Raw genomic sequence first — 452,352 nt, forward strand, 5'->3', positions numbered from 1 at the left:
ATCACCCCATGACGCGCCTCGTAGGGCAGCTCGAGGTGCCAGGCCCGGCCGAACCGGGGCGTGAGCTGGATGGTGCCGCTGGACTCGAGCCAGCCCCGATGGACCTGGGTGCGCTCGACGGCGAAGTCTCCCCGGGCGGCGAGATCCTCGAGGGCCCGGGCCAGCTCACGCTCGAAGAGGACGCTGGCGATGTACTGGGCCACCGCCCAGAGCAGCGTCAGTCCCACCACCACCGGGACGATCAGTCGTTCCTTGCGCATCATGAAGGCCTTCCTTGTCCGCGCCGTGCCGCCGAGCCCCCGAGGCGCCAAGAGGACGCAGGGCCTCCTGGGGGTCAAATCAGTGGAGCCAGAACCACAGGTGCATGGTACTCCATGCATAGGCCGCGGCGAGGACATCGTCGATCATGATGCCGAAGCCGCCCGCCACCCGCCGATCCGCCCAGCGGATCGGCCAGGGCTTGAAGACGTCGAAGATACGGAAGACCACGAACCCCCACAGGGCGGCCTCCCAGGAGAAGGGCACGGCGGCCATGGTCAGCCAGTAGCCGACAAACTCGTCCCAGACGATGCCGGAGTGGTCGTGGACGCCCAGGTCGTGGGAGGTCTTGTCACAGAGCCATATGCCCCACAGGAAGGTCACCGCCACCAGCCCCAGGTACCAGCCCAGCGGCAGCTCGGACATCAGCCAGTAGAAGGGGATGGCGGCCAGGGTGCCGAAGGTGCCGGGGGCGAAGGGCACGGTACCGCTGCCCAGCCCGAAGGCCAGGAAGTGCACCGGGCGTCGCCAGACGCTCGCAGGGGCCTGATTCATGGGACTCCGCCTCCCTGGAAGTGCTGCCAACCGCGCTCGGCGCCGGCCGCCACCCCGCGCACGCCGGGGGCCTCGGCCACCCGGCCGACCTGGGTGAGCGGCAGGCCGAAAGCGGCCAGCCTCTCGCGGGCCTCGTCGAGACGCTCGGGCGGCAGGGCCACCAGCAGCTCGTAGTCGTCACCGCCGTGCAGCCCCGCCGCCAGGGCGCGCTCCTCTCCGAGCGCCGCCGTGAGCCCCTCCGCCAGGGGCAAGGCCTCGGGGACCAGCTCGGCCCCGACGCCAGAGCAATCGAGGATATGGCCGAGGTCGGCCAGCAGGCCATCGGAGATGTCGATAGCCGCGCTGGCCAGGCCACGCAGGGCCAGGCCCGCCTCGAGGCGCGGCAGCGGATGGAGGTAGCGTGTGAGCAGCGGATGGCCGGTATCCCTCTCGCCTTGCTGCCACAGGGCCAGTCCCCCGGCGCCGCCGCCGAGCGACCCGGTGACCGCCAGCAGGTCCCCCGGCCGTGCCCCGCTGCGGGTCAGCGCCTGCTCCGGGGGCACCTCCCCCATCACCGTCACGCCGATGGCCAGCTCGCCACGGGTGACGTCGCCGCCCACCAGGGCGGTGCCGGTGGCGTCGCAGAGCTCGTGGAAGCCGCGGGCGAACTCCCCCAGCCAGGGGCCGTCATCCGCCGCCGGCAGGGTCAGCGACATCAGGCACCAGCGGGCACGGGCGCCCATGGCGGCGAGGTCGCTCAGGCTGACCGCCAGCGCCCGGTGGCCGACCGCCACGGCCGGCGCCTCCTCGGGAAAGTGGGTCCCGGCCACCGAGGTGTCCACGCTGACCGCCAGCCGCTGCCCTGCCGTCGGGGCCAGCAGGGTGCAGTCGTCCCCCACGCCCAGGGTCACGCCGGCCTCCGCCCCGGGCGGGTCGGGCGTGAAGAAGCGGGTGATGAGTTCGAATTCGCTGTGCATCGGGGCAGGCCTTCAGCGGCGGCGAGCGGTGACCTCGGCGGAACGCAGTCGCCCGGCAAGCTTGTCGAGGATGCCGTTGACGTACTTGTGCCCGTCCGTGGCACCGAAGGACTTGGCGAGCTCCACCCCTTCGTTGATGACGGCACGGTACGGCACCTCCAGGCGCTTGGAGAGCTCGTAGGCCCCCAGGCGGAGGATCGCCAGCTCGATGGGATCGAGATCCTCCAGGCGGCGATCGAGCAGCGGCGCGATGGCGGCATCGAGGGCCTGGCGGTCGCGGGCCACGTTGTGCAGCAGCTCGTGGAAGAGCGCCAGGTCGGCGATCTCCATGACCTTGTGCCAGTTCTCGTGGTCCTCGAGGTCATCGTCGGCCACCTGGCTGCGGAACTCGGACTCCACGGCGGTGATCGACTTGCCGGTCATCTGCCACTGGTAGAGGCCCTGGACGGCCAGCTCGCGCGCCGCATGGCGCGACTGCTGGGCCTTCGAGGGCGCGCGCGGTCGCTCGGCGCTCATGCCTCACCCCCGTCGTCGGCATCGTCGCCGAAGCAGCGCAGCAGCGAGACCATCTCCATGGCCGCCATGGCCGCCTCGGCGCCCTTGTTGCCGGCCTTGGTGCCGGCGCGCTCGATGGCCTGCTCGATGGACTCGACGGTCAGCACGCCGTTGGCCACCGGGGTATCGAACTCGAGCTGCAGGTGGCCCATGGCCGTGTTGCAGCCGCCGGCCACGTACTCGAAGTGGGGGGTGCCGCCGCGGATGACCGCCCCCAGGGCGATGACCGCGTCGGGGCGCGCCACCTGGAGCACGCGCTTGATCGCCAGCGGCAGCTCCCAGGCGCCGGGCACGTGGACGATATCGATGCCCTGCGGGTCGACGCCGTGGCGCACCAGGCTGTCCACGGCGCCCTCCACCAGGCTGTCCACCACGTGATGGTTGAAACGGCCGACCACGATCACGTAGCGGCCATCGACGTCGACGAAGCTGCCTTCGACTTGGGAAATCGGTTGCATGGTTCTGTGTCCTGAAAGGTCCGGTGCTGAAGGGTCCGGAGGGCATGGCCGAGGCCATGCCGTCATGTGAAAGGCGGGCGCGGCGCTAGTCGCCGCGCTCCTCGACGGCCGCGGGCTCACCGGGCTCCAGTCTCTCCACCACCTCGAGGTCGAACCCGGAGAGGGCGGAGAACTTCCAGGGGGAGCTCAACAGCCGCATCCTGCCCACGCCCAGGTGGCGCAGGATCTGCGAGCCGGTGCCGATGGTCAGGTAGTTGCCGGCGCCGTCGGAGTCGCTGGTGCGCGGCGGGCGACGGCGCTCCAGGAAGACCTCGAGCAGGTCATGGAGGTCCTGGCGGGGACGGCCGTCGTCGAGCAGCACGAAGACCCCGTGCTCGGCGCGGGCCACCTCGGCCAGGGCCTGCTGGGCAGTCCAGCTCGGCCTGTCGCCCTTCTGCAAGGCGAGCAGGTCGCGCATCACGTTGGCCAGGTGCACGCGCACCGTGGTCAGGGCCGAGGGGTGCGGATGCCCCTTGACCAGCGCCAGGTGATGGGCGCCCTGGATGCTGTCGCGGAAGACGTGCAGGGTGAGCTCGCCGAAGGCGGTCTCGACCGGGGTCGACTCCACCGGCTGCACGGTCTGCTCGTTGTGGATCCGGTAGTGGATCAGGTCGGCGATGGTGCCCATCTTCAGCCCGTGCTCGACGGCGAAGCGCTCGAGCTCGGCTCGGCGGGCCATGCTGCCATCCTCGTTCATGACCTCGCAGATCACGCCGCTGGGGTCGAGGCCGGCCAGCGCCGAGAGGTCGCAGGCCGCCTCGGTGTGACCGGCGCGACGCAGCACGCCGCCGGGCTCGGCCATCAACGGGAAGATGTGGCCCGGCTGGACGATGTCTCCCGCCTTCGCGTCCCGGGCGACCGCCGCGCGCACGGTGCGCGCCCGGTCGGCGGCGGAGATGCCGGTGGTCACCCCCTCGGCGGCCTCGATGGACAGGGTGAACTTGGTCCCGAAGCCGGAGCCGTTGTCGCGCACCATCAGCGGCAGCTGGAGACGCTCGCAGCGCTCGCGGGTCATCGGCAGGCATATCAACCCCCTAGCGTGGCGCGCCATGAAGTTGATGTGCTCGGCCTCGACCTTCTCGGCGGCCATGATGATGTCGCCTTCGTTCTCGCGATCCTCGTCATCCATCAGGATCACCATCTTGCCCTGACGGATGTCCTCCACCAGTTCTTCGATGGGGGCCAGGCCCCCGGATGAGGAGTGCACCATGGAGTCTCCATTGATTCAGCGTGATGGCGGTCGGTATCCCGCGACGATCGGGTCGCCATACGGCGTCGCCACCTCGAAACCGCGTCAGGGTACCGTGGCGCGTCGGCGGGCGCCAGTGAAGAGCCATCGCGGCGCATCGGCGGGCGTCCGTAGAGAGCCACCGTGGCGCGTCATAGTGCGCCAATATAAATGCCCATCGGCGGGGGCCGGTTTATGTACTCGAGCTGATCAGGCCACAGGCCCCGGAGTGACAGGCCATCGAGGAGGTGCTGTAAACCCGTCCCTGGGCGCTACCGGCGCCTTGCAGCGCTCTCGCATCCTGCTCCGCTTGCAAGACCGGTGCTGGCCATCCCTGGCCAGCCCGTTCGGAGGAATCCTCCTCACCCATGGCGCAGGACCTCCTCTCAGGCCTGTCCCCGGTGCCACTCGTGAGAGGTTGGCGAACTCCGCCGGGGCCTGGCCGTGATTCGCCAGTCCTGGCCCACGGCCCGGATGTCGAGGATCTCCAGCCCCTTCTGCTGGGCCATCAGGGAGAGGCCCGGCAGCTCGAAGAGCGGACGCGCCTCGCCGCCGAGCAGGGTCGGCGCCACGAACAGCTGCATCTCGTCGATCAGGCCGGCCTCCAGCATGGCGCCAGCCAGGGTCGCCCCGGTCTCGAGCAGCACCTCGTTGGCCTGCTCCCGGGCAGCCAGGTGGCGCAGCAGGGCATCGAGGTCGACCCGGCCGTCGTCCCCTGCCGGCATCACCACCACCTCGGCCCCGGCCGCCTCGAGCCGCTCTCGCCGCTCGGTGCCGTGCTCGGCCAGGGTGGCCACCAGGGTGCGGCCGGGCTCGCGCAAGCAGGCCGCCGCCAGCGGCAGCCGCAGGCGCGAATCCACCACCACGCGCAGCGGCTGGCGGGCGGCGATCGCCTCGCCGTCGGGCAGCTCCAGCTGGTCGGGGCGCACGGTGAGCCGGGCATTGTCGAAAATGATCGACTCGACCCCGGTGACGATGGCGCTGGAGCGGGCTCGAAGGCGCTGGACCTCGCGCCTTGCACGGGGGCCGGTGATCCACTGGGACTCGCCGGAGCGCATGGCGGTGCGCCCGTCCAGGCTCATGGCCATCTTCAGGCGCACGAAGGGGCGGCCGTGGGACATGCGCATCACGAAGCCGGGGTTGAGCGCCAGGGCCTCGTCCTCCAGCAGGCCCTCCTCCACCTCGACGCCGGCCTCGCGCAGCAGCGCGAGGCCGCGGCCGGCCACCTGCGGGTTGGGATCCTGCATGGCCACCACGACTCGGGTCACGCCGGCCTCGACCAGCGCCAGGGCGCAGGGGCCGGTGCGGCCCTGGTGGGCACAGGGCTCGAGGGTCACGTAGGCGGTGGCGCCGCGGGCGGCCTGCCCCGCCGCGCGCAGCGCATGGACCTCGGCATGGGGCTCACCGGCCCGTTCGTGCCAGCCCTCGCCGACGACCCGCCCCGCCTTGACCAGCACGCAGCCCACGCGCGGGTTGGGGTCGGTGGTGTAGCGTCCGCGGCCCGCCAGCTTGAGGGCGCGCGCCATCCAGGGCTCGGGCAGGGTCGGGTCGGCCATCATTGCCCTCCGGGGGAATCGGGGGAAAAGCCGGGCTCCTGGGCCAGGCGGTCGATCTCGGCGCGGAACTCGTCGATGTCCTGGAAGCGGCGATAGACCGAGGCGAAGCGGATATAGGCCACCTGGTCGAGGCGCTTGAGCGCCTGCATCACCTCCTCGCCGATGTCCCGGGCATGGATCTCGCGCTCGCCCCGGGCGCGCAGGTGCTGGCGAATGCGCTCCACCGCCGCCTCGATCGACTCGGCGCTGACCGGACGCTTCTCCAGGGCGCGCAGCATGCCGGCGCGCAGCTTGCCCTCGTCGAAGACCTCACGGGTGCCGTCTGACTTGATCACCCGAGGCATCAACAGCTCGGCGGTCTCGTAGGTGGTGAAGCGCTCGCCGCAGGCCGCACACTGACGACGACGCCGGACCTGGTCGCCCTCGGCCACCAGGCGGGAATCGGTCACGCGCGTGTCGTTGGCGCCACAGAAGGGGCAATGCATAGGGGATGACCCGACGTCGATGAGAGGGTGTCGCCGCATTGTAACGGTTCCCGGCGGGAGCGCCCAGCGCGCCCGGGATGGCACGGCTCCTGCAAGACCATGACATCGCCAGGCCAACGGAGGCCACCATGTCCCAGAAGACACGCTCGCTCGCCCGCCCGCTGGACGAGGCCGGCTTCACGGCCCGCGCCCGCGACCATCTCGCCATGCTGTACGGACCCCGCCGGGATGAGGTGCTGCGCCGCCTGCTGACGCTGCTGTCGCACCACCGCGGTGCCCTGCCAGCCCGCGACGCGGACGAGGCCGCCCCATTATGGAGCGAGCGCGACCAGTGGCTGATCGGCTACGGCGACAGCCTGCTCGACGGGGACACCCCGCCCCTGGCGGTGCTGCAGGCCTTCCTTGAGGCCCGCCTGCCGGAGACCTTCAGCGGCGTCCACGTGCTGCCCTTCTTCCCCTGGAGCAGCGACGACGGCTTCTCGGTGATCCACTACCGGGAGGTCGACCCGGCCCTGGGCGACTGGTCCGATATCCGGCGCCTCGCCGAGAAGGGGGACCTGGTGGTGGACCTGGTGCTCAACCACGTCTCGCGGGAATCGCTGTGGTTCGTCGACTACCTGAGCGGCAGCCTCCCGGGGCGCGACTACTTCATCGAGATGGACCCGGACACCGACCTCTCCGCCGTCGTCCGGCCGCGCAGCAGCCCGCTGCTGGTGCCGGTCCCGACCCGTCGCGGCACCCGGCACCTCTGGGCGACCTTCTCCGAGGACCAGATCGACCTCAACTTCGCCAACCCCGATGTGCTGCTGGAGTTCATCGGCATCCTGCTCTTCTACCTGGAGCAGGGCGCGCGAGTCATCCGCCTGGACGCCATCGCCTTCCTGTGGAAGATACCGGGCACCCCCTGCATCCACCTGCCCGAGACCCATGAGGTGGTGCGACTGCTGCGCGCCGTGGTCGACCACATGGCGCCGGGCACGCTGCTGCTCACCGAGACCAACGTGCCCCACCGGGAGAACCTCAGCTACTTTGGCCTGGTACGGCTACCCAACGCCGACCTGGAGGGCCTGCCCAACGAGGACCGCGATCGATCATCGGGGGAGGACGACGAGGAGCCGGCAACGCCGGACGAGGCCCACCTGGTCTACCAGTTCCCACTGCCGCCCCTGCTGCTGCATACCCTGACCAGCGGCGAGGCCTCGACCCTGGCCGGCTGGCTCGAGAGCCTGCCCGACCTGCCCCCGGGCTGCAGCTACGTCAACTTCACCGCCAGCCATGACGGCATCGGGGTCCGACCGCTGGAGGGCTGGCTGCCGAGTCACGAGTTCGAGGCCCTGCTGGAACTGATGCATCGTTTCGGCGGCTTCGTCAGCATGCGCACCGACGGGCAGGGACGGGACATTCCCTACGAGATCAACATCACCTGGTTCGAGGCCATGAAGGGGACCCGCCGCGGGGCGGACCCCTGGCAGGTGGAGCGCTTCCTGTGCAGCCAGCACCTGATGCTGGCCCTGCAGGGCATTCCCGCCCTCTACCTCCATTCGCTGACCGCCACCCTCAACGACCTGGAAGGCGTCGAGCGCACTGGCCGCCTGCGCGCGATCAACCGGCATCGCTGGCACACCCCCTCACTCGAGGAGCTGCTGGACAGCCGCAACACTCCCACCCGGGAGGTGTTCCTGGCCCTGAGGCGTCGCCTGGCGGTGCGTCGCCGGGAACCCTGCTTCCACCCGGACGCAAGGCAGCGCGTGATCCCGACCCCGCCGGAGCTGCTGGTGCTGGAGCGCGGCCCCCTGGCCGACGGCCGTCGCCTGCTGGCGATCCACAATGTCACCGACCGGCGCCAGCCGCTGGCGCTCGACGCCCTGGACACGCCCGGCTGGCAAGACCTGCTGGAGGACGCGCCCTGGGCAAAGGAGGAGAGCCTGGCCCCCTACCGGAGCCTGTGGCTAGTGGCCCCGGGGTGATCCACGGGCGATGATCAGCGCGCGGCGATCAGTGGGCCGAGGGCGGGTCCCTCTCGTCGCTCCCCATCTCGTCGTGTCCCATCTCGTCGTCCCCCATGCCGCCCTGGTTCGACATCTGCATCGGCTGCACGCGACGCACCGGCGCCTCGAGGGTCAGGCGCTCGCCGTTGTCGAGGGTCAGGGTCAGCTCGACGTTCTCGCCCTCGGCCGGGGTCGCGGCCAGGTCGAACATCATCAGGTGCCAGCCGCCCGGCGCCAGGTGCACGGTCTCGCCGGCCGGGATCGGGATCTCGTCGACCCGGCGCATCTGCATCACGCCCTCCACCATCACGTGGTTGTGAAGCTCCAGGGTCCCGGCCAGCGGTGAGGCGCCCCCGACCAGCGCCAGGTCCGTCTCGCCCGGGTTGGTCAGCGACATGAAGGCGGCGGTGGTGGTCGAGCCCGGCGGCACGGCCCGCACCTGGGGATCGTCGACGGTGATCGACTGGGCCTCTGCGGCGGCGCTGAACAGCGAGAGGGAGAGCAGGGTCAGCGGGAGGGAGGCAAGGCGCATGGGGGTAGACTCCGGTATTCACGGTAAGGACTCGAGCCTATCCTGCCATGACGGCGACGGGCAGCGGGGTGCGACATCTCGCCTCGCCGCGCGACCCGGCGGCTAATCCACGGCTAATGCCGGCGTGGCAGGATGGGAACTCCGGGGCCCGGAACGAGTCTCCGCGTCACCCCCCGACACTTCCCCATGACAGGACACCGCGATGCGAACCCTCTTCCTCTCCGTGACGGCCGGCCTGGCCTCGCTGACGGCCGCCACGACGCTCTGGGCCGACACCTCCTGGCCGGCCCCGATCCAGGCGCTGGTGGATCAGGGCCTGGAGGTCCATGCCCGATTCGAGGCGCCGGGCGGCCTCGATGGCTTCGCCGCCAGCCACCGCGGCCGCGAGATGGCGGTGTATCTCACGCCGGACGGCGAGCACGCCGTGGTCGGCACCCTCATCGATGCCCAGGGCAACGACCTCTCCGCCGCCCCGCTGGACGAGCACGTGGGCAGCGTTCAGGAGGCTCAGGTGTGGCAGGCGCTCGAGCAGAGCCACTGGATCCGGGATGGCGACCCGGACGCCGAACGCATTCTCTACACCTTCACCGACCCCAACTGCCCCTACTGCGCGCGCTTCCACGAGCAGAGCCGCCCCTGGGTCGAGGCCGGCAGGGTCCAGCTGCGCCATGTCATGGTGGGCATCCTGCGCCAGGACAGCCCGGCCAAGGCGGCCGCCCTGCTCGGGGCCGACGACCCCGTCGCGGCGCTGCAGCGGCACCAGGACAGCGAGGATGGCATCGAGGCCTCGGCCCAACCGCGCGAGATCGAGGAGCAGGTCCGTGCCAACAACCAGCGCTTCGAGGGCCTGGGACTGATGGCCACCCCCACCACCTACTTCCGCCGCGACGATGGCCGCCTGGAGCAGGTCCAGGGCGCCCCGGACGAGGCGCGCCTCATCGAGATGATGGGCTCGCCGCGTCCCTGACGCGCCGCCCGAAAGCACGACGGGCCCCGCTGCGGATGGCAGCGGGGCCCGTGGCGAGGCATCAGGCGGGAACGTTCAGCCGTCCAGCGGCCGCGGGTTGTCGCCGAAATTGTCGTGATCGCCCAGGCGATGCCCGTCGATCTCGTCCCCGTAGAACCCCTGGTGGTTGTGGAAGGTCTCGTCGGTCGCGTCCAGGCTCTCCATGGTGCGACGACGCGGATCCTGGGGCCGGTCGTGGCTGTTGATGAACGCCGCCACGTCCCAGGCCTGCTGGTCGGAGAGCGAGTAGGGCTTGCCCAGGGGCATGTTGGCCTTGATGAAGTTGGCCGCCGTGTTCACCCGGTGCATCCCGGCTCCCCAGTTGTAGGCCCCGTCACCCCACAGTGGCGGGAAGACCTGGCGCTCGCCGACCTTCTGGCCCTGGCCCTGCTCGCCGTGGCAGACCGCACACTGGGCGGCATAGACCTCGGCGCCCCGGGCGCGATCGGCTCCCTGCTCGGTCGCCTCGAGCTTGGGATAGCCGCGGCCGGGCAGGGATTCATTGATCGGCGCCCCGGTCGACATCCAGTGCAGGTAGGTCTGCATGGCCACCAGCGGCTCGCTGCCGTACTCCGGCGGCTTGCCGTTCATGGAGTAGGTGAAACACCCCTGGATCCGCTCGGCCATGGTGTTCACCTTGTCGTTCTTGCCGCGATAGGCCGGATATACCCCGAAGGAGGCCCACATCGGCGCCGAGTTGGCCAGGCGACCGGCATCCAGGTGGCAGTTCGAGCAGTTCTGGTCGTTGAAGACGTACTCGCCGCGCAGCGCCTGGGTGTTGACGAAGAGGTCGCGGCCCTTGCGCACCATCTCCCCATACTGGTTGTCGGGCAGGTCGCGCTCGTGGGGCGGCTGGAAGGTGACCTTCCCCTCGGGGGCCTCGGGCAGCGGCAGCTGGTAGTCACGCTCGGTCGCGTTCTCCTGGGCGTGGGCCGCCAGGGAGAGGCCGAGGGCCGAGGCCAGGGTGCCGGCCATCAGCAGGTGGGATGTACGCAGGCTCATTGACCGTCCTCCTCTTGTGCACCGGCCTCTTGTTCGGCGATGCGCGCCGGCAGGGTGGCGTAGTAGTCGGCGATCATCGCGATCTGCGCCTCGTCCAGGCGCTTGGCGATGCCCGCCATCAGCTGGTTGGGGTCGTTGTGACGGGTGCCGTCGCGCCAGGCCTCGAGCTGGCTCACGATATAGCCCGGATGCTGGCCCGCCAGCGGCGGGAAGGTGGCGCCGACACCCTGGCCATTGGGACCATGGCACTGGCTGCAGGCCGGGACCATGGTGTCCTGGGCCCAGTCACCCCGTTCGGCGAGCCACTCGGCGGCGTCCTGGGGATCGGCCGCCCGGTAGGCGGTGGGCAGTGCCGGCCAGGATTCCATCTCGGCGTAGTAGACCGCCACGTCGGCGATCTGCTGGTCGTCGAGCATGTTGGCAAAGGGCATCATGGTGGCGCTCTCGCGGCGTCCCTCCTTGATGTCGTGGAGCTGCTTGGCGATGTACGCCGCCGGCAGCCCGGCCAGTCGCGGCCAGGACTGGCCGCCCGGGTTGTTCATGCCCATGCCGTCGGCCTGGTGGCAGGCCACGCAGGCGCCGGCGGCCTGCTGGCCGCGCTCGGCATCGCCCTCCAGGGCCTGGACCTGCCCCGCCGCCAGGCCCAGGCCCAGCAGCAGGCCGAGGCCACTCGCGATCCTCATGGTTGTCATCTCGGGTCACCCTCGTCGTTGTCATTGATCCCTTGCGGGTTTCCTTCCCGGACCGGTCGTGCCGGCCCCACTCTCGCTCGGCCTCAGGCCCTGCTTCAGCGGCAACGTCAGCCGAGCCTCGAGCCCGCCCCCCTCGGGGCGGGAGAATGCCAGTCGACCGCCGACGCGCTCGGCGATGGCGGCCACGATGGCGAGTCCCAGGCCGCTGCCCTGCCGGCGGCTGGCCCGCCAGAAGCGCCGGGGCAGCTGCTCGAGCTGGTCGTCATCGACCCCGGGACCATGGTCCCGGACGCGGTAGGTCAGCGCCTCCCCCGCCTCGTCCAGCCGACTCGACACCTCCACCGGGCCCTCCCCGGAGCCATGGTGCAGGGCGTTGTCGAGCAGGTTGCGCAGCGCGGTGATGGCCAGTTCCCGCGGCACCGCGAGGCGTGCCTCGGGCCAGGCGGGGGGCAGCGTGAAGCGCGCCCGATCGCTCGCCGAGGCGTCCCGCAGCGCTAGCTCGACCACGTCGTCGGCCCGGCTGGCCTCGCCCTCCTCGAAGTGAAGGCGCCCCTCCACCCGGGCCAGCATCAGCAGCTGGTCCAGGGTACGGGACAGGCGGGCCACACCCTCCTCGGCCTGCGCCAGGGCCTGGCGCGAGGCCTCGCCCTCGACCCGGCCGGCCACCTGCAGGTGGGTCTTGATGGCCGTAAGTGGCGTGCGCAGCTCATGGGCCGCATCGTTGGTGAAGTGCTGCTCCCTCACGATGGCCTGCTGGATACGCGCCAGCAGCTGGTTGAGCGTCTCCACCAGCGGCCGGATCTCGGACGGCACCCCATGGGTCACCACCGGCGCCAGGGCCTCCGGATCGCGGCGTGCCAGGGCCTCGCGCAGCCGATCGAGGGGCCGAAGCCCCCTCACCACCCCGGCCCACAGCGCCAGCAGGCTGCCCGCCAGCGCCACCACGAAGGGCACCACCGCCACCTCCAACACGTTGCGCATCAGCAGGTCGCGCTCGTCCATGCGATCGGCGGTGGTGATGGTCAGCCCGTCCCGCTCGTAGGTGAACACCCGCCAGGTCATGCCGCCCTCCTCACGGTAGGCATGGCCCGGCTCGCGGGCCTTCAGGATGCCGTCCATGTCGGTGTGGGTGCGCGCGATGATCTCGCCGCGCGGCGAATGCACCTGGCAGGCCAGCCCCTCGATGGGCGGGATCGAGAGGGCCCGATGGTCGGCCTGCTCCCACACGTCCACCGGGAGCTGGGCCATCAGCCCCGCCACCATGCGCGCCGACTGGGCGAGGCGCTGGTCGAGGGTCGTCTCCACCTGCTGATAGAGGTCGCGCATCAGCCAGGCGGCGGCCAGCCCCCAGAGCAGCATCAGGGTCACCCCCAGGGTCAGCACCAGCCGCGTGCGAAGGCTCATGCCCGGCCGCCCTCGCGGCGTGGCCTTCCCTCCACCGCCGAGGGCGGGCCGAGCCGGTAGCCCAGGCCGCGGACCGTCTCGATCACCCCGCTGCCGAGCTTGCGGCGCAGGTGATGGATGTGGACGTTGAGCGCATTGCTCTCCACCTCGTCGTTCATGCCGTAGAGGCTGTCCTTGAGCTGTTCGGCGCTGAGCACGCTACGCGGCGCCTGGAGGAAGGCCTCCAGCAGCACCAGCTCACGGCGCGACAGGCTCACGGGGCGCCCGGCCACCGCCACCTCCCGGGAGACCGGGTCGAGGCACAGCGGGCCGTGCTCGACCAGCGCCCGGCAACGCCCGGCGGCCCGTCGCAGCAGCGCCAGCAGGCGCGCCACCAGCTCGTCGAGGTCGAAGGGCTTGACCAGGTAGTCGTCGGCCCCGACATGCAGCCCCTCGATGCGGTCGCTCACCGCGTCCCGGGCGGTCAGCACCAGCACCGGAATGTCGATGTCGGCCCCGCGCCACTCCTCGAGCAGCGTCATGCCGTCGCCATCGGGCAAGCCCCGGTCGAGGATCACCACGTCGCTTGCGACCGTCCCCATGGCCGCACGCGCCTCGGCCAGGGAGCCCACTGTATCGACGACGAAGTCGTGGACGGCGAGCCCGGCCTGGATGCCCGACGCCACCAGGGCGTCATCCTCGATGAGCAGTACATGCATGGCAGGAATTCCTCACGGTCCGCCCCATCCTGGCACCGGGCCATTAAGCGGGCGTTAAGTCGCCCGGCGCGGGAGCGCCCGGCGGGCCGTCCATTGGTCGAAAACAGGCATCCCCCGCCGGGGCCCGGCGGGGGATGAAGCGGCAGGGCCGGTCAGCCCCGGGTCGGGATCGCCCGCGCCAGGAACCAGCCGATCACCATCGTCACCAGCATGGCGAGCAGCGGGCCGCTGAGCCCGCCGATGGAGGCGAAGGCAGGCCCCGGGCAGTAGCCCGAAAGCCCCCAGCCGATGCCGAACAGGGCGGCACCGCCGATCAGCCGGGCGTCCAGGTCGGTGCGCGTGGGCAGCTGGAAGTGTTCGCCGAACAGCGGGTTGGGACGGCGCAGCACCAGCCGGTAGCCGATGAAGTTGGTCACCACGGCGCCGCCGAGCACGAACATCAGGGTCGGGTCCCAGGCGCCCGCGAGGTCCAGGAAACCAATCACCCGGGCGGGGTCGGTCATGCCGGAGACGGCGAGGCCGAGGCCGAAGATCAGCCCGGCGACATAGCCCATCAGGGTCTTGACGCTCTCGGTCTTCATGCCCCACCTCCGATCACGTGACGGACCACGAAGACGGTGATGATGGCAGTGACCAGGAAGGTCACGGTGGCCACCAGGGAGCGCACCGAGAGCCGCGACAGGCCGCAGACGCCATGTCCGCTGGTGCAGCCGCTGCCAAGGCCAGTGCCGAGGCCCACCAGCAGGCCGGCCAGCAGCATCAGGGGCACGCCCCCGGCCGGCGCGCCGATCACCTCGCCCGGCGCGCCGGCCACGTTGCCGGCCCCGCCGCCGGCGAGCATCAGCACGATCGGGCCGCTGATCAGGCCGAGCAGGAAGGCCAGGCGCCAGGCGCTGTCCCCCGGGGGCCTCGCCGTGACCAGGGTCCCGATGATCCCGCTGATGCCGGCGATGCGACCAAGGGTCGCCATCAGCCAGGTGGCCGAGAGGCCGATCAGGATGCCCCCGATCAGCCCCTGCAGGCTAGTCATCCAATCCACGTGAGGTCTCCTTCAGAGTGCATGAGTGGCCGTTCACTTCTGCTCCTTGCAAGTGCTGATGCCCAGCAGGCGATAGGCGGGACAGGTGTTGAGCAGGCCGGTGGCCAGGGGCACCACCCCGATCCAGCCCCAGGCGCCGATCATCCCGGTGATGGCCATGCCGATCAGGATGGCGCCGATGACGATGCGAACGATCTTGTCGATACCGCCGACGTTCTTCTTCATGGTGAGACTCCTTGGTGTCGATCGGGACGCCGGCCCTCTGGCCGGGCATCCCCTGTCGGGTGGGCAGACCCCACCCGGTTACTTGTGGATGACGACGCCGCTCCCGCCACAGGCCGCCCCCGACGCCTCGGCCGGGACCTCGTCGTGCAACGCGCGCCAGGCGTCGTAGGTGCTCAGGAACACCCGGCCGGTCAGCTCCCGGCAGAACGCGGTATGCTCCAGGCGGTCCATCACCGGCCCCTTGACCTCGGCCAGGTGCAGGGCGACGGCGGAGTCCTTCAGCCGGGCGTTGATCGCCTCGAGGCTCTCCAGCGCGGAGGCATCGATGACGTTCACCGCCTGGCAGGCCAGCACGATATGGGCCAGGCCCGGCTGGCGAGCCGCCAGGGCCATGACGGTGTCCTCCAGGTAGCGAGCATTGGCGAAGTAGAGGCTCTCGTCGACCCGCAGGATGGCAATCCGCTCGTCGGTCTCGACCTCGTGGCGCCGCACGTTGCGGAAGTGCTCGCTCCCGGGGACCCGGCCCACCACGGCGCTGTGCGGCCGACTGGTGCGATAGAGGTGCAGCCCGAGGGAGAGCCCCACGCCGACCAGGATACCGCTCTCCACGCCATGGACCAGGGTCAGGACCAGCGTCGCCAGCATGGCCACGCCGTCGGCGCGGGAGTAGGACCAGGTGCGCCGGATGGCGGGCAGGTCGATCAGGGTGCCCACGGCGACGATGATCGTGGCGGCCAGCGTCGCCTTGGGCAGGAAGGCCAGGGGGGTGGTCAGGGCAAGCGTCGCCACGGCGATGCCCACGGCAGTGAAGGCGCCGGCGAGCGGCGTGGCGGCCCCGGCCTCGAAGTTGACCACCGACCGGGAGAAGCCGCCAGATACCGGCGAGCCGCCGCTCGTTCCGGCGCCGATGTTGGCCAGCCCCATGGCGATCAGTTCCTGGTTGGGATCGATCCGCTGGCGCCGCTTGGCGGCCAGGGTCTGGGCCACCGAGACCGACTCCACGAACCCCACCAGGCTGATCAGCACCGCGGCCGGCGCGAGGGTCGACCACAGCCCGGGGTCCAGGCTCGGCAGGGCCAGGCTCGGCAGGCCGCTGGGCACCTCGCCGACCAGGGCGACGCCCTGTGCGCCTAGCCCCAGCCCCCAGGCCAGCAGGGTGGTGACGATCACCGCCGACACCGGGGCGGCCTTGGCCGCCAGGTCCGCCGCGGTGCTCGACAGCCCCAGGCGGCCCAGCCAGCCCTTGAGCTTGCGCCGGCAGATCAGCAGGTACGCCCAGACGCCCAGGCCGATCGCCAGGGTGATGGCGTTGGTCTCTCCCAGCCCCGCGATCAGCGACGAGCCCATCTCCACCAGGTTGTGGCCGGACGCCTGCACCCCCAGCACGTGACGCAGCTGGCTGGCGGCGATCAGGATGCCCGAGGCGGTGACGAAGCCCGAGATCACCGGATGGCTCAGGAAGTTGGCGAGAAACCCCAGGCGCAGCAGGCCCATGGTGACCAGCACCAGGCCGGAGAGGGCGGCCAGCACCAGGGCCGCCCCGACGTACTCCGCGCTGCCGGGGGCGGCGATGCCCGACAGCGCCGAGGCGGTCATCAGAGAGGCCACCGCCACCGGCCCCACCGCCAGGGTGGCGCTGGTGCCGAAGACGGCATAGACCACCAGCGGCAGCATGCTGGCATAGAGGCCCACCTCAGGGGGCAGGCCGGCCAGCAGGGCGTAGGCCAGCGCCTGGGGCACCAGCATCAGGGTGACGATCACTGCCGCCAGCAGGTCGCGCGCCAGGACATCGCGGCGGTAGCCGTGCAGCCAGCCGATCAGGGGAATCCAGCGGGAAGGGATCATGGGCGTCTCGTCATCGGTGGTGAACCCGGCTCACTCGCGACGGGCGGGGCGAGCCAGCCATTCATGCCCCTTGAGCATGCCGTTCCAGTAGAGCCAGGGAAGCTGCTTGGCCTTGAGCCACCAGGCCCAGCGGGTCGCCTGGGTGCCCTCGTTGACCCAGCGCGGAAAGGTCGGCTGCAGGGCGCCGCCGTAGCCGAACTCGGCGAGCACGATGCGCCCCCGCTCCACGGTCAGCGGACAGGAGCCGTAGCCCAGATACGCGGCGCGCAGCGGGGCCTCGTCCAGGGAGGCCAGCAGGTTCTCGGCCACCACCGGCGCCTGCTTGCGCACCGCCGCCGCGGTCTTGGCATTGGACGTGCCGCTGGCGTCGCCCAGGCCGAACACCGCCGGGTAGCGGACGTGCTGCAGGGTCTCGGGGTCCAGGTCCAGCCAGCCGGTCTCGTTGGCCAGCCGCGACGTCGCGATGAAGGCCGGCGCCTTCTGCGGCGGCACCACGTGCAGCATGTCGAAGGGCCGCTCCTCCTCGCCCTCGCCGTCCTCGCCGCTCACCGCGAAACGCGCCGTGCGGGAGGGCCCGTCCACGGCCACCAGGCGATGACCGAAGGCCTTCTCGATGCCGTAGCTCTCGATGTAGCGCTCCAGGGCCGGCACATAGTCCGGCACCCCGAACAGCACCTGTCCGGCATTGCAGAAGCTCACCTCGATGTCGCCCAGGCGCCCCTGGCGACGCCAGTGGTCGCAGGACAGGTACATGGCCTTCTGCGGGGCCCCGGCACACTTGATCGGCATGGGCGGCTGGGTGAACAGCGCCCTGCCCTTCTCCAGCGACTGGACCAGCAACCAGGTGTAGGGGGCGAGGTCGAAGCGGTAGTTGGAGGTGACCCCATGGTGGCCCAGCGTCTGCTCCAGTCCCTCGATGGCGCCCCAGTCGATCACCAGCCCCGGCGCCACCACGAGCCGGGTGTAGCCGAGACGGCGGCCATCCCCCAGCATCACCTCGCCGGCCTCCGGGTCGACGCGATCGGCGTCGACCGCATACCAGCTGGCCTTGTCGGGAATGACATCGGCCATGGGACGTCGGGTGATGGCGGCCGAGAAGACACCCCCGCCGACCAGGGTCCAGCCGGGCTGGTAGCTGTGCATCTCGGCGGGCTCGACGATGGCGATGTCCAGATCGCCGCGGCGCTTCAGCAGGCTCGCCGTCACGGCGATGCCCGCCGCACCGCCGCCGATCACGACGACATCATGGTGGCGAGAGGCATTCTCGGGGGGCGTGGGGTGCATGGCATGGCTCCAGGGCGTGGTGATCGTTGTCGTGACGATCGCCCGTCAGGCCTTGAGCATCTCGCGGATCGGCTGGGGGTCATGGCCCGCGTCATGGGCGGCGGCCAGCAGCGCCGCAATGTTGCAGCCGGCCTCACGTGAGCGGGCCTGGGCCCAGAGATGCACGGCCCGCTTGCCGGTCCGGCAGAAGGCCAGGATGGGCGCGGGCATCTCCTCGAGGGCCTGGCCGAAGGCCTCGATGTCGGTCTCGGCGTAGTCGCCTGGGGTCACGGGGATGCTGCGCCACTCGAGGCCCAGCTCGGCGGCCCGGGCCCTCAGGGGGCGGTCGTCGGGATGGTCCTCGGCCTCGCCGGGACGGCGGTTGCAGATCACCGAGCGGAAACCGCGACGGGCGACCTCGTCGAGATCGGCGGGGGTCACGGCATCGGCGATGGCGAAGCCGGCTTCGAGTTCGTGGATCTGCATGGACACTCTCCTCAAAAGATCAGGCCTGGGATGATGGGAGATCAGAACTTGTTGATCGGCACCTTGAGATAGACCTGGCCGTTGTCCTCGGCCGGCGGCATGTGACCGGCGCGCATGTTGACCTGCACCGACGGCAGGATCAGGCGGGGCATGTCGAGGGTCGCGTCGCGCTCGGTGCGCATCTTGACGAACTCGTCCTCGCTGACCCCTTCGTGGACATGCACGTTGTGGGCGCGCTGCTCGGCCACGCTGGTCTCGTGCTGGTACTCCTCGCGCTCCGGCGCCTTGTAGTCATGACAAAGGAACAGCCGGGTCTCGACCGGCAGGGCCAGCACCTTCTGGATGGAACGGTAGAGGGTGCGCGCATCGCCGCCCGGGAAGTCGCAGCGGGCGGTGCCGTAGTCCGGCATGAAGAGGGTGTCGCCGACGAAGGCGGCATCGCCGATCACGTAGGTCAGGCAGGCCGGGGTATGGCCCGGCGTGTGCAACACCCGCCCTTCCAGGTGGCCGATGGTGAGGGTGTCGCCCTCCTCGAAGAGGCGGTCGAACTGGCTGCCGTCGCGGGCGAACTCGGTGCCGGCATTGAAGGCCTTGCCAAAGACGTCCTGCACCACGGTGATGTTGGCCCCGATGCCGGTCTTGCCGCCCAGCTTCTCGTGCAGGTAGGGCGCGGCGGAGAGGTGGTCGGCGTGGACATGGGTCTCGAGAATCCACTCGACCTCGAGCCCGTGCTCTCGCACGAAGGCGATGATTTCATCGGCGGAACGCACGTCGGTGCGACCGGCGGCGTAGTCGAAGTCGAGGACCGAATCGAGAATAGCGCAGGCCTTGCTGTCAGGGTCCTGCACCACATAGCTGAAGGTGTTGGTGGGCTCATCGAAGAAGTGGGTCACGATGGGACGGGGCAGGCTTGACTGGGGCATGGGAAGCAATCTCCATCGAATCTCGTTGACCGGGTGATGTCGCCAGCATATACGAAAGACAGTTATTAGATAATATCGTTTTGATATATCAGGTCCGGGGCAGATGCCGTTTCGTCGACATCGCCCCGTCGCGACGGGCCCGCCCCTGACGTCACTCCCAGGCGGCGCCTTCCAGGGCGTCCAGCGGAATCTTCAGGTAGCGCTTGCCGTTGGACTCGGGCTCCGGCAGGCGACCGCCCCGGGTATTCACTTGCAGGGCGTGCAGGATCAACTTGGGCATCGGCAGCTCGCTGTCGCGCTGGTCGCGCATGTTCACATAGTCGTCCTCGGTGACGCGGCCGGCGAGGTGCTTGTTGCTCTCGCGCTGCTCGCGCACCGTGCTCTCCCACTCCGGCTCACGGCCACCTGGCATGTAGTCGTGGCCGGTGAACAGGCGCGTCTCGTCGGGCAGGGCCAGGATCGCCTGGATGGAGCGCCACAGCTGATGGGCGTCGCCGCCGGGGAAGTCGGCCCGGGCGGTGCCGAAGTCCGGCTGGAAGAGGGTGTCGTGGACGAAGGCGGCATCACCGATCACATAGGTGATCGAGGCCAGGGTGTGGCCCGGCGAGAACATCACCCGCGCCTCGAGGTCCCCGATGCGGAAGGTGTCTCCCTCGGCGAACAGGCGGTCCCACTGGGAGCCGTCGGCCGGGAAGTCGGGCCAATGGTAGATCTCCTTCCAGAGCGCCTGTACCTCGACCACCTTCTCGCCGATGGCGGTGGGAGCGCCGGTCTTCTCCTTCAGGTACTGCGCCGCGGAGAAGTGATCGGCATGGGGGTGGGTGTCGAGGATCCACTGCACTTCGAACCCCTGCTCCTTCACGTAGGCGAGCACCTCGTCGGCATGCCGGGTGGTGGTGGCGCCGGACTTCTCGTCGAAGTCGTGGACCGGGTCGATGATGGCGCACTGTCGGGTCGACGGGTCGCTGACCACGTACTGCACGCTGAAGGTGCGCGGGTCGAAGAAGCCCGCGACCTCCGGCTGACCGGCGCCGGTGCTCGGGGAGAGGGCGAAGGTTTTCATGGGTCACCTCCGTTGGCGCCCGGGCTCGTTCGGACGCCCTTGAAGAATGTGGAATTACCTTATCATCTTTTGATCTATATGCCGATTGACCCCGTCCATCATGGCGATAGACGCAGGCAAGACAGGGGGAAGAGGCCTCAGCGGGGCGTCGCATGGCGCCCCGGAACCGACGGACAGCCCCACGCTGTCCTAGAGCTCGATAAGGTCGCCGTAGCCGGGAATCTCGGCCTCGATGTCGCTCTCCGCGAGGGCCGCCTGCAGCGCCTGCTGGGCACCGGGCTCGCCATGCACCAGGTAGAAGCGCGGTCGATCGCGAAAGGCGCCGGCCCAGCCCAGCAGCTGGGTCTGACCGGCATGGGCCGAGAAGCCGCCGATGGTATGGACCTTAGCCTTGACCGCCAGGTCGTGGCCCATCACGCGGATCCGGTCGGCGCCATCGACGATCTGGCGCCCCACCGTGCCCCCCGCCTGGAAGCCCACGATCACCAGCCGGGTGCTCGGTCTCTCGAGGTTGTAGCGGAAATGATGGAGGATACGACCGCCGTTGCACATGCCGGCGCCGGCGATGATGATCGCCCCGCCATGGATGCGGTTGATAGCCATCGACTCCTCCACCGTGCGGGTCATGCGCAGGATCGGCAGGTACTGGCTGGGATCACCGCTGGCGGCGACGTTGAGCACCTTGAGGTCGTCGGGATCCAGGGACTTGCGTGCCCGGTGGTAGAGCTCGGTGACCTTGATCGCCATGGGGCTGTCGAGGAACACCAGCTGCTGGCGAAGGCGCCCCTCGTGGTAGAGCACGCTGAGGTGGTAGAGGATCTCCTGGGTCCGCCCCACGGCGAAGGCGGGAATCAGCACGTTGCCGCCGTCGGCATGGGCCTCCTCCAGCACCTGGGCGAACTCCTCGAGGGTCTCGTCCAGGGGCCGGTGGTCGCGGTCGCCGTAGGTGCTCTCCATCAGCACGAGATCCGCATCGTAGAGCTTCTCGGGATCCCTCATCAGCACCGAGCTGGGGTTGCCGAGATCCCCCGAGAAGACCAGGCGCCGGGTCTGCCCCCCCGAGGGGATGGCCAGTTCGACGACGGCCGAGCCCAGGATATGGCCGGCATTGCGGAACACCAGGGTGGCACCGCCCGGCAGGTCGATCGGCTGGCCGTAGCCGTGGGGCTCACAGAGCGCCAGGGTGCGTTCCACGTCCGCAAGCTCGTAGAGCGGCTCGGCCAGCGGCTTGCCGTCACGCTTGCGCCACTTGTTCTCCCACTCGACATCCTTGGCCATGATGAAGGCGGCATCCTGCAGCATGATCTCCAGCAGGTCCCGGGTGCCACGGGTACAGTGGATCGGCCCGGCATACCCCTCGCGGACGAGCTTCGGCAGCAGCCCCGAATGATCCAGATGGCCGTGGGACAGCACCACCGCCTCGAGCTGTCCGGCCAGGCTCCCGAAGGCGCGGGCGTTGGCCTCGTCGGCGTCACTGCCGCCCTGGTGCAGGCCGCACTCCAGCAGCAGCTTGTGCGAATGACGCCCGCCGTCCACCTCGATGAGGTAGCGTGAGCCGGTGACTTCCTTGACCGCACCCTGGAAGGTCAGTGTAGACATGGTCTCGCTCCCCGTGGCTCGCCTGCCGGGGCCTGACCGTCGAATCAGGCACCCTGTCGACTCAGCATAACGGATACGAGATTCGGCGGGTTGCGCGAGGTCAACGGCAGGGACGATGCCGCCAGGGCGCCCGGAGCCCCGATCAGGCACCGCCGGAGCGGCTAGACCTCCCCGGCATTGTCGAGCTCCACCGCCTGGAACATGCGCTCCGGCAGGTCGGGGATGGCCGCCTTGACCCGGTTCCAGCTGGGGATGAAGGGTCGTTCGCCGGGGTTGTCCAGGAAGGCGCTGCCGGCCTCGAGCAGGTTGGCGGCAAAGAGCTCCACGGCCTGTTCCTCGCCGTGGCGATCCAGGCTCAGGCCGTTCATCACGGCATCGTGGTCATAGGCCTCGATCAGGTCCAGGGCCAGGCGGTAGTAGGTCGCCTTGATGGTCCTGAAGCCCTCGGCGCTGAAGGTCACGCCCTGGGTCGCCAGCTTGCGATAGAGCGACTTGGCGATATCGAGGCTCATGCGGTTGAGTCCGCCCGTGGCGTCGTCGGCGGACACCGGCTGGTGCTTGTGGTCATAGGCGTCGGCCAGGTCCACCTGGCAGAGGCGCTTGGTCGAGTAGTTGCGATGTACCTCCGAGAGTACCCCGATCTCCAGCCCCCAGTCGGCCGGGATGCGGATGCCGTCGAGCACCTCGGTGCGCATGGAGAACTCGCCGGAGAGCGCGTAGCGGAAACTATCCAGGTACTCGAGGTAGGGCAAGGGACCGTGAATCTTCTTGAGGGCCCGCAGCAGCGGGGTGACCATCAGCCGCGAGACCCGGCCGTTGAGCCGCCCCTCGGCGATGCGCGGGTAGTAGCCCTTGCAGAACTCGTAGTTGAACTGGGGATGGACCACGGGATAGAAGAGCCGCGCCAGTAGCCCCCGGTCGTAGGTGAGGATGTCGCAGTCGTGCAGGGCGACCACCCGGCTGCGCTGCGAGGCCTGCACATAGCCCCCGCAGTACCAGACGTTGCGGCCCTTGCCGGGCTGCTGGGGCGCCAGACCCTGCGCCTCCAGCTCGGCGTCCAGCGCGCGCAGCCGGGGACCGTCGTTCCAGAGGATGCGGTGGTGCTGGGGCAGCCGGGCGAAGAAGTCGCGGGCGCGCAGGAACTGCTCCCGGTCGGCGCGATCCAGGCCGATCACCACCTCCGCGAGGTAGGGCACCCGGGCGATCTCGTCGACGATGTGGGACAGCGCCGGCCCCTCCAGCTCGGAGAAGAGCGACGGCAGGATCAGGCTCATGGGGCGACGCGCGGAGAACGCGACCAGATCCTCCTCCAGGGCCTCCACCGGCCGGCGGGTCAGGTTGTGGAAGTCGGTGATGATGCCGTTCTGGTGGAAGTCGCTCATGCCGGCACCCTCCCCGTACGCTCACCGCGCACCGTCTCGGTCACGCCTGCGGCCGCCGACGTCAGTCGGCGGTGGGCTCGCCCCCACCAGTAGGCCACCCCCTCGGCCCAGCCGGCGGGCCCGGTGGCCACGCTGCAATAGAGTGATGGCTGGTCCGGCGACACCGACAGATCGTGGCAGCCGCGGATCACCACGGCCTGGTCGACCGCCTCGAGCATGGCGATGTCGTTGGGGCCGTCGCCCAGCGCCAGGGTCAGGGGCCGGCTGCCGCGCAGCGCCTCGAAGCGATCGATCAGCCAGGCGACGGCCCGGCCCTTGTGGCAGTCGCCGGTGACGTGCCAGAAGCGTCCGCCACGCACCAGGCGCAGGCCATCTCCCTCGAGGCCCTCCCGGAAGGCCGCGAGGCGCTCGTCCGCCTCCTCCCAGATCAGCGGCTCGCTGCCCTCGCGCAGCCGGGCCAGGCGTGCCTCCGGCTCGGCCAGCCCGGTGAAGTCGACCAGTTCCTCCAGGGACATCTCGCTCATGGTGGTGAAGCGTATCCCCAGCCGCTCTCGCCAGACCGAGAGTCGCTTGCGGATGAAGCCGATATCGACGCCCAGGGTGCGGATCGCCAGGCCGTCGGGGCCGGGCCCACGATCCAGCCGGGCATGGCACCAGGCGGGGGGCAGCCCGGCCAGGGCGCCGTTCTCGGCGATGAAGGGGGCGTCCTCGAGGCCGAGCTCGCGGCGCAGCGGCAGGATTTCGCTGCGGGTCTTGCTGGTCACCGGAATCACCGGCACGCCCTCGGCCTTCAGACGGTCGAGCCAAGGCCGGGCCGGCGACCAGTCGTAGCTGTGGTGGTCGAGCAGCGAGCCGTCCAGGTCGGTGAAGACCAGGCGCGGCCGCTGGGCGGGATCATAGGGCGAGGCTGAGTTCGAGGGCATGGCGTGTCCGGCTCCGGCGTGGTGGACTCGTCATGCCCCATGCAGGGGGCGTGCCAGAGGCCACCGAAAGCGCTCTGTACACAGGGGCATAGAGATCGCCCACCGCAGGCGGCAGGGCTGACGCACCAGAAGCGAACACGAAAACGCCCCACCATGGTGCGTCATGGAGAGCAGTACTCCTGCAGGACAAATTCCAGCGGATGGCATCTCACCATGATGAACCTGTGGACCTGAGATGAGTATATTCATGCCAACGTACGAGCTATCAGTTGGTGCCATATCTAACACTTCCGCAAGTATATATTCTGAAAAAGCCGTCATTTTTCATGACAAGAATCTCCGATCATTTACGGATAAAAACCACTCTAATGATGAGATCAATACCATTATAAAAATACACTTCGTAAAGGTTGGTTACATTTCTACCGTGCTATATTCTGTTCGAGTGGTGACCTTTTATTGGCAGCCATGTGGTGTGGCTGCATTTTAATTGCCTTCCTTCATGTCGCCTTCTACCAGTCAGTCCAATCGAAGGTTTTTACTGTCAAGAACAGCTATTCGCGAAGTGTATACCTAGCCCGCCGATTGACGTTGGTCGTGGATACAATGGGAGATGGAAAATGGCCACTCCAACTGCTAACGATGACTTATTCTACGAAGTCTTCGAAGACGAGATCCTTCGCGCCAATCCTCAGCTCGGCGTTCTGAACAATGATACCGATGCCGACGGAGATAAGCTGTCGGCAGTACTGCTCTCTGCTCCGCAAAACCCGCTTATCCACTTACGATCCAATGGCAGCTTCACTTACGACGCGAGTTATAGTGACCAACTGTGGATCGACACCGACGGCAGTGATCCGACACTGAGTCTAGAGGCAGACGGAGACGTCCAACTGGTGAACGGCTTCGACTCCCTCGCCGCTGGTGCCATCGTCTACGACGAATACACCTATGCTGCCGATGATGGCCAGAGTACTGATGATGCAACGGTGAGAGTGAAGATCATCGGTGTCAATGACGACCCGGTCGCCTACGACGATGCCGGTACGTTCCTGCATGGGGTCGACTCGACGATCTCGATCGATGTGCTGGACAACGATACCGACGTCGATATCTGGCCCGTGGCGGACGACCTCGAGATCATTGGCCTGACGGACCTGGTGGACACTACCGCCGGCACCCTCGACAGCGACACCACGGTCGACGATGGACTGACGATCACGACGCTGGAGGGTGGCACCGCCACCTTCAATACGGCCACCGGAGAGATCGAATACGTCGCCGCCCCTGGCTTCGTCGGCACCGACACCGTCCAGTACACGGTCAGCGACGGTAACGGAGGCACCGATACCAGCGTGATCCGGATCACCGTCGAGGCGACCAACCGCGCGCCGCTGGCCGGCGACGACAGCATCACCACGGCCCGGGACACCGCGGTGCAGATCGCCGTGCTCGCCAACGACAGCGACCCCGACGGCGATACGCTGACGCTGGGCAGCGTCACCCAGCCCGCCAACGGCAGCGTCACGGCCAATCCCGACGGCACGCTCACCTACACCCCGGCCGCGGGCTTCGTCGGCACCGACAGCTTTACCTACCGCGCCTCGGACAGTGCCCTGGAAAGCGACCCCGCCACGGTCACCGTCACCGTGGAGGCGGTCAACCAGGCGCCGCTCGCCGGCGACGACAGCATCACCACCGCCAAGGACACCGCGGTACAGATCGCCGTGCTCGCCAACGACAGCGACCCCGATGGCGATACGCTGACGCTGGGCAGCGTCACCCAGCCCGCCAACGGCAGCGTCACGGCCAATCCCGACGGCACGCTCACCTACACCCCGGCCGCGGGCTTCGTCGGCACCGACAGCTTTACCTACCGCGCCTCGGACAGTGCCCTGGAAAGCGACCCCGCCACGGTCACCGTCACCGTGGAGGCGGTCAACCAGGCGCCGCTCGCCGGCGACGACAGCATCACCACCGCCAAGGACACCGCGGTACAGATCGCCGTGCTGGCCAACGACAGCGACCCCGACGGCGATACGCTGACGCTGGGCAGCGTCACCCAGCCCGCCAACGGCAGCGTCACGGCCAATCCCGACGGCACGCTCACCTACACCCCGGCCGCGGGCTTCGTCGGCACCGACAGCTTCACCTACCGCGCCTCGGACAGTGCCCTGGAAAGCGACCCCGCCACGGTCACCGTCACCGTGGAGGCGGTCAACCAGGCGCCGCTCGCCGGCGACGACAGCATCACCACCGCCAAGGACACCGCGGTGCAGATCGCCGTGCTCGCCAACGACAGCGACCCCGACGGCGATACGCTGACGCTGGGCAGCGTCACCCAGCCCGCCAACGGCAGCGTCACGGCCAATCCCGACGGCACGCTCACCTACACCCCGGCCGCGGGCTTCGTCGGCACCGACAGCTTCACCTACCGCGCCTCGGACAGTGCCCTGGAAAGCGACCCCGCCACGGTCACCGTCACCGTGGAGGCGGTCAACCAGGCGCCGCTCGCCGGCGACGACAGCATCACCACCGCCAAGGACACCGCGGTACAGATCGCCGTGCTCGCCAACGACAGCGACCCCGACGGCGATACGCTGACGCTGGGCAGCGTCACCCAGCCCGCCAACGGCAGCGTCACGGCCAATCCCGACGGCACGCTCACCTACACCCCGGCCGCGGGCTTCGTCGGTACCGACAGCTTCACCTACCGCGCCTCGGACAGTGCCCTGGAAAGCGACCCCGCCACGGTCACCGTCACCGTGGAGGCGGTCAACCAGGCGCCGCTCGCCGGCGACGACAGCATCACCACCGCCAAGGACACCGCGGTGCAGATCGCCGTGCTCGCCAACGACAGCGACCCCGACGGCGATACGCTGACGCTGGGCAGCGTCACCCAGCCCGCCAACGGCAGCGTCACGGCCAATCCCGACGGCACGCTCACCTACAGCCCGGCCGCGGGCTTCGTCGGCACCGACAGCTTCACCTACCGCGCCTCGGACAGTGCCCTGGAAAGCGACCCCGCCACGGTCACCGTCACCGTGGAGGCGGTCAACCAGGCGCCGCTCGCCGGCGACGACAGCATCACCACCGCCAAGGACACCGCGGTACAGATCGCCGTGCTGGCCAACGACAGCGACCCCGACGGCGATACGCTGACGCTGGGCAGCGTCACCCAGCCCGCCAACGGCAGCGTCACGGCCAATCCCGACGGCACGCTCACCTACACCCCGGCCGCGGGCTTCGTCGGTACCGACAGCTTCACCTACCGCGCCTCGGACAGTGCCCTGGAAAGCGACCCCGCCACGGTCACCGTCACCGTGGAGGCGGTCAACCAGGCGCCGCTCGCCGGCGACGACAGCATCACCACCGCCAAGGACACCGCGGTGCAGATCGCCGTGCTCGCCAACGACAGCGACCCCGACGGCGATACGCTGACGCTGGGCAGCGTCACCCAGCCCGCCAACGGCAGCGTCACGGCCAATCCCGACGGCACGCTCACCTACACCCCGGCCGCGGGCTTCGTCGGCACCGACAGCTTCACCTACCGCGCCTCGGACAGTGCCCTGGAAAGCGACCCCGCCACGGTCACCGTCACCGTGGAGGCGGTCAACCAGGCGCCGCTCGCCGGCGACGACAGCATCACCACCGCCAAGGACACCGCGGTGCAGATCGCCGTGCTCGCCAACGACAGCGACCCCGACGGCGATACGCTGACGCTGGGCAGCGTCACCCAGCCCGCCAACGGCAGCGTCACGGCCAATCCCGACGGCACGCTCACCTACACCCCGGCCGCGGGCTTCGTCGGCACCGACAGCTTCACCTACCGCGCCTCGGACAGTGCCCTGGAAAGCGACCCCGCCACGGTCACCGTCACCGTGGAGGCGGTCAACCAGGCGCCGCTCGCCGGCGACGACAGCATCACCACCGCCAAGGACACCGCGGTGCAGATCGCCGTGCTCGCCAACGACAGCGACCCCGACGGCGATACGCTGACGCTGGGCAGCGTCACCCAGCCCGCCAACGGCAGCGTCACGGCCAATCCCGACGGCACGCTCACCTACACCCCGGCCGCGGGCTTCGTCGGTACCGACAGCTTCACCTACCGCGCCTCGGACAGTGCCCTGGAAAGCGACCCCGCCACGGTCACCGTCACCGTGGAGGCGGTCAACCAGGCGCCGCTCGCCGGCGACGACAGCATCACCACCGCCAAGGACACCGCGGTACAGATCGCCGTGCTGGCCAACGACAGCGACCCCGACGGCGATACGCTGACGCTGGGCAGCGTCACCCAGCCCGCCAACGGCAGCGTCACGGCCAATCCCGACGGCACGCTCACCTACACCCCGGCCGCGGGCTTCGTCGGTACCGACAGCTTCACCTACCGCGCCTCGGACAGTGCCCTTCAGAGTGACCCCGCCACGGTCACCGTCACCGTGGAGCCCCCCCCCAGGGTGACCGTGCAGTTCCAGCAGGGCCTCGACGGCTATGCAGGCGTGGCGGACACCTACCTGCGCGAGGTAGCGCCCTCGACCAGCCTGGCGAATGCCACGACGCTCAACGTCGACAGCAGCGACGGCGGTGGCCAGGTGCAGACGCTGCTGCGTTTCGACGCCCTCTTCGGCAGCGGGGCCGGGCAGATCCCGCTGGGCGCCACCATCCTCTCCGCAACGCTCGAGTTGGAGACCACCGGCAAGGGAGATGGAGCCAAGCTCCACCGCATGCTCCAGCCCTGGGAAGACGACGCCACCTGGAACGGCCTCGAGAACGGCATCCAGGCCGATGGCCTCGAGGCCATGACCCAGGCCGACCTCGACACGGGCTTCGTCGAGGTCGGCACGACGCGACTCGATGTCACAACTAGCCTGCAGGCCTGGGCCGACGGCGAGCTGAACCTCGGCTGGGCCTTCATGCCCACCGGCTCCAACGGGTGGGACTTCGATTCGGCGGAGGGCGCCACCCCGCCCAGGCTGATCGTCGAGTACAGCGTTCCGGAGGACGACCCGACCAATGGCGCGCCGCTCGCCAGTGACGACACCATCACGACCTCTCGGGACACCGCGGTGCAGATCGCCGTGCTGGCCAACGACAGCGATCCCGACGGCGATACGCTGAGCCTGGGCGCCCTGACCGCCCCCTCGAACGGCACCGTGACGGTCAACCCCGACGGCACGCTCGTCTACACCCCGGATGCCGGCTTCGTCGGCACCGACAGCTTCACCTACCGCGCCTCGGACGGTGAGCTGGACAGCGACCCCGCCACGGTCACCGTCACCGTCGAGCCTATCCCCAGCGTGACCGTGCAGTTCCAGCAGGGCCTCGACGGCTATGCGGGTGCGAGGGATACCTACCTGCGTGAGATAGCGCCCGGGACCAGTCTGGCGAATGCCACGACGCTCAACGTCGACAGCAGCGACGGCGGCGGCCGGGTGCAGACCGTGCTTCGCTTCAGTGACCTCTTCGGCAGCGGGGCCGGGCAGGTCCCGCTGGGCGCCACCATCCTCTCCGCCTCGCTCGAGGTGGAGACCACCAGCAAGGGAGACGGCGCCAGGCTCCACCGCATGCTCCAGCCCTGGAAGGACGATGCCACCTGGGACGACCTCGAGAACGGCATCCAGGCCGATGGCCTCGAGGCCCTGGCCGAGGCCGATCTCGACACCGGCTTCGTCGGCACCGGCACCACGCGCCTCGATGTCACGACGAGCCTGCAGGCCTGGGCCGACGGCGAGCTGAACCTCGGCTGGGCCTTTATGCCTACCGGCTCCGACGGGTGGGACTTCGACTCGGCGGAGGGCAGCACCCCGCCCCGGCTGATCGTCGAGTACAGCGTCCCGGACGCCGACCCGACCAATGGCGCACCACTCGCCAGCGACGACAGCACCACCATGCCGTGGTACAGGGCGGTGCAGATCGACGTGCTCGCCAACGACAGCGACCCCGATGGCAACCCGCTGTCGCTGGGCGCCCTCACCGCGCCCTCGAACGGCAGCGTGACGGTCAACCCCGACGGCACGCTCACCTACACCCCGGACGCAGGCTTCAGCGGCACCGACAGCTTCACCTACCGCGCCTCGGACGGACGCCTGCTGAGCCCCATCGCCACCGTGAGCATCACCGTCGAGGCAGCGGGCGAGCCGCCTGACACCTCCTTCATCGCCACGACATTCGACAGCACCGACGGGCGCAACTTCGCCCACACGAACGCGACCAAGAGCTTCTATCACGACGGCGAATGGTGGAGCGTACTTCCCGAACAGGCGGGCTGGCATGTCTACCGCTTCAGTGGAACACTGCCTGACCCCGGCACGCTGGGGGGATGGACCCTGGCCAGCCCCACGATGCTGGCCAGCGGCAGCCGCGCCGACATTGCCTGGCACGATGCCACCGACACGCTGTACGTGCTGAATTTCGGCCCCGATGAAGCGAGCCCTCGTCTGTTCCAGCTGGGATACGATCCGGTCACCGGCGAATTCGAGATCCAGGCCGACATCACGCTCGCCGGCGCGGACGGCAAGTTGACCGGCGCCGAGTGGCAACGCAACACGGAAATGTCACTGGGGGTCGACCAGCAGGGGAACCCCATCGTCTCCCTGATCGGCCCCTCGGCGGCGGGGGGAGAGAGTGGCCTGAAGCTCGCGTTTCCCACCTCCGGGGCCCTGGAGGCCTGGAGCACGGCCGTGGTCGACAGTGGCCCGACCACCGTCTCGGCCAGCAACGGCGACAACAAGGTTGATTTCGTGGCCTTCCAGCTCGGCGGCGTCGACCATGTCGGGTTCGTCTATGGCGACCAGAGCAGCGGCGTCTGGAAGTTCGCCTACCAGGCGACGCCTTCGACGCCCGAAAACTATGCAAGCGGCTGGGTGACCGAGGTCATCACCGATGCGGTCGGCCTGGACAATCACCTGGCGGCATTGTGGGATGGCGACGAGGTCATCATGACCATGAAGGACGACCAGGATGCCATCTGGGCGGTGAAGGGAGTTCCCGGCAACTGGGAGGCGCCCGTCCTGGTCCATGACGCCGCCTACGAGGCAAGCCGGCCGACCCTGGCGTTCGACGAGGATAATGATCAGATCTTCATCTTCTACCAGGAAAACGCCGTCTCTCCCTATGGCGACATCTACTTCAAGACGTCATCCACCGAGACACTGGTGTTTGACGCTAATGCCCCGGGAACCCGGTTTGTCGCGAGCGACAGCCCCGACGAGAACATGACGGACCCGCAGATGCCGACCCATTCCGTGGGCGAAGCGACGGGCGGTGAATTCTTCGTCTTCGCCAGGAATAATGAAGCGGACGAGATCTGGTACAACGATTTCTCACTTGCCGAGGATGTGCTTATCGCGTGAGTGCCGACACGGCGGCTCCAGCCGCCGGTCATGCTTCCCTGATGGCTCAGGTCGGCATGTCGAATCGGCACCAGAGTGCGCGCCCCGCACCCAGCTCAGCTGAGTGTGCGCCTGAGCCTGCACCGTCACCTATCGACACCTGCCTTGCCCTGTAGACAGCGGCCCACGAAACGGTGCGTCGGTAGGATGCTTCCCCGATGTCGAAGAATGGACATCCCCCGTACGGCTTACCATCCCACCGGCTTGCCCCGGCCCATGGGAGTTCCTTTGTTGGGTTCCCCCTGACCGGACACGTCGAGACATGCGGTTCCATCGCCCTGGGTGACGGCCCCCGCGACGCGCGTTCCACGGCCAACAAAAGGGGCCGGCCCGCGCAAGGCGGGTCGACCCGGCTATGGATGTCCATCAAGCGATCCAGTCTGGTCAATGAGACGGGCCCACCAAATGGCAGGCCCGCCTACTGGCTTAGAGCAAGTTCACGGTGAAGTCGTCCGTCGCGGTATCGTTGTCGCCGTCCTCGAGCGTGGCGGTGAAGTCCATCGCGAGAGGTTCCGGTTCGAACTCCGTCTCGACGTCGAAGGAGATGATCGGGATCTTCACGGTTCCAAGCCCCATGGTGAACTGGACCGCATCGATCTGGTTGACCTGGTTCTCACCGCTTTCAATGGTGAACGAGCTGCCGCCCTTTGCCTCCTTCGGCACCGACGTGTCGTTGTTGGCGTAATGGGTAAGGTCCAACTCCTCGACCAATATAGGCCCAGAGACGCTACCGTCTGCATAGTAGACGGTGTAGTAGAGGTCCTCCGTCGCCGTATCGTAGCCCTGCACCGTGCTCGAGATATAGACCGTCACGCTGTCGACGAGCGTCTCCGGGTTGACGACGAAGCTCTCGTCCCCCGAGGTGATCGTCGTGCCAGCGAACGCCCCGGTGCCGTCCCCCTCATCGGCGCCATCGAGGTTGTTGTTGTTGATGCCGATGCCTGCCGTCGACACGTTCATCTGCGTCCCCGGGTTGACCAGGTCGGGCAGCGGCAGCAACGCCTCGATCTCCTCCTCCGTCAGATCGAGCTCGCCGCGGACGACGAGGTCGAGGATGCTGTCGATGTCTACGGGCTCCGCCGGATCCGACCGGACCGCTGTCGGCACCGCGCCGAAGAACACGATGTCGTCATTGCCAGCATCGGTCGGCGGCTCGCCACCGAACAAGAGGGTCCTCACTTCATCCGGCCCACCGGCCTTCAGGGTGCCCTGCGAGGTATCGAAGGTCGAGGTCGAGGTAGGCAAATCGTCGATGACGATGCTGTAGGTATCGGCGACGGGATCGAAGGTGAGGCTGAAGTCGACCGTCTGCTCATTGATGACTCCGTCGTCCGTGAAGTCGCCCGTGACCGATCCCGCCCACGAGAGGTTGCCCGTCCTGGCGAACGTGCTGTTGGTGGTGGAGGTCGTTTGCGTCCCGTTGGCGTCGATCTCGAAGCTGTCGAACGTCACGTTCAGCGAGTCGAAGCCATCCGCCCCAGGCAGGTCGGACCACGTGCCATCTGCTCCCGCCTGGTAGGTCCCCGACGCGTCATTCACGGTCACCGCCGGCCCGTCATCGCCGAAGCGCACGTTGCCGCCGAGGTCGAGCGCCTCGGAGTTGACGCCGCTGGTGTCACCCTCGCTGTCGGTGGTCTCGGCCGAGGCCACCAGCTCGACCAGCCCGTTGGCCAGCTCCCGCACGTCAACGATATAGGCACCCTCGTACTCGTCGGTCGTGCCGTGGTCGATCACCGCGCTCTGGGTCTGCGTCAGCACGCCCGTCGTGGCGTTCAGCGCCAGGGTGAAGACCGTGAAGCCGTCACCTGCGCCCTCCGACGTATCCGTCGAGCCGGTCACCAGGGTGCCGTCATCGTTGATGTAGAGTCTGATCGGATCGCCGCCCGAGGTCAGGCCCGAGGGATCACCCTCCGCCACACCGGTCGCCAGTTGCAGCGCGTAGGAGACGACCGTCGAGTCGCCGCCGTCGGCGCCGAAGTCGTCCTGGATGCCGATCGTGAAGGCGGTGGAGAAGTCGACCACCGCGACCAGCGGCGTGCTCGTGCTGGTGTCGTCGCCGCTCTCGGTGCCGGTGAAGTTGCCGTCGGTCAGCCCACCGTCGAAGGTCAACCCGACCGGTTCGGCCCCGCTCAGGGCCACTGTCGGATCGGCCGGCCCGTCGTCGCCGAAGCGCACGTTGCCGCCGAGGTCGAGCGCCTCGGAGTTGACGCCGCTGGTGTCACCCTCGCTGTCGGTGGTCTCGGCCGAGGCCACCAGCTCGACCAGCCCGTTGGCCAGCTCCCGCACGTCAACGATATAGGCACCCTCGTACTCGTCGGTCGTGCCGTGGTCGATCACCGCGCTCTGGGTCTGCGTCAGCACGCCCGTCGTGGCGTTCAGCGCCAGGGTGAAGACCGTGAAGCCGTCACCTGCGCCCTCCGACGTATCCGTCGAGCCGGTCACCAGGGTGCCGTCATCGTTGATGTAGAGTCTGATCGGATCGCCGCCCGAGGTCAGGCCCGAGGGATCACCCTCCGCCACACCGGTCGCCAGTTGCAGCGCGTAGGAGACGACCGTCGAGTCGCCGCCGTCGGCGCCGAAGTCGTCCTGGATGCCGATCGTGAAGGCGGTGGAGAAGTCGACCACCGCGACCAGCGGCGTGCTCGTGCTGGTGTCGTCGCCGCTCTCGGTGCCGGTGAAGTTGCCGTCGGTCAGCCCGCCGTCGAAGGTCAACCCGACCGGTTCGGCCCCGCTCAGGGCCACTGTCGGATCGGCCGGCCCGTCGTCGCCGAAGCGCACGTTGCCGCCGAGGTCGAGCGCCTCGGAGTTGACGCCGCTGGTGTCACCCTCGCTGTCGGTGGTCTCGGCCGAGGCCACCAGCTCGACCAGCCCGTTGGCCAGCTCCCGCACGTCAACGATATAGGCACCCTCGTACTCGTCGGTCGTGCCGTGGTCGATCACCGCGCTCTGGGTCTGCGTCAGCACGCCCGTCGTGGCGTTCAGCGCCAGGGTGAAGACCGTGAAGCCGTCACCTGCGCCCTCCGACGTATCCGTCGAGCCGGTCACCAGGGTGCCGTCATCGTTGATGTAGAGTCTGATCGGATCGCCGCCCGAGGTCAGGCCCGAGGGATCACCCTCCGCCACACCGGTCGCCAGTTGCAGCGCGTAGGAGACGACCGTCGAGTCGCCGCCGTCGGCGCCGAAGTCGTCCTGGATGCCGATCGTGAAGGCGGTGGAGAAGTCGACCACCGCGACCAGCGGCGTGCTCGTGCTGGTGTCGTCGCCGCTCTCGGTGCCGGTGAAGTTGCCGTCGGTCAGCCCACCGTCGAAGGTCAACCCGACCGGTTCGGCCCCGCTCAGGGCCACTGTCGGATCGGCCGGCCCGTCGTCGCCGAAGCGCACGTTGCCGCCGAGGTCGAGCGCCTCGGAGTTGACGCCGCTGGTGTCACCCTCGCTGTCGGTGGTCTCGGCCGAGGCCACCAGCTCGACCAGCCCGTTGGCCAGCTCCCGCACGTCAACGATATAGGCACCCTCGTACTCGTCGGTCGTGCCGTGGTCGATCACCGCGCTCTGGGTCTGCGTCAGCACGCCCGTCGTGGCGTTCAGCGCCAGGGTGAAGACCGTGAAGCCGTCACCTGCGCCCTCCGACGTATCCGTCGAGCCGGTCACCAGGGTGCCGTCATCGTTGATGTAGAGTCTGATCGGATCGCCGCCCGAGGTCAGGCCCGAGGGATCACCCTCCGCCACACCGGTCGCCAGTTGCAGCGCGTAGGAGACGACCGTCGAGTCGCCGCCGTCGGCGCCGAAGTCGTCCTGGATGCCGATCGTGAAGGCGGTGGAGAAGTCGACCACCGCGACCAGCGGCGTGCTCGTGCTGGTGTCGTCGCCGCTCTCGGTGCCGGTGAAGTTGCCGTCGGTCAGCCCGCCGTCGAAGGTCAACCCGACCGGTTCGGCCCCGCTCAGGGCCACTGTCGGATCGGCCGGCCCGTCGTCGCCGAAGCGCACGTTGCCGCCGAGGTCGAGCGCCTCGGAGTTGACGCCGCTGGTGTCACCCTCGCTGTCGGTGGTCTCGGCCGAGGCCACCAGCTCGACCAGCCCGTTGGCCAGCTCCCGCACGTCAACGATATAGGCACCCTCGTACTCGTCGGTCGTGCCGTGGTCGATCACCGCGCTCTGGGTCTGCGTCAGCACGCCCGTCGTGGCGTTCAGCGCCAGGGTGAAGACCGTGAAGCCGTCACCTGCGCCCTCCGACGTATCCGTCGAGCCGGTCACCAGGGTGCCGTCATCGTTGATGTAGAGTCTGATCGGATCGCCGCCCGAGGTCAGGCCCGAGGGATCACCCTCCGCCACACCGGTCGCCAGTTGCAGCGCGTAGGAGACGACCGTCGAGTCGCCGCCGTCGGCGCCGAAGTCGTCCTGGATGCCGATCGTGAAGGCGGTGGAGAAGTCGACCACCGCGACCAGCGGCGTGCTCGTGCTGGTGTCGTCGCCGCTCTCGGTGCCGGTGAAGTTGCCGTCGGTCAGCCCACCGTCGAAGGTCAACCCGACCGGTTCGGCCCCGCTCAGGGCCACTGTCGGATCGGCCGGCCCGTCGTCGCCGAAGCGCACGTTGCCGCCGAGGTCGAGCGCCTCGGAGTTGACGCCGCTGGTGTCACCCTCGCTGTCGGTGGTCTCGGCCGAGGCCACCAGCTCGACCAGCCCGTTGGCCAGCTCCCGCACGTCAACGATATAGGCACCCTCGTACTCGTCGGTCGTGCCGTGGTCGATCACCGCGCTCTGGGTCTGCGTCAGCACGCCCGTCGTGGCGTTCAGCGCCAGGGTGAAGACCGTGAAGCCGTCACCTGCGCCCTCCGACGTATCCGTCGAGCCGGTCACCAGGGTGCCGTCATCGTTGATGTAGAGTCTGATCGGATCGCCGCCCGAGGTCAGGCCCGAGGGATCACCCTCCGCCACACCGGTCGCCAGTTGCAGCGCGTAGGAGACGACCGTCGAGTCGCCGCCGTCGGCGCCGAAGTCGTCCTGGATGCCGATCGTGAAGGCGGTGGAGAAGTCGACCACCGCGACCAGCGGCGTGCTCGTGCTGGTGTCGTCGCCGCTCTCGGTGCCGGTGAAGTTGCCGTCGGTCAGCCCGCCGTCGAAGGTCAACCCGACCGGTTCGGCCCCGCTCAGGGCCACTGTCGGATCGGCCGGCCCGTCGTCGCCGAAGCGCACGTTGCCGCCGAGGTCGAGCGCCTCGGAGTTGACGCCGCTGGTGTCACCCTCGCTGTCGGTGGTCTCGGCCGAGGCCACCAGCTCGACCAGCCCGTTGGCCAGCTCCCGCACGTCAACGATATAGGCACCCTCGTACTCGTCGGTCGTGCCGTGGTCGATCACCGCGCTCTGGGTCTGCGTCAGCACGCCCGTCGTGGCGTTCAGCGCCAGGGTGAAGACCGTGAAGCCGTCACCTGCGCCCTCCGACGTATCCGTCGAGCCGGTCACCAGGGTGCCGTCATCGTTGATGTAGAGTCTGATCGGATCGCCGCCCGAGGTCAGGCCCGAGGGATCACCCTCCGCCACACCGGTCGCCAGTTGCAGCGCGTAGGAGACGACCGTCGAGTCGCCGCCGTCGGCGCCGAAGTCGTCCTGAATGCCGATCGTGAAGGCGGTGGAGAAGTCGACCACCGCGACCAGCGGCGTGCTCGTGCTGGTGTCGTCGCCGCTCTCGGTGCCGGTGAAGTTGCCGTCGGTCAGCCCGCCGTCGAAGGTCAACCCGACCGGTTCGGCCCCGCTCAGGGCCACTGTCGGATCGGCCGGCCCGTCGTCGCCGAAGCGCACGTTGCCGCCGAGGTCGAGCGCCTCGGAGTTGACGCCGCTGGTGTCACCCTCGCTGTCGGTGGTCTCGGCCGAGGCCACCAGCTCGACCAGCCCGTTGGCCAGCTCCCGCACGTCAACGATATAGGCACCCTCGTACTCGTCGGTCGTGCCGTGGTCGATCACCGCGCTCTGGGTCTGCGTCAGCACGCCCGTCGTGGCGTTCAGCGCCAGGGTGAAGACCGTGAAGCCGTCACCTGCGCCCTCCGACGTATCCGTCGAGCCGGTCACCAGGGTGCCGTCATCGTTGATGTAGAGTCTGATCGGATCGCCGCCCGAGGTCAGGCCCGAGGGATCACCCTCCGCCACACCGGTCGCCAGTTGCAGCGCGTAGGAGACGACCGTCGAGTCGCCGCCGTCGGCGCCGAAGTCGTCCTGGATGCCGATCGTGAAGGCGGTGGAGAAGTCGACCACCGCGACCAGCGGCGTGCTCGTGCTGGTGTCGTCGCCGCTCTCGGTGCCGGTGAAGTTGCCGTCGGTCAGCCCGCCGTCGAAGGTCAACCCGACCGGTTCGGCCCCGCTCAGGGCCACTGTCGGATCGGCCGGCCCGTCGTCACCGAAGCGCACGTTGCCGCCGAGGTCGAGCGTGCTGCTAACCACGTTCGACACGTCGTGATCGCCATCGGTGGTCTCGGCCGAGGCCACCAGCTCGACCAGCCCGTTGGCCAGCGCCCGCTCGTCAACGATATAGGCACCCTCGTAGGTGTCGGTCGTGCCGTGGTCGATCACCGCGCTCTGGGTCTGCGTCAGCACGCCCGTCGTGGTGTCGAGCGCCAGGGTGAAGACGGTGTTGCCGGCCGCGACCGAGGCCTCGTCCCCGGCGGTAGAGCCGGTCACCAGGGTGCCGTCATCGTTGATGTAGAGTCTGATCGGATCGCCGTCCGAGGTCAGGCCCGACGCGGTACCCTCCGCCACCGCGAGCTGCAGCGCGTAGGAGACGACCGACTCTCCGGCACCGTCGGCCCCGAAGTCGTTGAGGTTGCCGATGGTGAAGGCGTCGGAGAAGTCGACCACCGCGATCGTCGGCGAGGCGTTGGTGTCGTCGGAGCTCTCCGCACCGGTGAAGTTGCCGTCCGGCTGAAGCCCGCCGTCGAAGGTCAGCCCGACCGGGTCGTCCCCGCTCAGGGCCACCGTCGGGTCGCCCGGCCCGTCATCGTAAAAGGAGATCTTCGACCCGATCTCGTCGGTATCCCCGGCGACTTCGGTCAAGGCGAATCCTCCCAGGTCGAAGCTCACGTTCGACCCCTTACCGCTCTCCGGCTGGGCATTCTCGATGAGGACTCGCTGGTGATCGGCCACCGTCGTATAGCCCACGACATCGCCGGCTTTCACACCGGAGACGATGACCCCGTCGCCATCTGTAGTGAAAGACACGGAAGTACCGTTGATCGTGACACCCGTAATTAGCACAGGCACGTCGTCGGCGTCCCCGAGACCGTCCAAGAAATTGACCCCTGTCTCGAGATCGGTCGTGTAGGCGGTGATCCGCATGCTGACCGTCGTGTTCCCGCCTGGATTGACCTGCGAGACCGTCACGGACGCCCCGCGGGCGTCTGTCAGTGCCAAGGGCGTGATGTTGGCCTCGACGTCCGCCTCGGTCTGACTGAGGTTCGGCACGATGTAGTCATCAGGGGTCGAGGATGTCGACCCGGACGCGAAGGTGAAGTAGAGGCCTTCACCCGCCTTGACCTGCTGACCGTTCGTGCCGAGGCTCGTGTCGGTGTTCCCGCTCGTGTTCACGGTGTCGCCGGAGGAGATGTTCTCCCCTTCCGACTGGTTGGCCGGATCGCGCCCGGTCACGATGATCGACTGATCCAGGTCGCCGAACCACATGAAGAGGTTGCTGCCCGGAGGCGCACCAGCGAAGCTGAATTCCTGCGACTCGAAGGCGGTCACGTAGACGAGATTCGCGAGGTCGTAGGACGCGTCGTGGTCGTTGCCGTCACCGTCGTTGAGTTGGTCCGCACCATCGTGCTCGATGGCGTCGTATTCCACGACCCAGATGCTGGATTCAAGCGGATCACCTGCCGGTTCCGTGAGATAGATCGCGAACACGATCTCATCGGTCATTTCGTCCCGACCCAGGACGATGTTGTCGTTATCCGTGTCGGTGTAGAGCAGGATATCGTTTCCCGTGGAGGTCCGGTCGAACCCGCTGTCCACGCCGTCCAATGGTTGCCCGTCGCTGCCGGTAAGAGCGACGTTGCCGAGGGTTCCCGTCGGCGAATACCGCACCGCGCTGCCGGAACTGACGGCGGCTTCGTCGGGACTCGCCGTAGCGCCGAGGGCGGCCAAGCGAGCTAAAAAGTCGGACGGAGGCGTAGTGGCGGTGTCGTCCTGCTGCAGGCCAGCGGTTTCATCGATTCCGACCCCGGGAACGAGAATTTGCACAAGTGACTCAGACATTGCCAGCTTCCTCCAAAGAGAAGACTGATGAAAACGATGTTGACTCGCCGTGACTCAGGCCCGCCTTGCGGGAGAGATTCGCGGGCTCAGCGAAGTCGAAAACGGGATCGGAACCGAACAGTGCCGCACTCTGCGCTGTCCTGTTCGCGGAGACAGCAATCTCATCGTCCTCTGGCAGGTCTCCCGCCGTTTCATCGACCGTGATCGGGTTCGTTACATCCAGGATGTCTTCATGTTGTTCTGCCATGACCCACCTCTGCTCGTTGCCTGATCCCTGGATGTGAATGCTCCCTGCGGGATTCGCCTGTTATCATTGATCTGACCCACTCCGAGGTCCGGCACCGTCGCGCGGGGGGGCATCCCCCCCTCGAGACAGTGCCTCATTCTTCCCTGATGGCCCTGGCCAGCATGTCGGTGATCGGCTTGGTGATGTAGCTGGCGAAGGTCCGTTCGCCGGTGCGGATCATCGCCTCGGCCGGCATCCCGGACAGCAGCTGCATCTGGTCGGTCATGTCCTGGCGTCCGTCGTCGGTAACCTCCAGCCGCACCCGGTAGAAACGCACGCCCGTGGCTTCGTCCACCTGACTGTCGGCGCTGACGAAGACCACCCGCGCCGCAATGACGTGGGTCGAGCGCCGGTTGAAGGCGGAGAAGCGGATCTCGGCGGGCTGACCGACATAGAGCTGGTTGACGTCACGGTCCGGCACCCTGGCCTCGACCAGGAAGCTGTCGTTGACCGGGACGATATCCAGCAGCGGATCGCCGGCGCGCACCACATCCCCCACCGAGTGCACCCGGCGTTCCACGACGATGCCCGCCACCGGCGCCGTGACCGTGGTGCGCCCCACCTGGTCCATGAGGTCGACGATCTGCTCCTCGGCCTCGGTGGCCCGGGTCTGGGCCTCGCGCAGCTGCTCGCCGATCTCGCCCTGATACTCCTGCACCGTGATCTCGTGCTGCACGCGGCTCTCGCTGATCCGGGACCCCAGCCGGGCGATCTCGGCGCGGTGGCTGGCGATCTCGCTGGAGAGCTCCAAGAGGTCGCGCTCCACCTCGCGCAGGCGCTGGTTGCCGACCATCCGCTTGCTGAACAACTTGCGCAGGTCGGCCACCTCGGTGCGCAGCGACGCGGCGTGCCGCTCCCCGATCTGGACCATCTCCTCGAGTCCCTCGACCTGGCGCTGCAACTGCACGGCCTGCTCGTCCAGCGCCTCCAGGGTGCCCCGCTGGGATTGCCGCCGCGCCATGAACAGCGCCTGCTGAACGGCAAGGACTTCCTGCACCCGCGGCAGGTCGCTATGGGTCAGCTCCTCGGAAAAGCGCAGTTCGTCATCGCCCCGCTGCTCGGCCAGCAGCCGCAGTGCGGTGGCTCGCCCGTCCAGGTACTGGGTACGCGCCATCTGGAGCCGTGTGCGCACCCGGGTGTCGTCTAGCACCACCAGCGGTTGTCCCGCCTCGACACGATCACCGTCGGCGACCAGTATCTGGCGAACGATCCCGCCCTCGAGGTGCTGCACCGAGCGTCGGAAGCTTTCCACGGTCACATGGCCGGGCGCCACCACGGCCACCGCCAGGTTGGCGGTGGCGGCCCAGCCACCGAAGCCGCCCAGAGCCAGCACCAACACCAGCATGCCGAAGCGCCGATAGGGTCGATGGTTGTCGGGCACCACGTGGTATTCCCCCTCCAGCACCGCGGGCTCGGGCGTCCGGGCACCCTCCTGGAGCGAGAGGGCCCGAGAGGTATCGTCACTGTTCGTCTGCTGCATCGCGCTGCCCTCCCGTCGCGCCGCTGCCCGTGCCGGGGTGTTGTCCCCCCGCCACCGCGACCATCCTGCCCCTGGCCGCCTGACCGGCGACCTTGCGAGGGGCCGACTGGCTGGCCAGGTGCGCCATCACCTCGTCACGAGGGCCGCTCATGTGGATCTGGCCGTCACGCATCAACAACAGGGTGTCCATGCCCTTCAACACGCTGACCCGGTGGCTGATGACGAACAGGGTCACGCCCTCGCGCTTGAGGGCCACCATGGCGGCGCGCAGGGCATGTTCGCCGCGATCGTCGAGGCTGGCATTGGGCTCGTCGAGAACCACCAGCACGGGATCGCCATAGAGCGCCCGGGCCAGGGCGATGCGCTGGCGCTGGCCGCCGGAGAGCCCGACGCCACCGGCCCCGATGGGCGTGTCATAGCCCCCCGGCATCGACAGCACCATCTCGTGAACGCCGGCCTTGCGCGCCGCCGCCACGACCTTGTCTGAGTCCACCTCGCCGAAGCGGGCGATGTTCTCGGCGATGGTGCCCTCGAAGAGCTCGATGTCCTGGGGCAGGTAGCCGATGAAGGGGCCAACCTCCTCGCGATTCCAGAGGTTGATATCGGCCCCGTCGAGGCGTGCGGTACCGGTCAGCGGCGGCCAGATGCCCAGCAGGACCCGGGCCAGGGTGGATTTCCCCGCGGCGCTGGGGCCGATGATGCCGACATGCTGGCCTGCCGGCACCGCCAGCTGGATGCCTCGCAGGGTCGGCACCTGCCCTCCGGGAGGGGCCGCGGACACGTCCTCGACGCGAACGTCTCCCTTCGGCGGCGGCAGGGACATGCCATTTTCCTCCGCGGGAATCTTCGTCAATAGCTCATCGAGTCGGCCATAGGCCCCGCGGGCGGATACGAAGCCCTTCCAGGTACCGATAAGGCGATCGATAGGGGCCAGCGCACGGCCCATGATGATGGCCCCGGCGATCAACATGCCCGGCGTCATCTCGGCGCGCAGCACCAGCCAGGCGCCCAGCCCCAGGATCAGTGACTGGGCCAGCAGGCGCAGCGTACGAGACACGCTACCCAGTGCCTCGCCACGATCGTTGGCCCGGGACTGCTCCGCCAGGAAGTGATGACGCCGACGCGACCAGCGCCCCATGATGCCCGGCAGCATGCCCATGGCATGCGACACCTCGGCGTTGCGCAGGTTGGACGTTGCCAGTTCGCGCGCCTTGATCTGTTCGCGCTGGGCTGAGGACAGCAGGGGCTTGGTGACCTTCTCGCCCACCAGCGCCAACGCCAACAGAACCAGGGCGGCGGTGGTGGCGAAGATCCCCAACCAGGGATGGAAGAGGAACAGCACCCCCAGGTAGACCGGCACCCAGGGGGCATCGAAGAAGGCCAGCAGACCGTTGCCGGCCAGGAACTGGCGCAGGGTGGAGAGATCATCGATCGGCTGGGACGATGGGGTCCCCTCGCTGAGCAGGCTGCGGCGGAACATCGACCGGAAGATGCGCTCATTGAGCAGCAGGTCGAGACGATTGCCGATGCGCACCAGTATCCGCGAGCGCACCAGTTCGAGCAGCCCCATGACGGTGAACAGGAAGACCACCACCAGGGTGAGCATCAGCAGCGTCTCGGAGCTCCGGGTCGAGAGCACCCGGTCGTAGACCTGCAGCATGTAGATGGCGGGCACCAACATCAGCAGGTTCACGAAGAGACTGAAGAACCCGACCGACGCGAAGGCGCCTCGACAGGTGCCCAGGGCGTGCTGCAAATCCGTGCTATCCCGCTTGCTGGCCATCGGCATCCATCCTTTAGAGCCCGTGGCTGGCATTACGAAGTGTTACAGGGCTCTGTGACTCAAGTTAGCAAGGGCCCATGGCACGGAACGCCTGAAAAAAGGCACAAAACAATCCGCTTCGCGACGTCATAAACGGCGCGTGGCGGTACTAGGAAACCGGGCGGGGCGATGACCAGAAAAGCAGTATGGGGCGGCTGACTCGCCGCCGATGGCGGCGGTGTCGGAACCCTCGGCCATGACGTCGAGGATGTCGCAGATCCAGCCGGCGAGCTCGGGTCACTCGATTTCGGCGAAGCCGCGCTCGTTGAACATGGGGACGTCGGGGTCAGCGGATCCACCTTCATGGGCATCGGTCCGGAGGGCCCTCGTTCGAGAGCCACAAAAAAGGGCCGGCCCGCGCAAGGCGGGTCGGCCCGGCTATGGATGGCTATGCAGTGATCAGTCCTTGACCAGGCTGATCAAGGCAAATCACACCAAACCATCGCCATCGCCGTCGATGAAGTAGGCAAAGGTGTCGGCTACCTCATCGAAGTCGCCGTCCGTCGCCTCGACGGTAACCGTTCCCTGGATGTCCGGGATATCGGCGAACGTGAAGGCATAGATCTCGGGCAGACGCCAGCCGTTGTCCAGCGGCTCGCCGCCGCCGGTGGGGGAATCCGTCACCTCGTGGATGAGGATGAGCTGGTCGAACTCGACACCCTCATCAAACACGACCTCCTGGAGAGCATTGCCCTTGGGAAGGAGAAAGGTCTCTTCAGAGTACCCTACTTGAGTCCCGCCATCGTAGGCCGCCATCTTGAGGGTGAGAAAACCACCAGGAGACCCCGTCCCCCCATCAACGATGAACCTGACGCCCGCCACATCCTCGTGGAAGTTCAGCGCCAGTCCCTCGCCGGGATCGAACTGCTGGTCCTTAAGCGCGGCCCCCTTGTTGCTGATGTTGATGTCGTCTGAGGCCGCCTCCGGATCGCCGACTTCCTTGTCGCCAGCCAGGTAGGTCCCCAGCAGGTCGGATGTATTCTGGCTAGTGAAGATGAACCCGTCCAGGGTCACGATCGGGGTGTCCGGGGCTTCCGGAAGGTTGATCTCCTCCACCGGGCCACCGGGCGTGGTCGTGTCCTCGATCAGCGCCTCCTCGATGATGGGGGCGTCGATGAGCACTTCCGCGGTATAGCCGCCCGGTGCCGACCCATCGAGGGTGACCCGGAAGAAGTCGCCGAAATCATCATCGCTCGCGCTCAGGGTCAGCGTCGAGCCATCGGGCGAGATGCTCCCGGAGATCGTGCCCATGACATCGTCGAGCAAGGGGCTGACGGTGAAGCCGGTGATCACGAAATCACCCTCCCCGTCGGCGCCATAGCTGAGGAACCCCGAGTCGCTGAAAAATCCCGCCGGCCCATCGACGAACGCCAGCACCGGGGTATCCAGGATCAGTGGATCGATCGCCGGCCCGTCATCGGTGAAGGAGAGGTTGGCCGAGATGTCGATGTAGTCCGTCGCGGTGTCGGCCGCGGTCTCGTCGTCGCTGATGGTGCCCACGAGCCGGATCGCGTCGGCCACGCCGAGCCCGGTGGTGTCGCCGCTGTAGGGCGATGCCGTGTCGATCGTGGCGTGCTGGACGGCGCGCAGCTGTTCCAGCGTCACGTCGCCGGTCGCCGCGTTCACCGAAACCGTGAAGACCAGGTCGTTCGTCCCCGTGGTGCGGCCCTCGATCACGCCGCTGCCGTTCAGGCTCACCGTCACCGCCTCGTTCGTGGCCGTGTCGACCAGCGTGGTCGCCGCGTTGACGCCCACCGCCAGGCTGTAGACGATGTCGTCACCATCGTTCTCGGTATCGGCCCCGGTCGAGGAGACGACCGAGAACAGGCTGCCCAGCCCTTCGGTGTCGGTATCCGTGCCGGTGCCGTCGCCTTCGTTGCCGCCGGCAAGATCACCGTCGTCGGTCTGCAGCACGCCGCCCTCGTTCGTCAGGGCGATGGTCGGCCCGTCGTCGGTGAACGAGAGGTTGCCGGAGATGTCGATGTAGTCCGACGCGGTGTCGGCCGTCGTCTCGTCATCGCTGATGGTGCCGACGAGCCGGATCGCGTCGGCCACGCCGAGCCCGGTGGTGTCACCGCTGTAGGGCGATACCGTGTCGGCGGTGGCGTGTTCGACGGCCCGCAGCTGGGTCAGCGTCACCGCGCCGGTCGCCGCATTGACCGACACCGTGAAGACCAGGTCGTTGGTCCCCGTGGTGCGGCCCTCGATCACGCCGCTGCCGTTCAGGCTCACCGTCACCGCCTCGTTCGTGGCCGTGTCGACCAGCGTGGTCGCCGCGTTGGCGCCCACCGCCAGGCTGTAGACGATGTCGTCACCATCGTTCTCGGTATCGGCCCCGGTCGAGGAGACGACCGAGAACAGGCTGCCCAGCCCTTCGGTGTCGGTATCCGTGCCGGTGCCGTCGCCTTCGTTGCCGCCCGCCAGATCACCGTCGTCGGTCTGCAGCACGCCGCCCTCGTTCGTCAGGGCGATGGTCGGCCCGTCGTCGGTGAACGAGAGGTTGCCGGAGATGTCGATGTAGTCCGACGCGGTGTCGGCCGTCGTCTCGTCATCGCTGATGGTGCCGACGAGCCGGATCGCGTCGGCCACGCCGAGCCCGGTGGTGTCACCGCTGTAGGGCGATACCGTGTCGGCGGTGGCGTGTTCGACGGCCCGCAGCTGGGTCAGCGTCACCGCGCCGGTCGCCGCGTTCACCGAAACCGTGAAGACCAGGTCGTTGGTCCCCGTGGTGCGGCCCTCGATCACGCCGCTGCCGTTCAGGCTCACCGTCACCGCCTCGTTCGTGGCCGTGTCGACCAGCGTGGTCGCCGCGTTGGCGCCCACCGCCAGGCTGTAGACGATGTCGTCACCATCGTTCTCGGTATCGGCCCCGGTCGAGGAGACGACCGAGAACAGGCTGCCCAGCCCTTCGGTGTCGGTATCCGTGCCGGTGCCGTCGCCTTCGTTGCCGCCGGCAAGATCACCGTCGTCGGTCTGCAGCACGCCGCCCTCGTTCGTCAGGGCGATGGTCGGCCCGTCGTCGGTGAACGAGAGGTTGCCGGAGATGTCGATGTAGTCCGACGCGGTGTCGGCCGTCGTCTCGTCATCGCTGATGGTGCCGACGAGCCGGATCGCGTCGGCCACGCCGAGCCCGGTGGTGTCACCGCTGTAGGGCGATACCGTGTCGGCGGTGGCGTGTTCGACGGCCCGCAGCTGGGTCAGCGTCACCGCGCCGGTCGCCGCGTTCACCGAAACCGTGAAGACCAGGTCGTTGGTCCCCGTGGTGCGGCCCTCGATCACGCCGCTGCCGTTCAGGCTCACCGTCACCGCCTCGTTCGTGGCCGTGTCGACCAGCGTGGTCGCCGCGTTGGCGCCCACCGCCAGGCTGTAGACGATGTCGTCACCATCGTTCTCGGTATCGGCCCCGGTCGAGGAGACGACCGAGAACAGGCTGCCCAGCCCTTCGGTGTCGGTATCCGTGCCGGTGCCGTCGCCTTCGTTGCCGCCCGCCAGATCACCGTCGTCGGTCTGCAGCACGCCGCCCTCGTTCGTCAGGGCGATGGTCGGCCCGTCGTCGGTGAACGAGAGGTTGCCGGAGATGTCGATGTAGTCCGACGCGGTGTCGGCCGTCGTCTCGTCATCGCTGATGGTGCCGACGAGCCGGATCGCGTCGGCCACGCCGAGCCCGGTGGTGTCACCGCTGTAGGGCGATACCGTGTCGGCGGTGGCGTGTTCGACGGCCCGCAGCTGGGTCAGCGTCACCGCGCCGGTCGCGGCATTGACCGACACCGTGAAGACCAGGTCGTTGGTCCCCGTGGTGCGGCCCTCGATCACGCCGCTGCCGTTCAGGCTCACCGTCACCGCCTCGTTCGTGGCCGTGTCGACCAGCGTGGTCGCCGCGTTGTTGCCCACCTCCAGGCTGTAGACGATGTCGTCCGTGGCGTTGGCGTCGTCGGCCCCGGTCGAGGAGGTCACCGAGAACAGGCTGCCCAGCCCTTTGGTGTCGGTGTCCGTACCGGTCCCGTCGCCTTCGTTGCCGCCCGCCAGGTCGCCGTCATCGGTCTGCAGAACGCCCACGCCGAGGGTCAGGTCGATGGCCGGGCCGTCATCGTAGAACACGAGGGTGATGGGATCCGCGTCGGTCTGGACATCGATGTCGGCGATGGAGTAATCGCCGATATTGAACCTGGCGTTGCCCGTCCCGCCGTTCTCCACAAGGACCCGGTTGTGGTCGCCGAGGGTAAAGAAGGTGATGGTGTCGCCGGTGTTGATGCCTTCGACCGTCGCTACGCCGTCCACAATCGAAAATGACCACGTGGACGAACCGCTATGGGACTCACCATTGACGAGAATATCGATGATGTCGACGGGATTGTCGTCGAGAATGCCCGGGATAAAGGCGGTGCCTTCCTCCTGTGTCGTACCACCTGAACCATCAGCGATAGTGCCATCTGCCGTGTACTGCGCGGTGAGAACAACCGTCGCGGTCGAACTGCCGGGCCCCACCTTGACGATGGTCAACGAGGCTTCCGTGGCCGTCTGCAGCGTGCCGAACTGGATGTTGTTCGGGTCGGCCGCCTCGGGACCGGTCAGGCCGGGGACCAGGTACTGCGGGTCCATGTCGTTCACATAGGTGATGGCAAGGCCTTCGCCGGCGTTGATGTTGTTGCTGTTGGCGGCCAGCGACGTGGGCTGGTTCTGGGCTTGGCTGCTGTTGACATCCTCGCCCACGGTACGGCCGGTCACCACGATCGCGACGCCCTCAGGGCCGGGCTGGCCGAACGCCATGAAAACGTTGTTCCCCGAGGGAGCCCCCGCGAAGTCGAACGAGACGCTCTGATCCACGGTGACATTGACGTAGAGGTTGGACAGCGTGAGCGTGTCGTCGGGGGTCGTATCGTCGAGATGCTCCTTCGGCAGGTAGTCCAGGAGATAGACGTCGGAAGATAGACCGTCCGGGTTCTCCACGATCACCGCGATAAAGGCGACGTTGCCCGACGTCGTCGTGCCGATGAGGATATTGTCATCGCTCGGGTCGGTGTTGAGCGTCACCGTTTCGTATAGCCCCGTATCGGGGTCGAGCGCCTTCAGCGGATTCCCATCGCCGTCGAGTGCCGTCAGGCCACTGACGGGGTCACCAGCCTCATTCTCTGCCCAGCCGAGGGTCGTGACCCCCTGCGGGGTGAGAATCATGTCCTCCTTGCAGGAGAGATTCGCGGGTACGCCGTAGTCGGTATCGAGATAGAGGGCGTAAACGGCGGGAATCGACACACCATCGCTGACCATGATCTCGTCTTTCGGCGCGCCCTGCACGTCCGGGGTTTCGTCGACCGAGATGGGATTTGTGACTACCACTGTTCCTTCTGACATGACACACCTCCGCTCGTTACCCGGTCCCTGGATGTAAATGCTCCCTGCGGAATTCGATTGGTGTTAATGATCTGACTTACTCACTGGTCCGGCACCTTCCCGAAGGCGGTCTTGCATTGTTCCCTGATGGCCCTGGCCAGCATGTCGGTGATCGGTTTGGTGGTGTAGATGGCGTGCACCTGCATCAGAAGGTTCACGAAAAGGCGAAAGAACCCCACCAGCGAGAAGGCGCCTTGACAGGTGCCCAAAGAGCGCTGCAGATCCGTGATATCGAGTTTGCTGGCCATCGGCATCCACCCTTTAGAGCCCTAGGCTTCGGTAGGTATCAATGACGAAGATTGAAAGGGCTCTACGAATCACACTAGCAGGGGGACTTGGCAAAAAGCGGCTGAAAAAAGGCACGAAAGAGTCCGCCCCTCTCCGTCAAACACGGCGCGGGGCGGACTCAGAAACAGCGTGGGGCTAGGCCCAGAAACTGCGTGGGGCTAGACTGGTAAACCGTGCAGGACGGGGCTGATAAATCGTGCGGAGCGGTGACTAGGAAAGCAGTGAGGGGCGCCTGACTCGGCGCCCCAGGGCTCAGCGATAGACGGGCAGGCGGGCGCAGACCGCCTCGACCTTGGCCTTCACCTCGGCCTCGATGGCGGCGGTGTCGTCACCGGCGGCCATGACGTCGAGGATGTCGCAGATCCAGCCGGCGAGCTCACGGCACTCGGTCTCGCCGAAGTCGCGGGTGGTCACCGCCGGGGTGCCGATGCGCAGGCCCGAGGTCACGAAGGGGCTCTGGGGATCGCCGGGCACGGCGTTCTTGTTGACGGTGATGTGGGCACGGCCCAGGGCGGCGTCCGCATCCTTGCCGGTCAGGCCCTGCTTGATCAGCGAGAGCAGGAAGAGGTGGTCCTCGGTGCCGCCGGAGACGATGTCGAAGCCGCGCTCGATGAACACGCCGGCCATGGCCTGGGCGTTCTTGACCACCTGCTGCTGGTAGGTCTTGAAGCCAGGCTCCATGGCCTCCTTGAAGCACACCGCCTTGGCGGCGATGACGTGCTCCAGCGGGCCGCCCTGGCCGCCCGGGAAGACCGCGGACTGCAGCTTCTTCTCGATGGCCTCATCGCCCTCGGCGGAGAGGATCAGGCCGCCGCGCGGACCGCGCAGGGTCTTGTGGGTGGTGGTGGTGACCACGTGGGCGTGGGGCAGCGGGGTCGGATAGACCCCGGCGGCCACCAGGCCGGCGATGTGGGCCATGTCGACCAGCAGGAAGGCGCCCACCTCGTCGGCGATCTCGCGGAACCGGGCCCAGTCGATGATCTGGGAGTAGGCGGAGAAGCCGGCGATGATCATCTTCGGCTGGTGCTCGCGGGCCAGGCGCGCCACCTCGTCGTAATCGATCAGGCCCTGCTCGTCGAGGCCGTACTGCACGGCATGGTAGTGCTTGCCGGAGAAGTTCGGCTTGGCGCCGTGGGTGAGGTGCCCGCCCGCGTCGAGGCTCATGCCCAGAATGGTATCGCCTGGCTTGACCAGGGCCTGGAAGACGGCGCCGTTGGCCTGGGAGCCGGAGTGCGGCTGGACGTTGGCGTAACTGGCGCCGAACAGCTCCTTGGCATAGTCGATGGCCAGCTGCTCGACGATGTCGACGTACTCGCAGCCACCATAGTAGCGCTTGCCGGGATAGCCTTCCGCATACTTGTTGGTCAGCTGGCTGCCCTGGGCCTCGAGCACCCGGGGGCTCGCGTAGTTCTCGGAGGCGATCAGCTCGATGTGCGCCTCCTGGCGTGCGACTTCCTTCTGCATCGCATCGAACAGGACGTCATCGAAACCGGCAATCTGCATGTCACGGCTGAACATCGGCGGGAAACCTCGCATCACGGGAGAATCTGGGGCCCACATGATACCCCACCCCCCGGCGGCTTTCACATGAAAGGCGATCATGGGCCACCGCCGTCTCGTTCACGTCGGGCAGGGGGCGGCTCAGCGGCTCTCCACGCGCATCTCGAGCCGTTCCGGCAGGGCGAGGGGATCGGCGGAGAGTGCCTCGAGCTCGCTGTCGGCGGGCAGGGTCAGGTGGATGGCGAGCTCGCTGGCCTCCCCCGCCATCATCGCCACCAGGCCGCTGAACAGCGCCTCGAACTCCGGGCCGAGCATCATGCCGAACCCCTGGGCCTGGGTGCGCGCCTGCTCCAGGAACACCGCCTCGCTGACGCCCTGGCTGGCCGCCATGATCGTCGGCAGGCGCCCGAAGAGCCCCAGGTCGGAGAGCGTCGCGTCGACCCGGCCGCCCAGCAGGGTCACCCCCTCCAGGCTGTCCATCCGCGCCAGGAAGACGGCCGGCTCCACGCCCTCGGGCAGGCGCACCGGCAGGTCGGCGTCCAGCGCCCAGCCGAAGGCCTCGTCGGCCGTGATGGTCAGCTCGCCCAGCAGGCGGCTGGCCGTCTCGCCCGACTCCCAGCGTCCGGTGGAGGCCGCATCGATCCGCAGCTGCCCGCTGCCGTCGGTCAGCACGTTGCTGGCCATGCGCAGCTGCGTGCGCTCCTCCTCCGGCGCCAGGGTGATCATCCTGGCGAGGTCGAGGTCCAGCGCCTCGAGCCGGAAGCCGCCCTCGCCGTCCGCCATGTCGCCATCGACCTCCAGGGACGACAGGGCCGCCACGAGCCGGTCGGACTCGATGTCCAGGTCGCGCACCTCGAGGCGGTCCAGTTCCCGCTCCTCTTCCGGGCCCTGGAGACCGCGCAGCCCCTCCACCCGCGCGAAGCCCACGGAGAAAGTGCCGCTGCCGAACTCGTCATCGCCCTCGGCCTCCCCCGCCAGACCGCTGAACTCCAGGCTCTCGATGGCGTCGCGACCGAGCCCCGTGGCCTGCAGGCGCTCGACGGCGATCCGCCCGCGGCCCTCGCCGCTCTCCTCCCCCGGCACCCGGCCGGCGAACTCGGCGGAAAGCGACTCCACGGCGAGCCCTCCGACCGTGAGACCCTCGGGCCAGGTCTCCTCGTGGAGCGGCAGGACCGCCCGGGAGGGCGCGTCGAGCAGCAGCGTCTCGGCGCTCAACCGCGACTGCTCGCGCCCGGGGGTCTCCAGGCGGATGCCCTCGATGCGCACCTCGTCGGGGCGGTCGTAGTCTCCGCTGACCTCGTAGCGATCGAGCCACAGCTGCTGGCCGTCGGGCCCGGCGAAATGCAGGTCGCGGGCGGTGACCCGGTCGCGGATCAGGGCCTCGGAGACCTCGCCGATCTCGAGCGTCCCCTCGTCGGCGAACAGGGCCCGCAGGTCGTCCTCCAGCCGCTCGGCCGGGCCGCGCTCGTCGGCTAGGGCCGGCAGGGAAAAGGAGAGCGTCAGGGCGGCCAGGACAACCGGCCAGGAGATCGGACGCATGGGGGCACCTCTCGTGTGGTCATGACGGGAACTGATCAGCAGTCTAGCGTGCCCGCGTCGCGGCGAGCCAGGCTCATGGCGGCGAGGCCAGCCGCAGCTCCAGCCGACGATTGACCTCCTCGAGGACGGCGAGGCGCGCCTGGCGCTTGTCGTCGCAGGCGATCAGCGCCCACTCCGCGCCCGGGGCCTGGGTGCGCGCGAACATCTCGTCGATGGCCGTCGCGTAGTCCCCCCAGCGCTCGCGGTTGCGCCAGTCCTCGTCGGTGAGCTTGTGGCGCTTGTGGGGCGTGGCGGCCCGGGCCTCGAAGCGGCGCAGCTGCTCCTCCTGGCTGATGGCCAGGAACAGCTTGCCGAGCACGGCACCGTGGGCCAGCAGCTGGCGCTCGAACTCGCGGATCTCCGCAAAGGCGCGCCGCCAGGCCGCCTCGGGGGCCAGCCCCTCGACCCGCTCCACCAGTACCCTGCCGTACCAGCTGCGGTCGAAGATGGCGATGCGCCCGTCGGCCGGCAGGCGACGCCAGAAGCGCCAGGCCCAGGGCAGCGCCAGCTCCTCGTCGCTGGGGGCGGCAATGCGGTGGACCCGATACTGGCGGGCATCCAGGGCCTCGGTGACGCGATGGATGCCGCCGCCCTTCCCCGCCGCGTCGAGTCCCTCGAAGGCCAGCACCACCGGGATGCGCCGGCGGGCCACCTCCCGGGCGTTGATGGCCAGCCGCCCCTGGGCATCGACGAGGCGTGCGGCATAGCTCGCCTTCTTCATCGGCGCCGGCACACGGGGATCGGCGTGGCGTATCGAGGGGGCCGCCAGGGCCTCGTCGGGCACCGCTTCGGGCATGGCGCGGGGCGGCGCCGGCGGCGCGACCAGGGTCTCGTGCAGCAGGGCTCCGACCCGCCGGAGCTGTGCCGGCCGGTCGCGGAAGTCGAGCCGACGCCAGGGCGCATGATCGGCCGCGGTGGCCTCGCGCATCTCGCTCCCCAGGGCGCCGATGGCGGCATGCTGCAGGTGTCGCTGCCAGTCGGTATCACTCAGCTGCCAGGCACGGACCGGGTCCTGCTGCAGCGCCTCCAGGTGGCGGCGCTGCTCGTGACGGCCGATATCCATCCACAGCTTGAGCAGGACCACGCCCTCGGCGGCCAGCTCGGCCTCGAAGGCGCGGATCTCCGCCAGCCTGTCCCGGAAGGCCCCCGGCGAGAGGCGTCGTTCGGCCCGGGCGAAGAGCGCATCGCCGTACCAGCCGTGGATGAAGATGCCGATGCGGCCGCGATCGGGAATGCGCCGCCAGAAGCGCCACCAGTAGGGTCGCTCGCGCTCCTCGCTGCTGGGCCCCAGGGCATGCACCTCGGTGTGGCGGTTCTCCAGCCAGTGGTTGAGCTCGTTGACCAGCCGTCCCTTGTGGGTGACGGCATGGCCGGTCAGCAGCACGATCACCGACCGCTCCCGGTGATTGACGAGGTCGAGCTGGACCTCCAGCAGGCGGGCACGCAGGGTCTCGGTCTTCATGACCCTGCCTCAGGCCTCGCCCAGCAGGCCCAGGCTCGCCGCCGGGGCCTGGCGGCGAAGGCCCCGGGAGAGCAGGTGCCCAATGACGCCGATCAGCAAGGCGCCGCCCAGCGGCAGGGCCAGCCACAGCCCCCAGTGGAAACGGGGCGCCAGGTCGAACCAGGCGAGGTAGATGCCCGCGGCGGCGAGTTCGGCGAGCAGCGCGCCCATCAGGCCGCTGGCCAGGCCGAGGATGGCGAACTCGGCGCCCTGAACCCGGGAGAGCAGGCGGTTGCCCGCGCCGAAGACGCGCAGCAGGCCGCTCTCGTGGGCCCTCACCGGGCGGCTGGCGGTCAGGGCGGCATAGAGCACGCTGATGCCGGCCAGCAGCACGAAGGCCAGCACGAGCTCCACCGCCCGCGTCACCTGGGCCAGGACGTCACGCACCTGGCCGAGGATGGCGTCGATGTTGAGCAGCGAGACGCCGGGGAAATCACGAACCAGCTGGCGCAGCGTGTCGTTCTCGGCGTCGTTCAGGTGGAAGGCGGTGATGTAGCTGTGGCCGAAACGCTCCAGCACGCCGGGCGGGAAGATGACGTAGAAATTGGGTCGGAAGCTGTCCCAGTCCAGGTTGCGCAGGCTGGTGAGTTCGCCGACGACCTCGGCGCTGCCGATGGTGAAGGTCAGGGTATCGCCGAGCTCCATGCCGAAGCGCTCGGCCAGGCCGTCCTCCATGGACATGGGCACCGGGGCCGGGCTCGCATCGGGCGCGGGCCGGGCATCGACGGCCGCCATCCAGTTCCCGGACTCGTCGCTGTGGAGAGCATCAGAGCCGAGCGCATCGAACCACTCCCCCGCCACCAGGCGGTTGCCCTCGGGCAGGCGCTCCTGCCAGGTGAGGTTGAGCTCCCGGCGCAGGGCGTTATCGCCCCGGGACTCCGGAGGCACCATCTCCCGCGGCGGCTCGCCGTTGAGGGCGGTGATCCGGCCGCGCACCATGGGATAGAGGGCGCTGCGGGCATCCGCGGCCCCTTCCAGCACCGCCGAGAAGGCGTCGCGCTCGCCGGGCTGGATATTGATGGCGAAGTAGTTGGGGGTGTCTTCGGGCAGTTGGTCCTGCCAGGTGGTGAGTAGGTCGCCGCGCACCAGGAAGATCATCGCCACGGCGAAGAAGGTCACCGAGAAGGCCAGCAGCTGGCCGAGGCTGGCCTGGCGCCGCCGGGCCAGCTGCTGACCGCCCAGGCGCAGCGCCTGGACCAGCCCGCCCTCCTGGCCGCCGCGCCGGGGCAGGCGCGAGGCGAGCCGGAACAGCAGCCCGAGCAGCAAGTTGCCGGCCCACCACAGCACCACCAGCATCGCCAGGCCGCCGACCAGAAGGCCGGCCGAGAGCAGCGGGTCGCCGGAGTAGAGCCACAGCAGGCCGCCGAAGACCAGCGCGGCCACGGCCACCACCAGCCAGGCCGAGGCCGGGAGGGGGTCGAGCTCGCGACGCAGAACCTTGAGGGCGCTGACCCGCTTCAGACGCAGCAGGGTCGGGCCGGCGAAGCCCACCAGCACCGCCAGGGCGGTGAGGATGCCCAGCCACAGCGGCAGCACCCCGGGCGGCGGCAGTTCCAGCGGCAGGAAGGTGGTCAGCAGGCCGAGCAGCGCCGCCTGACCGGCCAGCCCAAGCAGGGCGCCGACCATTGATGCCGCCAGCGCCAGCCACATCAGCTGCAGGGCGAAGAGCCGGGTGAGCTCGGCCTGGGTGGCGCCGAAGCAGCGCATCAGCGCGGCGGTATCCAGGTGCCGATCCACGTAGCGGCGGGTCGACATGGCCACCGCCACGCCGGCCAGCAACACGGCGGCGAGCCCGGCCAGGCTGAGGTACTTGTCGGCGCGTTCCAGGGCATTGCCCAGGCCCGGGCGGTCGCGTCGCACGTCGCGGACCTCTACCCCGTTGCGGCGCAGTCGCTCGAGCAATGGCTCGACGCTGGACACGGCCTCGGCGGGGCCCGCCGCGAGAATCTCGAACTCGACCCGGGAGCCGGGCTGCACCAGGTTGGTGGCCGGCAGGTCGTCGACATGCATCATCAGCCGCGGATTGAAGCTGCCGAAGCCCGCCGACTGATCCGCCTCGCGCTCGATCAGGCCGCCCACGGTGAGCTCGGCCTGGCCCACCCGGATCCGGTCGCCGATCTCGACCTCGACCAGCAGCGCCAGACGCGGCGCCAGCCAGGCCTCGCCGGGCGGCGGCCCGTGGTCGAGCAGCTCGACGCCGTCGCCTCGATCGACATGGTTGGCGCCGAAATGCGGATAGACCGCATCCACAACCTTGAGGCTGGCCACCTGGAAGGCGTCGCCGTGGCTGACCATGGAGACCATGTCGACCTGGTCGCTGAGCACCAGGCCGGCGTTCTCGAGGGTGTCGCGGACCTCCTCGTCGAAGGGCCGGCCCTGCTCGAGGACCAGGTCCCCGCCCAGCAATTGTCCGGCCTGGCGGGTCAGGCCCTTGTCCAGGCGATCGAGGAAGAAGCCGATCATGGTGGAAGCCGCCACGGCCAGGGCCAGGGCGATGAAGAGCGCGCGCACATCAGCGGCACGCAGGTCACGGATCAGGCCCCGGAGTGAGAACCGCAGCAGGCGTGTCAGCGTTCGCAGGGGGCCGGCATCGCTCATGCGCTCACCTCGTCCATGGCCATCTCGACCAGCCGGCCCTCCTCCAGCCGCAGGCAGCGGTCGCAGCGCCGCGCCAGTGCGTGGTCGTGGGTCACCAGCACCAGGGTGGTGCCCGCCTCCTGGTTGAGGTCGAAGAGCGCAGAGATGATGCGCTCCCCGGTGGCCGGATCCAGGTTGCCGGTGGGCTCGTCGGCAAACACCAGCTCGGCGCCGGTGACGAAGGCCCGAGCCAGGGCGACGCGCTGCTGCTCGCCGCCGGAGAGCTGCTTGGGCAGGTGGTCCAGGCGCTCGCCCAGGCCCACCCGGGTCAGCCAGTCGCGCGCCCGGGCCTCGGCATCGGTCTGCGGCGTGAGCTCCAGCGGCAGCAGCACGTTCTCCAGGGCGGTGAGCGTGGGCAGCAGCTGGAAGTTCTGGAACACGAACCCCACCCGGCCGGCGCGCAGTCGTGCCCGGCCATCCTCGTCGAGCTCGGCCAGCGGCTGGCCGAACAGTTCGAGGGTGCCGCCGCTGGGCGCGTCCAGCCCGGCCAGCAGGCCCAGCAGGGTCGACTTGCCCGCCCCGCTCTGCCCGAGGATCGCCACGCTCTCGCCGGGGAACACCGTGAGGCCAAGACCACTCAGAATGGTGAGTTCCCGTTCGCCGCTCCGGACCTGCTTTAGAAGATGGTCGGCGTGTAGAATCGGGGCGCTATCCGTTCGTGAGGAGATGGTCATGGCAAAGGGCTTCCCTGTTCCTGGAGTCGGAAGTAGTGGTGAGTCACGGCAACTGATGCGAGCCCTCGCGGCCTGTCGGCGGCGGGCAGCGGTCGCCGGCATGGCCCTGCTGCTGGCCCTGGTCGTGCCTCCCGCCCAGGCCGAGGAGCGCCCGTTGCTGCTGGTCATGGGCGACAGCCTGAGCGCCGCCTACGGCATCGAACGGCAGGAAGGCTGGGTCAGTCTGCTCGACGAGCGCCTGGACGGAAAGGCGAATGTCGTCAACGCCAGCATCAGCGGCGAGACCAGCAGTGGCGGGGCCAGCCGGCTTCCCGACCTTCTGGGACAGCACGAGCCCCACATCGTTCTGCTCGAACTGGGCGGCAACGACGGGCTGCGCGGCCTGCCGCCGCGCCAGTTCGAGGCCAACATGGCGGACATGATCGAGGCCAGCCAGGCGGCCGGTGCCGAGGTGCTGCTGCTGGGGATCGACATCCCGCCCAACTACGGCCAGGCCTATCGCGACGCCTTCACCGGGGTCTATGACCGCCTCGCCGAGGAGTTCGACGTTCCCCTGGTGCCCTTCCTGCTCGAGGGCATCGCCCTCGACGACAGCCTGATGCAGGACGACGGCATCCACCCCACCGCGGCCGCCCAGCCCCGCATCCTCGATACCGTCTGGCCGGAACTCGCGCCACTACTGGAGGAGAACGGCCTGACCCTGGCGGTTCATGACTGAGTCGCCGCCGCCGGGGCCTTCTGCCACTGCTGGAGCCCCAGGCCGCCCAGGATCAGCACCAGGCCGACCAGGGTGGAGGGCAGGATCGGCTCGCCGACGATGAAGAACAGCAGCAGCAGGGACACCGGCGGCGAGAGGAAGATCAGGTTCGAGACCTTGGCCGTGCGCGACACCTTGTGCACGGCCAGTTGCCAGAGCACGAAGGCGATGCCCATCTCGAAGAGCCCCACGTAGACCCCGGCGCCCAGCCCCGCCCAGCCGTGCCACTGCAGGCCGGGGCCGAGCAGCAACAGGACCGTCAGCACCGGCACCCCGACGCTGAAGTTCTGCCACTGGGCCACCAGCGGCGGGCGGTGGTCGCGGGCATTGAGCAGCCAGTAGAGCGCCCAGAGCAGCGTCGAGGCCAGTGCCAGGCCGACGCCCAGGGGATCGGCGAAGGCCACGTCGAACACCGCCCCGCGTGTGGCGATGACCCAGACGCCCGCGTAGGCGATCAGGCCGGCCATCACGTCGATGCGGGTGAGACGATGGCCGAGCAACGGCACGGCAAGGAAGGCCATCGCCAGCGCCCAGGTGTAGTTGAGCGCCATGGCCTCCTGTCCCGGCAGGCGGTCATAGGCCCCGAAGAGCACGAGGTAGTAGGCCACCGGGTTCATCAGCCCCGCCCAGGCCGCGGTGCGCCAGCCGCGCCTCAAGGCCTGGCCCAGCAGCCCCTGGCGCGCCACCAGCACGCCGATCAGCGCCCAGGAGACCAGCGAGGCGAGCCACATCAGTTCCAGCGGCGACATGTATCCAAGCGCCACCTTGAAGGCCGTGGCGACCGTCGACCAGAGCGCCACCGCGCCCAGGCCGAAGAGCATCGCCTGGCGGTCCTGGTGAGCAATCGCCTGGCTCATCGGTCGATATGCCCGAGGTCGCGTCCGGGGTCGAGACGGTCGCGGACCGCCTGCTTGAGCGCCTTGATGTCCGGGAAGCCCCCGTCGCGCTTGCGCTCCCAGAGGGAGGCCTCGTCCATGAGGATCTCGAAGTGGCCACCATGGGAGGGCGAAAGCTCCACGCCCGCGAGGTCCTCGCCGAAGGTGGAGAGCAGTTCCTGGGCGTACCAGGCACTGCGCAAGAGCCACTGGCACTGAGTACAGTAGTGGATTCTGATGCGTGACATGGGACCTCGAGTGTCGCGACAATGTTGGCCTCGATGATAACAGCCAGGGAGTGCCGATGGCCGCCCCCGAGATCAGCCAGACCCACCTCTATGAATGGCTCACCGGCGACGAGGACAGCCGGATGTGTCGGGATATCCCCGAGGCCGCCTGCCGGGAGCAGCCGCGCAACTTCTTCCTGCATCTCGCCGCCTCGCTGGGCAACAAGCTGGCCGACGAGCTCGCCAGCGCCCGCCTGGTGCTGCCCTGGCTGCTGGGGGTGATCGGCGCGCCGCTGTGGATGGTGGGCCTGCTGGTGCCGATCCGCGAGTCCGGCGCCCTGCTCCCCCAGCTGTTCGTGGCGGGCTTCGTGCGCCTCAGGCCCGAGCGCAAGTGGGCCTGGGTGCTCGGCGGTCTCCTGCAGGCCATCGCCGCGGGCCTGCTCGCGCTGCTGGCCCTGTTCGGCAGCGGGGGCATCGGGGGCGGGCTGGTGCTGGCGGTGCTGGTGGCCCTGTCGCTGGCCCGGGGCCTGTCGTCGATCGCCACCAAGGACGTGCTGGGCAAGACCATCGCCAAGCAGCGTCGCGGCACCCTGATGGGCTGGAGCGGCAGCGTGGCGGGCGGCGTCACCCTGGCCGCCGGCGGCGTGCTTATGCTGTTCGGCGACGGTCCCGGGGAGCTGGCGCTGGCCGTGCTGCTGGGCGTGGCCTCGCTGGGCTGGGCCGTCAATGCCCTCTGCGCGGCTCGCATCGAGGAGGTCCCCGGTGCCGTGGAGGGGGGCGAGAACGCCTGGGACAGCATCCGGCAGGGCCTGGGCCTGCTGCGGGACGACCGGAACTTCCTGCACTTCAACCTCGCGCGCGCCCTGCTGCTGGCCAGCGCCCTGGCGCTGCCCTACGTGGCCCTGCTGGGCCAGGAGCAGAGCGGCGCCGAACTCGGAGGCCTGGGGATCCTGATCGTCGTCTCGGGTGTGGCCGCCATGCTGGCGAGTCCGCTATGGGGTAAGCGTGCCGACGCCTCGAGCCGGCGCGTGATGCGCGACGGGGGGCTGGGCACCGCGGCCGGCTGCCTGCTCGGCGCGCTCTTCGCCTGGTGGCCGGCGGCCTGGAGCGAGACCATCTGGCCCTATGCGCTGGTCTATGCGGTCCTGGTGATCGTCCATGCCGGCGTCCGGCTGGGCCGCAAGACCTATGTCGTCGACATGGCAGGCGCCGACAACCGGGCGCTCTATGTGGCGCTCTCCAACACCCTCACCGGCGTGCTGATGCTGGCCGTGGGCGGGGTCGTCGGCCTGCTGGCGCAGTGGCTCGGCAGCGCCGGGCTGCTGGCGATCCTGGCCCTGATGGGCCTGGCCGCCGCCGCCAGCGCCCAGCGTCTGCCCGAGGTGGAATGAGCGTCCAGCGTCCAGGCGCGTTGAAATCCCGCCGCCGGCTGGCCATGATGTTGCTAATATCTCACCCCATGCCGCCAGGAAGCGCGGCATGGGCACCGCGACAGGAAGCCCCTGCATGAAACGATCCCCGCTGATCAGCCCGGAACTGCTGGAACGCATCGTCGATGCCTCGGAGGACGGCATCGTGGTCGCCGAGCAGGAGGGCGACGAGAACATCCTGATCTACGTCAACCAGGGCTTCGAGCGCCTCACCGGCTACAGTGCCGACGAGATCCTCTACCAGGATTGCCGCTTCCTGCAGAACGAGGACCGCGACCAGCCGGGACTCGACGCCATCCGCAAGGCCATCCAGGAGGGTCGCCCCTGCCGCGAGGTGCTGCGCAACTATCGCAAGGACGGCACCCTGTTCTACAACGAACTCTCCATCACGCCGGTGCACGACGAGGACGACAACCTCACCTACTACATCGGCGTGCAGAAGGACGTGACCGAACGCGTCGAGGCACAGATGGAACTCGAGCGGCTCAAGGCCGAGCAAGGCCTCTGACAAGCCCCCGCGCATGTTCGGGTGCGGCCTTTACCAGCCCCCGCGCATCTCCGGGCGCGGCCTCCAGCATCCCCCGCCCACGGCCGAGCGCGAGCGCGGCGACGAGGCGATGAAAAAATGTCCCCTCGGGGGGTTGCCCTCCTCCCGCCGTGAGGATATATAGCCACCAGGCAATGACCGTTGCCGCTGGCGCTTCAGGTTCCACCCACCGGGACGCGAAGCGATCGAATGATCCGCCGGAGACTTCGACCTTCGGCCCCGGGCCATGGGAGGACATCGCATGAGCCAAGAACCCCTTCTCGACACCCCCTTTGATGACGACCAGGACTACCTGGAGGCGGTCAACGACGACGAGGCTCGCTCGCGCCCCAGCAGTCGTGCCGATACCCTGCGGGCTCGCCGCCGCGTGGAGGCGCTGCTCGAGGAGCGCCGGCTGCGACGCGCCATCGAGGACGACTGGTCCCTCGGCGAGGCGTTCGAGGAAGAGGAAGAGTAACGAAAGGCTCCACCACCCGGGGACGCTGGCCTTTGCCGTCCCCGGGCTCTATCATCGTGGCCACTGAAACTCCCCAACAAAGTGGCTCTACATGGCGCAATACGTCTACACCATGAACCGGGTGGGCAAGGTCGTGCCCCCCAAGAAGCAGATCCTCAAGGACATCTCGCTGTCGTTCTTCCCGGGCGCCAAGATCGGCGTGCTGGGCCTCAACGGCGCCGGCAAGTCGACCCTGCTGCGCATCATGGCCGGCGTCGACACCGAGTTCGAGGGTGAGGCGCGCCCCATGCCGGGCATCAACGTCGGCTACCTGCCCCAGGAACCCCAGCTCGACGACGACAAGAACGTCCGCGAGACCGTGGAAGAGGCCCTGGGCGAGATCAAGGCCGCCCAGGAGCAGCTCGACGCCGTCTACGCCGCCTATGCCGAGCCGGACGCCGACTTCGACGCCCTGGCAGCCGAGCAGGCGCGCCTGGAGAACCTCATCGAGGCCTCCGACGCCCACAACCTGGACCGCAAGCTCGAGGTGGCGGCCGAGGCCCTTCGCCTGCCCGCCTGGGAGGCCCGCGTCGGCCATCTCTCCGGGGGCGAGCGCCGCCGCGTCGCGCTGTGCCGCCTGCTGCTCTCCAACCCGGACATGCTGCTGCTCGACGAGCCGACCAACCACCTGGACGCCGAGTCGGTGGCCTGGCTGGAGCGCTTCCTGCACGACTACAGCGGCACCGTGGTCGCCATCACCCACGACCGTTACTTCCTCGACAACGTGGCGGGCTGGATCCTCGAGCTCGACCGCGGCCAGGGCATCCCCTTCGAGGGCAACTACTCCGGCTGGCTGGAGGCCAAGGAAAAGCGCCTCGAGCAGGAAGCCAAGCAGGAGGCCTCCAAGAACAAGGCCATCAAGCAGGAGCTGGAGTGGGTGCGCAGCAATGCCAAGGGCCGCCAGGCCAAGAGCAAGGCGCGCCTCAACCGCTTCGAGGAGATGCAGTCGGGCGACTTCCAGAAGCGAAACGAGACCAACGAGATCTACATTCCGCCCGGCCCGCGCCTGGGCGACAAGGTTATCGAGTTCCACGACGTGGCCAAGGCCTTCGATGGCCAGCTGCTCTACGAGGACCTGTCGTTCAGCATTCCCAAGGGGGCGATCGTCGGTATCGTCGGCGGCAACGGCGCCGGCAAGTCGACCCTGTTCAAGCTGATCACCGGCAAGGAGCAGCCCGACGCCGGCGAGGTGGTGCTCGGCGATACCGTCGACATCGCCTACGTGGAGCAGCTGCGGGATGCCCTCGACAACAAGCAGACGGTGTGGGAGGCGGTCTCCGACGGCCAGGACATCCTCAACATCAACGGCTATGAGGTCTCCTCGCGGGCCTACGTGGGTCGCTTCAACTTCAAGGGCAACGACCAGCAGAAGCGCCTCTCGGAGCTCTCCGGCGGCGAGCGGGGTCGCCTGCAGCTGGCCCAGACCCTGAAGCAGGGCGCCAACGTGCTGCTGCTCGACGAGCCCTCCAACGATCTCGACATCGAGACCCTGCGCGCCCTGGAAGAGGCCCTGCTGGCCTTCCCCGGCTGCGCCATGGTGATCTCCCACGATCGCTGGTTCCTCGACCGCATCGCCACCCACATCCTCGCCTTCGAGGGCGAGTCCCACGTGGAGTTCTTCGAGGGCAACTACACCGAGTACGAGGCCGACCACAAGAAGCGCGTGGGCAACGACACGCCGCACCGCATGAAGTACAAGCGCATCGACGCCTGATCGAAACGCCGCACCCAGTTCACCGCCCCCTCGCCCACCGGCAGGGGGCGGTTTTCATTGGTCGCCTGGAAGGGGCACCCCGGGTTATTCGTCGTCGGCCAGGCCGCGACCGTGAACGTGACCCGCCTCAGTAGAGCTTCGGCTCTCCCCGGGGGCGGGTCTTGAAGCGCCGGTGGAGCCAGAGGTACTGCTCCGGATGGCGGCGGATCGCCGCCTCGATGACGGCGTTGATCCGGGCGGCATCGGCCACCTCGTCGTCGCTGGGGAAGTCCGCAAGCGCAGGCAGGTACTCCAGGGTATAGGTGCGATCGTCCGGGTTGCGGTGGAAGATCAGCGGCATCACCGGCGCCCCGGTCATGCGCGCGATCTTGGCGGTCAGCTTGATTGTGGCCGCCTCGATGCCGAAGAAGGGCGCGAAGACGCTGGCGTCGCGGCCGAAGTCCTGGTCCGGCGAGTACCAGACGTTGTGCCCCGCCTTGAGCCGGCGCACCACGCCGCGCAGGTCGCGGCGATCGATGGCCCGGCCGAAGATCCGGCTGCGGGCCCGGGTCATGAACCGTTCGAAGAGCGGGTTGTCATGGGGCCGATAGACCACGTCGGCGGGGAAGAACAGCGAATGCAGGGCGCCACCCAGGTCCAGGGTGGAGAAGTGGATGCCGATGATCAGCACGCCCTGCCCCCTTCCCTGGGCCCTGGCCATGTGCTCCTGCCCCCGGAAGGTCACCCGATGGCGCAGGTGCTCGGGGTCCCGGCACCAGCCGGTGGCCGTCTCGAGGATGCCGATGCCGTTGGCGATGAAGCTCTCCCGGACCAGGGCGGCCTGCCGGTCGGCATCGAGTTCGGGAAAGCACAGCCGGATGTTGGTCTCGGTGATGTGCCGGCGCGACTTGGCGAAACGCCAGGCGGCCAGGCCGATGGCCTTGCCCACCCACAGCTTGAGGCGCCAGGGCAACCAGGCGCCGAGGTGCATGGCACCGATGGCCAGCCAGGTCCCCCAGAAGCGGGGATGGGCGAAGCGGGTCGGGGAATCGTCCTTGGTCATGGGGCCCTCGCGGCGGGAGTCAGCCCCCATGGTACCGCCTGGGCACCCTGGGGAGCACCCCGGTGAGCAGGGTGTAGCTGATGGTGTCGCAATGGCGCGCCACCTCGTCCACCGACAGCACCTCGCCGTTCTCCGCCCGGCCCCAGAGGACCACCTCGCTGCCGATATCGGCCTCGGGAATATCGGTGAGGTCCACCGTCAGCATGTCCATGGAGACCTTGCCGGCAATTGCGGTGCGCTGCCCCGCCACCAGGGCCGGGGTGCCGTCGACCGCGTGGCGGTCGTAGCCGTCACCGTAGCCACAGGCCACCACGCCGATCCGCGAGGGGCGCGGCGCCCGCCAGCGTCCGCCGTATCCCACCGGCTCCCCCGCGGCGATCTCGCGCACGGCGATGATCGCGGAGCGCAGGGTCATCACCGGGGCCAGTCGGCGACTGGCCTCGTTGGAGGCTTCCAGCGGGTCGCTGCCATAGAGCATCACCCCGGGACGGTTCCAGGCGCCGTGGGAGGCGGGCCAGGCCAGGGTCGCGGGCGAGTTGGCCAGGCAGGTGGGGGCATCGAGCCGCCTTGCCAGGGCGTCGAGCAGCGTCATCTGGCACTGGAAGTAGTCGGGCGCCAGGGCATCGGCGGTGGCGAAGTGGCTCATCAGGTGCAGGTCGCAGGCGTGGTCCGGGGCCGCGACGAGCCGCTCCCAGACCCGTTCCACCTGCTCGGGGGGAAAGCCCAGGCGGTGCATCCCGGAATCCACCTTGACCCAGACCGGAATGGGCCGGGCGGGACGATAGGCGAGCAGCGCCTCCAGCTGCCACTCGCTGTGGACCGCCATCCAGAGGCCCAGCGCCTCGACCCGCTCGAGTTCGGCGGCCTCGAAGACCCCCTCCAGCAGGACGATGGGGGCCTTGATGCCCCCCTCGCGCAGCGTCTCGGCTTCCTCGAGGCAGGCCACGGCGAAGGCCGGCGCCAGGTCCTCGAGCGCCCGGGCACAGGCCAGGGCCCCATGGCCGTAGGCATCGGCCTTGATCACGGCCACGGAATGGCTGTGGGGCGCCTGGTCCCGGGCGATACGGTAGTTGTGACGAAGGGCATCGAGGTCGATGTCGGCAATCAGCGGCCGGGCCATGGTCGGTATCCTGTCGCGTCGCGGGAAAGCCATGATTATCCCCCAAAGAAAAGGGGATTTCATGGCAAGAGACGCTGCATGACATGCCACGCCTGGGGTTTTATTCTAATCAGAAACTGATGGACAGCTTTATCAACTGCCCGCTGCGAACCTCAGGGGATGATCCTGCCGGAGATGGCCTCCGGCAGGCGCTGTCACTCGAAGATGGCATCCAGGGAGAGGCCCTGCTTGTCGAGCATGCGGCGCAGCTTCTTGAGGGCTTCCACCTGGATCTGGCGGACCCGCTCGCGGGTCAGGCCGATCTCCTCGCCGACCTGCTCGAGGGTGGCGGCCTCGTGGCCTCGCAGGCCGAAGCGGCGCACCACCACCTCCATCTGCTTCTCGGTGAGCTCGGCCAGCCATTCGTCGACGTGCTGGCGGACGTCGCCATCCACCAGGGTCGACTCGGGGCCCTGGTCGTTGTCGTCGGCCAGGGTCTCGATCAGCGGCTTGTCGCTCTCGCTGCCCATCGGATAGTCGACAGAGGAGACCCGCTCGTTGAGGCCCATCATCTTCTTGACGACTTCCACCGGCTTGTCGAGGTGGTCGGCGATCTCCTCGGCCGTGGCCTCGTGATCCAGCTTCTGGGTCAGCTCGCGAGCCGCCCGCAGGTAGATGTTGAGTTCCTTGACCACATGGATCGGCAGCCGGATGGTGCGGGTCTGGTTCATCAGGGCCCGCTCGATGGTCTGGCGGATCCACCAGGTGGCGTAGGTCGAGAAGCGGAAGCCGCGTTCGGGGTCGAACTTCTCCACGGCGCGGATCAGGCCGAGGTTGCCCTCCTCGATGAGGTCGAGCAGGGTCAGGCCGCGGTTGAGGTAGCGACGGGCGATCTTCACCACCAGGCGAAGGTTGGATTCGATCATCCGCGAGCGGCCGAGGGGATCCCCCTTGCGGGCCAGGCGTCCGAAGAAGACCTCCTCCTCGGGCGTCAGCAGCGGCGAGAAGCCGATCTCGTTGAGGTAGATCTGCGTGGCATCGAGACTCTGGCGATGGTGGCGATCCTCGCGACTCAGCGCCTTCTCGAAGGCATCCTCGTCGTCGACCAGCGCCTCCTCGTCGTCGACTTCCTCCCGCTCCAGTGCATCTTCCGTTTCGACAGCGTCCTCGTCCGCCTCGTCGGCAGACGCCAGATTCACACCCTGAAGGTCCCGTTCAAGCATGCTCATCGATTACTACCCCATGGTTGCGTCCAGGCGTCGTGGCTCCACTTACGGACGATCGACGCACGAAATTATTATTGTGTGGTACCCCGGAGCGCCTGCATCGGGAGGCAACCGACCCGCGGGGGTCAGCGCGTCGGCAGGTACTCGAGGGGATCCTGAGGTTGGCCGTCCTTACGCACCTCGAAGTGCAGCCTGACATCCTCGGCATCGCTGTCACCCATGGTGGCGATGACCTCACCGGCCTCGACCACATCGTTCTCCTTCACGTTCAGGGTGTCGTTGTGGGCGTAGGCACTCAGGAACTGGTCATTGTGCTTCAGCAGGATCAGGTTGCCATAGCCCCTGACGCCGCTGCCCGCATAGACCACGATGCCTGGTCCGGCCGCCTTGACAGATTGCCCCTTTTGACCAGCGATATCAATGCCGGCAGTGATGCTGCCTCCCTTGCCAAAACGGCCGACCACTTCACCGGGCGCGGGCCACTGCCAGTCGACCTCCTCCACCGGCGTATAGCTACGCCCGGAGCGTTCCTCGGAGGCCGGCTCACCGGCGACCGAGGTCCCCGCATCGGCGGCCACCGCCGCCTCGCCGTCACGTTCGGGCGCTTCCTCGGCGACCTGCTCGGGGCGCTCCTGTGTCCCGGCGTCAGCGGTCTCCGCCTCCGGTGCAGCGGCGTCGGACTGCTCGGCCCGCGCCGCGCGCTCCCGACGTTCGGCCAGGTCGCGCTCGCTCAGGTTGCCGTCCGCCCCCGGGCTGTCGTAGCTGTAGACCGGGCCCGGTCCCTGGTCGGCGCCCGACACGGCATCGGCACTCTCCATGGCCGCCTGGCTGGGGCCCTGGGCCGCATCGCCCTGTGGCTGGCGTTCGGCCGCGAGGCGGCGATTGCGCTCGATGGCGCTCTCGTCCGGCAGCAGCCAGTCGAGGTCCCCGTCGCTCCCGGAGGCTTCACTGCCGAGGCCGGTGGCCACGACGCCGGCACCGCCGGTGGCGTCCTGTGCCTCGGCCTGCCCGGACGCCGTGTCACTGCTGCCCTCGCCGCCCAGCACCAGGCGCTGGCCAGGCTCGATGCGATAGGGCGGACCGATACGGTTGAGGCGAGCGAGATCGCGATAGTCCATGTCATGGCGCCAGGCGATACCGTAGAGCGTATCCCCCGCCTCGACGGTGTATTCCGCGGGCCTCGCGTCCGTCCGAGAGGCCGAAAGGTCGCGGACCTGGACCGTCCGGCTCTCGCCCTGTTGGGCGGCACAGCCGGCCAGCGCCAGCGCCAGCCCGGAAATCAGAAATACCTTATGCATCGGAGCCTTCCTCCTTGTCAGCACCTTGTGGGGGGCCGGATGCCGCCGCCCGGCGGTTCTCCGGCCGAGAGGCGTCGGGGCCTGCGGAGCGGTTGGCCCAGCTGATCAGCAGCACCAGGGCGGCGCCGGCCAGGATCAGGGCCGTCACCGCCAGCAGACGGGCGGGTTCACCGGTCAGCTCGGCGAAGCCGGTCGGGGTCAGGTAGCGGTAGTCGAGGGGAATCATCTGGCCCTCCGGCCCCAGCTGGTAGCGTACCAGCTCACGCCACGGCCAGAGTACCGGCAGCGAGCCGATGATGAAGCCGACCAGCAGCTGCAGGGTCGCGGTGTGATGATGACGCAGCAGCCAGGAGAGCAGCCGCGAGAAGCCGAACAGGCCGATCAGGCAGCCCACGCCGAACAGCGCGATCAACCCCAGGTCGAAGCCGCGGATGCCCTCCATCACCGTGCCGTAGAGCCCCATGGTCAGCAGCAGGAAGCTGCCAGACACGCCGGGCAGCAGCAGCGCGCTGATGGCGATGGCCCCGCCCACCACCAGCACCAGATCGGGGTTGCCGAGCTGGGTGACCAGCGGCATCAGCGACGGCAGGCCGTGGGCCAGCAGCAGGCCACCGGCCAGCGGCAGCAGGTGCCACCACTTCCAGTCGGCCGGATGACGACTGACCACCACGGCCGAGGCGGCCACCAGGCCGAAGAAGAAGCCGTTGAGCAGCTGGGGATAGTCCTCCATCAGCCAGACGACCAGGTGCGCCACGCTGAACAGGCTGAGGAAGATGCCGGTCAGCAACGGCAGCAGGAAGGTCAGGTTGAGGTGCACCGCCAACAGCGGCAGCCCGCCACGCCGCCAGGCCACGAAGGCGCTGGGCCCGAACTGCTTGATGCTGTGGATCAGCTCCTCGTAGATGCCGGTGACGAAGGCGATGGTGCCGCCGGACACGCCGGGCACCGCATCGGCAGCCCCCATGCCGGCGCCCCTGAGAAAGATACCGAGATGACGCTTCAACAGCCGACTCCTTTCAACGAATGACGCCTTCCAGCAGCGGCACGAAGCGCACCGCCTCGAGCCGCTCTGTCTCGAAACTGTCCTCGCGGCGACGCACGCGGGTCAGCCATTGCCGGCCATCCGGCTGGGCCAGCGGCGTGATCAACACGCCCTCATCGCCGAGCTGGGCGAGCAGCGGCGCGGGCAGCTCGCTGGCGCAGGCGGTCAGCAGGATGACGTCGAAGGGCGCCTCCTCTGGCCAGCCATGGCCCCCGTCAGCCAGGCGCAACCGGGTGTTGTGGACCTCGAGCAGGCGCAGCCGCTCGCCGGCACGCCGGTGCAGGGCATTGATCCGTTCCACCGACCAGAGTTCCTTCACCAGGCGCGACAGCACCAGGGTCTGGTAGCCGGAGCCGGTGCCGACCTCCAGCACCCGGGACGGGGCCTCCTGGATCACCAGCTCGGTCATCCGGGCCACCATCCAGGGCTGGGAGAGGGTCTGGCCATGGCCGATGGGCAGGGAGGTGTCCTCGTAGGCCCGGTGCGCCAGGGCCTCGTCGAGGAAGAGGTGGCGCGGCTCGCGGGCCATGACCTCCAGGACACGGCGATCGCGCACGCCATGGCGGGCCAGGCGGCCCACCATGCGGTCGCGGGTGCGCTGCGATGTCATGCCGACACCGCGCAGCAGATCAGGTGAGGGCATCCAGCCAGTCCTGCACGTCGTCGCGCGCCGCATGCCGGGTCAGGTCGGTCTGCAGCGGCGTGATGGAAACATAGCCCGCCTCGACGGCGGCGAAGTCGGTATCCGGGCCATCGTCGGCGTTCTCGCCCACGGCGGCGATCCAGTAGCGCTGACGGCCCCGCGGATCCTTCACCTCCAGGGGCCGGGCCGCGGGGCCACGGTAGCCCAGCCGCGTGACCCGGAAGCCGCGGATCTCCTCCCAGGGCAGGTCAGGCACGTTGACATTGAGCAGGCTGCGCGGGGGCAGCGAGAGCTGGTCGGCAGCGCCCACCAGGCTCGCCGCCACCCGCCCCGCCGTCTCGAAGTAGCGATTGCCGACCAGCGACATGGCGATGGCCGTCATGCCCAGGTTGCGCCCCTCCATGGCGGCCGCCACGGTGCCGGAGTAGAGCACGTCGTCCCCGAGGTTGCCGCCGTGGTTGATGCCGGAGATCACGAGATCGGGGCGCTCGTCCCAGACGCCGTTGACCCCGAGATAGACACAGTCCGCCGGGGTGCCATCGACGCTGTAGAAGCCGTTGTCGAGCGACGAGAGCGCCAGCGGCCGGCTCAGCGTCAGCGAGTTGCTCGCCCCGCTCTTGTCGCGGTCGGGCGCCACCACGCGCAGCTTCGCATGGGCCAGCAGGGCATCATGCAGGGCATGCAGCCCCGGGGCATGGACGCCATCGTCATTGGAAAGCAGCAATCGACGCATCAACGGCTCCTGTCGGAGGAAGGGGGCTCGAGGGTCGGGTGAGCGATCAGCTCACGCAGCACGGCCGTGGCGAAGGCGCCCCGGGGCAGGCTGAAGGATAGCCAGAGCTCATCGTCGCCGCGCGTCAGTGCCGGGTCGACGAGGCGCAGCCGCAGTGCCCGGCGAGCCAGGCGGACCCCGGCATGCTCGAGCCCGCCGCACAGGCCGGGGTAGCCCGCGGCCAGGGCCTCCTCCCGGGCTCGGGCCTCGCCGGCGGCACGGGAGGCGCCGACGCCCCACAGCACGCCGGCGGGATGCAGGTCGAGTTGTGCCGCCCTCTCGCGCAGCTCGGCGAGCTGCCCGGCATCGTCCGGCGCGACGCCGAACTGGCTGGCACTGCCGTCGAGCATCACCACCTCGCCGGGCAGGGGCGTCGCCCAGCTGCCGTCGCGGATGCGCTCGGCCAGCAGCTCGTTGAAGAGGAAGCTGCGGGCCGCCGACAGCAGCATGCCCTCGCGATCGTCCCGCTTGCGCCAGCCTCGCGCCAGCACGGCGCGGGCACGCTGCAGGTTGCGCCCCTGGGGGCCGAACCGCTGGGGGCCGAAATAGTTGGCGACCCCCTCTTGGCAGAGGCGCTGCCAGCGCGACTCGAGGTCGGCATCGGCCACCGCCGCCCCGGTGAGTCGCAGCTGGAAGCGGTTGGCGCGATGCACGCCACGCTTGAGCTTGCGGGGATGGCGAGCCTGATCGAGCACCCGGATACCGCGCTCGGCGAGCCGCTCGACCAGGCCCTCGGGGGCCTCGCGCCCCGGCAGCTGCACCGACAGCCACTGGCGCGTCACGGCCACGCGATCCTTCATCCCGGCAAAGCCGACCACCCGCGGCGAGACCTCGCACAGACGGGCCAGCTCCCGGGCCACCATGGCGGTGGTCAGGTCGCGCTTCTCGAGGAAGAGCCAGAGGTGCTCGCCCTCGCCCTCGGGGACGAAGTCGAGCACCTCCTCGACCCGGAAGTCCTCGGGGGCGGCACGGTAATCGCCGGCCGGCGGGGGGCCGAACGCCTCGTCCAGCACCCGCGGCCAGGCCGGCGGCCAGTCGATGGCATCCTCCAGTCGTGGCGACGAGGGCTCACTCACCGGGCTCCTCCCTCTCCGGCCGGATCAGCAGTGCCACCGCCTCGGCGGCGATGCCCTCGCCGCGACCGGTGAAGCCGAGTCGCTCGGTGGTGGTGGCCTTGACGTTGACCTCGGTGACCGCGACGCCGAGGTCCTCGGCGATGCGGGCCGCCATGGTGGAGACATGCGGCGCCATCCGGGGCGCCTGGGCGAGCACCGTGGCGTCCAGGTTACCGACCCGGTAGCCGGCCTTGCGGACCAGCCCCGTGACGTGACGCAGCAGGGCACGGCTGTCGGCCCCGGACCAGGCCGGGTCGGTATCGGGGAAGTGGCGACCGATGTCGCCGAGGGCACACGCCCCCAGCAGGGCGTCGCAGACCGCGTGCAGCAGCACGTCGCCGTCGGAGTGCGCCACGAAGCCGTGATCGAAGGGGATGGCGACGCCGCCGATCATCAGGTGATCGCCCTCGCCGAAGCGATGGACGTCGAAGCCATGGCCGATTCGCATCATGCGCGGTTCGCCCCGCACGGGGGCGCCTCGAAAGTCGACGAGGTGGCCTGGGCGGCCCGCTGCTGGGCTGACAGCACCAGCTCGGCCAGCGCCAGGTCCTCGGGATGGGTGATCTTGAGATTGTCGCGACGCCCGGCGACCAGCCGGGGCGCCAGCCCGACGGCCTCCACGGCCGAGGCCTCGTCCGTGACGGTGACGCCTCGCGCCAGCGCCTCGGCCAGGGCACGGCGCAGCAGGCCGAAACGGAAGCCCTGGGGCGTGAGGGCATGCCAGAGGCCCGCGCGGGACTCGGTCGCGCGCACCCGGCCGGCGCCATCGTCGCGCTTCATGGTATCGGCGACCGGCGCGGCCAGCAGGCCGCCCACGGCGTCATCGGCCAGGGCGGCCACCAGCCGCGTCAGGTCCTCGACGGTGACGCAGGGCCTTGCCACGTCGTGGACCAGCACCAGGTCGTCCTCCGCGGCCTCCGGGGCGATGGCCTCGAGGGCCCTGACCACCGAATCCACCCGCTCGGCCCCGCCCGGGGCCCGCCGCCAGTCGGCGAAGGGGACCCAGGTGGGGTTGAAGTGGGCATCGTCCGGGTCCAGGCAGAGGCAGAGGCGCGCCTCGGGGAGCGCCTCGTGCAGCCTGGCCAGGGTACGGGCCAGCACCGGGCGCCCGGCCAGCGACAGGTACTGCTTGGGACGGTCGGCACCCATGCGGCGCCCCTGTCCCGCCGCGGGCACGACGAGCCACAGCCGGGCGCTCACTGGCTCCCCTCCGCACCCGGGGCCGGCATGCCGACCAGCTCGGCGTTGACCTCGAGGCCGGTGGACTCCACCGCCACCCCGGGCACCCAGAAGAACTGCTCATCGGTGCGCACCATGCCGATATCGCTGCGCGCCCGCTCCTCGATGGCATCGAGGCCCGTCTTGAGGTCCACGACCTCGGCGGCCAGGCGGGCATTGCGATCGCGCAGCGGCTGGTTCTCGCCCTCCAGCACGGCCACGCGCTGACGCACCTCGGCGAGCTCGCGCAGGCCGCTCTCGCCGAGCCACAGACGGTACTGGAGCAGGGCGATGAGGAGGGTGAGCACGATGGCCAGCCACTTGAGCATGCAGGGAAATTCCGTCGCGAAGGAGTGTCGATGGCGGCATTATGCCATCTTGTGGCGCAGGGCGGCGAGATGCGGGGCACAAGCATGGCAGGGGCGGAAGATCAGGGTGTCCGCGGTCACGGCTACACTGCCGGGCCTCCCCTGTCCATGTGACAGGAAGAAACAAGCAAGCCACCGCCTCCGGTGGCTTGCTTGAACTCGGGATCATCGAGACCCGGATCGACTACATCTGGAAGGGCATGCGGAAGGTCAGGCTGATGTCGGAGGCATCGTCGGTCAGGCCCACGCCGAGGCTGGTGACGATGGAGGTGCTGTCGCTCAGGGCATAGGTCCCCCCGAGGTTGAGCACCCCGACACTGGCGTCGCTGCCGATGACCTTGTTGGTCACCCCGTCCTGGGTCGTCTCGGACTTCTGGATATACTCGTGGGAATAGGAGAGGGAGAGACTCAGGCTTTCTTTCAGAGCAAAGGCCGTCCCGAAGCCGGCACGAATGGTATCCCCCAGCTTCACATCTCCCGGCTGATTGCCCTCGGACGCGGAGATATCGTCAAAGCTCTCCTCGAAATTGTAGGTGTAGCCGAGGTTGGCAAAGACGATGGCGGGGTCCAGGGTCTTCAGCACCGACACTCCTGTGTTGACCCCCCAGACCCCGTTACCGGTTGGCAGCTCCGTGGGCACATTCAGGTTGGAGTTGGGGTCTTCACGCACATCAACCCCGTAAGGATCGGTGCCTGTAGGCGCCCGTACGCCAAGGTTCCAGACGAGATCGGGCCGGGATTGGGTTTCGGGCAGCAGACGATAGGACAATGACAGACTGATATCGCCTAGGTCTGCTTCATCCACCGAGGTCTCACTGTTCTTTTCGGTGGAAAAGTCGTCACCGATGGACTGGTAGGTACTGCTGCGGTAGACAAAGGGCAGATTCAGCCCGACTTCCAGCCGATTGGTCAGACCATAGCGGGTGCTGAGATCGAAGGTCGTGATATGACTCTCTACCGCATCGACATTGATCTCTCCCAGGAAGATGGCGTCGAGAGCGAGAAAGCCCCGGAGGGCCAGCTGGGAGCGATCCGAATAGGAGTAGTTGATGCCCGGCTCGATGGTCAGCCGATCCGAGAAGAGCGCATGCTCCTCGCGCAGGACGTTCTCGACGCTCTGGCTGGGCCTGGCCTCTCGCACCACCTCCCCGTCGTCAGGGCTCATCTGCGCCTGGGTCACCGTGGCGGCACCGGGTAACGCCGCCACGGTGACCAGCGACAGGACCGACACCTTGTTCCGCATGAATGATCTCGAGGTAACCACACATATCTCCTTGTGCTTGAGCAACCAACCTGTCGGTTACCCCTTAGAGCCCTAATTCACACACCACGGGCACGATGGCAACCGCCTTAGGACAGCTGAAGTCTAGACCATCAAAACGTTGACGCTGGACATCCTCAGCGCCTGAGCTGACGCGCCGACTCAACGGCACTGCGCACACCAGGCGCGCCGGCATTGGCACTGCGGCGATCCATGTAGAGTTGCAGCCGGGTCAGGTTGCGCACCTGCTGCAGGTCACTGGTCAGCTGGATCGACTGGCGAAGCCCGCGACTGGGCACGATGGCCTGGGTCACACGACCCATCCCGGGCACCTCGAGCGCGACTCCCATCCCCTCAGCGCCGTTATGGACGGTCATCCGCGTACCAGACGGCAGGCGACGCTCAAGAGCGTCACCGAGAGCCTGGGTGCGCCCCCCCCTTGCGTGTCGACGCATCCAGCACATCGATCTGCAGGTCGTTGGCCGCGGCGTTGAAGTCGCCCCCCGCCTGGATGGTCTGGACCACCCCTCGGGCGTTGCCGGTCCCGGCATCCCGAACGGTTGCCCCGTTGCCGCCGGGGCCGGTGGCGCCCTGCTCCTTCATCGAGACCATGGTGAGGCGTGGTTCGAAGGTCACCTTGGGGACCAGGCCGCGGAGATCGCCGAGCAGGTTGCCCTGCACCATGAGATGCTCGCCCTGGGACGTTCGCCACTCGCTGGTCATCTGCACGCCGAAGAACATCAGGCTACCCTTGTCGACGAAACGACCCCGCATCTGCCCTAGTTCCGCATCGCTCAACTGCCTGCCCGAGGCGAAATCGGTGAAGTCCGACACCGCGGCCACCGCCGGCGGCGCCGACAGGCCCACCGTGGAGATCGCCAACAGGGCGGTGATGCCGCCCCTCCTCACGCTCTGTTTCCAATCGTGCTTGAACATGTTCGTCACCCTCAGATCGACTGTGGTCTCATCCCCTGGTGTCAGAAGAGGTCCGCATGTCGAAAGCCGAAATCGAGCAGTTTCTGCCTGGGCACCGGAGCAAAGACATCCTGCATGCGGTGCGCCGTCAACGGCTGCCGGGGATCAAGCAGCGCGGTATTGCGATCGAACCCTTCACCCACGATGGCGAAGATGATGCTGTTCCATGAGGCCATGAACTCATCCCGCGTCATCACGCGGTTGCCCAGCGCTGGATCTCCCACGTAGACCCGATCCCCACTGGCCTTCTTCATGACCACGAAATGCTTGTATCCCTCGAGGTCCAGCAACACGATGACCGGGATCGAGACCTCCTCCAGGGTATCGGGTGCCACCTCGTAGCCCCGGCCACGGTAGCCGAGGGTTCCCACGTAGTTCTTCAGGTCCAGCAGCGAGAAGCCCCGCTCACGCACCACCTCGGGGTCCGAGACCTCCAGCATGCCGGCGAGCACGGCCTCCTCGGTGATCGAGGGCTGCCGATAGGCATACTTGAGGATGGTGGCCAGCGAGGCCGCCCCGCAGGAGAAATCCGTGTGCTGTTCAACCAGGTTCTCGAAGCGCCGCTCCCGGATGGACTGCACGTCCTTCTGGATCACGGTGCCGGACATGACGTTGCCCAGGCGCACACTGGCCGCCTGGGCTTCAAGAAAGGGAAGGGAAAGCCCCAGGACCAGTAATGGCATCCAACGCCGATAGCTCGGTTTCATGACTGACTCCTTGGCTCACCCTTTGTATGCATGCTTTGCTTCGTTCGAACACCCGGCCTGCCGAGGCAGGCCGGGAATTTCACTGGATGCGGCAGAGGCATCTCGGCAGGTCGAGATTACTACTCAGTGCCGCCACCACCGGTGCCTGCCCCCATGGACGACGAGGCAATGGCCATGGAGTTACGCTGCAGGTTGTTGGTACCGGCGGCCACGTTCACCCCGATGTTGCCGCTGGCACCGCGCAGGGCATTGCCGCCGAGAGACGCGTTGTTCTCATTGGCCACATAGACGGTATTGGTCGTGGTGACGGAACCGGACATGGTGCCCCCCATTCTCATCCTGCCAACTTCGCTGAATCCGAGGGTACCGCCCTCATCTCCTTCAAACCGTCCGTCATCGCCCGCGGTGCCTTGATCATCGAAGTCCGCATGGCCCCAATACTCCTTCCCTGAGCCAGAACCATGGTTGTTACCCTCTTGACCGCCAATCCAGATCTCGGGATAGACATCGTTGGTCTGATTCCATGTGCCATCGTAGGCACCACTTCCAGTACCTCGATATCCACCGCTCATCACACCGGAGACACTAACCCGGACCGTGTCGGTAAAGGTCTCGGTGTGACCCTGGTTGGTGGTGGTGTTGTTGTAGGCGGTCTGAACGCCACCGGCCGTGGCATCGGCGGACCCGCTATTGGTGTTGGCGGAAGCCGCCAGCGAGTTCTGCTGCGCATTGGCGACGCCTGCCGCGACGTTGAGACCGATATTGCCGGTAGCATTCTGGAGCGAGCTTCCGCCCACGCGCGCGTTATTGGGGCTGCCGGAGTTCTGGACCTCGTTCCAGGAGGACGACTGGGCCGAGAAGGCCGCCGCCTGACTGAACACCCGCGCCGCATCAGAGGCGGAGAGCGCGGCATCATTGGCCTGGCTATTGTTGTCGCCGGCCGCCACGTTGATGCCGATATTCCCAGAGGCGCCAGCCCCGACGCCTGCCCCCACGGTGGCATTGTTGTCGGAGACCTGATTGTCCACACTGTTGAAGTCATTCATCTGCTTGCTGTCGACCGTGGCACCGGAGTAGTGCCGCGCCGGATCCCTGGCATTCACTCTTACCCTGAAGGACTTGTCGGTATCGGAGGAGTGCATGAGATCGACAGCGATGTTGTTGGTGAAGTCCGAATTGATGGAGCTGTTGGTTTCGAACTCGTTGGGGTGGCCCTCAGCCAACGCATAGGGCGCGGCCATCAGCGCGGTAATTGCCAGTGCCAGCGGTGCTTTCTGGAAGGTTTTCATGGTATTTCTCCTGAATGAACCGAATCGTTCTGATTGCTGCATTGCTGTGTCGCTACTGCCCCAGCGCCATGTTCATGCGGAAGCTGTTGCGCGTAGCGTTCCCCGTGCCGGCTGACTGGTTGACCTGGATGACACCCCGGGCCCCCTCGAAGGTCGTCTTGTCGATCTCGACCTTTCGGGAGGATTGACCCGAGCCGTCACCGGTTCCACTCAGCCTCTGCTTGTCGGCCATCACCTGCTGCAACGTAGAGTCGCTGAGGTTGCTGGCCGATATGCCCAGAGCCACGCCGAAGTCGTTGCTCTGCACATTCCCCTCGCCCGCTGCCTGATTGATCGACAGCCAGCCATCGGCCTGTCGATAGGCGCGGTCCTGAATCTGGACACTGTCCTGCGTGTTGCCTCGTTGCTCCTCGATCCTCGACCGCTGCAGGAGGGTGTTGGTCGCATTGGCCACCTTGCCGATGGCAATGGCGCCGCCGTTGTTCTGCAGGTTGCCGTCGCCGGCCGCCATGTTGGTGGAGCTGACCCCGCTGACGCTGCTCAGGGCGCTGCCGTTCAGGACGGTGCTGTTGCGCATCCCCGGAAACTCCTGAGCCGCCGCGGTCAGCTGCAGGCCACCCGCCAGCAGGCAGGCCGTTGCCATGGCCACAATTCCCTTTCTTTGGCGGTGCAGGATTTCACCAACCGATCCGCCGCCGATGTTGTCCGTGTGATGCGTCGCCATGATCAATTCCGTCCTGTCAGTGGTGAGAGTGCCTTGCCGACGGTTCCCGAGAGACCGGAGGTGATCGAGCCGATGCTGCCTGTCGCCGAGCCCCCTCCGAGACTTGCCGGCGCCCGATGGCTACCGCCTGCGCTCGCGGTGGTGCCTCGGGAGAGCTGGCTGTCCGTTCCCAGCGCTCGATGCAGCGGCCCCATCGCGCCTCCGACGCTCCCCCGGATACCGGCCGCGCGCTCATCCGAGAGTGAGATGGCCTGGATGCCGGTCAGGCGCTGCTGCAGGGCCATGGCGTTGTCACGAGCATTGACCCTTGCCTCGATGGGGCCGTCGTGGCGATCACTTCTCCCGACAGGCACTGGTTCGACGCGGCGCAGCACGACGACGTCACCTGGACGCACACCGGGGTTCAGCCGATGGCTAGCCCCTGTATCCGCTGCACCGACACTGGCCGAGGAGCCGATCAGGAGGCTCGTCAAGAGCGTGAATCGAGCGAGCCTGGTGACCTGAAGTCGCTGAATCGTCATGGTTACTGCCCCCGCCCGGTTGTCACCGTGGTGCTCTGCTGATTGCCGAGCCCGGTGGAAATGGACCTGCCGGCCCCCTTGCCATCACTGCCGGTTCCCTGGCCGTGACGTTCATCCCAGAGGATGACGAAGTCTGCGCCACCCTCATCCAGCACCCGAGCATCGACGTAACGGCCGCGGATCGACGCGAGGGAGCTGTCATCCAGACGCTCGGCCAGATGCATGCCGGTGACGCCAAATATCCCTGCTGCTGACCCGGCGTCTTCCGTTGCGGTGGCGCTCGCCTGGGCGAACTGCGTGACTGCCAGGCCTGCTGCCAGCAGGCCCATCATCGCCAGCTGCTTCAGTGAAGCTTCGCCAGGGAGACGGTGACTGCCTGCACGACCCGTCGCAGCCCCGGCGTGGTGGCCTGCCTGATGGCGCGGTGCGATGGCGGTGGGTTGCATGGCGGCGTCTCCGTAACATCTCGTGACTCTTCGTTACTAAAACTAGAGCAATCGCCGTGCTAACTTTATAACTTATTGTTTTTATTGTATTTAGAATTTCGCCTCCGTAACTTACTGTTAACTTGGTGTAACAGGACGAGATGCAAGGTAGGCGATTGGTGATTGGGATCCCGGTAGATGCCAACGAATCAGTCGGTTAACCGCATGAGAGGTGAGTGTCACAGTGCTGAACCCTGTGGCGGCCTGTTCGCCGGGTGTCACAGAAAAATGCCTGCCTGGGAGCCAGGCAGGCATGATGAGAAAAGTGCAAAGGGAAGGAGACCAGAGAGTCTCGAGGAGAGAGGCAGTCTAGCGCTTCGCCGGGGCGCAGGCCCCAGGGCGGGTCAGGCCGTGCTTATCCATCAGCCGATAAATGGTGACACGAGACACCCCAAGCTCCTCGGCGGCGGGGAGCACCTTGTGCTTGTTGCGGCCCAGGGCGGCGACCAGCGCCTCACGCTCGGCCGTGTCCCTGGCCTGGTCGAGCGACATGCCATGACGCGCAATCTTCCGCCGTTCGATGCCGAGGTCCTCAGGCTGGATCAGGGGGTTCTCGCACATGACCATGGCACGGCGTATCCGGTTGATCAGTTCGCGAACGTTCCCCGGCCAGTGGTACTGGCGCATGACCAGCAGGGCCTCACGGGAGAAGCCTTTCAGGCGAGCCGATTTCTCGCCCGAGAAACGCTCGAAGAAGTAACGCGCCAGGATTTCGATGTCTTCCTGGTGCTCACGCAGGGGCGGCACCTTGATCTGTAACACATTCAAGCGGTGATAGAGGTCTTCCCGGAAGCGGCCCTCCTCGACGGCCCGCTCGAGATCGACATGCGTGGCCGCGATGATGCGCACGTCGACGGCGATATCCTCCAGGCCACCGACGCGCTGGATGCTGCGAGTCTCGAGAAAGCGCAGCAGGTTCACCTGCAGCTCGAGCGGCAGGTCACCGATCTCGTCGAGAAACAGCGTCCCGCCGTCGGTGGCCTCGATGCGTCCGATCTTGCGCTGGCCCGCTCCCGTGAAGGCGCCCTTCTCGTGGCCGAAGAGTTCTGACTGGATCAGATGGTCAGGCAGGGCACCACAGTTGATGGCATGACAGGCCGCCGAGGCCCTCGGCGAACGCTCATGGATGGCCTGGGCCGTCAGCTCCTTGCCGGTGCCCGACTCGCCACTGATGAACACTGGGGCGTCCACCGCGGCCACCTTGCGAATGGTCTGGAACAGCGTCCACATGGCCGGGGTCGTCCCCACCATCTCGTACTCCGCCGCGTCCGACGACATGGCGGCGGCACTGTGTCGACGCTCGACATCCTGACTCTGCAGGCCAGAAAGGAAGGCCGCATGCTTCATCAGGCACCCCAGGTCGGCGCTTGCCACGCCCGGCTCAACGACGCCATGACAGAGGGTCGCGACGAGCCTGCGGTTTTCGGCGTTGTCGATGGCAGAATCAGACGCGACCGCCAGCCACAGGCATTGGCTCCTGATCATCAGGGACTCCAGATGGCCCAGGTGCTTGCTGGACAAGCCCTCCAGCAGGACCACCCCGACCCCGCACCCGGTGCTGTCCAGCTCCCCACACTCCGAGAACGGAGGGGACAGCCGGTGCACCTCCCAACCAAGCGACCCCAGCAGCTCTTCCAGATGGCGTGCGCCCTTCGCCCCGACATCGACCAGCCAACAGCGCGCTTTACCTTCCATTGCATCTCACCCCACTCCTTGTCAGCAGTGAACTGCCCTGCCTGCCAAGCCCGTGGACGATTCAGCTTCCGTCCGTGTCAGCATCTCCCTGCGGCTGCCCTTGCCGGACAGCCGTGAATGCATGAGCATTCGCTTAACGCTAATGAAACATTCTGAAACCGATTGGTTACATTCAACGTTGAAGTATAGCAGACCCCGGTCACTCTCTCCTGTAGGGCAGCGCCGCCTCGGCCGCACGGCAGTAGGCCTCGACGTGGGTCGCCTCCTCGGCGCAGAAGCGCGCGACGGCATCGCGCAGCCGGGCGTCGGCGATGTGGTGCAGCGAGGTGAGCCGCTGCGGGGCGAAGCCCCGGGAGAGCTTGTGCTCGCCCTGGGTGCCCGGGTCGAAGCGGGTCAGCCCCCGCGCCAGGCAGTGCTCGATGCCCTGGTAGTAGCAGGCCTCGAAGTGCAGGCAGTCGGCGGTCACCTCGCTGCCCCAGTAGCGCCCGTAGAGGGTACGCGCGCCCTGCAGGCAGAGCGCGGCGGCCACCGGCCGGCCGTCGAGGCGTGCCTGGATCAGCAGCAGCGACTCGGGCAGGGTGCGGCGCAGGCGCTCGAAGAAGTCGAGGTCGAGGTAGCCATGACGGCCGCGCTCCAGGTAGGTGATCTCGTAGCAGCGGAAGAAGTGGGCCATGGCCGCCTCGTCGATGGCCTCCCCCTCCAGGCGGTGCAGGGTCAGCCCCTGGTCGGCCACCAGGCGCCGCTCGCGCCGGATAGCCTTGCGCCGCTTCGCGGTCAGGGCGGCGAGAAACCCCTCGAAGTCGCCATAGCCGCGATCGCGCCACTGGAACTGCACCCCGCGGCGCGCCAGCAGGGCCGGGCGGGCCTCGCGCCAGGCCGCCACCTCGTCCGCCCGGGCGAACAGCAGGTGCCAGCTCGACAGGTCGCGCTCCTCCCACGCGCTGGCCAGCAGGCGACGGGCGACCAGCGGATCGAGGTGCGGCGCCAGGGCCAGGCGCGGCCCCGGGGCGGGGGTAAAGGGAATCGCCGAGAGCCCCTTGGGATAATAGTCGCCACCGGCACGCTCCCAGGCGTCGGCCCAGCCCCAGTCGAAGACGTACTCCCCGTAGGAGTGGTGCTTGTGGTAGTGGGGCAGGATCCCGACCAGCGCCTCGCCCTCCCAGAGGGTCAGGTGGCGCGGCACCCAGCCGGTGGCGGGGCTCGCGGCCCCGCTGGCCTCCAGGGCATGCAGGAACTCGTGGCGCAGGAAGGGGTGGTCGTCGTCGACGAGGGCGTTCCATTGCGCCGCCGGCACCGCCTCGATGGCGGACACTTCACTCAGGACCAGTTCCGACATGGGGCCTCCCCGGGAAAGACGGGCCGGCGGCTGACAAGCCACCGGCATAGCGCATACATTGTGCGCAGACCCTTACCAGCGATTCCACCACCCACCCGGGAGACGCGCATGGCCGACGCCCGCAGCCTGCAGGCCCACCTGGATCACCAGCGCCACGCCTTCGCCGCCGAGCCCTACCCCTCGGCGGCGACCCGTCGTGATCGCCTCGACCGGCTGGCGACCATGACCCGCCAGCATCGAGACGAGATCGTCCAGGCGATCCGCCAGGATGCCGGCCATCGGGCCGAGGCGGAGACCCGCCTGGCAGAGATCGCCACCCTGCTCCAGGCCGTGCGCCATGCCCGCCGCCGCCTCAAGCGCTGGATGAAGCCCCGCCGAGCGGCCATGCCCTGGCGACTGGCCCCCGCCCGGGCACGCGTCCATCGCCAGCCGCTGGGCGTGGTGGGCATCATCGCACCGGCCAACTATCCTTGGCAGCTGGCCCTGATGCCGGCGGTGGACGCCCTGGCCGCCGGCAACCGGGTGATGATCAAGCCGAGCGAGCAGGCCCCCACCACCAGCGCCCTGTTGGCAGGACTGGTGGAACGCTACTTCGACCCCGCGGAACTCTGCGTGATCGAGGGCGACGCCGAGGTCGGCCGTACCTTCGCCGCCCTGCCCTTCGACCACCTGCTCTACACCGGGCCGGCGCGCCATGGCCGGACGGTGGCCACCGCCGCCGCCCAGCACCTGACCCCGATCACCCTGGGGCTGGGCGGCAAGACCCCGGCCATCGTCGCCGATGACGCCGACCTGGCCCATGCCGCCCGGCGCATCGCCTTCGGCAAGTGGTTCAATGCCGGCCAGACCTGCATCGCGCCGGACCACGTGTTGATCGATGCCGCCCGACTGCCCGACTTCGTCGAGGCCCTGCGCGAGGCGGTCGCGGCGTTCTATCCGAAGGGCACGGCCGGCGACGACTATTCGGCCGTGCCCGGCGAGGCCTCGCGCACCCGCCTCGAGGGCATGCTGGCACAGGCGCGTGACCACGGCTGCCGGGTGATCGAGCTCGGCGAGCGGGTGGAGTTCACCCACGGCGTGAAGCTGCCGCCGACCCTGGTGATCGATCCCACCCGGCGCCTTGCGATCATGCAGGAGGAGGTCTTCGGTCCCTGGCTGCCGGTCATCGGCATGCGCGACTTCGACGCCGCCCTGGAGCGGGTCACCGAGGGCCCGCGTCCGCTGGCGCTCTACGCCTTTACCGACGACCCGGCCCGTCGCCGACGCCTGGTGGAGCAGACACGCTCCGGCGGCATGGTCTTCAACGACACCCTCTGGCACAGCGCCGTGCCCGGCCTGCCCTTCGGCGGCGTGGGCGAGAGCGGCATGGGCAGCTACCACGGCGAGGCCGGCTTCCTGCGCTTCAGCCACCAGCGCAGCGTCTTCGTCCAGTCCCGGCGCAGCGCCGTCGGGCTGCTGAACCCGCCCTACCGGAAGTGGCTGCTCAAGCTGCTCGGACTTTAAGGTAATAAAACTACAAATCGAGTCGAAATACGGCTAGCATGGGCGGAATTCCGCAAACGATATTGGTAAACTTACCAAACTGAACAGAGCCGAGGTGCTTCATGGCCAGCACGACCCCCGCCCTCAACGACACCGTCGCCGACGTCACCCGCCGCATCCGCGAACGCTCCGCCGAGCGGCGCGCCCTATACGAGCGTCGCATGGCCGACCAGCACCGCCGTGGCGTGCATCGCGGCGAGCTCTCCTGCGGCAACCTGGCCCACGGCTTCGCGGCCTGTGGCGCGGCGGACAAGGACGCGCTGAAGCTGATGAACTCGGCCAACCTGGGGATCATCTCGGCCTACAACGACATGCTCTCGGCGCACCAGCCGCTGGAGACCTTCCCCGAGACCATCAAGGCCGCGGCGCGTGCCATGGGCTCCACCGCCCAGTTCGCCGGCGGCGTACCCGCCATGTGCGACGGCGTCACCCAGGGCCAGCCGGGCATGGAGCTGTCGCTGTTCTCCCGCGACGTGATCGCCATGGCCACCGCCGTGGGGCTCTCCCACAACATGTTCGACGGGGCCCTCTACCTCGGGGTCTGCGACAAGATCGTCCCGGGGCTGTTCATCGCCGCGGCCCGCTTCGGCCACCTGCCGGCCATGTTCGTGCCGGCGGGCCCCATGCCCAGCGGCCTGCCCAACAAGGAGAAGGCGCGCATTCGCCAGCTCTTCGCCGAGGGCAAGGCCAGCCGCGAGGACCTGCTGGAGGCCGAGTCCGCCTCCTACCACAGCCCCGGCACCTGCACCTTCTACGGCACCGCCAACTCCAACCAGCTGATGATGGAGATGATGGGCCTGCACCTGCCCGGTACCTCCTTCGTCAATCCCGGCACCGAGATGCGCGAGGCGCTGACCCGCTACGCCACCGAACAGGCGGTCCGCAACACCGAGCCCGGCGGCGAGTATCGCCCCTTCTACAAGCAGATCGACGAGCGCGCCATCGTCAACGCCATCGTCGGCCTGCTCGCCTCCGGCGGCTCCACCAACCACACCCTGCACCTGGTGGCCATGGCCGCCGCCGCCGGGCTGACCCTCACCTGGGACGACTTCACCGATCTCTCCGCGGTGACGCCGAGCCTGATGCAGGTCTATCCCAACGGCCAGGCCGACATCAACCATTTCCAAGCCGCCGGCGGCATGAGCCTGCTGTTCCGCGAGCTGCTCGGCGCCGGGCTGATCCACGGCGACATCCCCACGGTGTTCGGCACCGACCTGACCGAATACACCCGGGAGCCCTTCCTCGAGGACGGCACCCTGGTCTGGCGCGAGGGGCCGGAGAAGAGCCTCGACGATGACGTGCTGCGCCCGGTCGCCACGCCCTTCGCCCCCACCGGCGGCCTCACCGTGCTCGACGGCAACCTGGGCCGCGGGGTGATCAAGGTCTCGGCGGTCCGGTCCGAGCATCGCGTGGTCGAGGCGCCGGTCCAGATCTTCGAGGACCAGAACGATCTGAAGGCGGCCTTCGAGGCCGGCGACCTGGACCGCGACGTCATCGCCGTGGTGCGCTTCCAGGGCCCCAAGGCCAACGGCATGCCCGAGCTGCACAAGCTGACGCCCTACCTCGGTGTGCTGCAGGATCGGGGCTACAAGGTGGCGCTGGTCACCGACGGGCGCATGTCCGGGGCCTCCGGCAAGGTCCCGGCGGCCATCCACATGAGCCCCGAGGCCCTGGACGGCGGGCCCCTGGCGAAGCTCCATGATGGCGATATCGTGCGACTGGATGCCGACACCGGCAGCCTCGAGGTGAAGGTCGACGCCCACGAGTGGGCCGAGCGAGCGATGCGGGTCGGCGACCTGGACCACTACCACGTGGGCCTCGGCCGCGAGCTGTTCGGTGGCTTCCGCCACCTGGCCATGCGCGGCGAGGAGGGCGCCGGGGTCTTCGGCGGGTTCGAGGCCGACGACCTGGCGCGCCAGGAGGGCCAGATCCACGACGAGGACGCCTGAATGACTTGCCCTGCCTTGATGAGTGGACCCGGTCGAGAGCCGGGGCACCACACCCTGCTGGCGCAGCCGCTTGAAGAGGCGAACTCACCATGACCCGACCCGCGCTTATCGGCGATATCGGTGGTACCAACGCGCGCTTCGCGCTGGTGGCGCCGGACACCTTCACGCCTCATGACATCCAGAGCCTGCCCTGTGCGGACTATCCCGGCCTGGTGGAGGCGGCACGCGACTACCTGGCACGGGTCGGCCTGACCGGAGACGACGCCCCGCGGGAGGCCTGCCTGGCCTTCGCCTGCCCGATCCGCGGCGACCGGGTGACCATGACCAACAATCACTGGGCGTTCTCCCGCCAGGCGGTCCAGGACGCGCTGGGGCTCAGCCTCTTCAAGGCGATCAACGACTTCACCGCCCAGGCGCTGGGTGTCCCTCACGTGGCGACCGACGACCTGGTGGAGGTACAGCGCGGCGAGGCGATCCCCCATGCGGCCAGGCTGGTGATCGGTCCCGGCACCGGGCTCGGCGTGGCCGGGCTGTTCCCCGGCCGCCAGGCCTGGATCCCGCTGCCCACCGAGGGCGGCCACGTGACCTTCGCGCCCACCGACGAGCGCGAGCAGAACCTGCTGCGGCACTTCCGCAACCGCTACGGTCGCGTCTCGGTGGAGCGCATCCTGTGCGGCCAGGGCCTGCTCGACCTCTATCTGGCCCACTGCTCCCTCAAGGGCGCCCCGCCCCGGCTGGCGAGCCCGGCCGAGGTCACCGAGGCGGCCGCGGGCGGCGACCCGGTGGCCCGTGATACCCTGCTGCGGTTCCTGAAGATCCTCGGCGACGTCTGCGGCGATGCCGCCCTGACCATGGGGGCCCGCGGCGGCGTCGCCCTGTGCGGCGGCATCCTGCCCCGCCTGCTCCAGTGGCTTCCCGAGAGCCGCTTCCTCGAGGCCTTCACCGCCAAGGGGCGCATGGGCGCCTACACCGGGGCCATCCCGGTCCAGGTCGTCACCGCGCCCTGGACGGGCCTGCTGGGCGCCGCCGAGGCCCTGCACAATCCAGAGGTCGAATGACCACCGAGGAGATCGCATGATTCCCGAATCGCTCGCCGCGCTGGTCGAGGAGACCCGCGGTCAACGCCGCGTCCACTGGGCCGGCCGTGAGGTCTGGCTGGCCAACGAGGCCTGGGGGCAGCTCGCCGTGTCGCTGCAGGGCGCGCAAGTCCTTCACTATCAATCCGCGCCCGAGGCCGCGCGAGCCGCAGGCGCTCCGGCGCCGGCAGACAGTGCCGCCAAGGAGGCCCTGGTGCCTGGCGGCTGGCTGTGGGTCACTCCCACGCCCCAGGACCTGCCCGGCGCGATCCGCGGCGGCATCCCGCTCTGCTGGCCCTGGTTCGCCGACGAGAACACCGCCGACGAGTCGCCGGACCGCTCCGGGCCGATGCACGGCCCGGCGCGCAAGGCCGACTGGCGGCTGGATGCCGTGGACGAGCATGAGGAGGGGGTGGAGCTGCACCTCTCGCCCGAGGAGCGCCTGCACGGCCAGCTGATCCCCCGCGCGGTGATCCAGGCCAACGCCCGGCGCCTGCACGTGGAGCTGATCACCGAGCACGTCGGCGAGACGCCGGTGAAGATCACCGGGGCCCTGCACAGCTACCTGGCGGTCGACGATGCCTTCGCCTGCCGGGTGGAGGGCCTGGCCGGCGCCACCTACCTGGACAAGCTGGCCGACTTCGCCGAGCGCGACCAGCAGGGCGAGCTCGGCGTGCGCGGCCCGCTGGATCGCATCTACCGCAGCAATGCCGAGCTGCGCCTCGACGACGGCACCCGCCGGCTTCGCATCGCCCGCCAGGGCAGCGACTCGGCGGTGGTCTGGCATCCCGGCGACGCCCCGCCCGGCGACACCTCCGTGGAGGCCGCCCGACACTTCCTGTGCGTCGAGGCGGCCAATACCCGCCTCGACCCGGTCTGGCTGGTCCCCGGCGCCCAGCACCTGCTGGGCACCACCCTGAGCAGCGAGGACACGACACCATGACCCCCGTCATCACCTTCGGCGAGGCGCTCGTCGACCTGCTCTCCAGCCGTCTCGGCGAGCCCGCCGGCGGAACGGCGGATGCCCCGGAAGTCTTCACCCCCTATGCCGGTGGCGCCCCCGCCAACGTGGCCGTGGCCTGCGCCCGCCTGGGCGTGCCGAGCCGCTTCCTCGGCATGCTCGGCGAGGATCACTTCGGTGACTTCCTGGCCGCGGAGCTGGCCGCCCACGGCGTCGACACCTCCGGCGTGGTGCGCACCCGCGAGGCGCGCACGGCCCTGGCCTTCGTCTCCCGCGACGCCGACGGCGAGCGCACCTTCGACTTCTACCGCCCGCCGGCGGCCGACCTCCTCTATCGGCTGGAGCACCTGCCCGCCGGGGTCTTCGCCGACCCCGCCATCGTGCACTTCTGCAGCAACAGCCTGACGGAGCCCGAGATCGCCGAGACCACCCTGGCCATGGCCGAGATGGCGCGCCGCGCCGGCTGCCTGGTGAGCGTGGACGCCAACCTGCGCCATAACCTCTGGGCCGACGGCACGGCCGACATCAGCCTGGTCACCCGCCTGCTCGACGCCGCCGACCTGCTCAAGCTCTCGACGGACGAGCTCGACGACCTGCGCGCCGACCATCCCCGGGAGGGCTGGCTGGCCGAACGCCTCGCCGCCGGGGTAAAGGTCGCGGTGATCACCGACGGCCCGGGGCAGGTCTCCCTGCTGGGCATCGGCCGGGAGGAGCGGATCACGCCACCGGTCGTGCAGGCCGTGGACACCACGGCCGGCGGCGATGCCTTCATCGGCGGGCTGCTGGCCGAGATCGCCGAGCTCACCGCCGCGACGGGCGTCGATAGCGCCTGGCACCAGGACACGGCCTTCCTGCACCGGGCCGTGGAGACCGCCTGCCGTTGCGGCGCCCACGCCGTGACCCGCCCCGGGGCCTATGCCGCCCTGCCCGACCGCGAGGACCTGGCACGCCTGCGGCGCTGATCGCGGCCCGCTCGTCCCACTCTCCCCACCCCGGGCCGGCCCTGCCGGCCCGGGGTGTTTTCGATCTCACCAAACGCCACCCAAAAAAAACCCCGGCCAGGGGCCGGGGGAAAACGACAGCAATCGGCTGTCGAGAGAGCACAGGAACAACCGGGGTGGACAGGAAGGCCTCAGTGGTGGAAGCGCTCCGCCGCCTCGCGGGCCAGGGAGCGGATGGCATCCCAGTCCTCGGCGTCGACCAGCGACTTGGGGGTCAGCCAGGAACCGCCCACGCACATCACGTTCTTCAGCGCCAGGTAGTCCTCGGCGTTGTTGATGCCGATCCCGCCGGTGGGGCAGAAGCGTGCCTCGGGAATCGGGCCGGCGAAGGCCTTGAGCGCCTTGACCCCGCCGCTGGCCTCGGCCGGAAAGAACTTGAAGCGCCGGTAGCCGTACTGCCAGCCCACCATCAGCTCGGAGACGGTGGCGATGCCCGGCAGCATGGGCACGGGGCTGCCGACGCCGTAGCGATAGAGCGCCTCGGTGGTGCCGGGGGTGACCACGAAGTCGGCCCCGACCTGCTCGGCCTGGCGATACTGGGCCGGGGTCAGCACGGTCCCGACGCCGACGCTGGCCTGGGGCAGCGCCGCCTTGATGCGCTCGATGGCCTCCAGCGCGCAGTCGGTCCGCAGGGTGATCTCGAGCACCGAGAGGCCGCCTTCGACCAGAGCCCTGGCCAGGGGCACGGCATCCTCGATGCGCTGGATCGCCAGCACCGGGATCACCTCGGCCTTGAGGCAGATGCTGTCGAGCTCGGTGATGCGGGTGGACGGCAGCTGTTTGTCGATCGTCATGTGATAGCTCCAGAAAGTCGGGCGCGGGCTCAGGGGGCCCAGTAGATGGCTGCCGGGCAGGCCAGGAAGGCGCGGATAGGCAACTCTCGGACGTCATCGCCGGAGAGGGCCCGGGCCAGCACGTCGCGCTTGTCGCTGCCGGTGATGTGCAGGAAGTGGCGCCGGGCCCGATGCAGCCGCTCGGCACTCAGGGTGATGCGCGCCTGGGGCTGGCTCGGGGTGCGCACCGCCACCAGCGGCTCTTCCGTGGTCAGCGCCAGGGCGAGCTCCTGGCTGTCGGGGAACAGCGAGGCCGTATGGCCGTCGCCGCCCATGCCCAGCACCACGGCGCTGGCCGGCCAGGCCAGCCCCGCGAGGCGTGCCGCCACCTCCTCGACCCCCTGCTCGGGCGTCTCGGCGGCGCTGGTCAGGGGCACGAAGGTGGCCTCGGCGGCCGGCCCCTGCAGCAGGTGCTCGCGGACCAGGCGGGCATTGCTGTCGTCCGCGTCCTCGGTCACCCAGCGCTCGTCGGCCAGCGTCACCTCGATGCGCGCCCAGGGCAGGTCCATGGGGGCCAGGGCCTGGAAGAAGGGCACCGGGGTCGAGCCGCCGGACAGCACCAGCAGGGCGCGCTCGCGGGTTGCCAGGTCGGCCCTCAGGGCCTCGGCCACGGCCTCGGCCAGCTGGCGGGCGAGCTGTTCGCGGGGCGTCGGGGTCGTGTCGGTCATCTCAATGGTCCTCGTACCCGCTGCGGCCGTCCCGGGTGATCATGGCGGCCTCGAGAGAGTCGCCACCGGCCCCCGGGGCCAAGCGGTATTGCATATCAGTAGTCTTCATACCAGCTGCGACCGTCCTGGGTGATCATGGCGATGGAGGCGACCGGCCCCCAGGAGCCGGCGGGATAGCGCCGGGGCGGCTCGTCACGGTCCGCCCAGGCCTCCACCAGGCTGTCGCACCACTGCCAGGCATGCTCGACCTCGTCGCGGCGCACGAAGAGGTACTGCTGCCCCTTCATGACTTCCAGCAGCAGTCGCTCGTAGGCATCCGGAATCCGGGTCTTGGGAAAGGCGCTGCTGAAGTCCAGGTGCAGCGGGCCACGTCGCAGGCGCATGCCCTTGTCCAGGCCGCTGTCCTTGGTCAGGACCTCCAGGGCGATGCCCTCCTCCGGCTGCAGGCGGATCACCAGCTTGTTGGCGGCGAGCCCGCGCTGGTCGGGATCGAAGATGTAGTGGGGCTGCTGGCGGAAATGGATGATGATCTGAGAGAGCTTCTCCGGCATGCGCTTGCCGGTGCGCAGGTAGAAGGGCACCCCGGCCCAGCGCCAGTTGGCCACCCCGGTCTTCATGGCCACGAAGGTCTCGGTATGGCTGTCGGTGTTGGCCCCCTCCTCCTCGAGGTAGCCCGGCACGGCCTGGCCGTCGTTGGTGCCGGCCATGTACTGGCCGCGCACCACGTCACGCCCCAGCATGTCGTCGGTGAAGGGCTTGAGCGCCTTGAGCACCTTGACCTTCTCGTCGCGGATGGCATCGGCGTCCAGGTTGGCCGGCGGGTCCATGGCGATCAGGCAGACCAGCTGCAGCAGGTGGTTCTGCACCATGTCCCGCAGCTGGCCGGCCTCGTCGAAGTAGCCCCAGCGCCCCTCGATGCCCACCTTCTCGGCCACCGTGATCTCGACGTGGGAGATGTGGTTCTGGTTCCACTGGGTGCCGAACAGCGGGTTGGCGAAGCGCAGCGCGATCAGGTTCTGCACCGTCTCCTTGCCGAGATAATGATCGATGCGGTAGACCCGGGACTCGGGGAAGACCGCGCCGATGGCATCGTTGACCTCGGCGGAGGACTCGAGATCGAAGCCGATGGGCTTCTCGACCACCACGCGGCTCTGGTCATCGAGGCTGCCGCTGGCCTGAAGGTTGCGGCAGATGTCGCCATAGATCTTCGCCCCCACCGAGAGGTAGACGACCATGGGGCGGGCCAGGCCGTCCTGGCGCCACTCGCGGACGGCGGCGTAGCCCTCGGGCTCGAGGAAGTCGAGCTGCAGGAAGTCCAGGCGGGCGAGGAAGCGCTTCAGCACCTCCCGATCGAGCTCCGCGGCATTCACGTGGGTCTTGAGCGATGCCTCGACCCGGCCCCGGAAGCCCTCCCGGTCGAGCTCCTGGCGCGCCAGGCCCAGCATCCGGGTGCTGTCGTCCAGGAGCCCCTCGCGGTCGAGGTGATAGAGCGCCGGAAAGAGCTTGCGCTGGGCCAGGTCGCCGAGCGCACCGAACAGCGCCAGATCGATTGCGGTGCTGCCGGCATCGGTGGCCCGGGCCTCGCCGGGTCGCTTGCGTTGTGTCATGTCCGCCCCATCTGGTTAACTTACTCAAAAAATAGCGCATACAGGGCGATGCCTGCAATATATTTATGTAAGTTTACAACAATCTCGTGGCGCGACGAAGATGACTCCGCCCGCTCCCTTTGCGCTTCCCTCAGGATAGCCAGCATAATGTAGTTAAATCACCACATCACCCGTGTTCCATCCTGCGCCGCCGATGGCGCCCCGTCGTCACGGAGACTGCATTGCCCATGGTCAGACACGATCTGCTCGACCGCATCCGCCGGCAGCTCGACGAGCTCAACCGATCCGAACGCAAGGTGGCCGACGTCATCCTGGCCGATCCGACCTCGGCCACCAGCATGAGCATCGCCACCCTGGCCCAGCTCGCCTCTGTCAGCGAGCCCACGGTCAACCGCTTCTGCCGAAGCTTCGATGCCAAGGGCTACCCGGACTTCAAGATCAAGCTGGCCCAGAGCCTGGCCGGCGGCACGCCCTACGTCAGCCAGGCGGTGGAGCCGGACGACTCCGCGGCCGAGTACACCGGCAAGATCTTCGGCGCCACCATCGCCGCCCTGGACCAGGCCCGCCGCGAGGTCACCCCGGAACGCATCGAGCGCGTCGTCGACTACCTGACCCAGGCCAGGCAGCTGCACTTCTTCGGACTGGGCGCCTCGGGCGCCGTGGCCCAGGATGCCCAGCACAAGTTCTTCCGCTTCAACCTGCCGGTCACTGCCTACGTGGACGTGCTGATGCAGCGCATGGTGGCCGCCGCCTGCCACACCGGCGACGTGGTCGTGGTGCTGTCCTGGACCGGCCGCACCCGCGACCTGGTCGATATCGCCCGGCTGGCCCGAGAGAACGGCGCCGTGGTGCTCGGCATCACCGCCCCCGATTCGCCGCTGGCCGCCGAGTGCACCGAGACCCTGGAGGTCGCCACCCCCGAGGATACCGACTACTACATGCCCATGACCTCGCGCATGATCCAGCTGACGCTGATCGATGTCCTGGCCGCCGGCATGACCCTGCGGCGCGGCGAGGACTTCCTGCCCCACCTGAAGAAGATCAAGGACAGCCTGAAGGTGACCCGCTACCCCGCCGACGGACGCGACGACCAGGGTTGATCCTGCCGTGCACGACTTGCCAGGCCGCTGGCGAGACACAACAATGGCGGGCCATTGATCACTCCGGAGACCGATATGCGCTGGCTTGCCGCATCTGTCGTCGCCCTGTGCCTGTTCGCCCAGGGCGCCGCCGCCGACACCTTCCGCTTCACCGCCATCCCCGACGAGAACCAGTCGCGCCTGGTCGAACGCTTCTCGAAGGTGGCGGACTACCTGGAGGGGCGGCTCGGTGTCGAGGTGGAGTACGTGCCCGTGAAATCCTATGGGGCCTCGGTCACCGCCTTCCGCAATGACCAGGTCCAGCTGGCCTGGTTCGGCGGCCTCTCCGGGGTCCAGGCGCGTCGTCTGGTGCCGGGCTCCGAGGCCCTGGCCCAGGGCAGCGAGGACGCGGCGTTCAAGAGCTACTTCATCGCCCACCGCTCCACCGGCCTCGAGCGGGCCGATGCGTTGCCCGACGCCATCGAGGACATGAGCCTGACCTTCGGCTCACGCACCTCCACCTCCGGGCGCCTGATGCCCGAGCACTTCCTGCGCAAGCGCTTCGAGGAGGCCCCGGACGAGCTGTTCTCTCGGATCGGCTTCTCCGGTGACCACTCCCGCACCATCGCCCTGGTGGAGGCCGGCACCTGGGACCTGGGGGCGGTCAACTTCAGCGTCTGGGAGGCCGCGGTGGCGGACGGCCGCGTGGATACCGACAAGGTCGACGTGATCTGGGCCACACCGCCCTACCCGGACTATAACTGGACCGTGCGCGGTGACGTCGACGAGCGGTTCGGCGAGGGCTTCACCGAGAGACTGCGCGCGGCCCTGCTCGAGATGGACGACCCCGACCTGCTGGCAAGCTTCCCGCGGGAGGGCTTCATCCCCGCCGACAACGCCCTCTACACCCCCATCGAGAACGTCGCCGAAGCGCTCGGCCTGCTGCGCTGATGGGCGACTCCCGCCGCCCCCTGCTGTGCCTGGACGACGTTGACCTGGGACATGGCGACCGGGTGGTACTGCCGGGCCTGCGCCTCACGCTCCGGCAGGGCGAGCGCGTGGCCCTGCTCGGCCCCAGCGGAGCCGGAAAGTCGACCCTGCTGGGGGCCCTGCGGGGGCGACTCGGCGATACGGCCGCCTGGTGCCCCCAGCAGCATGGCCTGGTGCCTCAGCTGGCGGTCTATCACAACGTCTACATGGGACGCCTCGCCGAGCACTCGGCCCTGGCCAACCTGTGGAACCTGGTACGCCCGCTGGCCCGCCCCTGGCGACAGGTCGCCGAGCTCTGCGACGCCCTGGGCCTGGAGGGACTGATGCGCCGCCCGGTCGGCCAGCTCTCCGGCGGCCAGCGCCAGCGGGTGGCCATCGCCCGGGCGCTCTACCAGCAGCGCGCCCTGTTCCTCGGCGACGAACCCGTGGCCAGCGTTGACCCCCATCAGGCGCTGCGCCTGCTGGCCCTGATCGACGCACGCCACGCCACCTCGGTGATCGCCCTGCACCAGCGGGAACTGGCCCTTACCCACTTCGACCGGGTCTGGGGGCTGCGCGATGGGCGGCTGGTGATCGACGCCTCGGCGCGTGACCTCACCCTGGCGGACCTGGACGCCCTCTACCCGGATGCCGGCAACCCCGTCGCGTCGGCCTCGCCGGGGGACGAGGCAGGAGGCCGGCCTTGACGGCGGCAGGCCTGACACCCAGACCCGGCTGGCTGCGCGGGCAGAGCACGGGGCTGCGCCTGGCTCGCCACAGCCTGGCGCTGGTGGCACTGGCGATCGTGCTGGTGCCCTTCGCCGACCTGTCGGTGCTGACCCGCGATCCCTGGGGCGAGCTCGCGCGCATGGCCGGGGGACTGGCCTGGCCGGCCTGGGGGACGGTGGAGTCGCCCCTGGAGGCCATCGGGCTGACCGTGGCGGTGGCCCTCTGGGGGACGCTCGGCGGTATACTGCTGGGCTTTCCCCTGGCGCTGGTGTTTTCCCGGTCGCGGCTGGTGCGCGCCGGCTGCGCCTTCGTGCGGGCGATCCATGAGCTGTTCTGGGCCCTGCTCTTCCTGCAGGTGTTCGGCCTCTCGGCCGCCACGGCGCTGCTGGCCTTGGCCATTCCCTACGCCGGCATCTTCGCCAAGGTCTATGCCGAGATCCTCGAGCAGATCCCGGGGGCGCCGAGGGAGGCCCTGCCGCCCGGCATCGGCCGACTGTCGCGCTTCGTCTATACGGAGCTGCCGCTGGCCTGGACCCGGCTAGCGGCCTATACCCGCTACCGCTTCGAGTGCGCCCTGCGGGCCAGCGTGCTGCTGGGCTTCGTCGGCCTGCCGACCCTGGGCTTCCAGCTGGAGACCGCCTTCCGCGAGGGGCGCTACCACGAGGCCGGGGCGCTGCTGTGGCTCTTCTACCTGCTGATCGCGAGCCTGCCCTGGTGGGGACACCGGCGGCTGATCCCGCTGTTGGCGATCGGCGTCGGCTTCCTGCTGGGGCCCTGGCCGGAGGTCAACGGCGGCCTGCTGTGGCGCTTCGTCAGCCAGGACATCTGGCCGCCGGCGCTGCTGGAGGGCGACTGGCGGGGGCTCGCCGACTGGCTGGCGAGGATCCCCGACCTGGGGCCCGCCATCGGCAACACCCTGCTGCTCGGCCTGCTGGGCAGCGTGGGGTCGCTGCTGGTGGCCCTGGCGCTGTGGCCGCTCGCCTGTCGTCACTTCGGCCATCCCGCCACCCGGCTGGCCGGCCGGGGCCTGCTGCTCTTCCTGCGCTCGACGCCCGAGCTGATGCTGGCCTTTCTCTTCCTGCTGCTGCTGGGCCCGTCGCTGCTGCCCGCCTGGCTGGCGCTGTCGCTGCACAACGGCGCACTGATCGCCTTCCTGGTGGCGCGTCACGCCGATGCGGTCACCCCGGGCATGCCCGATGCCACGGGGGCCGGCCGCCTCGCCTACGAGCTGCTGCCCCGGATCTATCCGGGCATGCTGGCGCTGCTCTATTACCGCGCCGAGGTGATCCTGCGCGAGACGGCCATCCTGGGCATGCTGGGCGTGGCGACCCTGGGCTACTACATCGACGCGAACTTCCAGTACCTGCTGTTCGACGTCGCCTTCTTCCTGCTGCTGGTCACTGCGATGCTCAACATCGCCGTGGATGCCCTCTCCCGGAGGCTGCGCCCGCGCGAGGCCGCCGTCATCGACGACCCCTGCGAGCGCTAGGCGTCCCGGCCGGCGGGGAGAGTGACGCGCCCCGCCGGCCGGGACGCACCAGGGCATGTCAGTCGCCCGACACCAGCGCGGTAACGGTGATCTCCACCTTCAGCTCGTCGGCGGGCATGGGGGCACAGACGCAGGTACGGGCCGGCGCATGGCCGGTGGGCACCCAGTCATCCCAGACGGCATTCATGGCGGCGAAGTCATGACCGTCCTTGAGGTAGATGGTCGCCGAGAGCAGGTGCTCGCGGTCGGAGCCGATCTCGGCGAGCAGCGCATCGACCCGCTCCAGCATGCTCCGGGTCTGCTCGGTGATGTCGCCATGGCGGGCCTCGGGGCCGGCCACCTGGCCGCACAGCCAGGCCACGCCGTTGTGGATCACTGCACGACTCATGCGCGCCTTGGTGTCGTGTCGTTCGATGGTCATCGGGGTCTCTCCGTCGGTTCTCGTTATACCGGGTCACGCCGGGGTGGCATCACTCGGCACAGTCGATGCATTTCAGCACCAGGGGGTCCTGCTCCAGGCGCCGGGCGGCGATCCAGTCGCCACAGGCGATGCACTCGCCGTACTCGCCCCGGTCGATGCGCTCGAGGGCGCTGGTGATGCGTCGCAGCGCCAGCTGGCGCCGCTCCTCCTCGGCCTTGGCCATGGCCTGCCCCTGCAGGGCGTCCATGCGCGACAGGCGCCCCACCGAGGTCTGGTCCAGCATCACGGTGTCGCGGGCGTCGCGGCTGGCGTCGCTCTGCTCCAGCAGCTCGGCGCGCAGCGCGTGCAGGCGCCTCACCACGGACGCCATCTCCAGGTCGGGATGATTCATCGCCGCCTCCATTCCGGGGAACACGGGCCAGCTGCGCCACCCTCCACGTTCAGCTGATACCCTAGGACGCTTTCAGCCATGCGGCCTCAGGGGCACCATCTTGCCACTGCGGCCCTGTCGTCGCACTCACCTCTTGCCTGTCACGACACCCCGGAGGTCACCATGGGCTACCGCACGCTGCTGCGGGATCATCGCGGACTGCTGAGCATCGCCTTCCTGGCGATGTTCTCCTCGAGCCTGGGGCAGAGCTTCTTCATCGGCCTCTTCCAGGCGCCAATCTCCGACCGGCTCGGCCTCACCGCCGGCCAGTTCGGCACCGCCTATGCCACGGTGACCCTGCTGGCCGGCTTCGCGATGCTGCGTTTCGGCCCGGTCATCGACTGGGTGGCGCCACGGCGCTTCGCGCTGGTGGTGCTCGGCGTGCTGTTCGCCGGGGTGGCGCTGCTCACGCTCTCGCCCTGGTGGTTGACGGGGCTGCTGGGGCTAGGCCTGGTCCGCCTGTGCGGACAGGGCATGATGACCCACCTGGGCAACACCCTGGCCGGCCGCGAGTTCGTCAGCCTGCGTGGCCGCGCCCTGGGCCTCACGGGCCTGGGCATCATGCTGGGCGAGACGCTGCTGCCGCCGCTGATCGCGGCCCTGCTGGTCTGGCTGGGCTGGCAGCAGCTGTGGTGGCTGTTCGTGCTGGTGCTGGCCCTCCTCTGGGGGCCGCTGCTGCTGCGCGGCCCCTGGCCGAAGGCGCCGGGGAAGCGCCCCGACCGGGCCCAGGGCCGCGACGGGCCGCGCCCCTTCCGGGAGGCGCGCTTCTGGCAGCTGCTGCCGCTGCTGATGATCCTGCCGGTGACCATGACCGGGCTCTTCATCTATCAGGCACGCATGACCGAGGACCTGGGCAGCACGCTCACCGTCTATGCCCTGGCCCTGACCGGCATGGGGCTGGCCAAGCTGCCCGGGGCCCTGCTGGGCGGTCGCTGGGTCGACCGGCTGGGCCCGGTGCGCCTGGCCAGGCTCTACCTGCTGCCCTTCGCCCTGGCACTGGTCGTGGCCATCACCGTCGGCGGCCACGCCGGCGTCTGGGCGCTGATGGTCGGCGGCGGGCTCGCCATGGGAGCCCAGGAATCCATCGCCACCAGCCTGCTGGTGCGTCTGTGGGGCGCCGAGCACCTGGGCACGGTGCGCGCCACCCTGAGCGCCGCCATGGTCTTCTCCACCGGCATCGCTCCGGCCGTGCTGGGCCTGGCACTGGACCTGGGCGCCTCCTTTTCCCTGGTGCTGGTCGGCATGCTGGCCTTCCTGGTCACCGGCTGGACGCTGGCCCAGGGCGTGCTGGCGAGCCCCGAGGCCCGGGGGGCCTGACGCGACATCGCCGGCCCGAGGGCCGGCGATGGCAAGGAGGCGAGGCCGCGGCGGCGACTAGCGCAGCAGCAGCACCGGCAGGCTGGCGCGTCGCAGCATCGTCGTGGTGGTGCTGCCGACGAGCAGGTGGCGGACACGCGAGTGGCCGTAGGCCCCCATCACCAGCAGGTCGATGCCGTGCTCCTGCTGGTAGCTGCGCAGGGTCTCCTCGACCTCGCCGGCGCGGATCGCCCCCTCGGCCTCGTGCCCGGCCTCGCGCAGGGTCGACAGCGCCCAGTCCAGCTGGGAGCGGTTGTCCCCGGTCTCGGCACCGACGATGACCACATGGCAGGGGATGCCGCTGAACAGCGGGCTCTTCGCCAGGAGCTCGACCCCCTTGCGGGTGGTCTTGCTGCCATCGAAGGCGATCATCACCCGTTCCGGGCGCTTGAACGTCTCCGGCGCCATCAGGATCGGCCGGTGCAGGGTACGCACCACTCGCTCGAGGTTGGAACCAAGGTGGTCGCTCGCCTGGTGCGCCCCCTCGCCGCGCTTGCCGATCACCAGCAGGCGGATATCGTTCTCGAGTTCGGAGAGGGTCTCCACCAGGGTGCCGTTGCGCTGCCGGGTGGCGGGCTCCGCCACGCCGTCCTCGATGGCCCTGGCCTTGGCCGCCTTGAGCATCAGCCGGCCCTGCTCCTGGGCCACCTTGGCCCGCTGCTCGTCCAGGTGCGACAGCTCCTCGAGCAGGTGCTCCCGGGCGCCGAGCCCGATGTTGCCGGAGAGGTCGGGCTCCGCCGTCTGCGGGTGGTTATCCACCACGTGCAGGAAGGTCAGCGGCGCCGCGAGCGCCAGGCTGGCCCAGGCCGCGTAGTCGCATACCCCTTCGGAAAACTGCGAGCCGTCGATGGCGGCCATCACCTGTTCTGTCATCGTCTTGTCCTGAAACTGGCGTGTGTTGTCGTCGCTTCCCGTTCTACACCATCCGCCCGGCGGGTCAATGGCCGCCCATCAGCTTCTCGACGGCTGCCGGGTCGTCGTGCACCGCGTAGCGGTCGACGATGGTGGCGCTGGCCTCGTTGAGGCCGATCAGCTCGACCTCGGAGCCCTCGCGGCGGAACTTGATCACCACCCGGTCCAGGGTCTGGACGGCGGTGATGTCCCAGAAGTGGGCGCGGGACAGGTCGATGGTGACCTTCTCCACCGTCTCCTTGAAGTCGAAGGCATCGCCGAAGCGCTCGGAGGAGGCGAAGAACACCTGGCCGACCACCTTGTAGACCCGGTGGCCCTCGTCGGGCTGCTCGGCACCGACATAGAGGATGTTGCCCACCTTGTTGGCGAAGAAGAGGGCGGCCAGCAGCACGCCGACGAAGACGCCGATGGCGAGGTTGTGGGTCCCGACGGTGACCGCCACGGTGGACAGCATCACGATGTTGCTGCTCAGCGGGTGCTTCCTGAGATCGCGGATCGATTCCCAGCTGAAGGTGCCGATGGAGACCATGATCATCACCGCCACCAGGGCGGCCATGGGAATCTGCGACACCCAGTCGGACAGGAAGACCACCATCATCAGCAGCATCACGCCGGCGATCAGCGTGGAGAGGCGCCGGCGCCCCCCGGACTTGATGTTGATCACCGACTGGCCAATCATCGCGCAGCCCGCCATGCCACCGAGCAGTCCGGTGCCGAGGTTGGCCAGACCCTGGCCCTTGCACTCACGGTTCTTGTCACTGGGGGTATCGGTCAGGTCGTCGACGATGGTGGCGGTCATCATCGATTCCAGCAGACCCACCACGGTGAGCATCAGCGAGTAGGGCAGGATGATCATCAGGGTCTCGAGGTTGAGCGGCACCTCCGGCCACAGGAAGACCGGCAGGGTGTCGGGCAGCTCGCCCATGTCACCCACGCTCCTGATCTCCATGCCGGTGATCATGTAGACCACGGTCAGCACCAGGATGCAGACCAGCGGCGACGGCAGCAGCTTGCCCACCACCGGTACACGGGGGAAACCGTAGATGATCGCGAGTCCCGCGGCCGTCATGGCGTACACGTGCCAGGTCACGTCCGTCAGTTCGGGAAGCTGGGCCATGAAGATCAGGATCGCCAGGGCGTTGACGAAGCCAGTGACCACCGAGCGCGAGACGAAGCGCATCAGGTCGGCGAGGCGCAGGTAGCCGGCCAGTATCTGGAAGACCCCCGTCAGCAGGGTGGCGGCCAGCAGGTACTGGAGGCCATGCTCCTTGACCAGGGTGACCATCAGCAGCGCCATGGCGCCGGTCGCCGCCGAGATCATGCCCGACCGGCCGCCGGCGAAGGCGATGATCACCGCCATGGAGAAGGAGGCGTAGAGCCCGACCTTGGGATCGACGCCGGCGATGATGGAGAAGGCGATGGCCTCGGGGATCAGGGCCAGGGCCACGACGATACCCGCCAGGGTGTCGCCCTTGAGGTTGGAAAACCAACTCAGCTTCATTTTCTCGTACATGCTGCGGTCCAGTCAGGGGGAATGGGAGGGCCGTGAGGCATTCGGGTTGTCGGGTGAGCGAACCCTCCCCCGGCCGGTGCGGCCGCCGTGGGCGTCTCGAGGGAGAGGAGCCGTGTCGCGAGACCCGTGTGTCAGGAGCTCAATTGCAAGACCCAGTGCAAGACCCATGCCGCCAGAGGGGCGCACGGGAACACGCGGGGCATCGGCGTGGCGTCGAGCCATGCCCGACGCGATGAAGGGGGTATCGCCGACACGGCGAGGACACGGGGGGCGAGGCGCCAGGGCGGCGTGGCCGGCGCTGTCAACGCGATCTGCCGTTTCCCTTGCTCTGCATCAGCGGGGCATCACGCGACGAAAGTCTGATGCATGCACCCGACAAGAGCGCGCGAGTCTAGCAGAGATGAGGCGGGGGTGCATACGGGGCGGGGCGCGCCAATCGCCCCCGCGGCTCATCACGGGGGCGACCGTAGCGCCGAGCGGGGCTCAGGAGGCGTCGTCCGGCGTGGCACCGCCGGTGCGCGCCCTGGCGGCGGGCGAGGCCTTCATCTGCCGGAAGGCCTCCATGATGTCCATGGGCAGCGGCACCACGATGGTCGAGGCGTTCTTGTTGCTCATGTCACTCATGGTCTGCAGGTAGCGCAGCTGCAGCGCGGCGGAGTTCTCGGACATGACGTTGGCCGCCTCGACCAGCTTCTGTGAGGCCTGCAGCTCGCCCTCGGCGTGGATCACCTTGGCGCGACGCTCGCGCTCCGCCTCGGCCTGGCGGGCGATGGCGCGGATCATGCTCTCGTCGAGGTCGACGTGCTTGATCTCGACGTTGGCCACCTTGATGCCCCAGCCCTCGGCGGAGCTGTCGATGATCTCCTGGATGTCATCGTTGAGCTTGTCGCGCTCGGAGAGCATCTCGTCCAGGTCGTGCTTGCCGAGGACCGAGCGCAGGGTGGTCTGGGCCAGCTGGCTGGTGGCGTTGACGAAGTTCTCCACCTGGATGATCGCCTTCTCGGGGTCCACCACCCGGAAGTAGAGCACCGCATTGACCTTGACGGTGACGTTGTCCTGGGAGATGACGTCCTGCTCCGGGACGTCCATGGTGATCACCCGCAGGTCGACCACTTCCATCTTCTGGATGCCCGGAATGATGATGAGGAGCCCCGGCCCCTTCACCGCCTGGAAGCGGCCCAGGAAGAACACCACCCCCCGCTTGTATTCGGGCAGGATGCGGATCGAGGCCGCCAGCAGCAGGATCAGCAGGACGACCGGGACGAGATAGGAAAGCAGCATGATGGCGACTCCTCGGTTGGGCCGGGCGATGCGACTCATCGACCGCGCCGGACGTGATCAGGATGACGATGCCAGCGGCTCGACCTCCAGGGTCAGGCCATCGACCGCCGTCACGCGGACCGACTGGCCGCGCGTGAGCGGCTGAGTGCTCCGGGCATTCCAGCGCTCACCCATCAGGCGCACATGCCCGTGGCGGGTGAAGTCCTCGAGGACCAGCGCCTTGCTGCCGACGAGTTCCTCCTGGCCGGTCTGCGGCGTGCGACGCCGCAGACCGATGAAGCGCGTCATGACCCACAGCATCAGGCCCGCCGCGAGCAGCGCGATGCCGCCGATCATCGGCAGCGAGATGTTCAGGGTATCCGCATCCATCAGTATCACCGATCCGATCACGAAGGCGACGATGCCGCCTATCCCGAGAACGCCGAAACTGGGCATCAAGGCCTCGCCCACGATCAGCCCCAGCCCCACCAGGATCAGCGCCAATCCAGCATAGTTGACCGGCAGCACCTGGAAGGCGAACAGCGCCAGCAGCAGCGAGATGATGCCGATGGTGCCCGGCACCAGGCCGCCCGGGTTGGAGAGCTCGAAGATCAACCCGTAGAAGCCGATGATCATCAGGAAATAGGCGACGTTGGGGTTGGTGATCACGGCCAGCAGTTCGGTGCGCCAGTCCGGATCGAAGCGCTCGATGGCAAGACCGGCGGTGGCCAGGGTGCGCTCGCCGTCGTCCATCACCACGGTGCGCCCGTCGAGCTGCGCCAGCAGGTCCTCCAGGTCAGGGGACACCACCTCGATGACGTTCTGTTCCAGGGCCTCCCGGGCGGTGAGGTTGACCGCCTCGCGCACTGCCTGCTCGGCCCAGTCGGCGTTGCGACCGTGGCGCTCGGCCAGCGAGCGGATGTAGGCGACGGCATCCTCCAGCACCTTGCGCTCCATGGCCGTGTTGCCCCGACGCTTGGCCGGCTCGGGCGATGCTCTGCCTTCCTCCGCCACGGCCTGCGTCGCGCCACCCTCCGTGCCGCTCTCCGTCACACCACTCTCCGTCACACCACTCTCCTGCGCGCCACTCTCCTGCGCGCCACTCGACGCCTCGTTCGTCGCCGCGTCCGAGTCGCCGGCATCACCCGGCGCTTCAGGCTCACTGCCGATGCCGGGAAAGCCCCCTCCTCCGCCGAGCTGCACCGGAGTCGCCGAGCCGAGATGGGTGGCCGGCGCCATGGCGGCCACATGGCTGGCGTAGAGCAGGTAGGTGCCGGCGCTGGCGGCCCGGGCGCCCGCCGGCGAGACATAGATGGCGACCGGCACGCTGGAGGTGAGCATGGCGCGAATCATGGCGCGCATCGAGGCATCGAGTCCGCCCGGCGTGTCCATCTCCACCACCACCAGCTCGGCCTCGCGCTCCTCGGCCAGCTCCAGGCCACGCTGGAAGTAGTCGTCGATGGCCGGGCCGATGGCATCGTCGACCGTCATCACCAGGGCGACACGCTCTGCCTGCTGCGCCTGGACCTGCCAGGCCAGCAGGGCCCCCAGCGCCAGGCACAGCAGGCTCGCCAGCATCAGGATGCGCCCGGTCCTGCCCCTGCGATCTGGATTCGTCATCTGCCTCCCACCCTGGAACGCCTCTCCCTGAGAACCCCATCGGGTCACAGTGGTTCAGTCTTTGCCGATATCAGCGTAGGCAGTGGGCCCGGGGGCGGCAACAGCCCGCCCCGTCGGACACGGGCCCTAGGCGAGACGGATGCCAGGCTCAGAGGTCGTGGGGCTCGCCGGCGAAGCGCTTCTGCACCTCCACCACGTAGGCCGCCAGCGAGGTCAGCTCCTCGCTGCCCCACTCGAGCGGCTCGGCGGCCATCGGGGCGACCATGCAGACCTGCACCATCTCGTCGGCGTGAACCTCCGGCATGCCGAATCGGTTGGCTGCCATCGCCACCCGGTGGGGGAAGGGCTGCTGGAAGGTCGGATTGAAGGCCGTGTCCTGCCCCTCACCGCCGTGACAGCTCGCGCAAGCCAGGCCATTGCTGCTCAGGGAAGTGTCGTTGTAGAGCTCCTCGCCGCGGGCCAGCATCTGCGCGGGGTTGCCGCCGGTCTCGCGGTAGGCCGGCGAGTAGCCCTCGGGCCTTTCCACCGCGGCGCTGGCGCCACCCTCGGCTTCGGCTTCACCTTCTGCTTCTCCCTGGGCTTCAGCCTCTCCTTCAGCCTCTCCTTCAGCCTCTCCTTCAGCCTCTCCTTCAGCCTCTCCTTCAGCCTCTCCTTCAGCCTCTCCTTCAGCCTCTCCTTCAGCCTCGGCTTCACCCTGAGCTTCGGCTGCTCCCTCCGCCTGGGCTTCTCCCTCCATGTGGTGGCTGGCCAGCAGCAGGGCCGCCTCCGACGGCGAGGAGTAGGCCGCGACGGCCGCGTCATCGCCCGCCGAGGCGGGCAGGACGGCCCCGCCCGCCACCAGCGCGAGCAGCGGGGCCGTATAGGCCAGGTGTCGATTCAGGCGACCCAGCAGCCTGCGGCGTTGTTCGTCATGCTGTGACATGATCGTGTCCTCTGGTGGTGCTTGTCCGGGATAGGGCAATGACGCTGACGGCGCATCAGCGATACCCCTGTGTCGAACCACGCATCGAGGACTTACAGCCGAGGACAAAACCCCGCCTCCACGACCGGGTCCAGTAGCGTTCTCGCATGAGGCGGCGGCGATGTAAGGAACGTCCTCCTCGTGCGACCATCCATGACCGATCGTCCAGCCCTCAAGGAGCGTCATGCCGGATAACGCCTCCCGCCCAGGTTCGCCGCAGGCCCCCTCGGCCCTCTGCCGTTCCCTGGCCATGGCCCTCGCCCGCGCCGGGCATGACACGGGCATCGAGGCCATGCATCCGATGGCCGACACGGGCCTGGCCCATCACCATGTTTGGCTCGAGCGGGCACCGCTCGACTGGGTGGCGCGGCTGCCGAAGCAGAGCCAGATGCGACTCGACCCCACCGAGAACCTCGCCTATCAGGCGGCCTGCTTCTCCCGCGCCAGCCAGGGCGGCCATGCCCCCTCGCTGCACGGCCTGCTGCCGCCGAGCCCGGAGCTCCCGCGCGGCGGACTGCTGGTGAGCGCCATCCGCGGTCGCCCGGCGCGGCTGCCGGAGGACCTCCCCCGTATCGCCGAGGCACTGGCCGGCCTGCACATGCTGGACGTGCCGGACGCCGCGGAGCGCGCGCCGCTGCAGTCGCCCGCGGATCCCTGGACCGCGATGCTCGACGAGGTGGGGGAACAGGCTCGCTTCCTCGACCAGGCCGGACTGGAGGCCGATGCCCATCATCGGATCGAGGCCGAGCTGGCCGGCCTGCCGAGGCAGCTGCCCGCCGGGCCAGGTGCTGCGCCCCGACTGATCAGCTTCGATGCCCATCCCGGCAACTTCCTGGTCACCCAGGCCGGACGCGCGGTGCTGGTGGACCTGGAGAAGTGCCGCTACGGCCTGGTCGGCTTCGACCTGGCCCACGCCAGCCTCTATACCTCCACCACCTGGGACCTCCAGAGCCGCGCCGAGCTGACGCCCGCCGAGGTGGCCGCCTTCTACCGGCACTGGATCGACGCCACGGGCATCGCGGGGAGTGTCGAGACGCTCCTGGCGTGCCGAGACGCCATGTGGCTCTGGTCGCTGACCTGGTGCGCCAAGTGGCGGGCCAGCCATCGACGCGCGCGGGATGCCCGGGACCGCGGCGAGGACTGGTCCGCCGAGTTGAGCGACGATGCCCTGGTCGCGCATGTCCGCGACCGCGTCGACCACTATCTGTCGGTGGCCTCCATCGAGCATGTCCGCCACGAGCGCCGCGAGCTGGAACGCCTGCTCCGCGCTGACGCGTCCTTGCCCCCGGCTCGCCCTTGAGCACTCCCCCTCCCCACACGTCCATGAGGAATCCCGTGATGCACGCTTTCTCCGCCCGCCTCGCCGCCCTGCTGCCGGCCCTGCTGATGAGCACGGGCCTTGCGGCCGCCCCCGATCCGGCCGACTGGGACGCCGTGCTCGACGAGGCCCGAGGCCAGACGGTCTACTGGTATGCCTGGGCCGGCGATCAGCGCACCAACGACTACATCGACTGGGTGGCCGGGCGGGTCGACGAACGGTTCGACGTCACGCTCGAACACGTCAAGATCGGCAATACCGCCGAGGCGGTCTCCCGGGTGCTGGCGGAGAAGCAGGCCGGCAACGATGACGCCGGCAACGTCGACCTGATCTGGATCAACGGCGAGAACTTCGCCGCCATGAAGGAGAACGACCTGCTGTTCGGGCCCTTCGCCCATGCGCTGCCGAACTTCGCCCTGACCCGCCCCGAGCAAAACCCCGAGGTCGTCACCGACTTCACCCTGCCCACCGAGGGCTACGAGTCGCCCTGGGGCCGGGCGCAGATCACCTATTACTACGACAGCGACGCCTTCCGCGGGGACAGCGGGGAGGTCGAGACGCCGCCCCAGGACGTCGACGAACTGCTGGCCTGGGCCCGGGCGAACCCGGGCCGCTTCACCTACCCGCGGATTCCCGACTTCACCGGCAGCACCTTCCTCAAGCAGGCGTTGATCGAGCTGAGCGACCAAGGCGAGGCGCTCTACGCGCCGGTCGAGGAGAGCGACTTCGCCGCCGTCACCGCGCCGCTGTGGGACTACCTGGATGCCCTGCACCCCCACCTGTGGCGCAGTGGCCGCCAGTTTCCCGCCAGCGGGCCCGAGATGCGCAGCCTGATGGGCGACGGCGCGCTGTCGCTGGCCTTCACCTTCACGCCCTCGGAGCCGGCCGCGGCGGTGGCCGACTACGAGCTGCCGGAGAGCACGCGCAGCTACGTGCCGAAGAGCGGCACCCTGGGCAACGTGCACTTCGTGGCCATCCCCTTCAACTCGCCCCACCAGGCCGGCGCCATGGTGGTCTCCAACTTCCTGCTGTCGCCGGAGGCCCAGGCGACCAAGCAGGACCTCGACGTCTGGGGAGATCGCACCGTGCTCGACGTGGCCCGCCTGGAGGAAGCCGACCGGGCGCTGTTCACCCTGGAGACGAGCAACCCGGCGATGCTGCCGGCGGGCGCCCTTGAGCGGACGCTGCCCGAGCCGCACCCGAGCTGGATGACGGCCCTGCAGGACGCCTGGCAGGCCCGCTACATCGGCCAATGAGGACGACGGTCAGCGCCCCGGTCGCACACCAGGCGAGGCACACCCGATGATGCTGCGCCTGGCACCCGCGCTCATCGTCACCCTGCTGGTCGCGCCGATCCTGGCGGGCCTCGCCATGGCCCTGCTGCCGGCCTTCGGCTACCTGCCGGCGCTCGGCGGGGACGACATCTCCCTGGCGCCCTGGCGGGCACTGGCCGCCCAGCCGGGCATCGGGCGATCGGTCGCCATCAGCTTCGCCAGCGGACTCATCGCCACCGCCATCTCGCTGGCGGTGGTGCTGCTCTACCTGGCGGCCGCCACGGGCAGCCGGCTGGACCGCTGGATCCGGCGCCTGGTCTCGCCCCTGCTCTCCATTCCCCATGCCGCCGCGGCCTTCGGGCTGGCCTTCCTGATCGCCCCTTCCGGGCTGATCGCGCGGCTGGCGTCACCAACGCTGACGGGCTGGGAGCGCCCGCCGGACCTGCTGATCGTCCAGGACCCCTGGGGGCTGTCGCTGATCGCGGGGCTGGTGATCAAGGAGGTGCCCTTCCTGCTGTTGATGAGCCTGGCGGCGCTGCCCCAGCTCGACCCCGAGCGTCGCGTGGCCATGGCCCGTTCACTGGGCTATCGACCCGCCATCGCCTGGCTCAAGGTCGTGGCGCCGGCCCTCTACCCGCTGATCCGCCTGCCGGTGTTCGCGGTCATCGCCTACGCCTCGTCGGTGGTGGACGTGGCGATGATCCTGGGCCCCACCCTGCCGCCGACGCTGGCCGTGTCGATCCTCACCTGGTTCAGCGACCCCGACCTCGACCAGCGCTTCCTGGCCTCGGCCGGCGCGATCCTGCAACTCGGCGTCACCGCCGCGGCGCTGCTGGCCTGGTGGGGGCTGGAGCGGCTCGTGGCCAGGCTGATGAACGTCTGGATCGCCCGCGGCGGCCGCCGGCGGGGCGAGACCTGCCTGCACGTCGGCGGCAAGCTGTGGATCCTGCTCGCCACGGGGGTCGCCTTCGCCGGCATCGCCGGCCTGGCGATCTACTCGGTGGCCGGATTCTGGCGGTTTCCCGACGCCCTGCCCCGCAGCATGACGCTGGACCACTGGGCCCAGGCGCTGCCCTCCCTGGGCGGGCCTCTCGCCTCGACGGCCCTGATCGCGCTGGGCTCGACCCTGCTCGCCGGGGTGCTGGCCCTGGCGGCCCTGGAGAACGAGCAGCGCACCGGGCGAGCCGCCTCGAAGGCCCTCTGGCTGCTCTACCTCCCGCTGATCGTGCCCCAGATCGCCTTCCTGTTCGGCCTGGTGGTGGTGATGGAGCAGCTCGGCACCCGGCCGACCCACGGCCTGATCACCTTCGGTCACCTGCTGTTCGTGCTGCCCTATGTCTTCCTCTCGCTCTCGGAGGCCTACCGGCGCCTCGACCCGCGCTGGTCCCAGCTGGCCCTGACGCTCGGCGTCTCGCGCAATGCGGCCTTCTGGCGGGTCCGCCTGCCGATGCTGCTGGCCCCCCTGCTGACCGCCCTTGCCGTGGGGCTGGCGGTGAGCATCGGCCAGTATCTGCCCACCCAGCTGCTGGGCGCGGGACGGGTGACCACCGTCACCACCGAGGCGGTCTCGCTGGCCGCCGGCGGCAATCGGCGTGTGATCGGGGTCTGGGCGCTGGTCCAGGCCTGCCTGCCGCTGGTGGGCTTCGTGATCGCCATCGGCCTGCCGAGGTTGCTATGGTCGAACCGCCGCGGCATGCAGGGAGCCCCATGAATACCCCCCATCGACTCGACCTCGACGACGTCCGTATCCGCCTGGGCGGCCAGACACTGGTGGCGCTCGATGCCCGCATCGGGCCGGGCGAGGTGCTCACCGTCATGGGCCCGTCCGGCTCGGGCAAGTCGACCCTGCTGGCCTACCTGGCCGGCTTCCTGGCCCCCGAGTTCCAGGCTACCGGCCGCATCCTGCTGGACGGCCGCGACCTCGGCGACCTGCCGGCCGAACGCCGCGGCATCGGCCTGCTGTTCCAGGACCCGCTGCTCTTCCCCCACCTGTCGGTGGCCGGCAACCTGCGCTTCGGCATGCCCCGGGCCACCGCCGACAAGGCCGCCCGGGTCGAGCAGGCCCTGGCCCGCATCGGCCTCGCCGACTACGGCCACCGCGACCCGGCCACGCTGTCCGGGGGCCAGAAGGCCCGGGTGGCGCTGATGCGGCTGCTGCTGTCGGCCCCCTGCGCGGTGCTGCTGGACGAGCCCTTCTCGAAGCTCGACACCCACCTGCGCCAGGAGATGCGCCAGCTCGTGTTCGATCGCCTGCGCGAGGCCGGCCTGCCGAGCCTGCTGGTCACCCACGACCGCGAGGACGCCGCGGCGGCCGGTGGGCGGGTGATCGAGCTGTCGTCCTGAGCCATGGCGGACTCAGGCCGGCTCCTGCCACCTCAGGCCGTGAGGGTCGAAGCCTCCCACCAGGTGCGGCTTGACGACCTCGAACCAGGGCGAGAGATCGAAGTCCCGCGGGGTGAACAGCGTATGGTGGCGACGGCGGAACACCCGCGAACGCCCCGCCACGGGGATCGGCAGGATCGGGTAGCTTACCGACTGGAAGGCCTCGGCGATCAGGGTCGAGCAGATGGCCCGGGTGGGGTCCCCGCTGCCCAGCCCCAGCATGTGGCGTCGCCAGGGCATGGGGACGGGCGGCAGGGGGAGCAGGTAGCGAGCCAGGTCCAGGAGGTTGCGCAGGTCATAGCGGTGGCCCACCCGCCCGCAGGCAAAGGCGACCAGGCGGTCGATCTCGTCCGGGCCCAACCCCACCGGGCGGCAGATGCGCAGCGCATGGCCCTCGTAGGCCGCCAAGCCCACGATTCGCACCCCCTCCGACAGATCCGCCTCGACGAAGCCGCCATCCCCCACGTAGAGGGCGGCGTGGGACCAGGTCGACTGCGTGAGGTACTTGATCACCGTGCTGATCCGAGAGGAGCCTTCGACCAGCAGGACGTCACCGGGCTCGAGAAAGGCCTGGATATCCTCCTCGACCGGCTGCTGGGGACGGTACCAGGGCCTCGGGCAGGAGAGCCAGCCCCCGAGCCCGTGGCCGCATCGATCGAGCATGCTCGACATTCTACTCCTCCCGTCGCTCATGGCGTGGAGGCGGCCAGTCGCCTGGCCAGGGTAGCGAGACTCGCCAGCAACAGCAGCACCGCCAACGGCAGCAGCCAGGGGAGCAACGGGCTCAGTACGCCGGCCAGCGGCAGCCCCAGCCAGATCAGCACTATCGGCGCGCAACAGGCGCCGCCCGCCAGCAGGGCCGGCAGCGCGGCCAGCAGGGAGCCGCCGGGGGGGTGCCAGGCGCAGTGGATCGCCGCGCGACGCACCCGCCAGCCCAGCACTAGGTTGCCACCCAGCAGCAGGCCGATCCCCAGGCCCAGCAGGGTATTGAGCGGGCTGAAGGTCCAGACCCAGGGGCCGGCCTCGATCAGGCCCACCGGCTCGAAGTGGAAGGGGCCGCGTGCCTGCCAGACCCGATCCCAGGCGGGAAAGCGCGCGGCAAGCCCGCCGCCCCCACCGGGGCCGAGGTCGCCGATCATCCAAAGGTAGAGCGCGGCATAGGCGAGCCCACACCCCCCGACGAGCACCGCGTTCCGGGGGCGCCCGACCAGGGCATCGCGCAGGGCGGCGAGCGCGGTCATGGCACGTCCTCCGCCGCCCCGTAGAGCAGGGTATCGGGATAGAACGCCGCCCAGGCGAACCACATGGCCTCGAAGGCATGGATCGGACCGAGGGCCTCGGTGCCGCCGCCGCTGACGCCCGCCGGGCCGAAGGTCAGGTCATCGACGCGGATCTCGACCCGCCGGGGATTGTGAAAGACCCAACCGGTCGCCAGGTCGGCGTCGGAGATCACCGTATAGTGGCTGTCGCCGACGGCAAGCTCGATCACCGCCTCGCGGCGCAGCGCCTCGCGGGTCACGGCGGCCGCGCCCTGGATGGTGCGAAAGCCCAGCACGCTGGCCTTGGGCGGCAGGCGGCGGCTCTCGGTCATCACCGGAAAGAGCCGGGCGCTCTGCGGGCGATAGTAGCCGCGCAACGGGGCGTAGCTGCCGTAGGGGTCGTGTCGATAGTTGCGCACGTGGCCGGTCTCGCGGCTAAGCACCCGGGTGTCCGGATGACGCGTCTTCCAGGCGTCCCAGGTGGTCCAGACCAGGCGCAGCTCCTCGAGCCCTCGCCCCGCCAGCGGGCCGTCGATGGCCACGCCGAGCATCTGCGGCACCTCGCTGCCGGTGGTGCGGTCATACATGACCAGGTTGCTGTTGACCAGCCGGCCGGAGACGCCGAGTTCGGCGTCGCCGCGATGAAAGCCCAGGGCGCTGCCGGTCAGCGGGCAGTAGGTGATGCTGACGGGGCGGCCGTCCACGGTGTCGTTGACGATCTCGTGCCACACCAGGATACGCTGCGGATAGGCGCGGGCCTCGCCGCCCAGGTAGAGGCCGATAACGAGGTCGTCCGGCGCGAGCCGCGCCTCGGCCGCCGAGTGGAAGCGGGGCCGGTCGATGGAGGGGATGCCGTCCTTGCCGGGGCCGCCGGCGCGCACCGCCTCGCGGAACTCCTGCAGGGAGTACGCCAGGGGCACGCGGGGCGTTTCCTCGGTGGGCAGCGCCGCCAGTGCCGCCGTCGGTGACAGCAGCAGCCAGGCGACAAACACCAAGAGCGTGGGACAACGCCACCGGGACATGGATCACCTCCCTGTGCGGCGCAGACCGGCGCGCCGCGAGTGCCGGCGCCGCCCGGAGTGGGCGGGCTCATCCCTCTGTCGCCCGGTGCCGCACGACCTTACGTCGCGATAAGCGGTAAGCTGGTGGCGGCGATCGCGCCCGAGGACCATAAGGAGAGACAGCATGCCGGCGAGGCCGCGGCTCAGCATCATCGTTCCGAGCCTCGATGAGGCCGTCATCATCGAGACGCAGCTGACCCGCCTCGCCCCCCTGCGCGAGAGGGGCGTGGAGGTCCTGGTCGTGGACGGCGGCAGCCGCGACGATACGCCGAGCCGGGCCGCCGCACTGGCCACGCGGGTGATCGAGAGCGAGTCCGGCCGCGCCCGGCAGATGAATGCCGGGGCGCGCGAGGCCCGCGGCCGGCACCTGCTGTTCCTGCACGCCGACACCCGGCTCCCGCCGGGGGCCGAGAGTGCGATCGCCTCGGCGCTGTCGCGACGACACGTCTGGGGGCGCTTCGATGTCCGGCTGGCGGGGGATCATCCGCTGCTGGGCGTCATCGCCTTCGCCATGAACCGGCGATCCCGCCTGACGGGCATCGCCACCGGCGACCAGGGCCTGTTCATGACCCGCGAGGCCTTCGAGGCCGCGGGCGGCTTTCCCGACCAGCCGCTGATGGAGGACATCGAGATGTCGCGACGCCTGAAGCGGCTGTCGCCGCCGGCCTGCCTGGGAGAGAAGGTGACGACCTCGGGGCGGCGCTGGGAGCGCCAGGGCGCCTGGCGGACCATCCTGCTGATGTGGCGGCTGCGCTGGCGCTACTGGCGCGGCGCCTCCCCTGACGACCTGGCCCGGGACTACCACCATGTCCGCTGATCCTCGCGGCCGCTTTCCCCTGGCGATACTGGCCAAGGCGCCGATCCCCGGACGGGTGAAGACGCGGCTGATCCCGGCCCTGGGCGCCGAGGGGGCCTGCCGGCTCCACGAGCGACTGCTGCGCCATGCCCTGGACGTGGCCCTGGCGGCCACCGTGCCGGAGCGCATCACGCTGTGGACCGCCCTGGATCATGGCCACCCGCTCTTCCAGGCCCTGGCGGCCGAGCACGGGATCACCCTTCGCGCCCAGCCCGAGGGGGACCTGGGCGAGCGCATGCATCGCGCCCTGGCGGCCATGGAGGCACCGGGACTGCTGATTGGCAGCGACTGTCCGGCCCTCACCCCGACGCTGCTGACCCTATGCCGTGCGGCGCTGAACGACGCCGACGGCGTCTTCCTGCCGGTCGAGGATGGCGGCTATGCGCTGGTGGGGGTCCGGCGGTCCGATCGCCACCTCTTCACCGCCATCGACTGGGGCAAGAACCAGGTCATGGCGCAGACCCGCGAGCGTGCCGAGGCACTGGGCTGGCGGCTGGCCTGCCCCGCCCGCCTCTGGGACGTCGACCGGCCGGAGGACCTCGAGCGCCTGGCCCGGCACGGAGAGCCGTTCACGGGCATCACGCCCGACGATCGGGGATGACGACCCACGGGATCATCCCGCGCCATCTCGCCCGGAGGCGCGGGCAGCCATCGCCCCCACGGTCACGCGGCTCATCGGCCACGCTGGGGTCGAAACGCGCCTGGCCTCCCGTGATCCACGCCTCTTCTGTAAGGCCATCCTGGCCGCGACGACCCAGAGGGAGTTCCTCCCCTGCGGCTGAACGCAGCTGCTAGACTTTCCCGGCATCCGGGGACACCACCGCAAAGGGAGCAGGGGCGCATCGATGGAAGAAAAGGAAGCAAGATTACAGAGACTCACGGCCGTCAGGCCACGCCTGGTCTCGTTCGCCCTCATGCACCTGCGTGATCGAAGCCAGGCCGAGGATGCCGTTCAGGAGGCGATGATGTCCGCCATCGAGAAGAATGACAGTTTTGCGGGACGATCCGGCTACGAGACCTGGGTCTTCGGGATCCTCAAGTACAAGATACTCGATGCCATGCGCGCTCAGAAGCGTCAAGGACGCTGGCAGCCCCTGGAGGACGAGGGCGACGACGACGCCATCGACCGCCAGTTCCAGCAGAATGGCCGGTGGCGGGAAGATGCTCGCCCCTCCGGCTGGGGAGAGCCCGAGACGGCCTTCGAGAACGACCACTTCTGGCAGGTCTTCGATGCCTGCATGATCGCCCTGCCGGAGAATGCCGCCCGGGTGTTTTCCCTGCGCGAGCTGATGGGGCTTTCCACCGACGATATCTGCCGGGAGCTCGGCATCAAGGAGAACAACTGCTGGGTCATGCTGCACCGTGCCCGGCTCAAGCTCCGGGCCTGCATCGAGCAGGGCTGGCTCAAGGGGGAAACCTCATGATGATGTGCAGGGAGGCCACGCGCCTGATGTCGCTCAAGCAGGATCGTCCCCTCACCCTGCAGGAGAGGCTGTCGCTGCGGCTGCACCTCGTCATGTGCGGCCCGTGCCGGGAGTGTGACAGGCAGTTCACGCTGCTCCATGGCGTCGGGAGGCATTTCGGCCCGAAGCAGGAAGATGACGGGCCCTGAGGGCCCGCCGATGGGTCATGGTGTCGATCTCACTGGCCGGCGGCCGCGCTGGCCACGCCCTCCAGCACGCCGGCGACCTTGTCCAGGGGCAGTTCACAGCCCTCGAGGCCGTGGCGCTCGGCCAGGTAGTGAGGGTCGTTCCACTCCAGCCGGACCCCCTCGTCGGTCTCCCTCACCACCATCTTCTGCGGCAAATCCAGCGCCACGCTGCCCTGGCACTGCATCATCGGCGTCCCCACCTTGGGGTTGCCAAAGATGAAGGTCCGGGTCGCCGGCAGTGACAGTCCCGCCTTCTTCGCATTGTCGGCATGATCGACGACGTTCATCAGGGTCAGCCCCTTTTCCTCGATCGCCGCCCGCAGCCGCTCCTCGACGCTTCCGATATCGTCGCTCGACGCGAGATGCCGGATGCCGTGCGTTTCCGCCAGAACCACCAGCGGCATGGCCAGGAGCACCCCCATGGCCGTTCCCTTCATCGATGTCCACATGACGACGCTCTCCCCGTTCACTGCAGTCCCGCTCAGCGTGGCCAACGTCCGGCCCCATGGCAAGGCACCCGGGCCCGATGTCTCGGGCCCGGGTGCATTAGGCCGACGGTGCGCTAGTGCCACCAGGGCGCCTGGTCAGGCTCGCCCAGCAGGTAACGCGGGCTGTGGGCTCGCTGACGGGCCTGGCGATCCTGGTCGCCGTAGACCGTTTCCTGCGAGTGCATGCCGGCATCATTGCCCCGTTGATGCAGGCTCTGTCGCGTCCTGTCCTGATACTCGGAATCCATCGCCATCAGCGGTCCAGCGCTCAGCATCAGTGTCATCATTGCCAATGTAACAATGCGAATCTTCATGGGGTCACCTCGGGATTATCGGTTGATAAAGACCCGTCATCGGGTCTTGAACCTTGGTGTCGGGGCGACCATGATCCTTACGATGACATCGATCTTCGTGAGCCCCATCATGAGGGAAGTCCTCGTTGCCATCACGTCGCGCCATGGAGCATTCATGGACGATGATATCGAGACTCATGCGCCAGGAAGGCGCCTCCGATTCAGCGAAGCACGAGCAGCCCTTCCGCAGGGTGATCCCGTCTGGACACCGCGAAGAGCCCGCCTCCCGACCCATCGATGACTGGAGTGACCTTATGGCGACCCGTGCGCTGCTTCCTCCTTGCCTGCTGACGCTCGCCATCCTGGCGTCGGGGCCGGCCATCGCGGCAGATGACCTGCACTTCTCGCCGGAGGACATCCAGGCCTGGCCGACACGCAGCTTCGAGGGCGAGACCGAGTACCGGGTCGTCGAGAAGGAGGGCACCAGGGCGCTCCAGGCCCGCGCTCGCCGGCAGGCCTCGGCAAAATACCTGGAACGCGAGATCGACCTGCGCGAGACACCCTACCTGCAGTGGTGCTGGAAGGTGTCGGGGATTCATGAGGGACTCGATGAGACGCGCAAGTCGGGAGACGATTACCCGGCCAGGGTCTACGTGGCTCGCAAGACGGGCCTGCTGCCCTGGCAGGTGGAGTCGGTGAACTATGTCTGGGCCTCGAGTCAGCCTGCGGGCAGCGACTGGCCCAATGCCTTCACCTCGCGCGCCCAGCTGCTGGCCCTGGAGAGTGGCTCGCCGCGGGTCGGTGACTGGGTGGCGGAAGTGCGCGACGTCGGCGAGGACTACCTTCGGCTATTCGGCAGCCGCCCGGACACCATCGATGGCCTGGCCCTGATGAGCGATGGCGACAATGCCGGCGTGGACGCCACGGCCTGGTTCACGCATCTGGCCTTCTCCGCGACGCCTGCGCCTCCCTCCTGCCCCTGACGACCCGTCGGCTCCGACGCCTCCGGTCGCTAGGGCGATGCCCCGGCGGCGCGATCGGCAATGGCGGAAAAGCGCGCATCGAGCTCGTGGGCGATGCGGTCCAGCTCGGCGCCAGCGTCTTCCATGTAGGGGTCGAGCAGGTGGCTCGGCGTCTTCCAGGCCAGCGTGCCGGTGCCGTCGTCATTCTCGGTGACATAGAAGCGCATGGGGGCCTCGATCATCGCCGGAACGCTCAGCCGCAGGATGTTCACGGCATAGTCGTTGCGAAACACGCCCAGGACCCGGTTGCCGGGAATGGTGATCCCCCGACTGGCCGCGGCCTCGGTGGGGCCGACATCGGTGACCACGTACATCCCCTCGGCCTCGACCGCCGCTCGCAGGCCCTTCAGCAGTTCGGGGTAGGAGAGCGTGGTGGGCATCACACGCCACCCCTGCTCGGGCCATCGGCTCTCGGCCGTCGCCGTAACGGCGAGCGTCAGGGCCATCAGCCCAACCGCCAGCCAGGTGCGACTCATGAGGCCCGCCGCCGGACGCCGGGGCCGGGCTCGGCGTCCCGCTCCCAGTGGCGCAGTGTGGAGGGGTGAACCCCGAAGGATGGCGGCACGGCGATTCCGACCTGCTCGGCCAGCAGGGCGATGATCGCCATGTGATGAATGGTGTGGCTGGCCAGGAAGGCCAGTTCACGGGCCAGGCTGGACGGCAGGGAGAGGGTCGTCTCTTCCCGGGCAGCCTTCTGGACATAGGCCAGGGCCAGCCGATCCGGAGGCGCCTCGCCGGCCAGGGACGCGAGCCACGTCTCGAGGGCGGCCAGGCGTCGGCCGGCCTCGTGCGGCCTCTGCTCGAGGGAGGCATCACGGCGGCGACGCTCGTAGTCGAGGGTCTCCCCTCCCTCCTCGAGACCGATCACCAGGGCCTCGTAGTGATCGATGATGTGTCGGACATGCTTGCCGACGGTGTGGCGACCGTGCACGCCGAAGACCTGGCGATAGGCCGCGGGGGACAGGTCATCGACCAGGTCCCTCAGCTGGGCAAGCGCCAGCAGGTTCTCCTCGATGAGGCCGGGGGCGGTTCGCGGTGGCGGGGGTGCGGGGTATGGCATGGCGGCTATCCTGTGAGATCCGGTATCAAGGGCGTGGGGAAAAGCCGGGGCCGCCACGCGACGTGAACGGCCCGGCCTCTCGTGCGTCGCCTGGTGCGACTCAGCCCTCGGCTTCGGCTTCTGCTTCGGCCTCACCCTCGGCTTCCCCTTCCGCCTCGCCCTCGGCCTCATCTGTGGCCTCACCTTCGGCTTCGGCACCGCCCTCGGCATGCGCCTCGGCGAGCATCAGGGGGGCCTCCTGACCGCTGGTATAGCCGCTGGAGGCCCCCAGCCCGTCAGCGGGTTCGCTGGCCACAGCCTGGACGGCCGCACCGCTGGCCACCAGCAGCAGGGCCGGCGCCGTGTAGCCCAGCTGGCGGCCGAGCCGGCCCAGCAGGCTTCGACGTTTCTCGTCTTGCATTGTCATGATCATGACCTCCTCGGTTCTCTCTCGATACACGCTCTCGATAAACACACTCGATAAACACGCTCGAAACACATGAGCGACATGCCTGGCATGTCGTCATGCCGTGACGTCGGCCAGGGTGACCGACCTTCACATCGGCGATGCATCGGCATCGCCGTATGCTCTTGCCCCGTCATCCTGCTGCCATGGCGGAGCGGGGGACGCCGGGGTCAGACGCGACCCGCGTGGCCAGCCAGTCGGCCAGCAACGCGGAGGACAGCGCGTCCTCGCCTGTCCCGATGGCACCCAGGGCCAGGGTGGAGAGCCAGTCGCCAAGGACCGTCACGCTCCGGGCATCCAGCACCTGGCCATCGCTGGTCAGACAATTCGGCAGCAGGGCGCCCAGCGCCTCCAGCATGGAGACCGGGGCGAGGGCCTCGACGGCAGGCGCGTCGGCCGGCAACAGCAGGCCTCGCGGGGTCACCGAGGCGGGCAGCGCGTCCGGGGGGGCGCAGGCGAGATGGTTCAAGGGCACATCCAGGGGCTCGGCCCGGGTGGGGTCCGACAGGTCCAGGCGCAGGCCGCGGGTCAGCACGCCGCCCGAGGCCTCCGACAACCGCTTCAGCGGTAAGCGATTCGCCTCCTCGTCGGGCAGCAGGCAGAGCACCGCGGCGCCGTCCGGCATCACCAGCAGGGGGGCGTCGATCACCGCTTGGCCAGTGAGCGCTGCCTGACGCACCAGGTGGGTCGTCAGGGCCGGGCCCAGCGTCGCCAGGGTCAGTCGCGAAGCCAGCAGTCGGTCGTCGGTGGCCAGGGCATACCCCGCCGTCTCGCGCAGCACCCTGAGCGAGGGCAGCCGGCTCGCCCCCTCGTCGGCAAGGGATGACAGCCGATCTCCGAACCATGATGTCAACCGCGCCAGGGCGGGCCCATGCTCCACGTCCAGCGCCCAGTCGCGCCCCGCGAGACTCAGCGTCAGGGTGCGCCTGTCGGGCGCCACCGCGGTCGCCGCCTCGGGGTCCTCCGGCGCCAGGGTCGTCTCCTCGGCTCCGTTGCCCCGCTGACGGAGCAGGCCGGCACGGCACCACTCCTGCAGGGTGGTCCAGACGTCGTCCCGCAGCGTCGACCGGTCCGCCGGCGTCTCCGCCTCGGCCGTGGCGCGCGCCAGGGCCTCCACGATGGCCTCGGGCTCCAGTCCCTCGGTCGCCAGCAGCCAGATCAGGGCCGCCGTGTCGTTGGGCCGGTAGAGGCGACCGCCCCGGGTGTCGTAGAGGGCGAGATGTTCCTCGTCGACCACTTCCGCCACGTGGTGCCGCTGCAGCCGCGGCGGCGTCAGGGGGCCCCCCGCCAGCCCCTCGGCCAGTTGCAGGTCGGCACGGCTCGGCAGCGTGAAACAGGGCAGGTAGCGCTCGGGCTCGGCCGCCGGCAGCAGCCGCAGGAAGCCCCCGGCGCGCGCCTGCTCGGCCTCGGCCTCGGCGACCAGCCGTGCGGTGGCGTCTTGCGCCTGCCCGCCGTCGACGCTCCCGGGGCTAGCGTCGCCGTTGAGGTCGACCAGCGAGACCAGGTCCCGGACCAGCCCGCCCTTGACCGCCTCCTCGACGCGCCCGCCCGTCTCCGGGGCGGCGCAGATGCCGAGCGACGGGCTGAGGTTGCACTCCAGGATCCACGGCTTGAGGGTGTCGTCCACCAGGCAGTCGAGTCCCAGCAGCTCGTAACAGCCGCGCGGATCGGCGCCGATCTCGGCCGTACGGCGTCGCATGGCGTCCACGGCGGAGATCGCGGTCAGGGCCACCAGGTCCTCGATCCGGGCGAAGAGCGTCGCATCGTCATGGCCCTGGTCCCTGAGCCACCGGCGGTAGCGATCGAGGTCGATGAACTCCACCGGCACCTCGGCGCCGGTGTTCAGGGCGTTGATGTCCGGATTGGTCAGCTGGCTGTAGGGGTTGTCGGCATCGTCGGGATCCCAGGGCTCCGAGGCCAGCTTGGCGAACCCCTGGCGGTAGAGGTAGACCCGCAGCGGCTCCAGCGAGGCGATCAGCACGTAGAGGCGCAGCACGTACTTGTGCCCGCGGATGGTATGGGGGTTGGCCAGGTACTCCTGCACTAGCCAGTCCCGGGCGAGCGGCGCCTCGGCGACATCGGTGAGCACCCGCACGCCCTTGCCCTTGGAGGCATTGGTGGGCTTGAGGATCCAGCGCCGAGCGGGGTCGGCCAGGGCCGCCGCCTGAAGCGCGTGGTAGTCGTCCGGCATCACATAGGCGCGGGGAAAGAACGCCAGCCGCCGGATGAGCTCGTGGTCGACGCCGTGGCTCTCCCTGAGGCGCTCGCGCAGGGTGGCGAGGCTGTCATGGAGGCGGCTCTTGACGGTCAGCGCCGCATTGCCCGGGAAGTGGTTCATCCGGCGCGTCGGCGAGACCCGCCGGAACTGCGCGGCATCCGGCATGCCGGTGATCCAGCCGGCGTCCCAGTCGTGCTCGTCCCCGGCCTGCCAGCCCAGCGGCTCGAGGGCCTCGCGGAAGAACCGGTCCTGCTCGGCCGCCCGCTTGCCACCTAGCCAGAAGCGTCGTGTCGGCGAATGCTGATCCGTCATGCTCGGGGTCTCCTCTCCGGCCATCGCGATGGTCGTGTGGTCGATGATGCGCGCTGGTCACTCTGTCGCCGCGCCTGCACGGTCCTTACAGCGATAGCAAGCGGAACGCGTTCTGTCGCGCCTTGATTTATGGAACGATCGATACTAAATTACCCGCATGACACGAGGACGCCCCATCGCATTCAGCCCTGACGAGGCGGCCAACGCCGCCATGCGGGTCTTCTGGGCCCGAGGCTACGACAGCGCCTCGACCCGGGACCTGCTCGAGGCCATGGGCCTCTCGCGCAGCAGCCTCTACCAGGCCTTCGGCAACAAGGAGCAGCTGTTCCTGGAGGCCCTGCGGCGCTATCGCGAGTCCCTGGTCGGCCGGCTCGAGCGGCGGCTCGAGGCGGCGCCCTCGGCCATGGCGTTCCTGGAAGCCCTGTTTCGCGAGACGGCGGGCGAGGCCGGCAGCGATCGCGCCGCCCTGGGCTGCCTGATCTTCAACTCGGCCAGCGAGCTGGGCCAGCGCGGCGACCCGCCCTCACGGCAGGCCCGCGAGAGCATGGCCGCCATCACGGCGCTGCTCCACCAGGCCGTGGTGCGGGCCCAGGCGCAGGGCGACATCGCCCCGGAACGGGACGCCGAGGCCCTGGCCAGCTACCTGACGATGGGTATGGCCGGCCTCAGGACCCTGCTGAAGAGCGGGGCGGACATCGGTCAGGCCGGACAGGCGGCGGAGCTGCTGCTCGACGGCCTGCGACGCTGAACGTCCCCTTTCATTTGCCATTTATGGAACGATCAATCCATAAATGGCGCGACACGCCACACCCATGACGACGACGGAGGTACCCCCCATGTCAGCCGACTACCAGATGCAACTTCCTCCCCAGACCCTCGACAACGCCGACGCCAAGGCGAAGCCGCTGCTCGAGCAGGCCAACGACCAGTTGGGCTTCGTGCCCAACATGTACGCGGGCATGGCCAAGGCACCCGGCGTGCTGGACACCTACCTGCACGGCTACGCTCTCTTCCGCGAGGACTCCGGCTTCGCGCCGCCCGAGCAGGAGGTGGTTTTCCTGACCATCAGCCGGCTCAACGGCTGCGGCTATTGCATGTCCGCCCACAGCATGCTGGCCGACAAGATGTCCCAGGTCCCCGCCGAGGTGCTGGAGGCGATCCGCCACGACCAGCCGATTCCCGACGAGCGCCTCGCCGCACTGAGCCGGTTCACCCGGGTGATGTTCGAGACCCGGGGCATGCCCACCGAGGCCGACGTCAAGGCCTTCCTGGACGCGGGCTTCGAGGAGCAGCAGGTGCTGCAGATCGTGCTGGCCCTGGCCGTCAAGACGCTCTCCAACTACGCGAACCACGTCAACCATCCGGAGATCGACGAGGCCTTCGCCGGGTACGCCTGGAAGGGCTGACCCTTACCCGCCTCGAACCGCAGGACGCCCTGGCCGGGTCACCGGCCAGGGCGTCTTCACGTCGCTCCGTCGACGGGTCGGGGCGGTTGGCATGGGCTTGGCCCGGTCGCCGGGGCCTGCCGCTCAGTCCAGCGGCCCGGCCCCGCCGCTCAGCCCAGTCGCTCGGCCAGGGCGTCGAGGTCGGCCACGGTGATGTCCGGGTCGATCCCCCAGGGGTCGAAGGGCGCATCCGGGCTGCGCCGCACCCAGGCGGCATGCAGGCCGGCATGGCGGGCGCCGATCACGTCGAAGGCATTGCTGGAGATCAGCCAGGTGTCGCCGGGCTCGCTCTCGAGCCGGTGACGCAGGTGGGCATAGACCGCCGGGTCGGGCTTGAAGCGCTTGATCTCGTCGACGCTGACCACGTCGTCGAAGCGCTCGCGGATCCCGGCCTGGGTCAGCAGGCCCTCGACCGCCTCACGGCTGCCATTGGAGAAGGCCACGCAGGTCACGCCCGCCTCGGCGAGGCGGTCCAGAGCGGCCGAGGCCTCCGGGAAGGCCGGCAGCCGCGCATAGACGCCCATCAGGTGCTCCTTGTCGTTCTCCGTGAAGCGCGTCTGCAGGGCGCGGTCGGTGAACTCCAGCGCCTCGCGGGTGCAGCGGGAGAAGTCGACGTAGGCCCCCATGAGGCCGCGGCGGAAGCTGTATTCCAGCTGCTTGTCGCGCCAGCGGCGCGAGAATTCCGGGGCCAGGTCCGAGCGGTCCTGGGCGGAGAGACGCTGCTCGAGCTCGGCAACCACGCCGTGGGTGTCGATCAGGGTCCCGTAGACGTCGAAGGCGAGTATCGTGGCCATCCCCTTGCTCCTTCCATCGGTGAGAGTCACCAGCGTGCGCCAGGAGACCCGTCGCGACAAGTCCAGGCGGGATGACGGCTCAGCCGGCCGCGAGCCGTGACAGGGCGAAGCCGGCGATGGCCGTATCCTGCACGCCGGTGCCGGTGAGATCGCACACCGTGAGGGTATCGTCCGACAGGCGCAGGCGCTGGCCCTCAGCGATGACCCGGCCCAGCTCATGGACCTTGAAGGGCACCTCCCCGCCGCCGAACGCCTTGAGCTCGCCGTTGCCCTCGCTCTGTGCCCGGGTATCGCAGACGAAGGCGTCGGCGCGGGTCAGCACCGAGGCATCGAGCTCCCGCTTCTCCGGGCTGTCCGAGCCCATGGCGGTCACGTGCACGCCCGGGGGCAGGTCCCGGGCGTGCAGCAGCGGCGTGCGCGACGGCGTGGCGGTGACGATGATGTCCGCCCGGGCACAGGCGTCGCCCACCTCGGCATGGACGTTCACCGAAAGCCCCCTGCCGCGCATCCGCTCGGCATAGGCCTCGGCGCCCTCCGAGCGACGCGCCCAGACGTCCAGGGTGTCGATGTCACGCACCAGCCGTAGCGCCTCGACCTGGCGCTCGGCCTGTTCGCCTGCGCCCAGCACCGCCACCCGGTGGCTGCCCGGGCGAGACAGGTGCTTCGCCGCGATGGCCCCGGCCAGTGCCGTGCGCACCAGGGTGAGATAGCCCTCGTCGAAGAGCACCGCCTCGACGAGCCCGGTCCGGGCGGAGAACACCAGCATCAGGCCATTGAGGCTCGGCAGTCCCAGCCGGGGGTTGTCGAAGAAGCCGGGGCTGACCTTGATGGCGAAGCACTCGGCGCCCCGGATGTGGGCGGTCTTGACGTCCACCTCGCCGTTGGCCTCCTCGACGGCCATGGAGAGGATCGGCGGCTGCACCACCTCGCCGCGGCCCAGCGCCGCGAACCCCGCCTCCACGGCGGCCAGGGCCTCGTGGTCGATCCCGACGGCCCGCTCGATGGCCTCGCGATGGTAGAGCTGCATGGCGATCTCCGTGAAAGGGTTGAAGCGTCAGCGTCCCGCCAGGACCCGCGCCCGGTCAAGGATCTCGAGGGACACCGCATTGCCGGAGAGGATCAGGGCCACCTTGCGGCCCCGCACCGCCAGGCCATGCTCCTCGATGGCCGCCAGCCCCACCGCGGCGGCGCCCTCCACCAGCCGCTTCTCGTGCTCGAGGATGGCCACCATGGCCCGGGCGATGGCCCGCTCCGAGACCTGGACATGGTCGTCCATCACCTCGCGCACCAGGGCCAGGGTGCAGCGGTTGTCGCGCCCGATGCCGCCGCCCAGCGAATCCCCCAGGCTCTCGACCTCCTCGACGGCCACGGGATACCCCGCCTGGAGGCTTTCCCACATGGCCGCCCCCCGGGACAGGCTCACCCCGGTGACCCGGCACTCGGGCCGGATCGCCTTCACGGCCACGCCGATGCCGCCCAGCAGGCCGCCCCCGGAGAGGCCGACGATGACCCGGTCCAGGTCCGGGCAGTCTTCCATGAGCTCCAGGCCGATGGTGCCCTGCCCCGCAGCGACCAGCGGGTCGTCGAAGGGCGGGATCAGGGTCATGCCGCGTTCGCTCACCAGCCGCTCGACCTCCTCGAAGGCCTCGTCCTGACTGGCGCCGACGCGCCTCGCCTCGGCGCCCAGGGCCTCGATGGCGGCCACCTTGTCGGGCGGCACCAGCCGCGAGAGGCAGATCACCGCCGGCACCCCCTGCTGCGCCGCGGCATAGGCCACGGCGCGGCCATGGTTGCCGGTGGAGGCGGTCACCACCCCGGCCGCCAGGGCCTCGCTGCCGTGACGCTCGATCAAGGCGGCGATCATGTTGGTGGCGCCGCGCAGCTTGAAGGCGCCGGTGGGCTGGCAGGTCTCGAGCTTGAGCAGGATCTCGGCCTCGAAGCGTGCCGAGAGGGCCGCCGAACGCACGAGGGGCGTGCGCACCACCTGGCCGGCGATGCGCCGACGCGCCTGGTGGATCGCCTCCAGGGAGACACCGTGATGGGACATCGTCTCCTCCATGCCAACGGCGTCGCCGCGGGAAGGCCCGCGGCGACGCTCAGGGGTGATGGCCTCACGAATGAGGCCGGGATCTCGGCAGGCCGTCAGGCGACCGTGTCCGCCATCGCCTGGATGGCGCCCTCACGAACCAGCTCGTCCAGCACGGCATCCACGGCGCGGTGGGCCCGGGCGACGATCTCGTCGACCTCCTCGCGGGTGGTGGTCAGCGGCGGCGCGAAGCCCAGGATGTCGCCCTGGGGCATGGCGCGAGCGATGAGGTTCTCCTGCATCGCCGCGGCGGCGATGCGCGGGCCCACCTTGAGCGCCGGGTCGAAGGCCGCGCGGCGGCTCGGCTCGGCGGAGAACTCCAGCGCCGCCAGCATGCCCACGCCGCGCACGTTGCCGACGATGGGATGGTCACCGAAGGCGTCCTGCATCCGCTCCTGGAGGTAGGCGCCGGTCTCGGCGGCATTGCGGGTCAGCCCCTCGCGCTCGATGATCTCGAGGTTCGCCAGCCCCGCGGCGCAGCCCAGGGCGTGACCGGAGTAGGTCCAGCCGTGCCCGATCGGGCCGTACTCGCCGGTGCCCTGCTCCAGCACCTTCCAGACGCGGTCGCCGACGATCACGCCGGAGAGCGGCTGGTAGGCGCTGGTCAGGCCCTTGGCCACGGTGATCAGGTCGGGCTTGATGCCGTAGCGATGGCTGCCGAAGTCGGTGCCGATCCGTCCGAAGCCGCAGACGACCTCGTCGGCGATCAGCAGGACGTCGTACCTGGCCAGCACCGCCTGGATCTCGTCCCAGTAGCCTTCCGGCGGCGGCACGATGCCCCCGGTGCCGAGCACCGGCTCGCCGATGAAGGCGGCCACGGTGTCCGGCCCCTCGGCCAGGATCATCTCCTCGAGCTTGGTGGCGCAGTGCTTCGAGAACTCGCGCTCGGTCATGCCCTCCAGCTCCGCGGCCCGCTGGTAGTAGAACGGCGCCTCGGTGTGGCGGATGGTGTCGATGGGCAGGTCGAAGTGGTCGTGGAACGCCTTGAGGCCGGTCAGCGAGCCCGAGGCGATGCCGGACCCGTGGTAGCCGCGCATGCGCGAGATGACCTTCTTCTTCTGCGGCAGGCCGCGCACGTTGTTGTAGTAGCGCACGATCTTCAGCTGGGTCTCGTTGGCGTCAGAACCGGACATGCCATAGTAGACCTTGGACATGCCGGGGCCGGCGAGCTCGAGGATCTTCTCGGAGAGCGCGATCTGCGGCTCGTTGGAGTGCCCCACGTAGGTGTGGTAGTAGGAGAGCTCGAGGGCCTGGCGGTAGATGGCCTCGGCCACCTCGGTGCGGCCATAGCCGATGTTCACGCAGTACAGGCCGGCGAAGCCGTCGATGAACTCGCGACCGTCCTTGTCGACGATGTGGATGCCCTTGCCGCCCGAGATCACGCGACCCGGTGCGTCGCCATGGGCGAAGTCGCGCAGGTGGGTGGAGGCGTGGAAGGTCACCTTGCGATCGCGCTCGATCAGGTCCTGGTGCTGCTGGCTCATCTCGTTCTCTCTTCTCTCGTCAGGACTCCCCGCCGCGGCGGGGAGGAGGTTCATCGGTTCGCTGGCGGGTCGGCCGGAGCCGGGCGCGGGCGCGGCTAGCTGCCGGAGACGGAGCCCAGGGCGCCGAGGCAGTAGTACTTGGTCTCCAGGTACTCGTCGATGCCGGTCACGCCGCCCTCGCGGCCGAGGCCGGAGTGCTTGACGCCACCGAAGGGCACCGGGGGGCCGGTCATCTTCACCGAGTTCACCGACACCATGCCGAACTCCAGGGCGCGCAGGATCTTCCAGATGCGGCGGATGTCGTGAGTGTAGATGTAGGCAGCCAGCCCGTACTCGGTGTCGTTGGCCATCTCGATGACCTGGTCGTCGTCGGCATAGGCGGTGATCCCGGCCACCGGCGCGAAGCTCTCCTCGTGCCAGATCTTCATGTCGTGGGTCACCCCCGTGAGCAGCACCGGCATGAAGAAGTTCTCGCCCGGCGCCTGCGTCTGGTCGCCGGCCACCAGGGTCGCCCCCTTGGAGATGGCGTCGTCGACGATGGCCGCGGCCTTCTCCACCGCCTGGCGGTGGATCAGCGGACCGAGGTCGACCTCGTTCTCCAGGCCGTTGCCCACGGTCAGGGCCGCCATGCGCTCGGCGAAGTGCTCGACGAACTCGTCATGGATCGACTCGTGGACCAGGATGCGGTCCGCGGCCAGGCAGTCCTGTCCGGCGGTCTGGAACTTGGCCGCCACCGCGGCGAAGGCCGCCTCCCTGGGGTCCATGTCCGGCCCGACAATGAAGGGGGCGTTGCCGCCCAGTTCCAGCGAGACACGCTTCACGGTGTTGGCACACTGCTCCAGCAGCAGCCGGCCCACCCGGGTGGAGCCGGTGAAGGAGAGCGCCTTGACGCGATCCTCGGCACAGAGGATCCGCGATACCTCGGGCGGCTCGCCCAGCACCACGTTGAACACCCCGGCCGGGATGCCGGCACGCTCGGCCAGCTCCGCCAGCGCCAGCGCGGAGAACGGGGTCTCCCCGGCGGGCTTGACGATCACCGGGCAGCCGGCGGCCATGGCGGCGGCAGCCTTGCGGGTGATCATCGCCAGCGGGAAGTTCCAGGGCGTGATCAGGGCGGCGATCCCCACCGGCTCCTTGATGGTGCCCAGGGCCGCGTTGGGGATGTGGCTCGGGATGGTCTCGCCGAAGGTGCGCTTGCCCTCCTCGGCGAACCAGCGCACGAAGCTGGCCCCGTACTCCACCTCGCCCCGGGCGTCGGGCAGCGGCTTGCCCTGCTCCAGGGTCATGATGAGGGCGAGGTCCTCGCGGTTGGCCTGCAGCAGGTCATACCAGGCGAGCAGGCGCTCGCAGCGCTCGTCGGCCCGCAGGGCACGCCAGTGCACGAAGGCGGCCTCGGCGGCATCCACGGCCTCGGTGATCTGGTGGGGTTCCAGCCAGGGGATGTGGCCCAGCGTCTCTCCGGTGGCCGGGTCGAACACGGCCTCCTCGCGGCCGCCGTCGCCGTGGGTCCACTTGCCGTCCACGTAGGCATACTGACGGAACAGGCGCGGATCGCTGAGTTTGTTGGACAGAGTCATGCTGTACCTCCCCTGGCGCGCCGGCAGGCTCATGGCCGGCGTGGTAGAAACGGGCGAGCCGCCTGGTCGTGAAGCTCCAGGGCGGCTCGATGGGTACAGGATAAGGGGTATGGCGGGACGGGACTTTTCGTTAACCGCACCTCCCGACACAGGATTTTTTGTCCTGTGCCGGGAAGATGCGGTTTTTTCTGTGGGCCTCGGGGCTCATCCCAGCGGCGGGTTGCTGAGGGCCTCCTCGGTGAACACCAGCAGGCCGAGCTCGGGGCGGTAGCCGTGGATCTCGGTCACGTCCAGGGCCTGCAGGAAGTAGAGGATCTCCTCGCTGACCACCTGGCCTGGCACCAGCACCGGGAAGCCTGGCGGATAGGGGATCACGAAGCTCGCCGAGACCACGTCGCGACCGCTGCGCATCTGGGCCTGCAGCTCCCCGTTGTCGAAGCGCAGGTACTCGGTGTTCTCCTCGTCGTAGCTGAGGAAGTAGGCCCGGCGGATGTCCCCCTCCGGGGTGTTGCCATCGGGCGCGGGGCGGAAGGCGTCGTGGAAGCGGCTGAAGTCGGGCAGCGGCGGCAGTTCCTTGGTCAGCGAGTGGATGCGATTCTCGATGATCTTGCGCTCGGGGCGGCTGCTCTCCTCCCAGCGGTACTCGAACTCCTTGGCCAGCTTGATCAGCACGTCGAGCAGGTAGGCGATGGCGCCACGCGATGTACCGATGTTGGTCATGAACAGCACGGTATTGCGAGAGGTCTTGTTGATCTGGATACCGTACTTGTTCATCAGGTATTCGTTCTTGAAGGTATCCCCGTCGATGCCGGTCGCGCCGATGGCGATGGTGATGCGGCTGGGGTCGACGACGAACTCGTCGTTGGCCCAGGCCTCCTCCATCTTGTTCCAGCCCGTGACCGGGTCGTAGAAAGTCTCGACCCCCGACTCCCGGAACTCCAGCGGCACCATGTCCTGATTGACCAGCACCCGGAAGTACTTCTGCAGCAGCGGATGCGTATAGAGCTGCTCACGCAGCGTCAGCGCGGCCTCGACCTGGGCATGGACCAGCTCGAAGCCCTCCATCTCCGCCTGCATGCGCCCCACGTCCAGCGAGGCGATGATCTGGTAGTTCGGCGAGGTCGAGGTATGGGTCATGTAGGCCTCGTGGAACGGCGCCTCGACCTTCTGGCGATAGTCCTGGTCCCAGACATGGATCATCGAGCCCTGACGCAGCGAGGTCAGGGTCTTGTGGGTGGAGTGGGTGGCATAGGCACGGATGCGCACCGCGTCGGGGTCGGGCATCAGGCGCCGGTCGAGCCAGGTGGCATCGTCGTCGGGATCGAGCGTCTCGAACTCCGCCTTCCAGGCGTCGTACTCCTCGCGGTAGGCCGCACTGCGGTAGCGGTCCCGCAGGGTCCGGGCGGCATGCATGGCGGTCCGCGGCCGGTAGGTCGGGTTGAAGCCGGCGAAGGCGAACCAGGCCTCGTCCCACAGGAAGACCAGGTCGGGCTTGATCGCCAGGCACTCCTCCATCACCCGCCGCACGTTGTAGACCACGCCGTCGAAGGTGCAGTTGGTGAGCAGAAGCATCTTGACCTTGTGCAGCTGGCCGGAGCGCTTGTACTCGAGCAGCGTCTTCTTGATCTCCTTGAGCGGCACGGCGCCGTACATGGAGTAGTCGTCGAGCGGATAGGAGTCCAGGTAGCTGACATGGGCGCCGGCCAGCACCATGCCGTAGTGGTGCGACTTGTGGCAGTCGCGGTCGATCAGCACGATGTCGCGGGGCTTGACCAGAGCCTGCACCACGATCTTGTTGGCCGTGGAGGTGCCGTTGGTGACGAAGAAGCTCTGGCGCGCCCCGAAGGCCCGGGCGGCATACTCCTGGGCCTTCTTGATCGGCCCGTAGGGCTGCAGCAGGGAATCCAGCCCGCCGGAGGTGGCCGAGGTCTCGGCGAGGAAGATGTTGATGCCGTAGAAGTCGATCATCTGCCCGGCCCAGTGGGAGCGGGTGACCGACTTGCCCCGGGAGATGGGCATGGCATGGAAGACCCCGGTCGGCTTCTTGCTGTACTCGCGCAGGGCATCGAAGAAGGGCGTGCGATAGCGGTTGTCGATGGCCCGCAGGATGGTGTGGTGCTGCTCGATGTAGTCCGTCTCGCGGTAGAAGATGCGATTGAAATGACGGATGTCGCGACTGGCCGTGGCCTCCACGTCGCCGCTGGTGACCAGGAACTGGTCGATCTCGGGGCGCAGCTCGTGGATCATGGTGCTGAGCATGATGCTGCGTTCGGCCTCCGACTGGTTCTCCAGGGACTGTTCGGAGAGCCCCTCGAGGTAGCTGCGCAGGGCGCTGAGGTTGTACTTCGACTTGTAGGGGAACTCGTAGCGGATCAGGCAGGCCTGGATGTTGGGATTGACCAGCACTGCGATCAGCGCGTCCTCGAAGCTGCGCACCGTGACCACGTCATAGACGAAACGGTCCTCCGGGCGGCGCAGGTTATGGAAGGCCTCGCGGACCACCTCCTCCTCCGGCGCCGAGAGGGTGTCGACGATCAGCAGCTCGAAGTAGGGCTGGGCCGAACTGTTGGAGGTCGGATGGCCACGACGCAACTGGTTCAGCGCATCCAGGGTCTCCAGGTCCTCGGCGTCGGCATCGGTCTCGCTGAGGTCGACATGGCGACGCCGGTAGGACTCGCTGATCAGCGCCCGCACCAGGCGCTTGACCACCTTCTCCAGCAGCCCGTACTCCTCGCGGTTGAACAGCGTCCAGAGGTGCCGGAAGTCCTCCTTGGACGGGAAGGCATGGTAGTCCTCGATGATCTCGAGGCGGGTGAGCTTGACGTCGATGGCCTTGATCAGGTTCTTGGAGCGATTCGGGTCGTTCAGGCGGATCAGCTGACCCAGGTCGCGCTTGAGCGCGTTCCAGGTGTCGGCGCGCAGCTGGGAGATCTTGTGGTAGAAGCCCAGGGCGGTATAGGGCGTCTCGGATTGACTCGTCTCTGGCATGGCAACACCCATCCGTGTTCGTTGTTTTATGAAATGCTTCGGCCGACCCGGGATCAGCCGTGGTTCAGTCCGCGCACGCCGTAGCGGACGGTGATCCGTTCCTCGGGGAAATGGTCAAAGCTCAGGTCCAGGTTCAGGCCGGGCCAGTGAAACTGTGCGCGTCCCGAACAGGGACGATAGATGGCGGTATAGACGGTCCCCAGGCCCCGCCGGTAGTCATGGCGAAACAGGGGAGGTGACGAGAAGGCGGCGATCAGCCGCTCCTCGGTGGTATCCTCGTCGTCCACCAGGATCGACAGCTGGCGCTCGCGGATCAGCGTCTCCGAGGCCAGGGCATGGGCATACCACTCGATCTTCTTCTGGTGGTTGGTCGCCACCGGCACGCGCCGGATGCTGGCACGACGATCCGGAGCGATCATCGCCGTCACGTAGCGACCGGCGGAGTCGGCCACGGTGATGTTGTAGGCCATGTGGGTCGGGATCCGGGCCAGCACCTCCGAGGCCTCGGGCACGGTGTCGCAGAACTCCAGCAGGTAGCGCAGGATGATCGGCGCACCGAACCCCTGCCCCACCGCCTTGCGCCCGCCGAACGCCAGGGAGACGGCGAGCCCGCGATCGTTCATCCCGTCCAGCACGCCCCACAGGCAATCGGTCATGGCGATCACCCGCCGCTCGTTCCAGTGCGTGTAGAGGATGGTCCCCTCGCACAGCTCGGGCGGATAGTCGTAGTTGCGCGCCAGCATCGTGGACGAGGGACTCGCCAGCACCGCCTGGGAGCAGCCGGTGATATAGGGCGGTGGCTGGTAGAGGCTCAGGAAGCGCGCGGCCAGGTCGCTGCCGCCGGCCAGCTTGCACAGCGTCCGATAGGTATCGAGAAGCTCCGGCATGTGCTGGCGCAGGGCGTTGTAGCACGCGAGATACCCTGGCCTCTCCCGCTCCCCCTCGCTGAGGTACCACTGTTCGTAGGCCGGCCAGTGGTACTCGAACAGCGCCTGCCAACGGGGGCCTGCCGTTTCCTCGCGCACGGTCCGGAAATCAAGCATCTTGTCCATGTCGGCCGGAGGCACCTCCCGGGTCGAAGGGGAAAGGATCGCTGTGTTCACAGGATCTTGAAGTTTCCACCGCCGACGGCGTGGCTCACGGCCACCTCCTCCACCACCGGATCCTGAAGCGACTGGCCGGCGTACTGGGCGCGGATACCCTCGATCCACGCCTTGGCGCGCTCGTTGAGCTGGAAGTCGTCGTCCATCAGCCGTCCGCGGGTGATCAGGATGCCGAGATCGGCGCCCTCGTAGCGGAAGTCCCCGACCCCGCTGATGCGCAGGAAGAAGCCCTCGCTTTCATCCTCGGCGGCATGGGGGTGAGAGTCGTAGTGGTGATAGGCCAGGCTGCCGTCGGCCGCCATCTTCCAGACCCCGGTGCGCGGCGCCTGGGTCAGCAGGTCGACGCTCTCGTCGGTGTGCTTGATCACCAGCTGGCTCCAGCTGTCGACGCTCTCCGGATGCGCCCAGCGCTCGTTGATCTCGTTGATGTCGAGGTCGAAGTCGACATCGGAGAATTCCAGCAGGTGGAACAGGAACAGCGGGATGTCGGAGTGGGCGAAGGCCGCCACGTTGGTCAGGGAGCTGGCCCCGGTGACCCGCGGATTGAGCTCGCCGAGATAGACCTCGCCGTTGTCCATGTCGATCAGGAAGTCGAGCTCGAAGTAGCCGCGATAGCCCTCCTCGCGCAACGCCTCGCCGAACTGGAAGGTGTACTCGCGGGCCTTGTCGCGGACCGACTGGTCGAAGGCGCCGGCGAACATCTCGTTGCCGCACCAGCCGCCCTTGTAGGGGGTGAGCGTCTTGAAGCCGACCAGCTCGGTCATCAGCGGGCCGACCACGGTGCCGCAGCGGGTCGCACAGGCCTCGATGGCCGAGCCGCGGCAATTGATGCGCTTCATGATCTTGACCTCTGACTCGGCCTCGATCTCCTCGGCATGCTTGTAGTAGTCGTCTTCATTGGAGATGAAGAAGGTGGTGTGGCCGGAATCGCCGAAGGCGGTCTGGATGACCAGGTCATCACCCAGCTCCTTGCTCACCTCGCAGAGCTCCTGGTAGCTGCCCACCTTGGCCAGCACGTTCGGCACGCTGGGCACGCCGGCCTTGTTGCCGATGCGCACGGTCTCGATCTTGTTGTCCATGCGCGAACGCAGCTCGGCCGGCGGGAACGCCACCTTGAGGCCGAGCTGCTTGCAGACTTCCTCGGTGTGCTCGTCGAACATCAGGAAGGCGGCCGTGCCCGCGTTGTCGCCGTCGGCCCGTGACTGGATGAAGTCGATGACCTCCTTGTGCTCGAGGAGGTAGTTGTTGATGTCCTCGATGCTCTCGAAGTCGCGGGGGAACTTCTCCTTGGGCACGAAGACGTTGCGCTGCTGGTCATCGAAGCAGTTGATGTAGTTGATGTGACGGAAGTTACCCACCCAGTCGCCAATCCCCAACAGGTTGAAGTTGGTCGCCGAGATGAAATAGACCGGCTCCTTGTTGTTGAGGAAGTAGCGGCGTACATCGGCAATAGTTTTTATTTGGCTCATCGTGGTCGCTCCATCGGATACGGGAGAGGCGCCGGGCGCCGTCTGCGGGGAAGTGTCAGCAGGGGTGTGGCCGAGCAGGCGGCGCAGCAGTCGAGTCAGGTACTCCAGCATGAAGGCTCCTCTTCTCTTCGATGCGTCTCTTCAATGCGTCTCTTCGATGCGCCGCCCGCAGGCGAGGGATCAATAGTCCTCAACGTTGGCGCGAACGGGCTTGGCCAGCGGGCCCAGGGTGTCGAGGAAGGGGGTGGAGCCGGTCTCGCTCCGGTACAGCGAGAAATCCACCTTGCGGTCGCGGAAGCTCTTCAGCGGCTGGCCCAGGCCACGCAGCCCCGCCTCGCGTTCACGACGAACCCTCGTCATGTCGATCTCGATCGGCATGATCTCCTCGCCGATACCCGCCTGGTGAATGACGTCGCCAGAGGGCCCCACCACGATCGAGCGACCGTTGCCCAGGGCCCCGGCACCGTTGATGTCGAAGAAGTAGCACTGGTTGACCGCGGCATTGGTGCGCGCCATCGACAGCTCGATATCACGGTCGATGGTATCGGTCATGGTCGGGTGCAGGATCACCTCGGCGCCCATGGCGGCGAGGGTGCGGGTGGTCTCGGGGAACCACATGTCGTAGCAGATCGAGACCCCGAAGCGGCCGACATTGGGCACGTCGAAGACCACGAACTCGGTGCCGCTCTCGACCCCTATCTCGTAAGGGCGGAAGGGGAACAGCTTGCGGAAACGGTTGACCACCTGCCCGTGGGGGTTGATCACCGAGAGGGTGTTGTAGATGCCGTCCTCGGCCTGCTCGAACATCGAGCCGGGAATCAGCCAGATACGGTGCTGCTCGGCGATCTGGCAGAACAGCGCCTCGGCGTCGCAGGGCATCGGTCGGGCATTGTGCGTCGAGGCCCCCATGGGCATCAGCTCGCTGAACAGGACCATCTGCACCTGGGGAAAACGGCTCATCAGCACGTCGATCCGGTGGCGCATGGCCTCGGTGTTGTCACCGTGGTGGTGGGCGTGCATCTGCACCCCAGCAATCGTGAAATAGGACATTGGAATCTCTCTGCGTCAGGCGATCGTGAACACTTCCGGGGCGCTTTCAACCACGTGCCGGCACCAACGGTAGCATGCCGGCTGGATCGCCCGGCCGGGTGAGTTGGACCCACCCTCCTGTTAACAGCTTATGCCACACCGGGCGGGGGTACATCAACGCTGAAATTGCGGTCAGCCGGAAATGGGCTCAGGCAAGGTCGTCCGGGCAGAAACCCGGGGCGGGACGTTTCACCGTCTTGGTGACGATGTAGGTGAAGTAGCGCTCGATGCCGGCCTCGCCGGTCAGCCAGGCATCCATGAGCCGCTGGTAGGCATCGATGGAATCGGCCTCGAACTTGATCAGGTAGTCGACGCCACCGCCCACGGCCACACACTCGGTGACCTCGGGGGTTGCGTGGACCAGGGCCTCGAAGCGGGCGAAGCTCTCGGCATTGTGCGCCTTGAGCTCGATCTGCACCCATACCGGCGTGCGCTTGACGAGCACGTCGGCATTGATGCGCGCCGAATAGCCCTCGATGATGCCGGCCTTCTCGAGCCGGCGCACCCGTTCCCAGCAGGGGCTGACGGAGAGGTTGATCGCCTCGGCCAGCTTCGACTTGGTGATGCGTCCGTCCCGGGACAGGATCTCGAGGATCTTCAGATCGTAACGATCGAGCTTCATGCGTCTCTCAATATCCTGTTCAGCCGAGCGAGTCGACGACCTCGGCAATCACCGCAATGGTATCACCCATGTTGACCTGTGCCGGGAAACGCCGGGCGGCGAGGATGCCGCTGCGCTCGGCGCGGTACTCCACGGGCGGCGTGCCGCTGCGGGTCATGTCATAGACGCGGGCGATCACCTGCCCCTCCTGCACCGCATCGCCCAGCGCCAGGGTCAGCTCCAGCAGGCCGGAGTGCTCGCTCTGCACGTAGCAGCTGGCATCGGGCATGTCGAGGTAGACCTGGGGCTCGGCGGGCATCTCCACCTGCCCCTGGACCAGCCCGAACTGGATCAGGAAGTTGCGCACGCCCCGCTCGGTGATCGCCAGGCTCTCGGGGGTGGAGGTGCCGCCGCCGCCGAGCTCGGTGGCAACGAACACCTTGCCCTGGCTCTCCACCGCGGTGTCGAACAGCGCCGCCGCGTCGAGCTCGAACATCATCATGGCGTAGGGGGCACCGAAGGCCTTGGCCCCTTCCAGCGCCTGGCGCTGCTGGTCGGGATTGTCGAGCACGTGGGAGGCGCCGAACGGGATGATGTCCAGGGTGCGGCCGCCGGAGTGCAGGTCGAGGACCACGTCGCACATCGGCACCATCACCCGCGTGAAGTAGTCGGCGATCTTCTCGGTCACGGTGCCGTCCGGGTCACCGGGGAAGCTGCGGTTGAGGTTGCCGCCGTCCATCGGCGAGGTGCGCCTGCCGGCCATCGCCGCCGGCACGTTCATCATCGGCACGATGATCACCCGGCCACGCACGTCGCCCGCCTCGAGGGAGCTGGTCAGCTTCATCAGGGCGGTAATGCCCTCGTACTCGTCGCCATGGTTGCCGCCGGTCAGCAGCGCCGTGGGGCCATCGCCGTTCTTGACCACCGTGACCGGGATCATCACCGCCCCCCAGGCCGACTCGTCATTGGAGATGGGCAGCTTCAGGAAGCCGTGCTGCACGCCGTCGGCCTCGAAGTCGACGGTGGCGGAGATCGGGCTGGGTCGTTTGCTCATGGGGTTCTCCTTGTCTGGCGCGAGGGTCTCGCGCGACGGTCTCAGCGCACGAACAGCTGGCGGGGGAAGTCGGCCAGGGTCTCGCAGCCGGTCTCGGTGATCAGGATGCTCTCGGTGATCTCCAGGCCCCAGTCGTCCTCCCACAGGCCGGGCATGAAGTGGAAGGTCATGCCCGGCTGCAGGACGGTCAGGTCCGAGGGGCGCAGACTCATGGTGCGCTCGCCCCAGTCCGGGGGGTAGCTGATGCCGATGGGGTAACCGCAGCGGGCACCGCCGCGGTCGAAGCCGTACTTGTCCATGGCCGAGCCCAGCGCCATGGCGATGTCCGCGGTGCGATTGCCCGGCTTGGCCACCGCCAGGCCGTTCTCGATGCCCTCCAGCAGCGCCGATTCGGCACGCACGAACTCCTGCGGCGGCTTGCCGAGGAACACGGTCCGCGACATGGGAGCGTGGTAGCGCTTGAACACCCCGGCGATCTCGAAGAAGGTGCCCTCGCCCTCGCGAAACGGCGTATCGTCCCAGGTCAGGTGCGGGGCAGCGGCATCGGAGCCGGTAGGCAGCATGGGCACGATGGCGGGATAGTCGCCCCCATAGATCTTGCCCTGCTCGTCGCGCCAGCCCTCGATGCCGACCCGGTAGATCTCCGACACCAGCTTGCTCTTGGGCAGGCCCGGCTCGATCACCTCCAGGATCCGCGTGTGCATGCCCTCGACGATCTTCGCCGCCACCCGCATGTACTCGATCTCCTGGGGCGACTTGATCGCCCGGCACCAGTTGACCAGGGAGTTGGCATCCATGAAGCGCGCATGGGGCAGCTCGCGCAGCAGGCACTGGTAGGCCTTGGCCGAGAAGTAGTAGTTGTCCATTTCCATGCCCACCACGCCCTCGTGCCAGCCACGGTCGGGCAGGATGGTCTGGGCGAGATAGTCCATGGGATGCATGTCCGGATTCTGGACGTAGTAATCCGGGTAGTAGGTGATGTTGTCCGGGTCGATCCAGCAGGTGCGCAGCGCCCCGTTGGCGTCCATTCGCCGTCCGTACCACACCGGCTCCCCCTCCAGGCCGACCAGCACGCACTGGTGGACGTAGAAGGACCAGCCGTCATAGCCGGTCAACCAGGCCATGTTGGAGGGATCGCTGACGATCAGCACGTCGATGCCGCGGCTGGCCATCTCGGCGCGCACCTTCCACAGGCGGGTCGCATATTCTTCACGAGTGAAGGGCAGGGAAACCTGGATCATGAAGCCACTCGCCATCGCATCATCAACAAATCGGCCCTCTCTGCGTCGAGAAGGCCGGGCCGGGTGCCGCGTCGCCGCCGAAGCCGACCGGGTCGTGGGCCGGGGTCGTTCCGGGCAGTCGGTCGATTACCTTGGAGGCAGGTTACTGCCTACCCATGGTGGGCGGTCAAGCATTTCCTCGGGCCTGTCGCGCTTGTTCACGGCCGCCCCGACTCCCATGATGGGGGTCAGGCACAAGGCGGAGAAGACAGCATGAAGGTTCTGGTCCACACCGAGGATGCCGACCGCTGGCGGGAGGCCCTGGCGAGGCGCCTGCCCGAGGCCGAGGTCATCACGAGCGACGCGCCGGCCGAAGAGCGCCGCGAGGCGGACTACCTCGCCGTGTGGAAGCCCTCCGCGGCGCTGCTCGGCGAGCCCGAACGGCTCAAGGGCATCGTCAACCTCGGCGCCGGGGTCGACGCCCTGCTGGGCAACCCGGGACTGCCCGAGGGGGTGCCCATCGTCAAGCTGCGCGACGCGGGCATGGCCGACCTGATCGGTGACTATGTCCGCTACGGCATCCTGCACTTCCAGCGCGACTTCGATCGCTATCGTCGCCAGCAGCATCGCCGCGACTGGCGGGAACACGCGGTGGTCGACAAGGCCGACTGGCCGGTGGGCGTACTGGGCCTGGGCGCCATCGGCGCCAGGGTGGCGGCCATGGTGGCCGCCGACGGCTACCCGGTGCATGGCTGGAGCCGCTCGCCCAAGTCGCTGCCGGACATCACCTGCCATCACGGCGAGGAGGGGCTCGAGACGCTGCTCGCCCGGGTGAGGAGCCTGGTCCTGCTGCTGCCTGACACCCCCTCGACGCGCCACGTCATCGATGCCGCCGCCCTGGCGAGGCTTCCCGAGGGGGCCAGCCTGATCAACCCGGGCCGCGGCACCCTGATCGACGAGGCTGCGCTGCTCGAGGCGCTGGACCACGGCAGCGAACCGGACAGCGAGACGGAGGGCCGCCTGCGCGGCGCCATCCTGGACGCCTTCCCCGAGGAGCCGCTGCCGGAGCAGAGCCGGCTCTGGTCGCATCCGCGGGTTTGGGTCACTCCCCACATGGCGGGGCCCACCCCGCTGGGGACGGCGCTCGACCAGGTGGCCGAGGCGCTGCGGGCCTTCGAGGCGGGGGCGCCGATCGATACCGTCGACCCGGAGGCCGGTTACTGAGCGGGGCGCGCCCCGCGACCCCCACCGCGGCCACAACCGCCACACTGCCCTACCCTGAGAAGAGACACCCAACGACCTGCGGGAGGTGAGTGATGACCCTGGATGTGGAATATGGCCCCCATGACGCGCTGCTCGTCGTGGACATGCAGAACGACTTCTGCGAGGGCGGCGCCCTGGCGGTCAGGGGCGGCGCGGCCCTGGTGCCGGGCATCAATGCTGAGATCGAGGCGGCCCGGGCGGCCGGCGCCCTGGTGGTCGCCTCGCGGGACTGGCACCCCGTCGACCACGTGAGCTTCGCGCATCGCGGAGGCCCCTGGCCGGTACACTGCGTCCAGGACACCGAGGGGGCGGCCTTCCATCCCGACCTCGCGCTGCACGACGACACCCTGCGCGTCAGCAAGGCCACGGCCTTCGATGCCGACGCCTACTCCGCCTTCGAGGGCACGGGCCTGGCCGGCTACCTCAAGGAAAAGGGCATCGAGCGGGTGGTCGTCTGCGGCCTGGCGCTGGACGTCTGCGTGAAGGCCACGGCCCTGGAGGCCCGTCGGAGGGGCTTCGACGTGCTGCTGCTGGAGGCCCTCACCGCCCCGGTGGACCCCGACGCCGTGGATGACTGCCGCTGCGAGCTAACGGACGCCGGCGCCAAGGTCCGCCCATGACGTCGACGGCGCCGCTTCAGGTGGCGGAGGGTGAGCTCGCCCTGCTCACCGACCTCTACCAGCTGACCATGACCCAGGCCTACTGGAAGGAGGCCATGCACGAGCGGGCCACCTTCAGCCTCTTCTTCCGCCGGCTGCCACCGACGCGCCGCTTCATGCTGGCCTGCGGACAGCAGCACGCCGCCGCGCTGCTCAGCCGGCTGCGCTTCGGCGACGACGCCCTGGCGCGACTGTCGGGCACCGGGCTCTTCGACCCGGACTTTCTCGACTGGCTCAGCACATGGCGCTTCGAGGGGGACATCTGGACCCTGCCCGAGGGCACGCCGGTGTTCGCCAACGAGCCGCTGATGGAAGTGGAGGCACCCATCGCCCAGGCCCAGCTCCTCGAAAGCCTGATGATGAACCTGGTGCAGCTGGAGACGGTGCTGGCCTCCAAGGCGGTGCGCGTGGTGATGGCGGCGCGGGGCCGGCCGGTGGTGGACTTCGGCATGCGTCGCATGCACGGCGTCGACGCCGCGGTGCGCGGGGTCCGCGCCTACCGCACCGCGGGGCTTGCCGGCACCAGCAACGTGCTCGGCGGCCTGCGCCACGACCTGGCGCTCAACGGCACCATGGCCCACAGCTATATCCTCGCCCACGGCAACGAGCGGGAAGCCTTCCGCGCCTTCGCCCGCCACTATCCCGGCACCACCCTGCTGGTCGACACCCACGACACCCTGGAGGGGGTGCAGAAGGTGGTCGAGCTGATGCGCGAGGAGCCGGGACTCGGGGTGAAGGCCATCCGGCTGGACTCCGGCGACCTGGGGGAGCTGGCCAGGGGCTCGCGCCGGCTGCTCGACGATGCCGGCCACGAGGAGGTGAAGATCGTCGCCAGCAGCGGCCTCGACGAGATGCAGATCGACACCCTGCTCGAGGACGGGGCCCCCATCGACGCCTTCGGCGTGGGCACCCAGATGGGGGTGTCGGCGGACGCCCCGGTGATCGACCTCTCCTACAAGCTGGTGGAGTACGCGGGCGAACCTCGCGTCAAGCACTCCCCGGGCAAGATCAACCTGCCCTGTCGCAAGCAGCTCTATCGCCGCCAGGACGACCGGGGCCGCTACCTCGGCGACATCCTCGCCCTGCGCGACGAGCCCGTCGACGCCGGCGAACCGCTGCTGCGGCCTCTGGTGCAGGCCGGCCGGCTGGTGGAGGCCGAGATGGCCCTGGCCGACGACGCCCGGGAGCGGGTCGCGGACGCGCTGCCGCGTTTCCCCGAGGACGTCAGGCGCCTCGAGGCGGGCGAGAGCGACTACCCGGTCACGCTGAGCCCGGGCCTGGAGCGCCTCGCGTCACGCGCCTGAGCGACGACGCCCGCCATGGGGCGGCTTCCCATGGCAGGGACCGTGAGAGAGGGCACACCGCCTGGCGGTGTGCCCTCTCTCTTTTCCGGGCGAGCCGAAGGCCGCGCCGCTAGACCTTGTCCTGGGTGCGTGTCTCGAAGTCGCTGGCCGCGTGACGCTCGTGCAGCTGCTCCGAGGGGGCGCCCCAGGTGCGGTTGACCATGCGGCCCCGCTTGACCGCCGGGCGCTCGGCGACGGTCCGCGCCCAGCGCTGCAGGTGCGGGTACTCGTCGACGGACAGGAATTCTCCGGCGTCGTAGAGCAGTCCCTGGACCAGGACGCCATACCAGGGATAGATGGCGATGTCCGCGATGGTGTACTCGTCACCGGCGATGTACTCGCGCTCGGCCAGGGTGCGGTCCAGCAGGTCGAGCTGGCGCTTGGTCTCCATGGTGAAGCGGTTGATCGGGTATTCGAGCTTCTCCGGGGCGTAGGCGTAGAAGTGGCCGAAGCCGCCGCCGACGTAGGGCGCAGACCCCATCTGCCAGAACAACCAGTTCAGTGTCTCGGTGCGCGCGCCGGTCTCCTGCGGCAGGAAGGCCCCGAACTTCTCGGCCAGGTAGAGCAGGATCGAGCCGGACTCGAAGACCCGCTGCGGCGCGTCCCCGCCGTGATCCACCAGGGCTGGGATCTTGGAGTTGGGGTTGGCCTCTACGAAGCCGCTGGAGAACTGGTCCCCCTCGCCGATCCGGATCAGCCAGGCGTCGTATTCGGCGCCCTGGTGGCCCAGCGCCAGCAGCTCCTCCAGCAGGATGGCCACCTTGACCCCGTTGGGCGTGGCCAGCGAGTAGAGCTGCAGCGGGTGCTCGCCGATGGGCAGGCTCTGGTAGTGAGTGGCTCCGGCCACCGGGCGGTTGATGCTGGCGAACTTGCCGCCGCTCTCGCCTTCCCAGGTCCAGACCCGGGGAGGCTGGTACTGCGTCTTGTCCGTCATGATCGTTCCTCGCTGTCGTGTCGATGACATGGCCTGCCCCGGCGGCGACCCGCCGGGGACCGCCCGCTGTGCTCGGCGGACGAGGGGCTTACAGCGGCTGCTTGGTCGGCCGGATGATCAGCTCGTTGACGTCGACGTCCGCCGGCTGCTCGATGGCGTAGACGATCGCCCGGGCGATGGCATCGGCGTCGATGGCCATCTCGTAGAGCTCGTTCACGCCCTTGGCGGTCTCCTCGTCGCTGATGGTGGAGGTGAGCTCGGTCGCCACCGCCCCCGGCGAGATGTTGGTGGAGCGGATCTCCTCGCCGCCTTCCTGGCGAATACCCTCACTGAGCGCCTTGACCGCGTACTTGGTGGCGCAGTAGACGGCGGCGGAGGGGAATACCACATGGCCGGCCACGGAGGAGAGGTTGATGATATGGCCGGCATGCTGCTCGCGCATGGTCGGCAGCACCGCGGCGATGCCGTAGAGCACGCCCTTGATGTTGACGTCGACCATCTGCTCCCACTCGTCGACCTTGAGCTGGTCGAGCGGCGACAGCGGCATCAGACCGGCGTTGTTGATCAGCACGTCAATGCGGCCATAGGCCTCCTTGGCGGACTGCGCCAGGGCCTCGACCTGGTCGCGCTCGGTCACGTCGGTGACGTGGTAGATCGCCTCGCCGCCCTGCTCGACGATGGCGTCACGCAGGGCCTGCAGACGGTCCTCGCGGCGTGCGCCGAGCACCAGTTTCGCCCCGGCCTTCGCCAGGCGGTGGGCGGTGGCTTCGCCGAGGCCGCTGCTGGCCCCGGTAATGATCACGACCTTGCCGTTGATCTCGGACATGGAAACGTCTCCTGTAAGGGTAATCGTGGTGTTGGCCCCGACCGGTCCGGCCGGGGTCGTGGGAATGTCGGGCCGTCACATGAGGCTCGCGCCGCGCGTATAGACCAGTCTACTATGAACAGGGCGCACGAATCTGACGGGGAGGTAACGTGCGTCAGATCACCGCGGGAACCTCGCGAGACAGCACGTGGCGGAACAGGACCTGCTCGAAGGATTCCATCGGCACCAGCGACTTGGCCGTCTTGGCGCGCAGCATGGCGCCCTGCCAGCCAGCCAGGATAAAGCCGGCCAAGACCTCGACGTCGAGGTCTTCCGACACCTCGCCGGCGGCTATCGCCTCCTCGAGGCAGGCCACCAGATGACGCTCCCAGCGACGGAACACCTGGTCGAGGCGAGCGCGGAACACCTCGCTGCGCGACGACAGCTCCTGCCCCAGGTTACCGATCAGGCAGCCGCGGGCGTGGTCGCAGGAGAGCATGTCGGCCCTGCCCGCGTCGAAATAGCGCCGCAGACGGCCCAGCGGCGTCAGCTCCGGGTCCTGGAAGATGGCCGCCAGCCGGGCATCGTACTGCTCGGCGAAGGCATCAATCACGGCCAGGCCGAAAGCCTCCTTGCTCGAGAAGTAGTGATAGAAGGAGCCCTTGGGGACCCCTGCCCGGCTCAACACTGCGTTGATGCCGGTGGCGTTGAAGCCCTGCTCGGCAATCAGCTCGGCGCCGATCTGGATCAGCTTGTCACGGGTGGCTTGCGTCTTCATGCCGGACAGAATAGACCAGTCGTCTAGTGTCGTCAAACCGGGCCGCGGCTGATTCAGTCCAGGATATCGGCGAACTGCTTCAGCCAGGCCGGGGGCGCGGGCCAGGCGGGTGCCGACACCAGCTTGCCGCTGGTCACGGCCTGGTCGACCGGGATCTCGGCGAAGTCGCCGCCGGCCAGGCGCACCTCCGGGGCACAGGCGGGATAGGCCGAGACCCGGCGCCCCTCGAGGGAGACCGCCGCCGCCAGCAGCTGGGCGCCGTGGCAGATGGCGGCCACCGGCTTGTCATGATCGAAGAAGTGGCGGACCATTTCCAGCACACGTTCGTCGAGACGCAGGTACTCCGGGGCGCGGCCGCCGGGCACGACCAGGCCCTCGTAGTCGCCGGCATCCACCTAGGAGAAGGTGGCGTTCATCGTGAAGTCGTGTCCGGGCTTCTCGGAGTAGGTCTGGTCGCCCTCGAAGTCGTGGATGGCGGTGCGCACCTTGTCGCCCTCGCGCTTGTCGGGACAGACGGCATCGACCGCGTGCCCCATCGCCTGCAGGGCCTGGAAGGGCACCATGATCTCTTAGTCCTCGACATAGTCACCGGCAATCAGCAAGAGTCTGGCCATGGGAGTCTCCTCGTTGGGGCGGCGGCGACGGAAGCGCCACCCTGTCAGGGGAAGCCTAGCAGCCTCACCCCGCCGCGCCGAGGCACTGGACTTCGGCGGACTCCCGGGAACCCCAAGGCCCGCGAGGACTCTCAGCCCTGCCCGCTCGAAGGCCATGGAGCCCCGTCATGCCATCACTGCCGCGCCGTTGCACCGCCCTCCTGCTGCTGCCGCTTTTCCTGCTGCTGGCCGCCGGCAGCGCCCTCGCCATGGAGCCGCGCCCCTTCGACGCCCGCTACCGCCTGGAGGTCAAGGGCTGGCCGAATGCCACCATCGAGCACCGTCTCTCCCATGACGGCGCGGAGTGGCGAAGCGAGATGAGCGCAGACATCGCGGTGGCCCGGGGCAGCGAGCGCAGCCGCTTCCTCGCCGGCCCGGCCATCCGCTCGCTGCACTACGCCAGCGGCTACACCCTGATGGGGTTCGGCAAGGAGTACGAGCTCGATCGCGAGTCGCTGGACGGGCTGCCCGACCGCCAGGCCGCCCTGTTCGAGCTCTCCCGACGCGCCTCGGCGGCCGACTGCGCCGCTCCCTGCCGACTGCGCTACCTGGACCACCGGGGCCGCGAGAAGGAGGTCGAGTACCGGGTCCTCTCCCGCACCGACCTCTCGCTGCCAGCCGGGGAGTTCGAGGCGGTCCGGGTGGAGGTTACCGAGCCGGACGAGCCGGGTCGCCGGATGATCTTCAGCTTCCATCCCGAGCTGCCCGGCCTGCTGCTCGCCATGGAGTACCAGCGCGATGGCGAGCGCCGCAGCCGCCTGGCCCTGACCGAGCTCGCCCTGGGCCCGCGCTGAGCGCGCTTCCTACCCGAAGGGAATTTGACTAGAGTGGGCGGCTTTCGGTCGCCGCCGGCGGCCCCGACGGTAAGGGAAACGCGATGCTGAGCGGTCTGTTGATCGTCCTGTTGCCCCTGGTGCTGGGCTATCTGGTCCCGGTGCAGGATGCCCGGCTGATGGCCCTGGTCAACCGCGGCGTGAACGCCTCGATCTACGTGATCCTGCTGCTGATGGGCGTGAGCCTGGCCGGCCTCGACAACCTGGCCGGCCAGCTCTCGCGCCTGGGCGGCCAGGCCCTGCTGCTGTTCGCGGTGATCTCGGCCTGCAACCTGGTGGCGCTGGGGTGGCTCTCCCACCGGCTCGGCCTCACCGCCGGCACCTCGACGGTGGTGGCCGGGGCCCCCACCAGCAAGCTGGCCGCCATGGTCGGCTCGCTGTCACTGGTGGGCGTGGTCGTGGCCGGCGTGGTGATCGGCCTACTGCTGGAGTGGCTGGCCGGCAGCGGCCTGTTCGGCGCCGCCGAGGCTCTGGCGGAATGGGTGCTCTACGCCCTGCTGGGGCTGATCGGCTGCCAGCTGCGCAACTCCGGCATGCCGCTGCGCCAGATCGTGCTCAACCGCTTCGGCCTGGCCATCGCCCTGACCCTAGGCGGAAGCTCGCTGGTGGGCGGCCTGCTCTCGGCCCCGCTGCTGGACCTCACCTGGAACGAGGGGCTGGCCATGGCGGCCGGCTTCGGCTGGTACTCCCTCTCCGGCATCCTGATCGGCGACCAGCTCGGCCCGCTGCTGGGCGGGGTGGCCTTCTTCAACGACCTGGCCCGAGAGCTCCTCGCCTTCGTGCTGATCCCGCTGGTGATCCGTCGCCATGCCGCGCTGGCCATCGGCTACGGGGGCGCCACCTCCATGGACTTCACCCTGCCGGTGATCCAGCAGCACGGGGGGGTGGCCTGCGTGCCGGTAGCCGTGGTCTCGGGCTTCATCCTCTCGCTGCTGTCGCCCCCGTTGATCCTCTTCCTGCTCTCGCTGTGAGGCGCGCGCGGCCTTGCCGCCACCCTCGGAGTGCGCGAGGCTGGCGACAACCTGCACATTGCCTGCACAGAGCCTGACCGATGGCTGCACGCCGAGCGGCGACAATCGGCGATCGTCCCGCCGCCCCTCTACCCTGGAGCCTGCCCATGCGCGTGCCACGCCTCCCCCGCCTGGCCGTCTCGCGACTCGGCATCAAGCTGTTCGCGATCATCCTGGTGGTCAACGTGGCCATCTCCGGGCTGGTGTTCCTGGCGGTCTCACGCAGCCTCGACCAGGGCTTCATCGAGTACCTCGACCAGACCCAGACCCGCCGCGCCGAGACCCTGGCCGAGGGGCTCGCCGAGGAGTGGGCGGGCCGCGGCGACTGGCAGTGGCTGCGCCAGTCGCCGCGCGCCTGGCATCGCCTGGTGCGACGCCAGCTATGGCCCGGCGACACGCCGCCGCCGGAGGGCATCGAGCGGCGCCTCGGCAACCCCAGGGACTTCGTGCTGCATGACGCCGGCGGCCTGCCGGTGATCGGGCTGCCGCCGGACGGCGACCAGGAGGCGGCCGAGCTGCGCTGGCTGCCCATCGTGAGCGAAGGCGAGCAGGTCGGCATCCTCGGCTACCGTCCTCCCCAGCAGCTGATGGCGCGGATGGACCGCATCTTCCTCTCCCGCCAGCAGCGCAACCTGGGCATCATCGTGGCCGCGCTGGGGCTGGCCTCGCTGCTGCTGGCCGGCGGCCTCTCCTGGTGGCTGGGAAGGCGGACCCGCGGCATGGCCCAGGCCACCCGGCGTCTCACCGAGGGAGACTACAGCACCCGCCTGGCGGAGCACGGCCGGGACGAGCTCGCCAGCCTGGCCCATGACTTCAACGTGCTGGCCGCCACCCTGGAGGCCAGCCGCGAGGCGCGCAATCGCTGGGTGTCCGACATCGCCCACGAGCTGCGCACGCCGCTGGCGGTGCTGCGCGGGGAGATCGAGGCGATGCTGGACGGCATCCGCGCCCTCGACCGGGACAACCTGCATTCGCTGGCCCAGGAGGTCGGCCAGCTGGAACGCCTGGTAGCCGACCTGCGACTGCTCTCCCAGAGCGATGCCGGCGCCCTGGAGGTCCAGCTGGCCCCGCTGGACCTGGCCGAGAGCCTCGCCTCGCGACTCGACGAGGCCACCGGCTGGCTGGACGACAGCGGCATCCGCCTGGAGCGCGAGATCGACGGGCCGGCCTGGATCCGCGGCGACGCGCAGCGATTGCGCCAGCTGTGGAACAACCTGATCGACAACACCTGCGCCTATACCCAGCCTCCCGGGCGACTCCGCGTACGCCTGGCCTGCCATGACGACCGGGTGCAGGTGACCTGGGAGGACAGCGCTCCAGGCGTGCCCGACGCCGAGCTGCCGCGACTGACCGAGCGACTCTACCGGGTCGAAGGGTCCCGCAACCGCGCCAGTGGCGGCAGCGGCCTGGGGCTGTCCATCGCCACGGCCCTGGCCCGCGCCCACGGCGCCCGAATGGAGGCCTCGCCCTCCGCGCTCGGCGGGCTATGCTGGACCCTGACCTTCACCGCCATCCAGGATCACACGCTCACGGAGGACGCGACATGAGCCACCAGGACCTCGATCAGGCACAGGTCCTGATCGTCGAGGATGAACCCAAGATCGCCCGCCTGGTCGCCGACTACCTGCAGGGCAGCGGCTTCACCAGCCATCACCTGGCGCACGGCGATGCCGTGCTGCCCTGGCTCGAGGCCCGCTCCACGCGCCCCGAGCTGATCCTGCTCGACCTGATGCTCCCGGGCACCGACGGTCTGACGCTCTGCCGGGAGGTCCGCCAGCGCTGGCCGGGCATCGCCATCATCATGCTGACCGCCCGGGTCGAGGAGGTCGACCGCCTGCTCGGCCTGGAGCTCGGCGCCGACGACTACATCTGCAAGCCCTTCAGCCCGCGCGAGGTGGTGGCAAGGATCAAGGCCGTGCTGCGGCGCAGCCGGGCGGCCAGCGACCCCGCCACCGCCGGCGGCAGCGACCTGGTCCTCGACGAGGAGGGCTGGCGGGCCCTGGCCGATGGCCAGGACCTGGGGCTGACCGCGGTGGAGTTCCAGCTGCTCAAGGTGATGATGCATTCGCCGGGTCGCATCTTCACCCGCGAGCAGCTGATGGATCACATGTACCGCGACCACCGCATCGTCTCCGAGCGCACCGTGGACAGCCACGTCAAGAAGCTGCGCCGCAAGATTGCCGAGACCTGGCCGGAACGCGAGGTGATCCGCTCGGTCTACGGGGTAGGCTACAAGTATCAGCCGGAGGAGTGAGTCTCCGCGGATGCACGGCCTTTGCACCGTCGCTGAATGCCGCTTGCACCCCGAGCGACGAGACTGGCAACGTCCGCCCCGGCCCGCCTGGGTCCCCAAGGAGTCCTGCCATGAGACGCTCACTCACCCGCACCCTGCTCGCCCCTGCCCTGCTGGCCGTGGCCATCGCCCCTCTCGCGCTCTCGGCCAGCGCCTCGTCCGGTAACGACGGCCACCACTGCTGGCACGACGGACTCCGGCCTTGTCAGGAGCACCGACAGGCCCTCCTCGACCGGGCCAGCATCGACGACGAGACCCGCCAGGCACTGGAAGCGGCCCGCACCGAACATCGCGAGGCCGTCCGAGAACTGCGCGCGCAGCACCGCCAGCGCATGGACGAGATCCTCGGCGAGCAGCAGCGGGAGGCCCTGGACACCGCCCGTCGGGAGATGCGCGAGGAACGTCGCGCCGAGCGCCGCGAAGCCATGCAGCAGCGCATGAACGCCCTGGTCGATTCCTGGCAGCTCCCGGACGCCAAACGCGAGGCACTTCGCGAGGCGCGTGAGGCGATCTATGCCGACATGCAGGCCCTGCGCGAGGGCGACGTCGACTCCCGTGAGGCGCGCCGCGAGGCGATGCGCGAGCTGCGCGAGGAGCATCAGGCGACGCTCACCCGCCTGCTCAGCGACGAGCAGATCGCGGACATGCGCGCCCTCCTCTCCTCCCGAGATGGCCGGCACCATGGCAGCAAGGGGCATCGGCACAGCCACCGCGCCGACAGGGACGAGCGCTGCGCCGACTGATCACGCCGGCTCATCCCCACAACGGCGACGCCCATGGCGTCGCCGTTGTCGTTTCCGGCCGCCCTCGGGAGGGCCATGGCCCTCCCGCAGGCGCGGCATGGGACGGACGAGAAAAAGCCCGCGGCCATCACGGCCGCGGGCAAGGATCGGAACAGCAGACGAGGCAGGCCCGTCAGGCGCCGGGCCTGGCCATCAGAACCAGACTTCGGTCTGCACGCCGAAGGTCCACTGGCTGCCGGTGAAGTCCTCGCTGCCCAGTGAATCGTCGCCCGCGTAGGCGTTCAGCTCCTCGTCCCAGTCGCTCCAGGAGGCGAAGGCGCGGATCTCGGGCCGCTGCCAGAAACCGCCCACCTGGGGCTTGAAGGTCGGAGCGATAGTGAACTTGGTGTAGTCCCCCTCGACGGCGTTACGGCTGTTGTACCCCTGGGGGTCGAGGTCCATCCACTGGTAGCTGGCCTCGTACTGCATCTCGAAGTTCTGGGTCAGCTCGTTGGCCAGGCGCACGTTGAGGGTCACCCAGTCATACTGGTCACCGTCGACGTAGCGGTCCTCGCTGGTCTCGGCGAGGATCGCCGGGGCCACGCGCCAGCTGGGGGCCAGGTAGGTGGTGCCGTAGAGGGCCAGGCGAGTCGAGGTGGCGTCCTCGGTCAGCTTGCCGTCGGAGCCGAGGCCCTTGACCTCGGCGCCGAGGCCCTGGCCGTGCAGCACGGCGGCCTTGAAGCTGCCGTCGTTGATCCCGAAGAAGCTGTCGCCATGGTAGGCCACCATGGTGTGGACGCCCTTATCGGCGGCGGTCTCTCCGGGGGCGATGACGCGGTCGTCGTTGTCGGCGGCGGACATGCCGTTGAGCATCCACTGCCAGTTGCCGAAGTAGTTGTTGGAGGTGAGGATCAGGTTGTCGGTGCTGCCGGTATCGTCCGGCGTCTCGCGCGTCACGGGGAAGTCACTGAAGCTGCGGCCGTAGAGCGAGAGGTTGGACGTCCAGCTGTCGGCCAGTTGCATGTCGTAGATACCCGCGCCGGTACCGGACAGGAAGACGATGTCGCTGTCGAGCCAGTGGATATCGAAGTTGTCGCGATCGAAGCGCTTGCCGGCCCAGAGGGAGGCGTTCTCGAAGGCACCGGTGAAGCTCGGCAGGTCGCTGAACTCGGCATAGACCTGGCGAACGTTGAGGTTGGATTCGTCGGCGGTCCAGTCGTTGCTGGTGGTCACCCCGTCGGCGAACATGGTGGTGTAGCGCGCCTTGGCGCCGTTATCGAAGCGCATCTTGTAATTGAAGATCGCCTCGGCATAGGTGTCCGGCTCGTTGCCCAGGCGACCCACGGCCCCGCCCTGGGAGCCTGCCGGCGTCAGGTAGGGCCCCCCTTCGGCGCTCTTGCCGTCCTCGCCGAGCAGCAGGCCGGAGCGGGCATAGACGTTGAAGGAGAAGCCCTCCTCGCCGCTGGCCTGGCGCTCGACCCTGGCCAGGCGTTCCTCGACCTCCTCCTGCGAGAGACCCTCCTCGGCCTGCTGCTCGGCGAGTTCGGCGCGCTGTTCGGCCGCATCGGCGCGCTGCTCGGCGGCGGCAATGCGGGCTTCCAGCTCGGCCAGGCGTTGCTCGAGGTCACTGGACTGGGCGTTGGCGGTGCCGGCCAGGGTGAAGCCGGCGGCGGCGATGGCGATGGCGAGCGGCGTCTTGAGCTTGACAGCGTTCATGGTCGTCCTTTGTTGTTGTCGAGACAGGGGCATCACGACGGCAGGATGCCCGGGGTGCCGGAGACGGTCCGGCGCGAAGGTCCAACGCGAACTTAATCGTTAAAGAAGTCGATCACAAAAAGTTTTTGTAATATTACAACTTATGTCTAAGAGTCGGACGAGAAAAAACGAATAATTGCGTAATAAACCTACAAATCATCCTCGGTCCTGACATACCCTGCCTCGTTTGACCGCCCATGAGGACACGCGATGAGTCCCGACACGCCCCCGCTCATGCTGGGCATGATGCGCCTGCACGAGACACCCGACCTTCACGCTCCCGAGCGCCTGGCCGACTGGATCGAGGCTCGCCTTGATCAGGGACTCGACTGGTTCGACCACGCCGACATCTACGGTGGCCAGGGCGAGAACGAGCACCTTTTCGGCGAGGCGCTGCGCTGCCGCCCCGGCCTGGCCAGGCGGGTCCGGGTGATCACCAAGGCCGGCATCCGGATGGACCGGGGGGACACCAAGCACTACGACAGCTCGCCGGACTGGCTGGCCGGTGCCATCGACCGCGCCCTGTCGCGGCTGGGCGTCGAGCGTCTCGACGTCTTCCTGATCCACCGCCCCGACCCGCTGATGGAGGCCGATGCCACCGCCCGGGTGCTGGATGATGCCGTGCGCGACGGTAAGGTGGCGGCCCTGGGGGTCTCCAACTTCCTGCCCGACCAGTGGCGTCGCCTCCAGTCGGCGCTATCCCGGCCGCTGAGGCACCACCAGTTGCAACTCTCTCTGAACCATTCGAATCCGCTGTTCGATGGCCACTTCGATGCGCTGCGCCAGGACAGCCTAGCCCCCATGGCCTGGTCACCACTGGGGGGTGGCGAGCTGTTCGAGGGGCAGGCCGGCCGGGCCCTGGAGACCGTCGCCGCCCGCCATGGGGTCAGCCCGGCCGGGGTGGCCCTGTCCTGGCTGCGCCACCTGCCGGGCGCGCCGGTGCCGGTGATCGGCACCCTGAAGCCCGCCCGCATCCAGACCCTGAGGGACGAGGCCGGGCTGAACCTCTCCCGACGCGAGTGGTACGCGCTGCTGGAGGCCACCCGGGGCCATGAGGTGGCATGACGGCCCAAGCCTGCATCGCCGGGGCGTGACCGCCTGCGACCAACGTCTAGGTTGATGTCGGACGGGGGCGACGACTACCTTGGCGGCACGAACTTAATCGTTTAAGTCCAGGGGTCGAACGACTCTCCGGTGCCCTGGGTGCCGGCGGGACCGACCCTCGGTTCGTCCCATCGACAACAACAAGCGACGAGGAAGCCAGCATGCTCAAGAAGACCCTGATCTCGGCCATCGCCCTGGCCGGCGCTGCCGCCAGCGCCAGCCAGGCCCAGGCCGAGGAACTGACCATCTCCTGCGGCGCGGTGGGCGCCGAGCTCGCCCTGTGCGAGCAAGGCGTCGAGGCGTGGGAGGAGAAGACGGGCCACACCGTCAACATCGTCTCCACCCCCAACTCCTCAACCGAACGCCTCTCGCTCTACCAGCAGATCCTCTCCGCCCGGTCCAGCGACATCGACGTAATGCAGATCGACGTCGTGTGGCCGGGGCTGCTCGCCAACCACCTGCTCGACCTGAACGAGGCGCTGGGCAAGGACGCGGCGGGCGGCCACTTCGAGACCATCGTCGCCAACAACACCGTCGACGACCGCCTGGTGGCGATGCCCTGGTTCACCGATGCCGGCGTGCTCTACTACCGCAAGGACCTGCTCGAGGAGCACGGCGTCGAGGCCCCCGAGACCTGGGAGCAGATGACCAAGATCGCCACCGAGATCCAGGCCGCCGAGCGCGAGGCCGGCAACGACGGGATGTGGGGCTACGTCTTCCAGGGCCGCGCCTACGAGGGCCTGACCTGCAACGCCCTGGAGTGGATCGCCAGTTACGGCGGCGGCACCATCGTCGATGCCGACGGCGAGATCACCATCGACAACGCCAGGGCCGCCGAGGCGCTGGACCTGGCGGCGAGCTGGATCGGCAACATCACGCCGGAAGGCGCGCTCAACTACACCGAGGAGGAGGCCCGCGGGGTCTTCCAGTCCGGCAATGCGGTCTTCATGCGCAACTGGCCCTATGCCTGGTCGCTGGCCCAGAGCGAGGACAGCAAGGTGCGCGACAAGGTCGGCGTGGTCAAGCTGCCCCATGGGCCAGAGGGAGAGAGTGCCGCGACCCTCGGCGGCTGGAACCTGGCGGTCTCGAAGTACACCGAGTCCCCCGAGGTCGCGGCCGACCTGGTGGCCTTCCTGACCTCCGAGGCCGAGCAGAGGCGTCGCGCCATCGAGGGCGCCTACAACCCCACCCTGGCGGCCCTCTACGAGGATGAGCAGGTGCTCGAGGCCGTGCCCTTCTTCGGCACCCTCTACGACACCTTCACCAACGCCGTCGCCCGCCCCTCCGCCCCCACCGGCGACAACTACGGCCGCGTCAGCAACAGTTTCTTCAATGCCGCCCACAGCGTGCTGTCCGGCGACCAGACCGGCGCAGAGGCCGTGTCCCAGTTGGACAGCGAGCTGTCCCGCATCAAGCGTCGTCGCTGGTAACCGGAGGTCGTCATGTCCACTCCTGCAACCGAAAGCGCCCCCCTGCCGGGGCGCTCCAGCACGGCGGGCTATCGCGGCACCAAGGTCCGCCGCCAGCGGGTGCGCGCCGCCTGGCTGTTCCTGATCCCGATGCTGATCACCCTGGCGATGGTGGCCGGCTGGCCGCTGATGCGGACCTTCTTCCTCAGCTTCACCGACGCCTCGCTGTCGGATACCACCGGCGCCGCCTGGATCGGCATTGAGAACTACCTGGTCTTCGACGATGGCCACTGGTACGGCATCCTCACCGACCCGGTGTGGTGGCAGTCGGTGTGGAACACCCTGTTCTTCTCGGTGGTGTCGGTGTCGCTGGAGGTGGTGTTCGGCATCATCGTCGCCCTGCTGCTCAACGCCGAGTTCAGGGGGCGCATGCTGGTGCGTGCCGCGGTGCTGATTCCCTGGGCCATTCCCACCATCGTCTCGGCCAAGATGTGGGCCTGGATGCTCAATGACCAGTTCGGGATCATCAACCACCTGCTGATGACCCTGGGGCTGATCGATGCGCCCCTGGCCTGGACCGCCGACGCCTCGCTGTCGATGTGGGCGGTGATCATGGTCGACGTCTGGAAGACCATTCCCTTCGTCGCCCTGCTGGTACTGGCGGCCCTGCAGATGCTGCCCAAGGACTGCTTTGAAGCCGCCGAGGTCGATGGCATCCACCCGGTCAAGGTGTTCTTCCGCGTCACCCTGCCGCTGATTACCCCGGCCCTGCTGGTTGCCGTGATCTTCCGCCTGCTCGACGCCCTCCGCGTGTTCGACGTCATCTATGTGCTGACCTCGAACTCCACCAACACCATGACCATGTCGATCTACGCCCGCCAGCAGCTGGTCGAGTTCCAGGACGTGGGCTACGGCAGTGCCGCCTCGACCCTGCTGTTCCTGATCATCGCGCTGGTGACCATCCTCTATCTCTATCTGGGTCGCCGCCAGCTGGGAGTCGACGAATGAACCGATATCAGCAGATCAAGCTTGGCAAGCAGGTCGGCAAGTGGGCCCTGATCGCGGTGATCATGGTCTATGCCATCTTCCCCTTCTACTACGCCGTGATCACCTCCCTGAAGCCCTCGAGCGAGCTCTTCCAGGTCGACTACTGGCTCTCCTCTGTGGACTTCGGAAACTACGTGCAGATCTTCGCCCAGGACAGCTTCGTGCAGGCCATCGGCAACTCGATCCTGGTCGCCATCAGCGTGGTGTTCATCGCCCTGCTGCTGGGCGTGACCGCCTCCTATGCGCTGGGGCGGGTGCGCTTTCGCGGCCGTACCACGGTGATGCTGGTGGTGCTCGGCGTGTCGATGTTCCCGCAGGTCGCGGTGCTCTCGGGCCTGTTCGAGGTCATCCGCACCCTGAACCTCTACAACAGCCCGGGCGGGCTGATCCTGAGCTACACCATCTTCACCCTGCCCTTCACCGTCTGGGTGCTGACCACCTTCATGCGTCAGCTGCCGATGGAGCTCGAGGAAGCCGCCATCATGGACGGCGCCACCCCCTGGGTGACCCTCACCCGGGTGTTCCTGCCGCTGATGTGGCCGGCCATGGCGACCACCGGCCTGCTGGCCTTCATCGCCGCCTGGAACGAGTTCCTGTTCGCCCTGACCTTCACCCTCACCGACAGTCAGCGCACCGTGCCGGTGGCCATCGCGCTGATCTCCGGCGGCAGCCAGCACGAGCTGCCCTGGGGGCCGATCATGGCGGCCTCGGTCACGGTCACGGTGCCGCTGGTCATTCTGGTGATGATCTTCCAGCGCCGCATCGTCTCCGGCCTCACCGCCGGCGCGGTCAAGGGATAAGCCTCATGTCATCGATGGAAGCCAAGATGCAAGACAACACCTTCTGGTGGCGCGGCGGCGTCATCTACCAGATCTACCCGCGCAGCTTCATGGACAGCAACGGCGACGGCATCGGCGACCTGCCGGGCATCACCGAGAAGCTCGACTACGTGGCGAGCCTTCATGTCGACGGCATCTGGCTGTCGCCCTTCTTCACCTCGCCGATGCTCGACTTCGGCTACGACATCAGCGACTACCGCGACGTCGACCCGATGTTCGGCACCCTCGCGGACTTCAAGGCGCTGCTCGAACGCGCCCATGGGCTGGGCCTCAAGGTGATGATCGACCAGGTGATCAGCCACACCTCCGACCGGCACCCCTGGTTCCAGGAGAGCCGCCAGGACCGCACCAACGACAAGGCGGACTGGTTCGTGTGGGCGGACCCCAAGCCCGACGGCACGCCGCCCAACAACTGGCTGTCGATCTTCGGCGGCTCGGCCTGGACATTCGACTCCCGGCGCCGCCAGTACTACCTGCACAACTTCCTGGTCGAGCAACCGGACCTCAACTTCCACCATCCGGAGGTCAGAAAAGCCCAGCTGGACAACATGCGCTTCTGGCTCGAACTCGGCGTCGACGGCTTCCGTCTCGACACCGTCAACTTCTACTTCCACGACCCCGAGCTGCGCGACAACCCGCCGGTGCCCAAGGGCGAGGCCAAGACCCTGGGCGCCCCGGACACCAACCCCTACACCTGGCAGCGCCACGTGTATGACCTGAGTCGTCCGGAGAACCTGGAATTCCTCAAGGACCTTCGCGCCCTGATGGACGAGTTCCCCGGCACCACCACCGTGGGCGAGATCGGCGACGACAACCCGCTCGAGCGCATGGCCGAGTACACCGCCGACGGCGACAAGCTGCACATGGCCTATGGCTTCGACCTGCTGAACGCCCCGCGTTCGGCCGGCTACATCCGCGAGGTGATCGAGCGCTTCCAGCGCCTGGCCGGCGATGCCTGGCCCTGCTGGGCGCTCTCCAACCACGACGTGGTGCGCAGTGCCACCCGCTGGGGTGCCAACGAGGACCCGGTCGCCTATCCAAAGGTGGCGCTGGCGATGCTGTTCTCCCTGCGGGGCAGCGTCTGCCTCTACCAGGGCGAGGAGCTGGGCCTGCCCGAGGCCGAGGTGCCCTTCGAGCGCATCCAGGACCCCTACGGCAAGGTGCTGTGGCCGGAGTTCAAGGGCCGCGACGGCTGCCGCACCCCGATGCCCTGGCAAGACGCGCCCCAGGGCGGCTTCTCCCCCGTCGAGCCCTGGCTGCCGGTGGAATCCCGCCACCTGCCGCTCGCCGTGGAGCGCCAGCAGGACGACGCCGACTCGGTGCTCAACGCCACCCGTCGCCTGCTGGCCTTCCGCCGGGCCCACCCGGCGCTGGTCGACGGCGCGCTCTCGCTGGTCGACGTCGGCGAGGAGCTGCTCGGCTTCATCCGCGAGACGGACGAGGAGAGGCTGCTGTGCGTCTTCAACCTCGGCGGCGAGACCCGCAGCACGACGCTGCCCCGGCCCGGAATCCCGCTCCAGGGACACGGCTTCGCGGCGGCGCTCGACGGCGACACCCTGACGCTGCCGGCCTACCAGGCCGCCTATCTGCAGCTCGACCGATAACCCCCTACAAGAAAGCCGGCCCGAGAGGCCGGCGAGGAGTCGCAAGATGGCAAGCGTGACCCTGGAAAAGCTCAACAAGGTCTTCGGCCAGACCCACATCATCAAGGACGTTGACCTCAAGGTGGCCGATGGCGAATTCGTGGTCTTCGTCGGGCCCTCGGGCTGCGGCAAGTCCACCCTGCTGCGCCTGATCGCCGGGCTGGAGTCGATCAGCGACGGCGAACTCAGGATCGCCGAGGGCGTGGTCAACGACCTGCCGCCCCGCGAGCGCGGCGTGGGCATGGTGTTCCAGTCCTACGCCCTCTACCCGCACATGACGGTGTACGAGAACATGGCCTTCGGCCTCAAGCTGGCGAAGATGGCCAAGGAGACCGTGGAGGACCGGGTCATGGCCACCGCGCGTATCCTGCAGCTCGAGGAGCTGCTGCACCGCAAGCCCAAGGAACTCTCCGGCGGCCAGCGCCAGCGGGTGGCCATGGGCCGCGCCATGGCACGCGAGCCGCGCATCCTGCTGTTCGACGAGCCGCTCTCCAACCTGGATGCCTCGCTGCGCGTGCAGATGCGCAACGAGATCGCCCGCCTGCACCACCGCCTGGGCTCGACGATGATCTATGTCACCCACGACCAGGTCGAGGCCATGACGCTGGCCGACAAGATCGTGGTGCTGCGCGACGGTCGCATCGAGCAGGTCGGCAGCCCCCAGACCCTCTACCAGCAGCCGGCCACCCGATTCGTCGCCGGCTTCATCGGTTCGCCGACCATGAACTTCCTGCCGGCCGAGCTGGTGAACGGCGACCGGGAAGGCTGTACGGTCAGGGCGACGGGCCTCGGCGAGCTGGCCCTGCCCCAGGACGCCCGCAGCGAGACCCCCGGGGCCGACCTGACACTGGGCGTGCGGCCCGAGCACCTGCGCCTGGACGAGCCCCGGGGCGACAACCGTTTCGAGATCGTCAACGTCGAATATCTCGGCAACGAGGTCTATGTCTATCTCGAGCCCAGGGCCGGCGACACCCTGCTGATCCATCGCAGCGAGGCCCCCAGCCGCTGGGAGATCGGCCAGGACGTCGCCCTGGTGCCGGACCTCGAGCACGTGCACCTGTTCAACGCCCGGGACGAGGCCCTGTCGGTCGGCGCGACCCGCCAAGCCGCCTGACGGGCGTCGCCTCCTGTCGGGCGGCCCGCGGGTCGTCCGGCAGGGGCGATCCGGACGACCGGGCATCGACGCTGTCCCGTCGCGCGGTCAGTGGGTATCCTAGTCGCTGCACTGCCTAGCAAGGAAAGCTCTTGACTCCGCCACGTCGCATCACGCTCAAGGACCTGGCTCGCGAGCTCGGCGTCTCCACCGCCAGCGTCTCCAACGCCTTCAACCGGCCCGACCAGCTCTCGCCGAAGCTTCGCGAGCGCATCCTCAGCGAGGCGAGGCGACTCGGCTATTCGGGCCCCGATGCCATGGCCCGCAGCCTGCGCACCGGCCGCTCGCGGATCATCGCGGTGATCCTCGCCGAGAGCCTCACCTACAGCCTCAACGATGCCGTCTCCAGCGAGCTGCTCTCCGGCATCGCCGAGGTGCTCGACACCCGGGGCCATACGCTGCTTCTGCTCTCGGGTCGACAGAGCAGCGCCAGCGTGCCCGGCGCCTCGAGCATCGCCGACGGCTTCATCATCTATGGCCTGATGCCGAGCATCAGGCTGCTCTCCGACCTCCCCCCGAGCGCCCCGTGGTGGCCGTGGACTTCAGCCTCGAGGGCCATGCCAAGGTGCACGTCGACAACGAGCCGGCGAGCTTCGCCATCGCCCGCCATGCCCTCAAGACGCCGCCGCGACGCCCCGCGGTGATCAACCTGCGGCTGACCGAGCAGCCCTGCAACGGCCGCATCACGGACGACCAGCCGCTGCTCTCGGCCGACCGCACCATCACCCGCGCGAGACTCGCCGGCTTCCAGCGCGCCTTCGTAGAGGCCGGCATCGACCCGGACGAGGTGCCGATGTGGAACATCGAGGAAAACACCTTCGACGTCTGCACGCCGGTCATAGAGGAGATCCTCGACCTGCCGGACGACCAGCGCCCCGACCTGCTGCTGTGCATGTCCGATCGCATCGCCCTCACGGCGGTGACCCTGGCCGAGGAGCGCGGGTTGCGCATTCCCGAGGACCTACGCCTGACGGGCTTCGACGGCATCGCCGAGGGGCAGTATCGCGCGCCCCGCCTGACCACCGTCCGCCAGGACAGCACCGAGAAGGGGCGCATCGCCGCGCGCATGATCCTCGGCATGGAACCCGCCGAATCCCGGTTGATGACCACCGAGCTGCTGATCGGCGACAGCTGTCCCTGACGCCCGGCCGGGGGCATGGACCTTGCCGCCCTCCTCCAATCACGGCGCGCCCCATCCCGCGCCGCTATAGTGAAGGTCAGGACAGTGCCCGTGACAAGCGCCCTTCGGCGCCCGCACCGCGCACGAGGACCCTGCCATGGCCACGAACGTCGCGGTGATCCAGAAGCCTCCGGTCCTGCTGCAGCGTGACGCGACGCTGCAGCAGATGCTGGCCTCCATCGACGAGGCAGTCGGCGCCGGGGCGACCCTGCTGGTGTTTCCGGAGGCCCACCTCCCCGGCTATCCGACCTGGATCTGGCGACTCTCGCCGGGCGGCGACATGGCGCTCACCAGCGAGCTGCACGCCCGGCTGCGCGAGAATGCCGTCGATCTGGACGGTGACACCCTCCAGCCCCTGCAGGACGCAGCCGCGCGGCACGGGGTGACCCTGGTGACGGGCCTCACCGAGATCGACCGCCGCTACAGCGGCACCACCCTCTACAACAGCGTGGTGGTGATCGGCCCGGATGGCCGCCTGCTGAACCGCCACCGCAAGCTGATGCCGACGAATCCCGAGCGCATGGTCTGGGGCATGGGCGATGCCAGCGGGCTCAAGGTGGTCGAGACCCCCGCCGGGCGACTCGGCTGCCTGATCTGCTGGGAAAGCTACATGCCGCTGGCGCGCTATGCCCTCTATGCCCAGGACCTGGAGATCTTCATCAACCCGACCTGGGACTCGAGCGATGCCTGTCTCGCCAGCCTGCGCCACATCGCCCGGGAGGGGGGATGCTGGGTGATCGGCACGGCCACGGCCCTCCAGGGCAGCGACATTCCGGCGTCCTTCCCGGAGCGCGACCGGCTCTTCACTCCCGAGGAGTGGATCAACGTGGGCCATGCGGTGGTCATCGCGCCGTCGGGCGAGGTGGTGGCGGGCCCGCTGGACCGCGAGAAGGGCATCCTCTATGCCGAGATCAAGGTCGAGACCGCCCATCGGGCCCGCCGCTCGCTGGATGTCTGCGGCCACTATGCCCGGCCCGACCTCTTCTCGCTGACGGTGAACCGCTCGCCCCTGCCCCCCGTGGTGTTCTCGGACGACTGACGCCTCAATGGCGCCTCGGCGCTTCGGGAGACTGGAACGGCCGGATCAGCTCGACCCCGGCGCGGGGTGGCGGGTGAACAGCGCCACCTGGGTCGGCTGGCCGAGGTGGTCATCCATCTCGCCGATCCCCGAGAAGCGCACCCGGTAGCCGTTGCGCCGGCCGACCCCCTGCCCCCAGTCGCGGAAGCGCGCCCGGTCCCACTCGAACTTGTGGTCGGGATCCCGGAACTCGCCGCGCGCCAGGCCGTAGAGGGGGTTGTACTCGGCGTTGGGGGTGGTCATCACCAGCAGCTGCGGCCGCAGCCCGGCGAAGACCGCGCGTTCCACCCGGGAGAGCGCCTCGGGGGGCACATGCTCGATGGTCTCCACCATGGCCGCGGCATCGAAGCCCGCCAGCGCCGGGTGCGCATCGGCGTAGGAGCCACAGATCAGCTCGAGGCGCCCCGCCCGCGCGGCGGGCAGGTGCTCCAGTCTCAGCTTGGCCTGGGCGAGCAGCTCGCCGGAAAGCTCCAGGCCCACCACCCGTTCGAACTGCCCATCCCGCAGCAGGTACTGCAGCAGTCCCCCGGAGCCACAGCCGAGGTCGAGGACCCGCCGCGCCCCGCTGCGCCGGATCAGCGAGGCCGCACGCTGCAGTCGCGCCTGGTGGAGGTCGGGGGCTTCGAGGTCGGTCATCGACGAGGCATCTGCGCAGGGAGTGGGCGACCGATGATGACGCAAAGCGGACGGGGCTTGTAGCACCGACCAAAAAAAGGCGCGACTCGCGTCGCGCCCAACTTGCCTGCTCGGTGCTCGCCGAGGCGTCTTAGGGCCGGCTCGGTCATCACGAGCCGGTCGGAACAAGCCGGTCAGAAGAAGCCCAGCGGGTTGATGTCGTAGCTCACCAGCAGGTTCTTGGTCTGCTGGTAATGCTCAAGGGCCACCTTGTGGGTCTCGCGACCGACGCCGGACTTCTTGTAGCCGCCGAAGGCGGCATGGGCCGGGTACTGGTGGTAGCAGTTGGTCCAGACGCGCCCGGCCTGGATGCCGCGGCCCATGCGGAAGGCGACGTTCATGTCGCGGCTCCAGACGCCGGCGCCGAGGCCGAACTCGGTGTCATTGGCGATGGCCAGGGCCTCCTCCTCGTCCTTGAAGGTGGTCACCGCCACCACCGGACCGAAGATCTCCTCCTGGAAGACGCGCATGCTGTTGTTGCCCTTGAGCAGGGTCGGCTGGATGTAGAAGCCGTTGTTGATGGCCGGGTCCAGGGTCTCACGCTGGCCGCCGGTCAGGAACTCGGCGCCCTCCTCGCGGGCGATGTCCATGTAGGACATGATCTTGTCGAACTGCTCCTGGGAGGCCTGGGCCCCGACCTGGACGTCGGTATCCAGCGGGTTGCCGCGCTTGATCGACAGGGTGCGCTCCATGACCCGGGCCATGAAGTCCTCGTACATGCTCTCCTGGATCAGGGCGCGGGACGGGCAGGTGCACACCTCGCCCTGGTTGAAGAAGGCCAGCACCAGGCCTTCCACGGCCTTGTCGATGAAGGCCGGCTCGGCGTTCATGATGTCGGCGAAGTATATGTTCGGCGACTTGCCGCCCAGTTCCACGGTGGAGGGGATGATGTTGTCGGCGGCGCACTTGAGGATATGCGCGCCCACCGGGGTGGAGCCGGTGAAGGCGATCTTGGCGATGCGCTTGCTGGTGGCCAGCGCCTGGCCGGCCTCGGCGCCGTAGCCGTTGACGACGTTGAGCACGCCGGGCGGCAGCAGGTCCCCTACCAGCTCCATCAGCTTGAGGATGGAGGCCGGGGTCTGCTCGGCGGGCTTGAGCACGATGCAGTTGCCCGCCGCCAGCGCCGGCGCCAGCTTCCAGACGGCCATCAGCAGCGGGAAGTTCCAGGGGATGATCTGCCCCACCACCCCCAGCGGCTCGTGGAAGTGGTAGGCCACGGTGTTGGCGTCGATGTCCGCGGCGGTGCCTTCCTGGGCGCGGATGCAGCCGGCGAAGTAGCGGAAGTGGTCGATGGCCAGCGGCAGGTCGGCGTTCAGGGTCTCGCGCACCGCCTTGCCGTTGTCCCAGGTATCGGCCACGGCGAGCATCTCGAGGTTCTGCTCCATGCGGTCGGCGATCTTGAGCAGGAGGTTGGAGCGCTCTGCGGCGGAGGTCTTTCCCCAGGCCGGGGCCGCCTCATGGGCGGCGTCCAGGGCGAGGTCGATGTCCTCGGCGGTGGAGCGGGGGATCTCGCAGAACACCTCGCCGTTGACCGGGCTGACGTTGTCGAAGTACTGGCCCTTCACCGGGGGGACGAACTTGCCGCCGATGTAGTTGCCGTAGCGCGGCTCGAAGCTGACGACCGAACCGGCCTGTCCAGGGTTGGAATAGATCATGGCGTGACTCCTGAATGTTGTCGTTGTGGAGATGCACCCCCCAGTCTTGGTGAGTCAGGCCTTCTGCGACATACTCCGGTGGCAGGAGACGGCCTCCTCCTTCGGTAGGAGGCGAGACGATGCCAGGAGGAATGCCATGCACACCCTGATGGTCGCCGACGACCATCCGCTGTTCCGCGAGGCCATCGCGACGGTGATCGAGGCGGGCCTCCCCGACAGCCGCCTGCTGGAGGCGGAGAGCCTGGCCGAGGCCCTGGGCCACGCCGCGGACTGCGAGGCGCTCGACCTGGTGCTGCTCGACCTCGGCCTGCCCGATGCGAGCGGGCTGGAGGGACTCCGCGCCCTGCGCGAGGCCCATCCCGCCCTGCCGGTGGCGATACTCTCCGCGGACCAGGAGCGACGCACCATCCTCGAGGCCATCGACCTCGGCGCGGTGGGCTACATCCCCAAGTCGACGCCCCGCCGGGACCTGCTCACGGCGCTGGCCCGGCTTTTGGAGGGGCAGCTCTACCTGCCCCCGGACATCATGCGTCGTCCGCCGGCCCCGGCTCACCGGCCCCCCTCCGCCGACGAGGCCGACCGGGAGCGCCTGTCGGAGCTGACCGACAAGCAGCTCGAGGTACTGATCCGCCTGACCCGCGGCGCCTCCAACAAGGTGATCGCCCGGGAGCTCGGCATCGCCGAGACCACGGTGAAGACCCATGTCTCGGCAATCCTGCACAAGCTCGGCGTACCGGGACGCGTCCAGGCGATCCTCGCCGCCGGCGCGGTCGACCTCGATGCCCTGCTGGCCGACCGGCACGCCGCCTCACGCTGAGCCGCCCTCCTGCAGGGCGATGAGCTGCATGCGCAGCCGCAGCGGCTTGAGGGGCTTGAGCAGGCAGCCGTAGCCCTGCTGGCGTGTCAGGCTCTTGATCGCCGCATCGTGATTGGCGGTGATCACCACCACCGCCAGTCCGGGCTGGCGCTCGCGAAGCCGCGCCGCCACCGCCAGGCCGTCGGGGGCCTCGTCGCCCAGGTGGTAGTCGACCAGCAGCACATCCGCGGTCTCGCCGTCCGCCTCGGCTTCCAGGGCGCCCGGGGATGTCGCGGTCCGCACCCGGCAGCCCCACCCCGCGAGCAGCGCCGCCATGCCCTCGCAGATCCCGGGATCGTTGTCGACGACCCAGACCCGCATGCCCGCCAGGGCGTCTCCCTGCCAGGACGGCGCCGCGGCCGGGGAAGAGCGCGGCGACGCCGGAGGCCGACCGTAGGGCACCCGCACCGAGAAGAGCGAGCCGCGACCCGGCACGGAGGCCAGCCGCAGGGGATGCTCGAGCATGCCCGCGATGCGATCGACGATGGCCAGTCCCAGCCCCAGGCCGCGATCCTCGGCGTCGCGGCTGACGCCCAGGCGCTGGAACTCCTGGAAGATCGCCTCGCGCTGCGCCTCGGGAATGCCGGGCCCGCTGTCGCCCACCAGGATCTCGAGCCCGTCGGGGTGACGCCGGCAGCCCAGCAGGATGCTGCCACGCTCGGTGTAGCGGATGGCGTTGGTCAGGAAGTTGCGCACCACCCGGGCGAGCAGCGCCAGGTCCGAGGCGACCACCGCCCCACTTCTGACGTAGTGGAAGTCGAGCCCCCGCGCCGCGGCCATCTGGCGGTACTCCTCGGCCAGCACGTCGAGCAGCCGGGCGACGGGGAACGGGGCGATGTCCGGCGCCAGCACGCCGGCATCGAGCCGCGAGATGTCCACCAGGGTGCCGAGCAGCGCCTCCACGTCCTTGAGGGAACGCCCGACGTGGCCCACCAGCCGGCTCGAGGGCTCGGGAAGGTCGTGATCCTCCAGGGCGCTGGTGAAGAGTCGGGCGGCATTCAGCGGCTGCATCAGGTCGTGGCTCACCGCGGCCAGGAAGCGGGTCTTGGAGAGGTTGGCCGCCTCGGCCTCGGCCTTGGCGACATGCAGCTCGGCCAGGGTCTGCTGCAGGGTCTCGGTGCGCTCGCGCACCTGTTCGGCGAGCAGCACGGCATGCTCGAAGGCGGCATAGGGGGCCCCGCCCGCCACGCCCGCGGACTCCACCCGCTCCATCAGCGCCGTGGTGATCCGCCGCAGGCGAGCGTTCTCCTCCAGCAGCTCCCGCTCGCGGGCCGAGGCGTCCTCGGGGATCGCCCGAGACCGGGCGAGATCCAGCGGCGACCCCGGTGACGATCCGGTCGATGTGCGCGCCATGAGGCTGCTCCCAGGGGTTGACGCCGATCTCCCGCCGGCGGGCCGCCGCGGGAGGCGAACCGTCGACGGGGTGGCGCAGGCTCAGTACATGCGGTGGCGGAACAGCCAGCCGGCTAAGGCCAGCGTCGCCACGCCGATGACCGCCATGGGCCAGAACTGGTCGATCAGCAGGTGGAACGGCGTGCCCTCGAGAAAGACCCCCCGCAGCACCACCATAAAGTAGCGCATCGGATTGATCAGGGTAAGGTCCTGCACCAGCGGCGGCATGTTGGCGATCGGCGTGGCGAACCCCGACAGGATCACCGCCGGCACCAGGAACAGGAAGGACCCCAGCACGGCCTGCTGCAGCGTCGCCGACAGGGCCGAGATCATCAGCCCCACGCCGACCGCGGAGAGCAGGAACAGGCCGAGACCGACGTAGAGAGTGGCCAGGTGCCCCCTCAGCGGGATGTCGAACCCCCACACGGCCACGGCGATGATCGCCGTGGCCTCCAGCAGGCCGATGACAAGCCCCGGCATGGCCTTGCCGACCAGGATCTCCATGGGGTGCATCGGGGTGACCAGCAGCTGGTCGAAGGTGCCCTGCTCGCGCTCGCGGGCCACGGACATGGAGGTGACCACCATCACCACCACCAGCACCAGCAGCCCGACGATGCCCGGCACGATGAACCAGCGACTGACCAGGTTCGGGTTGAACCAGGCCCGGGTGACCAGGACCGACGGGGGCGTTGGTCCGCCGTGCGCCTCCAGCCAGTCCTCGCCGAACCCGCCGACGATGCTGCGCGCGTAGCCAAGCGCAATGGCGGCGGTGTTGGAGTTCCGTCCGTCGAGGATCAGCTGCACCCCGGCCCCGTCGGCCGAGCGCAGGTCATGGGAGAAGCGCGGCCCGATCGACAGCACCATCAGCGCCTCGCGGTCGTCGATCAGCCGGGCGATCTCCTCCTGGCGGTGGACCCGGGCGACCAGCTCGAAATGCTCGGAGCCGGTGAAGCGCGCCACCAGGGCCCGCGCCTCCGGACCGCCATCGCGGTCGTAGACCGCCATTGGCACGTGGTTGAGGTCGAAGGTGGCGGCGAAGCTGAACACGATCAGCTGGATGATCGGCGGTACGACGATCACCACGCGCGCCCGCGGGTCGTGCAGCAGGGCGAGGAATTCCTTGATCATCAGGGCATGGATGCGCTGCCACATGGGTCACTCCAGCCGCTTGTGCAGGCGTCGGCGGCTGACGCCGATGAAGAAGACCGCCATCGCTGCCAGCGCCAGGGCGTTGGGAAGGATGATCGACCAGACGTTGCCGGCGAGGAAGAGCGTGTGCAGCAGCACGACGAAATAGCGGGCGGCGATCACGTGGGTCAGCACCTGCAGCCAGCCGGGCATGCTGCCGATGTCGAAGATGAAACCTGAGAGGATGAAGGCCGGCAGGAAGGTGGTGATGATCGCGAGGATGCCGGCGACGAACTGGTTTCGCGCCACGATCGAGATCAGCAGGCCCATGCCCAGGGCCGCCAGCAGGAACAGCGCGGAGACGCCGACCAGGACCAGCAGGCTGCCGCGCAACGGCACCTCGAACAGGAATAGCGCCATGCCCACCGACAGCGCCATGCCGCCCATGCCGAGCACGAAGTAGGGAATCAGCTTGCCGAGCAGGATCTCGCGCAGGGTGATGGGGGTGACCATCAGCGCCTCCAGCGTGCCGCGCTCCCACTCCCGAGCCATCACCAGCGCGGTGAGCAGCGCCCCGATCAGGGTCATGATCACCGCGATCAGGCCGGGCACCAGGTAGTCGCGGCTGCGCAGCTCGGGGTTGAACCAGACGCGCCCCTCGAGCACCACCGGCACGGGCAGCGTCAGCCCGCGGTCCCGGGCCAGGCTGGCCTGCCACTCCTGCCAGGTGGCCGCGACGTAGCCCTGGATCAGCCGGGCGTGGTTGGCGTCCACGCCGTTGACGATCAGCTGGACCGGGGCCTGGGTGCCGTCGAGCAGCCGCGTGCCGAAATCCGCCTGCAGGTGAAGGATGGCGTCGACCTCCCCGGCGCGCAGCGCCGCCTCGGCCGAGGGCATGTCGGGCAGCACCACGGGGCTGAAGTAGGTGGAATGGCGGAAGGCCCCCACCAGGCTCTCGCACTGGGGGCAGGGAGCGTCGGCCACGAAGGCGACCGGCACGTGCTTCGCATCCAGGGAGACCCCATAGCCGAACAGCAGCAGCAGCACCACCGGCATCACGAAGGCGATGGCGATGCTCGAGGGGTCGCGCAGGATCTGCAGGAACTCCTTGCGCAGCAGGCCGCGCAGCCGCTGTGCGCTGCCACCGCGGGGGGCATCCTGTCGGGGCCGTGCCGGATCAGGTCGCATCGCGGGCGGTCCCCTCGGTCTGCTCGATCAGCGCCACGAAGGCGTCCTCCATGGACGGGTGGGGGCGATCCTCCCGGCGCGCGTCCCGCCGGATGGCCTGCGGCGAGCCCTCGGTGAGGATGCTGCCCCGCGACATGATCACCAGCCGGTCGCAATACTCGGCCTCGTCCATGAAATGCGTGGTGACCATGATGGTCACGCCAGCGTCGGCCAGCGCGCTGATGCGGTTCCAGAAGGCGCGTCGCTCCAGCGGGTCGACGCCGGAGGTAGGCTCGTCGAGAAACAGGATGTCCGGCTCGTGCATCAGGGCGCAGGCCATCGCCAGGCGCTGCTTGTAGCCCAGCGGCAGGTTGTCCGCCTCCTCGTCGGCAAGGGGGCCCAGGTCGAACTCGTCGACCGCCCAGTCCAGGCGCTCGCGCAGGCGGGCCCCGCGCAGGCCGTAGCTGCGGGCGAAGAAGCGCAGGTTCTGCTGCACGGTCAGCACGCCGTAGAGCGCAAAGGTCTGGGACATGTACCCGAGCCGGGCCCGGGCCCGTGCGGCGGCCTGGCGCAGGTTGACCCCGGCGACCGACAGCCGGCCCTCGCTGGCGGGCAGGAGCCCGCTGAGCATGCGAAAGGTGGTCGACTTGCCGGCGCCATTGGCCCCCAGTAGCCCGAAGATCTCGCCGCGGCGGACCGCAAAGGCGATACCCCGGACCGCCACGAAGTCGCCGAAGCGCCGGGTAAGGTCGCTGACCTCGATCATCGGGGTGTCGTCGCCGGGCGGAGACTGCCCGTTCCCATCGGACGCCGCCGGGCGGCAGGAACCGCCCGCGTGGGACGCCTCGGGCTTGCCCCTTCCCGATGCCCGCAGCCGGGCGACGAAGGCGTCCTCGAAGCGGTGGTCGACCGGCTGCCAGTCGACGGCCGGCAGAGTCGGCGGCTGCCCGGACGCCTCGAGGAGGGTCCGCACGCCGTCGCCGTCGATCACCGCATCGAGGACACCAGGCATGGCCGCGATGTCGACCTGCAGGTGACGCCGCAGGCGCTGCTGGCTCTGCGCGTACCAGACCCGTCCGCTCAGGTCGGCCCCGAAGCGCTCCGGCGCCTGCTGCCCGAGCACCCGGCCCTCATGCATCAGCACCACCTCGGCGCAGCGTTCGGCCTCGTCGAGGTAGGCCGTCGAGAGCAGCACGCTCATGCCCTCCTCCTCGACCAGCCGGTAGACGATGCGCCACAGCTCACGGCGCGAGATCGGGTCGACTCCGACGGTCGGCTCGTCAAGCAGCAGCAAGCGGGGCGGACGGACCAGGGTGCACGCCAGGCCGAGCTTCTGCTTCATGCCGCCGGAGAGGCGACCGGCGAGCCGCTCCGTGAAGGGCTCGAGACCGGTCATCGCGAGGAGCTCACGGTAGCGCCCCGGTCGTTCGGCGGCGGCGAGCCCCTGAAGGTCGGCGTACAGGTCGAGGTTCTCCTGCACGGAGAGGTCCTCGTAGAGGCCGAAGCGCTGGGGCATGTAGCCGATGCTGGCCTGCACACTGAGCGGGTCGGCCACGACGTCGATGTCGAGCACCGAGAGGCTGCCCCGGTCCGGCACCAGCAGGCCGGCGATCAGGCGCATCAGGGTGGTCTTGCCGGCACCGTCGGGGCCGATCAGGCCGGTGACCTGCCCCGTGCGGAGGCGAAATGCGGCGCCGTCGACGGCGCGGATCTCGCGGGGGCCGCTGCGGAAGGTCTTGCAGAGACCCTCGACGACCAGGGCGTCGCGCGCTGCGGAGGCACGCGACGCTGCGGGAGGTGGCGCGTCCCCGGCATGGCTCACGGGCACGGATCGGCGCCCTGGTCGACCGGCTCCGCCGCCAGCGGCACATGCACGGTCACCGGCATGCCGAGGCGCAGCCGGCCCTGCGGATTGCAGGCGTGGACGTGCACCTGGTAGACCAGTTCGGAGCGCACCCGCGTGGTCTCCACCGACTTCGGCGTGAATTCCGCCGTCGGGGAGATGTAGCCGATCCAGCCATCGACCGGCTGGTCGGGGAAGCTGTCGCTGACGATGGTGGCCGGCAGGCCGGGGCGGACGTGGCCGAGGTCCTGGCCGTCGACGTAGACCCGCGCCCAGATCGGTTCGACGGGCGCGAGGCTGAAGACCGGCTGGCCGGGCGACGCTATGTCGCCCGGCTCGAGGATGCGGTTGCGGACGATGCCGTCGGCGGGGGCCTCGAGTTCGGTATCGGCGACGGCGATCTCGGCCAGTTGCAGACGCGACTGGGCGGCGGCGACCCCGGCGCGCGCCTCGGCGATGTCCTCCTGGCGCGGCCCGGCGATGGCCAGCGCCAGGGCCTGCTGGTCGGCGTGCAGCCGCCCCAGGGCGGCGTCGCGGGTGGCCCGTGCCTGGTCGGCGCTCTGACGGGAGGCCATGTCCTGACGGGCCAGTCGCGCGGTGCGCTGATAGGTCAGGCGGGCGGCGGTGAGGTCGGCCTCGTCGGCCTCCACCACCGCGCGCAGGCGCTCGATCTCCTCGGGACGCGAGCCCGCGAGCAGCCGATCCAGCGCCGCCTGGCGGGCGTCGAGCTCGGCGCGGCCGGCGGCGAGGTTGGCCTGGAAGCGGCGGTCGTCCAGGGTGGCGAGCAGCTCGCCCTGCTCGACCCGGTCGCCGGCCTGCACCAGGATGCGCTCGATGCGCGCGCTCTGGTCGAAGGCGAGCTGGACCTGGCGCAGGTCGATGTTGCCGAAGAGGGTCAGTCGGTCGGATGGCGCCTGTTCGCGACTGGCCTGCCAGGCCACCGCCAGGCCGATGCCGACCACGAGGGCCAGTGCGGCCAGGATGAGAAGGCGCCGCTTGCCCGGCTTCGTCATGGATCAGGTCTCTCCTGCAATCCGTGCGGGGTGTCGAGGCCGGGGCATGGCGTCATCGGGCCGGGCCCACGGTCGGGCGAGAGCCGATGGCGACCCCGGTGAAGGTCTGGTTGATGTGCGTGCCATGATGCTGCTCCCCGTAGGTATTGAAACCGATCACCCGCGAGCGGGCCAGCAGGCGAGAGGCCGAGGGCACCTGTCCCAGCGTCTCCAGCTCCAGCCGACGCAGGAAGCAGTCACAGCCGATGATCAGGGCGGGCTCGCCGAGACGCTCGTTGAGCCCGGCGAGGACCGTCGCCAGGTCCTCCATCATGGGCGCCGGCTGCATGGCGGTCAGCACGATGCCGTTCTCCACCGCACAGTAGAAGCTCAGGCTGCCGTCGTCGTTGACGCGCTGGATGGACCGCACGAAGTGGGCCTCGCCCAGCCGTACCGCCAGTGGGTGACGGGCGAAGACCTCGGGGGCCAGGGCCTCCACCGGCAGGCCCACCAGCCGGGCATACTCCTCTGCCGCCGGCAGGGCGTTGAGCTCCAGGACCCGACGGCGCTCACGGTCGGCCCGGGTGACCACGAGCTTCTCGTCGCGCGGGCGCAGATGATGGGTGGTGAAGACCTCGAAGGGCAGCCGGGTATTGACCATGACCACCACCGCGGCCTGTCCATGGAAACGGCCTCCGGCATTCACGTGGGTATGGGCCAGGCGGTTGTCGTCGCCGGCGGAGCCTCCGAAGCTGGGGATGCGTCCCAGGGCGGCATCCAGGGTCGCCAGCACCTGTTCCTCGCAGCTCGACAGGCCATCGAGCAGGGTCAGGGCGAAGCTGTGCTCCCCGACCGGGGCCAGGGCCCGGTCGCGACAGTCGTCGAGCAGGCCGTCGACGATCCGCTGGGCGCGGATCAGGTCGAAGCCGCCCAGGTCCTCGACCAGGGCACAGGAGACGGCGAAGTGGCGCCGATCGAGGCCGATGGCGACGATGCAGCCTCGCCCGTAGCCCTCGGGGGTGATCTCGCCGGCGGTGGTGCAGCCCGCCACCGGGACGCCCTCGAAGGCCCCGTTCAGGGCATCGGAGAGCGCCGCCAGAGGATACTCGGCACTGCAGAAGAACAGCACGAAGCCGAGCTCGGGGTGGCAAAGGGCCTCGGCCAGCTCCCGGGCCGCGGCCGCGGGCTCGCGCTGACGGCTCACGGCCGTGCGCAGCGGCGCATCCGTGTCGGCCATGGCGTGAGCGGCGGGGGAGGAATCGAGCATGTCGGCCTACTGTCGCGTTTCCCGGGAGTGTATGCCCCGGGACGGTAGGCGACAACGCCGGCCCTGGCGCCGGGACAAACCTGACCGAAGGGCGGTCATGCTGACTGGTACTTTCTGCTGATCCGGGAACGAAATTGACCGGCATCAAAGGTGGCCATGAACTGATGCGGCTACCTTATTCAGACGGTGCCCGGAAGAGGCCCGGATGATAACCAAGGAGATGCCCATGCCTGCCTGCCTTCCCGGAGGGAATTCCCGCCCGGGCCCCGCGGATGAGCCGCTGTCTCTCGCCCATGACCACGAGTCTCGCGAGATGGAGCGCTACCGCGGCCTGGCCCTCAGCTTCCTTCCCACCCGCCCCCACGTCAGCCGCCTGATGGCCGCGCTCGGCATCGAGTGCGAGCAACGCCTCGGTGCCCTGGAGAGCCTCGCCGAGCAGCTTCAGCTGCGCCACTGCCTGCCGACCCTGTCCACACGGCGCCGCGCCCTCGCCGATGAGCGCCGCCTCCACCTGTTCATCACCGACGACGCCATGGCCTGCGAGACCCTGGGCTACGCCCTCGCCTTCGCCCAGCATTCGAGACAGTTCAGCGAGCTGATGGCCCGCTACTGCCACCTGCCGACCCTGGACGCCGTGCTGGCTCAGTTCGTGGCCAGCAAGCGCAACGAGTGCCGCCTCCTCGAGGAGATGCGGGACCGGACCTATCGGGCCGCGGCCCTGATCTGAGATCACGCCGGCTCACGCCGAATCGGACCCCCTGCTCGCCCGCCCCGAGGGGCCTCGCGCCCCTGGCGACCAGGTCTCCAGCGAGACCAGGCTATGAGCCAGGCAGCGATGCAGGGCCCCCAGGGTGACCGCGACCTCGTCCAGCCGGCCCTCGCGACCCAGCTGTTCCAGTCGGCTCGCGAGGGCCGCCACCTTCACCGCGCCGAGGCTCGAGGACTCCCCCTTTAGCCGATGGGCGAGATATTCGACCTGGTGCGCCAACCCATCGGCCACGGCCTGCTCGAGGCCCGCCAGGTGGTCCGCGGCCTGGCGACGATAGAGGATGATCAGGGCTGTCAGCCCCTGTTGGCCCAGGCTATCCCCCAGGGCCGACAGGGTCGTCGAATCGAGCGGCGGGTCGGCCTGGGGAGCGGATCCCGCGCGGCGCAGGTGTCGGCGCAACACCGCCACCAGGGCCTGCTGGAAGAGCGGCTTGGTCAGATAGCCGTTCATGCCGGCGGCGAGGCAGCGTGCCTGGTCCCCCCTCGCCCCCCCCGCGGTCATGGCCAGGACCGGTACCTCCGAGGCCCCGTCGCCGCGGGCGCGCAGCCGCCGGGTCGCCTCGAGACCGTCCATGCCGGGCAGCTGCACATCCATGAAGATCAAGTCGAAACGCTCCGCGGCCGTCAGACGGAGCGCCTCCTCAGCGGTCTCGGCGACGCTGACCCGGCAGCCGAGTCGCTCGAGCATGGCCCGGGCGACCTGCTGGTTGACCGCGTCGTCCTCGACCACCAGCAGCCGGGCATCGATCAGTTGCCCCTCGGGGAGCTGCCGCGTCTCGTTGCCCGCCTCCTCGACACAGGTCCCCGTCGCCAGCGACAGCACGAACCAGAACCGGCTGCCGATGCCCTCCTCGCTCTCGAGGTCGAGCCGTCCGCCCTGGGCCTCGATGAGCCGCTTGCTGATGGCTAGCCCCAGCCCGGTGCCACCGAAGCGTCGCGCCGTGGACGGGTCGCCCTGCTGGAAAGGCTCGAACAGCTGGGCCCGGCAATCGGGCGCGATGCCAATACCCGAGTCGATGACCTCGAACAGCACCTGCCCCTCGCCGTGGCGACGCACGCCCAGCCTGACCTCGCCCTGCTCGGTGAACTTGATGGCGTTGGAGAGCAGGTTGAGCAGCACCTGGCGCAGGCGGCCGGCATCCCCCCGCAGGCAGGCCGGCAGGCCCGGATCCAGTTCGCTCTCCAGGCGCAGCCCCCGGGCCTGGGCCCGGGGCACGAACAGCGAGACCGCGCCATCGACCAGCTCGGCCAGGTCGAAGGGGTGCTCCTCCAGCTCGAGGCGCTGCGCCTCGATCTTGGAGAGGTCAAGGATGTCATTGATCAGGTCCAGCAGCCGCCGTGCACTTTCATGGAGGGTATCGGCAAAGTGGCGCGCCCGGCTGGGCAGCGGCTGATCCTGCAGCAGGTCGCTCATGCCGATCACGCCGTTGAGCGGCGTGCGAATCTCGTGGCTGACGGTGGCCAGGAAGTCCGACTTGGCCCGGCTCGACGACTCGGCCCGCCGTGCGGTGACCTCCAGCTCCCGGCTCAGGGTTTCCAGTTCGCGCCGGGCGGCGGCGTTGTCGCGGGCCTCGCGGAACAGGAAGGCGACCACCAGCGACGCCGCCAGGCTCATGGAGAGGATCAACAGCAGCAGCACGCCATACAGGATCTGCAACTCTTCCCGTTCCTGGATGGTGACTTCCGCCAGGTGGCCATTGATAGCAACGAGCAGCCGCTCGGTCACGCCCCCCAGGAGCCCCAGCCGCGAGGCCAGCGCGGTCCTTGCCTCGTCATCGAGCCGCTGGAGCCCCTGGATCCGCTCGTCCAGGGCCTCGAGATGGAGATCGATCTGCGCCAGCAAGGGGTCGGCGAGGTCGATGTCCTCCAGCAGGCGGGTGATGTCGCCCTCCTGGAGCAGGTTCATCCGGCTGTAGAGGAGATCGAAGCGAACGCGCAGGGTCGACAGGGCCCCGTCGGGGAGGTCGGGACGACCCAGGAAGCTTCGCAGCTGCACGGTATCGCGATCGAGCTTGTAGGCATGCCAGGCGGCATCGCCGCCCACGCTCTCGGCCAGGCTGGCCTGGCGCCAGGCGACCAGGCCGACCACCACCAGCGCGGCAGCAAAGAACACCAGCGCGGCGATGGCGCCCAGCTTGAGACGCAGGGGATAGTGCAGCACGGCCGGCCTCCGCCTCAGGGCACGATGATCCGCTCGACGTGCCATACCGAGCGGAAGCGCACGACCTCGTTCAGCAGCTCGGGATGGGCGTCGAAGGGATAGAGTACGAACAGCGGGCCAAATTCGCGGATGCCCAGCGGCCTGCCATCGCGGGACATGGCGAGGATCACGTCGTGGCGATGGAAGTCGGCCACCGGCACCTCCGCCTCATAGTCGTTGAGGGCCCTGACGCGGACGCTTTGCCCGGCGGCACCGACAGTGGCGAGCAGGGCCCGCACCAGGGGGCCCTCGAAGCGTCCCTTACCGCGATGCCAGGGGGTATGGGTCTCGATGACCCTGGACGGCATGGCCTCGAGCATGGCGCGATCGAAGCGGGCCTCGTCCCCCACGTTGGCGTGGGCGATGTCCCCGCTGAGGGTCAGGATCACCCTCCCCGAGGGCTCCGGCAGCGTCGCGCCCTGGGCGGTGGGCAGCGACACCAGCAGCCACAGCAGCGGTGCAAGAAGTCGATGGGGCAAACCGGTCGGCATCGGCAGGGGTCCTGGGAACGGGAAAGCTGACCACAGACTACGCGACTCGTCGCCCGAGGTCAGGAGAGGGGCAGGCACAACGCACAGGGGGCGCCGAGCGCCCCCTGAGTAGCCGGTGCCGATCAAGGCATGGGATCAGCTCTTGAGTTCCTCCACCGGCTCGATGCGAACCAGATCCTCGTAGGCATGCCAGCTGGCATGGCCCAGCACCGGCAGGATCAGCGCCAGGCCGATGTAGAAGGTCATCACCCCGACCAGCACGGACCCGGTCAGGATGGCCGCCCACAGCAGCATCGGACGGAAGTTCTTGGCCACCGAGCGGATGCTCGCCTCGATGCCCTCCATGAAGGTGAGCTCCTGGTCCATCAGGGTGGGAATGGCCACCACGCTGATGGTGAAGGCCCCGAAGGCCAGGACGGCTCCGATCGCGGTCCCGACCAGCAGCATCGTGAGTCCGTCGCCGGTGGTCAGCAGCGTCGAGTAGAGGGTCTCGGGGCTGGGGGCCGCGAAGCCGAAGAACAGCGCAAACAGCAGCGTGGCAAGGCGTATCCAGGCGAGGAAGAAGATCATCATCATCACGCCCATCATCGCCAGCTGGCCCGCATGGCCCTTCCAGGCGCCGAAGGCGTCCCCCAGGTTGGGCGCGCGCCCGGCCTCGATCGCCTTGCTGATCCCGTAGGAGCCCACCGCCACCAGCGGGCCGAGGAACATGAACCCGGCAATCAGTGGCAACAGCCAGTGCCATAGCCCCAGCGTGAAGGCGCCGGCCGTGATGGCGATGCTCAGCCCCACCCAGAACATGCCATAGGCCAGGCTGACCGACGTGGCCTGGCGAAAATCCTCGAACCCTGCCGCCAGCCAGGCTCGCGGCTTGTCCATGCCCACTGGCCGGATAGTGATCCGGACATTGGGCGCAGCATTCTTGTCATGCTCTCGTGTTGCCGCATTCATGGTCACACCCCTGTTTGCCGCCTTTTGTGTCCCGGTTCTGCCGGGTCGGTTCAGGGTCGCATCCCGGCACATGGCCCGGATGCCCCCCTCATCTCTTAACTCCTGATTAATGTAGACGACGGCCACCGTTCCCGCAGGGGACGTTACCGGGCGGCACTCAACGCAGAGTGTCCTGACGGCAGGGGGTTCTGGCCCCGGAAGCCGACGCGATCGAAGAACCGCAACGTCGAGCGTCTTGCTCCGCCCAGAACCGCGAACGCCTCCCTTGAGGAGAGGCGTTCGCAGGGCTCTACAGTGGAGGGTGAAGCGCTCAGCGCACGATCATCACCGACATCTTCGAGTGATGAACGACGTGCTCGGCATTGGGCCCGAGCACGTAGTCGGCAAACTTGCGCTTGTTATGGGAGGCCATGACGATCAGGTCCACCTCCAGCTGCTTGGCCGCCTTGATGATCGCCTCCCACGGCGAGCCATCGACGATCACGCTCTGGACGGTGACGTCCTCCGGCACGTGCTCACGGATGAACTCGTGCTGGGCCTGGGAGACCGCCTCATGGGCCTTCTCGGCGAAGTCCTTGGGGAAGTAGGACCCCACCAGGGGCATGCGGTAGTCGGGCAGGACCGTCACCACATGCAGCGAGGCACCGAAGCTGTGACACAGTGCCAGCGCCGTGGGCAGGGCCTTCTCCCAGGATGCCTCCTCATTGAGGTCCACCGGCAACAGGATCTTGGTGTACATGGTTGTGCCTCCTTCAGGCTTGGGCCAGGGCGGCTTCACGATCGCGCCGCCGCCGTTGCAGCATCAGGATCAGGCCGAACACCAGGAAGGCGGGAATCCACATCCACTCCTTGGTCCAGCGATCCACCGGGGCCAGGACCTGGATGATCTCCTGGTCGAAGTCGAAGCCCATGTCGGCGGCCTGGCTGCCATAGGCCACCATGTCGACCACGGCCCTGCCATCTTGGACGAGCAGTTCCAGCCCGAGGTTCTCCAGGCGTTCCTGCCCGTCGGCCCCCTCCGGCACCGGCAGCGTCATGTAGGTGGTCATAGGGTCGCCGTAGGCGTCCAGGCCCGCGATCTGAAGCCGCAGGGTGGTCTCGTCGCTGACACTGCCCAGCGCCTCGACGAACTGCGCCGGCGGGATCTCGCGATAGGGATCGTGGATGATGTCCATCCAGAACCCGGGCCGGAACAGCGTGAAGGCCACGAGCAGCAGCAGGATCGACTCGTACCAGCGGCTGCGGGTCACCATGAAGCCCTGGGTCGCCGCCGCGAAGATCAGCATGGCCACCGTGGCCACCACGAAGATCAGGATGCCCTGCAACCAGGACACGTCGATCAGCAGCAGGTCGGTGTTGAAGATGAAGAGGAACGGCAGCGCCGCGGTCCGCAGGCTGTAGTAGAAGGCCTGGAAGCCGGTGCGCATGGGATCACCCCCCGAAACCGCCGCCGCGGCGAAGGAGGCCAGGCCCACCGGGGGGGTCACGTCGGCCATGATGCCGAAATAGAACACGAACAGGTGCACCGCGATCAGCGGGACCAGCAGGCCGTTCTGCTCGCCCAGCTGGACGATCACCGGGGCCAGCAGCGCCGAGACCACGATGTAGTTGGCCGTGGTGGGCAGGCCCATGCCGAGGATCAGGCTGAGCACCGCGGTGAGCAGCAGGATCAGCATGAGGTTGCCCATCGAGAGGACCTCGACCACGTCGGCCAGCACCAGGCCCACCCCGGTCTGCGAGACCGCGCCGACGATGATGCCGGCGGTGGCCGTGGCGATGCCGATGCCGATCATGTTACGCGCACCGGTCACCAGGCCGCTCCACAGGTCCAGCACCCCTTCCCGGAGATCCGCCGCCATGTCGCCACGGCCGCGGAAGATCGAGGTGATCGGACGCTGGGTCAGCATGATGAAGACCATCAGTACCGTCGCCCAGAAGGCCGACAGCCCGGGCGAGAGGCGCTCCACCATCAGGCACCAGATCAGCACCACGACCGGCAGGATGAACTGCAGGCCGACCATCACCGTCGGGCGCGTCTGCGGCAGGCTATAGACCGGCTCGTTGGGGTCGTCGAGCTCGAGTTCGGGATAGCCGGCGGCCACCTTCAGCAGGCCCACATAGACCGCCGCCAGCACCACGGCGACCAGCCAGGGGGTGGCATCGCCAAGCAACGGCTTGATCCACCCCAGTCCGTAATAGACCACCATGGCCGTGATCATCATCAGCAGCAGGCCGCCGAGGAAACCGATCACCTTGCGCACCAGGGGCTTGGGCGGATTGCTGCTTTCCAGCCCCTGCATGTTGGCCTTCAGGGCCTCGAGGTGGACGATGTAGATCAGGGCGATATAGGAGATCAGCGCCGGCAGGAAGGCGTGCTTGATGACATCCACGTAGGAGATGCCGACGTATTCGACCATCAGGAAGGCCGCGGCCCCCATCACCGGCGGCATGATCTGGCCATTGACCGAGGAGGCCACCTCAACGGCACCGGCCTTCTCGGCGGAGAAGCCGACGCGCTTCATCATCGGCACGGTAAAGGTGCCCGTGGTCACCACGTTGGCGATCGAGGAGCCCGAGATCAGACCGGTCATGCCGGACGCTACCACGGCGGCCTTGGCCGGCCCGCCCTTGTAGTGGCCCAGCAGGGAGAAGGCGACCTTGATGAAGTAGTTGCCCGCGCCCGCCTTGTCGAGCAGGGCACCGAACAGCACGAAGAGGAAGACGAAGCTGGTCGAGACCCCCAGCGCGATACCGAAGACGCCCTGGGTCGTCAGCCACTGGTGGTTGACCAGGCCATACAGGCTCACGCCGCCGTGGGCCAGGATGCCGGGCATCCAGGGGCCGGCCAGGCTGTAGAAGAGGAAGACGATGGCCACGATCATCAGCGGCGGCCCGAGGGCCCGCCGGGTGGCCTCGAGGAGCAGCACGATGCCTACCACCCCGATGATCACGTCCTGCAGGATGGGCGCGCCGGGGCGCTGGGCCAGCTGCTCATAGAACATGAACATGTAGGCGCCGCAGAAGGCCGCGGCCGCCGCCAGCACCCAGTCCTGGATGGGGATGCGGTCACGGGGGGAGCGCTTCAGCGCCGGATAGGCCATGTAAGCCAGGAAGAGCGCGAAGGCCAGGTGAATCGATCGGGCTTCGGTGGCATTGAAGACCCCGAAGCCCAGTATGAAGGGGATCGGAGAGGCGATCCACAGCTGGAAGAGGGACCACACCGCGGCGATGCTGACCAGCAGCTTGCCCGGCATCCCGGCCGGCTTGCGAGCCCCCGAGTCGGTGGAGGCGACCAGATCCTCCAGATCGACCTCGTCTCCGGGAGACCTCATCTTGTCCTCGGTCATAAGTGTGCCCTGTTCTCGTTTGTCGATTGACACGGGTGACCAGGCGTCAGAACCAGAGTGCGCGGCCCCTTCTCAGGATGACCGCGCACTCCACACCTGGATAAGGTGATCTCAGACTACGGAGATCACTCGATCCATCCCTGCTCGCGGTAGTAGCGTGCAGCACCCTCGTGCAGCGGTGCAGAGAGGCCGGAGCTGACCATTTCCTGCGGGTCGAGGTTCTCGAAGGCCGGGTGCAGGCGCTTGAAACGGTCGAAGTTGTCGAAGATCGCCTTGACGGTCTGGTAGACCACTTCGTCGTCGGTGCCGGTGTCGGTCACGAAGGTGGCCGCCACACCGAAGGTGGGTACGCCATCCGGGTTGCCCTTGTAGAGGCCGCCGGGGATGACCACCTTGGAGTAGTAGGGGTGCTCCGCGACGATCTCGTCGATGACCGGGCCCTCCAGCGGGACGAGTCTGGCGTCGACGGTGGTGGTGGCCTCCTGCAGGGAACCGTTGGGGTGACCGACCACATAGACCATGGCGTCGATGTTGTTGTCGGACAGGGCCGCGGCCTGCTCTGCGGCATCCAGCTGGGAGGCCAGGGAGAAGGTATCCATGGTCCAGCCCTTGGCCTCCATGACCACTTCCATGGTGTTGCGCTGGCCGGAGCCCGGGTTGCCGATGTTGACGCGCTTGCCTTCCAGGTCGTCGAGGCCGTTGATGCCGGCATCCGCGCGGGCCAGCATGGTAAGCGGCTCGCCGTGGACACGGAAGACGGCCCGCAGGTCCCCGTAGGCATCACCCTCGAAGTTGCCGGTACCGTTGTAGGCCTGGTACTGGACGTCGGACTGCACCACGCCCATGTCCAGCTCGCCGGACTTGATGCCGTTGATGTTGGCCACCGACCCGCCGGTGGACGGAGCGTTGCACTTGATGTTGGCGTCTTCCAGACGGTTCACCAGGCGGCAGACGGACTGGCCGACCACGTAGTAGACGCCGGTCTGGCCACCGGTACCGATGGTGATGTACTGCTCTTCCTGGGCCATGGCCGGCGATGCGAACATCGCTGCCCCCAGGAGGGCGCCAGAAAAGGCAGCGGCGGAGAAAGCATGGCGTTTCATGAATACACCTCTTGTGTTGTGCAAACAGATTCCAGAATGGCGGCCCTCATCCGGGGACGCCGACGGTGCTATGTCGCTCCCCCCTACTTTAGCGAAAAAAGCAGTCACTTGATGAGGCCTTTTTCGTTAAGGGAAGTCTAGACCCAGCTTACGGGTAACGAGCGTTAATTTTCAGCGGCACAGTCCACGCTCTGGCTACCGCGGGGGGAACGGCAGGCCCTGGATCGTCGCCAGTGCGTCTCTGCATAGGAGGCCACCGGCGCCGATGGCCGTGAAGGGCAAGGGACATCGAGGCGGCCAAGGGAATAGACTATGCAACAGCCTGCCTGCGTCGCGGGCGTCACTCAGGCCTCCGCGCATTGCCCCAGGAGACACCATGCAGATACTCGCCGGCCAGATCGACATTCCCGTCACCCGACGTCGCGATGACCAGCTCGCCCATCTGCGCCAGCTGGCAGCACGCATGCGGGCGGCCTGTGACGATGGCGTGCCCGACCTCATCGTGCTGCCGGAACTGGCCGCCCAGGAGTATGGCGACGAGGCCTTCGCCCACCTCGATGAGCTGGACGACGACCTCACCGGCCCGGTGTTCGAGACCTTCGCGGCGCTCGCCGGGGAGCTCGGCTGCCCCATCGCCTTCGGCATGGCCCGCCGCGCGGCCGGTCGCCGCCACATCAGCCAGGTCCTGGTCGGAGCCGACGGCCGCCTGGCCGGCGTCTACGACAAGCTCCACTGCGCCCAGTTCGGGGCCTCGGGCGAGGCCGCCCACTTCTCGCCCGGCGATCACCTGCTGGTCACCGAGATCGCCGGCTGGCGGGTCGGCGTGGTCATCTGCTACGACCTGCGCTTCCCTGAGCTGGCGCGGCGGCTCGCCGCCGAGGGGGCCGAGCTCATCCTCCATCCCGTTGCCTTCACCCGCGACTTCAGCTTCGCCAGCTGGCACGCCTTCGTCACCACCCGTGCCATGGAGAACCAGTGCTACTGGCTGAGCCTGAATCGCGCCGGCGCCGAGTGGGGCCATTCGCTGCTCTGCCCTCCCCTGATGGACGATGACCACCCTGCCCTGGCCTTCGGCAGCCGCGAGGAGTGGCAGTGGCTGACCCTGGACAAGGCGGCGCTGAGGGAAGCGCTCCACCGCCTGCCGCTGGAACGGGACCGTCGGGCCGACCTTGATGCCCTGCCGCTCTGGACGCCAGACTTGTCCTGATCAGGGTCAGGAGGAGAGACGCCATGATCGAGCGCATCGAATGCGTCCAGGGCGACATCGCCCGACAGTGCGATATCGACACCGTGGTCAATGCCGCCAATGCGCAGCTGCGCAGCGGCGGCGGCGTGGCGGGCGCCCTGCACCGGGCCGCCGGCCCGGGGCTCGCCGAGGAGTGTCGGCCGCTGGCGCCGATCCGGCCCGGCGAGGCGGTGATCACCGGGGCCCATGGGCTGCCCAACCGCCACGTGATCCACTGCCTGGGGCCGGTCTACGGTGTCGACGAGCCGGCCGACGAGCTGCTGGCGGCCTGCTACCGAAACGCCCTCGAGCTGGCCGAGCGCCACGGCATCCGCTCGATCGCCTTCCCGGCCCTCTCCGCCGGGGCCTTCGGCTATCCCCCGGCCGAGGCGGCCCGCATCGCGCTGTCGACGGTGGTGTCCACCCTGCCCCGCTGCCCCGGCATCGAGCGCGTGCGCTTCGTGCTCTTCGATGCCACCAGCCGGGACCTGCATCAGCGCACCCTGGCCACCCTGGAGAGCGGCACGGCGTCACAGAGGGAGTGAGTGCACCGACAGGCATGGCCGGTCGCGGGCAGCGGGAGAGCCGCCCGCGACGGCCTCAGACGTTGTAGCCCAGCACCCGGGGCAGCCACAGGGCGATCTCGGGGAAGAGCGCCACCAGCGCCAGGGCGACCGCCATGGCGACCACGAACAGCAGCGCCCAGCCCACGGTCTGTTCCAGGCGGATCTTCGCCACCTCGGTGGTCACCATCAGGTTCACCGCCACCGGCGGGGTGAACTGGCCGATGGCGATGTTCATGGCCAGCAGGATGCCGAACCACACCGGGTTCCAGCCGAAGTGCTGCATCACCGGGATCAGGATCGGCATCATGATCAGGTAGATCGAGATGGCATCCAGCACCATGCCGGCCAGCAGGACCGCCAGCATGATCAGGATCAACAGCAGCGTGCCGTTGTCGGTGAGTCCGACGATCCACTCCGCCAGGTGACGGAAGGTGCCCAGCATGGTCCCGGACCAGGCGAAGATGCCGGCCAGGGCGATGATCAGCATCACCACCCCGGAGATCACCGCCGCCTCGCCCAGCAGCTCCCAGAGATCCCGCCAGCGCATCTCCCGGGTCAGGAAGAGTCCCACTAGGGCCCCATAGGCCACCGCCACCACGGCCGCCTCGGTGGGCGTGAAGAGGCCGCTGCGCAGCCCCCCCAGGATCAGCACGGGGGCGAAGAGCGCCGGCAGCGCCTGCCGGAAGCTCTCGCCCACCCGGGGCCGCGCCGCGGCCTCCCCGCCTCCGACTCCGCCTTCCCAGCCGTGGCGGCGGGAGACCAGCACCGCCGGCCCGAGTAGCGCCAGCCCGGCCAGGATGCCGGGGAAGAGACCCGCCGCGAACAGGGCCCGCAGGTCCACCCCGGGCACCACGATGGAGTAGAGGATCAGTGCCACCGAGGGCGGGATCAGGATCGCCGTCGACGCCGAGGCGGCGATCAGGGTGGCCGAGAAGGGCTTGGGGTAGCCGGCCCTGGTCATGCTCGGCAGCATCACCATGGCCACCGCCGCGGCGTCGGCGGGGCCCGAGCCGCTCATGCCCCCCATGATCATGCAGACCAGCACCGCCACCACGGCCAGGCCGCCGTGACGCGGGCCGATCAGCGCCTGGGCGAAGCGTACCAGCCGCGCCGCCACCCCGGCCCGCTCGAAGATCAGGCCGGTGAGGATGAACAGCGGGATGGCGATCAGCGGGTACTTGGCGATGCCGTTGTAGGTATTGGTGCCCAGCGTCGCCAGCATGGAGGGCGAGAGGCCGGCCAGGATGCCAACGGCGCCCCCCAGGCCCAGCGCGAAGGCCACCGGGACCCCGCTGATCAAGAGGCCCACGAAGGCGAGCAGCATCCACAGATCAGGACTCATCCTCTAGCCCCCCGCGCAGGCGATCCAGGGTCTGCTGCACCTGGCGCAGCAACATCAGCCCCGAGAGCAGCGGCAGCCAGGCCAGGTACCACCATTGCGGCAGGCCGAGTCCCGGCGAGAGCGAGCCCCACTGGATCTCCTGCCAGGTCATCCTGGCGCCGTACCAGGTGATCAGCCCCAGCACGGCCAGTCCGCAGGCCCCCTGGAAGAGGATCAGGGCCCGGCGCGGCGCCCACGGCAGGGCCCGCTCCAGCATGGCGATGCGGATATGGCCATTGCGGCGCAGGGCCACCGAGGCGCCGCCGAAGGTCAGCACCACCAGCAGGAACACCGAGAACTCCTCGGTGAAGGCGAAGGAGCCGCCGGTGAGGTAGCGCACCACCACGTTGGCCAGGCTGATCAGGCTGATGATCAGGATCGCCAGGGTCGCCAGCAGGCGTTCGAGTCTTGCGTCGGGACGTTTCATGGGCGTCGGATGTCAGCGGAGTCGATACGAGATCGGCCCCGCCAGGGGCCGATGAGAAGGGCCGATGAGCGGGGCCGAAGGGACGGAGGACTAGGGGTCAGTCCGGCTGCATGTCGGTACGGGCGGCCTCGACGATCGCCTCGCCGATGCGCGGCACCCATTCGTCATGAACGCTCTCGGTGGCCTCGACGAAGGCCTGGTGCTGGGCCTCGTCGAGCTCGGTGACCGTGACGCCGCGTTCCTTGATCGCCGCCAGCCGCGCGGGCTCCTCCTCGCGGGTCATGGCGATCTCCCAGGCACCGGCCTCCTCGGCGGCTTCGCGCAGGAGGGTGCGCTCCTCTTCGGAGAGGGAATCCCAGACCTGCCGGTTCACCGCGAAGACCAGGGGGTCGTTCATGTAGTTCCAGAGGGTCAGGTGCTCCTGTCCCACCTGGTCGATCCGGGCCACGTCGAACACCGACAGCGGGTTCTCCTGGCCGTCCACCGCCCCGGTGGTCAGCGCCGGCTTGGCATCGGCCCAGCTCATCTGGGTAGGGTTGGCGCCCAGCGCCGTAAAGGTGTCCTGGAACAGCGGCGAGCCCACCACGCGGATCTTCAGGCCGTCGAGGTCGGCCGGCTCATCGATGGGACCCTGGGAGTTGGAGAGCTGGCGGAAGCCGTTCTCGCCCCAGGCCAGCGGCACCACGCCACGCGACTCGATGGCCTCGAAGACCATCTCGCCGGCCGACCCGCCGGTCACGGCGTCGATCGCGTCCACGTCGGGCATGAAGAAGGGCAGCGAGAAGAGGTTGAGCTCCGGCACCTGGGGCGACCAGTTGATGGTCGAGCCCACGGCCGCGTCGATCAGCCCCGAGCGCATGGCCGAGAACTCGCGGGTCTGATCCCCGTTGACCAGCTGGGAGTTGGGGTAGACGCGCAGGGTCAGGTCCCCGCCGGAGCGCTCGGCCACCAGCTCGGCCCACTTCTCGGCGGCCTGTCCCCAGGGGAAGGCGTCGGGGAGCACGGTGGAGACGGAGAGCTCGCGGGCCTGTACTGATGAAGAGACGGAGAGCGAGGTGACGAGGATGGCACCGGCCAGGGCGGCGGCCACCCGGGGAATGGGGCGAGATAAGATCATGGCGTGTCCTTGGTGTGTTGGCTCGGGGCCCGTCGGCGGCCTCCCCGGCGTTGTTGTTGGCGGGGCGTCATCGACGCCCAGAGCCTCAAGATGCCCTGTCATCCGCGGTTCATGCAAGGCGAGGCTGGCCCACGCCTGTCCCGGGATTCAACGAGCTTGTTATGCTGTGACGCTTTCCCTTCCCCCCTCGAGGAGACGCCGTGCCGCTCCGTGACCTGGCCCTGGGCCTCGCCGTCATCATCATCTGGGCGCTGAACATCATCGTCATCAAGCTGGGGGTGGCCGAGCTTCCCCCGCTGCTGCTGACCACGCTGCGCTTCGCCCTGGTGGCCTTACTGCTGGTGCCCTTCCACCCGGTGGCCCGACACCAGCTGCCCTTCCTGCTGCTGCTCTCGGTGACCTTCGGCTCGCTGCACTTCGCCCTGCTGTTCATCGGCCTGGGACAGGCCGAGGCAGGCACCGGCGCCCTGCTGGTGCAGATGGGCACGCCCTTCGCGACCCTGCTGGCCGTGGTGTTCCTCAAGGAACGCCTGGGGCCGCGCCGACTGGTCGGGCTGGCGCTCTCCTTCGCCGGGGTCGCGGTGCTGGCCGGGGGGCCCACGCTCCCCTCCCCCCTGCCCACCGCCCTGCTGCTGGCCAGCGCCCTGGGCTGGGCCATCTCGCAGCTGCTGATCAAGCGCGGCCCCCCGGTCCCCCCCCTGGCGCTGGCCGGCTGGATCGCGCTGTTCGCCACGCCCCAGGTGGCGCTGGGTTCCTGGTGGTTCGAGCAAGGCCAGTGGCAGGCCCTCGGCACGGCCGGGTGGGCCGGATGGGGCGCGGTGTTCTACACCGCGGTGATGTCCTCCATCGTGGCCTACGGCCTCTGGTACGGGCTACTGCGGCGCCACCCTGTCAATCGCGTGGTGCCGCTGACCCTGCTGATGCCGGTGCTGGCGGTGCTGCTGGGGGTGGTGGTGCTGGGCGACAGCCTGGGCGTGCACAAGCTCGCCGGCGGCGGGCTGGTCATCGCCGGGCTGGCCCTGATCGTGCTGCGGTTCGGGGCGCGTCGCCCCGAACCGGCCTCATGAGCCCTCCCGCCCCGCGCAGAGCCCGCCGCCTCCCGGCCAGCTGACGCAGTCCCCCGCCTTCACGCCCATCGCCTCGAAGGCGCCGGCGTTGACCTCCAGGGCCGCCCGGTAGGGCACGCCGGGACGGGTGACCGGGCAGTCGCCGGGCTGCCCGCTCGTGCAGGGCGTCATGTGGTGGATCTCGGCGATGCGCCCCGTCTCGTCGATGAAGGCGATATCCAGCGGGATCAGGGTGCGGTACATCCAGAAGCCGTTGCGCGAGGGCTGACGCTGGCCGTAGAGGAAGAGCATGCCGGCATCCTCGGCCAGCCGCTCACGGCCCATCAGGCCGCGGCTGCGCTTGCGGATGCTGTCCGCCACCTCCACCCGAAGACGCCGGGGCCCCCGATCGCCATGGATGACCAGCGGGACGATCTCGAGTGAGGCGGAGGTCGGTTCGGGCTCGGCAGCGGCCAGGCAGGTCGGCAACAGGGCGGCGGTGGGCAGCAGGGCCAGGCCCAGCAGCAGCCGGCGACGGGGCAGGTTCATGGTGATCTCCTCAGCGGTCGGGGGGGTCGGGGGGCATGCCGGAGGCGTCCGGCATCAGGTGGATCCCGGCGGCCAGCAGCGAGACGCCCACACGCTCGTCCCGGGCCAGGGCGTTGCGGCGCGCCGCATGGGTGGGCAGCTCGAAGCGCAGGGTGTCGTCGCAGTGGTCGAAGGCCAGCGCCACGGAGGTGATGCTCCCCATCACCGCCATCTCCACCACCCGTCCCTGGACGGGGTTCTCGTGTTCTCCCCGGGAGGGGCGGCCGCGGCGATGCAGCACCACGTCCGAGGGCGGCAGGTACCAGCTGACCCGCCTTCCGGAGGCCAGGCGCTCCAGGCCGTGAGCCACCTCCAGGCGCCAGGGGCCCCAGCGCAGCCATCGACCCTCCTCGTCTTCCACCACGCGACCGGAGAAGATGTTCTGTCGGTCGAGCAGCCGCGCCACCTCGGGGCTTGCGGGACGGCGGAAGAGCTGCTCCGCCGGGGCCTGCTGGAGGCTGCGACCGCCGTGCAGGACGCAGAGCCGGTCGGCCAGGGCGGCGGCCTCGTCGAGGTCGTGGGTGACCAGCAGGATGGGAATGCGGATCTCCTCGCGCAGCAGGGCCAGCTCCCGCTGCAGGCGACGGCGGGTGACCTGGTCCACCGCCGAGAAGGGCTCGTCGAGCAGCAGCACCCGGGGGTTCCTGGCGAGGGCGCGGGCCAGGGCCACACGCTGACGCTGCCCGCCGGAGAGCTCGGCGGGCAGCCGGTCGGCGAGCCCCTCGAGCCGCACCCGGGCGAGCCACTGCTCGGCGGCCCGGCGACGCTCGGGGGCGGGCAGGTGGTCGAGGGCGACCATGACGTTGGCGCGCGCGGTCAGGTGGGGGAAGAGCGCATAGTCCTGGAACACCAGGCCCACGCGCCGCTGCTGGGGGCGCAGCGAGCGCCCCGCCGTCGCATCGAACCAGGTCTCCCCGGCACAGCGGATGACGCCCCCGGCCGGCCGATAGAGGCCCGCGATGGCCCGCAGCAGGGTGGTCTTGCCGCTGCCCGAGGGGCCCACCAGGGCCAGCAGTTCCCCCGCCTCGCAGTGGAACTCCGCCGCCAGCGGGATCGGCCCCGGCTGGTGAAGGCTGACCGACAGCCGCTGACGGCTCGCCTCCGGCACGGTCGCTCTCCCCTCAGCCACGACGCCACCTGCGACGCCCGGCCAGCCCGTAGACCACGCCGATGGTCAGGAAGGAGACCAGCAGCAGCATGGCCGACATGACGGCCGCCCCGGACTCGTCGAAGGCCTGCACCCGGTCGTAGATGGCGATGGCCAGGGTGCGGGTCTCGCCATCGATGGCGCCGCCGACCATCAGGATCACCCCGAACTCGCCGAGGGTATGGGCAAAGGTCAGCGCCAGGGCCGAGACCATCCCCGGCCACACCAGCGGCAGCTCGATGCGCCAGAGCGTCTGGGCCGGCGAGAGGCCGCTGCACCAGGCCGCCTCGCGCAGGTTGGGAGGGATCGTCTCGAAGGCCCGCTGGATCGGCTGGACGGCGAAGGGCAGGTTGGCCACCAGTGAGGCGAGCAGGATGCCGGTGAAGGTGAAGTTGAGCCCGCCCCCGGTCAGCGATTGCCAGAAGGCACCGAAGGGCGCCTGGACGCCGAAGGACTGCATCAGGTAGAAGCCCAGCACCGTGGGCGGCATCACCAGCGGCAGCGCCACCAGCGCCTCGGCGAGCGCCCTGCCGCGAAAGCGCGACAGCGCCAGGGCGCGCCCCAGCCAGAGCCCCACCGGCAGCAGCAGCAGGCAGGTCAGGGCCGACAGGCGCAGCGAGACCGACAGCGCCGTCCAGTCCATCAGTGCGCGTCCGCCGGGTCCGGCGACTGGAAGCCGAAGCGCGCGAGGACCGCCCGGGCCTCCTCGCTCTGCAGCCACGCGAAGAGCGCGCGGGCCGCGTCGCCGGCATCGGGCATCAGCACCATGCGCTGGCGCAGGGGGGCATGCCAGTCGGCAGGGACAAGCACGTGCTCGGACTGGTCGGCCAGGGCCGGCGCCAGGGCCAGGGAGTAGGCCACCAGGCCGCCGCGGGCCTCGTCCGCCAGGGCGAAGCGGGCGGCCTGGGAGACGTTCTCTCCCATCACGCGCAGCGGCGCCGAGGCCTCCCACAGGTCGGCTCGCCGGAGCGCCTGCCGCGCGGCGATGCCGTAGGGGGCGTGCTCCGGGTTGGCCAGGGCCACCCGCGGGCGCCCCTCGCCTTCCAGGTAGGTCGCGATGGCCGCCTCCACGGCGGAGAGCGGGGCCTCGTCGCTTGGCAGCGCGCCGCGTCCGGGGGGCTGGATCCAGGCCAGCCGCCCGACGGCATAGATCACCCCCGCATCCCGAGCGAACCCCTCGTCATGCAGCGCCAGCACGCTCTCTTCGTCCGCCGAGAGGAAGAGGTCGAAGGGCGCGCCCTGGGCGATCTGTCGACGGAAGTTGCCGGACGCGCCGTAGTTGACCCGCACCGGCGCCCCGCCCTGGGCTCGGAAGCGCTCCAGCAGTTCGGGAAAGGCGAACTGCAGGGACGAGGCCACGGCCACGGTGGCCTGCCCGGCCGTCGCCAGCGGGGCGATCGCCAGCAGCCAGCAGGCCAGGGCAAGGCGGAGCAAAGCGTTCATGAGGAGGTCCCGAACCCGGTTCGACGTGCGGGCATTGTCGGCCAGGTCCCCCGGCGGGACAAGGCATGCGCCACGGCGACGCCGCCGGCCTTGATGCGCATCAAGGCCGGCTCAGCTCCCCGGCTCGCCGGCCTGCCCCAGGATCGCCATCAGGTCGATGCGGCTCTCCCGGGGACTCAGGTCCAGCAGCCCCTCGAGGCTCTCCAGGTGGCGCAGGATGGCCCGTCGTGCCGCCTCCGCCTCGCCCGCCTCCAGGGCCGCCAGCAGCGCCGTGTGATCGCCCTCCAGGAAGCAGGAGGCCAGGTTCGGCCGCTTGTAGAGGGCGATGACGATGGAGGTCCGCAGGATCAGGTCGGTGAGCAGGGTCCCCAGCACGCGGTTGGGCGAGAGCTCGGCCAGCAGGTGGTGGATGGCCAGGGAGTGCTCGATGCGGGCCGGCTCGTCGCCCCGCCCGTGGGCCTCGATCTCGGCTCGGGCCTCTGCCGCGAGCCGGGCCCGCGCGGCGGCGTCGAGGCGACCGGCCAGCAGCGCGGCGACCTCTCCCTCCACCAGGCGGCGGGCCGCGAAGGTCTCGCGGGTCTCCTCGATGCTCGGCGCGCGGACCCGCGCCACCTGGTTGGGACGCTGGTCCACCACCTGCTCGGAGGCCAGCCGGGTGAGGGCCTTGCGCACCACCGAGCGACTCACCCCGAAGACTTCTCCCAGCGTCACCTCCGGCAGCCGGGTGCCGGGTGGCAGGCGCTGCATCAGCACCGCCCGGCGTACCTTGTCGACGATGTCCCGGTCGCTGATGCGCCGCCCGGCGCCGACCTCGGCCAGCACCTCCTCCTGCCACTCGTGCATGATCATTCCTCAAGGGGTTTGCCGACAGCTTCTCATCCCGCCACCGGAATGGCCACAGCAGACGGACCTATCGTATACAAGGATCACGCATCGGCCTGGTGCTCCCTCCCCACGTCCAGGACCTTCAGGGTATTGGTGCCGCCGTGGGCATTCATGTGGTCGCCCCGGGTGAGGATCACGTGGTCGCCGGGCGCGGCGATGCCCTGGCGGACCAGCAGCGCCAGGGCCTGGTCGTTGAGCTCGGTGGCGCCCATCTCGCTGGTGTCGAAGGGCAGCGAGACCACCCCGCGGTAGAGCGCCATGCGCCGCTGGGCGATCGGGTTGTGGGCCAGCCCGACGATGGGCAGCCCCGAGCTGATCCGCGAGGCGATCAGCGGCGTGTAGCCGGAGGCGGTCATGCAGGCGATGGCGGCCACCCCGGCGAGGTGGTTGGCGGCGTACATGGCGGACAGCGCGATGGTCTCGTCGATCCGGCTGAAGCCCTCGTGGATGCGGTGGCCGGACTCCTGGATGCGCCGTTCGCGCTCGGCGCCCAGGCAGACCCGGTCCATCGCCTCGACGGTCTCCACCGGGAAGTCGCCGGCGGCGGTCTCGGCGGAGAGCATCACCGCATCGGTGCCGTCGAGCACGGCGTTGGCCACGTCGAAGACCTCGGCCCGGGTGGGCAGCGGCGAGTCGATCATCGACTCCATCATCTGGGTGGCGGTGATCACCGCGCGGTTCAGCGTGCGGGCGTGCTTGATGATGCGCTTCTGGGTGCCGATCAGCTTGGCGTCGCCGATCTCCACGCCCAGGTCGCCGCGGGCCACCATCACCGCCTCGCTGGCGCGGATGATGCCGTCCAGGGTGGCGTCGTCGGCCACGGCCTCGGCGCGCTCGAGCTTGGCCACCAGGCCGATCTCGGCGCCTGCCTCGCCGAGCAGCTCGCGGGCCTCGACCATGTCGGCGGCGCTGCGCGGGAAGGAGATCGCCAGGTAGTCGACGCCGATCGCCACGGCGGTGGCGAGGTCGGCCTTGTCCTTGGCGGTCAGCGCCGGGGCGGAGAGGCCGCCGCCCTGCTTGTTGATGCCCTTGTTGTTGGAGAGCCGGCCGCCCACCACCACGCTGGTGTGGATCAGGTGGTCGGCGACCCGGTTGACGTCGAGCACCAGCCGGCCGTCGTCGAGCAGCAGGCGGTCGCCGGGGCCGACGTCGTCGGCCAGGGTCTTGTAGTCGCAGCCGACGCGGGTCTCGTCGCCCTGGTCGCTGCCCAGGCCCATGTCGAGGATGAAGGACTGGCCCTCCTCGAGGGTCACGGCGCCCTCCCTGAAGCGGGCGATGCGGATCTTGGGGCCCTGGAGGTCGCCGAGGACGGCGACACTGCGCCCCAGGCGCTCGGCGATCTCGCGCACCCGGGTCAGGCGCTGGCGGTGGTCGTCGGGGCTGCCGTGGGAGAAGTTGAGGCGCACCACGTCGACGCCGGCTTTGAGCATCGCCTCCAGCACGCCCTCCCGGTCGCTGGCCGGGCCCAGGGTGGCAACGATCTTGGTGCGGCGGATGGGGATGCGGGGAGGAGCGGTTTGTGGCTGCGTCATGGGGTCCTCGGCAGTACCAGGATGGCACGGAAATCGTTGACGTTGGTGCGCGTCGGTCCGGTGACGATCAGGTCGTCCAGGGCCGCGAAGAAAGTATACGCGTCATTGCGTGACAGATGGTCGAGGACATCGAGGCCCGCGGCACGGGCACGCGCCCAGTCCTCGGGCGAGAACAGTGCCCCGGCATTGTCCTCGAACCCATCGATGCCGTCGGTATCGATGGCCAGGGCATGGATGCCCTCGGCACCGCGCAGGGTCTCGAACAGCCCCAGCAGGTACTCGACATTGCGCCCGCCCCGGCCGTCGCCCCGCACGGTGACGCTGGTCTCGCCCCCCGAGAGCAGCAGCAGGGGGGCACGGCGTCCGTCGCGGGCGGCCAGCGCCAGGCGTCCCTGGGCGCGTCCCAGTTCCCGCGCCTCGCCTTCCAGGTCGTCGCCGAGCAGGCGAACCTCGATACCCGCGGCCTCGGCGGCGATACGGGCCGCCTCGAGGGCATCCCGGGCCCGGGCGAGGATCTCGCTCCGGTCGCCGGCGAAGGCCGGCTCCCCGGGATACGGGGCCGGGGCATCGGCCGCCAGGTGACGGCGCACCCCCGAGGGCACCGCGATGTCGTGGCACTCGAGGATCGCCAGGGCCTCGGCCGGCGTCGTGGCGTCCGGCAGGGTCGGCCCCGAGGCCACCAGCGAGGCCTCGTCGCCGGGCACGTCGGAGATCAGCCAGGTCAGCACCCGGGCCGGGTGGGCCACCGCGGCCAGGCGGCCGCCCTTGATGGCGGAGAGGTGGCGGCGCACGGCATTGATCTCGCGGATCGGCGCACCGCAGCGCAGCAGGGCCTGATTGATCGCCTGCTTCTCGGCCGGAGTGATCCCCGGCGCCGGCAGGCTCATCAGCGCCGAGCCGCCGCCGGAGATCAGCGCGATGACCAGGTCGTCCTCGCCCAGGTCGGCCACCGCCTCGAGCATGCGACGAGCCGCCCGCTCGCTCAGGTCATCGGGCATGGGATGGGAGGCCTCGAGGACCTCGATGTGGCGACAGTCGCCTCCCTGCCCTTGCGGGCCTTGGCCTTGTAAACCATGGCCATGACGGGTCACCACCAGGCCCTCGAGGGGCGCCTCGGGCTGGCGGGCCTGCCAGGCGCGCTCCAGCGCCGCGGCCATGGCGGCGGCGGCCTTGCCCGCGCCGACCACCACGGTGCGCACTCGCGGCGGCTCGGGGAGCCGGTCGGGCAGCAGGGTATCGGGATGCACGGCCGCGATCGCGATCTCCGCCAGGTGCCGAAGCCAGGAGCGCGGCGTCTCGACCGGGTCGCAGGCGACCCGAGGCGTCAGGGTGTTCATGGGGATCTCCTTCACGAAAAAGGCCCGGTGGCGCGCGGGGTGCTTCAGGGGGAAGCCCGCCACCGGGCAACGATCGCCAGGGGCGACCTGGCAGGCGACGACCCGACGCCTGCCGTCAGGGAGCAGTCATCTCCCCGTCGCCCGCCGGCTCGGGAGAGCGGCCGGCGAGCAGAACTCACGACCCGTCGAGAGGATCGTCGCTCAGTCCTGGCCGACCTCGTGGTCGGCCAGGGCCTCCAGGGCCCGGACCATGCCGGCGTGATCCCAGTCGGCACCGCCGTGGGCGGCACAGGCCTGGAACAGCTGCTGGGCGTTGGCGGTACCGGGCAGCGCCAGGTTGAGGCTGCGTGCCCCGTCCAGGGCCAGGTTGAGGTCCTTCTGGTGCAGGCGGACCTTGAAGCCCGGGTCGAAGGAACGGCTGATCATCCGCTCGCCGTGGACGTCGAGGATCTTCGACTGGGCGAGGCCCCCGAGCAGCGACTCACGCACCTTGGCCACGTCGGCGCCGGCCTTGGAGGCGAACAGCAGGCCCTCGGCCACCGCCTCGATGGTCAGCGCCACCACGATCTGGTTGGCCACCTTGCAGGTCTGGCCCGCGCCATGGCCACCGATGTGGGTGATGGTCTTGCCCATCACCTCGAGGATCGGTCGGGCACGCGTGAAGCCATCCGGGGTGGCGCCCACCATGATCGTCAGCGCCGCGTTGATGGCGCCCCCCTCGCCGCCGGAGACCGGGGCATCGACGTACTCGCCGCCGGCCTCGTGGATGCAGCGCGCGAAGTTCTGGGTGGCCAGGGGGGCGATGGAACTCATGTCGATCACCAGGGTGCCGGGCCTCAAGCCCTCGGCGACGCCGCCCTCGGCGAACAGCACCTCCTCGACGTCGGGGGTGTCCGGAACCATGGTGATGATCACCTCGGCCTCGGCGGCCACGGCGGCGGGGGTCTCCAGCTCGCGCATGCCCTTGTCGGCGAGGGTGGCATCGAGGGTGCCGCGCCTGACCGTCACCAGGTCATGGCCGGCGTCCAGCAGGTGGCCGGCCATGGGGCGACCCATGATGCCGAGGCCGATGAATCCGATCTTGCTCATGATCTCTCTCCTTGTGAATGGGGTGGGCGCGGTCAGCGCCGGGCCGCGTCCAGCCAGCCCAAGCCTTCCCGGGTGCCCGCCAGGGGCTTGTACTCGCAGCCGACCCAGCCCGCGTAGCCCAGGCGGTCCAGGTGGGCGAACAGGAAGGGGTAGTGGATCTCGCCGGTGCCCGGCTCGTGACGCCCCGGGGTGTCGGCGATCTGGACGTGGGCGATGCGATCGAGGTGCCTCTCGATGGTCGGCGCCAGGTCCCCTTCCATGATCTGCATGTGGTAGATGTCGTACTGCAGCTTCAGGTTGTCGCTTCCCACCTCGTCGAAGATCGCCAGCGCCTGCTCGGTGCGGTTGAGGAAGAAGCCCGGGATGTCGCGGGTGTTGATCGGCTCGGCGACCAGCAGGATGCCCTCGGCCTCGAGCCTCTCGGCGGCGAAGCGCAGGTTCTCGACCAGGGTCAGGCGCGCCTCGTCGTCGCTGACGCCCTGGGGCTGGATGCCGGCCAGGCAGTTCACCTGAGTATTGCCCAGCACCCTGGCGTAGGCGATCGCCGTGTCGACCCCGGCACGGAACTCCTCGACGCGGTCCGGGTGGCAGGCGATGCCCCGCTCGCCCGCGCCCCAGTCGCCCGCCGGCAGGTTGAACAGCACCTGGGTCAGCCCAAAGGCGTCGAGACGCCGCTTGATCTCGGTGGCCTCGACCTCGTAGGGGAAGAGGTATTCCACCCCCGTGAAGCCCGCCTCGGCGGCAGCCTGGAAGCGGTCGAGGAAGTCCTCCTCGGTGAACAGCATGCTGAGGTTGGCGGCAAACCTGGGCATCTCGAACTCCTTGCGTCTTGTCGTCTGGATAGTGACTCGAGGGGCGGCCGTCAGACGGCGGTGGCGATCGCACTGGGGGCATCGGCGACGCTGCCGGCCAGTTCCTCGAACTCGTTGATGGCGTCGATCTCGGTACCCATGGCGATGTTGGTCACCCGCTCGAGGATCACCTCGACCACCACCGGCACCCGGTGCTCGGCCATCAGCTCGCGGGCCTGGGCCAGGGCCGGGCCGATCTGCTCGGGCCGCGTCACGCGCAGCGCCTTGCAGCCCAGCCCCTCGGCCACGGCGAGGTGGTCGACGCCGTACTCGCCCAGCTCGGCGGCGTTGACGTTCTCGAAGGAGAGCTGCACGCAGTAGTCCATGTCGAAGCCGCGCTGGGCCTGGCGGATCAGCCCCAGGTAGGCATTGTTCACCAGGACGTGGATGAAGGGCAGCTTGAACTGGGCGCCGACGGCCAGCTCCTCGACCATGAACTGGAAGTCATAGTCGCCGGACAGCGCCACGATCTCGGCCTCCGGGTCGGCCCGCCGCACGCCCAGCGCCGCCGGAATGGTCCAGCCCAGGGGGCCGGCCTGGCCGCAGTTGATCCAGTGGCGCGGCTTGTGGACGTGCAGGAACTGGGCGCCGGCGATCTGCGACAGGCCGATGGTGCTGACGTAGCGCGTGTTCGGGCCGAAGGCCTTGTTCATCTCCTCGTACACGCGCTGCGGCTTCACCGGCACGTCGTCGAAGTGGGTCTTGCGCAGCAGGGTCCGCTTGCGCTCGCGGCACGCTTCCGCCCAGGCCGTGCGTTCCCTCAGGCGGCCGTCGGCCTGCATCTCCCGGGCCACCTCGAGGAAGAGGTCGAGCGCCGCCCCGGCGTCGGAGACGATGCCGTAGTCGGGCCCGAACACCCGGCCGATCTGGGTCGGCTCGATGTCGACGTGGACGAAGGTGCGCCCGCGGGTATAGGTCTCCACCGAGCCGGTATGCCGGTTGGCCCAGCGGTTGCCGATGCCCATCACGAAGTCCGCGGCGAGCAGGGTCGCGTTGCCGTAGCGGTGGGAGGTCTGCAGGCCGACCATGCCGGCCATCAGGGGGTGGTCGTCGGGAATGGTGCCCCAGCCCATCAGGGTCGGGATCACCGGCACCCCGGTGAGCTCGGCGAACTCGACCAGCCGGTCCGAGGCATCGGCGTTGATGATGCCGCCGCCGGCCACGATCAGCGGCCGCTCGGCCGCCTGGAGCATGGTGATGGCCTTCTCGGCCTGGGCCCGGGTGGCGGCGGGCTTGTAGGCCGGCAGCGGCTCATAGGTGTCCGGGTCGAACTCGATCTCGCTCATCTGCACGTCGATGGGCAGGTCGATCAGCACCGGTCCGGGCCGTCCGCTGCGCATCAGCTGGAAGGCGTGCTGGAAGGCGCGGGGCACCTGGGCCGGCTCGAGCACCGTGACCGCCCACTTGGTGACCGGACCGGCGATCGCCTGGATGTCCACCGCCTGGAAGTCCTCCTTGTGCAGCCGGGCGCGGGGCGCCTGGCCGGTGATGCAGAGGATCGGGACGGAATCGCCGGAGGCGGAATAGAGCCCGGTGATCATGTCGGTGCCGGCGGGGCCCGAGGTGCCGATGCACACCCCGATGTTGCCGGCCCGCGTGCGGGTGTAGCCCTCGGCCATGTGCGAGGCCCCCTCGACGTGACGGGCCAGGACATGGTCGATGCCGCCGAGCTGGCGCATCGCGGCATAGAAGGGGTTGATGGCGGCACCGGGCACCCCGAAGGCGACCTCGATGCCCTCCTTGCGGAGCACGTGAACGGCGGCTTCAGCGGCAGTCATGCGGGACATGGCACTTACTCCTGTGAGGTCTTGTTGTTTTTGGAAAACATTTCTGTATACAGAGATTAGGCACCCCGCCGCGGGCCGTCAATATTTTATGGAAAATATTTTCAAATAATTTACAAATAAGAATACCCAAGCCTATTCAAGGGCTTGGGTATCATTAAAAGAGGAAGACCATCTCCGCCGAGGGGATGGCTCAGAGGGTCACGCGAACTGCCAGCGGATGCTCGTCGCAGTTCTCCCCTTCTCCCCCGCGGTCGACCACCAGGAACTCCCCTTCCCGCTCGAGCACCGACTGGATGGCGTGCCAGGTGCCGGCACGGTAGTTGACCCCCTGGCGACCGTCGGTGACGAAGGCGCGCACCTCGTCGGGGTCGATCCGCTCCCCCGGCGGCGCCACCACGATCACGAAGCGCTCCTCGTGCAGTGGCATGAAGGCCTGGCTGCCCAGCGGGTGGCGCTCCAGGAAATCGAGAGCCAGCGGGATCTCCACCGGCTGGCTGACGAAGATGCTGATCAGCGCCCTCGCCCCCTCTCCCAGCGTCTCGACCCTCGCCAGGTCGTGATAGCGCCGGGTACGACCGGCGTTGATGGGAAACCCGTCGGCCGTGCGCGTATCGATGACCTCGCCGAAGGGGGCGAAGGCCTCGGACGTCAGCGGTTCGGCTTTCAGTTCCAGCATGTCGACCTCCTCAGCGCGCCCCCGGACGCAGTGCCGCGTGGCGATTCACGTCCTTGTAGAGCAGGTAGCGAAACGGCCCCGGGCCGCCGGCATAGCAGGCCTGGGGGCAGAAGGCGCGCAGCCACATGAAGTCGCCGGCCTCGACCTCCACCCAGTTCTGGTTGAGGTGGTAGACCGCCTTTCCCTCGAGCACATAGAGGCCGTGTTCCATGACGTGGGTCTCGTCGAAGGGGATCACCGCGCCGGGCTGGAAGGTGACGATGTTGACGTGCATGTCGTGGCGCACGTCGGCCGGGTCGACGAAACGCGTGGTGGCCCAGCGCCCCTCGGTGTCCGGCATCTCGCTGGGCGCGATGTCGTTCTCGTTAGTGACGAAGGCCTCCGGCACCTCGAGGCCCGCGACCCGCTCGTAGGCCTTGCGCACCCAGTGGAAGCGCACCGGGGCGTCGGCGTCGTTGTGCACCTGCCAGTCGCAGCCCGGCGGGAGGAAGGCGTAACCCCCGGGCACCATGCGGTGACGCTCGCCGGCCAGGGTCAGGGTCATCTCGCCCTCCACCACGAAGAGCACCCCCTCGGCCTCGGGGTCGAGCTCGGGCCGGTCGCTGCCGCCGCCGGGCGAGACCTCCATGATGTACTGGGAGAAGGTCTCGGCGAAGCCGGACAGCGGCCGCGCCAGCACCCATAGCCGGGTCTTCTCCCAGAACGGCAGATTGCTGGTCACGATGTCGCCGAACACGCCCTTGGGAATGACGGCATAGGCCTCGGTGAATACCGCCCGGTCGGAGAGCAACTGGGTCTGGGGGGGATGCCCCCCCGTGGGGGCATAGTAGGTGCGTCGGTTCATGGTGTGTCCTGAAGCGTCAGATCCAAAGGTTTTGCGCCGCGGCGCCCCTCGGTCGGCCGGGTATCGAGCCCGTTCGAGTGCCCACGGTTTCAGCGGCCAGGCGCCGGATGGTGCTCCGCCCAGTGGCGGGCGATATCCACGCGGCGCGCCACCCAGACCCGGTCGTGGGCCTCGATGTGGTCGAGGAAGCGCTGCAGGGCGCGGAAACGCCCGGGGCGGCCCAGCAGGCGGCAGTGCATGCCCACCGAGAGCATCTTCGGCGACTCCTCCCCCTCCGCATAGAGCACGTCGAAGGCGTCACGCAGGTAGGTGAAGAAGTGCTCGGCGGTGTTGAACCCCTGTGGGGCGGCGAAGCGCATGTCGTTGCTGTCCAGGGTATAGGGGACGATCAGGTGGTCGTGCTCCACGCCCTGGCTGTCCGCCTCGCGGGTCCAGAACGGCAGGTCGTCGCCGTAGTAGTCGCTGTCGTAGAGGAAGCCGCCCTCGTCGAGCACCAGCCGGCGGGTGTTGGGGCTGTCGCGACCGGTATACCAGCCCAGCGGCTTCTCGCCATAGAGGCGCTGGAAGATCGCCATCGCCTTCTTCAGGTGCTCACGCTCGACGTCTTCCGGCACCTCCTGGTAGTGGATCCAGCGGTAGCCATGGCAGGCGACCTCGTGGCCCAGTTCCTTGAAGGCGTGGGCCACCTCGGGATGGCGCTCCAGGGCCATGGCCACGCCGAACACCGTGAGCGGCAGGCCGCGGCGCTCGAACTCGCGCAGGATGCGCCACACCCCGGCCCGGGAGCCGTACTCGTAGATCGACTCCATGCTCAGGTGGCGATCGGGAAAGGCGGGGGCCCCGATGATCTCGGAGAGGAACTGTTCGGAGCCGGCGTCGCCGTGCAGCACGCAGTTCTCGCCGCCTTCCTCGTAGTTGAGCACGAACTGCACGGCGATTCTCGCCCCGCCCGGCCAGTGGGCGTGGGGCGGGGTGCGGCCGTAGCCGATCAGGTCACGGGGATAGTCGGATGAGGCGAGGTGCGTCATGGCGGAGCGTCCTGGTTGTTCTGGTGCCGCCTGCGGCGAGAAGGCGCCGCCAGCTGGCTTTCGTGTATACAATATAAAGATAGAGTGTACTCAGCACATCCGCAACCCCTCGCGGCGCCCCGAGGAATCAAGGGTCAAGGTCCTGACGCGCGACTCGCCGATCTCGCCGCATCGACTGTCTCGTGCATCGAGACTTGCGGCCTGAGAAATCGAGCGCTATTTTGTGTACAAAGTTATTTATCTTTGTTCACGAAATCAACCGGGAGGGCCCACGACATGCACATCCGCGTCATCAACCCCAACACGACCGCCGGCATGACGGCGACGATCGGCGAGGCCGCCAGCCGCATCGCGGCCCCCGGCACCCGCATCACGGCGCGCCAGCCCGACCATGGCCCGGTCTCCATCGAGAGCCACTTCGACGAGGCCGTGAGTGCGGTCGGCGTGCTCGAGGAAGTGCTGGCCGGGGAGCGCGAGGGCGCCGATGCCTACGTGATCGCCTGCTTCGGCGACCCCGGCCTGCTGGCGGCCCGCGAGCTGACCCGGGCGCCGGTGATCGGTATCGCCGAGGCTGCCTTCCACATGGCGACCCTGATCAGTACCCGCTTCTCGGTGGTCACCACCCTGGGCCGAACCGGCATCATCGCCGAGCACCTGCTCGACCAGTACGGCTTCACCCACCACTGCCGGCGGGTGCGCGCCGCGGAGATCCCGGTGCTCGACCTGGAGGAGAACGGCGATGCCGCCCTGGTGAGGATCATCGACGAGTGCCGGCGGGCCCGCGACGAGGACAGCATCGGCGCCATCGTGCTGGGCTGCGGCGGCATGGCCGACCTCACCGACACCATCAGCCGCGAGGTAGGCCTGCCGGTGGTCGAGGGGGTGACCGCCGCCGTCAAGCTGGCCGAGGCCCTGGTCGGCCTGGGGCTTTGCACCAGCAAGCATGGCGACCTGGCCTTCCCCCGGCCCAAACCCTTCACGGGGCGCTTCGAAGGCTTCTCCCAGCTGACGCCGGAGCGCTGACCGGCACGCTTCGTGCATCGATAACCGTAACGAACAACCACAACGCATCGCGCCACAGGCGCACGCCACGCCGCAAGCCTTCCACGGCAGCGTCCTGCCGGAAGACAACCACAAGCACAGAAACGACTTGCGAGGACATCACCATGAGTCATCCCACTCCCGACAGCACGACCGCGGGGATCGCCGCCTCCCCCTCACCCGTCGCCGACCACGGCACCAAGGCCCCCGGCGAGGAGTCGCTGGCCCCGCAGCGAACCCGGATCATGGGGCGCGGCTCCTACTTCCTGGCCTGGTTCGGCGGCTGTGTCTCCATCGGCACCTTCACCATGGGCTCGAGCGTCGTCGGCACGCTGAACCTGGTCCAGGCCACCCTGGCCATCGCCATCGGCTGCTTCATCATCGGCATCGCCCTGGCCCTCAACGGCGCCGCCGGCTACAAGTACGGCATTCCCTTCATGGTCCAGGCCCGCAGCGCCTTCGGCTTCACCGGCACCCGGCTGCCGGGGCTGGTGCGCGCCGTGCCGGCGGTGGTGTGGTACGGCTTCCAGAGCTGGATCGGCGCCGGCGCCCTGAACATGGTCTCGGCCACGCTGTTCGGGTTCGACAACCTGGTCTTCTTCTTCATCGCCTTCCAGTTCCTGCAGATCGGCCTGTCGGTGATGGGCTTCCAGGGCATCAAGTGGCTGGAGAACATCGGCAGCGCCTTCATCCTCGCCTCGCTGGTCTACATGTTCTACAGCACCGTGGTGCGCTACGGCGACGTGCTGTCGGCCAACCTGCTGACCATGGAAGGCTCCTGGGGCATGCCCTTCTGGGGCGCCACCATGCTGTTCCTCGGCATCTACAGCACCATGATGCTCAACGTCGGCGACTACGCCCGCGAGCACAAGCAGGGCACGCCGACGAGCCTGCTGACCACCATCTATGCCATGTCGATCCTGCCCTGCACCCTGTTCATGGGCCTGATCGGCTTCATGGTCTCCGAGGCCACCGGCGTCGCCGACCCGATCCAGGTCTTCGCCAACGCCGTCGACAACACCCCGCTGCTGATGACCACCCTGCTGTTCATCGCCTTCGCCCAGGTCACCACCAACGTGCTCAACAACGTGGTGCCGCCGACCTACGTGCTGATGGACGTCTTCAAGATGAAGTTCCGCACCGCCACGGTGCTGGTCGGCCTGCTCGCCTTCGCGACCTTCCCCTGGAAGCTGGTGCAGCCGGGTTCCGCCGACGGCTTGCAACTGTTCGTGCAGACCTACTCCGCCTTCCTCGGCCCGATCTTCGCCATCCTGGTGGTCGACTACTACCTGATCCGTCGTCGCACCCTGGACCTCGGCCAGCTGTATGACGCCCAGGGCCCCTACCGCGGCGTCAACCCGGCCGCCCTGGTCGCCACCGCGGTGGGCATCGCCTCCGCCCTGACCTTCTCCTCCGTCTCCTGGTACGCCAGCCTCATCCCGGCCGGCCTCACCTACTACCTGCTGATGAAGACCTGGGCGCCCTGCCAGCGCTTCTGCCACTGAGGCGCCTTCGGCAGCCCCTGAAAAGACGCGCCCCGTGCCGATGGCACGGGGCGCGTCTAGTTGGGGCAAGGGGGGTGGATCAGTGCTAGCCGGAGAAGATCTCGAACAGGTTCGGGGCCTCGTCCTCTTCCTCATGGATCGAAAGCGAGGCCTCGATGGCCTTGAGGTGGCGGCTCATGAAGGCCTGGGCTCGCTCGCCATTGCCGGCCTCGAGAAAGCCCACCAGGTCGTCGTGATCGTGGGATTCGCAGCCCAGGTGGCCGGCGTTGCCGTAGACGGCGAGGATCAGCGAGGAGCGCGAGCAGAGCCGCTCGACGAACTCGGCCAGGGTGGCGTTGCCGGAGATCTGCGCCAGCCGCCCGTGAAAGGCGGCGGAGAGCTTGATCGCCGTGCTCTGCTCCCCGGCCTTCAGGGCCTGGCGCTCGCGCCGGGCCATGTCGCGCAGTGCCTCCGCCTCCTCGGCCGTGATGCGCCGGGCCACCTCGGGCATCAGGCCGCACTCGATCATCTGGCGGGCGTCGAAGACGTCCTTGGCCTCGTCGGCGGTGGGTCGCGTCACGCTGGCGCCGCGGCGGGGCGTCAGGGTCACCAGCTGCTCCAGGGCCAGGCGCTGCAGGATCTTGCGGATCCCGGTGCGGCTGATGCCGAACACCTCGGCCAGGGCGTCCTCGCGCAGCCGGGCACCGGGCTTCAGGCGATGCTCGATGATGGCATCGCTGATGGAATGGTAGATCGCCTCGTGACGCTCGGCGCCGTCCCCGTTCTTGCCGGGTCGGCTCGCGCCGCCACGTTCGGCGACCGTCTGGCGCTGGTTCATCGCGTCCCTCCTGCCGTGATCGTCACCGGACTGCGCCATCATTGTATACACATCGGCGGCCTCCCGGCGACCGCTCAGTTCACTCCTCCCAGGCGGCGATGACCGCTCGCTCCTCGTCGGTCATGCCGGTCATGTTGCCCAGCGGCATGTAGCCGCTCGCCACCACGGCCTTGATCCTCGCCTGATGGGCCCGCAGCTGTTCGACGGAGTCATAGGCCATGCCGGCCGGCGGCGCGGTGAAGCCCGGCTGGGTCGGCTCGCGGGAATGGCAGGCCACGCAGCGCGACGCGACGATCGCCTGCACCTCCTCCAGCTCGGGGGCCAGCGAGGCCGTGGCCTGGCCACTGCTCGCGGGAGCCGCCATCCAGAACGCCACCAGGATCAGGACCGCCCCGGCGGCCGGATAGGCCGGACGCCGGTGGCCGGCATGCATCAGCACGAAGTACTGGCGAATCAGGGCGCCGGCGAAGATGAACAGCGTCATGATCACCCAGGCCAGCTCATGGGAGTAGGCGAATGAGTAGTGGTTGCTGATCATCAGCAGCACAACCGGCAGGGTGAAGTAGGTGTTGTGCACCGAGCGCTGCTTGCCGCGCTTGCCGTCCAGGGGATTCGGGGTCTCGCCGGCCTTCATCGCCTTCACCATGCGGCGCTGGCCGGGAATGATCCAGAAGAAGACGTTGGCCGACATGGCGGTGGCCATGACCGCCCCGGTGAGCAGGAAGGCGGCACGCCCCGAGAAGATATGGCTGCTCAGGTAGGCGACCACCACCATCATCACCGCCACGGCGATGCTCAGCAGGCCGTCGCGTTCCATGTCGGGGCTGAGGCGCTTGCAGAGCTCGTTGTAGACCACCCAGCCGGCCAGCAGGAAGGCCAGCGCCACGACATTGGCCTGCCAGCCGCTCATGCCCGCGGCCCAGGCCCAGTCGCTGTCCGGATTCACCAGGTAGAAGCTCGGCTTGACCATGTAGAGGATGACGAACAGGCCGAAGCCGGTGAGCCAGGTGGTATAGGCTTTCCAGAACGACCAGTGCAGGTCCTCGGGCAGCTTGTCGGGGGCGCTGGCGTACTTCTGGTTGTGGTAGAAGCCGCCGCCGTGCACCGCCCACATCTCGCCGAAGACGCCCTTCTCCCGGTCCTCGACGGCCTTGGGGGTGCGCAGGCTGTTGTCCAGCATCACGAAGTAGATCGACTCGCCGATCCAGGCGACGGCGGCGATGACGTGCAGCCAGCGCAGCATGAAGTTGGTGAAATCCAGCAGGTAGGCGTGCATGGGGGGCTACCTCGACTCGTTGCATTGTTGTTGGTGACCGACGTGGTGGGTGGCCGACGCGGCCTGGTCCGACACGTCGGCGGGCGCCGCCGGTCGTCGGTCCCGGGCTAGCTGCCGCGGTAGGTGGAATAGCCATAGGGCGAGAGGAGCAGCGGCACGTGGTAGTGCTGCCCGGCATCGGCCACGCCGAAGCGCAGCGGGATCATGTCGAGGAAGCGCGGCTCCTCGGCCTCGATGCCCCGGGCGCGCAGGTAGTCGCCGGCGTGGAAGAGCAGCTCGTACTCGCCGGTGGCGAAGTCGTCGCCCTCAAGGAGCGGGGCATCGCAACGTCCATCGGCGTTGGTGACGACCTCCTTGAGCCGGGTGCGGGTCTCGCCCGCGAGGCGGAAGACCTCGATGCGGATGCCCTGGCCGGGGCGGCCCTGGGCGGTGTCGAGCACATGAGTGGTCAGGTATCCCATGGGGTTCTCCTATGAATGGCGGGGCGGGGTGTGTCGGGGCGAGCCTGGCGATACCCTTATCGGCCAGGCCTCATGAGGCTTATCCTGAAGACAGTTTTATACATTATAAGGGTACATTTCAAAGTTTTTTTGTATACACTTTCAAAAGGACATCGATACCCTCGATCTCTCCGCCACGGCCTGCCCGCCGCTGCGTGCGCCACCAGGCCGTCACACCAAGCAGAGGAGCCCCAGGATGACCGACACGATCCTCACCCCGCGTCCCAGCCAGCTGGACCAGGCCGCCTTCGTCGAGCGCTTCGGCGACATCTACGAGCACTCCCCCTGGGTGGCCGAGCTGGCCTGGCAGCGCGGCCTGTCCGCCGACCAGGACACGCCCCGAGGCCTGGCTGCGGCCATGGGGGCGGTGCTGCGCGAGGCCAGCCCGGAACGCCAGCTCGAGGTGATTCGCGCCCACCCGGACCTCGCCGGCAAGGCGGCCATCGCCGGCGAGCTCACCGACGACTCCACCTGGGAGCAGGCCGGCGCCGGGCTGGACCAGTGCACAGCCGAGGAGATGGCCCGCTTCGAGCGCCTCAACGACGCCTACAAGGCGAAGTTCGGCTTCCCCTTCGTGATGGCGGTCAGGGGCAGCGACCGCCACGCCATCCTGGCCGCCTTCGAGGAACGCCTGCCCAACGACCCGACCGATGAGCGCCGCACCGCCATCGAGCAGATCAACCGCATCGCCGCCTTCCGCCTGGAAGACCGCGCCGCCTGACCGCGCGACGCGTCGGACAACGCCGAGGCGCTGCCGGGGTTACCCGGCAGCGCCTCTTTCGCGTCATGGGCCCTCACCGCTCCGAAGGCAGGGCGTCGGCGACGCCCTGCCCGGCATCCGCCCTGGCGATCGCCTCTCGCTCGCGGGCCTCGTCGGCCAGGGAGGTGCGGGGCAGCACCAGGTTGAGCACGAAAGCGGTGATCGCCGCCACCACGATGGGCGCGCCGCCGATCAGGTTCTGCAGCATCGCCGGGAACTGCGCGATGGCCGACGGGACCTGGGCGATGCCCAGGCTCAGCGCCAGCGACAGGCCCACGATGGTCATGTTGCGGGCGGACAGCTCGTCCTTGATGAGCAGCTGGATGCCGGTCATGGTGATCATGCCGAACACCGTGATGGTGGCCCCGCCCAGCACCGGGTAGGGAATGGTGGTCATGATGGCGCCGAACTTGGGGCTCAGGCCGGCCAGGATCATGAACAGCCCGGCAATGGCCAGCACGGCGCGGCTGATGACCTTGGTCATGGCCACGATGCCGACGTTCTGGCTGAAGGTCGAGGTCGGCAGGGCGCCGAAGAAGGCGCTCGCCGCGGTCGTCAGGCCGTTCCCCAGCAGGCCGCCGGTCAACTCCCGGGTCTTCAGTTCGCGGTTCATGCCCGCCACGCTGGTGGCCGAGAGGTCACCAATGGTCTGCACGGAATTGATCACGCAGATCACCACCATGGACACGATGGCGGCGGTATGGAATTCCAGCTCGAAGGGCATCACCTCCGGCAGGGCGACCCACTCGGCCTCGACCACGGCGGTGAAGCTGACCATGCCCAGCGCCAAAGAGAGCAGATAACCCACCGCGATGCCGATGATGATGGCCGACAGCTTGACCACGCCGCGCCCGAACTGGGACGCCGCCAGCACTGTCAGCAGCGTGACGATCCCCACCAGCCAATGGAGCGGGTCGCCGAAGTCAGGCGCATCGACGTTGCCGCTGCCCGCCATGTAGCGAATCGAGATGTCGTAGAGCGACAGGCCGATGACCAGCACCACGGTCCCCGCGACGACCGGCGGAAAGAGATGCCGGATGTACTGGATGGCATAGCCCACCACCATCATGGTGATACCGCCGATCAGCTGGGCGCCGAGGATGCCCTCGATGCCGAACTGGCCGCCCACCGCGATCAGGGTCGGCACGTAGGCGAAGCCCACGCCGAAGATCGCCGGCAGGCGGGCACCGAATTTCCAGACGCCATACAGGTGGAACAGGGTACAGATCCCGGAGGCCAGCACGGCGATCTGGATCAGCAGCAGCTTCTCCGCCGGGGTCGCCCCCACCACGCCGGCAATGATGATCGGCGGGGTGATGACGCCGGCGATCATCGCCAGCACGTGCTGCAGGGAGAGCGGCAGTGCCTTCAGGAAAGGCGGCCGGCCGTGGAAATCGAAGATCGAGGTGTTCCGTGATGGTGTCTGCATGGGGAAGACCGCTGCTGTTGTCGTCATTATTTGTATACAAATAACATGGCATAATGTTGCACACTTTGAAATGCGACTACTCACAAAGTCGTATACGGAAATAGCCCGACCCGGCCGACGCCCGCCCCGGACACGCGTGTCGCACCGTCGCAGCGGCCGCCTACACTGAAGGCGAGACCCCGCCGTCAGGAGCCCGCCATGTTCCGTGATCGCCTGGAGGCCGCCGAGCGCCTCGCCGACCGACTGTCCTACCTCAAGGGGCAGAACCCGCTGATCCTCGCCATTCCGCGGGGTGCGGTCCCCATGGGCCGGCGGCTGGCCGATGCCCTGGAGGGAGAGCTGGACGTGGTGCTGGTCCGCAAGGTGGGGGCCCCGGGCAATCCGGAATATGCCATCGGGGCGGTCAGCGAGGACGGCAGCGTGGCGCTGGAGGCCGCGGCACGGCACTACCGCGAGGAGGCGGTGAACCGCGAGATCGAGCGGCAGCTGGCCCTGCTCGAGGAGCGGCGCCAACGCTATACCCCGGTGCGCTCGGCCATCGACCCCGGGGGGCGCATCGTGGTGGTGGTGGATGACGGCAGCGCCACGGGGGCCACCATGGCCGCCGCCCTCACCGCCCTGCGACCTAGGGGGCCGAAACGGCTGATCGCCGCCATGGGCGCGGCGCCGCCCGACACGGTGGCACGGCTCGAGTCCCTGGCCGATGAGGTGGTCTGCCTGGAGACGTCCTGGAACTTCCAGGCCGTGGGGCAGTTCTTCGCCGACTTCGGCCAGGTGGAGGACGAGGAAGTGATCACGCTGCTGGGCGGCGAGCACGGCTGAGGGCCCGCCACAGGGGGACGCAGATCGGGGAACTCAGGGAGGAGGACGCAGAACGGGGGCACAAAAAAGAACACGGGCGCCACCCGAAGGTGACGACCCGTGAAGACCGGCGATGCCGGTGCTTGCCATGCTCGGTGGCGAGAGCCTTACTTGGCGGCTGAGGTGGCGGCCTTGATGCCGTCCTCGGCGATCTTCTGGCTCTGCTGGACGTATTCCTGGCCCAGGCTCATGATCTTCTCGGCGTCGCCGCGCAGGCGCTCGCCCATGTCCTGGCTGGCCTTCTGCTGGGATTCCACGACCTTCTTCAGGCTGTCGGCGTCGCGGACGTCGAGCCAGCTGCGTGCCTGGGACAGGCCCATGTCGGTCAGGGCGCGCACGGCGTCGAACTGGGCGGCGACCAGCTTCTCGGTGTAGTCGAGGTTCAGGGCGCCAACGCTGCGTGCGGGTGCCACGAACGCGGACTCGAACTGTTCGGTAGCCTGTTGAGTGGTTGCCTTGCTCATGTAACACCTCCATCGGTAGTGGACAGCGGGGGGATATGGCCCCGTGTTGCAATGCAACATAGCAGGCCTTTTTGTGCAGTGCAACAACTCGATTCCGTTCTTTCATGCCCTCCCCGAACGGCGACGCCCGGCCTTGGCCGGGCGTCGCGTGAGGGAGGAATCGGCAGGCCGATCAGCGCGGCCCGAACAGGTGTCGGCGGGCCTCGTCGTCCATCGCCACGCCGTTGCCCGGATTGATCCGCTCCCCCAGCGCATAGGCCCGCTGCACCGCCGGGCGCGCCTCGACCTGCTGCATCCAGCGCAGCACGGAGGGAAACGCCTCGATGTCCTGCCCCTGCCTCTGCCAGGACCTCACCCAGGGATAGCTCGCCATGTCCGCGATGGAGTAGTCATCGCCCCCCAGGTAGTCATGCTCCTCCAGGCGACGGTCGAGGACGCCATAGAGGCGGGCCGTCTCCTGCACGTAGCGCTCGATGGCGTAGTCGACGGTCTCCGGGGCATAGAGGCGGAAGTGGTGGGTCTGACCGGCCATGGGGCCGAGTCCCGCCATCTGCCAGTAGAGCCACTGCAGCACCACGTAGCGCTCGCGCCCCGCCCGGGGGAGGAAGCGGCCGCTCTTGTCGGCCAGGTACTCGAGGATCGCCCCGGACTCGAACAGCCCCAGGGGCTGTCCGCCATCCGCCGGCGCCCGGTCGACGATGGCCGGGATGCGATTGTTGGGCGCGATCTCGAGAAACTCGTCGGAGAACTGTTCGCCCCGGCCGATGTGCACCGGCTTGACGGCATACTCGAGTCCCGCCTCCTCGAGGAAGATCGAGACCTTGTGGCCGTTGGGCGTGGTCCAGTAGTAGAGGTCGATCATGTCGCTCCTCCCGGGAGACATCCCCTCAGCGATAGGCGCCCTCGATGTCGGTGATCCGAAGGGCCTTGCGGCCCAGGCCATCATGCTGGTCGAGCATCCGCTCGATCCAGCCATAAACCGGGTCGGCATTGGAAACCAGGTCGGCGCTGGAGACGCAGCGCGCCCACATGAAGTTGCCGAAGACCAGGTAGTCGGCGCCGGCAGGCGCCCGCCCGTCGAGGAAGTCCGAGGTCTTGAGCTGCCCTCGCAGCGGCTCCAGGGCGGCATCGAGCTGGGCCAGCCCCTTGGCCGGGGAGTGGAACTCCTCCAGGGTACGACCGAAGCGCTTCTCGCGGGTCTCCCGGAAGTAGGCCCGATCATCGGGATGGATGGCGTTCAGCAGGTCCATGACGATGGTCCGCATCATGGCCGGGGCGATCGCGCGCTCGGCGTAGTGCTTGAAGAAGCGTCCCCGAGCCTCGGCCAGCCCCTCGCCGAGCACCGGCGCCTCCGGATAGGTGCGATCCAGGTAGCGCAGGATCTCGTAGCTGTCGGTGACCACCTCGTCGCCGTCGACCAGCACCGGCACCTTGTCATGCTCGGCGAAGGCCAGGGCCTGCTTCTCTGTGAAGTACCAGGGCCGCGTTTCTGCCTCGAGCCCCTTGTGAGCCAGGGCGTAGCGCACCCGCCAGCAGTAGGGCGAGAAACGCAGCCCCTCGTCGATGCCGCAGAGATCGTAGAGCACCCGTGTCATGCCGCCTCCTCGTGTCCGGTTGATGAGCCTGCCTCGTGGGGGCCTGCCTCGGTTGGGTCTGTCTCGATAGTGCCAGCCTTTTCCGGCCGCCGCCAACGCCGATCGCGCGCGGTAGCTCGACGACACCGGTTTCCCCATTAGTCTAACGTCACGACGGCCGCCAAGCGGGGGCGAAGCTACCGGCGAAACCGCAGGCGATTGAATATCAAAGAGTTTACGTCCCTGTCGTTGCGCCTTTTGCCTTCTCCCATATTGGTCATACCAATGTTCCAGCGGTGGCCAATCTCTTAAGTTGCGAATAAGGTCGCCCCCTCGCCATGCCCGGGAAGGGCACGCAAACGCTCCACGATCCACCGTTCCCACGCGAAAGGAACCTCTCCATGAACGAAACCATCCTCGCGCTGCTCGCCTTCGTGCCCCTGGTGCTGGCGGGCGTGCTGCTGATCGGCCTGCGCATGGCCGCTCGGGTCGCCATGCCCATCGTCTTCGTGGTCACCGCGCTCATCGGCCTGATCGCCTGGCAGATGACCTTCACCCGGGTGCTGGCCTCGACCCTGCAGGGCCTGATGCTGACCGTCTCGATCCTGTGGATCATCTTCGGCGCCATCCTGCTGCTCAACACCCTCAAGCACTCCGGCGGCATCACCGCGATCCGCAACGGCTTCTCGGGCATCAGCCCGGACCGCCGCGTGCAGGCGATCATCGTCGCCTGGCTGTTCGGCTGCTTCATCGAGGGCGCCTCGGGCTTTGGCACCCCGGCCGCCGTGGCCGCGCCGCTGATGGTGGCGCTGGGCTTCCCTGCACTGGCCGCCGTGGTGGTGGGCATGATGATCCAGTCCACGCCGGTCTCCTTCGGCGCCGTGGGCACGCCGATCGTGGTCGGCGTCTCGGGGGGCATCAACCAGAGCGCCATCACCGAGCAGCTCCAGGCCGGCGGCCTCACCTGGCTGGAGTACTTCCACCTGATCGCCGGTGAGGTCGCCATCATCCATGGCATCGTCGGCATGCTGATGCCGCTGATCATGGTGGTCATCATGGTGCGCTTCTTCGGGGCCAACCGCTCCTGGAAGGAGGGGCTCTCCATCACGCCCTTCGCCCTCTTTGCCGGGCTCGCCTTCGTGGTGCCCTACACCCTGGCCGGCGTCCTGCTCGGGCCGGAATTCCCGTCGATGATCGGCGCCATGGTGGGCCTCGCCATCGTCGTGCCGGCGGCCCGTCGCGGCTTCCTGATCCCCAAGGACATCTGGGACTTCCCCGCCGCCACCTCCTGGCCGGACGAGTGGATCGGCAAGCTGGTCCTCAAGACCGATGACGTGGTCGGCAAGACCCCGATCACCACGGTCATGGGCTGGGTGCCCTACGTGCTGCTGGCCGTCTTCCTGGTGGCCTCGCGGACCATCGAGCCGCTCAAGAGCGCGCTCACCTCGTTCGCCTTCGGCTGGAGCAACATCCTGGGCGAGGCCGGGGTGTCCGGCAGCATCCAGCCGCTCTACCTGCCCGGCGGCATCCTGCTGATGGTGGTGCTGGTCACCGCCCTGCTGCACCGCATGCGCCTGGGCGAGCTCAAGGCGGCCTTCCATGAGTCCAGCCGCACCCTGCTGGGGGCGGGCTTCGTGCTGATCTTCACCATTCCCATGGTGCGGATCCTGATCAACTCCGGCGTCAACGCCGCCGACCTGGTCTCCATGCCGGTGGCCATGGCGCAGTTCGTGGCCGACGGGGTGGGCGGCGTCTACCCGTTCTTCGCCCCGGCCGTGGGCGCCCTGGGGGCCTTCATCGCCGGTTCTAACACCGTCTCGAACCTGATGCTCTCGGACTTCCAGTTCAACGTCGCCCAGCAGCTCGGCGTCTCCACCGCCATGATGGTCGCCCTGCAGGCCGTGGGCGCCGCGGCGGGCAACATGATCGCCATCCACAACGTGGTCGCGGCCTCCGCCACCGTGGGCCTGCTGGGTCGCGAGGGCATCACCATCCGCAAGACCATCCTGCCGACGATCTACTACCTCGTCGCCGCCGGCGCGATCGGGCTGGTGGCCTTCTACCTCATGGGCGTCAGCGACCCGCTGCTGCGCCTGGGCTGAGCACCCCGGTGCCGACGCGAGACCGCCCCCACGGCCAGGCCGTGGGGGCGGTTTCATTTCAGAGAATGTCGCCGCGGCGCTCAGGAATTCCCGAGCCGGTCAGCCGGTCAGTCGATGCGCACCAGGGTCTCGGCATGCCGCTGCCCTCGCTCGACATACCGCTCGGCGTTCTTCTTGAGCCCCTCGATGGCCTCGGCGGAGAGTTCGCGCTTCACCTTGGCCGGCGCGCCGACGATCAGCGAGTTGTCGGGAAAGTGCGCCCCCTCCGTCACCACCGCCCCCGCCGCCACCAGGCAGTTGCGGCCGATGACCGCGCCGTTGAGGATCACCGCCTGGATGCCGACCAGGCTGCCGTCACCAATGGTGCAGCCATGCAGCATGGCCTGGTGGCCCACCGTGACGCCCTTGCCCACCGTCAGGGGAAAGCCCGGGTCGGCATGCATCACCGCGCCGTCCTGGATGTTGCTGCCCTCGCCGACCTCGAGGTGGTCGGTATCGCCCCGCAGCACCGCCTGGTACCAGACGCTGGCATTGCGCTTCAGGGTGACGCGTCCCATCACGTCGGCCGTCTCGGCCACGTAGACGTCGTCCTCGATCTCGGGGCGGTCGTCGCCATACTGGTAGATCGCCATGGCATGGTCTCCTGTGGATGATGAAAGGCCCGCTCAGACCCCGGACCGGTCAAAATAGTCCCGGAGAGCGGCCACGATGCGTGGAACATCATCATCGGTGACGTCCAGGTGCAGGACAAGGCGAGTGGTCACGCCGACCGCCGCCTGGATGCCCCGGGCCGCCAGGCACTCCTGCAGCGCCGCGCAGTCGGCCTCCGGCACGCCCAGGAACACCATGTTGGTCTCGCAGGCCTGGACCTCGATCCCGGCGATGTCGGCCAGCCCCTCGGCCAGCTGCCGGGCATGGTCGTGATCCTCGGCCAGGCGCTCGACATGATGCTCCAGGGCATGGTCACAGCCCGCGGCCAGGATGCCGACCTGGCGCATGCCACCGCCCAGGGTCTTGCGCCAGCGCCTGGCGCGGGCGATGAAGGCCTCATCGCCCAGCAGCACCGAGCCGACCGGGGCCCCCAGCCCCTTGGAGAAACACAGCGAAACCGAGTCGAAGCCCTGGCAAAGCACCGCCAGCGGACGCCCGCTGGCCACCGCCGCGTTGAACAGGCGGGCGCCGTCGAGGTGGGTGGCCAGGCCATGGGCGCGTGCCACTGCCGTGGCACGCTCGGCATAGCCTTCCGGCAACACCTTGCCCCGGAAGGTGTTCTCCAGGGCCAGCAGCCTGGTGCGTGCATGGTGGATGTCCTCTCCCTTGATGGCGGCCTGCACTTTATCCACGGGCAGGGTGCCATCAAGGGCATGCTCGAGGGGCTGGGCCTGGATGCCGCCGAGCGCCGCGGCCCCGCCCCCCTCGTCGCGGTAGATGTGCGAGTGCTGGCCGGCGATGAACTCGTCGCCGCGCTGGCAGTGCGTCAGCAGGGCCGCCAGGTTGCTCTGGGTACCCGAGGGGAAGAAGAGCCCGGCGGCCTTGCCCGCCCGCCGGGCCACCGCGGCCTCGAAGGCGGCGACAGTGGGATCGTCGCCCCAGACGTCATCGCCCACCGCGGCCCGGCTCATCGCCTCGCGCATGGCCGGGGTCGGCCGGGTGACGGTATCGCTTCTCAGATCGATCATCGCTGGGTTCCTTTCCCTTCCCGTGCTCGGTCGTTGGCGAGGTTCGGCCGCCCCGTGGGTCAGGCCAGCGCCTGCTCGAGGAGGCGTGCCACATGGATCGCCTCGCGTGCCGCCCCGTCGCGGATCTGCTGGCGGCAGCTGGTGCCATCGGCCACCAGCACCGCGTCGGCGTCGGCGTCGCGGATCGCCGGCAGCAGCGACAGCTCGGCCATCTTCATCGAGGCATCAAAGTGCTCCGCCTCGTAGCCGAAGCTGCCGGCCATTCCGCAGCAGGAGGACTCGATGGTCTCGACCTCGAGGCCGGGAATCCAGCCAAGGACCTGCTCGATGGGCCGCACGGCATCAAAGGCCTTCTGGTGGCAGTGGCCGTGCAGCATGGCGCGCGAAACCCCCGGTGCCTTGAGCTCGAGGGGCAGCTCGCCGTCGTGGCGGGCCTTGACCAGAAACTCCTCGAACAGATAGGCGGCCTCGGAGAGTGCCTGCGCCTCCTTGCCGAAGCCATACTGGAGGAACTCGTCGCGCATGGTCAGCAGGCACGAGGGCTCGAGCCCGACGATCGCCACCCCCCGCCGGACATGGGGCATCAGGTGGTCCAGGGTGCGACGCGCCTCAAGCCTGGCCTTGTCGAACTGCCCGGAGGAGAGATAGGTCCTCCCGCAGCAGAGCGGCCGCTCGTCCTGCCTGACGTTGAGGTGCACCCGATAGCCGGCCGCCTCGAGCACCCGCTTGGCGGCTCGGGCGTTATCGCCCTCCATGTAGTTGTTGAAGGTGTCGACGAACAGCAGCACCTCACGGGTGCCGACGGCCGGCCCGGCACTGGCCTCGCGGCTCGCCAGGAAGTTGCCGTCGAAGACCGGCAGCGAACGCTCGGCGGCCAGTCCCAGGGCCTTCTTGACCCGTCGTGAGAGGAACGGCACACGCTCCACGGCACCGAGCAGGCCGGGGAGCCGACTGGCCCAGGGCGCATAGCGCGGCATCTCGCCCACCATGCGATCGCGCAGGCTCAGGCCATGGGCGCGGGCCCTGGCCGTGCGGGCCTCGATCTTGAACTTGGCCATGTCGACCCCGGTCGGGCAATCACGCTTGCAGCCCTTGCAGGACACGCAGAGATCCAGCGCCTCCTTTACGTCATCACTGGCCAGCCCCTCGTCACCGAGCTGACCGGACAGCACCAGGCGCAGGGTGTTGGCGCGTCCCCGGGTGAGGTGCTGCTCGTCGCGGGTGACGCGATAGCTCGGGCACATGGTGCCGGCATCGAACTTGCGGCAGTGGCCGTTGTTGTTGCACATCTCCACGGCCATGGCCAGGCCGTGGGTGGGGTCGCCGGCGCTGCCGGGCTCGCCCTGCTCGCCGGTCAGGGGGTCGCGTGTGACGTTCCATCCCGACCAGTCGAACACCGGGGTCAGCGGGATCGTCCGGTAGGTCTTCGGGAAGCGGAAATAGCGCTCGTCGTCCATCCTCGGGGTGTCGACGATCTTGCCCGGGTTGAACAGGTTGTCGGGGTCGAAGAGCTGCTTCACCTCCCGGAACGCGTCGTTGACGGTGCTGCCGAACTGCCAGGCCACCCACTCGCCCCGGCACAGGCCGTCGCCATGCTCACCGGAGTAGGCGCCCTTGTAGTCACGCACCAGGGCGGAGGCCTGTTCGGCGATCTCGCGCATCTTCCCGGCGCCGTCACGGCGCATGTCGAGGATCGGCCGCACATGAAGGGTGCCGACGCTGGCATGGGCATACCAGGTGCCCTCGGTGCCGTAGCGGTGGAAGACCTCGGTGAGCTTGTCGGTGTACTCGGCCAGGTGCTCGAGGGGAACGGCACAGTCCTCGATGAACGAGACCGGCTTCCCGTCGCCCCTCATGCTCATCATGATGTTGAGCCCGGCCTTGCGCACGTTCCACAGCGCCTTCTGCTCGGCAGGTTCGGGCATGTCGACCACGCAGTCGGGCAGCCCCAGTTCGGCCAGCAGCTCGTTGAGGCGCCGCAGCGAGGCCAGCTGGGCGTCGCGATCAGACCCCGCGAACTCGACCAGCAGGACCGCCTCGGGCCGGCCGATCAGCGCCTTTTCGATCACCGGGCGGAAGGCGGGATTCTCAAGCGACAGGTCGATCATGGTGCGGTCGACCAGTTCCACGGCCGTGGGGTCGAGGGTGACGATGTGCTGGGTGAGATCCATCGCCTGGTAGAAGGTCGGGAAGTTCACCACCCCGAGGACCTTGTGCTCGGGGAGCGGCGATAGCCGCAGCGTGATGGTCCGGCTGACCCCTAGGGTGCCCTCGGAACCGACCAGCAGGTGGGCGAGGTTGACGCGGCCATCGGGGTCGTAGGGCTTGGGATTCTGGCAGTCGAAGAGGTCGAGGTTGTAGCCACCGACCCGGCGCAGCACCTTGGGGAAGTGCTCACGGATCTCGGGCCCCACCCGCTCGGCGATGGCCTTGACCCGTTCGGCCAGCTGGTGGGCCCGTGAGCCCTCGGCCAGCTCATCGACGAAGCCGAAGCTGGCCTCGCTTCCGTCGGCCAGCAGGGCGTCCACGCCCAGCACGTTGTGGACCATGTTGCCGTAGCGGATCGAGCGCGACCCGCATGAGTTGTTGCCGGTCATGCCCCCGAGGGTGCACTGGGCACTGGTGGACACATCCACCGGGTACCAGAGGCCATGGGGCTTGAGCCAGGCGTTGAGGTGGTCGAGCACGATACCCGGCTCGACCACCACGGTACGCGCCTCGGGGTCGAACTCGACAATGCCGTTGAGATGAGGGGAGGTATCGATCACCAGCGCTTCCCCGACGGTCTGGCCGCACTGGCTGGTGCCGGCCCCCCGGGCCAGCACCGGCACCCGGGCATCACGCGCGATATCCAGTGCCAGCCGCAGATCGTCCTGGTGCCGGGGAATCACCACGCCGAACGGCGTGACCTGGTAGATGGAGGCATCCGTCGAATAGCGCCCCCGCGAGGCGTGATCGAACAGCACCTCGCCTTGCAGTTCCCGCGACAGCCGGGCGGCCAGTTCCGTGACCGGCTTGATCCGGGCATCGCGAGATCGGGTGTGCCCTTTCAGGGACGTCATGGCTGCCTCCTCAGCAGTTCACGTAGGCGGCGCCAGTCAGTCAGCGCTGTTGAGCGGGTGATGGGCGAAATAGTCCAGCGCGGCCGCCAAGCCACTGCCCTTCAGTGGCACACCGGCCAGTTTCATGCCCGCCTCGCACCCGCCGAGGGTGGCGATCAGGGTCAGGTCGTTGCAGTCGCCCAGGTGGCCGATGCGGAACATCCTGCCCTTGGCCTTGCCGAGGCCCGTGCCCAGCGACAGGTCGAAGCGCTCATAGATGATCTTGCGCACCGCATCGGCGTCGATGCCCTCGGGCATCACCACCCCGGTGAGCACCGGCGAGTAGACGGCCGGGTCCTGGCACTGGATCTCCAGCCCCCAGGCCTCGACCGCCGTGCGGACGCCGGCGGCCCAGCGCTGGTGGCGCGCCAGCACGTTGTCCAGGCCCTCCTCGAGCAGCATGTCCAGCGCCTCGTTGAGGCCGTAGAGCAGGTTGGTGCTGGGGGTATAGGGCCAGTAGCCGTTCTGGTTGGCCTCGAGGATCTCGTCCCAGGCCCAGAAGCTCTTCGGCATGAGGTTGTGGCGGCTCGCCTCGATGGCCTTGTCGGAGACCGCGTTGAAGCTGATGCCGGGCGGCAGCATCAGCCCCTTCTGGGAGCCGGAGATGGTAACGTCGACGCCCCACTCGTCGTGGCGGTAGTCGGCACTGGCGAGCCCCGAGATGGTGTCGACCAGCAGCAGCGCCGGATGACCGGCGGCATCGATGGCGCGACGCACGGCGGCGATGTCGCTGGTCACCCCGGTGGAGGTCTCGTTGTGGACCACGCACACGGCCTTGATCGCGTGGTCGCGATCTTCCTTCAGACGCGCCTCGATCATGTCGGCCTGGACGCCATGGCGCCAGCCCTCGTAGCCGGGCAGCCCGATGAACTCGGGTGCCAGCTGCAGGCGCAGGGCCATCTTGTGCCACAGGGTGGCGAAATGGCCGGTCTCGAACATCAGCACCTGATCGCCGGGGGAAAGGGTGTTGGAGAGTGCCGCCTCCCAGGCCCCGGTCCCGGAAGCCGGATAGATGATCACCGGGTTGGCGGTCTTGAAGACCTGCTTCACCTTGTCCAGCAGCTCACGCCCCAGGGCGCCGAATTCCGGGCCACGGTGATCGATGGTGGGCAGGCTCATGGCGCGCAGGATGCGATCCGGCACCGGTGAGGGGCCAGGGATCTGCAGGAAGTGGCGACCCGAGGGATGGAAGTCGAGGTTCAGCATGGGAAGACTCCGTGCGTCTTGTTCTTGGATAATGAATTCAATGCATGCCGCAAGAAGGCGCCTACTTGATGCAGCCCTCGGCCCTCAGTGTCTCGAGCTCCTCGGCGGACAGCCCCATGTCAGCGAGCACTTCATCGGTGTGCTGGGCGAACAGCGGTGCCGGCTGGCGGATCTGCGACGGGGTACGCGAGAACTTGCTGGGGAAGCCGATGGTCTTCATCCTGCCGATCTTCGGGTGGTCCATTTCCTGCACCATGCCGCGCGCCAGGTAGTGCTCGTCGCTCATCGCCTGGGCGAAGTCGTTGATCGGCCCGGCGGGCACCCCGGCCGCGTCGCAACGCTCGAGCCAGTCGTCGACGTCCCGGTCGGCCATGATCGACTCCAGCAGCGCCTCGAGTTCCTCGACGTGCTGGCCTCGGTCCTGGTTGGTCAGGAAGCGTTCATCGGCCATCAGGTCCTCGCGGTCCAGTACGTCCCGGGCGAACCGCTCCCAAGTCCGCTGGTTGGCGCAGCCGAGCATCAGGTAGCCGTCACGGGCCTTGATCGCCTGGTAGGGGGCCGAGACGCGGTGCCGCCAGCCGGTGGGCTGTGGCACCCGGCCCTCGGCGAAGTAGGCCGCCGCCTCCCAGGTGTACCAGGGCAGGCCGCACTCGGTAATGGCGATATCGATGTGCTGGCCCTCGCCGGTATTCATCTGGTGGATGACGGCGGCCAGGATGGAGTAGGTGGCGGTCAGGCCGGCGCCGATGTCGTAGACCGCGATGCCGGTCTTGAGCGGCCGGCGCCCCGGCTCGCCGGTCATCGACATCAGTCCGGTCATGCCCTGGGCGACCAGGTCGAAGCCGCCCTTGTGCTTGTAGGGGCCCGTCTGGCCGTAGCCGGAGATCGAGCAGTAGACGATGCCCGGGTTGATCGCCTTGATGGTGTCGTAATCGATCTTCAGCGACTGCGTGACCCCGGTGCGGTAGTTCTCGACGATGACGTCGGCCTCCCGGGCCAGGCGGTAGAAGATCTCCCGGGCCCGGTCGTCCTTGAGGTTGAGCGAGATGCTCTTCTTGTTGCGATTGATCTGCGAGAAGCAGGTCGACTCGTCGTTGACGTAGGGGCCCATCTGGCGGCTGTCGTCGCCGCCGTTGAGCTTCTCGACCTTGATCACCTCCGCCCCCATGTCGGCCAGCACCATGGTGCAGTAGGGGCCGGCCATGATCTGGGAGATGTCGAGGACCTTGATGTTCTGTAGTGGCAGCATCGGCGTGCTCCCTCCATTGCTGTCATTCATGCTAACGGCCGCTCCATTCGAAGGGCGTCTTGTGGACGAACCGGTTCACCGCCGCCTTGAAGTCATCGCTCATGTAGCAGGCGGTGACCCAGTCGTCGCCGGCCTCGGGGGGGGCTCGCCGCTCCTCCAGCACCCGCCCCACCAGCGCCTTGCTGGCCTGGACGGTGAGCGGCGCACGCTCGGCGAAGGCGGCGGCGAGGGACGCCACCTCCTCGTGGATCACCTCGGCGTCGAACACCCCGTTGACCAGCCCCGCCTGCGCGGCCTCATCGGCCCGGAACAGCCTAGCCATCATCAGCGCCTCCTTGGTGCGGGCCACCCCGATCATGTCGACCATTCTCGAGACGTTGGTCATCGACAGGGTATTGCCCAGCGTCCTGGCGATGGGCACGCCGAACTTCATCGACGGTGTGCAGTAGCGGAAGTCACAGACCAGCGCCAGGGCGGCGCCGCCGCCCACGCAGGCCCCCTCGATCAGCGCAATGGTGGGCCTGGGCAGCGCCTCGAGCTTGCTCACCACCCGGTCGATGCGCCGCTCGTAGCCCGTGGCATCCTCGGGGGCCTCGAAGTCGACGAACTGGCTGATGTCGGTACCGGCCACGAAGGCCTCCCCGCCCACCCCGTGCAGCACGACGGCCACCACCTCGTCGTCCCGGGCGAGCCGGTCGCAATGCGCCTCCAGGGCGTCATACATCTCCCAGGTCATGGCATTGCGGCTCGCCGGGCGATTGAAGCCGATCCAGGCGATACCGCCCTCGCGCCGCAGGATCACAGATTCCTCGCTCATCACGTTTCTCCCGTCAGGGGCTCTGCATCACCGGTAGAAGAGTTCCACCAGGCCCATGGGAATGACCGGCACGTAGGTCACCAGCATCAGCAGCACGAACAGCAGGATCATGAACGGAACATTGGCCTTGGCCACGTCCCAGATGTCCGCCTTGGCCACCGAGCAGGCCGTCATCAGCACGCTCGCCACCGGGGGCGTCTGCTGGCCGATGGCCAGGTTCAGGGTGACGATCATGCCGAAGTGCACCGGATCGATGCCGACCATCATCACCAGCGGCATGACGATGGGCACGGTCAGGATGATGGCGGCCGCCGAGTGCAGGATCATGCCAATCGCCAGCAGGAAGACGTTGAGCAGCGCCAGCACCATGTACTTGTTGCTGGTGAAGTCGCCGATCACCGCCGCCAGGGTCTGCGGCAACTGGGCGCGGGTGAGGAAGTCCCCGAGCAGCGCGGAGCTCGCCACCAGCAGCATGACCACCGCCGTCTGCACGCCGCCCTCGACCATGGCCCCGCGCAGCGTGCTCCAGCGCAGCTCGCCGTAGCGGAAGCTGATCAGCAGCGCCGCCAGTACCGCGAGGGCAGCGCCCTCGGTGGCGGTCATGAAGCCACCGAAGATGCCGCCGAGAATGATCAGCGGCAGCAGGAAGGCAAGGCCCGCCGCCTTGAAGGTGGCCCACACCCTCTTGAGCTGGAAGGCTTCCTCGACCGGGTACTTGTAGCGGACCGCGAAGTACCAGGCCAGCGCCATCATCGACAGGCCGCCGAGCAGCCCCGGGACGATGCCGGCCACGAAGAGCTGCACCACCGAGGTGTCGGCCATGGCGGCGTAGAGGATCATCGGGATGGACGGCGGGATGATGATCGCCAGCGATGCCGAGGACGAGGTGATCGCGGCAGTGAAGTCCGCCGGGTAGCCCTTCTTCTTCATCGCCGGCATCAGGATGGAGCCCAGGGCGGCGACGTCGGCCACCGCCGAGCCCGAGATCTCGGCGAAGAACAGCGAGGTGCCGATGTTGACCATCGCCAGCCCGCCGCGGATGAAGCCAAGCAGCGCCGAGGCGAAATCGATCAGTCGCCGGGAGATGCCGCCGGTGTTCATGATCGCCCCGGCCAGCACGAACAGCGGGATGGCGATCAGCGGGAACTTGGTCGAGCCATCGAACATCACGATGGGGAAGCTGAGCAGGCTGTTCGGGCCCTGCAGCACCAGCATGGCAATCAGGGACACCGCCCCCAGCGCCACGGCGATGGGAATGTTGATGAAGATCATCGCCAGGCCGGCCAGGAGGATCAGGGCAGTCGTCATGGCAGTTCCTCCACGATGTCATGTTCCGCGGGCGGCGCCTTGCCATGCCAGGCTTCGCGCAGGATGGTCGGCAGGTTGAAGAGCTCGGCAAGCACATAGAGCCCGGCGCCGATGGGAATGGTCGACTGGGTGACGGCAATCGGGATCGGCACGCTGACCAGCGTCGATCCCCCGAGGATCTGGATGACACGCACGCCATAGGCGGCGAGCATCACGAAGAAGGTCAGGATGATGATCTCTCCGATCACCACCAGCGTCATGCGCACAGCCCGTGGCTGTGAAAAGACGAGGCCCGGCACGCTGATATGGCCGCGCTTGAGCGCAGCCAGGGCGGCGCCGTAGTAGGTCACCCAGGCCAGCATCACGGCGGCCACCTCGTCGTACCAGCTGAGGGAGTTGCCTGAGAAGCGAAAGGTGACACCGAGCAGCACGACAACCGTCAGGGACACCACCAGCAGCATGGTGATGACTTCGAGCAGCCACTCGAAGCCGGATCGCAGTCTCGCAAGGGACATGGAAGCCACTCCGTCGAACAGAGTAAGGGAGACCGCCCCGGGCGGGGCGGTCCTCGGTCGGGGGACGGAGCGGCCTACTATTCCTGGCCGAGTGCCAGCGCGCGGTCGACCAGGTCGCCGCCGCCTTCCACTTCCTCGTCGAAGAGCTCGTAGATGGGGCCGCTGGCATCGATGAACGCCTGCTTGTCGGCCTCGTTGATCTCCATGCCGGCGGCTTCCATCTTGCCGAGGAGCTCCTCATCCTGCCGGGCGGCGGTCTCGTAGACGAAGTCCTGGACCTCCTGGGCGGTGTCCATCAGCACGTCGCGCACGTCCTCGGGAAGGTCCTGCCAGTGGTTGCTGGAGACCACCACGTAGGCCGGGGTGTAGACGTGGCCCGTCAGCGACAGGTAGTCCTGGACCTCCTGGAACTTCTGGGAGTAGATCTGCACCAGCGGATTCTCCTGGCCATCCATGGTGCCGGTCTGCAGCGCGGTGAATACCTCGGAGAGCGCCATGGGCGACGGATTCGCGCCGTACTCCTCGAACATGCGCACCCGCCAGGTGCCCTTGGGCGTGCGCAGCTTCAGGCCGTCGAGATCCTCCGGCGTGTTGATGGGCCGCACGTTGTTGGTGATCTGGCGGAAGCCGTTCTCCCACACGGCGAGGATCTTGTAGCCCTCCTCCTCTGCCAGTGGATAGAGGTCTGGCTCGAGGACCTCCTCGATGATCCGCTTCATGTGCTCCCGGTCCTTGACCAGATAGGGCATCTCGAACAGGCCGAACTCGTCGACCACCGAGGACATCACGGAGGACGGCAGCGTGAAGGTCAGCTGGCCGAGCTTGAGCTTCTGCAACATGGAGCTGTCGCCGCCCAGCTGGCTCGAGCCGTAGACCACCACCTCGTAGTCGTCCCCCAGCCGCTCGTTGGCGAGCCTGGCGAATTCCGTGGCAGAGGCGTCGAACAGCGACCCGGGGTTGCCGACGTGGCCGAACTGCAACTCGGTCTGCGCCAAGCCGAGGCCGGGCGTCATGGCGGCGGCCAGGGCAGTGACGGCGAAGGCTGTCTTGATCACTTTCATTGGATACTCCGGTGCTGGCTTGTTGTTGTATGCGTCTTGCCGGTGAGCCGAACTCGATCCGGCAGTGTCGAGCCGAGGCGAACACCCAGGTTGTGATGTTGATGATATGCGGTGACCGCCATGCCTCACTGAATCAATTTGAATTCAAAATTCATAATCAGACATTAAACTTTAGTCGCTTTCTACCAGCGGAGCACAGACCCGGGGGATGGAAAGGGGCCTCTCAGTCCCACTCCGGCTCCCTGCCCCAGCCGAGACCGGCGGCCTCTATACCGGCAATCGAGGCGGCCTCGTCCTCGCCCGAGCTTGCCCCGCTGGCCCCCACGGCACCGATGAGCCGCCCTTCCTCGTCGAGGATCGGCACGCCACCGGCCACCGGCACGAAGTGCCCGCCGGAGGCCACGGCCACACTGGCCAGGAAGGCGGGGCGCTCGATGTTGCGCTCCCCCACTACCCCGCTGGCCACCCCGTTGCCCAGGGCGGCAAACGCCTTGCCCTGGGCCACCGGAAAGCGCAGCGGGGCACAACCATCCTCGCGCTCGGCAGCGACGACATGTCCGCCCCCGTCGAGCACCACCACCGTGAGTGGCTCCAGGCCCTGCTGGCGCGCCAGTGCGAAAGCGCCGTCCAGGATGCGGCGCGCCTGGCCTCGGCCAAGCAGGAAATGACTGCGGAAGACCTTGCCGGCCATGGGAAGCTCCTGAGGATCGTCGAGGTGGATGATTGCTGCATTTTGAATTCATAATCCCTTTCATGGGAGAATGCCAGCCTGGTCCACTCCCCCGGGATGCACCGACCGGCCGCGATCACCGGGACGCCATTGCCTCGAGGAACCCATGCCATGAGCAAGATCCAGCAGCGCAGCCTCTACCTGGACGTGGCCGACCGCGTCAGGGAGCTCATCGAGCAGGGGGATCTCGCCCCCGGCGAGCGGATATCGGAGAAGCAGCTCTGCGAGCGGTTCGGGGTGTCCCGCACCCCGCTGCGGGAAGCGCTGAAGGTCCTCGCCTCGGAGGGTCTGATCGAACTGCTGCCGAACCGCGGGGCCAGGGTCGTGCGCCTGACCCTGAAGATGGTCAAGGACACCTACGACCTGATGGGGGCCCTCGAGGGGCTGTCCGGCGAGCTCGCCTGCCAGAACATCAGCGACGAGGGGATACGGGGCGTCCGCGCGCTGCATGACGAGATGCTCCGGCACTATCGCGATGGCAACCTGCCGGACTACTTCCGGGTCAACCAGGGGATCCATGAGGCGATCCTGGCCGCCTCGGCGAACGAGGTGCTGCAGGAGACGTACAGCAACCTCAACCAGCGGGTGAAGCGGGTCCGCTACTCCAAGAAGATGACCGCCGACTTCTGGCGCAGGGCCGTCCAGGACCACGAGCACATGATCCTCGCCCTGGAGGCACGCGACGGCCGACGCCTGGGACAGATCCTGCGCGACCACCTCTGCAACAAGCTCGAAGTGGCCTCCCTCGCCGGCGTGATCGAGGACGCCCCCCCCTTCGACGCCGCCGCCCACTGATCCCTATTCCCAGCCCTCCAGACGCATGGCCGAGCGCTCCAGCCGCTGCTCTTCCGCTTCGAGCTCGCGCAGCTGCTCGCCGACGCTGGTCAGGTGCTCCAGGGCGGCGCGACGGGCGAGCACGGGTTTGCCCTGGACCACCGCCCGGAATAGCCGGGCGTGCTGACGGTTGATCATCTCGCGGGACCTCGGGCGGTGATAGAGGTTCTTCACCGAGGCGAACACCGAGCTCAGCAGCAGGTCCGTGAGGCTCTGCAGGGTGTGGACCAGCACCGGGTTATGGGAGGCCTGGCAGATGGCCAGATGGAAGCCGTGGTCGAACCGGGCCAGGCGCTCGGCCTCGATGGCCTCGGCGCTCTCCACGTAGTCGACCATCTCGCGATAGCGCCGGGTGATCAGCACCCGGTCCGAGGCCGTCCCCCGGCTGGCCGCCAGGCTCGCCGACTCTCCCTCGAGCAGGGCCCGCACCTCCAGCAGGTCGAACAGGGTCCTCGGATGGTCGCGGAAGAGGTGCATCAGGGGATTGTCCTGGGCGGTCGTCACCAGCGGGGCGACCTCCGAGCCCCGCCCCTGGCGGGTGACGATGACCCCCTTGCCGCGCAGCGTCCGTAGCGCCTCGCGCAGGGAGGCGCGGGAGACCTGCAGGCGCTCGCTGAGGCGCCGTTCCGAGGGCAGCAGCTGGCCCGGACGGAACACGCCGTCCAGGATCAGCTCCTCGAGCCGGGACGCGATGGCATCGGGCGTGCGTGACGTGGTCACCAGCTCGTCGTGGTAGCGGGGCATGATCGGGGGTCTCCGGGGTGCCAGTCTGGGGCCCAAGGGTGTATCGTGAAAAATCTTTCCACAATACTACCAACAACTGGTCTGACCAGCGAACCAGAGACTGGACACGCCCGTCAATAAGGCACAGATTGGGATCACAAACGGTCACGTGCCCGGCCCGGGTGGGCGATGGGCACTCCAGCGAGGAAGCCCCATGAACATCCTCTACGATGAGCGGCTAGACGGTGAGCTGCCGGAAATCGACAAGGCCGAGGTCCTGGCCGACCTGCAGCAGGCGGCACCCGGCATGACCCTGCTGCACCGCGAGGAGGACCTGCGCCCCTTCGAGTGCGACGGTCTCTCGGCCTACCGAGTCCTGCCGATGCTGGTGGCCCTGCCCGAGACCCTCGAGCAGGTCGAGACGCTGATGAAGCGCTGCCGAGCGCTGGGCGTGCCCGTGGTGACCCGCGGCGCCGGCACCGGCCTGTCCGGCGGCGCCCTGCCGCTGGAGAAGGGCGTGCTGCTGGTGATGTCGCGCTTCAACCGCATCCTCGACGTCGACCCGGATGCCCGCATCGCCCGCCTCCAGCCCGGCGTGCGCAACCTGGCCATCTCCGAGGCGGCGGCCCCCTACGGCCTCTACTACGCCCCCGACCCCTCGTCGCAGATCGCCTGCTCGATCGGCGGCAACGTGGCCGAGAACGCCGGCGGCGTGCACTGCCTGAAATACGGGCTGACCGTGCACAACGTGATGAAGGTGGAGGTGATCACCATCGAGGGCGAGCGCATGACACTCGGCAGCGAGGCCCTGGACGCCCCGGGCCTCGACCTCCTGGCCCTGTTCACCGGCTCCGAGGGCATGCTCGGCGTGGTCACCGAGATCACCGTCAAGCTGCTGCCCAAGCCCGAGACCGCCAAGGTGCTGATGGCTAGCTTCGATGACGTCGAGAAGGCAGGCCGCGCCGTGGGCGACATCATCGCCGCGGGCATCATCCCCGGCGGGCTCGAGATGATGGACAAGCTCGCCATCCGCGCCGCCGAGGACTTCGTCAAGGCCGGCTATCCGGTGGAGGCCGAGGCGATCCTGCTCTGCGAGCTGGATGGCGTGGAGGCCGACGTCGACGACGACTGCGCCACCGTGCGCGCAGTGCTCGAGAAGGCCGGGGCCACCGACATCCAGCAGGCCCGGGACGAGGCCGAACGCGCCCTCTTCTGGGCCGGGCGCAAGAACGCCTTCCCGGCGGTGGGCCGGATGTCGCCCGACTACTACTGCATGGACGGCACCATCCCGCGCCGCGAGCTGCCGCGGGTGCTGAAGGGCATCGGCGACCTCTCCGAGACGTATGGCCTGAAGGTCGCCAACGTCTTCCATGCCGGCGACGGCAACATGCACCCGCTGATCCTCTTCGATGCCAACCGTCCCGGCGAGCTGGAGCAGGCCGAGGAACTCGGCGGCAAGATCCTCGAGCTGTGCGTCGAGGCGGGCGGGTCGATCACCGGAGAGCACGGCGTGGGCCGCGAGAAGATCAACCAGATGTGCGCCCAGTTCAACCCGGGCGAGCTGACCACCTTCCATGCGGTCAAGGCGGCCTTCGATCCCGACCGCCTGCTCAACCCGGGCAAGAACATCCCGACCCTGGCCCGCTGCGCCGAGTTCGGTGCCATGCATGTCCACAACAACGAGCTCCCGCACCCCGAGCTGCCCCGATTCTGAGGATTTCCCATGGCCGAGACACGACCCACATCGACCGATCAGGACATCAGCGAGGCGCTCGGTGAACGCGTGCGCCAGGCCGCCCAGGCGGGAACGGCGCTGCGCATCGCCGGCGGCGAGACCAAGGCCTTCTATGGCCGCCCCGTGGAGGGCGAGACGCTGTCCACCCGGGAGCATCGCGGCATCACCTACTACGACCCGGTGGAGCTGATCGTATCGGTGCGCACCGGCACCCCGCTGGCCGAGCTGGAGGCCACCCTGGCCGACAACGGCCAGATGCTCGGCTGCGAGCCGCCCCACTTCGGCGAGGGCGCCACCGTGGGCGGCATGGTCGCCACCGGCCTCTCGGGCCCCCGCCGCCCCTGGGCCGGCAGCGTGCGTGACTTCGTGCTGGGCACCCGGGTCATCAACCAAGAGGGGCACGAGCAGCGCTTCGGCGGTGAGGTGATGAAGAACGTCGCCGGCTACGACCTGTCGCGGCTGATGGTCGGTGCCCAGGGCACCCTGGGGCTGATCACCGAGGTGTCGCTCAAGGTGCTGCCGACGCCAGGCGCCCGCCACAGCCTGCGCCTGGAGATGCCGCTGGCCGAGGCCCTGGCGAAGCTGGCCGAGTGGGGACGCTCCCCGCTTCCCATCACCGCCGCCGCCTGGCACGACGGCGCCCTGAACCTGCGCCTGGAGGGCGGGCCGAGCTCGGTGGCCGCCACCCGCGAGCGGCTGGGCGGCGAGGAGCTGGACAACGGCTTCTGGGCGGACCTGCGCGAGCAGCGCCTGGCGTTCTTCTCCAGCGAGGACGCCCGGGCCCTGTGGCGCCTCTCGCTGCCCCACAACACCCCGTCGCTGTGCCTGCCCGGCGTGGAGGAAGCGGACCTGCTCTATGACTGGGCCGGCACCCAGCGCTGGCTGCGCAGCGACCTCGAGGCGCACACCGTGCGCGAGGCCTGCGCCCGCGCCGGCGGACACGCCACCTGCCTGGGCGACCGCCAGGGCCCGGGCCAGGACGACCCGTTCATGCCGCTGGAACCCGTGGTGGAGAAGTACCATCGCAACCTGAAGGCCCAGATGGACCCGAAGGGCATCTTCAATCCTGGCCGACTCTACGCGGCGATCTGAGACCTAGGGGGAACAGCCGAGATGCAGACGCACTTTACCGAGGAAGACCTCCAGAAGCCCCACATCCGCGAGGCCGACCGGGTCCTGCGTAGCTGCGTGCACTGCGGCTTCTGCAACGCCACCTGCCCGACCTACCAGCTGCTGGGCGACGAGCGCGACGGCCCCCGCGGACGCATCTACCTGATGAAGGAGATGCTCGAGAGCCCGGAGGACGACACCCAGGTCACCGAGGAGACCCGGCTGCACCTCGACCGCTGCCTCACCTGCCTCAACTGCGAGACCACCTGCCCCTCCGGGGTGGAGTACCACAAGCTCCTCAACATCGGCCGCGCCGAGATCGAGCGGCGGGTGCCGCGCAAGCCCGCCGACCGCGCCCTGCGCTTCGGGCTGCGCAAGGCACTCGTGGAGCCGAAGCGCTTCCAGGCGCTGCTCAAGCTGGGCCAGACCTTCCGCCCGCTGGTGCCGGGCGCGCTGGCCAACAAGATGCCGCCGACGCCGGTGGATGCCGGGGCACGCCCCGAGGGCAAGCGCCACGCGCGGCAGATGCTGATCCTAGAGGGCTGCGTACAGCCCGGGCTCTCGCCCAACACCAACGCCGCCACCGCCCGGGTGCTCGACCGCCTCGGCATCGGCCTGACCCCGGTCCCCGAAGCCGGCTGCTGTGGCGCGGTCGACTTCCACCTCAACGCCCAGGAGGCCGGGCGGGCCCGCATGCGCGCCAACATCGACGCCTGGTGGCCTCACGTCGAGGCCGGCTGCGAGGCCATCGTCCAGACCGCCAGCGGCTGCGGCGCCTTCGTCAAGGAGTACGGCGAGATGCTCGCCGACGACCCCGCCTATGCCAAGAAGGCCGAGCGCATCAGCGCGCTGGCCAAGGACCTGGTGGAGGTGCTGCGCGACGAGGACCTCTCGTCCCTCGAGGCGAAGGAGAGTCGCCGGCTCGCCTTCCACTGCCCCTGCACCCTGCAGCACGCCCAGAAGCTCGGCGGTGCCGTGGAGCAGGTGCTGCGCGGGCTCGGCTTCTCCCTCACCCCGGTACAGGACGCCCACCTCTGCTGCGGCTCGGCCGGCACCTACTCCGTCACCCAGCCGGAGCTCGCCACCCAGCTGCGCGACAACAAGCTCGACAACCTCGAGGCCGGCAACCCCGAGATGATCGTCACGGCCAACATCGGCTGCCAGACTCACCTGGCCGGCGCCAACCGCACCCCGGTGCGGCACTGGATCGAGATCGTCGACGACGCCCTGGCCTGACCATCAACGCGACACCCGACACCCCGATACGCGAGACCCAAGAACGAGGAGATTCCCATGCAGACCAAACCCGTCCTGACCCTGGATGACGTCAACGCCCTGCTGGACGCGGGCCAGAAGGAAGCCGAGGCCAACGGCTGGGCCGTGACCATCGCCGTCGCCGACGACGGCGGCCACCTGCTCGGCCTGCGCCGCCTCGACGGCGCGCCGCCCTTCAGCGCAGGCGTGGCCGGCGAGAAGGCCCGCAACGCCTCCATCGGCCGAAAGGAGACCCAGGTCTTCGAGGACATGATCAACAATGGCCGTACCGCCTTCGTCACCGCGCCGATGGAGGCCCTGCTGGCCGGCGGCGTGCCGGTGATCGTCGAGGGCCAGGTGGCCGGCAGCGTCGGCATCTCCGGCGTCAAGCCGGACCAGGACGTGCAGGTGGCCAAGGCCGCGGTCGCCGCCATCGCCTGATCACCGCCTGTCCCGCCCCCTCGAGGCCCCGCCCTGGCGGGGCCTCGTCTTTGGTACGAGGTCACCATGCCGCTGCTGCACTTCCTGCCCCCGCTGGGCGCCGTCCTGATCTGGTCGGGCAACATGACCATCAACCAGCTCACCGTGGGCAGCATCGCCCCGAGCAGCATCGCCTTCCTGCGCTGGGTGCTGGCGCTGGCCGTGCTGACGCCCTTCGTGCTGCCCGTGGCCTGGCGCCACCGCGAGGCCATCCGCCGCCAGTGGCCGAAGCTCGCCGTGCTGGGCCTGCTCGGCATGGCAATGTGGCAGGGGCTCGCCTACGTGGCCGCGGAAACCACCTCGGCCACCAACATGGGCATCCTGGCGGCCATGGTGCCACTGCTGACGGTGCTGCTCAGCGCGCTGATCCTGCGCGAGGCGCCAAGCCTCGGCGGCACCCTGGGCGGCCTGCTGGCCCTGGTCGGCGTCTCCCTGCTGCTGGGGCAGGGCGATCCGCGGTCGCTGCTGGCGCTCGAGGTCTCCCTCGGCGACCTGCTGATGGTGGTGGCCGCCACCTGCTACGCGCTCTATGGCGTCATGCTCAAGCGCTGGCCCCTGGACATGCCACCCTGGGTGGTGCTCTACCTGCAGGCGGCCTTCGCCACCCTCTTCCTGCTGCCCGGCTACCTGCTCGGCCCCATGACGCCGGTGGACGACCAGAACGTCTGGCTGATCCTCTACGCGGGCATCCCCGCCTCGATCATCACCACCTTCCTGTGGATGCGGGCCATCCGCCAGATCGGCGCCAGCCAGGCCAGCATCTTCATCAACCTGATGCCGGTGTTCAGTGCCCTGATCGCCATGGCCCTGCTCGGCGAGCGGGTCGCCGCCTACCACCTCGCCGGCGGTGCCCTGGTGCTGGCGGGCGTGATCATGGCCCAGACCCTGACCCGGCCGCTGAGGCCACGCCCCGCCGGGACGAGTCGCCCCGACTTGGACCCGCGCTGAGCCGGGCAGGCGACGGCGGCCCTCGTGAGGCCGTCCGGATGCCGGAAAAGCCTGTTCTGGATCAAGGCGAAGGGCCCATCCTGCCCCCTAGGATGGCTACACTGGGACACACCGACCCGACAGCGGGTCGGCAACCGTCCCCCCCGGCCACGAGGAGACGCGCGATGATCAGGCCCGACCACGAGGACACCCCGAGCGACACCGGCACGAGCCTCGACGAGGCCGGCCTGGCCGAGAGTACCGATCGGCTGATGCGGGCGTCGCTGGCGAGGATGACGTTCGGCCTCTCTCCGGCGGCGATGATGCTGACCTACGTCGACTGGCTGACCAGCGTGGCCGTTTCGCCGGGCAAGCAGGCGACCCTGGTCCAGAAGGTGCTCAAGAAACAGATGCGCCTGGCGGTGTGGGCCAGCCACTCGGCGCTCGACCCCGCGGCGACCCCCTGCATCGAGCCGCTGCCCCAGGATCGGCGCTTCCGCGACCCGGCCTGGCGCCGCTTCCCCTACAACCTGATCTACCAGTCGTTCCTGCTGCAGCAGCAGTGGTGGTGCAACGCGACCACTGGGCTCGCCGGCCTGTCGCCGCACCACGAACAGGCGCTGGAGTTCGGCGCGCGCCAGCTGCTCGACATGGTCTCCCCCGCCAACTTCCTGCCCACCAACCCCCGGGTGCTGGACAGGACGCTGGCCACCGGCGGCGCCAACCTGATACAGGGCGCCGAGCAGTTCATCGATGACTGGCAGCGCCAGCTGCAGGGCCAGAAGCCGGCCGGTGCGGAGCAGTTCGAGCCCGGGAAGGCGGTCGCCGTGACGCCCGGCAAGGTGGTCTACCGCAACCACCTGATCGAGCTGATCCAGTACGCCCCCGCCACCGACGAGGTATACGCCGAGCCGGTGCTGATCGTGCCGGCCTGGATCATGAAGTACTACATCCTGGATCTCTCGCCGGACAACTCCCTGGTGCGCTACCTGGTCGGCCAGGGTCACACGGTGTTCATGATCTCCTGGCGCAACCCCACCGAGGCGGATCGGGATATCGGGATCGACGACTACCGCCGCCAGGGCATCATGGACAGCCTGACGGTGATCGAGTCGATCTGCCCCGTGGCGCCGGTGCATGGCGTCGGCTACTGCCTGGGGGGCACCCTGCTGGCCATCGCCGCCTCGACCATGGCCCGCGATGGCGACCATCGCCTGGCCTCGATGACGCTGTTCGCCGCCCAGACCGACTTCCGCGAGGCCGGCGAGCTGATGCTGTTCATCGACGACAAGCAGCTCTCCTTCCTCGAGGACACCATGTGGGCCCAGGGGGTGCTCGACACCAAGCAGATGGCCGGCGCCTTCCAGCTGCTGCGCTCCAACGACCTGATCTGGTCGCGTCTGGTCAACGAGTACCTGCTGGGCGAGCATCGCCCCCTCAACGACCTGTTGGCCTGGAACGCCGATGCCACCCGCATGCCCTACCGCATGCACAGCGAGTACCTGCGACAGCTGTTCCTCGACAACGACCTCGCCGAGGGTCGCTTCGAGGTCGAGGGCCGACCGGTGACGGTCAGCGACATCCGGGTGCCGATCTTCGCGGTGGGCACCGAGTGGGACCATGTGGCGCCCTGGCGCTCGACCTACAAGATCCACCTGCTCGCCGACACCCATGAGCTCACCTTCCTGCTGACCAGCGGCGGTCACAACGTGGGCATCGTCTGTCCGCCCACGGACACCGGACGCCACTACCGCATGGCCACCGATGGCGAGACCTACGTCGACCCGGACACCTGGCTCAGCCGCACGCCGGTGGTCGAAGGCTCCTGGTGGCCCGCCTGGCAGGGCTGGCTGGCGGCGCATTCCGGCGATTCCCAGGCGCTGCCCTCGATGGGCTCGGCCGACTATCCCCCGCTCGACGATGCCCCCGGGCACTATGTGCTGATGGAGTAGCGCCTCGACGGTCAGGGATCCCCCGACGCCGCCGAGGCAGGGCTCGAGGACCGGGGCGTGGCCAGCCATGCTCCGGATGGCCCGGCGCGCCGTTGCATCATGCGCCGCTCGGCCCCATGGTAGACTGCATCGATTTCTGACGGCGGGAGCCCGGCACACATGTCCCTCGACGACCTGCACCTAAACCTGCGCAACCTGACACCGGACGACTACCCGCAGCTCAAGAGCCTGATGGACCGGGTCTATGACGACATCGGCGGGGCCTGGCCCAAGGCCACCATCGACAAGCTGATCACGGAATTCCCCGACGGCCAGATCCTCATCGAGGATGACGAGATCATCGTCGGCGTGGCCCTGACGGCCCTGGTCGACTACGACACCTTCTCCAACCCCCACCGCTACGACGACCTGATCGGCAAGCGCGAGACCATCCTCAACGACCCGGATGGCGACGCCATGTACGGTCTCGACGTGCTGATCCACCCGGACTACCGCGGCTATCGCCTGGGGCGCCGCCTCTACGAGGCGCGCAAGGAGCTGTGCCGCTCCATGAACCTGCGCTCGATCCTCGCCGGCGGGCGCATCCCCCATTACCACGAGCACGCCCACGAGCTCTCCCCGGCCGATTATCTCGACAAGGTGGCCCGCAAGGAGATCCACGACCCCATCCTCTCCTTCCAGCTGGCCAACGACTTCCAGGTCAAGCGCCTGCTGCGCAAGTACCTGCCGGAGGACGAGAAGTCCCAGGGCTATGCCACCCTGCTGGAGTGGAACAACATCCTCTTCGAGCCGGCGGAACGGGTGCTGGAGAATCGCCCGACCCAGGTGCGCGTCGGCGCGGTGCAGTGGCAGATGCGCGAGTTCTCCTCGGTCGAGGCGGTGCTGCAGCAGGTCGAGTACTTCGTCGACGCGCTCTCCGACTACCAGAGCGACTTCGCGGTCTTCCCCGAGCTCTTCAATGCGCCGCTGATGGGGCTGCAGGACCGCGCCGCCCAGCAGGACCAGATGGCCGCCATCCGCTTCCTGGCCGGCTTCACCGAGCAGTTCAAGACCGAGCTGTCGCGCATGGCGGTGTCCTGCAACATCAACATCGTCGCCGGCTCGATGATCGAGGAACACGAGGACGGCCGGCTCTACAACGTCTCCTACCTGTTCCATCGCGACGGCAGCATCGACGCCCAGACCAAGCTGCACATCACCCCCCAGGAACGCCGCGACTGGGTGATCGAGGGCGGCGACGAGCTGTTCGTCTTCGACACCGACGCCGGCCGCGTGGGCATCCAGATCTGCTACGACGTCGAGTTCCCCGAGCTCTCCCGCCTGCTCGCCGACCAGGACATGGACATCCTCTTCGTGCCCTTCTGGACCGACACCAAGAACGGCTACCTGCGGGTGCGCCACTGCGCCCAGGCCCGGGCCATCGAGAACGAGTGCTACGTGGTGCTGTGCGGCAGCGTCGGCAACGTGCCCTCCATCGAGAACATGGAGATCCAGTACGCCCAGTCGTCGGTGTTCTCGCCCTCGGACTTCGCCTTCCCCCACGACGCCGTGCTCTCCGAGACCACGCCCAACACCGAGATGATCATGTTCTCGGACCTCGACCTGACCCGGCTGACCGTGGTGCGGGCCGAGGGCTCGGTGACCAACCTCAAGGACCGGCGCAAGGACCTCTTCGACCTGCGCTGGCGCGACTGGTCCTGGAAGTCCGGGGCCAACCTGGAGGAGAGCTGACGCCATGCTCGGCCGGCTGCTGCGCCTGGGGGGCAGGCGTTTCGAGCAACGCCACCCCTTTCCCGCCGCCGACTGGGCCGAGGCCCAGGACCGGCTGCCGCTGCTCGCCGCCCTGTCCGACGACCAGGCCGAACGGCTGGGACGGCGGGCCTGGGCGTTCGTGCATGCCAAGCGCCTGAGCCTGCACCCGGACCTCGCCGGCGCCGTGACCTTCGACGACCCGGCCCGGCTGGCCCTGGCGGCCCAGGCCTGCCTGCTGACCCTGGGCTGGTGCGAGAGCGAGCACCAGGAGGCCTTCGCCAACGTCCACGAGATCCTGGTGCTGCCCGAGGCCTTCCACCGTCGGGTGGAGGAGATGGACGAGTACGGCGTGGTGCACGAGTACGACGACGAGCGTGCCGGCGAGACCTCCTACCAGGGGCCGGTGGTGGTCGCCTGGCCCGACCTCATGGCCAGCGGCGGGCTGGATGGCTTCAATGTGCTGATCCACGAACTGGCCCACAAGCTCGACCTGGGCAACTCCCTGGACGTCGACGGCTTCCCGCCCCTGCCCCGGGAGCTCGACCCCCAGGAGTGGTATCGCATCTTCATGGGCGTCTGGGAGGACCTCCAGGCGCGCCTCGCCCGGGGCGAGGCGACGCCCATCGACGAGTACGCGGCGAGCCACCCCGGCGAGTGCTTCGCGGTCTGCTGCGAGCACTTCTTCAGCGACCCCGACCGGCTCCACCGGGCTTATCCGTCGCTCTACGGGTTGCTGTCACGCTATTTCCATCAGGATCCGCTGGCCCGCCTGGCCCATGGCATCGGCTAGCCTGCTCCCCGCGAACGCCGATCACCGGCCCCCTGCCCCTTCTCCCCGCCGCACGGGAACATCGCGATGATCGACACCCTGGTCGCGCAGCTCACCGTCTTGTCGGCCCAGCACGGGTGGCTGGCTTACCTGCTGGTCGGCCTGCTCGCCATGGCCGAGGCGCTGCCGGTTGCCGGCCTCATCGTGCCCGGTTCGGTGCTGATCGTGGGGATCAGCACCCTGGTGCCCGCCGGCGCGCTCGGCATCTGGCCCCTGATCATCGCCGCCATCGCGGGGGCCGTGATGGGGGATGGACTCTCGTTCTGGCTCGGCCGACGCTACGAGCACCGGCTGGTCGCGATGTGGCCATTGCGCCGTTACCCCCGGCTCGTCTCCCAGGCCGAGGGGTTCTTCTACCGCCAAGGCGGCAAGGGGGTCTTCCTGGCACGGTTCGTTCAGGGGCCGAGAGCCTTCGTGCCGCTGGTCGCCGGCATGTCCGGCATGCCACCGGTCCGGTTCTACGCCTTCAACATCGCCTCGGCGCTGGTCTGGGCGACGAGCCATGTCGTCGCCGGGGTCGCCCTCGGTGCCTCGCTGCATCTCGTCGCGCAGATCGCAGGGCGCCTGACCCTGTTCCTGGCGCTGGTGGTCCTGCTCGTCTGGGTCGTGATATGGCTCACCCGCCATGTCCTTCTCGGCGAGGGACTGCGCGGGCTGCTGCGGGTCCAGAACCGGCTGATTCTCTGGAGTGCCGAGGGGGATACCCGGACGAGGCGCCTGGTACGGGGCCTCCTGCAGCCCGAGCGTTCCGAGACCCGCGCGCTCATGGCGGGGGCCGCGATTCTCGCCGGCTCCCTCTGGCTGTTCCTGGGGATCCTCGAGGATATCGTCACGGGGGATCCGCTCGTCCAGGCCAACCAGGCGGTGTTCCATTTCCTGCAGGGCCTTCGCACCACCTGGGGCGATCACCTGATGCTGGTCATCACCGAGCTCGGTGACAGTGTCGTCGTCGTGATACTGACGGTGGTCGTGCTGGGCTGGCTGCTCTGGTGTCGAGCCTGGCAGGCGGCGGGCTACTGGATCGCCGCGGTCGGCGGTGCCGCACTCTTCACCCCGCTCATCAAGTGGGCCGTCCAGTGGCCACGTCCCACGGCGTTGTACAGCGGCTGGGAGGCGTTCTCGTTCCCCAGTGGTCACGCCACCATCAATGCCGTCCTCTACGGCTTCCTGGGCTTCCTCATCGCCCGGGAACTACGCCCGAGCAGGCGCGTGTGGGCGATCTCCAGCGTCAGTGTCCCGGTCATGCTGATCGCCTTCTCGCGCCTCTACCTGGGGGCGCACTGGCTGGCCGACGTCACCGCCGGCATCGCCGTCGCCACGGCCTGGGTCACGCTGCTGGCCATCGGTTACACCCGCCACCGCCCCCGCTCCCTCTCCCCGAGGGGCCTGGTGGGAGTGGCCCTGCTCACGCTGGCCATCGCCTGGCCCTGGCATGTCCTCGGCAGCTTCGCCGACGACCAGGCGCGCTACCTGGCGTCACCGGAACGGCAGCAGCTGTCGCTTGTGGACTGGCGTGACCACGCCTACCGTCGATTGCCCGAGAGGCGGATCGACCTGGGAGGGGAAAGCGAGGAGCCGCTGACGCTGCAGTGGGCCGGTGAGTTGACGGCACTCGAGCGGGAACTCACCCGCCACGGCTGGCAGCCCCGTGTCCCGTGGAACCTGAGCAGCACCCTGCAATGGCTTGGCCCCGGGACGACTGCCGCCGGCCTGCCCGTTCTGCCTCGGCTGCATGACGGACGCGCCTCGGCGCTGCGATTGACTCATGCCATCGACGGCTCACCGTCGATGCGCATGGTCCTGCAGGTCTGGGCGACCAGCATCGAGCTGACCCGCGACGACACCGCCGCCAGCATGCCGCTGTGGGTCGGGTCGGTGGTGACCCGGCGCCGCTCCCAGCTTCTCGGAGTGGTGCCCATGGAGCGGACCCTGCCCGCCATCGATGCCGCCAGGGACCGGTTGGCAAGAAGCCTGGGCGACGGGGGCATGATCCAGCAAGCCGTGCCCGCCACCGGCGGGTGGGATGGCCGCCTCATCCTGGCCTGGGAGACGCCACCGTGACGCGGTGACCTCGTGCGACCCTTCCGGCGGCCGGGAAAGTCCCGCCTCCTGCCCTCCATAAGCGACCATCACACGATTCCCCTCGGGGCCCGCGTGCGCGACGCTGTCTCCGCTTTGCCCCCATTAAGCCTGTGGTAAGACGGGGGCGATATGATGCCGGCCCGGCAAGCACCGTTAGTGAGAAGGAGAAGGAAACGTCGTGACCTCCCCCCTGGTATCCGTGATCATTCCTGCCCGGGATGAGTCGGGCAACCTGCCGAGCCTGCTCGACGAGATTGCCGACGCCCTGGCCGCCATCGACCATGAGGTGCTGGTCGTGGACGACGCCTCCCGGGATGGCACCTGGGCGCTGCTCGAGGCGCGGGCCGCCGAGGACCCCCGGCTTCGCCCCCTGCGCCACGCCGAGAGCGCCGGCCAGAGCACCTCGGTGTGGCAGGCCGGCCACGAGGCGCGAGGCGAGTGGCTGGCGACCCTGGACGGCGACGGCCAGAACGACCCGGCCGACCTGCCGAGCCTGATCGAACGGGCCCGCCAGGGCGACGTCACCCTGGTCGCCGGCCACCGCACCACCCGTCACGACGACTGGCTCAAGCGCATCTCCTCGCGGATCGCCAACGGCGTGCGCGCCCGGCTGCTGAGGGACCAGACACCGGATACCGGCTGCGGGCTGAAGGTCATGCGTCGCGAAGCCTTCCTGCGCCTGCCCTACTTCAATCACATGCACCGCTTCCTGCCGGCGCTGGTCCAGGCCCAGGGCGGCCGCTGCGTCTCGCTGCCGGTCAATCACCGCCCCCGGGGCACCGGCCGCTCCCACTACGGCCTCAACAACCGGCTGTGGGCCGGCCTCCTCGACATGGCCGGGGTGATGTGGCTGCGCCGCCGCTCGCGCCTGCCGGCCGCGCTCGAAAGGCTATCCCCGGAGAACACCACGGCGCGGGACGAGCGGACGGAGCGCACGACATGACGGTCGAGTGGCTCTGGCTGGGCATCGGCTTTCTGGGCCAGGCCCTGTTCTCCGCCCGCTTCCTGGTCCAGTGGCTGGCCAGCGAGCGGGCGCGGCGCAGCATCCTGCCCCGGGCCTTCTGGTTCTTCAGCCTGGCCGGTGGGGCGACCCTGCTGGCCTATGCGATCTACCGTCGCGACCCGGTGTTCATCGCCGGCCAGGGCGCCGGGCTGTTCATCTACGTCCGCAACCTGATGCTGATCCGTCGCGAGATCCGGGAGCACCGGGCCAGGACATGATCGACTTCCTCACACGCGACACCGCCCCCCTGCCGCGCCCCGGCTATCTGCATCGCCTGCCGTCGCTGCACTGGCTCTGGCTGCTGGTGCTGGCCGCGCTGTTCCTGGGCGTCGGGATGGGCCTGCGCGACCCCTGGCCCGCCGACGAGCCGCGCTTCGCCCTGAACGCCCTGGAGATGCTGAAGACGGGGCAGTTCTGGATCCCCCATCGGGCCGGCGAGCCCTATCCCGACAAGCCGCCGATCTTCATGTGGGCCACGGCCGCCTCGATCCACCTGACCGGCTCGGTGCGCCTGGGCTTCCTGCTGCCCTCCCTGCTGGGCGCGCTGGGCACCCTGGCCCTGGTCATGGACCTGACCCGCCGGCTGCACGGCCGCCGGGTGGCGCTGCTCGCCGGCCTGGCCCTGCTGTCGAGCTTCCAGTTCGGGCTGCAGGCGCGCACCGCCCAGATCGACATGCTGGTCACCTTCTTCATCATGCTGGGCGCCTACGGCATGCTGCGCCATGCCCTGCTGGGGCCCGCCCGTCGCTGGTGGTTCATCGGCTGCGCCGGCATGGGACTCGGCATCCTCACCAAGGGGGTAGGCTTCCTGCCGCTGCTGATGCTGCCCCTCTGGGGCCTGCTGGCCTGGCGGCGGCAGGCGGTGCCCCTGGCGTGGCGCGACCTGGGGCTCGGCATTGCCGTGATCCTCGGCGTCGTCGCGCTCTGGGTGGTGCCCATGGCCCTCTACACCACCTTCTCCGACGACCCCGCCCTGGCGGCCTATCGCGACAACATCCTGTTCAAGCAGACCGGCGAGCGCTACGCCGACGCCTGGCACCATGTGAAGCCCTGGTACTACTACCTCCTCGAGGTGATCCCCTGGGCCTGGCTGCCGCTGGTGCTGGCCCTGCCCTGGCTGGTGCCCGCCTGGTGGCATCGCGCCCGGCGCCTCGATGCGCGGGTCCTGCTGCCGCTCGGCGGCCTGGTGCTGGTGATCGTCTTCTTCTCGTTCTCCCCCGGCAAGCGCGGCGTCTACCTGCTGCCGACCCTGCCGCTGCTGGTGCTGGCCTCTGCGCCGATGCTGGCGGGCCTGCTGAGTCGCCCGCGGCTCCACTGGCTGGGAGCCGGGGTGCTGGCCCTGTTCGGCGTCGTGTTCCTCGCCGCCGGAGTCCTCGGCGCCCTGGGGCTGCCGGCCCTGGCCCGGCTAGCCGAGCGCCACGGGGTCGTTCCCTGGGCCTGGTGGAGCCTGCTCGGGCTCGTCGCCTTCGGACTGCTGGCCTGGGGTCGGCCGCGGCGAGGCCTGGTGGCCCTGGCCTGCTGGCTGGCGGTGTTCTGGCTGAGCTGGTCGACCTGGGGGTACCAGCTGATGGACCCGGCGCGCTCTCCCCGCGACCTGATGCAGGAGATCGTGGCCCAGACCGGCCCGGAAGCCTGGCTGGCCATGCCCGCCTTCGACGAGGAATTCGTGCTCCAGGCCCGCCAGCCGATGGTGCATTTCGGCTACCACACGCCGGACGACGACCAGTTCCGTCGCGCCTTCGCCTGGTTGCACGAGGCACCCGGCGAGCGCTGGATGCTGGTGCCCCAGCACCGTGACGAGGAGGTCGCCTGCGCGGACCTGACGCGCACCCGGGATCTCGGCGTGCAGAACAGCGAGGCCTGGTGGCTGATCCCGGGCGGCGCCTTCGATGCCTGCTCGGGGGATGCCGGGGCGGCACCGCTGTATGTCGCGCCCACCACCCTCGACGCCGCTTCCTCGGGGCGACACGACTAGCGCCTGCCGGGAACAGGAAGCAGGGAGCAACAGGGAAAACGAGGGAGAGGAGCACAGGGGTGAGGGGAACCGGCGCGATGAGGGTCTCCGGCGCTAGCTTGGCCTTCTGTCTGGCGGTGGCGATCATCCTCGCCCGGGTCGCGGCCCTGCCGCTGATGCCCATCGACGAGACCCGCTACCTGTCCGTGGCCTGGGAGATGTGGCAGCACCAGTCCTTCCTGGTGCCCCTCCTCAACGGCGAGGCCTACTCCCACAAGCCCCCGCTGCTGTTCTGGCTGATCCAGCTGGGCTGGTGGCTGTTCGGCGCCTCGGACTGGGTGGCCCGGCTGGTCATCCCCACCGAGGGGCTCGCCGGCTTCTGGCTCGTGGCCGATATCGTGCGCCAGCTCGATCCCGACGCCCGACGGGAGGCCTGTTGGGCGCCCCCTGGGCGACCCGGCCCCTGCAGCGCTTCGCCCTCTGGGGGATCCTGCCGCCGCTGCTGCTGCTGATCTCGCCGGCGATCCGGGGCTACTACGACCTGCGCCCCATGGCCGAGCGACTGGCGACGCTGGAGGCGCAGTCACGCCCCCTGGCCTACGTCGGGGAGTATCACGACCAGTTCCGTTTCCTGGGACGTCTCGTGACGGACATGACGACGCTCGACGACGACCGCGCGGTGACGGAATGGGCCGCCCGCCACCCCCGGGGGCACATCATCGAGAAGCGCCGTGAGCCGACGCCCCGCCAGGTCGAGATCGCCGGCTATCACCAGCCCTACCGGGGACGGATCTACCTGATCGTGCCGGCCGACCGCTGGCCCGCCTTCATCGCCGCCGGGGACGACTGACCCGGGGCCGGGGCGGGAGGCTCCTGCCTAGCCGGCCTCGTCGGACACCCGCGCCACCAGCCAGTCCCACAGTTGCCGGGCCTCGGGGCGCGCCTCGCGGCGTCCCGGCCGGACCAGCCAGAACCCCTCCTCGGTGGGCATGGCCAGGTCGAGGGGGGCCACCAGGTCGTCCCGTGCCTCGGCGAGCCGGCGATGCGTCAGAGCCACCCCGCCGCCCCGGGCGGCCAGGGCGAGGGTCATCACCTGGCTGTCGCAGGTCAGCGCCGCACAGCGCGACTCGAGCCCCGCCAGGCCGGCCCGCTCCAGCCAGGTCGGCCAGCCCACCGCGAAGCCCACCGCATGCAGCAGGGTCTGCCGCGCCAGGTCCGCCGGCGCGCGAATCGCCTCGGCAAGCGAGGGCGCGCAGACCGGCAGCATGGACTCGGGCCCCAGCGATACCGCCTCCATGCCGGGCCAGTCGCCGCGGCCATAGCGAATCTCCAGGTCCGCCCCCTCGGGGCCGAAGTCGTCCGGCCAGATGGCGCTCACCAGCCGCAGGGCGATCTCGGGATGGGCGCGCTGGAAGGCCGGCAGGCGCGACGCCAGCCAGCCCTGCTGCATGACCGGGGTGGTGCGCAGGGTCACCGGGGCATCGGGGGTGCCCCCGAAGACCTCGTCGGTCCCCTCGGCGAGGCGCGTGAAGGCATCCTGCAGGCACGGCAGCCAGGCCTGTCCCGTCGGCGTCAGGCTGAGGCTGCGGGGATGGCGCACGAAGAGCTTCTGGCCCAGGCGATCCTCGAGCAGGCGGATGCGCTGGCTGATGGCCGCCTGGGTCACCCCCAGCTCGTGACCGGCCGCGGTGAAGCTCAGGGTCCGCGCCGCCGCCTCGAAGGCCTGCAGCCAGAGCAGGGGAGGCAGCCCGGTCATGAACAACCTTCACATAAGCTGAATGGGGTCATAGCGGCCAGATTAATCGTTTGTCAGCCCACCGGCCAACCCGCATCCTGGCGGCCACACCAGACCCGCCATCCACAGGAGGACCGCATGACCGCTATCGAGACGCCCCCGACGGCCCGTCCCCGGCTCCCCATGGGCGAGCTGGCCGACCACGCCGATGCCCCGGCCCTCGTCGAGGTCCACCCCGGCACGGGCCGGCTCGCGCTGGTCTGGGAGGATGGCGCGAGGGCCCACTTCCCGCTCGACTGGCTGCGCGACCACTGTGCCTGCGAGGCCTGCCGCCACCCGGTGACCCGCGAGCGCCTGCACCGCCCCCTGACGCCCGTCACCCGACTCCCCGAGGCCTCCCTGGTCGACGGCAACCTGGCGCTGACCTGGGCGGACGACCACCGCAGCCGCTTCGATGCCGGCTGGCTCTACCAGCGTCGCCCCGGCCAGGCGCCCGCCCCGACCCTCCCGGCGCGTCGCCCCTGGGCGGCCGGCTATGTGCCTTGTCGCGTGGTGCACGCCGACTTCACGGGCAGCGCCGCCGGGGAGCGTGCCTGGCTCGAGGCCCTGCTTCGCGACGGCCTGGTGCTGCTCGAGGACGGCCCGCTGGCCGACGAGGAGGTCAGCCGCCTCGCCGAGCGCATCGGTCCACTGCGCCCGACCAACTTCGGCGCCCGCTTCGACGTGCGCTCCAAGCCCAACCCCAACAACGCCGCCTACACGGCCATCGGCCTGGCGCTGCATACCGACCTGCCCAACTGGCGCCAGCCGCCGGACATCCAGCTGCTCTACTGCCTGGAGAACGACGCCGAGGGGGGCGAGTCGATCTTCGCCGACGGCTTCGCCGCCGCCGAGGCCCTTCGCGAGCAGGACCCCGAGGCCTTCCGGCTCCTCGCCGAGACGCCGATCGACTTCCGCTTCCAGGACGAGGAACAGGACATCGGCACCCGGGCGCCGATCCTCTCGCTGGATGCCGACGGCGAAGTGCTCGAGGTGCGCTTCAACAACTGGATCCGCGACACCCTGCGGCTGCCGGCGCCCCTCATCGAGGCCTGGTACGCCGCCTATCGGCGCTTCTGGCGGCTGCTGCACTCTCCCGAACACCAGATCGACTTCGCGCTGGCCCCGGGGCAGATGGTCGCCTTCGACAACCGTCGCGTGCTGCACGGGCGCCGCGCCTTCGACCCGAGCACCGGCCGCCGTCACCTGCAGGGCACCTACCTGGACCTCGACATGCTCGAGTCCCGCCTGCGGGTGCTGGCCCGCCGGGCCTGACGCCGCCCGCGCCCCGGGGCAGCGGGAAGCGATGTGCGCCCTCGTGTCGCGGGCCCTTTGGGCCTCGCCCGCTCTGCCGTATGCTTGGGGTCCGATCCCCCCTGGAAGCCCCGCGACATGAGCCACCGTCTCGCCCTCGTCACCGGCCTGCTGGTCGCCCTCGTGGCCCTCGGCCTGCTCTGGCAGTGGCTGGCCATGCAGGACCTGCTGACGGTGGAGGCCCTGATGGCCCTGGCGAAGGGGGCCGTGGCCTGGAAGGAGGCGCCCTGGGCGGTGCTGGTGGTCATGGCGGTCTACGCCGGGGCGTCGCTGGTGATGTTCCCGCTCAGCCTGCTGGTGGCGCTGACAGGCCTGCTGTTCGGGCCCTGGTGGGGCTTCGCCTACGCGCTGGCCGGCACCCTGACCGCCTCGATGCTGACCTGGTGGGTCGGACGCCGGTTGGGCCGCGAGGCGCTGATGCGTCACGGCGGCCGGCGCCTTCACGGCCTGTCACGCTACCTCTCGGGACGCGGCATCCGCACCATGACCCTGGTCAACCTGCTGCCGCTGGCGCCCTTCACCCTGACCAACATGATGGCTGGCGCCTTCCGCCTGCGCTTTCGCGACTACATGATCGGCTCGCTGCTGGGCATCGCCCCGGGCCTGGCCGGCGTCACCCTGCTGGGCAGCCAGCTCGGCCAGCTCGCCACGGCCGAGAGTCGTGAGGAGCTGCTCTGGGCGGCCGGCGGCCTGCTGGTCGGGGTGGCCCTGCTGATCGGGCTGAAGCGCTGGTCGGACCGACGCCGCCGCACCCGCTGAGGCGGGCTACTTCCGCGGCAGCTCCGGCTCGTCCTCCTCGCGATGGCCGGGCCACCAGGCGGGACGTTCCTGCTCCCACTCCTCCTGCACCAGGTGGCGCAGCAGGCGGCCGCGATGGCGAAGCATCTGCCACTCTGCCCCGAGCCGGGAGCGGATGCGCTCCCAGCCCCCCTCGTCGGCGTGGGTGAAGGGGCCGCCCCGGGCGATGGCGTGGCGATAGACGGCCAGGCAGCGCTCGGCGCAGCGCGCCTCGTCGTAGCCGGCGGCCGTCTCCAGGGCCGCCTCGGCCAGCGGCGCCCGCGCGTCGGGAGTGGCCAGTGAGGCGAGCGCCTCGGCCATGAGGTCGAGGTCGTCCCCCGGGATCAGCCGCCCATTGCGGCCCTCGACCACCACCTCGCGCACCCCGGGGGCGGCGACGGCCACCACCGGCAAGCCGGCCGCCATGGCCTCGGCCACCACCATGCCCTGGGTCTCGCTGTGGGAGGCGAAGGCGAAGACGTCCATGGCATGGTAGGCATCGATCAGGGCCTGCCCCTGGAGGCGGCCGGTGAAGTGCAACCGGTCCGCCACGCCCCGTGCCTCGGCCACCGCCTGGATATCGCGTCGCGCCTCGCCCTCGCCCACCACCAGGAAGTGGGCCTCGGGCCGCGCGACCAGCGCCGCGGCCACCGCCTCGGCCAGGAACACCAGGTTCTTCTCCAGCGCCAGCCGTCCCAGGTGGCCGATCACGTAGGCCCCGTCGGGAATGCCCAGGCGGGCGCGCCACTCCCGGCCATCGCCGAGGGCGAAGCGCGCGGTGTCCACGCCGCTCGGCACCACGCTGATGGCGGGATTGGCCTCCCGTCGCAGCAGCAGGTCGCGGATGCTCTCGCTGGGCGCGATCACCTCGTCGCACAGCCAGGTGTACTGGGTAGCGAGTGCCACCGCGAAGCGCTGCATGCGCGGCGAGTCACCGGGCACGTAGTGGGTGTAGTGCTCGTAGAGGGTGTGGTGGGTGAAGACCAGCGGCAGTCCGTAGGTCTCGGCCGCCCGGGCGGCGGTATCGCCCAGCAGGAAGGGGTGGTGGGCATGGACGATGTCCGGCTCGAAGGCCTCGATCGCCTCGTGGAGCTGGCCGGGGATCGGCACCGGCAGCGAGAAGTCGCTGCCGTTGAAGTGCTGCATGGCCGCCACCCTGACCACGTCCTCTTCCCGTTGCGGCTGCCCGGACAGCCGGGGGGCCACCACCAGCACCCGATGGCCGGTGGCCTGCAGCTGGCGCTTGAGCCGCTGGACCGACTCGCTGACCCCGCCGACGATGGGCAGGTAGGTGTTGGTGAACATCAGCACATTCACGGGGACATCTCTCCACGGATCGCAGTGGCGACATTCTGCCGAGGTGGCACGCGACTGGCCATCTCCTGTTCAAGATAGGCGACGAATGACCGCAGGCGGGCGGGCACGTGACGGCGCTGTCGGTAGACCGCATGGAAGTCGGCACGAACGCCCTGCCAGTCGGGCAGCAGTTCGACCAGTCGCCCCTGCCGGAGGGGCTCGTACACGTCCCACCAGGAACGCAGGGCGATGCCGTGGCCGTCCAGGGCGAGCCGCATGATCGCCTCCCCGTCGTTGCTGGCCAGCGCCCCGCCCACCTTCACCGCCTGCTCCACCGCGGGGTCGTCGCGCCGCTGGAAGCGCCAGACGGCGAAGTCGCTGTCGTTCTCGCGCAGCAGCAGACAGGGCAGCGAGGCCAGGTCGGCCGGCGAGTGCAGCGGCGGCAGGGTCGCCGCCCGGGCAGGCGCGGCGCAGAGCACTCGCCGGTTGGCGAGGATCCGCCGCGCCACCAGGCGGGAGTCCGGCGGCTCGCCCACCCGGATGGCGATGTCGAAGGCCTGGTCGCCGAGGCTCAGCGGGAAGCCGGAGAGCTCCAGCGTCGCTTCGATGCCGGGATGCTCGCGGCAGAAGGCCGAGAGCAGCGGGGCCACGTGGCGGCGGCCGAAGCCGAAGGTGGCGTTGACCCGCAGCGGACCGGAGAGCTCGGCGCGATGCTCGCCCAGGGACTCCTCGAGCTCCCTCAGCTCCTCGAGGATCATCCCCCCGCGGGCGAGGTAGCGCTCCCCCTCGGCGGTCAGGGCCAGGCGACGGGTGGTGCGGCTGGCGAGCTCCACACCCAGTCTTGCCTCCAGCTGCTTGAGGCGCTTGCTCACCGCCGACAGCGAGAGCCCGAGCTCCCGGGCCGTGGCCGTGAGGCTGCCGGCATGGGCCAGGCGCCGGAAGAAGGCCAGGTCATCGAGGGGGGGCATGCGATTCTCCACTCTCATTCAACAATATGTTGAAGGATACCGTGATTATCTTTCCGGTGTGCAGGGCTAGACTGGCAGGCATCGTCCCATGACCACCAGGAGAAGACGCATGACCCACCGCATCGCGGTCATTCCCGGCGACGGCATCGGCAAGGAGGTGATGCCCGAGGGGCTGCGCGCCCTCGAGGCCGCCGCCCGCCGTTTCGGCATCGACCTGTCCCTCGAGCCCTTCGACTTCGCCAGCTGCGACTACTACCTCGAGCACGGCCAGATGCTGCCCGACGACTGGTTCGAGCAGCTCAAGGACCTCGACGCCATCTTCTACGGTGCCGTGGGCTGGCCGGAGACGGTGCCCGACCACATCTCGCTGTGGGGCTCGCTGCTGCAGTTCCGGCGCCGTTTCGACCAGTACGTGAACCTGCGTCCCTGCCGCCTGCTGCCGGGCATCAAGAGCCCGCTGGCGGACCGCCGGCCGGGCGACATCGACTTCTACGTGGTGCGCGAGAACACCGAGGGGGAGTACTCCAGCGTCGGCGGCAGGATGTTCGAGGGCACCGACCGCGAGGTGGTGATCCAGGAGACGGTGATGACCCGAATCGGGGTCGACCGGGTGCTGAAGTACGCCTTCGATCTCGCCCAGACCCGCCCGCGCCGGAAGCTCACCTCGGCCACCAAGTCCAACGGCATCGCCATCACCATGCCGTGGTGGGACGAGCGTGTGAAGGCGATGGGGGCCCACTACCCCGATGTCTCGGTGGACCAGTTCCACATCGATATCCTGACGGCCAACTTCGTGATGCACCCCGACTGGTTCGACGTGGTGGTGGCCAGCAACCTGTTCGGCGACATCCTCTCCGACCTGGGCCCGGCTTGCACCGGCACGATCGGCGTGGCTCCCTCAGCCAACATCAACCCGGACGGCACCTTCCCGAGCCTCTTCGAACCGGTGCACGGCAGCGCCCCGGACATCGCCGGGCGCGGCATCGCCAACCCCATCGGCCAGATCTGGTCAGCGGCCATGATGCTCGAACACCTGGGCCACCAGGACGCCGGAAAGGCCATAGTCGATGCCTTCGAGGCGGTACTCAGCGAGGGTGACCCGGCGGTGCTGACGCCGGACGTCGGCGGCCATGGCACCACCGAGACCCTGGGCCGTGCCATCGCCGAGCGCATCGCCGGCTGACCCCTGCCACTGTCGACGACGGGCAGGCCTCGCCGGCCGGCCCGTCGTCGTCCGGCCGAGGCCTCAGGCCTTGCGCCACACTCCTTCCAGGATGCGAACCCGATCGGCGGCCAGGTTGTCGCGCAGGTTGCGGCCCATCTGCGCGAAGGCTTCGCCGAAGATCAGCGACGGTCCCGGCAGGGCGGGCGCCTGATGTGAAGCGCCCGGCGGCGCCTCGCTCGCCTCCCGGCGACTGTGCTTGCGCCGCCAGTCGAGCGCCGCCTCGGTGACGTCCTGCACCGCCACCGGGGCGAAGCCGCCCTCGACGAGCAGGGCCTCCAGGGCCTCTCGGGCGCGCAGGTGGCTGGTCGCGGCGTCGCGCGCCCAGGGCACCGGGAGCATGAGCGGCGACGCGTCCTGACCCGCCACCACCTCGTGCAGCAGCACCCTGCCGCCCGGCACCAGCAGCCGCCGCCATTCGGCCAGTACCGCCGCCGCGTCGGGCATGTTCATCAGCGCGTGCTGACACCAGACGACCTCGAGGCTGGCGTCCGGCAGCGGCACCCGCGCGGCATCGGCGCACAGGAAACGCGTCCGGTCGTCGAGCCCGGTGGCGCGGCTCAGCCAGCCCGCCACCTCGACGAAGGCCGCGGTGATGTCGAGCCCCGTCACCTCGCAGCCTAACTCCGCCGCCAGCAGCCGGCTGGCACCGCCGGTGCCGCACCCCACGTCCAGCACCCGGGCGCCGGGCGCCAGCTCGCCCAGGGCCGCCAGGGCGCGGCTGGCCCGGCGCCCGCCGAGGTGCAGCTGGTCGATGCCGGCGATCTCGTCGAGGGTGAGATGGTCCGGGTCGCGCCCCGCCGCCCGGAAGGCGGTCCGCAGCCGGGCCGTCAGGCTTTGCCCGTCACCGGCGTGCGGCGCATCATAGTGGGCATCGAGCTGGCGGACATGGGCGCGTTCGGCGGGGTCGGTCATGGCGGCTTCCTGGCGACGGGTGGGGCCGCCAGTCTATCCGCGCCACGCCCCGCCCCCCACCCTGCAAAGGTCACAGCCGCCTGCCGTGATCACCCTTTCCCGACAAGGAGGCACCGATGTCCCGATCGCTGCTCGCCACGGCCCTGGTGGGGCTCGGCCTCGCCGGCTGCGCCGGCCTTCCCGACGGCACCCGCGCCGTCACCGACTTCTCGCTCGACCGCTACCTGGGCCAGTGGTACGAGATCGCCCGGCTGGACCACAGCTTCGAGGAGGGGCTCGACTGCGTCACCGCCGACTACAGTAGGCGCGACGATGGCGGGGTGCGGGTGATCAACCGGGGCGTGAACCTCGAGACGCAGGAGGCGAACGTCGCCGAGGGCAAGGCCTACCCCGTCGGCGAGGCGGACGTGGGGCGCCTGAAGGTGAGCTTCTTCGGCCCCTTCTACGCCGGCTACAACGTGCTCGCGCTGGATGACGGCTACGGCTGGGCCCTCGTGGCCGGCCCCAACCGCGACTACCTGTGGGTGCTGTCGCGCACGCCGCGGCTGGCACCGGCCACCTATCGCGCGCTGGTCCAGCGGGCCGAGGCCCTCGACTTCCCGGTGGAGGAGCTGATCGAGGTGGAGCAGGGAGCGGCTTGCGCCCCCTGGCGTTGACGGAATTTTCACCCTGGGCCCTGCCACTTTCATCCGACCGACGCGGGTGCTTGAGTCCACCGGCCGCCGGCGGGAAGGTGTCGTGAGATACCGCCACACGAACCACAGGGGCCCGGAGGGCCTGCGAGATGAGGGGTGAACATGCTGTCTGAGTGGCTCGATCAGGGGCTGGAGGGGCGTTCCCCCTCGTCGCGCGAGGGCCGGATTCCCGGCGGACGCTACCGGCTGGTTGCCCCCGGGGTGCTCGAGCTCTTGCCGGAGACCACCGGGGCCGAGGCCCGGGCCGGCGTGCTCTCGGTCGGCATCCACGGCAACGAGACCGCGCCCATCGAGCTGCTGGGCGAGGTCCTCGCGCGGCTGGAGGCGGGACTGCTGCACCTCGGCGCCCCGCTGCTGGTGATGCTGGGCAACCCGGAGGCGATCCGGCGTGGCCAGCGCTACGTCGACACCAACCTCAACCGGCTGTTCCGGCGCGACCTCGAGGAGACGGGCGACGAGGCCGATCGGGCCCGGGCGCTGATGGCCGAGGTCGACGCCTTCTATGGCCGCCATCCGGGGCTTCCCCCGCTGCACTACGACCTGCACACGGCCATCCGGGACAGCCGCTTTCCGCGCTTCGTGGTCGAGCCCTTCGGCGAGACTCCGACGCCGCAGGAGCAGTGGCGCTGGATGGCCGCCGCCGACATCCAGGCGGTGCTCCACCAGCACCGGCACAGCTGGACCTTCTCGCACTATTCGAAGCACTACCATGGCGCGGCGTCCTTCACCCTGGAGCTGGGCCGCGCCCTGCCCTTCGGCCACAACGACCTGGCGCCCCTGGCCCCCATGGGATGCCTGCTCGAGGCGCTGGTCGAGGGCCGGGCGCCCGCGACCGGGGATCCGGCCGACATGGCCTTCTTCCGCGCCGAACATGAGCTGATGCGCCGTGACCCGGACTTCCGGCTCTGCTTCCCCGACGACACCCCGAACTTCACCGAGTTCGGCCCGGGCACCCGGCTCGCGGAGGATGCCAGCGCCGGGGCCTTCGACGTCGGCGAGACCCCGCTGTCGGTGGTCTTTCCCAATGCCGACGTCGAGATCGGCGCCCGGGCGGCGCTGCTGGTGGTGCCGAGCCCGCCACCGGCCTGAGGCCTCCGTCCCGGCGCCCGTCACAGCAGCCAGGAAGAACACGACACAATCATCGCCCAGCACAACAACAACAGACAGGAGACCCCCATGACCGATGCCCCCCACGCCCCGGATCACGCTAGACTGGCCGATGCGTCGCGGCCCCCTGCCGGAATCTCTCCGGCCTGCTAGAATCGCCCCTTTTTGTTCGCCGGCCCGCGCCGGCGACCCCGAGATGCGGCGGACCACCCTCGATCTGGAGCCTGATTCATGGCCGATACCCCGATTCCGCTGGAAGTGCGCAACATCACCAAGCGCTTCGGCGATACCGAAGTCCTCAAGGGCCTCTCCCTGAAGGCCCACAAGGGCGATGTCATCACCCTGATCGGAGCCTCAGGCTCCGGCAAGAGCACCTTCCTGCGCTGCATGAACCTGCTCGAGCAGCCCAATGAAGGCGACCTGTTCGTCCACGGCGAGCAGATCCTCTTCAAGGAGACCAGGCACGGCCGCGAACCCGCCGACTGGAAGCAGGTGGTGCGCATGCGCGCCAAGCTCTCCATGGTCTTCCAGAGCTTCAACCTCTGGGCCCACATGACCCTGCTCGAGAACATCATCGAAGCGCCGGTCCACGTGCTCGGCAAGCCGAAGAAGGAGGCGATCGAGCATGCCCGGCAGCTGCTCGAGCGGGTCGGCCTGGCCGAGCGCGCCGACTACTATCCGGCCCAGATGTCCGGTGGCCAGCAGCAGCGTGGCGCCATCGCCCGGGCACTGGCCATGGACCCCGAGGTGATGCTGTTCGATGAGCCGACCTCGGCGCTGGACCCCGAGCTGGTCGGCGACGTCCTCAAGGTGATGCGCGACCTCGCCAAGGAAGGCCGCACCATGATCGTGGTCACCCACGAGATGGCCTTCGCCCGCGATGTGTCCACCCAGGTGATCTACCTGCATCAGGGGCAGGTCGAGGAGGCCGGACCGCCCGACGAGGTGCTCGGCAACCCCAGGTCCGAACGCCTCAAGCAGTTCCTGGCGCCCAAGCACTGATGGGCCGCCCCGGGACAAGGAGAGAGACATGATCGACCTGCATGGCTACGGCCCGCGCCTCCTGGAAGGCGCCCTGATCACCATCGAGCTGGGGGTGCTGTCGCTGATCCTGTCGGTGGTGCTCGGCCTGCTGACCGCCAGCGCCAAGATGTCGCGCAGCTGGGTGGCGCACCGGATCGGCACCCTCTACACCACCATTATCCGCGGCGTGCCCGACCTGGTGCTGATGATGCTGCTGTTCTTCGGCGGCCAGATCGGCATCAACCAGATCACCGATGCCCTCTACAACCACTTCGGGGTCGACATCTTCATCAACGTCAACGAGTTCGTGGCGGGGGTGATCACCATCGGCCTGATCTTCGGCGCCTACATGGGCGAGACCTTCCGCGGCGCCTTCCTGGCGGTGGACAGCGGCCAGATCGAGGCGGGGCGGGCCTACGGCATGAGCCACTGGCTGGTGTTTAGGCGCATCCGCTTCCCGCAGATGATGCGTCACGCGATCCCGGGGCTCTCCAACAACTGGATGGTGCTGCTCAAGACCACGGCGCTGGTCTCGGTGATCGGGCTCTCGGACATGGTCCGCGTGGCCGCCGAGGCCTCCAAGGCCACCCGTGAGCCCTTCACCTTCATGATCATCGTGGCCGCCATCTACCTGCTGATCGCGACGTTCTCCGAGTGGGGCTTCGCGCGGCTTCAGAAACGCTACAACGTCGGTTACCGGGAGGCAGACTGATGGACGCCCTGATGACGTGGCTGGAGGCCCAGCTGGCCGACAACAGCATCTTCACCCTGCAGACCCTCGGCTACTACGGCGAGGGGCTGGTCACCACCGTGCAGCTGGTGGCCCTGTCGCTGATCATCGGCCTGGTGCTGGCGGTACCGCTGGCCATCGGCCGCGGCTCGAAGCACCGCTGGGTGAGCCTGCCGATCTTCATATACTGCTACGTGTTCCGCGGCACGCCGCTGCTGGTCCAGCTCTACCTGATCTACTACGGCGTGGTCTTCGTCGAGGGCATCCAGGAGACCTGGCTGTGGGTGATCCTCGAGAAGCCCTTCGTGCCGGCTCTGATCGCCTTCACCCTGAACACGGCGGCCTACACGACGGAGATCTTCCGCGGGGCCATCAAGTCCACGAACCACGGCGAGATCGAGGCCGCGCGGGCCTACGGGATGTCCAAGGGGCTGATGCTGCGGCGCATCGTGCTGCCCAGCGCCTTCCGGCGGGCCCTGCCGGCCTACGGTAACGAGGTGATCTTCATGCTCCACGCCAGCGCCATCGCCAGCGTGGTCACCATCATGGACCTCACCGGTGCCGCCCGCTTCGTCTATGCGCGCTTCTATGCGCCCTTCGACGCCTTCCTGTTCGTGGCGGCGATCTACCTCTGCCTCACCTTCGCGATCCTCTATCTGTTCCGCTACCTGGAGAAGCGGCTGCTGGCCCACCTCAAGCCGGCCAGCGGATGAACCGCCGGCGACAGGGATCGTCGAATCACCGTTGGAGGCTGGCGTTCTCCATGGGCGCCACCCCCTTTCGACAGGCCCGGTCATCGCATATCGTGACCGGGACATCACCCACAAGGTGACACCACCAACAACACGGGAAAACACCCCATGAAACTGAAGAACCTCCTGAGTCTCGGCGTGATCGGCGCTACCCTGATCGCCGGCAGCGCCAGTGCCGAGGTGCGCGACATCCGCATTGGCGTCGACGTCCCCTACGAGCCCATGGAATTCCGCACCCCCGAGGGCGAGCTGACCGGTTTCGACATCGACCTGGGCAACGCCATGTGTGCCGAGATCGGCATCCAGTGCGAATGGGTCGTGCAGGGCTGGGACGGCATCATCCCCGGCCTGCAGGCGCGCAAGTACGACGCCATCATGTCCTCCATGACCATCAACGAGCAGCGTCGTGAGCAGGTGCTCTTCTCCGACCCCTACATCACGCCGCCGTCCGCCTGGTTCGCCCCCGCGGACGTCGAGATCGGCACCCCGTCCAAGGATACCCTGAAGGGCCTGACCCTCGGCGTGCAGCGCGGCACCCTGCAGGACAACTACGTGACCGACATGTACGGCGACGTGGCCGACGTGAACCGCTATGCCACCGCCGACGACATGGTGCTGGACATGGATTCGGGCCGTCTCGACGCCGCCTTCCTCGACTTCCCGATCGGCAAGTCCACCCTGCTCGAGAGCGAGGCCGGCAACTACAAGCGGGTCGGCAAGAAGATCACCGAACCCAAGGAGTACTTCGGTGATGGCTTCGGCATCGCCTTCCGCCAGCGCGACAAGGAGCTGGCCGCGGCCTTCAACGAGGCACTGGCCACGCTGAAGGCCAATGGCACCTACGACGAGATTCTCGCGAAGTACTTCGGCGAGGACTGAACCGACAGGCGCAAGGCGCGCCAGCGTCGGTCGTCAAGAACGGCCGTCATGATCGCGACCGGGGCCCCCAGGGGCCCCGGTCGTGCGTTGGGGCACCCGTCAGCGGCGTGCCGCGATCGCCCGTCGCATGAAGGCCAGGATCCACCGCACCATCAGGGTATCGTCCACCGGTGCGGAGAGCGACGCCTCGCCCTGGCGCACCCGGTGGTGACCGACCAGGTCGGCGCGCAGCGCCATCAGGTCACGGGAATAGGCCTTGGTGAACTCGGGGTGCCCCTGCACGCCGAGGAAATGCTCGCCGAGCTGCATCAGGTAGCACGGGCAGAACTCGCTGCCGCCCAGCACCCGGGCCTGCGGGGGCAGGCGCTCCACCTGGTCCTGATGGCTCACCAGCAGGTCCAGGCCGGGCTGCCAGGGCACCATCCAGTCGGCGCGTTCGCTGACCCGGTTGAAGGAGAGGCCCACCCCCCAGCCCCTGTCGCTCTTCTCCACCTCGCCGCCCAGAGCCTTCGCCATCAGCTGGTGGCCGAAGCAGATGCCCACCAGCGGCTTGCCCGACGCCCACAGCGCGCGCACGAAGACCTCGAGGGCAGCGATCCAGGGCAGGTCATCGTTGACCCCGAACTTCGACCCCGTGGTCAGCCAGGCATCCACGGCCTCGACATCCTCGGGGATCTCGCCATCCAGGCAGCGCCAGACGCGGAACGTCAGGGTCGGGTCGACCCGGTGGAAGAGCCGCTCGAACATCTCCGGATAGTTGCCGTGGGCCTCGCGAAGCTCGGGCGCCACGTCGTCGCACTGCAGCAGTCCAATCACCATCTCCTGTCCTCCTCCTCGACCGATCGACCTCGGCGTGGTGCCCCCCCCCGCCGAGCCCCGGGACGTTGTCGCCGAATGGCGACCCGGAACTCCCTGGCGCGCCTCGGGTCCATGCCTGCCACATCCTCACTCTAGGAGGTTCCGATGCCCCTGATGGGAAATGCCGGCGTCGATGCCATGGAAGGCGTGGAACGTCCCTCGTCCAGCTGGACCGGCTGGGGACAGTGGCTGGCCCTGTTCACCATGACGGTGGACCACCTCTGCCGCTACGTCGTGCCGGAGCGCTGGGGGCTGGGCTGGGCCGACGCCTCCATCGGTCGCATCGCCTTCCCCCTGTTCGCGGCCATGGTGGCCTGGCACGGGCTCTTCAACACCCGCAACCCGCTGCGCTATGCCAGGCGGATCCTGGTGATCGGCCTGGTGGCCCAGCTGCCCTACATGCTGATGCCGAGGACCTCGGACGACCTGATCCTCAATATCTGCTTCACCCTCTCGCTCGGCCTGACGGGGGGCACCTGGCTGCAGGCCCTGCCGAGGCGGCTGGCCCATGGCGGGCTTGGCGAGGCCCGGCTGGTCGCCGAGGCCACCCTCGCCCTGGGGACCTGGCTGCTCGCCGGCCTGTGGGTCGAGTACGGCCACCATGGCCTGCTGATGATCCCTCTCTACATGCTGGCCATGCAGCGCCTTCACCTGGCCGGCGCCGACCTTCCCGCACGCCTCGGGGCCACGGCCATGGCGCTGCCGGTGCTGGTGGTCGCGGGCCTGATGAACAGCTCCGACATGGCCAAGTCGTTCACCGTGGGGACGACGCTGGTGGCGCTGCTGCTGGCCGCCGGTGCGGCCCGGCAGGTGCCACGCGTCGTGTGGCAGATGCCGCGACGGCTGTGGCTCGCCTGGTATCCCGGCCACTTCGCGGCGATGGCGCTATGGCTGTGGCTGGTCGGCACCCTCGGATGAGGGCCGGCTCAGGGCCCGGCCCCTCGATGACCGGGCGGCCACCCCGGCACCCGGGGACCAGGAAGGGCCCGAGGACCCCGAACACCACCGCGGAGAGAAGCACGGCATCGGCGACGGTGTTCGAGGAAGGATCATGCCCGGCAGTGCGACGGTGATCGCGTCGACGCCATGAGGCGGCGTGTCACCTTGTCGCGGCTTGCTTGACCTGTGTCAGGCCATGAAACCATGCAAGGTCCACACTGAGAGTCAGCTACATCAGCTTACTTTCTGATTCAGGAGCTTACATGGCACGCCAAGACAAGGGCGCCACCCCGTGGCTGGTCCTGGGACTGCCCGTCGCCCTGGGCCTCGCCTGGGTCACCCAGGGCAGCGGGGTGATCGAGGACGACCCGGAGCGCAACATCTCGATTCCCGAGGCGCTCACCATGCCGCTGCAGGTCCAGGCCGCCTACAACGACGAACAGATCTTCTTCCGCTATCGCTGGCCGGCCGAACAGGCCCATGTCTACCACGACATGCTGCGCTACGAGGACGGTGAGTGGATCCGCCACGGCAGTTCCATGCCAGGCCCCGACCCCGACGGCACCTACGAGGACCGGGTCGCCATGCTGGTGGACGATGGCGGAGTGCCCGAGTTCGGTCGCTATGGCGGCTACATCACCGTCGGTGATCGGATGCGCTTCTTCAGCGACTCCGCCAGTCCGGCGGAAGTCGCCGAGCATCCCTACCTCGGCCAGGAGAAGGGCAAAAGCGACGTGCGCAAGTACCTGCCGGCCACCCGCCGCGACCAGACCGACTGGCGAAGCGTCGAGGATGCCGATGTGCTCGCCGCCCAGCGTGAGGCCGGCTACTTCCTCGATCTCTGGCACTGGCGCGCCGGGCGCTCCAATCCCATCGGGGCCTCCGACGACCAGTGGGTCGGCGAGTATCGCAACAGTGATGCCGGCACGGGCCCCTATACCACCAACTGGGATGGCGACAACGACCGCCCGCGCTGGATGCTCGATCCCGAGCAGACCGGTCAACGAGCCCTGCGCTGGGAGGACGTGGTGTCCGGCGAGGTCGACTTCGACAGCATCTACTACCTCTCCGAGGAGAACCGCACCGACTTCGACCCCGACCACGACTGGCAGGACGGCGACGTGATCCCCCGCCGTCTGCTGCGCACGCCCGAGGGTTCACGGGGCAGCATCGCCGTCCATGGCCAGGCGCGATGGGAGGACGGCTACTGGGACGTGACCCTGGTACGCGACCTGGACACCGGCAGCCCGCTGGATGACAAGATCCTGGCCGACCAGGGCGTCTACGACATCGGCATTGCCGTGTATCGCAACGCGACCGGCAGCCGCTGGCACTATGTCTCCCATCCCTACAGCCTGGGGCTGGGCCGGGAGGCGGACCTCCAGGCAACCGCCTTCTCCGGCGGTGCCCCCGAGTGGGACGATGCGTGGTTCGACATGACCCTGTTCTACCCCGGCCAGGTGGACTGGCCGCTGCTGATCAGCCAGGCCCATGCCGGCGCCGAGAACATCGCGCAGGGCACCCCGGTGCGCGCGCGTCACAGCGAGGAACAGCTGGCGCTCTACGGGGTGGAAATGGAGTTCAACGACGCCATCACCTCGCGGTGGTGGATGACCCTGGTGGCCGGACTGATCGTCATGCTCGGCGTGACCCTGGCCCTGCTCCCCGGCTTCCGCTCGACGCGTCAAGGAGACCGCTCATGACCGGCATGCACCATATGCTCGTCCATTTCCCCCTGGGGCTCTGGGCCCTCGCAACCCTGATGATCCTGGTCGGCGCCCTGCTGCCCGGGCGGATGGCCGAACTGAGCCGCGCCGCCCTGCTGCCGGTGCTGGTGCTCAGCCTGCTCGGCGCACTGGCCGCCATCGTCTCGGGGTTCCTGGTCTGGCCCCTGGCGGCCCACACGCACAGCCCACTGGGGCGCAACCACCTCCTGATGTCGCTGTGGTCGCTGGGCATCTTCACCATGCTCACCGTGCTCGTCTGGCGTGCCGGGGACGCCGCCTTCGACGGCGCGAGGCGCTGGGTGCTGGTGCTCCTCGCGCTGATCGGCGGGCTGTTCTTCGCCGCCGCCGGCACGCTGGGCGGCCACCTGGTCGGCGCGCCGACGGCATTCTCGGAGGTGCTCGGAGTGATGGGCTGGGAGGTCTACACCACTTTCTACAGCCCCCTGTGGGTCATCGCCGTGATGGTGCTCATCGGGGTCGGCTGCGCGGCCCTGGGGCGCAGGGGACGCCGCTCGGTCGACTGACCGGTCACCCGACAGAAAAAGGCCCCGCTCATGCGGGGCCTTCGACCTTGACCGAGGGAAACGCCCTACTCGAAGCTGAAGCGGGGCTCGGGCGCCTCCGGCAGCAGGGCCGCGCAGGCGCGCACCCGCTCCAGCAGCTCGGCATGGGTGGGCGCCAGCAGGTTCACGTGGGCCAGCTTGCGACCGGCACGCTCGGACTTGTCGTAGCGGTGCAGGTGGGCATCCGGCAGCGCGAGGATCTCGGCCGCCTCTCCTTCCCGACCGATCACGTTGACCATGCAGGTAGGCATGCGCGCCGAGGTGTCGCCCAGCGGCAGGCCCTGGATGGCCCGCAGGTGGTTCTCGAACTGGCTGGTCACCGCGCCGTCGATGGACCAGTGGCCGGAGTTGTGCACCCGCGGCGCCATCTCGTTGGCCAGCAGGGCGCCATCGCGGGCCTGGAACAGCTCCAGGGTCAGCACGCCCACGTAGTCGAGCTCGTCGAGCAGCGCGCGGATGTAGCCGTCGGCGAGGTGCTGGACGCTGTCGTCGAGGTCCGGCACGGGGGCGATGGAGTAACGCAGGATGCCGTCCACGTGCTGGTTCTCGGCCATGGGGTAGAAGGCCACCTCCCCGTCACGGCCCCGCACGGCGATGATCGACACCTCGCGCACGAAGTCGACGAAGGCCTCGACGATCAGGCGCGGATGGTTGATCGCGCGCCAGGCATCACGGGCCTCGCTCGGGTCCCGGATCACCGCCTGCCCCTTGCCGTCGTAGCCCTCGGTAACCGACTTGGCCACCACCGGCGCGCCCAGCTCGCGGGTCGCCGCCTCGAGGGCCTCGGCGCTCTCCACCAGGCGATAGGCCGGGGTTGGAATGCCCAGGCGATCGAACAGCGCCTTCTCCTCGGCGCGGTTCTGGCAGATCCGGATCGCCTCGCTGGAGGGATGGACCGGCCGGTGCTCCTCGATGGCCTGGACCAGCGGCACCGGCAGGTGCTCGAACTCGTAGGTGACCAGGTCGACCTTCTCGAGGAAGGCCTCGAGGTGCTTCCTGTCGGTGTCGATCATCACGTCCCCGATGCCGGCGCTGGGGTGGCCGGTGGTATCGAGGAAGGTGAAGCGGTTGGCCAGCGGGTAGCCTGCCAGGGCGAGCATGCGCCCCAGCTGGCCGGCTCCCAGTACGCCAATGTTCATGGGGTCTCTCCTGTCACTCGGCCGCGGGACGCGGGTCGGGGTTGTCGAGCACGGTCTGGGTCTGCTCGGCGCGGAAGGCCTCCACGGCGCGTCGCACCTCGTCATCCTGCAGGCCGACGACCTGGGCGGCCAGCAGGCCGGCATTGGTGGCGCCGGCCTTGCCGATGGCCAGGGTGCCCACCGCGATGCCGCCGGGCATCTGCACGATGGAGAGCAGCGAATCCAGCCCCTTCAGCGCCTTGGACTCCACCGGCACGCCGAACACCGGCAGCGCCGTCTGGGAGGCCACCATGCCCGGCAGGTGGGCCGCCCCGCCGGCGCCGGCGATGATCACCTGCAGGCCGCGCCCGGCGGCCTGCTTGGCATAGTCGAACAGCAGGTCCGGGGTGCGGTGGGCGGAGACGACCCGGGTCTCGAAGGGCACGCCCAGGCGCTCGAGCATGGCCACGGCATGCTCCATGACGGGCCAGTCCGACTTGGACCCCATGATCACGCCGACCTTCGGCGACTCCTGCGATGACGACATCTGCGACTCCTGAAAACGGACGACGAAAGCGCCACGGGGCAGGCACCCCGCGGCACGGTCAAGAATGGAAGACGTGCATTCTAGCAGAGCCGTGCGCCCGCTTCCTCACCCGCCGGGCCCCGTCGCCACGTCGCGACAACGCTTTCATCCTGAGTGCCAGATTGGCTGTTAGGGTCATGGTGTGAGGGGCGAAGGACCACGCCGCTCCTGTTGCGTCCAACAAAGGAGAGAGACCATGAAACAGCCACTGATCCTGATCGCCGCCCTGACCGGTGCCCTGATGCTGGCCGGCTGCGACGACGGCGGCGACACCGCCGCGAGCGAGACGACCACCCAGGCAGAGCCGCAGGTCGAGCAGGACATGCAGCAGGCCGCCGACGAGACGGCCGAGACGATGGACGCCGCCGCCGAGGAGGCCGAGCAAGTCGCCGATGCGACGGCCGATACCCTGGATGCCGCCGCCGAGGAGGCCGCGAGCAAGACAGAAGACGCGATGGAGGCCACCGGTGAGATGGCGGCGGATGCCGCCGATGCCACCGAGGAGGCGGCCAGCGACGCCATGGACGCCGCCGAGGACCCCACCGTCGAGGCCACGGTCGAGACCGAAGCAGAAGCCTCAGCCGACGTCGAGACCTCCTCCAGCCAGTGACCCTGACGACAGGCCCCCGCCCGAGGCGACTCGGGCGGGGGCCTGTGTCGTTCCAGGGGCACCATGAACGAGCCCTCGGGCCCGCTCACCCGCCCCCGGGCTCAATGGCGCCGACTGACCATCCAGTTGCCGGCCAGGATCAGCACCATCGCCGCCGCCCCGGCGATCTCCACCGAGAGGCTCGGGTAGAAGACCCCGACGATCGCCGGCAACAGCAGCAGGCGCATCGGCCAGGCCATGCGCGTGAACAGGTACCCCTCCAGGGCCGCGGCGAAGGCGCCCAGGGCCAGGAAGCCGGTGAAGGCGGTCCACACCAGCAGCGGCCACGGCCCCCCCATGATGATCTCCGGGTTGTAGACCATGAACAGCGGGATCAGGTAGAGCCCCTTGGCGAACTTCCAGGCCTGGAAGCCGGTATCCATGGGCTTGGCCCCGGCGATGGCCGCCCCGGCGAAGCCGGCCAGGGCGATGGGCGGCGTGACGTTGGAGTCCTGGGAGTACCAGAACACCACCAGGTGGGCGATCAGCAGCGGCACGCCGAACTCGGCGGTCAGCGCCGGGCCCACCAGCACGATCAGCACGATGTAGCTGGCGGTCACCGGCAGGCCCATGCCCAGCACCAGGCTCGCCAGCAGCACCATCACCAGCGCCAGCAGCAGGTTGCCGCCGGAGAAGGCCATCATCATGGAGGAGAACTTCAGACCCAGGCCGGTCAGCCCCACCACGCCGACGATGACGCCGGCCACGGCACAGGCCATGGAGACCGCCACGGCATTGCGGGCGCCCAGTTCCAGGCCGCCGACCAGCTTGACCAGCCCGGCCTTCAGTGCCTCGCGCAGGGTATCCCCGGTCACCTTCTGACCCTCGCGCGGCGCGATGAACAGGAACCACACCGCGAAGCGCAACACCGCCACCGCCAGCATGGTGAGGATGGCGTAGTAGCCGACCCGCATCGGCGACATGTTCATCACCAGCAGCCACACCAGCACCGCCAGCGGCAGCAGGAAGTGCCAGCCGGCCCCCATCACGTCGCGCATCTGGGGAAGCTCCGAGCGCGCCATGCCCTGCATGCCTTGCTTGAGGGCGATGATGTGCACGAAGAGGTAGACGGTGGCGAAGTACATGACCGCCGGCAGGATGCTGACCTTGACCACCTCGAGGTAGGGCATCCGGGTGTACTCGGCGATCAGGAAGGCCCCGGCCCCCATCAGCGGCGGCATGATCTGCCCGCCGGTGGACGCCGCGGCCTCGATGCCGCCGGCCTGGGCCGGCTTGAAGCCCAGGCGCTTCATCAACGGGATGGTGAAGGCCCCCGTGGTCACCACGTTGGCGATGGCACTGCCGGAGATCGAGCCCATGCCCGCCGAGGCGATGACCGCCGCCTTGGCCGGGCCGCCGCGCTGTCGCCCGGTGGCGGCATAGGCCAGGTCGATGAAGAACTTGCCCGCGCCGGTGATCTCCAGGAAGGCGCCGAACAGCACGAAGATGAAGATGTAGGTGGCGGCCACGCCCATGGGCAGGCCGAAGATGCCCTCCTGGCCCAGGTAGAGCTGACCCACCACGCGGTCCAGATTGTAGCCGCGGTGCTCGAGGATGCCCGGCAGGAACTGGCCGAGCCACGGCAGCTCGCCCCTCGGCCCGGCGAAGGCATAGAGAATGGCGATCAGGCCGATGACGGTCATGGCCAGCCCCACCGCCCGGCGGGCCGCCTCCAGCACGGTGACGGTGGCGATGCAGCCGACGACGATGTCGGTCTGGCTCCAGAAGCCGGCACGATCGATGATCGCGTCGAGGTAGAGCACCAGGTAGCCCCCGGTGATCAGTGCCCCGCCGACGAAGGCGGCATCGACCAGGCCACTGATCGGGCCACGGTCACGACCGGGCCCGAGCAGCGGAAACATCAGGAAGGCCAGCATCATGATCAGCATCAGGTGGATGCTGCGCTGGTAGAAGAGCCCCAGCGGCTGGATACCGGCGGAGTAGAGCTGGAACAGCGACAGCCCCACTGCCACCAGGGTGATCAGCCACAGCACCCGGCGGGAATGGTTCGCCTTGCTGCCGGGGATGATGGGGGAGGTGCCCGAATCGCTCATCGTGGTCCTCTCGCAGGATTGTCCGCAGGGTTGTCGTTCATTCGGGAGCGCCGGCAGGCAGGGCCAGCCGGATCGTCACCCGCTCGTTGGCCGCCAGGCGGCTCAGGCTGGTGCGGGACCCGTCGATCACCAGGCGATGGTCGACGCGCATCGCCCCCACCCGCAGCCGATAGGCGTTGCCCGGCACGGGCTCGTCGATATCCTCGATCCAGTAGCCGCCCTCGCCGTCGGAGACCTGGCGGCCGCGTCCGGGGATGTGGTCCAGTCCCGCGGCGAAGTCGGGCAGGTGGCTGCGCCTGAGCACCATGTGCCCGTCCCGGTGGCGATAGCAGTCCAGCACCGGGAAGCCCTCGACCGAGTGGTTCCACTCCAGGCACCAGCCCTCGCCCTCGGGCATGGGAAAACTCACCAGCCGCTCGCCGTCGGCGTCCAGCACTTCCAGCCGGACTTCCGACCGAGGCGTGTCGGCCGCGGCCGCCGGGCCGCCGACCGCCAGTCCCACAAACAGCAGCAGGGCGGGCAGCCAGGCCCGCCCCGCGTTCAGGCGTGTAACGCACATCGGGGATCAGGGACGCTGATTGTCGGCGATCTCGGCGCCCACTTCCTCGTAGTAGCGCAGCGCCCCCGGGTGGAAGGCGATCGGCGTGGACTCCACGCTGAACTCCACGGTGGTGTCGTTGGCCGCCGGATGGATGGCGATCAGCTCGTCGGTGTACTCGAAGAGCACCTTGGTGATCTCGTAGGCCAGTTCCTCGTCCATCTCGCTGCTCACGACGAGCACGTTGGGAATACCGACGCTCTGCACCGCCTCGTCCATGCCCTCGTAGAGGCCGGCACGCAGCTTGTAGGCGGCGAACACGGGCTCGGCGGCCTTGGCCTTGGCGATCTCCTCGTCGGTCAGGCCGACCAGCTGGATGTCGCGGGTGGTGGCGAGGTTCATGATCGAGCTGGTGGGCGGGCCCACGCTCCAGAAGCCGGCGTCGATGTCGCCGTCGCGGATGGCGTCAGCGGTCTCGTTGAAGTTCAGGCGACGCGCATCGATGTCGTCATAGGTGATGCCGTTGGCCTCGAGCAGGGTCTGGGCGTTGACCTCGGTGCCGCTGCCCGGGGCGCCCACGGAGACGGTCTTGCCCTCGAGGTCGGAGAGCGACTCGATGCCGGAACCGGCCAGGGTCACGATCTGCACGGCGTTGGGATAGATCGAGGCCAGCGCGCGGATGTTCTCCAGCTGGCGCCCCTCGAAGTCGCCGGTGCCGTTGTAGGCCTGGTAGACGGTGTCGGCGAGCGCCAGGGCCAGGTCGGAGTCACCCCGCCATACCAGCCCCATGTTCTCCACCGAGGCACCCGTGACCTCGGCGACGGCCTCGGCCCCCTCGATGTGGTTGCCGATCAGCTCGGCGAGGCCACCCCCGTAGGGATAGTAGGTGCCCCCGGTCCCGCCGGTGGCGATGGAGATCTGCTGGGCGGCGGCCAACGGGGCCGTGGCCAGCAGGGTGGCGGCGGCGGCGTACTTCAGGATTCGCATGGCATTCCTCCGGTCCTGGAACGATTTTGTTGTGAAGTGTCTCGGCGCTCTCGAGATCGGCGCCTTGGGCAACGCTAGCATGGTGCAAGCGTGAGTCACCATGCCACTATTTCTACGTTCCTGGGAATTTTCGGCAACTCGACCGGCCATCCCCTCCCCCAGCCTAGTCGTCGACGAGCTCCTTCACCTTGTCGACGATGTGCGCGCCGATGGGGATCGCCGAGGTGGCCGCCGGCGACGGCGCATTGCCCACGTTCACGGTGCGGCGCGTGTTGACGAAAAGGAAGTCGTCCACCAGCTTGCCGTCGCGGGTCACCGCCTGGGCCCGCACCCCGGCCGGATAGGGGCGCAGGTCATCCAGGGTCAGGCTCGGGCAGTACTTGCGCACCAGTTCCAGGTAGCCCTTGCGGTGCAGCGAGTTCTTCATCTCGGCAAGCCCCGGCCGCAGGTTCCGGCCCAGCACCCGGAGGATGCCCGGGTCGCTGAACATCCGCAGCATGTCGGGCAGCGAGACATCGCGCCGGCGATAGCCCTCGCGCTTCAGCGCCAGCACGGCATTGGGCCCCACGGTCACGGTGCCGTCGATCATGCGCGTCAGGTGCACGCCGAGGAACGGCATGGACGGGTCCGGGATGGGATAGATCAGGTGGTTCACGATGCGGTTGTGCTGTTCGGGCAGCAGGTAGTACTCGCCGCGGAAGGGGCAGATGCTGAAGCCGGGGTCGCGACCGAGCATGCGCACTACCCGGTCGGCCATGAGGCCGGAGCAGGAGACCAGGTAGCGGCCGGTGACCTCGCCCCGGGTGGTGCTCACCACGACCTCCCGGGAGCGCTCCTCCAGGCCCGTGACCTCTGCCTCGTAGCGGATCTCGCCACCCATCCGCTCGAAGTCGGCGGCCATGGCCCGGGCGACCTCGGCATAGTCGACGATGCCGCTGGAGGGCACGAAGATGCCGGCGACGCCGGTGATGTTCGGCTCGCGCTCGGCGAGCGCCTCGCCGGAGAGCCACTCGCGCTCCAGGCCATTGGCCGCGGTGCGCTCCCACAGCGCCTCCATGCGCTGCCTCTCCAGCTCGTTGGTGGCCACCAGCAGCTTGCCGCAGGTGTCGTAGGCGATGCCGTGAGACTCGCAGAAGGCCTTGGTGGCCCGGTTGCCCTCCAGACAGAAGCGCGCCTTGAGGCTGCCCGGGGTGTAGTAGACCCCGGCGTGGATGACGCCGCTGTTGTGGCCGGTCTGGTGACGCGCCGCCTCGCGCTCCTTCTCCACCACCAGCATCCGGCGGTCGGGCCAGGCCTGCTTGAGCTGCATGGCGGTGGACATGCCCAGGATGCCGCCGCCGATGATGATGAAATCGTACATGCCGTCCTCGTCCTTCCAATGCGATGGCCACGCCGCGGTCGGGCGTGGCCTCGTCAGGGTAACCCGTCGGCCGGGGCGTTTCGCCTCGGACCGCTCCTCACCGCTGGCGCAGGGTCTTGGCGTGGGTGAAGTAGCCGCGCTGGCGCATCAGCTCACGGCGCAGGTCCGGGTGCGGCGTGAAGCGGTCCCGGCCGTGCAGCCAGAAGTGGTTGTTGATCAGCAGGAAGCTGCCCACCGGGTTCGGCACGGAGAGGATCGCCGGGCTGTTCTCGAGCGACTCGGAGAGGTCGGTCAGCCAGTTGCCCTCCTCGAAGTCCTTGGGCTGCACGAACTGGTCGATGTAGGACATGATCGGCAGGCCGCTGGCATCCACATCGAAGACCGCATGGTAGACGTCACGGGCGACGTTCTTGCTGGGCGGCGCGGTCCAGCGCATCTCCCGACGGGCCAGCGGATGATGGTAGAAGCGCTCGAGCCCCTCCCAGTCGTCCAGGTGCAGCAGCAGGGAGTTGCCGCCCTCCATGTGCTGCTCGTCGATCTTCATCATCAGCACGTAGTCGGTGTCCTGCTCGACGAAGGTGCCGTCGTTGTGAAGCTCCATCACCCGGTGCGGCTGACGCAGGTAGCTGTCCGACTCGTCGACGTTCTTCACCACGAAGCGCGCATAGTACTGGCCGCTCATGGCATCGAAGTTGGAGCGCCCCATCAGGTGCGCCACGGCGGTGGCGAACTTGACCATCTCGTCGGCCTGCTCCACCCGGTCGAGGCCTTCGGGCACGACCTGGAAGCCGCCGGTGGCGCGGTCCACCAGGGTGTTGACCAGCACCGGCTGCAGGGTGTTCTCGCACAGGTCGTCGAGGATCTTCGCCACCCGGAAGCGCAGCATGGACTTGTACTCCAGCGCCTGCACCGGCCAGTCGGCGACGGCCTCGAGGAAGGCCTCGACCACGGCGCGGCTGACGGTCAGCTGCAGCAGTCGCGGCGACTGGGCGGAAGGCGCCAGGGTGAAGCCGCGGATATCGGCGGGCAGGGGCATGGCGGTCTCGGGAAGCCGGGTCAGTGCGGTCATGTCAGGGATCTCCATCGCTTTGATAGACACAACTAGAAAATATCTACATTTTTAGTTTTTGTCAAAAATAAAGGACAGCCTGTGGCTGTCCTCTTCACGACGCGGGCGCGCTGTTGCCCCGCCACCCCGGCAGGGCCGGGACGGCGGGGCGGATCGATGCCCTCAGCGGCCCGGGTAGGGGTCCGCGCCTGCCAGCTCGCGGTTCATCATGGTATCGCTGTAGGCGACGCCATAGCGGGCCCGTGACCAGGCGTAGAGCGCCAGGCCCAGCAGCATCCAGCCGGCGAAGATGCACCACTCGATGAGCGAGAGCGCCGAGGGGCTGCCCGGCAGGTACATGCCGATCAGCGCCACGGAGAGGATCACTGCCAGAGCGCCGACGGTCTTGCCACGACGGACCCGGAAGGGTCGTTCCATCTCCGGCTCGTTGCGACGCAGTGCCACGAAGGAGAGCGCCACGAACAGGTAGGCGATGACGATGCCCAGGCCACCGGCCACCACCAGCCAGACCAGCGCCTGGCGCCCGAAGAGCGGCGCGATGGAGGAGAGGGCCCCCATCACCAGGATGGCATTGGTCGGGGTGCGGTGCTTCGGGTGCAGCCTGGCGAGGAAGGCCGGCAGCATGCCGGAGTGCGCCAGGGCGTAGATCGCCCGGGAGCCGCCGATGTAGAAGGCGTTCCAGCTGGTGATGATGCCGGCGATACCGGCCAGGATCATCAGGTTGCCGGCCCAGGGGGCCTGGAAGGCGGCCTGCATGGCGTCGGGCACCGCCAGCGAGCTCTGCTCAAGCGCCGCCGGATCGAGCATCAGGGCGGTGCCGAGGATGATGAAGGAGTACCAGAACACCGCGAGGATCACCGAGATCATCAGCACGCGGCCGATCTCCTTGAACGGCAGGTTGATCTCCTCGGCGGCCTGGGGGATCACGTCGAAACCGACGAACATGAAGGGCACCATGATGATCACCATCATGATGCCGCCGATGACACCCTCATCGACCGCGAACAGCGGCTCCATGGTGGCCGTGCTGCCCTCGAACAGGGCCCCGGTGATGAACAGGATGCCGACCGCCAGGATCAGCAGCGTCACCACCTTCTGCACCAGGGCGGCGGTGCGCACGCCGATGTAGTTGATCCACATCATCAGCACCGACCCGGCCACGCCGACGGCCACCCAGGTGGCCTTCACGTCCCAGCCGGCGATGTTCCACATCTGGCCCACGGCATAGTTCGGGAAGAGGTGCTCCACCACGGTGGGCAGCGCCACCGCCTCGAAGGCCACCACGCTCACATACCCCAGGGTGATGGCCCAGGTGCACAGGAAGGAGGCGAAGTGGCCCATCGCCCGATAGCTGTAGACGTGCTCGCCGCCGACCTGGGGCATCGCCGAGGCCAGCTCGGCATAGGTCAGGCCCACCAGCACGATGATCAGGCCGCCGATCAGGAAGGCCGTGATGGCTCCCAGGCTGCCCGCCGACTGGATCCAGTTGCCGGTCAGCACGATCCAGCCCCAGCCGATCATGGCACCGAAGGCCAGGGCCAGGACATCCTTCCTGGCCAGCACTCGCGACAGGTGCGTCTCGTTGTTCATGTCCACCTCTTCGTCTGTTCTTGTAAATAGCGATTAATTTTATAAAACGTAGACAAAAATAGAGAACACACGACAAACGTTCAAGAGATATCGAACACCCGCGACGTAGACATTTGTCGAGATCGGCGCCGGAACGCCCGCCATGAGGACCGCGCGGCTCGACAGTAAACCCATGCCGAATGCGCATGCCAGCATCCGGCGGACACGCGGGCCAGTGGATGGCGAGCCTCGGACCGGCCCTCGAGGGCGTTCGATATCCTGCACGATCGCTATCGCGCCGTGCCCCTCCGGCGGCGGCATTTTTTCCCCGAAAAATCCCCGAAAGGGCACTGGCGAAACCCGAAAAAAGGCTTCATGCTGTGCGTGTCGCAACTGCCAACTGGAGCATCATGAGCACGGCACGTCACACCGCCCACGCGGAACTGATCGACCCTCCGCGAAGCTGCCCTGACCTCGATGTCAGGGACCTGGAAAAACGTACACGCCTCATGCGTATCATCACACGGCTGATCGCCGTGTCAGACCTGGGCAGCCGCGAGATCGCTCGCCGCGCCGGTCTGCCGATGCAGAAGATCAGCGACCTCCTCTCGGGGAAGCTGGAACATCTCTCGATCGACGAGCTGCATCTCGTCTACCGCACCATCGACCCGAGCGGCACACCGACGCCGCCCTGATCGACCGTCTCCCGGGAGACCACCCCGGCACCGAACAGCGAACGCCCCGCCTTACCGGCGGGGCGTTTTTTTGTGGTGCTCCTCGCGTCCGGCCGCCGGTCCTAATCGCCCGACAGGTAGTGCACGCTGAACAGCGCCTGGTCATCGAGCCAGACGGCGCTGGACCGGTACCCGGCCCGGGTGGCCAGCGCCTGGAAGGCCGCGACGCCATACTTGCAGGAGTTCTCGGTGTGCAGCGTCTCGCCCGCCTCGAAGGCGAAGCGACGCCCACCGAGGGAGATGGCCTGGCGCTTTCGGCTGACCAGGTGCATCTCGATGCGCGACGCCGCCTCATTGAAGAAGGCGCGGTGGCCGAAGGCCTCGACCTCGACCTCGACGCCCAGCTCACGGCGCATGCGCTCGAGCAGGTTGAGGTTGAAGGCCGCGGTGATGCCGGCGGCGTCGTTGTAGGCCGCCTCCAGCAGGCCTCGCTCCTTGACCAGGTCGACGCCGACCAGCACCCCGCTGCCCGGCGGCAGGGCCCGGCGCAACCGGGAGAGGAAGGCCTCGGCCTCGGCCGGGGTGAAGTTGCCGATGCTCGAGCCGGGGAAGAAGGCCACCACCCGTCGCCCCTGGACGCCGGGTGGCAGGTGCAGGCGTCGGGAGAAGTCGCCCCAGGCGGCGTGCACCTCGAGCCAGGGATAGTCGGCGGCCAGGCGGCGGGTGCTCTTCAGCAGGAAGTCGCGGGAGATGTCCATGCCGAGGTAGCGGCTGGGGCGCATCGCCTCCAGCAGAAGCCGGACCTTGTGGCTGGCGCCGCTGCCGAGCTCGACCATCAGCGCGCCCGGGCCCACCAGCGCGGCGATCTCCGCGGCGGCGCCGGCCAGGATGCCCTCCTCGGTGCGCGTCAGGTAGTACTCCGGCTGCTCGCAGATGGCCTCGAAGAGCCGCGAGCCCCGCTCGTCGTAGAAGTACTTGGGCGAGAGGGCCTTCGGCGAGGCGCCGAGCCCCCGGATCACGTCGTCGTGAAAGGTGCTCCCCGCGCCCTCGACATGCTGGTCATGGAAGTGCACGGCAGTGGACATCGCGGACCCTCGCGGACAGCGGGCACCGGCAGGATGCCGGGCACCGGGGAGATTCCATCGCTGGAATCCGGCTAGACTGGGCGACGACGCGAATATTGATGTCGCGACCCCTCCACCCGTGTTGCGACCCTGCCCCCAATCTAGAGCGAGCCCCATCATGCAGCAACCGCAGCAGCCGGTGTTACGCGATATCGTGCTGGTCGGCGGCGGCCACACCCATGTCGGCGTGCTGAAGCGCTTCGCCATGCGCCCCGAACCGGGCGTGAGGCTGACCCTGATCTGCCGCGACACCCACACGCCCTATTCGGGCATGCTGCCGGGCTACGTCGCCGGGCACTACGGCTACGACGACGTGCATATCGACCTGCGCCGGCTGGCGGAGTACGCCGGGGCACGCTTCTTCCGCGACGAGGCCATCGGCATCGACCACGAGGACCGCCGGGTGCTCTGCCGCTCGCGCCCCCCGGTGCCCTACGACTGGATGTCGATCAACATCGGCTCGACCCCCCGGGTGGGCACGGTCCGCGGCGCCCACGCCCATGCCGTGCCGGTCAAGCCGATCCACCGTTTCAACGACCGCTGGCTGACGCTGCTCGAACGCATCGAGGCGCATCCCGGCAGGACCCGCGTGGCGGTGGTCGGGGGCGGGGCTGGCGGGGTCGAGCTGCTGCTGGCCATGCAGTACCGGCTGGGCCACGAGCTGGCCGCCCGGGGGCGCGACCCGGGCGAGCTCTCCTTCGCGCTCTTCACCCGCGGCGAGCGGATCCTGCCGACCCACAACCCCCGGGTGCGCACGCATTTCGAGGCCACGCTTCGCCGCCGTGGCGTCGAGGTGCACACCGGCACCGAGGTAGTCGCCGTCGAGGCGGGGCGGCTGCAGGCGGACGACGGCAGCTGGCACGGTGCCGACGAGATCGTCTGGGTGACGAACGCCGGCGGGGCCGAGTGGCTCAAGGACACCCGGCTCGAGCTGGATGACGACGGCTTCATCAAGGTCGGCGACACCCTGCAGTCGCTGTCGGACCCGCGGATCTTCGCCGCCGGCGACATCGCCCACCAGCTCCACCATTCCCGCGAGAAGGCGGGGGTCTTCGCCGTGCGCCAGGGTCGCCCGCTGGCCGACAACCTGCGCGCCGCCGTGACCGACCGGCCGCTGTCCCCCTATCACCCGCAGCGCCACTGGCTGGCGCTGATCAGCACCGGCGACCGCCATGCCGTTGCCTCCCGGGGCTGGTGGTACCTGGCCGGCGACTGGGTGTGGCGCTGGAAGGACTGGATCGACCGGCGCTTCATGGCCCGCTTCAACGCCCTCCCGCCCATGACGGAGGGCGCCATGAAGGCCCCGGCCGCGAGCCGGGTGAAACTGGACGATGAGGAGAGCGCCCAGGCGATCTCCGCCTTCGCCATGCGCTGCGGCGGCTGCGGAGCCAAGGTGGGCGCCACCACCCTCTCCCGGGCGCTGTCGACTCTTGAGCCGGTGGCGCGCGAGGAGGTCCTGGTCGGCCTGCATGCCCCGGACGATGCCGCCGTGGTGCGGGTTCCGCCCGGGAAGGACATGGTGCACACCGTGGACTTCTTCCGTGCCTTCATCGACGACCCCTACGTGTTCGGCAAGGTGGCCGCCAACCACGCCCTGGGCGACATCTTCGCCATGGGCGCCGAGGCGCAGACCGCCACCGCCGTGGCCACGGTGCCCCAGGGGCTCGAGGCCAAGGTCGAGGACACCGTCTTCCAGATGATGAGCGGGGCGGTGGAGGTGCTCAACGCCGCCGACTGCGCCCTGGTGGGCGGGCACACCGGCGAGGGCAGCGAGCTGGCCCTGGGATTCTCCGTCAATGGCCTCATCGACAGCGGCAGCATGGGGGAACGAACGGAAGACGACGGCCCGGCCGGCACGGCCCTGATGACCAAGGGCGGCCTGCGCCCCGGCCAGGTGCTGATCCTCACCAAGCCCATCGGCACCGGCACGCTGTTCGCCGCCCATGCGAGGCTCGCCGCCCGCGGACGGTGGATCGACGCGGCACTGGACAGCATGTGCCAGTCCAACCGCGAGGGGGCGGCCTGCCTGCACGAGCACGGGGCCACCGCCTGCACCGACCTCACCGGCTTCGGCCTGCTGGGGCACCTGGTGGAGATGACGCGCCCCTCGGGGGTGGATGCCGAACTCGACCTGGCGGCCCTGCCGCTGCTCGAGGGCGCCGAGGAGACGGTCGCCGCCGGCATCCTGAGCTCCCTGCAGCCCGCCAACGTGCGCCTGCGCCGGGCCATCCGCGACCAGCCGGCCTGGGTCGAGCACCCCCGCTACCCGCTGCTCTTCGACCCCCAGACCGCCGGGGGGCTGCTCGCCGGCGTGCCCGCCGAGCGCGCCGAGGCCTGCCTCGCGGCCCTGCACGCCCTGGGCTACGGGCAGGCCGCGATCATCGGTCGCGTCGAGGCTCCCGGCGAGGCACTGGAGCCCATCCGGCTCAATGGATGACGGCAGATGTCAGGCCGTTGTACCGGGCCCCCTCGTCATGGAGAGCGCTCAGGCGTGCAGCCCGCAGGCGGTGAGCACCCTGGCCAGCGCCTCGCGCTCGGCCTCGGGGGTGAACCACGGCGCCCGGGCCGCCACCTGGCGGCGCAGGCCCTCGACGAAGGCGGGCTCCGCCTCGGCGCGGCGCAGCAGGTCGCCCAGCGCCGCGGTATCGGCGACAGGGAAGTAGCCTGCATAGTCGGCGCCCAGCAGGCCGCGGTTGCCGGGGATGTCGGAGGCCAGCACCGGCAGGCCCGCCACGCAGGCCTCGCTGACCACGTTGGCCCCGCCCTCCATGCGCGAGCTGATCACCATCAGCCGGGCGCGGGCCATCCACCGGCGCACTCGCCAGCGCGGCAGGTCGCCGAGCCAGCGATAGCGCGGATTGGCCGCCATCTCCTCGCGGGCCGCCTGGGCCCATGTCTCGTCGTGGGCGCCACCCAGTTGGACGACCCGCAGCCGCGAGTCCTCCGGCAGGTCGCGCACCGCGAGCGCCGCGCGCAGCGGATCCTTCTCCTCGCGCAGGTGGCCCACCACCAGCACATCGAGCTGCCGCCGGCTCGGCCGCGGGGCGCCGGGCGGCAGGGGCAGCGCCGACTGGTGGACGACGTGCAGGCGCGGCAGGAAACGCGAGGGCAGGTCCTCGTCCAGTCCGTCGTGCAGGCCGACCAGGGCATTCGCCGCCTCGAGGCTTTCCAGGAAGGCGGCGGGATGGCTGTGCTGGAAGCGGTAGACGTCGGTGCCCGTCAGCACCACGACCAGGGGGCATCCCGGGAAGGCCTGGCGGCAGGCGAGGATGGCCCCATGGCTGCGCCAGGCATGCAGCGCCATGACCAGGTCGGGCGACTTGCCGTCGAAACGGCAGCCCGCCGGGGCGGCCTCGGGGCCGATGACCCGCACGCGGCAGCCCAGCTCGCGCAGCAGCCCCGCCCAGCGAGTCGCGGTGGCACGGTTGCCGGCGTGGGACCCTCGACCCGCCGGGGTGATCAGGGCTAGTGTCAACAACAGGGTTTCTCCTCAACGAGGTCGGCATGCGCTCCACCGCACTCAGCACACCGCCAACGCTACCCCGGGCCGCCGCCGAGCTGGCGGACATGCTGGTCGATGCCCGTGCCAGAAGCCTGGCCCTGATGCGCGATATCCTGGAGGCCCGCGAGCTCGGCCCGCGGCTGGCGATCGTCAACCCGCCGCTGTGGGAGCTCGGCCACCTCGGCTTCTTCCACGACCACTTCGCCCTGCGTGGCCTCCACGGCCTCCCCGACTACCAGCTCCCCGGGGCCGAGCGGCTGTTCGACTCCGGCAGCATCGCCCATGACGACCGTTGGGCGCTACCGCTGCCGACCCGGGACGAGACGCTGGACTACCTGTCCCGGGTGCAGAAGGAGATGCTCACGCGCCTGCCCGAGGGCGAGGCCAGCGCCGCCCAGAGCTATGTGTACCAGCTCACCACCCTGCACGAGGACATGCACGGTGAGGCCTTCCTCTATACCCGCCAGACGCTGGGCGACCCGGCCCCGGACCTGGGCACGCCACCGCCGGGCCAGGCTCCCGACGCGGCCTCGACCGGTGCCCTGCCCGGGGATGTCGCCATCCCCGGCGGGCGCCACCTGCTTGGCTCCGACGCGACCCTCCCCTTCCGCTTCGACAACGAGAAGCCGCCCATGGCGGTCGAGGTGGCTCCCTTCTCGATCGCCCGGGCACCGGTCACCAACGCCGAGTTCGCCGCCTTTGTCGACGACGACGGCTATGCGCGGCGCGAATGGTGGAGCGAGGCCGGGTGGCGGTGGCGCGAGGCACAGGGGCGCCAGGCGCCGGCCTACTGGCGCCGTGACGACCGGAGCCGCTGGGAGGTACGCCACTTCGACCGCTGGCAGCCGCTGCCCCCCCACCAGCCGGTCGTGCACGTCAGCTGGCACGAGGCCGAGGCTTGGTGCCGCTGGGCCGGGCGACGCCTGCCGAGCGAGGCGGAATGGGAGGTGGCCGCCAGCCGCGCGCCGTCGGCCGGCGGGAAGTCTCTCGCGCCCGGCAAGCGACGCTTCCCCTGGGGCGAGGCAACGCCGGATGGTGGCCTGGCCAACCTGGACGGCTGGCGGCTCGGCCCGCTGGACGTGGCGGCGCTGCCCGAGGGCGACAGCCCCTTCGGCTGTCGCCAGATGCTCGGCAACGTCTGGGAATGGACGGCCTCGCCCTTCGCCCCCTTCCCGGGCTTCACGCCCGAGCTCTACCGCGACTACTCGGCCCCCTGGTTCCGGGAGGGGCGCTACGTGCTGCGCGGCGGCGCCTGGGCCACCCGCTCGCGGCTGGCCCACACCACCTACCGCAACTTCTTCACCCCGGACCGCCACGACGTCCTGGCCGGCTTTCGCACCTGCGCTCGTTGAGCGCCGCGGCGCCTGAACGCCTGCCCTGGGGTCGGACCTTCAGGTCCGGCGGGACGTCTTGTGAGGAGAGTTGCGGGGGGGGCTTGCGAGAAGAGCTGCGCAACGCCTCGAAGCCGATGATGACGTCCAGCAGTTCGGTGGTGATGTCGTCCTGGCGCACCGTTCGCAGCTGGCCCTTCACCTCGTCCAGGCGGTCGTCCACCGACTGTTCGGCCTGCTGCATCAGGGCGAGCCGCGCGGCATTCTCGGTGACCATGGCCTCCGCCGAGGCCCGGAAGACGCTGGCGAAGATATGGCTGCGCAGCAGGGCGGCGAACAGCTCGGCGCTGGGCATCGAGTAGTCGGGCAGGGAGCGGGAGTGCCATGGCCGGTCGGCGAGCTCCGACAGGAACGCCTGCCCCAGGGGCAGCAGCGGCATCAGCACCGGCTCGTGCTGCCCGCGGCCGGCGCGCTGGGTGAAGGCCAGCGTGACCTTCCGATGGTGAGGCTCGCCGCCGCCGATCTCGTCCAGCCGGGTGACGATGCTGCCCGCCAGGCGCCCGATGCCATCCGCCGAGGCCGGGGGCAGCAGCACGCTCTCGGGGCTGAGCCCCTGCCCGGCCAGGGCGTCATTCATCTGGGCGCCGACGCACAGCACCCGAAGGGCGGCGCGTCCGGCCGTGGTCGGCCCCAGCTCCGACTGCACCTTCTCGGCGAGCAGCTCGTTGTAGTTGCCGCACAGGCCATGGTCGGAGCCGAACACCACCACGATGCTCTCGGCCGGCTCCACGGCCGGCATGGCGATGGGGCCGGTTCGGGCGACGAAGGCCTGGAGTCCGCGGCGCACCGTCCGGTGATAGGCCTCGATGGAACGGGCGGCCCGCTCGTAGGGCACGGCATTGATGGCCGAGATCGTCTTCATGGTATGCACGATCCCGCGGATGCTGGTCAGCGTCTCGTCGCGGCGGGAGAGGGCTTCAAGCGTCTGCGTCACGGCCGTCCTCCCCCTGTCCCGGGACCATCGTCGGCCTGCCCCAGCGCCTTGCGCGCCAACGAGAGGATGGCGGCGCGGTCCTCCTCGGCCAGGGGCTCGTTGCGGGCGATGCGCGTGGCGACGCCCGTCAGAGCGTCCCCGACCGACGCCCGGATGGTGTCCATGGCGGCCACCACCTCGGTCTCTGAACGCCCGTCGAACATGCCCTCCATCGCCGCCAGCAGCACCAGCAGCTGCTCCACGGCCGGTACCGGGTCCCGCTCGGGCTGGCGCAGGGCCGCCCGGACCGCCGCGCCGCGGCTCAGGCGAGCCCGGGTGGCGTCATCCAGCCGGGTGCCGAAACGGGCAAAGTCCTCCAGCTCCTCGAACTGGGACAGGGTGACGCGCAGGTTGCCGGCGACGTCCCGGAACGCGCGGTGCTGGGCCTTGCCGCCCACCCGCGACACCGACACCCCGAGGTCCACCGCCGGGAACTGGTTCTTGCGCACCAGCCGCGGCGACAGATAGATCTGGCCGTCGGTGATCGAGATGAGGTTGGTCGGGATATAGGCCGACAGGTTTTCCGCCTGGGTCTCCACCACGGGCAGGGCGGTGATGGACCCGCCCCCGGCCTCCTCCGTGAACTGGCCCGCCCGCTCGAGCAGCCTGGCATGCACGTAGAAGATGTCCCCGGGGAACGCCTCGCGCCCCGGCGGTCGTCTCAGCAGCAGCGAGAGCTCCCGATAAGAGCGGGCGTGGTGGGTGAGGTCATCGAAGACGACCAGCACGTCCCGGGCCTGGTCGGCGAAGTATTCGGCCATGGTCATCGCCGCATAGGGCGCGATATAGGCCAGGCCCGGCGCGTCCTCGTCGCCGGCAACAACCACGATGGTGTTGGCCAGCTGCCCGCTCTCCCGGAGCGCCTCGATGACCCGGGCCACCGCGTCCCCGCGCTGCCCGATGGCGCAATAGATGCTCAGGACCTCCGAGCGGGCCTGGTTGAGGATGGTATCCAGGGCAATGGAGGTCTTGCCGGTCTGGCGGTCGCCGATGATCAGCTCCCGCTGCCCCAGGCCGACCGGCACCGCGGCATCCACCGCCTTGAGGCCCGTCGCCAGCGGGCGCGTGACGGCCCCGCGGCTGAGGATGTCCGGCGCCCGGACCTCCACCGGCCGTTCGGCCACGGCGGCCACCCTGCCCTTGCCGTCCCGGGGCTGGCCGGTGGCGTCGACCACCCGGCCGACCAGGCCCGGCCCCACCGGGACGCTGATCACCTTGTGGGTGCGCCAGACATCCTCACCGGCCCTCACCCGCTCCGAGGGACCCAGCAGCACGACCCCCAGCCGGTCAGGCTCGAGGTCCAGCACCACGCCGCGAACCCCCGAGGCGAAGACCAGCAGCTCATCGGACAGGGCCCGCCCGAGTCCGGCGACCACGGCGATCCCGTCCCCCACCGTGGCGACCGTGCCCACCTCGGCCAGTACCGGCGAGGGAGCGGGGCTGTCCAGCAGGACGTCGATGAAGTCCTGCACGTCGGGACGATGCGACTCATCCGCCATGGGCGTTCACCCTGCCCGACTCGCCGCTGGCCAGGCGCTCTCCCAGCAGCTCGACCAGCTCGTCGGTGTAGCTGTCGACCGTCCAGGCGAGCTGGAGGCTGCCGATGCGCAGGACCAGGCCGGGGGACTGGCTGTCATCGGTGTCAAAGCGCAGGGGAAGGCCGGGCACCCGGGCCTCCATGGCGGCCTCGACCTCGTGGCGGGCGCCCTCCGGCAGCGGGGCATGGGTGGTGGCCACGGCTTCCTCGGCATGCTCGGCCGCCGAGGCCAGCTCCTCCGACAGGGGCTCCAGCTTGCCGATCACGTGCAGCGCGATCCGCTCCTCCAGGCGCTCGTCGGCCAGGTCGTGAAGGGCGCGGCCGGCCAGCTGGTAGAGCGTCTCGGCACTCGCCTTGTAGAGCTCCGACGTGAAGCGTTCCCGTTCGCGGGCCAGGTGCGCCAGGGTGTCCTTGCGCTCCTGCTCCATGGCCTCGTGGGCCTCGGCCAGCAAGGCATCCCGCTGCTGCTTCGCCTGCTCGCGAACCCGTTCCGCCAGGGCGTCCCGGTCGGCCTGCAGCTTCTGCTGCTGTGCCATGAACTCCGCCTCGGCGGCGGCGGCCTTCTCCTGGGCGCGCCTGGCCTCCCCCATCCGTTCGGCAATCTCGGCCTCGCGGGAATCGATGCCATTCAGGATCGGCTTGTAGAGGAAGCGCTTCAGCAGCCAGACCAGCACCAGGAAGTTGGCGATCTGGGCGAGGACCGTAACCCAGTCAATCGACATGGCTCAGCCCGCCGCCGGTTGGGTGGCTTGCAGGAAGGTGTCCATGAACGGATTGGCAAACAGCACGATCATGGCCACCACGAAACAGTAGATCGCCGTGGACTCGATCATGGCCAGGCTCACGAACAGGGTGCGTGACAGGGTAGAGGCCGAATCGGGTTGCTGGGCGATGGCGGTCAGGGCGGCGGACGCGGCCCGCCCCTCCCCCAGCGCCGGGCCAAGGGCGCCGAACGACACCGTCAGTCCCGCGGTGAGAATGGAGATGGCCGCAATCAGGGCTGCATCAGTCATCGATCTTGCTCCTTATGGTCACGTTCGCGGTCGAGATCGTGGTCGGGCTTGGGCTTCTTCACGGTGGCCGTGGCCGACGAGATATAGACGGTCGCCAGGATGGCGAAGATGTAGGCCTGGATCAGGCCGGTCAGCAGGCCCAGCACGTCCATCACCACGGGAAAGAAGAACGGCGCCACGCCCAGCAGTATGCCGGCGATGACCGCCCCGCTCATCACGTTGCCGTAGAGGCGGATGGCCAGCGAGATTCCCCGGGAGAACTCGCTGATGATGTTGAAGGGCAGCATGACGATGGAGGGCTGGATGTAGGTCTTCAGGTAGCCGCCGATGCCCTGTCGGGTGATGCCGAACAGCGGCACGGCGATCAGCACCGACAGGGCCAGGGCCGCCGTGGTCGACAGCGACGACGTCGGCGGCGTGAAGCCCGGCACGACCAGCAGCAGGTTGGACAGCGCGATGAACAGGAACAGCGTTCCCGAGAAGTAGAGGATGTGGCGCGACGACTGCGGCGAGATGTCCTCGATCTGCCGCTGGATCCCGGTGACGATCACCTCCAGGGTCGTTCGCCAGCGATTCGGCGGCACGTCCGGCCGAAGTTTCCGGGTCACGAGCATCGAGGCGACGGTAAGCATGGCCATGACGATCCAGGTGTTGACCACGGTCTCGTTGATCCCGAGGCCCCAGAGGGTGAAGACCGTCGTCTGGTCGGGTGTCAGTTGCATCCTGCCTCCTTCGCCCCGGGCGTCCGGGCCATCAGGGTGGCGATCAAGCGCACCAGGAAGAAGGCGAGCGCATAGCCGATGAAGGCCCCGCCCAGGGTGCCCCCGTCGGTCACCCACCAGCCGGCCGCCAGCAGCACCCCGATCCGCACCACGGCGCTGGGCAGCAGGACGGCCACGGGCCGGGGCCGTCGCAGCGCCAGCCGGACGCTCAGGGCCAGGCCCAGGAAATACAGGATGCTGACGGCGACCCCGGCGCCGAAGCCGGTGATCACGGCGTGCCAGTCAATCGTCATCATGCTCGCTCCCGTTGTCGTTGGCTTCCTTGCTGACCCAGGCCCAGGCAATGAAGCTGCCCAGCGCCACGCCCCCCAGGATCAATGCAATGGTCCAATTGAACGCCTGCGGCATGTGGCGATCGAGCCATAGCCCGAGAAAGGCGCCGCCCACGGTGGGCACCGCGACCGACCACCCGATCATGCCGAAGACCCCGAGCCCCCGCAGCGGGCTCGCGCCGGGGTCGTCCCGCGCCTTCTCCCGGCGTCGGGCGCGACGGCCGATGTCCTCCACCGGAGACTTCCGCTTCGGGGTCATGGCGTCTTGGGCCGCTGAAGGTCGGCAAACCGCCGCACGATGCCCGCCTCCAGACGGGTCAGGGCGGAGCGGGCCACCCGCTCGTCTTCATCCATCTCGATGAAGCTCTCCTGCACGGTCTCCCTCAGCGAGGCCAGGTCAGTGCCCTGGACGCCCCGCCGGATGGCAATGTCCACGTCATGCCCCTTCTTCACCAGGATCCCCTCGTCGATGCCGAAGATCTGTTCCTCGCCGTCCGCCAGGGTCAGGATCAGCACGGAGGGCACCAGCGCGGTGACGAAGTCGATATGGTTCGGCAGCATCCCGAAGGCCCCGTTTTCCGCCTCCGCAAACAGCCGGGTCGCCGCGCCCTCGAACAGGGTCCGGGTCGGCAGCCGCAGGGTCACCTGCATCTCGTCCGCCAGGCTCATGCCTCCACCTCCAGGTCGGAGAGGGCCCCGATCATGTAGTAATCGCCCTCGTCATGCTCGAAACGGGTCTGGTTCAGGATGGTGTCGCACCCCTCGAGGGTATCGTCGATGGACACGCGCTTGCCCTCGGTCCCGGTGAAGGAGCCGGTGGTGAAGAAAGGCTGGGTCAGGAAGCGCTCCAGACGGCGGGCACGGGCGACGGTGGCCCGGTCGGCGGCCGAGAGCTCCTCGATGCCCAGCATGGCGATGATGTCCCGAAGCTCCTCGTACTCGGCCAGGGTGCGGCGCACCGCCCGGGCGATGTCGTAATGACGCTGTCCCACCACCGACGGCGTGAGCATGACCGAGGAGGAGGCCAGGGGATCGATGGCCGGGTACAGGCCTTCGCTGGCCCGCTTGCGCGACAGCACGACCGAGCCCGACAGGTGGGAGAAGATATGGGCGGCCGCGGGGTCGGTGAAGTCGTCGGCCGGCACGTAGACGGCCTGGACCGAGGTGATGGCGGCCTGGCGGGTGGAGGTGATGCGCTCCTCCAGCTCCGCCAGTTCAGTGGCCAGCGTCGGCTGGTAGCCCACCCGCGAGGGCATGCGGCCCATCAGCCCGGAGACCTCGGAGCCGGCCTGCACGAAGCGGAAGATGTTGTCGATCAGCAGCAGCACGTCCCGCTGCTGCTCGTCGCGGAAATACTCCGCCATGGTCAGCGCGGTCTTGCCGACCAGGAATCGCACCCCGGGCACCTCGTTCATCTGGCCGAACAGCATCACGGTGTTGTCACGCACGCCGGCCTCGCCCATCTCGCGGTAGAGCTCTTCCGCCTCGCGGGAGCGCTCACCGATGCCGCAGAAGAGGCTCACGCCCTTGTGCTGCTGAACCGTGTTGTTGATCAGCTCGGTGATCAGCACCGTCTTGCCCACCCCGGCGCCACCGAACAGGCCGGTCTTGCCGCCCCGCTCGAGGGGCGACAGCAGGTCGATGGCCTTGATGCCGGTCTCGAGTATCCTGCTGCGCACGACCCGATCCTCGAGCCGCGGCGATGGCTGATGGATGGACCGCCGGTCCGCGCTCACCGGGGCGGCCTTGCGGTCGATCGGCACGCCGAACACGTTGAGCATGCGCCCCAGGACGGCGTCGCCGACGGGCACCATGATCGGCGCGCCGGTGGCCCGCACCGGCATGCCGAGCCCCAGCCCCCTGACCGGTCCCAGCGCCATGCAGCGCACCACCCCATTGTCCGCCAGGCCGGCCACCTCCAGGCCGATCTTCCCGGCGTAGAGCAGTTCGCGGATGCCGGGGACCAGCCCGGCAAACCTGACATCCACGACGCCACCGCGAATGGCGACAATGGAACCGGTGTCGTCCTCGGGTGGGATCTGTGCTTCATGCTGCGTCATCAGCGCATCCTATGCGTCGGCCGACACCCGCGTGCCTGCCGTTCCCTCCAGTATGGCAAGGGCATCGACCAGCCGGCCGATGCCGCTGATGCCCCCATTCTCCGCAAAGTCGCAGGCGGCCACCAGCTTGGGCCCCATGGAACCGGCCGGCAGGGCCATCTCCCGGGCCTCGGCCACCGTCAGGGCATGAACCGGGGTCGCGGTATCCGTGCCGTAATCCCGGTACACCGCCTCCACATCGGTCAGCAGCAGCAGGGCGTCGGCGCCCAGCTGGCGCGCCAGCAGCGCGCTGGCGGCATCCTTGTCGATCACCGCCTCCACGCCGATCATGCTGCCATCCTCCCGGCGCAGGACCGGGATCCCGCCGCCCCCGGTGCAGACCACCACCACCCCCTGGGCGAGCAGCAGCTGCAGTACCCGCAGGTCCGGGATCTCCAGCGGCGTCGGCGAGGGCACGACCCGGCGCCACTTGTCGCCGTCCCGGGCGATGTGCCAGCCGGCCGCCGACGCGCGACGCTCGGCCTCGTCGCGCTCGTAGACCGGCCCGACGAACTTGGTGGGATGGCCGAAGGCCGGGTCCTCGGGATCCACCACCACCTGGGTCAGCAGGGTGGCCACCGGGCGATCGTGGTCGAGCGCGTTTTCCAGTTCCTGTTCGATCATGTAGCCGATCATGCCCTCGGTCTCGGCGCCCAGCACGTCCAGCGGGTAGGCCTCGTCCGGCCGATAGGCCGCGCCCTGAAGCGCCAGCAGGCCCACCTGGGGGCCGTTGCCGTGGGTGATCACCAGCTGGTGCCCGGCCCGCACGATCTCGGCCAGCGCACGGACCGCCACCTGCACGTTACCGCGTTGTGCCGCGGCCGTCAGGGGCTCGCCGCGCTTGAGGAGGGCGTTGCCGCCCAGTGCCGCCACCACCAGCATGTCAGCCTCCCAGGGTCGCGACGAGCACCGCCTTGATGGTGTGCAGCCGGTTCTCGGCCTGGTCGAAGACGATGGAGGCGGGGCTCTCGAACACCTCCTCGGTCACCTCCATGGAATCGATCCCGAAGGTGTCCTGCATCTCCTTGCCCACCGTGGTCTCGGTGTTGTGAAACGCCGGCAGGCAGTGCATGAAGCGTACCCGGGGATTGCCGGTCCTGGCCATCAGGTCGGCGTTCACCTGGTAGGGCATCAGCAGCTTGATGCGCTCGGCCCACTTCTCCTTGGGCTCGCCCATGGAGACCCAGACATCGGTGTAGACGACATCGACCCCGGCCACGGCCTCGTCGATGTCGTCGGTGATCATGATCCTGGCCCCGGTCTCTGCCGCGAGCGCCCTGGCCTCCTCCTGGACGGCCGGGGATGTCCAGCAGGCCCGGGGGGCGCACAGCCGCACGTCCATGCCCATCTTGGCCCCGCCGATCAGCAGGCTGTCCCCCATGTTGTTGGCGGCATCGCCGACGAACACGAAGGACACCTCGCGCAGCGGCTTCTCCACGTGCTCCTGCATGGTCAGCAGGTCCGCGAGGATCTGGGTGGGGTGGAACTCGTTGGTCAGGCCGTTGTAGACCGGCACTCCGGCATGGGCGGCCAGCTCCTCCACGATGGCCTGCCCGAAGCCTCGGTACTCGATGGCATCGTAGACCCGGCCCAGGACCCGGGCGGTGTCCTTCACCGACTCCTTGTGGCCGAGGTGGTTGCCGGTGGGGCCGAGGTAGGTGACGCGGGCGCCCTGGTCGTAGGCCGCCACCTCGAAGCCGACCCGGGTGCGGGTGGAGTCCTTCTCGAAGATCAGCGCGATGTCCTTGCCGTTGAGCGTCGGCACCTCGGTGCCGGCGTACTTGGCGGCCTTGAGGTCAGCGGAAAGCTTCAGCAGGAAGTCGATCTCCTGCGGGGTGAACTCACGCAGCGTCAGGAAGTGCCGGTTCTTGAGATTGAATGCCATGGTGCGGTTCCTTCCCTGTCAGATCGGATCACGGCGGGTAGGGCAGCTCATGCAGCGGCCGCCGCCGCGCCCCCGGCCCAGCTCGGCACCGGGAATGGCCAGCACCTCGATGCCCGCCGCCTCCAGTGCCGCATTGGTGTCATCGTTGCGGTCATAGCCCACGACGACACCGGGGCTCAGCGCCAGCACGTTGTTGCCGTCGTTCCACTGCTCGCGCTCGCGCTCCTCCGGGGTATCGCCACCGGTGGGCACCACCTCGAGCGTCGGGTAACCGAGGGTTTCCGCGACCAGGTCGAAGAGGTGGCGCGGGTCCTGACGGAAGGCCAGAGTCTTGCCCCCCTCACCGGGACGCAGGTCGTAGCAGACCACCGCATCCGCGACCTCCTTGAAGGCGGTCACCACGTTGCCGCCACAGAAGGTGAAGACCGTGTCCAGGTGCATGGCCGAGCGGGTCCTGGGGAGCTGGCAGGCGATCACCCGGTGCACGCTGCCCTCCTCGAACAGCGCCTTCGCCAGCTGGCCGATGGCCTGGGGCGAGGAACGCTCGCCCATGCCCACCAGCACCGTGCCGTGCCCCACCGGCATGACATCCCCGCCCTCGAGGGTGGCGAGGCCGTGGTCCGCCAGGGGGTCTCCCCAGTGGACCTTCACCCGGCCCGCGAAGGCCGGATGGAAGGCATAGATGGCGGCCATCAGCAGGGTCTCCGGCCTGCGTGCGCTCCAGAACATCGGGTTGAGGGTGACACCACCGTGGATCCAGGCACTGTTGTCGCGGGTGAACAGGAAGTTGGGAAGGGGCGGCAGCACGAAGCCAAAGTGGCCGAGATGGTTGCCGAAGAGCCCCACCGGATCGAAGGGCAGGTCTCCCACCTCCAGGCCGCCGATCAGGAACTCGGCCAGGGTCCTGCTCGGCAGTTCATCCATCCAGGCACGCAGGTCCGACACCATGCCCACCCCGATGTGGTTCCAGGTGATGCGGTGGTCCAGCACCCAGGTGCGGGCTTCTCCGATATCGAGGGTCTCGGCCAGCAGCTCGTTGACGTCGAGGACCTCCACGCCCCTGCCCCGCATCACGCCGGCGAAGACGTCATGATCCTTCTGGGCCTGCTTGACCCAGAAGACGTCGTCGAAGAGCAGCGCATCACAGTTGGAGGGCGTCAGCCGCCGATGGGCCAGGCCCGGGCGACAGACGATCACCTGGCGCAGGGTGCCGGTCTCGGAATACACGCCAAGGGTCGCGTCAGACATGGTGTGACTCCTTGTCATCAGTCATCACAACAGGGGCATCACAGCAGCGTGCCGATACTGATGACCACGCTGATGAAAACCGTCAGCATCAGCAGCAGCGGCCAGATGAAGGCGAGCCAGCGGTCGTAGGAGATGCGACCGATGGCAAGGCCCCCGACCACCACCGCGAAGGTGGGGTTGATCAGGTTCACCAGGCCATTGGCGGACTGGTAGGCGGTCACCACCAGGTCCCGTCCGACATTCGCGAAGTCTGCCAGCGGCGCGAGGATCGGCATGGAGAGCACGGCCAGGCCGGAGGACGAGGGCACGAAGAAGCTCATGCCCACTTCTATCCAGAACATCAGGTTGATGAAGGCCAGCTTCGGCAGATCCCCCAGCAGGGCCTCGGCGCTGTGCAGGATGGTGTCGGCGATCATGCCCTGCTCCATGATCACCACGATGCCCCTTGCCAGGCCGACGACCAGGGCCACGCCCAGCAGGTCTTGGGCACCGTCGACGAAGCTGCTGGTCAGCTTCTTCTCACCCAGCCGGGCGATGAGGCCGATCAGGATGGCCGCGCCGAAGAACAGGGCCCCCATGCGCGCCATCCACCAGCCCTGGGTGGAGACGCCCCAGATCATGACCGCAAAGGTCAGGGCAAAGATCGAAAGAACAATCATCTGGGTGGTATCGAGCGTGGCGCTGTGCGATTTCAGGAACAGTTTCCGGTGTGCATCCCACTGGTGAGCCACCACGGAGCTAGACGGATCGGTCTTGATGCGCGCGGCATAGCGCATCACATAGGCGATGCAGATCAGCAGGCCGCCAATCAGCAGGATGAAGCGCAGCACGATGCCATCGGTGAACGGGATGTTTGCCGCGTTGGCCGCAATGCCCGTGGCAAAGGGGTTGATGGTGGACCCGAGCACCCCGATGCCGGCGCCAATCAGGATGATGGCCACGCCGGTGACGACATCGTACCCGGCCGCCAGTATCACCGGGATCAGGATGGCGTAGAAGGCGAGGGTTTCCTCCGCCATGCCATAGGTCGTTCCCCCCAGGGCAAACAGCGTCATCAGGATGGGAATCATCCAGATCTCATGGCCCTTCAGGTGGCGCATGGCACTGCGAATGCCGGTGTCGATGGCCCCGGTGGCGTTCATGACCCCCAGAAACCCCCCGAGGAACAGCACGAACAGCGCCACATCGATGGCGTTGGCGGCATAGCTGTCCGGGTCGTAGAAGCCGGCGGTGGGCGCCAGCATGACCTCGACGAATCCCTGCGGGTTGGACTCCACCGTCTGGTAGGTGCCGGGCACGGCTAGCTCGCGCCCGACCTCCTCGTTCATGACCCGGTCGTATTGTCCGGCCGGGATGATCCAGGTCAGGGAAGCGACAAGAATGATCAGGCCGAAAAGAATGGTGTAGGCGGTGGGGAATCGCGAGGCGAGGTCACGTTCCACGTCGGGGGGTGGCTGGTCGTCCTTGGTCATGGCGTGTCTCCCGGTCAACACTTGCGTGTCATCAACCGCACGTTCGAGGCCGCATCAGGCCATCGACGACCTCGGCAGGCACCTTCGCTACGCGACGCGAGCCTGTCTTGACGCAGGATAGTCCAAGCCGCCGGACCCGGTGGCCGGCGGTGACGCAGACGGGAGAGCACCGCGCGGCGGAGCCGGGGCCGCGCGGTGCATGGTGGGACCCCGCGGCCAAACGACGCAGGCCGCGGGCGGGGAGGCAGCGGAGGTCGGGGAGGGTCACTCCGGCAGGTCGGTCACCGCCCCGGTGGAGGCCGAGCTGACCGTCCTGGCGTACTTCGACAGCACCCCTCGCGCGTAGCGCGGCTCTGGCTGGTGCCAGGCGGCGCGACGGCGGATCAGCTCCTCGTCGGGCAGGTCGACGTCGATGGTGTCGGCCTCGGCATCGATGGTGATCAGGTCGCCGTCCTCCAGCAGCGCCAGGGGGCCACCGTCGAAGGCCTCGGGCGTCACGTGGCCCACCACGAAGCCGTGGCTGCCGCCGGAGAAGCGACCGTCGGTGATCAGCGCCACCTCGCTGCCGAGCCCCCGGCCCATGATCGCCGAGGTGGGCGTGAGCATCTCGCGCATGCCGGGGCCGCCCTTGGGCCCCTCGTAGCGGATCACCACCACGTCGCCGGCCACTACGGTGCCATCGTTGATGCGCGCCTGGGCCTCCTCCTCGGAGCCGAACACCCGGGCGGAGCCTGCGAAGCGCGTGCCCTCCTTGCCGGTGATCTTGGCCACCGCCCCTTCCGGCGCCAGGTTGCCGAAGAGGATGCGCAGGTGGCTCTCGGCCTTCACGGGCTGGTCCAGCGGGGCGATGATCCGCTGGTCATCCGGATACGGGGCGACGTCGGCCAGGTTCTCGGCGAGGGTGCGACCGGTCACCGTCAGGCAGTCGCCGTGGAGCAGGCCGGCATCGAGCAGGGTCTTCATCAGCGGCTGGATGCCGCCGATCGCCACCAGCTCGCTCATCATGTAGTGGCCGCTGGGGCGCAGGTCGGCGACCACCGGGACGCGCTTGCCGATGGTGGTGAAATCCTCGAGGGAGAGCTCGACGCCGATGGTGCTGGCCATGGCGACGAGGTGCAGCACCGCGTTGGTGGAGCCGCCCAGGGCGATCACCACGGTGATGGCATTCTCGAAGGCCTGGCGCGTCATGATGTCCGAGGGCTTGATGTCATGCTCGAGCAGCGCGAGCACCGCCTCGCCGGCGGCATGGCAGTCGTCGCTCTTCTCGCGGGAGATGGCATTCTGCGCCGAGCTCCCCGGCAGGCTCATGCCCAGCGCCTCGATGGCCGAGGCCATGGTGTTGGCGGTGTACATGCCCCCGCAGGAGCCGGGACCGGGAATGGCAGTCTCCTCGATCTGCTTCACCTCGATCAGGTCCAGGTCGCCACGGCTGTAGGCCCCCATGGCCTCGAACACCGAGACGATGTCGGTGTGGCCCTCGCCGGGCAGGATGGTGCCGCCGTAGACGAAGACGCTGGGGCGATCCAGCCGCGCCAGGCCCATCAGGCAGCCCGGCATGTTCTTGTCGCAGCCGCCGATGGCCACCAGGCCGTCGAAGCCCTCGCAGCCGGCCACCGTCTCGATGGAGTCGGCGATCACCTCCCGCGACACCAGCGAGTACTTCATGCCCTCGGTGCCGTTGGCGATGCCGTCGGAGATGGTGATGGTGTTGAAGATCACCCCCTTGCCGCCGGCCGCATCGGCGCCGTCGCTGGCCCGGCGGGCCAGCTCGTCGATATGGCTGTTGCAGGGGGTCAGGTTGCTCCAGGTGGAGGCGATGCCCACCTGGGGCTTCCTGAAGTCGTCGTCGGTGAAGCCCACCGCCCGGAGCATCGCGCGGCTGGCGGACTTGCCGACCCCGTCTACCACCTCGGCGGAATGGCGGCGACGGGGATCCTCGGGCGTATCGGACATGGGGGCCTCCTCTGATCGATCATGATGGACCCCCAGAGAGTGGCCTTCCTGGCGCAGCCTGGCAACCGCTCAGGCCGGACGCACCCTCCCCGCCCGCTGGCCCGCCTTGCAGCAGGGCCTGACCCTCTACACCTTCTTCAGGGTCTACCACCGCCTAACCTACAGCGAGGACGACCCCTACCGCTCGGTTCTCTGCCAGACGCCGATAGGCCCTCGCGAGATTCACGAATTCCACCTGGAGGAAGGCGAGTTCGCCGTGGTCGCCCCTCTCGCAGGCGAAAGGGGCGACAGCGTGCTGCTGCATGAGAGTCAGTTAACGCCGGTGCTGCAGCTGCTGGAGGAGTGTAAAACTCAGTCATCTTGATTAGGATGACTGAATACGTGAGTCATTCTCCAAGGAGGCAGCTTTGCTGAATATCGATCACCGTATTCGACAGGCGGCCTTCAAGCGTCTGGAGACAATCTGTCGAGAGTACTCCGGTGACGTCCCCTGGGAAGAAATTGCCGAACCTGTTCGTTTCGACGACAGTGCCTTCTTCCTAGCCAGTAAAGCCATCGGCATCTTCAAGCCCAAGCAGATGCCAGACGGTATCTTGAGCATAAAGACTGTCGTGCCAAAACATGGCCGCATCAACATCTATTCCGATGGAGCGAGCGATGACGGGGGTTTCTGGTATTCGCTTGAGTCAGGAGGGCTCACGAAACCGGCGAATCGTCAGTTGATAATCAGCTACGAACGAAAAGATCCCATCATTTATTTCATGGGAGTCGCACCCGGCCGATATTTTCCTTTATGGCCTTGCTATATCGATAGCGTCGACATAGGTAACGAGATATGTCATGTCAGCATGCGTGATCAACTCGGCGTCATGCGAAATGTGGCTGAGCCAACAGCAAGCTATCAGGTCGATGACATTGAAAAACGCTACATCATCCGTGAGGTAAAGACTCGGGTACACCAGGCCGAATTTCGTGCCAGAGTCATGCAGGCATACTCCAATCGGTGTGCCATGACGGGGCTACCCGTACTTCAGTTGCTTGAGGCAGCCCACATCATCCCCGACAACCACCGCGCCAGCACTGCCGAGGTCAGCAACGGGATCTCGCTGAGTCGCCTACACCACCGAGCCTATGACGCTGGCTTGGTCGGTATCGATCCAGACTTTAAGGTCCATCTCAACGAAGAGTTGCTGGCCACAAAGGACGGCCCACTGCTTGAAAGCATGAAACAGCTCAATGGCCAGCAAATTTCGCTTCCCCGAAATTCTAAGCAAAGGCCCAACAGAGAAGCCCTTGAGCTGCGTTACCAGCAGTTTCTTAACAAGTAGCGTGCCTCACTTCTCCCGCGGCACCCGCCCCATCAGGTAGAACTCCTCGTTGGGGGGCGTGCCGGTCAGGGTGACCAGGCGGTTGGAGAGGCCGAAGAAGGCGGTGATGGCGCCGATGTCCCAGATGTCGTCCTGGGTAAAGCCGGCCGTCTTCAGCCGTGCCTCCCACTCGTCGGTGAGCTCCCCCACCTCCAGGCCGCAGTAGAGGGCGAAGTCCAGCATCACGCGGTGGCGCTCGCTGATGGGCGCGGTGCGATGGTTGATGGCCACCTGGTCGGCGAGCAGCGGGTCCTTGGCGTAGATGCGCACCAGGGCACCGTGGGCCACCACGCAGTAGAGGCAGCGGTTGCGGGCGCTGGTGGCCACCACGATCATCTCCTTCTCGGCCTTGGTGAGCGTGTCGGACTCCCGCTCCATCAGGGCATCGTGGTAGGCGAAGAAGGCCCGGAACTCGGCCGGGCGGTGGGCCAGCATCAGGAAGACGTTGGGCACGAAACCGGCCTTCTCCTGCACCGCCAGCATGGCGTCGCGGATATCGTCGGGCAGGTCGTGGATCGATTCGGGGATGGGAAAGCGGCTGATCGGTGCGGTCATGGAGGCTCCAGGCATCATGGTAGTTGGGAATGCCACCAAGATAGCAGTTAACGTCAACGTCAACATGCCGGCAAAGGTCGAACGATGGCACAGACGTTGAATCACCGGTACGCCATCGATTTCACTCGTTTGAGAACACCACCCGATTCCGCCCGCCCTTCTTGGCGCGGTACAGCGCCTGGTCGGCGCGTTCCAGCATCTGCTCGAGCGTATCGTCTTCCCCGCCGACGGGAGTGACACCGATGCTGACGGTGCAGGAGATCGAAGTGCCTTTGTTGATGTCGATCGTCAGGGCTTCGAAGCTCGAGCGGATCCGTTCAGCCAATGCTTCGGCTTGATCCGGCGACGTTTCCGGCATCAACAGGGCGAACTCCTCACCACCCAGTCGACCAAACAGGTCGGACTCGCGAACCATATCCATGGTCAGATTGGCGAGGCCCGCGATGACGATATCCCCGGCAGGATGTCCCCAGGTATCGTTGACCGACTTGAACTTGTCGATGTCCATGATGGCCAGGGAAATCGGGTGCTTGTACCTTGCAGCACGTCGCAGTTCCGATTTCGCCTGGATCATCCACGCCCGCCGGTTCATGGCCCCGGTCAGGACGTCCGACGATGCCGTCTGGCGCAGCTCGATGCTGTCGATCAGGATCTTTGCGAAATTGGAAAGGATATCCACTTCTTCGGACGAGAACTCACGTGGCGCGGTTCCCATCACGCACAGGCTGCCGATGTTGTATCCATCCGGCGTGGTCAACGGGACGCCGGCGTAGCACACGATATTGGGATCCCCCACCACGAAGGGATGATCGGCATAGAGGGAATCTGACCGAGCATCGGGAATGAGAAGCGCGCCGGACTGGTCGATGGTCCTGGAGCAGAAGGAAAGTTCGCGCTCGAACTCCTGCACGCCAATACCGCGTCTCGCCTTGAACCAGTGTCGACGCCGGTCGATCAGTGAGACCCCGCTCATCGGCACCTTGAGGACCTGACGGACGAGGGTGGCCACGTTCTCGAAGGCCATATCCTCTTCGGTATCCAGGATCTCAAGCCGCTCCAGGGCCCGGACTCGACCCTCTTCATCATCCAGCTTCACCTCGAACATGCAGCCCCCTCCCCATCCCTGAATTCATTCATGTCCAAACTAGCATGGGGCCTACCTGTAACACGCACCAAAAAACATGTTGTGCCAGTTTTTCAGGAGAAATCCGGAAGCCACTCCCTGGATGAAGGGATGACCATGATCTCTTCGGCGCAAGCGCTGGCCCCTGCTCAGGCGACGGAGAGGTAGCGCTCCTGGAGCTCGGGGTTCTCGCGCAGCTCGGCGGTGGTGCCGGCATAGGCGACCTGCCCCTTCTGCAGGATGTAGGCCTTGCGGGCGTGGCGCAGCGCGAAGGGCACGCTCTGGTCGGTGAAGAGGATGGTGGTGGTGCTCGCCAGGTCGTCGATCAACTCGCCGATCTGGTGGACGATGACCGGCGCCAGCCCCTCGTTGGGCTCGTCGAGCAGCAGCAGGCGCGGCTCGGTGACCAGCGCCCGGGCGATCGCCAGCATCTGCTGCTGGCCCCCCGAGAGGGTGGCGCCGTCCTGGTGGCGCAGCTCCGCGAGCATCGGGTAGGTGTCGAGCACCCGCTCAGGCGTCCAGCGCCGCTCGCCCTGATGGCCGGGCTGCATCGCCACCTCCAGGTTCTCGTAGACGCTGAGCCCGGGGAAGATGCGCCGGTCCTCCGGCACCAGGGCGATGCCGAGCCGGGCGATGCGGTGGGCCGGCATCCCCTGGATGTCCTGCCCCTCGAACACCACCCGCCCCTGCCGCGGCGGCGTGACCCCCATGATGCTCTTGAGCGTCGTGCTCTTGCCGGCGCCGTTGCGCCCCAGCAGGCAGACGACATCGCCGGCCTCGACCTCCAGGCTCACGCCCTGCAGGGCATGGCTCTCGCCGTAGTAGGTGTGGATATCCTCGACTGTCAGCATCAGGATGCCGCCTCCTCTTCTTCCTCGCCGAGATAGGCGCGCTTCACCTCGGGGTCGTTACGGATCTCCTCGGGCGTGCCCTCCGCCAGCCGCTGGCCGCGGTGCATCACCAGGATGCGGTCGGCCAGGCCGAACACCACGCTCATGTCGTGCTCGGTGACGAGGAAGGTGTAGTCGCCGGAGTCGGCCAGCTTGCGGATCAGGTGGGTGACATGCCGGGTCTCCTCCGGGGTCATGCCCGCCGTGGGCTCGTCGAGCAGCACCAGGTGCGGGCGGGTCGCCAGCACGATGGCGATCTCGAGGAGCCGCTTGTCGCCGTAGCTGAGCACGCCGGCGCGCTGCTCCGCCAGGGCCTCGAGCCCCAGCCGTTCGAGCAGGCTGTAGGCCTCGTCGATGATCTCGCGGTCGCGAGAGGCCAGTCGCAGCATCGACAGCGCCTTGCCGTGGAAGGCGGTCAGCGCGACCTCGACGTTCTGGCGCACCGAGAGCTCCTGGAAGATGTTGGTGATCTGGAAGGAGCGGGAGATGCCCAGCCGGCTGATGCGGTGCGGGGGCAGCCCGGTGATCTCGTCGCCCTCGAAGTGGATGCTCCCCGAGGTCGGCGTCATGCGCCCCGAGATCATGTTGTAGAAGGTCGTCTTGCCCGCGCCGTTGGGCCCGATCAGGGCCACGGTCTCCTGCGGCTGCACGTCGAGGGAGACCCCGTCGACGGCGTGCACGCCGCCAAAGGTCTTGGTCAGGTCGCGGATCGAGAGAATGGGTTCGGTCATCGTCTCAGCACCCGGTCGAGCACGGTACCGAGGATACCGCGGCGGAAGAACATCACCATCAGCGCCAGGATGATGCCGAGGAACAGCATCCAGTGGTCGGTGTAGCTGGTGATCCAGGTCTCCAGCAGCACGAACACCATGGCGCCGAAGAAGGGCCCCAGGAAGTAGGCCGACCCACCGAGGATGGTCATCAGCACGGCCTCGGCGGAGTGGCTCCAGTGGATCATGTCGGGGCTCGCCACCCGGTTGAAGGGCGCGAAGAGCCCGCCGGCGAGCCCCGCGAAGAGCCCCGCCACGATGAAGGCGATCAGCCGGAAGCGCCGCTCGTTGAGCCCGCAGAACGACACACGCTCGGGGTTCTCGCTGATGGCCTTGAGGATCAGGCCGAAGGGCGAGCGCGTGACGAGGTAGAGCAGCGCCGCGGCGAGCACCACCACCACCAGCACCACGTAGTAGTAGACCAGCGGGTTGGCGAGCTGCAGGTCGAGGCCCAGGCCGAACTCGGTGAGGGGAAAGCCGGTGATGCCGTCGCTGCCGTTGGTCACGCTGCGCCACTGGTGAGCCACGGCGAACACCATCATGCCGAACGCCAGGGTCAGCATGGCGAAGTAGACCTCGTTGAGCCGCACGCAGAAGAAGCCGATCACGGCGGCGAGCAGCATCGAGGTAAACATCGCGGCCAGCAGCGTCCAGACCAGCGGCACCTGCAGGTGGAGCAGCAGCATCGCGGTGGTGTAGGAGCCCATGCCGAAGAAGGCGGCATGCCCGAAGGAGAGCATGCCGGTGTAGCCGAACACCAGATTGAAGCTGGCCGCGAAGAGACCCATGATCAGGATCTCGGTGGCCACGAAGATGTAGAAGTAGGAAACGCCGTAGGGCAGCAGGAAGAGCGCGGCCAGGACCAGCCCGAGCACCCCGAAGATCATCAGTCGTGTGGTCATGCGCTCGCCCCCTTGCCCATCAGGCCCTGGGGCTTGATCAGCAGCACCAGCGCCATGCCGATGTAGGGCAGCACGAGGTTGATCTCGGGCAGGAAGCGCCCGCCGAAGCCATGGATGAAGCCCAGCACCAGCGCCCCGAGCAGGGTGCCGGGGAAGCTGCCGAGCCCGCCGATCACCACCACGATGAACGACTCGATGATGATCTTCTCGCCCATCGCCGGCCCGATGGCGCGCATGGGTGCGGCCACCACGCCGCCCACGGCGGCGATCCAGGCGCCGAAGGCGAACACGCCGGTGATCACCATGGGCACGTTGATCCCGAGGGTCTGGGCCATCTCCCGGTCCAGCGCCGCGGCGCGCACGATGCGCCCCAGGCGGGTGCGGGTGAACAGCAGCCACAGGCCCAGCATCATGGCGATCCCGACGGCGATCACGAAGAGGCCGTAGACGGGATAGTTGACGCCGAACACGGAGAAGGTGCCGGTGAGCAGCGCCGGCGGGTCCACCACCTGGATGGACGGCCCCCAGATCATCCGCACAGACTCGTCGATGATCAGCAGCAGGGCGAAGGTGAGCAGCAGGCTGTCGGTGATGTGGCGGTCATAGACCATTCGCAGCATCAGCCGCTCGATGGCGATCGCCACCACGGCCACCAGCAGCGGGGCCACCACCAGCGCCACCCAGAACGACAGCCCGAGCAGCCCCATCGCCGTGTAGGCGAAGTAGGCGCCCAGCATGTAGAGGGCCCCGTGGGCAAAGTTGATGACGTTGAGCACGCCAAAGATGATGTTGAGGCCGACAGCGATGACGAAGAGCAGCAAGGCGATGTCGAGGCTGTTCAGCAGTGCGGCAATGAAGCTCTGCATCGTGGACTCCCCGGTGGGTCAGTCAGTCAGGCAGGCCGGCCGCCCGGGATGGGCGGCCGGCGGGAGGCGTCAGAGCGAGCAGCCCGTCTCCGACACGTCCGGGGTCACCAGGTCGCCGTCGAAGGTCTTCATCGGGTCGAGCATGCGCACGCCGTAGTCTTCGCTGAGCGCGGCGGTCTGTCCCCAGGTCGGGCCGACCACGGCCTGGTGGTCACCCGCGCGGAAGGTGAGCTCGCCGTTGGGCGCCTGGAAGGTCAGGCCGGAGAGCGCATCCGTGATCGCCTCGGGGTCGGTGGAGCCGGCCTTCTCGATGGCCGCCTTGTAGGCCTGGATGCCGGTGTAGGCGCCCTGGGCGTTGTAGCTCGGCGGCTTGCCGTAGCGATCCATGTAGGCGGAGACGAAGGCGTTGTTGACCTCGTTGTCATGGGCCGCGAACCAGTAGCGCGTGCCGACCCAGATCCCCTCGGGCATGTCGGTGCCCAGCGCCGACATCACCTCGGTGGCGCCGCCCAGGGTCATCAGCACCTCGAAGTCCTGGTCGAAGAAGCCGAGGTTGTTGGCCTGGCGGATGAAGTTGACCAGGTCACCGCCCCACAGCGAGATCAGCACGCCATCGGGCTCGGCGTCCATGACGTTGTTGATGAAGGGCGTGAAGTCCTCGTTGCCGAAGCGCGGGAAGGCCGTGCGCTCCATCAGCTCCACCTCGGGATCGAGCTCCTGGAGGTAGTTGCCGAAGAATTCCCAGGACTGGTGGCCGAAGGCGTAGTCCGGCCCGATGGTCGTCCAGCGCTTGGCGCCGGTCTGCTCGGCGATCTCGGCGGCCGCCTTGGTGTTCTGGCTGATGTTGACGCTCAGCCGGTAGGTGTAGCGGTTGCAGAGCTTGCCGGTGACGTCCGGGGTGGCGGCGTGGGTGATGATGAAGGGCCGCTGCAGTTCCGGCACCACCGGGACGACGCCCGTGGCCACGCCGGAGCTGTCCAGGCCCATCAGGGCATGCACCTGCTCGGAGTAGACCAGCTTGCGGGCGGCCTGGATGGCGGCATCGGCCTTGATCTGGCTGTCCTCCAGCACGAACTCGACGTCGCGGCCGAGGATGCCGCCCGACTCGTTGATCTCGTCCACGGCGAGCTGCATGCCCTGCTGGGCGAACTGGCCGTAGACCGAGGGGGAACCGGACATGATGTAGATGGCGCCGATGCGGACCGGGTCCTCGGCCTGTGCGCTGGTTGCCGCGCCGAGACCGAGCGCCAGGCACACGGCGGTGCACAGCGTCCGTAACGGGGGAATGGTGCGTGTATGATTCGGCATGCTCTCCACCTCTTGTCTTGTCGTTGTCGGGTCGATTGAGCTCGCCGCCCGGGAGGCGGCGGTCCCTCCATTTAGGGTCGGGGCCGTGAGACTGTCAATCGGCCAGCCCCGCCGCCTCTCAACGCACCTGAGCCCAACGAGAGCGGCCCCGCCTCTCTCGAGACGGGGCCGCCGGTGCTCGCGGGGCGAATCGTGATCAGCTCAGCGAGATGGTGCTGTTGATGCCGCTGGAGACGTTCTCCGGCTCGAACCAGCGCGCGGTGACGGTCTTGGTCTGGGTCCAGAAGGCGATGGCCTGCTTGCCGTTGGGGCCCAGGTCACCCAGCTTGGAACCGCGCGAGCCGGTGAAGCTGAAGTAGGCGACCGGCACCGGGATCGGCACGTTGATGCCCACCTGGCCGACGTCGATGTCGCTCTCGAAGCGACGCGCCACCCAGCCGGAGTTGGTGAAGATCGAGGTGCCGTTGCCGTTGGGGTTGGCGTTGATGAAGGCGATCGCCTCGTCCAGGGTCTCGACGCTCAGCACGCAGAGCACCGGGCCGAAGACCTCCTCGCGGTAGATGGTCATCTCCGGGGTCACGTCGCTGAACAGGGTCGGGCCGACGAAGTTGCCGTTCGGGTAGCCCTCGACCTGGCAGCCGCGGCCGTCGACCAGCAGCTTGGCGCCCTCCTGCTCGCCGGTGGCGATCAGGCGTTCCACCCGCTCCTTGGCCTGCGGGGAGACCAGCGGGCCGAGGTCGGCGTCCTGCTGGGTGCCGGGGCCGACCTTCATGTTGCGGGCGCCCTCGACGATATCGTCCAGCCACTCGCGGGCCTCGCCCACCAGCACCACCACGGAGTTGGCCATGCAGCGCTGGCCGGCGGCGCCGAAGGCGGAACCCAGCAGGTTGTTGATGGCCTGGCTGCGGTTGGCGTCCGGCATTACCACGCAGTGGTTCTTGGCCCCCATCATCGCCTGCATGCGCTTGCCGGCAGCGGCGGCGCGGTTGTAGAGCAGCGAGCCGACGTGGGTGGAGCCGATGAAGGAGAGCGCCTTGATGTCGGCGTGGTCGGCGATCTGGTTGGCCACGTCCGGACCACCGTGCACGACGTTCAGCACACCGGCCGGCACCCCCGCCTCGTGGGCCAGCTCGACCAGGCGCATGGTAGAGCTCGGGTCCTGCTCGGAAGGCTTGAGCACGAAGGTGTTACCGGTGGCGATGGCCAGCGGGAACATGAAGCAGGGCAGCATGATCGGGAAGTTGAAGGCGGTGATGCCGGCGCCCACGCCCAGCGGCTGGTTGAGGGTGTAGACGTCCACCTCGCTGGCGGCGTTCTCGGCCAGCTCGCCCAGCTGCAGGGAGGTGATCGAGCAGGCGTGCTCCACCACTTCCAGGCCGCGGCCCACCTCGCCGACGGCGTCCGGCAGGGTCTTGCCGTGCTCCTCGCTGATCAGCGCGGCCAGCTCGTCGGTGTTATCGCGGATCAGCGCCTGGAGCTTGAGCATGATGCGCATGCGCTTGCCCAGCGGCACCTTGCGCCAGGTCTTGAAGGCCTCCTTGGCGCTGGCCACGGCCTGCTCGACCTCCTCGGCGGTGCAGAACGGCACCCGGGCGACCACTTCCTGGGTAGCCGGGTTGACCACGTCGCGCCACTCCTGGCTCTGGGACTGGACGGGCTTGCCGTCGATGTACATGGGGGTTTCGCGAAGGCTCATGGTGGCGTGCTCCTCTGTGGCTCGTGCGGCCTGATTGTTGGTGATGTCGCGGTTGGAGATGTCGCGGCTGGAAACGTCAGTGTGGATGATGTCTCGGCCGGGAGTGACCCGCCCACGTCGACATCGGCGATGAATCGTCGTGGCAGGCCGGCAAGACATTAGACTTTATGTGTATGATTACACGAAGCGTGATGTTGTCGAGTCTATACAGACGTCGGATGGCGTGACAACGGGCACTCAGGCACATTGCTTGTGCATTTACGCACAACGAGCCACCGCGGGAGACGCCCCCATGCTGGACTGGCAGGACATCCAGATCTTCCTGGAAGTGGCGCGCAGCGAAAGGCTCACCGACGCCGCCCGGCGCCTGGGGCTGGACCACTCTACCCTGTCGCGGCGCACCCGGCGCTTCGAGCAGGCGCTCAACACCCAGCTGTTCGAGCGCAGCACCCACGGCTACCACCTCACCGAGGCCGGCCAGCAGCTGCTCGCCCATGCCGAGGAGATGGCCCGCCACGCCTTCGAGGCGGGCGAGAGCCTCACCGACAAGAACCACCAGATCAGCGGCCAGATCCGCCTGGGCGTGACCGAGGGCTTCGGCACCTGGGTGATCGCCCCGCTGCTCTCGGCCTTCTGCGAACGCCACCCGGGCGTGACCCTGGACCTGCTCGCCCTGCCCCGGGTGGTCAACCTGAGCCGCCACGAGGCGGACCTCGCCATCACCGTGGAGCGCCCGGTGAGCCCCGGGCTCGTGATCTCGCGCCTGTGCGACTACCGGCTGCGCCTCTACGGCAGCCGTGAGTATCTCGCCCGCCACGGCACCCCGGCCCGGCTGCCCGAGCTGAGCGATCACCGGCTGGTGGGCTACGTCGACGACCTGATCTTCAGCGAGCAGCTCAGCTACCTGGAGCCCCTGCTCGACCCCTCGGTGGTGGGCCACCCAGGGCCGCACTTCGCCATGCGCAGCACCAGCGTGACCACCCAGCATGCCGCCTGCCTGCAGGGCGCGGGACTCGCCGTGCTGCCCTGCTTCATGGCCAGCACCTCGGACGCCCTGGTGAACGTGCTGGATGACGACGTGGAGATCGTGCGCCAGTTCTGGATCACCGCCCGCCAGGAACAGCGCCGCCTGGCCAGGGTGCGCCTGCTCTGGGACTTCCTGCGCGAGGCCCTGGAGGCCAACCGCGCCTTCCTGATGGGCGAGACCCGGACGCTGGTGATCCCCGACCTCCCCGCCGCTCCGTCGGCATGAGGTCATGTGTGCGACTCTGCATGCACGATTACCGATATGAAATAACTATCGGCACGGTCGGAAAAGGCACTTGGCCCCCCTCAAGAGTCGCGGCCTAGTGTAGGAAGAAAGAGGAGGCCAGGCATATAGGCCTTCCCGACGATGCCGTTGGAAGATCACACTGTCCTCGAGGGCATACGTCGTCTATCTATACGGAACAGTTCCCACAATGCAGCCACGATCGGACGGAGAATGACATGGATGAGCAACAAGCAGGCAAGTGCCCGGTGATGCACGGTTCCAACACCCAGGAGAAAGCGGACGTGGTCGCCTGGTGGCCGGAATCCCTGAACCTGGACATCCTCCACCAGCACGATCGCAAGACCAACCCGATGGGCGAGGACTTCGACTATCGCGAGGAGGTCAAGAAGCTCGATTACGCCGCCCTCGAGAAGGACATGCACGCGCTGATGACCAACAGCCAGGACTGGTGGCCTGCCGACTGGGGACATTACGGCGGCCTGATGATCCGCATGGCCTGGCACGCGGCGGGCACCTACCGCCTGGCCGACGGTCGTGGCGGCGCCGGCACCGGCAACCAGCGTTTCGCTCCGCTGAACTCCTGGCCGGACAACGGCAACCTCGACAAGGCCCGCCGCCTGCTGTGGCCGATCAAGAAGAAGTACGGCAACAAGGTCAGCTGGGCCGACCTGTTCATCCTGGCCGGCAACGTCGCCTACGAATCCATGGGCTTCAAGACCTTCGGCTTCTCCTACGGTCGCGAAGACATCTGGCACCCGGAGAAGGACATCTACTGGGGGGCCGAGAAGGAGTGGCTGGCGCCGTCCGACAGCCGCTACGAGGACGTCGACAAGCCCGACACCATGGAAAACCCGCTAGCCGCGGTCCAGATGGGCCTGATCTACGTGAACCCGGAAGGGGTGAACGGTAACTCGGACCCGCTCAAGACGGCCGAGCAGGTGCGCGTGACCTTCGCCCGCATGGCGATGGACGACGAGGAAACCGCCGCCCTGACCGCCGGTGGCCACACCGTGGGCAAGACCCACGGCAACGGCGATGCCGAGGCCCTCGGGCCAGAGCCGGAAGGCGCCGACGTCGAGAACCAGGGCTTCGGCTGGATGAACCCCCACATGGGAGGCAAGGCCGCCAACGCCATCACCTCCGGCCTTGAAGGGGCCTGGACCACCAACCCGACCCAGTTCGATATGGGCTACTTCGACCTGCTGTTCGGGTACGAGTGGGAGCTTAAGAAGAGCCCGGCCGGCGCGAACCAGTGGGAGCCGGTCGACATCAAGGAAGAGCACAAGCCGATCGATGCGACCGACCCGTCCAAGCGCCATAACCCGATCATGACCGACGCCGACATGGCGATGAAGGTGGACCCGAAGTACCGGGCGATCTGCGAGAAGTTCATGGCGGATCCGGACTACTTCAAGGACTGCTTCGCCCGTGCCTGGTTCAAGCTGACGCACCGCGACATGGGGCCGAAGTCCCGCTACATCGGCCCGGACGTCCCGGCCGAGGACCTGATCTGGCAGGACCCGATTCCCCAGGGCGAGACCAACTACATCGAGGAGGTCGTCAAGGAGAAGATCGCCGAGGCCGGCCTCTCGCTGAACGAACTGGTCTCCACCGCCTGGGACAGCGCCCGCACCTTCCGCGGCTCCGACATGCGCGGCGGCGCCAACGGGGCCCGCATCCGCCTGGCACCGCAGAAGCACTGGGAAGGCAACGAGCCGGATCGCCTGGCCAAGGTGCTCAAGGTGTACGAGCAGATCTCTGCCGACACGGGGGCGAGCATCGCCGACGTCATCGTGCTGGGGGGCAACCTCGGCGTCGAGATGGCGGCGAAGGCGGCCGGCCACGACGTCCATGTCCCCTTCCTGAAGGGCCGTGGCGACGCCACCGAGGCGATGACGGATGCCGAATCCTTCGAGCCGCTGGAGCCGCTGTCGGATGGCTTCCGCAACTGGCAGAAGAAGGATTACGTGGTCAAGCCGGAGGAGATGCTGCTGGATCGCGCCCAACTGATGGGCCTGACGGCACCTGAAATGACCGTGCTGCTGGGCGGCATGCGGGTGCTGGGCACCAACCATGGCGGCACCCAGCATGGCGTGTTCACGGATCGCGTCGGCCAGCTGACCAACGACTTCTTCGTGAACCTGACCGACATGGGCAACCGTTGGGAGCCCACCGGCAAGAACTCGTACAACATCGTGGATCGCAAGAGCGGCAACACCAGGTTCACCGCGACCCGTGTCGACCTGGTCTTCGGTTCCAACTCCATCCTGCGTGCCTACGCCGAGCTGTACGCCCAGGACGACAACGAGGAGAAGTTCGTCAACGACTTCGTGGCCGCCTGGACCAAGGTCATGAACGCCGACCGCTTCGACGTGGAGTGAGGCCCTGTCCCGGGTCCGCCGAGGCGGCGGACCCGGGATCCCGCACAACGTCGATGACGCACAAGGCCGCGCCAGCCCACCCGGGCGGCGCGGCCTCTTTCGTGAGCACCTCGGCCCCCGCCCCGCCTTGACCACCTCACCGGACGGGTCTATGCCAAGGAAAGGCGACAGACGGCTGTCGCCCCGGCATGCAGGCCGGGCCCAGGACGGATTCGCGACATGGCCGGATGGGGCTCTCGCCCCGCCGTACAGACCCCATCCGCTCCATGGCCTGGATGCATTCCGCTCATCCACCACACCCTACCGTCATCCGGACGGGGGGAGGCCATCATGAACCTGCACATCCCTACCGCCTGTGCCGCGACATTCGTCGTGGCGCTGGGCGTCCCCGTGCTGGCGGCCGGGGATTCCACCCCGCTGCTCAAGACCGAGCTCCAGGGCGTCGACGGCATGGAGGTCAATATCGTGAACTTCGAGGTCGGCTCCGACTGGGTCACCGACCGCCACATCCACCCGGGACACCTGTTCGTCTACGTGACCGAGGGCACGCTGGAGGTCGCGGTCGAGGGGCAGGAGCCTCGCACCATCTCGGCGGGCGAGGTCTTCCATGAGAGGCCCGACCAGCCGATGGTCGGGCGCAGTGTCAGCGCCGAGGGGGCCAAGTTCACGGTCTTCCAGATCGGACCGACCGGCGAGCCCATCATGGTGTCTCGACCGGAGTGACGCCTCGCCATTCATGACCGCGGCGTACCCTCCGCGACGGCCGACATCGTCGGCCGTCGTTTCGTGGGAACAGGGAGGGATCAGGTCCCGCAGAAGGTGCGGAAGACCGCCTCGGTGGCCGGAGCCGGCATGGCATAGGCCTCGCGACCGGGCTGCGCCTCGAAGGGACGCGCCAGCACCTCGCGCAGGGCCTCGAAGGGGGCGAAATCGCCCTCGGCCGCGGCGGCCAGGGCCTCCTCCACCTTGTGGTTGCGCGGGATATAGAGCGGGTTGACCGAACGCAGCCGTGTGGCGATCGCCGCCGGGTCGGCCGCCTCCCGGGCCAGCCGTTCGCGCCAGCGAGTCAGCCAGGCCTCGATGGCCTCGCGGGACTCGAAGAGCCCCAGCAGCGCAGCCTCGCCTTCACCCTCGCCCGCGCCGGACTCGACGGCATCGGCCAGGGTGCGGAAGGACAGGGTGAAGTCGGCGCGCCCCGCCTGCAGGGCCTCGAGGAAGGTTTCCACCAGCTCGCGGTCACCCTCCTCTGCCTGCTCGAGGCCCAGCTTTTCGCGCATCACCGCCAGCCACTCGGCCTCGTACCGGTCGGGATAGGCCTTGATCAGCGCCGTGGCGCGCTCAACGGCGCGATCCGAATCGTCGTCGATCAGCGGGATCAGGGTCTCGGCGAAGCGCGCCAGGTTCCACTGGGCGATCCAGGGCTGGTTGCGGTAGGCGTACCGGCCACCCTCGTCGATGGAGCTGAACACCTGCTCGGGATCGTAGGCCTCCATGAAGGCACAGGGCCCGTAGTCGATGGTCTCGCCGGCGACCGAGGTGTTGTCGGTGTTCATCACGCCATGGATGAAGCCCAGCCCCATCCAGCCGGCCACGAGCCGGGCCTGGCGCGCCAGGACGGCCTCCGCCAGCGCCAGGTAGCGCGTCTCCGGGGGCAGCGCGGCGAGGTCCGGATAGTGCCGCTCGATGGCCAGGTCCGCGAGGATGCGCACGGCCTCCTCGTCGCCGCGGGCGGAGAAGTACTGGAAGGTGCCCACGCGCAGGTGGCTCGAGGCCACCCGGGTCAGCACGGCGCCGGGCTCGGGCACCCGGCGAAAGACGCGCTCGCCGGTGGTCACCGCGGCCAGGGCGCGGGTGGTGGGAATCCCCAGGGTGTGCATCGCCTCGCTGACCAGGTACTCGCGCAGCACCGGGCCGAGGGGCGCCCGCCCGTCGGCGCCGCGTGAGAAGGGCGTGCAGCCGGCGCCCTTGAGCTGGATATCGCGCAATCGGCCCTCGCGGTCGGTCACCTCGCCCAGCAGCACCGCCCGGCCATCGCCCAGGCGCGGGTTGAAGTGGCCGAACTGGTGGCCGGCATAGGCCTGGGCCAGCGGTTCGGCACCTTCCGGCACGGCATTGCCGGCGAACGCCTCGGCGGCCTGCCCCTCATCGAGGGCCTCGTCGAAGGCGGCCAGGTCGAAGCCCAGCGACTCGGCCAGCGGCCGGTTGAAGGCCACCAGCTTCGGGGCCTTCACCGGCACGGGGTCGAAGGGGGTATAGAAGCGTTCCGGCAGGCGGGCGTAGCGCAGGGTGAACTCGGGAAACATGGCGACTCCGATCGGCGGCTGCAGCGCGACAGCAAGAGATGAATACCCGAGTATATCGCTCGGGATTGCGCTTATCGACCCGTGACGGGGCCAGCGACCGGCCCGGGGCTCACCCCGCCCCGAGGGCGAGCTGCTCGCGGATCAGCTCGGCCAGCCGCCGGGCCGGCTCGGTGGGCCGCCGGGCGGCGCGGTGCAGCGCCAGCTCCACGGCCGGCAGCGGGGGCAGGCCGCTCGACTCGTCGAGGGCGCGCAGCTGGGGCGTGAGCATGCTGCGGGTCACCACCACGATGGCCAGGCCCGCCTGCACCACCGGCCCCAGGCCGGCCATGGACTGGCTGGTGTAGGCCACCCGCCAGTCGCGGCCCGCGGCGGCCAGTGCCTGCTCCGCCACCTCACGGAACAGGTCGGCCCCGGGCGAGTAGAGCGCCAGCGGCAGCGGGTCGGTGAGCGAGGGCTGGTGCTGCAGCCCCACCGCCCAGGCCAGCGGCTCGCGGCGGATCATCTCGCCGCCCGGCGAACGGCGCTGGCGGGTCACCAGCGCCAGGTCCAGCTCGTCGGCGCGCACCCGCTCCATGAGATTGGCACTGGTGCCGCAGGTCACCTGCAGGCGCACCTCGGGATAGAGCTGGTGAAACCAGGAGAACACCGAGGTGAGCAGGCTGGCGTAGTCCTCGGGAATTCCCAGGTTCAGCTCCCCGGTGACCGGGCGCGTGCGCATGTCGGCGAGCGCCTCGTCGTTGAGCGCCAGCAGGCGGCGGGCATGGCCCAGCAGTCGCTCGCCCTCGGCGGTGAAGCGCAGCCGACGCCCTTCCCGCTCGTGGAGGGCCACGTCCAGCGCGCTCTCCAGGCGCTGCAGCTGCATGCTGACGGTGGACTGGGTGTAGGCCAGGCGCCGCGCCGCGGCGGTTACGCTGCCGGTATCGGCAACCGCCACCAGGGTCCGCAGCAGGCCGAGGTCGAGGGTCGGGGCACGCATGAACATCACCATCCTTGATGGGAAGCATCAATAAGGATTGATTATGTGATGATTGTGGACCGGATAGCATGCCGTCGTCACCCACCAGGCAAGGAGGTCACGACCATGCTGGGCCATACGTTACCCGTCACCCGTTTTCCCTGGCACGGTGCCGGCGCCGCCGGCCTCGCCGTGGTGCTCTGGGCACTGGTGCCCCTGCTGGTGAATGCCGCCGGGGAGCTGCCGCCGCTGCGCCTCTCGGCCCTGGCGCTGCTGGCCGGGGCACTCGGCACCCTGCCCATGGCGCGCCGCAGGCATCGGCGCGAGTCGACAGGCAGCCGGGAGCATGGCGAAGGCGTGCGTAGCCTCGTGGTGAAGGGCTTGGTGGTGAAGGGCCTGGTGGCGAAGGGCATGGCGGTGCAGGACATGGTGCTCAAGGGCCTAGTGATGAAGGACCTGGCGGTGCATGCCGGGGGAGCGCTGCTGGTGGCCGGGGCGGTGGGCGCCTGCTTCGCCGCCTTCGACAGGGTCCCGACCGCCGAGGCGGCCCTGATCACCTACACCTGGCCGGTGATCTTCCTGCTGGCGAACCGTTGGCTGGTGCTGCGGCGCCTGCCGCTGGCCACCCTGGGCGGCGCCCTGCTGGCCTTCTCGGGGGCCGCCCTGCTGGTGGTGCCCCAGGCGCTGTCGGGAGGCATCTCCGGGGCCTGGGCCGGCTACCTGCTGGCGTTCGGGGCGGCGCTGTGCTGGGCGCTCTTCTCGCTGGCCAGCCAGGTCTCGGACTATCGCCTCGGCGAGCGCATGCCACACCTGCTGCTGAGCGCCAGCGTGATGACCGGCGTCGCGAGCCTGGTGCTGGAGGGGGTGAGCGCGCTGCCCTCGCCGCCGGTCATGATGGCCTGCGCGGCCCTGGGCCTGGGACCCTACGGCATCGCCATGCTCGCCTGGGACCGCGCCCTGGGCGACCCCCAGGCACATCGCCTCGGCAACCTGGCCCACGCCGTGCCGGTGCTGGCCACGCTCTTCCTGGTGATGGCCGGGGTCACCGCACCCGACTGGCGGCTGCCGCTCGCCGCCTGCCTGGTGCTGTGGGGAAGCCTCACGGCCTCGGCGCGCTGACGCCTCCGAGCCTCGTCCAAGAGTGACCCCGGGGTGGTGAGAAGTGGCGTGAGATAGCCGATGGAGGTTGACGCCGGGGGGCGCCATTCGGGATAGACTGAAGGAAGGAGGCGAGGCCGGGTACGCTTCGCCGACTGGTGCGCTGCCGGGGAAGGCAGCGCCGCCCACCCCCGCCACCCTGGAGCCAAGACGATGAGCACCGAGGCACTCGACTACTACCGGCCGCCCCGCTCCGACGCCCTGGGCCTGATCCGCGTTCGCGCCAACGACGCCGGACTCACCGAGATCGACTTCGTCGACCGCGAGGACGAGGCCCCCCGGCCCAACCCGCTGACGACGCGTGCCATCGCCCAGCTTGCCGAGTACTTCGACGGGCGCCGCCATACCTTCGACCTGCCGCTGGCGGCCGAGGGCACCGACTTCCAGCAGCGGGTATGGTCGGCACTGGCCACCATCCCGTTCGCCGAGACGCGCAACTACGCCGAGATCGCCGAGCAGCTCCACTGCAGGGGCGGCCAGCGTGCCGTGGGCGCCGCCAATGGCCGCAACCCGCTGGCCATCGTGGTGCCCTGCCACCGGGTGATCGGCAGCGACGGGAGCCTGACCGGCTATGCCGGCGGCATCGGCCGCAAGCAGTGGCTGCTCGCCTTCGAGGCGGGCGAGGTCCCGCTGGAACTCACCTGAGCTGTACCGGCCAGCACCCGCGAGGAGGCCGGCCTGCTCAGTCGACCTCGGGCTGGCAGGCCTCGAAGCGCCGCACGCTGGAGACGAAGTCGCTGAAGCGTTCACCCTGGATAAGCACGTGCTCGCGCATGAGCCGCTCCGCCGCGTCGGCGTCACCGCCCTCGATGGCGTCGAGGATCTCGTGGTGCTCGGCCAGGGAGCGATCCATGCGCTTGCGGACCTGCAGCTGCAGGCGGCGATAGGGCTTCAGGCGCTGCTTGAGCTGGCGAGCCTCGTCGGCCAGGAAGCCGTTGTGGCTGGCCAAGTAGATGGCGTGATGGAAGCTCTCGTTCTCGTAGTAGTACTCGTCGGTGTCGCCGGCCCTGGCCGCCGCCTCGCAGCGCTCCATCGCCGCGCGCAGGTCGGTGAGCTCCTGCTCGGAGATGCGCCGCGCGGCCAGGCGCCCGCACATGCCCTCCAGCTCTGCCATCACCTCGAACATCTCGATCAGCTGGTCCAGGCCCACCCGGGACACGAAGGTGCCCTTCTTGGGCACCACCGTCACGAGACCACTGGCCACCAGTTGCTGGATGGCCTCCCGCACCGGCGTGCGGGACACATCGAATTCCCGGCACAGGGCCTCGGAGTCGAGTCGCTCGCCAGGCGTGCGTCGCCCGTTGATGATGTCGTCTTCCAGCGAGTCTCGGAGTCGCTGGGCGTTGGATCGCTTGATGTTCACGGATTCTCCCCCTGCCGATCTGGCGCGCCTCGACGATGGCACGTCGGGCTCCCTACCCCACCTTTGTCTAACTCCAGAAAATTGACACTGGTATGCCCTGAGGGCTATTGAAGTATACATCAGCATAGCTGATGGATTCTTCACAACAACTACACGACATCATTTCACAACAACACCATTTCACAACAACAAGAGTTCCAGGAGATGCCAGACATGAATGCCAAGCTCACCCCCGTGGCGGCCGCCGCCGCGCTGACCCTCGCCTTCGCCTCCTCCGCCAGCGCCGAGACCGTGCTGCGCGCCTCCCACCAGTTTCCGGGCGGCCAGGGTGACGTGCGCGACGAGATGGTCCAGATGATCGCCAAGGAGGTCGAGGCCGCCGACGTCGACCTCAAGATCCAGGTCTATCCCGGGCAGTCGCTGTTCAAGGCCAAGGAGCAGTGGGGCGCCCTGGTGCGGGGCCGCCTCGACATGACTTCCCTGCCGCTCGACTACGCCAGCGGTCGCCACCCGGAGTTCTCGGCCACCCTGATGCCGGGCCTGGTGCGCAACCACGAGCGCGCCCAGCGCCTCAACGACTCCGAGTTCATGGGCATGATCAAGGAGGTCATCAACGACGCCGGCGCCCGCGTACTGGCCGATGCCTGGCTGGCCGGCGGCTTCGCCTCCGACATTCGCTGCATCACCTCGCCGGACACCGTCGAGGGGCAGACCATGCGCGCCGCCGGTCCGGCCTTCGACGAGATGCTGGCCACCGCCGGGGCCTCGATCACCTCGATGCCCTCTTCCGATATCTACACCGCGATGCAGACCGGGGTGCTCGACGGGGCCAACACCTCCTCCGGCTCCTTCGTCTCCTACCGCATCTATGAGCAGGTCAGCTGCCTGACCGCCCCCGGCGAGAACGCCCTGTGGTTCATGTACGAGCCGATCCTGATCTCCGAGCAGAGCTGGGAAGGCCTCACCGAGGAACAGCAGCAGGCCCTGACCGCGGCCGGCGAGAAGGCCGAGGCCTACTTCGCCAAGGAAGCCGCGGCGCTCGACCAGAAGATGGTCGACGTGTTCGAGGAGAACGGCGTCGAGGTGGTGCAGATGTCGCCGGAGGACTACCAGGCCTGGCTGGATATCGCCAAGGAGAGCTCCTACAAGACCTTCGCCGAGAACGTCCCCAACGGGCAGGCACTGATCGACGCGGCCCTGGCCGTCGAGTGAGCGGGCCCCTGGGCCGGCTGAGCGAGCCGGCCCTTCCTTCCACGGCCGCCCCGACGGGGGCGGCCTTCCCCTCCTCGACACCGGAACACGCATGATGGACACACAACGCCACACGATCGCGCCCAGGCGTGGCGTGATCGGCCTCTACATACGCCTGATGGACGGCATCTCGTGCGCCACCGCCGTCTTCGCCGGCGCCCTGCTGCTGGGGGGCGTGCTGGTCGTCTGCCACATGATCTTCATGCGCTACGTGCTCGGCGAGAGCACCATCTGGCAGACCGAGTTCGCCGTCTTCTCCATCACCGGCGCCATGCTGCTCGGCGCCCCCTACGTACTGCTGACCGGCGGCCACGTGGCCGTGACGGTGCTGCCCGACGCCCTGGGCGGCCTGGCCCGGCGGATAATGAACCTCGTCGCCTCGCTGGTGGGCCTGGCGTTCTGCGTGGCCCTGGCCTACGCCGCCTGGCTCTATGTGCTGGAGGCCCTGCACGGGGGCTGGACCACCGGCACGGTGTGGAACCCGCCCCTCTGGCCGGCCTTGCTGCCCATGGCCGTGGGCATCAGCCTGCTGTCCCTGCAGTACGTTGCAGAAATCCTACGCGGAGAGACCTGAATGGACCCGGTAACCAGCGGAATCCTCATCGTCGTGGCGCTGTTCGTGCTGATGGCCATCGGTACCCCGATCGCCTTCGCCCTGGGTGGCGTCTCCCTGGCCGCGCTGATGCTCAACCAGGGCATGAGCGAGCTGACCTATTTCGGCGAGACCTTCTTCGGCAGCCTCGCCTCCTTCGGCTTCGTCGCCATCCCCATGTTCATCCTGATGGGCGCCGCCGTGGCCTCCTCGCCGACCGGCCGCGACCTCTATCGCTCGCTGGACCTGTGGCTCGGCAGGGTCCCGGGGGGGCTCGCCATCTCCAACATCGGCGCCTGCTCGATCTTCGCCGCCCTCTCGGGCTCCTCGCCGGCCACCAGCGCGGCGATCGGCAAGCTCGGCATTCCCGAGATGCGCAAGCGCGGCTATCCCGACGGCGTGGCCGCGGGCTGCATCGCCGCGGGCGGCACCCTGGGCATCCTGATCCCGCCCTCGGTCACCATGATCGTCTACGGCATCTCCACCGAGACCTCCATCGGCCGACTGTTCATCGCCGGCGCCGTGCCCGGGCTGATGCTCGCGGTGCTGTTCATGATCTGGACGCTGATCGCCTGCAAGCTGGCCGGCGGCTACGGGACCCCGAGCCCGTTGACCGCGGCGGCGAACCAGGTGAAGGAGAACGTCGAGGGCAACATGAAGGCCCTGGTGCGCGTGCTGCCCTTCCTGGTGGTGGTCACTGGCATCCTCTTCGCCCTCTACGGCGGGGTCGCCACGCCCTCCGAGGCGGCGGGTGCCGGCGCCTTCCTGTGCCTGGCGCTGGCCATCGTGGTCTACCGCATGTGGCAGGTGAAGCCGCTCAAGGTGGTCTTCCGCGACGCCCTGCGCGAGAGCGTGATGATCATGCTGATCATCGCCTGCGCGGAGATCTTCGCCTATGCGCTCTCCTCGCTGTTCATCACCCAGACCGTGGCCGGCGCCATCGCCGACCTGGAGGTCAACCGCTGGGTGCTGATGGGCATCATCAACCTCTTCCTGCTGGTGGCCGGCTTCTTCCTGCCCCCGGTGGCGGTGATCGTGATGACCGCGCCGATCCTGTTGCCGATCATCCTGGCGGCCAACTTCGACCCCTACTGGTTCGCGGTGGTGCTGACCATCAACCTGGAGATCGGCCTGATCACGCCACCGGTGGGCCTGAACCTGTTCATCATCAAGGGGATCGCCCCGGACATCGCCCTGAAGGACATCCTGCTCGGCAGCCTCCCCTATGCGCTGTGCATGGTGCTCGGCATCGTGCTGCTGTGCCTCTTCCCGGGCATCGCCACCTGGCTGCCCGACCTGATCATGAACTGACGGGCGATCGACACGGAGCAAGACGTCATGAACATCAGCTTTCTGCAGGAGCTCTTCAGCAACATCACCCGGCGTGATGCCCTGCTCCGGCGGCGGACGAGGGGGCGGACTCCCTACGTCCACACCCAGCTGCTCGAGGCCTGCCGGGCCCTGCTGCAGAGCGACGGCGAGGCCTCCAGCATCGCCATGGCGAGCCGCGCCCTGGACATCTACGCCGGGCTCGACGCCACAGAAAAGAAGCGCTTCTTCGAGCGCCTGACCGTGGAATTCTCCGCCGACCCGGCGGCGGTGGACGAGGCCTACGCCGCCTATCGCGAGAGTCGCGACAACCGGGACCTGCAGGTGCTCTTCGATGCCTGCGAGCCCAGCCGCCAGGAGCTGCTGCGTCGACTCAACCTGACCAGCGGCGGCACCCACGAGCTGGTGCACATGCGCGAGGACCTGCTCGAGCTGCTGCGCGAGTCGCCGGAACTGCGGGCGCTGGATGCCGACTTCGCGCACCTCTTCGGCTCCTGGTTCAACCGCGGCTTCCTGGTGCTCAAGCGCATGGACTGGAACACCCCCGCGGCGATCCTCGAGAAGCTCATCCGCTACGAGGCGGTGCACGAGATCCACGACTGGAACGACCTGCGCCGTCGCCTGGACGACCGGGACCGCCGCTGCTTCGCCTTCTTCCACCCGGCCATCGGCGACGAGCCACTGATCTTCGTGGAGGTGGCGCTGCACAAGGGGCTGCCGGATCAGATCCAGGCGATCCTCGACCCCGCCACCTACGACATCGAGGACCCGGAGGCCGCGGATACCGCCGCCTTCTTCGGCATCAGCAACTGCCAGACCGGCCTGCGCGGCATCTCCTTCGGCAACTTCCTGATCAAGCAGGTCGTCCAGGAGCTTAAGCAGGAGCTGCCGGACCTGAAGCACTTCGTGACGCTGTCGCCGGTGCCCGGCTTCCGCGCCTGGCTGGAGGCCACCCACCTCAAGGCCGACGGCGACAAGCCGAGCCGCCTGGACGCCGAGTCACGGGCCCTGCTCGAGGAACTCGACGACCCGGAGTGGCCGAAGGACAAGGAGCGCTCGGAACGCCTTCGCGACCTGATCCGGCCGCTCGCCGCGCGCTACCTGCTCGAGGAGAAGAACGCCAAGGGTCTGCCGCTCAACCCGGTGGCCCGCTTCCACCTCGGCAACGGCGCCGAGCTGCACCGCCTCAACTGGCTGGGCGACGTCTCGCCCAAGGGCATGCAGCAGTCCGCCGGCCTGATGGTCAACTACCTCTACGTCCTCGACGACATCGAACGCAACCACGAGCAATACACCACCAGCGGCACGATTGCCCACTCCTCGGCCGTGCGTGACCTGAACCGCCGTGCCCGCAAGCTGCTCAAGGGAGAACCCGCCAAATGAACCAGAACCTCTTCGACACCTTCGCCCGACGCATGCGCGAGCGCGGCGATGCCGACTTCATCACCACCCGCCAGGGCAAGGGCTACCGCCATGCCGAGGCCCTCGCCGCCACCGAGCGCCTGGCCGGCGCACTGACGGCGCTGGGCGTGACGCCGGGCGACCGGGTCGCCGTGCAGGTCGACAAGAGCCCCGAGACGATCCTGCTCTACCTGGCCACCCTGCGAGTCGGCGGGGTCTACCTGCCGCTCAACACCGGCTACACGGGCGACGAGATCCACTACTTCCTCGCCGATGCCGAGCCTGCGCTGTTCGTCTGCCGCCCGGAGGATGTCGACAAGGCCCGCAGCATCGCCGCCGACACCGGCTGCCCGCAGGTCGCGACCCTCGGCGTCCAGGCCGACGGCAGCCTGATGGAGGAGGCCGAGCGCGCCACCCCGCGTGACGACATCGTCGAGCGCGACGCCAACGACCTGGCGGCGATCCTCTACACCTCGGGCACCACCGGACGCTCCAAGGGCGCCATGCTCACCCACCGCAACCTGGGCTCCAACGCCGCCACCCTGGTCGAGGCCTGGCAGTTCAGCGAGCAGGACCGGCTGATCCATGCCCTGCCGATCTTCCACACCCACGGGCTCTTCGTGGCCTGCAACGTCACCCTGATGGCCGGCTCCAGCATGCTGTTCCTGCCGAAGTTCGATGCCGACGTGATCTTCGAGGAGATGCCCCGCGGCACGGTGCTGATGGGCGTGCCGACCTTCTACACCCGTCTCGTCCAGGACCCGCGCCTGACCCCGGACGTGACCGCCAACATGCGCCTGTTCGTCTCCGGCTCGGCCCCGCTGACCGCCGAGACCCACCAGGAGTTCGAGGCGAAGACCGGCCATGCCATCCTCGAGCGCTACGGCATGACCGAGACCAACATGAACCTCTCCAACCCCTACGACGGCGAGCGCCGCGCCGGCACCGTGGGCATGCCGCTGCCCGGCGTGGAATATCGCATCACCGACCGCGAGACCGGCGAGCCGGTGCCCGAGGGCGAGATCGGCATGCTGCAGATCCGCGGCCCCAACGTCTTCGTCGGCTACTGGCGCATGCCCGAGAAGACCCGCGAGGAGCTGCTCGAGGATGGCTTCTTCATCACCGGCGACCTGGCGATGGTCGACGAGCGCGGCTACGTGCATATCGTCGGCCGCGACAAGGACCTGGTGATCTCGGGGGGCTACAACGTCTATCCCAAGGAGGTCGAGCAGGTCATCGACGAGCTCGAGGGCGTCCACGAGTCCGCGGTGATCGGCCTGCAGCATCCGGACTTCGGCGAGGGCGTCACCGCCGTGGTGGTTCCGGAGCCGGGGGCGACGCTCAGCGAGCAGCAGGTGCTCGACTTCCTGCAGGGGCAGCTCGCGAAGTTCAAGCAGCCCAAGCGGGTCTTCTTCGCCGACAGCCTGCCGCGCAACACCATGGGCAAGGTGCAGAAGAACCAGCTGCGCGACAAGTACCAGGACACCTACCGCTGAGAACCCCCATGACCAAGACGATCCGCTACTACTACACCCACGTCTCGCCGTGGAGCTACCTCGGCCATGAGCGCCTGGGCGACATCGCCGCCCGCCATGGCGCCGTCATCGACTACGTGCCGGTCAGCATGGGCACGATCTTCCCCCGGACCGGAGGGCTGCCGCTGGCCAAGCGCGCGCCCGAGCGCCAGGCCTACCGCCTGGCGGAGCTCAGGCGCTGGCCGTCGCGGCTCGGTATCCCCCTCAACGTGGAGCCGGCGTACTTTCCCACCGATGATCGCCCGTCGGCCCGGCTGGCCCTGGCGGCCAAGGCCCGGGGCCACGACATCGCCGGCCTGTCGCTGGCCATGATGCGGGCCTGCTGGGTGGAGGAGCGCGACATCGGCGACCTCGAGACGCTGCGCGAGATCGCCGACGCCTGCGGGCTGGAGGGCCGGGCGCTGCTCGACGATGCGCAGAGCGATGCCGGGCGCCAGCGCCTCGAGGACGCCGGCCAGGCGGCCCTGGCCGACGGCTGCTTCGGGGCGCCCTGGTACGTGGTCGACGGCGAGCCGTTCTGGGGGCAGGATCGCCTGGACCTGGTCGAGGCCGCCGTCGGTCGACGAGACTGAGGGACGCGGTCCCGGGCCGGCGCCGCCGCCCCGGGCCCCTCCTCGATACCGGTTCGTCCCTCCGCTCACCCCAGGAGATCCCCGATGCCCCACCCCCCTTCCGACCTGGCCGAGGTCAGGGCCCTGGCCTTCGATGTCTTCGGCACCGTGGTCGACTGGCGCAGCAGCGTGATCCGCGAGGGCGAGGCGCTGGGCGCCGCGCGCGGCCTCGCGGTGGACTGGGCCGCCTTTGCCGATGCCTGGCGGGCCGGCTACGCCCCGGCCATGAACCGGGTGCGCCACGGCGAGCTGCCCTGGACCCGGCTCGACGACCTGCACCGCATGACCCTGGACAACCTGCTGGAACGCTTCGGCATCGCCGAGGCCCTGGACGAGGCGGACCGGGCGCACTTCAACCGCGTCTGGCACCGGCTCGATCCCTGGCCGGACAGCGTGAACGGGCTGACCCGGCTGCGCCGGGGGTACATCCTCACCACCCTCTCCAACGGCAACGTCTCGCTGCTGGTCAACATGGCGAAGCGCGCCGGCCTGCCCTGGGACTGCGTGCTCTCCGCGGAGCTCGCCGGCCACTACAAGCGCGACCCCGAGGCCTACCGCATGGTCACGCGGCTGCTCGACCTGCCGCCCAAGCGGATCATGATGGTCGCCGCCCACCAGGACGACCTGCAGGCGGCCCACCGCGAGGGCTTCCGTACCGCCTTCGTGAAGCGCCCCCTGGAGCATGGCCCCGATGCCACGCCGGACCTCTCCGTCGATCCCTGCTTCGACCGGGTGGCCGAGGACTTCCATGACCTGGCCGACCAGCTTGGCCTCCCCGAGGGCCCCCGCCCATGAAGATCGTGATCCCCGACGACTACCAGGACGCCGTGCGCCACCTCGACGTCTTCGAGCGGCTGGCCGGCCACGACGTCACGGTGCTCCACGACACCCTCACCGAGCTCGACGCCCTGGCCGAGCGCCTGGCCGGCGCCGAGGCGCTGGTGCTGATCCGCGAGCGCACGGCGATCACCGCCGAGCTGCTCGACCGCCTGCCGAGCCTACGGGCGATCAGCCAGACCGGCGGCGGCGTGGCCCACGTCGACCTCGAGGCGTGTCGTCGCCGGGGGATCACGGTGATGGCCGGCACCGGCTCGCCCCACGCGGCGGCCGAGCTGACATGGGGCCTGGTGCTCGCCGCCGTGCGCCACCTCCCCGAGGAGATGGCCAACCTGCGGGCCGGGCGCTGGCAGCGCACCCTGGGCACCGGCCTCAAGGGCCGCACCCTGGGCATCTTCGGCTACGGCCGGATCGGCGCGCTGATGGCCCGCTACGCCCGGGCCTTCGAGATGGAGGTGCTGGTCTGGGGGCGCGAGGGAAGTCGCGAGCGCGCCGCCGCGGACGGGCTTGCCTTCGCCGAGAGCCAGGAGGCGCTGTTCGAGCAGAGCGACGTGCTGAGCCTGCACCTGCGCCTCAGCGACGAGACCCGCGGCATCGTCACCGCGGATCACCTGGCGTGCATGAAGCCGAGCGCCGTGCTGGTCAACACCGCCCGCGCCCCGCTCATCGCGCCCGGGGCCCTGGAAGCGGCGCTGCGGGAAGGACGGCCGGGACAGGCCGCGGTGGATGTCTTCGAGGAGGAGCCGGTCGTGACCCATCCGCTGCTCGAGCTGCCCAACCTGCTGGCCACGCCGCACCTGGGGTACGTGGAGAAGGACAGCTACGAGCTCTATTTCGGCGACGCCTTCGACAACCTGACGGCCTTCGCCGAAGGCCGGCCCGTCACCAACCTCGCCGAGGCCGGCTGACCCGCCGGCCCCTTTCCGGTTCGGGACTCAGCGGCCGCCGTCCTTCTGGCTCATGGCACTGCCCGAGGCCGGACGCTCCACCACGAAGAGGTCGGTGGTGCGGGCATAGTCGTTGCCGGCCATGCGCCCGATGGGCCTGAGGCCCTCGCGGTCGACGTGGCGCCCGTTCCAGATGGCGTCGTCGACGTGGATCGACACCACCTCGGCGAGCACCAGGTTGCCGGCCAGGGGCTGGTCGCCGAAGCGGATGATCTCGCGCAGGCGACAGCCGAAGGCCACCGGCGCCCCCGCGACCCGCGGCACCGACACCCCCGGCATCGCGGCCTTCTCCAGCCCCGCATGGGTGAACTCGTCCTCGAGGGGCCCGAGGCCCTCACTGGTGGCGTTCATCTCCGCCACCAGCCCCTCGCCACTGATGTGCACCACGCACTCCGCCACCTCGTCCAGGTTGCGGATGGTGTCCTTGGCCTTGGCGTCGCCGTCGAGCAGCGGCGAGAAGCCCAGCACCGGCGGGTTGACGCTCACCACATTGAAGAACGAGAACGGCGCCAGGTTGTCGTTGCCCTCGGCGTCCCGGGTCGAGACCCAGGCGATGGGGCGCGGGCAGATGCTGCCCGAGAAGAGACGGTAGATCTTGCCGGGGCTCAGGCCGCCCTCGTCCAGCAGGTAGTCGCTCATGGAGATCTCTCCGGTCGCAGATGAAGATGCTTCGATGGTAACCGCTCGGCCGGCCATCGCCGAGCCCCGTGGCCCGGTACCAGTCCGCGTAGGGCGTATCCTCTACCTTGACCCGGGCGTAGTCCTGCGCCCCGTCCTTCCACCACACCGGCCCGCGCTCACCGAGCGCCCGCTTGGCTTCATCGACCCGATCGCGGGCCTCGCATTCCGCCTGAGGTGGCCACCTCGCCTACGCCAGGGGTACCGCATAGAAGAGGCAATCGCTGCGGGCGATCTCGCTGTTGGTGGTGGCCATGAAGATGCGCAGCGGGCGGCGAGCATGGAGCCGTCCCTTCCGCACGCAGAACAGCTCCCCGACATGCTCCCGGCCATCCCCGTCCCGCGCCTGCAGGCAGGCCAGGCCGTGGTGTCCCAGCCAGCCGAGGGGCGCGGCCGGGGAGGTCACGCCACGGTTGTGCTCGTCGATACGCGCCCAGAGCGTTACATCCACGTCGGGACGGGGCGAGCGGTCGTAGGCGACACTGGCGCCGGGTCGCAGCTCCACCCGTAGCGGATGAACCAGCACCTCGAGCCCAGGGGCGGAGGGCAGGGCCGTCAGGTCCGGACACTCGGCGAGCAGCCGATAGAGGCCGTCGGCCACGTCACGGGCGGCGGGTTGCAGGGCTCCGCCGCACTCGAGGGTGAAGACGGGACAGCCCGCCAGTCGCGGCACCGTGAGCGGCAGCTCCATGAGGCTGCCCAGCCGCAGGTCGGTGACGATCAACTGCTCGCAGAAACGACCGGTCAGGGCCTCGACGACAGGGTGGCGATGGGTGGCCACGGCGAACGCGGGCCCGTTGCCGGAGGTGTTGTGGAGGTCGATGACGCATTCCGGCGCCCAGGACTCCAAGTCCTGGATGATGGACCGGGCTAGCTCCCCGGCCGGTCCCGCGAAGGGGGGCTGGAAACAGCGATTGAGATCCCTGTCGTCCGGGGTATGGCGATGGGTAAAGGCCGGATGCGAAAGCGCCCCCCGGACGTTGGCCAGCAACACCGCCAGCCGGGTACGAGGCCGCGGGCGTTCCACCAACCAGCGGTGCAGCGCCAAGGTGCCGGAGGGTTCGTTGCCGTGCAGCAGGGTGGTGACCACCCGGCAGCGCCGGTCATCCTCACCCTCGAGCATCAGCCAGACGGGCCCGCCGAGGGTCTGGAGCCAGGCCTCGACCTCGCGATGGTCGACCGGTGGGTCGGTGATGACCGGCAGCGACAGTCCTTTCATTCACTCCTCCTGCGGCCAGCGCGCCACCGGTCGGTTGGTGGCCGCCGCGGCACGGTAGGCGTCGAGCAGTCGATGACAGGCCTTGTCGCGGGAGAGACCCCGCCCTTCGAGATGCGCCAGCATCCGACGCTGCCAGCGGGCACCGCTGGTCCGAGCCTGGAGGCGCTCGGCGATCACCCCGAGGTAGCGGTGGCTGTCGGCATCCGCCACGCCCAGGGCGCGCAGACCCCGCTGGGCCTCGGGCAGCAGCCGCTCGAGCAGCGCCACCACCGGCGTTTCCTCCAGGCGGTGGTGCTTGCGATGCGGCCACAGCAGCCGGGCGTCCAGCCCCGACTGGGCGGCGCGATAGAAGTTGTAGTCGGCATAGCGAAACGGCATGGCGCTCAACCACTCGGTGATGTCGTCACGCAGGGCGGCCACCAGCCCCAGCAGCAGAGCCGCGTTGGCCACCATGTCCACGGCGGTCGGCCCCGACGGCAGGGCCCGCATTTCCACCCGCAGGTGGCCGCCGTCGGCGGGGTCGTAGACCGCCCGGTTCCAGGGCCAGATGGTGCCCATGTGCAGACGCAACTCGGCCAGCCCCGGCGCCGTGGTGCCGGGCGGCCGATCCTCGGGGAGGGTGTCGGATGTGAGCGGCAGGATCGGCGGATAAAGGGCCACCGCCTCGGCGAACAGCTCGAAGGCGCCCTCGCGCACCCAGCCCTGGCCGAAGGTCACGCGCGCCGGCTGCTGCCAGCGGTCGGCGCCGCGCATCCGGCAATCCACCGCCTGCTTGAACAGGGCGATGCGGGTCTCGTCCCACAGTCGGCGCTGCAGGAAGAACGGTGAGTTGGCGGAAAGCGCCATCACCAGCGGGGTGACGACCTGAGCGGCGTTGAAGGTCGCGGCGAAGCGTTCGGGGGGAATCCGCAGATGGAGCTGGAAGGAGGTGTTGGCCCCCTCCAGGACCACATGGTCGCTGCTGACCCGCACGCTGTCCTCGCCATGGATCTCGACATCGAAGGGCTCGCCGCGCAGCCGCTTGAGGCCCTGCTCCAGGGCGCGATAGCGCGGCAGGTCACTCATGGCGTGCTCCCCCAGGTCCGTCCTGCGCAGGGTGGGGAGAATGCCGATCGGCACCACGTGGGCCCGGTGAGGCGCCGCGGCCGCCTCGAGCCGCGACAGGGCCTGCAACAGCTGGCGCTCCAGGGCATGTAGCGGGCCGCCCGAGAGCGGCAGCGGCGCCAGGTTGTACTCGATGTTGAAGCGGTTGAGCTCCAGCTGCAGCTGGGGATCGTGCAGGGCGTCGACCAGGGTCTGGTTGAGAGGCGCGACCCGGCCCCGGTCGTCGACGATGTAGGCCTCCAGCTCGGCGCCGATGCTGGGTGCCCCCGCCCCGAAGCCCGGCTGGGCGAGCAGCTCGCGCAGCACCTCGACGCTGTCCCGCAGGCGTTTTCCGAAGCGCCGGAAGTCCGACGCCGCGAAGGTGTCGCGGTCGATGATCGCGCCCATAGCATCCACTCCCCGGAGCGGCCGTGTTTGTCATCAGTCTAGGTAAAGGCGCCGGGGATGGGGCGCCAGAGGCAGATTACAGCGGCAGATGCAGGATCAGACCGCAGCCCTCGAGCATCGCCAGCGCCTCGTCACGCAGCGTGCCGTGGGTATCGGCGATCCCCCCGATCGGGGCGTCGAGCTCGAAACGCTCGGTCTCCATGCGTCAGGCTCCCTTCAGACGATTCGGCCCCATGGTGACGCCGAGCAATCGCGTCGGCCAGCGACGGTCCAGGTGTATGCGGCCAGGGTTTTGCGGCACCATGGCCCCCTGCCCGCCCGCCGCGAAGGAATCGCCATGCCCCTCACCGCTCTCCGGTCCCCCGAGCTCACTCCCGGCTTCATGGTGATCCACGGCAACCGCCTGGAGGCGCTGCGCGACCTGGCGGTGGAGTGGATTCGCCACCACCCGCTGGGGCCGCTCGAGGACGAGGTGATCCTGGTGCAGAGCAACGGCATCAGCCAGTGGCTGAAGCTGGCGCTGGCCGCCGACCCGCCCAAGGGCGCCGGCATCGCCGCGGCGATGGACGTCACCCTGCCGGCGCGCTACCTGTGGCAGGCCTACCGCGCGGTGCTGACCCAGCAGGACGGCCCCGAGGCCGTGCCGCCGGCCTCCCCGCTGGACAAGCCGCGGCTGGTCTGGCGGCTGATGCGCCTGCTGCCGGAGCTCACGGACGACGAGACCTTCGCGCCCCTGGCGCGCTTCCTCGCCGACGACGAGGACCGCCGCAAGCGCCACCAGCTCGCCGAGCGGCTGGCCGACCTCTTCGACCAGTACCAGGTCTACCGCGCCGACTGGCTCGCCGCCTGGGCCGAGGGCCGCGACGAGCTGATCGACGCCCGCGGCCAGGCCCGGCCGCTCGCCGAGGACCAGCGCTGGCAGCCGGCGCTGTGGCGGCGGCTCCGCGACGACATCGGCGAGGCCGGCCTCGCCACCAGCCGCGCCTGGGTGCACACCCGCTTCCTCGAGGCGTGCCGCGAATTGACGCCCGAAACAAGACCCAATGGCCTGCCGCGCCGGGTGGTGGTGTTCGGCATCTCCTCGCTGCCCCGCCAAACCCTCGAGGCGCTGGCCGCGGTATCGAAGGTCACCCAGGTGCTGCTCTGCGTGCACAACCCCTGCCGCCACTACTGGGCGGACATCATCGAGCACAAGGATCTCTTGAGGGCCGCCCGCCGGCGCCAGCGCCACCGCCCCGGCATGCCGCTGGAGCTCGACGACACCGAGCTGCACCTCCACGCCCAGCCGCTGCTCGCCGCCTGGGGCAAGCAGGGCCGCGACTACCTGCGCCTGCTCGACGAGTTCGATGACCAGGACGCCTACCGGGCGCTGTTCGACGCCGAGGCGATGCGCATCGATCTGTTCGACTCGCCCGCCGAGGCCGAGGCGCCGGGGCTGCTGCAGCAGCTGCAGGACGATATCCTCGAGCTGCGCCCGCCCCAGGAGACCCGCGACACCTGGCCGGCCGTCGACCCGGGGCGCGATCGCAGCCTGCGCTTCCACGTCGCCCACAGCGCCCTGCGCGAGGTGGAGATCCTCCACGACCAGCTGCTCGCCGCCTTCGACGCCGACCCCACGCTGCGCCCGCGCGACGTGCTGGTGATGGTGCCGGACATCGACACCTACGCCGCCGCCGTGCAGGCGGTGTTCGGCCGCCTGGCGCCGGACGACCCGCGCCATATCCCCTTCACGCTCTCCGACCAGACCAGCCGCCACCGCCAGCCGCTGCTGGTGGCGCTGGAGGCACTGCTGCACCTGCCGGAGGCGCGGCTCACGGTGAGCGATCTGCTGGACCTTTTGGAGGTGCCGGCCCTGCGCGGGCGCTTCGGGCTGGACGCCGAGGCCCTGCCGGTGCTGCGCCGCTGGATCGAGGGCGCCGGCATCCGCTGGGGGCTTAACGCCACGCAGCGCGCCCGGCTCGACCTGCCCGGCGGGCTCACCGCCAACACCTGGGCCTTCGGCCTGCGCCGGCTGCTGCTCGGCTACGCCGTCGGTGACACCGCCGACGGTCCCTGGCACGACATCGAGCCCTATGGCGACATCGGCGGCCTGGAGGCGGCGCTGGCCGGCCCGCTGATGGACCTGCTCGACGTGCTCGAGGCCCAGTGGCGCGCGCTCTCCGAGCCCGCCGACGTGGCCACCTGGTGCCGGCGGCTGCGCGGGCTGCTGGCCACATGCTTCGCCGCCGAGGACGAGGCGGACCTCGCCACCCTGAGCCGCCTGGAGGAGCTGCTGGAGGAGTGGCAGGAGACCACCGAGGACGCCGGCCTGACCGAGGCGCTGCCGCTCTCGGTGGTGCGCGAGCACTGGCTCGGCCAGCTCGACGAGGCCAACCTCTCCCAGCGCTTCCTGGCCGGCGCGGTGAACGTCGCCACCCTGATGCCGATGCGCGCCATCCCCTTCCGCCACGTCTGCCTGCTGGGCATGAACGACGGCGAGTACCCGCGGGTGCAGCGGCCGCTGGACATCGACCTGATGGGCCACGACTACCGCCCCGGCGACCGCTCCCGCCGCGAGGACGACCGCTACCTCTTCCTCGAGGCACTGCTCTCGGCCCGGGACAGCCTGATGATCAGCTGGGTCGGCCGCAGCATCCACGACAACGAGCCCCGCCCGCCCTCGGTGCTGCTCGGCCAGCTGCGCGACCACCTGGCCGCCGGCTGGCGACTCGCGGGACGAGAGCATGAAGAGGACGCCGGCCAGGCGCTGCTCGACGCCCTGACCACCGAGCACCCGCTGCAGCCGTTCAGCAGGAGCTACTTCACGGACAACGCCCGGCTGTTTACCTACGCCCGGGAGTGGCGGGCGGTGCACCAGGCCGCGCCGGATGCCGTGGCCTACGGCGAGCTGCCGCCCATCGAGCTCGACAGCGCCCTGCCGCTGGCGCGACTCAGCGGCTTCCTCAAGGACCCGGTGAAGGCCTTCTTCACCACCCGGCTCGGCGTCTACCTCGAGCGCGAGGCGCTGGAGAGCCCCGACCACGAGCCCTTCGCCCTGGACGGCCTCGACCACTGGCAGCTCCAGCAGGCGCTGATCGAGGCCGGGCGCCGCGCCTTGGACGAGGGCAAATCGCCGACGCCCGCCGTCCACGACACCCTGGCGCGCCTGGAGCGCGAGGGACGCCTCGCCATGGGCGGCTTCGCCGAGCTGATGCGCGAGCACCTCGTCGAGCCCCTGGACGACCTCTTCGAGGCCTACGCCGAGAAGCTCGAGGCCTGGCCCCTCGCCTGGGAGACGCCGGCGTCCGTGTCGCTCGAGCTCGCCACCCCAGACGGTCCGCTGTCGACTGATTCTCTACGAGTGGAGGACTGGCTGGACGGCCTGCGCGAGAACGCCGAGGGCGAGCGCTGCCGGCTGGTGCTGATGACCAGCAGCCTGGTCAACAAGGGCAAGTACAACTGGAAGCACTGGCTCGCCCCTTGGGTCGGCCACCTCGCCGGCCAGCTCGCCCTCGGCCCCATGACCACGGTGCTGCTCTCCCGCGCCGGCGGCGGCACCCTGGCACCGCTGGACGAAGCCACCGCGCGCGCGCACCTGGAGGCCATCGCCCGCGCCTGGCGGGCCGGCATGACCGCCCCCCTGCCGCTGGCCCGGGACACCGCCTTCGCCTGGCACGAGAAGGGCGGCGACGCGAACGCCCTGGCCCGCGTCTTCGGCAGCGACGAGAAGGCGGAAGAGGCCGACCTCAAGGCCTGGAAGGCCGCCGCGCGCGTCTTCGAGGGCGACGACTACACCGCCGGCGAGCGCGACCGCGATCCCTACCTCGCCCGCCAGTGGCGTGACCTCGCAAGCCTCGTTCGCCACCAGGCCGCCGGCCGGCGCTTCACCGAGCTGACCGCGGCGCTCTACGCCCCATTGCACGACACCGTGAAGGCCAAGGGCGTCGACAGGAAGAACGGCGGCAAGGGCCAGGGAGGCAGCAACTCATGAACTCGCCCGATACCGCTCGAAATAACGTGGAAAGCGTGCACACGGCCGAGACGCCGCGCCTCGACCCGGTGGCGCTGCCGCTCACCGGCAGCCGGCTGATCGAGGCCAGCGCCGGCACCGGCAAGACCTTCACCATCGCCCTGCTCTACCTGCGCCTGGTGCTCGGCCCCCGGAACGAGGAGGACGCGGCCAGCTTCCCGCGGCCGCTGACGCCGCCGGAGATCCTGGTGGTGACCTTCACCAACGCCGCCACCCAGGAGCTGCGCGACCGCATCCGTGCCCGGCTGGTCGAAGCGGCCGAGGCCTTTTCTCCACAGGCGCCCGACGACGCGCCCGAATCGGGGACGGACCCCGATTCCTTAGCAAGTAGCGATAGCCACGAAGGGGCACCGGGAGCAGATCAAAGCGGAGGTCATTCGACAGGGATGTCGAATGTAGCGCCCAGGGAGGGGTTCACAGCGCCTCCGCGGCGACCTGCCGCCGGATCAGCCCCGTCCCAGAACGAAACCGGAGATCTCTTCGCAGAACCTTCTGTGGATAACACAGAGCCCGAAGCAGAACTCTCACCGAGCAGCGAACCGCCGGGCAGCGATCCGCTGCTCGCCCTGCGCGACAGCTACCCCCGCGAGAGCTGGCCGACCTGCGCCCGCCGGCTGCGGCTGGCCGCCGAGTGGATGGACGAGGCCGCGGTCTCCACCATCCACTCCTGGTGCCACCGCATGCTGCGCGAGCACGCCTTCGACAGCGGCAGCCTGTTCGCCCTGGAGATGTCGCTGGACCAGTCCGAGATGGACCTGGAGATCGCCCGAGACTACTGGCGCAGCTTCTACTACGACCTCGACCCCGAGGCGCTGGCGATCGTCGCCCGCTACTGGACCACGCCGGACGCCCTCAACGACACCGCCGCCCGGCTGCGCACCCACGCCGCCGCCCTGCCCGCCGCGCCACCGCCCTTTGATGCGCTCGCGAACTACCGCGAGCAGCGCGCCGCGGCGCTCGCCGAGCTCAAGGCGCCCTGGCCGGCCTGGCTCGACGAGCTGGAAGCCCTGCTCGAGGCGGCCGCCCAGCGCAAGGCCTTCAACGGCCAGAAGCTCAACGCCAAGAGCCGCGCCAACTGGCTCGCCGCCCTGCGCGAATGGGCCCATGACCCCGAACTCGCGAGCCCCGATCTCACTCCCGCCGCCTGGAAGCGCCTGACGCCCGACGGCATCACCGAGATCTGGAAGGAAGAGCCGGCCCCGAACCTGCCCGCGCTGGAGGCGCTGGAAGAGTTGCCGGATAAGCTCGCCGCGCTGCCCGACCCCTTCGCCGACCTGCTCGCCCACGCCGTGCACTGGATGGCCGCGCGCCGGGAGACCGTGCAGCGCCGCCGCGCCGAGCTCGGCCCCGACGACCTGCTGCACCGGCTCGACGCCGCCTTCGCGGGCGAGGCCGGCGAGACGCTCGCCGCTCGCATCCGCGAGCAGTTCCCGGTGGCGCTGGTCGACGAGTTCCAGGACACCGACCCGGTACAGTACCGCCTCTTCGACCGGGTCTATGAGCTGGAGAAGAACCGGGACGACAGCGCCGTGCTGCTGATCGGCGATCCCAAGCAGGCGATCTACGCCTTCCGTGGCGCCGATATCCACACCTACCTCCAGGCCCGGCGCGACACCGCCGGCCGCCACGTCACGCTCGGCACCAACTTCCGCTCCGCCGAACCCATGGTCGCGGCGGTCAACCGGGTGTTCGAACATGCCGAGCAGAGCGACGCCGGCGCCTTCCTGTTCCGCCGCGGCGACGACAATCCCGTCCCGTTCAGCCCTGTAGAGACGAACGGTCGCAAGGATGCCCTCACGCGAAACGGCGCCACACAGCCGGCGCTGACCCTCTGGCACCTGGCCGCCGACGAGACGCTTTCCAAGGGCGCCTACCTCCACGAGCTGGCCGGGCGCTGCGCCACCGAGATGGCCAGCCTCCTGCGCGAGGGTCAGGCCGGGCAGACGGGTTTTGTGAAGGCCAGTGGTGAAGAGCAAGGAGAGCTGCGCCCGCTGGCGCCGTCGGATCTCGCGGTGCTGGTCAACAACGCCGGCGAGGCCCGCGCCATCCGAAGCGCCCTGCTGGCCCGCGGCATCCGCAGCGTCTACCTCTCCGACAAGGAGGGCGTGTTCGAGACCGAGGCCGCCGCCGAGCTGGAGGGGTGGCTCGCCGCCTGCGCCGCGCCGGACGACGAACGCTGCCTGCGCGCCGCGCTCGCCACGCCGAGCCTCGGGCTCTCCCTTGCCGAGCTCGACGCCCTGAACGGCGGCCCCCAGCAGGACGAGCTGGCCTGGGAGGCGCGGGTGATGCAGTTCCGCGACTACCATCGCCAGTGGCAGCGCCGCGGCGTGCTGCCCATGCTGCATCGACTGCTGGCCGACTTCGCGGTGCCCGGGCGGCTCTTGGCGGTGCCCGAGGGCGAGCGACGGCTCACCGACATGCTGCACCTCGGCGAGCTCTTGCAGGAGGCCAGCGCCGAGATCGACGGCGAGCACGCCCTGCTGCGCTTCCTCGCCGAATCCCGCGCGCATCCGCACGCGCAGTCCGACACCCACCGCCTGCGCCTGGAGAGCGACGCCGACCTGGTGCAGGTGGTGACCATCCACAAGTCCAAGGGCCTGGAGTACCCGCTGGTGTTCCTGCCCTTCATCGCCGCCTTCCGCCCGGTGAAGCAGGGCGACCTGCCGCTGCGCTGGCACGACGACGACGGCCACCTGCGCCTGACGCTCTCCGCCGACGAGGCGACGCTCGCCCGCGCCGACCGCGAGCGCCTGGGCGAGGACCTGCGCAAGCTCTACGTCGCCCTGACCCGCGCCCGCCACGCCACCTGGCTCGGCCTGGCGCCGCTGGACGCCATGGAGCGCAGCGCCGTCGGCCACCTGCTCAAGGGCGGCGAGGAACTGACGCCCGAGGCCCTGCGCCCAGCCCTCGAGGCGCTGGCGGACGCGGATGGTCACGAGAGAGGTCGGGTGACGGTGATCGACGCTCCCGAGGCCGAGGCCACGCCGGTCGAACTCGCCACCGACGACACGCCGCTCGGCCATGCCCGCGCGCCCAGCCGGACGATCCGCGAGCACTGGTGGATCGCCAGCTACTCGGCGCTGCGCACCGGCGCCACCCCGGATGAGGAAGCTGAATCCGCCGTCCAGGCCGAGCCGGCCCCCGAGCCCACCACCGCCGACGAGGCCACGGCGATGGAGGTGATCGACGAGCCCTTCGACGCGGCGGCTTCCACGGTGAGCGAGGGCTCGCTTCACCGCTTCCCCCGCGGCCCCTCGGCGGGCACCTTCCTGCACGGCCTGCTGGAGTGGGCCGGCGAGGAGGGCTTCGCCCGGGTGGCCCAGGACGCCGAGATGCGCGCCGACACCCTGGCCCGGCGCGCTAACCGCCGCGGCTGGGAGGGCCAGATCGCCGCCCTCGAACAGTGGCTGCCGGAGCTACTGACCACGCCGCTGCCGGTGCCGAATTCGGACGATGGCGAGGCCGCGCCGCTGCGCCTCGATGCCCTGGACGGCTACCGGGTCGAGCTGGAGTTCTGGTTCGCCGCCCACCGGGTGAACACCCGCCGACTGGACGCCCTCGTAAGCGCTCACACACTCGGCGGCCGGCCGCGGCCGGCGCTCGAGCCCGATACCCTCAACGGCATGCTCAAGGGCTTCATCGACCTGGTGGTGGAGCACGAGGGGCGCTTCTACGTGCTCGACTGGAAGTCCAACCACCTGGGCGCCGACGACGCCGCCTACACCGAGGCGGCGATGGGTGAGGCCGTGCTCGAGAAGCGCTACGACGTGCAGTACTGCCTCTACCTGCTGGCCCTGCACCGGCTGCTCGCGGCCCGGCTGCCGGACTACAACATCGAGCGCCACCTGGGCGGGGTGCTCTACGTCTTCCTGCGCGGCACCCGCGCGCCCTCCCGCGGCGTGCACGCCGAACGCCCGCCGAGCGAGCTGATCCTCGCGCTCGATACCCTGTTTCGCGCCGCCGAGGAGGCCGCCGCATGATGCCGGATACCCCGAACCACACTGCCGCGCCCGAAGCCGCGCTGATGCAAGCGCCCGAACAGGCGCTGGCCAATCACGCGGCGCTCTTCGCCCTGCTCGACCGCTGGGTGGCGCGCGGCTGGCTGCGCTCGCTGGACCGCGCCTTCGCCGCCTTCCTGCATCGCGAGGCGACGGCGGCCAACGGGGTGAGTGAAGCCTCACCCCTGCTGTTGCTGGCGGCCGCACTCGCCAGCCACCAGCTCGGCCGCGGCCACGTCTGCCTGGATCTCACCCAGACGCTCGCCACGCCGGACCTCGCGCTCTCGCTGCCGCCGGAGGGCGACAGCCTGGAGGACCCGCCGCCGCTGCCCAGCCGGGTGATGGCCGCGCTGGAGCTGGACGCCTGGCGTGCGGCGCTGGCCCAGCCGGAGCTGGTCGCCGAGGGCCCCGGCAGCACCCCGCTGGTGCTCGCCGGAAGCCGAGAGCGCCCCCGGCTCTACCTGCGCCGCTACTGGCAACACGAGCAGGATATCCACAGCCGGATCAATGAGCGGCTCGGCGAGGCAAAGAGCGACGACGAGACCCCGGATGCGGCCCGCCTGCGCCCAATCCTCAACGCCCTCTTCCCCAACCGGAGCGATGCCCCGCACGCGATCGACTGGCAGAAGGCCGCCTGTGCGCTGGCCGGCCGCTCGCGCTTCGCGGTGATCACCGGCGGCCCCGGTACCGGCAAGACCACCACCGTGGTGCGCCTGCTCGCCCTGCTCCAGGCGCTGGCCCTCGGCGAAAATGGGGGTGAAGGCGAGGGTGAGGGAGAACAGGCCCTGCGCATCCGCCTGGCCGCCCCTACCGGCAAGGCCGCCGCCCGGCTCAACGAATCCATCGCCGGCCAGGTGGCGAAGCTCGACCTCGACGGCCTGGCCGACGACCCCGAGCGGCTGCGAAGCGTCATCCCCAAGGAGGTCTCGACGCTGCACCGGCTGCTCGGCTCCCGACCCGACACCCGCCGCTTCCGCCACGACCGCCACAACCCGCTGCCGCTGGACGTGCTGGTGGTGGACGAGGCCTCGATGGTGGATGTGGGCATGATGGCCGCGATGCTCGAGGCGCTGCCGCCCCGGGCGCGGCTGGTGCTGCTCGGCGACAAGGACCAGCTCGCCTCGGTGGAGGCCGGCTCGGTGCTCGGCGACCTGTGCGCCCGGGCCGAGGGCGGCCACTACACCCCTGCCACCGCCGAGTGGCTGGGAGAGGCCACCGGCCAGCCTCTGCCCGCAAAGACGCTGGACGCCGACGGCCAGCCGCTGGACCAGGCCATCGCCATGCTGCGCGTCAGCCACCGCTTCACCGCCGACAGCGGCATCGGCCAGCTGGCCGCGGCGATCAACCTCGAGGCCGCGCCCGCCGCCAAGCGCCACGCCATCACCACGGCGCTTACCCACGGCTTCGCGGACCTCTCGCACCACAAGCTTTCCGCCGACGACGAGCGCGGCCTGGCCCGCCTGGCCGTGACCGGCTGCCCCGAGCGCTTTCCGAATGCCAAGGCAGCCGATGCGCCGCCGGTGGGCTATCGCCACTTCCTGAGCGTGATGACCGAGCAGCGCCCGGCCGACCAGGCGGATCAGCAAGACTTCGATGACTGGGCAAGACAGGTGCTCGCGGCCCACGGCGACTTCCAGCTGCTGTGCGCACTGCGCCGCGGCCCCTGGGGCGTGGAGGGCCTGAACGAGCGGGTGCGCCAGGCGCTGGAGCAGGAGAAACTGATCGACAGCGAGGACGGCCGCCAGCGCTGGTACCCCGGCCGCCCGGTGCTGGTCACCAAGAACGACTACGGCCTGGGGCTGATGAACGGCGATATCGGCATCACCCTGGACATGCCGCGCCCGGGCGCTGTGCCCGGCGACGGCAGCCGCCGCCTGCTGCGGGTGGCCTTCCCCGCCGGCGACGGCACCGATCGCATCAAGTGGGTGCTGCCCTCGCGCCTGCAGGCGGTGGAGACGGTGTTCGCGATGACGGTGCACAAGTCCCAGGGCTCGGAGTTCACTCACGCCGCCCTGGTGCTGCCCGACGCGCCGAACCCCATCCTCACCCGGGAGCTGGTCTACACCGGCATTACCCGCGCCCGCCACTGGCTGACGCTGGTCGAAACCGGCCGCGGCCAGCTGATGGACGCGGCGCAAAGGCGAGTGATGCGAGTGAGTGGGTTGGGGAGTTGATGTTCACGGGGCGCCAAACAGCGCCTCGTAGACCTCCACGGCACTTTCGTATTTGACGAAATGGCTTTTGGGGATGTGACGAATCGCAGGGCGCTCCGCCTTGATCCCTTCCGCATTGCCCTTGGTGTGCTTTGCCACCTTGAACCCCGAGAGATCAGGCAGCGGCTCTCCCGGTGAACCGCCGAAGATCAGGAATGGGCCCAACTCTAACGTCTCGGCATCGAATTGAATCCAGACCACCACGCCTGACGGCTTGCCACCAAGCGCCGTATGCACGTTCTGCTTGGCGGTTCTCGCCTCTCGACTGGAAGCCTTGAGCTGGAGATGGCGGACAAAGCCATTTTCTTCAGCAATCAGATCGTATCCGCTGTTGTCGACTTCTGGTTTTGCAACTTCTAGCCTGCAGCCTCTCTCAAGCCAGGAATGCTTGAGCAATTCACCGACGAACAGATGTTCAATCAAGCGCTCTCGGTACGACGAGTGGATGAAGTGTTGTTTCAATTTTAATCTCCTCTAGCAACAGCACTGCATGCATATCACACCGAAAATTAGCCACTAGGTCAGGGAAAATTTTTCCTTTCAGAGACGAAAAACATTACACCAAGTAGATACTACTCTCACGCCTGCATGTGGTGGATGAGGGTGTTCGCGATGACGGTGCACAAGTCCCAGGGCTCGGAACTCATCCACGCCGCCCTGGTGCTGCCCGACGCCCCCAACCCCATCCTGACGCGGGAGCTGGTCTACACCGGCATCACCCGCGCCCGCCACTGGCTCACCCTGGTCGAGACCGGCCGCGGCCAGCTGCTGGACGCGGTGGAGCGGCGGGTGATGCGGGTGAGCGGGCTGGGAGCCGGATGAGCATTGGCACCCGCTTGTTTTAGCACTATCTTTAAATGCTTATATTGCAGGTGGCTGGCAGGTAAGCGCTCACCGCGAACGCCAGAAAGGACACGTCGACGATCACCCCAGGACCGGGAGAGCCGCCCTATGTCGTCACCCATCACCAGAGGCCGGTTGAACCGGCTGACCGGTCAGTTTCACGAGCCCGGCAGGGAAGCGATGTATCGCCGGGATATCGCGCCCAGGGTGCGACGCGAGTCCTGCCTGGCGCTCTGCGTGGCGGCCCTGGTCTTCGGCATGTTTGCCATTTCCGACTACCACTATGTCGGCATGGGCACCCCGCTCACCCTGCTGCTCGCCATGCGCCTGCTGGTGGTCGCGTCCTGTCTGGTACTGGCCCTCATGATCGGACGCTGGGGCGACTATTCCCGCAAGGCCTGGCTGCACGCCCTGCCCCTCTGGATACTGGCGACAGGCATCATCCTGATCGTGCCCTTGCGCCCCGAGAGCCTATCCACCCAGGTCACCGCGGTGGCGATGGCCACCATGGCGTTCTACCTGCTGATCCCCAACCTGCTGCCCATCGTGGCCCTCGCGAGCCTCTACCTGAGCCTGGGCTTCCTGGCCTCGGCGGTGATGGTGGCGGACATTCCCGCCGTGGTGGCACTGCGCATTGCGCTGCTGCTGGTCATGGCCAATGCCGTGGGCTTCTTCGCCCTGCTGCGCCTGGAAAAGCTGCAGCGAAAACAATATGCGCTCCTGCAGGAAGAGCGGTCCCAGAACCAGCAGATGGCCGAGGAAATCGCTCACCGCAAGTCGCTGGAAGCCCAGCTGCGCAGGGTCGCCGAACGGGATGTCCTGACGGGCCTGGACAGTCGCGTTCATTTCATGACGCGAGCCCAGGACCTGCTTCAGCGGTCACAGTTCGACAAGTCGCCCTTCAGCCTGATGATGATCGACGTGGACCACTTCAAGGCCATCAACGATACCTGGGGACACAGCCAGGGCGATCGCGTGCTGGCCACGATCGCGGACACCTGCAAGCGATCCCTCCGGCCCCAGGACGTGATCGGGCGTTTCGGCGGCGAGGAATTCATCGTGGCCCTGCCGGACACTCACCTGGAGGACGCTCGAATGGTGGCGGAGCGGCTGCAGCGTAAGGTCGCCGAGCTGCCGGTGCGGGAGGACATGCCCGACCACCGCCTGACCGTCACCATCGGTATCGCCGGAGGCCACGAGGAGGCGACCGACTTGCCCTCCCTGATCCAGTCGGCGGACCAGGCCCTGTATGCCGGCAAGCACGGCGGCAGGAACCGGGTGGTGATGAGTGACGAAGGGAGAGCCAAGGCGTGAAGGGGAAGAGGCTCGTAAAGTGATACGCGGCAGTTGGTCAGCTTTCGGCGACAGGCGGCCATGGGGTCTTGTCTGACATCACTCCTGGGCTCAGCCGCCGGTCATGTTGACTGAGGCCGACCATAGTCTTCGAAGGACTGCTCCACACCCCGTTCGGCCTTGTATTCCACATACCGGGCAATCTGGAGCTCATCCCTCTCGAAGCATTCTCGCTCTTCCAGCGCCTTCATTGATGGCCAGCGTTCTACTCCGATGTAGTCCCATTCACTATCACTTTCTGTACAGTCGATCATGGAGATCGCCGTCATTCCCAGGTCATCAAGATTAACCCGATCACGCACCATGAATTGTCTTTGCTCTTCCTCGGAAAGCTGGAAGAACGAAGGCTTCATCTTGGCAAAAAAGATCCTGACGACAGGCGTTTCATTCTTCATTGGGACATGTCCGTATAGTGAACCAGAAACATGACAGGCATTAGACGGACCACCCCATTATTGGATGAACGTCCCGGCCCGTTGCCTGTGCCGGCAGGTCTGTTGTGGCCTGAACGTGGAGCCTACTCCACCTCCTCCGTCACCTTCTCGGCATCGAACGCCAGCCGCCCGGCGATCGCCTGCATCTCGTCTATCGGATTGTCATAGCTCCAGGCCAGATCGGAGACATCGGGCAGCGAGTAATAGGTGGTGTCGCCCTTGAACGGGCAGTGGGTCACGGTGGAGGAGACCGAGAGCTGCGACATGTCCACATCCTCACGCGGCACATACTGGCGGTGGGGATAGCCGGGCTCGCGCAGTTCGATGGCCTGGCGCGTATCGGCGACCGGGGTGTCGCCATCGAGAATGCGGACCCGACGGGTGTGCGGATGCAGGGTGATGCGGGGGTCGGGGGTGTGATCGGTCATCGAGCGTTCCTTGCGGCGTGGCGGTTCCATCAGCCTAAGGCGAGGAACGCCGGATGTCAGCGCTTGGCGACCCGGCCCCTGGCCGCCATGATGGGGGCGTCAATGGACGTCGGGAGACTCTCGGGATGAGCAGGACACCACGGGCCACGGCGCCCCTGACGGCGCTGGGCGGCCAGAACATTCTCTTCGTGATGGCGGCCGAGTCCGAATACGGCCCGCACCTCAGGCAGCGCTTCGAGCCCTTCATGACCGGCGTGGGCCCCGTGGAGGCGGCGGTGGAGCTCACCGCCGCGTTGGCCGGGCTGGAGGGCCGCGGGCGGATGCCGGACCTGGTGGTGTCGCTGGGCTCGGCGGGCAGCCGGGCGCTGGAGCAGACCGAGGTCTACCAGGCCACCTCGGTGTCCTACCGCGACATGGACGCCTCGCCGCTGGGCTTCGAGCAGGGCATCACTCCCTTCCTCGACCTGCCGGCAGCGTTGCCCCTGCCGCTGCGGATTCCCGGCCTTCGCGAGGCCTCGCTCTCGACCGGCGCCAATATCGTCTCGGGCGCGGCCTATGACGGCATCGCCGCCGACATGGTGGACATGGAGAGCTATGCCTGCCTGCGCACCTGCACGCGCTTTGCGGTGCCGCTGGTCGTGCTGCGCGGCATCTCGGACGGCAAGTCGGAGCTGCGCCACATCGACGACTGGACGGAGTACCTCCACGTCATCGACGAGAAGCTGGCCGTGGCCGTTGACCGCCTGGGCGAGGCGTTCGCCCGGGGCCTGTTGACGCGCTGAGCCAACGTCACGACCGCCTGGCGGCGGCCGCGGGTGGCTCGCCCAGATCAAAGGCCCCGCCGTGGGCGGTGTCGCTGTCACACAGCTGGTGGTCGCTGAGCACCTCGATGATGCGGCAGCTCTCGACCTTGCCGCCGGCACACTGGCCGATCATCCGCTGGAGCTCGTCGCGCAGCGCGGAGAGCCGCTGCAGCCGCGACTCCACCTCCTCCAGGTGGTGCTTGGCGAGGGCATCGACCTCGTCGCAGCACATGTCGGGCCGGTCCGACATCGCCAGCAGCTCGCGCACGGCCTCCACCGAGAAACCGAAGTCCCGGGCATGGCGGATGAAGGTCAGCCGCCGGACGGCCTCCTCCCCGTAGCGCCGCTGCCCGCCCTCGGTCCGCGAGGTCTCGTGCAGCAGGCCGACGTGTTCGTAGTAGCGCACCGTTTCCGGCAGGCAGCCGGCCCGACGGGCCAGCTCGCCGATGCCGATGTCCTGGCGTGTCTCCGACATCTCCTCGCTCCTCGATGCTCGATGTGACGCGTTCTCGTGAAGCACTCTCTTGAAACGCTCTCTTGAAGCGCTCAGATCCTGTGACCACGACTTGAACCTGTAGTTGCTACAGGGATTATGCTTCAGATGTCATCCCGATCTCAGGAGCCACGCCATGTCCGCTTCGGCATCCACGGCCACCGCCTCGACCCTGACGCTGCGCGTCGAGGGCATGGACTGCGGCGGCTGCGAGCGCAAGGTCGAATCCGCCCTTGGCCGCCTGGACGGCATCGCGGAGGTCTCGGCCAGCTCGGTCACCGGGTCGGTGAAGCTGCACTATTCCGCACACTCGCCTGTGCACTCGGCGCCCTCCCACGCAGTGATCGAGAAGACGATCCACGAGCTCGGCTATCGGCTCGTCAGCGAGGAGGAGGCGAACGAGCCGGACGCCGCCCCCTCCGCCTGGTGGCAGTCCGCCAAGGGGCGCCTGGTGCTCGTCAGCGGGGGCCTGCTGCTGCTGGCGTTCGCCCTGCGCCTGGCCTGGCCGGCGCTGGGCAACTGGCCCTTCGTCGCCGCCACCGTGGTGGGCCTGGTGCCCATCGTGCAGGGCGCCTGGGGCGCGCTGAAGCAGCGCAACCCCTTCACCATCGAGATGCTGATGAGCATCGCCGCCCTGGGCGCCCTGGCCATCAATGCCGCCGCCGAGGCGGCGGTGGTGGTCTTCCTGTTCGCCGTGGGCGAACTGCTGGAAGGCGTGGCCTCCCAGCGGGCGCGGCGCAGCATCTCGGCCCTGGCGGACCTGACGCCGTCGGCCGCGAGGCTGCTGGAAGCGGGCGAGACCCGTGAGGTCCCGGCCGCCTCGCTGACGCCCGGCCAGCGGGTACTGATCCGCCCGGGCGACCGCGTGCCCTGCGACGGGCGCATCCTGACCGGGGAGTCCGACCTGGACGAGTCGCCGATCAACGGGGAGTCGGTGCCCCGCTCCCGCGGCCCCGGCAACGACGTCTTCGCCGGCACCGTGAACCTGAATGCCGCCCTCGAGGTGGAGGTGACGCGCCGCGCGGAGGACAACACCATCGCCCGCGTCATCCGGCTGGTGGAGGAAGCCCAGGCGGCCAAGGCGCCGATGGCCCGCTTCATCGACCGCTTCGCGCAGTACTACATGCCGGTGGTGGTGGGGCTGGCCCTGCTGATGGCCGTGGCGCCACCTCTGGTCGCGGGCATGGCATGGTCGGAATCGATCTACCGCGCCCTGGCGCTGCTGCTGATCGCCTGCCCCTGCGCGCTGGTCATCTCGACCCCCGCGGCGATTGCCGCCGGGCTCTCGGCCGGCGCACGGCGGGGCCTGCTGATCAAGGGCGGCGCGGTGCTGGAGCAGCTCGGCAAGCTCAAGCTGGTCGCGCTGGACAAGACCGGCACGCTCACCGCGGGCACGCCTCGGGTCACACGGGTGGAAGGCTGGGGCGCCGGGCAGGACGAGGGCGAGATCCTGCGGCTCGCCGCCGCGCTGGAGCGCGACTCCAGCCACCCCATCGCCCTGGCCATCCTCGACCATGCCCGGCAGCAGGGCCTGTCGCTGCCCCGGGCGAGCGACACCCGCGCCCTGGCCGGCAGCGGCGTGTCGGGTCGCGTCGAGGGGCGCGAGCTGAGCCTGATCACCCCGCGCCATCTGGCCGAACGGGTGACGCTCGCCGACGACCTGAGCGCCCGCATCGTCGAGCTGGAGCAGGCCGGCCAGAGCCTCGCGGTGCTGGTCGAGGGCGAGCAGGTACTGGGCCTGATCGCCGTTCGCGACGAGCCGCGCGACGACGCCCGGCAGGGCCTGGCGGCGCTGTCGCGGCTGGGCGTGCGGGCCGTGATGCTCAGCGGCGACAACGCTCGCACCGCCGAGGCCATCGGCGACCAGCTGGGGATCGAGGCGCACGGCGAGCTGATGCCCGAGGACAAGGCCCAGCGCGTGCGTGACTGGCAGGCCGCCGGCCAGGGGCCGGTCGGCAAGGTCGGCGACGGCATCAACGATGCCCCGGCACTGGCGACCGCCGAGGTGGGCATCGCCATGGGCGGCGGAACGGACGTGGCGCTGGAGACGGCGGATGCGGCGCTGCTCAAGAACCGCGTGAGCGGCATCGCCGAGCTGATCGACCTGTCCCGCGCCACCCTGCGCAACATCAAGACCAACGTCGCCCTTGCGCTGGGCCTGAAGGCGGTCTTCCTGGTCACCACGGCGCTGGGATTCACCGGCATGTGGATCGCGGTGATGGCGGATACCGGCGCCACGGTGCTGGTGACGCTGAACGCCATGCGGCTGCTGGGCTACCGCTTCTCGCCGGGGGACGCCCCGATGGAGGCGCGGCCCGGCACGGCCACGTCATGACGATCTCCACCTCATGAAGCCCTTCATGAGCTGACAGCCGAGGCCGGGCGCGGCGATGCGCCCGGCCCACGTTTGGAAAAGCGGAACGTCTCTGTCAGCATGATCCGCACATACATCCTGTGCTCGGATGACGGCGCCGCCCGGGCGCCCCCGCCACATCGACGCCCTTCGCGTCGCGGTCATCCTTCTTGCATCGACGAGCTCAGCCAACGTGCTGAACCACAGGAGGCCCGCATGACGACCCGCCAATCGACGCTCTCGCCCCTGGATCCCCAACGCGTTGCCACCATCGAGGCCTTCGGCGGCACCATCACCCCGCTGGATCCCGTCGGGGCGCAGGTGCAGGGCATCGACCTCTCCGCCGAGGAGGCCCCGCCGGCCGAGGTGCTCGAGGCCCTGGAACAGGAAATGGCCCATCGCGGGTTCCTCGTCTTCAAGAACGACACCCAGCTGAGCGCCGACGACTTCCTACGCGCGAGCTGCTGGTGGGGCGGCAAGGAGCTGCACAGCACCCATGGCGTGCACCCGGCCACGCCGGGTAACAACCCGCATATCTTCCGCCTCTCGAACGATCAGCGTCACGGCATCCCCGGCGTGGGCCCGCAGTGGCACAACGACGGCAGCTTCAACGCGGACACCTTCTCGCACTCGGGCTACCACATCATCCGCCCGGCCGAGAAAGGCGGCGGCACCTACTTCGCCCACCAGGGGGCCGCCTATGACGCCCTCCCGGAGGATCGGAAGGAGTTCTGGAGCCGCCTCTCCTCGGTGAACTCCGCCTCGGGCGTGGTGCATCCAGTGGTGCACGAGCACCCCATCTCGAAGCGAAAGTGCATCTGGCTGCACCTGGGCATGACGGGGGCGGTGATCGAGAAGCTCCCCGACGAGGAGGCCTTCCGCCTGCTGAACGAGGATGAGCTGACGCAGCTCTGTCATGAGTACAACGACATCCTGAATGCCGGCCTGGAGAACGGCTACGCCACGGCCTTCGAGTATCAGGAGAACGACTGCGTGTTCATCGACAACCTCGCCGTGGCGCATCGCGCCGCGCCCGAGGCGCACCTGCCGGTGGAGCAACAGGGCCTGCGGATCATGCACCGCAGCACCGTGCGCGGCATGCAGGACCTAGCGCCCGGCTTCGGGCTGCCGCAGCACGTCAATATCCAGGGGCCCAATCCCCTCGGCGAAGGCGTCTGGAAAGGCGGCGGCATCGGCTTCCGGTGGGAAGAAGGCATTCCCATGCAGAACTGATAGACGCGCGAATGCCCGATATCAGGTGGCGGCGGGGGCATCACTTTGGTGTTGCCCGCCACCTCAGCCCGATGGTGACATAGTGCTGACCTACGGCGGCATAACCAGCACCCGCCTGACTCACTTTGATCGATACAAGCGATTCAAAAGTACATATAAAAATATCAAAAAAATATCCTGCGCCCCAACAACGGAAATACGTTTTTTCTTAATAAATGGACTCAAAATCCCTCTAATAGCGCCCCCACCCCATTACTTTCATCTTTTGACATCACATCAAGCTCCTTCTTAACCTCATCCTCATCAAGCGCATACGGGGAGTTTAAATACAAAAGTCTGTTCACCGTATCAAAATTTGCCGAATTATTTATTAAATGACCAGGATCATCCACCACTTCATAAACCTTCCTTCGCTTAATTGTTGATTTCAGCAAATCTTTAGCGAGCGCATCAAAGCTATCGTCGACTTCCACAAACAACTCTGGATTAACTTTTTTTATTACAGGAAAAACCTTCCTTGCTACACCCTGCTTATAATAGAAAAACACAGGAACACTTTTTCCATCATAGGAAAGCCCGCTCATCATAACATCTTTAGTGAAATCGCCATCAATAAAAGGCTGAATTTGTTCGCGAATCCAGTTTCTATCTGACTCGTTTCTCATATAACAAAAAGAAAACTCTACATCATTGGAAAAACTGAGACCTTTCCTGGCCTTAATAACATCACGACTAATTCTTTTGTTTTTTATTTCGGAGCAACTCTTTTCACAATGCTTCAAAAAATCTTCAAAAACGCGTTTTGCTATGCTGAACTTAAATGCTGAATAGTCTATATCAGAGCAAAGATCAATTACGTTTAGAAACTTACCTCCCTTGTCAGCATCATAAATTTTTTCTAGCAACTCCGCCTGGCGAGACTTTACATCATTGCAAATAAACATAGCCGCAAAGTATTCCATAAGAGACTTGTGCGACCAGCCAATAACCCCACCCTCTTTTACAAAAATCGGGACTGTTGAAACAAGATCTTTAACAAAATCGCTTGGGGAAACAGAAATCTCTGCCATTTCATCGATGATCTCTTTAAGAGTTATCTCTAGCTCGTCTTTTCTGAAATTCAGCCTGCCCTCATTTTTCAAACACCAAAAACCTAGGCGCCTAAGCACAGCATGAAAGTTTACCGAGTCCAGATTTGAATATTTCTCTCTAATGAAACCCACTTCCTTGCTTAAATCATGGGACTCAAAAAGCGCCTCGTATACCTGCGAGTAAAACAAGCTCCTTTTTTTCGGGACTACTGATTTATGCCGATACGCACAAAAAAGCAACGACACATATAGCGGAGTGGTTAGGAACTCATGAACACCTTCCCTCCCACTACTATTTATATCTCTAACCAGCTTATGGAAAAAAACTTCCTCTGGGTCATATTTCTTTATTAGCTCAAAAGCCTCTTCTCTCTTCAAGCTCCTGACTGAAAGTCTTGAAAAAGAGTGAAACTCTGGAAGATACGTTTCATTCCTCGAGGTTACTATTATTTTAGATTCCGGAAAACTATTTGAGAAATCATTTATATCATCAACAGCTTTCGCTTGAAGCTTATCCGGGGTTTCGTCGACTCCATCAAAAACACAAATCAAAGGAAGTTCTTTTAGCACAGAAACACACACGTCCTCACGAATCCCCAATTTATTACCAATCTGACTTACAAGGGACTCTTCGGAAAGCTTCCTCATTTCAAAAAATATTGGGATTCCTATTTCATGCTCCACTACATTAACAACTACTTTTTTCGAAAGGGTGGTCTTCCCCATTCCCGCATTGTCTACTAACAGAAGACGATCGCCCATATCAAAAACATCTCGACCATCCTCAACAACAATCTCTTTCCCATCTGAGTAATCTACAACAGTTAATGGCATATAGAGATCACTTAGCTTTTTAGGAGCATTCTGAAAAGCTATAGTATTTATTACAGAGCACTGCCCCGCGATGTTTGCAAGATACCCTTCTGCTCCAGACTTAAATTTTCTATAAGCATCTTTAGATTTCATCAAATGAAGAATTTTTTTCTCTACATAAGGAGAAACAAACCTTCTATAAATACGATTAGCAACAGGCACAGATAGTTCTATAGCCTTTTTAGCCGTCAAAGTCTCCAATGCCATATCAGCCTCCGGTATAGAAGAAAATCATATACTGCATAGTTACACACATCATAAAAACACAAGAGGGATTTATAAAACATGATAAAAGCAAAAAGCATCACGTTTCTTAGCTCATTAATAGCCATTATAAAAAATCATCCCACCCTTGACCCGCCCAACACCCCTCCAAGTCTTTCCGTAACTCCACGCCTTATCCTTGTGCTTGCAATACCAGAAGTTACTTTCGTTGCCCTTGAGGGGGCCATGGGTCTCGGTCTCGAAAGGCGTGAGCGGGACCATCCGCACGTCGTCGCGGGGAATGTACTGCCGCGACGGATAGCCGGTTTCGCGCAGTTCGATGGCGAGAGTGGTATCGGCCAGCAGGGTGTCGTCGATGGCGACCCGGATCCGGCGGGCATGCGGGTGCAGCGTGATGCTGGGCTCTGAGGCATCATCCATGATCGTTCCCTGTCGTTTTTTCTAATATTGGGAACAGCGTAGCAGCCCACCCAGCCCGCGCCGATGGCCAATCGCTTACATCGAAGGTCTATCCGGGGACCCGATGCATGCAGGTCATATCGTGTCCTCCTGAAACGGACTACCCTCAAGGGTGCATGCCCCCCCACGTTGGAAGGATGCCACCATGAACGATAGCGATAGAGAAGCCTACGAGCAGAAGCTGCAGGCCCAGTTGGACGAGTGGAAGGCCGAGATGGACAAGCTCCAGGCCAAGGCGGATGCCGCCGAGGCCGATGCGCGCATCGAGTATCAGAAGCAGATGGACAGGCTCGAGGCACAGCGGGAGGACGCCAGGCAGAAGCTGACCGAACTCCAGGAAGCCAGCGATAGCGCCTGGAAAGACATGAAGTCGGGCGTGGAAAACGCCTGGGACTCGCTGAATGAATCCCTCAAGAAGGCACGTTCCCGCTTCAAGTAGTCCGCCTCTTCTTCTCCTAAGGCGCCCTCCCTGGGCGCCTTTCCCCTAACGCTTTCCCTGGACGCCGTTCCCTGGTCGCCGTTTATTGGGGGCGCTCGTCCGCGACGCCCTCGCCTCGCCTGATACTCACTTTCCTGGCTGGCCTGGTCCGTCATGCCCGATGCCGCCCCCGGCGAGGTGACGAAAAAAAGCCGATCGCCCGTCCCGGCCATGGTGGCGTGACGGGCGATCGGCGTGTCGCGTGAACCGGCTCAGCCGCGAGCCGGTTCGGTCATTCGTTCAGGTAGGTGGCGATGGCGTCCTTGAGGGCGACGCGCTTCTTGCGAGTGTCTTCCTCGATGTGGGTGGCCACCGGCTCGACTTCGGTCTCCATCCGGTGAACCTGCCGGTTTACCTCGTGGTAATCCTCGACGAGTTTCGCGAAATGGGTATCCGACTGCTTGAGGTTGTGGATGCGCTCAGCGTGATCGGGAAACTCTTCGGCCAGTTCGTGCGGTGTATGGCTCATGGCACCTCCAAGTCCTTGTGTGTGCTACCGATACAATATCGACCCTATCAGTGACTTGGCAGCCCGTCCATCAGCATCATCCGCGCCGCGCAAGCGCCCGCTCGAGCTCCTGCCGATAGGCCGCCTCATGGCCCGCCGGATCGGCGGGAAAACGGCCAAGCGCCACGGCCAGCTCGAAGAAGCCCGGCCGGGGCAGGTCGCCGCGGCGGCTGACCACCAGGGCGGCGATCATCGGCCGGCCGGCGGCGACGTCCTCGCGCATCAGCGCCTCCAGGGCCAGGGCGACGCGCTGGATGGTGCGCGGTGGCGAGAGGCCCAGCGCCTCGGCGGCCTGCTGGTAGGTGATCGGCACCGCCGCATCGGGCAGGCCAGTCAGCAGCGCCCGCAGGCGCGAGACCAGCTCGGGGTCGGCGTGGCTCGCCATGCGTTCGGCCCTCCTAGGGGTGGCAGGAAAGTGGGGGAGCAGGAAAATGGGGAGCAGGAACCCTCGGGAGCTCAGCCCGCCCGCGCCGTGCCGAGTCTCCGCCCTGGCAGGCTCGCGGGCAAGCCCACCGCCCGCCTCCAGGCGGCCCGGCCGGCGTGCTAGCATGGCGCGGTTCTCCTCATCCTTCACCTCGGCAGCGGAACTTCCATGGAAGAGATCGGCCTGAGATGGCTGCTGGGCCAGGGCGTCAGCCTGGTGGCCCTGGCACTCTGCCTGCTGGGCTTCGCCAGCAAGCGCGACGACAGGCTTTTCGTGCTGCTGCTGTTTGCCAACGTCGCCTTCGCCGCGCAGTTCGTGCTGTTCGAGAGCTGGGTGGCGGCAGGCATCTCGGCGCTGATCGTGGTGCGCATCGCCCTGGTGCGCCGCTTTCCCCGCCACCGTGCGCTCATGCTGGCGATGCTGGCCGCCACCCTGGCGGTGGCGGCACTGACCTGGAGCGGCCCGAGGGACATTCCGGCCCTGGCGGCGGGGCTGCTGGGCAGCTGGGGCATGTTCATGCTGCGCGGCATCGCCATGCGCGCCGCCCTGGCCGTAGCGGCGCTATGCTGGATCATCAGCAATGTGCTGGCCGGTTCCATCGGCGGCACCCTCGCCGAAAGCCTGATCTTCGTGACCAATGTGATCACCATCTTCCGCCTCCGGCGGGATGCCCGGCTGCGCTATATCCAAGGCTGAACGCCACCGCCGCTCAGCGTATAGCCCGGCATCGCCAGGACGACGGCGACGCGGGCCAGCAGGGTCAGGCGGTCGCCTCCTCGCCCACGGCCTGCCAGCTCCCGTGAGCGGCGATGCGGCGGGCAAAGGCCGTCACGTCGACAGGCGCTCGCCCCAGCGCCCGCTGCACGCCATCGGCCACGTAGGCGTTGCGCCCGTCGAGCACCGTCTCGAACAGGTAGTTCAGCAGCCAGGCGACCTCCTGGGGCGCGCCCGAGGCGGTGACGGCCCGGGCGAAGTCGGCCGCGGGGACCGGGACGAAGGCCACCTCGCGCCCGGCGGCGCGGGAGATCTCCCCCGCCAGCTCGGCGAAGGTCAGGCAGCGGGGCCCGGTGACCTCGTAGGTCTCGCCGGCGTGCCCCTCCTCGGTCAGCGCGGCCACCGCCACCTCGGCGATGTCATCGACGTCGATGAAGGGCTCGGGGATATCGCCCGCCGGCAGGGTTATGACGCCGGCCTGCACCATGCCGAGGAACTCGCCCTCCGAGAAGTTCTGCATGAACCAGCTCGCGCGCACCACCGTCCACTCGACCTCGGCGGCCTGGAGGATCCGCTCGCAGGCCTGCGCCTCCTCCTCGCCGCGCCCGGAGAGCAGCACCAGGCGCCGGACGCCCTTGGCGACGGCCAGGTCCACCACGCGGCGGATCGCCTCCGTGGCGCCGGGAATCGCCAGATCCGGAGCGTAGGTGAGGTAGGCCGCCGTGACGCCCTCGAAGGCCGTCTCCCAGCCGCTGGGATCGTTCCAGTCGAACGCCGGGGTCGTCGAGCGCGAGGCGATGCGGGTCTCGATGCCTCGGGCCTGGAGGCGCTCGGCGACGCGACGCCCGGTCTTGCCGGTGCCGCCCAGGACGAGGACGACGCCCTGGTGATCCTGCTGGGTGATGGATGGTGCCTTCATGGTGCTTTCTCCTCGAGATCGGTCGGGGCTGCCCGGGGGCGTGGGTGACGCCTTGAAGCGTAAGGAGGGCAGCGCTGAGCCACCATGCGCGGGACGCTCGGTTTCATACGCGGGCGTCTATAATCGTGCGATGGATACGCTAGGTGGACTGCTGGACGCCCCGCGGGCCCGCGGGGCCTTCACCCTTCGCACGGTGATGACCCCGCCCTGGTCGCTGAGGATCGTCGCCGAATCGCCCCTGACGCTGATCGCCGGCGTGACGGGCGAGACATGGCTCGTGCCCGACGAGGGCGAGCCGGTGCGCATCGGCCCCGGCGACATCGCCGTGACGCGGGCCCCGGACCACTACACCGTCGCCCACTCCCCCGCCATGTCCCCGCAGGTGGTGATCCACCCGGGCCAGCGCTGCTGCGACCTGGAAGGCCGCTCCGTGCGGGAGGCGATGACCCACGGGGTGCGCACTTGGGGCAACGATCCCCGGGGCGAGACGGTCTTCCTCGTCGGCGCCTACGAGCACCTGAGCGACATCAGCGATCGCCTGCTGCGCTCGCTGCCGCCCGTGCTGTCGCTGTCGCATCGCGACTGGGAATCGCCCCTGGTGCCGCTGCTGTGCGACGAGGTGGTCGTCGACGAGCCGGGGCAGGCGGCCGTGCTCGACCGCCTGCTCGACCTGCTGATCACCGCGGTGCTGAAGGCCTGGTTCGCCCGGCAGGACGCCGACCGACCGGCCTGGTGGCGCCACCAGGGCGACCGGATCGTAGAGCGCGCGCTGCGCCTGATGCATGACTATCCCGCTCGTCCCTGGACACTGGACGCCCTGGCCCTGGAGACGGGTGCCTCGCGGGCATCCCTGGCGCGACGCTTCCACAACCTGGTGGGCGAGCCGCCCATGACCTTCCTGAAACACTGGCGCATGGCCCTGGCGGCGGACCTGCTCTGCCAGCCCGACGAGACGGTCGGCAGCGTGGCGGAGAAGGTCGGCTACGCCACGCCCTATGCGTTCAGCACGGCCTTCAAGCGGGTGCGGGGTGTAAGCCCGAAAACGCATCGGGCGAGTGCCCTGGCAAGCGACTGAGTGAGCGGCTCCTTTACCCCCAGGACACGGGAGTGGCCTTGGGGGTGGCGCTGGCCTGACTATCGCTGCCCTCACGCACGCACTTGGCGTAAAAGGTGATCACCTCGGAGTGCACGCCGCTGGCGTCCGCCTTGATCAGGCCGGCACCCTTCATCTGCGTGCCCGGGACGGCCCACCAGCACGACGCGGTGAGCACGCCCTCCTCCTCCCGGGTGAGCACCTCGGTCAGCTCCATGAAGGGATCCGGAACACGACCCTGGGCTTGTGACGCGATGGCCTCCTTCATCCCGGCGAGGTAATCCGCAAACCCATCCCTCGAGACGACGCCGACATTCGGATCATCGAACGTATAGTCCTCCGCCAGGGCCGACAGGATCGTATCGGCATCGCCCTTGGTCCAGCCTTCCGCATAAGCTCTCAAGTGTTCTGCTGCGTTCATTTTACTGTCCTCCAGTCATCTACCGGCAGGTGAGATCTCCCACTCGATGCCCCCGGCGCCCTAGATTCATCAACCCTTTTCATGGCCAAAAAACGTGAAAAACCATGAGTCCTTCATGTTCAATCATCATCGTTTACAGTCATGATAATGACGTCAAACAATGCCTGGATAATGCTCAGAATCAGTCGCGATTCCTGCCGATCCAGTAAAGGAATATCCGTCAAAAAAGGCGCCGTATAACAAGGATAATCCAGCCGGCGGACTTGTCGATAATCGGGAGGAAATGGGAGGTGAACGCCACGGAACAACATCGCCAGGATGGGCGGCTCCGCTGGGTCAGCCCTGCCCCAGCGCCCGTCGCACCGCCTGCTCGGCATGGATGGCCGTGGTGTCGTAGAGCGGTACCTCGGTATCCTCCGCCTGGATCAGCAGGCCGATCTCGGTGCAGCCGAGGATCACGCCCTGGGCGCCTCGCCGGGCCAGGTCGTCCACCACTCCCAGATAGGCGGCTTTCGAGTCGGCCGTCGTCACACCCTGGCAGAGCTCCCGGTAGATGACGTCGTGGATCACCTCCCGCTGCGCGTCACCGGGCACCAGTACCTCGATGCCGCGCGCCTCGAGCCGTTGGCGATAGAACGCCTGCTCCATGGTGAACCGGGTGCCCAGCAGCCCCACCCGGGTCACGCCATCCTCGATCAGCACGCTGGCCGTGGCATCGGCGAGATGCAGCAGGGGCAGCGCGACCGCCTGCTCGATCTGTGGGGCCACGATATGCATGGTGTTGGTGCAGAGTATGAGGAAGTCCGCCCCCGCGGCCTCGAGCGCCCGGGCCGCCGAGACGAGGATTTCGGCGGTGGCCGCCCAGTCGCCACGGTGCTGCAGGGCCTCGATCTCCGCGAAGTCGACGCTGTAGAGCACCAGCCTGGCCGAGTGCAGGCCGCCCAGCCGCTCTCTCACCTGCTGATTGATGAGGCAATAGTAGGCCTGGGTCGATTCCCAGCTCATGCCGCCGATGAGCCCGATGGTCTGCATGCTGTCCTCCCCTGCCGTGAACGTTCGATCACCCTGGCCTTACTCTCTTCGCCTCATTCTGATGGCCCGGCCAGTACCTGAGCGAGTTCCTGCCGATAGCCCGCCTCGTGGCGGGCCGGGTCGGCGGGAAAGCGGCAGCGTGCCTGGCGCCCATTGCAACTTCACGTGACCTCGCGGCCCATCTATGTGCTTTACTCGGCTGGTGGCCTTTTCGATCCATCAGCTTGATTGGTCTGCGGTGCGGGCCCATGCCTTCATGCGTTGATATCTTGATACATGAATATACAGACAGCCTTATTGGCTCTCGCAACACGCAGACGCACGCGAATCCTGCACAGGTTTCCGAGCTATACTTAGGTCATGTTGATATCAATGCGTCAGCCATGAGGTCGCGCAAGAGAACATTGTTGAGCGTGCCGGCGCATTCAAGCCCTTGAATTAAAATAATAAACGCGCACGCAGCCTAACGACTGTTCGTCGACAATGAAGAAAATACATAAAATACTGTAAATCAGGAGAAACAGTGAACAAGCTGAAATATCTAACGGAAAAAATCAGTCGAGCTGTGTATCTATGCATCAGCTTGTCTCTTGGAATCATCAGTCTTGCGATGATCATTTATGCCATTTTTGACATTCTGACCTCATTCCACGATAGAGCTTTACTTGCAACCGCTCTTCTCGATGCGATCGGCTTGATAGTGATTGGAATGGCGGTTTTTGATGTATCCAAATTTTTATTGGAAGAAGAAGTTTTGGATGTCCATGCCAACAAGACAAATGTTACGCGGAGAGCAACATTAGTAAAGTTTCTTACAATCATTATTATTGCCATTTTTCTTGAATCATTGGTCAACCTTTTCGCAGCGGCAAAAAAAGATATCAGCTTGTTGATTTATCCCACCTTATTGATATTTGTCGGCGTTCTATTTGTGATTGGCTTAGGTGTGTATCAAAAGCTGACTCAAGAGGAGGATAACCAATAGGTGCTGAGATTTGTTTGAATATATATGAGAAAACCAGGTGTTAAACAGCACGGCTCGCGTGTTTTGCATGCAACGATTCAGGAACCACCCTTCGCCGCAAAGGCAGTTCATTTGCTGAGCAGTGAAAATAGTCTCGATGAGTGCACCTTCACTCCAGGCCATCAGCTTTTGGTACGATGGGCAACATCCTGATCTGACGATTAGAATGACTTACTGAGCGACCTGCCCATGAATAACGAGGCGTTGTTTCAATCCAGCATGACCATTCGGAGTTTGCTGTTCCTGACTCAGACGTCAGGTCCCAGAGGATCTGCGAGTGATGAGGTGCCGTGGTTATGAGAGCGAAGATATTCAAGTCCTGGGATCGCGTTCGTGCCAGCTTCTGGTTCCTGCCTGTCGTCATGGCGGGGGGCGCGGTGGCGTTGGCCTTCGTGACCGTGGCCCTTGATGCGTCGTTGACGGACTGGTTCCAGCGTAGCTGGGGCTGGACGTTCACAGGTGGGGCGGCAGGGGCGGGTGCCGTGCTGGGAACCGTCGCCGGGTCAATGATCACCATCGCCGGGGTAGTTTTCTCGATGACATTGGTGGCTCTTTCGCTCGCCTCGTCCCAACTGGGACCCCGGTTGCTGCACAGTTTCATGCGCGATACCACGACCCAGGTGGTCCTCGGCACCTTCGTTGCTACCTTCCTCTACTGCCTGCTCGTTCTCCGCACGCTCCGACATGCCGAGGAGGTCTTGTTCGTCCCTCATCTGTCGGTCTCGCTCGGCGTGGTGTTTGCGGTAGCGAGCGTGGGGGTGCTGATCTACTTCATCCATCACGTGTCAGTCTCCATCCAGGCCAATGAAGTCGCTGCGCGAATGGGTGGGGAATTGATCAAGGGGATCGACCGCCTGTTCCCGGAACAGATCGGGCGGGGCGCTCCACGGATTCCGGCCGAGCCGCCCGATGCCGGCTTCCTCAGCGCCTTCGACCTGGAGGCTCACCCGATTGATGCGGTGGGGGACGGCTACCTTCAGTTCATCGACGCTGACGTCCTGTTGGCGTCGGCCATGGAAGAGGATGTGGTGTTGCGGCTGGAACGAGGGCCCGGACACTATGTCGTGGCCGACCGACCGCTGGTCCTGGTCTGGCCCGGCAACCGGGTGACCGACCAGCTCACGGCGCAGATCCATGCCGCCTTTACACTGGGCAACCAGCGGAGTCCCCGGCAGGACATCGAGTGCTCGGTCAACCAACTGGTGGAGATTGCCGTACGGGCTCTCTCCCCCGGGGTGAATGATCCCTTCACGGCGATGGCGTGTGTCGACCACTTGGGGTCTGCATTGTCTCGTTTGGCGCAACGTGACATGCCGTCGCCTTATCGCCATGACGCCCAGGATCAGCTTCGGCTGATTACGCCTGCTGTCACCTTCGCGATGATCACGGACGCGGCGTTCAACCAGATCCGGCAATATGGCCGCACCAGTGCCGCCGTGACCATCCGCCTGCTGGAGACGATTGCCGTGGTTGCGGAATCTGCACATCGCGCCGAGGACCGAGCCGCGCTCCAGCGCCACGCCGAGATGATTAGCCGAGGGGCTGGCAAGGGGTTGCCGGAAATCGAGGACCGCCGGGAGGTAGGCGAGCGCTACCAGGCAGCGATCCAGTTGCTCAGGGAGCCAGAAGGACCCAGCGAGTGACATTGCAATCGTCGCTCCCCCCGACCTTCTTCGACGGCGAGTGCGCTTGATCGTCAGTGATTCCGCACTAAAGGAATGACGCATGCTGCATACCGAAAGACATAGAACACAACGAACCGGATGGCTTCGCGCGGCTGTTCTCGGCGCGAATGACGGCATCGTCTCCACGGCGAGTCTTGTCCTCGGCGTAGCGGCTTCAGGCGCAACGACCCAGACCATTCTGGTAGCAGGCGTGGCCGGCCTTGTCGCTGGTGCCATGTCGATGGCTGCCGGCGAGTATGTCTCGGTCAGCTCGCAAGCCGATACCGAGCGCGCGGATCTCGCGCGGGAGGGAAGAGAGTTAGCCGAAAGTCCGGTCCAGGAGCACGCAGAACTGAAAGCCATCTACGTTGGACGTGGTCTCGATGAGGAACTGGCCAGCAGCGTCGCGACGCAATTGATGGAGCACGACTCGCTTGGCGCACATGCCCGAGACGAGCTTGGTATATCGGACACCTTGGCCGCAAAGCCCGTGCAAGCCGCATTCGCGTCGGCGGGGACTTTTGCGGTGGGTGCCGCACTGCCGCTACTGATGGTCGCTTTGCTTCCTGCGTCAGTGCTCATGTGGGGCCTGGCTGGCAGCTCGCTTGTGTTTCTGGCGCTGCTGGGACTGCTGGCGGCACGAGTCGGGGGTTCCCCGGTGGTTTCCTCCATCGTGCGCGTCAGCTTTTGGGGCGCCCTGGCGATGGCACTGACCGCCGGGGTCGGGGCTCTCTTTGGGGTGGCGACATGATCAGGCTATCGGCGAAGTGGTGCTGCGGCGTCACTTCATCTCGAAGCCGCGCTTGACCAGGAACTCGCGCATGTGGGGGCGCAGCTTGGTGTCGAACAGCGGAGTGAGGTTGCGCGACCAGTCGCTCTGCTTGTTGCCGCCCTTCCGCCCCTGGTAGTAGGCATGCATGGTCTCGTCGTAGGCCGCCACCTGCTCGCGGTCGTCGCTGTAGGTGTCCTCCTTGAGGATCGCCGCCACCGGCAGGCGCGGCTTCACGTCCGGCTCCTGGGCCGGGTAGCCGAGGCACATGCCGAACACCGGGAACACGTGGTCCGGCAGGCCCAGCAGGTCGCTGACCTGCTGGGGATCGTTGCGTATTCCGCCGATGTAGCAGATGCCCAGCCCTTCGGATTCGGCGGCGATGGCCACGTTCTGGGCCATCAGGGCGGTGTCCACGCTGGCCACCAGCAACTGCTCGGTCATGCCGCGCACCACCCGGGCGCCGGTGCGCTCGGCGGCTTCGGTAGGGCGCTTCATGTCGGCGCAGAACACCAGGAAGTCCGCACAGCGGGCGATGTAGCCCTGGCCGCCGGCCAGCTCGGCGATCGCTTCGCGGTGGGCGGGGTTCGTCACGTGGATGACGCTGTAGGCCTGCACGTGGCTGGAGGTGGCCGCGGCCTGCCCGGCGCGGATCAGCTCCTCCAGCAGTTCGCGAGGGACCGGCCGGTCGGTGAACTTGCGGATGGAGCGGTGGGACTTGAGCAGCTCGATGGTGGGATTCATGGGACCTCGTGAAAGGGTGTCGGTCGACGCGCTCAAGGCGCGCCAAGAACATCGGGTAACCGCACATTGTCCATCACTCGGCGACGACTTGCATCGCTCGACGCCCGTCGTGTTCGCGGCATGCCGGCAGGGCCCAGCTTCCTTCGCATCCCCCCGAGCTGTACCGTGGACACCATCGAACCGCAATGACAGGAATGACCGACCCCATGCTGACGAGACACTCCACGCTTCCCGACCCTCGCGTCTGGCGGTTCGCCCTTGTGCTGATGATGGCGATGCTGCTGACGGGTTGCGGCGTCAACAACATCCCCACCTACGACGAGCAGGTGAAGTCGGCCTGGGCGCAGGTGGAGAACCAGTACCAGCGGCGCGCGGACCTGGTGCCCAACCTGGTGGAGACGGTCAAGGGGTTCGCCCGGCAGGAGCAGGAGACCCTGACCGCCGTGGTGGAGGCGCGGGCCAAGGCCACGTCCATCCAGATCGATGCCGAGTCGCTGGACGACCCGCAGAAGATGCGCCAGTTCGAGCAGGCCCAGCAGCAACTCAGCGGGGCGCTGAGCCGCCTGATGGCGGTGTCCGAGCGCTATCCCGACCTGAAATCGAACCAGAACTTCCTGGCCCTGCAGTCGCAGCTGGAAGGCACCGAAAACCGCATCGCCGTGGCGCGGCGCGACTTCATCACTGCGGTCGAGCGCTACAACACCGAGCTGCGCACCTTCCCCGGTCGCCTGTGGCACACCGTGCTCTACAGCGACATGACGCTGCGCGAGACCTTCGACGCCACGACCGAGAACGCCGACCAGGCCCCCCAGGTGGAGTTTGAATGATCGATCTTCTGCGCATTCCGTTATTGGCGCTGCTGCTGTCGGGGACCCTGGGCCTTCAGGCCCAGGACCTTCAGGCACAGCAGCTCGACTTCCCCGAGCTGTCCGGTCGCGTGGTCGACCAGGCCGACCTGCTGGACCAGGCCACCGAATCACGCCTGAGCAAGCAGCTCGCGGCGCACGAGGAGGCCACCACCGAGCAACTGGTGGTGGCCACCCTGCCCGACCTGCAGGGCGTGACCATCGAGGAGTATGGCTATCAGCTGGGGCGCCACTGGGGCATCGGCCAGGAAGAGGAGGACAACGGCGCCCTGCTGATCGTCGCGCCGAATGAGCGCAAGGTGCGCATCGAGGTCGGCTATGGCCTCGAGGGTCGACTGACCGACGCCCAGTCCTCGGTGATCATCAACCGCATCCTGACGCCGGCCTTCCGCGAGGGCGACTACACCCGCGGCATCTCCGAGGGGGTGGAGGCGATGATCCGGGTGCTGGGCGGCGAGCCCCTGGACACCAGCGCCACCGCCAGCGCCCAGGCCGGCCAGCAGAAACCCGAGGGACCGGCCTCGATCTTCTTCCTCCTGATGTTCGTCATCGTGATGACCCTGGTACGCGGCGGTCGCGGCGGCCTGCTGGCCGGCATCCTGCTGGGCGGTGCGCTCGGCGGCGGGTCGCGCGGCGGCGGCGGTGGCTTCGGTGGAGGCGGTGGCTTCGGAGGCGGCGGCGGTGGCTTCGGCGGCGGCGGCGCGTCCGGCGGCTGGTAATCCCGCCTTCCGTCCGGCGGCGACACCCACATGACAATCAGGATTCGGAGATCACGATCCCCATGGCTTTATTGAGTGAAGACGAGCAGCGCCAGGTCGCCGAGGCGATTCATCGGGTCGAACGCGAGACCGATGCCGAGCTGGTCACCGTGCTGGCTCCGCAAGCGGACAACTATGCCTACATCCCGCTGCTCTGGGCCGGCCTGCTGGCCCTGGTGGTGCCCGGTGCGGTCAACTACTTCCCCGGCTGGCTGACGGCCTACGAGCTGACGCTGGTGCAGTGGTCGACCTTCATCGTGCTGGGCCTGGTGTTCCGCCGCCCCACCATCACCACCCGGCTGATCCCGCAATCGGTTCGCCATTGGCGGGCGGGCAACCTCGCCCGGCGGCAGTTCCTGGAACAGAACCTGCACCATACCGAGGGGGAAACGGGGATGCTGATCTTCGTCTCCGAGGCCGAGCGGTACGTGGAGATCCTGGTCGACCGGGGCATCTCGGCGCGCATCGGCGACGAGGCCTGGCAAACCATCGTGGCGGCGTTCACCCGGCGGGTGAAGGACGGCGAGACGCTGAAGGGCTTCCTGGAGTGCATCGAGGCCTGCGGCGAACATCTCAAGGAGCAGGTACCGGCCACCCACGAGCGCAACGAACTGCCCAATCACCTGATCGTGCTGGATTGACCCTATCTCGACCCTGCACCGGGCATGACGAGCGATGACCCGCGGCCGATGCCCACCGGAAGCACTGCCGCCGTACGACACGAGCTGACCGACGCGAGGCACCGGCATGACACGAGAGCGCATGACATCGGGACATCGAGGCGCGGGCCTGGCCTTCAAGGTGGCCGTGGCCGGGGGCATCCTGGCCCTCCTGGGCGCCCTCTCCCTGGCCGGGGCCGGGCCGGCCTATCGCCTGGGGGCGCTCTCCCTCGGAGATGCCTTCAGCCTGCTGCGCTACGGCGCCTTCGTCGCCCTGGGTGCCGCCGGGCTGGGCGGGGTGAGCCTGCTCATCGCCGCCCTCACCCGCCGTGGCCTGTCGGCCGTGCTCGGCGCGCTGGTGATCCTGGCCGGCCTGGCGCTGGTCGCGGTGCCTTGGCTGCAGCTGCAGCAGGCGCGCACGGTGCCGCCCATCCACGACATCACCACCGACCTGCAGGACCCGCCCGCCTTCGAGGCCCTGGTGGCGCCCCGGGAGGCCGCCCCCAACGCCGTGGCCTACCCCGGCGAGGCGACCGCCCGCCAGCAGCGCGAGGCCTACCCCGACATCCAGCCGCTGGTGCTGGCGGCCTCAATCGAGGCCGTGCGAACGGCCGCCGAGGCCGAGGCCCGGGAGGCCGGCTGGGAGATCGCCGCCCTGGAGGACCGGAGGCTCGAGGCCACCGATACCACCTTCTGGTTCGGCTTCAAGGACGACGTGGTGATCCGCCTGAGCGAGACGAACGACGGCGTGCGGGTGGACATGCGCTCCGCCTCGCGGCTCGGCACCAGCGACGTGGGCACCAATGCGGCGCGCATCCGGGCCTTCCTGGAGGCGCTGGAGCGACGCCTCGCGCCGTCGTAGCCGAGCGGCCGGAGCGGTTCGCTCCCTCGGGCTCTTACTACCATGACACTCATCTGAAATACTGATGACCGTCATTCTCTTGATGATTCACCGAGCCTCAAGGGCCATGTCCCGACACGCAGAAGGAGGTGCCCCATGGGGCATTGCGCACGCAGGAACGGAGCCTGCCACCGCTGTGAAGGGGAGCTGCCCTTCGACATCACCATGGCCTTCCAGCCGATCGTCGACCTGCGGCAGCGTCGCGTGCATGCCTACGAGGCCCTGGTGAGGGGCCCTGAGGGGGAACCGGCCGGCCAGGTGCAAGAGCAGGTGACCGAAGAGCTGCTTTACCGCTTCGACCAGGCGTGTCGCGTCAAGGCCATCGAGCAGGCCAGTGCGCTGGGCATGCAGGAACCCCTCTCGATCAATTTCCTGCCCAATGCCGTCTACGAACCCGAGGCGTGCATCCAGGCCACGCTGGAGGTGTCGCGGCGCGTGGGCTGTTCCAGGCCGGCATCGCGCTGCAACAGGGCTACTTCTTCGCCCGGCCAGCCCTGAATGCCCTGGCGACGAGCCTCGAGGCCCCCATGGCGGCCGTGCTCGATCCCCCCTCTCCTTCCACCGGAGCCGTCACATGACGCTGACCCTCGCCCCTTTCGACAATACGGAGAAGGTGATCCAGGCCGCCCCCATCGGGATCTGTGTCACCGATGCCGAGGGCCGCTTCGAGATGGTCAACCCCGCCTACTGCGAGTTCTACGGCTATCGCGAGGAGGAGCTGCTCGGTCAGCCCTTCACCATGGTGGTGCCCGAGGCCAACCGCCCCCTGCTGGACGAGCTGCACGCGCGCTTCATCGAGGGGGACAGCGACATGGAGGCGACCCAGGAGTGGGAGGTTCAGGGAAGGGATGGTGAGCCCAGGAACATCCTGGCCAAGGCCGCCCGCATCCTGGATGGCCAGGGCCACGCCAAGAAGGTCACCTTCGTGCTGGACATCACCGAGCGCAAGCGCCTGGAGGAGCGCCTGGAGTTCCTCGCCCACCATGACGAGCTGACCGGCCTGCTCAATCGTCGCGCCGGCCTGGGCCTGCTGGAGCAGGAGATCCTGCGCAGCCGCCGCTACGACACACCGCTCTGCGTGGCGACCTGCGATCTGGATCACTTCAAGCGGGTCAACGACCGCCATGGCCATGCGGTGGGCGACAGCGTGCTGCGCGACGTGGCCCACCTGATGAAGGACGCGATGCGCCAGCACGACCGCGTCATCCGCCTGGGCGGTGAGGAGTTCCTGATCCTGCTGCCCGGGGTGGTGCGGGAGGGCGCGTGTCGGGCCGTGGAGCGGCTTCGCCAGCGTCTCGAGACGACGCCGGTGGCCGACGAGGGGCTATCGCTGACGCTCTCGGCCGGCGTGGCCGAACTTCAGGGCGACGAGGCGGCCGACGCCCTCATGGAGCGGGCCGATCGCGCCCTCTACCGCGCCAAGGACCAGGGGCGTAACAGGGTGCAAGACACCGCCTGATCCTGGACCCAGTCCGATACCGGCCGCCGCGACAAGCCGCCTCGCCATGGCGCGGTGCCGGCTCAGCGCAGCGCCTCGCCGATCTCCCGCTCGCCGTCGAGCAGCACGAACTCGCGGTCGACCAGCTCCCGGGCCTTGAGAAGGTGCAGCAGGGCATGGGCGACGTTGGCGCGCGACACCTGGTTATCCCCGCCGGTCTCCTCCAGCGAGGTGGCGACCCGCTCGGAGGCGTCCTCGTCGGTGAGCCGGCCCGGCTTGAGGATCACGTGGGGCACGCCGGAGCTTCGCAGGTGGCCGTCGGCGGCGAACTTGGCCGCCATGTAGGGGCGCAGCTTCTCGGGGGCCTCCATGGGATTCTCGGCCCGCATGGCACTGACCATCAGGAAGCGCTCGATGCCCTGCTCACGGGCGATGTCCACGGCGCGGATGGCCGCGTAGAGGTCGATCAGCAGGGTCTTGTCGGGGCCGGTATGCGGCCCCGAGCCGGCGGTGAAGATCACCTGGTCGCAGCCCTCGAAGGCGTGACGGAAGTCACCCTCCAGGTCGGCGATGACGGTCTCGATCTCGCGATCGGCGAACCAGGGCTGCTGGGCCGCATCGCGGATCATCGCCTTGATGGGCTCGCCGGCGGCCTTCGCCAGCTCGCAGAACTGCCGGCCGATCTGGCCGTTGGCACCGATCACCAGGGTCGTCATGGGCTCTCCTCGGGTCGCGTGGGAAGGTTCTACCTACTGCATGCGGGCGAGACCGGCGGGAATCAAGGCGGGCCCGCGATGGCGCCCGGCCGGACCGTGGAGATATGGTAGCCTGTGCGCCGCACATCGACTCGACCAGCAAGAGGCCGGCATGTCCGCGACCACCCCCATGACGACCCCGCGCCCCGCCTCGCCCTGCATCCGGCTCTGTCGGGTCGACGACGCCACCGACCGCTGCGAGGGCTGCGGACGCTACCTCGACGAGATCGCCCGCTGGGGCAGCATGGACGAGGTGGAGCGGGAGGTCGTGTGGCAACGCCTGGAACGGGCCGGCCCCCTCGGCCGGTGAGCCTCTTCCCGGGAAGGATCCCGCCCGAGGCACAGCGGGTCAGGCGCTGCCGGACCACGCTCGCCAGATGACACCGCCACGGAGACGGCCATGACCCTCATCAGCACGGATCACCGCCATCGGGTGACCCATACCTACTTCCTCGCCTTCGTGGCGATTGGCATGAGCGGCGGCCTGCTGGGGCCGGCGCTGCCCCACCTGGCCGAGATGACCGGCTCGAGCATGAGCCAGATCGCCCTGCTGTTCACGGCCCGTGCGCTCGGCAACATGCTCGGCGCGGTCTCCTCCGGCCTGCTGGTGGACCGCCTGCCCGGTCACCGGGTGCTGATCGCCATGCTGGTGCCGCTGGCGGCGGGACTGGCCGCGGTGCCCCTGAGCCAGGCCCTGATGCCGCTGGTGGCGCTGGTGTTCCTGCTCGGCTTCTGCGAGATGTCGGTCAATGCCGGCGCCAACACCCTGCTGCTGTGGACCCACGGCACCCGCTCGGCGCCCTGGATCAGCGCCCTGCACTTCTGCTTCGGGCTCGGCAACATGCTGGTGCCGATGGTGCTGGTGGCCGCGCTGTCGCTGACCGGCCTGTTCCACGGGGCCTTCTGGCTGGTGGCCGCCCTGGCGCTCGCACTCTGTGTGCCGCTGGCAAGGCTCAGTAGCCCGCGACAGGACACCGTGAACCGCGCGGAGCGCGAGCCGCCCCCGCCCGGGGATGCCTGGCGACTGGCGCTGTTCCTGTTGCTCTTCTCGCTCTACGTGGGCACCGAGATCACCTTCGCCGGCTGGATCACCGCCTATGCCTCGCTGAGCGGCGAGTCGCCGGGCGATGCCGCCCTGCTGGTGACCCTGTTCTGGATGACCCTCTCGGCCGGGCGCCTGGCGGCGATCCCGCTGCTGCGACGCTTCACCCCCTGGCGGATGCTGCGCCTCTGCCTGGGCCTGGGGGTCCTCTCGGGGGTGTCGCTGCAGTTCGGCTGGCTGCCGCTGCCGTTGATCGCGCTGCTGTTCGGCCTGGCCTGCTCGGCGATCTTCCCCACCCTGTTCGGGCTGAGCAACCAGCTGATGGTGATGAGCGGCCGCACCACCGGCCTGATCTTCCTGGCCGCCAGCAGTGGCGCCATGGCGGTGCCCTCTCTGGCCGGGCCGCTGCTGGAGGGGCTCGGGACGGGCAGTTTCCCGCTGCTGCTCTGCGCGCTGATGGGCCTGATGGCGCTGGGCATGGTCACCCTGCGGGCCAGGGTGGCGCGCACCTCGGGCGCCGGCCACGGCGATCAGGCCTCGGCAACTCCCTAGGCGCGCCCTCGCAGGCTCACCCCGGCGTCGCTTGCCCGCGCCCAGGCCTCGCCACCGGGAGGGGCAGGTGCAGGATCGCCCCGCGCAGGCCGCGCTCGTCTGCCCACAGCTGACCCATGGTGATGGGCAACCGGAAGCGTCGCTTGCCGGCCGCGCCGGGATTGAACAGCAGCCGCTGGCCCTGCCACTGGTTCCTCGGCTTGTGGGAGTGGCCGTGGAGCACGGCGTCGCAGGAGACGTCGGGCGCGAGGTCGGCGATGTCGTGGACGAGGTGCAGCCGCCAGCCGTTGACCCGCAGGTCCTGCGTGTGGGGAAGCCGCTCGGCCCAGGCGGCGGTGTCGATGTTGCCGCGCACGGCGTGCACCGGCGCCAGCTCGGCGAGTCGCTCGAGGATCCCGGCGTCCTCGTCCCGGGCGCCGACGTCCCCGAGGTGCAGGATCAGGCCGCAGCCCTCGAGCATGGCGAGGGACTCGGGTCGCAGCAGCCCGTGGGTATCGGAGATCACGCCGATCGGCCCGGCAAGCGCCAGTTCCGGCATGGTAAGGTCGCGTCTGTCCGTCATGGAGCCAGCATAGTGAATCCCGAAGACCTTGAGAAACTGGTCACCCTGCGCATGCCGTTCGGCAAGCACGCGGGCTGCCTGATCGCCGACCTGCCCGGCCCCTACCTCAACTGGTTTGCCCGCGAGGGCTTTCCAAACGGCCAGATCGGCCGCCTGCTGCAGCTGATGCACGAGATCGACCACAACGGACTGAGCGAGCTGCTCGACCCGCTGCGCCGGGGAAGCTGACCGGCCAGCGAGGTGCTAGTCCCGATCCAGGTAGCGGGTCATCAGAACCCAGTCGCCGCCGTGCGGGCAGCCGGGCCAGGGGACCATCGGCAGGGTGGCCACCTCGCCGAAGCCCAGTCGACGGTAGAAGGTCCGGGCGCGGCGGTTCTCCGAGGCCACGATCAGGCTCATCAGGTCACAGCCGGCGGCGATCGTCGAGGCCTCGGCCTGGGCCATCAGCAGGCGGCCGACGCCCTTGCGGCGTGCCGTCGGCAGGGTGGCGATGCCATTGATGTACCAACTGCCCGGCACCCTGGCCTCGAGACGCAGCAGGGGCCTGACGCTCTCGGGGCAGTCATCCAAATCCTCCGGGGCGAAGGCCTCCGGCAGGCGGTAGGCGAGGATCATCCCGACCAGCCGTCCCCGGTCGATGCACACCCGGGCGTGGCGGTAGCTGAAGCCGCCCTCCTCCCTGGCGGCACGTTCCGCCCCGACCTCCAGGGGCGACTGGCCGCCCTCGGCCATCTGCCCCCAGAGGTATTCGGGCAAGCCTTCTCCCGCCAGGTTGATCAGGTAGGCCAGGTCCCGGGCATCGGCCCGGTTGGCATCGCGCAGTCGCATGGTCGCCTCCCGGAACCGTCGCGTCAGGCATCACAGGCTCGATGGGTCGCGATGCCACTGCCGGCATGACGCCGTCAGGCGCTCGGCTCCCTTTCAGCGTAGCCCCTCGGCCCGGCCCCTTCACCGCCACGAGCAAGGCTGCCTCGCATGATGCCGGTCATGGTGCGGCGGCCTGACCGGGTGCTAGCGTGAAGGGGCCGCCCGGAAGGGGCTCGTGGAGCAGGCCTGAATGAACAACGACGTGAAGCGGGAGATCATCGACCTTGCCACCCTGGACGAGGTGGCGCGTGAGCGACTCACCGAGGAGATGTTCGCGCTGAACACCCTTCTGTTCGACGGCGTCGACCATGAGCAGTTCGTTCGGGAGGTGATCGCCCTGCCCGCTCGCTGGACGCGGATCCAGCTGCTGCGCAACGCCGCGGGCGAGCTGATCGGCTACAACGCCGCGCACCTCTTCGACCGGGTCCTGGAGGGGCGGCCCTGCAGCATCTTTCGTGTCGAGGCCGGCATTCTTCGGGCCTACCGGGGCAGGCGCAGCACCTTCCTGTTCGGCATGCGCCAGGCCCTGGCCTACCGGCTGCGCCACCCGTTCCGGCGGCTCTATCTCTTCTGCACCCCGGTGCACCCCTCCAGCTACTGCCTGCTGGCCGGCCACTTCCACGAGGTCTACCCCGGCCCCGGCCGGCCGGTGCCGCCGGCGATGCAGACCCTGATGCAGGAGATGGCCGATGGCTTCGGGGAGATCCCCGCGGCCTCGGGGGATCCCGGGCTTCGTCAGGTCGGGTGGATCACCCGCGAAGGCGAGCAGGAGACCCTGCGCTGGCAGGCGAGCGAGGCGCCAGAGGTCCGCTTCTACCTGACGCGCAATCCCGACTACCGGCAAGGGGTCGGGCTGGTGACGCTGGTGCCCCTCTCCTGGCGCAACCTCCTGATGACGTCCTGGAAGGCATCGGGATGACCATCGAGCCCGCGCGGGACGTCGAGAGCATCATCGCGGGACGGCCGAGGGTCCGCGGGGCCGCCCAGCGGCACCGCGGACCAGAACAGCAAGACCTTATTCGAAGGTGGCGCAGACGTCCGACTGTGCACCGGGGTTGTGGCTTTCCACGTGGGTGACCGCTTCTCCGGACGCTTCCAGCGCCACGCTCCACTGGTGGTCGGTCCCCTTGGGATCGCAGCTACCCTCGCTGCCGCCGCCGAAGTTGGAATCGATCCAGTAGTGCACCTCGTAGCTGCCGCCTTCGTGGAGGGCGCCTGGGAAATCGAAGGAGAAGGCCGGGTCCGCGTCGGCGGAGACCGTGTCGGACATCGTCTCGAGGACCTCGCCGGAGGAGGCATCGACCAGGGCGGCCTGGACGGCCTGGCCGCCGTGGGGGCCGTTGAAACTGGCGTCGCCCTGGAAGGTCAGGTCCTGCCCTTCCATGGCCAGGGCCACGGGGGCGAGGAACAGCAGTGAGAGAAGCAGGCGCCGAGGCCGGATGCGGCCGGGAATGATGGGCGTTGTCATGAGGCACCTCCCGATGGGAATAGCGGTGAACATGCAGGCCCGGATGGGCCTGCCTACAGCATAGTGCTCCCCCTCGGCTCCTGCAGGGGCCGAATGGCCTCGCCTCAGTGATTCTTGACGCGCTGGATGCGCCAGGCCAGCAGGCCAATGATCCCGACCCCCAGGGGCCCAAGCACGACGGCGGCGACGGTCGGCTCGATCACCACCCCCAGGGCGGAGAGGCTCTGCAGCCCCAGCTTGAACAGGCTGAAGAGGTAGTAGCTGATGACGATGATCGAGAGCCCCTCGACCGCCTTCTGGATCTTCAGCTGGCTGCTGGTGCGCTCGTTGAGGCTCTGCAGGATCTCGGAGTTCTGCTCCTCGATCTCCACCTGGGCCCGGGTGCGCAGCAGGTCGTTGAGCCGTGCCACGCTCTCCGCCAGGCTTTCCTGGCGCCGGTTGATGGTGGCGCAGTAGTGCACCGTCGGTCGGAAGCGGCGCAGGATGAAGGTCCCGAGCCGTGGGCGATCGCCGAGCCGTCCCTCGCGCAGCTCCTCGATTCGGTTGAAGACGATCCGCGCGTAGGCCTCGGTGGCGCTGAAGCGCTGGCGCGAGCGGGCCCCGGTGCGCTCGAGCCTGGCGGACAGCGCCGAGATGGCCGAGAGCAGGGGGCGGGGGCTCTCCTCCTCCCCCTCGGTATTGCGGTCCGACAGTTCGCCGAGCTCGAGTTCGTTATCGCGCAGCTCCAGGCTCATCTCCTTGGCCACCGGCAGGGCCAGCGAGGCCATCATGCGATAGGTCTCGATCTCCAGCAGCCGGCGGGTCATGCGTCCCAGGCGGAAGGCGTTGAGCCCGCGGTTGACCAGCAGCAGGCGATTGACGCCGGCGGCGGTGAGCCGAAAGTCGCTCCAGACGGTGGCATCGCCATCGCCCACGCTGGAGCCGGCAGGGTCCCGGAAGCCATAGGCCTCGGCCTCGCCGTCCCAGCGCGCCTCCGACTCCACCAGCAGCAGGCTGGCACTGATCAGGGCCCTGTCGTGAACGGCGGCGATCTCCGCCAGCGGCGAGGGCGGTGCCGGCCAGGACTCCCCCTGGCCGGCCCTCGGCACCAGCAGGGTCAGGGTGAAGAACTCGGTGTGGCGCTCCCACTTCAGGGTCTGGTCGCCGAGATCGAGGATCTCCTGGGCCGCCTCGCGGTCGGGGGTACGTCCGGTCACCTCGGCGAGCCGGTCTAGGATGTCGGCGGCGATATCGCCGGTATCCAGGAAGGCGTAGTGGTGCAGGTGGGCCGGCTCCTCGAAGTAGATCGAGGGCCGGGCATGGAGCTCGTTGTGCAGACGCGCGCGTTGTGGGTGCATGTCGGGGCCTGGACAGGGAAGAACCCCCCGAGACTAGAGGCTGGTGATCACCAGGCCAAGCCCAGGCGTCAACGTGCCTCCACGCCGGTCGCCCTCACAGCCACCGCATGCGGCGGAAGACCCACAGCAGGGCGAGGCCGATGGCCAGCATCACACCGAGCAGCACGAAATAGCCGAAGCGATAGGCGAGCTCGGGCATGTTCGCGAAGTTCATGCCATAGATGCCGGCGAGGAAGGTCAGCGGCACGAAGATGGCGGTGATCACCGTGAGGACCCGCATGGTGATGTTGAGCTGGTGCGAGGAGAGGGAGATATAGCCGTCTACCAGGTCGCCGCAGATGTCGTAGTACATCTGGGTCAGGCTGTGCAGGCGCTCGAAGCGCTCGTGCACGTCGTTGATGGCGTGCAGGGTGTCGGCCTCCTCTCGGGGCAGGTGCGAATAGTCGTAGGCCATCAGCTCCTGGGTGATCGCCTGATGGTAGTTGAACACCCGGCGCATCTTAACCAGCCGCGACTTGTAGCTGATGATACGCTTCATCAGGCTGTCGTTGCCGGCCTCGATCAGGCCGTCCTCCAGATCGCTGAGCTGGGTCTCGAACTCCAGCAGGCTATCGAGATAGAAGCCCGCCGAGAGGTGCATGATCTTCAGGGCCACATGGCCGGGGGATTTCGCCAGGAGCCGGCTGCCGTCCTGCTCCCACATACGATCGATGCTCATGGCGAGGCTCGGGTGCAGGCTGATCAGGTAGCGCTCGCCGATGAAGAAGGCAACCTGCTGCGGGGCATAGTTGAGTTCCGCATCGAAGGACGAGATGCCCCGGTAGAGGATCAGGGTATGGGTCTCGAACTCCTCGATCTTGGGCGGGTGGCGCTCGCGCTGGGCATCGATGATGGCCAGTGGGTGACAGTCGAAGGCCTCGAGCAGCGCGCGCTGGTCGTCGGGGGACGCGCCCTGGAGGTCGATCCAGATGCGGCTGTCGGGGGTGTCGCGCCAGCGGTCGATCAGCGCCTCCCCGCCTCTCGTCACCCGGCCATCGGCTTCCAGCAGCTGCGTGCGCATCATGGTGTCGTCATCCTGTGGCGAGAGCGCCGCCCGGGCGGCGTGCAACGGGCATCCTGCCGGCTGTCATGCCTGGCGACAGGCGGCCGGGCGCGTCAGTCCTGGCGCTCGTAGGCGTCCTTGAGGCGGTAGAACTCGGCGACGACCTCGTCCATGGCGGCGGCGTCGTAATCGCACAGGCCGCTGACCACGAGCTTCTTGGAGCCGGTGCCGACCCGCTCGCCGCCGGCGGTGATCTGGAACTCCAGCAGGGCGTCGCCACGCTTGCCGGCCACCGTCAGTGATGAGTCGACGAGTTCGAGGCCCGGCAGCTGACCGTTCTGCCGGTCCAGCGAGAAGCCCATGCTGTCGTAGATCACCAGGGGGCGACGGGGATTGAACATGACCCCCTGCTCTTCCATCAGCGGCTTGAGATAGTGGGGGAAGTTCTTGCCCGAGAAGGCCACGTAGCAGCGGGTGAAGGCCTCCACGACCGCCTCGTCGCGGGTCGTCTCGCCACTGCGCGACACCTCCAGGTAGCACTTGCCCTGCTCGTCACAGACGCGGATGAGCCCGTCGTCGTGCTCGGCGAAGCAAAGTGGCACGCCGTCCCCGACCATGCTCAGGAAGCGGAAGCTCATGGTCTGCGAGAGCCCGTAGCGGGCCAGCACCAGCGCGAAGAGCAGGTCACCGGGCACGCAGAATCGTCGCGCATCGGTGTTGTGGATGGGGTTGTAGTCACCGGCGATGCGCTTGGCGAAGTGACTGGCCTGCTCGGCGGAGATCCGGACCCAGCCCTCCGTCCGCGTGTGGAAGTCATCAAGAAACATGTGTCGTGAACCTGCCCCGAGTCATTGGCAATCCTTGGTCTCCGGCAGTCACCGGAGGGGCAGATGATGCCACAAATTAACGGCTTGCGCGGCCCGTCTCGCGCGGAAAGACGGTCGGGCTTCCGGTCGCCTCATACCCCTACCAAAGACGGAGGGGGTAATAGAGAAGGGGCATACTGCGTCGCAACACCCTGTGATAACATTTGATCACTTTTTTCACCCTTCCCCCCACCTCCTCCTCAGGATGATCGCAGCCATGCTGACAACCTGTCGCTCCCCCCATTGGCCACGGCACCTTGCCCGGTGGCCGGGCATGTTCATGCTTGCCCTCATTGCCTTTCTCGTCAGCGGCCCGGCAGTGGCCGTCACCGGCGAGCTCGACCTGACCGGCTCCTTCGTGGGCCTGCTCGCCGTCGCCATCTTCGTGCTCGCCTACGCCCTGGTCATGGCCGAAGAGAAGATCCACATGCGCAAGTCGAAGCCGGTCCTGGTCGCGGCCGGCATCATCTGGGCGCTGATCGGCTGGGTCTACGTGAAGGCGGGCATGCCGGCGGAGTCCGAGCACGCCTTCCGCACCACGCTGCTCGAGTTCACCGAGCTGATGCTGTTCCTGCTGGTGGCGATGACCTACATCAACGCCATGGACGAGCGTCGGGTGTTCGATGCCCTGCGTTCCTGGATGGTCCGCAAGGGCTTCAGCTACCGCTCCCTGTTCTGGATCACCGGCGTGCTGGCCTTCGTCATCTCGCCGGTCGCCGACAACCTGACCACCGCCCTGCTGATGTGTGCCGTGGTGACCAAGGTCGCCGAGGGCGACAAGCGCTTCATCAACCTGGCCTGCATCAACATCGTGGTGGCCGCCAACGCCGGCGGCGCCTTCAGTCCCTTCGGCGACATCACCACCCTGATGGTCTGGCAGGCCGGCATCGTCCAGTTCTATGAGTTCTTCGAGTTGCTGATCCCCTCGCTGATCAACTTCCTGATCCCGGCCGTGGTGATGAGCATCTTCATCAAGAACCGCAAGCCCGACAGCCTGGAAGAGGACGTCTGGCTCAAGCGCGGCGCCCGCCGCATCATCTTACTGTTCCTGCTCACCGTTGCCACTGCCGTGGCCTGCCACACCCTGCTGCACCTGCCACCGGTCCTGGGCATGATGACGGGCCTGGGCTACCTGCAGTTCTTCGGCTACTACCTGCGCCGGACCCTCCCGCGCTCCATCGAGCGCAAGCGCACTATCTACAGCCAGCGCGGCGACTGGAAGAAGCTCGAGAGCCTGGGCAGCGTGGTGCCCTTCGATGTCTTCAACCGCGTGGCCCGCGCCGAGTGGGACACCCTGCTGTTCTTCTACGGGGTCGTGATGTGCGTCGGGGGCCTGGGCTTCATGGGTTACCTCGGCCTGCTCTCCGAGGCGCTTTACACCGGCTGGAACGCCACCGGCGCCAACATCACCCTCGGGGTGATCTCGGCCGTCGTCGACAACATCCCGGTGATGTTCGCCGTGCTGACCATGGAACCCGAAATGTCCCATGGTCACTGGCTGCTGATCACCCTGACGGCTGGCGTCGGCGGCAGCCTGCTCTCCATCGGCTCGGCGGCCGGCGTCGCCCTGATGGGCCAGGCCCGCGGCAGCTACACCTTCATGGGCCACCTGCGCTGGAGCCCGGTGATCGCGCTGGGCTACATCGCCAGCGTGGCAGCCCACATGTGGCTCAATGCTGAGAGCTTCCACGTCTTCTGAGCGCCATCCCTCCCTCCCGGCGGCTCCCTTGCCGCCGGGAATTTCACCTCGCGTTGATACTCTCGCCTGTAAATTTCCTTAAATTGATGTAGCGTATAAGAATGGTAAGTGTCGGCGTGGCACGGTGGTGATCCTGATGCCTATCGGGTGACCTTACTAGGCCATGCATCCGGCACGATAATGATAAAGCCCGGCTGGGCAGCAGGGAGAAGGCGTCATCAACTCATACACACATCAAGTGCGGGCCTTGCCTGCATGGTGCATGAACCTGGCGTTCATCAGACAACGGGAACACACCCGCCGATGCGATCGTACGTTCTGACCCACCGCATCGCGGTGGTGACCACCACTGCCGATGCCCGCCAGCCCCGGAGGCACGCCCCGTGGCGCGCCTGACCGCCCTGGCACTGGCGACCCTGGTGCTGCTGACCGGCCTGTCGCTGTCCGGGACACCGGCCCGTGCCCAGGAGGATGCGGTCCTGCTGGTGGCGAACCCGGACGTCACGACCAGACGACTGACGCGCGACACCACCCGCGCCATCTTCGCCATGCGGCAACGCACCTGGCCAGATGGTCAGGCCGTGCGGGTGTTCGTGCTCGACAACAACCACCCCGTGCATGCGCGCTTCGCCAAGGAACAGCTGTCCGTCTACCCGCATCAGCTGCAGCTGGCGTGGGATCGCATGGTGTTCTCGGGAACCGGGCAGGCCCCCAACCGGGTTCGCGACCAGGAGGAGATGCGCAACCGCGTCGCCAATACTCCCGGTGCCTTGGGATATCTTGAAAGGGAGTACCTGGATGATAGCGTCCAAGTCATTTCGATGGACTGATCCTAGCTCCATTGCTGCCATGGCCGCCGCCGTGGCCTTGGGCATGTCCGCTCAGGCCCGCAGCGACGAGGGCGTAATGGATACCCTCCAGGTGCATGGCTTCATGAGCCAGGCGCTGGTCATCACCGATGAGAACAACTTCTTCGGCCCCAGCAGCGAGGGAGGGGGAAGTTACAAGTTCACCGAGATCGGCGCCAACGCCTCGCTGCGGCCCCACGAGGATGTGCTGCTGGCCGCCCAGGTGCTGAGCCGCCGTGCAGGCGGGGACGGGAGTGATGCCAGCCCGAAGCTGGACTACGGGCTCATCGATTACCAGATGCTGTCAAACCAGAAGCGCACCTTCGGGATTCAGGTCGGCCGCTTCAAGAACCCGTTTGGCTTCTACAACCAGACCCGTGATGTGGCCTTCACGCGCCCCAGCATCCTGCTGCCCCAGTCCATCTACTTCGACCGTACCCGATCACTGGGCTTGGCAGGCGACGGCGTCAGCCTCTATCACGAGGAAAGGCTGTCGAACGGAGTGATAAGAACGCAGGTTGGTTTTGGACAAGCGCAGGCAGGTGATGACCTCAGGCGCACCCTCCGCCTGGATAATGTTCCTGGGTCCCTTGATCCAAAACAATCAGCCATCGGCCAGGTTCGCTATGAGCATGATGGCGGTCGTATTGTTGCAGCTCTGAGTGCCGCACAGGCAAAGGCGAAGTTCGACTCGAATACGCCTCTGCAATCCGACATAACCTTCCGTTTTCGTCCCGTCATACTTTCACTTCAGTACAACGAGGAACTATGGAGCCTTACCGGTGAGTTCGCTCTAAGGCCCACAGAACTGGGGGGTATAGACAACCCCTGGGTCAACGATATCACCGGGGAAAGCTGGTATCTGCAATACACCCGACGCTTCCTGGATGATTGGCAATGGCTGATTCGTTACGACAGCCTGACCAGCAACAGGGATGACAGGTCAGGAAAACAGATTGAAGAATTTACCAATGGCATGGTGCCCTCTTATTCACAGTTCGCCGACGACATCACCTTAGGGCTGCAATGGACACCGCATCCAAGGGTAATGCTGGCCGGAGAATATCACCATGTCGATGGCACAGGATGGCTCCCCGTCGAGGATAATCCGGACCCGTCCGAGACCAGGCGCCGCTGGAACATGTTCCTGTTCCAGCTCTCGTTGCGCTTCTGACGACTCGATGCCCTGGCCTGGACTCCCCCGAGATGACACTCCCTCCGTCACTACGGTCGCGTCATAGACTCAGCCTCACCTGGCGAGTCATTGCCCTGAGCAGCCTGCTGCTGGTCGGGCTCGTGGTGCTGTTCACCTGGCTGGGCCACAATAACCTGACCCGCCAGTTCCAGGAGAGCCGTAGCGAACACCATCAGCGCCAGCAGCGCGAGATACGCCTGGCCCTTGAGCGCTCGGCGGAGAACCTCCGACAGCTGGCGGGACTGGCAGCGGCCTCGCCACGCCTGGGGCCGCCCCTCGCATCGGGCAATGAGCCGGAGATCGAGGCGGCGCTGGCCTCCCAATGGCCGACCCTGCAGCTCGAGGCCGGCATCGACGAGATACTGGTGGTGGATATCCATGGACGGACGATGGGCCGCTGGGGTTCCGGCCAGCATGAGACCAGGCTGCCGATCCAGGCCTGGGTACAACGGGTCATGGACACCGAGGTCCCCATCACGACACTGCGCTGCACGATGGACTGCCAGCAGTATGCGGCCGTTCCGGTGCTGATGAATGGCGAGAGCGTCGGCCTGGTCGTGCTCTCCCGCTCGCTGGCCGACGTGACCCGACAGGCCAGGGAGGTCTCCAATGCCGAAGTGGCACTGCTGGTGACGGGCTCTCGCCATAACGGCAATCTCCCCGACGAACGCCAGCTGGACGCCTGGAACGGTTATCTCCTGGCCCTGACGCGCCAGGAGGAGAGCCTGCCGTTGCTGCAACGAGCCGCCGGGCTTGGGCCGATCAGCTCCCTGCTGCAAGCCCCTTTGCAGTTGCATGAACAAGGCCAGCACATCGAGCTGAGTGCCGTCCGCATGGACGAGGATGCCGACCGTCGAAGCACCGGCTACTTCCTGCTGATCTCGGATATCACGGCCCAGATAAGGGCCATCAACGAGGACACGCGAACCCTGCTGGGGGTGGGCCTGGCAGGCTGGATCGCCGCGGAGCTGATGCTGCTGCTGATCCTGCTGCGCCCCATGGCACGTCTACGGCGGATCGCCGGCTTGCTGCCGACGCTGGCCAATGGGGGATTCGAGGATATCCGAGCCGCGATCCCCGCCGTCCGCCGTCGACTGTCCGACGAGATCGACGTCCTGGAAGGCACGACGCTGGAACTCTCTCACCAACTCGAGCGGCTGGAGGAAGAGGTCCAGGCACGCGGTGACCAGCTGGCGGCACGAATCGAGGAACTTGCCCAGGAAAGGGACTTCGTCAACAGCCTGCTGGATACCGCCCGGGTCTTCATCATCGCCCAGGACAGCCGTGGACGCATCAGCCTGGTCAACGACTACACCCGCGCGATGCTGGACCTGGACGACTCCTCCCTGCTGGGTCGCCACTTCGTGGACGTGTTCAAGGCGGGCAGCCCTTCTCTGGTCGGCGCCTTCGACAAGGCCCATCAGGAGGAGCGGACCCTCGAGACGCCGGACCAGCGTCTCCATACCATCGCCTGGTACCATGCCCCGCTGCCGCCCGGCAGCGATGGCAGCATGTCGCGGATCTCGGTGGGGCTCGACATCACCGAACGCAAGGCCGCGGAGGCACGCCTGACCTGGCTGGCCGAACGCGACCCCCTGACCGAGCTCTACAACCGACGTTTCTTCCAGGATGCCCTGCAGAAGTCCCTGGGGCGAGAGTCACGCGGCGCCGTGCTGCTGCTGGACCTGGACCAGTTCAAGGAGGTCAACGAGCTCAGCGGCCACCATATCGGCGACCGCCTGCTGCAGAAGGTGGCCGAGACACTCCTGCTGAACCTGGGCCATCGCGGCGTCATCGCGCGCCTGGGGGGCGACGAGTTCTCGTTGTTGCTGGAGAACGCGGACGAGGACCAGGCGGTACAGGTGGCTCAGCATATCGACCAGTTGCTCGACAACCTCGGTTTCACGGCGGCTGGCCGGCGGCACCGGGTCACCGCGAGCATCGGCATTGCCCTGTTTCCCACACACGGCTTGACGCCCGCTGATCTCATGGCCAGCGCCGACATGGCGATGTACAAGGCCAAGGAAAGCGGCAGCCAGCACTGGCATCTGCTGTCTACCACCGAGAACGCCAAGAGCGAGTTGCAGGAGCGGGTATACTGGGTCGAGCGCGTGCGCAGCGCCCTGGAAGAGGACAGCTTCGAGCTGATGGTCCAGCCGATCATGAGGCTCGAGGATCGCGACGTGAAGCACTATGAAATACTGTTGCGCATGCGCGATACCGACGGCAGCCTGGTGTCTCCCTCCTATTTCATCCCGATCGCGGAGCGCAGCGGCCAGATCGTGCAGGTCGATCGCTGGGTGCTGCGCCACAGCCTGCGGATCCTCCATCAATTGCAGGACAGGGGTATAAGCCTGGCGGTCAACCTGTCCGGCCAGTCCCTCCATGACGAGGGGCTGAAGCAGTACCTGGCCGACGAACTGGCCGACAGCGGTGCCGATCCGCACTACCTGATCCTCGAGGTCACCGAGACGGCCGCCGTCACCGACTTCTCGACCGCCCGCGGCGTGCTGCAGGCACTACGCGACCTGGGCTGCCGCACGGCCCTGGACGACTTCGGCGTGGGCTTCAGCAGCTTCCACTACCTGGGACAACTGCCGGTGGACTACATCAAGATCGATGGCTCCTTCATCCGCAGCCTGCCGATCAGTCCCGAGAGCCGCGTCATCGTCCAGGCCATTGCCGATATCGCTGCCGGCTTCGGGAAGCAGGCAATTGCCGAGTTTGTCGATCAGGAAGCCCTGCTGCCGATACTGAAGTCCTATGGCATCACCTATGGCCAAGGGTTTCATCTCGGACGCCCCATTCCGATCCACGAAACAATCAAAATCGACTAATGTATATTCCGATGTCCATACCCCCGACCAATGCACTGCTTCGTGTTGAGTCACAGCTTGATAAAGGAAAGCCACATATGGATACACCCTCGGAGAAGCCTCAGAAAAGGACATCAGCTGCCGATCTCTTCGATGCTTTTATCAAGGACTTTTCTTTCGAAGTTGCTCGAAGCGATGCCGAAAAACACCGGATATTCAAGCTTAGGCACGAGGTCTACTGCCAGGAGATAGGCTACCACCCCCCCGGAATTTCTTCGAAAGGAGAAGAGGTTGATTCTCATGACTCTCATTCAATTCACTGCCTGATCGAGCATAAAAAATCCGGAATCGCCGCAGGGTGCCTCAGACTTGTGTTGCCGGCCCCCAGGAGCGAGGGGAGAAACCATCGACTGCCACTTCAGGATTACGGCGAAGGGAGTTTAACGCATGAACTCCTTCACCCTGCCAAGCTTCCCTACGAAAGCATCTGTGAAATATCTCGGTTTGCGATCGCCAGACCATTCCGACACAAGCCCATCAAGCACGAAATACTGGATTCCGAGAATCCCTCATACCAGTTTACAGCTGAAGAAAAAAAGACATTCCCCCTGATCATCGTGGCTCTGTTTCTTGCCACATATGCCTTGGTGGGTCTAACGAAAAAACGTCATGTTTTCGCCATGATGGAGTCCAGGCTTCCAAGGCTTCTCTCCATGTCGGGGTTCAACTTCACGCGAGTGGGAGAAAGCATTGAGATGCATGGCACCCGAAGTGCATTTTATATCGACCACACGAAAGCCGAGAAGGAAATGCATGAAGACTTGATGCCGCTCTACCTGCATATCCGCAGGGAGCTGGCCATCCAGCTCGAAGACATGCCGATGCGGGAGGCCAGGGTTTCCTGCCCCTGAAGCCGGGAAAGCTTCGGCCCCGGGTATAGCCTGTCCGGCCAGTCCAGCAGCATGATGGCCAGCACGTTACGGTGCTCTCCCCTGGCCAGGTTCGTGCCTCCCTGCTCAGAGGGCACCATCCGCGCCACCGGATCGTAGGCCTCGAGCAGCGCATCGCGCAGACGCCTCACGGCCGGATGCTCCTCCTCCCCGGCCAGCAGGAAACTGATCCCCACCTCCGTGTAGATGTCCTCCTTGGTGTCGACCAGGATGCGCTCCAGCCCGGCGGCGAACTGGTCCAGCACCCAGCGGAAGTTCTCGGCCTCCACGGGCTTCTGGTAATAGTCGCTGGCGGCAATCACGAAGTGGGTCATGCCGTAGATCTTGTTGCGATACTCGGCCGTGGAGAGCCGCGGATCACGCGCCGGGGGATACTGTCGACGGAAGGCTGCCGTGGCCTCCTCCCTCAGATCGGCGACCCCCAGGTCCTCGAGGTAATACACCAGGTTGGCGACCTGGGCGGCGTAGACCGCCATCACCTCGGGATCGAGCACGAAGGTGCGGAAATCGACGCCTGCCAGGTAGTCCAGCGCCCGGTGATAGCCGGGCAGGTCAGCCTCGTTCAGCAAGCCGTGATATTTCGCCTGGGTCAGGTCGAAGGCCAGGCCCTTCGCATAGGCGATCTCGCCCCACTCGCCCAGCATCCGCTTGCGGCGACGCTGCTTCGCGCTGCCTTCCGGATAGGCCGCCACCTGCTCCCGGGCCCGTCGCGCGGCATGGTCGGGGTCGGCCAGGGCATCGATCTCCTCGCGCAGATCACTCACCAGCTGCCGTCCATAGGCGCGGTTGAGGGGCAGGTAACGTTCCTCGCCGGTCAGCCGATAGAGCCGCTGCGCATAGTGTCGCTGCTTGCTCAGGGGCAGGTCGGGCAGGGCCTCCTCGTAACGCTCCTGGATCGACCGGGCCACGTCGCGGTAGCCGAGCGCCTGGTCGCGCGTCGGCAGGGCGCATCCGCCAAGCGCCAGCAGCGCCGCAAGCAGCCAGACCATGAGCCTCGTGGACGACCGGAGTGACCGCCGGCTGGCACGCATTCCCGGCATGGCCATGCTCATTTTGGCCTGCCTCCCCGACGGGCGCGGCCGGGCGTGATCATCCTCACCCGCGCCTTGGTTCGCTTCGGGGGCATCGCCGCTGCCTCGGCCTGGCTGCCCTCGCCCTTCCTGACCTGGTCAGGGGCCTCGGGCGCCTGCGGGGGCTGGACCACCACCCAGGCGAATACCGGCAGGGTCAGCTGCCAGTAGATGGCCGAGAGCCGCAGCCCCAGGGTGACCCCCAGCCCCGTGGCGATGGATATCCCCAGCGGCGCGGAGAGGGCCTCGAGGCCGACGAAGGCCATGCCGCCGGCGATGGAGGCGGTGGCATACACCTCGCGCCGGAGCACCATGGGTACCCGACGCGCCAGCACGTCTCGGACCATCCCGCCGGCCACCCCGGTGAGCATCCCCATGAGGACCGCCACCACCCCGGGCGCCTCCAGCATCAGGGCCTTGTGGGCCCCGATCACCGTGAACAGCGCCAGGCCGAAAGCATCGGCCACCGGCAGGAAGCCGCGCGAGAGGCGGTGGATATAGTGGAAGCCGAGGATCGACAGCCCCACGGTGACCAGGATCACCCAGAGATAGGTCGGATCCGTCACCCAGAATACCGGACGCACGCCCAGCACCAGGTCTCGCAGGGTGCCGCCGCCGATCCCGGTCACCGCCGCCAGCACCAGCATGCCGAAGGGGTCCATCCTCGAGCGGCAGGCCAGCACCACCCCCGAGAGGGCGAAGACGATCACCCCTGCCATGTCCAGCCAGTAGACCAGCCCTGTCACATCGTCACTCCCTTGTCTGCCGCCCGGCAGCATAGCGCATCACGCGGCCCTTTCGCCTCACTGGTGCCAGGATGCCGACCGTGCCAGATTCAGCTCCCTTGCAGGGGCAGGCGCCGGATCATGAGGGTCACCGTCTCGCCGTGATGGACCAGGGTCTCGTGGTCCTGCCAGCCGAGGCGGCGATAGAGCGCCTGCTGGTCCGGCGTGAAGAGATACAGCCGCCCGATGCGGTTCCCGGCGGCCTCCGCCTCGACTCGACGAACGAGCCCCGAGGCGATGCCCTGACCTCGCCATTCAGGAAGAACATAGACCGACGCCAGCCAGGGCGACAGGGCCGGCCGGGGATCGAGGTCATGGGCCACCAGGCTGGCGGTGCCGACGGGCCTGCCCAGCGCGAGGGCCAGGAACACCGAGGGGATGCCTGCCGGCCCGCACTCCCCGCGCAGGGCGGCACGTCGGGAGGCCAGTGTCTCGCCGGGGCTCAGGTGCGCCCACTCGGCATGCTGCCAGGCCGCGACCCGCGCCAGATGCGGCGAGTCGGCGCCCAACCGCACGATCTCGTGGTGATCAGCCACCCGGGCTCTCCCCATCGAGGTCACGACCGAAGCGCGCCAGCTGCATCTCCTGCAGCCGACTGAGGACCCGCCGGAACGGGAAGGCGAGGTAGCCGTGGGGATAGAGGTCGCCCATCGCCACCTCCGCCTCCAGGTAGAGCGGGATGCGCCGGTCATAGCACTCGTCGACCAGGGCGATGAAGCGCCGCACGCCGTCGTCATGGCGGGACAGTTCGGGGAAGTCACGCTCGCCGGCGTCGACCCGCGCCACCCCGTCCTCGGTACCCCGGGCGATGGGGGCCGACGCCTCGCGACGGCTCAGGCGAGGCACTTCGCTCAGCAGGACATGGTCGAAGCGGTCGCAGAGGGCGATGAAGTCCAGCGCCGCCAGTGGCTGCTCGCAGAGCTCGGCATAGCGGCACCAGAGCACCCCTTCGCTGCGCGCCACCACGGGGATCGAGCGATGTCCCAGCGCGATGGGGGCGTGGTCCTCGGGCCGGCCCTGGCGCAGCCGCGTGAAGACCTCATTCAGGGCGCTCGGATGGCCGGGACGCGAGACCCAGTAGCGCGGGTGGGCCCGACCGGGATGCAGGCGGTGGTCCTGGCCGCCGTCGAGCTCGACCACCCCCATGTGCCGCTCGATGGCCGCGATGGCGGGAAGGAAGCGCTCGCGGTTGAAGCCCTCGGCATAGAGCTGGTTCGGCGCCTGGTTCGAGGTGCAGACCAGCACCAGGCCGTGGTCGAACATCGCACGGAGCAGTCGACCGAGGATCATCGCATCGGCGATGTCGCTGACGAACAGCTCGTCGAGGCACAGCACGCGGACCTCGTCGGCCAGCTCCCGGGCCAGCGCCGTCAGCGGGTCGGCGGTGCCGGCCAGCTGGAACTGGCGGCGGTGCACCCAGCGCATGAAGTGGTGGAAGTGGAGGCGCCGCGAGGGCACGTCGAGGTGTCGATGGAAGAGGTCCATCAGCCAGGTCTTGCCTCGCCCGACCGGACCCCAGAGGTAGACCCCGGGGGCCGGCGGACGGGCAGCGCCCGGGGCCTCGCGCAACGAGTGGAAGCAGGCCTCCAGGCGCTCGATCGCCTGCCACTGGGCCTCGTCGTTGGCAAAGCCGGCCTGGTCCAGCGCTCGCCGATAGGCCGCCCGCGGCGACATCGCCTCACTCGTGCCGTCCGACACCCTCGCCATGCCTTCTCCCCCGTCCGGGATGCGCCTCCACGTGATGGGGCGCATCCTACAGGAGATGTCGTGGCCTTGCCCCGTGACGCCTCCCAACAGCGGGCTCAGCCCAGCTGGAAGGGATAGACGGCGCCGAGGGAGAGAATCCGCGTCAGCTCGTCCAGGGCGGTGAGGGTCTCGGCGGCGAGCTCGGGGTCGGCCAGGTCCTCGGGCGCCAGGCGGTCGCGGTAGTGGCGCTCGACCCAGGCGGTGAGATCGCCGTAGAGGCCGTCATCGAGCAGTACCCGGCCGGAAACGGCGGCACGCTCGGCATCGGACAGCGCCACCCGCAAGCGCAGGCAGGCGGGACCGCCGCCGTTGCGCATGCTCTGCTTGACGTCCTTGACCAGCACCTCGTTGATCGGGTTCGGGCCGGCGATCAGCAGGTCCTGGATGGTGCGCCACACCGCCTCGTTCTCCTGGCACTCGCCGGGCACCACCAGGGTCATCGAGCCATCCGGGTTGGAGAGCAGCTGCGAGTTGAACAGGTACGACCCCACGGCGTCCTCGAGGCTCACCGCCTCTTCCGGCACCCGCACCGGGATCAGCGGCGTGGCCATCCTGGCGCGAAGCGCGTCCAGGGTGCCCGCCTCGTCGCGGAAGGCCTTGGCGTGGTAGAGCAGCACCGGGCCGTTGCCCACCGCGATCACGTCGTTGTGGAACACGCCGGCGTCGATGGCGCCGGGGTGCTGCTGGGCGAATACCGTCTGCGCCTCCGTCAGGCCATGCTGGCGGGCCACGGCCTGGCTCGCCTCCAGGGTCTGGCGGGCCGGGTAGCGCGTCGGTTCGACGCCATCGCCGCCGAAGGCCTGGCGGCCGTAGACGAACAGGTGCACACCGACCTCACCGTGAGAGGCAGAGAGCCGGGTGTGGTTGGCCGCGCCCTCGTCGGAGAAGGCGGGCGTCGCCGGCAGCACCGGATGATGGGCGAAGTGGCCATCGTCGGCGAAGATCGACGCCAGCACCCGGCCGGTGGTCCGCGGTTCCAGGTAGCGGTGGAAGCTTGACTGCAGGTTGGCCGGGGTGAAGTGCACCCGGCCGTCCGGCGCATCGACGCTCGGGGTCACGGTGCCGGCATTGGCGGTCCACATGCTGGAGGCCGAACACACCGCGCGCAGGATCTGCGGGGCCTCACTGGCGGCGCGGGCGAGCACCTCGCCGTCGCTGCCGGTGAAACCCAGCGCGCGCAGGGCACCGAGGTCCGGGCGCTGCTGGGGCGGCAGCACGCCCTGGGCGTAGCCGGCGTCCATCAGCGACTTCATCTTGGCGAGTCCCTGCAGGGCGCCTTCCCGAGGGTTGGAGACCAGGCCGCCGTGGCTCATCGAGGCCACGTTGCCCATCGCCAGCCCGGAGTAGTTGTGGGTCGGACCCACCAGGCCATCGAAATTGACCTCGCGTACCGTCGGGTTCGGTACCTGGCTCATAGCGTCGCTCATAACACCACTCCCGGCGGCAGCTTCTCGGGCAGGCTCAGCGCCTCGCTCTCCATGGAAGCGACGGGATAGGCACAGTAGTCGGCCGCGTAATAGGCGCTTGGCCGGTGGTTGCCGCTCTCGCCCACGCCGCCGAAGGGCGCGTCGCCGGAGGCGCCGGTGGTCTGGCGGTTCCAGTTGACGATGCCGGCGCGGATCCGCAGCAGGAAGTCGTCCCAGTCGCTGCGCTCGCCGCCGATCAGCCCGGCCGAGAGGCCATAGCGGGTGTCGTTGGCCAGGCGCAGGGCCTCGTCCCAGCTGCCATAGCGGTAGACCTTGAGCAGCGGGCCGAAGTGCTCCTCGTCGGGGACCTCCAGGCCGGTGACGTCGATCAGGGCGGGGCTGAGCAGGCTGGTGCCGGCCTCCAGGCGCTCCATGCGCGCCAGCACCGTGCCGCCCCGCGCCTCCAGGTCGTCCTGGGCCTTCAGCAGGCCATCGGCCGCCGCCACGTTGGCCAGTCCGGCGTAGAAAGGGGCGGGATCGCTGAACTGGCCGGCCACCCGCAGCCGCGAGATGGCATCGGACAGGGCGTCCAGCAGGTGGTCGCCCACCTGGCCCTCGGGCACGATCAGCCGCCGGGCGCAGGTGCAGCGCTGGCCACCGGAGAGGAAGGCCGACTGCAGGATGGTCAGCACGGCGGCCTCCTGGTCGGGCACGTCCTTGACCACCAGCGGGTTGTTGCCGCCGAGTTCCAGGGCCAGGATCTTGTCGAACTGGTCGGCGAACTGGCGATGCAGGATGCCGCCCACCCGGGCGCTGCCGGTGAACAGCAGGCCGTCGATGCCGGGATCGGCGGACAGCGCCTGGCCCGTCGCGGCGGCCCCCTGGACGAGGTTGATCACCCCGTCGGGCAGCCCCGCCTCCTGCCAGCACTGCAGGGTGAGGTCGGCGGTCAGCGGGGTCTGCTCGCTGGGCTTGAACACCACGGTGTTGCCGGCCAGCAGCGCCGGCACCATGTGGCCGTTGGGCAGGTGGCCGGGGAAGTTGTAGGGGCCGAACACCGCCATCACGCCGTGGGGCCGGTGGCGCAGCACGGCGGTGGTGTCACCCACGTCGCGGCTGCGCTCGCCGGTGCGCTCCTGGTAGGCACGGATGGAGATGGCCACCTTGCCGATCATCGCGCCGACCTCGGTGCGCGCCTCCCAGAGGGGCTTGCCGGTCTCGTGGGCGATGGCCAGGGCCAGGTCCTCGCGGTGCTGCTCCAGCACCTCGCGGAAGCGCTCCACCAGGGCCTGACGCTCGGCGAAGGGCGTGCGGGCCCAGGCCGGGAAGGCCTCCCGGGCCCCCACCACGGCGGCGCCCACCTGGGCCTCGTCGGCCGCCCGGCCTTCCCAGAGGCGCTCGTCGGACACCGGATCGTGCTTGCCGAAGGCCTCGCCTTCGCCCTCGTGCCAGGTGCCACCGATCAGCAGCTGCTGTCTTGCCTTCATCACGCCTCCTCCTCGGTATCCAGTATGCGCAGGGTGTCGCCGGCGGCAACCTCCAGCCGACGCGCCTCGGCCTCGTCGAGGGTCACCACGCCCTCCTCGTCGGGGCCTCGGCCCAGCCAGGCAGCACGGAAGCCGGCCATCCCGGTGGTGGCCGCCAGCCAGCGCGGGCGGGGCGACTGCTCGAGCGACCCCGCTTTCACCTCCACCCGGCAGCGCCGCGACAGCCTCACGCCGCGCACGTCGTCGATATAGGCCTCGACGGTGGGCCCGCCGTCGAAGATGTCGATGTAGCCCTCCCAGCGCAGCCCCTGCTTCTTGAGCATGGCCAGCGCCGGGCGGGTGTGTTCGTGGACCTGGCCGATGCACGCCCGCGCCTCGTCGGAGAGGAAGGGGGTGTAGATCGGGAACTTGGGCATCAGCTCGCCGATGAAGCTCTTCTGGCCGAGCCCGGTGAGCTTGTCCGCCTCGTCGAAGGCGAGCGGGAAGAAGTGGCTGCCCAGGCACTCCCAGAAGGGGCTCCGTCCGCGCTCGTCGAAGACGCCGCGCATCTCGGCCAGCACCTTGTCGGGGAATCGGTCACGGAACTCCGCCATGAACAGCCAGCGCATCATCGACAGCAGCGCGCCGTTGCGCTGGTGTCGACGGTCGCCGCCGCGGTACTCGGGCCTCAGGAACAGCGAGGCCACCTCGGCGTCGCCGGTGTGGTCGGAGCTCAGGAACAGGGTGTCGATGGTGCGGTGCAGGTCGAGCTGAACCGAGGAGTGCGCCAGGGTGCCCAGGCGATAGTGGTAGAAGGGCGTCTCACGCCCCACCTGGCCCTCGATGGCGCAGCACCCGGCCAGCCGGCCGGTCTCCTCGTCTTCCAGCACGAAGAAGTAGAGGCGCTGGTCCACCGGCGTGCGCTCCTCGAAGGCGCTCACAGTCGAGGCGATCCGGGCGGCCAGGAAGTCGCGGTTGTCGGGCAGCGAGGTGAAGCCCACGCCGGTCTCTCGGGCCAGGGCCTGCAGTTCGTCGATGTCGGTCTCGACGATCGGTCTCATGCGCATCACAGCTCTCCCTCGTCATACCCCGGTTCGTGCTCGTCCCCCAGTCCCGGCAGCGCCAGGGGCGCGGCCAGCACGGCGCGCCCCTCCTCCACCCCGAGCAGTTCGGCATGCTCGGGGGAGAGCATCAGCTGGCCGGTGGGCGACAGGGCATAGCGCGCCACCACGCAGCGGAAGTCCGCCAGCCGCTGGTTGGCGACCATGGCCGGCTCGGCATCGGGCAGGGCATGGGCCGGGCGGATGCGCACCGGGTGCCAGGCGGCGCGTCGGAAGCTCGCCAGGCGCTCGCGCTCGCCCTTGATCACCGGACCGGCATCGAAGATGTCGACGTGGCGCGAGCGCAGGAAACCCTCGCCCAGCATCTCGCTCATCGCCGACTCGTGGTCGGGATGCTCTCGGCCGATGGCGGCGCGGGCCTGGGGCGTGAGCAGCGCCAGGTAGAGCGGGAACTGCGGCATCACCTCGGCGACGAAGCTCTTCGAGCGCACCCCAGCGAAGTAGTTGATCTCCTGGTAGTCGCGCACGAAGAAGTGGCGACCCACGCTGTTCCAGAACGGCGATTCGCCCTGCTCGTCCAGGTAGCCGGGGAAGGCCATGGCGAGGATCTCGGCGAAGCGCTCCGGATACTGGCTGATGAACATCAGCCGCGCCCGGCGCAGCAAGCTCTCCGCGCTGGTGCCCTTGTAGCGGGCATCCAGCGACAGCGCACACAGCAGGGTCGCCTCGGAGACCTCATGGGAGAGCGCCAGGGTCGGCACCTCGCGACGCACGTCGAGCTGCTGGGAGGCGTGGATCAGCGTCTCCTGGCGATAGGTGTAGTAGGCCTCGCGGGCGCCGGCCTGGGCGCGGATGGTGGCGGTGCCGGCCACCTCGCCGCGCTCCAGGTCCTCGAGCACGAAGATGTAGTGCTCGTCGCCGGGCGCCTCGACCTCACCGGCGAAGGCGCGCTGGGAACGGGCGATGCGCTCCTCCAGGCGGTCGCGGTGGGCCGGCAGGTTGGTCAGGCGCGGCGTGGCGCTGCCGGCCAGCCGCTCCAGGGACGGCAGGTCCGCCGAGCGGACGGGACGTATGACCAGCATGGCAGGGTCTCCGGAAGGGGATGAGTCGTCGCGCATGGACAGGCCGGGGCTCACTGCCCCGCCACCATCCGCGCCACCGCCCGCTCGAGGCGCGCCATGCCCTCGCGGATGTCCTCCTCGGGGATCACCAGCGAGGGGGCCATGCGCAGCACGTTGGGCCCGGCGATCAGCGCCATCAGGCCCTCGTCGATGGCCAGCGGCAGGATCTCCTTGGCGCGGCCCTCATACTCGGGGGACATCTGGGCGCCCATCAGCATGCCCATGCCGCGGATCTCCTGGAACACGCCGTACTTGCGGTTGATCGCCTCGAGGTGCTCGCGGAAGAGGTCATGGCGACGCTTCACGCCCTGGAGCACCTCGGGGGTGTCGATGTACTCGACGGCGGCCAACGCCACGGCAGAGGCCAGGGCGTTGCCGCCGTAGGTGGAGCCGTGGGTGCCGATGCCCATCGCCGGGGCGATGGCGTCGGTGGTCAGCATGGCGCCGACCGGGAAGCCGCCGCCCAGCGACTTGGCGCTGCTCAGGATGTCCGGGGTCACGCCGTATTCCATGTAGGCGTAGAGTGAGCCGCTGCGGCCGACGCCGGTCTGCACCTCGTCGAAGATCAACAGGGCCTGGTGCTCGTCGCACAGCGCCCGCAGGCCCTCGAGGAACTCCTGGGTGGCTGGCACGATGCCGCCCTCGCCCTGCATCGGCTCGACCATCACCGCGCAGGTATCGTCGCCCATCAGCTCCCGCACGGCCTCGAGGTCGTTGAACTCGGCATGCAGGATGCCGCCCGGCACAGGCCCGAAGCCCTGGGAGTACTTGGGCTGGCCGCCGACGCTGACGGTGAAGAAGGTGCGGCCGTGGAACGACTGGCGGAAGGAGATGATCTTGTCCTTGTGCTCGCCGTGCTCGTTGTAGGCCCAGCGACGCGCCAGCTTGAGCGCCGCCTCGTTGGCCTCGCCGCCGGAGGAGCAGAGGAACACCTTGTCGGCGAAGGTGCGCTCAACCAGCGCCCGGGCGAGCTTCAGGGCCGGCTCGTTGGTGTAGACGTTGGCCAGGTGCCAGAGCTTGTCGGCCTGATCCTTGAGGGCATCGACCAGCACCGGGTGGCAGTGGCCGAGGGCGTTGACGGCGATGCCGCCGGCGAAGTCGATGTACTCCTTGCCCGACTGATCCCACAAGCGACTCCCCTCTCCACGCACCGGAATCGCCTTCTGGGGGGCATAGTTGGGCACCATGTACTGGTCGAAGTCGGCGCGGGTCGGGGTCTGGCTCATGTGGCTCTCCATTCTCGGAATGACGGATCTTCAGTCACTCGAGTATAGGGAGGGCCGGATAGGGAAGCTTTCAGCAATGGGACGGCGAGTTGTGTAAAAGGCAGCCGGGGCCATGGCGCCCCCACGGCCGAGCCGGGATGGGGTAGGCTGAAGGGACGCGTCCACCGGGAGCCTCTCATGTTCAACACCACGGCCTGGAACCGCATCCGCTACGGGCTCTACGCGCCGGTCTACGACCTGGTGGCCGAGCGCGCCTTTCGCGACGCTCGCCGCCGGGCCCTGGACCAGGTGACCTGGCGCCCGGGCATGCGCGTGCTGCTGGTCGGGGCCGGCACCGGGCTCGACCTGCCCTGGCTGCCCCGGGATGTCGAGCTCCAGGCCACCGACCTGTCGCCGGCCATGGTCCGGCGCCTCGAGCGCCGCGCCGAGCGCCTCGGCAGGGACGTCCTGGCGGAGGCCATGGATGCCGAGCGCCTCCTCTACCCCGACGATCACTTCGACGTCGTGGTGATGCACCTGATCCTGGCGGTGATGCCCGACCCGGCCAGGGGCCTGGCCGAGGCCCACCGGGTGCTGAAGGAAGACGGCCAGCTCTGCGTGATGGACAAGTTCCAGGCCGACGACCGCCCGGCGGGCCTGGCGCGTCGCGGCCTCAACGCCTTCACCTCGGCCATCGCCACGGATATCACCCGCCAGGCCTCGCCGCTGCTGGAACAGGCCGGCTTTGTCATCGAGCAGGACACGCCGGTGATGATGGGCTCGCTGTTTCGCGCCCTGCTGGCCCGGCCCGCCTGATCAGGACGAGGGGCCGGGGGCGCGCTCCCGCCGAGACGGTGGCGAAAGCGTGCACCAGACCCCGCCGATCACCACCAGGCTGCCGACGACCTGCACCGCGAGGATGGTGTCGCCGAGCCACCACCAGGCCCCGAGCATGGTGAACACCGGCAGCAGGTTGAGGTAGATCGCGGCCCGGGTCGGGCCGATGTCGGCCAGGGCGTTGTTGTAGAGCAGCAGCGCCACCACCGAGGGGAAGATCCCGAGATAGCCGAGCCCGGCCAGTTCGGCCGAGGAGAGCCGCGGCAGCACCTGCCAGGCGCCCTCCAGCAGGGCGATGGGCGCCAGGGCCAGGTTGGCGATGACGAGCATCGCCAGCAGCCCGCCGTAGCGGGGGAAGCGCGCCATGTGCTCCTTGACCATCAGCGAGTAGCCCACCCAGACCAGCACCGCCAGCCCCATGATCAGGTCCCCCGGGTTGACCCCGCCGGGCACCAGCTCAACCCGTTTCCCGGCGGTGATCACCAGCACGGCCCCGCCCAGGGAGACCACCACGCCGACCCACTGCAGGGGACGGAAGCGCTCGCCCAGCAGCAGCACGCTGAGCAGCAGGGTGGCGACCGGGATCAGGCTCTCGATGATGGCGACATTGGTCGGCGAGGTGAACTTAAGCGCCGCGTAGATCAGCGCATTGAAGAAGGCCACTCCGGAGAGGGCGAGGCCCAGCAGCGGTCGCCAGTGGCGACGGAACACCGGCCAGCCCTGGCGCGCCTGGTGCCAGCCCAGCGGCAGCATGACCACCAGCGCGATGGCCACCCGGCCCATCGAGATGGTGAAGGGCGGCAGGTCCTCCAGCGCCTTGCCGACCAGGATGTTGCCGGAAAAGATTGCCACCACCAGCAGCAGGAAGAGGTGGGGTCTCAGGGGTCTCATCGCACCTCCATGGCGTGGCGGGGTCAGGTCATCCGCTCCTCGCGGGGGGTGATGCCGAAGTGGTTGCGGTAGGCGGTGGAGAAGTGGGCCGCCGAGGAGAAGCCCGTCAACAGGGCGATCTCGCCGGCGGGATGGTCGCTCTCGCGCAGCAGGCGACGCGCCCGCTGCAGGCGCAGGTCCAGGTAGTAGCGGCTGGGCACCGCCTGCAGGTACTTCTTGAACAGGCGCTCGAGCTGGCGCCGCGAGATGCCCAGGTGCTCGGCCAGCTCGTGGGTGGTCAGGGGCTCCTCGATGTTGGCCTCCATCAGCGCCACCGCCTCGGCCAGGCTCTCCGGCGCATGGCCCAGGCGAGCCCGCAGCGGCACGTGCTGGGGCTCGTCACCCATGCGGATGCGCTCCAGCACGAAGTGTTCGGAGATGCGCTCGGCCAGCCGGGGGCCGTGCTGGCTGCCCACCAGGGTCATCATCATGTCCATGGCCGCGGTGCCGCCGCCGCAGGTCAGCCGGTCGCGGTCGATCTCGAACAGCTGGCGCGACAGCAGGACCCGGGGGAAGGCGTCGGCGACGGCGTCGAAACGCTGCCAGGGCAGCGTTGCCCGGTAGCCGTCCAGCACCCCGGCCCGGGCCAGCACCTCGGTCCCCCCGCCGATGCCCCCCAGCAGCACTCCGCCCCCGGCCAGCCGACGCAGCCAGTCGACCAGGGCCTCGGGAACGCGACCGGAGAGCGGTCCCGGGGCGCACACCAGCAGCAGGTCCAGCGGGTCATCCACCTCGCCGATCCCGGCCTGGGGCACGAGAGCCTGCTGGGAGGCGCTCGTCACGGGGCCGGACGCGGTGGCGAAGGTGGTGAGGCGATAAAGGGGGCGCCCTTCCAGCCGATTGGCCACGAACAGCGGCTCGGTGGCACAGGCCTCGGCCAGCAGGGAGAAACCGGGCAGCACCACCACACCGACATGCCGCGTCAGTGACGTCACACGAGGGGCCTACAGGTTCACGACATCGAAGTCGGCCACCGGATTCACGTCGGCGTCGTAGTCCACGTCGTCGCGCTCGAAGCCGAACAGCTTCAGGAACTCGTGCTTGTAGCCGGCGTAATCGGTGATCTCGAAGAGGTTCTCGGTGGTCACCTGGGGCCACAGGTCCTGGCAGGCCTGCTGGACGTCGTCGCGCAACTCCCAGTCGTCCAGGCGCAGGCGGCCGGCCTCGTCGGTCTCGGCGCTGCCCTGCCCTTCACCAAGGTACAGCCGCTCGCCGAAGAGCCGGTTGAGCTGGTCGATGGTGCCCTCGTGCAGGCCCTTCTCCTTCATCACCCGATAGACCATGGCGATGTAGAGCGGCATGACCGGGATAGCGGCACTCGCCTGGGTGACCACCGACTTGAGCACCGCCACGTTGGCCCCGCCGCCGCTGGCCGCGAGGCGCTTGTCGATCTCGCCAGCGGCGCGATCCAGGTCCTCCTTGGCCTTGCCCAGGGCGCCGTGCCAGTAGATCGGCCAGGTGATCTCGGTGCCGATGTAGCTGAAGGCCACGCTGCGGGCGCCCGGCGCCAGCACGCCGGCGCGGTCCAGGGCATCGATCCACAGCTCCCAGTCCTCGCCGCCCATCACCGCCTTGGTATCCTCTATCTCCTGCTCGGTGGCGGGCTCGACCTCGGCCTCGATGATGGTGTCCTTGTTGGTGTCGATGGCGGTGGCCCGGTAGGTCTCGCCGATCGGCTTGAGGCTGGAGCGCTTGAGCTCGCCGCTGTCGGGCAGCTTGCGCACCGGCGAGGCCAGCGAGTAGACCACGAGATCCACCTGGCCGAGGTCCTGCTGGATCAGCTCGATGGCCTTCTCGCGCGCCTCGTGGGAGAAGGCGTCGCCGTTGATCGACTTGCTGTAGAGGCCCTCCGCCTTGGCGAACCTGTCGAAGGCGGCGCTGTTGTACCAGCCGGCCGTGCCGGGCTTCTTCTCGGTGCCGGGCTTCTCGAAGAACACGCCCAGGGTGTCGGCACCATAGCCGAAGGCCGCGGTGACGCGGGCCGCCAGGCCATAGCCGCTGGAGGCGCCGATCACCAGCACCTTCTTCGGGCCGCTGGCCTTGTCCAGGCCCCGCGCGCGGGTCGCCTCGATCTGCTCGAGCACGTTCTGCTCGCAGCCGACGGGATGAGTAGTAGTGCAGATGAAACCGCGGACCTTGGGCTTGATGATCACGACAGACCTCGTTGTTGGCTGATGGACACGACGGCTGGCCACGACCGCCGCTGTCGAAGTGAGTGACACGACCGCGGGGATCGTGTCGGCAGTGGGGCACATTCTAGCGGCCCCGAGGCCGGCTGTCCGCCCTTGAGGCCCCGGCACGGCTGGTGCAGGATGCCTGCGTGGCCCGAGCGGCAAACCTGCAGGAGAGAATGGATGGATGCGCAGACCCTGGTCGATGAGCGCGGCGAGCTGTGGCTCGCGCTGGCGCCGCTGTGGCTCGAGCGCGAGCCTCGCGAGACCGACTACGCCCGCATGGTCGACGAGATCCAGCGCCACGACCTCAGCCTGCGCGAACTGGAGTGGGTCTTCCGCCTGGAGCTCGCCCCGGTGATGGCCCGCCATCAGCTGTCGGTGGCCGGCGAGTGGCGTGCGTTCGACGACTATCGCCTGATGCAGCAGCTGGTGTCCCACAACCTGAGGCTCAAGGGCTGGCGGCGCAAGAGCTGGGCGCTGTTCTCGGGGCTGACCACCATGATGACCCGCCACCGCTGGAACGAGCTGATGGGCCGGGTGATGGTCGCGCGCGGCGAGACGCCCTGACTGCGCGGGATGACCCGACTCGGCCATGGGGCTGAAACGAGCCGATGGGGCGGGTGATGGTCGCGCGCGGCGAGACGCCCTGAGCCACGCCCTCCCGGGACGGCAGCTGCCGCCCCGCGATCAGGGCTCGTCCAGGGCCTTCTCCAGCGCCTCGCGGAGCTCCGCCTCGCCATCGCGAGGGGAAAACCGGCGGATCACCCGACCATCCCGGCCAACCAGGAACTTGGTGAAGTTCCACTTGATCATGCTGGTGCCCAGCACGCCCGGCGCCTGGCGCTTGAGCTCGACGAAGAGGGGATGGGCGCCACCGCCGTTGACCCGGACCTTCTCCATCAGCGGGAAGGAGACGCCGTGCTCGTGCTCCGCGAAGCGGCAGAAATCCAGAGCCGATTCCGGCGACTGGCGGGCGAACTGGTTGCAGGGGAAGCCCAGCACGGTGAAGCCGCGGTCGCGATAGCGAACGTAGAGATGCTCGAGGTCCCTCAACTGAGGCGTGAAGCCGCACTGGCTGGCCACATTGACGATCAGCAACACCTGGCCACGCAGGGCGCGAAGGTTGAAGGGCTCGCCGCTCTGGGTGCGGCATTCATGGTCATGGATGGACATGGATCAGGCTCGCTCTCGGTATTCCTACGATGACACGCCGCCCCATCAGGCGCCAGCCCTGCCCCTGCCTCGCCGCGGCCTCGGCAGGCGCCGGCGAACCTCGGCCACCCGCCTCGCCAGCCGGCGACGACGCGCGGCGCGCTCGGGCGCCTCGAGCGGGGCGTAGGCCAGCCGTTCGAGGTCATGGGCACAGTCGTTGAGCGCCCGGCCCGCGGGCCCGGCTTCGGGGGCGATGCGCCGCAGATGGGCGGCCGGCGACTCCCCGGGCCGGGCCGCCAGGCCACGGCCGGCCAGCCAGGCCTGCAGGATGCCCACCAGCCGTCGCTCGTCATGCTGCAGCTGCCATCGGCGAAGGCCCAGGCGCGCCAACAGGGCGAGCCCCGCGGCCAGGACCAGCGTGGCCGCCAGGCCAAGCGCGGTGGTCAGCACGCTGTGCCCCGGCAAGAGGGTGTCCAGCCGCGCCCAGGTCTCGCGCCACCAGTCGGCCAGCCGCGCCATCAGGGCGCGTCGGGACTCGCGCTGGAAGCCGACCACCCCGCGCTGCCAGCGATATTCCAGCCGCTCCCATCCCAGCCGCAGGCCGTTCACCCAGCCGACCTCGCGCATGCGCAGCGCAGAGAAGCGGGCATCGGCGAGGAAGGCATCGGCCCCCTCCTCGACCGCCTGGGCGCCCCGCTCGATGCGCTCCGGGGCGATGACTGCCGTGGGATCCAGGCGCCGCCAGCCACCCTCTCGCCAGACCTCCACCCAGGCATGGGCATCATAGTCGCGCACAGTGAAGTGTCCATCCGGATGCCGCTCGCCGCCCAGGAAGCCGGCCACCACCCGCGCCGGGATGCCCGCCATGCGGGCCATCACGGCGGCCGCCGAGGCGTAGTGGCTGCAGTAGCCGGCCTGGCTGTCGAACAGGAAGTCGTCGACGCGATGCTCGCCGACGAGCCGGGGCGGCGAGAGCGTGTAGCGATAAGGCGCCTCCCCGAAGCGGGCCATCATCGCGTCGAGATAGGCATCCGGGTCCCGGCCACTCTCCCGCCAGAGTCGCTGGGCCAGGGCCCGGGTGCGCGGGTTGGCCTCCACCGGCAGCAGGCGGTGCCACCTCGATCCGGCCGGGTCCGCATAGGCCGGCGGCGCCCCGCTGCTGTCGAGCCGCAGCAGGCTGCGCGAGCTCAGCGCGGCCAACCCCTCCAGGGTGCCGTCGGCCAGGTAGCGCTGGGGAGTCTCGGCGGCGAGCGGCGTGCCCAGGGAGGGCCGCCAGGGACGGCTGTCCGGCTCCAGCAGCAGCTCGACGCTGAAGCGGGCGGTCTCCGGCGACTGCCAGGGGGAGCGCGCTCCCGCGCCGACGAAGGCCTCGACGGGGCGCTCCAGGGTCGCGGCCAGCTGGTCGGGCGTGGCACGAGACCAGCGGATGCCATCGAAGTGCGACAGGGTATAGACCCGCCAGTAGCGCTCGCCGGGGCTGGGCTCGGGGCCCTCGAAGCTCGCCCGGAAGGCCCGCTCGGCGCTGCGCGAAAGCTCGGCGATGTCGCCGGGGGAGATCGAGTCGGTCAGACCGGTGGAGGCCCGGTCCATCTGCGGCATGCTCCACAGCGGCCCCAGGCGCGGGAAGGCGACGAACAGCAGCGCCATCAGCGGGGCCGACAGCGCCAGCAGCCAGGCCGTCTCCCGCCATGTCTGGCGAAGGCGGCTGCCGCCGGCGAGCCAGACCAGCGACTGCAGCAGCCAGGCCAGCGCCAGCAGCGCCCCGGCGGCCATGGGGATCCCCTGGTCGTGCAGGAAGGCCACGGTCGTGGCCACCAGGCCGATCGCCACCACGACCCGGGCATCCCGTCGGTCCTGGGTCTCGAGCAGCTTGAGCAGGTAGACGCCGAGCAGCAGGCCGATCAGGGCGTCCATGCTGCCCAGGGTGCCGAACTGCAGCCACAGCGCCAGCACCAGGCCACCGACGGCGACCAGCCGCAGCACCACCCCGGCCCGGGGCAGGCGACTGCGCAACTGCAGGTAGCGGTAGCCGGCCACCGCCAGCGCCAGGGCCACCAGCCAGGCGGGCATCCAGGCCAGGTGCAGGGCCAGCACCAGGCACTGGCCGATGAACAGCTGGCGCAGCATGCCACCGCCCAGGCGCCGACCATCGGCCAGCAGGGCCGGGGCCGCGACCCTGGCGGGGCGACGCTCGCTCATCGCCCGGCCTCCCGGGGCGTCGCGGGGAAACGGGCCAGCGCATCCAGCGCCCGGCGGCGCTGGCTGTCGCCCTCCCCCTGGGCCAGGGTAAGCCCCGGCAGCCGAAGGCCGTAGCGGTCCCCGGCGCGATGGTGCGCCAGCACCCGGCCACAGAGCACCGAGAGGCGACGCTCCGGGTCGCCGCGACAGGCATCGTAGTCGAGCCACAGCTGACGGCGGGGCGGCACGCTGAACACCTTGGTGGCGAGCACCCCGGTGCGACTCCACTGCTTCCAGGCCACCTGGCCCGGGCTGTCACCGGAGTGGAAACGGCGCAGCCCGGCGAAGTCGCCGGCCTCCAGGCCGACGCCGCCGTGCCGAACGGCCGGCTCGTCCTCCTCCAGGGGGCGGGGCCAGACCAGCAGCTCGGCATCGTGGCTCACCCAGGCCACCACCCGGACGAGGCCCAGCGGCCAGCGGGTCTCGACCCGCAGCCAGGGCAGTCCGACGAGGCCGCGCCGGGGGGTCGGCAAGGCCAGCTCGGCCTCGCCGACGCCATCGACGATGTCCAGTCGCCCACAGGCGCCATCGCAATGGAGGTCGAGGGCCGTGCGCGGCCGGCGGGCCCGCAGCACCACGCCGAGGCGCACCTCGCCACCCGCGAAGGCCTCGCGGGGCAGGCGCAGCGCGGGCGTGACGCCCAGCAGATTGAGCCAGCCCCGCAGCAGGGCCACCACGCCGATGCTGAACAGCCAGAAGGCCAGCACGTAGGCCAGGTTGTTCTGGTAGTTGATGCCGAACAGCAGGAGCACGATCACCAGGGCCGCCCAACCCAGGCCGAAGCGGGTGGGAATCAGGAACAGCCGCCGCTGGGGCAGGGGCGCCTCCAGCGGGGTGGCCAGGCGACGCCGCCACCAGCGACGCAACCGTTCACGGCGGCGCGCGCTGGGCGTCGCCCCGGCCGCCATGCTCACCCCATCACCGGCACGCGGGTCAGCAGGTGGCGCGCCAGGACCTCGCCTTCCTCACGCGGTCCGCTGCTGAGCCGGTGGCCCGTCACCGGCACCCACACCGCCTGGATGTCCTCGGGCAGCACGTGGTCGCGTCCCTCGAGCAGTGCCCAGCCACGCGCCGCCTGGAGCAGGGCGAGTACGCCGCGGGTGGACAGCCCCCAGGCCAGCTCGGGGTGCTCGCGGCTGGCCGCGGCCAGCGCCTGCACGTAGTCGAGCAGCGCATCGGCCACGTGGATGCCATCCAGTCGCGCCTGCCAGGCCCGCAGCCGCTCGGCGTCGAGCAGCACCGGCAGCGAGGCGAGCCGCACCCGGCCGGCCTGGCCACGCAGGATCTCGCGCTCGGCCCGAGGGTCCGGGTAGCCCAGCGAGAGACGCATCAGGAAGCGGTCGAGCTGCGACTCCGGCAGGGCGAAGGTGCCGGCCTGCTCCTGGGGGTTCTGGGTGGCGATGACGAAGAAGGGATCCGGCAGCGCACGGGTCTCGCCCTCCACGCTCACCCGCCCCTCCTCCATGGCCTCGAGCAGCGCGCTCTGGGTCTTGGGGGTGGCCCGGTTGATCTCGTCGGCAAGCACCAGCCCGTGGAAGATCGGCCCGGGATGGAACCGGAAGCTCCCCTCGCGCGGGTCGAAGACCGATACCCCGAGCACGTCGGCGGGCAGCAGGTCGCTGGTGAACTGCAGGCGCTGCATGTCTAGCCCGGTGACCCGTGCCAGGGCCTGGGCCATCGTGGTCTTGCCGAGCCCGGGCAGGTCCTCGATCAGCAGGTGACCGTGGGCCAGAAGGCAGCAGAGGGCCAGGCGCACCTCCCGGGACTTGCCGAGCACCACGCCCTCGAGGGCGGCGAGCACCGCATCCAGGTCATCGAGCTGGGCCGGCCGGTTCATGGGCCGACCTCCAGCTCGCCCTCGGCCCGCAGGGCCTGCACCGCCTGGCGGGTATCCGGGGTGATCCCGTCCAGGGCCAGGGCCTCGTCGGGCGACAGCCAGAAGGCGTCGGCCACCTCATCGGCCTGCAGGGTCAGCGGTCCGTCGTGGTCGACCAGGAAGACGCTGCCGAAGATATGATTGCCGCCCTCGGCATGGACGAACTCCAGCACGTGACGCAGCGGCACGCCGCGGATGCCGAGCTCCTCGGCCAGCTCGCGACGCGCCGCCACGTGGACCGCCTCGCCGGCGCCCACCACGCCGCCGGCGGCGAGGTCCAGGCCGCCCGGAAAGACCTCCTTGGTCAGGGTGCGGCGCTGCACGCAGAGCTCGCCGCGGGTGTTGCGTACCACGATGTAGGTGGCCCGGTGCCAGAAGCGAAAGCGGCGCATGGCGACCCGGGGCGCACTGCCGCAGGGCCGGTTGCGGGTATCCACCAGCTGGATCTGCTCATCGGCGATATGCGGCTCGGGCGGGTCGCCGGCCTGGGAAGGGGTCGCGGTCATGGGGGACTCCCGAGGAAATGTCATCAGACTAACCAGTCGCGGCGGCAGCGTCACGCCGCGCGTTGACCGCCTGCGGGGCGGGGACCATGCTCAGGTCAGGCCTCTCCTGCGGAGCCCGACCATGCCCGACGCCCCTGCCCGCTCCCGGCTGGCCACCCACGAGGTGACCAACCAGCCCGCCCCTCCGGACGATCGCGACCTCCTCGCCGGGGACACGCCCCTTATGGAGGCCCTGGCCCGCGAGGCCCCGGACTGGGTGGCCAGGCGCCTCGCGCCCCTGGGCCGAGAGGCCGGCAGCGCCGAGGTCCAGGCCCTGGGCGAGGCCGCCAATCGACATCCGCCGGAGCTGCGCCTGTTCGACCGTCACGGCCGACGCCTCGACGAGGTGAGCTACCACCCGGCCTACCATGCGCTGATGCGCCTGGCCATCGACCATGGCTGGCACGCCGTGGCCTGGCAGGAGGAGGGGCGCGGTGGCCATCAGGCCCATGTCGCCGCCCTCTACCTGCTGACCCAGGCCGAGCCCGGCTTCTGCTGCCCGATCACCATGACCCACGCCGCCATGCCGGTGCTTCGCCAGTCGCCTGCCCTCGAGGCACACTGGGGGCCGGGCCTGCTGGCCTGGGACTACGACCCGCGCGTGCTGCCGGCGATGGAGAAGACCGGCCTGACCTTCGGCATGGCGATGACCGAAAAGCAGGGTGGCAGCGACGTGAGGGCCAATTCCACGCGAGCCGAACCCCTCGCCACCACTCGCGCCGAGTGCTCGGGGGATGGCTGGCGCCTGACGGGGCACAAGTGGTTCTGCAGCGCCCCCATGTCCGACGCCTTCCTGACCCTCGCCCAGACCGACGAGGGCCTCTCCTGCTTCCTGGTGCCGCGCTTCACGCCCGAAGGCGAGCGCAACGCCATCGAGTTGCAGCGCCTCAAGGACAAGTGCGGCAACCGCGCCAATGCCTCGGCGGAGATCGAGTACCGCGGCGCCTGGGCCGAGCCGGTGGGCGAGCCCGGGCGCGGCATCGCCACCATCCTCGAGATGGTCCAGCAGACGCGGCTCGATGCCGCCACGGCCCCGGTGGGCATGATGCGCCAGGCCCTGGTGGAGGCCTGGCGACATGTCCGGGAGCGTCACGCCTTCGGACGTGCCCTGGCCGACCAGCCGCTCATGCGGGTGCTGCTGGCCGACATGGCCCTGGAGGTGGAGGCCGGCCTGGCGCTCTCGATGCGCACCGCCCGGGCCTTCGACGGCGCCGCCCGCGGCGACGCGGACGAGGCCGCCCTGGCCCGCCTGCTGCCGACCCTGGCCAAGTACTGGCACAACAAGCGCACGCCCGCGTTCATGGCCGAGGCCATGGAGTGCCTGGGCGGCATCGGCTACGTGGAGGAGGCCCCGCTGGCCCGGCTCTACCGCGAGGCGCCGGTCAGCTCGATCTGGGAGGGGTCGGGAAACGTGATCTGCCTGGACCTGCTGCGGGTGCTGGCGCGCCATCCGGCGTCGCTGGAGGCCGTACGGGCGGAGCTGGCCCCGGCGCGCGGTCGGCTGGCCGAGCTCGACCGCGCGCTGGCAAGGCTGGACGCGGACCTGGTGGCCTCCCCCGAGGCCCTCGAGCCTCGTGCCCGCTGGCTGGCCCAGCGGTTGGCCCAGTGCCTTCAGGCCGCCCTGCTGCTGCGCCACGGACCGGCGGACGTGGCCGAGACCTTCTGTCGCTCGCGACTGGGCGAGGAGGCTGGCCCGGCCTACGGGGTGCTGCCGAGCGATGCCCCGCTGACATCGCTGCTGGCACGGATCGGCGACTGAGCGCCGGCCAGCGCCAGGACCTCCGCGGCGGGCATGGGGCGCGCCAGGCCGAAGCCCTGCACGTGGGTACAGCCGAAGCGCTCCAGGGGAGCCAGGCAGGCGAGGTCCTCGACCCCCTCGGCCACCACCCGGATGCCAAGCCGACGCCCCAGCAGCGCCACCGCCTCGACGATGGCAGCATCCTGAGGGTCATCGAGCAGGCGACTGACGAAGCTGCGGTCGACCTTGAGTTCGCTGATCGGCAGCAGCTGCAGTCGAGCCAGCGACGAGAAGCCCACCCCGAAGTCATCCACCGAGACCTCCAGGCCACTGAGGTGCAGCCGGGCCGCAACCTCGCTGCCCAGGAGCTCGTTCTCCATGGCGGCGGTCTCGGTGATCTCCAGCACCACCGGCGCCTCGCCGGAGGAGTCGCGGCCCTCGCTGACCAGCGACAGCAGGTCCGGGCACATCAGGTCATCGGCGGAGACGTTGACCGACAGCGACAGGGACAGGCCGGCCTGACGCCAGCACGCCGCATCCTCCAGCGCGAGCTGCAGGACGCGACGAGTGAGATGGCGGTTCTGGTCCGGCGTCAGCAGGGGCAGGAAGCGGCCCGGCACCAGCAGCCCCGCCTCGGGATGGGCCCAGCGCACCAGCGCCTCGACACCGCTGAGGCGCCCCGTGGCGAGCTCGAACTGGGGCTGGTAGTAGAGCGTGATCTCCTGGCGGGCGAAGGCCTGGTCCAGCTCGTCGATGCGGCAGGGATGCAGGGCATCGGGCTTGTCGTTCGGCCTCTGGCCCTCGAGACGCTGGCGCAGCTCGATCAGCCGCATCGGCTTGTCCAGCGAGACCAGCATCTGCAGCCCCAGGGCCTGACCCAGCCGCTCGGCGATGCGCACGATCTTGCGCTCCACGCCGCTGAGCAGCAGGACCTGGCCGCGGTAGCCACATTCGGCGAGCCGACGCAGCGTGGAGAAGCCGTCCTGCTGGCCGAACTCGAGGGCCATGATGACCAGTTGAGGGCGACGCGCCATGACCTCACCGATCAGGTGCTGGCCATGGCGACAGTGGCGAGATTCCATGCCCAGGGTGCGCAGCTGCAGGGAAAGGGTGGCGGCGGCGTCGGGGTCCTCCTCGAGGACCACCGCCAACCGTGAGGCCTGCATCGTCAGATCGTTCATCCAGAGTGGCTCCGGCCAGGAGACTGATACTGTCTCTCAGACTATCAGCAAAACGGCTGGGCCACAGAGATTAACGAGCCCTGATAGGTATCAACGCTGACGGTCAGACAATAGGACCAGCCGCCACCCTCAGCGCCAGTGCCAGAAGCAGCACCCCGGTAATGCGATTGAGCCAGTGGGCCCGCGCCTGCAGCCAGGGCAGCACCCGCGAGTGGGAGAGGCCCAGGGCCACCAGCACGTACCAGCCGCCGTCGATGATCATCGCCGTGAGCACCACGACCGCCTTGGCCGCCAGGCTCATGTCGGGGGTCACGAACTGGCTGAGCAGCGCGATGAAGAAGAGGATCAGCTTGGGGTTACCCAGGGCCACCAGCATCCCCTCGCGGGCCGCCTGGCGACGGCTGGTGGCCATGCCGGTGGCGTGGAGGGCGCCCGCCCTTCCGGCCCTCAGGGCCTTGATGCCGAGCCACGCCAGGTAGGCGGCCCCGGCCCAGGTGATGGCCTGGAACAGCATCGGGAAGCGCACGATCAGCGCCCCCAGCCCCCAGACCGTCAGCAGGGCATAGAGGCCCACGCCCAGGGCATGGGCGAGGGCCGCCGACACCCCCGGGAGACGCCCGCCGCCCAGGGTGTGGCGAAGCACCAGGGCCAGGCTCGGACCGGGCGACATGGCCCCCATGGCGCAGACCGCGGCCAGGGAGAGCCAGAGGGAAAACGGCATTCGAAGATCTCCGGTATCTGAGTTGTCGTGCCCTCGGCGATCACACGGGCCCTGCTGGAGGCCGTCAACACGACTGGTCCGCCTTTCGGGGCGGCCAACGAAAACAGCCCTTCGCCGGAAGAGGGGCGAAAGACTGTGATCGCCACACTGTACGACATCCGGTGACGAGGCAACAGCCTCACGGGGGCTGCAGGACCCGCGAGCGCAACGCTACACTGTCGGCACTCCTGCACTGAGAGGCTGCCCATGTCGGTCCGGACCCTTGCCATCGCCCTGCTGATCCTCGGCGCCCTGCTGCCCATCCTCGGCTGGCAGACCGCCAGCCCCGTTGGCTTCGTGGGGCCTGCGCTGCTGCTGCTCGGCGCCCTGCTCCTCTGGACGCGAAAGCGGCATGGGCGATGAGGGCACCGAGGAAGAGGCCACCCCGGACGGCCTGAGCCGCCTGCTGGCATGAATCCAGCAGGCCGGATGCCGCAGCCAGGATACCCGCGCCGACCGAGCGGGCACGCGAAAGGCTCGAGACGAGGGTCTCGACGGCGACAGCAGGTACAGAGGGAGTGCGCTGGGAGGTATCCGCGAGGAGGGAACCGCGTGGGCTGATGCCATGGTACCGGCGGTCGGACTCGAACCGACAAGCACTTGCGTGCGGCGGATTTTGAATCCGCTGCGTCTACCAATTCCGCCACGCCGGCAACGCGAGGGCATTATACGTGGGCACCGGGGCAGGTCAATCGGCCGGCTGACTTCCCTGCCGCGAGACGGTATCCTAGCGGGCTTTGCGCGGCTCGCGGAGCTGCCCTGACGCCCCCTGATCCGGACCGGAACCGCCCATGCAGCGTGCCGACTTCCACTACGAGCTCCCCGAGGAGCTGATCGCCCGCTACCCCTCCGAGCAGCGCAGCGACTGCCGCCTGCTGTGCGTCGACGGCGAGAGCGGAGCGCTGGCCCACCGCCGCTTCACCGACCTGGTCGAGCTGCTCGAACCCGGCGACCTGCTGGTCTTCAACGACACCCGGGTGATTCCCGCCCGCCTGCATGGCCAGAAGGACAGCGGCGGCCGGGTGGAGATGCTGCTCGAGCGCCCGCTGGATGCCCACCGGGGCCTGGCGCACCTGCGCTCGAGCAAGTCGCCGAAGCCCGGCACCGAGCTGATCTTCGAGGGGGGCATCCGGGCCGTGGTGGAGGGACGCCGCGAGGCGCTCTTCGAGCTGCGCTTCCTGGGCGAGACGCCGCTGATCAGCCTGCTGGAGCAGCACGGCCACATGCCGCTGCCCCCCTACATCACCCGCGAGGACGAGCTGGCCGACCGGGAACGCTACCAGACCGTCTATGCGCGTCGCGACGGGGCCGTGGCTGCGCCCACCGCCGGGCTGCACTTCGACGAGCCACTGCTGGCGGCCCTGGCCGAGAAGGGCGTGGAGAGTGCCTTCGTCACCCTGCACGTGGGCGCCGGCACTTTCCAGCCGGTGCGCGCCGACGACATCCGCGAGCATCAGATGCACAGCGAGTGGATCGAGGTGACGGAAGAGGCCTGCGAGCAGGTCCGCCAGGCCAGGGCCGCCGGCCGCCGGGTGATCGCCGTGGGCACCACCAGCGTGCGCTGCCTCGAATCGGCCTGCCTGAAGAGCCCCGACGGGGAGATCGCCGCCTTCAGCGGCGAGACCGACATCTTCATCTACCCCGGCTACGCGTGGCGCTGCGTCGATGCGCTGGTGACCAACTTCCATCTGCCGGAATCGACCCTGCTGATGCTGGTGTCGTCCTTTGCCGGCTTTGATACGACGATGGCGGCCTACCGGTCGGCGGTGGCCGAACGCTATGCCTTCTTCAGCTATGGCGACGCCATGTTCCTGGAACGCGCGCCCTGACCCGCCCCCCCGTGCGCCCGGCCCCGAGACGCCGGGCCTGCCCCTAGACGCAACGAGATTCCCATGCGCAAAGACAGCTTCATGACATTCGAGCGCCTGGCCGGCGACGGTCGGGCCCGGCGCGGCCGGCTGACCTTCCCCCGGGGCACGGTGGAGACCCCCGCCTTCATGCCGGTGGGCACCTACGGCACCGTCAAGGGCATGACGCCCCAGTCGGTGAAGGAGATCGGCGCCGAGATCATCCTCGGCAACACCTTCCACCTCTGGCTGCGCCCCGGCACCGAGGTAATCGAGGAGCACGGCGACCTCCACGACTTCGCCCAGTGGGACAAGCCGATCCTCACCGACTCCGGCGGCTTCCAGGTCTTCTCGCTCGGCGCCATGCGCAAGATCACCGAGCAGGGCGTGCACTTCCGCTCGCCGGTCGACGGTTCCAAGGTCTTCATGGGGCCTGAGGAATCCATGGCGGTGCAGCGCTCGCTGGGCTCGGACGTGGTGATGATCTTCGACGAGTGCACGCCCTACCCGGCCACCCATGACGAGGCCAAGCGCTCGATGGAGATGTCGCTGCGCTGGGCCAAGCGCTCCCGCGACGCCCACGGCGATTCGCCCTCGGCGCTGTTCGGCATCATCCAGGGCGGCATGTACCCGGACCTGCGCGAGGCCTCGCTCAAGGGCCTCGACGAGATCGGCTTCGATGGCTATGCGATCGGCGGGCTGTCGGTGGGCGAGCCCAAGGAGGAGATGATCAAGGTGCTCGACTACCTGCCCGAGTGGATGCCGGTCGACAAGCCGCGCTACCTGATGGGCGTGGGCAAGCCCGAGGACCTGGTCGAGGGCGTGCGCCGCGGCGTCGACATGTTCGACTGCGTGATGCCCACCCGCAACGGGCGCAACGGCCACCTCTTCACTGCCGAAGGCACGGTCAAGATCCGCAACGCCAGGCACCGCCACGACACCCGGCCGCTGGAGGAGGGCTGCGACTGCTACACCTGCCAGCACTTCTCGCGCAGCTACCTTCACCACCTCGATCGCTGCGGCGAGATGCTCGGCTCGATGCTCAATACCATCCATAACCTGCGCCATTATCAGCGCCTGATGGCTGGTTTGCGCGGTGCCATCGAAGCGGGTACATTGGCGAACTTCGTGGAAGGCTTCTATACGCAGCGCGGTCTGCCGGTTCCTCCCGCACCGAATTGACCCATGGCCGGCCCGTCGGGTCGGTCATTCATATCCCGCTTACATCACCCAGGAGATCGTCATACATGCTGGACTTCTTCATTTCCCCGGCCATGGCCCAGGATGCCGCCGCCCCCGGTGGCGGTATCGCCCAGATCGTCATGCTGGTCGGCTTCGTGGCCATCTTTTACTTCCTGCTGTGGCGCCCCCAGGCCAAGCGCGCCAAGCAGCACAAGCAGCTGATCGGCAACCTCTCCAAGGGTGACGAGATCGTCATCGGCGGTGGCATGCTCGGCCGCATCACCAAGGTGAGCGACGACAGCGAGTTCCTGAGCATGGAGATCGCCGAAGGCACCGAGGTCAGCGTTCAGAAGAACGCCGTGGCCGCCGTCCTGCCCAAGGGCACCATCAAGTCCATCTGACCCGGGTGCCTATCGCCCTCGCCGCCGGCCATCCCTGACCGCGGCGGGGTCTCCCTGCGGCCGGTGCGGCGGGAGCCGCGCGACCGGCTCCCGCCGCACCGGCCGCCTTGTCGCCTCGTCAGCCTCCAACGTCCGTAACCTGAGGACAGGGCCCCCATGCTCAACCGTTACCCCCTGTGGAAGTATCTGCTGATACTCGTCGTCCTCCTCGCCGGCCTGATCTACTCCCTCCCCAACCTCTTCCCCGAGGACCCGGCAGTCCAGATCAGCAGCGAGCGGGGCGACGCCACCATCGACGAGCGCCAGCTCGACCGCATCCGCCAGAGCCTCGACGAGGCCGGCATCGAGATCACCGACGCCGAGCGTGAGGCGAATCGCGTGCTGATCCGCCTCGACAACGCCGACGACCAGATCAAGGCCCGTGACCGTATCGCCGAGCTCCTGGGCAGCGACTACGTGGTCGCGCTGAACCTGGCCGAATCGACCCCGGAATGGCTCCAGTCGCTCTCCGCCTCGCCGATGACCCTCGGCCTCGACCTGCGCGGGGGCGTCCACTTCCTGCTCGAGGTCGACATGGAGGCCGCCCTGACCCAGCGTCTCGAGGTCAACGCCAGCGCCATGCGCGAGCAGCTGCGTGACGAGCGGATCCGCTACCGCGACACCCAGATCGAGGGACGCACCGTCTCCATGGCCTTCGCCAATGCGGAGGATCGTGACGAGGCGCGTCGCCTGATCGGCCGCGAATTCCCGGAGTTCACCTACGAAAGCGAAGGGGACGATCGGGGCGCCCGGCTGGTCATGACCATGAACGACCAGGCCGTGGACGAGCTTCAGGACTACGCCATCAACCAGAACCTCACGACCCTGCGCAACCGGGTCAACGAGTTGGGCGTGGCCGAGCCGCTGGTGCAGCGCCAGGGACCGGACCGGATCGTGGTGGAGCTGCCCGGCGTCCAGGACACCGTGGCCGCCAAGCGCATCGTGGGCGCCACCGCCAATCTCGAGTTCCGCCTCGAGGCGCGCCCGGACACCCCGAACAACGAGACGGAAGCCTTCCCCTTCCGCAACAACGAGTCGCGCCGCGCCGACCTGATGCGCGATGTGATCATCACCGGCGACAGCGTCTCGAACGCCAACCACAGTTTCGACGAGAACGGCCGGCCGCAGGTCAACATCGACCTGGACGGCACCGGCGGCACTCTGATGAACCGGGCCACCCGGACCAACATCGGCCGCAACATGGCCGTGCTGTTCATCGAGCACAAGACCCGCGAGACCACCCGGATGGTGGACGGCGAGGAGGTCGTCGAGCGCGACCCCTACACCGAGCGGGGCATCATCAGCCTGGCCACCATACAGAGTGCCCTGGGCAACAGCTTCCGCATCACCGGGCTCGACTCGCCCACCGAGGCGGCGGAGCTCGCCCTGCTGCTGCGTTCGGGCTCGCTGGCCGCGCCGATCTACTTCGCCCAGGAACGTACCATCGGGCCGAGCCTCGGCGCCGAGAACATCGAGCGCGGCGTGCTCTCGGTGCAGATCGGCCTGCTGCTGGTGGTGCTGTTCATGCTGGCGCGCTACAAGGTGTTCGGGATCTTCGCCAACGTCGCCCTGGCGCTCAACCTGACCCTGCTGGTGGCCGCCATGTCGATGCTCGGGGCCACCCTGACGCTGCCCGGCATCGCCGGCATCGTGCTGACCCTGGGCATGGCGGTGGACGCCAACGTGCTGATCTTCGAGCGCATCCGCGAGGAGCTGCGCACCGGGCTCTCGGTGCAGCAGGCCATCCACGCCGGCTATGAGCGGGCCTTCACCTCGATCGTCGATGCCAACATCACCACCCTGCTGGTGGCGCTGATCCTGTTCTCGATCGGCACCGGGCCGGTCAAGGGCTTCGCCGTGACGCTGTCGCTGGGCATCCTGACCTCGCTGTTCACCGCCCTGCTGGTGACCCGCGCCATGGTCAACCTGTGCTACGGCGGCAAGCCCATCAAGAAGCTCTGGATTTAAGAGGTGCCTATGAAATCCCTGATACAACGAGAGTTCGACTTCATGGGCAAGCGCCGGATCGCCTTTGCGATCTCGGCGGCGATGCTGCTGGCCTCGGTCGTTTCGATGCTGCTGCTGGGGCTCAACCTGGGCCTCGACTTCACCGGCGGCACCCTGGTCGAGGTCCGCTTCGCCACCGCGCCGGCGCTGGAGACGGTGCGCCAGGCCCTGGAGGGCGCCGGCTTCCAGGATGTCGCGGTGCAGACCTTCGGCGCATCGACCGAGGTGCTGATCCGCCTGCAGCAGGCCTTCGAGGCCGGCGTCGGCGACCAGATAGTGGGGCTGCTGCAGGACGCCGGCAACGACGTCTCACTGGTGCGCGCCGAGTTCGTGGGCGCCCAGGTCGGCGACCAGCTGCGCGACCAGAGCGGCATGGGCATGCTGGTGGCACTCGGCATCGTGATGCTCTACGTGGCGGCGCGCTTCCAGTACAAGTTCGCCGTGGGCGCCCTGCTGGCCCTGCTGCACGACGTCATCATCGTGGTCGGCGCCTTCGCGCTGTTCGGCTTCGAGTTCGACCTCACCGTTCTGGCGGCGATCCTGGCGGTGATCGGCTACTCGCTCAACGACACCATCGTGGTCTACGACCGCATCCGCGAGAACATCCGCAAGTCGCGGATCGACGACATGCCGACCATCTTCAACGAGTCCATCAACCAGACCCTGTCGCGCACCCTGGCGACCTCCGGCACCACCCTGCTGGTGCTGCTGGCGCTGGTGGTCCTCGGCGGCGACATGATCCACTACTTCGCGGTGGCCCTGATCCTCGGCGTGGTGGTCGGGACCTTCTCGTCCATCTACGTGGCCGCGGCCCTGCTGCTGCCGCTCAAGCTGCAGCGCGAGGACCTGATCCCGGCGAAGAAGGAAGACCCGGAGGCCGAGGAGCTGCCCTGACGGCGACCCGGCATCCCCTGAAACGAGAACGCCCCCGCAGCCAGGCTGCGGGGGCGTTCTCGTTGTGGCGGAGCGCGAGGGCTCAGAAGTGCGGCTTGAGCTGCTGCACCAGGGCCTTGTAGAGGCGCGGACCGGCGGCCATCAGGCGGCCCTCGACCTCGACGCTCGGCTGGCCGTCGGGGGTCCCCATCAGCGCGCCGCTCTCCTTGAGCAGCAGCGAGCCGACGTGGAGGTCCTGTTCCTCGAGGCCCAGCACGAAGGCGGCATCCGCCCGGCCCGCGGCCAGCTCGGCCATGTCGAGCAATCCGCTGCCGGAGGCGCGCTGCTGTTCGACCTGCGGACCGAGCTGCTGGACCAGGGTCAGGTAGGAGGGCAGGAAGCGGGCGCGCAGCCAGGTCTCGGGCAGGCCCATGGCGATCCGGGTGCCGGTCACGGCGGTGCTCTTGGTCACGCGGATGCGCTTGCCGTTGAGCTGTGCGCCGCGGCCGCGGCTGGCCAGGTATTCGTCATCGCTGAAGGGGCAGATCACCACCGCATGCTCCGGGCGGCCCTTGACGAGACAGACCACCGACAGCGCGAAGCCGGGAGCGGCGACGCTGAGGTTGGAGTAGCCGTGGAAGGGTTCGATCTTCCAGAGGGTGTCGGCGCCCTCGCCCTCGCCGGCGCGGTGAGGCGTGAAGCGACCCTCGATACCGTGTTGCGGGTAGCCGCGGGAGAGCTGACGAGCGATCAGCGTCTCGGCGTTGCGGGCGGCGTCCTCGAGCAGGCGGTCGAGGTTGTGCTCCTGGTGGGAGTTCTCGATTCGCTCGCGGATGCGCAGGAACTGTTCGCCGGCACTGCGCGCGGCGCGCAGTGCGAATTGGACCATCGGATGCATGATCGGGCCTTGGGGAGTCGGTGGTGTTAAAGAACGGAACGGCGCGAATCCTAGCAGACCCGCGCCGGATGCGCCATTCGTGGCCACCGGCCGGCATGGTAGAATCCCAGGCCCTCGTCTCTTCCAGGATCCACAGGCCCCACCATGCTCGAGCGCATCCGCATCGTCCTGATCGGCACCAGCCACCCCGGCAACATCGGCGGCACCGCCCGCGCCATGCACAACATGGGCCTTTCCGACCTGGCCCTGGTGGCGCCGCGCTGCGAGCCGCTCACCGCCGACACCGTCTCGCGCGCGTCTGGGGCCGACCATATCGTCCACGGGGCCCGCACGGTCGAGACCCTCGAGCAGGCGGTGACCGATTGCACCCTGGTGGTGGGAGCCAGCGCCCGCTCGCGCACCCTGCCCTGGCCGATGATCACCCCCCGGGAGCTGGGCGACCGGCTCCCCGCGGAACTGGCCGCCCCGGACGCCCGCGTGGCGCTGGTCTTCGGCCGCGAGGACAGCGGCCTCACCAATGCCGAGCTGCAGCGCTGCCATGCCCATGTGCACATCCCCACCAACCCCGACTTCAGCTCGCTGAACCTGGCCGCCGCGGTGCAGGTGCTGGCCTACGAGTGCCGACAGGCCTGGCTGGAGCCGTCCGCCATGGAGGCACCGCCGAGCCAGCCGCTGGCCAGCCATGAGGAGCTCGAGCACTATTTCGAGCACCTGGAGCGCGCCCTCATCGCCATCGGCTTCCACGACCCGGCCACGCCGCGTCAGCTGATGGCCCGGCTGCGGCGGTTCACCCTGCGGGCGCGGCCCGAGCGCATGGAGCTCAATATCCTGCGCGGCATCCTCACCGCCACCGAGCAGCAGGCCGAGCGGCGACGGGACGATGACTGACGCGCCTTGAAGCCGCCCCCGCGCGCCCCCACTATGGAGATCATTCCCCTTTCGCCACGCCACCCAAGGACCGCTGCATGCTCAAACGTCTGCGCGAGGACATCAACAGCGTATTCGCCCGCGACCCGGCGGCACGCAACTTCCTGGAAGTGCTGACCAACTACCCGGGGCTGCATGCCTTGCTGGCCCACCGGCTGAGTCACTGGCTGTGGCAGAAGAACCTGAAGTGGCTGGCGCGCACCCTGTCGCAGCTGTTTCGCGTGCTCACCGGCATCGAGATCCACCCCGGGGCGACGATCGGCCGGCGCTTCTTCATCGACCACGGCATGGGGGTGGTGATCGGCGAGACCGCCGAGGTGGGTGACGACGTCACCCTCTACCAGGGCGTGACCCTCGGCGGCACCAGCTGGAACAAGGGAAAGCGCCATCCGACCCTGGAGGACGGCGTGATCGTCGGCGCGGGCGCCAAGATCCTCGGCCCCTTCACCGTGGGCACGGGGGCCAAGATCGGCTCCAACGCCGTGGTCACCAAGGAGGTGCCCGCCGGCGCCACCGTGGTCGGCATCCCGGGCAAGATCATCCAGCGCACCGAGCCCGACGACGCAGAGACGGTCGAGGTGGACCCCGAGCGCCGCGAGGCGATGCGCCGCAAGTTCGGCTTCGACGCCTACGGGGTGAGCCAGGACATGCCCGACCCGGTGGCCCGCTCGATCCAGGCGATGCTCGACCACATGCACGCCGTGGACGAACGCATCGAGCGCATGTGCACGACCCTGCGCAAGGTCGATGCCAGCTATCGCGATGGTCGCCTGCCGGAGCTTCGCGACGAGGACTTCGCCGACATCCTCGCCGACGTGGACAGCTGCTGCCCGCCCCCGGAGGAGGAGAGGAACGTGGCCGCGGACTCGCCGGACCGCAGGGAGGTCGATGCCGGCGCCTCCCCTCGCCGGCGCAATGGTTGACCAGGATACTGGGTCTTTACCATAATGGCCGATCACGTTCATTGACTGCCGACCCGCGCGTCGCTGCCGAGGTGAGTTCCTCATGCGCCTGACCACCAAGGGACGCTACGCCGTCACCGCCATGCTCGACCTGGCGATGAATGCCGAGACCGGCCCCATCAGCCTCGCCGACATCTCCAAGCGCCAGGAGATCTCGCTCTCCTACCTGGAGCAACTGTTCGCGCGACTCCGCCGCGCCGGCCTGGTGGACAGCGTCCGCGGCCCGGGCGGCGGCTACCTGCTGGCCCTGGCCCCGGAGGCCATCACCGTGGCCAGGGTCATCGAGGCCGTCAACGAATCGGTGGATTCCACCCGCTGCGGCGGCCTGTCGGACTGCCAGCAGGGCGACACCTGCCTGACCCACCACCTGTGGTGCGAGCTGTCCGACCACATCCACGGCTTCCTGCGGGAGGTCACCCTGGGCCAGCTGGCCGAGCGCGGGGAGATCCAGGCGATCGCCAGCCGCCAGCGCGGCCCGCGGGACGACGGCATCCTGGCCTCGACCACCTGAGCCACCGTCCCCGTCACCCAATCGGAACCGACCGCGAGCCCATGAGCGCACCCGTCTACCTCGATTATGCCGCCACCACCCCCGTCGACCCGCGGGTCGCCGAGGTGATGAGCCGATACCTCACCATGGACGGCATCTTCGCCAACCCCGCCTCGCGCAGCCACATGCTGGGCTGGCAGGCGGAGCAGGCCGTGGAGAGCGCTCGCCGCCAGGTCGCCGACCTGATCGGCGCCGACCCCCGCGAGATCGTCTGGACCAGCGGCGCCACCGAGGCCGACAACCTGGCGCTGACCGGCTTCATGCGGGCCAATCGCGCCCGGGGACGCCACCTGGTGACCTCCATCATCGAGCACAAGGCCGTGGTCGACACCGCCGCGGCGCTGGAGGACGAGGGCTTCGAGGTGACCTGGCTCAGGCCGGATCGCCAGGGGCGCATCACGCCGGCGCAGCTTCGCGAGGCCATGCGGGACGACACCGTGCTGGTGTCGCTGATGGCCGTGAACAACGAGCTTGGCGTCATCCACGACCTGGCGGCGCTGGCCGAGGAGGCCCATGCCGGCGGCGCAGTCTTCCATACGGATGCCGCCCAGGCGGTGGGCCGCATGCCGCTGGACGTGGCGCGGCTCGGCATCGACCTGATGTCGCTCTCCGGCCACAAGGCCTACGGCCCCAAGGGCATCGGCGCCCTCTATGTCAGGCGCAGCCCCGACCTGCGCCTGGAGGCACTGATCCACGGCGGCGGTCACGAGCGCGGCATGCGCTCGGGCACCCTGGCCACCCACCAGATCGCCGGCATGGGCGAGGCCTTCGCCCTGGCCGCCGCCGAGGGCGAGGACGACCAGGCCCGCATCACCGCACTGCGCGACCGCCTGCTGGCCGGGTTCGACGACCTCGAGGGCATTCACCGCAACACCGCGGTGGAGGCGTCGGTTCCCAATATCCTCAACCTGGCCTTCGAGGGCGTGGAGGGCGAGTCGCTGCTCATGGCGCTGCGCGACGTCGCGCTCTCCACCGGCTCGGCATGCAACTCCGCGAGCGTCGAGCCATCCTATGTCCTGAAGGGCATCGGCCTGCCGCGCCCGCTGGCGCTGGCCTCGCTACGCTTCAGCTTCGGCCGCTTCACCACCGAGGCCGACATCGACCGCACACTGGATGCCCTGCGACACGCCCTGGACGGGCTGCGTCGCCGGGCGGTCTGACCCCATCCCGATCAGGAGAGAGACCATGGCGCATCTTTCGATCACCACTGCCGCCGCCGAGCAGATCCACCGGGTGCTCGACGAGCGCGGCCACGGCCTTGGCCTGCGGGTCTCGGTCAAGCCCAGCGGCTGCTCCGGCTACAGCTACGTGCTCGACTTCGCCGATGAGGCCGCCAACGACGACGTGTCCTTCGAGGAGCATGGCGTGACCGTCTTCGTGGCCCCCGAGGCCCTGGAGATGCTCGACGGCAGCGAGGTCGACTATGTCACGGAGGGGCTCAACCGCTTCTTCCGTTTCAACAACCCCAACGTCAAGGACGAGTGCGGCTGCGGCGAGAGCTTCAGCGTCTGAACGATTGTTCAACGCCGCCCCGGAGCGTTATACTCCCCGACCCATCGGCGAACAGTGCCGAACCGATTGATCCTATTCGCCGCGCCGCCCCGCGCTCCCGACAGCGGAGCCACGGGCGGCGCGGCGCTATCCATCGACCCCCATCCAACCGGAGACATGCCCCCATGGCCAACCAGCGCACCCTGTCCATCATCAAGCCCGATGCCGTCGCCAAGAACGTGATCGGCGAGATCGAGAGCCGTTTTGAGAAGGGCGGCCTGAAGATCGTGGCCGCCAAGATGCTGCAACTCTCCGAGGAGAAGGCCGGCGGCTTCTATGCCGAGCACAAGGAGCGTCCCTTCTTCAAGGACCTGGTCGGCTTCATGACCTCCGGCCCGGTGATCGTGCAGGTGCTCGAGGGCGAGGACGCCATCGCCAAGAACCGTGACCTGATGGGCGCCACCAACCCCAAGGAAGCGGCCGCCGGCACCATCCGCGCCGATTTCGCCGAGACCATCGACGCCAATGCCGTCCACGGCTCCGATTCCCCGGAATCCGCCGAGCGCGAGATCGCCTACTTCTTCGAGGCCGACGAGATCTGCTCGCGCTGATCCCGTCTCTCCCGCGGGGGTGGTCCCACCCCCGCCCTGCCCCACCGACGCGCTGACCACCATGACCGCCACCACTGCTCCCCGACTCACCAACCTGCTCGGCATGACGCGCGAGGAGATGGAAGCCTTCTTCCTCTCCATCGGCGAGAAGAAGTTCCGTGCCGCCCAGGTGATGAAGTGGATCCATATCGAGGGCTGCGACGACTTCGCGGCCATGACCAACCTGTCCAAGGCGCTGCGTTCCCGCCTGGCCGAGGTCGCCGAGATCCGCGGCCCGGGCGTGGTCTACGAGGGCTCCTCCAGCGACGGCACCCGCAAGTGGGTGCTCGAAGTGGAGGACGGCAGCTACGTGGAGACGGTGCTGATCCCTGCCGACAACGGCAAGCGACGCACCCTGTGCGTCTCTTCCCAGGTGGGCTGCTCGCTGGACTGCAGCTTCTGCTCCACCGGCAAGCAGGGCTTCCAGCGCAACCTCACCGCCGCCGAGATCATCGGCCAGGTGTGGGTGGCCCAGCGCAGCGTGGGGCCGCGTCGCGACACCGCCAACCGCCCCGTCACCAACGTGGTGATGATGGGCATGGGCGAGCCACTGCTGAACTACGATGCCGTCGTGCCGGCGATGAAGCTGATGCTGGACGACGACGGTTACGGCCTCTCGAAGCGGCGGGTCACGCTCTCCACCTCCGGGGTGGTGCCGATGATCGACAAGCTCGGCGACGAACTCGACGTGAGTCTGGCCATCTCGCTGCATGCCGCCAACGACGAGCTGCGCAACGAGCTGGTGCCGCTCAACCGCAAGTACAACATCCGCACCCTGCTGGATGCCTGCCACCGCTACCTGGCCAAGTGCCACGACACGCGGATGGTGACCATCGAGTACACGGTGATCAAGGACGTCAACGACCAGCAGGAGCATGCCGAGCAGCTCGCCGCCCTGCTCGAGGAGCTGCCGTGCAAGATCAACCTGATCCCGTTCAACCCGTTCCCGCATTCGGGCTACGAGAAGCCGTCGCGGAACCAGGTGATGCGCTTCCAGCAGTGGCTCTACGAACTCGGCTACACGGCCCCGATCCGTTCCACCCGCGGTGACGATATCGATGCCGCCTGCGGCCAGCTGGTGGGCCGCGTCAAGGATCGCACCAAGCGCCACGCCCGCTATATCCAGTCGATCCAGATCGACGCCGACTGACCGGAGGGCGCCTTGACTTCAACCGGTCCCGGCGCTTTGATGGACGGGCCTTTTTTCACCGCCGGCCGCATATCGAACGCCACCTGCGGCCATCGGTTACGTGCCTACCTGGAGAGGATGCCATGACCCCTTGCCCGCGCATGACCGGCCTCAGGCAGATACCCGCCGCCATCATGCTGCTGGGAACGTTGTGGCTGTCCGGTTGCGCCACCCAGACCAACCTGCCCGCGGACAGTGGCGGTGATCCCGCCGAGGCCTATACCCGCCTCGGCGTGGCCTACCTGGAACGTGACAATCTGCCACGTGCCATGAACGCCCTGGACCGCGCCCTGGAGATCGACCCCGGCGATGCCGAGGCCCTGCAAGCCATGGCCATGGTCCACCAGCGCCAGGGGGAGTCCGCCCTGGCCAGCGAGATGTTCCAGCGCGCCATCCAGGCCGACCCATCGTTTACCCGGGCACGCAACAACTATGCGGCCTTCCTGTATGATCGTGGCCGCATCGCCGAGGCCTGCGAGCAGCTTCAGCAGGCCTCGCAAGACACCCAGTACGACAATCGGGGGCAGCTGTTCGCCAACCTCGGCCAGTGCCGGCTCGAGATGGGCGACGTGACCGCCGCTCGCGAGAGCCTCGCCCGCGCCCAGGCCATCGACCCGCGCAGCGCGCGCAGCTACTTCCTGCTGGCCGAGCTCGAGGCGGCCCAGGGCAACCTCGATCGCGCCGAGCAGCAGCTGGAGCGCTACATGCGACTGGCCGGCCCCCGCGCCGAGGCCCTGCGCCTGGCCCGCGACATTGCCCGCCAGCGCGGCGACGCGGCCACCGCCGAGTTCTATGCCGACCAGCTGGAGACCACTCGTGCCGGGCCCTGATGACCACCGTTTTCTGACGAAGGATGCTCAGACATGAGCGACATTCACACCGATGATCCCGCCGAGACCGTGCCACGCCAGGCCTCGCCCGGCGAACTGCTGCGCCGCGAGCGCGAGTCCCAGGGACTCGACCGCGAGGAGGTCGCCGACGCCCTGAACCTCAGGCCGGCGGTGATCCAGGGGCTGGAGAACGACAGCTACGAGGAAGTGCCCGTCCCCGCCTATCGCCGCGGCTACCTGCGCAGCTACTCCCAGCTGCTGGGCATCGACGACCGTGCGGTCCTGGACGCCTACAAGGCGCGCTTCGGCAACGAGGAAACCGAGCACCGGGTCACTCCGGTCCAGATCACCCGGCCGCCCTCACGGCTCGGTGCCTGGCTGTTCCGCCTGGTCACCCTGCTGGTGATTGCCGGCATGATCGGCCTGACGCTGATGTGGTGGCAGAGCCGCGGCGGCAGCCAGCCGCCGAGCCCCGGCGACAGCGGGCCGGTCGCGGTGGACAGCCTCGATGGCACCACCACCATCACCGAGGGCCCCGAGGCCGACAGCGACAGCCTGCCGCCGCTGCCCGAGGAGGAGAGTGACCTCGGCCTGGTGGACGAGTCCGCCCCCACCGCCGAGCCGGCCGAGACCGCGCCGGCCGAGACCGCGCCGGTCGAGGGCGACGCCGGACAGGGGCCCGCCGAGGACGGCGGCGCCGCCGGCGAGACCACCGCTGACGCCGCGGCGACCGCTGACGCCGAGAGCGCCGATGCCGCCGCGGCCACCGACGAGGCGCCGCCCACCGCTTCCCGGGTGCTGGAGCTGACCTTCAACGAGCAGTCCTGGACCGAGATCTTCGATGCCGACAACCAGCGGATCTTCGTCGGCCTCCAGGAACCGGGGACCACGGCACGCGTCGAAGGCACTCCCCCGTTCCGGCTGACCGTGGGCAATGCCACCGGGGTCGAGATGACCTGGGGCGGCGAGCCCGTCGACCTCGGGGCCCGCGCCGGCGCCAACAACGTCGCCCGCTTCACTCTGGGAGAATGAGTCCGTCACCATGCACGCACAATCCCCCATCGTTCGTCGCAGGTCACGCCAGATCCACGTCGGCAAGGTGCCGGTAGGGGGCGACGCCCCCATCTCCGTGCAGAGCATGACCAACACCGACACCCTGGACGTGGCGGCCACCGTGGCCCAGATCCGCCAGCTGGAGGCCGCGGGGGCCGACATCGTGCGGGTCTCGGTGCCCGACATGGATGCCGCCGAGGCCTTCGGTCGCATCAGGCGCGAGGTCGAGGTGCCCCTGGTGGCCGATATCCACTTCGACTACAAGATCGCCCTGCGCGTCGCCGAGCTCGGCGTCGACTGCCTGCGCATCAACCCCGGCAACATCGGCCGCGAGGAGCGCGTGCGGGCCGTGGTCAGTGCCGCGCGGGACAACGGCATCCCGATCCGCATCGGCGTCAACGCCGGCTCGCTGGAGAAGGACCTGCAGAAGAAGTACGGCGAGCCGACGCCCGAGGCCCTGGTCGAGTCCGCCATGCGCCATATCGACCATCTCGATCGCCTCGACTTCCAGGAGTACAAGGTCAGCGTCAAGGCCTCCGACGTCTTCATGGCCGTGGCCGCCTACCGCCAGCTCGCCACGCGCATCGAGCAGCCGCTCCACCTCGGCATCACCGAGGCCGGCGGCCTGCGCTCGGGCACCGTCAAGTCCTCCATCGGCCTCGGCATGCTGCTGATGGACGGCATCGGCGACACCATTCGCGTGTCGCTGGCCGCCGACCCGGTCGAGGAGATCAAGGTCGGCTTCGACATGCTCAAGAGCCTCAAGCTGCGTTCCAAGGGCATCAACTTCATCGCCTGCCCCAGCTGCTCGCGCCAGAACTTCGACGTCATCGGCACCATGAACGCCCTCGAGGAGCGCCTCGAGGACGTCATGACCCCGCTGGACGTCTCGGTGATCGGCTGCGTGGTCAATGGCCCCGGCGAGGCCAAGGAAACCGACGTCGGCCTCACCGGCGGCAGCCCCGCCAACCTCGTCTATCTGGACGGCAAGCCGGCCAGCAAGCTGCGCAACGACCACCTGGTCGACGACCTCGAGCGGCTGATCCGCGAGAAGGTCCGCGAGAAGCAGCAGGCCGAGCAGGACGTGATCGCGCGGGACGCCTGAGCCGGCGCCCCCACAAGGAGCAAGCATTGAGCAAGCCCGAAGCAAGCAAGAAGAAGATCCAGGCCATTCGTGGCATGAACGACCTGCTGCCCGAGCAGTCCCCGCTGTGGCAGTACTTCGAGGGCCAGGTGCGGTCCCTGATGGGCCGCTACGGCTATGACGAGATCCGCACCCCCATCGTCGAGCAGACCGCGCTCTTCAAGCGCTCCATCGGCGAGGTCACCGACATCGTCGAGAAGGAGATGTACACCTTCGAGGACCGCAACGGCGACAGCCTGACGCTGCGTCCCGAGGGGACGGCGAGCTGCGTGCGGGCCGCCATGGAGCATGGCCTGCTGCACAACCAGACCCAGCGGCTGTGGTACCAGGGGCCGATGTTCCGTCACGAGCGTCCCCAGAAGGGCCGCTATCGCCAGTTCCACCAGATCGGCGTGGAGACCTTCGGCCTCGAGGGCCCGGACATCGATGCCGAGACCATCCTGCTCTCGGCGCGCCTGTGGAAGCAGCTCGGCCTGGCCGAGCACGTCACCCTGGAGCTCAACTCCCTGGGCTCCTCCGAGGCCCGTGCCGCCTACCGCGACACCCTGGTGGCCTACTTCGAGCAGCACCACGCGCTGCTCGACGAGGACTCCCGCCGGCGCCTGACCAGCAACCCGATGCGCATCCTCGACTCCAAGAATCCCGAGATGGCCGAGATGCTCGACGGGGCCCCGAAGCTGATGGACCACCTGGACGACGCGTCCCGGGAGCACTTCGAACGGCTCTGCGCTCTGCTCGACACCGCCGGCATCGACTACGTGATCAACCCCCGGCTGGTCCGCGGCCTGGACTACTATGGCCGCACCGTCTTCGAGTGGACCACCACCGCGCTCGGCAGCCAGGGCACGGTCTGCGCCGGCGGCCGCTACGACGGCCTGGTCGAGCAGCTCGGTGGCAAGCCGACCCCGGCGGTGGGCTTCGCCATGGGCATCGAGCGGCTGATCCTGCTGCTCGAGACCCTCGAGCTCGTGCCCGCCGAGGCCCGCGGCGCGCTGGACGTCTACCTGCTACCGATGGATGATGCGGCCACCGGCCCCGCCCTGCTGCTCGGCGAGCGCCTGCGCGAGGCACTGCCCGAGCTGCGCGCCCAACTGCATTGCGGCGGCGGCAGCTTCAAGAGCCGCATGAAGAAGGCCGACCGGAGCGGCGCCCGCCTGGCCCTGCTGCTCGGCGAGGACGAGCTGGCCGAGGGCAGCGTGACCCTGAAGTTCCTGCGCGAGGAGCGCGAACAGCAGCGCCTGCCCCAGTCCGAGCTCGCCGACACCCTGACATCCCTGCTGAACGGCGAATCGCTCGCCTGACGGACACCCGCATCAAAGGAGACCGCCCGTGGCGGAGCTGAGAACCGAGGAAGAGCAGCTTGAGGCCATCAAGCGCTGGTGGAAGGAGAACGGCACCTCGCTGATCGCCGGCGTCGCCATCGCGGCGGCCGGCGTGTTCGGCTGGAACACCTGGCAGGACTACCAGGCCAGCAAGGCCGAGGCCGCCTCCATGCGCTACCAGCAGCTGGTCGACCTCACCGGCCGTGACGACCTGGACGACGACGCACGCCGCCGGGCCGGGGAGCTGGTGACGGAGATCACCGACGAGCACGGCCAGACCCTCTATGCCGACCTGGCGCGGCTGCTCGACGCCCGCCTGGCCGTCGGCGCGGGGGACCGGCCGCGCGCCCGCGCCTCCCTCGAGGCGGTGATCGAGAACAGCGAACGCGCCTATCTCGAGGGCCTGGCCCGCCTGCGCTTGGCCCGCCTGCAGCTCGCCGAGGGCAATGCCGAGACCGCCCTGGCCACCCTGGACGGGGTGCCCGAGGCCCTGGCCGCGCAGCGCGCCGAGGTGGCCGGCGATGCCCAGCATGCCCTGGGTCGCCCCGACCAGGCGCGAGAGGCCTGGGAAGAAGCCCTGACCCTGGCCGAGCAGCGCAACCAGCCGCTGTACGGCGTCCAGCTCAAGCTGGATGACCTCGGCACCGAGGAGGCCACCCTATGAGACCGACCCTGCTGATCGCCGCCACCGCGGCCCTGGCCCTGCTGGCCGGCTGTGCCGGCAAGACCGAGCCGCAGTACCCCCCGCGGGAGCTTAAGTCCTTCACGGCCACCACCGAGCTGGAGGGCCTGTGGCACGAGCGCGTCGGCAAGGGGCTGGGTGACGCCGGCTACCCCGTGTCGCCCGCCCAGGACGGTGACACCCTCTTCGCCGCCGACGGCCGCGGCCTGGTCGAGGCGCTCGATGCCGACAGTGGCGAGACCCGCTGGGAGATCGAGCTCGACACCCCGGTCTCCAGCGCCCTGACCGCCATGGCCGACAGCCTCTTCCTGGTGACGCGCAACGGCGAGGTCCTCTCCATCGACCAGGAGGATGGCGAGATCCAGTGGCGCGCGCGGGTCACCAGCGAGGTGCTGGCCGCGCCCCAGGCCAACCAGCAGCTGCTGGTGGTGCAGGCCGTCGACGGGCGCGTCACCGCGCTGGATCGCGTCAGCGGCGAGGAGCGCTGGGTCTTCAGCGGTCCCCGCCCCTCGCTGAGCCTGCGGGGCACCGGCACGCCCACGGTGATCGACCCGGTCACCTTCGCCGGCTTCGCCAACGGTCGCCTGGTCACCCTGGACAACCGCAGCGGCCAGCCGCTGTGGGAGCGGCGCATCGCCATGCCCCAGGGGCGCAGCGAGATCGACCGGCTGGTCGACCTGGCCGGCCAGCCGGTGCTCACCCAGGACGGCCGCCTGTTCGTCACCAGCTACAACGGACGCCTCGCCGCGCTGGAGGCCCCCACCGGCGAGGTGCTCTGGGCCCGGGAGCTCTCCAGCTACCTGACCCCGATCCTCGTGGGGGACTACCTCTTCGTGGTCGACGAGGCCAGCCACGTGATCGCCGTGGATGCCACGTCCGGCGACGAGATCTGGCGCAACGAGGAGCTCGAGGGTCGCTCGCTCACCGCCCCGGCCTACGCCACCGACCATCTGGTGGTGGGAGACGCCGAGGGCTACCTGCACCTGCTCGACGCCCGCGAGGGCGAGATCGTCGGCCGCACCCGCGTCGATGGCTCGGGCATCAGCGTACCCCCGCTCACCGATCGTCGCCGTATCTATGCCCTGGCCGATGACGGCACCCTGGAAGCCCTGGAGCTTCGCCCATGACCCCGGTGATTGCCCTGGTCGGCCGCCCCAACGTCGGCAAGTCGACCCTGTTCAACCGCCTGACCCGCTCGCGGGACGCCCTGGTGGCGGACTTCCCGGGGCTGACGCGTGATCGCAAGTACGGCAACGGCATGCTCGGCGACAAGGCCTACACGGTGATCGACACCGGCGGCATCAGCGGCGACGAGGAAGGCATCGACGCCGCCATGGCCGAGCAGTCGCTGGCCGCCATCGACGAGGCCGACATCGTGCTGTTCCTGGTCGACGCCCGCGCCGGCCTCAACGTGGCCGACGAGGCCATCGCCAACCACCTGCGGGTCAACCAGAAGAAGACCTGGCTGGTGGTCAACAAGGTCGACGGCCTGGAAGAGCACAGCGCCATGGCCGACTTCTGGCAGCTGGGGCTCGGCGACCCGCACGCCATCGCCGCCGCCCACGGCCGCAACGTCACCGCGCTGATCGAGGAGGTGCTCGCGCCCTTCCCGGCACGCGACGAGAGCATCCCCGCGGACACCGGCACCAAGGGCATCCGCATCGGCGTCATTGGCCGCCCCAACGTGGGCAAGTCGACCCTGGTCAACCGCCTGCTCGGCGAGGATCGGGTGGTGGTCTTCGACGAGGCCGGCACCACCCGCGATGCCATCGAGATCCCCTTCGAGCGCCGCGGCAAGCCCTACGTGCTGGTGGATACCGCCGGGGTGCGTCGCCGCAGGAGCGTGCGGGAGGCCTACGAGAAGTTCTCGATCATCAAGACGCTGGAGGCGATCAAGGAGTGCCATGTCGCCGTGATGGTGCTGGATGCCCGCTCCGGCCTGGTCGAGCAGGACCTGCACCTGCTCGACTACGTGCTGACCAGCGGCCGCGCCCTGGTGCTCGCGGTCAACAAGTGGGACGGCCTGGAGAGCGAGGCGAAGGACAAGATGCGGACCGAGATCAAGCGCCGCCTGGGCTTCGCCGACTACGCCGACCTGCACTTCATCTCGGCCCTGCACGGCACCGGCGTCGGCGACCTCTACCCCTCCATCGAGCGCGCCTTCGACTCGGCCAACAGCCACTGGTCGACCAACCGCCTGACCTCCATCCTCCGGGATGCGGTGGAGCAGCACCAGCCGCCCCTGGTCCATGGCCGGCGCATCAAGCTGCGCATGGCCCACCAGGGCGGGAGCAACCCGCCGATCGTCGTGGTCCACGGCAACCAGACCGGCTCGCTGCCCGAGGCCTACAAGCGCTACCTGATCAACACCTTCCGCAAGGTGCTGAAGGTGCGCGGCACGCCGATGCGCTTCGAGTTCCGCTCGGGCGAGAACCCCTACGACAGCATGGCGGGGGCCAGCGACCGGGAGAAGGCCAAGAAGCGTGAACTGGGCCGCACCCGGGAGGCGCGCAAGAGCCGCCGCTGAGCCAGCATCCCGCCCCTTCCCGGCCGTCCCCGCCCGGCCCGTCATCGACGACGGGCCGGGCGGTGTCGTCTGGGGCCGACAGGTCCGCTTCTGACCCGGGCATAGAGGGACCCCGATGCCTTGACGTGGACCGCCGCCGGGACTGAAATACGCGCCTCGCTGCACTGCAGCACCGCACCCGGAGGATTCCATGATGCGCTCCCGCCTGCTGACGCGCCGCTGGCGCCTGCTTGCTCCCCTCTGCCTCGCCGCCCTGCTCGGCGGCTGCCTGGCGATCCCCCAGACCGGCCTCTTCGCCTTCCGCCTGGCCGTCACCTCGCTGGGGGTGGAGGAGGTGCGCATCGGCCCCTATGCCGTGGATGCCCGCCTCGACACCAGCGACCTCATGTCCCTGGCGATGTCGAGCCTCGGTGCCGGCAGCCTGCCCCTGCAGGCTACCCTGGCCATGGGCCTCGGCCTGCCGGCCGGCATGCCGCCGGTGAAGATGTCGGGCTTTCGCTGGACCCTGGACATGCCCGGCGTGGAACCGGTGAGCGGCGACTATGCGCAGGAGGTCACCCTGAACGCGGGCGACGACGCCAGGCTGCGCCTCCCGGTGGCCGTCGACCTGCTGGGGGGCGGACACGAGCGCCTGGAACCCATGGTGGCGCTGGCGCGCCAGATGGCAAGCCGCGGCAGCCTGCCCGCCGGCAGCGAGTTCGCCATCACCCCCGGTGACCTCAGCGGCCTGGGCGTGACCCTGCCGGCCGGACTGCTCACCCCCACCATCCGCCTGGGCGTGGGGGAGGACGGCACGCTGGTGCCGCGCGGCTGATCAGGCCGGCGCACCCCCGTGCAGGCGGCGGTGCCCCACCCACTGGGAGGCGAACTGCCAGGCGCCACGCCCGCTGCGCCCCCCGCGCAGCGTGGCGAAACGGATCGCCTCGGCACGGGCCTCGCGGGTCCAGTCGGCGGCGGTGCCGAGCTGGGTCACCCAGTGGCAGCAGGCCTCCAGGTAGACATCCTGGTTGAAGGGGTGGAAGCCGAGCCACAGGCCGAAGCGGTCCGAGAGCGAGATCTTCTCCTCCACGGCATCCCCGTGATGGAGCTCGTCGCCCACCAGGCGGGAGCCCTCGTTATCGCTCATCGACTCCGGCAGCAGGTGGCGACGATTCGAGGTGGCGTAGAGCAGCACATTGGGCGGCGGTCCGGTCAGGGCCCCGTCGAGCACGCTCTTCAGCGCCTTGTAGGCATCATCGTGGCCCTCGAAGGAGAGGTCGTCGCAGTAGACCACGAAGCGGTGTCGCTGCCGGCGCAGCTGCTCCACCAGCATCGGCAGCCCCGAGAGGTCGTGACGGTCGACCTGGACCAGGCGCAGTCCCTCGGAGGCGAGCCCGTTGAGCAGGGCGCGGATCAGCGACGACTTGCCGCTGCCCCGCGATCCCCACAGCAGGGCATGGTTGGCCGGCAGCCCCTGCAGGAAGGCCCGGGTGTTGTCGACCAGCGCCAGCTTCTGGCGCTCGATGCCGAGCAGGTCCTCGAGGCCGAGGGCATCCCGCGGGGGCACCGGCAGAAGCCGCCCCCCGAGGGCATGGCGCTGCCAGAGGGCGGCGACGTCCCGCTCCCAGTCCACCTCCACCGGGGGCGGGGGCATCCAGTGCTCGACGCGATCCAGCAGATGCAGCAGACGACGCGATAGCTCGGCGTCCATGGCGGTTTCCTCCCTGTGTGCATGGTTCCCGGTTGACCTGACCGGCGTTCGGGGTATCTTGTGGCGAACCCCGACGCCCCGTCCAGAGTCAGATGGCCTGGACACCACAGGAGCCTTACATGCGCTGGATTCATTGCCTTGCCATCGGCGCCCTGAGCGTCAGCCTGGCCGCCTGCACCACCTCGCCCACCGGTCGCTCCCAGCTCACCCTGATGTCCGACGAGCAGCTCGACCAGATGGGCGCCCAGGCCTTCGCCGAGTACCAGCAGAAGCGCCCGACCGTGGGCGGCGCCCCCTATCGCCTGGTGCAGTGCGTGACCGACGCCATCGTCCGCACCCTGCCGCCACAGGCCCAGGACGGGGGCTGGCAGGTGCGGGTCTTCCAGGACGACTCGGCCAACGCCTTTGCCCTTCCCGGCGGCTATGTGGGGGTCAATACCGGCCTGCTGGCCATCACCGAGAACCAGGACCAGCTGGCGGCGGTGATCGGTCACGAGATCGGCCATGTGATGGCCCACCACGCCAACGAGCGCGCCTCGACCCAGAGCGCCACCAACATCGGCCTCTCGGTGCTGTCGTCGGCCGCCGGCCTCGAGGGCGCCGGTGGCCAGCAGGTCATGGCCGCGCTGGGCCTGGGGGCCCAGTACGGGATCCTGCTGCCCTTCTCCCGCAGCCACGAGAGCGAGGCGGACGTGATCGGCCTGCAGTTGATGGCCCAGGCCGGGTTCGATCCCCGCTCCAGCGTGGCGCTGTGGCAGAACATGGCCGCCTCTGGCGGCGGGCAGCCGCCGGAGTGGATGTCCACCCACCCCAGCCACGGCCAGCGTATCGCCGGCCTCAAGGCGGAGATACCCGAGGTCCTGCCCCGCTTTGAACAGGCCCGCCAGGCCGGCCGAACCCCGAACTGCGGGCGTCCATGACGCCGTGAAGGAAACCGCATGCTGAGAATCGGACTGCTGCTGCTGGTCCTGCCCATCCTCGTGCTGATGGGCGTCTATTTCCTGGAACTGGGCGATGTCCGGGAGTGCCTGCTGGTCCAGCATGGACACTGGGACTACCGGGGGGGCATCTGCCGCGACACCCCCCAACCCTTCGTGCCCTGGGTCGAGCGTAGCCCCTGGATGGTCAACGGGGGCATGCTGCTCTCGGTGGCCGGCATGGCGCTGTGCATGGTGGGACTTTACGTAAAGCGCCGCTGAGGGCTCTACGTGACACACCGCTGAGGGCTCTTCGTCAAGCGACGCTGACGGCCTCTTGTCGTCTCAACCCTTGAGGCTGATCCGGGGGCTGGCGCAGGACCTCCTCTTCTTCTACCTGCCCCCGGCGCGCTTCCTTCCAATCGCTCTCAAAGCGCCTGCCTGAGCATCTCCAGCACCGGAGCGGTGTCGGGGCGCTTGCCGCGCCACTGGAAGAAGGACTCGGCGGCCTGCTCCACCAGCATGCCCAGGCCGTCGAGGGGCCGCGCGCCCCGCTCGGCGGCCCAGCGCAGGAAGACCGTGGGCTCGGCGCCATACATCATGTCGTGGGCCGTCGCCCCGGCGGCGAAGAGCCCGTCGGGCAGCGGCGGCAGGTCCCCGGCCAGGCTTGCACTGGTGCCGTTGATCACCAGGTCGTAGGGCCCTTCCACGGCCTCGAACCCGCCGCCACGGATCGTGCCCAGGTCGCGGAAGTCCTCCGCCAGCGCCTCGGCCCTGGCCGCGGTCCGGTTGGCGATCCGCACGCTCGCCGGCTGCGCCGCCAGCAGCGGCTCCAGCACCCCGCGTACCGCCCCGCCGGCCCCCAGCACCAGGACACGCGCCCCGGCCAGGGCGACCCCCTTCCCCTGAAGGTCGCGCACCAGGCCGACCCCGTCGGTGGTGTCGCCATACGTCAGTCCGTTGCCGCCGAGGATCAGGGTGTTCACCGCCCCGGCGCGGCGGGCGCGCCCGCTCAGGGTGTCGCAGAGGCGGAAGGCCTCCTCCTTGAAGGGCACGGTGACGTTGGCCCCGCGGCCGCCCTCGGCCACGAAGGCGCGCCAGGCGCCGGCGAAGTCGTCCAACGGCGCCTCGATGGCGGTGTACTCGATGCGCTCCCCGGTCTGCTCGGCGAAGGCGGCATGGATGGCCGGGGACTTCGAGTGGCCGACTGGATGGCCGAAGACACAGTAGCGATCGGTCATGGGGTCTCCTCGCTCGGGGCCTCGCCCAGCCAGTCACGGGGACGCAGGTAGTCGTCGTAGAGCCGCGCCTCGGGGCTGCCCGGCTCCGGGTGCCAGTCGTACACCCAGCTTGCCAGGGGCGGCATCGACATCAGGATCGACTCGGTGCGACCGCCGCTCTGCAGGCCGAACAGGGTGCCGCGGTCCCAGACCAGGTTGAACTCCACGTAGCGGCCGCGGCGATAGAGCTGGAAGTCCCGCTCGCGCTCGCCCCAGGGGGTGTCGCGGCGGCGACGCACGATGGGCAGATAGGCGTCGAGGAAGCTGTCCCCCACCGCCCGCTGGAAGGCGAAGCTGGTCTCGAAGCCCTCCTCGTTGAGGTCGTCGAAGAAGAGGCCGCCGACCCCCCGGGTCTCGCCGCGATGCTTCAGGGTGAAGTAGTCGTCGCACCACGCCTTGTAGCGCGGATAGACCGCCTCGCCAAAGGGCGCGCAGGCATCCCGGGCCACCCGGTGCCAGTGCAGCACGTCCTCGTGGACGGGATAGTAGGGGGTCAGGTCGTAGCCGCCGCCGAACCACCACACCGGCGCCTCGCCGGGCTTCTCGGCGATGAAGAAGCGCACGTTGCCGTGGCTGGTCGGCACGTGGGGGTTCTCCGGGTGCAGCACCCAGGAGACGCCCACCGCGTGGAAGCTGCGCCCGACAAGCTCGGGGCGCGCCGCAGTGGCGGAGGGAGGCAGGCGCTCGCCGAACACGTGGGAGAAGTTCACGCCCCCCTTCTCGAAGAGGCGGCCGCGCTCGATCACCCGGGAGCGACCGCCGCCGCCCTCCTCGCGCTCCCAGGCATCCTCGCGGAAGTCGCCGCCGTCCTCTGCGGCCAGGGCCTCGCAGAGCCGGTCCTGGAGGTCGAGCAGGTACGTCTTGACGTCATCGAGATGGGCGTGGGCCAACGGTGCCTCCTGGGCAGAATGGGAAGGGGGGATCAGGAACGCAGGACCCGGCCGGTGGCCAGATCACGGATGGTGCTGGGGCGCAGGAGCCCGCCCAACTCGCCCTCGAGGACGGCATCGAGCTCCTCGCCGAAGACGCGCCGGACTTCGTCGGCGCTCATCGCTGGCGGCTCCCCGGCCCGGTTGGCGGAGGTGGACACCAACGGCCCGCCGAACGCCTCGCACAGGGCCACCACCAGGGGATGGTCGCTGACGCGCAGCGCCACCCGGTCATGGTCGCCGCGCACCAGGGCGTGGGCACGACCATTGTCGGGCACCAGGAAGGTCGTGGGGCCCGGCCAGCTCGCCGCCAGCGTCGCCCGCTGCGCCTCCGACACGCCCTCGAGCCAGGGGGCGGCCTGCTCGATGCTAGCGGCCACCAGGATCACGCCCTTGGCCGGGTCGCGCGCCTTGAGGCGCAGCAGGCGGGCGAGTGCCGCCTCGTCGTCGGGATCACACCCGAGCCCCCAGACGGCCTCGGTGGGATAGGCGATCACGCCTCCGGCCCGAAGGGCGGCAACGGCTTCCTCCAGTGCGCTGGACTCGATCATGGGTTTCCTCGTGGTGACTCGAGAGGCCGGCAGGCCGCCAGCTATGGGGTCGTATGCTATCACGCTCCCGGCCGGGTCGGCAGGCGCACCCAGCCACCGGCAGCCTGGGCCGCGACGCCCTCGAGTTCCAGTTCGAGCAGGCCGCGCTGGCAGTCGGCGACGCCGCGGCCGGTCAGCGAGACCAGGGCATCCACCGGCGTGGGCGTGTCGCTCAGCCAGCGCAGCAGCGAATCCTCCCGCGCCGGGTCCGGGCCGGGCGCAGGCGGGGAATCGATGGCGGTGGCCACGGCCCACTGACGCAGCTCGGCGAGGATGTCGTCGACCTGGCGCACCAGCACGGCACCATCGCGAATGAGCTGCAGACACCCCCGGGCCATGGGGTTGTGGATGGAGCCGGGCAGGGCGAAGACCTCGCGGTTCTGCTCGAGGGCCAGGCGGGCACTGACCAGCGACCCGCTCTTCTCGGCCGCCTCGACCACCAGCACGCCCAGCGAGAGGCCGGTGACGATGCGGTTGCGCCGCGGGAAGAAGCCGGCCCGGGCCCGGGTGCCGGGAGGATGCTCGGAGAGCAGCAGCCCGCCGGGCTCCTGCAACCGCCGATGCAGGCGGTGATGGCGGGGCGGGTAGGTGACGTCCACGCCGCAACCGAGCACCGCCACGCTGGTGCCGCCGGCCTCCAGGGCCGACTGCTGGGCGGCGGCATCGATGCCCAGCGCCATGCCGCTGACCACGCACCAGCCTCGCCCGGCCAGCTCCCTGGCGAAGCCTGCGGCATTGGTGAGTCCTTCCCGGGTCGGCCGACGCGAACCGACCATGGCCAGTCGCGGTGGCTCGAGCGCCGAGAGGTCCCCCATCGCCCAGAGCACCGGCGGCGGATCGGCGATCTGCCCGAGCAGCCTCGGCCAGTGCGGATGGTCCGGATGGATCAGGTGCCGGGCGGGCTCGGCACCCAGCCAGGTGTCATCGGCGTCCAGCTCGGCGGTGAGGGGGCTGCGCGCGGGATGATCGAGCCACAGCCGCAGGGCCGTGGCCGCCTCCCGGGGCAGCAAGGCCAGCCAGCCCGACGGCCAGTCGGGGCGGGCCGCCGCCAGCTCGGCCAGGCGCGCCGCCCCGACGCCGGGCAGCCTGGCAAGGGCCCGCCACTCGCGCGACTGCACCTGGCGTGGCGCCCCTAGCGCAGCGCCGTGTCCAGCAGGCGCCGGGGGCTGTGGATCCGGTCGCCGACGGAGAGGGTGCGGCTGGCCTGCATCACCAGGCCATAGCTCATCTTCTCGTAGGGCCGGAAGACCATCACCAGGCCGGCATCCTCGCCGGGCAGGCGCAGCGCCTCGCCGGTGCGCGGGTCGTCGACCAGGTCTCCCTGCTGCTCGACCATCAGCACGTGCCCCGCTTCCAGGCCGTCGCGACGGCCGCGGTCGAGCGCCACCACCTGCAGGCGACCGATGAAGCGCACGCCCCCCGGCACCGCCAGGATGTGGCCGTCGACCTCCCGGTCCGGCGCCCGCGGCAGGAACTCGGTGACCAGGCGGCGGTCCTCGAGGGGCAGCACGATGTCGTCGTCGCGGACCTCCTGGCGGGAGGAGGTGACCTCCATCACCACGATGTCATCCTCCTGCCGCAGCCGACGCGCCTCGCCGACGCTCTCGAGCTCGAGGCCGAGCGACTCGCCGGTGACGCTGTCGACGTACTGCTCGCCCACCCGGTAGAGGCCGACACGGCCGCCGCCCTCGACCCGACCGCGGGCATAGAGGCGATCGCCGCTGCCGCTGATCAGCCGACCGTCGTCCCCGGCGACCACGTAGGCCAGCTCGTCCAGCGCCTCGGGATCCTCGATGACCCGATGCTCGCGCAGGAAGTGACGCACGGCATCCAGCGGGATCGGCTCGATGGCCTCGCGGTGGGGCGTGGTGCGCACCTTGGGCGACAGCCGTGCCATGCCCTGGCCGCGCTCCAGGCCGAGGCAGGGGCGACCGTTGCAGTCGTAGAGGTAGACGATATCGCCGGGATAGATCAGGTGGGGGTTCTTGATCTGCGGGTTGACCTGCCACACCTCGGGCCACTGCCAGGGATGCTGCAGGAAGCGACCGGAGATGTCCCACAGGGTGTCCCCCTTGACCACGGTATAACGATCCGGCGCGTCCCCCCTCAGGCCGTCATCCCAGGAAAGGCCCTGGGCCTGAAGCTGGGGGGTGCCGAGCCCGAGAACCCCGCCCACCAGCAAGGCACCGACCCCCGCCTTGAGCCGCTGGCACCACGCCACTGCGCATCCTGTCTGTTTCATCCCTGCTCTCCCCCGCGTTGCTGGCCTCACGCCTGGCGCCCATGGAACGACGGCGACGTGGTATAGTCAGATGCTATCGATGTCATGCACGTTCGACGGTATCGCCGTGGAACGCGTACTCTTAGAATAGTGTCATCTTGTAAATGACAGCATAACGGTGATTCCAACGCCATGGCCAAATTACCTATCCTCGAATTTCCCGACGAGCGGCTGCGGACGATCGCGGCGCCGGTCGAGACGGTAGACGACGAGGTACGCCGCCTGGTCGACGACATGCTCGAGACCATGTACGACGCCAGTGGCATCGGACTCGCCGCCACCCAGGTGGACGTGCACCGCCGGGTCATCGTCATGGACGTCAGCGACGACCGCGCAAGCCCGCTGGTGCTGATCAACCCCGAATTCACGCCCATCGGCGACGAGCGCGACCCGATGCAGGAGGGGTGCCTGTCGATCCCGGAGTATTATGCCGAGGTCCCGCGCGCCCTGAAGGTGCACCTGAAGGCTCTGGACCGGGACGGCCAGCCCTACGAGCTCGAGGCGGAGGGGCTGCTCGCCCACTGCATCCAGCACGAGTACGATCACCTCGAGGGGGTGCTGTTCGTCGACTACCTCTCGCCGCTCAAGCGGGACCGGGTGATGAAGAAGATGCAGAAGCGTCACAAGCAGATGCAGCCCGCCTGACCCGTCAGCGATCCCGCGACCGAAGGCCGACGTTTGCGCGTCGGCCTTCGTCGTTTCCGGTCGCCTCCGTTATCATGAGGGCCATCGCCCACTGGCAAGGCCCTCACCATGTCCCGACCCCTGCGCGTCATCTTCGCCGGCACCCCCGACTTCGCCGCCGAGAGCCTGTCGGCGCTGCTGGCGAGCCGACACGACGTCATCGCCGTCTATACCCAGCCGGACCGCCCCGCGGGCCGTGGCCGCAAGCTCACCCCGAGCCCCGTCAAGGCCCTGGCGCTGCGCCACGACCTGCCGGTGCACCAGCCCGAGACCCTGAAGGCGCCCGAGGTGCAGGCCGAACTGGCGGCCCTCGAGGCCGACATCATGGTGGTGGTGGCCTACGGGCTCATCCTGCCCGGCGCGGTCCTCGAGATTCCCCGGCTGGGCTGCCTCAACGTGCATGCCTCGCTGCTGCCGCGCTGGCGCGGGGCCGCGCCCATCCAGCGGGCCATCGAGGCCAGGGATGACGAGAGTGGGGTGACCATCATGCAGATGGATGAGGGACTCGACACTGGCGACATGCTGCTGGTCAGGCGGACGCCGATCACCGCCACCACCACCGGGGGCGAACTCCACGACACCCTGGCGGGTCTGGGCGGCGAGGCCCTGGTCGAGGCCCTGGACGCCCTCGCCGGTGACGAGCTGGCCGCCACTCCCCAGCCCGCCGACGGCGTCACCTATGCCGCCAAGCTCTACAAGGCCGAGGCGGAGCTCGACTTCCGGCGCCCGGCCGAGGAGCTGGCCGCCCGGATCCGCGCCTTCAATCCCTGGCCGGTGGCCTGGTGCCCCCTGGGGGGGATCGCCTGCGCCTGCTGATGGCTCGAACCGACACGCCGACGCCAGACGAGTCGCCGCGTCCCCCCGGCACCCTGCTCTCCCCCGAGGCCGACGCCCTGCGCATCGCCTGCGGCGAGGCCGGTGACGAGGTCCTGGCGGTGACCCGCGCTCAGCTGCCCGGTGGCAAGGCCATGCCGGTGCGCGAGCTGCTCAAGGCCCGCGCCGACCGATTCCCCCCCGGGACCCGCCTGGGGCACCACGACGAGGAGGCCCCGGCATGAGCAAGAAGACATCCCCCACCCCCTCCCGGGAAGGCCAGCGCGACGGCGGCCTGGCCGTGCGCGCCGCCGCTGCCCGTGCCCTGGCCCCGGTGATCACCGGCAAGGGCTCGCTCACCGGCCTCGATGACCATCAGGTGGTGGCCCGGGACCGGGCCCTCTTCAAGGCCCTCTGCTACGGCAGCTGCCGCACCCTGCCGAGACTCGAGGCGCTGGCCGGCAAGCTGTTGGCCAAGCCGTTCAAGGCCCGCGATGCCGATGTCCAGGCGCTGCTGCTGCTCGGCATCCACCAGCTGCTCTACCTGCGCATCCCGGCCCATGCCGCCGTGGGCGAGACCGCCGGTGCCGCCCGCCTGCTGGGCAAGGAGTGGGCCACCCGGGTGCTGAACGGCTGCCTGCGCCGCCTGCAGCGCGAGAGCACCGAGCTCCAGGCGGAGGTGGACCAGGACCCGGCTGTGGCCCTGCTGCATCCCAGGTGGTGGCTCAAGGCCCTGCGCAAGGCGTGGCCGGACGACTGGCGGGCCATCTGCGAGGCCAACAATGTGCCGGGCCCCATGACCCTGCGAGTCAACCGCCGCCACGGGGATCGCGAGATGTACCTGGACCGCCTCGACGGCGCCGGCATGCAGGCGCGCCTCTGCCTGCATGCCCCGGACGGCCTGACGCTCGAGACGCCGCGTGATGTCGAGACGTTGCCGGGCTTCGCTGAGGGCCAGGTCAGCGTCCAGGACGAATCGGCCCAGCTGGCCGCCGTGCTGCTCGGCCCTTCCCTGGCACCGCGCCCGGGCGCCCGGGTGCTGGATGCCTGCTGCGCCCCGGGCGGCAAGACCGCCCACCTGCTCGAGCTGTTCGACCTCGACCTGCAGGCCATCGACAGTGACCCCGCTCGCCTGGCCAGGGTCGAGGACACCCTGGGTCGCCTGGGGCTCTCCGCGACCCTGGCCACGGGCGATGCCACCGAGCGTGACTGGTGGGATGGCACCCCCTACGATGCCATCCTGCTGGACGCCCCCTGCTCCGGCAGCGGGGTGATCCGCCGACACCCGGATATCAAGCGGTTGCGTCGTCCCTCGGACATCGCGAAGCTGGCCGAGCTCCAGGCCCGCCTGCTCGACAACCTCTGGCCGCTGCTCAGCCCAGGGGGGACCCTCCTGTACGCCACCTGTTCGGTGCTGCCCGAGGAGAATGCCGAGCAGATCGACGCCTTCCTGGCCCGCACCCCCGATGCCGAGGTCACTACCCCGGCCGAGATGGGCTGGGGCCGCGTCTCGGGCGCCGGGCGGCAGCTGCTGCCCGAGCCCGACAGTCACGACGGCTTCTTCTATGCCAGACTGGTTAAGCGCCCTGCCTGACGGGCGGCATGATCGATCCGCAACACAGGAGGCCTCATGAGCCATCACACCTACAAGCATATCGAGCTGACGGGTTCCTCGGAGAAGGACATCGAGGACGCCATCCAGAACGCCCTGACCAAGGCCGCAGAGAGCCTGCACGGCATGCGCTGGTTCGAGGTCATGGACACGCGCGGCCACATCGAGCACGGGCGTGTCTCCCACTGGCAGGTCACCATCAAGGTCGGCTTCACCCTCGACTGAACCGCGACACGACCTGTTCTTCTCCCGATGGCTGGTTTAGGCTTGCCTCGGTATGCTGCGGCGCACAAGGTGCGCCGCCCTCGATCCCCCGGGTCTGACCAGAGCGGATAGCACAACGATGAAGATCATCATTCTGGGCGCCGGCCAGGTCGGCGGCACCCTGGCCGAACACCTGGCCCGGGAAGAGAACGACATCACGGTGGTGGACACCGACAACGAGCGCCTGCGCGAACTCCACACCCGCCTGGACATCCGCACGGTCTCCGGCGCCGGCTCCTACCCGATGGTGCTGCGCCAGGCCGGCTGCGAGGATGCCGACATGCTGATCGCGGTGACCAACTCCGACGAAGTCAACATGATCGCCTGCCAGGTGGCCCACACGCTATTCCGCACCCCCACCAAGATCGCCCGGGTGCGCGCCACCGCCTACCTCACCCGCAAGGGGCTGTTCGCCCACGATGCGGTGCCCATCGACGTGCTGATCAGCCCCGAGCAGGTGGTCACCGACCACATCCGCCGCCTGATCGAGCACCCCGGGGCCCTGCAGGTCCTGGAGTTCGCCAGCGGTCTGGTGCAGCTGGTGGCGGTGAAGGCCTTCTATGGCGGCCCCCTGGTCGGCCAGGAGCTGGGCTTCCTGCGCCGCCACATGCCCAGCGTCGATACCCGGGTGGCGGCCATCTACCGCCGCAACCGGCCGATCATCCCCCGCGGGGACACCGTGATCGAGGCCGACGACGAGGTGTTCTTCATCGCCGCCCGCCGCGACATCCGCGCCGTGATGAGCGAACTGCGTCGCCTCGACCGCGACTTCCGCCGGGTGATGATCGCCGGCGGCGGCAACATCGGCGAGCGCCTCGCCGAGCACCTGGAACACAGCCACCAGGTCAAGATCATCGAGCACAACCTCGACCGCTGCACCCAGCTCTCCGAGCGCCTGGATCGCACCGTGGTGCTGCACGGCAGCGCCACCGCCAAGCGACTGCTGGAAGAGGAGAACATCGAGGACTGCGACATCTTCTGCGCCCTGACCAACGACGACGAGGTCAACATCATGTCGTCGATGCTGGCCAAGCGCATGGGGGCCAAGAAGGTGCTGACGCTGATCAACAATGCCGCCTACGTGGACCTGGTGCAGGGGGGCGAGATCGATATCGCCATCTCGCCCCAGCAGGCCACCATCGGCAGCCTGCTGACACACGTGCGGCGCGGCGACATCGTCAACGTCCACTCGCTGCGCCGTGGCGCCGCCGAGGCCATCGAGGCCATCGCCCACGGCGACACCCAGTCCTCGAAGGTGGTGGGGCGGGCCATCGGCGACATCGACCTGCCCCAGGGCACCACCATCGGCGCCGTGGTGCGCGGAAAGGAGGTGCTGATCGCCCACGACGACGTGGTGGTGGCCTCCGGCGACCACGTCATCCTCTTCGTGATCGACAAGCGCCGGCTCCGCGACGTGGAGCGGCTCTTCCAGGTCGGACTGACCTTCTTCTGATGGCCTGTCTCGTACCCCCTGGCGACCCGAGGAGAGCCGCCCGATGAGCCTGCGCATGATCCTGCGCATCCTGGGCCTGCTGCTGATGATGTTCAGCCTGACCATGGTGCCGCCCATCCTGATCTCGCTGCTCTACCAGGACGGCATGTGGGAGGCCTTCGCGGTGGCCATCGGCATCACCGTGGCGACCGGGGCGATGATGTACCTGCCCAACCGCCGGGCCCGCAAGGAGCTGCGCACCCGCGACGGCTTCTTGATCGCGGCGCTGTTCTGGAGCGTGCTGGGGCTGTTCGGCTCGCTGCCGCTGATGCTCACCGGCGACACGGCCCTGTCGCCCACCGATGCAGTGTTCGAGTCCTTCTCCGGACTGACCACCACCGGCGCCACGGTGATCACCGGCATCGACTTCCTGCCCAAGGCGGTCCTCTACTATCGCCAGCAGCTCCAGTGGCTGGGCGGCATGGGGATCGTGGTGCTGGCCGTCGCCATCCTGCCGACCCTGGGGGTCGGCGGCATGGCCCTCTACCGCACCGAGATCCCCGGTCCACTCAAGGACTCCAAGCTCACCCCGCGCATCACCGAGACCGCCAAGGCCCTCTGGTACATCTACGCCACCCTGACCGTCACCTGCATGCTGGCCTACATGGCCGCCGGCATGGACTGGTTCGACGCCCTGGGGCACAGCTTCTCCACGGTGGCCATCGGCGGTTTCTCGACCCATGATGCCAGCATCGGCTACTTCGACAGTGCCGCCATCGAGATGATCTGCACCGGCTTCCTGCTGATCTCGGCGTTCAGCTACAGCCTGCATTTCCTGGCCTGGCGCCAGCGCAGCCTGACCCACTACTTCCAGGACCCCGAGGCGCGCTTCCTGATGCTCTTCCTGAGCGCGCTGACGGTGATCACCGCGGTCTCGCTGTGGCTGACCGACGCCTACTCGACCTCCCTGGGGCTTCGCCATGCGGTCTTCGAGGTGGTCTCCGTGGCCACCACCGCCGGCTTCGCCGTGGCGGACTTCTCCACCTGGCCCGGCGCCCTGCCCTTCCTGCTGTTCGTCGCGGCCTTCGTCGGCGGCTGCTCCGGCTCCACCGGCGGCGGCATGAAGGTGATCCGCATCATCCTGATCCTCAAGCAGGGCATGCGCGAGGTGATGCGCCTGATCCACCCCAATGCGGTGATCACGGTGAAGATCGGCAAGGTCAGCGTGCCCGACGGCATCGCCCAGGCGGTGTGGGGGTTCTTCTCCGCCTACGTGATGCTGTTCTTCCTGATGCTGGTGGGGGTGATGGCCACCGGGGTGGACCAGGTCACCGCCTGGTCCACGGTGGGCTCGGCGCTCAACAACCTCGGCCCGGCGCTGGGCGAGGCCAGCGCGCATTACGGCGACCTGCCAGACCTGGCCAAGTGGATCCTGGTGATGGCCATGCTGCTCGGCCGCCTGGAGATCTTCACCGTGCTGGTGCTCTTCACCCCGGCGTTCTGGCGCAAGTGACGAACGTCACCGCTGTGCAGGCGGGCCGCCTGCACGCTGGCCGGGCCAGCGCGGCTCACATGACGGGGGCGACCTTCCGGACCTGGCCAAGTGGATCCTGGTGATGGCCATGCTGCTCGGCCGCCAGGAGATCTTCACCGTGCTGGTGCTCTTCACCCCGGCGTTCTAGCGCAAGTGACGAACGTCACCGCTGTGCAGGCGGGCCGCCTGCACGCTGGCCGGGCCAGCGCGGCTCACATGACGGGGGCGACCTTCCGGACCTGGCCAAGTGGATCCTGGTGATGGCCATGCTGCTCGGCCGCCAGGAGATCTTCACCGTGCTGGTGCTCTTCACCCCGGCGTTCTGGCGCAAGTGACGGCGCCCCCGAAGACCGCGATCGATACATTGGAGACGCCGGCAAGGCGGGTTTGGCCTGCCCCGGCGCTTCGTGGATAATCGAGCCTTCACCCTTCAGACCCGAGCGTCCATGACCGACTCCCAGGACTCCGTGATCACTCCCCCGCAGGACGAGACCACCAGCGGCCCGCGCCGGGAGCTCGTGGTGGGCGAGACCCGCTACACCCTGCTGGGCACCGCCCATGTCTCCGCCGAGAGCGCCGCGGACGTGCGCGCGCTGATCCGCTCCGGCGAATTCGATGCCGTGGCCATCGAGCTGTGCGACTCTCGCCACCACAGCCTGACGAACCCCGATGCCCTGGGCGAGCAGGACCTGTTCCAGATCTTCCGTCAGGGCAAGGCCGGCATGGTCGCCGCCAGCCTGGCGCTGGGCGCCTTCCAGCAGCGCGTGGCCGAACAGTCGGGCATCGAGCCGGGCGCCGAGATGCGCGCCGCCCTGGAGGAGAGCCGCGACGCCGACCTCCCGCTGCTGCTGATCGACCGCGACGTGGGCATCACCCTCAAGCGCATCTACCACAACGTGCCCTGGTGGCAGCGCTTCTCGCTCTTCTCGGGCCTGCTCGGCAGCGTCCTGTCGCGCCAGCAGGTCTCCGCCGAGGAGATCGAGCGACTCAAGGAGGGCGACGTCCTGGAGTCCACCTTCAGCGAGTTCGCCGCCGAGTCGGCCTCCCTCTACACGCCGCTGATCAGCGAGCGCGACCGCTACATGGTGCTGCGCCTGGCGGAGGACGCCGGGCCCGGCCGCTATCGCCGGGTGCTGGTGGTGATCGGCGCCGGCCACATGAAGGGCATGGCCGAGCAACTGGAACAGCCACTGCCCGACGACCCCGTCCCTGAGCGCAAGCGCCTCGAGGCCACGCCGCCGCCCTCGCGCGTGTGGCGGGCGCTGCCCTGGCTGATCACGCTGCTGGTCCTGACCGGCTTCGCCATCGGCTTCTCGCGCAACACCGGGCTCGGCTGGCAGCTCGTGGCGGAGTGGTTCCTGATCAACGGCGTGCTCTCCGGCGCCGCCACCCTGATCGCCCTGGCCCATCCGGTCACGGTGGCGGCTACCTTCGTCGCCGCCCCGCTCACCTCGCTCAACCCGACCATCGGCGCTGGCTTCGTGGCCGCGGGCGTCGAACTCTGGCTGCGCAAGCCCAAGGTGCGGGACTTCTCGACCCTGCGACACGACGTCACCGAGCTCAAGGGCTGGTGGCGCAACCGGGTCTCGCGCACCCTGCTGGTGTTCCTCACCGCCACCCTCGGCTCCGCCGCCGGCACCTGGATCGCCGGCTTCCGAATCGCCGGGAAACTGTTCGGCGGGTGAGCGTCCCCGCTGGCCGCCGGCCAGGATGATGCCCGCCACCGCCACCTGGACGATGGCGGGCCACTCCCCTCGGGTATGAGAAAAACCGGAAACCGCGTGATGGCCCTGTCGGGGTGGCTGGCCTAAGTTCAAGGCAACTGCCCCGGCCGTTTCGCGTGCCCGGATGGCAGCCTCGAGACAAGCAGCACCCACCGAGCATACCGACCCACACAGGGGGAAAGGACATGAAAACCACGCTCCTATGCATGGCGCTGACCGGCCCGTTGCTGGTCGCCGGCTCCGCGGCAGCGGACATGAATGGCGACATGATGAAGCTGGCCGAAGAGAAGCAGTGCCTGAGCTGTCACGCCCGGGACGACGACACCCCGAGGACACCGAGCTTCACCAGCATCGCGGCCAAATATGCGGGAGGTGAGATGCGGGACTACCTGGTCGAGGTTGTGATGACCGGGGGCGAGAAGCACTGGGGGTCGGCGACCATGCCGGAGCCGGGTGAGCGCCCCGAGGTAAGCGAGGAGGAAGCCGGACAGCTGGTCGACTGGATCCTGAGCAAGCACGGCGAGTGATGTTGCGGCGGCCCGGCGCGTGACCGGGCGTTCGCGTCAGCGGAGAAAGGACGCAGGCTCAGTGAGCGGCTCTCTCCAGCAGACGCCGCATGGCTGCCGTCGGTGCCTCTAGCTTCTCGTGGCGCCGACTGGCGGCATAGCTGTCGTTGAAGGCATCGAAATAGTCATCGAGCACCTCTGCCGCCCCCGCATCGCCGGCCTGGCGAAGCATTTCGATGGCCACCTCGGCCGTGCAGAGATGCGCGGCCGAGGCCGGCTTGCGCAGCCGGTAGCGGGTGCGCCGCTCGGTGGCCAGGGGCAGCACCGGCAGCCGGTCGAGGTAGGGGCTCTTGCGGAAGATCCGCCGGGCCTGGCGCCAGGTGCCGTCGAGGATGATAAAGACCGGAATCCGACCCTCTCCCTGACGTTCGGTCACGGAATCCATCCCCACCACGCGGTCGGCATAGTCGGGCTGGTCGTCGGGAAAGATCACGAAGGGCGCGTAGCGCTCGTCATCGAGCAGGGCCAGCAGTCGCGCATCCGGCGCCGTGCGGTACCAGGTGAAGACCTCGGTATCCGGCAGGACATCGCCGATCAGCCGGCCGGTGTTGGTGGGCTTGTGATGCTCCAGCGGATGGGTCAGCAGCCACACCCGCGCGCCGCTCTCGGCCCGCACCCGATAGGGACAGAGGCAGTTGAGGGCCGGCAGTCGACAGCCCTCGCAACGAGTGACGAAGCTGCCGCGGGCCTTGAACTCGCGCCGCGGCGGCCGCGGATGGCCGGTGGCGGGGTCACTGGACGGACCGGCTTCGGGGTCACTGGAGAGAGTGGTAACGGGATCGCGCTCGTTGACGGTGTCCTGGAGCGTGTCGTCCTGCATGCTGGCGTGATCCCGGCGGCGAAGAGGGGCAACATTCTAGCATGCCCCCCGCCTCATGCCTCACTCAGCAGGGTCTCAGGCAGCCACAGACGCCCCTCACGCTTCCAGTGGCGCACCAGGGTGGGCACGCCCCGGCCCGCCGGCTGCGCAAGGGCCGTCGTACCGGGCGGCGCCAGGGCACGGGCCTCGGGGTCGACCAGCACGCAGGGCGCGTCCAGCGGAGTGTGCTCGAGCAGCGCCGCGGCCGGCATCACCGCAAGGGACGTCCCCACCACCAGCAGCAGGTCGGCCCGAGCCACGGTCTCGCACGCATCCATGAAATGCGGCACGCCCTCGCCGAACCACACCACGTCGGGGCGCAGCTGGCTGCCCTTGTCGCAGAGATCGCCCAGGCGAATCCCGCCGCGGGGCAGGGGATAGCAAATGCGCGGGTCCAGCGTGGAGCGCGCCTTGAGGATCTCGCCGTGCAGGTGCAGCACCTGACGCGAGCCGGCGCGCTCGTGCAGGTCATCGATGTTCTGAGTGATGATGCTGACCGCGAAGCCCTGCTGCTCGAGGCTCGCCAGCGCCCTGTGGGCGGCGTTGGGGCGTGCCCGGCGCACCTGGTCGCGACGCTGGTCATAGAAGCGCAGCACGCGCTCGGGATCGCGCCGCCAGCCCTCGGGGGTGGCGACCTCCTCGATCGGATGGTCGGCCCATAGGCCGTCGCTGGCGCGAAAGGTCTGGATGCCACTCTCGGCACTGATCCCGGCCCCGGTGAACACCACCAGGTGGGGGCCTCGCTGCTCGACCATTCACCACCTCTCGCCAGTCGGGCACCAGCGACTCACTGTCCAGCGCCAGTTACCCTCTGTCCAAACGTTGCCAGTTCCTGAAACTACCACCCCGGGCCTCGGTGCGACCAGACGGAGCCCCGAGCGGACACTGCAGCACACGAGCAACGGGCATTCAGTCATACAATGGCGTGTGGATAACCTTGAGGGCACCTCGGCGTCGGCTGAGCGGCACGATCAGGCGCCGTGATAGCCATCTTCCTCGGGGTCCTCATGGTCCCCCTTGGGCAGTGCGGCGGCCCAGGCCATGGCCTCGGCATGCTCGCGTGTGGGGAAGGTGCGAATCTCCACGGCCTTGAACAGCCGCTCCTCCAGGTAGGCGAGATGCTTGACCCACTCCTGATCGGTGACCACGGCGGCCCGGTGGTAGCGCTTGAGATCGCCGAGTTGGGTCAGGCCATAGCCGACATCCTTCATCAGGGCGGTCAGGGTCAGCCAGCGAAGGCCGTCAATCTCGACCACCAGGCTGACCCGGGGATGGGCCCGCTTGGCGGCCTCGATGGCATCGATGGCGCACTGCAGCTCCTGGCCCGTGACGACGCCACTCGCCTTCATCGCCACGACATGCTCGGCCGGATGGGAAATGAGGTCCAGCATGGGCGCTCACCTTGAAGTTGATAGCGTGGCAAAGCAGACTCGGTGGCTTTCAGCATAGCGTGCCTCGGCCTGGCCGGGACCTGGCTGGCTAGTAGGTCAGGCCGTTGCCGTCGTCGGCGGTGAAGCGCCGCTTGTTGCGATAGGGGTAGACGTCGATCACCCGGCCGTCGAGGATGGCCCGCTGAAGCCCCTTCCAGTAGTCAGCATCGAAGAGCTCCGCATGCAGCTGGTAGAAGAGCTTGCGCAGCCGCACGTCGGCGAACAGGAAGGGACCGAATTCCTCGGGGAAAATATCATTGGGCCCCACCGAGTACCAGGGCTCGTTGGCCAGCTCCTGTTCCGGATACATCGGCTCGGGAATGTGCCGGAAGTTGCACTCGGTGAGGTACGAGATCTCGTCGTAGTCGTAGAAGATCACCCGACCGTGGCGGGTCACCCCGAAGTTCTTGAGCAGCATGTCGCCGGGGAAGATGTTGGCCGCGGCCATCTGCTTGATCGCGTTGCCGTAGTCCTTGAGCACCGCCTCGGTCTCCGCCGCGTCGCAGGTCTCGAGATACAGGTTGAGCGGGGTCATCATGCGCTCGGTATAGCAGTGCCGGATGATGACCTTGTCGCCGCGCAGGTAGACGGTGGACGGCGCCACCTCCAGCAGGTGCGCCAGGCAGTCCGGGTCGAAATGATCCTGGCGGGCGATGAAGTTGGAAAACTCCTGGGTATCGGCCATGCGCCCCACGCGGTCGTGGCGCTTGACCAGGCGATACTTGTCGCGGACGTTCTCCGCCGTCATCTCCTTGCTCGGGTCGAAGCGATCCTTGATGATCTTGAACACGGTGCGGGAGGAGGGCAGCACGAACACGGCCATGACCATGCCACGCACCCCCGGGGCGATGATGAACTGATCCTCGCGCCTGGCCACCTGGCGGTTCAGGGCACGGAAGAACTCGGTCTTTCCGTGCTTGAAGAAGCCGATGGCGGCATACAGCTCGCCCTGGGGCTTGTCCGGCATCAGTTCCTGGAGGTAGTGCACGAACTCGCTGGGGACCACCACCTTGACCTGGAAGTAGGCGCGGGTGAAGGAGAAGATGATCGAGACCTCCTCGGGCTCGATCAGCAGCGTATCCAGGTGCAGCCCCTCGCCCTCCCGGTGCAGCACCGGCAGCACCAGCGGCACCTGCTCGCCACCGCCGAGTACCCTTCCCACCAGGTAGGCCCCCTTGTTGCGGTAGAAGACGCTCTTGATCAGCTCGATCTCGGCCTCGGGATCCGCCTGGATGGCCGCGGGCAGCAGCCGGACAAGCACCTCGCTGCCCAGCTCGGCATCCCGTCCCAGGTCGACGAAGGGCGTCTCGAAGCGCGCCTCGCCCAGGGCCCAGCGCAACCCCTCCGCCCAGTCGCCCCCCACCCGACGTGAGCGGCACAGCTGCAGGCCGGAATGGTGCGCCGCCTGCTCCCGGGAGCTGTAGACGAACATCCAGTCGTTACGGATGTGGCGATGGTGGAACAGCGAGCAGAACATCGAGTTGAAGAAGGTCTCGGCCAGCTCGTAGTCGAGCCGTTGGTCGATCAGGTCGGCATAGTGCCCCCGGGCCTCCTGCCAGCACTCGAAGCTGGTCAGCTCGTCATCGTCGAGGGTGCGCCTGAGGCGGGCCAGGGTGTCCTGGACCTTCTCGTCGTAGAGGTCGATGCGCTCCGCCGAGGCCTGCTGGGCCTCACGCCAGGCCGCGTCCCGGAAGCGACGACTGGCATCGTCGGTGATCTGCTTGAAGCGCGAGCGGTACTCGTCGAAGCCGTGCAGCACCGCGGCGGCAAGGCGATAGGCGGGCGAATGCGTCATGGTCTGGCTCCGGGCAGCAATCACGCCCAGCATGACGAATCGTGTCGGGCAAGGCGAGCCGACCAAGGTGGCGTGCCCCCTGGCGAACCACCGGCGAGGCCATCACACTGTCGGGGCACACCCGCGGTGTGTCCCGACACCCACCGTTTCCACGACAAGGAAGACCCCATGACGATTGCCAAGGGCGACAAGATTCCCGATATCACCCTCAAGACCAACGGCCTCAAGGGCCCCGAGGACCTCTCCACCGGCGCCTTCTTCGCCGGCCGGCGGGTGGTGCTCTTCGCCGTGCCCGGCGCCTTCACGCCCGGCTGCTCCAACACCCACATGCCGGGCTTCGTGGTCAATGCCGACAAGCTCCTCGACAAGGGCGTGGACGCCATCGCCTGCATGGCGGTCAACGATGCCTTCGTGATGGATGCCTGGCAGAAGGACCAGAACGCCCAGGCCTTCACCATGCTGGCCGATGGCAACGCCGAGTTCACCCGGGCCCTGGGCATGGAGATGGATGCCTCCGGCGGCGGCATGGGCGTGCGCAGCAAGCGCTTCGCCCTGATCGCCGACGACGGCGTGGTGGAGTACCTGGGCATCGACGAGAAGGGGGTGGACGCGAGCAGCGCCGAGACCGTGCTCGAGCACCTCTGAGGCCGACCGGAGCGGACCGCGCGGCATGGCAACACAGGGGGGCGGGATGACAGCACGGCGCCGGACGGCGACAATGGCGCCCCCTGGTAACCTGCACCGATGCCCCGATGACGCCACCGCTGAGCCTTCTCCATCTGGATGACCACCTGGTCGCCGTGCACAAGCCGGCCGGCCTGCTGGTGCATCGCAGCGCGCTCGCCCGCGGCGAGCGGGAGTTCCTGCTCCAGCGCCTGCGAGACCAGCTCGGCCGTCGAGTCTACCCGGTGCACCGCCTGGATCGCCCCACCTCCGGGGTGATCGTCTTCGCCCTCGACCCCGACACCGCGGCCGCGCTCCAGGCAGCCTTCACCGCGCGCCGGGTGACGAAGCGCTACCTGGCGGTGGTGCGCGGCATCGGGCCGGAGCGCGAGCGCCTGGACTATCCGCTGCGCGAGGAGGATGGCCGTCGCCCCAAGGCGCAGATGCCGGCCATGGAGGCGGCGACCGAGGTCCGGCGGCTCGATACCGTGGAGCTGCCGGTCCGGGTGGACCGCTACCCCCAGAGCCGCTACTCGCTGATGGAGGCGAGCCCCCTCACCGGCCGCCGCCACCAGATCCGTCGCCACCTCTCCCGGCGGGGCTACCCGATCATCGGCGATGCCAAGCACGGCAAGGGCAACCATAACCGCTTCTTCGCCGAGCACCTGGCCTGCCCCCGGCTGCTGCTGGCGGCGGTGGGCCTGGGCTTCGACCACCCGGTGAGCGGCCGCCCCCTCGACCTCTGCTGCCCGCTGGATGCCACCATGACTACCCTCTTCGAGCGTTTCGGGTGGACGGGCCACCTGCCGACCCCGACACGATCCCCTGTCCCGAGCGTGATGCCATGACCGATTCTCTCCCGTTCGCTTCGCCCGCGCCCTCCCCGGACGATTTCGAGGCCCGCTTCGGCGGCATCCGAAGGCTCTACGGCCGGCGTGCCGCCGAGCGCTTCCGCACCGCCCACGTGGTCGTGGTGGGCGTGGGCGGCGTGGGCAGCTGGACGGTGGAGGCCCTCGCCCGGTCGGGCATCGGCAAGCTGACGCTGATCGACCTGGACGATGTCTGCGTCTCCAACGTCAATCGCCAGCTGCATGCCCTGGATGGCACCATCGGCCGCCCCAAGGTCGAGGTGCTGGCCGAGCGCTGCCGGGCCATCCAGCCGGGCATCGAGGTAGTGGCCGACACCGCCTTCGTCACCCCCACGAACCTGGCCAGGCGCATCCCCGAGGATGCCGACCAGGTGGTGGACGCCATCGACAGCGTGGTCGCCAAGGCGGCGCTGATCGCCTGGTGCAAGCGCCGCAAGCTGCCGATCGTGGTGACCGGTGCCGCTGGCGGCCAGACCGACCCCACCCGCATCCGGGTCGCGGACCTGACGCGCACCGAGCACGACCCGCTGCTGGCCAAGGTCCGCGCCAGGCTGCGCCGTAATTTCGGCTTCTCGCGCAATCCCAAGCGGCGCTTCTCGGTGGAGTGCGTCTACTCGGACGAACAGCTGGTCTACCCGGGCAGCGACGGCGAGGTATGCTTCCAGAAACCCGGCGAGGGAGAGGCCACCCGGCTCGACTGCGCCTCGGGCTTCGGCGCGGCGACCTTCGTCACCGGCAGCTTCGGCTTCACCGCCGCCTCCCGGGTACTGGCCCGACTGGCGAAGCAGGCCAACGCCACCCCCTGACCCCCGCTCACCCCGGCAAGAGGAGCCGTCCCATGGAAACCCAGGCCCCACGCGGCATCTACCGCCACTACAAGGGTCCGCTCTACGAGGTGATCGGGGTCGCCCGGCACAGCGAGACCGAGGAACCCCTGGTGGTCTACCGCGCCCTCTACGGCGACTACGGCCTCTGGACACGCCCCCTGGCGATGTTCCTCGAGACCGTCGAGGTACAGGGGGAGCCGGTCTCCCGCTTCGCCCTGGAAAGGGCCTTCCCATGACAGAGCGCCCCGTGGCAACAGGCCACGGGGCGCTCGGTGATCTCCTGGGGCGGGAGCGGCGAGGGGTTACTCGTCGCCGGCCATCTGCATCTGCTTCTGCAGGTAGTTCTCGATGCCGACCTTGTCGATCAGGCCTAGCTCGGTCTCGATGTGATCGATGTGATCCTCCTCGTCGGCGAGGATGTCCCGGAAGAGGTCCCGGCTGACGTAGTCCCTGACCTGCTCGCAGTAGGTGATGGCCTCGATGTAGTCGTTGCGTCCCTCGTGCTCGATCTTCAGGTCGCACTCGAGCATCTCGCGCACGTTCTCGCCGATGTTCAGCTTGCCGAGGTCCTGAAGGTTGGGGATGCCCTCGAGGAACAGGATGCGCTCGATCAGCTTGTCGGCGTGCTGCATCTCCTCGATGGACTCGTCGTACTCCCACTTGGCCAGCGCCTTCATGCCCCAGTCCTTGTACATCTTGGCATGCAGGAAGTACTGGTTGATGGCCACCAGCTCGTTGCCGAGCGCGGTATTCAGGTGTTCGATGACCTTGCTGTCGCCTTTCATCTCGTTACCTCGATCACTGTTGTCGGTTCGCTGGGGCCAGCTTGGCATGGCCATGGCGGCCTGGCCAGCCCGGTGACCTACAGTGTAGGAGAGGCTATGAGGAACTCCATCGAATCATGGGGTTGAAAGGAACAAGAGACGGGAATGAGGTCGGTCAGACGGCGTAAGCGAGCCCCTGGGCAGGGGCGCTGAGCTCGGACTTGATCGCCTCGCGGGTGATGTCCTTGCCCGTGCAGGCGCACTTGCCGCACTGGGTGCCGCACCCCGTGGCCTCCTGGACCTCGCGCCAGCTGCGCGCGCCCTCCTCGACGGCCCCGCGGATCCGGTGGTCGGTCACGTTCTTGCAGAGACAAACGTACATGTCATCACCTCACGCTGGTCATGAGGTAAATGTAAATGATTCGCATGGATGATCGCAAGTCGATTCCCGACCAGAACCTGATCGAGGTCAGGTTTCCGGGCCTCGCCCTGCCCGGCGGCGCTCAGCGCCGCTTCGGCAGGACCACCACCCGGGTGCCGGAGACGATGTCCGGCCAGCTGCGCTTCTCGTCGTCGAACAGGATCCAGAGGTAGCCCAGGCCAAAGGCGGCCAGGGAGACACCGGCCACCAGGAAGCGCTGCAGCGCCTGGAAGGAGGTGATCGAGCAGCCATCGAGGGTCTGCACCCGCAGCCGCCAGGCCTGCATGCCCAGCGTCATGCCGCCCCGGGTCCAGAAGTGGGCGAAGAAGAGGAAGGCGCTGACCGCCATCAGCAGGCGCAGCGAGAGCACCTGGGCAAGGCCCAGTCCGACCTGCTCGGCCGGCACCTCCAGCACCAGCCGCACGACGGCCAGGTGCAGCGCGGTGATGACGATCCAGATCGCCAGCACCAGCAGGCCATCGTAGAGCATGGCGCCCAGCCGCCGACCGAGGCCGGCCGGCCAGACATCATCGAGTTGGTCGAAGCGTCGCTGCATGGGATCCTCGTCTCAGCCGGTCCGTCGCAGAAGGTAGAGTCCCAGCCCCGCACACAGCAGGGTGGGGGCCAGCACCGCCCAGGCAGGCGAGAAGCCGAAAAGTGTCGATGCCGGGCCCAGCAGGTCCTGGAGGTACTTGAAGGAGAGGCCGACGATCACCCCGTAGAAGACCCGTGTCCCGGCGGCCACGGTCCGCAGGGGACCGAACACGAAGGAGGCCGCCACCAGCACCAGCGAGGCCATGGTCAGCGGCATCAGCGTCTTCTGCCAGAAGTAGAGCAGGGGCTGGGTCGCCTGCTGCCCCTGGGCATGCAGGTAGCGCGCGTAGGACCACAGTTCGCTGGGCGCCTGGCTCTCGACATCGCGCAGCAGCCGATCTAGCTGCGCGGGCGTCATCGTGGTCTCCCAGGGCAGGGCGTCATGGCGCTCGACCTCGGTGCCCCCCTCATGGAAGCGGGTCACGGCCACCTGCCGGAGCTGCCAGTGGTCCCCCTGCCAGACCGCCCGGCGGGCGCGCAGCGCCTCGCGAAGCGACTTGTCCTCGAAGCGGTAGCGGGTCAGGTCGAGGACGGTGTCGTCGGCGCGGATGGCGCCGAAACGGTAGACGTCATCCCCCTGTCGCTGCCAGCCGCCGCGCTCGGTCAGCAGGGCGCCCTCCCCCTGCCGCTGCTCGAGACGCCAGGCGGCGGCGAACTGCTCGGTCCGGGGACTGACGAACTCGGCGATGACGAGCACCACCACGATCACCAGGATGATCGGCTTCATCACCCCCCAGAGGATGCGCACCAGCGACCGACCCGCGGCACGCATCACGGTCAGCTCGTTGCTCGACGCCATGCTGCCCAGGCCAATCAGAGCGCCGATCAGCACCCCCACGGGGGCGTACTGGTAGAAGCGCCAGGGCAGGCGCATCAGCAGGTAGAGCAGCACCTGGAAGGCGCCGTAGTCGCCCTCGATGTCGCCGAGGTCGTTGATATAGGTGATCACCAGGTCCAGGCCCAGCAGCACCACCTGCACGACGAGGATCGCACCCAGCACGTTGCGGGCGATGTAGCGATCGAGACGGTCGGCGATCATCCGCTCATCCCCCTGCGCTGGTCCCTCGCCAGCATGGCCAGGCCGATGGCCAGGAAGCCGCCATGGATCGGCCACATCCCGATGGCCACCGGCCAGCTGCCGCGCCCGATGGCATCCAGCGCCGCCAGCAGCAGGCTGAGATAGGCCACGTAGAGGAAGATCGCCGGCAGCAGCTTGGCGAAGCGCCCCTGACGCGGGTTGACCCGGGAGAGGGGCATGGCCAGCAGGGTCAGGATGAAGACCATCAGCGGCAGGCCGAGGCGCCACTGCAACTGGGCCCGAGCCGGCAGGGCCTCGTCGGCGAACAGCGCGGCCGTGGTGGCGTACTCGGGCGCCTCGAGCTCGGGGCGCTCGGCGGCCCCGGAGAGGCGCACGGCGTAGGTGCCGAACACCAGCCGCTCGGCCTGGGCGCGCCCCGGGTCGACGCTGTAGCGCTCGCCGTCGGCCAGCACCAGGAAGCGGCTGCCGGTCTCCGGGTCGACGGTCTGGTAGCCGGTCTCGGCCCGGGTCACCACGCTCTCGGGGGTGCCGTCGGTGCGCGACTGTCGCTCGCTGATGAAGACCTCCTGCATCCGGGTGCCGTCGTCATTGAAGCCCTCGGTGTAGGCCGTGCGCCCGCCACCGAAGTCCTGGAAGCGCCCCGGCGCCAGGGCCGAGAAGTCGAGCTGGCTGCGCTGCTCCTCGAGGAGCACCTCCTTGTCCAGGGCCCCGGCCGGGGTCAGCCACAGGCTGCAGGTCCCCACCAGGATCGCCACCAGGGTAGCCGGCACCAGGCTGACCTCCAGCAGGCGATTGGGGCTCGTGCCGCAGGCCACCAGCACGGTGATCTCGCTGTTCAGGTAGAGCTGGCCATAGGCCAGCAGGATGCCGAGGAAGAAGGCCAGCGGCAGGATCAGCTCGAGGAAACCCGGCAGATGGAGGAGCATCAGCGTGCCGAGGATGCTCACCGGGATATCGCCCTCCGCCGCCGTGGAGAAGTAGCGGATGAAGCGACTGCCCATGATCACCAGCAGCAGGACACCGGCCACGGCGGCCATGGTCTGCAGGATCTCGCGGGTCAGATAACGGAATATGATCAACGCTGTCTCCCGGCCCGACACCCCGCGGTGCCCGGCCATCTTCCATGCAATGACGCCTTGCCTTGGGTACACTGGGATGACTCGGCAACGTGCCGGCATTATCCAGAATCCCCCATCGCTTGTCTTGTGGAGACTCCATGGAATTCCCTGTTCAGACGGCCAATCCCGCCAAGGCCGAGATGGCCTGTCTCGTGGTACCGGTGTTCAAGGATGGCGAGCTGCTGCCTGCCGCCGCCAAGCTCGACGACGCCAGCGAGCGGCTGATCGGCCAGCTGATCGATCGCGGCGACTTCGACGCCAAGCTGGGCAATGTCCTGATGGTGCCCTTCGCCCCGGGGCTCAACGCGGAGCGCCTGATGCTGGTGGGGCTGGGCGAGCGCGAGAAGTGCCGGGAAGGCGCCTTCAGCAAGGCGCTGGACGCGGCCTTCACCGCCCTGGCGGCACTGCCCGTCGAGGATGTCGCCGTGGCCTTCACCGATGTCCCGGTGCCCGACCGCGCCTGCGACTGGAAGGCCCGCATGGTGGCCGAGGCCGCCCATCGCGCCGTCTACCGCTTCGACGAGTTCAAGGCCGAGAAGGAACCCGCTCCGCGCCTCGCCCAGGTCACCCTGCTGGTCAGCGAGCAGGGGGATGCCGAGGCCACCCGCCACGGGGTGCGCATCGGCGACGCCATCGGCCAGGGCGTGGCGACCACCCGCACCCTGGGCAACCTGCCCGGCAACGTCTGCACGCCCAGCTACCTGGCCGAGCGCGCCGAGCGACTGGCCGCCGATTCCAGGGGTGCCCTGACCGCCGAGATCCTCGACGAGGAGGCCCTGGAGGCCCTGGGCGCCCATAGCCTGCTCTCGGTGGGCCGCGGCAGCGAGCAGCCCTCACGACTGATCGTCATGAAGTACCAGGGGGCCGAGGACCCCGCCGAGGCGCCCCACGTGCTGGTGGGCAAGGGCATCACCTTCGATACCGGCGGCATCTCGCTGAAGCCCGGCGAGGCCATGGACGAGATGAAGTTCGACATGTGCGGCGCCGCCAGCGTGTTCGGCACTGTCACCTCGGTGCTCGCCATCAAGCCGAAGATCAACCTGGTGGCCATCGTCGCCGCGGCCGAGAACATGCCCGACGGCCGCGCCACCAAGCCCGGGGATATCATCAAGACCCTCAAGGGCCTCTCCGTGGAGGTGCTCAACACCGACGCCGAGGGCCGCCTGGTGCTGTGCGATGCCCTGACCTACGCCGAGCGCTTCGAGCCGGCCAGCGTCGTGGACATCGCCACCCTGACCGGCGCCGCCATCATCGCCCTGGGTCACCATGCCACCGGGCTGCTTTCCAACGACGACGACCTGGCCCTGGATATCCTGGATGCCGGCGAGACCGCCTGGGACCGCGCCTGGCACCTGCCGCTCTGGGACGAGTACCAGGAGCAGCTCTCCTCCAACTTCGCCGACCTGGCGAACATCGGCGGCCGGCCGGCGGGCACCATCACCGCCGCCTGCTTCCTCTCGCGCTTCGCCGACAAGTTTCCCTGGGCGCACCTGGACATCGCCGGTACCGCCTGGGCCTCGGGCAAGGAGAAGGGCGCCAGCGGCCGCCCCGTGGGGCTGCTGACCCAGTACCTGCTGGATCGCGAGACCGACAGCCAGGTCGAGGTCGACGAGGACTGATTCGCCCCGGGCAGGGTTGCCTTTTCCCGGCGGTGCCCTTTTCATGTGGACTGTCGACTTCCATGCACCGGGCCCCTGCCGGCCCGGTTACCTGATTCGTGACGAGGGCGCCCGGAGGCGCCCCGCCAGTAGCGGAGACCCCTTGCCGTGTCCATCGAACGCTTTTCCCTGCTGCCGAGCGCCCATCCGACCGCGCCGCAGATCCGTGGCGACATCCTCGCCAACCCTGGCTTCGGCCTCTACTTCACCGACCACATGGCCCACGTGCGATGGACCCTCGACGCCGGCTGGCATGGCCACGAGGTGCGGCCCTACGGCCCGCTGACCCTGGACCCCGCCGCCGCAGTGCTGCACTACGGCCAGGAGATCTTCGAGGGCGTGAAGGCCTACCGCCATGCCGATGGCTCGGTGTGGACCTTCCGCCCCGAGAAGAACGCCGAGCGGTTCCGCCGCAGCGCACGCCGCCTGGCGCTGCCGGAGCTCTCCGACGAGGACTTCATCGACTCGCTGCGCGCCCTGCTGGCCCAGGACCACGACTGGGTGCCCACCCCGGCCAGGGAGTCCGACGAGTCGAGCCTCTACCTGCGGCCCTTCATGATCGCCAGCGAGACCTTCCTCGGCGTGCGGCCTTCCCACGAGGTCGACTACTACGTCATCGCCTCCCCGGCCGCGGCCTACTTCCAGGGCGGCGTGAAGCCGGTGTCGATCTGGCTCTCCACGCACTACAAGCGCGCGGCCCCTGGCGGCACCGGGTTCGCCAAGTGCGGCGGCAACTACGCGGCGTCCCTGGCCGCCCAGAAGGAAGCCGCGGCCAACGACTGCAGCCAGGTGGCCTTCCTCGACGCCGCCGAGAACCGGTGGGTCGAGGAACTCGGCGGCATGAACCTGTTCTTCGTGTTCCGCGACGGCCGCATCGTCACCCCGCGCCTCACCGACACCATCCTCGAGGGCGTCACCCGCGCCTCGGTGCTGACCCTGGCCCGGGACGAGGGGCTCACCCCGGAGGAGCGCCCGATCAGCATCGACGAATGGCGCGAGGGCGCGGCATCGGGCGAGATCACCGAGGTCTTCGCCTGCGGCACCGCCGCCGTGATCACCCCGGTGGGCGAGCTGGTCACCGAGCACGATCGCATCCGGCTCTCCGCCCAGGGCGACAACGAGGTGGCCAAGCGCCTGCGCACCCGCCTGCTCGACCTGCAGTACGGCCGCAGCGAGGATACCCGCGGTTGGCTGACCCGACTCGCCTGAGCACTTCCTTCCCGGCTCCGAGAACGGTGGGCGCCGGGGGCAAGACGATGCGAGGGTCCTTTGCCATGGAGGGCAAAGATAGCACCCAGGGATGGGGTCACAGCGCCCTCGCGACGGCTTGCCACCGGAGAAGCCCACACCGCCGAACGGGCCGCCTCGAGATCCCATGACCCACATCGACTTCTACATCCTGCCCGACACCACCCTCGAGGCGCGCCTCGGCTTCGCCTGCCGCCTGGCCGAGACCATCTACCGCAAGGGGTACCGGCTGCACCTGCATGCCGAGGACGAGGGCATGGCCCGTGAGCTCGACGACCGGCTCTGGACCTTCCGGCCCGACGCCTACGTGCCCCATGCCCTGCTGGGCAGCGATCAGGAGGCGACGGTGCCGATGACCATCGGCTGGGAGGGCCCGCCGGAGCCGGGCGCCCAGGCGCTGCTCAACCTGCACCCCGGGATCCCCGAGTGGTTCTCCCGCTTCGAGCGGGTCGCCGAGATCATCAACCAGCACCAGGACGTACTCACCGCCAAGCGAGAATGCTGGCAGACCTACCGGAAGCGCGGCTACCCGGTCACCCCCCACCAGCTCAAGGGCCAGGCCCGCGGACGCGCGGGCTGACGCCTCCCCCGCCGTCACGCTATAATCAGGCCCATTTTTCAGCATCCCCGGCACCCTGGCAGCGCCCCTCGACGCGCCCTGCCATGGGTCGGTGCCACCTCTTCGACCCGGAATGCCCATGGACAAGACCTACCAACCCGAGCAGATCGAAACCCGCTGGTACGAGCGCTGGGAGGCCGACAACCGCTTCGCCCCCGCCGGCGCAGGCGAGCCCTACTCCATCATGATCCCGCCGCCCAACGTCACCGGCAGCCTGCACATGGGCCACGCCTTCCAGGACACCATCATGGACACTCTGATCCGCTGGCGGCGGATGCAGGGGCGCAACACCCTCTGGCAGGTGGGCACCGACCACGCCGGCATCGCCACCCAGATGCTGGTCGAGCGCAAGGTCGCCGCCGAGGAAGGCAAGAGCCGCCACGATCTGGGGCGCGAGGCCTTCATCGACAAGGTGTGGGATTGGAAGCAGGAGTCCGGCGGCCATATCACGCGCCAGCTGCGCCGCATGGGGGCCAGCGTCGACTGGAGCCGCGAGCGCTTCACCATGGACGACGGCTTCTACCGGGCGGTCCAGGAGGTCTTCGTGCGCCTCTTTGAAGAGGGGCTGATCTACCGCGGCAAGCGGCTGGTCAACTGGGACCCGACCCTGCACACCGCCATCTCCGACCTCGAGGTCGAGAACCGCGACCAGCAGGGCAGCTTCTGGCACTTCCGCTACCCCCTGGCCGACGGCGTCACCACCGACGACGGCCGCGACCACCTGGTGGTCGCCACCACCCGCCCCGAGACCCTCCTCGGCGACACCGGCGTGGCGGTCAACCCCGAGGACCCGCGCTACGCCTCGCTGGTCGGGAAGTTCGTCGAGCTCCCGCTGGTGGGACGGCGCATCCCCATCGTCGCCGACGAGCACGCCGACATGGAGAAGGGCTCCGGCTGCGTGAAGATCACCCCGGCCCACGACTTCAACGACTACGAGGTGGGCCGCCGCCAGGGCCTGCCGCTGATCAACGTCTTCACCCAGGATGCCGCCATCCTCGAGCGCGCCGAGGCCTTCGACATCCAGGGCCGGGCGTTGCAGGACATCGACCCGAGCCTGCCCGGTGCCTACGCCGGCCTCGACCGCTTCGAGGCGCGCTCGCGCATCGTCGCCGACATGGACGCCTTGGGCCTGCTCGAGCAGGTGGAGACGGTCAGCAACACCCTGCCCTATGGCGACCGCTCCGGCGACGTCATCGAGCCGCTGCTCACCGACCAGTGGTTCGTCGCCGTGGAGAGCCTGGCGAAGCCCGCCATCGAGGCCGTGGAGAAGGGCGACATCCAGTTCGTGCCGAAGAACTACGAGAACATGTACTTCGCCTGGATGCGCGACCTCCAGGACTGGTGCATCTCCCGCCAGCTGTGGTGGGGCCACCGCATCCCGGCCTGGTACGACGCCGACGGCAACGTCTACGTGGCCAGGAGCGAGGCCGAGGCCCGCGAGCGGCACGGCCTGCCGGCCGAGCTGCCCCTGACCCAGGACGAGGACGTGCTGGACACCTGGTTCAGCTCCGGGCTCTGGACCTTCGGCACCCTGGGCTGGCCGGAGCAGACCCCGGAACTGGCCACCTTCCACCCCTCCAGCGTGCTGGTCACCGGCTTCGACATCATCTTCTTCTGGGTCGCCCGGATGATCATGATGACCCTGAAGTTCACCGGCGAGGTGCCCTTCAAGCAGGTCTACGTGCATGGCCTGGTGCGCGACGGCCAGGGGCAGAAGATGTCCAAGTCCAAGGGCAACGTGCTCGACCCCATCGACCTGATCGACGGCATCGCGCTCGAGACCCTGGTGGAGAAGCGCACCGGCAACATGATGCAGCCGCAGAAGGCCAAGGCCATCGCCAAGGCCACCCGCGCCGAGTTCCCCGAGGGCATCGAGCCCCACGGCACCGACGCGCTGCGCTTCACCTTCCTCTCCCAGGCCACCACCGGCCGCGACATCAAGTTCGACATGGGGCGCCTGGACGGCTACCGCAACTTCTGCAACAAGCTGTGGAACGCCTCGCGCTATGTGCTGATGAACGCCGAGGGCGAGGATACCGGTCTAGGGGAAGACCCGGTCGAGCTGTCGCTGGCCGACCGCTGGATCGTCTCGCGCCTGCAGCAGACCGAGGCCCAGGTGACCCGGGCTATGCAGGAGTTCCGCTTCGACCACGCCTCCCAGGCGCTCTACGACTTCGTCTGGAACGAGTACTGCGACTGGTACCTGGAGCTCTCCAAGCCCGTGCTGTGGGACGAGGGCGCCAGCGCCGCCGCCAAGCGCGGCACCCGCCGGACCCTGGTCCGCGTGCTCGAGGCGATCCTGCGCCTGGCCCACCCGATGATGCCCTTCATCTCCGAGGAGATCTGGCAGCGCGTCGCCCCGCTGGCGGGCACGCTCGCCACGGGCGAGGACGGCTCCATCATGAACCAGCCCTGGCCGCTGGCGGAGGAGGCGCTGGTCGACGACCGGGCGATCCGCGACATCGAGTGGCTCAAGGGTGTGATCGTGGCGGTGCGCAACATCCGCGCCGAGATGAACATCGCCCCGGGCAAGCCCCTGGAGGTGCTGCTCACCAAGGGCCAGCCGGAAGATGCCGAGCGCCTCGCGGCCAACCGCCTCTTCCTCTCGAAGCTGGCCAAGCTCGAGCGCGTCGACTGGCTCGACGACCCCGAGCAGGCCCCGCTCTCGGCGACCCAGCTGGTGGGCGAGATGGAGGTGCTGGTGCCCATGGCCGACCTGATCGACAAGGACGCCGAGCTGGCGCGCCTGGCCAAGGAGATCGAGAAGCAGGAGAAGCTGATCGGCGGCATCGAGAAGAAGCTGGCCAACGAAAGCTTCGTGGCCAAGGCACCGGAGGCGGTGGTCAAGAAGGAGCGCGGCAAGCTCGCGGATTTCGAGGCCTCGCGCCGCCTGCTGGTCGAGCAGCGCGAGAAGATCGAAGCGCTCTGATCCGTGCCCGCTGCTCATCCGACAGGGCCCGCCATCGGCGGGCCCTTTTCATGACCGAGCCCTTTTCATGTCCGGTCCTTCGTTGAAGGGTCGGTCGTCATCGGCTCAATCGACGCGACGCCACCCCCCCAGCACCCGCTGGTCAGGACCGAAGAACACCAGCCGGTCGTGGTCGATCAGATAGCGGTAGGCGTTCTCCAGCATGCCGGTCACCCGGGCGGCGTCCTCGGCCCGGGGACAGGCGCGCCGGGTGGTGGCAAGCTCGGTGAAGGCGATCCGCTGGTTCTCGCCCAGCGCCGCCCGGCCGGTCAGCCGGTTGCAGCCGTCGCTGCCGCTCAACCGTCCCTGGCGGTCGATGACGAAGAAGGGGCGCTCCGGCATGGAAAGGCGCTCGTGGGTGCCCACCAGCAGCAGGTTCCAGCGCTGGTCGACCATCGGCCCCTCGAGAGCGGCCGACGGCTCGCCGACGACCCGGGGGGCGGGTCCACCGCTGCAGGCGGCGAGCAGCAGGGCCGCGGCGAGAAGCAGCAGTGCGTTGCGTAACGGTTTGATCATCATGGTATCTTCCTTGAGGCACCAGGCGATTGCCCAGGCGCCAAGCTTGCCCCAGCCGGGGCATCGAGACAATTCCCGCCGCACCATGAGGTCCCCGCATGCTCCACGCGCTCCACAACGATGCCCTCGGCAAGCTGATCCTGCGACTCACCGTGGCAGGCCTGTTGCTGCCCCACGGCCTGACCAAGCTCCTCAACCCGGGCAACCTGACCTGGATCGGCAACACCCTGGCCGGCCAGGGGCTGCCGACCGTGCTCGCCTACGGGGTGCTGGTCGGCGAGGTGGTGGCGCCGCTTATGGCCCTGATCGGCTGGCGCAGTCGGGTGGGGGCGCTGCTGATGGCCGCCAACATGGTGGTGGCCATCTTCCTGGTGCACATGGGCGAGCTCACGGCCTTCAAGGACAACGGCGGCTGGGCCCTGGAGCTGCAGGGATTCTTCCTGTTCGGCGCCGTGGCGCTGGTCTTCCTGGGCAGCGGGCGCATGGCCTGGCGACCCGACTGATCACCAGGTGCCGGTGTTCTCCATGGAGGCCCAGGGCTCCTTTGGTGCCTGAGGGTCGCCCTTCTGCAGCAGCTCCACCGAGATGCCGTCGGGGCTCCTGACGAAGGCCATGTGGCCGTCCCGGGGCGGACGGTTGATGGTCACGCCGTTCGCCTGCAGGTGCTCGCAGAGGGCATAGATGTCGTCCACCCGGAAGGCCAGGTGGCCGAAGTTGCGGCCGCCGCTGTACTCCTCCGGGTCCCAGTTCCAGGTCAGCTCGAGCTCCGGTGCCTTGAGTTCCGCCGAGCGCGCCTCGTCCTCCGGGGCGGCCAGGAAGACCAGGGTGAAGCGGCCCTTCTCGACCTCCCGGCGGCGCACCTCCTTGAGCCCCAGCAGGTCGCAGTAGAAGTGCAGGGACGCGTCGAGGTCGCTGACCCGAACCATGGTGTGAAGGTATTGCATGAACGTTCTCCCGGTTCACAGTTGAGAAGGATGGCGTCATCCTGACAAGTCATGACTCCCCTGCCAATCCCGACCACGAGGCAGCAGCCCCATGAGCCACTACTGCGACCTGGCCCCAGGGCATCCGTTCCACGGGCCCTATCACGACCATGAGTACGGTTTCCCGGTGGAGGACGACCGCGCCCTCTTCGAGCGCCTGGTGCTGGAGATCAACCAGGCCGGCCTCTCCTGGCTCACCGTGCTGAAGAAGCGCGAGGCGTTCCGGCGTGCCTTCGAGGGCTTCGACATCGACCGCGTGGCGGCCTATGGCGAAGCCGAGCGGGCGAGACTGCTGGCGGACGCCGGCATCATCCGCAACCGCCTCAAGGTCGACGCGGCGATCCACAATGCCGGCGTGATCCAGACCCTCCAGGCCGAGCACGGCAGCCTCAAGGCCTGGCTGGACCATCACCATCCGCTGGACCACGGCGACTGGGTGCGCCTCTTCCGGCGGACCTTCCGCTTCACCGGCCCGGAGATCGTCGGCGAGCTGCTGATGAGCACCGGCTACCTGCCCGGCGCCCACCGTGACGACTGCCCCGTGCAGGCCCGCATCCTCGACGCCGCCCCCGCCTGGGCGCGGTCGGGCTGAGTGCCGCCCGGCTGAGTGCAGTCCGGCTGAGGCCAGGGAACCGGCGCCCCCGCCAGGCGTCAGAGCAAGGGCCTGCCGCTGACGAAGGAGAGCCCCTCGATGGATTCGATTACCCAGGCCGCCCTGGGCGCGGCGATCGGCGGCGCCGTGCTCGGCAGACGCCTCGGCCGAAAGGCGGTGCTGATCGGCGCGGCGCTGGGCACCCTGCCGGACCTGGACGTGATCATCGACTACGGCGATGCCGTGGCCAACGTGACCCAGCACCGCGGCTTTTCCCACTCGTTGTTCGTGCTGGCAGGACTCGCCACCCTCCTGGCGCTGCTCTCGGCGCGCCTCTCGCGCACCCGGGACATCCCGCTTGCCCGCTGGGGGCTCTTCTTCGGGCTCATTCTGCTGACCCATCCGCTGCTCGACGCCCTGACCACCTACGGCACCCAGCTCTGGTGGCCGCTGGACGTGCGACCCGCGGCCTGGCCCGTCGTGTTCATCATCGACCCGCTCTACACCCTGCCGCTGCTGGTGGGTTTCGCCGTGGCCCTCATCACCGGCCGGGCACAGCGCCCGCCGGCCTGGGGACTGGCGATCGCCTGCAGCTACCTGGTGATCGCCCTCGGGGCGCGGCAGCTGGTGGAGGCGCGGATCACGCCGCTGCTGGCCGAACGAGGGCTTCAGCAGGCCCCGCGACTGGTGCAGCCGACCCCCTTCAACACCCTGCTCTGGCGGGTCACCGTGGCCGACGGGGCGCGCTATCACGAGGCCCTGGTGGGCGTGTTCGACGGCGACACCCCGCCGATGCTGGAGACCTACGCCCGCGGCATCGGGCTGGAGGCGGCGGCCCTGGACAGCCCCCGCGGTCGTCGGCTCGACTGGTTCGCCGGCCCCTTCCTGCGCTACGAGGTGCGCGAACGCGACGGCCGCGACACCCTGGTGGCCACCGACCTGCGGCTCGGCTTCCCGGGCTTCCACCCCTTCGCCTTCACCCTGGCGACCCGCGAGGGGGACGACTGGCAGCCGGTGGCGGTCTCGCAGCAGCTGCCCTCTGCGTCGCGGGGCAACCGCGAGGCGCTGGCCCGGCTCGGCGGTCGCATCCTCAGCCCAGCGCCCATGCTCTGCACCAGCGACTTCGTCCCCCGCGAGTGGCTGATCCGCCGCCCCGGCCCCTGCTGAGGCCCCACACGCGAACGGGGTGGCCGTGGCCACCCCGTTCGCTTCGTGCCTGAGACTACCGCAGTGCGGCGATCAGAGCCTGGGCACCAGGCTATCGATGGCCTGCTTGGCCTCCTTGAGCGCCGCCTCGCGATGGGCCTCGCCCTTGGCGAGCCCTTCGGCGTACACCACGTCCACCTCGGAGATGCCGATCAGGCCCAGCATGCCCTTGAGGTGTGGCGTCTGGCTGTCCATGGGGGTGCCGGCATACTGGCCGCCCCGGGCCGCCAGGATCACCGCCCGCTTGCCCTCGATGAGCCCCTGGGGCCCCTTTTCGGTGTACTGGAAGGTCTGGCCGGAGCGCATCACCCGGTCGAACCAGGCCTTGAGCTGGGAGGGCACGCCCAGGTTGTAGAGCGGCACGGCCAGCACGACGACGTCGTGGTCGAGGAGCTCGCGGATCAGGTCGTCGGAGCGGGCGGCCATCTCGCGCTGCTCGGCGGAGCGCTTCTCGGGCGGCACCTGCCAGCTGGCGAGTTCCGGCTGGGTCAGGTGCGGCAGGTCGTCGGCCACCAGATCGCGGTGGGAGACCTCCAGGCCCTCGCGCTCGGCGGCGCGGTCCTGGAAGTACCTGGCCAGGGCGATGGACTGGCCGTTCTCGCCGAGGATCGACGAGGTGAGGATGAGGGCACGGGTGGTCATGGCAATCTCCTGTAACCGTAAGCGGTAATGAAGGCCATTCTACGTGCACGAATTGCAACGAAAAGCGCAAATATATGCCGGTTTCGTTCGATAGAAACGAAAGAAAGGGCGCCGGGGCGGCGCCCTTTCTCCTCAGGGCGCGATGCCCTGGCCGCAGCCAAGCAACTGTTCGCCGTCGATGGTCAGGGTGACCCGGGCCGGGAAGGGCTGACCGCTCATGCCGTCGAAGCAGGCCCGGGCCTCCAGGCGCAGCTCGAAGGGCGTGTCGGCCCGGCCGCTGGCCAGGATCATGCGCCCCTCGTCGTTGTCCAGGGTGGTCACCCGGTAGGGCAGGGTCAGCTCACGGGCGCCGTAGTCCAGCAGCAGGGTGACCTCGGGTCGGTCGCTTGACAGGTTGACCACCCAGCCGGGCTCGTTGCCGCGGGCGTGGAACATGATGCCCGGGCGCTCCTGGCGGGTCAGGACCTCGCGGGTCATGTCCCGGGTGCAGTCGAGCCGCCCGGTGGCGCTCTCCACGACGGCCTCATTGCCCTTGTTCCAGACGCTCAGGTCGCCCTGCTGATAGCGGGCGCCGCTGGCCACCACGGCCGGTTGCAGTCGGTAGGCCCCGTGGGCGGACCAGAGCCGCAGCTCCTCGTCGGTGGCCGCCGTGACCAGGTCCTGGGCGGGCGTGCAGCGCCAGGCGGTAAGCGCCGACGCCTCCCCGGGGAAGAAGGCCGAGGGCATCAGGGGCGCGGCCGGCGTCGCCGGGGAGGCCTCGCCCCCGGGGGCCGCGCGGCGATCGGCGATCTCGGGGCGCGTGGCGTCCCCCGGGGGCGTGGCGGCGCAGCCGGCCAGCAGGAGGGCGGCGCCCATCAGGGCGAGGGCGTGGGCAGGGGAAGCGGGATGACGAGACATAGGGGCTCCTTGCGATGCGGCGATGTTCCCTGAGCCCGCAGCATACCAGCCACCCGCCCCTCGTGCGCCGGGCAGCGGCTCAACGCTGGCCCGGAAAACAGGCCAACGCGGCCCGCGTCATCTCGAAGCTCGCAGCGAGGCGCGGGTCGCCGGGCACATGAGCCAGCGTCATGGGAAGGTCCCGTCGGCGTGAACGATGCCGGACGCCTCGCTGGCCACGAGGAGTGAATCAAACTAAACTTCATCATCTTCAAGATGAACCAGGCTCACCCTCATGCTCGAACTTCGCCACCTGCGCACCCTGGTCGCCCTGCGCGATGCCGGCTCCCTGGTGGAGGCCGCCGAACGCGTGCACCTGACCCAGTCGGCGCTTTCCCACCAGATCAAGGACCTGGAGGAGCGGCTGGGCAGCCCGCTGTTCCTGCGCAAGACCCGGCCGGTGGAGTTCACCCGGGCCGGCACGCGGCTGCTGACCCTGGCCGAACAGGTCCTGCCGCTGGTGCGCATGGCCGAGCGCGACCTGGCGCGGCTGGCCGGCAACGAGCAGGGGCGCCTGCACATGGCCATCGAGTGCCACAGCTGCTTCCAGTGGCTGATGCCCACCGTCGACCACTTTCGCGACCACTGGCCGGAGGTGGAGATCGACATCCCCGGTGGCCACCACTTCGACCCGCTGCCGGCCCTGGCGCGCGAGCAGCTCGACCTGGTGATCACCGCCGACCCCCAACCGCTGCCCGGGATCCACTACGAGCCGCTGTTCCGCTACGAGGGGCTGCTGGCGGTGGCCCGCCAGCACCCGCTGGCGGGCCGGTCCTTCGTCACCCCCGAGGAGCTCGCCGAGCAGACCCTGATCACCTACCCGGTGGAGCACTCCCGGCTCGACGTCTTCACCCAGTTCCTCGACCCCGCCGGGGTGCATCCCCGGGAGGTACGCACCGCCGAGCTCACCATCATGATGATGCAGCTGGTCGCCAGCGGCCGCGGCGTCTGCGCGCTGCCCAACTGGGCGCTGACCGAGTACCTGGAGCGGGACTACGTCAAGGCCGTGGCCCTGGGCGAGAAGGGGGTGTGGAGCACCCTGTTCGCGGCGATCCGCGAGGACACCCGCGGGGCGCCCTGGATGGAGGACTTCCTGCGCACCGCCCGGGAGACCTCCTTCGCGGTGCTGGAGGGGATCAGGCCGGCGTAGGGACGCTGCGCGGCAGCAGCAGGGTGAAACGCGCCCCGCCCAGCTCGGGGCTGGCATCCACCATCACGCTGCCGCCGTGCCAGGCCATGACCTTCTGCACGATGGAGAGCCCCAGGCCGTAGCCACCCGAGCGACGGGTGCGGCTGTCGTCGAGGCGGGCGAAGGGCTTGAAGACCTCCGTGCGCGCCGCGGCGGGGATGCCGGGGCCGTCGTCCTCCACGTCCAGGCGTACCAGCCGTGGTTCCCCCTCGAGGCGGATCACCACCCGGCTGCGGGCATGGCGACAGGCGTTGGCCACCAGGTTCTGCAGCGCACGCTGCATGTAGCGCGGTTCGGCCTGGACCTCCACCTCCGGCCCCTCGACCAGCTCGATGCTTATATTCCCATGGAGCTTCCTCAGGGCCTCGATGACCCGCTGCGCCATGGCACGGCAGTCGACCAGCGAGGTCTCGAGCTCCACGCCGTTGGCCGCCTCGCTGCCCAGCCGGGCGTAGGTGAGGATCTCGTCGATCAGTTCGTCGAGTTCGGTGATGTCGCCGTCGACGCCCTCGAGCTGGCGGCGGATCGCGGGATCGTCGGTCATGTCCTCGACCATCTGCACCGCGAAGCGGATGCGCGCCACCGGGGTGCGCAGTTCATGGGAGACGGCCCGGATCATGTCCTGCTGGGCGCGCAGCAGCGACTGCACCTGGGTCGCCATGCCGTTGAAGGCCATCCCCAGGCGGCCGAGGAAGTCACCGCTCTCCACCTTGACCCGGGTATCCAGGCGCCCGCCGGCGATGCGGGTGGCGGCGAGCTCCAGCCGCGCCATGCGGGCCTCCACGCCGCGCACGATCAGGTAGATGATCGCCGCCAGCACGCTGAGCAGCAGCACCAGCAGCAGCAGCTGCAGCGGGAGGGGCAGCGGCTCGAAGGCCTGCACCGGGCCGACGGCCAGCCAGCGCGATTGCGGGTCCTTGCCGGGCATCAGGCGATACATCGCCATGGACAGGCGGCCCGGCAGCAGGCGGATGACCACCTCCCCCTCGGCCAGGCGCGCCAGCTGCCGGGTATCCAGCCCCTCGGGCGGGCTCTCGCTGAGCTGCAGGGGAATGCTGTCCCCGGCCATCCGCTCGAGCTGCCCACGACGCTCGCCGGCCGGCACCTGGATCAGCCACTCGGCGAACAGCTCGGTGAGCCCGCGCAGCTGCTGTTCGCT

Annotated in this window: 417 protein-coding genes, 1 tRNA gene and 5 pseudogenes (2 of these 423 cut by a window edge); 177 read left to right on the forward strand and 246 right to left on the reverse strand. The window is 68.5% G+C overall.

The genetic code is table 11. From position 1 onward, the window contains the following. The 8 genes from BOX17_RS03585 to nrdR form a co-directional block, all read right to left on the reverse strand. Window positions 1-263 carry the 5' portion of a DUF945 family protein gene (locus BOX17_RS03585; RefSeq protein WP_341853295.1) on the reverse strand. 988 nt of this gene lie to the left of the window's left edge, so only the first 263 of its 1,251 coding nucleotides appear in the window; the start codon lies at window positions 261-263; its stop codon lies off the left edge, out of view. A gap of 76 nt (window positions 264-339) precedes the next feature. Then, a complete protein-coding gene (locus BOX17_RS03590; protein WP_071942094.1) occupies window positions 340-813 on the reverse strand; it encodes a phosphatidylglycerophosphatase A family protein in 474 nt (157 codons plus the stop codon). Continuing rightward, a complete protein-coding gene (gene thiL / locus BOX17_RS03595; RefSeq protein ID WP_071942095.1) occupies window positions 810-1,769 on the reverse strand; it encodes a thiamine-phosphate kinase in 960 nt (319 codons plus the stop codon). Before thiL ends, BOX17_RS03590 begins: the two co-directional genes overlap by 4 nt. A gap of 12 nt (window positions 1,770-1,781) precedes the next feature. Then, on the reverse strand, window positions 1,782-2,285 hold the full coding sequence (nusB, locus tag BOX17_RS03600; RefSeq protein ID WP_071942096.1) for a transcription antitermination factor NusB: 504 nt from the start codon (window positions 2,283-2,285) through the stop codon (window positions 1,782-1,784). Beyond that, the gene (gene ribH / locus BOX17_RS03605) at window positions 2,282-2,782 is read right to left on the reverse strand and encodes a 6,7-dimethyl-8-ribityllumazine synthase (RefSeq protein ID WP_071942097.1); all 501 of its coding nucleotides are present in this window, start codon (window positions 2,780-2,782) and stop codon (window positions 2,282-2,284) included. The genes nusB and ribH overlap by 4 nt, the downstream gene beginning before the upstream one ends. An 85-nt stretch (window positions 2,783-2,867) precedes the next feature. Next, the gene (ribBA, locus tag BOX17_RS03610) at window positions 2,868-4,031 is read right to left on the reverse strand and encodes a bifunctional 3,4-dihydroxy-2-butanone-4-phosphate synthase/GTP cyclohydrolase II (RefSeq protein WP_071942098.1); all 1,164 of its coding nucleotides are present in this window, start codon (window positions 4,029-4,031) and stop codon (window positions 2,868-2,870) included. A gap of 404 nt (window positions 4,032-4,435) precedes the next feature. Next, a complete protein-coding gene (gene ribD / locus BOX17_RS03615) occupies window positions 4,436-5,605 on the reverse strand; it encodes a bifunctional diaminohydroxyphosphoribosylaminopyrimidine deaminase/5-amino-6-(5-phosphoribosylamino)uracil reductase RibD (protein WP_071946612.1) in 1,170 nt (389 codons plus the stop codon). After that, on the reverse strand, window positions 5,605-6,090 hold the full coding sequence (nrdR, locus tag BOX17_RS03620; RefSeq protein WP_071942099.1) for a transcriptional regulator NrdR: 486 nt from the start codon (window positions 6,088-6,090) through the stop codon (window positions 5,605-5,607). The genes ribD and nrdR overlap by 1 nt, the downstream gene beginning before the upstream one ends. Window positions 6,091-6,218: 128 nt before the next feature. Between nrdR and BOX17_RS03625 the strand changes: the two genes are divergently transcribed. After that, a complete protein-coding gene (locus BOX17_RS03625) occupies window positions 6,219-8,057 on the forward strand; it encodes a sugar phosphorylase (RefSeq protein ID WP_083582059.1) in 1,839 nt (612 codons plus the stop codon). A 28-nt stretch (window positions 8,058-8,085) separates the two neighbouring features. On the opposite strand, the gene BOX17_RS03630 is transcribed toward BOX17_RS03625, so the two are convergent. Then, window positions 8,086-8,610 (reverse strand): copper chaperone PCu(A)C, encoded by a 525-nt coding sequence (locus BOX17_RS03630; protein ID WP_071942100.1) that lies wholly within the window; start codon window positions 8,608-8,610, stop codon window positions 8,086-8,088. Between the two features lie 202 nt (window positions 8,611-8,812). On the opposite strand from BOX17_RS03630, the gene dsbG reads away from it, so the two are divergent. Further along, a complete protein-coding gene (gene dsbG, locus BOX17_RS03635; RefSeq protein ID WP_071942101.1) occupies window positions 8,813-9,577 on the forward strand; it encodes a thiol:disulfide interchange protein DsbG in 765 nt (254 codons plus the stop codon). A 75-nt stretch (window positions 9,578-9,652) separates the two neighbouring features. Here dsbG and BOX17_RS03640 read toward each other — a convergent pair whose 3' ends face one another. The 15 genes from BOX17_RS03640 to BOX17_RS03705 form a co-directional block, all read right to left on the reverse strand. Then, a complete protein-coding gene (locus tag BOX17_RS03640) occupies window positions 9,653-10,618 on the reverse strand; it encodes a c-type cytochrome (RefSeq protein ID WP_071942102.1) in 966 nt (321 codons plus the stop codon). Then, complete coding sequence (locus BOX17_RS03645) at window positions 10,615-11,310, reverse strand: c-type cytochrome (protein ID WP_071942103.1); 696 nt, start codon at window positions 11,308-11,310, stop codon at window positions 10,615-10,617. The genes BOX17_RS03640 and BOX17_RS03645 overlap by 4 nt, the downstream gene beginning before the upstream one ends. A gap of 21 nt (window positions 11,311-11,331) precedes the next feature. Continuing rightward, window positions 11,332-12,714, reverse strand: a complete 1,383-nt coding sequence (locus tag BOX17_RS03650) for an ATP-binding protein (RefSeq protein WP_071942104.1) — start codon at window positions 12,712-12,714, stop codon at window positions 11,332-11,334. Next, entirely contained in the window at window positions 12,711-13,412 is a 702-nt protein-coding gene (locus tag BOX17_RS03655; RefSeq protein WP_071942105.1) for a response regulator, read from the reverse strand. The genes BOX17_RS03650 and BOX17_RS03655 overlap by 4 nt, the downstream gene beginning before the upstream one ends. 152 nt (window positions 13,413-13,564) lie before the next feature. Continuing rightward, entirely contained in the window at window positions 13,565-13,993 is a 429-nt protein-coding gene (locus BOX17_RS03660) for a DUF6691 family protein (RefSeq protein WP_071942106.1), read from the reverse strand. Next, complete coding sequence (locus BOX17_RS03665; RefSeq protein WP_071942107.1) at window positions 13,990-14,451, reverse strand: YeeE/YedE family protein; 462 nt, start codon at window positions 14,449-14,451, stop codon at window positions 13,990-13,992. Before BOX17_RS03665 ends, BOX17_RS03660 begins: the two co-directional genes overlap by 4 nt. Window positions 14,452-14,484: 33 nt before the next feature. Then, on the reverse strand, window positions 14,485-14,676 hold the full coding sequence (locus BOX17_RS03670; protein ID WP_071942108.1) for a YgaP family membrane protein: 192 nt from the start codon (window positions 14,674-14,676) through the stop codon (window positions 14,485-14,487). A gap of 78 nt (window positions 14,677-14,754) precedes the next feature. Beyond that, complete coding sequence (locus BOX17_RS03675; protein ID WP_071942109.1) at window positions 14,755-16,521, reverse strand: SulP family inorganic anion transporter; 1,767 nt, start codon at window positions 16,519-16,521, stop codon at window positions 14,755-14,757. A 30-nt stretch (window positions 16,522-16,551) separates the two neighbouring features. Then, on the reverse strand, window positions 16,552-17,805 hold the full coding sequence (locus BOX17_RS03680) for an NAD(P)/FAD-dependent oxidoreductase (RefSeq protein WP_244272208.1): 1,254 nt from the start codon (window positions 17,803-17,805) through the stop codon (window positions 16,552-16,554). A gap of 45 nt (window positions 17,806-17,850) precedes the next feature. Beyond that, window positions 17,851-18,270: a protein tyrosine phosphatase family protein gene (locus BOX17_RS17130; protein WP_244272210.1), complete on the reverse strand. Its 420-nt coding sequence runs from the start codon at window positions 18,268-18,270 to the stop codon at window positions 17,851-17,853. A gap of 41 nt (window positions 18,271-18,311) precedes the next feature. Beyond that, complete coding sequence (locus BOX17_RS03685; RefSeq protein WP_071946616.1) at window positions 18,312-19,178, reverse strand: MBL fold metallo-hydrolase; 867 nt, start codon at window positions 19,176-19,178, stop codon at window positions 18,312-18,314. Window positions 19,179-19,344: 166 nt separating this feature from the next. Further along, window positions 19,345-20,256, reverse strand: coding sequence for an MBL fold metallo-hydrolase (locus BOX17_RS03690; RefSeq protein ID WP_071942110.1), 912 nt, complete (start codon window positions 20,254-20,256; stop codon window positions 19,345-19,347). Window positions 20,257-20,445: 189 nt separating this feature from the next. Beyond that, window positions 20,446-21,855, reverse strand: a complete 1,410-nt coding sequence (locus tag BOX17_RS03695) for an MBL fold metallo-hydrolase RNA specificity domain-containing protein (protein ID WP_071942111.1) — start codon at window positions 21,853-21,855, stop codon at window positions 20,446-20,448. Window positions 21,856-22,016: 161 nt separating this feature from the next. After that, the gene (locus tag BOX17_RS03700) at window positions 22,017-23,237 is read right to left on the reverse strand and encodes a glycosyltransferase family protein (RefSeq protein ID WP_071942112.1); all 1,221 of its coding nucleotides are present in this window, start codon (window positions 23,235-23,237) and stop codon (window positions 22,017-22,019) included. Beyond that, window positions 23,234-24,160, reverse strand: coding sequence for an HAD-IIB family hydrolase (locus tag BOX17_RS03705; protein ID WP_071942113.1), 927 nt, complete (start codon window positions 24,158-24,160; stop codon window positions 23,234-23,236). Before BOX17_RS03705 ends, BOX17_RS03700 begins: the two co-directional genes overlap by 4 nt. 620 nt (window positions 24,161-24,780) lie before the next feature. Here BOX17_RS03705 and BOX17_RS17270 point away from each other — a divergent pair. Both BOX17_RS17270 and BOX17_RS03710 read left to right on the forward strand, forming a co-directional pair. Beyond that, a pseudogene (locus tag BOX17_RS17270) lies at window positions 24,781-24,909 on the forward strand (hypothetical protein); the annotation flags it as partial. Window positions 24,910-25,056: 147 nt separating this feature from the next. Further along, on the forward strand, window positions 25,057-31,512 hold the full coding sequence (locus BOX17_RS03710) for an Ig-like domain-containing protein (protein ID WP_071942114.1): 6,456 nt from the start codon (window positions 25,057-25,059) through the stop codon (window positions 31,510-31,512). Between the two features lie 465 nt (window positions 31,513-31,977). Here BOX17_RS03710 and BOX17_RS03715 read toward each other — a convergent pair whose 3' ends face one another. From BOX17_RS03715 to BOX17_RS03765, 11 genes are all read right to left on the reverse strand, one after another. Continuing rightward, complete coding sequence (locus tag BOX17_RS03715; protein ID WP_125925516.1) at window positions 31,978-39,786, reverse strand: DUF5801 repeats-in-toxin domain-containing protein; 7,809 nt, start codon at window positions 39,784-39,786, stop codon at window positions 31,978-31,980. Beyond that, complete coding sequence (locus BOX17_RS03720) at window positions 39,779-40,033, reverse strand: hypothetical protein (RefSeq protein WP_071942116.1); 255 nt, start codon at window positions 40,031-40,033, stop codon at window positions 39,779-39,781. The genes BOX17_RS03715 and BOX17_RS03720 overlap by 8 nt, the downstream gene beginning before the upstream one ends. A 133-nt stretch (window positions 40,034-40,166) precedes the next feature. After that, on the reverse strand, window positions 40,167-41,552 hold the full coding sequence (locus tag BOX17_RS03725) for an HlyD family type I secretion periplasmic adaptor subunit (RefSeq protein ID WP_083582061.1): 1,386 nt from the start codon (window positions 41,550-41,552) through the stop codon (window positions 40,167-40,169). Further along, window positions 41,533-43,335: a type I secretion system permease/ATPase gene (locus BOX17_RS03730; RefSeq protein ID WP_071942117.1), complete on the reverse strand. Its 1,803-nt coding sequence runs from the start codon at window positions 43,333-43,335 to the stop codon at window positions 41,533-41,535. Before BOX17_RS03730 ends, BOX17_RS03725 begins: the two co-directional genes overlap by 20 nt. A gap of 468 nt (window positions 43,336-43,803) precedes the next feature. Continuing rightward, complete coding sequence (locus BOX17_RS03735) at window positions 43,804-48,723, reverse strand: DUF5801 repeats-in-toxin domain-containing protein (RefSeq protein WP_125925518.1); 4,920 nt, start codon at window positions 48,721-48,723, stop codon at window positions 43,804-43,806. Between the two features lie 80 nt (window positions 48,724-48,803). After that, window positions 48,804-49,010: a hypothetical protein gene (locus BOX17_RS03740; RefSeq protein WP_071942119.1), complete on the reverse strand. Its 207-nt coding sequence runs from the start codon at window positions 49,008-49,010 to the stop codon at window positions 48,804-48,806. A 292-nt stretch (window positions 49,011-49,302) separates the two neighbouring features. Next, window positions 49,303-50,568, reverse strand: a complete 1,266-nt coding sequence (glyA, locus tag BOX17_RS03745) for a serine hydroxymethyltransferase (RefSeq protein ID WP_071942120.1) — start codon at window positions 50,566-50,568, stop codon at window positions 49,303-49,305. Window positions 50,569-50,691: 123 nt separating this feature from the next. After that, the gene (locus tag BOX17_RS03750) at window positions 50,692-52,089 is read right to left on the reverse strand and encodes a hypothetical protein (protein WP_071942121.1); all 1,398 of its coding nucleotides are present in this window, start codon (window positions 52,087-52,089) and stop codon (window positions 50,692-50,694) included. 73 nt (window positions 52,090-52,162) lie between these two features. After that, on the reverse strand, window positions 52,163-53,590 hold the full coding sequence (locus BOX17_RS03755; protein ID WP_071942122.1) for a hypothetical protein: 1,428 nt from the start codon (window positions 53,588-53,590) through the stop codon (window positions 52,163-52,165). A 9-nt stretch (window positions 53,591-53,599) separates the two neighbouring features. Further along, entirely contained in the window at window positions 53,600-56,227 is a 2,628-nt protein-coding gene (locus tag BOX17_RS03760) for an ABC transporter permease (RefSeq protein WP_071942123.1), read from the reverse strand. Next, entirely contained in the window at window positions 56,224-56,940 is a 717-nt protein-coding gene (locus BOX17_RS03765) for an ABC transporter ATP-binding protein (protein ID WP_071942124.1), read from the reverse strand. The genes BOX17_RS03760 and BOX17_RS03765 overlap by 4 nt, the downstream gene beginning before the upstream one ends. A gap of 100 nt (window positions 56,941-57,040) precedes the next feature. Here BOX17_RS03765 and BOX17_RS03770 point away from each other — a divergent pair, with 100 nt between their 5' ends. Continuing rightward, the gene (locus tag BOX17_RS03770) at window positions 57,041-57,658 is read left to right on the forward strand and encodes an arylesterase (RefSeq protein ID WP_244272295.1); all 618 of its coding nucleotides are present in this window, start codon (window positions 57,041-57,043) and stop codon (window positions 57,656-57,658) included. Here BOX17_RS03770 and BOX17_RS03775 read toward each other — a convergent pair. Continuing rightward, window positions 57,649-58,554 (reverse strand): DMT family transporter, encoded by a 906-nt coding sequence (locus tag BOX17_RS03775; protein WP_244272212.1) that lies wholly within the window; start codon window positions 58,552-58,554, stop codon window positions 57,649-57,651. The two genes, BOX17_RS03770 and BOX17_RS03775, sit on opposite strands and share 10 nt — an antisense overlap. Then, window positions 58,551-58,820, reverse strand: a complete 270-nt coding sequence (locus tag BOX17_RS03780) for an Rdx family protein (protein ID WP_071942127.1) — start codon at window positions 58,818-58,820, stop codon at window positions 58,551-58,553. The genes BOX17_RS03775 and BOX17_RS03780 overlap by 4 nt, the downstream gene beginning before the upstream one ends. Before the next feature lie 56 nt (window positions 58,821-58,876). On the opposite strand from BOX17_RS03780, the gene BOX17_RS03785 reads away from it, so the two are divergent. From BOX17_RS03785 to ettA, 4 genes are all read left to right on the forward strand, one after another. Next, the gene (locus tag BOX17_RS03785) at window positions 58,877-60,190 is read left to right on the forward strand and encodes an MFS transporter (RefSeq protein WP_071942128.1); all 1,314 of its coding nucleotides are present in this window, start codon (window positions 58,877-58,879) and stop codon (window positions 60,188-60,190) included. Window positions 60,191-60,305: 115 nt separating this feature from the next. Further along, window positions 60,306-60,737: a PAS domain-containing protein gene (locus tag BOX17_RS03790; RefSeq protein WP_071942129.1), complete on the forward strand. Its 432-nt coding sequence runs from the start codon at window positions 60,306-60,308 to the stop codon at window positions 60,735-60,737. A 280-nt stretch (window positions 60,738-61,017) separates the two neighbouring features. Beyond that, window positions 61,018-61,233, forward strand: a complete 216-nt coding sequence (locus BOX17_RS03795; protein WP_071942130.1) for a PA3496 family putative envelope integrity protein — start codon at window positions 61,018-61,020, stop codon at window positions 61,231-61,233. Between the two features lie 91 nt (window positions 61,234-61,324). Beyond that, entirely contained in the window at window positions 61,325-62,986 is a 1,662-nt protein-coding gene (gene ettA, locus BOX17_RS03800; protein WP_071942131.1) for an energy-dependent translational throttle protein EttA, read from the forward strand. A gap of 127 nt (window positions 62,987-63,113) precedes the next feature. Here the strand turns inward: ettA and lpxL are convergent, their stop codons facing one another. The 21 genes from lpxL to BOX17_RS03900 all read right to left on the reverse strand — a co-directional run bounded on the left by lpxL (window position 63,114) and on the right by BOX17_RS03900 (window position 81,802). Next, window positions 63,114-64,028: an LpxL/LpxP family Kdo(2)-lipid IV(A) lauroyl/palmitoleoyl acyltransferase gene (lpxL, locus tag BOX17_RS03805; protein ID WP_071942132.1), complete on the reverse strand. Its 915-nt coding sequence runs from the start codon at window positions 64,026-64,028 to the stop codon at window positions 63,114-63,116. Window positions 64,029-64,047: 19 nt separating this feature from the next. Beyond that, window positions 64,048-65,148: an alanine racemase gene (gene alr / locus BOX17_RS03810; protein WP_071942133.1), complete on the reverse strand. Its 1,101-nt coding sequence runs from the start codon at window positions 65,146-65,148 to the stop codon at window positions 64,048-64,050. Between the two features lie 194 nt (window positions 65,149-65,342). Then, a complete protein-coding gene (gene rpoS / locus BOX17_RS03815; protein WP_071942134.1) occupies window positions 65,343-66,356 on the reverse strand; it encodes an RNA polymerase sigma factor RpoS in 1,014 nt (337 codons plus the stop codon). A gap of 122 nt (window positions 66,357-66,478) precedes the next feature. Then, window positions 66,479-67,651 carry a peptidoglycan DD-metalloendopeptidase family protein gene (locus BOX17_RS03820; RefSeq protein WP_071942135.1) on the reverse strand — a complete coding sequence of 391 codons (1,173 nt, stop codon included), beginning with the start codon at window positions 67,649-67,651 and terminating at the stop codon, window positions 66,479-66,481. Continuing rightward, window positions 67,644-68,657, reverse strand: a complete 1,014-nt coding sequence (locus BOX17_RS03825; protein ID WP_083582062.1) for a DUF368 domain-containing protein — start codon at window positions 68,655-68,657, stop codon at window positions 67,644-67,646. Before BOX17_RS03825 ends, BOX17_RS03820 begins: the two co-directional genes overlap by 8 nt. A gap of 10 nt (window positions 68,658-68,667) precedes the next feature. Beyond that, window positions 68,668-69,336 (reverse strand): protein-L-isoaspartate(D-aspartate) O-methyltransferase, encoded by a 669-nt coding sequence (locus tag BOX17_RS03830; protein WP_071942136.1) that lies wholly within the window; start codon window positions 69,334-69,336, stop codon window positions 68,668-68,670. Continuing rightward, the gene (gene surE / locus BOX17_RS03835) at window positions 69,323-70,069 is read right to left on the reverse strand and encodes a 5'/3'-nucleotidase SurE (RefSeq protein ID WP_071942137.1); all 747 of its coding nucleotides are present in this window, start codon (window positions 70,067-70,069) and stop codon (window positions 69,323-69,325) included. Before surE ends, BOX17_RS03830 begins: the two co-directional genes overlap by 14 nt. Further along, entirely contained in the window at window positions 70,069-71,184 is a 1,116-nt protein-coding gene (gene truD / locus BOX17_RS03840) for a tRNA pseudouridine(13) synthase TruD (protein WP_086830691.1), read from the reverse strand. The genes surE and truD overlap by 1 nt, the downstream gene beginning before the upstream one ends. Continuing rightward, complete coding sequence (gene ispF, locus BOX17_RS03845; protein WP_071946621.1) at window positions 71,177-71,671, reverse strand: 2-C-methyl-D-erythritol 2,4-cyclodiphosphate synthase; 495 nt, start codon at window positions 71,669-71,671, stop codon at window positions 71,177-71,179. Before ispF ends, truD begins: the two co-directional genes overlap by 8 nt. Next, window positions 71,671-72,423, reverse strand: coding sequence for a 2-C-methyl-D-erythritol 4-phosphate cytidylyltransferase (gene ispD / locus BOX17_RS03850; RefSeq protein ID WP_071942138.1), 753 nt, complete (start codon window positions 72,421-72,423; stop codon window positions 71,671-71,673). Before ispD ends, ispF begins: the two co-directional genes overlap by 1 nt. After that, complete coding sequence (gene ftsB, locus BOX17_RS03855; protein WP_071942139.1) at window positions 72,420-72,770, reverse strand: cell division protein FtsB; 351 nt, start codon at window positions 72,768-72,770, stop codon at window positions 72,420-72,422. The genes ispD and ftsB overlap by 4 nt, the downstream gene beginning before the upstream one ends. A 223-nt stretch (window positions 72,771-72,993) precedes the next feature. Next, complete coding sequence (locus BOX17_RS03860; RefSeq protein ID WP_071942140.1) at window positions 72,994-74,052, reverse strand: transporter; 1,059 nt, start codon at window positions 74,050-74,052, stop codon at window positions 72,994-72,996. A gap of 155 nt (window positions 74,053-74,207) precedes the next feature. Continuing rightward, window positions 74,208-74,393, reverse strand: a complete 186-nt coding sequence (locus BOX17_RS03865; RefSeq protein WP_071942141.1) for a hypothetical protein — start codon at window positions 74,391-74,393, stop codon at window positions 74,208-74,210. Window positions 74,394-74,481: 88 nt separating this feature from the next. Next, window positions 74,482-75,006: a hypothetical protein gene (locus tag BOX17_RS03870; RefSeq protein WP_071942142.1), complete on the reverse strand. Its 525-nt coding sequence runs from the start codon at window positions 75,004-75,006 to the stop codon at window positions 74,482-74,484. A gap of 41 nt (window positions 75,007-75,047) precedes the next feature. Continuing rightward, window positions 75,048-75,752, reverse strand: a complete 705-nt coding sequence (locus BOX17_RS03875) for a C39 family peptidase (RefSeq protein ID WP_208858091.1) — start codon at window positions 75,750-75,752, stop codon at window positions 75,048-75,050. 119 nt (window positions 75,753-75,871) lie between these two features. Beyond that, window positions 75,872-77,041, reverse strand: coding sequence for a hypothetical protein (locus tag BOX17_RS03880; RefSeq protein ID WP_071942144.1), 1,170 nt, complete (start codon window positions 77,039-77,041; stop codon window positions 75,872-75,874). 52 nt (window positions 77,042-77,093) lie between these two features. Then, complete coding sequence (locus BOX17_RS03885; RefSeq protein ID WP_125925520.1) at window positions 77,094-77,765, reverse strand: hypothetical protein; 672 nt, start codon at window positions 77,763-77,765, stop codon at window positions 77,094-77,096. A gap of 2 nt (window positions 77,766-77,767) precedes the next feature. Continuing rightward, window positions 77,768-78,286, reverse strand: a complete 519-nt coding sequence (locus tag BOX17_RS16725) for a hypothetical protein (protein WP_125925521.1) — start codon at window positions 78,284-78,286, stop codon at window positions 77,768-77,770. A gap of 2 nt (window positions 78,287-78,288) precedes the next feature. Then, entirely contained in the window at window positions 78,289-78,732 is a 444-nt protein-coding gene (locus tag BOX17_RS03890) for a hypothetical protein (RefSeq protein WP_125925523.1), read from the reverse strand. A 348-nt stretch (window positions 78,733-79,080) separates the two neighbouring features. Beyond that, window positions 79,081-80,466, reverse strand: a complete 1,386-nt coding sequence (locus tag BOX17_RS03895) for a sigma-54 interaction domain-containing protein (RefSeq protein WP_083582063.1) — start codon at window positions 80,464-80,466, stop codon at window positions 79,081-79,083. 199 nt (window positions 80,467-80,665) lie between these two features. Next, window positions 80,666-81,802, reverse strand: a complete 1,137-nt coding sequence (locus BOX17_RS03900) for a GNAT family N-acetyltransferase (RefSeq protein WP_071942147.1) — start codon at window positions 81,800-81,802, stop codon at window positions 80,666-80,668. Window positions 81,803-81,910: 108 nt separating this feature from the next. On the opposite strand from BOX17_RS03900, the gene BOX17_RS03905 reads away from it, so the two are divergent. The 5 genes from BOX17_RS03905 (at window position 81,911) to BOX17_RS03925 (ending at window position 88,292) form a co-directional block, all read left to right on the forward strand. Beyond that, a complete protein-coding gene (locus BOX17_RS03905) occupies window positions 81,911-83,305 on the forward strand; it encodes an aldehyde dehydrogenase family protein (RefSeq protein ID WP_071942148.1) in 1,395 nt (464 codons plus the stop codon). A gap of 101 nt (window positions 83,306-83,406) precedes the next feature. After that, complete coding sequence (gene edd, locus BOX17_RS03910) at window positions 83,407-85,293, forward strand: phosphogluconate dehydratase (protein ID WP_071942149.1); 1,887 nt, start codon at window positions 83,407-83,409, stop codon at window positions 85,291-85,293. Between the two features lie 89 nt (window positions 85,294-85,382). Further along, a complete protein-coding gene (gene glk / locus BOX17_RS03915; protein WP_071942150.1) occupies window positions 85,383-86,351 on the forward strand; it encodes a glucokinase in 969 nt (322 codons plus the stop codon). A 16-nt stretch (window positions 86,352-86,367) separates the two neighbouring features. Continuing rightward, on the forward strand, window positions 86,368-87,312 hold the full coding sequence (locus tag BOX17_RS03920) for a D-hexose-6-phosphate mutarotase (protein WP_071942151.1): 945 nt from the start codon (window positions 86,368-86,370) through the stop codon (window positions 87,310-87,312). Continuing rightward, window positions 87,309-88,292: a carbohydrate kinase family protein gene (locus BOX17_RS03925; RefSeq protein ID WP_071942152.1), complete on the forward strand. Its 984-nt coding sequence runs from the start codon at window positions 87,309-87,311 to the stop codon at window positions 88,290-88,292. The genes BOX17_RS03920 and BOX17_RS03925 overlap by 4 nt, the downstream gene beginning before the upstream one ends. Before the next feature lie 170 nt (window positions 88,293-88,462). Here BOX17_RS03925 and BOX17_RS03930 read toward each other — a convergent pair whose 3' ends face one another. The 3 genes from BOX17_RS03930 to zwf form a co-directional block, all read right to left on the reverse strand. Beyond that, window positions 88,463-89,125 carry a bifunctional 4-hydroxy-2-oxoglutarate aldolase/2-dehydro-3-deoxy-phosphogluconate aldolase gene (locus tag BOX17_RS03930; protein ID WP_071942153.1) on the reverse strand — a complete coding sequence of 221 codons (663 nt, stop codon included), beginning with the start codon at window positions 89,123-89,125 and terminating at the stop codon, window positions 88,463-88,465. A 29-nt stretch (window positions 89,126-89,154) separates the two neighbouring features. Continuing rightward, entirely contained in the window at window positions 89,155-89,832 is a 678-nt protein-coding gene (pgl, locus tag BOX17_RS03935; protein ID WP_071942154.1) for a 6-phosphogluconolactonase, read from the reverse strand. 95 nt (window positions 89,833-89,927) lie between these two features. Beyond that, the gene (zwf, locus tag BOX17_RS03940; RefSeq protein WP_071942155.1) at window positions 89,928-91,439 is read right to left on the reverse strand and encodes a glucose-6-phosphate dehydrogenase; all 1,512 of its coding nucleotides are present in this window, start codon (window positions 91,437-91,439) and stop codon (window positions 89,928-89,930) included. A 227-nt stretch (window positions 91,440-91,666) separates the two neighbouring features. Between zwf and BOX17_RS03945 the strand changes: the two genes are divergently transcribed. From BOX17_RS03945 to BOX17_RS03960, 4 genes are all read left to right on the forward strand, one after another. Then, window positions 91,667-92,539 carry a MurR/RpiR family transcriptional regulator gene (locus tag BOX17_RS03945; protein WP_071942156.1) on the forward strand — a complete coding sequence of 291 codons (873 nt, stop codon included), beginning with the start codon at window positions 91,667-91,669 and terminating at the stop codon, window positions 92,537-92,539. Between the two features lie 75 nt (window positions 92,540-92,614). Then, window positions 92,615-93,469 (forward strand): putative selenate ABC transporter substrate-binding protein, encoded by an 855-nt coding sequence (locus BOX17_RS03950; RefSeq protein WP_071942157.1) that lies wholly within the window; start codon window positions 92,615-92,617, stop codon window positions 93,467-93,469. After that, complete coding sequence (locus tag BOX17_RS03955) at window positions 93,469-94,194, forward strand: ATP-binding cassette domain-containing protein (protein WP_071942158.1); 726 nt, start codon at window positions 93,469-93,471, stop codon at window positions 94,192-94,194. The genes BOX17_RS03950 and BOX17_RS03955 overlap by 1 nt, the downstream gene beginning before the upstream one ends. Then, the gene (locus tag BOX17_RS03960) at window positions 94,191-95,705 is read left to right on the forward strand and encodes a PhnE/PtxC family ABC transporter permease (protein WP_083582064.1); all 1,515 of its coding nucleotides are present in this window, start codon (window positions 94,191-94,193) and stop codon (window positions 95,703-95,705) included. The genes BOX17_RS03955 and BOX17_RS03960 overlap by 4 nt, the downstream gene beginning before the upstream one ends. A gap of 58 nt (window positions 95,706-95,763) precedes the next feature. Here BOX17_RS03960 and BOX17_RS03965 read toward each other — a convergent pair whose 3' ends face one another. After that, window positions 95,764-96,126 (reverse strand): RidA family protein, encoded by a 363-nt coding sequence (locus tag BOX17_RS03965; protein ID WP_071942159.1) that lies wholly within the window; start codon window positions 96,124-96,126, stop codon window positions 95,764-95,766. A 49-nt stretch (window positions 96,127-96,175) separates the two neighbouring features. Next, complete coding sequence (locus BOX17_RS03970) at window positions 96,176-96,517, reverse strand: TraR/DksA family transcriptional regulator (protein WP_071942160.1); 342 nt, start codon at window positions 96,515-96,517, stop codon at window positions 96,176-96,178. Window positions 96,518-96,679: 162 nt separating this feature from the next. Here BOX17_RS03970 and BOX17_RS03975 point away from each other — a divergent pair, with 162 nt between their 5' ends. Next, a complete protein-coding gene (locus BOX17_RS03975) occupies window positions 96,680-97,873 on the forward strand; it encodes an MFS transporter (RefSeq protein WP_071942161.1) in 1,194 nt (397 codons plus the stop codon). A 57-nt stretch (window positions 97,874-97,930) separates the two neighbouring features. Here the strand turns inward: BOX17_RS03975 and BOX17_RS03980 are convergent, their stop codons facing one another. The 5 genes from BOX17_RS03980 to BOX17_RS17035 all read right to left on the reverse strand — a co-directional run bounded on the left by BOX17_RS03980 (window position 97,931) and on the right by BOX17_RS17035 (window position 104,139). After that, on the reverse strand, window positions 97,931-98,785 hold the full coding sequence (locus tag BOX17_RS03980; protein WP_071942162.1) for a universal stress protein: 855 nt from the start codon (window positions 98,783-98,785) through the stop codon (window positions 97,931-97,933). 64 nt (window positions 98,786-98,849) lie between these two features. Further along, entirely contained in the window at window positions 98,850-100,337 is a 1,488-nt protein-coding gene (locus BOX17_RS03985) for a SulP family inorganic anion transporter (protein ID WP_071942163.1), read from the reverse strand. Window positions 100,338-100,820: 483 nt separating this feature from the next. After that, window positions 100,821-101,618, reverse strand: a complete 798-nt coding sequence (locus tag BOX17_RS03990; protein ID WP_071942164.1) for a slipin family protein — start codon at window positions 101,616-101,618, stop codon at window positions 100,821-100,823. Window positions 101,619-101,675: 57 nt separating this feature from the next. Next, window positions 101,676-103,217 carry an NfeD family protein gene (locus BOX17_RS03995; RefSeq protein ID WP_071942165.1) on the reverse strand — a complete coding sequence of 514 codons (1,542 nt, stop codon included), beginning with the start codon at window positions 103,215-103,217 and terminating at the stop codon, window positions 101,676-101,678. Window positions 103,218-103,365: 148 nt separating this feature from the next. Continuing rightward, window positions 103,366-104,139, reverse strand: a complete 774-nt coding sequence (locus BOX17_RS17035; protein WP_071942166.1) for a c-type cytochrome — start codon at window positions 104,137-104,139, stop codon at window positions 103,366-103,368. A 223-nt stretch (window positions 104,140-104,362) separates the two neighbouring features. Between BOX17_RS17035 and BOX17_RS04005 the strand changes: the two genes are divergently transcribed. The 4 genes from BOX17_RS04005 to BOX17_RS04020 are packed head-to-tail and all read left to right on the forward strand — an operon-like array spanning window position 104,363 to window position 109,113. Then, window positions 104,363-105,478 carry an aminoglycoside phosphotransferase family protein gene (locus BOX17_RS04005; RefSeq protein WP_083582066.1) on the forward strand — a complete coding sequence of 372 codons (1,116 nt, stop codon included), beginning with the start codon at window positions 104,363-104,365 and terminating at the stop codon, window positions 105,476-105,478. A gap of 38 nt (window positions 105,479-105,516) precedes the next feature. Further along, the gene (locus tag BOX17_RS04010) at window positions 105,517-106,752 is read left to right on the forward strand and encodes an ABC transporter substrate-binding protein (RefSeq protein ID WP_071942167.1); all 1,236 of its coding nucleotides are present in this window, start codon (window positions 105,517-105,519) and stop codon (window positions 106,750-106,752) included. A 49-nt stretch (window positions 106,753-106,801) separates the two neighbouring features. Further along, complete coding sequence (locus BOX17_RS04015) at window positions 106,802-108,481, forward strand: ABC transporter permease (RefSeq protein ID WP_071946631.1); 1,680 nt, start codon at window positions 106,802-106,804, stop codon at window positions 108,479-108,481. Then, window positions 108,478-109,113 carry an ATP-binding cassette domain-containing protein gene (locus BOX17_RS04020; RefSeq protein ID WP_086830693.1) on the forward strand — a complete coding sequence of 212 codons (636 nt, stop codon included), beginning with the start codon at window positions 108,478-108,480 and terminating at the stop codon, window positions 109,111-109,113. Before BOX17_RS04015 ends, BOX17_RS04020 begins: the two co-directional genes overlap by 4 nt. 12 nt (window positions 109,114-109,125) lie before the next feature. On the opposite strand, the gene BOX17_RS04025 is transcribed toward BOX17_RS04020, so the two are convergent. From BOX17_RS04025 to BOX17_RS04035, 3 genes are read right to left on the reverse strand one after another with little or no spacing between them, the layout of a single operon-like run. Then, the gene (locus tag BOX17_RS04025) at window positions 109,126-109,815 is read right to left on the reverse strand and encodes a C40 family peptidase (protein WP_086830780.1); all 690 of its coding nucleotides are present in this window, start codon (window positions 109,813-109,815) and stop codon (window positions 109,126-109,128) included. A gap of 26 nt (window positions 109,816-109,841) precedes the next feature. Continuing rightward, window positions 109,842-110,393, reverse strand: a complete 552-nt coding sequence (locus tag BOX17_RS04030; RefSeq protein ID WP_071942170.1) for a hypothetical protein — start codon at window positions 110,391-110,393, stop codon at window positions 109,842-109,844. Beyond that, complete coding sequence (locus tag BOX17_RS04035; protein WP_071942171.1) at window positions 110,390-111,433, reverse strand: DUF3179 domain-containing protein; 1,044 nt, start codon at window positions 111,431-111,433, stop codon at window positions 110,390-110,392. Before BOX17_RS04035 ends, BOX17_RS04030 begins: the two co-directional genes overlap by 4 nt. A 163-nt stretch (window positions 111,434-111,596) precedes the next feature. On the opposite strand from BOX17_RS04035, the gene BOX17_RS04040 reads away from it, so the two are divergent. The 4 genes from BOX17_RS04040 (at window position 111,597) to BOX17_RS04055 (ending at window position 113,940) form a co-directional block, all read left to right on the forward strand. Then, complete coding sequence (locus BOX17_RS04040) at window positions 111,597-112,289, forward strand: TIGR04283 family arsenosugar biosynthesis glycosyltransferase (RefSeq protein ID WP_071942172.1); 693 nt, start codon at window positions 111,597-111,599, stop codon at window positions 112,287-112,289. After that, window positions 112,279-112,929, forward strand: coding sequence for a TIGR04282 family arsenosugar biosynthesis glycosyltransferase (locus BOX17_RS04045; protein ID WP_071942173.1), 651 nt, complete (start codon window positions 112,279-112,281; stop codon window positions 112,927-112,929). The genes BOX17_RS04040 and BOX17_RS04045 overlap by 11 nt, the downstream gene beginning before the upstream one ends. 313 nt (window positions 112,930-113,242) lie before the next feature. After that, window positions 113,243-113,752 carry a sigma-70 family RNA polymerase sigma factor gene (locus tag BOX17_RS04050; protein ID WP_244272214.1) on the forward strand — a complete coding sequence of 170 codons (510 nt, stop codon included), beginning with the start codon at window positions 113,243-113,245 and terminating at the stop codon, window positions 113,750-113,752. Further along, entirely contained in the window at window positions 113,749-113,940 is a 192-nt protein-coding gene (locus tag BOX17_RS04055) for a zf-HC2 domain-containing protein (protein ID WP_071942175.1), read from the forward strand. Before BOX17_RS04050 ends, BOX17_RS04055 begins: the two co-directional genes overlap by 4 nt. A 29-nt stretch (window positions 113,941-113,969) precedes the next feature. On the opposite strand, the gene BOX17_RS04060 is transcribed toward BOX17_RS04055, so the two are convergent. Together BOX17_RS04060 and BOX17_RS04065 are read right to left on the reverse strand one after the other, a co-directional pair. After that, a complete protein-coding gene (locus BOX17_RS04060) occupies window positions 113,970-114,428 on the reverse strand; it encodes a DUF302 domain-containing protein (protein WP_244272216.1) in 459 nt (152 codons plus the stop codon). Between the two features lie 113 nt (window positions 114,429-114,541). Next, on the reverse strand, window positions 114,542-114,742 hold the full coding sequence (locus BOX17_RS04065; protein ID WP_125925525.1) for a hypothetical protein: 201 nt from the start codon (window positions 114,740-114,742) through the stop codon (window positions 114,542-114,544). A 332-nt stretch (window positions 114,743-115,074) separates the two neighbouring features. Here BOX17_RS04065 and BOX17_RS04070 point away from each other — a divergent pair, with 332 nt between their 5' ends. Then, window positions 115,075-115,743, forward strand: coding sequence for a DUF3047 domain-containing protein (locus BOX17_RS04070; RefSeq protein WP_071942178.1), 669 nt, complete (start codon window positions 115,075-115,077; stop codon window positions 115,741-115,743). 29 nt (window positions 115,744-115,772) lie between these two features. Here BOX17_RS04070 and BOX17_RS04075 read toward each other — a convergent pair whose 3' ends face one another. From BOX17_RS04075 to BOX17_RS04090, 4 genes are all read right to left on the reverse strand, one after another. Beyond that, the gene (locus BOX17_RS04075) at window positions 115,773-116,258 is read right to left on the reverse strand and encodes a DUF302 domain-containing protein (protein ID WP_071942179.1); all 486 of its coding nucleotides are present in this window, start codon (window positions 116,256-116,258) and stop codon (window positions 115,773-115,775) included. Continuing rightward, window positions 116,255-116,842: a DinB family protein gene (locus BOX17_RS04080; RefSeq protein WP_071942180.1), complete on the reverse strand. Its 588-nt coding sequence runs from the start codon at window positions 116,840-116,842 to the stop codon at window positions 116,255-116,257. The genes BOX17_RS04075 and BOX17_RS04080 overlap by 4 nt, the downstream gene beginning before the upstream one ends. 100 nt (window positions 116,843-116,942) lie before the next feature. Continuing rightward, a complete protein-coding gene (locus BOX17_RS16930) occupies window positions 116,943-117,248 on the reverse strand; it encodes a hypothetical protein (RefSeq protein ID WP_164508624.1) in 306 nt (101 codons plus the stop codon). A gap of 172 nt (window positions 117,249-117,420) precedes the next feature. After that, the gene (locus BOX17_RS04090; protein ID WP_071942182.1) at window positions 117,421-119,817 is read right to left on the reverse strand and encodes a PqqD family peptide modification chaperone; all 2,397 of its coding nucleotides are present in this window, start codon (window positions 119,815-119,817) and stop codon (window positions 117,421-117,423) included. Window positions 119,818-119,974: 157 nt separating this feature from the next. Here BOX17_RS04090 and BOX17_RS04095 point away from each other — a divergent pair, with 157 nt between their 5' ends. Both BOX17_RS04095 and BOX17_RS04100 read left to right on the forward strand, forming a co-directional pair. Beyond that, a complete protein-coding gene (locus BOX17_RS04095; RefSeq protein ID WP_071942183.1) occupies window positions 119,975-120,565 on the forward strand; it encodes a TetR/AcrR family transcriptional regulator in 591 nt (196 codons plus the stop codon). Window positions 120,566-120,653: 88 nt separating this feature from the next. After that, window positions 120,654-121,223 (forward strand): carboxymuconolactone decarboxylase family protein, encoded by a 570-nt coding sequence (locus BOX17_RS04100; RefSeq protein WP_071942184.1) that lies wholly within the window; start codon window positions 120,654-120,656, stop codon window positions 121,221-121,223. Between the two features lie 149 nt (window positions 121,224-121,372). Here BOX17_RS04100 and BOX17_RS04105 read toward each other — a convergent pair whose 3' ends face one another. From BOX17_RS04105 to doeA, 12 genes are all read right to left on the reverse strand, one after another. Then, window positions 121,373-122,056 carry a haloacid dehalogenase type II gene (locus BOX17_RS04105; protein ID WP_071942185.1) on the reverse strand — a complete coding sequence of 228 codons (684 nt, stop codon included), beginning with the start codon at window positions 122,054-122,056 and terminating at the stop codon, window positions 121,373-121,375. Between the two features lie 79 nt (window positions 122,057-122,135). Then, window positions 122,136-123,083, reverse strand: coding sequence for a cyclodeaminase (locus BOX17_RS04110; RefSeq protein WP_071942186.1), 948 nt, complete (start codon window positions 123,081-123,083; stop codon window positions 122,136-122,138). Between the two features lie 27 nt (window positions 123,084-123,110). Next, window positions 123,111-124,103, reverse strand: coding sequence for a hydroxyectoine utilization dehydratase EutB (eutB, locus tag BOX17_RS04115; protein WP_071942187.1), 993 nt, complete (start codon window positions 124,101-124,103; stop codon window positions 123,111-123,113). A gap of 95 nt (window positions 124,104-124,198) precedes the next feature. Continuing rightward, window positions 124,199-125,626, reverse strand: a complete 1,428-nt coding sequence (locus BOX17_RS04120; protein WP_071942188.1) for an aspartate aminotransferase family protein — start codon at window positions 125,624-125,626, stop codon at window positions 124,199-124,201. A 95-nt stretch (window positions 125,627-125,721) separates the two neighbouring features. Next, the gene (locus tag BOX17_RS04125; RefSeq protein WP_071942189.1) at window positions 125,722-127,203 is read right to left on the reverse strand and encodes an NAD-dependent succinate-semialdehyde dehydrogenase; all 1,482 of its coding nucleotides are present in this window, start codon (window positions 127,201-127,203) and stop codon (window positions 125,722-125,724) included. A gap of 204 nt (window positions 127,204-127,407) precedes the next feature. Beyond that, the gene (locus tag BOX17_RS04130) at window positions 127,408-130,191 is read right to left on the reverse strand and encodes an aminotransferase class I/II-fold pyridoxal phosphate-dependent enzyme (protein WP_071946633.1); all 2,784 of its coding nucleotides are present in this window, start codon (window positions 130,189-130,191) and stop codon (window positions 127,408-127,410) included. Between the two features lie 53 nt (window positions 130,192-130,244). After that, a complete protein-coding gene (locus tag BOX17_RS04135) occupies window positions 130,245-131,243 on the reverse strand; it encodes a C45 family autoproteolytic acyltransferase/hydrolase (protein WP_244272219.1) in 999 nt (332 codons plus the stop codon). A gap of 47 nt (window positions 131,244-131,290) precedes the next feature. Next, window positions 131,291-132,874 carry a biotin carboxylase gene (locus BOX17_RS04140; protein ID WP_244272221.1) on the reverse strand — a complete coding sequence of 528 codons (1,584 nt, stop codon included), beginning with the start codon at window positions 132,872-132,874 and terminating at the stop codon, window positions 131,291-131,293. Window positions 132,875-132,943: 69 nt separating this feature from the next. Then, on the reverse strand, window positions 132,944-133,813 hold the full coding sequence (locus BOX17_RS04145) for a carbon-nitrogen hydrolase family protein (RefSeq protein WP_071942191.1): 870 nt from the start codon (window positions 133,811-133,813) through the stop codon (window positions 132,944-132,946). A gap of 187 nt (window positions 133,814-134,000) precedes the next feature. Further along, window positions 134,001-134,474: an Lrp/AsnC family transcriptional regulator gene (locus BOX17_RS04150; protein WP_071942192.1), complete on the reverse strand. Its 474-nt coding sequence runs from the start codon at window positions 134,472-134,474 to the stop codon at window positions 134,001-134,003. 19 nt (window positions 134,475-134,493) lie between these two features. Further along, entirely contained in the window at window positions 134,494-135,507 is a 1,014-nt protein-coding gene (doeB, locus tag BOX17_RS04155; RefSeq protein WP_071942193.1) for a N(2)-acetyl-L-2,4-diaminobutanoate deacetylase DoeB, read from the reverse strand. Between the two features lie 41 nt (window positions 135,508-135,548). Next, the gene (gene doeA / locus BOX17_RS04160) at window positions 135,549-136,748 is read right to left on the reverse strand and encodes an ectoine hydrolase DoeA (RefSeq protein WP_071946637.1); all 1,200 of its coding nucleotides are present in this window, start codon (window positions 136,746-136,748) and stop codon (window positions 135,549-135,551) included. A 252-nt stretch (window positions 136,749-137,000) separates the two neighbouring features. Here doeA and BOX17_RS04165 point away from each other — a divergent pair, with 252 nt between their 5' ends. The 3 genes from BOX17_RS04165 to BOX17_RS04175 all read left to right on the forward strand — a co-directional run bounded on the left by BOX17_RS04165 (window position 137,001) and on the right by BOX17_RS04175 (window position 139,953). After that, window positions 137,001-137,951 carry a 2-hydroxyacid dehydrogenase gene (locus BOX17_RS04165; protein WP_071942194.1) on the forward strand — a complete coding sequence of 317 codons (951 nt, stop codon included), beginning with the start codon at window positions 137,001-137,003 and terminating at the stop codon, window positions 137,949-137,951. A gap of 92 nt (window positions 137,952-138,043) precedes the next feature. After that, a complete protein-coding gene (locus tag BOX17_RS04170) occupies window positions 138,044-138,610 on the forward strand; it encodes a nicotinamidase (RefSeq protein ID WP_071942195.1) in 567 nt (188 codons plus the stop codon). Beyond that, on the forward strand, window positions 138,607-139,953 hold the full coding sequence (locus BOX17_RS04175) for a nicotinate phosphoribosyltransferase (RefSeq protein ID WP_071942196.1): 1,347 nt from the start codon (window positions 138,607-138,609) through the stop codon (window positions 139,951-139,953). The genes BOX17_RS04170 and BOX17_RS04175 overlap by 4 nt, the downstream gene beginning before the upstream one ends. A gap of 109 nt (window positions 139,954-140,062) precedes the next feature. Here the strand turns inward: BOX17_RS04175 and yghU are convergent, their stop codons facing one another. The 4 genes and pseudogenes from yghU to BOX17_RS04195 all read right to left on the reverse strand — a co-directional run bounded on the left by yghU (window position 140,063) and on the right by BOX17_RS04195 (window position 143,072). After that, complete coding sequence (gene yghU / locus BOX17_RS04180; RefSeq protein ID WP_071942197.1) at window positions 140,063-140,926, reverse strand: glutathione-dependent disulfide-bond oxidoreductase; 864 nt, start codon at window positions 140,924-140,926, stop codon at window positions 140,063-140,065. 88 nt (window positions 140,927-141,014) lie between these two features. After that, window positions 141,015-141,752, reverse strand: coding sequence for an SDR family oxidoreductase (locus BOX17_RS04185; RefSeq protein ID WP_071942198.1), 738 nt, complete (start codon window positions 141,750-141,752; stop codon window positions 141,015-141,017). 154 nt (window positions 141,753-141,906) lie between these two features. Further along, the gene (locus BOX17_RS04190) at window positions 141,907-142,509 is read right to left on the reverse strand and encodes a TetR/AcrR family transcriptional regulator (RefSeq protein ID WP_071942199.1); all 603 of its coding nucleotides are present in this window, start codon (window positions 142,507-142,509) and stop codon (window positions 141,907-141,909) included. Between the two features lie 53 nt (window positions 142,510-142,562). Beyond that, window positions 142,563-143,072, reverse strand: a pseudogene (locus BOX17_RS04195) (DJ-1/PfpI family protein). Between the two features lie 218 nt (window positions 143,073-143,290). Between BOX17_RS04195 and BOX17_RS04200 the strand changes: the two are divergent. From BOX17_RS04200 to BOX17_RS04220, 5 genes are all read left to right on the forward strand, one after another. Beyond that, entirely contained in the window at window positions 143,291-143,956 is a 666-nt protein-coding gene (locus BOX17_RS04200; protein ID WP_071942200.1) for a hypothetical protein, read from the forward strand. A gap of 83 nt (window positions 143,957-144,039) precedes the next feature. Continuing rightward, on the forward strand, window positions 144,040-144,966 hold the full coding sequence (locus BOX17_RS04205; protein ID WP_071942201.1) for a LysO family transporter: 927 nt from the start codon (window positions 144,040-144,042) through the stop codon (window positions 144,964-144,966). 146 nt (window positions 144,967-145,112) lie between these two features. After that, complete coding sequence (locus BOX17_RS04210; RefSeq protein WP_071942202.1) at window positions 145,113-146,552, forward strand: ATP-binding protein; 1,440 nt, start codon at window positions 145,113-145,115, stop codon at window positions 146,550-146,552. Then, on the forward strand, window positions 146,549-147,259 hold the full coding sequence (locus tag BOX17_RS04215; RefSeq protein ID WP_071942203.1) for a response regulator: 711 nt from the start codon (window positions 146,549-146,551) through the stop codon (window positions 147,257-147,259). Before BOX17_RS04210 ends, BOX17_RS04215 begins: the two co-directional genes overlap by 4 nt. A gap of 110 nt (window positions 147,260-147,369) precedes the next feature. Beyond that, window positions 147,370-148,041 (forward strand): type 2 periplasmic-binding domain-containing protein, encoded by a 672-nt coding sequence (locus BOX17_RS04220; protein WP_071942204.1) that lies wholly within the window; start codon window positions 147,370-147,372, stop codon window positions 148,039-148,041. Between the two features lie 192 nt (window positions 148,042-148,233). Here the strand turns inward: BOX17_RS04220 and BOX17_RS04225 are convergent, their stop codons facing one another. Beyond that, window positions 148,234-149,736 carry a carbohydrate porin gene (locus BOX17_RS04225; protein WP_071942205.1) on the reverse strand — a complete coding sequence of 501 codons (1,503 nt, stop codon included), beginning with the start codon at window positions 149,734-149,736 and terminating at the stop codon, window positions 148,234-148,236. Window positions 149,737-149,985: 249 nt separating this feature from the next. On the opposite strand from BOX17_RS04225, the gene BOX17_RS04230 reads away from it, so the two are divergent. The 9 genes from BOX17_RS04230 to BOX17_RS04265 all read left to right on the forward strand — a co-directional run bounded on the left by BOX17_RS04230 (window position 149,986) and on the right by BOX17_RS04265 (window position 159,189). Beyond that, window positions 149,986-150,840, forward strand: coding sequence for an aldo/keto reductase (locus BOX17_RS04230; protein WP_071942206.1), 855 nt, complete (start codon window positions 149,986-149,988; stop codon window positions 150,838-150,840). Window positions 150,841-151,040: 200 nt separating this feature from the next. After that, window positions 151,041-152,309, forward strand: a complete 1,269-nt coding sequence (locus BOX17_RS04235) for an ABC transporter substrate-binding protein (RefSeq protein ID WP_071942207.1) — start codon at window positions 151,041-151,043, stop codon at window positions 152,307-152,309. 12 nt (window positions 152,310-152,321) lie between these two features. Beyond that, entirely contained in the window at window positions 152,322-153,296 is a 975-nt protein-coding gene (locus BOX17_RS04240; RefSeq protein WP_071942208.1) for a carbohydrate ABC transporter permease, read from the forward strand. Continuing rightward, a complete protein-coding gene (locus BOX17_RS04245) occupies window positions 153,293-154,135 on the forward strand; it encodes a carbohydrate ABC transporter permease (protein WP_071942209.1) in 843 nt (280 codons plus the stop codon). Before BOX17_RS04240 ends, BOX17_RS04245 begins: the two co-directional genes overlap by 4 nt. Window positions 154,136-154,161: 26 nt before the next feature. Next, window positions 154,162-155,778, forward strand: coding sequence for an alpha-amylase family glycosyl hydrolase (locus tag BOX17_RS04250; protein WP_071946639.1), 1,617 nt, complete (start codon window positions 154,162-154,164; stop codon window positions 155,776-155,778). 46 nt (window positions 155,779-155,824) lie between these two features. Further along, a complete protein-coding gene (locus BOX17_RS04255) occupies window positions 155,825-156,931 on the forward strand; it encodes an ABC transporter ATP-binding protein (protein ID WP_071942210.1) in 1,107 nt (368 codons plus the stop codon). A 131-nt stretch (window positions 156,932-157,062) separates the two neighbouring features. Beyond that, on the forward strand, window positions 157,063-157,614 hold the full coding sequence (locus tag BOX17_RS17135) for a LacI family DNA-binding transcriptional regulator (protein ID WP_244272223.1): 552 nt from the start codon (window positions 157,063-157,065) through the stop codon (window positions 157,612-157,614). Beyond that, window positions 157,497-158,111 carry a substrate-binding domain-containing protein gene (locus tag BOX17_RS17140; RefSeq protein ID WP_244272225.1) on the forward strand — a complete coding sequence of 205 codons (615 nt, stop codon included), beginning with the start codon at window positions 157,497-157,499 and terminating at the stop codon, window positions 158,109-158,111. Before BOX17_RS17135 ends, BOX17_RS17140 begins: the two co-directional genes overlap by 118 nt. Before the next feature lie 136 nt (window positions 158,112-158,247). Continuing rightward, window positions 158,248-159,189 (forward strand): carbon-nitrogen hydrolase family protein, encoded by a 942-nt coding sequence (locus BOX17_RS04265; protein WP_071942211.1) that lies wholly within the window; start codon window positions 158,248-158,250, stop codon window positions 159,187-159,189. A gap of 45 nt (window positions 159,190-159,234) precedes the next feature. Here the strand turns inward: BOX17_RS04265 and BOX17_RS04270 are convergent, their stop codons facing one another. Both BOX17_RS04270 and exaC read right to left on the reverse strand, forming a co-directional pair. Further along, complete coding sequence (locus BOX17_RS04270) at window positions 159,235-159,864, reverse strand: methyltransferase domain-containing protein (protein WP_071942212.1); 630 nt, start codon at window positions 159,862-159,864, stop codon at window positions 159,235-159,237. 173 nt (window positions 159,865-160,037) lie between these two features. After that, entirely contained in the window at window positions 160,038-161,558 is a 1,521-nt protein-coding gene (gene exaC / locus BOX17_RS04275; RefSeq protein WP_071942213.1) for an acetaldehyde dehydrogenase ExaC, read from the reverse strand. A 136-nt stretch (window positions 161,559-161,694) separates the two neighbouring features. On the opposite strand from exaC, the gene BOX17_RS04280 reads away from it, so the two are divergent. Beyond that, window positions 161,695-162,375 (forward strand): response regulator, encoded by a 681-nt coding sequence (locus tag BOX17_RS04280; RefSeq protein WP_071942214.1) that lies wholly within the window; start codon window positions 161,695-161,697, stop codon window positions 162,373-162,375. Here the strand turns inward: BOX17_RS04280 and BOX17_RS04285 are convergent. From BOX17_RS04285 to nosP, 6 genes are all read right to left on the reverse strand, one after another. After that, window positions 162,367-163,767 (reverse strand): ATP-binding response regulator, encoded by a 1,401-nt coding sequence (locus BOX17_RS04285; RefSeq protein ID WP_083582068.1) that lies wholly within the window; start codon window positions 163,765-163,767, stop codon window positions 162,367-162,369. The two genes, BOX17_RS04280 and BOX17_RS04285, sit on opposite strands and share 9 nt — an antisense overlap. 81 nt (window positions 163,768-163,848) lie before the next feature. Next, complete coding sequence (locus BOX17_RS04290) at window positions 163,849-164,958, reverse strand: ABC transporter permease (RefSeq protein WP_071942215.1); 1,110 nt, start codon at window positions 164,956-164,958, stop codon at window positions 163,849-163,851. Between the two features lie 3 nt (window positions 164,959-164,961). Beyond that, window positions 164,962-166,122 (reverse strand): ABC transporter permease, encoded by a 1,161-nt coding sequence (locus BOX17_RS04295; protein ID WP_071942216.1) that lies wholly within the window; start codon window positions 166,120-166,122, stop codon window positions 164,962-164,964. Beyond that, window positions 166,112-167,929, reverse strand: coding sequence for an ATP-binding cassette domain-containing protein (locus BOX17_RS04300; protein WP_244272227.1), 1,818 nt, complete (start codon window positions 167,927-167,929; stop codon window positions 166,112-166,114). Before BOX17_RS04300 ends, BOX17_RS04295 begins: the two co-directional genes overlap by 11 nt. Next, window positions 167,920-168,957 (reverse strand): HlyD family secretion protein, encoded by a 1,038-nt coding sequence (locus BOX17_RS04305; RefSeq protein ID WP_071942217.1) that lies wholly within the window; start codon window positions 168,955-168,957, stop codon window positions 167,920-167,922. Before BOX17_RS04305 ends, BOX17_RS04300 begins: the two co-directional genes overlap by 10 nt. 52 nt (window positions 168,958-169,009) lie before the next feature. Further along, window positions 169,010-170,203 carry a nitric oxide-sensing protein NosP gene (gene nosP, locus BOX17_RS04310; RefSeq protein ID WP_208858093.1) on the reverse strand — a complete coding sequence of 398 codons (1,194 nt, stop codon included), beginning with the start codon at window positions 170,201-170,203 and terminating at the stop codon, window positions 169,010-169,012. Between the two features lie 226 nt (window positions 170,204-170,429). On the opposite strand from nosP, the gene BOX17_RS04315 reads away from it, so the two are divergent. Beyond that, on the forward strand, window positions 170,430-170,930 hold the full coding sequence (locus tag BOX17_RS04315) for a hypothetical protein (protein ID WP_125925527.1): 501 nt from the start codon (window positions 170,430-170,432) through the stop codon (window positions 170,928-170,930). Between the two features lie 12 nt (window positions 170,931-170,942). Here BOX17_RS04315 and BOX17_RS04320 read toward each other — a convergent pair whose 3' ends face one another. The 6 genes from BOX17_RS04320 to BOX17_RS04345 form a co-directional block, all read right to left on the reverse strand. Continuing rightward, a complete protein-coding gene (locus tag BOX17_RS04320) occupies window positions 170,943-173,132 on the reverse strand; it encodes an ATP-binding protein (protein ID WP_083582069.1) in 2,190 nt (729 codons plus the stop codon). Between the two features lie 14 nt (window positions 173,133-173,146). Beyond that, window positions 173,147-173,662, reverse strand: coding sequence for a putative pterin-binding protein (locus BOX17_RS04325; protein WP_071942220.1), 516 nt, complete (start codon window positions 173,660-173,662; stop codon window positions 173,147-173,149). A gap of 135 nt (window positions 173,663-173,797) precedes the next feature. Next, window positions 173,798-174,613: a DUF2189 domain-containing protein gene (locus BOX17_RS04330; protein WP_071942221.1), complete on the reverse strand. Its 816-nt coding sequence runs from the start codon at window positions 174,611-174,613 to the stop codon at window positions 173,798-173,800. A 310-nt stretch (window positions 174,614-174,923) separates the two neighbouring features. Beyond that, a complete protein-coding gene (locus tag BOX17_RS04335; protein ID WP_071942222.1) occupies window positions 174,924-175,352 on the reverse strand; it encodes a universal stress protein in 429 nt (142 codons plus the stop codon). A gap of 13 nt (window positions 175,353-175,365) precedes the next feature. Then, window positions 175,366-177,960 carry a TRAP transporter permease gene (locus BOX17_RS04340; protein WP_071942223.1) on the reverse strand — a complete coding sequence of 865 codons (2,595 nt, stop codon included), beginning with the start codon at window positions 177,958-177,960 and terminating at the stop codon, window positions 175,366-175,368. A gap of 125 nt (window positions 177,961-178,085) precedes the next feature. Then, window positions 178,086-179,063 (reverse strand): TAXI family TRAP transporter solute-binding subunit, encoded by a 978-nt coding sequence (locus tag BOX17_RS04345; protein WP_071942224.1) that lies wholly within the window; start codon window positions 179,061-179,063, stop codon window positions 178,086-178,088. A gap of 376 nt (window positions 179,064-179,439) precedes the next feature. Between BOX17_RS04345 and BOX17_RS04350 the strand changes: the two genes are divergently transcribed. Both BOX17_RS04350 and BOX17_RS04355 read left to right on the forward strand, forming a co-directional pair. After that, window positions 179,440-180,270 carry a carbon-nitrogen hydrolase family protein gene (locus BOX17_RS04350; protein ID WP_071942225.1) on the forward strand — a complete coding sequence of 277 codons (831 nt, stop codon included), beginning with the start codon at window positions 179,440-179,442 and terminating at the stop codon, window positions 180,268-180,270. A gap of 23 nt (window positions 180,271-180,293) precedes the next feature. Beyond that, on the forward strand, window positions 180,294-180,833 hold the full coding sequence (locus tag BOX17_RS04355) for a macro domain-containing protein (protein WP_071942226.1): 540 nt from the start codon (window positions 180,294-180,296) through the stop codon (window positions 180,831-180,833). A 55-nt stretch (window positions 180,834-180,888) separates the two neighbouring features. Here BOX17_RS04355 and BOX17_RS04360 read toward each other — a convergent pair whose 3' ends face one another. The 3 genes from BOX17_RS04360 to BOX17_RS04370 all read right to left on the reverse strand — a co-directional run bounded on the left by BOX17_RS04360 (window position 180,889) and on the right by BOX17_RS04370 (window position 183,779). Further along, window positions 180,889-182,196: a TRAP transporter large permease gene (locus tag BOX17_RS04360; protein WP_071942227.1), complete on the reverse strand. Its 1,308-nt coding sequence runs from the start codon at window positions 182,194-182,196 to the stop codon at window positions 180,889-180,891. Next, window positions 182,186-182,662, reverse strand: coding sequence for a TRAP transporter small permease (locus BOX17_RS04365; RefSeq protein ID WP_071942228.1), 477 nt, complete (start codon window positions 182,660-182,662; stop codon window positions 182,186-182,188). The genes BOX17_RS04360 and BOX17_RS04365 overlap by 11 nt, the downstream gene beginning before the upstream one ends. A 97-nt stretch (window positions 182,663-182,759) precedes the next feature. After that, window positions 182,760-183,779, reverse strand: coding sequence for a DctP family TRAP transporter solute-binding subunit (locus tag BOX17_RS04370; RefSeq protein WP_071942229.1), 1,020 nt, complete (start codon window positions 183,777-183,779; stop codon window positions 182,760-182,762). Window positions 183,780-183,979: 200 nt separating this feature from the next. On the opposite strand from BOX17_RS04370, the gene BOX17_RS04375 reads away from it, so the two are divergent. Further along, window positions 183,980-184,846, forward strand: coding sequence for a DMT family transporter (locus BOX17_RS04375; RefSeq protein ID WP_071942230.1), 867 nt, complete (start codon window positions 183,980-183,982; stop codon window positions 184,844-184,846). Here BOX17_RS04375 and BOX17_RS04380 read toward each other — a convergent pair. The 13 genes from BOX17_RS04380 to puuE form a co-directional block, all read right to left on the reverse strand. Beyond that, complete coding sequence (locus BOX17_RS04380; protein WP_071942231.1) at window positions 184,841-185,374, reverse strand: DUF192 domain-containing protein; 534 nt, start codon at window positions 185,372-185,374, stop codon at window positions 184,841-184,843. The two genes, BOX17_RS04375 and BOX17_RS04380, sit on opposite strands and share 6 nt — an antisense overlap. Before the next feature lie 10 nt (window positions 185,375-185,384). Next, entirely contained in the window at window positions 185,385-186,521 is a 1,137-nt protein-coding gene (locus tag BOX17_RS04385; RefSeq protein ID WP_071942232.1) for an ABC transporter ATP-binding protein, read from the reverse strand. Between the two features lie 13 nt (window positions 186,522-186,534). After that, on the reverse strand, window positions 186,535-187,203 hold the full coding sequence (modB, locus tag BOX17_RS04390; RefSeq protein WP_071942233.1) for a molybdate ABC transporter permease subunit: 669 nt from the start codon (window positions 187,201-187,203) through the stop codon (window positions 186,535-186,537). Beyond that, the gene (modA, locus tag BOX17_RS04395; RefSeq protein WP_071942234.1) at window positions 187,203-188,003 is read right to left on the reverse strand and encodes a molybdate ABC transporter substrate-binding protein; all 801 of its coding nucleotides are present in this window, start codon (window positions 188,001-188,003) and stop codon (window positions 187,203-187,205) included. The genes modB and modA overlap by 1 nt, the downstream gene beginning before the upstream one ends. Before the next feature lie 111 nt (window positions 188,004-188,114). Next, entirely contained in the window at window positions 188,115-188,846 is a 732-nt protein-coding gene (locus BOX17_RS04400; protein ID WP_071942235.1) for a GntR family transcriptional regulator, read from the reverse strand. A gap of 83 nt (window positions 188,847-188,929) precedes the next feature. Then, window positions 188,930-190,420, reverse strand: coding sequence for a pyruvate kinase (gene pyk / locus BOX17_RS04405; protein ID WP_071942236.1), 1,491 nt, complete (start codon window positions 190,418-190,420; stop codon window positions 188,930-188,932). Next, window positions 190,417-191,757: a glycerate kinase type-2 family protein gene (locus BOX17_RS04410; RefSeq protein ID WP_071942237.1), complete on the reverse strand. Its 1,341-nt coding sequence runs from the start codon at window positions 191,755-191,757 to the stop codon at window positions 190,417-190,419. The genes pyk and BOX17_RS04410 overlap by 4 nt, the downstream gene beginning before the upstream one ends. A gap of 201 nt (window positions 191,758-191,958) precedes the next feature. Continuing rightward, complete coding sequence (locus BOX17_RS04415) at window positions 191,959-192,846, reverse strand: 2-hydroxy-3-oxopropionate reductase (protein ID WP_071942238.1); 888 nt, start codon at window positions 192,844-192,846, stop codon at window positions 191,959-191,961. 32 nt (window positions 192,847-192,878) lie between these two features. Then, window positions 192,879-193,658 carry a hydroxypyruvate isomerase gene (gene hyi / locus BOX17_RS04420; RefSeq protein WP_071942239.1) on the reverse strand — a complete coding sequence of 260 codons (780 nt, stop codon included), beginning with the start codon at window positions 193,656-193,658 and terminating at the stop codon, window positions 192,879-192,881. Window positions 193,659-193,708: 50 nt separating this feature from the next. Further along, complete coding sequence (gcl, locus tag BOX17_RS04425) at window positions 193,709-195,484, reverse strand: glyoxylate carboligase (RefSeq protein ID WP_071942240.1); 1,776 nt, start codon at window positions 195,482-195,484, stop codon at window positions 193,709-193,711. A gap of 190 nt (window positions 195,485-195,674) precedes the next feature. Next, entirely contained in the window at window positions 195,675-196,160 is a 486-nt protein-coding gene (locus BOX17_RS04430; RefSeq protein ID WP_071942241.1) for an ureidoglycolate lyase, read from the reverse strand. 10 nt (window positions 196,161-196,170) lie between these two features. Continuing rightward, the gene (locus BOX17_RS04435; RefSeq protein WP_071942242.1) at window positions 196,171-197,004 is read right to left on the reverse strand and encodes a bifunctional allantoicase/(S)-ureidoglycine aminohydrolase; all 834 of its coding nucleotides are present in this window, start codon (window positions 197,002-197,004) and stop codon (window positions 196,171-196,173) included. Window positions 197,005-197,093: 89 nt separating this feature from the next. After that, the gene (gene puuE / locus BOX17_RS04440) at window positions 197,094-198,032 is read right to left on the reverse strand and encodes an allantoinase PuuE (protein WP_071942243.1); all 939 of its coding nucleotides are present in this window, start codon (window positions 198,030-198,032) and stop codon (window positions 197,094-197,096) included. Window positions 198,033-198,308: 276 nt separating this feature from the next. On the opposite strand from puuE, the gene BOX17_RS04445 reads away from it, so the two are divergent. Further along, window positions 198,309-199,055, forward strand: coding sequence for an aspartate/glutamate racemase family protein (locus BOX17_RS04445; protein ID WP_071942244.1), 747 nt, complete (start codon window positions 198,309-198,311; stop codon window positions 199,053-199,055). 143 nt (window positions 199,056-199,198) lie between these two features. After that, window positions 199,199-200,578, forward strand: a complete 1,380-nt coding sequence (locus BOX17_RS04450) for an NCS1 family transporter (RefSeq protein ID WP_244272229.1) — start codon at window positions 199,199-199,201, stop codon at window positions 200,576-200,578. Window positions 200,579-200,663: 85 nt separating this feature from the next. Here the strand turns inward: BOX17_RS04450 and BOX17_RS04455 are convergent, their stop codons facing one another. The 3 genes from BOX17_RS04455 to uraH form a co-directional block, all read right to left on the reverse strand. Continuing rightward, the gene (locus BOX17_RS04455; RefSeq protein ID WP_071942245.1) at window positions 200,664-201,395 is read right to left on the reverse strand and encodes a GntR family transcriptional regulator; all 732 of its coding nucleotides are present in this window, start codon (window positions 201,393-201,395) and stop codon (window positions 200,664-200,666) included. Between the two features lie 79 nt (window positions 201,396-201,474). Beyond that, on the reverse strand, window positions 201,475-202,671 hold the full coding sequence (locus tag BOX17_RS04460; RefSeq protein ID WP_071942246.1) for a urate hydroxylase PuuD: 1,197 nt from the start codon (window positions 202,669-202,671) through the stop codon (window positions 201,475-201,477). Between the two features lie 107 nt (window positions 202,672-202,778). Beyond that, window positions 202,779-203,132 (reverse strand): hydroxyisourate hydrolase, encoded by a 354-nt coding sequence (gene uraH, locus BOX17_RS04465; RefSeq protein WP_071942247.1) that lies wholly within the window; start codon window positions 203,130-203,132, stop codon window positions 202,779-202,781. Window positions 203,133-203,367: 235 nt separating this feature from the next. Between uraH and uraD the strand changes: the two genes are divergently transcribed. Next, window positions 203,368-203,892 (forward strand): 2-oxo-4-hydroxy-4-carboxy-5-ureidoimidazoline decarboxylase, encoded by a 525-nt coding sequence (gene uraD / locus BOX17_RS04470; protein WP_071942248.1) that lies wholly within the window; start codon window positions 203,368-203,370, stop codon window positions 203,890-203,892. Window positions 203,893-203,965: 73 nt separating this feature from the next. Here the strand turns inward: uraD and BOX17_RS04475 are convergent, their stop codons facing one another. After that, window positions 203,966-205,360, reverse strand: coding sequence for a uracil-xanthine permease family protein (locus tag BOX17_RS04475; protein WP_071942249.1), 1,395 nt, complete (start codon window positions 205,358-205,360; stop codon window positions 203,966-203,968). 198 nt (window positions 205,361-205,558) lie between these two features. Here BOX17_RS04475 and BOX17_RS04480 point away from each other — a divergent pair, with 198 nt between their 5' ends. After that, on the forward strand, window positions 205,559-206,182 hold the full coding sequence (locus BOX17_RS04480) for a phosphoribosyltransferase (RefSeq protein ID WP_071942250.1): 624 nt from the start codon (window positions 205,559-205,561) through the stop codon (window positions 206,180-206,182). 146 nt (window positions 206,183-206,328) lie between these two features. Here the strand turns inward: BOX17_RS04480 and BOX17_RS04485 are convergent, their stop codons facing one another. The 3 genes from BOX17_RS04485 to BOX17_RS04495 all read right to left on the reverse strand — a co-directional run bounded on the left by BOX17_RS04485 (window position 206,329) and on the right by BOX17_RS04495 (window position 208,280). After that, the gene (locus tag BOX17_RS04485) at window positions 206,329-206,685 is read right to left on the reverse strand and encodes a phasin family protein (RefSeq protein WP_071942251.1); all 357 of its coding nucleotides are present in this window, start codon (window positions 206,683-206,685) and stop codon (window positions 206,329-206,331) included. A 172-nt stretch (window positions 206,686-206,857) separates the two neighbouring features. Beyond that, window positions 206,858-207,547 carry a glutathione binding-like protein gene (locus BOX17_RS04490; protein WP_071942252.1) on the reverse strand — a complete coding sequence of 230 codons (690 nt, stop codon included), beginning with the start codon at window positions 207,545-207,547 and terminating at the stop codon, window positions 206,858-206,860. A gap of 25 nt (window positions 207,548-207,572) precedes the next feature. Beyond that, window positions 207,573-208,280: a glutathione S-transferase N-terminal domain-containing protein gene (locus BOX17_RS04495; protein ID WP_071942253.1), complete on the reverse strand. Its 708-nt coding sequence runs from the start codon at window positions 208,278-208,280 to the stop codon at window positions 207,573-207,575. Window positions 208,281-208,660: 380 nt separating this feature from the next. Between BOX17_RS04495 and BOX17_RS04500 the strand changes: the two genes are divergently transcribed. Further along, on the forward strand, window positions 208,661-210,361 hold the full coding sequence (locus BOX17_RS04500) for an L-lactate permease (protein ID WP_071942254.1): 1,701 nt from the start codon (window positions 208,661-208,663) through the stop codon (window positions 210,359-210,361). A gap of 107 nt (window positions 210,362-210,468) precedes the next feature. Here BOX17_RS04500 and BOX17_RS04505 read toward each other — a convergent pair whose 3' ends face one another. The 10 genes from BOX17_RS04505 to BOX17_RS04550 form a co-directional block, all read right to left on the reverse strand. Beyond that, a complete protein-coding gene (locus BOX17_RS04505; protein WP_071942255.1) occupies window positions 210,469-210,993 on the reverse strand; it encodes a gamma carbonic anhydrase family protein in 525 nt (174 codons plus the stop codon). A gap of 33 nt (window positions 210,994-211,026) precedes the next feature. Then, the gene (ltaE, locus tag BOX17_RS04510) at window positions 211,027-212,040 is read right to left on the reverse strand and encodes a low-specificity L-threonine aldolase (protein WP_071942256.1); all 1,014 of its coding nucleotides are present in this window, start codon (window positions 212,038-212,040) and stop codon (window positions 211,027-211,029) included. Window positions 212,041-212,099: 59 nt separating this feature from the next. Beyond that, complete coding sequence (locus BOX17_RS04515; RefSeq protein WP_071942257.1) at window positions 212,100-215,102, reverse strand: FAD-binding and (Fe-S)-binding domain-containing protein; 3,003 nt, start codon at window positions 215,100-215,102, stop codon at window positions 212,100-212,102. A gap of 36 nt (window positions 215,103-215,138) precedes the next feature. Next, window positions 215,139-216,347: a pyridoxal-phosphate-dependent aminotransferase family protein gene (locus BOX17_RS04520; protein WP_071942258.1), complete on the reverse strand. Its 1,209-nt coding sequence runs from the start codon at window positions 216,345-216,347 to the stop codon at window positions 215,139-215,141. Between the two features lie 61 nt (window positions 216,348-216,408). Further along, window positions 216,409-217,596 (reverse strand): CaiB/BaiF CoA transferase family protein, encoded by a 1,188-nt coding sequence (locus BOX17_RS04525; protein WP_071942259.1) that lies wholly within the window; start codon window positions 217,594-217,596, stop codon window positions 216,409-216,411. Between the two features lie 31 nt (window positions 217,597-217,627). Then, on the reverse strand, window positions 217,628-218,413 hold the full coding sequence (locus BOX17_RS04530) for an enoyl-CoA hydratase/isomerase family protein (protein ID WP_071942260.1): 786 nt from the start codon (window positions 218,411-218,413) through the stop codon (window positions 217,628-217,630). Between the two features lie 27 nt (window positions 218,414-218,440). Beyond that, window positions 218,441-219,721: a TRAP transporter large permease gene (locus tag BOX17_RS04535; RefSeq protein ID WP_071942261.1), complete on the reverse strand. Its 1,281-nt coding sequence runs from the start codon at window positions 219,719-219,721 to the stop codon at window positions 218,441-218,443. Next, complete coding sequence (locus BOX17_RS04540; protein WP_071942262.1) at window positions 219,718-220,236, reverse strand: TRAP transporter small permease; 519 nt, start codon at window positions 220,234-220,236, stop codon at window positions 219,718-219,720. Before BOX17_RS04540 ends, BOX17_RS04535 begins: the two co-directional genes overlap by 4 nt. A 77-nt stretch (window positions 220,237-220,313) precedes the next feature. After that, entirely contained in the window at window positions 220,314-221,297 is a 984-nt protein-coding gene (locus BOX17_RS04545; RefSeq protein WP_086830699.1) for a TRAP transporter substrate-binding protein, read from the reverse strand. Between the two features lie 223 nt (window positions 221,298-221,520). Further along, on the reverse strand, window positions 221,521-221,988 hold the full coding sequence (locus BOX17_RS04550; RefSeq protein WP_071942263.1) for a GlcG/HbpS family heme-binding protein: 468 nt from the start codon (window positions 221,986-221,988) through the stop codon (window positions 221,521-221,523). Window positions 221,989-222,138: 150 nt separating this feature from the next. Between BOX17_RS04550 and BOX17_RS04555 the strand changes: the two genes are divergently transcribed. Then, entirely contained in the window at window positions 222,139-222,822 is a 684-nt protein-coding gene (locus BOX17_RS04555) for a GntR family transcriptional regulator (protein ID WP_071942264.1), read from the forward strand. A 3-nt stretch (window positions 222,823-222,825) separates the two neighbouring features. Here BOX17_RS04555 and glcC read toward each other — a convergent pair whose 3' ends face one another. Continuing rightward, entirely contained in the window at window positions 222,826-223,605 is a 780-nt protein-coding gene (gene glcC, locus BOX17_RS04560; protein ID WP_071942265.1) for a transcriptional regulator GlcC, read from the reverse strand. A 193-nt stretch (window positions 223,606-223,798) separates the two neighbouring features. Between glcC and glcD the strand changes: the two genes are divergently transcribed. The 14 genes from glcD (at window position 223,799) to BOX17_RS04630 (ending at window position 239,512) form a co-directional block, all read left to right on the forward strand. Beyond that, on the forward strand, window positions 223,799-225,298 hold the full coding sequence (gene glcD, locus BOX17_RS04565) for a glycolate oxidase subunit GlcD (protein ID WP_071942266.1): 1,500 nt from the start codon (window positions 223,799-223,801) through the stop codon (window positions 225,296-225,298). Between the two features lie 9 nt (window positions 225,299-225,307). Beyond that, complete coding sequence (glcE, locus tag BOX17_RS04570) at window positions 225,308-226,411, forward strand: glycolate oxidase subunit GlcE (RefSeq protein WP_071942267.1); 1,104 nt, start codon at window positions 225,308-225,310, stop codon at window positions 226,409-226,411. 21 nt (window positions 226,412-226,432) lie between these two features. Further along, on the forward strand, window positions 226,433-227,665 hold the full coding sequence (gene glcF, locus BOX17_RS04575) for a glycolate oxidase subunit GlcF (RefSeq protein ID WP_071942268.1): 1,233 nt from the start codon (window positions 226,433-226,435) through the stop codon (window positions 227,663-227,665). A gap of 57 nt (window positions 227,666-227,722) precedes the next feature. Beyond that, the gene (locus tag BOX17_RS04580) at window positions 227,723-228,124 is read left to right on the forward strand and encodes a heme-binding protein (protein ID WP_071942269.1); all 402 of its coding nucleotides are present in this window, start codon (window positions 227,723-227,725) and stop codon (window positions 228,122-228,124) included. Window positions 228,125-228,190: 66 nt separating this feature from the next. Beyond that, a complete protein-coding gene (locus tag BOX17_RS04585; protein WP_071942270.1) occupies window positions 228,191-229,111 on the forward strand; it encodes a DMT family transporter in 921 nt (306 codons plus the stop codon). 164 nt (window positions 229,112-229,275) lie between these two features. Then, window positions 229,276-231,042, forward strand: coding sequence for a PHA/PHB synthase family protein (locus BOX17_RS04590; RefSeq protein WP_071942271.1), 1,767 nt, complete (start codon window positions 229,276-229,278; stop codon window positions 231,040-231,042). Window positions 231,043-231,201: 159 nt separating this feature from the next. Continuing rightward, on the forward strand, window positions 231,202-232,773 hold the full coding sequence (locus tag BOX17_RS04595) for a bifunctional GNAT family N-acetyltransferase/carbon-nitrogen hydrolase family protein (protein ID WP_071942272.1): 1,572 nt from the start codon (window positions 231,202-231,204) through the stop codon (window positions 232,771-232,773). Between the two features lie 4 nt (window positions 232,774-232,777). After that, window positions 232,778-233,584 carry a M90 family metallopeptidase gene (locus BOX17_RS04600; RefSeq protein WP_071942273.1) on the forward strand — a complete coding sequence of 269 codons (807 nt, stop codon included), beginning with the start codon at window positions 232,778-232,780 and terminating at the stop codon, window positions 233,582-233,584. A 66-nt stretch (window positions 233,585-233,650) separates the two neighbouring features. After that, entirely contained in the window at window positions 233,651-235,684 is a 2,034-nt protein-coding gene (locus BOX17_RS04605; protein WP_071942274.1) for a bifunctional DedA family/phosphatase PAP2 family protein, read from the forward strand. Window positions 235,685-235,883: 199 nt separating this feature from the next. After that, entirely contained in the window at window positions 235,884-236,648 is a 765-nt protein-coding gene (locus BOX17_RS04610; protein WP_071942275.1) for a glycosyltransferase family 2 protein, read from the forward strand. Beyond that, the gene (locus BOX17_RS04615; protein ID WP_071942276.1) at window positions 236,645-236,926 is read left to right on the forward strand and encodes a lipid-A-disaccharide synthase N-terminal domain-containing protein; all 282 of its coding nucleotides are present in this window, start codon (window positions 236,645-236,647) and stop codon (window positions 236,924-236,926) included. The genes BOX17_RS04610 and BOX17_RS04615 overlap by 4 nt, the downstream gene beginning before the upstream one ends. Then, window positions 236,923-238,683, forward strand: a complete 1,761-nt coding sequence (locus tag BOX17_RS04620; protein ID WP_244272231.1) for an ArnT family glycosyltransferase — start codon at window positions 236,923-236,925, stop codon at window positions 238,681-238,683. Before BOX17_RS04615 ends, BOX17_RS04620 begins: the two co-directional genes overlap by 4 nt. Before the next feature lie 98 nt (window positions 238,684-238,781). Continuing rightward, entirely contained in the window at window positions 238,782-239,174 is a 393-nt protein-coding gene (locus BOX17_RS17040) for an ArnT family glycosyltransferase (RefSeq protein WP_071942277.1), read from the forward strand. Continuing rightward, window positions 239,099-239,512 (forward strand): hypothetical protein, encoded by a 414-nt coding sequence (locus BOX17_RS04630; RefSeq protein WP_071942278.1) that lies wholly within the window; start codon window positions 239,099-239,101, stop codon window positions 239,510-239,512. Before BOX17_RS17040 ends, BOX17_RS04630 begins: the two co-directional genes overlap by 76 nt. 27 nt (window positions 239,513-239,539) lie before the next feature. Here the strand turns inward: BOX17_RS04630 and BOX17_RS04635 are convergent, their stop codons facing one another. After that, window positions 239,540-240,418 carry a LysR substrate-binding domain-containing protein gene (locus BOX17_RS04635; protein ID WP_071942279.1) on the reverse strand — a complete coding sequence of 293 codons (879 nt, stop codon included), beginning with the start codon at window positions 240,416-240,418 and terminating at the stop codon, window positions 239,540-239,542. Between the two features lie 117 nt (window positions 240,419-240,535). Here BOX17_RS04635 and BOX17_RS04640 point away from each other — a divergent pair, with 117 nt between their 5' ends. Together BOX17_RS04640 and BOX17_RS04645 are read left to right on the forward strand one after the other, a co-directional pair. Then, window positions 240,536-241,711: a TauD/TfdA family dioxygenase gene (locus BOX17_RS04640; protein WP_071942280.1), complete on the forward strand. Its 1,176-nt coding sequence runs from the start codon at window positions 240,536-240,538 to the stop codon at window positions 241,709-241,711. A gap of 117 nt (window positions 241,712-241,828) precedes the next feature. Then, entirely contained in the window at window positions 241,829-242,509 is a 681-nt protein-coding gene (locus BOX17_RS04645; RefSeq protein ID WP_071942281.1) for a TVP38/TMEM64 family protein, read from the forward strand. 6 nt (window positions 242,510-242,515) lie between these two features. Here BOX17_RS04645 and BOX17_RS04650 read toward each other — a convergent pair whose 3' ends face one another. Both BOX17_RS04650 and BOX17_RS04655 read right to left on the reverse strand, forming a co-directional pair. Next, window positions 242,516-243,844 (reverse strand): glycosyltransferase, encoded by a 1,329-nt coding sequence (locus tag BOX17_RS04650; protein ID WP_071942282.1) that lies wholly within the window; start codon window positions 243,842-243,844, stop codon window positions 242,516-242,518. Continuing rightward, the gene (locus BOX17_RS04655; protein WP_071942283.1) at window positions 243,841-244,791 is read right to left on the reverse strand and encodes a LysR family transcriptional regulator; all 951 of its coding nucleotides are present in this window, start codon (window positions 244,789-244,791) and stop codon (window positions 243,841-243,843) included. The genes BOX17_RS04650 and BOX17_RS04655 overlap by 4 nt, the downstream gene beginning before the upstream one ends. A 109-nt stretch (window positions 244,792-244,900) precedes the next feature. Here BOX17_RS04655 and BOX17_RS04660 point away from each other — a divergent pair, with 109 nt between their 5' ends. Then, on the forward strand, window positions 244,901-245,974 hold the full coding sequence (locus BOX17_RS04660; protein WP_071942284.1) for a tartrate dehydrogenase: 1,074 nt from the start codon (window positions 244,901-244,903) through the stop codon (window positions 245,972-245,974). A 63-nt stretch (window positions 245,975-246,037) separates the two neighbouring features. On the opposite strand, the gene BOX17_RS04665 is transcribed toward BOX17_RS04660, so the two are convergent. Then, window positions 246,038-246,928, reverse strand: coding sequence for a class I SAM-dependent methyltransferase (locus BOX17_RS04665; protein WP_071942285.1), 891 nt, complete (start codon window positions 246,926-246,928; stop codon window positions 246,038-246,040). 116 nt (window positions 246,929-247,044) lie between these two features. On the opposite strand from BOX17_RS04665, the gene BOX17_RS04670 reads away from it, so the two are divergent. The 6 genes from BOX17_RS04670 (at window position 247,045) to BOX17_RS04695 (ending at window position 252,114) form a co-directional block, all read left to right on the forward strand. Continuing rightward, the gene (locus tag BOX17_RS04670) at window positions 247,045-247,584 is read left to right on the forward strand and encodes a lipocalin family protein (protein ID WP_071942286.1); all 540 of its coding nucleotides are present in this window, start codon (window positions 247,045-247,047) and stop codon (window positions 247,582-247,584) included. Window positions 247,585-247,725: 141 nt separating this feature from the next. Next, window positions 247,726-248,712 (forward strand): succinylglutamate desuccinylase, encoded by a 987-nt coding sequence (locus BOX17_RS04675; RefSeq protein ID WP_071942287.1) that lies wholly within the window; start codon window positions 247,726-247,728, stop codon window positions 248,710-248,712. A gap of 249 nt (window positions 248,713-248,961) precedes the next feature. Beyond that, window positions 248,962-249,732, forward strand: a complete 771-nt coding sequence (locus tag BOX17_RS04680; RefSeq protein ID WP_071942288.1) for an ABC transporter ATP-binding protein — start codon at window positions 248,962-248,964, stop codon at window positions 249,730-249,732. A 28-nt stretch (window positions 249,733-249,760) separates the two neighbouring features. Next, window positions 249,761-250,465 (forward strand): ABC transporter permease, encoded by a 705-nt coding sequence (locus BOX17_RS04685; protein WP_071942289.1) that lies wholly within the window; start codon window positions 249,761-249,763, stop codon window positions 250,463-250,465. After that, the gene (locus BOX17_RS04690) at window positions 250,465-251,196 is read left to right on the forward strand and encodes an ABC transporter permease (protein WP_071942290.1); all 732 of its coding nucleotides are present in this window, start codon (window positions 250,465-250,467) and stop codon (window positions 251,194-251,196) included. The genes BOX17_RS04685 and BOX17_RS04690 overlap by 1 nt, the downstream gene beginning before the upstream one ends. Window positions 251,197-251,343: 147 nt before the next feature. Next, entirely contained in the window at window positions 251,344-252,114 is a 771-nt protein-coding gene (locus BOX17_RS04695; protein ID WP_425268703.1) for a transporter substrate-binding domain-containing protein, read from the forward strand. Between the two features lie 99 nt (window positions 252,115-252,213). Here BOX17_RS04695 and BOX17_RS04700 read toward each other — a convergent pair whose 3' ends face one another. Continuing rightward, a complete protein-coding gene (locus tag BOX17_RS04700) occupies window positions 252,214-252,933 on the reverse strand; it encodes a glutamine amidotransferase-related protein (RefSeq protein WP_071942291.1) in 720 nt (239 codons plus the stop codon). A gap of 144 nt (window positions 252,934-253,077) precedes the next feature. Between BOX17_RS04700 and BOX17_RS04705 the strand changes: the two genes are divergently transcribed. From BOX17_RS04705 to BOX17_RS04715, 3 genes are all read left to right on the forward strand, one after another. Beyond that, complete coding sequence (locus BOX17_RS04705; RefSeq protein ID WP_071942292.1) at window positions 253,078-253,890, forward strand: TraX family protein; 813 nt, start codon at window positions 253,078-253,080, stop codon at window positions 253,888-253,890. Window positions 253,891-254,174: 284 nt separating this feature from the next. Then, complete coding sequence (locus tag BOX17_RS04710; RefSeq protein WP_071942293.1) at window positions 254,175-255,614, forward strand: ethylbenzene dehydrogenase-related protein; 1,440 nt, start codon at window positions 254,175-254,177, stop codon at window positions 255,612-255,614. Next, a complete protein-coding gene (locus BOX17_RS04715; protein ID WP_071942294.1) occupies window positions 255,611-256,162 on the forward strand; it encodes a DUF2231 domain-containing protein in 552 nt (183 codons plus the stop codon). The genes BOX17_RS04710 and BOX17_RS04715 overlap by 4 nt, the downstream gene beginning before the upstream one ends. Before the next feature lie 65 nt (window positions 256,163-256,227). Here the strand turns inward: BOX17_RS04715 and BOX17_RS04720 are convergent, their stop codons facing one another. Together BOX17_RS04720 and purE are read right to left on the reverse strand one after the other, a co-directional pair. After that, window positions 256,228-257,340 carry a 5-(carboxyamino)imidazole ribonucleotide synthase gene (locus tag BOX17_RS04720; RefSeq protein ID WP_071942295.1) on the reverse strand — a complete coding sequence of 371 codons (1,113 nt, stop codon included), beginning with the start codon at window positions 257,338-257,340 and terminating at the stop codon, window positions 256,228-256,230. Window positions 257,341-257,353: 13 nt separating this feature from the next. Then, the gene (purE, locus tag BOX17_RS04725) at window positions 257,354-257,866 is read right to left on the reverse strand and encodes a 5-(carboxyamino)imidazole ribonucleotide mutase (RefSeq protein ID WP_071942296.1); all 513 of its coding nucleotides are present in this window, start codon (window positions 257,864-257,866) and stop codon (window positions 257,354-257,356) included. A gap of 235 nt (window positions 257,867-258,101) precedes the next feature. On the opposite strand from purE, the gene BOX17_RS04730 reads away from it, so the two are divergent. After that, on the forward strand, window positions 258,102-258,515 hold the full coding sequence (locus tag BOX17_RS04730) for a hypothetical protein (protein WP_071942297.1): 414 nt from the start codon (window positions 258,102-258,104) through the stop codon (window positions 258,513-258,515). A gap of 101 nt (window positions 258,516-258,616) precedes the next feature. Here the strand turns inward: BOX17_RS04730 and BOX17_RS04735 are convergent, their stop codons facing one another. From BOX17_RS04735 to BOX17_RS04760, 6 genes are all read right to left on the reverse strand, one after another. Beyond that, a complete protein-coding gene (locus BOX17_RS04735) occupies window positions 258,617-260,608 on the reverse strand; it encodes a TRAP transporter permease (protein WP_071942298.1) in 1,992 nt (663 codons plus the stop codon). Window positions 260,609-260,645: 37 nt separating this feature from the next. Next, window positions 260,646-261,167, reverse strand: coding sequence for a DUF1850 domain-containing protein (locus BOX17_RS04740; RefSeq protein WP_071942299.1), 522 nt, complete (start codon window positions 261,165-261,167; stop codon window positions 260,646-260,648). A 6-nt stretch (window positions 261,168-261,173) separates the two neighbouring features. Continuing rightward, the gene (locus BOX17_RS04745; protein WP_071942300.1) at window positions 261,174-262,133 is read right to left on the reverse strand and encodes a TAXI family TRAP transporter solute-binding subunit; all 960 of its coding nucleotides are present in this window, start codon (window positions 262,131-262,133) and stop codon (window positions 261,174-261,176) included. A gap of 163 nt (window positions 262,134-262,296) precedes the next feature. Further along, on the reverse strand, window positions 262,297-263,493 hold the full coding sequence (lhgO, locus tag BOX17_RS04750) for an L-2-hydroxyglutarate oxidase (protein ID WP_071942301.1): 1,197 nt from the start codon (window positions 263,491-263,493) through the stop codon (window positions 262,297-262,299). Between the two features lie 97 nt (window positions 263,494-263,590). Beyond that, window positions 263,591-264,562, reverse strand: a complete 972-nt coding sequence (gene glaH, locus BOX17_RS04755; protein ID WP_071942302.1) for a glutarate dioxygenase GlaH — start codon at window positions 264,560-264,562, stop codon at window positions 263,591-263,593. Between the two features lie 162 nt (window positions 264,563-264,724). Further along, the gene (locus BOX17_RS04760; RefSeq protein ID WP_071942303.1) at window positions 264,725-266,152 is read right to left on the reverse strand and encodes an APC family permease; all 1,428 of its coding nucleotides are present in this window, start codon (window positions 266,150-266,152) and stop codon (window positions 264,725-264,727) included. A gap of 389 nt (window positions 266,153-266,541) precedes the next feature. Here BOX17_RS04760 and BOX17_RS04765 point away from each other — a divergent pair, with 389 nt between their 5' ends. Beyond that, window positions 266,542-266,826, forward strand: coding sequence for an XRE family transcriptional regulator (locus tag BOX17_RS04765; protein WP_071942304.1), 285 nt, complete (start codon window positions 266,542-266,544; stop codon window positions 266,824-266,826). Between the two features lie 101 nt (window positions 266,827-266,927). On the opposite strand, the gene egtD is transcribed toward BOX17_RS04765, so the two are convergent. Next, on the reverse strand, window positions 266,928-267,890 hold the full coding sequence (egtD, locus tag BOX17_RS04770) for an L-histidine N(alpha)-methyltransferase (protein WP_071942305.1): 963 nt from the start codon (window positions 267,888-267,890) through the stop codon (window positions 266,928-266,930). A gap of 157 nt (window positions 267,891-268,047) precedes the next feature. On the opposite strand from egtD, the gene selD reads away from it, so the two are divergent. Further along, the gene (selD, locus tag BOX17_RS04775) at window positions 268,048-270,366 is read left to right on the forward strand and encodes a selenide, water dikinase SelD (protein WP_071942306.1); all 2,319 of its coding nucleotides are present in this window, start codon (window positions 268,048-268,050) and stop codon (window positions 270,364-270,366) included. A gap of 48 nt (window positions 270,367-270,414) precedes the next feature. Here the strand turns inward: selD and senB are convergent, their stop codons facing one another. Beyond that, window positions 270,415-271,407, reverse strand: a complete 993-nt coding sequence (gene senB, locus BOX17_RS04780) for a selenoneine biosynthesis selenosugar synthase SenB (RefSeq protein ID WP_208858094.1) — start codon at window positions 271,405-271,407, stop codon at window positions 270,415-270,417. A gap of 26 nt (window positions 271,408-271,433) precedes the next feature. On the opposite strand from senB, the gene senA reads away from it, so the two are divergent. Continuing rightward, complete coding sequence (gene senA / locus BOX17_RS04785; protein WP_071942308.1) at window positions 271,434-272,783, forward strand: selenoneine synthase SenA; 1,350 nt, start codon at window positions 271,434-271,436, stop codon at window positions 272,781-272,783. On the opposite strand, the gene BOX17_RS04790 is transcribed toward senA, so the two are convergent. The 14 genes from BOX17_RS04790 to ilvD form a co-directional block, all read right to left on the reverse strand. After that, on the reverse strand, window positions 272,731-273,756 hold the full coding sequence (locus tag BOX17_RS04790; RefSeq protein ID WP_071942309.1) for a F0F1 ATP synthase subunit gamma: 1,026 nt from the start codon (window positions 273,754-273,756) through the stop codon (window positions 272,731-272,733). The two genes, senA and BOX17_RS04790, sit on opposite strands and share 53 nt — an antisense overlap. Continuing rightward, window positions 273,753-275,294: a F0F1 ATP synthase subunit alpha gene (locus BOX17_RS04795; RefSeq protein WP_071942310.1), complete on the reverse strand. Its 1,542-nt coding sequence runs from the start codon at window positions 275,292-275,294 to the stop codon at window positions 273,753-273,755. Before BOX17_RS04795 ends, BOX17_RS04790 begins: the two co-directional genes overlap by 4 nt. Beyond that, on the reverse strand, window positions 275,284-276,054 hold the full coding sequence (locus BOX17_RS04800; RefSeq protein ID WP_071942311.1) for a F0F1 ATP synthase subunit B family protein: 771 nt from the start codon (window positions 276,052-276,054) through the stop codon (window positions 275,284-275,286). Before BOX17_RS04800 ends, BOX17_RS04795 begins: the two co-directional genes overlap by 11 nt. A gap of 3 nt (window positions 276,055-276,057) precedes the next feature. Beyond that, entirely contained in the window at window positions 276,058-276,345 is a 288-nt protein-coding gene (locus tag BOX17_RS04805; RefSeq protein WP_071942312.1) for a F0F1 ATP synthase subunit C, read from the reverse strand. Next, window positions 276,342-277,067: a F0F1 ATP synthase subunit A gene (locus tag BOX17_RS04810; RefSeq protein ID WP_071942313.1), complete on the reverse strand. Its 726-nt coding sequence runs from the start codon at window positions 277,065-277,067 to the stop codon at window positions 276,342-276,344. The genes BOX17_RS04805 and BOX17_RS04810 overlap by 4 nt, the downstream gene beginning before the upstream one ends. Next, a complete protein-coding gene (locus BOX17_RS04815) occupies window positions 277,058-277,363 on the reverse strand; it encodes an ATP synthase subunit I (RefSeq protein WP_083582073.1) in 306 nt (101 codons plus the stop codon). Before BOX17_RS04815 ends, BOX17_RS04810 begins: the two co-directional genes overlap by 10 nt. Then, window positions 277,350-277,658, reverse strand: coding sequence for an AtpZ/AtpI family protein (locus BOX17_RS04820; protein ID WP_071942315.1), 309 nt, complete (start codon window positions 277,656-277,658; stop codon window positions 277,350-277,352). The genes BOX17_RS04815 and BOX17_RS04820 overlap by 14 nt, the downstream gene beginning before the upstream one ends. Next, complete coding sequence (locus BOX17_RS04825; RefSeq protein WP_071942316.1) at window positions 277,655-278,068, reverse strand: F0F1 ATP synthase subunit epsilon; 414 nt, start codon at window positions 278,066-278,068, stop codon at window positions 277,655-277,657. The genes BOX17_RS04820 and BOX17_RS04825 overlap by 4 nt, the downstream gene beginning before the upstream one ends. Then, window positions 278,065-279,459 (reverse strand): F0F1 ATP synthase subunit beta, encoded by a 1,395-nt coding sequence (atpD, locus tag BOX17_RS04830; protein WP_071942317.1) that lies wholly within the window; start codon window positions 279,457-279,459, stop codon window positions 278,065-278,067. Before atpD ends, BOX17_RS04825 begins: the two co-directional genes overlap by 4 nt. Window positions 279,460-279,468: 9 nt before the next feature. Then, window positions 279,469-280,380 carry a carbamate kinase gene (arcC, locus tag BOX17_RS04835; protein WP_071942318.1) on the reverse strand — a complete coding sequence of 304 codons (912 nt, stop codon included), beginning with the start codon at window positions 280,378-280,380 and terminating at the stop codon, window positions 279,469-279,471. A gap of 1 nt (window position 280,381) precedes the next feature. Beyond that, on the reverse strand, window positions 280,382-281,383 hold the full coding sequence (argF, locus tag BOX17_RS04840; protein ID WP_071942319.1) for an ornithine carbamoyltransferase: 1,002 nt from the start codon (window positions 281,381-281,383) through the stop codon (window positions 280,382-280,384). Window positions 281,384-281,401: 18 nt separating this feature from the next. Beyond that, window positions 281,402-282,631 (reverse strand): arginine deiminase, encoded by a 1,230-nt coding sequence (locus BOX17_RS04845; RefSeq protein ID WP_071942320.1) that lies wholly within the window; start codon window positions 282,629-282,631, stop codon window positions 281,402-281,404. Between the two features lie 38 nt (window positions 282,632-282,669). After that, window positions 282,670-284,103 (reverse strand): YfcC family protein, encoded by a 1,434-nt coding sequence (locus BOX17_RS04850; RefSeq protein WP_071942321.1) that lies wholly within the window; start codon window positions 284,101-284,103, stop codon window positions 282,670-282,672. Window positions 284,104-284,367: 264 nt separating this feature from the next. Further along, a complete protein-coding gene (gene ilvD, locus BOX17_RS04855) occupies window positions 284,368-286,056 on the reverse strand; it encodes a dihydroxy-acid dehydratase (RefSeq protein WP_071942322.1) in 1,689 nt (562 codons plus the stop codon). Window positions 286,057-286,463: 407 nt separating this feature from the next. Between ilvD and BOX17_RS04865 the strand changes: the two genes are divergently transcribed. Further along, the gene (locus BOX17_RS04865) at window positions 286,464-287,384 is read left to right on the forward strand and encodes an HNH endonuclease (RefSeq protein WP_071942323.1); all 921 of its coding nucleotides are present in this window, start codon (window positions 286,464-286,466) and stop codon (window positions 287,382-287,384) included. A gap of 6 nt (window positions 287,385-287,390) precedes the next feature. Here BOX17_RS04865 and BOX17_RS04870 read toward each other — a convergent pair whose 3' ends face one another. The 8 genes from BOX17_RS04870 to BOX17_RS04905 form a co-directional block, all read right to left on the reverse strand. Beyond that, window positions 287,391-287,978, reverse strand: a complete 588-nt coding sequence (locus BOX17_RS04870; RefSeq protein WP_071942324.1) for a peroxidase-related enzyme — start codon at window positions 287,976-287,978, stop codon at window positions 287,391-287,393. A 121-nt stretch (window positions 287,979-288,099) separates the two neighbouring features. Continuing rightward, window positions 288,100-289,083, reverse strand: coding sequence for a sensor domain-containing diguanylate cyclase (locus BOX17_RS04875; RefSeq protein ID WP_071942325.1), 984 nt, complete (start codon window positions 289,081-289,083; stop codon window positions 288,100-288,102). Window positions 289,084-289,250: 167 nt separating this feature from the next. Further along, window positions 289,251-289,952: an ABC transporter ATP-binding protein gene (locus tag BOX17_RS04880; protein WP_208858095.1), complete on the reverse strand. Its 702-nt coding sequence runs from the start codon at window positions 289,950-289,952 to the stop codon at window positions 289,251-289,253. Continuing rightward, window positions 289,952-290,722: an ABC transporter ATP-binding protein gene (locus BOX17_RS04885; protein WP_071942327.1), complete on the reverse strand. Its 771-nt coding sequence runs from the start codon at window positions 290,720-290,722 to the stop codon at window positions 289,952-289,954. The genes BOX17_RS04880 and BOX17_RS04885 overlap by 1 nt, the downstream gene beginning before the upstream one ends. Next, on the reverse strand, window positions 290,719-291,663 hold the full coding sequence (locus tag BOX17_RS04890; protein ID WP_071942328.1) for a branched-chain amino acid ABC transporter permease: 945 nt from the start codon (window positions 291,661-291,663) through the stop codon (window positions 290,719-290,721). The genes BOX17_RS04885 and BOX17_RS04890 overlap by 4 nt, the downstream gene beginning before the upstream one ends. Further along, window positions 291,660-292,529 carry a branched-chain amino acid ABC transporter permease gene (locus BOX17_RS04895; protein ID WP_071942329.1) on the reverse strand — a complete coding sequence of 290 codons (870 nt, stop codon included), beginning with the start codon at window positions 292,527-292,529 and terminating at the stop codon, window positions 291,660-291,662. The genes BOX17_RS04890 and BOX17_RS04895 overlap by 4 nt, the downstream gene beginning before the upstream one ends. A gap of 69 nt (window positions 292,530-292,598) precedes the next feature. Next, window positions 292,599-293,837 (reverse strand): ABC transporter substrate-binding protein, encoded by a 1,239-nt coding sequence (locus BOX17_RS04900; protein ID WP_071942330.1) that lies wholly within the window; start codon window positions 293,835-293,837, stop codon window positions 292,599-292,601. A gap of 196 nt (window positions 293,838-294,033) precedes the next feature. Next, window positions 294,034-295,533 (reverse strand): CoA-acylating methylmalonate-semialdehyde dehydrogenase, encoded by a 1,500-nt coding sequence (locus BOX17_RS04905; RefSeq protein ID WP_071942331.1) that lies wholly within the window; start codon window positions 295,531-295,533, stop codon window positions 294,034-294,036. Window positions 295,534-295,825: 292 nt separating this feature from the next. Between BOX17_RS04905 and BOX17_RS04910 the strand changes: the two genes are divergently transcribed. The 3 genes from BOX17_RS04910 (at window position 295,826) to BOX17_RS04920 (ending at window position 299,910) form a co-directional block, all read left to right on the forward strand. Further along, window positions 295,826-296,785 (forward strand): LysR family transcriptional regulator, encoded by a 960-nt coding sequence (locus tag BOX17_RS04910; protein ID WP_071942332.1) that lies wholly within the window; start codon window positions 295,826-295,828, stop codon window positions 296,783-296,785. Window positions 296,786-297,021: 236 nt separating this feature from the next. Next, on the forward strand, window positions 297,022-299,187 hold the full coding sequence (katG, locus tag BOX17_RS04915; RefSeq protein ID WP_071942333.1) for a catalase/peroxidase HPI: 2,166 nt from the start codon (window positions 297,022-297,024) through the stop codon (window positions 299,185-299,187). 330 nt (window positions 299,188-299,517) lie between these two features. Next, window positions 299,518-299,910 carry a cupin domain-containing protein gene (locus BOX17_RS04920; protein WP_071942334.1) on the forward strand — a complete coding sequence of 131 codons (393 nt, stop codon included), beginning with the start codon at window positions 299,518-299,520 and terminating at the stop codon, window positions 299,908-299,910. 80 nt (window positions 299,911-299,990) lie between these two features. Here the strand turns inward: BOX17_RS04920 and BOX17_RS04925 are convergent, their stop codons facing one another. Beyond that, window positions 299,991-301,490, reverse strand: a complete 1,500-nt coding sequence (locus BOX17_RS04925) for a protein adenylyltransferase SelO (RefSeq protein ID WP_071942335.1) — start codon at window positions 301,488-301,490, stop codon at window positions 299,991-299,993. 109 nt (window positions 301,491-301,599) lie between these two features. Beyond that, complete coding sequence (locus BOX17_RS04930; protein ID WP_071946655.1) at window positions 301,600-302,466, reverse strand: LysR substrate-binding domain-containing protein; 867 nt, start codon at window positions 302,464-302,466, stop codon at window positions 301,600-301,602. A 105-nt stretch (window positions 302,467-302,571) separates the two neighbouring features. On the opposite strand from BOX17_RS04930, the gene BOX17_RS04935 reads away from it, so the two are divergent. Both BOX17_RS04935 and BOX17_RS04940 read left to right on the forward strand, forming a co-directional pair. Beyond that, window positions 302,572-303,564: a DMT family transporter gene (locus tag BOX17_RS04935; RefSeq protein ID WP_071942336.1), complete on the forward strand. Its 993-nt coding sequence runs from the start codon at window positions 302,572-302,574 to the stop codon at window positions 303,562-303,564. Window positions 303,565-303,756: 192 nt separating this feature from the next. Then, window positions 303,757-304,248, forward strand: a complete 492-nt coding sequence (locus BOX17_RS04940) for a methylated-DNA--[protein]-cysteine S-methyltransferase (RefSeq protein ID WP_071942337.1) — start codon at window positions 303,757-303,759, stop codon at window positions 304,246-304,248. Between the two features lie 37 nt (window positions 304,249-304,285). On the opposite strand, the gene BOX17_RS04945 is transcribed toward BOX17_RS04940, so the two are convergent. Beyond that, window positions 304,286-304,960: a GntR family transcriptional regulator gene (locus BOX17_RS04945; protein ID WP_071946657.1), complete on the reverse strand. Its 675-nt coding sequence runs from the start codon at window positions 304,958-304,960 to the stop codon at window positions 304,286-304,288. Between the two features lie 219 nt (window positions 304,961-305,179). Between BOX17_RS04945 and BOX17_RS04950 the strand changes: the two genes are divergently transcribed. The 8 genes from BOX17_RS04950 (at window position 305,180) to BOX17_RS04985 (ending at window position 313,430) form a co-directional block, all read left to right on the forward strand. Beyond that, window positions 305,180-306,178, forward strand: coding sequence for a TRAP transporter substrate-binding protein (locus tag BOX17_RS04950; protein ID WP_071942338.1), 999 nt, complete (start codon window positions 305,180-305,182; stop codon window positions 306,176-306,178). A 91-nt stretch (window positions 306,179-306,269) separates the two neighbouring features. Beyond that, entirely contained in the window at window positions 306,270-306,791 is a 522-nt protein-coding gene (locus BOX17_RS04955) for a TRAP transporter small permease subunit (protein ID WP_071942339.1), read from the forward strand. Continuing rightward, the gene (locus tag BOX17_RS04960) at window positions 306,792-308,120 is read left to right on the forward strand and encodes a TRAP transporter large permease (protein ID WP_071942340.1); all 1,329 of its coding nucleotides are present in this window, start codon (window positions 306,792-306,794) and stop codon (window positions 308,118-308,120) included. Window positions 308,121-308,147: 27 nt separating this feature from the next. Further along, window positions 308,148-309,521 (forward strand): malonyl-CoA decarboxylase, encoded by a 1,374-nt coding sequence (locus tag BOX17_RS04965; protein WP_071942341.1) that lies wholly within the window; start codon window positions 308,148-308,150, stop codon window positions 309,519-309,521. After that, window positions 309,518-311,035 (forward strand): malonate--CoA ligase, encoded by a 1,518-nt coding sequence (locus BOX17_RS04970; RefSeq protein ID WP_071942342.1) that lies wholly within the window; start codon window positions 309,518-309,520, stop codon window positions 311,033-311,035. Before BOX17_RS04965 ends, BOX17_RS04970 begins: the two co-directional genes overlap by 4 nt. Window positions 311,036-311,043: 8 nt before the next feature. Beyond that, on the forward strand, window positions 311,044-311,646 hold the full coding sequence (locus BOX17_RS04975) for a 2-hydroxychromene-2-carboxylate isomerase (protein ID WP_071942343.1): 603 nt from the start codon (window positions 311,044-311,046) through the stop codon (window positions 311,644-311,646). Between the two features lie 84 nt (window positions 311,647-311,730). Further along, window positions 311,731-312,480 carry a haloacid dehalogenase type II gene (locus BOX17_RS04980; RefSeq protein WP_071942344.1) on the forward strand — a complete coding sequence of 250 codons (750 nt, stop codon included), beginning with the start codon at window positions 311,731-311,733 and terminating at the stop codon, window positions 312,478-312,480. Continuing rightward, window positions 312,477-313,430: a D-2-hydroxyacid dehydrogenase family protein gene (locus BOX17_RS04985; protein ID WP_071942345.1), complete on the forward strand. Its 954-nt coding sequence runs from the start codon at window positions 312,477-312,479 to the stop codon at window positions 313,428-313,430. Before BOX17_RS04980 ends, BOX17_RS04985 begins: the two co-directional genes overlap by 4 nt. A 27-nt stretch (window positions 313,431-313,457) precedes the next feature. Here BOX17_RS04985 and BOX17_RS04990 read toward each other — a convergent pair whose 3' ends face one another. From BOX17_RS04990 to BOX17_RS16735, 4 genes are all read right to left on the reverse strand, one after another. Beyond that, window positions 313,458-314,108, reverse strand: a complete 651-nt coding sequence (locus BOX17_RS04990; protein WP_071942346.1) for a flavin reductase family protein — start codon at window positions 314,106-314,108, stop codon at window positions 313,458-313,460. 229 nt (window positions 314,109-314,337) lie between these two features. Next, complete coding sequence (locus tag BOX17_RS04995; RefSeq protein WP_071942347.1) at window positions 314,338-315,366, reverse strand: M14 family metallopeptidase; 1,029 nt, start codon at window positions 315,364-315,366, stop codon at window positions 314,338-314,340. After that, window positions 315,367-316,857 (reverse strand): glutamate-cysteine ligase family protein, encoded by a 1,491-nt coding sequence (locus BOX17_RS05000; RefSeq protein ID WP_071942348.1) that lies wholly within the window; start codon window positions 316,855-316,857, stop codon window positions 315,367-315,369. 76 nt (window positions 316,858-316,933) lie between these two features. Continuing rightward, window positions 316,934-317,059, reverse strand: coding sequence for a hypothetical protein (locus BOX17_RS16735; RefSeq protein WP_425268704.1), 126 nt, complete (start codon window positions 317,057-317,059; stop codon window positions 316,934-316,936). 135 nt (window positions 317,060-317,194) lie between these two features. Here BOX17_RS16735 and recC point away from each other — a divergent pair, with 135 nt between their 5' ends. Genes recC through recD form a run of 3 tightly spaced genes read left to right on the forward strand, consistent with a single transcriptional unit; the run spans window position 317,195 to window position 327,038 of the window. Beyond that, the gene (gene recC / locus BOX17_RS05005) at window positions 317,195-320,827 is read left to right on the forward strand and encodes an exodeoxyribonuclease V subunit gamma (protein WP_071942349.1); all 3,633 of its coding nucleotides are present in this window, start codon (window positions 317,195-317,197) and stop codon (window positions 320,825-320,827) included. Beyond that, on the forward strand, window positions 320,824-324,846 hold the full coding sequence (recB, locus tag BOX17_RS05010; RefSeq protein ID WP_071942350.1) for an exodeoxyribonuclease V subunit beta: 4,023 nt from the start codon (window positions 320,824-320,826) through the stop codon (window positions 324,844-324,846). The genes recC and recB overlap by 4 nt, the downstream gene beginning before the upstream one ends. Next, complete coding sequence (gene recD, locus BOX17_RS05015) at window positions 324,843-327,038, forward strand: exodeoxyribonuclease V subunit alpha (protein WP_071942351.1); 2,196 nt, start codon at window positions 324,843-324,845, stop codon at window positions 327,036-327,038. The genes recB and recD overlap by 4 nt, the downstream gene beginning before the upstream one ends. A gap of 3 nt (window positions 327,039-327,041) precedes the next feature. On the opposite strand, the gene BOX17_RS05020 is transcribed toward recD, so the two are convergent. Beyond that, on the reverse strand, window positions 327,042-327,539 hold the full coding sequence (locus BOX17_RS05020) for a hypothetical protein (RefSeq protein ID WP_071942353.1): 498 nt from the start codon (window positions 327,537-327,539) through the stop codon (window positions 327,042-327,044). Between the two features lie 141 nt (window positions 327,540-327,680). On the opposite strand from BOX17_RS05020, the pseudogene BOX17_RS05025 reads away from it, so the two are divergent. Together BOX17_RS05025 and BOX17_RS05030 are read left to right on the forward strand one after the other, a co-directional pair. Beyond that, window positions 327,681-327,899, forward strand: a pseudogene (locus tag BOX17_RS05025) (ATP-binding domain-containing protein); the annotation flags it as partial. Window positions 327,900-328,028: 129 nt separating this feature from the next. Further along, window positions 328,029-329,234 (forward strand): GGDEF domain-containing protein, encoded by a 1,206-nt coding sequence (locus BOX17_RS05030; RefSeq protein ID WP_071942356.1) that lies wholly within the window; start codon window positions 328,029-328,031, stop codon window positions 329,232-329,234. Window positions 329,235-329,335: 101 nt separating this feature from the next. Here BOX17_RS05030 and BOX17_RS05035 read toward each other — a convergent pair whose 3' ends face one another. Beyond that, a complete protein-coding gene (locus BOX17_RS05035) occupies window positions 329,336-329,668 on the reverse strand; it encodes a hypothetical protein (protein WP_071942357.1) in 333 nt (110 codons plus the stop codon). Between the two features lie 122 nt (window positions 329,669-329,790). Beyond that, complete coding sequence (locus tag BOX17_RS05040; RefSeq protein WP_071942358.1) at window positions 329,791-330,135, reverse strand: DUF427 domain-containing protein; 345 nt, start codon at window positions 330,133-330,135, stop codon at window positions 329,791-329,793. 125 nt (window positions 330,136-330,260) lie between these two features. Between BOX17_RS05040 and BOX17_RS05045 the strand changes: the two genes are divergently transcribed. After that, window positions 330,261-330,917, forward strand: coding sequence for a 5'-methylthioadenosine/S-adenosylhomocysteine nucleosidase (locus BOX17_RS05045; protein ID WP_071942359.1), 657 nt, complete (start codon window positions 330,261-330,263; stop codon window positions 330,915-330,917). Between the two features lie 7 nt (window positions 330,918-330,924). Here the strand turns inward: BOX17_RS05045 and BOX17_RS05050 are convergent, their stop codons facing one another. Next, window positions 330,925-331,413, reverse strand: coding sequence for a MerR family transcriptional regulator (locus BOX17_RS05050; RefSeq protein WP_071942361.1), 489 nt, complete (start codon window positions 331,411-331,413; stop codon window positions 330,925-330,927). 154 nt (window positions 331,414-331,567) lie between these two features. Between BOX17_RS05050 and BOX17_RS05055 the strand changes: the two genes are divergently transcribed. Together BOX17_RS05055 and BOX17_RS05060 are read left to right on the forward strand one after the other, a co-directional pair. Next, complete coding sequence (locus BOX17_RS05055) at window positions 331,568-333,766, forward strand: heavy metal translocating P-type ATPase (protein WP_071942362.1); 2,199 nt, start codon at window positions 331,568-331,570, stop codon at window positions 333,764-333,766. A 234-nt stretch (window positions 333,767-334,000) separates the two neighbouring features. Continuing rightward, window positions 334,001-335,017, forward strand: coding sequence for a TauD/TfdA dioxygenase family protein (locus tag BOX17_RS05060; RefSeq protein WP_071942364.1), 1,017 nt, complete (start codon window positions 334,001-334,003; stop codon window positions 335,015-335,017). A gap of 221 nt (window positions 335,018-335,238) precedes the next feature. On the opposite strand, the gene BOX17_RS05065 is transcribed toward BOX17_RS05060, so the two are convergent. Together BOX17_RS05065 and BOX17_RS05070 are read right to left on the reverse strand one after the other, a co-directional pair. After that, on the reverse strand, window positions 335,239-337,188 hold the full coding sequence (locus BOX17_RS05065) for an NACHT domain-containing protein (RefSeq protein WP_083582076.1): 1,950 nt from the start codon (window positions 337,186-337,188) through the stop codon (window positions 335,239-335,241). A gap of 114 nt (window positions 337,189-337,302) precedes the next feature. Next, window positions 337,303-337,626, reverse strand: a complete 324-nt coding sequence (locus tag BOX17_RS05070; RefSeq protein ID WP_071942368.1) for a DUF427 domain-containing protein — start codon at window positions 337,624-337,626, stop codon at window positions 337,303-337,305. Window positions 337,627-337,810: 184 nt separating this feature from the next. Between BOX17_RS05070 and BOX17_RS05075 the strand changes: the two genes are divergently transcribed. After that, window positions 337,811-338,104 (forward strand): sll1863 family stress response protein, encoded by a 294-nt coding sequence (locus tag BOX17_RS05075; RefSeq protein ID WP_071942370.1) that lies wholly within the window; start codon window positions 337,811-337,813, stop codon window positions 338,102-338,104. A gap of 271 nt (window positions 338,105-338,375) precedes the next feature. Here BOX17_RS05075 and BOX17_RS05080 read toward each other — a convergent pair whose 3' ends face one another. Next, window positions 338,376-338,612 carry an HP1242/YdcH family protein gene (locus BOX17_RS05080; RefSeq protein ID WP_071942372.1) on the reverse strand — a complete coding sequence of 79 codons (237 nt, stop codon included), beginning with the start codon at window positions 338,610-338,612 and terminating at the stop codon, window positions 338,376-338,378. Window positions 338,613-338,688: 76 nt separating this feature from the next. After that, complete coding sequence (locus BOX17_RS05085) at window positions 338,689-339,036, reverse strand: hypothetical protein (protein ID WP_071942374.1); 348 nt, start codon at window positions 339,034-339,036, stop codon at window positions 338,689-338,691. A gap of 207 nt (window positions 339,037-339,243) precedes the next feature. On the opposite strand from BOX17_RS05085, the gene BOX17_RS05090 reads away from it, so the two are divergent. Continuing rightward, window positions 339,244-339,771, forward strand: a complete 528-nt coding sequence (locus tag BOX17_RS05090) for a YgjV family protein (RefSeq protein WP_071942376.1) — start codon at window positions 339,244-339,246, stop codon at window positions 339,769-339,771. Between the two features lie 64 nt (window positions 339,772-339,835). On the opposite strand, the gene BOX17_RS05095 is transcribed toward BOX17_RS05090, so the two are convergent. After that, the gene (locus BOX17_RS05095; RefSeq protein WP_071942378.1) at window positions 339,836-340,708 is read right to left on the reverse strand and encodes an NmrA family NAD(P)-binding protein; all 873 of its coding nucleotides are present in this window, start codon (window positions 340,706-340,708) and stop codon (window positions 339,836-339,838) included. Between the two features lie 130 nt (window positions 340,709-340,838). Here BOX17_RS05095 and BOX17_RS05100 point away from each other — a divergent pair, with 130 nt between their 5' ends. Then, entirely contained in the window at window positions 340,839-341,783 is a 945-nt protein-coding gene (locus BOX17_RS05100; protein ID WP_071942380.1) for an AraC family transcriptional regulator, read from the forward strand. Window positions 341,784-341,796: 13 nt separating this feature from the next. Here the strand turns inward: BOX17_RS05100 and BOX17_RS05105 are convergent, their stop codons facing one another. Together BOX17_RS05105 and BOX17_RS05110 are read right to left on the reverse strand one after the other, a co-directional pair. Then, window positions 341,797-342,222, reverse strand: coding sequence for a nuclear transport factor 2 family protein (locus tag BOX17_RS05105; RefSeq protein ID WP_071942382.1), 426 nt, complete (start codon window positions 342,220-342,222; stop codon window positions 341,797-341,799). A gap of 336 nt (window positions 342,223-342,558) precedes the next feature. After that, complete coding sequence (locus tag BOX17_RS05110) at window positions 342,559-343,254, reverse strand: aspartate/glutamate racemase family protein (protein ID WP_071942384.1); 696 nt, start codon at window positions 343,252-343,254, stop codon at window positions 342,559-342,561. A 523-nt stretch (window positions 343,255-343,777) separates the two neighbouring features. Between BOX17_RS05110 and BOX17_RS17045 the strand changes: the two genes are divergently transcribed. From BOX17_RS17045 to BOX17_RS05125, 3 genes are all read left to right on the forward strand, one after another. After that, a complete protein-coding gene (locus BOX17_RS17045; RefSeq protein WP_208858096.1) occupies window positions 343,778-344,239 on the forward strand; it encodes a general glycosylation pathway protein in 462 nt (153 codons plus the stop codon). Window positions 344,240-344,574: 335 nt separating this feature from the next. Continuing rightward, window positions 344,575-345,921 (forward strand): DUF2254 domain-containing protein, encoded by a 1,347-nt coding sequence (locus tag BOX17_RS05120; RefSeq protein WP_071942386.1) that lies wholly within the window; start codon window positions 344,575-344,577, stop codon window positions 345,919-345,921. Between the two features lie 82 nt (window positions 345,922-346,003). Further along, window positions 346,004-346,693 (forward strand): VIT1/CCC1 transporter family protein, encoded by a 690-nt coding sequence (locus BOX17_RS05125; protein WP_071942388.1) that lies wholly within the window; start codon window positions 346,004-346,006, stop codon window positions 346,691-346,693. A 30-nt stretch (window positions 346,694-346,723) separates the two neighbouring features. Here the strand turns inward: BOX17_RS05125 and nfsA are convergent, their stop codons facing one another. Then, on the reverse strand, window positions 346,724-347,455 hold the full coding sequence (gene nfsA, locus BOX17_RS05130) for an oxygen-insensitive NADPH nitroreductase (RefSeq protein WP_071942390.1): 732 nt from the start codon (window positions 347,453-347,455) through the stop codon (window positions 346,724-346,726). 206 nt (window positions 347,456-347,661) lie between these two features. On the opposite strand from nfsA, the gene BOX17_RS05135 reads away from it, so the two are divergent. The 6 genes and pseudogenes from BOX17_RS05135 (at window position 347,662) to BOX17_RS05160 (ending at window position 352,098) form a co-directional block, all read left to right on the forward strand. Continuing rightward, window positions 347,662-348,282: a LemA family protein gene (locus tag BOX17_RS05135; RefSeq protein WP_071946660.1), complete on the forward strand. Its 621-nt coding sequence runs from the start codon at window positions 347,662-347,664 to the stop codon at window positions 348,280-348,282. Further along, window positions 348,279-349,040, forward strand: coding sequence for a TPM domain-containing protein (locus BOX17_RS05140; RefSeq protein ID WP_071942392.1), 762 nt, complete (start codon window positions 348,279-348,281; stop codon window positions 349,038-349,040). The genes BOX17_RS05135 and BOX17_RS05140 overlap by 4 nt, the downstream gene beginning before the upstream one ends. Window positions 349,041-349,102: 62 nt before the next feature. Further along, window positions 349,103-349,720 (forward strand): TPM domain-containing protein, encoded by a 618-nt coding sequence (locus tag BOX17_RS05145; protein WP_071942394.1) that lies wholly within the window; start codon window positions 349,103-349,105, stop codon window positions 349,718-349,720. Between the two features lie 121 nt (window positions 349,721-349,841). Beyond that, entirely contained in the window at window positions 349,842-350,600 is a 759-nt protein-coding gene (locus BOX17_RS05150; protein ID WP_083582077.1) for a DUF1499 domain-containing protein, read from the forward strand. 135 nt (window positions 350,601-350,735) lie between these two features. Next, a pseudogene (locus BOX17_RS05155) lies at window positions 350,736-351,080 on the forward strand (EAL domain-containing protein); the annotation flags it as partial. 133 nt (window positions 351,081-351,213) lie between these two features. Continuing rightward, window positions 351,214-352,098, forward strand: coding sequence for a sensor domain-containing diguanylate cyclase (locus tag BOX17_RS05160; RefSeq protein WP_071942398.1), 885 nt, complete (start codon window positions 351,214-351,216; stop codon window positions 352,096-352,098). Window positions 352,099-352,160: 62 nt separating this feature from the next. Here the strand turns inward: BOX17_RS05160 and BOX17_RS05165 are convergent, their stop codons facing one another. Further along, window positions 352,161-352,793 carry an SDR family oxidoreductase gene (locus tag BOX17_RS05165; RefSeq protein ID WP_071942400.1) on the reverse strand — a complete coding sequence of 211 codons (633 nt, stop codon included), beginning with the start codon at window positions 352,791-352,793 and terminating at the stop codon, window positions 352,161-352,163. 151 nt (window positions 352,794-352,944) lie between these two features. On the opposite strand from BOX17_RS05165, the gene BOX17_RS05170 reads away from it, so the two are divergent. Then, entirely contained in the window at window positions 352,945-353,142 is a 198-nt protein-coding gene (locus BOX17_RS05170) for a DUF1289 domain-containing protein (RefSeq protein ID WP_071942402.1), read from the forward strand. Window positions 353,143-353,232: 90 nt separating this feature from the next. Further along, entirely contained in the window at window positions 353,233-354,426 is a 1,194-nt protein-coding gene (locus tag BOX17_RS05175) for an MFS transporter (RefSeq protein WP_071942404.1), read from the forward strand. Between the two features lie 16 nt (window positions 354,427-354,442). Here BOX17_RS05175 and BOX17_RS05180 read toward each other — a convergent pair whose 3' ends face one another. Beyond that, window positions 354,443-354,988, reverse strand: a complete 546-nt coding sequence (locus BOX17_RS05180; RefSeq protein WP_244272234.1) for a metallophosphoesterase family protein — start codon at window positions 354,986-354,988, stop codon at window positions 354,443-354,445. A 12-nt stretch (window positions 354,989-355,000) separates the two neighbouring features. Between BOX17_RS05180 and BOX17_RS05185 the strand changes: the two genes are divergently transcribed. Continuing rightward, entirely contained in the window at window positions 355,001-355,216 is a 216-nt protein-coding gene (locus BOX17_RS05185; protein ID WP_071942409.1) for a DUF3820 family protein, read from the forward strand. 15 nt (window positions 355,217-355,231) lie between these two features. Here the strand turns inward: BOX17_RS05185 and BOX17_RS05190 are convergent, their stop codons facing one another. Next, window positions 355,232-355,816 carry a GNAT family N-acetyltransferase gene (locus BOX17_RS05190; protein ID WP_071942411.1) on the reverse strand — a complete coding sequence of 195 codons (585 nt, stop codon included), beginning with the start codon at window positions 355,814-355,816 and terminating at the stop codon, window positions 355,232-355,234. 229 nt (window positions 355,817-356,045) lie between these two features. Here BOX17_RS05190 and BOX17_RS05195 point away from each other — a divergent pair, with 229 nt between their 5' ends. Continuing rightward, entirely contained in the window at window positions 356,046-356,774 is a 729-nt protein-coding gene (locus BOX17_RS05195; protein ID WP_071942413.1) for a hypothetical protein, read from the forward strand. A gap of 96 nt (window positions 356,775-356,870) precedes the next feature. Here the strand turns inward: BOX17_RS05195 and BOX17_RS05200 are convergent, their stop codons facing one another. The 4 genes from BOX17_RS05200 to BOX17_RS05215 form a co-directional block, all read right to left on the reverse strand. Further along, entirely contained in the window at window positions 356,871-357,323 is a 453-nt protein-coding gene (locus BOX17_RS05200; protein ID WP_071942416.1) for a hypothetical protein, read from the reverse strand. 104 nt (window positions 357,324-357,427) lie between these two features. Continuing rightward, window positions 357,428-358,660, reverse strand: coding sequence for a DUF3422 domain-containing protein (locus BOX17_RS05205; protein ID WP_071942418.1), 1,233 nt, complete (start codon window positions 358,658-358,660; stop codon window positions 357,428-357,430). 94 nt (window positions 358,661-358,754) lie between these two features. Beyond that, window positions 358,755-359,723, reverse strand: coding sequence for a magnesium transporter CorA family protein (locus BOX17_RS05210; protein WP_071946662.1), 969 nt, complete (start codon window positions 359,721-359,723; stop codon window positions 358,755-358,757). A gap of 92 nt (window positions 359,724-359,815) precedes the next feature. Beyond that, a complete protein-coding gene (locus BOX17_RS05215; protein WP_071942420.1) occupies window positions 359,816-360,529 on the reverse strand; it encodes a DUF3581 domain-containing protein in 714 nt (237 codons plus the stop codon). A 313-nt stretch (window positions 360,530-360,842) separates the two neighbouring features. Between BOX17_RS05215 and nhaD the strand changes: the two genes are divergently transcribed. The 5 genes from nhaD to BOX17_RS05240 all read left to right on the forward strand — a co-directional run bounded on the left by nhaD (window position 360,843) and on the right by BOX17_RS05240 (window position 368,037). Further along, complete coding sequence (gene nhaD, locus BOX17_RS05220; RefSeq protein ID WP_425268705.1) at window positions 360,843-362,267, forward strand: sodium:proton antiporter NhaD; 1,425 nt, start codon at window positions 360,843-360,845, stop codon at window positions 362,265-362,267. A gap of 383 nt (window positions 362,268-362,650) precedes the next feature. Then, window positions 362,651-363,097, forward strand: a complete 447-nt coding sequence (locus BOX17_RS05225; RefSeq protein ID WP_244272236.1) for a hypothetical protein — start codon at window positions 362,651-362,653, stop codon at window positions 363,095-363,097. Between the two features lie 76 nt (window positions 363,098-363,173). Next, window positions 363,174-364,289 carry a hypothetical protein gene (locus tag BOX17_RS05230; protein WP_244272238.1) on the forward strand — a complete coding sequence of 372 codons (1,116 nt, stop codon included), beginning with the start codon at window positions 363,174-363,176 and terminating at the stop codon, window positions 364,287-364,289. Window positions 364,290-364,321: 32 nt separating this feature from the next. Then, complete coding sequence (locus BOX17_RS05235; RefSeq protein WP_071942424.1) at window positions 364,322-367,147, forward strand: bifunctional diguanylate cyclase/phosphodiesterase; 2,826 nt, start codon at window positions 364,322-364,324, stop codon at window positions 367,145-367,147. A gap of 77 nt (window positions 367,148-367,224) precedes the next feature. Further along, entirely contained in the window at window positions 367,225-368,037 is an 813-nt protein-coding gene (locus tag BOX17_RS05240; protein ID WP_071942426.1) for a PEP-CTERM/exosortase system-associated acyltransferase, read from the forward strand. Here the strand turns inward: BOX17_RS05240 and BOX17_RS05245 are convergent. The 9 genes from BOX17_RS05245 to BOX17_RS05285 form a co-directional block, all read right to left on the reverse strand. Further along, window positions 367,959-369,065, reverse strand: a complete 1,107-nt coding sequence (locus BOX17_RS05245; protein ID WP_244272240.1) for a DUF3541 domain-containing protein — start codon at window positions 369,063-369,065, stop codon at window positions 367,959-367,961. The genes BOX17_RS05240 and BOX17_RS05245 overlap by 79 nt on opposite strands. 59 nt (window positions 369,066-369,124) lie before the next feature. Beyond that, on the reverse strand, window positions 369,125-369,892 hold the full coding sequence (locus tag BOX17_RS05250) for a trimeric intracellular cation channel family protein (protein ID WP_071942428.1): 768 nt from the start codon (window positions 369,890-369,892) through the stop codon (window positions 369,125-369,127). Window positions 369,893-369,981: 89 nt separating this feature from the next. After that, window positions 369,982-370,467, reverse strand: coding sequence for a GNAT family N-acetyltransferase (locus BOX17_RS05255; protein ID WP_244272242.1), 486 nt, complete (start codon window positions 370,465-370,467; stop codon window positions 369,982-369,984). After that, window positions 370,460-371,638: a cell division protein ZapE gene (zapE, locus tag BOX17_RS05260; RefSeq protein ID WP_071942431.1), complete on the reverse strand. Its 1,179-nt coding sequence runs from the start codon at window positions 371,636-371,638 to the stop codon at window positions 370,460-370,462. Before zapE ends, BOX17_RS05255 begins: the two co-directional genes overlap by 8 nt. A 95-nt stretch (window positions 371,639-371,733) precedes the next feature. Beyond that, entirely contained in the window at window positions 371,734-373,092 is a 1,359-nt protein-coding gene (gene astB, locus BOX17_RS05265) for an N-succinylarginine dihydrolase (protein WP_071942433.1), read from the reverse strand. Window positions 373,093-373,100: 8 nt separating this feature from the next. Next, the gene (gene astD / locus BOX17_RS05270) at window positions 373,101-374,570 is read right to left on the reverse strand and encodes a succinylglutamate-semialdehyde dehydrogenase (RefSeq protein ID WP_071942435.1); all 1,470 of its coding nucleotides are present in this window, start codon (window positions 374,568-374,570) and stop codon (window positions 373,101-373,103) included. Continuing rightward, complete coding sequence (gene astA, locus BOX17_RS05275) at window positions 374,570-375,616, reverse strand: arginine N-succinyltransferase (RefSeq protein WP_071942437.1); 1,047 nt, start codon at window positions 375,614-375,616, stop codon at window positions 374,570-374,572. The genes astD and astA overlap by 1 nt, the downstream gene beginning before the upstream one ends. Continuing rightward, window positions 375,616-376,692 carry an arginine N-succinyltransferase gene (locus tag BOX17_RS05280; protein WP_071942439.1) on the reverse strand — a complete coding sequence of 359 codons (1,077 nt, stop codon included), beginning with the start codon at window positions 376,690-376,692 and terminating at the stop codon, window positions 375,616-375,618. Before BOX17_RS05280 ends, astA begins: the two co-directional genes overlap by 1 nt. Before the next feature lie 50 nt (window positions 376,693-376,742). Continuing rightward, window positions 376,743-377,957: an aspartate aminotransferase family protein gene (locus BOX17_RS05285; RefSeq protein WP_071942441.1), complete on the reverse strand. Its 1,215-nt coding sequence runs from the start codon at window positions 377,955-377,957 to the stop codon at window positions 376,743-376,745. Window positions 377,958-378,134: 177 nt separating this feature from the next. Between BOX17_RS05285 and BOX17_RS05290 the strand changes: the two genes are divergently transcribed. After that, entirely contained in the window at window positions 378,135-378,752 is a 618-nt protein-coding gene (locus tag BOX17_RS05290) for a class I SAM-dependent methyltransferase (protein WP_071942443.1), read from the forward strand. Here the strand turns inward: BOX17_RS05290 and BOX17_RS05295 are convergent, their stop codons facing one another. The 3 genes from BOX17_RS05295 to fabV are packed head-to-tail and all read right to left on the reverse strand — an operon-like array spanning window position 378,753 to window position 381,856. Continuing rightward, window positions 378,753-379,664 carry a DMT family transporter gene (locus BOX17_RS05295; RefSeq protein WP_071942445.1) on the reverse strand — a complete coding sequence of 304 codons (912 nt, stop codon included), beginning with the start codon at window positions 379,662-379,664 and terminating at the stop codon, window positions 378,753-378,755. It abuts the gene before it with no gap. Between the two features lie 23 nt (window positions 379,665-379,687). Continuing rightward, window positions 379,688-380,608, reverse strand: coding sequence for a GlxA family transcriptional regulator (locus tag BOX17_RS05300; RefSeq protein ID WP_071946669.1), 921 nt, complete (start codon window positions 380,606-380,608; stop codon window positions 379,688-379,690). 39 nt (window positions 380,609-380,647) lie between these two features. Continuing rightward, on the reverse strand, window positions 380,648-381,856 hold the full coding sequence (gene fabV / locus BOX17_RS05305; protein WP_071942447.1) for an enoyl-ACP reductase FabV: 1,209 nt from the start codon (window positions 381,854-381,856) through the stop codon (window positions 380,648-380,650). Window positions 381,857-382,057: 201 nt separating this feature from the next. Here fabV and BOX17_RS05310 point away from each other — a divergent pair, with 201 nt between their 5' ends. After that, the gene (locus BOX17_RS05310; protein ID WP_071942449.1) at window positions 382,058-382,444 is read left to right on the forward strand and encodes a DUF7079 family protein; all 387 of its coding nucleotides are present in this window, start codon (window positions 382,058-382,060) and stop codon (window positions 382,442-382,444) included. 120 nt (window positions 382,445-382,564) lie between these two features. Here the strand turns inward: BOX17_RS05310 and BOX17_RS05315 are convergent, their stop codons facing one another. Genes BOX17_RS05315 through BOX17_RS05335 form a run of 5 tightly spaced genes read right to left on the reverse strand, consistent with a single transcriptional unit; the run spans window position 382,565 to window position 387,649 of the window. Then, on the reverse strand, window positions 382,565-383,050 hold the full coding sequence (locus BOX17_RS05315) for a glutathione peroxidase (protein WP_071942452.1): 486 nt from the start codon (window positions 383,048-383,050) through the stop codon (window positions 382,565-382,567). Between the two features lie 45 nt (window positions 383,051-383,095). After that, a complete protein-coding gene (locus BOX17_RS05320; RefSeq protein ID WP_071942454.1) occupies window positions 383,096-385,228 on the reverse strand; it encodes a transglutaminase TgpA family protein in 2,133 nt (710 codons plus the stop codon). Beyond that, window positions 385,225-386,181: a DUF58 domain-containing protein gene (locus BOX17_RS05325; protein ID WP_125925529.1), complete on the reverse strand. Its 957-nt coding sequence runs from the start codon at window positions 386,179-386,181 to the stop codon at window positions 385,225-385,227. Before BOX17_RS05325 ends, BOX17_RS05320 begins: the two co-directional genes overlap by 4 nt. Next, window positions 386,178-387,104, reverse strand: a complete 927-nt coding sequence (locus tag BOX17_RS05330) for an AAA family ATPase (protein WP_071942458.1) — start codon at window positions 387,102-387,104, stop codon at window positions 386,178-386,180. Before BOX17_RS05330 ends, BOX17_RS05325 begins: the two co-directional genes overlap by 4 nt. Then, window positions 387,101-387,649 carry an NUDIX hydrolase gene (locus BOX17_RS05335; protein WP_071942460.1) on the reverse strand — a complete coding sequence of 183 codons (549 nt, stop codon included), beginning with the start codon at window positions 387,647-387,649 and terminating at the stop codon, window positions 387,101-387,103. Before BOX17_RS05335 ends, BOX17_RS05330 begins: the two co-directional genes overlap by 4 nt. Window positions 387,650-387,770: 121 nt before the next feature. Between BOX17_RS05335 and BOX17_RS05340 the strand changes: the two genes are divergently transcribed. Beyond that, the gene (locus BOX17_RS05340) at window positions 387,771-389,447 is read left to right on the forward strand and encodes an acyl-CoA dehydrogenase family protein (RefSeq protein ID WP_071942462.1); all 1,677 of its coding nucleotides are present in this window, start codon (window positions 387,771-387,773) and stop codon (window positions 389,445-389,447) included. Here the strand turns inward: BOX17_RS05340 and BOX17_RS05345 are convergent. Both BOX17_RS05345 and BOX17_RS05350 read right to left on the reverse strand, forming a co-directional pair. Then, on the reverse strand, window positions 389,387-390,607 hold the full coding sequence (locus BOX17_RS05345; protein ID WP_071942464.1) for an EAL domain-containing response regulator: 1,221 nt from the start codon (window positions 390,605-390,607) through the stop codon (window positions 389,387-389,389). The genes BOX17_RS05340 and BOX17_RS05345 overlap by 61 nt on opposite strands. A gap of 103 nt (window positions 390,608-390,710) precedes the next feature. Further along, a complete protein-coding gene (locus BOX17_RS05350; protein ID WP_071942466.1) occupies window positions 390,711-391,328 on the reverse strand; it encodes a LysE family translocator in 618 nt (205 codons plus the stop codon). A 246-nt stretch (window positions 391,329-391,574) separates the two neighbouring features. Here BOX17_RS05350 and BOX17_RS16935 point away from each other — a divergent pair, with 246 nt between their 5' ends. Next, window positions 391,575-391,730 (forward strand): hypothetical protein, encoded by a 156-nt coding sequence (locus BOX17_RS16935; protein ID WP_164508625.1) that lies wholly within the window; start codon window positions 391,575-391,577, stop codon window positions 391,728-391,730. Window positions 391,731-391,933: 203 nt separating this feature from the next. On the opposite strand, the gene BOX17_RS05355 is transcribed toward BOX17_RS16935, so the two are convergent. After that, a tRNA-Leu gene (locus BOX17_RS05355) sits at window positions 391,934-392,020 on the reverse strand. A 138-nt stretch (window positions 392,021-392,158) separates the two neighbouring features. Here BOX17_RS05355 and queA point away from each other — a divergent pair. From queA to secF, 5 genes are all read left to right on the forward strand, one after another. Then, window positions 392,159-393,196: a tRNA preQ1(34) S-adenosylmethionine ribosyltransferase-isomerase QueA gene (queA, locus tag BOX17_RS05360; RefSeq protein WP_071942468.1), complete on the forward strand. Its 1,038-nt coding sequence runs from the start codon at window positions 392,159-392,161 to the stop codon at window positions 393,194-393,196. 81 nt (window positions 393,197-393,277) lie between these two features. Then, the gene (tgt, locus tag BOX17_RS05365) at window positions 393,278-394,396 is read left to right on the forward strand and encodes a tRNA guanosine(34) transglycosylase Tgt (protein ID WP_208858114.1); all 1,119 of its coding nucleotides are present in this window, start codon (window positions 393,278-393,280) and stop codon (window positions 394,394-394,396) included. Window positions 394,397-394,461: 65 nt separating this feature from the next. Next, complete coding sequence (gene yajC / locus BOX17_RS05370; RefSeq protein WP_071942472.1) at window positions 394,462-394,797, forward strand: preprotein translocase subunit YajC; 336 nt, start codon at window positions 394,462-394,464, stop codon at window positions 394,795-394,797. 156 nt (window positions 394,798-394,953) lie between these two features. Next, window positions 394,954-396,804 carry a protein translocase subunit SecD gene (gene secD, locus BOX17_RS05375; protein WP_071942474.1) on the forward strand — a complete coding sequence of 617 codons (1,851 nt, stop codon included), beginning with the start codon at window positions 394,954-394,956 and terminating at the stop codon, window positions 396,802-396,804. Window positions 396,805-396,813: 9 nt separating this feature from the next. Further along, window positions 396,814-397,737, forward strand: a complete 924-nt coding sequence (secF, locus tag BOX17_RS05380) for a protein translocase subunit SecF (RefSeq protein ID WP_071942476.1) — start codon at window positions 396,814-396,816, stop codon at window positions 397,735-397,737. An 82-nt stretch (window positions 397,738-397,819) separates the two neighbouring features. On the opposite strand, the gene BOX17_RS05385 is transcribed toward secF, so the two are convergent. Next, window positions 397,820-398,614 (reverse strand): inositol monophosphatase family protein, encoded by a 795-nt coding sequence (locus BOX17_RS05385; protein WP_071942478.1) that lies wholly within the window; start codon window positions 398,612-398,614, stop codon window positions 397,820-397,822. A 144-nt stretch (window positions 398,615-398,758) separates the two neighbouring features. Between BOX17_RS05385 and trmJ the strand changes: the two genes are divergently transcribed. From trmJ to BOX17_RS05460, 15 genes are all read left to right on the forward strand, one after another. Next, entirely contained in the window at window positions 398,759-399,502 is a 744-nt protein-coding gene (gene trmJ / locus BOX17_RS05390; protein WP_071942480.1) for a tRNA (cytosine(32)/uridine(32)-2'-O)-methyltransferase TrmJ, read from the forward strand. A 77-nt stretch (window positions 399,503-399,579) separates the two neighbouring features. Continuing rightward, window positions 399,580-400,464 carry a serine O-acetyltransferase gene (gene cysE, locus BOX17_RS05395; protein ID WP_071942482.1) on the forward strand — a complete coding sequence of 295 codons (885 nt, stop codon included), beginning with the start codon at window positions 399,580-399,582 and terminating at the stop codon, window positions 400,462-400,464. Between the two features lie 82 nt (window positions 400,465-400,546). Beyond that, window positions 400,547-401,014 (forward strand): Fe-S cluster assembly transcription factor, encoded by a 468-nt coding sequence (locus tag BOX17_RS05400; protein ID WP_071942484.1) that lies wholly within the window; start codon window positions 400,547-400,549, stop codon window positions 401,012-401,014. Between the two features lie 41 nt (window positions 401,015-401,055). Further along, entirely contained in the window at window positions 401,056-402,213 is a 1,158-nt protein-coding gene (locus tag BOX17_RS05405) for an IscS subfamily cysteine desulfurase (protein WP_071942486.1), read from the forward strand. A 25-nt stretch (window positions 402,214-402,238) separates the two neighbouring features. After that, window positions 402,239-402,565, forward strand: coding sequence for a HesB/IscA family protein (locus tag BOX17_RS05410; protein WP_071942488.1), 327 nt, complete (start codon window positions 402,239-402,241; stop codon window positions 402,563-402,565). 164 nt (window positions 402,566-402,729) lie between these two features. Next, window positions 402,730-403,155, forward strand: coding sequence for a nucleoside-diphosphate kinase (gene ndk / locus BOX17_RS05415; RefSeq protein WP_071942490.1), 426 nt, complete (start codon window positions 402,730-402,732; stop codon window positions 403,153-403,155). A 61-nt stretch (window positions 403,156-403,216) separates the two neighbouring features. Next, window positions 403,217-404,344 (forward strand): dual-specificity RNA methyltransferase RlmN, encoded by a 1,128-nt coding sequence (gene rlmN / locus BOX17_RS05420; protein WP_071942492.1) that lies wholly within the window; start codon window positions 403,217-403,219, stop codon window positions 404,342-404,344. A gap of 122 nt (window positions 404,345-404,466) precedes the next feature. Beyond that, on the forward strand, window positions 404,467-405,213 hold the full coding sequence (pilW, locus tag BOX17_RS05425; RefSeq protein WP_071942494.1) for a type IV pilus biogenesis/stability protein PilW: 747 nt from the start codon (window positions 404,467-404,469) through the stop codon (window positions 405,211-405,213). Between the two features lie 33 nt (window positions 405,214-405,246). Continuing rightward, the gene (locus BOX17_RS05430) at window positions 405,247-406,245 is read left to right on the forward strand and encodes a RodZ domain-containing protein (RefSeq protein ID WP_071942496.1); all 999 of its coding nucleotides are present in this window, start codon (window positions 405,247-405,249) and stop codon (window positions 406,243-406,245) included. Between the two features lie 10 nt (window positions 406,246-406,255). Continuing rightward, window positions 406,256-407,371: a flavodoxin-dependent (E)-4-hydroxy-3-methylbut-2-enyl-diphosphate synthase gene (ispG, locus tag BOX17_RS05435; protein ID WP_071942498.1), complete on the forward strand. Its 1,116-nt coding sequence runs from the start codon at window positions 406,256-406,258 to the stop codon at window positions 407,369-407,371. Window positions 407,372-407,445: 74 nt separating this feature from the next. Next, window positions 407,446-408,711: a histidine--tRNA ligase gene (gene hisS, locus BOX17_RS05440; protein WP_244272299.1), complete on the forward strand. Its 1,266-nt coding sequence runs from the start codon at window positions 407,446-407,448 to the stop codon at window positions 408,709-408,711. 28 nt (window positions 408,712-408,739) lie between these two features. Beyond that, window positions 408,740-409,396, forward strand: a complete 657-nt coding sequence (locus BOX17_RS05445; protein ID WP_071942502.1) for a YfgM family protein — start codon at window positions 408,740-408,742, stop codon at window positions 409,394-409,396. Then, a complete protein-coding gene (gene bamB / locus BOX17_RS05450) occupies window positions 409,393-410,541 on the forward strand; it encodes an outer membrane protein assembly factor BamB (protein WP_071942504.1) in 1,149 nt (382 codons plus the stop codon). The genes BOX17_RS05445 and bamB overlap by 4 nt, the downstream gene beginning before the upstream one ends. Then, entirely contained in the window at window positions 410,538-411,941 is a 1,404-nt protein-coding gene (gene der / locus BOX17_RS05455) for a ribosome biogenesis GTPase Der (protein ID WP_071942506.1), read from the forward strand. Before bamB ends, der begins: the two co-directional genes overlap by 4 nt. Before the next feature lie 190 nt (window positions 411,942-412,131). Next, window positions 412,132-412,755 (forward strand): hypothetical protein, encoded by a 624-nt coding sequence (locus BOX17_RS05460; protein WP_071942508.1) that lies wholly within the window; start codon window positions 412,132-412,134, stop codon window positions 412,753-412,755. On the opposite strand, the gene BOX17_RS05465 is transcribed toward BOX17_RS05460, so the two are convergent. Next, a complete protein-coding gene (locus BOX17_RS05465; RefSeq protein ID WP_071942510.1) occupies window positions 412,756-413,631 on the reverse strand; it encodes an ATP-binding protein in 876 nt (291 codons plus the stop codon). A 119-nt stretch (window positions 413,632-413,750) separates the two neighbouring features. Here BOX17_RS05465 and BOX17_RS05470 point away from each other — a divergent pair, with 119 nt between their 5' ends. Beyond that, window positions 413,751-414,551, forward strand: coding sequence for a M48 family metalloprotease (locus BOX17_RS05470; RefSeq protein ID WP_071942513.1), 801 nt, complete (start codon window positions 413,751-413,753; stop codon window positions 414,549-414,551). A gap of 18 nt (window positions 414,552-414,569) precedes the next feature. Continuing rightward, a complete protein-coding gene (locus tag BOX17_RS05475) occupies window positions 414,570-414,830 on the forward strand; it encodes a hypothetical protein (protein WP_071942515.1) in 261 nt (86 codons plus the stop codon). Window positions 414,831-414,976: 146 nt separating this feature from the next. Here BOX17_RS05475 and aroE read toward each other — a convergent pair whose 3' ends face one another. From aroE to BOX17_RS05500, 5 genes are read right to left on the reverse strand one after another with little or no spacing between them, the layout of a single operon-like run. Next, on the reverse strand, window positions 414,977-415,789 hold the full coding sequence (aroE, locus tag BOX17_RS05480; protein ID WP_071942517.1) for a shikimate dehydrogenase: 813 nt from the start codon (window positions 415,787-415,789) through the stop codon (window positions 414,977-414,979). Further along, window positions 415,786-416,718, reverse strand: coding sequence for an oxygen-dependent coproporphyrinogen oxidase (hemF, locus tag BOX17_RS05485; RefSeq protein ID WP_071942519.1), 933 nt, complete (start codon window positions 416,716-416,718; stop codon window positions 415,786-415,788). Before hemF ends, aroE begins: the two co-directional genes overlap by 4 nt. Window positions 416,719-416,750: 32 nt before the next feature. Next, a complete protein-coding gene (gene tsaC, locus BOX17_RS05490) occupies window positions 416,751-417,308 on the reverse strand; it encodes an L-threonylcarbamoyladenylate synthase type 1 TsaC (protein ID WP_071942521.1) in 558 nt (185 codons plus the stop codon). 59 nt (window positions 417,309-417,367) lie between these two features. Further along, window positions 417,368-418,465, reverse strand: a complete 1,098-nt coding sequence (dprA, locus tag BOX17_RS05495; RefSeq protein ID WP_071942523.1) for a DNA-processing protein DprA — start codon at window positions 418,463-418,465, stop codon at window positions 417,368-417,370. Window positions 418,466-418,479: 14 nt separating this feature from the next. Beyond that, window positions 418,480-419,589: a LysM peptidoglycan-binding domain-containing protein gene (locus tag BOX17_RS05500; RefSeq protein WP_071942525.1), complete on the reverse strand. Its 1,110-nt coding sequence runs from the start codon at window positions 419,587-419,589 to the stop codon at window positions 418,480-418,482. Between the two features lie 171 nt (window positions 419,590-419,760). Between BOX17_RS05500 and def the strand changes: the two genes are divergently transcribed. From def to BOX17_RS05540, 8 genes and pseudogenes are all read left to right on the forward strand, one after another. Further along, window positions 419,761-420,273 carry a peptide deformylase gene (gene def, locus BOX17_RS05505; RefSeq protein WP_071942527.1) on the forward strand — a complete coding sequence of 171 codons (513 nt, stop codon included), beginning with the start codon at window positions 419,761-419,763 and terminating at the stop codon, window positions 420,271-420,273. A 108-nt stretch (window positions 420,274-420,381) separates the two neighbouring features. Further along, a pseudogene (fmt, locus tag BOX17_RS05510) lies at window positions 420,382-421,370 on the forward strand (methionyl-tRNA formyltransferase). After that, complete coding sequence (gene rsmB / locus BOX17_RS05515) at window positions 421,367-422,719, forward strand: 16S rRNA (cytosine(967)-C(5))-methyltransferase RsmB (protein ID WP_071942529.1); 1,353 nt, start codon at window positions 421,367-421,369, stop codon at window positions 422,717-422,719. The pseudogene fmt and the gene rsmB overlap by 4 nt, the downstream one beginning before the upstream one ends. Window positions 422,720-422,755: 36 nt before the next feature. Beyond that, window positions 422,756-422,962, forward strand: coding sequence for a dodecin (locus BOX17_RS05520; protein ID WP_071942531.1), 207 nt, complete (start codon window positions 422,756-422,758; stop codon window positions 422,960-422,962). Window positions 422,963-423,080: 118 nt separating this feature from the next. Further along, a complete protein-coding gene (trkA, locus tag BOX17_RS05525; protein WP_071942533.1) occupies window positions 423,081-424,454 on the forward strand; it encodes a Trk system potassium transporter TrkA in 1,374 nt (457 codons plus the stop codon). A 43-nt stretch (window positions 424,455-424,497) separates the two neighbouring features. After that, window positions 424,498-425,946 (forward strand): TrkH family potassium uptake protein, encoded by a 1,449-nt coding sequence (locus BOX17_RS05530; protein WP_071942535.1) that lies wholly within the window; start codon window positions 424,498-424,500, stop codon window positions 425,944-425,946. 467 nt (window positions 425,947-426,413) lie between these two features. Continuing rightward, window positions 426,414-427,652, forward strand: a complete 1,239-nt coding sequence (locus BOX17_RS05535) for a TraB/GumN family protein (protein ID WP_071942537.1) — start codon at window positions 426,414-426,416, stop codon at window positions 427,650-427,652. Between the two features lie 224 nt (window positions 427,653-427,876). Continuing rightward, complete coding sequence (locus BOX17_RS05540; protein ID WP_071942539.1) at window positions 427,877-428,218, forward strand: c-type cytochrome; 342 nt, start codon at window positions 427,877-427,879, stop codon at window positions 428,216-428,218. Between the two features lie 58 nt (window positions 428,219-428,276). On the opposite strand, the gene BOX17_RS05545 is transcribed toward BOX17_RS05540, so the two are convergent. The 4 genes from BOX17_RS05545 to aceK form a co-directional block, all read right to left on the reverse strand. Continuing rightward, window positions 428,277-429,077: a tRNA-uridine aminocarboxypropyltransferase gene (locus BOX17_RS05545; protein WP_071942541.1), complete on the reverse strand. Its 801-nt coding sequence runs from the start codon at window positions 429,075-429,077 to the stop codon at window positions 428,277-428,279. 53 nt (window positions 429,078-429,130) lie between these two features. Continuing rightward, window positions 429,131-429,871 (reverse strand): SIR2 family NAD-dependent protein deacylase, encoded by a 741-nt coding sequence (locus tag BOX17_RS05550; protein WP_071942543.1) that lies wholly within the window; start codon window positions 429,869-429,871, stop codon window positions 429,131-429,133. Window positions 429,872-430,087: 216 nt separating this feature from the next. Continuing rightward, window positions 430,088-430,507, reverse strand: a complete 420-nt coding sequence (locus BOX17_RS05555; protein WP_071942545.1) for a SpoIIAA family protein — start codon at window positions 430,505-430,507, stop codon at window positions 430,088-430,090. 88 nt (window positions 430,508-430,595) lie between these two features. Beyond that, window positions 430,596-432,341, reverse strand: a complete 1,746-nt coding sequence (aceK, locus tag BOX17_RS05560) for a bifunctional isocitrate dehydrogenase kinase/phosphatase (RefSeq protein WP_071946671.1) — start codon at window positions 432,339-432,341, stop codon at window positions 430,596-430,598. A 168-nt stretch (window positions 432,342-432,509) separates the two neighbouring features. Here aceK and BOX17_RS05565 point away from each other — a divergent pair, with 168 nt between their 5' ends. The 4 genes from BOX17_RS05565 (at window position 432,510) to BOX17_RS05580 (ending at window position 434,936) form a co-directional block, all read left to right on the forward strand. After that, window positions 432,510-432,986, forward strand: a complete 477-nt coding sequence (locus BOX17_RS05565; RefSeq protein ID WP_071942547.1) for a peroxiredoxin — start codon at window positions 432,510-432,512, stop codon at window positions 432,984-432,986. 107 nt (window positions 432,987-433,093) lie between these two features. Then, a complete protein-coding gene (locus BOX17_RS05570; protein WP_071942549.1) occupies window positions 433,094-433,852 on the forward strand; it encodes a pseudouridine synthase in 759 nt (252 codons plus the stop codon). After that, the gene (gene tcdA / locus BOX17_RS05575) at window positions 433,849-434,679 is read left to right on the forward strand and encodes a tRNA cyclic N6-threonylcarbamoyladenosine(37) synthase TcdA (protein ID WP_071942551.1); all 831 of its coding nucleotides are present in this window, start codon (window positions 433,849-433,851) and stop codon (window positions 434,677-434,679) included. Before BOX17_RS05570 ends, tcdA begins: the two co-directional genes overlap by 4 nt. A gap of 32 nt (window positions 434,680-434,711) precedes the next feature. Then, a complete protein-coding gene (locus tag BOX17_RS05580) occupies window positions 434,712-434,936 on the forward strand; it encodes a DUF1653 domain-containing protein (RefSeq protein WP_071942553.1) in 225 nt (74 codons plus the stop codon). A 66-nt stretch (window positions 434,937-435,002) separates the two neighbouring features. Here BOX17_RS05580 and bfr read toward each other — a convergent pair whose 3' ends face one another. The 5 genes from bfr to lptF form a co-directional block, all read right to left on the reverse strand. Continuing rightward, the gene (gene bfr / locus BOX17_RS05585) at window positions 435,003-435,485 is read right to left on the reverse strand and encodes a bacterioferritin (protein ID WP_071942555.1); all 483 of its coding nucleotides are present in this window, start codon (window positions 435,483-435,485) and stop codon (window positions 435,003-435,005) included. A 154-nt stretch (window positions 435,486-435,639) separates the two neighbouring features. After that, window positions 435,640-435,846: a (2Fe-2S)-binding protein gene (locus BOX17_RS05590; RefSeq protein ID WP_071942557.1), complete on the reverse strand. Its 207-nt coding sequence runs from the start codon at window positions 435,844-435,846 to the stop codon at window positions 435,640-435,642. Window positions 435,847-435,967: 121 nt separating this feature from the next. Further along, complete coding sequence (locus BOX17_RS05595; protein WP_071942559.1) at window positions 435,968-436,441, reverse strand: RDD family protein; 474 nt, start codon at window positions 436,439-436,441, stop codon at window positions 435,968-435,970. Between the two features lie 12 nt (window positions 436,442-436,453). Continuing rightward, window positions 436,454-437,518, reverse strand: a complete 1,065-nt coding sequence (lptG, locus tag BOX17_RS05600) for an LPS export ABC transporter permease LptG (protein WP_071942561.1) — start codon at window positions 437,516-437,518, stop codon at window positions 436,454-436,456. Next, the gene (gene lptF, locus BOX17_RS05605) at window positions 437,515-438,597 is read right to left on the reverse strand and encodes an LPS export ABC transporter permease LptF (protein ID WP_071942563.1); all 1,083 of its coding nucleotides are present in this window, start codon (window positions 438,595-438,597) and stop codon (window positions 437,515-437,517) included. The genes lptG and lptF overlap by 4 nt, the downstream gene beginning before the upstream one ends. Window positions 438,598-438,734: 137 nt before the next feature. On the opposite strand from lptF, the gene BOX17_RS05610 reads away from it, so the two are divergent. The 4 genes from BOX17_RS05610 to BOX17_RS05625 all read left to right on the forward strand — a co-directional run bounded on the left by BOX17_RS05610 (window position 438,735) and on the right by BOX17_RS05625 (window position 445,090). Continuing rightward, window positions 438,735-440,255 (forward strand): leucyl aminopeptidase, encoded by a 1,521-nt coding sequence (locus BOX17_RS05610; protein WP_071942565.1) that lies wholly within the window; start codon window positions 438,735-438,737, stop codon window positions 440,253-440,255. 147 nt (window positions 440,256-440,402) lie between these two features. Next, window positions 440,403-441,503, forward strand: coding sequence for a branched-chain amino acid aminotransferase (locus tag BOX17_RS05615; protein WP_071942567.1), 1,101 nt, complete (start codon window positions 440,403-440,405; stop codon window positions 441,501-441,503). Between the two features lie 166 nt (window positions 441,504-441,669). Beyond that, window positions 441,670-442,122, forward strand: coding sequence for a DNA polymerase III subunit chi (locus BOX17_RS05620; protein ID WP_071942569.1), 453 nt, complete (start codon window positions 441,670-441,672; stop codon window positions 442,120-442,122). Between the two features lie 118 nt (window positions 442,123-442,240). Next, window positions 442,241-445,090, forward strand: coding sequence for a valine--tRNA ligase (locus tag BOX17_RS05625; protein ID WP_071942571.1), 2,850 nt, complete (start codon window positions 442,241-442,243; stop codon window positions 445,088-445,090). 105 nt (window positions 445,091-445,195) lie between these two features. On the opposite strand, the gene BOX17_RS05630 is transcribed toward BOX17_RS05625, so the two are convergent. Next, window positions 445,196-445,648, reverse strand: coding sequence for an META domain-containing protein (locus BOX17_RS05630; protein ID WP_071942573.1), 453 nt, complete (start codon window positions 445,646-445,648; stop codon window positions 445,196-445,198). A 95-nt stretch (window positions 445,649-445,743) separates the two neighbouring features. On the opposite strand from BOX17_RS05630, the gene BOX17_RS05635 reads away from it, so the two are divergent. Then, a complete protein-coding gene (locus BOX17_RS05635; protein ID WP_071942575.1) occupies window positions 445,744-446,148 on the forward strand; it encodes a DoxX family protein in 405 nt (134 codons plus the stop codon). On the opposite strand, the gene gloA is transcribed toward BOX17_RS05635, so the two are convergent. Next, on the reverse strand, window positions 446,149-446,589 hold the full coding sequence (gloA, locus tag BOX17_RS05640) for a lactoylglutathione lyase (protein ID WP_071942577.1): 441 nt from the start codon (window positions 446,587-446,589) through the stop codon (window positions 446,149-446,151). Between the two features lie 91 nt (window positions 446,590-446,680). On the opposite strand from gloA, the gene BOX17_RS05645 reads away from it, so the two are divergent. Both BOX17_RS05645 and BOX17_RS05650 read left to right on the forward strand, forming a co-directional pair. Then, complete coding sequence (locus BOX17_RS05645; RefSeq protein WP_071942579.1) at window positions 446,681-447,220, forward strand: DNA-3-methyladenine glycosylase I; 540 nt, start codon at window positions 446,681-446,683, stop codon at window positions 447,218-447,220. Window positions 447,221-447,319: 99 nt separating this feature from the next. Further along, window positions 447,320-448,387 (forward strand): metal-dependent hydrolase, encoded by a 1,068-nt coding sequence (locus tag BOX17_RS05650; protein WP_071942581.1) that lies wholly within the window; start codon window positions 447,320-447,322, stop codon window positions 448,385-448,387. Between the two features lie 72 nt (window positions 448,388-448,459). On the opposite strand, the gene BOX17_RS05655 is transcribed toward BOX17_RS05650, so the two are convergent. Beyond that, window positions 448,460-449,068: an FMN-dependent NADH-azoreductase gene (locus tag BOX17_RS05655; protein ID WP_071942583.1), complete on the reverse strand. Its 609-nt coding sequence runs from the start codon at window positions 449,066-449,068 to the stop codon at window positions 448,460-448,462. 132 nt (window positions 449,069-449,200) lie between these two features. Continuing rightward, window positions 449,201-449,965: a COG3650 family protein gene (locus BOX17_RS05660; protein ID WP_071942585.1), complete on the reverse strand. Its 765-nt coding sequence runs from the start codon at window positions 449,963-449,965 to the stop codon at window positions 449,201-449,203. Between the two features lie 274 nt (window positions 449,966-450,239). On the opposite strand from BOX17_RS05660, the gene BOX17_RS05665 reads away from it, so the two are divergent. Then, complete coding sequence (locus tag BOX17_RS05665; RefSeq protein ID WP_071942587.1) at window positions 450,240-451,154, forward strand: LysR family transcriptional regulator; 915 nt, start codon at window positions 450,240-450,242, stop codon at window positions 451,152-451,154. Here the strand turns inward: BOX17_RS05665 and BOX17_RS05670 are convergent. Further along, on the reverse strand, window positions 451,141-452,352 hold the 3' portion of the coding sequence (locus BOX17_RS05670; protein ID WP_071942589.1) for an ATP-binding protein. Its footprint extends 405 nt past the window's final position; 1,212 of the gene's 1,617 nt are visible here — the last part of the coding sequence; its start codon lies off the right edge, out of view; it ends in the stop codon at window positions 451,141-451,143. The two genes, BOX17_RS05665 and BOX17_RS05670, sit on opposite strands and share 14 nt — an antisense overlap.

Origin of the sequence: Halomonas aestuarii, from assembly GCF_001886615.1 — a bacterium.
Classification (GTDB): Bacteria; Pseudomonadota; Gammaproteobacteria; order Pseudomonadales; family Halomonadaceae; genus Halomonas; species Halomonas aestuarii.

Bases quoted from the DNA above. Each gene is read 5' to 3' on its own strand.
- BOX17_RS04990 (WP_071942346.1), bottom strand. From the start codon at position 314,108: ATGAGCGACTACCTGCTGGACGAGGGCGGCCTGAGCCCCGGCAAGATC.
- BOX17_RS04700 (WP_071942291.1), bottom strand. From the start codon at position 252,933: ATGGTGATTGGACTGCTGCAGTGCGACGACGTGGCGCCCGAGCTTCGC.
- ispG (WP_071942498.1), top strand. From the start codon at position 406,256: ATGCACGCACAATCCCCCATCGTTCGTCGCAGGTCACGCCAGATCCAC.
- BOX17_RS05630 (WP_071942573.1), bottom strand. From the start codon at position 445,648: ATGATGATCAAACCGTTACGCAACGCACTGCTGCTTCTCGCCGCGGCC.
- BOX17_RS03980 (WP_071942162.1), bottom strand. From the start codon at position 98,785: ATGACAGAACAGGTGATGGCCGCCATCGACGGCTCGCAGTTTTCCGAA.
- BOX17_RS05140 (WP_071942392.1), top strand. From the start codon at position 348,279: ATGATCGATCTTCTGCGCATTCCGTTATTGGCGCTGCTGCTGTCGGGG.
- BOX17_RS04910 (WP_071942332.1), top strand. From the start codon at position 295,826: ATGCTGGACTGGCAGGACATCCAGATCTTCCTGGAAGTGGCGCGCAGC.
- BOX17_RS05240 (WP_071942426.1), top strand. From the start codon at position 367,225: ATGGATACACCCTCGGAGAAGCCTCAGAAAAGGACATCAGCTGCCGAT.
- BOX17_RS04705 (WP_071942292.1), top strand. From the start codon at position 253,078: ATGCCCCTGATGGGAAATGCCGGCGTCGATGCCATGGAAGGCGTGGAA.
- BOX17_RS04120 (WP_071942188.1), bottom strand. From the start codon at position 125,626: ATGAGCCAGCAGCACCAGGACCTGATCGAGCGCGATCGCAAGGTGACC.
- BOX17_RS03780 (WP_071942127.1), bottom strand. From the start codon at position 58,820: ATGTCACGCATCAGAATCCACTACTGTACTCAGTGCCAGTGGCTCTTG.
- BOX17_RS04675 (WP_071942287.1), top strand. From the start codon at position 247,726: ATGCTGTCTGAGTGGCTCGATCAGGGGCTGGAGGGGCGTTCCCCCTCG.
- BOX17_RS04215 (WP_071942203.1), top strand. From the start codon at position 146,549: ATGAGCCACCAGGACCTCGATCAGGCACAGGTCCTGATCGTCGAGGAT.
- BOX17_RS04490 (WP_071942252.1), bottom strand. From the start codon at position 207,547: ATGATCGACCTCTACTACTGGACCACGCCCAACGGCCACAAGGTCTCG.
- BOX17_RS04140 (WP_244272221.1), bottom strand. From the start codon at position 132,874: ATGCTGGAGTACCTGACTCGACTGCTGCGCCGCCTGCTCGGCCACACC.
- secF (WP_071942476.1), top strand. From the start codon at position 396,814: ATGAAATCCCTGATACAACGAGAGTTCGACTTCATGGGCAAGCGCCGG.
- BOX17_RS03905 (WP_071942148.1), top strand. From the start codon at position 81,911: ATGGCCGACGCCCGCAGCCTGCAGGCCCACCTGGATCACCAGCGCCAC.
- katG (WP_071942333.1), top strand. From the start codon at position 297,022: ATGGATGAGCAACAAGCAGGCAAGTGCCCGGTGATGCACGGTTCCAAC.
- BOX17_RS05335 (WP_071942460.1), bottom strand. From the start codon at position 387,649: ATGACCGCGACCCCTTCCCAGGCCGGCGACCCGCCCGAGCCGCATATC.
- BOX17_RS05285 (WP_071942441.1), bottom strand. From the start codon at position 377,957: ATGAGCCAGACCCCGACCCGCGCCGACTTCGACCAGTACATGGTGCCC.
- BOX17_RS04350 (WP_071942225.1), top strand. From the start codon at position 179,440: ATGCAGATACTCGCCGGCCAGATCGACATTCCCGTCACCCGACGTCGC.
- nfsA (WP_071942390.1), bottom strand. From the start codon at position 347,455: ATGAATCCCACCATCGAGCTGCTCAAGTCCCACCGCTCCATCCGCAAG.
- BOX17_RS04685 (WP_071942289.1), top strand. From the start codon at position 249,761: ATGATCGACCTGCATGGCTACGGCCCGCGCCTCCTGGAAGGCGCCCTG.
- glcD (WP_071942266.1), top strand. From the start codon at position 223,799: ATGAACATCCTCTACGATGAGCGGCTAGACGGTGAGCTGCCGGAAATC.
- BOX17_RS04415 (WP_071942238.1), bottom strand. From the start codon at position 192,846: ATGAGCAAGATCGGATTCATCGGCCTCGGCATCATGGGTCGCCCCATG.
- BOX17_RS05410 (WP_071942488.1), top strand. From the start codon at position 402,239: ATGGCGCATCTTTCGATCACCACTGCCGCCGCCGAGCAGATCCACCGG.
- yghU (WP_071942197.1), bottom strand. From the start codon at position 140,926: ATGACGGACAAGACGCAGTACCAGCCTCCCCGGGTCTGGACCTGGGAA.
- glcC (WP_071942265.1), bottom strand. From the start codon at position 223,605: ATGCCCCGCTACCACGACGAGCTGGTGACCACGTCACGCACGCCCGAT.
- bfr (WP_071942555.1), bottom strand. From the start codon at position 435,485: ATGAAAGGCGACAGCAAGGTCATCGAACACCTGAATACCGCGCTCGGC.
- BOX17_RS03705 (WP_071942113.1), bottom strand. From the start codon at position 24,160: ATGCCCTCGAACTCAGCCTCGCCCTATGATCCCGCCCAGCGGCCGCGC.
- BOX17_RS03770 (WP_244272295.1), top strand. From the start codon at position 57,041: ATGGCCCTGCTGCTGGCCCTGGTCGTGCCTCCCGCCCAGGCCGAGGAG.
- BOX17_RS05170 (WP_071942402.1), top strand. From the start codon at position 352,945: ATGTCCGCGACCACCCCCATGACGACCCCGCGCCCCGCCTCGCCCTGC.
- BOX17_RS05500 (WP_071942525.1), bottom strand. From the start codon at position 419,589: ATGAAACAGACAGGATGCGCAGTGGCGTGGTGCCAGCGGCTCAAGGCG.
- gcl (WP_071942240.1), bottom strand. From the start codon at position 195,484: ATGTCCCGCATGACTGCCGCTGAAGCCGCCGTTCACGTGCTCCGCAAG.
- BOX17_RS05050 (WP_071942361.1), bottom strand. From the start codon at position 331,413: ATGTCGGAGACACGCCAGGACATCGGCATCGGCGAGCTGGCCCGTCGG.
- BOX17_RS04975 (WP_071942343.1), top strand. From the start codon at position 311,044: ATGACCAAGACGATCCGCTACTACTACACCCACGTCTCGCCGTGGAGC.
- BOX17_RS04455 (WP_071942245.1), bottom strand. From the start codon at position 201,395: ATGAACCAGCGCCAGACGGTCGCCGAACGTGGCGGCGCGAGCCGACCC.
- secD (WP_071942474.1), top strand. From the start codon at position 394,954: ATGCTCAACCGTTACCCCCTGTGGAAGTATCTGCTGATACTCGTCGTC.
- BOX17_RS04060 (WP_244272216.1), bottom strand. From the start codon at position 114,428: ATGTGGACATCGATGAAGGGAACGGCCATGGGGGTGCTCCTGGCCATG.
- BOX17_RS04820 (WP_071942315.1), bottom strand. From the start codon at position 277,658: ATGACCCCGAAGCGGAAGTCTCCGGTGGAGGACATCGGCCGTCGCGCC.
- BOX17_RS05635 (WP_071942575.1), top strand. From the start codon at position 445,744: ATGCTCCACGCGCTCCACAACGATGCCCTCGGCAAGCTGATCCTGCGA.
- BOX17_RS05595 (WP_071942559.1), bottom strand. From the start codon at position 436,441: ATGCAGCGACGCTTCGACCAACTCGATGATGTCTGGCCGGCCGGCCTC.
- BOX17_RS04845 (WP_071942320.1), bottom strand. From the start codon at position 282,631: ATGTCTGACGCGACCCTTGGCGTGTATTCCGAGACCGGCACCCTGCGC.
- BOX17_RS05040 (WP_071942358.1), bottom strand. From the start codon at position 330,135: ATGACCGATCACACCCCCGACCCCCGCATCACCCTGCATCCGCACACC.
- BOX17_RS04285 (WP_083582068.1), bottom strand. From the start codon at position 163,767: ATGGCGCGCACATCGACCGGATCGTCACCGGGGTCGCCGCTGGATCTC.
- BOX17_RS03630 (WP_071942100.1), bottom strand. From the start codon at position 8,610: ATGCGCCTTGCCTCCCTCCCGCTGACCCTGCTCTCCCTCTCGCTGTTC.
- BOX17_RS03740 (WP_071942119.1), bottom strand. From the start codon at position 49,010: ATGGCCAGCAAACTCGATATCACGGATCTGCAGCGCTCTTTGGGCACC.
- BOX17_RS05085 (WP_071942374.1), bottom strand. From the start codon at position 339,036: ATGGCGAGCCACGCCGACCCCGAGCTGGTCTCGCGCCTGCGGGCGCTG.
- BOX17_RS05095 (WP_071942378.1), bottom strand. From the start codon at position 340,708: ATGAAGGCACCATCCATCACCCAGCAGGATCACCAGGGCGTCGTCCTC.
- BOX17_RS04100 (WP_071942184.1), top strand. From the start codon at position 120,654: ATGTCAGCCGACTACCAGATGCAACTTCCTCCCCAGACCCTCGACAAC.
- BOX17_RS05535 (WP_071942537.1), top strand. From the start codon at position 426,414: ATGACCGACTCCCAGGACTCCGTGATCACTCCCCCGCAGGACGAGACC.
- BOX17_RS03625 (WP_083582059.1), top strand. From the start codon at position 6,219: ATGTCCCAGAAGACACGCTCGCTCGCCCGCCCGCTGGACGAGGCCGGC.
- BOX17_RS05625 (WP_071942571.1), top strand. From the start codon at position 442,241: ATGGACAAGACCTACCAACCCGAGCAGATCGAAACCCGCTGGTACGAG.
- BOX17_RS04380 (WP_071942231.1), bottom strand. From the start codon at position 185,374: ATGAACCTGCCCCGTCGCCGGCTGCTGCTGGGCCTGGCCCTGCTGCCC.
- BOX17_RS04315 (WP_125925527.1), top strand. From the start codon at position 170,430: ATGCCTGCCTGCCTTCCCGGAGGGAATTCCCGCCCGGGCCCCGCGGAT.
- BOX17_RS03880 (WP_071942144.1), bottom strand. From the start codon at position 77,041: ATGAAAACCTTCCAGAAAGCACCGCTGGCACTGGCAATTACCGCGCTG.
- BOX17_RS04360 (WP_071942227.1), bottom strand. From the start codon at position 182,196: ATGAGTCCTGATCTGTGGATGCTGCTCGCCTTCGTGGGCCTCTTGATC.
- BOX17_RS05105 (WP_071942382.1), bottom strand. From the start codon at position 342,222: ATGAACGCAGCAGAACACTTGAGAGCTTATGCGGAAGGCTGGACCAAG.
- BOX17_RS04435 (WP_071942242.1), bottom strand. From the start codon at position 197,004: ATGAACCGACGCACCTACTATGCCCCCACGGGGGGGCATCCCCCCCAG.
- argF (WP_071942319.1), bottom strand. From the start codon at position 281,383: ATGGCATTCAATCTCAAGAACCGGCACTTCCTGACGCTGCGTGAGTTC.
- BOX17_RS05345 (WP_071942464.1), bottom strand. From the start codon at position 390,607: ATGAACGATCTGACGATGCAGGCCTCACGGTTGGCGGTGGTCCTCGAG.
- BOX17_RS05215 (WP_071942420.1), bottom strand. From the start codon at position 360,529: ATGTTTCTTGATGACTTCCACACGCGGACGGAGGGCTGGGTCCGGATC.
- BOX17_RS04460 (WP_071942246.1), bottom strand. From the start codon at position 202,671: ATGCACGCCTACCTGCTGGATTTCACCAACTTCATGCTGCGCTGGCTG.
- BOX17_RS05520 (WP_071942531.1), top strand. From the start codon at position 422,756: ATGAGCCATCACACCTACAAGCATATCGAGCTGACGGGTTCCTCGGAG.
- BOX17_RS04480 (WP_071942250.1), top strand. From the start codon at position 205,559: ATGTTCCGTGATCGCCTGGAGGCCGCCGAGCGCCTCGCCGACCGACTG.
- trmJ (WP_071942480.1), top strand. From the start codon at position 398,759: ATGCTCGAGCGCATCCGCATCGTCCTGATCGGCACCAGCCACCCCGGC.
- BOX17_RS03590 (WP_071942094.1), bottom strand. From the start codon at position 813: ATGAATCAGGCCCCTGCGAGCGTCTGGCGACGCCCGGTGCACTTCCTG.
- BOX17_RS03885 (WP_125925520.1), bottom strand. From the start codon at position 77,765: ATGGCGACGCATCACACGGACAACATCGGCGGCGGATCGGTTGGTGAA.
- astD (WP_071942435.1), bottom strand. From the start codon at position 374,570: ATGAAGGCAAGACAGCAGCTGCTGATCGGTGGCACCTGGCACGAGGGC.
- BOX17_RS03695 (WP_071942111.1), bottom strand. From the start codon at position 21,855: ATGTCTACACTGACCTTCCAGGGTGCGGTCAAGGAAGTCACCGGCTCA.
- BOX17_RS05460 (WP_071942508.1), top strand. From the start codon at position 412,132: ATGATGCGCTCCCGCCTGCTGACGCGCCGCTGGCGCCTGCTTGCTCCC.
- BOX17_RS04165 (WP_071942194.1), top strand. From the start codon at position 137,001: ATGAAGGTTCTGGTCCACACCGAGGATGCCGACCGCTGGCGGGAGGCC.
- glcE (WP_071942267.1), top strand. From the start codon at position 225,308: ATGGCCGAGACACGACCCACATCGACCGATCAGGACATCAGCGAGGCG.
- BOX17_RS05660 (WP_071942585.1), bottom strand. From the start codon at position 449,965: ATGTCTCGTCATCCCGCTTCCCCTGCCCACGCCCTCGCCCTGATGGGC.
- BOX17_RS04640 (WP_071942280.1), top strand. From the start codon at position 240,536: ATGACCGCTATCGAGACGCCCCCGACGGCCCGTCCCCGGCTCCCCATG.
- BOX17_RS04665 (WP_071942285.1), bottom strand. From the start codon at position 246,928: ATGACCGACCCCGCCGAACGCGCCCATGTCCGCCAGCTCGATGCCCAC.
- BOX17_RS05075 (WP_071942370.1), top strand. From the start codon at position 337,811: ATGAACGATAGCGATAGAGAAGCCTACGAGCAGAAGCTGCAGGCCCAG.
- BOX17_RS05160 (WP_071942398.1), top strand. From the start codon at position 351,214: ATGACGCTGACCCTCGCCCCTTTCGACAATACGGAGAAGGTGATCCAG.
- BOX17_RS04930 (WP_071946655.1), bottom strand. From the start codon at position 302,466: ATGCGTGCCCCGACCCTCGACCTCGGCCTGCTGCGGACCCTGGTGGCG.
- BOX17_RS04340 (WP_071942223.1), bottom strand. From the start codon at position 177,960: ATGACCGAGGACAAGATGAGGTCTCCCGGAGACGAGGTCGATCTGGAG.
- BOX17_RS04730 (WP_071942297.1), top strand. From the start codon at position 258,102: ATGAAACAGCCACTGATCCTGATCGCCGCCCTGACCGGTGCCCTGATG.
- BOX17_RS04985 (WP_071942345.1), top strand. From the start codon at position 312,477: ATGAAGATCGTGATCCCCGACGACTACCAGGACGCCGTGCGCCACCTC.
- BOX17_RS04145 (WP_071942191.1), bottom strand. From the start codon at position 133,813: ATGTCCTATTTCACGATTGCTGGGGTGCAGATGCACGCCCACCACCAC.
- BOX17_RS16735 (WP_425268704.1), bottom strand. From the start codon at position 317,059: ATGGAGACCGAGCGTTTCGAGCTCGACGCCCCGATCGGGGGGATCGCC.
- BOX17_RS03790 (WP_071942129.1), top strand. From the start codon at position 60,306: ATGAAACGATCCCCGCTGATCAGCCCGGAACTGCTGGAACGCATCGTC.
- nrdR (WP_071942099.1), bottom strand. From the start codon at position 6,090: ATGCATTGCCCCTTCTGTGGCGCCAACGACACGCGCGTGACCGATTCC.
- ribBA (WP_071942098.1), bottom strand. From the start codon at position 4,031: ATGGTGCACTCCTCATCCGGGGGCCTGGCCCCCATCGAAGAACTGGTG.
- senA (WP_071942308.1), top strand. From the start codon at position 271,434: ATGCGCTCCACCGCACTCAGCACACCGCCAACGCTACCCCGGGCCGCC.
- BOX17_RS03950 (WP_071942157.1), top strand. From the start codon at position 92,615: ATGCGCTGGCTTGCCGCATCTGTCGTCGCCCTGTGCCTGTTCGCCCAG.
- BOX17_RS05190 (WP_071942411.1), bottom strand. From the start codon at position 355,816: ATGCGACTGCGCGATGCCAACCGGGCCGATGCCCGGGACCTGGCCTAC.
- BOX17_RS04090 (WP_071942182.1), bottom strand. From the start codon at position 119,817: ATGACGGATCAGCATTCGCCGACACGACGCTTCTGGCTAGGTGGCAAG.
- BOX17_RS05310 (WP_071942449.1), top strand. From the start codon at position 382,058: ATGGATGCGCAGACCCTGGTCGATGAGCGCGGCGAGCTGTGGCTCGCG.
- BOX17_RS03920 (WP_071942151.1), top strand. From the start codon at position 86,368: ATGATTCCCGAATCGCTCGCCGCGCTGGTCGAGGAGACCCGCGGTCAA.
- der (WP_071942506.1), top strand. From the start codon at position 410,538: ATGACCCCGGTGATTGCCCTGGTCGGCCGCCCCAACGTCGGCAAGTCG.
- yajC (WP_071942472.1), top strand. From the start codon at position 394,462: ATGCTGGACTTCTTCATTTCCCCGGCCATGGCCCAGGATGCCGCCGCC.
- BOX17_RS04735 (WP_071942298.1), bottom strand. From the start codon at position 260,608: ATGAGCGATTCGGGCACCTCCCCCATCATCCCCGGCAGCAAGGCGAAC.
- BOX17_RS05655 (WP_071942583.1), bottom strand. From the start codon at position 449,068: ATGACCACCCGTGCCCTCATCCTCACCTCGTCGATCCTCGGCGAGAAC.
- BOX17_RS05405 (WP_071942486.1), top strand. From the start codon at position 401,056: ATGAGCGCACCCGTCTACCTCGATTATGCCGCCACCACCCCCGTCGAC.
- BOX17_RS05465 (WP_071942510.1), bottom strand. From the start codon at position 413,631: ATGGACGCCGAGCTATCGCGTCGTCTGCTGCATCTGCTGGATCGCGTC.
- BOX17_RS04040 (WP_071942172.1), top strand. From the start codon at position 111,597: ATGCCGGCGAGGCCGCGGCTCAGCATCATCGTTCCGAGCCTCGATGAG.
- BOX17_RS04010 (WP_071942167.1), top strand. From the start codon at position 105,517: ATGCACGCTTTCTCCGCCCGCCTCGCCGCCCTGCTGCCGGCCCTGCTG.
- BOX17_RS03990 (WP_071942164.1), bottom strand. From the start codon at position 101,618: ATGCTGCTTTCCTATCTCGTCCCGGTCGTCCTGCTGATCCTGCTGCTG.
- BOX17_RS04230 (WP_071942206.1), top strand. From the start codon at position 149,986: ATGAGTCCCGACACGCCCCCGCTCATGCTGGGCATGATGCGCCTGCAC.
- BOX17_RS04965 (WP_071942341.1), top strand. From the start codon at position 308,148: ATGAACATCAGCTTTCTGCAGGAGCTCTTCAGCAACATCACCCGGCGT.
- BOX17_RS03925 (WP_071942152.1), top strand. From the start codon at position 87,309: ATGACCCCCGTCATCACCTTCGGCGAGGCGCTCGTCGACCTGCTCTCC.
- BOX17_RS04105 (WP_071942185.1), bottom strand. From the start codon at position 122,056: ATGGCCACGATACTCGCCTTCGACGTCTACGGGACCCTGATCGACACC.
- queA (WP_071942468.1), top strand. From the start codon at position 392,159: ATGCAGCGTGCCGACTTCCACTACGAGCTCCCCGAGGAGCTGATCGCC.
- cysE (WP_071942482.1), top strand. From the start codon at position 399,580: ATGCTCAAACGTCTGCGCGAGGACATCAACAGCGTATTCGCCCGCGAC.
- BOX17_RS04740 (WP_071942299.1), bottom strand. From the start codon at position 261,167: ATGTGCGTTACACGCCTGAACGCGGGGCGGGCCTGGCTGCCCGCCCTG.
- BOX17_RS04900 (WP_071942330.1), bottom strand. From the start codon at position 293,837: ATGCCGAATCATACACGCACCATTCCCCCGTTACGGACGCTGTGCACC.
- BOX17_RS05315 (WP_071942452.1), bottom strand. From the start codon at position 383,050: ATGTCCATCCATGACCATGAATGCCGCACCCAGAGCGGCGAGCCCTTC.
- BOX17_RS04175 (WP_071942196.1), top strand. From the start codon at position 138,607: ATGACGTCGACGGCGCCGCTTCAGGTGGCGGAGGGTGAGCTCGCCCTG.
- BOX17_RS05540 (WP_071942539.1), top strand. From the start codon at position 427,877: ATGAAAACCACGCTCCTATGCATGGCGCTGACCGGCCCGTTGCTGGTC.
- recD (WP_071942351.1), top strand. From the start codon at position 324,843: ATGATGCCGGATACCCCGAACCACACTGCCGCGCCCGAAGCCGCGCTG.
- BOX17_RS03945 (WP_071942156.1), top strand. From the start codon at position 91,667: ATGGTCAGACACGATCTGCTCGACCGCATCCGCCGGCAGCTCGACGAG.
- BOX17_RS05400 (WP_071942484.1), top strand. From the start codon at position 400,547: ATGCGCCTGACCACCAAGGGACGCTACGCCGTCACCGCCATGCTCGAC.
- BOX17_RS16725 (WP_125925521.1), bottom strand. From the start codon at position 78,286: ATGACGATTCAGCGACTTCAGGTCACCAGGCTCGCTCGATTCACGCTC.
- uraH (WP_071942247.1), bottom strand. From the start codon at position 203,132: ATGGGATACCTGACCACTCATGTGCTCGACACCGCCCAGGGCCGCCCC.
- BOX17_RS04960 (WP_071942340.1), top strand. From the start codon at position 306,792: ATGGACCCGGTAACCAGCGGAATCCTCATCGTCGTGGCGCTGTTCGTG.
- BOX17_RS03640 (WP_071942102.1), bottom strand. From the start codon at position 10,618: ATGAGCCTGCGTACATCCCACCTGCTGATGGCCGGCACCCTGGCCTCG.
- BOX17_RS04325 (WP_071942220.1), bottom strand. From the start codon at position 173,662: ATGCCGACCGGTTTGCCCCATCGACTTCTTGCACCGCTGCTGTGGCTG.
- BOX17_RS04635 (WP_071942279.1), bottom strand. From the start codon at position 240,418: ATGACCGGGCTGCCTCCCCTGCTCTGGCTGCAGGCCTTCGAGGCGGCG.
- BOX17_RS04515 (WP_071942257.1), bottom strand. From the start codon at position 215,102: ATGACGTCCCTGAAAGGGCACACCCGATCTCGCGATGCCCGGATCAAG.
- BOX17_RS04600 (WP_071942273.1), top strand. From the start codon at position 232,778: ATGCTCGGCCGGCTGCTGCGCCTGGGGGGCAGGCGTTTCGAGCAACGC.
- BOX17_RS04475 (WP_071942249.1), bottom strand. From the start codon at position 205,360: ATGCAGACACCATCACGGAACACCTCGATCTTCGATTTCCACGGCCGG.
- pgl (WP_071942154.1), bottom strand. From the start codon at position 89,832: ATGACCGACACGACCCCGACGCCCCGCGAACAGCTCGCCCGCCAGCTG.
- ribD (WP_071946612.1), bottom strand. From the start codon at position 5,605: ATGGCCGACCCGACCCTGCCCGAGCCCTGGATGGCGCGCGCCCTCAAG.
- BOX17_RS04305 (WP_071942217.1), bottom strand. From the start codon at position 168,957: ATGACGAAGCCGGGCAAGCGGCGCCTTCTCATCCTGGCCGCACTGGCC.
- doeA (WP_071946637.1), bottom strand. From the start codon at position 136,748: ATGATCCAGGTTTCCCTGCCCTTCACTCGTGAAGAATATGCGACCCGC.
- BOX17_RS04810 (WP_071942313.1), bottom strand. From the start codon at position 277,067: ATGCAACTGACACCCGACCAGACGACGGTCTTCACCCTCTGGGGCCTC.
- egtD (WP_071942305.1), bottom strand. From the start codon at position 267,890: ATGTCCACTGCCGTGCACTTCCATGACCAGCATGTCGAGGGCGCGGGG.
- nhaD (WP_425268705.1), top strand. From the start codon at position 360,843: ATGTTCATGCTTGCCCTCATTGCCTTTCTCGTCAGCGGCCCGGCAGTG.
- rpoS (WP_071942134.1), bottom strand. From the start codon at position 66,356: ATGAGCATGCTTGAACGGGACCTTCAGGGTGTGAATCTGGCGTCTGCC.
- BOX17_RS04745 (WP_071942300.1), bottom strand. From the start codon at position 262,133: ATGCGAATCCTGAAGTACGCCGCCGCCGCCACCCTGCTGGCCACGGCC.
- BOX17_RS04695 (WP_425268703.1), top strand. From the start codon at position 251,344: ATGAAACTGAAGAACCTCCTGAGTCTCGGCGTGATCGGCGCTACCCTG.
- BOX17_RS04240 (WP_071942208.1), top strand. From the start codon at position 152,322: ATGTCCACTCCTGCAACCGAAAGCGCCCCCCTGCCGGGGCGCTCCAGC.
- BOX17_RS04590 (WP_071942271.1), top strand. From the start codon at position 229,276: ATGATCAGGCCCGACCACGAGGACACCCCGAGCGACACCGGCACGAGC.
- BOX17_RS04110 (WP_071942186.1), bottom strand. From the start codon at position 123,083: ATGCAGCTCTACCATCGCGAGGCCATCGAGCGGGCCGTCGGGATCGAC.
- BOX17_RS03785 (WP_071942128.1), top strand. From the start codon at position 58,877: ATGGCCGCCCCCGAGATCAGCCAGACCCACCTCTATGAATGGCTCACC.
- BOX17_RS05645 (WP_071942579.1), top strand. From the start codon at position 446,681: ATGAGCCACTACTGCGACCTGGCCCCAGGGCATCCGTTCCACGGGCCC.
- BOX17_RS04355 (WP_071942226.1), top strand. From the start codon at position 180,294: ATGATCGAGCGCATCGAATGCGTCCAGGGCGACATCGCCCGACAGTGC.
- rlmN (WP_071942492.1), top strand. From the start codon at position 403,217: ATGACCGCCACCACTGCTCCCCGACTCACCAACCTGCTCGGCATGACG.
- BOX17_RS04540 (WP_071942262.1), bottom strand. From the start codon at position 220,236: ATGTCCCTTGCGAGACTGCGATCCGGCTTCGAGTGGCTGCTCGAAGTC.
- dsbG (WP_071942101.1), top strand. From the start codon at position 8,813: ATGCGAACCCTCTTCCTCTCCGTGACGGCCGGCCTGGCCTCGCTGACG.
- BOX17_RS04815 (WP_083582073.1), bottom strand. From the start codon at position 277,363: ATGATGACGATTGACTGGCACGCCGTGATCACCGGCTTCGGCGCCGGG.
- BOX17_RS05165 (WP_071942400.1), bottom strand. From the start codon at position 352,793: ATGACGACCCTGGTGATCGGTGCCAACGGCCAGATCGGCCGGCAGTTC.
- BOX17_RS04055 (WP_071942175.1), top strand. From the start codon at position 113,749: ATGATGATGTGCAGGGAGGCCACGCGCCTGATGTCGCTCAAGCAGGAT.
- BOX17_RS17035 (WP_071942166.1), bottom strand. From the start codon at position 104,139: ATGTCACAGCATGACGAACAACGCCGCAGGCTGCTGGGTCGCCTGAAT.
- BOX17_RS04545 (WP_086830699.1), bottom strand. From the start codon at position 221,297: ATGAAAGTGATCAAGACAGCCTTCGCCGTCACTGCCCTGGCCGCCGCC.
- BOX17_RS04850 (WP_071942321.1), bottom strand. From the start codon at position 284,103: ATGACCAAGGACGACCAGCCACCCCCCGACGTGGAACGTGACCTCGCC.
- BOX17_RS04585 (WP_071942270.1), top strand. From the start codon at position 228,191: ATGCCGCTGCTGCACTTCCTGCCCCCGCTGGGCGCCGTCCTGATCTGG.
- BOX17_RS04715 (WP_071942294.1), top strand. From the start codon at position 255,611: ATGACCGGCATGCACCATATGCTCGTCCATTTCCCCCTGGGGCTCTGG.
- BOX17_RS16930 (WP_164508624.1), bottom strand. From the start codon at position 117,248: ATGACAATGCAAGACGAGAAACGTCGAAGCCTGCTGGGCCGGCTCGGC.
- BOX17_RS05175 (WP_071942404.1), top strand. From the start codon at position 353,233: ATGACCCTCATCAGCACGGATCACCGCCATCGGGTGACCCATACCTAC.
- BOX17_RS04255 (WP_071942210.1), top strand. From the start codon at position 155,825: ATGGCAAGCGTGACCCTGGAAAAGCTCAACAAGGTCTTCGGCCAGACC.
- BOX17_RS05045 (WP_071942359.1), top strand. From the start codon at position 330,261: ATGAGCAGGACACCACGGGCCACGGCGCCCCTGACGGCGCTGGGCGGC.
- BOX17_RS05035 (WP_071942357.1), bottom strand. From the start codon at position 329,668: ATGAAGAATGAAACGCCTGTCGTCAGGATCTTTTTTGCCAAGATGAAG.
- BOX17_RS04895 (WP_071942329.1), bottom strand. From the start codon at position 292,529: ATGCAGAGCTTCATTGCCGCACTGCTGAACAGCCTCGACATCGCCTTG.
- BOX17_RS04095 (WP_071942183.1), top strand. From the start codon at position 119,975: ATGACACGAGGACGCCCCATCGCATTCAGCCCTGACGAGGCGGCCAAC.
- BOX17_RS04170 (WP_071942195.1), top strand. From the start codon at position 138,044: ATGACCCTGGATGTGGAATATGGCCCCCATGACGCGCTGCTCGTCGTG.
- lhgO (WP_071942301.1), bottom strand. From the start codon at position 263,493: ATGTACGATTTCATCATCATCGGCGGCGGCATCCTGGGCATGTCCACC.
- modA (WP_071942234.1), bottom strand. From the start codon at position 188,003: ATGAACGCTTTGCTCCGCCTTGCCCTGGCCTGCTGGCTGCTGGCGATC.
- BOX17_RS03820 (WP_071942135.1), bottom strand. From the start codon at position 67,651: ATGCATAAGGTATTTCTGATTTCCGGGCTGGCGCTGGCGCTGGCCGGC.
- BOX17_RS05620 (WP_071942569.1), top strand. From the start codon at position 441,670: ATGACCCACATCGACTTCTACATCCTGCCCGACACCACCCTCGAGGCG.
- BOX17_RS04025 (WP_086830780.1), bottom strand. From the start codon at position 109,815: ATGCTCGATCGATGCGGCCACGGGCTCGGGGGCTGGCTCTCCTGCCCG.
- BOX17_RS04890 (WP_071942328.1), bottom strand. From the start codon at position 291,663: ATGACCACACGACTGATGATCTTCGGGGTGCTCGGGCTGGTCCTGGCC.
- BOX17_RS04795 (WP_071942310.1), bottom strand. From the start codon at position 275,294: ATGGCGGATGAGTCGCATCGTCCCGACGTGCAGGACTTCATCGACGTC.
- BOX17_RS04550 (WP_071942263.1), bottom strand. From the start codon at position 221,988: ATGGCCGGCAAGGTCTTCCGCAGTCATTTCCTGCTTGGCCGAGGCCAG.
- BOX17_RS05210 (WP_071946662.1), bottom strand. From the start codon at position 359,723: ATGATGCGCACGCAGCTGCTGGAAGCCGATGGCCGGGTGACGAGAGGC.
- BOX17_RS04235 (WP_071942207.1), top strand. From the start codon at position 151,041: ATGCTCAAGAAGACCCTGATCTCGGCCATCGCCCTGGCCGGCGCTGCC.
- BOX17_RS04050 (WP_244272214.1), top strand. From the start codon at position 113,243: ATGCACCTGCGTGATCGAAGCCAGGCCGAGGATGCCGTTCAGGAGGCG.
- zapE (WP_071942431.1), bottom strand. From the start codon at position 371,638: ATGGCGAGGGTGTCGGACGGCACGAGTGAGGCGATGTCGCCGCGGGCG.
- lptG (WP_071942561.1), bottom strand. From the start codon at position 437,518: ATGATCGCCGACCGTCTCGATCGCTACATCGCCCGCAACGTGCTGGGT.
- BOX17_RS04190 (WP_071942199.1), bottom strand. From the start codon at position 142,509: ATGAAGACGCAAGCCACCCGTGACAAGCTGATCCAGATCGGCGCCGAG.
- BOX17_RS05200 (WP_071942416.1), bottom strand. From the start codon at position 357,323: ATGACAACGCCCATCATTCCCGGCCGCATCCGGCCTCGGCGCCTGCTT.
- BOX17_RS04200 (WP_071942200.1), top strand. From the start codon at position 143,291: ATGCCATCACTGCCGCGCCGTTGCACCGCCCTCCTGCTGCTGCCGCTT.
- BOX17_RS04015 (WP_071946631.1), top strand. From the start codon at position 106,802: ATGCTGCGCCTGGCACCCGCGCTCATCGTCACCCTGCTGGTCGCGCCG.
- doeB (WP_071942193.1), bottom strand. From the start codon at position 135,507: ATGAGCAAACGACCCAGCCCGATCTCCGCCACCGTCGACTTCGAGGCC.
- BOX17_RS04450 (WP_244272229.1), top strand. From the start codon at position 199,199: ATGAGTCATCCCACTCCCGACAGCACGACCGCGGGGATCGCCGCCTCC.
- BOX17_RS16935 (WP_164508625.1), top strand. From the start codon at position 391,575: ATGTCGGTCCGGACCCTTGCCATCGCCCTGCTGATCCTCGGCGCCCTG.
- BOX17_RS04520 (WP_071942258.1), bottom strand. From the start codon at position 216,347: ATGCTGAACCTCGACTTCCATCCCTCGGGTCGCCACTTCCTGCAGATC.
- BOX17_RS03895 (WP_083582063.1), bottom strand. From the start codon at position 80,466: ATGGAAGGTAAAGCGCGCTGTTGGCTGGTCGATGTCGGGGCGAAGGGC.
- BOX17_RS05070 (WP_071942368.1), bottom strand. From the start codon at position 337,626: ATGGATGATGCCTCAGAGCCCAGCATCACGCTGCACCCGCATGCCCGC.
- BOX17_RS04500 (WP_071942254.1), top strand. From the start codon at position 208,661: ATGAACGAAACCATCCTCGCGCTGCTCGCCTTCGTGCCCCTGGTGCTG.
- ltaE (WP_071942256.1), bottom strand. From the start codon at position 212,040: ATGATCGATCTGAGAAGCGATACCGTCACCCGGCCGACCCCGGCCATG.
- BOX17_RS04620 (WP_244272231.1), top strand. From the start codon at position 236,923: ATGATCGACTTCCTCACACGCGACACCGCCCCCCTGCCGCGCCCCGGC.
- rsmB (WP_071942529.1), top strand. From the start codon at position 421,367: ATGAGCAAGAAGACATCCCCCACCCCCTCCCGGGAAGGCCAGCGCGAC.
- BOX17_RS03970 (WP_071942160.1), bottom strand. From the start codon at position 96,517: ATGAATCATCCCGACCTGGAGATGGCGTCCGTGGTGAGGCGCCTGCAC.
- BOX17_RS04555 (WP_071942264.1), top strand. From the start codon at position 222,139: ATGAGCAAGATCCAGCAGCGCAGCCTCTACCTGGACGTGGCCGACCGC.
- BOX17_RS04880 (WP_208858095.1), bottom strand. From the start codon at position 289,952: ATGCTGACAGTCGAGGATATCCACACCTACTACGGCGAGAGCCATGCC.
- recB (WP_071942350.1), top strand. From the start codon at position 320,824: ATGAACTCGCCCGATACCGCTCGAAATAACGTGGAAAGCGTGCACACG.
- BOX17_RS04660 (WP_071942284.1), top strand. From the start codon at position 244,901: ATGACCCACCGCATCGCGGTCATTCCCGGCGACGGCATCGGCAAGGAG.
- BOX17_RS04720 (WP_071942295.1), bottom strand. From the start codon at position 257,340: ATGAACATTGGCGTACTGGGAGCCGGCCAGCTGGGGCGCATGCTCGCC.
- ndk (WP_071942490.1), top strand. From the start codon at position 402,730: ATGGCCAACCAGCGCACCCTGTCCATCATCAAGCCCGATGCCGTCGCC.
- BOX17_RS05570 (WP_071942549.1), top strand. From the start codon at position 433,094: ATGACGCCACCGCTGAGCCTTCTCCATCTGGATGACCACCTGGTCGCC.
- BOX17_RS05245 (WP_244272240.1), bottom strand. From the start codon at position 369,065: ATGGTCTGGCTGCTTGCGGCGCTGCTGGCGCTTGGCGGATGCGCCCTG.
- BOX17_RS04295 (WP_071942216.1), bottom strand. From the start codon at position 166,122: ATGCGACCTGATCCGGCACGGCCCCGACAGGATGCCCCCCGCGGTGGC.
- BOX17_RS04760 (WP_071942303.1), bottom strand. From the start codon at position 266,152: ATGAACAACGAGACGCACCTGTCGCGAGTGCTGGCCAGGAAGGATGTC.
- BOX17_RS04185 (WP_071942198.1), bottom strand. From the start codon at position 141,752: ATGTCCGAGATCAACGGCAAGGTCGTGATCATTACCGGGGCCAGCAGC.
- BOX17_RS05060 (WP_071942364.1), top strand. From the start codon at position 334,001: ATGACGACCCGCCAATCGACGCTCTCGCCCCTGGATCCCCAACGCGTT.
- BOX17_RS04150 (WP_071942192.1), bottom strand. From the start codon at position 134,474: ATGAAGCTCGATCGTTACGATCTGAAGATCCTCGAGATCCTGTCCCGG.
- BOX17_RS04410 (WP_071942237.1), bottom strand. From the start codon at position 191,757: ATGAACACCCTGACGCCTCGGGTCGCCTGCGACCCGGTCGAGACGCCG.
- BOX17_RS04020 (WP_086830693.1), top strand. From the start codon at position 108,478: ATGAATACCCCCCATCGACTCGACCTCGACGACGTCCGTATCCGCCTG.
- BOX17_RS05235 (WP_071942424.1), top strand. From the start codon at position 364,322: ATGACACTCCCTCCGTCACTACGGTCGCGTCATAGACTCAGCCTCACC.
- ispF (WP_071946621.1), bottom strand. From the start codon at position 71,671: ATGCGAATCGGCCATGGCTTCGACGTCCATCGCTTCGGCGAGGGCGAT.
- BOX17_RS03755 (WP_071942122.1), bottom strand. From the start codon at position 53,590: ATGAAGACCGAGACCCTGCGTGCCCGCCTGCTGGAGGTCCAGCTCGAC.
- BOX17_RS04525 (WP_071942259.1), bottom strand. From the start codon at position 217,596: ATGCTGCCACTACAGAACATCAAGGTCCTCGACATCTCCCAGATCATG.
- tgt (WP_208858114.1), top strand. From the start codon at position 393,278: ATGACATTCGAGCGCCTGGCCGGCGACGGTCGGGCCCGGCGCGGCCGG.
- BOX17_RS04075 (WP_071942179.1), bottom strand. From the start codon at position 116,258: ATGAGTCGCACCTGGCTGGCGGTTGGGCTGATGGCCCTGACGCTCGCC.
- BOX17_RS04805 (WP_071942312.1), bottom strand. From the start codon at position 276,345: ATGACTGATGCAGCCCTGATTGCGGCCATCTCCATTCTCACCGCGGGA.
- BOX17_RS03725 (WP_083582061.1), bottom strand. From the start codon at position 41,552: ATGCAGCAGACGAACAGTGACGATACCTCTCGGGCCCTCTCGCTCCAG.
- BOX17_RS04690 (WP_071942290.1), top strand. From the start codon at position 250,465: ATGGACGCCCTGATGACGTGGCTGGAGGCCCAGCTGGCCGACAACAGC.
- BOX17_RS05120 (WP_071942386.1), top strand. From the start codon at position 344,575: ATGAGAGCGAAGATATTCAAGTCCTGGGATCGCGTTCGTGCCAGCTTC.
- BOX17_RS05350 (WP_071942466.1), bottom strand. From the start codon at position 391,328: ATGCCGTTTTCCCTCTGGCTCTCCCTGGCCGCGGTCTGCGCCATGGGG.
- BOX17_RS04655 (WP_071942283.1), bottom strand. From the start codon at position 244,791: ATGCCCCCCCTCGATGACCTGGCCTTCTTCCGGCGCCTGGCCCATGCC.
- BOX17_RS03870 (WP_071942142.1), bottom strand. From the start codon at position 75,006: ATGTTCAAGCACGATTGGAAACAGAGCGTGAGGAGGGGCGGCATCACC.
- ettA (WP_071942131.1), top strand. From the start codon at position 61,325: ATGGCGCAATACGTCTACACCATGAACCGGGTGGGCAAGGTCGTGCCC.
- tsaC (WP_071942521.1), bottom strand. From the start codon at position 417,308: ATGATCGAGTCCAGCGCACTGGAGGAAGCCGTTGCCGCCCTTCGGGCC.
- BOX17_RS03735 (WP_125925518.1), bottom strand. From the start codon at position 48,723: ATGTCAGAAGGAACAGTGGTAGTCACAAATCCCATCTCGGTCGACGAA.
- BOX17_RS04270 (WP_071942212.1), bottom strand. From the start codon at position 159,864: ATGACCGACCTCGAAGCCCCCGACCTCCACCAGGCGCGACTGCAGCGT.
- thiL (WP_071942095.1), bottom strand. From the start codon at position 1,769: ATGCACAGCGAATTCGAACTCATCACCCGCTTCTTCACGCCCGACCCG.
- BOX17_RS04825 (WP_071942316.1), bottom strand. From the start codon at position 278,068: ATGAGCCTGGCGGACGAGATGCAGGTGACCCTGCGGCTGCCGACCCGG.
- BOX17_RS04710 (WP_071942293.1), top strand. From the start codon at position 254,175: ATGGCACGCCAAGACAAGGGCGCCACCCCGTGGCTGGTCCTGGGACTG.
- BOX17_RS05665 (WP_071942587.1), top strand. From the start codon at position 450,240: ATGCTCGAACTTCGCCACCTGCGCACCCTGGTCGCCCTGCGCGATGCC.
- BOX17_RS04925 (WP_071942335.1), bottom strand. From the start codon at position 301,490: ATGTTTCCCGAGTTCACCCTGCGCTACGCCCGCCTGCCGGAACGCTTC.
- BOX17_RS04245 (WP_071942209.1), top strand. From the start codon at position 153,293: ATGAACCGATATCAGCAGATCAAGCTTGGCAAGCAGGTCGGCAAGTGG.
- BOX17_RS05530 (WP_071942535.1), top strand. From the start codon at position 424,498: ATGAGCCTGCGCATGATCCTGCGCATCCTGGGCCTGCTGCTGATGATG.
- BOX17_RS03690 (WP_071942110.1), bottom strand. From the start codon at position 20,256: ATGAAAACCTTCGCCCTCTCCCCGAGCACCGGCGCCGGTCAGCCGGAG.
- BOX17_RS04210 (WP_071942202.1), top strand. From the start codon at position 145,113: ATGCGCGTGCCACGCCTCCCCCGCCTGGCCGTCTCGCGACTCGGCATC.
- BOX17_RS04135 (WP_244272219.1), bottom strand. From the start codon at position 131,243: ATGGACAAGATGCTTGATTTCCGGACCGTGCGCGAGGAAACGGCAGGC.
- BOX17_RS05580 (WP_071942553.1), top strand. From the start codon at position 434,712: ATGGAAACCCAGGCCCCACGCGGCATCTACCGCCACTACAAGGGTCCG.
- ilvD (WP_071942322.1), bottom strand. From the start codon at position 286,056: ATGTCCGATACGCCCGAGGATCCCCGTCGCCGCCATTCCGCCGAGGTG.
- BOX17_RS05430 (WP_071942496.1), top strand. From the start codon at position 405,247: ATGAGCGACATTCACACCGATGATCCCGCCGAGACCGTGCCACGCCAG.
- glk (WP_071942150.1), top strand. From the start codon at position 85,383: ATGACCCGACCCGCGCTTATCGGCGATATCGGTGGTACCAACGCGCGC.
- gloA (WP_071942577.1), bottom strand. From the start codon at position 446,589: ATGCAATACCTTCACACCATGGTTCGGGTCAGCGACCTCGACGCGTCC.
- BOX17_RS05150 (WP_083582077.1), top strand. From the start codon at position 349,842: ATGACATCGGGACATCGAGGCGCGGGCCTGGCCTTCAAGGTGGCCGTG.
- BOX17_RS04580 (WP_071942269.1), top strand. From the start codon at position 227,723: ATGCAGACCAAACCCGTCCTGACCCTGGATGACGTCAACGCCCTGCTG.
- BOX17_RS04400 (WP_071942235.1), bottom strand. From the start codon at position 188,846: ATGCACGAGTGGCAGGAGGAGGTGCTGGCCGAGGTCGGCGCCGGGCGG.
- BOX17_RS17130 (WP_244272210.1), bottom strand. From the start codon at position 18,270: ATGCAGATCCACGAACTCGAAGCCGGCTTCGCCATCGCCGATGCCGTG.
- uraD (WP_071942248.1), top strand. From the start codon at position 203,368: ATGACCGACACGATCCTCACCCCGCGTCCCAGCCAGCTGGACCAGGCC.
- BOX17_RS05205 (WP_071942418.1), bottom strand. From the start codon at position 358,660: ATGCACCCACAACGCGCGCGTCTGCACAACGAGCTCCATGCCCGGCCC.
- BOX17_RS03720 (WP_071942116.1), bottom strand. From the start codon at position 40,033: ATGGCAGAACAACATGAAGACATCCTGGATGTAACGAACCCGATCACG.
- BOX17_RS04940 (WP_071942337.1), top strand. From the start codon at position 303,757: ATGAGCACCGAGGCACTCGACTACTACCGGCCGCCCCGCTCCGACGCC.
- BOX17_RS04950 (WP_071942338.1), top strand. From the start codon at position 305,180: ATGAATGCCAAGCTCACCCCCGTGGCGGCCGCCGCCGCGCTGACCCTC.
- BOX17_RS05110 (WP_071942384.1), bottom strand. From the start codon at position 343,254: ATGCAGACCATCGGGCTCATCGGCGGCATGAGCTGGGAATCGACCCAG.
- BOX17_RS05180 (WP_244272234.1), bottom strand. From the start codon at position 354,988: ATGACGGACAGACGCGACCTTACCATGCCGGAACTGGCGCTTGCCGGG.
- BOX17_RS05385 (WP_071942478.1), bottom strand. From the start codon at position 398,614: ATGCATCCGATGGTCCAATTCGCACTGCGCGCCGCGCGCAGTGCCGGC.
- BOX17_RS03975 (WP_071942161.1), top strand. From the start codon at position 96,680: ATGGGCTACCGCACGCTGCTGCGGGATCATCGCGGACTGCTGAGCATC.
- ftsB (WP_071942139.1), bottom strand. From the start codon at position 72,770: ATGCTCAAGTGGCTGGCCATCGTGCTCACCCTCCTCATCGCCCTGCTC.
- BOX17_RS04130 (WP_071946633.1), bottom strand. From the start codon at position 130,191: ATGCCAGAGACGAGTCAATCCGAGACGCCCTATACCGCCCTGGGCTTC.
- bamB (WP_071942504.1), top strand. From the start codon at position 409,393: ATGAGACCGACCCTGCTGATCGCCGCCACCGCGGCCCTGGCCCTGCTG.
- BOX17_RS03715 (WP_125925516.1), bottom strand. From the start codon at position 39,786: ATGTCTGAGTCACTTGTGCAAATTCTCGTTCCCGGGGTCGGAATCGAT.
- BOX17_RS03985 (WP_071942163.1), bottom strand. From the start codon at position 100,337: ATGTACGAGAAAATGAAGCTGAGTTGGTTTTCCAACCTCAAGGGCGAC.
- edd (WP_071942149.1), top strand. From the start codon at position 83,407: ATGGCCAGCACGACCCCCGCCCTCAACGACACCGTCGCCGACGTCACC.
- BOX17_RS03655 (WP_071942105.1), bottom strand. From the start codon at position 13,412: ATGCATGTACTGCTCATCGAGGATGACGCCCTGGTGGCGTCGGGCATC.
- BOX17_RS04495 (WP_071942253.1), bottom strand. From the start codon at position 208,280: ATGACACGGGTGCTCTACGATCTCTGCGGCATCGACGAGGGGCTGCGT.
- glyA (WP_071942120.1), bottom strand. From the start codon at position 50,568: ATGTTCAGCCGTGACATGCAGATTGCCGGTTTCGATGACGTCCTGTTC.
- BOX17_RS03670 (WP_071942108.1), bottom strand. From the start codon at position 14,676: ATGAAGAAGAACGTCGGCGGTATCGACAAGATCGTTCGCATCGTCATC.
- BOX17_RS03650 (WP_071942104.1), bottom strand. From the start codon at position 12,714: ATGAGCCTTCGCACGCGGCTGGTGCTGACCCTGGGGGTGACCCTGATG.
- BOX17_RS05000 (WP_071942348.1), bottom strand. From the start codon at position 316,857: ATGGGCGCGATCATCGACCGCGACACCTTCGCGGCGTCGGACTTCCGG.
- BOX17_RS04250 (WP_071946639.1), top strand. From the start codon at position 154,162: ATGCAAGACAACACCTTCTGGTGGCGCGGCGGCGTCATCTACCAGATC.
- zwf (WP_071942155.1), bottom strand. From the start codon at position 91,439: ATGACACAACGCAAGCGACCCGGCGAGGCCCGGGCCACCGATGCCGGC.
- arcC (WP_071942318.1), bottom strand. From the start codon at position 280,380: ATGCTGGTGGTGGCGGCACTGGGCGGCAACGCCCTCCTCAAGCGCGGC.
- BOX17_RS05080 (WP_071942372.1), bottom strand. From the start codon at position 338,612: ATGAGCCATACACCGCACGAACTGGCCGAAGAGTTTCCCGATCACGCT.
- atpD (WP_071942317.1), bottom strand. From the start codon at position 279,459: ATGACGCAGCATGAAGCACAGATCCCACCCGAGGACGACACCGGTTCC.
- glaH (WP_071942302.1), bottom strand. From the start codon at position 264,562: ATGACCGCACTGACCCGGCTTCCCGAGACCGCCATGCCCCTGCCCGCC.
- BOX17_RS04505 (WP_071942255.1), bottom strand. From the start codon at position 210,993: ATGGCGATCTACCAGTATGGCGACGACCGCCCCGAGATCGAGGACGAC.
- BOX17_RS03760 (WP_071942123.1), bottom strand. From the start codon at position 56,227: ATGAGCGATGCCGGCCCCCTGCGAACGCTGACACGCCTGCTGCGGTTC.
- nusB (WP_071942096.1), bottom strand. From the start codon at position 2,285: ATGAGCGCCGAGCGACCGCGCGCGCCCTCGAAGGCCCAGCAGTCGCGC.
- BOX17_RS04220 (WP_071942204.1), top strand. From the start codon at position 147,370: ATGAGACGCTCACTCACCCGCACCCTGCTCGCCCCTGCCCTGCTGGCC.
- BOX17_RS03700 (WP_071942112.1), bottom strand. From the start codon at position 23,237: ATGAGCGACTTCCACCAGAACGGCATCATCACCGACTTCCACAACCTG.
- BOX17_RS05330 (WP_071942458.1), bottom strand. From the start codon at position 387,104: ATGAACCGGCCGGCCCAGCTCGATGACCTGGATGCGGTGCTCGCCGCC.
- BOX17_RS04205 (WP_071942201.1), top strand. From the start codon at position 144,040: ATGCTGAGCGGTCTGTTGATCGTCCTGTTGCCCCTGGTGCTGGGCTAT.
- BOX17_RS04345 (WP_071942224.1), bottom strand. From the start codon at position 179,063: ATGAAACGCCATGCTTTCTCCGCCGCTGCCTTTTCTGGCGCCCTCCTG.
- BOX17_RS04595 (WP_071942272.1), top strand. From the start codon at position 231,202: ATGTCCCTCGACGACCTGCACCTAAACCTGCGCAACCTGACACCGGAC.
- BOX17_RS03660 (WP_071942106.1), bottom strand. From the start codon at position 13,993: ATGAAGACCGAGAGCGTCAAGACCCTGATGGGCTATGTCGCCGGGCTG.
- exaC (WP_071942213.1), bottom strand. From the start codon at position 161,558: ATGATCTATTCCAACCCTGGACAGGCCGGTTCGGTCGTCAGCTTCGAG.
- BOX17_RS03830 (WP_071942136.1), bottom strand. From the start codon at position 69,336: ATGCCCTCACCTGATCTGCTGCGCGGTGTCGGCATGACATCGCAGCGC.
- BOX17_RS04870 (WP_071942324.1), bottom strand. From the start codon at position 287,978: ATGACCGCACCGATCAGCCGCTTTCCCATCCCCGAATCGATCCACGAC.
- BOX17_RS04885 (WP_071942327.1), bottom strand. From the start codon at position 290,722: ATGACCGAACCCATTCTCTCGATCCGCGACCTGACCAAGACCTTTGGC.
- BOX17_RS03645 (WP_071942103.1), bottom strand. From the start codon at position 11,310: ATGACAACCATGAGGATCGCGAGTGGCCTCGGCCTGCTGCTGGGCCTG.
- BOX17_RS04875 (WP_071942325.1), bottom strand. From the start codon at position 289,083: ATGTTCGAGGTGAAGCTGGATGATGAAGAGGGTCGAGTCCGGGCCCTG.
- BOX17_RS03965 (WP_071942159.1), bottom strand. From the start codon at position 96,126: ATGACCATCGAACGACACGACACCAAGGCGCGCATGAGTCGTGCAGTG.
- BOX17_RS03730 (WP_071942117.1), bottom strand. From the start codon at position 43,335: ATGGCCAGCAAGCGGGATAGCACGGATTTGCAGCACGCCCTGGGCACC.
- BOX17_RS04290 (WP_071942215.1), bottom strand. From the start codon at position 164,958: ATGTGGCAGCGCATCCATGCCCTGATGATCAAGGAATTCCTCGCCCTG.
- BOX17_RS05195 (WP_071942413.1), top strand. From the start codon at position 356,046: ATGAACAACGACGTGAAGCGGGAGATCATCGACCTTGCCACCCTGGAC.
- BOX17_RS04280 (WP_071942214.1), top strand. From the start codon at position 161,695: ATGCACACCCTGATGGTCGCCGACGACCATCCGCTGTTCCGCGAGGCC.
- BOX17_RS03775 (WP_244272212.1), bottom strand. From the start codon at position 58,554: ATGAGCCAGGCGATTGCTCACCAGGACCGCCAGGCGATGCTCTTCGGC.
- BOX17_RS04935 (WP_071942336.1), top strand. From the start codon at position 302,572: ATGCTGGGCCATACGTTACCCGTCACCCGTTTTCCCTGGCACGGTGCC.
- BOX17_RS04265 (WP_071942211.1), top strand. From the start codon at position 158,248: ATGGCCACGAACGTCGCGGTGATCCAGAAGCCTCCGGTCCTGCTGCAG.
- BOX17_RS04445 (WP_071942244.1), top strand. From the start codon at position 198,309: ATGCACATCCGCGTCATCAACCCCAACACGACCGCCGGCATGACGGCG.
- eutB (WP_071942187.1), bottom strand. From the start codon at position 124,103: ATGTCCCATCACGGTGTCTCCCTGGAGGCGATCCACCAGGCGCGTCGG.
- BOX17_RS03890 (WP_125925523.1), bottom strand. From the start codon at position 78,732: ATGCAACCCACCGCCATCGCACCGCGCCATCAGGCAGGCCACCACGCC.
- BOX17_RS05650 (WP_071942581.1), top strand. From the start codon at position 447,320: ATGGATTCGATTACCCAGGCCGCCCTGGGCGCGGCGATCGGCGGCGCC.
- BOX17_RS04905 (WP_071942331.1), bottom strand. From the start codon at position 295,533: ATGAGCCTTCGCGAAACCCCCATGTACATCGACGGCAAGCCCGTCCAG.
- BOX17_RS05590 (WP_071942557.1), bottom strand. From the start codon at position 435,846: ATGTACGTTTGTCTCTGCAAGAACGTGACCGACCACCGGATCCGCGGG.
- nosP (WP_208858093.1), bottom strand. From the start codon at position 170,203: ATGCTCGATTCCTCCCCCGCCGCTCACGCCATGGCCGACACGGATGCG.
- BOX17_RS05090 (WP_071942376.1), top strand. From the start codon at position 339,244: ATGGAAGAGATCGGCCTGAGATGGCTGCTGGGCCAGGGCGTCAGCCTG.
- BOX17_RS05545 (WP_071942541.1), bottom strand. From the start codon at position 429,077: ATGCAGGACGACACGCTCCAGGACACCGTCAACGAGCGCGATCCCGTT.
- BOX17_RS04005 (WP_083582066.1), top strand. From the start codon at position 104,363: ATGCCGGATAACGCCTCCCGCCCAGGTTCGCCGCAGGCCCCCTCGGCC.
- hyi (WP_071942239.1), bottom strand. From the start codon at position 193,658: ATGCCCAGGTTTGCCGCCAACCTCAGCATGCTGTTCACCGAGGAGGAC.
- BOX17_RS04030 (WP_071942170.1), bottom strand. From the start codon at position 110,393: ATGACCGCGCTCGCCGCCCTGCGCGATGCCCTGGTCGGGCGCCCCCGG.
- BOX17_RS04330 (WP_071942221.1), bottom strand. From the start codon at position 174,613: ATGAATGCGGCAACACGAGAGCATGACAAGAATGCTGCGCCCAATGTC.
- BOX17_RS04065 (WP_125925525.1), bottom strand. From the start codon at position 114,742: ATGCTGAGCGCTGGACCGCTGATGGCGATGGATTCCGAGTATCAGGAC.
- BOX17_RS04535 (WP_071942261.1), bottom strand. From the start codon at position 219,721: ATGACGACTGCCCTGATCCTCCTGGCCGGCCTGGCGATGATCTTCATC.
- BOX17_RS04645 (WP_071942281.1), top strand. From the start codon at position 241,829: ATGAGCCACCGTCTCGCCCTCGTCACCGGCCTGCTGGTCGCCCTCGTG.
- pyk (WP_071942236.1), bottom strand. From the start codon at position 190,420: ATGACGCAGCCACAAACCGCTCCTCCCCGCATCCCCATCCGCCGCACC.
- BOX17_RS05320 (WP_071942454.1), bottom strand. From the start codon at position 385,228: ATGAGCGAGCGTCGCCCCGCCAGGGTCGCGGCCCCGGCCCTGCTGGCC.
- BOX17_RS05100 (WP_071942380.1), top strand. From the start codon at position 340,839: ATGGATACGCTAGGTGGACTGCTGGACGCCCCGCGGGCCCGCGGGGCC.
- def (WP_071942527.1), top strand. From the start codon at position 419,761: ATGGCCAAATTACCTATCCTCGAATTTCCCGACGAGCGGCTGCGGACG.
- BOX17_RS05030 (WP_071942356.1), top strand. From the start codon at position 328,029: ATGTCGTCACCCATCACCAGAGGCCGGTTGAACCGGCTGACCGGTCAG.
- BOX17_RS05230 (WP_244272238.1), top strand. From the start codon at position 363,174: ATGGATACCCTCCAGGTGCATGGCTTCATGAGCCAGGCGCTGGTCATC.
- BOX17_RS03795 (WP_071942130.1), top strand. From the start codon at position 61,018: ATGAGCCAAGAACCCCTTCTCGACACCCCCTTTGATGACGACCAGGAC.
- BOX17_RS04430 (WP_071942241.1), bottom strand. From the start codon at position 196,160: ATGCTGGAACTGAAAGCCGAACCGCTGACGTCCGAGGCCTTCGCCCCC.
- BOX17_RS04995 (WP_071942347.1), bottom strand. From the start codon at position 315,366: ATGAAAGGACTGTCGCTGCCGGTCATCACCGACCCACCGGTCGACCAT.
- astB (WP_071942433.1), bottom strand. From the start codon at position 373,092: ATGAGCCAGGTACCGAACCCGACGGTACGCGAGGTCAATTTCGATGGC.
- BOX17_RS04485 (WP_071942251.1), bottom strand. From the start codon at position 206,685: ATGAGCAAGGCAACCACTCAACAGGCTACCGAACAGTTCGAGTCCGCG.
- BOX17_RS03955 (WP_071942158.1), top strand. From the start codon at position 93,469: ATGGGCGACTCCCGCCGCCCCCTGCTGTGCCTGGACGACGTTGACCTG.
- modB (WP_071942233.1), bottom strand. From the start codon at position 187,203: ATGGACTGGACGGCGCTGTCGGTCTCGCTGCGCCTGTCGGCCCTGACC.
- BOX17_RS04035 (WP_071942171.1), bottom strand. From the start codon at position 111,433: ATGTCCCGGTGGCGTTGTCCCACGCTCTTGGTGTTTGTCGCCTGGCTG.
- BOX17_RS03865 (WP_071942141.1), bottom strand. From the start codon at position 74,393: ATGGGTCGTGTGACCCAGGCCATCGTGCCCAGTCGCGGGCTTCGCCAG.
- BOX17_RS04680 (WP_071942288.1), top strand. From the start codon at position 248,962: ATGGCCGATACCCCGATTCCGCTGGAAGTGCGCAACATCACCAAGCGC.
- BOX17_RS05290 (WP_071942443.1), top strand. From the start codon at position 378,135: ATGTTCAACACCACGGCCTGGAACCGCATCCGCTACGGGCTCTACGCG.
- BOX17_RS05470 (WP_071942513.1), top strand. From the start codon at position 413,751: ATGCGCTGGATTCATTGCCTTGCCATCGGCGCCCTGAGCGTCAGCCTG.
- BOX17_RS05125 (WP_071942388.1), top strand. From the start codon at position 346,004: ATGCTGCATACCGAAAGACATAGAACACAACGAACCGGATGGCTTCGC.
- BOX17_RS05295 (WP_071942445.1), bottom strand. From the start codon at position 379,664: ATGAGACCCCTGAGACCCCACCTCTTCCTGCTGCTGGTGGTGGCAATC.
- BOX17_RS04605 (WP_071942274.1), top strand. From the start codon at position 233,651: ATGATCGACACCCTGGTCGCGCAGCTCACCGTCTTGTCGGCCCAGCAC.
- lpxL (WP_071942132.1), bottom strand. From the start codon at position 64,028: ATGACCAAGGACGATTCCCCGACCCGCTTCGCCCATCCCCGCTTCTGG.
- BOX17_RS04670 (WP_071942286.1), top strand. From the start codon at position 247,045: ATGTCCCGATCGCTGCTCGCCACGGCCCTGGTGGGGCTCGGCCTCGCC.
- BOX17_RS05065 (WP_083582076.1), bottom strand. From the start codon at position 337,188: ATGGCATTGGAGACTTTGACGGCTAAAAAGGCTATAGAACTATCTGTG.
- aroE (WP_071942517.1), bottom strand. From the start codon at position 415,789: ATGACCGATCGCTACTGTGTCTTCGGCCATCCAGTCGGCCACTCGAAG.
- BOX17_RS04125 (WP_071942189.1), bottom strand. From the start codon at position 127,203: ATGACTCTGTCCAACAAACTCAGCGATCCGCGCCTGTTCCGTCAGTAT.
- BOX17_RS04530 (WP_071942260.1), bottom strand. From the start codon at position 218,413: ATGAGCGAGGAATCTGTGATCCTGCGGCGCGAGGGCGGTATCGCCTGG.
- BOX17_RS04970 (WP_071942342.1), top strand. From the start codon at position 309,518: ATGAACCAGAACCTCTTCGACACCTTCGCCCGACGCATGCGCGAGCGC.
- BOX17_RS05610 (WP_071942565.1), top strand. From the start codon at position 438,735: ATGGAATTCCCTGTTCAGACGGCCAATCCCGCCAAGGCCGAGATGGCC.
- purE (WP_071942296.1), bottom strand. From the start codon at position 257,866: ATGTCGTCATCGCAGGAGTCGCCGAAGGTCGGCGTGATCATGGGGTCC.
- BOX17_RS05475 (WP_071942515.1), top strand. From the start codon at position 414,570: ATGCTGAGAATCGGACTGCTGCTGCTGGTCCTGCCCATCCTCGTGCTG.
- BOX17_RS04615 (WP_071942276.1), top strand. From the start codon at position 236,645: ATGACGGTCGAGTGGCTCTGGCTGGGCATCGGCTTTCTGGGCCAGGCC.
- aceK (WP_071946671.1), bottom strand. From the start codon at position 432,341: ATGACGCATTCGCCCGCCTATCGCCTTGCCGCCGCGGTGCTGCACGGC.
- hisS (WP_244272299.1), top strand. From the start codon at position 407,446: ATGAACGACCTGCTGCCCGAGCAGTCCCCGCTGTGGCAGTACTTCGAG.
- selD (WP_071942306.1), top strand. From the start codon at position 268,048: ATGCAGCAACCGCAGCAGCCGGTGTTACGCGATATCGTGCTGGTCGGC.
- ribH (WP_071942097.1), bottom strand. From the start codon at position 2,782: ATGCAACCGATTTCCCAAGTCGAAGGCAGCTTCGTCGACGTCGATGGC.
- BOX17_RS05135 (WP_071946660.1), top strand. From the start codon at position 347,662: ATGCTGACGAGACACTCCACGCTTCCCGACCCTCGCGTCTGGCGGTTC.
- surE (WP_071942137.1), bottom strand. From the start codon at position 70,069: ATGCGTCGATTGCTGCTTTCCAATGACGATGGCGTCCATGCCCCGGGG.
- pilW (WP_071942494.1), top strand. From the start codon at position 404,467: ATGACCCCTTGCCCGCGCATGACCGGCCTCAGGCAGATACCCGCCGCC.
- alr (WP_071942133.1), bottom strand. From the start codon at position 65,148: ATGGCCCGGCCGCTGATTGCCGACATCGACCTCGATGCCCTTCGTCAC.
- BOX17_RS03860 (WP_071942140.1), bottom strand. From the start codon at position 74,052: ATGCGGAACAAGGTGTCGGTCCTGTCGCTGGTCACCGTGGCGGCGTTA.
- BOX17_RS03930 (WP_071942153.1), bottom strand. From the start codon at position 89,125: ATGACGATCGACAAACAGCTGCCGTCCACCCGCATCACCGAGCTCGAC.
- BOX17_RS04980 (WP_071942344.1), top strand. From the start codon at position 311,731: ATGCCCCACCCCCCTTCCGACCTGGCCGAGGTCAGGGCCCTGGCCTTC.
- BOX17_RS03765 (WP_071942124.1), bottom strand. From the start codon at position 56,940: ATGACCATCTCCTCACGAACGGATAGCGCCCCGATTCTACACGCCGAC.
- puuE (WP_071942243.1), bottom strand. From the start codon at position 198,032: ATGACGCACCTCGCCTCATCCGACTATCCCCGTGACCTGATCGGCTAC.
- BOX17_RS04045 (WP_071942173.1), top strand. From the start codon at position 112,279: ATGTCCGCTGATCCTCGCGGCCGCTTTCCCCTGGCGATACTGGCCAAG.
- BOX17_RS04800 (WP_071942311.1), bottom strand. From the start codon at position 276,054: ATGTCGATTGACTGGGTTACGGTCCTCGCCCAGATCGCCAACTTCCTG.
- BOX17_RS03680 (WP_244272208.1), bottom strand. From the start codon at position 17,805: ATGCACCCCACGCCCCCCGAGAATGCCTCTCGCCACCATGATGTCGTC.
- BOX17_RS03875 (WP_208858091.1), bottom strand. From the start codon at position 75,752: ATGAAACCGAGCTATCGGCGTTGGATGCCATTACTGGTCCTGGGGCTT.
- BOX17_RS05145 (WP_071942394.1), top strand. From the start codon at position 349,103: ATGGCTTTATTGAGTGAAGACGAGCAGCGCCAGGTCGCCGAGGCGATT.
- BOX17_RS05555 (WP_071942545.1), bottom strand. From the start codon at position 430,507: ATGCTGGACCTCATTTCCCATCCGGCCGAGCATGTCGTGGCGATGAAG.
- BOX17_RS04955 (WP_071942339.1), top strand. From the start codon at position 306,270: ATGATGGACACACAACGCCACACGATCGCGCCCAGGCGTGGCGTGATC.
- BOX17_RS04225 (WP_071942205.1), bottom strand. From the start codon at position 149,736: ATGAACGCTGTCAAGCTCAAGACGCCGCTCGCCATCGCCATCGCCGCC.
- BOX17_RS04365 (WP_071942228.1), bottom strand. From the start codon at position 182,662: ATGAAACGTCCCGACGCAAGACTCGAACGCCTGCTGGCGACCCTGGCG.
- recC (WP_071942349.1), top strand. From the start codon at position 317,195: ATGCCCCTCACCGCTCTCCGGTCCCCCGAGCTCACTCCCGGCTTCATG.
- trkA (WP_071942533.1), top strand. From the start codon at position 423,081: ATGAAGATCATCATTCTGGGCGCCGGCCAGGTCGGCGGCACCCTGGCC.
- BOX17_RS05565 (WP_071942547.1), top strand. From the start codon at position 432,510: ATGACGATTGCCAAGGGCGACAAGATTCCCGATATCACCCTCAAGACC.
- BOX17_RS03750 (WP_071942121.1), bottom strand. From the start codon at position 52,089: ATGCGTCCGATCTCCTGGCCGGTTGTCCTGGCCGCCCTGACGCTCTCC.
- astA (WP_071942437.1), bottom strand. From the start codon at position 375,616: ATGCGCATGAGACCGATCGTCGAGACCGACATCGACGAACTGCAGGCC.
- BOX17_RS05550 (WP_071942543.1), bottom strand. From the start codon at position 429,871: ATGGTCGAGCAGCGAGGCCCCCACCTGGTGGTGTTCACCGGGGCCGGG.
- BOX17_RS04370 (WP_071942229.1), bottom strand. From the start codon at position 183,779: ATGATCTTATCTCGCCCCATTCCCCGGGTGGCCGCCGCCCTGGCCGGT.
- tcdA (WP_071942551.1), top strand. From the start codon at position 433,849: ATGACCGATTCTCTCCCGTTCGCTTCGCCCGCGCCCTCCCCGGACGAT.
- BOX17_RS03995 (WP_071942165.1), bottom strand. From the start codon at position 103,217: ATGACGAATCCAGATCGCAGGGGCAGGACCGGGCGCATCCTGATGCTG.
- BOX17_RS04765 (WP_071942304.1), top strand. From the start codon at position 266,542: ATGAGCACGGCACGTCACACCGCCCACGCGGAACTGATCGACCCTCCG.
- BOX17_RS04070 (WP_071942178.1), top strand. From the start codon at position 115,075: ATGGCGACCCGTGCGCTGCTTCCTCCTTGCCTGCTGACGCTCGCCATC.
- BOX17_RS05055 (WP_071942362.1), top strand. From the start codon at position 331,568: ATGTCCGCTTCGGCATCCACGGCCACCGCCTCGACCCTGACGCTGCGC.
- BOX17_RS03900 (WP_071942147.1), bottom strand. From the start codon at position 81,802: ATGTCGGAACTGGTCCTGAGTGAAGTGTCCGCCATCGAGGCGGTGCCG.
- BOX17_RS05340 (WP_071942462.1), top strand. From the start codon at position 387,771: ATGCCCGACGCCCCTGCCCGCTCCCGGCTGGCCACCCACGAGGTGACC.
- BOX17_RS04080 (WP_071942180.1), bottom strand. From the start codon at position 116,842: ATGCCATACCCCGCACCCCCGCCACCGCGAACCGCCCCCGGCCTCATC.
- BOX17_RS04335 (WP_071942222.1), bottom strand. From the start codon at position 175,352: ATGTACACCAAGATCCTGTTGCCGGTGGACCTCAATGAGGAGGCATCC.
- BOX17_RS04920 (WP_071942334.1), top strand. From the start codon at position 299,518: ATGAACCTGCACATCCCTACCGCCTGTGCCGCGACATTCGTCGTGGCG.
- BOX17_RS05280 (WP_071942439.1), bottom strand. From the start codon at position 376,692: ATGCTGGTCATACGTCCCGTCCGCTCGGCGGACCTGCCGTCCCTGGAG.
- BOX17_RS03675 (WP_071942109.1), bottom strand. From the start codon at position 16,521: ATGATCCCTTCCCGCTGGATTCCCCTGATCGGCTGGCTGCACGGCTAC.
- glcF (WP_071942268.1), top strand. From the start codon at position 226,433: ATGCAGACGCACTTTACCGAGGAAGACCTCCAGAAGCCCCACATCCGC.